The sequence below is a fragment of the Corynebacterium argentoratense DSM 44202 genome (assembly GCF_000590555.1).
Classification (GTDB): Bacteria; Actinomycetota; Actinomycetes; order Mycobacteriales; family Mycobacteriaceae; genus Corynebacterium; species Corynebacterium argentoratense.
The window spans coordinates 1,207,918-1,669,290 of sequence record NC_022198.1; the positions used below are offsets into that span (position 1 = coordinate 1,207,918).

411 protein-coding genes, 6 tRNA genes, 1 other RNA gene and 9 pseudogenes (2 of these 427 cut by a window edge) are annotated in these 461,373 nt (G+C 59.2%); 149 read left to right on the plus strand and 278 right to left on the minus strand.

The features are described 5' to 3' along the window. Together cobO and CARG_RS05765 are read right to left on the minus strand one after the other, a co-directional pair. On the minus strand, positions 1-126 hold the beginning of the coding sequence (gene cobO / locus CARG_RS05760) for a cob(I)yrinic acid a,c-diamide adenosyltransferase (protein WP_020976463.1). Its footprint begins 495 nt before the window's first position; the window shows 126 of its 621 coding nt (coding positions 1-126); it begins with the start codon at positions 124-126; its stop codon lies off the left edge, out of view. 73 nt (positions 127-199) lie between these two features. Next, entirely contained in the window at positions 200-919 is a 720-nt protein-coding gene (locus tag CARG_RS05765) for a DedA family protein (protein WP_041747544.1), read from the minus strand. Between the two features lie 158 nt (positions 920-1,077). Here CARG_RS05765 and CARG_RS05770 point away from each other — a divergent pair, with 158 nt between their 5' ends. Together CARG_RS05770 and CARG_RS05775 are read left to right on the plus strand one after the other, a co-directional pair. Further along, positions 1,078-2,685: a peptide ABC transporter substrate-binding protein gene (locus tag CARG_RS05770; RefSeq protein ID WP_020976465.1), complete on the plus strand. Its 1,608-nt coding sequence runs from the start codon at positions 1,078-1,080 to the stop codon at positions 2,683-2,685. Between the two features lie 42 nt (positions 2,686-2,727). Then, positions 2,728-4,104 carry an LssY C-terminal domain-containing protein gene (locus CARG_RS05775; RefSeq protein ID WP_041747031.1) on the plus strand — a complete coding sequence of 459 codons (1,377 nt, stop codon included), beginning with the start codon at positions 2,728-2,730 and terminating at the stop codon, positions 4,102-4,104. A gap of 117 nt (positions 4,105-4,221) precedes the next feature. Here CARG_RS05775 and CARG_RS05780 read toward each other — a convergent pair whose 3' ends face one another. The 4 genes from CARG_RS05780 to mqo all read right to left on the minus strand — a co-directional run bounded on the left by CARG_RS05780 (position 4,222) and on the right by mqo (position 9,095). After that, the gene (locus CARG_RS05780) at positions 4,222-5,634 is read right to left on the minus strand and encodes a cation:dicarboxylate symporter family transporter (RefSeq protein WP_020976467.1); all 1,413 of its coding nucleotides are present in this window, start codon (positions 5,632-5,634) and stop codon (positions 4,222-4,224) included. 133 nt (positions 5,635-5,767) lie between these two features. Beyond that, a complete protein-coding gene (locus tag CARG_RS05785; RefSeq protein ID WP_041747549.1) occupies positions 5,768-6,520 on the minus strand; it encodes a vWA domain-containing protein in 753 nt (250 codons plus the stop codon). Positions 6,521-6,545: 25 nt separating this feature from the next. Beyond that, complete coding sequence (locus tag CARG_RS05790; protein WP_020976469.1) at positions 6,546-7,607, minus strand: ATP-binding protein; 1,062 nt, start codon at positions 7,605-7,607, stop codon at positions 6,546-6,548. Then, complete coding sequence (mqo, locus tag CARG_RS05795) at positions 7,608-9,095, minus strand: malate dehydrogenase (quinone) (protein WP_020976470.1); 1,488 nt, start codon at positions 9,093-9,095, stop codon at positions 7,608-7,610. 129 nt (positions 9,096-9,224) lie between these two features. Here mqo and CARG_RS05800 point away from each other — a divergent pair, with 129 nt between their 5' ends. The 3 genes from CARG_RS05800 to CARG_RS05810 all read left to right on the plus strand — a co-directional run bounded on the left by CARG_RS05800 (position 9,225) and on the right by CARG_RS05810 (position 13,299). Further along, entirely contained in the window at positions 9,225-10,367 is a 1,143-nt protein-coding gene (locus CARG_RS05800; protein ID WP_020976471.1) for an alpha/beta hydrolase, read from the plus strand. Positions 10,368-10,440: 73 nt separating this feature from the next. After that, complete coding sequence (gene mtr / locus CARG_RS05805; RefSeq protein WP_020976472.1) at positions 10,441-11,844, plus strand: mycothione reductase; 1,404 nt, start codon at positions 10,441-10,443, stop codon at positions 11,842-11,844. Positions 11,845-11,853: 9 nt separating this feature from the next. Further along, positions 11,854-13,299: an MFS transporter gene (locus CARG_RS05810; protein ID WP_020976473.1), complete on the plus strand. Its 1,446-nt coding sequence runs from the start codon at positions 11,854-11,856 to the stop codon at positions 13,297-13,299. A 21-nt stretch (positions 13,300-13,320) separates the two neighbouring features. Here CARG_RS05810 and CARG_RS05815 read toward each other — a convergent pair whose 3' ends face one another. From CARG_RS05815 to dxr, 7 genes are all read right to left on the minus strand, one after another. Further along, positions 13,321-13,698 carry a hypothetical protein gene (locus CARG_RS05815; protein WP_020976474.1) on the minus strand — a complete coding sequence of 126 codons (378 nt, stop codon included), beginning with the start codon at positions 13,696-13,698 and terminating at the stop codon, positions 13,321-13,323. Between the two features lie 439 nt (positions 13,699-14,137). Then, positions 14,138-15,634 (minus strand): cobyric acid synthase, encoded by a 1,497-nt coding sequence (locus CARG_RS05820; RefSeq protein WP_020976475.1) that lies wholly within the window; start codon positions 15,632-15,634, stop codon positions 14,138-14,140. A 1-nt stretch (position 15,635) separates the two neighbouring features. Then, positions 15,636-16,499 (minus strand): type I methionyl aminopeptidase, encoded by an 864-nt coding sequence (map, locus tag CARG_RS05825; protein ID WP_020976476.1) that lies wholly within the window; start codon positions 16,497-16,499, stop codon positions 15,636-15,638. Positions 16,500-16,530: 31 nt separating this feature from the next. Further along, entirely contained in the window at positions 16,531-18,342 is a 1,812-nt protein-coding gene (locus CARG_RS05830; RefSeq protein WP_020976477.1) for a penicillin-binding transpeptidase domain-containing protein, read from the minus strand. Position 18,343: 1 nt separating this feature from the next. Then, positions 18,344-19,504: a flavodoxin-dependent (E)-4-hydroxy-3-methylbut-2-enyl-diphosphate synthase gene (gene ispG, locus CARG_RS05835; protein WP_041747036.1), complete on the minus strand. Its 1,161-nt coding sequence runs from the start codon at positions 19,502-19,504 to the stop codon at positions 18,344-18,346. A 45-nt stretch (positions 19,505-19,549) separates the two neighbouring features. Next, positions 19,550-20,746: a M50 family metallopeptidase gene (locus CARG_RS05840; protein WP_020976479.1), complete on the minus strand. Its 1,197-nt coding sequence runs from the start codon at positions 20,744-20,746 to the stop codon at positions 19,550-19,552. Between the two features lie 41 nt (positions 20,747-20,787). Next, positions 20,788-22,035: a 1-deoxy-D-xylulose-5-phosphate reductoisomerase gene (gene dxr / locus CARG_RS05845; protein ID WP_020976480.1), complete on the minus strand. Its 1,248-nt coding sequence runs from the start codon at positions 22,033-22,035 to the stop codon at positions 20,788-20,790. A gap of 201 nt (positions 22,036-22,236) precedes the next feature. Between dxr and CARG_RS05850 the strand changes: the two genes are divergently transcribed. Continuing rightward, a complete protein-coding gene (locus CARG_RS05850; RefSeq protein WP_020976481.1) occupies positions 22,237-22,638 on the plus strand; it encodes a DUF2631 domain-containing protein in 402 nt (133 codons plus the stop codon). 86 nt (positions 22,639-22,724) lie between these two features. Here CARG_RS05850 and rlmN read toward each other — a convergent pair whose 3' ends face one another. Next, positions 22,725-23,822 carry a 23S rRNA (adenine(2503)-C(2))-methyltransferase RlmN gene (gene rlmN, locus CARG_RS05855; RefSeq protein WP_020976482.1) on the minus strand — a complete coding sequence of 366 codons (1,098 nt, stop codon included), beginning with the start codon at positions 23,820-23,822 and terminating at the stop codon, positions 22,725-22,727. A gap of 97 nt (positions 23,823-23,919) precedes the next feature. Between rlmN and CARG_RS05860 the strand changes: the two genes are divergently transcribed. Continuing rightward, on the plus strand, positions 23,920-24,333 hold the full coding sequence (locus CARG_RS05860) for a LapA family protein (protein ID WP_020976483.1): 414 nt from the start codon (positions 23,920-23,922) through the stop codon (positions 24,331-24,333). On the opposite strand, the gene CARG_RS05865 is transcribed toward CARG_RS05860, so the two are convergent. The 5 genes from CARG_RS05865 to rpsB all read right to left on the minus strand — a co-directional run bounded on the left by CARG_RS05865 (position 24,330) and on the right by rpsB (position 28,544). Beyond that, positions 24,330-25,190: a phosphatidate cytidylyltransferase gene (locus CARG_RS05865; protein ID WP_020976484.1), complete on the minus strand. Its 861-nt coding sequence runs from the start codon at positions 25,188-25,190 to the stop codon at positions 24,330-24,332. The genes CARG_RS05860 and CARG_RS05865 overlap by 4 nt on opposite strands. 45 nt (positions 25,191-25,235) lie before the next feature. Beyond that, a complete protein-coding gene (frr, locus tag CARG_RS05870; RefSeq protein WP_020976485.1) occupies positions 25,236-25,793 on the minus strand; it encodes a ribosome recycling factor in 558 nt (185 codons plus the stop codon). A gap of 57 nt (positions 25,794-25,850) precedes the next feature. Continuing rightward, the gene (gene pyrH / locus CARG_RS05875; protein WP_046204789.1) at positions 25,851-26,537 is read right to left on the minus strand and encodes a UMP kinase; all 687 of its coding nucleotides are present in this window, start codon (positions 26,535-26,537) and stop codon (positions 25,851-25,853) included. A gap of 140 nt (positions 26,538-26,677) precedes the next feature. Continuing rightward, positions 26,678-27,508: a translation elongation factor Ts gene (gene tsf, locus CARG_RS05880; protein WP_020976487.1), complete on the minus strand. Its 831-nt coding sequence runs from the start codon at positions 27,506-27,508 to the stop codon at positions 26,678-26,680. Positions 27,509-27,734: 226 nt separating this feature from the next. Continuing rightward, positions 27,735-28,544 carry a 30S ribosomal protein S2 gene (gene rpsB, locus CARG_RS05885; protein WP_020976488.1) on the minus strand — a complete coding sequence of 270 codons (810 nt, stop codon included), beginning with the start codon at positions 28,542-28,544 and terminating at the stop codon, positions 27,735-27,737. Positions 28,545-29,065: 521 nt separating this feature from the next. On the opposite strand from rpsB, the gene CARG_RS05890 reads away from it, so the two are divergent. Next, positions 29,066-29,551, plus strand: coding sequence for a M23 family metallopeptidase (locus tag CARG_RS05890; RefSeq protein ID WP_052331968.1), 486 nt, complete (start codon positions 29,066-29,068; stop codon positions 29,549-29,551). On the opposite strand, the gene CARG_RS05895 is transcribed toward CARG_RS05890, so the two are convergent. From CARG_RS05895 to rimM, 11 genes are all read right to left on the minus strand, one after another. Further along, positions 29,526-30,452: a tyrosine recombinase XerC gene (locus CARG_RS05895; RefSeq protein ID WP_041747041.1), complete on the minus strand. Its 927-nt coding sequence runs from the start codon at positions 30,450-30,452 to the stop codon at positions 29,526-29,528. The two genes, CARG_RS05890 and CARG_RS05895, sit on opposite strands and share 26 nt — an antisense overlap. A gap of 285 nt (positions 30,453-30,737) precedes the next feature. Continuing rightward, positions 30,738-31,949 carry a DNA-processing protein DprA gene (gene dprA, locus CARG_RS05900; RefSeq protein WP_081761718.1) on the minus strand — a complete coding sequence of 404 codons (1,212 nt, stop codon included), beginning with the start codon at positions 31,947-31,949 and terminating at the stop codon, positions 30,738-30,740. Then, the gene (locus tag CARG_RS05905) at positions 31,942-33,531 is read right to left on the minus strand and encodes a YifB family Mg chelatase-like AAA ATPase (protein ID WP_328285807.1); all 1,590 of its coding nucleotides are present in this window, start codon (positions 33,529-33,531) and stop codon (positions 31,942-31,944) included. Before CARG_RS05905 ends, dprA begins: the two co-directional genes overlap by 8 nt. After that, the gene (locus tag CARG_RS05910) at positions 33,515-33,928 is read right to left on the minus strand and encodes a YraN family protein (protein WP_081761633.1); all 414 of its coding nucleotides are present in this window, start codon (positions 33,926-33,928) and stop codon (positions 33,515-33,517) included. Before CARG_RS05910 ends, CARG_RS05905 begins: the two co-directional genes overlap by 17 nt. A 144-nt stretch (positions 33,929-34,072) precedes the next feature. After that, positions 34,073-34,378, minus strand: a complete 306-nt coding sequence (locus tag CARG_RS05915; protein WP_020976494.1) for a DUF2469 domain-containing protein — start codon at positions 34,376-34,378, stop codon at positions 34,073-34,075. Positions 34,379-34,398: 20 nt separating this feature from the next. After that, complete coding sequence (locus tag CARG_RS05920; RefSeq protein ID WP_020976495.1) at positions 34,399-35,058, minus strand: ribonuclease HII; 660 nt, start codon at positions 35,056-35,058, stop codon at positions 34,399-34,401. Then, positions 35,058-35,828 (minus strand): signal peptidase I, encoded by a 771-nt coding sequence (gene lepB, locus CARG_RS05925; protein ID WP_020976496.1) that lies wholly within the window; start codon positions 35,826-35,828, stop codon positions 35,058-35,060. Before lepB ends, CARG_RS05920 begins: the two co-directional genes overlap by 1 nt. A 526-nt stretch (positions 35,829-36,354) precedes the next feature. Continuing rightward, positions 36,355-36,696: a 50S ribosomal protein L19 gene (gene rplS / locus CARG_RS05930; protein ID WP_020976497.1), complete on the minus strand. Its 342-nt coding sequence runs from the start codon at positions 36,694-36,696 to the stop codon at positions 36,355-36,357. A 146-nt stretch (positions 36,697-36,842) separates the two neighbouring features. Then, the gene (locus CARG_RS05935; RefSeq protein ID WP_020976498.1) at positions 36,843-39,134 is read right to left on the minus strand and encodes a Tex family protein; all 2,292 of its coding nucleotides are present in this window, start codon (positions 39,132-39,134) and stop codon (positions 36,843-36,845) included. 25 nt (positions 39,135-39,159) lie between these two features. Next, positions 39,160-40,335 (minus strand): tRNA (guanosine(37)-N1)-methyltransferase TrmD, encoded by a 1,176-nt coding sequence (trmD, locus tag CARG_RS05940; RefSeq protein WP_020976499.1) that lies wholly within the window; start codon positions 40,333-40,335, stop codon positions 39,160-39,162. Next, positions 40,335-40,841: a ribosome maturation factor RimM gene (gene rimM, locus CARG_RS05945; protein ID WP_020976500.1), complete on the minus strand. Its 507-nt coding sequence runs from the start codon at positions 40,839-40,841 to the stop codon at positions 40,335-40,337. Before rimM ends, trmD begins: the two co-directional genes overlap by 1 nt. A 187-nt stretch (positions 40,842-41,028) precedes the next feature. Here rimM and CARG_RS05950 point away from each other — a divergent pair. The 3 genes and pseudogenes from CARG_RS05950 to CARG_RS10745 all read left to right on the plus strand — a co-directional run. After that, positions 41,029-41,763: pseudogene (locus CARG_RS05950) on the plus strand (bile acid:sodium symporter family protein); the annotation flags it as partial. A 226-nt stretch (positions 41,764-41,989) separates the two neighbouring features. Then, entirely contained in the window at positions 41,990-42,247 is a 258-nt protein-coding gene (locus CARG_RS05955; RefSeq protein WP_020976502.1) for a hypothetical protein, read from the plus strand. A 26-nt stretch (positions 42,248-42,273) separates the two neighbouring features. Further along, positions 42,274-42,783: pseudogene (locus tag CARG_RS10745) on the plus strand (ATP-grasp domain-containing protein); the annotation flags it as partial. 116 nt (positions 42,784-42,899) lie between these two features. Here CARG_RS10745 and rpsP read toward each other — a convergent pair. The 15 genes from rpsP to CARG_RS06030 all read right to left on the minus strand — a co-directional run bounded on the left by rpsP (position 42,900) and on the right by CARG_RS06030 (position 64,421). Then, complete coding sequence (gene rpsP / locus CARG_RS05960) at positions 42,900-43,397, minus strand: 30S ribosomal protein S16 (protein ID WP_020976503.1); 498 nt, start codon at positions 43,395-43,397, stop codon at positions 42,900-42,902. A 206-nt stretch (positions 43,398-43,603) separates the two neighbouring features. After that, entirely contained in the window at positions 43,604-44,446 is an 843-nt protein-coding gene (locus tag CARG_RS05965; protein WP_020976504.1) for a hypothetical protein, read from the minus strand. A 152-nt stretch (positions 44,447-44,598) separates the two neighbouring features. Next, positions 44,599-46,248 (minus strand): signal recognition particle protein, encoded by a 1,650-nt coding sequence (ffh, locus tag CARG_RS05970; protein WP_020976505.1) that lies wholly within the window; start codon positions 46,246-46,248, stop codon positions 44,599-44,601. 32 nt (positions 46,249-46,280) lie between these two features. After that, complete coding sequence (locus CARG_RS05975) at positions 46,281-48,377, minus strand: [protein-PII] uridylyltransferase (RefSeq protein ID WP_081761635.1); 2,097 nt, start codon at positions 48,375-48,377, stop codon at positions 46,281-46,283. A gap of 5 nt (positions 48,378-48,382) precedes the next feature. After that, complete coding sequence (locus tag CARG_RS05980; RefSeq protein WP_020976507.1) at positions 48,383-48,721, minus strand: P-II family nitrogen regulator; 339 nt, start codon at positions 48,719-48,721, stop codon at positions 48,383-48,385. A gap of 7 nt (positions 48,722-48,728) precedes the next feature. Then, complete coding sequence (ftsY, locus tag CARG_RS05985; RefSeq protein ID WP_041747566.1) at positions 48,729-49,970, minus strand: signal recognition particle-docking protein FtsY; 1,242 nt, start codon at positions 49,968-49,970, stop codon at positions 48,729-48,731. A gap of 42 nt (positions 49,971-50,012) precedes the next feature. Beyond that, the gene (locus tag CARG_RS05990) at positions 50,013-53,564 is read right to left on the minus strand and encodes a hypothetical protein (protein WP_020976509.1); all 3,552 of its coding nucleotides are present in this window, start codon (positions 53,562-53,564) and stop codon (positions 50,013-50,015) included. Positions 53,565-53,592: 28 nt separating this feature from the next. Next, complete coding sequence (smc, locus tag CARG_RS05995; RefSeq protein ID WP_020976510.1) at positions 53,593-57,093, minus strand: chromosome segregation protein SMC; 3,501 nt, start codon at positions 57,091-57,093, stop codon at positions 53,593-53,595. 25 nt (positions 57,094-57,118) lie between these two features. Beyond that, entirely contained in the window at positions 57,119-58,618 is a 1,500-nt protein-coding gene (locus CARG_RS06000; protein WP_020976511.1) for an alanine/glycine:cation symporter family protein, read from the minus strand. Between the two features lie 64 nt (positions 58,619-58,682). Further along, complete coding sequence (gene rnc / locus CARG_RS06005; RefSeq protein ID WP_020976512.1) at positions 58,683-59,552, minus strand: ribonuclease III; 870 nt, start codon at positions 59,550-59,552, stop codon at positions 58,683-58,685. Then, a complete protein-coding gene (locus CARG_RS06010; protein WP_020976513.1) occupies positions 59,553-60,116 on the minus strand; it encodes a YceD family protein in 564 nt (187 codons plus the stop codon). A 2-nt stretch (positions 60,117-60,118) separates the two neighbouring features. Continuing rightward, the gene (locus CARG_RS06015; protein ID WP_020976514.1) at positions 60,119-60,880 is read right to left on the minus strand and encodes a DivIVA domain-containing protein; all 762 of its coding nucleotides are present in this window, start codon (positions 60,878-60,880) and stop codon (positions 60,119-60,121) included. A gap of 66 nt (positions 60,881-60,946) precedes the next feature. Further along, complete coding sequence (locus CARG_RS06020) at positions 60,947-61,456, minus strand: hypothetical protein (RefSeq protein ID WP_020976515.1); 510 nt, start codon at positions 61,454-61,456, stop codon at positions 60,947-60,949. A 259-nt stretch (positions 61,457-61,715) separates the two neighbouring features. Next, positions 61,716-63,059 (minus strand): NADP-specific glutamate dehydrogenase, encoded by a 1,344-nt coding sequence (gdhA, locus tag CARG_RS06025; protein ID WP_041747571.1) that lies wholly within the window; start codon positions 63,057-63,059, stop codon positions 61,716-61,718. Positions 63,060-63,275: 216 nt separating this feature from the next. Further along, entirely contained in the window at positions 63,276-64,421 is a 1,146-nt protein-coding gene (locus tag CARG_RS06030) for an esterase/lipase family protein (RefSeq protein ID WP_020976517.1), read from the minus strand. A gap of 32 nt (positions 64,422-64,453) precedes the next feature. On the opposite strand from CARG_RS06030, the gene CARG_RS09650 reads away from it, so the two are divergent. Continuing rightward, on the plus strand, positions 64,454-65,485 hold the full coding sequence (locus CARG_RS09650; protein WP_020976518.1) for a glycerate kinase: 1,032 nt from the start codon (positions 64,454-64,456) through the stop codon (positions 65,483-65,485). Here the strand turns inward: CARG_RS09650 and CARG_RS09655 are convergent. Beyond that, the gene (locus CARG_RS09655) at positions 65,460-65,861 is read right to left on the minus strand and encodes a hypothetical protein (RefSeq protein WP_020976519.1); all 402 of its coding nucleotides are present in this window, start codon (positions 65,859-65,861) and stop codon (positions 65,460-65,462) included. The genes CARG_RS09650 and CARG_RS09655 overlap by 26 nt on opposite strands. 888 nt (positions 65,862-66,749) lie before the next feature. On the opposite strand from CARG_RS09655, the gene CARG_RS06045 reads away from it, so the two are divergent. From CARG_RS06045 to CARG_RS06060, 4 genes are read left to right on the plus strand one after another with little or no spacing between them, the layout of a single operon-like run. Beyond that, positions 66,750-68,162 carry a DUF4921 family protein gene (locus tag CARG_RS06045; protein ID WP_020976521.1) on the plus strand — a complete coding sequence of 471 codons (1,413 nt, stop codon included), beginning with the start codon at positions 66,750-66,752 and terminating at the stop codon, positions 68,160-68,162. A gap of 39 nt (positions 68,163-68,201) precedes the next feature. Beyond that, positions 68,202-69,500, plus strand: a complete 1,299-nt coding sequence (locus tag CARG_RS06050; protein WP_020976522.1) for an amidohydrolase — start codon at positions 68,202-68,204, stop codon at positions 69,498-69,500. Between the two features lie 30 nt (positions 69,501-69,530). Further along, entirely contained in the window at positions 69,531-71,045 is a 1,515-nt protein-coding gene (putP, locus tag CARG_RS06055; RefSeq protein ID WP_020976523.1) for a sodium/proline symporter PutP, read from the plus strand. A 19-nt stretch (positions 71,046-71,064) separates the two neighbouring features. Continuing rightward, positions 71,065-73,449: a glycogen/starch/alpha-glucan phosphorylase gene (locus tag CARG_RS06060; RefSeq protein ID WP_020976524.1), complete on the plus strand. Its 2,385-nt coding sequence runs from the start codon at positions 71,065-71,067 to the stop codon at positions 73,447-73,449. A 72-nt stretch (positions 73,450-73,521) separates the two neighbouring features. On the opposite strand, the gene pyk is transcribed toward CARG_RS06060, so the two are convergent. The 15 genes from pyk to CARG_RS06130 all read right to left on the minus strand — a co-directional run bounded on the left by pyk (position 73,522) and on the right by CARG_RS06130 (position 87,118). Next, the gene (gene pyk, locus CARG_RS06065) at positions 73,522-75,060 is read right to left on the minus strand and encodes a pyruvate kinase (RefSeq protein WP_020976525.1); all 1,539 of its coding nucleotides are present in this window, start codon (positions 75,058-75,060) and stop codon (positions 73,522-73,524) included. Positions 75,061-75,139: 79 nt separating this feature from the next. Then, entirely contained in the window at positions 75,140-76,027 is an 888-nt protein-coding gene (gene lgt / locus CARG_RS06070) for a prolipoprotein diacylglyceryl transferase (protein ID WP_020976526.1), read from the minus strand. 6 nt (positions 76,028-76,033) lie between these two features. Further along, positions 76,034-76,843, minus strand: coding sequence for an indole-3-glycerol phosphate synthase TrpC (gene trpC / locus CARG_RS06075; RefSeq protein WP_020976527.1), 810 nt, complete (start codon positions 76,841-76,843; stop codon positions 76,034-76,036). A 98-nt stretch (positions 76,844-76,941) separates the two neighbouring features. After that, positions 76,942-77,580: a TIGR02234 family membrane protein gene (locus tag CARG_RS06080; RefSeq protein ID WP_020976528.1), complete on the minus strand. Its 639-nt coding sequence runs from the start codon at positions 77,578-77,580 to the stop codon at positions 76,942-76,944. Continuing rightward, positions 77,580-77,984: a phosphoribosyl-AMP cyclohydrolase gene (gene hisI, locus CARG_RS06085; protein WP_020976529.1), complete on the minus strand. Its 405-nt coding sequence runs from the start codon at positions 77,982-77,984 to the stop codon at positions 77,580-77,582. The genes CARG_RS06080 and hisI overlap by 1 nt, the downstream gene beginning before the upstream one ends. Continuing rightward, on the minus strand, positions 77,984-78,760 hold the full coding sequence (gene hisF, locus CARG_RS06090; RefSeq protein WP_020976530.1) for an imidazole glycerol phosphate synthase subunit HisF: 777 nt from the start codon (positions 78,758-78,760) through the stop codon (positions 77,984-77,986). The genes hisI and hisF overlap by 1 nt, the downstream gene beginning before the upstream one ends. 3 nt (positions 78,761-78,763) lie before the next feature. After that, complete coding sequence (gene priA / locus CARG_RS06095; RefSeq protein ID WP_020976531.1) at positions 78,764-79,543, minus strand: bifunctional 1-(5-phosphoribosyl)-5-((5-phosphoribosylamino)methylideneamino)imidazole-4-carboxamide isomerase/phosphoribosylanthranilate isomerase PriA; 780 nt, start codon at positions 79,541-79,543, stop codon at positions 78,764-78,766. A gap of 52 nt (positions 79,544-79,595) precedes the next feature. Further along, positions 79,596-80,231 (minus strand): imidazole glycerol phosphate synthase subunit HisH, encoded by a 636-nt coding sequence (gene hisH, locus CARG_RS06100; protein WP_041747583.1) that lies wholly within the window; start codon positions 80,229-80,231, stop codon positions 79,596-79,598. Positions 80,232-80,258: 27 nt separating this feature from the next. After that, entirely contained in the window at positions 80,259-81,707 is a 1,449-nt protein-coding gene (locus tag CARG_RS06105) for an MFS transporter (RefSeq protein WP_020976533.1), read from the minus strand. 117 nt (positions 81,708-81,824) lie between these two features. Then, positions 81,825-82,430, minus strand: a complete 606-nt coding sequence (hisB, locus tag CARG_RS06110; RefSeq protein ID WP_041747047.1) for an imidazoleglycerol-phosphate dehydratase HisB — start codon at positions 82,428-82,430, stop codon at positions 81,825-81,827. A 30-nt stretch (positions 82,431-82,460) separates the two neighbouring features. Next, positions 82,461-83,579, minus strand: coding sequence for a histidinol-phosphate transaminase (locus CARG_RS06115; RefSeq protein WP_268869940.1), 1,119 nt, complete (start codon positions 83,577-83,579; stop codon positions 82,461-82,463). A gap of 32 nt (positions 83,580-83,611) precedes the next feature. Beyond that, positions 83,612-84,940: a histidinol dehydrogenase gene (hisD, locus tag CARG_RS06120; RefSeq protein WP_041747587.1), complete on the minus strand. Its 1,329-nt coding sequence runs from the start codon at positions 84,938-84,940 to the stop codon at positions 83,612-83,614. A 36-nt stretch (positions 84,941-84,976) separates the two neighbouring features. Beyond that, a complete protein-coding gene (gene bsaP / locus CARG_RS09865) occupies positions 84,977-85,246 on the minus strand; it encodes a biotin synthase auxiliary protein BsaP (RefSeq protein ID WP_020976537.1) in 270 nt (89 codons plus the stop codon). Positions 85,247-85,265: 19 nt separating this feature from the next. Continuing rightward, a complete protein-coding gene (gene bioB / locus CARG_RS06125) occupies positions 85,266-86,303 on the minus strand; it encodes a biotin synthase BioB (protein ID WP_020976538.1) in 1,038 nt (345 codons plus the stop codon). Positions 86,304-86,440: 137 nt separating this feature from the next. Continuing rightward, entirely contained in the window at positions 86,441-87,118 is a 678-nt protein-coding gene (locus CARG_RS06130; protein ID WP_020976539.1) for a hypothetical protein, read from the minus strand. Positions 87,119-87,189: 71 nt separating this feature from the next. Between CARG_RS06130 and CARG_RS06135 the strand changes: the two genes are divergently transcribed. The 3 genes from CARG_RS06135 (at position 87,190) to CARG_RS09660 (ending at position 91,560) form a co-directional block, all read left to right on the plus strand. Beyond that, on the plus strand, positions 87,190-87,780 hold the full coding sequence (locus CARG_RS06135; protein ID WP_020976540.1) for a TetR family transcriptional regulator: 591 nt from the start codon (positions 87,190-87,192) through the stop codon (positions 87,778-87,780). Between the two features lie 70 nt (positions 87,781-87,850). Then, complete coding sequence (gene glgX, locus CARG_RS06140) at positions 87,851-90,343, plus strand: glycogen debranching protein GlgX (protein ID WP_020976541.1); 2,493 nt, start codon at positions 87,851-87,853, stop codon at positions 90,341-90,343. After that, on the plus strand, positions 90,343-91,560 hold the full coding sequence (locus CARG_RS09660) for an exonuclease domain-containing protein (protein ID WP_020976542.1): 1,218 nt from the start codon (positions 90,343-90,345) through the stop codon (positions 91,558-91,560). Before glgX ends, CARG_RS09660 begins: the two co-directional genes overlap by 1 nt. Here the strand turns inward: CARG_RS09660 and CARG_RS10085 are convergent. Then, on the minus strand, positions 91,511-92,005 hold the full coding sequence (locus CARG_RS10085) for a hypothetical protein (RefSeq protein ID WP_144198574.1): 495 nt from the start codon (positions 92,003-92,005) through the stop codon (positions 91,511-91,513). The two genes, CARG_RS09660 and CARG_RS10085, sit on opposite strands and share 50 nt — an antisense overlap. A 265-nt stretch (positions 92,006-92,270) precedes the next feature. On the opposite strand from CARG_RS10085, the gene CARG_RS06150 reads away from it, so the two are divergent. Genes CARG_RS06150 through CARG_RS06160 form a run of 3 tightly spaced genes read left to right on the plus strand, consistent with a single transcriptional unit; the run spans position 92,271 to position 94,296 of the window. Beyond that, positions 92,271-92,915: a hypothetical protein gene (locus CARG_RS06150; protein WP_020976544.1), complete on the plus strand. Its 645-nt coding sequence runs from the start codon at positions 92,271-92,273 to the stop codon at positions 92,913-92,915. 19 nt (positions 92,916-92,934) lie between these two features. Further along, a complete protein-coding gene (locus CARG_RS06155) occupies positions 92,935-93,924 on the plus strand; it encodes a GTP pyrophosphokinase (RefSeq protein ID WP_020976545.1) in 990 nt (329 codons plus the stop codon). 3 nt (positions 93,925-93,927) lie between these two features. Next, positions 93,928-94,296 (plus strand): RNA-binding S4 domain-containing protein, encoded by a 369-nt coding sequence (locus CARG_RS06160; protein ID WP_020976546.1) that lies wholly within the window; start codon positions 93,928-93,930, stop codon positions 94,294-94,296. A gap of 5 nt (positions 94,297-94,301) precedes the next feature. Here CARG_RS06160 and CARG_RS10245 read toward each other — a convergent pair whose 3' ends face one another. From CARG_RS10245 to CARG_RS06190, 7 genes are all read right to left on the minus strand, one after another. Continuing rightward, a complete protein-coding gene (locus CARG_RS10245; RefSeq protein WP_020976547.1) occupies positions 94,302-94,457 on the minus strand; it encodes a hypothetical protein in 156 nt (51 codons plus the stop codon). A gap of 85 nt (positions 94,458-94,542) precedes the next feature. Then, positions 94,543-95,175, minus strand: a complete 633-nt coding sequence (locus CARG_RS06165) for a YigZ family protein (protein ID WP_020976548.1) — start codon at positions 95,173-95,175, stop codon at positions 94,543-94,545. Continuing rightward, positions 95,175-96,668, minus strand: a complete 1,494-nt coding sequence (locus CARG_RS06170) for an MFS transporter (RefSeq protein ID WP_041747050.1) — start codon at positions 96,666-96,668, stop codon at positions 95,175-95,177. Before CARG_RS06170 ends, CARG_RS06165 begins: the two co-directional genes overlap by 1 nt. Beyond that, entirely contained in the window at positions 96,652-97,929 is a 1,278-nt protein-coding gene (gene ilvA, locus CARG_RS06175; protein ID WP_020976550.1) for a threonine ammonia-lyase IlvA, read from the minus strand. The genes CARG_RS06170 and ilvA overlap by 17 nt, the downstream gene beginning before the upstream one ends. A 41-nt stretch (positions 97,930-97,970) precedes the next feature. Beyond that, positions 97,971-99,227: a class I SAM-dependent methyltransferase gene (locus CARG_RS06180; RefSeq protein ID WP_020976551.1), complete on the minus strand. Its 1,257-nt coding sequence runs from the start codon at positions 99,225-99,227 to the stop codon at positions 97,971-97,973. A gap of 19 nt (positions 99,228-99,246) precedes the next feature. Further along, positions 99,247-100,116 carry an NUDIX hydrolase gene (locus tag CARG_RS06185; protein ID WP_144198579.1) on the minus strand — a complete coding sequence of 290 codons (870 nt, stop codon included), beginning with the start codon at positions 100,114-100,116 and terminating at the stop codon, positions 99,247-99,249. Positions 100,117-100,164: 48 nt separating this feature from the next. Continuing rightward, positions 100,165-101,076, minus strand: a complete 912-nt coding sequence (locus CARG_RS06190; protein ID WP_081761636.1) for an ABC transporter ATP-binding protein — start codon at positions 101,074-101,076, stop codon at positions 100,165-100,167. Between the two features lie 92 nt (positions 101,077-101,168). Between CARG_RS06190 and CARG_RS06195 the strand changes: the two genes are divergently transcribed. Then, positions 101,169-103,214, plus strand: coding sequence for an alpha-1,4-glucan--maltose-1-phosphate maltosyltransferase (locus tag CARG_RS06195; RefSeq protein WP_020976554.1), 2,046 nt, complete (start codon positions 101,169-101,171; stop codon positions 103,212-103,214). 10 nt (positions 103,215-103,224) lie between these two features. After that, positions 103,225-105,393: a 1,4-alpha-glucan branching protein GlgB gene (glgB, locus tag CARG_RS06200; protein ID WP_020976555.1), complete on the plus strand. Its 2,169-nt coding sequence runs from the start codon at positions 103,225-103,227 to the stop codon at positions 105,391-105,393. Between the two features lie 26 nt (positions 105,394-105,419). Here the strand turns inward: glgB and CARG_RS06205 are convergent, their stop codons facing one another. Beyond that, positions 105,420-106,337 carry a tetratricopeptide repeat protein gene (locus CARG_RS06205; protein WP_020976556.1) on the minus strand — a complete coding sequence of 306 codons (918 nt, stop codon included), beginning with the start codon at positions 106,335-106,337 and terminating at the stop codon, positions 105,420-105,422. A gap of 132 nt (positions 106,338-106,469) precedes the next feature. Between CARG_RS06205 and mce the strand changes: the two genes are divergently transcribed. Continuing rightward, on the plus strand, positions 106,470-106,928 hold the full coding sequence (mce, locus tag CARG_RS06210) for a methylmalonyl-CoA epimerase (RefSeq protein ID WP_020976557.1): 459 nt from the start codon (positions 106,470-106,472) through the stop codon (positions 106,926-106,928). An 11-nt stretch (positions 106,929-106,939) separates the two neighbouring features. On the opposite strand, the gene CARG_RS10495 is transcribed toward mce, so the two are convergent. The 17 genes from CARG_RS10495 to rho all read right to left on the minus strand — a co-directional run bounded on the left by CARG_RS10495 (position 106,940) and on the right by rho (position 122,068). After that, positions 106,940-107,227 carry a hypothetical protein gene (locus CARG_RS10495; RefSeq protein ID WP_081761638.1) on the minus strand — a complete coding sequence of 96 codons (288 nt, stop codon included), beginning with the start codon at positions 107,225-107,227 and terminating at the stop codon, positions 106,940-106,942. 2 nt (positions 107,228-107,229) lie between these two features. Further along, positions 107,230-107,922, minus strand: a complete 693-nt coding sequence (gene nucS, locus CARG_RS06215) for an endonuclease NucS (protein ID WP_041747052.1) — start codon at positions 107,920-107,922, stop codon at positions 107,230-107,232. Between the two features lie 38 nt (positions 107,923-107,960). Next, on the minus strand, positions 107,961-108,407 hold the full coding sequence (locus CARG_RS06220; RefSeq protein WP_020976559.1) for a DUF2550 domain-containing protein: 447 nt from the start codon (positions 108,405-108,407) through the stop codon (positions 107,961-107,963). A 131-nt stretch (positions 108,408-108,538) separates the two neighbouring features. Further along, on the minus strand, positions 108,539-108,910 hold the full coding sequence (locus CARG_RS06225) for a F0F1 ATP synthase subunit epsilon (protein ID WP_020976560.1): 372 nt from the start codon (positions 108,908-108,910) through the stop codon (positions 108,539-108,541). Positions 108,911-108,925: 15 nt separating this feature from the next. Beyond that, a complete protein-coding gene (gene atpD, locus CARG_RS06230) occupies positions 108,926-110,374 on the minus strand; it encodes a F0F1 ATP synthase subunit beta (RefSeq protein ID WP_020976561.1) in 1,449 nt (482 codons plus the stop codon). 3 nt (positions 110,375-110,377) lie between these two features. Further along, positions 110,378-111,355, minus strand: coding sequence for a F0F1 ATP synthase subunit gamma (locus tag CARG_RS06235; protein WP_020976562.1), 978 nt, complete (start codon positions 111,353-111,355; stop codon positions 110,378-110,380). 54 nt (positions 111,356-111,409) lie between these two features. Beyond that, the gene (gene atpA, locus CARG_RS06240; protein ID WP_041747596.1) at positions 111,410-113,053 is read right to left on the minus strand and encodes a F0F1 ATP synthase subunit alpha; all 1,644 of its coding nucleotides are present in this window, start codon (positions 113,051-113,053) and stop codon (positions 111,410-111,412) included. A 71-nt stretch (positions 113,054-113,124) separates the two neighbouring features. After that, positions 113,125-113,943: a F0F1 ATP synthase subunit delta gene (locus CARG_RS06245; protein ID WP_020976564.1), complete on the minus strand. Its 819-nt coding sequence runs from the start codon at positions 113,941-113,943 to the stop codon at positions 113,125-113,127. Between the two features lie 6 nt (positions 113,944-113,949). Continuing rightward, positions 113,950-114,522, minus strand: coding sequence for a F0F1 ATP synthase subunit B (locus CARG_RS06250; RefSeq protein WP_020976565.1), 573 nt, complete (start codon positions 114,520-114,522; stop codon positions 113,950-113,952). 31 nt (positions 114,523-114,553) lie between these two features. Further along, positions 114,554-114,796 carry an ATP synthase F0 subunit C gene (locus tag CARG_RS06255; RefSeq protein ID WP_020976566.1) on the minus strand — a complete coding sequence of 81 codons (243 nt, stop codon included), beginning with the start codon at positions 114,794-114,796 and terminating at the stop codon, positions 114,554-114,556. A 97-nt stretch (positions 114,797-114,893) separates the two neighbouring features. After that, positions 114,894-115,703 (minus strand): F0F1 ATP synthase subunit A, encoded by an 810-nt coding sequence (atpB, locus tag CARG_RS06260; RefSeq protein ID WP_020976567.1) that lies wholly within the window; start codon positions 115,701-115,703, stop codon positions 114,894-114,896. A 402-nt stretch (positions 115,704-116,105) separates the two neighbouring features. After that, the gene (locus CARG_RS06265) at positions 116,106-116,546 is read right to left on the minus strand and encodes a hypothetical protein (RefSeq protein ID WP_020976568.1); all 441 of its coding nucleotides are present in this window, start codon (positions 116,544-116,546) and stop codon (positions 116,106-116,108) included. After that, positions 116,533-117,699 (minus strand): MraY family glycosyltransferase, encoded by a 1,167-nt coding sequence (locus tag CARG_RS06270; protein WP_020976569.1) that lies wholly within the window; start codon positions 117,697-117,699, stop codon positions 116,533-116,535. The genes CARG_RS06265 and CARG_RS06270 overlap by 14 nt, the downstream gene beginning before the upstream one ends. Beyond that, positions 117,700-118,356 (minus strand): L-threonylcarbamoyladenylate synthase, encoded by a 657-nt coding sequence (locus tag CARG_RS06275; protein WP_020976570.1) that lies wholly within the window; start codon positions 118,354-118,356, stop codon positions 117,700-117,702. Between the two features lie 6 nt (positions 118,357-118,362). Next, on the minus strand, positions 118,363-119,214 hold the full coding sequence (locus CARG_RS06280) for a N5-glutamine methyltransferase family protein (protein WP_020976571.1): 852 nt from the start codon (positions 119,212-119,214) through the stop codon (positions 118,363-118,365). A 34-nt stretch (positions 119,215-119,248) separates the two neighbouring features. Beyond that, the gene (gene prfA, locus CARG_RS06285; protein WP_020976572.1) at positions 119,249-120,334 is read right to left on the minus strand and encodes a peptide chain release factor 1; all 1,086 of its coding nucleotides are present in this window, start codon (positions 120,332-120,334) and stop codon (positions 119,249-119,251) included. A 3-nt stretch (positions 120,335-120,337) separates the two neighbouring features. Next, the gene (gene rho, locus CARG_RS06290) at positions 120,338-122,068 is read right to left on the minus strand and encodes a transcription termination factor Rho (protein WP_020976573.1); all 1,731 of its coding nucleotides are present in this window, start codon (positions 122,066-122,068) and stop codon (positions 120,338-120,340) included. Between the two features lie 258 nt (positions 122,069-122,326). Between rho and CARG_RS06295 the strand changes: the two genes are divergently transcribed. After that, positions 122,327-124,048 (plus strand): long-chain fatty-acid--CoA ligase, encoded by a 1,722-nt coding sequence (locus CARG_RS06295; RefSeq protein ID WP_020976574.1) that lies wholly within the window; start codon positions 122,327-122,329, stop codon positions 124,046-124,048. Positions 124,049-124,243: 195 nt separating this feature from the next. On the opposite strand, the gene thrB is transcribed toward CARG_RS06295, so the two are convergent. Genes thrB through CARG_RS06310 form a run of 3 tightly spaced genes read right to left on the minus strand, consistent with a single transcriptional unit; the run spans position 124,244 to position 127,547 of the window. Further along, the gene (thrB, locus tag CARG_RS06300) at positions 124,244-125,158 is read right to left on the minus strand and encodes a homoserine kinase (protein WP_020976575.1); all 915 of its coding nucleotides are present in this window, start codon (positions 125,156-125,158) and stop codon (positions 124,244-124,246) included. A 4-nt stretch (positions 125,159-125,162) separates the two neighbouring features. Further along, the gene (thrC, locus tag CARG_RS06305; protein WP_020976576.1) at positions 125,163-126,242 is read right to left on the minus strand and encodes a threonine synthase; all 1,080 of its coding nucleotides are present in this window, start codon (positions 126,240-126,242) and stop codon (positions 125,163-125,165) included. Between the two features lie 6 nt (positions 126,243-126,248). Continuing rightward, positions 126,249-127,547 (minus strand): homoserine dehydrogenase, encoded by a 1,299-nt coding sequence (locus tag CARG_RS06310; protein ID WP_020976577.1) that lies wholly within the window; start codon positions 127,545-127,547, stop codon positions 126,249-126,251. Positions 127,548-128,406: 859 nt separating this feature from the next. Between CARG_RS06310 and CARG_RS06315 the strand changes: the two genes are divergently transcribed. Beyond that, the gene (locus CARG_RS06315; RefSeq protein WP_020976578.1) at positions 128,407-128,847 is read left to right on the plus strand and encodes a hypothetical protein; all 441 of its coding nucleotides are present in this window, start codon (positions 128,407-128,409) and stop codon (positions 128,845-128,847) included. A 2-nt stretch (positions 128,848-128,849) separates the two neighbouring features. On the opposite strand, the gene CARG_RS06320 is transcribed toward CARG_RS06315, so the two are convergent. From CARG_RS06320 to CARG_RS06335, 4 genes are read right to left on the minus strand one after another with little or no spacing between them, the layout of a single operon-like run. Continuing rightward, the gene (locus CARG_RS06320) at positions 128,850-130,016 is read right to left on the minus strand and encodes a thiolase family protein (RefSeq protein ID WP_020976579.1); all 1,167 of its coding nucleotides are present in this window, start codon (positions 130,014-130,016) and stop codon (positions 128,850-128,852) included. Next, positions 130,013-131,182: an acyl-CoA dehydrogenase family protein gene (locus tag CARG_RS06325; RefSeq protein WP_020976580.1), complete on the minus strand. Its 1,170-nt coding sequence runs from the start codon at positions 131,180-131,182 to the stop codon at positions 130,013-130,015. The genes CARG_RS06320 and CARG_RS06325 overlap by 4 nt, the downstream gene beginning before the upstream one ends. Continuing rightward, positions 131,169-131,528 carry an acyl-CoA thioesterase gene (locus tag CARG_RS06330; RefSeq protein ID WP_020976581.1) on the minus strand — a complete coding sequence of 120 codons (360 nt, stop codon included), beginning with the start codon at positions 131,526-131,528 and terminating at the stop codon, positions 131,169-131,171. The genes CARG_RS06325 and CARG_RS06330 overlap by 14 nt, the downstream gene beginning before the upstream one ends. Next, a complete protein-coding gene (locus CARG_RS06335; RefSeq protein ID WP_052331905.1) occupies positions 131,525-132,352 on the minus strand; it encodes a CaiB/BaiF CoA transferase family protein in 828 nt (275 codons plus the stop codon). The genes CARG_RS06330 and CARG_RS06335 overlap by 4 nt, the downstream gene beginning before the upstream one ends. Before the next feature lie 84 nt (positions 132,353-132,436). Here CARG_RS06335 and CARG_RS06340 point away from each other — a divergent pair, with 84 nt between their 5' ends. Further along, positions 132,437-133,327 carry a LysR family transcriptional regulator gene (locus CARG_RS06340; protein WP_020976582.1) on the plus strand — a complete coding sequence of 297 codons (891 nt, stop codon included), beginning with the start codon at positions 132,437-132,439 and terminating at the stop codon, positions 133,325-133,327. On the opposite strand, the gene CARG_RS06345 is transcribed toward CARG_RS06340, so the two are convergent. From CARG_RS06345 to CARG_RS06360, 4 genes are read right to left on the minus strand one after another with little or no spacing between them, the layout of a single operon-like run. After that, positions 133,315-134,154 carry a 3-hydroxyacyl-CoA dehydrogenase family protein gene (locus CARG_RS06345; protein ID WP_020976583.1) on the minus strand — a complete coding sequence of 280 codons (840 nt, stop codon included), beginning with the start codon at positions 134,152-134,154 and terminating at the stop codon, positions 133,315-133,317. The genes CARG_RS06340 and CARG_RS06345 overlap by 13 nt on opposite strands. 11 nt (positions 134,155-134,165) lie before the next feature. Next, positions 134,166-134,939: an enoyl-CoA hydratase/isomerase family protein gene (locus CARG_RS06350; RefSeq protein WP_020976584.1), complete on the minus strand. Its 774-nt coding sequence runs from the start codon at positions 134,937-134,939 to the stop codon at positions 134,166-134,168. Next, positions 134,936-136,771: a TRAP transporter permease gene (locus CARG_RS06355; protein WP_020976585.1), complete on the minus strand. Its 1,836-nt coding sequence runs from the start codon at positions 136,769-136,771 to the stop codon at positions 134,936-134,938. The genes CARG_RS06350 and CARG_RS06355 overlap by 4 nt, the downstream gene beginning before the upstream one ends. Then, positions 136,768-137,910, minus strand: a complete 1,143-nt coding sequence (locus CARG_RS06360; protein ID WP_020976586.1) for a TAXI family TRAP transporter solute-binding subunit — start codon at positions 137,908-137,910, stop codon at positions 136,768-136,770. Before CARG_RS06360 ends, CARG_RS06355 begins: the two co-directional genes overlap by 4 nt. A gap of 116 nt (positions 137,911-138,026) precedes the next feature. Here CARG_RS06360 and CARG_RS06365 point away from each other — a divergent pair, with 116 nt between their 5' ends. The 3 genes from CARG_RS06365 to CARG_RS06375 are packed head-to-tail and all read left to right on the plus strand — an operon-like array spanning position 138,027 to position 139,771. After that, positions 138,027-138,413, plus strand: a complete 387-nt coding sequence (locus CARG_RS06365) for an acyl-CoA dehydrogenase family protein (RefSeq protein ID WP_236620135.1) — start codon at positions 138,027-138,029, stop codon at positions 138,411-138,413. A gap of 34 nt (positions 138,414-138,447) precedes the next feature. Further along, positions 138,448-139,155, plus strand: coding sequence for a CoA transferase subunit A (locus CARG_RS06370; protein ID WP_020976588.1), 708 nt, complete (start codon positions 138,448-138,450; stop codon positions 139,153-139,155). After that, positions 139,142-139,771: a 3-oxoacid CoA-transferase subunit B gene (locus CARG_RS06375; RefSeq protein WP_081761639.1), complete on the plus strand. Its 630-nt coding sequence runs from the start codon at positions 139,142-139,144 to the stop codon at positions 139,769-139,771. Before CARG_RS06370 ends, CARG_RS06375 begins: the two co-directional genes overlap by 14 nt. Positions 139,772-140,091: 320 nt before the next feature. Here CARG_RS06375 and CARG_RS06380 read toward each other — a convergent pair whose 3' ends face one another. The 3 genes from CARG_RS06380 to CARG_RS06390 all read right to left on the minus strand — a co-directional run bounded on the left by CARG_RS06380 (position 140,092) and on the right by CARG_RS06390 (position 146,380). Further along, positions 140,092-141,543 carry a purine-cytosine permease family protein gene (locus CARG_RS06380; protein WP_020976591.1) on the minus strand — a complete coding sequence of 484 codons (1,452 nt, stop codon included), beginning with the start codon at positions 141,541-141,543 and terminating at the stop codon, positions 140,092-140,094. A gap of 62 nt (positions 141,544-141,605) precedes the next feature. Continuing rightward, entirely contained in the window at positions 141,606-145,160 is a 3,555-nt protein-coding gene (gene dnaE / locus CARG_RS06385; protein WP_020976592.1) for a DNA polymerase III subunit alpha, read from the minus strand. Positions 145,161-145,165: 5 nt separating this feature from the next. Further along, positions 145,166-146,380, minus strand: a complete 1,215-nt coding sequence (locus CARG_RS06390) for an aminotransferase class I/II-fold pyridoxal phosphate-dependent enzyme (protein ID WP_020976593.1) — start codon at positions 146,378-146,380, stop codon at positions 145,166-145,168. Between the two features lie 73 nt (positions 146,381-146,453). Here CARG_RS06390 and rarD point away from each other — a divergent pair, with 73 nt between their 5' ends. Beyond that, positions 146,454-147,362, plus strand: coding sequence for an EamA family transporter RarD (rarD, locus tag CARG_RS06395; protein ID WP_020976594.1), 909 nt, complete (start codon positions 146,454-146,456; stop codon positions 147,360-147,362). On the opposite strand, the gene CARG_RS10090 is transcribed toward rarD, so the two are convergent. From CARG_RS10090 to lspA, 3 genes are read right to left on the minus strand one after another with little or no spacing between them, the layout of a single operon-like run. Beyond that, on the minus strand, positions 147,254-147,805 hold the full coding sequence (locus CARG_RS10090) for a hypothetical protein (RefSeq protein WP_144198582.1): 552 nt from the start codon (positions 147,803-147,805) through the stop codon (positions 147,254-147,256). The genes rarD and CARG_RS10090 overlap by 109 nt on opposite strands. Next, complete coding sequence (locus CARG_RS06400; RefSeq protein ID WP_020976595.1) at positions 147,802-148,722, minus strand: RluA family pseudouridine synthase; 921 nt, start codon at positions 148,720-148,722, stop codon at positions 147,802-147,804. The genes CARG_RS10090 and CARG_RS06400 overlap by 4 nt, the downstream gene beginning before the upstream one ends. Continuing rightward, positions 148,719-149,183, minus strand: a complete 465-nt coding sequence (lspA, locus tag CARG_RS06405; protein WP_041747600.1) for a signal peptidase II — start codon at positions 149,181-149,183, stop codon at positions 148,719-148,721. Before lspA ends, CARG_RS06400 begins: the two co-directional genes overlap by 4 nt. An 86-nt stretch (positions 149,184-149,269) precedes the next feature. On the opposite strand from lspA, the gene CARG_RS06410 reads away from it, so the two are divergent. Beyond that, a complete protein-coding gene (locus tag CARG_RS06410) occupies positions 149,270-150,100 on the plus strand; it encodes a hypothetical protein (protein WP_020976597.1) in 831 nt (276 codons plus the stop codon). A gap of 60 nt (positions 150,101-150,160) precedes the next feature. Here CARG_RS06410 and CARG_RS06415 read toward each other — a convergent pair whose 3' ends face one another. Then, entirely contained in the window at positions 150,161-150,739 is a 579-nt protein-coding gene (locus CARG_RS06415; protein WP_020976598.1) for a hypothetical protein, read from the minus strand. Between the two features lie 8 nt (positions 150,740-150,747). Here CARG_RS06415 and CARG_RS06420 point away from each other — a divergent pair, with 8 nt between their 5' ends. Both CARG_RS06420 and CARG_RS06425 read left to right on the plus strand, forming a co-directional pair. Further along, on the plus strand, positions 150,748-151,707 hold the full coding sequence (locus CARG_RS06420) for an asparaginase (RefSeq protein ID WP_041747060.1): 960 nt from the start codon (positions 150,748-150,750) through the stop codon (positions 151,705-151,707). 103 nt (positions 151,708-151,810) lie between these two features. Beyond that, the gene (locus tag CARG_RS06425; RefSeq protein WP_020976600.1) at positions 151,811-153,382 is read left to right on the plus strand and encodes an exonuclease domain-containing protein; all 1,572 of its coding nucleotides are present in this window, start codon (positions 151,811-151,813) and stop codon (positions 153,380-153,382) included. 124 nt (positions 153,383-153,506) lie between these two features. Here the strand turns inward: CARG_RS06425 and CARG_RS06430 are convergent, their stop codons facing one another. Then, entirely contained in the window at positions 153,507-153,860 is a 354-nt protein-coding gene (locus tag CARG_RS06430; protein ID WP_020976601.1) for a zinc ribbon domain-containing protein YjdM, read from the minus strand. Positions 153,861-154,447: 587 nt separating this feature from the next. On the opposite strand from CARG_RS06430, the gene CARG_RS06435 reads away from it, so the two are divergent. Continuing rightward, positions 154,448-155,074: a hypothetical protein gene (locus tag CARG_RS06435; protein ID WP_020976602.1), complete on the plus strand. Its 627-nt coding sequence runs from the start codon at positions 154,448-154,450 to the stop codon at positions 155,072-155,074. A gap of 41 nt (positions 155,075-155,115) precedes the next feature. Here CARG_RS06435 and CARG_RS06440 read toward each other — a convergent pair whose 3' ends face one another. After that, positions 155,116-156,477 (minus strand): DNA polymerase IV, encoded by a 1,362-nt coding sequence (locus CARG_RS06440; protein WP_020976603.1) that lies wholly within the window; start codon positions 156,475-156,477, stop codon positions 155,116-155,118. A 344-nt stretch (positions 156,478-156,821) separates the two neighbouring features. Here CARG_RS06440 and CARG_RS10605 point away from each other — a divergent pair, with 344 nt between their 5' ends. Next, the gene (locus tag CARG_RS10605; RefSeq protein ID WP_020976604.1) at positions 156,822-156,947 is read left to right on the plus strand and encodes a hypothetical protein; all 126 of its coding nucleotides are present in this window, start codon (positions 156,822-156,824) and stop codon (positions 156,945-156,947) included. A gap of 148 nt (positions 156,948-157,095) precedes the next feature. Here the strand turns inward: CARG_RS10605 and ileS are convergent, their stop codons facing one another. The 20 genes from ileS to CARG_RS06540 form a co-directional block, all read right to left on the minus strand. After that, the gene (gene ileS, locus CARG_RS06445; RefSeq protein ID WP_041747602.1) at positions 157,096-160,290 is read right to left on the minus strand and encodes an isoleucine--tRNA ligase; all 3,195 of its coding nucleotides are present in this window, start codon (positions 160,288-160,290) and stop codon (positions 157,096-157,098) included. 250 nt (positions 160,291-160,540) lie between these two features. Further along, on the minus strand, positions 160,541-161,617 hold the full coding sequence (locus tag CARG_RS06450) for a DivIVA domain-containing protein (protein ID WP_020976606.1): 1,077 nt from the start codon (positions 161,615-161,617) through the stop codon (positions 160,541-160,543). A 198-nt stretch (positions 161,618-161,815) separates the two neighbouring features. Beyond that, positions 161,816-162,106 carry a YggT family protein gene (locus CARG_RS06455; protein ID WP_041747604.1) on the minus strand — a complete coding sequence of 97 codons (291 nt, stop codon included), beginning with the start codon at positions 162,104-162,106 and terminating at the stop codon, positions 161,816-161,818. 58 nt (positions 162,107-162,164) lie between these two features. Beyond that, entirely contained in the window at positions 162,165-162,578 is a 414-nt protein-coding gene (locus CARG_RS06460; RefSeq protein WP_020976608.1) for a cell division protein SepF, read from the minus strand. Positions 162,579-162,670: 92 nt separating this feature from the next. Beyond that, entirely contained in the window at positions 162,671-163,378 is a 708-nt protein-coding gene (gene pgeF / locus CARG_RS06465) for a peptidoglycan editing factor PgeF (protein ID WP_020976609.1), read from the minus strand. A gap of 1 nt (position 163,379) precedes the next feature. After that, entirely contained in the window at positions 163,380-164,672 is a 1,293-nt protein-coding gene (ftsZ, locus tag CARG_RS06470) for a cell division protein FtsZ (protein ID WP_020976610.1), read from the minus strand. 136 nt (positions 164,673-164,808) lie between these two features. Continuing rightward, positions 164,809-165,531, minus strand: a complete 723-nt coding sequence (locus CARG_RS06475) for a cell division protein FtsQ/DivIB (RefSeq protein WP_169733208.1) — start codon at positions 165,529-165,531, stop codon at positions 164,809-164,811. Further along, positions 165,524-166,975, minus strand: coding sequence for a UDP-N-acetylmuramate--L-alanine ligase (murC, locus tag CARG_RS06480; RefSeq protein WP_020976612.1), 1,452 nt, complete (start codon positions 166,973-166,975; stop codon positions 165,524-165,526). Before murC ends, CARG_RS06475 begins: the two co-directional genes overlap by 8 nt. A gap of 34 nt (positions 166,976-167,009) precedes the next feature. Next, entirely contained in the window at positions 167,010-168,077 is a 1,068-nt protein-coding gene (locus CARG_RS06485; RefSeq protein WP_020976613.1) for a UDP-N-acetylglucosamine--N-acetylmuramyl-(pentapeptide) pyrophosphoryl-undecaprenol N-acetylglucosamine transferase, read from the minus strand. Beyond that, entirely contained in the window at positions 168,074-169,522 is a 1,449-nt protein-coding gene (locus CARG_RS06490) for an FtsW/RodA/SpoVE family cell cycle protein (protein WP_020976614.1), read from the minus strand. Before CARG_RS06490 ends, CARG_RS06485 begins: the two co-directional genes overlap by 4 nt. After that, positions 169,519-170,895 carry a UDP-N-acetylmuramoyl-L-alanine--D-glutamate ligase gene (gene murD, locus CARG_RS06495; RefSeq protein ID WP_020976615.1) on the minus strand — a complete coding sequence of 459 codons (1,377 nt, stop codon included), beginning with the start codon at positions 170,893-170,895 and terminating at the stop codon, positions 169,519-169,521. The genes CARG_RS06490 and murD overlap by 4 nt, the downstream gene beginning before the upstream one ends. Before the next feature lie 25 nt (positions 170,896-170,920). Continuing rightward, positions 170,921-172,021 carry a phospho-N-acetylmuramoyl-pentapeptide-transferase gene (gene mraY, locus CARG_RS06500; RefSeq protein ID WP_020976616.1) on the minus strand — a complete coding sequence of 367 codons (1,101 nt, stop codon included), beginning with the start codon at positions 172,019-172,021 and terminating at the stop codon, positions 170,921-170,923. A gap of 79 nt (positions 172,022-172,100) precedes the next feature. After that, on the minus strand, positions 172,101-173,546 hold the full coding sequence (locus tag CARG_RS06505) for a UDP-N-acetylmuramoyl-tripeptide--D-alanyl-D-alanine ligase (RefSeq protein WP_020976617.1): 1,446 nt from the start codon (positions 173,544-173,546) through the stop codon (positions 172,101-172,103). 2 nt (positions 173,547-173,548) lie between these two features. Continuing rightward, positions 173,549-175,054 carry a UDP-N-acetylmuramoyl-L-alanyl-D-glutamate--2,6-diaminopimelate ligase gene (locus CARG_RS06510; RefSeq protein WP_020976618.1) on the minus strand — a complete coding sequence of 502 codons (1,506 nt, stop codon included), beginning with the start codon at positions 175,052-175,054 and terminating at the stop codon, positions 173,549-173,551. A 22-nt stretch (positions 175,055-175,076) separates the two neighbouring features. Further along, positions 175,077-176,891, minus strand: a complete 1,815-nt coding sequence (locus tag CARG_RS06515) for a peptidoglycan D,D-transpeptidase FtsI family protein (protein WP_046209723.1) — start codon at positions 176,889-176,891, stop codon at positions 175,077-175,079. 134 nt (positions 176,892-177,025) lie between these two features. After that, complete coding sequence (locus CARG_RS09665) at positions 177,026-177,925, minus strand: hypothetical protein (protein WP_020976620.1); 900 nt, start codon at positions 177,923-177,925, stop codon at positions 177,026-177,028. Further along, the gene (rsmH, locus tag CARG_RS06525; protein WP_020976621.1) at positions 177,925-178,947 is read right to left on the minus strand and encodes a 16S rRNA (cytosine(1402)-N(4))-methyltransferase RsmH; all 1,023 of its coding nucleotides are present in this window, start codon (positions 178,945-178,947) and stop codon (positions 177,925-177,927) included. The genes CARG_RS09665 and rsmH overlap by 1 nt, the downstream gene beginning before the upstream one ends. 170 nt (positions 178,948-179,117) lie before the next feature. Beyond that, positions 179,118-179,549, minus strand: coding sequence for a division/cell wall cluster transcriptional repressor MraZ (gene mraZ / locus CARG_RS06530; RefSeq protein WP_020976622.1), 432 nt, complete (start codon positions 179,547-179,549; stop codon positions 179,118-179,120). A gap of 455 nt (positions 179,550-180,004) precedes the next feature. Beyond that, on the minus strand, positions 180,005-180,394 hold the full coding sequence (locus CARG_RS06535; protein ID WP_020976623.1) for a DUF3040 domain-containing protein: 390 nt from the start codon (positions 180,392-180,394) through the stop codon (positions 180,005-180,007). Between the two features lie 146 nt (positions 180,395-180,540). Next, positions 180,541-181,083 carry an SAV_6107 family HEPN domain-containing protein gene (locus tag CARG_RS06540; protein ID WP_020976624.1) on the minus strand — a complete coding sequence of 181 codons (543 nt, stop codon included), beginning with the start codon at positions 181,081-181,083 and terminating at the stop codon, positions 180,541-180,543. 252 nt (positions 181,084-181,335) lie between these two features. Between CARG_RS06540 and CARG_RS06545 the strand changes: the two genes are divergently transcribed. After that, the gene (locus CARG_RS06545; protein ID WP_020976625.1) at positions 181,336-181,950 is read left to right on the plus strand and encodes a GNAT family N-acetyltransferase; all 615 of its coding nucleotides are present in this window, start codon (positions 181,336-181,338) and stop codon (positions 181,948-181,950) included. Here the strand turns inward: CARG_RS06545 and CARG_RS06550 are convergent. Then, positions 181,947-182,948, minus strand: a complete 1,002-nt coding sequence (locus CARG_RS06550; protein WP_046203992.1) for a methylenetetrahydrofolate reductase — start codon at positions 182,946-182,948, stop codon at positions 181,947-181,949. The two genes, CARG_RS06545 and CARG_RS06550, sit on opposite strands and share 4 nt — an antisense overlap. A gap of 169 nt (positions 182,949-183,117) precedes the next feature. Between CARG_RS06550 and CARG_RS06555 the strand changes: the two genes are divergently transcribed. Together CARG_RS06555 and CARG_RS06560 are read left to right on the plus strand one after the other, a co-directional pair. Then, complete coding sequence (locus CARG_RS06555; protein WP_020976627.1) at positions 183,118-184,215, plus strand: polyprenyl synthetase family protein; 1,098 nt, start codon at positions 183,118-183,120, stop codon at positions 184,213-184,215. 5 nt (positions 184,216-184,220) lie between these two features. Then, positions 184,221-185,702, plus strand: a complete 1,482-nt coding sequence (locus CARG_RS06560) for an alpha-(1->6)-mannopyranosyltransferase A (protein ID WP_020976628.1) — start codon at positions 184,221-184,223, stop codon at positions 185,700-185,702. Here CARG_RS06560 and CARG_RS06565 read toward each other — a convergent pair. Beyond that, on the minus strand, positions 185,671-186,036 hold the full coding sequence (locus tag CARG_RS06565) for an Rv2175c family DNA-binding protein (RefSeq protein ID WP_234873358.1): 366 nt from the start codon (positions 186,034-186,036) through the stop codon (positions 185,671-185,673). The genes CARG_RS06560 and CARG_RS06565 overlap by 32 nt on opposite strands. Positions 186,037-186,080: 44 nt before the next feature. Between CARG_RS06565 and pknB the strand changes: the two genes are divergently transcribed. Next, positions 186,081-188,288, plus strand: a complete 2,208-nt coding sequence (gene pknB / locus CARG_RS06570) for a Stk1 family PASTA domain-containing Ser/Thr kinase (RefSeq protein ID WP_020976630.1) — start codon at positions 186,081-186,083, stop codon at positions 188,286-188,288. Between the two features lie 76 nt (positions 188,289-188,364). Here pknB and CARG_RS06575 read toward each other — a convergent pair whose 3' ends face one another. Further along, positions 188,365-189,756 (minus strand): class II 3-deoxy-7-phosphoheptulonate synthase, encoded by a 1,392-nt coding sequence (locus CARG_RS06575; protein WP_020976631.1) that lies wholly within the window; start codon positions 189,754-189,756, stop codon positions 188,365-188,367. A gap of 60 nt (positions 189,757-189,816) precedes the next feature. Next, complete coding sequence (locus CARG_RS06580; protein WP_020976632.1) at positions 189,817-190,341, minus strand: polyadenylate-specific 3'-exoribonuclease AS; 525 nt, start codon at positions 190,339-190,341, stop codon at positions 189,817-189,819. A 53-nt stretch (positions 190,342-190,394) separates the two neighbouring features. On the opposite strand from CARG_RS06580, the gene CARG_RS09670 reads away from it, so the two are divergent. After that, entirely contained in the window at positions 190,395-192,626 is a 2,232-nt protein-coding gene (locus tag CARG_RS09670) for a glycosyltransferase 87 family protein (protein WP_169733209.1), read from the plus strand. A 60-nt stretch (positions 192,627-192,686) separates the two neighbouring features. Here the strand turns inward: CARG_RS09670 and CARG_RS10500 are convergent. The 13 genes and pseudogenes from CARG_RS10500 to ctaC all read right to left on the minus strand — a co-directional run. After that, a pseudogene (locus CARG_RS10500) lies at positions 192,687-193,697 on the minus strand (acyltransferase family protein); the annotation flags it as partial. A 4-nt stretch (positions 193,698-193,701) separates the two neighbouring features. Beyond that, on the minus strand, positions 193,702-194,433 hold the full coding sequence (locus tag CARG_RS06590; RefSeq protein WP_020976634.1) for a lysophospholipid acyltransferase family protein: 732 nt from the start codon (positions 194,431-194,433) through the stop codon (positions 193,702-193,704). A gap of 27 nt (positions 194,434-194,460) precedes the next feature. Continuing rightward, a complete protein-coding gene (locus CARG_RS06595; RefSeq protein ID WP_020976635.1) occupies positions 194,461-195,417 on the minus strand; it encodes an ROK family glucokinase in 957 nt (318 codons plus the stop codon). Further along, positions 195,414-196,583, minus strand: a complete 1,170-nt coding sequence (locus CARG_RS10380) for a glycosyltransferase family 4 protein (RefSeq protein ID WP_020976636.1) — start codon at positions 196,581-196,583, stop codon at positions 195,414-195,416. Before CARG_RS10380 ends, CARG_RS06595 begins: the two co-directional genes overlap by 4 nt. A gap of 3 nt (positions 196,584-196,586) precedes the next feature. Further along, complete coding sequence (locus CARG_RS10385; protein ID WP_020976637.1) at positions 196,587-197,639, minus strand: C40 family peptidase; 1,053 nt, start codon at positions 197,637-197,639, stop codon at positions 196,587-196,589. A gap of 171 nt (positions 197,640-197,810) precedes the next feature. After that, positions 197,811-198,419: a C40 family peptidase gene (locus CARG_RS06610; protein WP_020976638.1), complete on the minus strand. Its 609-nt coding sequence runs from the start codon at positions 198,417-198,419 to the stop codon at positions 197,811-197,813. Between the two features lie 379 nt (positions 198,420-198,798). Then, positions 198,799-199,332 carry a GNAT family N-acetyltransferase gene (locus tag CARG_RS06615; RefSeq protein WP_020976639.1) on the minus strand — a complete coding sequence of 178 codons (534 nt, stop codon included), beginning with the start codon at positions 199,330-199,332 and terminating at the stop codon, positions 198,799-198,801. A 130-nt stretch (positions 199,333-199,462) separates the two neighbouring features. Next, a complete protein-coding gene (gene qcrB / locus CARG_RS06620; protein WP_020976640.1) occupies positions 199,463-201,094 on the minus strand; it encodes a cytochrome bc1 complex cytochrome b subunit in 1,632 nt (543 codons plus the stop codon). Next, on the minus strand, positions 201,091-202,311 hold the full coding sequence (gene qcrA, locus CARG_RS06625; protein WP_020976641.1) for a cytochrome bc1 complex Rieske iron-sulfur subunit: 1,221 nt from the start codon (positions 202,309-202,311) through the stop codon (positions 201,091-201,093). The genes qcrB and qcrA overlap by 4 nt, the downstream gene beginning before the upstream one ends. Then, on the minus strand, positions 202,308-203,195 hold the full coding sequence (gene qcrC, locus CARG_RS06630) for a cytochrome bc1 complex diheme cytochrome c subunit (RefSeq protein WP_020976642.1): 888 nt from the start codon (positions 203,193-203,195) through the stop codon (positions 202,308-202,310). Before qcrC ends, qcrA begins: the two co-directional genes overlap by 4 nt. Positions 203,196-203,267: 72 nt before the next feature. Next, a complete protein-coding gene (ctaE, locus tag CARG_RS06635) occupies positions 203,268-203,882 on the minus strand; it encodes an aa3-type cytochrome oxidase subunit III (protein WP_041747622.1) in 615 nt (204 codons plus the stop codon). A 511-nt stretch (positions 203,883-204,393) separates the two neighbouring features. Further along, on the minus strand, positions 204,394-204,825 hold the full coding sequence (gene ctaF / locus CARG_RS06640; protein WP_020976644.1) for an aa3-type cytochrome oxidase subunit IV: 432 nt from the start codon (positions 204,823-204,825) through the stop codon (positions 204,394-204,396). 29 nt (positions 204,826-204,854) lie between these two features. Continuing rightward, the gene (gene ctaC / locus CARG_RS06645) at positions 204,855-205,982 is read right to left on the minus strand and encodes an aa3-type cytochrome oxidase subunit II (RefSeq protein ID WP_041747067.1); all 1,128 of its coding nucleotides are present in this window, start codon (positions 205,980-205,982) and stop codon (positions 204,855-204,857) included. Between the two features lie 453 nt (positions 205,983-206,435). Here ctaC and asnB point away from each other — a divergent pair, with 453 nt between their 5' ends. Further along, entirely contained in the window at positions 206,436-208,358 is a 1,923-nt protein-coding gene (asnB, locus tag CARG_RS06650) for an asparagine synthase (glutamine-hydrolyzing) (protein WP_020976646.1), read from the plus strand. A 130-nt stretch (positions 208,359-208,488) separates the two neighbouring features. Here asnB and CARG_RS06655 read toward each other — a convergent pair whose 3' ends face one another. Beyond that, the gene (locus CARG_RS06655; protein ID WP_020976648.1) at positions 208,489-208,836 is read right to left on the minus strand and encodes a PadR family transcriptional regulator; all 348 of its coding nucleotides are present in this window, start codon (positions 208,834-208,836) and stop codon (positions 208,489-208,491) included. A 170-nt stretch (positions 208,837-209,006) separates the two neighbouring features. After that, positions 209,007-209,372, minus strand: a complete 366-nt coding sequence (locus CARG_RS06660; RefSeq protein ID WP_020976649.1) for a HesB/IscA family protein — start codon at positions 209,370-209,372, stop codon at positions 209,007-209,009. Between the two features lie 112 nt (positions 209,373-209,484). On the opposite strand from CARG_RS06660, the gene CARG_RS06665 reads away from it, so the two are divergent. The 4 genes from CARG_RS06665 to CARG_RS06680 are packed head-to-tail and all read left to right on the plus strand — an operon-like array spanning position 209,485 to position 212,639. After that, the gene (locus CARG_RS06665) at positions 209,485-210,144 is read left to right on the plus strand and encodes a DUF3043 domain-containing protein (RefSeq protein WP_052331906.1); all 660 of its coding nucleotides are present in this window, start codon (positions 209,485-209,487) and stop codon (positions 210,142-210,144) included. A gap of 8 nt (positions 210,145-210,152) precedes the next feature. After that, positions 210,153-210,704, plus strand: coding sequence for a bifunctional adenosylcobinamide kinase/adenosylcobinamide-phosphate guanylyltransferase (cobU, locus tag CARG_RS06670; RefSeq protein ID WP_020976651.1), 552 nt, complete (start codon positions 210,153-210,155; stop codon positions 210,702-210,704). A 12-nt stretch (positions 210,705-210,716) separates the two neighbouring features. Further along, positions 210,717-211,754, plus strand: a complete 1,038-nt coding sequence (gene cobT, locus CARG_RS06675) for a nicotinate-nucleotide--dimethylbenzimidazole phosphoribosyltransferase (protein ID WP_020976652.1) — start codon at positions 210,717-210,719, stop codon at positions 211,752-211,754. 6 nt (positions 211,755-211,760) lie between these two features. Next, positions 211,761-212,639 (plus strand): adenosylcobinamide-GDP ribazoletransferase, encoded by an 879-nt coding sequence (locus CARG_RS06680; RefSeq protein WP_020976653.1) that lies wholly within the window; start codon positions 211,761-211,763, stop codon positions 212,637-212,639. On the opposite strand, the gene CARG_RS06685 is transcribed toward CARG_RS06680, so the two are convergent. Then, positions 212,636-213,748 carry a branched-chain amino acid aminotransferase gene (locus CARG_RS06685; RefSeq protein ID WP_020976654.1) on the minus strand — a complete coding sequence of 371 codons (1,113 nt, stop codon included), beginning with the start codon at positions 213,746-213,748 and terminating at the stop codon, positions 212,636-212,638. The genes CARG_RS06680 and CARG_RS06685 overlap by 4 nt on opposite strands. Positions 213,749-213,900: 152 nt before the next feature. Between CARG_RS06685 and CARG_RS06690 the strand changes: the two genes are divergently transcribed. Further along, on the plus strand, positions 213,901-215,469 hold the full coding sequence (locus tag CARG_RS06690) for a leucyl aminopeptidase (RefSeq protein ID WP_020976655.1): 1,569 nt from the start codon (positions 213,901-213,903) through the stop codon (positions 215,467-215,469). A gap of 7 nt (positions 215,470-215,476) precedes the next feature. On the opposite strand, the gene CARG_RS06695 is transcribed toward CARG_RS06690, so the two are convergent. Then, positions 215,477-215,860 (minus strand): hypothetical protein, encoded by a 384-nt coding sequence (locus CARG_RS06695; protein ID WP_041747072.1) that lies wholly within the window; start codon positions 215,858-215,860, stop codon positions 215,477-215,479. Between the two features lie 124 nt (positions 215,861-215,984). On the opposite strand from CARG_RS06695, the gene sucB reads away from it, so the two are divergent. From sucB to CARG_RS06715, 4 genes are all read left to right on the plus strand, one after another. Continuing rightward, a complete protein-coding gene (gene sucB, locus CARG_RS06700) occupies positions 215,985-217,946 on the plus strand; it encodes a 2-oxoglutarate dehydrogenase, E2 component, dihydrolipoamide succinyltransferase (RefSeq protein ID WP_020976657.1) in 1,962 nt (653 codons plus the stop codon). Between the two features lie 103 nt (positions 217,947-218,049). Then, on the plus strand, positions 218,050-218,784 hold the full coding sequence (lipB, locus tag CARG_RS06705) for a lipoyl(octanoyl) transferase LipB (protein ID WP_020976658.1): 735 nt from the start codon (positions 218,050-218,052) through the stop codon (positions 218,782-218,784). A gap of 78 nt (positions 218,785-218,862) precedes the next feature. Further along, positions 218,863-219,906, plus strand: coding sequence for a lipoyl synthase (lipA, locus tag CARG_RS06710; protein WP_020976659.1), 1,044 nt, complete (start codon positions 218,863-218,865; stop codon positions 219,904-219,906). Between the two features lie 74 nt (positions 219,907-219,980). Next, positions 219,981-220,724: a DUF4191 domain-containing protein gene (locus tag CARG_RS06715; protein ID WP_020976660.1), complete on the plus strand. Its 744-nt coding sequence runs from the start codon at positions 219,981-219,983 to the stop codon at positions 220,722-220,724. Between the two features lie 34 nt (positions 220,725-220,758). Here the strand turns inward: CARG_RS06715 and CARG_RS06720 are convergent, their stop codons facing one another. Next, complete coding sequence (locus CARG_RS06720; protein WP_020976661.1) at positions 220,759-221,229, minus strand: RDD family protein; 471 nt, start codon at positions 221,227-221,229, stop codon at positions 220,759-220,761. A 125-nt stretch (positions 221,230-221,354) separates the two neighbouring features. On the opposite strand from CARG_RS06720, the gene glnA reads away from it, so the two are divergent. From glnA to CARG_RS06740, 4 genes are all read left to right on the plus strand, one after another. Continuing rightward, positions 221,355-222,791: a type I glutamate--ammonia ligase gene (gene glnA, locus CARG_RS06725; RefSeq protein WP_020976662.1), complete on the plus strand. Its 1,437-nt coding sequence runs from the start codon at positions 221,355-221,357 to the stop codon at positions 222,789-222,791. Positions 222,792-222,794: 3 nt separating this feature from the next. Beyond that, the gene (locus tag CARG_RS06730; RefSeq protein WP_020976663.1) at positions 222,795-223,121 is read left to right on the plus strand and encodes a hypothetical protein; all 327 of its coding nucleotides are present in this window, start codon (positions 222,795-222,797) and stop codon (positions 223,119-223,121) included. 246 nt (positions 223,122-223,367) lie between these two features. Next, positions 223,368-224,156: a sortase family protein gene (locus CARG_RS06735; protein WP_201769254.1), complete on the plus strand. Its 789-nt coding sequence runs from the start codon at positions 223,368-223,370 to the stop codon at positions 224,154-224,156. A 2-nt stretch (positions 224,157-224,158) separates the two neighbouring features. Continuing rightward, positions 224,159-225,394: an MFS transporter gene (locus tag CARG_RS06740; protein ID WP_020976665.1), complete on the plus strand. Its 1,236-nt coding sequence runs from the start codon at positions 224,159-224,161 to the stop codon at positions 225,392-225,394. Here CARG_RS06740 and CARG_RS06745 read toward each other — a convergent pair. The 3 genes from CARG_RS06745 to CARG_RS06755 form a co-directional block, all read right to left on the minus strand. Next, positions 225,363-226,019 carry a biliverdin-producing heme oxygenase gene (locus tag CARG_RS06745; RefSeq protein ID WP_020976666.1) on the minus strand — a complete coding sequence of 219 codons (657 nt, stop codon included), beginning with the start codon at positions 226,017-226,019 and terminating at the stop codon, positions 225,363-225,365. The two genes, CARG_RS06740 and CARG_RS06745, sit on opposite strands and share 32 nt — an antisense overlap. 70 nt (positions 226,020-226,089) lie before the next feature. Next, complete coding sequence (locus CARG_RS06750; protein ID WP_020976667.1) at positions 226,090-229,128, minus strand: bifunctional [glutamine synthetase] adenylyltransferase/[glutamine synthetase]-adenylyl-L-tyrosine phosphorylase; 3,039 nt, start codon at positions 229,126-229,128, stop codon at positions 226,090-226,092. Positions 229,129-229,135: 7 nt separating this feature from the next. After that, the gene (locus CARG_RS06755; RefSeq protein ID WP_020976668.1) at positions 229,136-230,467 is read right to left on the minus strand and encodes a glutamine synthetase family protein; all 1,332 of its coding nucleotides are present in this window, start codon (positions 230,465-230,467) and stop codon (positions 229,136-229,138) included. A gap of 63 nt (positions 230,468-230,530) precedes the next feature. Here CARG_RS06755 and CARG_RS06760 point away from each other — a divergent pair, with 63 nt between their 5' ends. Beyond that, positions 230,531-231,622 carry a DUF2786 domain-containing protein gene (locus CARG_RS06760; protein WP_020976669.1) on the plus strand — a complete coding sequence of 364 codons (1,092 nt, stop codon included), beginning with the start codon at positions 230,531-230,533 and terminating at the stop codon, positions 231,620-231,622. A gap of 39 nt (positions 231,623-231,661) precedes the next feature. Then, on the plus strand, positions 231,662-232,255 hold the full coding sequence (locus CARG_RS06765; protein ID WP_020976670.1) for a CYTH domain-containing protein: 594 nt from the start codon (positions 231,662-231,664) through the stop codon (positions 232,253-232,255). 10 nt (positions 232,256-232,265) lie between these two features. On the opposite strand, the gene CARG_RS06770 is transcribed toward CARG_RS06765, so the two are convergent. Continuing rightward, entirely contained in the window at positions 232,266-232,478 is a 213-nt protein-coding gene (locus CARG_RS06770) for a hypothetical protein (RefSeq protein WP_020976671.1), read from the minus strand. Between the two features lie 82 nt (positions 232,479-232,560). On the opposite strand from CARG_RS06770, the gene CARG_RS06775 reads away from it, so the two are divergent. Beyond that, complete coding sequence (locus CARG_RS06775) at positions 232,561-233,784, plus strand: galactokinase family protein (protein WP_081761646.1); 1,224 nt, start codon at positions 232,561-232,563, stop codon at positions 233,782-233,784. A gap of 34 nt (positions 233,785-233,818) precedes the next feature. Here the strand turns inward: CARG_RS06775 and rnpB are convergent. The 6 genes from rnpB to CARG_RS06800 form a co-directional block, all read right to left on the minus strand. After that, an RNA gene (gene rnpB, locus CARG_RS09740) (RNase P RNA component class A) lies at positions 233,819-234,252 on the minus strand. A gap of 76 nt (positions 234,253-234,328) precedes the next feature. Then, positions 234,329-235,450, minus strand: a complete 1,122-nt coding sequence (locus tag CARG_RS06780; protein ID WP_020976673.1) for a bifunctional RNase H/acid phosphatase — start codon at positions 235,448-235,450, stop codon at positions 234,329-234,331. Then, complete coding sequence (locus CARG_RS06785) at positions 235,450-236,172, minus strand: zinc ribbon domain-containing protein (RefSeq protein ID WP_020976674.1); 723 nt, start codon at positions 236,170-236,172, stop codon at positions 235,450-235,452. Before CARG_RS06785 ends, CARG_RS06780 begins: the two co-directional genes overlap by 1 nt. Positions 236,173-236,195: 23 nt before the next feature. Further along, positions 236,196-237,095, minus strand: coding sequence for a Nif3-like dinuclear metal center hexameric protein (locus CARG_RS06790; protein ID WP_020976675.1), 900 nt, complete (start codon positions 237,093-237,095; stop codon positions 236,196-236,198). Between the two features lie 32 nt (positions 237,096-237,127). Further along, positions 237,128-238,276 carry an Rv2231c family pyridoxal phosphate-dependent protein CobC gene (gene cobC / locus CARG_RS06795; protein WP_020976676.1) on the minus strand — a complete coding sequence of 383 codons (1,149 nt, stop codon included), beginning with the start codon at positions 238,274-238,276 and terminating at the stop codon, positions 237,128-237,130. Between the two features lie 12 nt (positions 238,277-238,288). Then, positions 238,289-239,836 carry a helix-turn-helix domain-containing protein gene (locus tag CARG_RS06800; RefSeq protein WP_020976677.1) on the minus strand — a complete coding sequence of 516 codons (1,548 nt, stop codon included), beginning with the start codon at positions 239,834-239,836 and terminating at the stop codon, positions 238,289-238,291. Positions 239,837-239,971: 135 nt separating this feature from the next. Here CARG_RS06800 and gabT point away from each other — a divergent pair, with 135 nt between their 5' ends. The 6 genes from gabT to CARG_RS06830 all read left to right on the plus strand — a co-directional run bounded on the left by gabT (position 239,972) and on the right by CARG_RS06830 (position 247,004). After that, positions 239,972-241,300 (plus strand): 4-aminobutyrate--2-oxoglutarate transaminase, encoded by a 1,329-nt coding sequence (gabT, locus tag CARG_RS06805; RefSeq protein WP_020976678.1) that lies wholly within the window; start codon positions 239,972-239,974, stop codon positions 241,298-241,300. Next, entirely contained in the window at positions 241,301-242,767 is a 1,467-nt protein-coding gene (locus CARG_RS06810; protein ID WP_020976679.1) for an NAD-dependent succinate-semialdehyde dehydrogenase, read from the plus strand. 145 nt (positions 242,768-242,912) lie between these two features. Beyond that, complete coding sequence (locus CARG_RS06815; RefSeq protein WP_020976680.1) at positions 242,913-244,133, plus strand: aromatic amino acid transport family protein; 1,221 nt, start codon at positions 242,913-242,915, stop codon at positions 244,131-244,133. A gap of 66 nt (positions 244,134-244,199) precedes the next feature. Next, complete coding sequence (locus CARG_RS06820) at positions 244,200-245,522, plus strand: MFS transporter (RefSeq protein ID WP_020976681.1); 1,323 nt, start codon at positions 244,200-244,202, stop codon at positions 245,520-245,522. 11 nt (positions 245,523-245,533) lie between these two features. After that, complete coding sequence (locus tag CARG_RS06825; RefSeq protein WP_020976682.1) at positions 245,534-246,034, plus strand: low molecular weight protein-tyrosine-phosphatase; 501 nt, start codon at positions 245,534-245,536, stop codon at positions 246,032-246,034. Between the two features lies 1 nt (position 246,035). Then, positions 246,036-247,004 carry an SURF1 family cytochrome oxidase biogenesis protein gene (locus CARG_RS06830; protein WP_020976683.1) on the plus strand — a complete coding sequence of 323 codons (969 nt, stop codon included), beginning with the start codon at positions 246,036-246,038 and terminating at the stop codon, positions 247,002-247,004. On the opposite strand, the gene cbiB is transcribed toward CARG_RS06830, so the two are convergent. The 5 genes from cbiB to CARG_RS06855 all read right to left on the minus strand — a co-directional run bounded on the left by cbiB (position 247,001) and on the right by CARG_RS06855 (position 252,070). Then, positions 247,001-247,963 (minus strand): adenosylcobinamide-phosphate synthase CbiB, encoded by a 963-nt coding sequence (gene cbiB / locus CARG_RS06835; protein ID WP_020976684.1) that lies wholly within the window; start codon positions 247,961-247,963, stop codon positions 247,001-247,003. The two genes, CARG_RS06830 and cbiB, sit on opposite strands and share 4 nt — an antisense overlap. Positions 247,964-247,976: 13 nt before the next feature. After that, positions 247,977-249,242: an acyl-CoA thioesterase/bile acid-CoA:amino acid N-acyltransferase family protein gene (locus tag CARG_RS06840; RefSeq protein ID WP_020976685.1), complete on the minus strand. Its 1,266-nt coding sequence runs from the start codon at positions 249,240-249,242 to the stop codon at positions 247,977-247,979. Positions 249,243-249,292: 50 nt separating this feature from the next. Continuing rightward, entirely contained in the window at positions 249,293-251,401 is a 2,109-nt protein-coding gene (locus CARG_RS06845) for a M3 family metallopeptidase (RefSeq protein WP_236620136.1), read from the minus strand. 58 nt (positions 251,402-251,459) lie between these two features. Beyond that, a tRNA-Val gene (locus CARG_RS06850) sits at positions 251,460-251,535 on the minus strand. Positions 251,536-251,617: 82 nt separating this feature from the next. Then, positions 251,618-252,070, minus strand: coding sequence for a DUF3052 domain-containing protein (locus CARG_RS06855; RefSeq protein ID WP_020976687.1), 453 nt, complete (start codon positions 252,068-252,070; stop codon positions 251,618-251,620). Positions 252,071-252,213: 143 nt separating this feature from the next. Here CARG_RS06855 and aceE point away from each other — a divergent pair, with 143 nt between their 5' ends. From aceE to CARG_RS09675, 3 genes are all read left to right on the plus strand, one after another. After that, entirely contained in the window at positions 252,214-254,937 is a 2,724-nt protein-coding gene (gene aceE, locus CARG_RS06860) for a pyruvate dehydrogenase (acetyl-transferring), homodimeric type (RefSeq protein WP_020976688.1), read from the plus strand. A gap of 363 nt (positions 254,938-255,300) precedes the next feature. Further along, positions 255,301-255,744, plus strand: coding sequence for a VTC domain-containing protein (locus CARG_RS06865; RefSeq protein ID WP_020976689.1), 444 nt, complete (start codon positions 255,301-255,303; stop codon positions 255,742-255,744). Between the two features lie 51 nt (positions 255,745-255,795). Then, entirely contained in the window at positions 255,796-257,355 is a 1,560-nt protein-coding gene (locus tag CARG_RS09675) for a carbohydrate-binding domain-containing protein (protein WP_020976690.1), read from the plus strand. Here the strand turns inward: CARG_RS09675 and CARG_RS06875 are convergent. Continuing rightward, a complete protein-coding gene (locus CARG_RS06875; protein ID WP_020976691.1) occupies positions 257,294-258,205 on the minus strand; it encodes an alpha/beta fold hydrolase in 912 nt (303 codons plus the stop codon). The genes CARG_RS09675 and CARG_RS06875 overlap by 62 nt on opposite strands. Positions 258,206-258,230: 25 nt before the next feature. Here CARG_RS06875 and CARG_RS06880 point away from each other — a divergent pair, with 25 nt between their 5' ends. Further along, the gene (locus CARG_RS06880; protein WP_020976692.1) at positions 258,231-258,470 is read left to right on the plus strand and encodes an acyl carrier protein; all 240 of its coding nucleotides are present in this window, start codon (positions 258,231-258,233) and stop codon (positions 258,468-258,470) included. Here CARG_RS06880 and CARG_RS06885 read toward each other — a convergent pair. From CARG_RS06885 to CARG_RS06900, 4 genes and pseudogenes are all read right to left on the minus strand, one after another. After that, complete coding sequence (locus CARG_RS06885) at positions 258,467-258,775, minus strand: hypothetical protein (RefSeq protein ID WP_020976693.1); 309 nt, start codon at positions 258,773-258,775, stop codon at positions 258,467-258,469. The two genes, CARG_RS06880 and CARG_RS06885, sit on opposite strands and share 4 nt — an antisense overlap. A gap of 136 nt (positions 258,776-258,911) precedes the next feature. Beyond that, a complete protein-coding gene (locus CARG_RS06890; protein ID WP_020976694.1) occupies positions 258,912-259,778 on the minus strand; it encodes a serine hydrolase domain-containing protein in 867 nt (288 codons plus the stop codon). Between the two features lie 472 nt (positions 259,779-260,250). After that, a pseudogene (locus CARG_RS06895) lies at positions 260,251-260,985 on the minus strand (trimeric intracellular cation channel family protein); the annotation flags it as partial. 64 nt (positions 260,986-261,049) lie between these two features. Continuing rightward, positions 261,050-261,122: transfer RNA gene (locus CARG_RS06900), tRNA-Asn, on the minus strand. 189 nt (positions 261,123-261,311) lie between these two features. On the opposite strand from CARG_RS06900, the gene CARG_RS06905 reads away from it, so the two are divergent. Both CARG_RS06905 and CARG_RS06910 read left to right on the plus strand, forming a co-directional pair. Continuing rightward, positions 261,312-261,385, plus strand: a tRNA-Ile gene (locus CARG_RS06905). A gap of 123 nt (positions 261,386-261,508) precedes the next feature. Further along, entirely contained in the window at positions 261,509-261,751 is a 243-nt protein-coding gene (locus tag CARG_RS06910) for a hypothetical protein (RefSeq protein WP_021011930.1), read from the plus strand. On the opposite strand, the gene dnaG is transcribed toward CARG_RS06910, so the two are convergent. Further along, entirely contained in the window at positions 261,748-263,667 is a 1,920-nt protein-coding gene (dnaG, locus tag CARG_RS06915) for a DNA primase (protein WP_052331910.1), read from the minus strand. The two genes, CARG_RS06910 and dnaG, sit on opposite strands and share 4 nt — an antisense overlap. A gap of 58 nt (positions 263,668-263,725) precedes the next feature. Between dnaG and CARG_RS06920 the strand changes: the two genes are divergently transcribed. Both CARG_RS06920 and CARG_RS06925 read left to right on the plus strand, forming a co-directional pair. Continuing rightward, complete coding sequence (locus CARG_RS06920; protein ID WP_021011932.1) at positions 263,726-264,235, plus strand: ribonuclease domain-containing protein; 510 nt, start codon at positions 263,726-263,728, stop codon at positions 264,233-264,235. Positions 264,236-264,278: 43 nt separating this feature from the next. Further along, a complete protein-coding gene (locus CARG_RS06925) occupies positions 264,279-264,512 on the plus strand; it encodes a hypothetical protein (RefSeq protein ID WP_169733210.1) in 234 nt (77 codons plus the stop codon). Between the two features lie 7 nt (positions 264,513-264,519). Here the strand turns inward: CARG_RS06925 and CARG_RS06930 are convergent, their stop codons facing one another. Then, positions 264,520-265,791 (minus strand): deoxyguanosinetriphosphate triphosphohydrolase, encoded by a 1,272-nt coding sequence (locus tag CARG_RS06930; RefSeq protein ID WP_021011934.1) that lies wholly within the window; start codon positions 265,789-265,791, stop codon positions 264,520-264,522. A gap of 83 nt (positions 265,792-265,874) precedes the next feature. Between CARG_RS06930 and CARG_RS06935 the strand changes: the two genes are divergently transcribed. Then, the gene (locus tag CARG_RS06935; protein ID WP_021011935.1) at positions 265,875-267,896 is read left to right on the plus strand and encodes a TPM domain-containing protein; all 2,022 of its coding nucleotides are present in this window, start codon (positions 265,875-265,877) and stop codon (positions 267,894-267,896) included. 5 nt (positions 267,897-267,901) lie between these two features. Here CARG_RS06935 and CARG_RS06940 read toward each other — a convergent pair whose 3' ends face one another. Both CARG_RS06940 and CARG_RS06945 read right to left on the minus strand, forming a co-directional pair. Continuing rightward, complete coding sequence (locus CARG_RS06940; RefSeq protein WP_021011936.1) at positions 267,902-268,456, minus strand: hypothetical protein; 555 nt, start codon at positions 268,454-268,456, stop codon at positions 267,902-267,904. A gap of 4 nt (positions 268,457-268,460) precedes the next feature. Next, positions 268,461-269,840, minus strand: a complete 1,380-nt coding sequence (locus tag CARG_RS06945) for a glycine--tRNA ligase (protein WP_021011937.1) — start codon at positions 269,838-269,840, stop codon at positions 268,461-268,463. 566 nt (positions 269,841-270,406) lie between these two features. Between CARG_RS06945 and CARG_RS06950 the strand changes: the two genes are divergently transcribed. After that, positions 270,407-270,823 (plus strand): Fur family transcriptional regulator, encoded by a 417-nt coding sequence (locus tag CARG_RS06950; RefSeq protein WP_041747650.1) that lies wholly within the window; start codon positions 270,407-270,409, stop codon positions 270,821-270,823. Positions 270,824-270,903: 80 nt separating this feature from the next. Here CARG_RS06950 and CARG_RS06955 read toward each other — a convergent pair whose 3' ends face one another. The 13 genes from CARG_RS06955 to CARG_RS07015 all read right to left on the minus strand — a co-directional run bounded on the left by CARG_RS06955 (position 270,904) and on the right by CARG_RS07015 (position 283,720). Then, positions 270,904-271,956: a VIT1/CCC1 transporter family protein gene (locus CARG_RS06955; RefSeq protein ID WP_021011939.1), complete on the minus strand. Its 1,053-nt coding sequence runs from the start codon at positions 271,954-271,956 to the stop codon at positions 270,904-270,906. Beyond that, positions 271,953-272,684, minus strand: coding sequence for an isoprenyl transferase (locus tag CARG_RS06960; RefSeq protein WP_021011940.1), 732 nt, complete (start codon positions 272,682-272,684; stop codon positions 271,953-271,955). Before CARG_RS06960 ends, CARG_RS06955 begins: the two co-directional genes overlap by 4 nt. 5 nt (positions 272,685-272,689) lie before the next feature. Next, positions 272,690-273,406 (minus strand): DNA repair protein RecO, encoded by a 717-nt coding sequence (gene recO, locus CARG_RS06965; RefSeq protein ID WP_021011941.1) that lies wholly within the window; start codon positions 273,404-273,406, stop codon positions 272,690-272,692. An 18-nt stretch (positions 273,407-273,424) separates the two neighbouring features. After that, the gene (era, locus tag CARG_RS06970; protein WP_021011942.1) at positions 273,425-274,324 is read right to left on the minus strand and encodes a GTPase Era; all 900 of its coding nucleotides are present in this window, start codon (positions 274,322-274,324) and stop codon (positions 273,425-273,427) included. A gap of 5 nt (positions 274,325-274,329) precedes the next feature. Continuing rightward, on the minus strand, positions 274,330-275,595 hold the full coding sequence (locus CARG_RS06975) for a hemolysin family protein (protein WP_021011943.1): 1,266 nt from the start codon (positions 275,593-275,595) through the stop codon (positions 274,330-274,332). Further along, entirely contained in the window at positions 275,592-276,182 is a 591-nt protein-coding gene (ybeY, locus tag CARG_RS06980) for an rRNA maturation RNase YbeY (RefSeq protein ID WP_021011944.1), read from the minus strand. Before ybeY ends, CARG_RS06975 begins: the two co-directional genes overlap by 4 nt. Further along, a complete protein-coding gene (locus CARG_RS06985) occupies positions 276,182-277,168 on the minus strand; it encodes a PhoH family protein (RefSeq protein WP_021011945.1) in 987 nt (328 codons plus the stop codon). The genes ybeY and CARG_RS06985 overlap by 1 nt, the downstream gene beginning before the upstream one ends. A gap of 55 nt (positions 277,169-277,223) precedes the next feature. Then, entirely contained in the window at positions 277,224-277,934 is a 711-nt protein-coding gene (locus CARG_RS06990; RefSeq protein ID WP_021011946.1) for a 16S rRNA (uracil(1498)-N(3))-methyltransferase, read from the minus strand. Continuing rightward, a complete protein-coding gene (dnaJ, locus tag CARG_RS06995) occupies positions 277,931-279,049 on the minus strand; it encodes a molecular chaperone DnaJ (protein WP_041747653.1) in 1,119 nt (372 codons plus the stop codon). Before dnaJ ends, CARG_RS06990 begins: the two co-directional genes overlap by 4 nt. Positions 279,050-279,072: 23 nt before the next feature. Further along, a complete protein-coding gene (gene hrcA / locus CARG_RS07000; RefSeq protein WP_021011948.1) occupies positions 279,073-280,077 on the minus strand; it encodes a heat-inducible transcriptional repressor HrcA in 1,005 nt (334 codons plus the stop codon). Beyond that, positions 280,077-281,198 carry a radical SAM family heme chaperone HemW gene (hemW, locus tag CARG_RS07005; RefSeq protein ID WP_021011949.1) on the minus strand — a complete coding sequence of 374 codons (1,122 nt, stop codon included), beginning with the start codon at positions 281,196-281,198 and terminating at the stop codon, positions 280,077-280,079. The genes hrcA and hemW overlap by 1 nt, the downstream gene beginning before the upstream one ends. Beyond that, on the minus strand, positions 281,195-281,869 hold the full coding sequence (locus CARG_RS07010) for a hypothetical protein (RefSeq protein WP_021011950.1): 675 nt from the start codon (positions 281,867-281,869) through the stop codon (positions 281,195-281,197). Before CARG_RS07010 ends, hemW begins: the two co-directional genes overlap by 4 nt. 81 nt (positions 281,870-281,950) lie before the next feature. Further along, positions 281,951-283,720: an AMP-dependent synthetase/ligase gene (locus CARG_RS07015; protein ID WP_081761726.1), complete on the minus strand. Its 1,770-nt coding sequence runs from the start codon at positions 283,718-283,720 to the stop codon at positions 281,951-281,953. A 129-nt stretch (positions 283,721-283,849) separates the two neighbouring features. Between CARG_RS07015 and CARG_RS07020 the strand changes: the two genes are divergently transcribed. Beyond that, the gene (locus CARG_RS07020) at positions 283,850-285,910 is read left to right on the plus strand and encodes a 4-alpha-glucanotransferase (RefSeq protein WP_021011952.1); all 2,061 of its coding nucleotides are present in this window, start codon (positions 283,850-283,852) and stop codon (positions 285,908-285,910) included. Between the two features lie 18 nt (positions 285,911-285,928). On the opposite strand, the gene CARG_RS07025 is transcribed toward CARG_RS07020, so the two are convergent. Continuing rightward, complete coding sequence (locus CARG_RS07025; RefSeq protein WP_021011953.1) at positions 285,929-286,213, minus strand: hypothetical protein; 285 nt, start codon at positions 286,211-286,213, stop codon at positions 285,929-285,931. A 71-nt stretch (positions 286,214-286,284) separates the two neighbouring features. Between CARG_RS07025 and CARG_RS10640 the strand changes: the two genes are divergently transcribed. Then, complete coding sequence (locus CARG_RS10640; protein WP_021011954.1) at positions 286,285-286,950, plus strand: carboxylesterase family protein; 666 nt, start codon at positions 286,285-286,287, stop codon at positions 286,948-286,950. Then, positions 286,947-288,419, plus strand: a pseudogene (locus tag CARG_RS10510) (alpha-amylase family glycosyl hydrolase); the annotation flags it as partial. The gene CARG_RS10640 and the pseudogene CARG_RS10510, both read left to right, overlap by 4 nt. Before the next feature lie 1,205 nt (positions 288,420-289,624). On the opposite strand, the gene idi reads toward CARG_RS10510, so the two are convergent. Then, on the minus strand, positions 289,625-290,200 hold the full coding sequence (idi, locus tag CARG_RS07040; RefSeq protein ID WP_021011956.1) for an isopentenyl-diphosphate Delta-isomerase: 576 nt from the start codon (positions 290,198-290,200) through the stop codon (positions 289,625-289,627). A 35-nt stretch (positions 290,201-290,235) separates the two neighbouring features. Here idi and crtI point away from each other — a divergent pair, with 35 nt between their 5' ends. Continuing rightward, positions 290,236-292,719 (plus strand): phytoene desaturase family protein, encoded by a 2,484-nt coding sequence (gene crtI / locus CARG_RS10645; protein WP_201769256.1) that lies wholly within the window; start codon positions 290,236-290,238, stop codon positions 292,717-292,719. Here crtI and CARG_RS07050 read toward each other — a convergent pair. After that, entirely contained in the window at positions 292,716-294,002 is a 1,287-nt protein-coding gene (locus CARG_RS07050; RefSeq protein WP_021011958.1) for a DEAD/DEAH box helicase family protein, read from the minus strand. The two genes, crtI and CARG_RS07050, sit on opposite strands and share 4 nt — an antisense overlap. Positions 294,003-294,137: 135 nt before the next feature. Further along, the gene (locus CARG_RS07055; protein ID WP_144198588.1) at positions 294,138-294,686 is read right to left on the minus strand and encodes a hypothetical protein; all 549 of its coding nucleotides are present in this window, start codon (positions 294,684-294,686) and stop codon (positions 294,138-294,140) included. 22 nt (positions 294,687-294,708) lie between these two features. Between CARG_RS07055 and CARG_RS07060 the strand changes: the two genes are divergently transcribed. Beyond that, positions 294,709-295,857: a MalY/PatB family protein gene (locus CARG_RS07060; RefSeq protein ID WP_021011960.1), complete on the plus strand. Its 1,149-nt coding sequence runs from the start codon at positions 294,709-294,711 to the stop codon at positions 295,855-295,857. Between the two features lie 15 nt (positions 295,858-295,872). Here CARG_RS07060 and CARG_RS07065 read toward each other — a convergent pair. Continuing rightward, positions 295,873-296,073: pseudogene (locus CARG_RS07065) on the minus strand (NAD(P)-dependent oxidoreductase); the annotation flags it as partial. Positions 296,074-296,148: 75 nt separating this feature from the next. Between CARG_RS07065 and CARG_RS07070 the strand changes: the two are divergent. Genes CARG_RS07070 through CARG_RS10270 form a run of 5 tightly spaced genes read left to right on the plus strand, consistent with a single transcriptional unit; the run spans position 296,149 to position 301,185 of the window. Continuing rightward, positions 296,149-297,669 (plus strand): ABC transporter substrate-binding protein, encoded by a 1,521-nt coding sequence (locus CARG_RS07070; RefSeq protein ID WP_021011962.1) that lies wholly within the window; start codon positions 296,149-296,151, stop codon positions 297,667-297,669. Continuing rightward, positions 297,669-298,607 carry an ABC transporter permease gene (locus CARG_RS07075; RefSeq protein WP_021011963.1) on the plus strand — a complete coding sequence of 313 codons (939 nt, stop codon included), beginning with the start codon at positions 297,669-297,671 and terminating at the stop codon, positions 298,605-298,607. The genes CARG_RS07070 and CARG_RS07075 overlap by 1 nt, the downstream gene beginning before the upstream one ends. A gap of 3 nt (positions 298,608-298,610) precedes the next feature. Continuing rightward, the gene (locus tag CARG_RS07080) at positions 298,611-299,420 is read left to right on the plus strand and encodes an ABC transporter permease (protein ID WP_021011964.1); all 810 of its coding nucleotides are present in this window, start codon (positions 298,611-298,613) and stop codon (positions 299,418-299,420) included. Then, on the plus strand, positions 299,417-301,000 hold the full coding sequence (locus CARG_RS07085; RefSeq protein ID WP_021011965.1) for a dipeptide ABC transporter ATP-binding protein: 1,584 nt from the start codon (positions 299,417-299,419) through the stop codon (positions 300,998-301,000). The genes CARG_RS07080 and CARG_RS07085 overlap by 4 nt, the downstream gene beginning before the upstream one ends. 17 nt (positions 301,001-301,017) lie before the next feature. Then, entirely contained in the window at positions 301,018-301,185 is a 168-nt protein-coding gene (locus CARG_RS10270; protein WP_169733212.1) for a hypothetical protein, read from the plus strand. Positions 301,186-301,187: 2 nt separating this feature from the next. Here the strand turns inward: CARG_RS10270 and uriH are convergent, their stop codons facing one another. Both uriH and uriT read right to left on the minus strand, forming a co-directional pair. Beyond that, entirely contained in the window at positions 301,188-302,126 is a 939-nt protein-coding gene (uriH, locus tag CARG_RS07090; RefSeq protein WP_021011967.1) for a uridine-preferring nucleoside hydrolase UriH, read from the minus strand. Positions 302,127-302,162: 36 nt separating this feature from the next. Then, a complete protein-coding gene (gene uriT / locus CARG_RS07095) occupies positions 302,163-303,539 on the minus strand; it encodes a uridine transporter UriT (RefSeq protein WP_021011968.1) in 1,377 nt (458 codons plus the stop codon). A 131-nt stretch (positions 303,540-303,670) separates the two neighbouring features. Between uriT and CARG_RS07100 the strand changes: the two genes are divergently transcribed. The 6 genes and pseudogenes from CARG_RS07100 to CARG_RS10275 all read left to right on the plus strand — a co-directional run bounded on the left by CARG_RS07100 (position 303,671) and on the right by CARG_RS10275 (position 307,015). Beyond that, complete coding sequence (locus tag CARG_RS07100; protein ID WP_021011969.1) at positions 303,671-304,696, plus strand: hypothetical protein; 1,026 nt, start codon at positions 303,671-303,673, stop codon at positions 304,694-304,696. Further along, positions 304,687-305,016, plus strand: a complete 330-nt coding sequence (locus CARG_RS07105) for a hypothetical protein (protein WP_021011970.1) — start codon at positions 304,687-304,689, stop codon at positions 305,014-305,016. Before CARG_RS07100 ends, CARG_RS07105 begins: the two co-directional genes overlap by 10 nt. 55 nt (positions 305,017-305,071) lie before the next feature. Then, positions 305,072-305,410: pseudogene (locus CARG_RS07110) on the plus strand (substrate-binding domain-containing protein); the annotation flags it as partial. A 43-nt stretch (positions 305,411-305,453) separates the two neighbouring features. Then, entirely contained in the window at positions 305,454-306,410 is a 957-nt protein-coding gene (locus tag CARG_RS07115) for a ribokinase (RefSeq protein ID WP_021011972.1), read from the plus strand. Next, on the plus strand, positions 306,404-306,790 hold the full coding sequence (gene rbsD, locus CARG_RS07120; RefSeq protein WP_021011973.1) for a D-ribose pyranase: 387 nt from the start codon (positions 306,404-306,406) through the stop codon (positions 306,788-306,790). Before CARG_RS07115 ends, rbsD begins: the two co-directional genes overlap by 7 nt. Before the next feature lie 60 nt (positions 306,791-306,850). Next, complete coding sequence (locus CARG_RS10275) at positions 306,851-307,015, plus strand: hypothetical protein (protein WP_021011974.1); 165 nt, start codon at positions 306,851-306,853, stop codon at positions 307,013-307,015. An 83-nt stretch (positions 307,016-307,098) separates the two neighbouring features. Here the strand turns inward: CARG_RS10275 and CARG_RS07125 are convergent, their stop codons facing one another. Next, a complete protein-coding gene (locus tag CARG_RS07125; RefSeq protein ID WP_144198591.1) occupies positions 307,099-307,512 on the minus strand; it encodes a hypothetical protein in 414 nt (137 codons plus the stop codon). Positions 307,513-307,617: 105 nt separating this feature from the next. On the opposite strand from CARG_RS07125, the gene CARG_RS07130 reads away from it, so the two are divergent. Beyond that, positions 307,618-308,127: a GNAT family N-acetyltransferase gene (locus CARG_RS07130; protein WP_236620137.1), complete on the plus strand. Its 510-nt coding sequence runs from the start codon at positions 307,618-307,620 to the stop codon at positions 308,125-308,127. Here CARG_RS07130 and CARG_RS07135 read toward each other — a convergent pair. After that, on the minus strand, positions 308,093-308,692 hold the full coding sequence (locus CARG_RS07135; protein WP_021011976.1) for a TMEM175 family protein: 600 nt from the start codon (positions 308,690-308,692) through the stop codon (positions 308,093-308,095). The genes CARG_RS07130 and CARG_RS07135 overlap by 35 nt on opposite strands. After that, positions 308,689-309,540 (minus strand): aldo/keto reductase, encoded by an 852-nt coding sequence (locus CARG_RS07140; RefSeq protein WP_021011977.1) that lies wholly within the window; start codon positions 309,538-309,540, stop codon positions 308,689-308,691. Before CARG_RS07140 ends, CARG_RS07135 begins: the two co-directional genes overlap by 4 nt. A 131-nt stretch (positions 309,541-309,671) precedes the next feature. On the opposite strand from CARG_RS07140, the gene CARG_RS10610 reads away from it, so the two are divergent. From CARG_RS10610 to CARG_RS10750, 4 genes and pseudogenes are all read left to right on the plus strand, one after another. Further along, the gene (locus CARG_RS10610; RefSeq protein WP_081761648.1) at positions 309,672-309,797 is read left to right on the plus strand and encodes a MerR family DNA-binding transcriptional regulator; all 126 of its coding nucleotides are present in this window, start codon (positions 309,672-309,674) and stop codon (positions 309,795-309,797) included. Then, positions 309,751-310,077 carry a MerR family transcriptional regulator gene (locus CARG_RS07145; protein WP_169733213.1) on the plus strand — a complete coding sequence of 109 codons (327 nt, stop codon included), beginning with the start codon at positions 309,751-309,753 and terminating at the stop codon, positions 310,075-310,077. Before CARG_RS10610 ends, CARG_RS07145 begins: the two co-directional genes overlap by 47 nt. A gap of 90 nt (positions 310,078-310,167) precedes the next feature. Further along, positions 310,168-310,797 (plus strand): mycothiol-dependent nitroreductase Rv2466c family protein, encoded by a 630-nt coding sequence (locus CARG_RS07150; protein WP_041747084.1) that lies wholly within the window; start codon positions 310,168-310,170, stop codon positions 310,795-310,797. A 162-nt stretch (positions 310,798-310,959) separates the two neighbouring features. Further along, positions 310,960-311,049, plus strand: a pseudogene (locus CARG_RS10750) (hypothetical protein); the annotation flags it as partial. Between the two features lie 143 nt (positions 311,050-311,192). On the opposite strand, the gene CARG_RS10755 reads toward CARG_RS10750, so the two are convergent. From CARG_RS10755 to CARG_RS07175, 5 genes are read right to left on the minus strand one after another with little or no spacing between them, the layout of a single operon-like run. Further along, a complete protein-coding gene (locus tag CARG_RS10755) occupies positions 311,193-311,399 on the minus strand; it encodes an ATP-binding cassette domain-containing protein (protein ID WP_407637016.1) in 207 nt (68 codons plus the stop codon). Positions 311,400-311,445: 46 nt separating this feature from the next. Beyond that, positions 311,446-313,209, minus strand: coding sequence for an ABC transporter ATP-binding protein (locus CARG_RS07160; protein WP_021011980.1), 1,764 nt, complete (start codon positions 313,207-313,209; stop codon positions 311,446-311,448). After that, positions 313,206-315,050, minus strand: coding sequence for an ABC transporter ATP-binding protein (locus CARG_RS07165; protein WP_021011981.1), 1,845 nt, complete (start codon positions 315,048-315,050; stop codon positions 313,206-313,208). The genes CARG_RS07160 and CARG_RS07165 overlap by 4 nt, the downstream gene beginning before the upstream one ends. Then, positions 315,047-323,074, minus strand: a complete 8,028-nt coding sequence (locus tag CARG_RS07170; protein ID WP_021011982.1) for a type I polyketide synthase — start codon at positions 323,072-323,074, stop codon at positions 315,047-315,049. The genes CARG_RS07165 and CARG_RS07170 overlap by 4 nt, the downstream gene beginning before the upstream one ends. Continuing rightward, positions 323,075-328,591 carry a non-ribosomal peptide synthetase gene (locus tag CARG_RS07175; protein WP_021011983.1) on the minus strand — a complete coding sequence of 1,839 codons (5,517 nt, stop codon included), beginning with the start codon at positions 328,589-328,591 and terminating at the stop codon, positions 323,075-323,077. Between the two features lie 262 nt (positions 328,592-328,853). Here CARG_RS07175 and CARG_RS09685 point away from each other — a divergent pair, with 262 nt between their 5' ends. From CARG_RS09685 to CARG_RS07200, 5 genes are all read left to right on the plus strand, one after another. Continuing rightward, on the plus strand, positions 328,854-329,843 hold the full coding sequence (locus CARG_RS09685; protein ID WP_021011984.1) for an NAD(P)/FAD-dependent oxidoreductase: 990 nt from the start codon (positions 328,854-328,856) through the stop codon (positions 329,841-329,843). A gap of 71 nt (positions 329,844-329,914) precedes the next feature. Continuing rightward, complete coding sequence (locus tag CARG_RS07185) at positions 329,915-331,444, plus strand: ABC transporter substrate-binding protein (protein WP_021011985.1); 1,530 nt, start codon at positions 329,915-329,917, stop codon at positions 331,442-331,444. A 24-nt stretch (positions 331,445-331,468) separates the two neighbouring features. Continuing rightward, positions 331,469-332,440, plus strand: a complete 972-nt coding sequence (locus tag CARG_RS07190) for an ABC transporter permease (RefSeq protein ID WP_021011986.1) — start codon at positions 331,469-331,471, stop codon at positions 332,438-332,440. After that, complete coding sequence (locus CARG_RS07195) at positions 332,437-333,255, plus strand: ABC transporter permease subunit (protein WP_021011987.1); 819 nt, start codon at positions 332,437-332,439, stop codon at positions 333,253-333,255. Before CARG_RS07190 ends, CARG_RS07195 begins: the two co-directional genes overlap by 4 nt. Continuing rightward, positions 333,252-334,676 carry an ABC transporter ATP-binding protein gene (locus CARG_RS07200; protein WP_021011988.1) on the plus strand — a complete coding sequence of 475 codons (1,425 nt, stop codon included), beginning with the start codon at positions 333,252-333,254 and terminating at the stop codon, positions 334,674-334,676. The genes CARG_RS07195 and CARG_RS07200 overlap by 4 nt, the downstream gene beginning before the upstream one ends. A 323-nt stretch (positions 334,677-334,999) precedes the next feature. Here CARG_RS07200 and CARG_RS07205 read toward each other — a convergent pair whose 3' ends face one another. Further along, on the minus strand, positions 335,000-336,268 hold the full coding sequence (locus CARG_RS07205) for an alpha/beta fold hydrolase (RefSeq protein ID WP_021011989.1): 1,269 nt from the start codon (positions 336,266-336,268) through the stop codon (positions 335,000-335,002). 34 nt (positions 336,269-336,302) lie between these two features. On the opposite strand from CARG_RS07205, the gene CARG_RS07210 reads away from it, so the two are divergent. Together CARG_RS07210 and CARG_RS07215 are read left to right on the plus strand one after the other, a co-directional pair. Next, positions 336,303-337,739, plus strand: coding sequence for a DUF418 domain-containing protein (locus CARG_RS07210; RefSeq protein WP_021011990.1), 1,437 nt, complete (start codon positions 336,303-336,305; stop codon positions 337,737-337,739). Positions 337,740-338,102: 363 nt separating this feature from the next. Continuing rightward, entirely contained in the window at positions 338,103-338,672 is a 570-nt protein-coding gene (locus tag CARG_RS07215) for a hypothetical protein (protein WP_021011991.1), read from the plus strand. 116 nt (positions 338,673-338,788) lie between these two features. On the opposite strand, the gene lepA is transcribed toward CARG_RS07215, so the two are convergent. Next, entirely contained in the window at positions 338,789-340,639 is a 1,851-nt protein-coding gene (lepA, locus tag CARG_RS07220) for a translation elongation factor 4 (protein WP_021011992.1), read from the minus strand. A gap of 75 nt (positions 340,640-340,714) precedes the next feature. Between lepA and CARG_RS07225 the strand changes: the two genes are divergently transcribed. Then, a complete protein-coding gene (locus CARG_RS07225; RefSeq protein ID WP_021011993.1) occupies positions 340,715-341,293 on the plus strand; it encodes a type II toxin-antitoxin system PemK/MazF family toxin in 579 nt (192 codons plus the stop codon). A 152-nt stretch (positions 341,294-341,445) separates the two neighbouring features. Continuing rightward, positions 341,446-341,709 carry a 30S ribosomal protein S20 gene (rpsT, locus tag CARG_RS07230; RefSeq protein ID WP_021011994.1) on the plus strand — a complete coding sequence of 88 codons (264 nt, stop codon included), beginning with the start codon at positions 341,446-341,448 and terminating at the stop codon, positions 341,707-341,709. Positions 341,710-341,870: 161 nt separating this feature from the next. On the opposite strand, the gene holA is transcribed toward rpsT, so the two are convergent. The 19 genes from holA to CARG_RS10280 all read right to left on the minus strand — a co-directional run bounded on the left by holA (position 341,871) and on the right by CARG_RS10280 (position 359,464). Continuing rightward, entirely contained in the window at positions 341,871-342,770 is a 900-nt protein-coding gene (gene holA, locus CARG_RS07235; protein WP_236620185.1) for a DNA polymerase III subunit delta, read from the minus strand. Next, on the minus strand, positions 342,652-344,244 hold the full coding sequence (locus CARG_RS10535) for a ComEC/Rec2 family competence protein (RefSeq protein ID WP_081761652.1): 1,593 nt from the start codon (positions 344,242-344,244) through the stop codon (positions 342,652-342,654). The genes holA and CARG_RS10535 overlap by 119 nt, the downstream gene beginning before the upstream one ends. Next, a complete protein-coding gene (locus CARG_RS07245; RefSeq protein WP_021011996.1) occupies positions 344,241-344,924 on the minus strand; it encodes a ComEA family DNA-binding protein in 684 nt (227 codons plus the stop codon). Before CARG_RS07245 ends, CARG_RS10535 begins: the two co-directional genes overlap by 4 nt. 75 nt (positions 344,925-344,999) lie before the next feature. Then, positions 345,000-345,800: a DegV family protein gene (locus tag CARG_RS07250; RefSeq protein ID WP_021011997.1), complete on the minus strand. Its 801-nt coding sequence runs from the start codon at positions 345,798-345,800 to the stop codon at positions 345,000-345,002. Beyond that, entirely contained in the window at positions 345,800-346,477 is a 678-nt protein-coding gene (locus CARG_RS07255; RefSeq protein ID WP_021011998.1) for a histidine phosphatase family protein, read from the minus strand. The genes CARG_RS07250 and CARG_RS07255 overlap by 1 nt, the downstream gene beginning before the upstream one ends. Before the next feature lie 2 nt (positions 346,478-346,479). Beyond that, positions 346,480-346,947, minus strand: a complete 468-nt coding sequence (gene rsfS, locus CARG_RS07260) for a ribosome silencing factor (RefSeq protein WP_021011999.1) — start codon at positions 346,945-346,947, stop codon at positions 346,480-346,482. Between the two features lie 65 nt (positions 346,948-347,012). Beyond that, on the minus strand, positions 347,013-347,615 hold the full coding sequence (gene nadD / locus CARG_RS07265; RefSeq protein ID WP_021012000.1) for a nicotinate-nucleotide adenylyltransferase: 603 nt from the start codon (positions 347,613-347,615) through the stop codon (positions 347,013-347,015). Between the two features lie 15 nt (positions 347,616-347,630). Next, on the minus strand, positions 347,631-348,266 hold the full coding sequence (locus tag CARG_RS07270; protein WP_021012001.1) for an energy-coupling factor transporter transmembrane component T family protein: 636 nt from the start codon (positions 348,264-348,266) through the stop codon (positions 347,631-347,633). Continuing rightward, complete coding sequence (locus tag CARG_RS07275) at positions 348,266-348,952, minus strand: energy-coupling factor ABC transporter ATP-binding protein (RefSeq protein WP_041747682.1); 687 nt, start codon at positions 348,950-348,952, stop codon at positions 348,266-348,268. Before CARG_RS07275 ends, CARG_RS07270 begins: the two co-directional genes overlap by 1 nt. A gap of 4 nt (positions 348,953-348,956) precedes the next feature. Continuing rightward, positions 348,957-349,508 (minus strand): biotin transporter BioY, encoded by a 552-nt coding sequence (locus CARG_RS07280; RefSeq protein WP_021012003.1) that lies wholly within the window; start codon positions 349,506-349,508, stop codon positions 348,957-348,959. Between the two features lie 52 nt (positions 349,509-349,560). Beyond that, a complete protein-coding gene (locus tag CARG_RS07285) occupies positions 349,561-350,817 on the minus strand; it encodes a glutamate-5-semialdehyde dehydrogenase (protein ID WP_021012004.1) in 1,257 nt (418 codons plus the stop codon). 23 nt (positions 350,818-350,840) lie between these two features. Further along, complete coding sequence (gene proB, locus CARG_RS07290) at positions 350,841-351,944, minus strand: glutamate 5-kinase (RefSeq protein WP_041747683.1); 1,104 nt, start codon at positions 351,942-351,944, stop codon at positions 350,841-350,843. Between the two features lie 21 nt (positions 351,945-351,965). Then, positions 351,966-353,477, minus strand: coding sequence for a GTPase ObgE (gene obgE / locus CARG_RS07295; RefSeq protein ID WP_021012006.1), 1,512 nt, complete (start codon positions 353,475-353,477; stop codon positions 351,966-351,968). A 17-nt stretch (positions 353,478-353,494) separates the two neighbouring features. After that, positions 353,495-353,782: a hypothetical protein gene (locus CARG_RS07300; protein ID WP_021012007.1), complete on the minus strand. Its 288-nt coding sequence runs from the start codon at positions 353,780-353,782 to the stop codon at positions 353,495-353,497. Positions 353,783-353,949: 167 nt separating this feature from the next. Then, entirely contained in the window at positions 353,950-354,210 is a 261-nt protein-coding gene (gene rpmA / locus CARG_RS07305; RefSeq protein ID WP_021012008.1) for a 50S ribosomal protein L27, read from the minus strand. 40 nt (positions 354,211-354,250) lie between these two features. Beyond that, positions 354,251-354,556 carry a 50S ribosomal protein L21 gene (gene rplU, locus CARG_RS07310; RefSeq protein ID WP_021012009.1) on the minus strand — a complete coding sequence of 102 codons (306 nt, stop codon included), beginning with the start codon at positions 354,554-354,556 and terminating at the stop codon, positions 354,251-354,253. A gap of 161 nt (positions 354,557-354,717) precedes the next feature. After that, complete coding sequence (locus CARG_RS07315; protein WP_021012010.1) at positions 354,718-357,927, minus strand: translation initiation factor IF-2 N-terminal domain-containing protein; 3,210 nt, start codon at positions 357,925-357,927, stop codon at positions 354,718-354,720. Between the two features lie 247 nt (positions 357,928-358,174). Then, on the minus strand, positions 358,175-359,101 hold the full coding sequence (locus CARG_RS07320) for a 2-dehydropantoate 2-reductase (RefSeq protein WP_021012011.1): 927 nt from the start codon (positions 359,099-359,101) through the stop codon (positions 358,175-358,177). Between the two features lie 147 nt (positions 359,102-359,248). Further along, positions 359,249-359,464, minus strand: coding sequence for a hypothetical protein (locus tag CARG_RS10280; protein ID WP_021012012.1), 216 nt, complete (start codon positions 359,462-359,464; stop codon positions 359,249-359,251). 33 nt (positions 359,465-359,497) lie between these two features. Between CARG_RS10280 and CARG_RS10540 the strand changes: the two genes are divergently transcribed. From CARG_RS10540 to CARG_RS07350, 5 genes are read left to right on the plus strand one after another with little or no spacing between them, the layout of a single operon-like run. Beyond that, positions 359,498-360,055 carry an ATP-binding cassette domain-containing protein gene (locus CARG_RS10540; RefSeq protein ID WP_021012013.1) on the plus strand — a complete coding sequence of 186 codons (558 nt, stop codon included), beginning with the start codon at positions 359,498-359,500 and terminating at the stop codon, positions 360,053-360,055. Next, positions 360,052-360,714 carry an ABC transporter ATP-binding protein gene (locus CARG_RS07335; protein WP_021012014.1) on the plus strand — a complete coding sequence of 221 codons (663 nt, stop codon included), beginning with the start codon at positions 360,052-360,054 and terminating at the stop codon, positions 360,712-360,714. Before CARG_RS10540 ends, CARG_RS07335 begins: the two co-directional genes overlap by 4 nt. Next, on the plus strand, positions 360,714-361,883 hold the full coding sequence (locus CARG_RS07340; RefSeq protein WP_021012015.1) for an MFS transporter: 1,170 nt from the start codon (positions 360,714-360,716) through the stop codon (positions 361,881-361,883). The genes CARG_RS07335 and CARG_RS07340 overlap by 1 nt, the downstream gene beginning before the upstream one ends. An 11-nt stretch (positions 361,884-361,894) precedes the next feature. Beyond that, complete coding sequence (locus CARG_RS07345; RefSeq protein ID WP_021012016.1) at positions 361,895-363,340, plus strand: ABC transporter substrate-binding protein; 1,446 nt, start codon at positions 361,895-361,897, stop codon at positions 363,338-363,340. Continuing rightward, positions 363,340-365,007, plus strand: a complete 1,668-nt coding sequence (locus tag CARG_RS07350; protein WP_021012017.1) for an ABC transporter permease subunit — start codon at positions 363,340-363,342, stop codon at positions 365,005-365,007. The genes CARG_RS07345 and CARG_RS07350 overlap by 1 nt, the downstream gene beginning before the upstream one ends. Before the next feature lie 314 nt (positions 365,008-365,321). On the opposite strand, the gene ndk is transcribed toward CARG_RS07350, so the two are convergent. The 6 genes from ndk to CARG_RS07380 form a co-directional block, all read right to left on the minus strand. Beyond that, positions 365,322-365,732: a nucleoside-diphosphate kinase gene (ndk, locus tag CARG_RS07355; protein WP_021012019.1), complete on the minus strand. Its 411-nt coding sequence runs from the start codon at positions 365,730-365,732 to the stop codon at positions 365,322-365,324. A gap of 18 nt (positions 365,733-365,750) precedes the next feature. After that, positions 365,751-366,158, minus strand: coding sequence for a DUF4233 domain-containing protein (locus CARG_RS07360; protein ID WP_041747096.1), 408 nt, complete (start codon positions 366,156-366,158; stop codon positions 365,751-365,753). Then, the gene (gene folC / locus CARG_RS07365; RefSeq protein WP_021012021.1) at positions 366,155-367,609 is read right to left on the minus strand and encodes a bifunctional tetrahydrofolate synthase/dihydrofolate synthase; all 1,455 of its coding nucleotides are present in this window, start codon (positions 367,607-367,609) and stop codon (positions 366,155-366,157) included. The genes CARG_RS07360 and folC overlap by 4 nt, the downstream gene beginning before the upstream one ends. Continuing rightward, positions 367,610-370,225: a valine--tRNA ligase gene (locus tag CARG_RS07370; RefSeq protein ID WP_021012022.1), complete on the minus strand. Its 2,616-nt coding sequence runs from the start codon at positions 370,223-370,225 to the stop codon at positions 367,610-367,612. A 15-nt stretch (positions 370,226-370,240) separates the two neighbouring features. Further along, complete coding sequence (locus CARG_RS10285; RefSeq protein ID WP_169733214.1) at positions 370,241-370,417, minus strand: hypothetical protein; 177 nt, start codon at positions 370,415-370,417, stop codon at positions 370,241-370,243. A 165-nt stretch (positions 370,418-370,582) separates the two neighbouring features. After that, positions 370,583-371,560, minus strand: coding sequence for a malate dehydrogenase (locus CARG_RS07380; protein WP_021012024.1), 978 nt, complete (start codon positions 371,558-371,560; stop codon positions 370,583-370,585). A 138-nt stretch (positions 371,561-371,698) separates the two neighbouring features. On the opposite strand from CARG_RS07380, the gene CARG_RS07385 reads away from it, so the two are divergent. Beyond that, positions 371,699-372,457 carry a TetR/AcrR family transcriptional regulator gene (locus CARG_RS07385; RefSeq protein ID WP_081761727.1) on the plus strand — a complete coding sequence of 253 codons (759 nt, stop codon included), beginning with the start codon at positions 371,699-371,701 and terminating at the stop codon, positions 372,455-372,457. Here CARG_RS07385 and clpX read toward each other — a convergent pair. The 6 genes from clpX to CARG_RS07415 form a co-directional block, all read right to left on the minus strand. Beyond that, complete coding sequence (clpX, locus tag CARG_RS07390) at positions 372,454-373,689, minus strand: ATP-dependent Clp protease ATP-binding subunit ClpX (protein ID WP_021012026.1); 1,236 nt, start codon at positions 373,687-373,689, stop codon at positions 372,454-372,456. The two genes, CARG_RS07385 and clpX, sit on opposite strands and share 4 nt — an antisense overlap. Positions 373,690-373,782: 93 nt before the next feature. After that, complete coding sequence (locus CARG_RS07395) at positions 373,783-374,412, minus strand: ATP-dependent Clp protease proteolytic subunit (protein ID WP_021012027.1); 630 nt, start codon at positions 374,410-374,412, stop codon at positions 373,783-373,785. 30 nt (positions 374,413-374,442) lie between these two features. Further along, positions 374,443-375,003: an ATP-dependent Clp protease proteolytic subunit gene (locus CARG_RS07400; protein WP_021012028.1), complete on the minus strand. Its 561-nt coding sequence runs from the start codon at positions 375,001-375,003 to the stop codon at positions 374,443-374,445. Positions 375,004-375,141: 138 nt separating this feature from the next. Next, positions 375,142-376,488: a trigger factor gene (gene tig, locus CARG_RS07405; protein WP_021012029.1), complete on the minus strand. Its 1,347-nt coding sequence runs from the start codon at positions 376,486-376,488 to the stop codon at positions 375,142-375,144. Positions 376,489-376,564: 76 nt separating this feature from the next. Next, positions 376,565-376,638 (minus strand) — tRNA-Pro (locus CARG_RS07410). A gap of 158 nt (positions 376,639-376,796) precedes the next feature. Continuing rightward, positions 376,797-376,871 (minus strand) — tRNA-Gly (locus tag CARG_RS07415). A gap of 140 nt (positions 376,872-377,011) precedes the next feature. On the opposite strand from CARG_RS07415, the gene CARG_RS07420 reads away from it, so the two are divergent. Next, a complete protein-coding gene (locus CARG_RS07420; protein WP_041747099.1) occupies positions 377,012-377,233 on the plus strand; it encodes a hypothetical protein in 222 nt (73 codons plus the stop codon). A gap of 98 nt (positions 377,234-377,331) precedes the next feature. Here CARG_RS07420 and CARG_RS07425 read toward each other — a convergent pair whose 3' ends face one another. After that, positions 377,332-377,796, minus strand: a complete 465-nt coding sequence (locus CARG_RS07425; RefSeq protein ID WP_021012031.1) for a ribose-5-phosphate isomerase — start codon at positions 377,794-377,796, stop codon at positions 377,332-377,334. Positions 377,797-377,827: 31 nt separating this feature from the next. On the opposite strand from CARG_RS07425, the gene CARG_RS07430 reads away from it, so the two are divergent. After that, positions 377,828-378,547: an HNH endonuclease family protein gene (locus tag CARG_RS07430; protein WP_021012032.1), complete on the plus strand. Its 720-nt coding sequence runs from the start codon at positions 377,828-377,830 to the stop codon at positions 378,545-378,547. A gap of 10 nt (positions 378,548-378,557) precedes the next feature. Continuing rightward, a complete protein-coding gene (gene pepN, locus CARG_RS07435; RefSeq protein WP_021012033.1) occupies positions 378,558-381,146 on the plus strand; it encodes an aminopeptidase N in 2,589 nt (862 codons plus the stop codon). Here the strand turns inward: pepN and CARG_RS07440 are convergent. From CARG_RS07440 to CARG_RS07460, 5 genes are read right to left on the minus strand one after another with little or no spacing between them, the layout of a single operon-like run. Further along, positions 381,143-381,811: an SDR family oxidoreductase gene (locus CARG_RS07440; protein WP_021012034.1), complete on the minus strand. Its 669-nt coding sequence runs from the start codon at positions 381,809-381,811 to the stop codon at positions 381,143-381,145. The two genes, pepN and CARG_RS07440, sit on opposite strands and share 4 nt — an antisense overlap. A gap of 42 nt (positions 381,812-381,853) precedes the next feature. Beyond that, on the minus strand, positions 381,854-383,446 hold the full coding sequence (locus CARG_RS07445) for a dipeptide ABC transporter ATP-binding protein (RefSeq protein ID WP_021012035.1): 1,593 nt from the start codon (positions 383,444-383,446) through the stop codon (positions 381,854-381,856). Next, the gene (locus CARG_RS07450) at positions 383,446-384,246 is read right to left on the minus strand and encodes an ABC transporter permease (protein ID WP_021012036.1); all 801 of its coding nucleotides are present in this window, start codon (positions 384,244-384,246) and stop codon (positions 383,446-383,448) included. The genes CARG_RS07445 and CARG_RS07450 overlap by 1 nt, the downstream gene beginning before the upstream one ends. Beyond that, the gene (locus CARG_RS07455) at positions 384,243-385,172 is read right to left on the minus strand and encodes an ABC transporter permease (RefSeq protein WP_021012037.1); all 930 of its coding nucleotides are present in this window, start codon (positions 385,170-385,172) and stop codon (positions 384,243-384,245) included. The genes CARG_RS07450 and CARG_RS07455 overlap by 4 nt, the downstream gene beginning before the upstream one ends. A gap of 8 nt (positions 385,173-385,180) precedes the next feature. Next, the gene (locus CARG_RS07460) at positions 385,181-386,824 is read right to left on the minus strand and encodes a TIGR04028 family ABC transporter substrate-binding protein (RefSeq protein WP_021012038.1); all 1,644 of its coding nucleotides are present in this window, start codon (positions 386,822-386,824) and stop codon (positions 385,181-385,183) included. Positions 386,825-386,972: 148 nt separating this feature from the next. On the opposite strand from CARG_RS07460, the gene CARG_RS07465 reads away from it, so the two are divergent. Further along, on the plus strand, positions 386,973-388,799 hold the full coding sequence (locus CARG_RS07465; protein WP_021012039.1) for an FAD/NAD(P)-binding protein: 1,827 nt from the start codon (positions 386,973-386,975) through the stop codon (positions 388,797-388,799). Here the strand turns inward: CARG_RS07465 and CARG_RS07470 are convergent. After that, entirely contained in the window at positions 388,796-389,941 is a 1,146-nt protein-coding gene (locus tag CARG_RS07470; RefSeq protein ID WP_021012040.1) for a cystathionine gamma-synthase, read from the minus strand. The two genes, CARG_RS07465 and CARG_RS07470, sit on opposite strands and share 4 nt — an antisense overlap. Positions 389,942-390,051: 110 nt before the next feature. On the opposite strand from CARG_RS07470, the gene CARG_RS07475 reads away from it, so the two are divergent. The 4 genes from CARG_RS07475 to CARG_RS07490 all read left to right on the plus strand — a co-directional run bounded on the left by CARG_RS07475 (position 390,052) and on the right by CARG_RS07490 (position 392,561). Beyond that, positions 390,052-390,897, plus strand: a complete 846-nt coding sequence (locus tag CARG_RS07475) for a mechanosensitive ion channel family protein (RefSeq protein ID WP_081761728.1) — start codon at positions 390,052-390,054, stop codon at positions 390,895-390,897. Between the two features lie 5 nt (positions 390,898-390,902). Then, entirely contained in the window at positions 390,903-391,310 is a 408-nt protein-coding gene (locus CARG_RS07480) for a globin (protein WP_021012042.1), read from the plus strand. A 68-nt stretch (positions 391,311-391,378) separates the two neighbouring features. Next, positions 391,379-391,870 (plus strand): acyl-CoA thioesterase, encoded by a 492-nt coding sequence (locus tag CARG_RS07485; protein ID WP_021012043.1) that lies wholly within the window; start codon positions 391,379-391,381, stop codon positions 391,868-391,870. A 10-nt stretch (positions 391,871-391,880) separates the two neighbouring features. Next, positions 391,881-392,561: a hypothetical protein gene (locus CARG_RS07490; RefSeq protein WP_021012044.1), complete on the plus strand. Its 681-nt coding sequence runs from the start codon at positions 391,881-391,883 to the stop codon at positions 392,559-392,561. Between the two features lie 5 nt (positions 392,562-392,566). On the opposite strand, the gene CARG_RS07495 is transcribed toward CARG_RS07490, so the two are convergent. After that, positions 392,567-392,640: transfer RNA gene (locus CARG_RS07495), tRNA-Arg, on the minus strand. 77 nt (positions 392,641-392,717) lie between these two features. On the opposite strand from CARG_RS07495, the gene CARG_RS07500 reads away from it, so the two are divergent. The 5 genes and pseudogenes from CARG_RS07500 to CARG_RS07515 form a co-directional block, all read left to right on the plus strand. Then, the gene (locus CARG_RS07500; RefSeq protein ID WP_041747101.1) at positions 392,718-394,715 is read left to right on the plus strand and encodes a cytochrome c oxidase assembly protein; all 1,998 of its coding nucleotides are present in this window, start codon (positions 392,718-392,720) and stop codon (positions 394,713-394,715) included. 32 nt (positions 394,716-394,747) lie between these two features. Further along, positions 394,748-394,894, plus strand: coding sequence for a hypothetical protein (locus CARG_RS10290; RefSeq protein WP_169733215.1), 147 nt, complete (start codon positions 394,748-394,750; stop codon positions 394,892-394,894). 8 nt (positions 394,895-394,902) lie between these two features. Then, entirely contained in the window at positions 394,903-395,262 is a 360-nt protein-coding gene (gene cmtR, locus CARG_RS07505; protein ID WP_014307245.1) for a Cd(II)/Pb(II)-sensing metalloregulatory transcriptional regulator CmtR, read from the plus strand. Then, positions 395,263-395,859, plus strand: coding sequence for a cadmium resistance transporter (locus tag CARG_RS07510; RefSeq protein ID WP_021012046.1), 597 nt, complete (start codon positions 395,263-395,265; stop codon positions 395,857-395,859). A gap of 170 nt (positions 395,860-396,029) precedes the next feature. After that, positions 396,030-396,409 (plus strand): annotated as a pseudogene (locus CARG_RS07515) (alcohol dehydrogenase catalytic domain-containing protein); the annotation flags it as partial. A 63-nt stretch (positions 396,410-396,472) separates the two neighbouring features. Here CARG_RS07515 and CARG_RS10295 read toward each other — a convergent pair. Then, a complete protein-coding gene (locus CARG_RS10295) occupies positions 396,473-396,700 on the minus strand; it encodes a hypothetical protein (RefSeq protein WP_021012047.1) in 228 nt (75 codons plus the stop codon). 210 nt (positions 396,701-396,910) lie between these two features. Here CARG_RS10295 and CARG_RS09700 point away from each other — a divergent pair, with 210 nt between their 5' ends. The 5 genes from CARG_RS09700 to CARG_RS07545 all read left to right on the plus strand — a co-directional run bounded on the left by CARG_RS09700 (position 396,911) and on the right by CARG_RS07545 (position 401,044). After that, positions 396,911-397,342, plus strand: a complete 432-nt coding sequence (locus tag CARG_RS09700; RefSeq protein WP_021012048.1) for a single-stranded DNA-binding protein — start codon at positions 396,911-396,913, stop codon at positions 397,340-397,342. Positions 397,343-397,709: 367 nt separating this feature from the next. Then, on the plus strand, positions 397,710-397,916 hold the full coding sequence (locus CARG_RS07530; protein WP_144198601.1) for a hypothetical protein: 207 nt from the start codon (positions 397,710-397,712) through the stop codon (positions 397,914-397,916). 19 nt (positions 397,917-397,935) lie between these two features. Further along, a complete protein-coding gene (gene ettA / locus CARG_RS07535) occupies positions 397,936-399,606 on the plus strand; it encodes an energy-dependent translational throttle protein EttA (RefSeq protein ID WP_021012050.1) in 1,671 nt (556 codons plus the stop codon). Between the two features lie 77 nt (positions 399,607-399,683). Then, the gene (locus CARG_RS07540) at positions 399,684-400,616 is read left to right on the plus strand and encodes an endonuclease/exonuclease/phosphatase family protein (RefSeq protein ID WP_081761655.1); all 933 of its coding nucleotides are present in this window, start codon (positions 399,684-399,686) and stop codon (positions 400,614-400,616) included. A gap of 50 nt (positions 400,617-400,666) precedes the next feature. Beyond that, complete coding sequence (locus CARG_RS07545) at positions 400,667-401,044, plus strand: TIGR00366 family protein (protein WP_041747697.1); 378 nt, start codon at positions 400,667-400,669, stop codon at positions 401,042-401,044. A 177-nt stretch (positions 401,045-401,221) separates the two neighbouring features. Here CARG_RS07545 and CARG_RS07550 read toward each other — a convergent pair whose 3' ends face one another. Next, complete coding sequence (locus tag CARG_RS07550) at positions 401,222-402,283, minus strand: Cj0069 family protein (RefSeq protein ID WP_021012053.1); 1,062 nt, start codon at positions 402,281-402,283, stop codon at positions 401,222-401,224. A 270-nt stretch (positions 402,284-402,553) separates the two neighbouring features. On the opposite strand from CARG_RS07550, the gene CARG_RS07555 reads away from it, so the two are divergent. The 4 genes from CARG_RS07555 (at position 402,554) to CARG_RS07570 (ending at position 406,650) form a co-directional block, all read left to right on the plus strand. Then, the gene (locus CARG_RS07555; RefSeq protein ID WP_021012054.1) at positions 402,554-403,444 is read left to right on the plus strand and encodes a sulfurtransferase; all 891 of its coding nucleotides are present in this window, start codon (positions 402,554-402,556) and stop codon (positions 403,442-403,444) included. Between the two features lie 235 nt (positions 403,445-403,679). Next, positions 403,680-405,461 (plus strand): acetyl/propionyl/methylcrotonyl-CoA carboxylase subunit alpha, encoded by a 1,782-nt coding sequence (locus CARG_RS07560; RefSeq protein WP_021012055.1) that lies wholly within the window; start codon positions 403,680-403,682, stop codon positions 405,459-405,461. Between the two features lie 76 nt (positions 405,462-405,537). Next, complete coding sequence (locus tag CARG_RS07565) at positions 405,538-406,218, plus strand: DUF1707 SHOCT-like domain-containing protein (RefSeq protein WP_021012056.1); 681 nt, start codon at positions 405,538-405,540, stop codon at positions 406,216-406,218. A gap of 39 nt (positions 406,219-406,257) precedes the next feature. Beyond that, positions 406,258-406,650 (plus strand): hypothetical protein, encoded by a 393-nt coding sequence (locus CARG_RS07570; protein ID WP_021012057.1) that lies wholly within the window; start codon positions 406,258-406,260, stop codon positions 406,648-406,650. A 30-nt stretch (positions 406,651-406,680) separates the two neighbouring features. Here CARG_RS07570 and CARG_RS07575 read toward each other — a convergent pair whose 3' ends face one another. The 5 genes from CARG_RS07575 to CARG_RS07595 form a co-directional block, all read right to left on the minus strand. After that, the gene (locus tag CARG_RS07575; protein ID WP_021012058.1) at positions 406,681-406,914 is read right to left on the minus strand and encodes a hypothetical protein; all 234 of its coding nucleotides are present in this window, start codon (positions 406,912-406,914) and stop codon (positions 406,681-406,683) included. Continuing rightward, positions 406,914-407,114, minus strand: coding sequence for a hypothetical protein (locus CARG_RS07580; RefSeq protein ID WP_021012059.1), 201 nt, complete (start codon positions 407,112-407,114; stop codon positions 406,914-406,916). Before CARG_RS07580 ends, CARG_RS07575 begins: the two co-directional genes overlap by 1 nt. Before the next feature lie 69 nt (positions 407,115-407,183). Further along, complete coding sequence (locus CARG_RS07585; RefSeq protein ID WP_021012060.1) at positions 407,184-410,588, minus strand: pyruvate carboxylase; 3,405 nt, start codon at positions 410,586-410,588, stop codon at positions 407,184-407,186. A 290-nt stretch (positions 410,589-410,878) separates the two neighbouring features. Continuing rightward, positions 410,879-412,288: an NAD(P)H-quinone dehydrogenase gene (locus tag CARG_RS07590; protein ID WP_021012061.1), complete on the minus strand. Its 1,410-nt coding sequence runs from the start codon at positions 412,286-412,288 to the stop codon at positions 410,879-410,881. Between the two features lie 76 nt (positions 412,289-412,364). Beyond that, the gene (locus CARG_RS07595; RefSeq protein WP_021012062.1) at positions 412,365-413,771 is read right to left on the minus strand and encodes an amidohydrolase; all 1,407 of its coding nucleotides are present in this window, start codon (positions 413,769-413,771) and stop codon (positions 412,365-412,367) included. Positions 413,772-413,778: 7 nt separating this feature from the next. Here CARG_RS07595 and CARG_RS07600 point away from each other — a divergent pair, with 7 nt between their 5' ends. Both CARG_RS07600 and CARG_RS07605 read left to right on the plus strand, forming a co-directional pair. Then, positions 413,779-414,684 carry a purine-nucleoside phosphorylase gene (locus tag CARG_RS07600; protein ID WP_041747700.1) on the plus strand — a complete coding sequence of 302 codons (906 nt, stop codon included), beginning with the start codon at positions 413,779-413,781 and terminating at the stop codon, positions 414,682-414,684. Then, on the plus strand, positions 414,681-416,375 hold the full coding sequence (locus tag CARG_RS07605) for a phospho-sugar mutase (protein WP_021012064.1): 1,695 nt from the start codon (positions 414,681-414,683) through the stop codon (positions 416,373-416,375). The genes CARG_RS07600 and CARG_RS07605 overlap by 4 nt, the downstream gene beginning before the upstream one ends. Before the next feature lie 8 nt (positions 416,376-416,383). On the opposite strand, the gene upp is transcribed toward CARG_RS07605, so the two are convergent. Continuing rightward, positions 416,384-417,019, minus strand: a complete 636-nt coding sequence (upp, locus tag CARG_RS07610; RefSeq protein WP_021012065.1) for a uracil phosphoribosyltransferase — start codon at positions 417,017-417,019, stop codon at positions 416,384-416,386. 75 nt (positions 417,020-417,094) lie between these two features. Here upp and CARG_RS07615 point away from each other — a divergent pair, with 75 nt between their 5' ends. From CARG_RS07615 to CARG_RS07625, 3 genes are read left to right on the plus strand one after another with little or no spacing between them, the layout of a single operon-like run. Continuing rightward, positions 417,095-417,436 (plus strand): hypothetical protein, encoded by a 342-nt coding sequence (locus tag CARG_RS07615; protein ID WP_021012066.1) that lies wholly within the window; start codon positions 417,095-417,097, stop codon positions 417,434-417,436. A 31-nt stretch (positions 417,437-417,467) separates the two neighbouring features. Then, the gene (locus tag CARG_RS10650; RefSeq protein ID WP_021012067.1) at positions 417,468-418,367 is read left to right on the plus strand and encodes a C40 family peptidase; all 900 of its coding nucleotides are present in this window, start codon (positions 417,468-417,470) and stop codon (positions 418,365-418,367) included. 11 nt (positions 418,368-418,378) lie between these two features. Further along, positions 418,379-419,608: a hypothetical protein gene (locus CARG_RS07625; protein WP_021012068.1), complete on the plus strand. Its 1,230-nt coding sequence runs from the start codon at positions 418,379-418,381 to the stop codon at positions 419,606-419,608. Between the two features lie 49 nt (positions 419,609-419,657). Here CARG_RS07625 and CARG_RS07630 read toward each other — a convergent pair whose 3' ends face one another. Next, positions 419,658-420,890 (minus strand): adenosine deaminase, encoded by a 1,233-nt coding sequence (locus tag CARG_RS07630; RefSeq protein ID WP_021012069.1) that lies wholly within the window; start codon positions 420,888-420,890, stop codon positions 419,658-419,660. Between the two features lie 38 nt (positions 420,891-420,928). Between CARG_RS07630 and CARG_RS07635 the strand changes: the two genes are divergently transcribed. Next, positions 420,929-422,173 (plus strand): D-alanyl-D-alanine carboxypeptidase family protein, encoded by a 1,245-nt coding sequence (locus tag CARG_RS07635; RefSeq protein WP_021012070.1) that lies wholly within the window; start codon positions 420,929-420,931, stop codon positions 422,171-422,173. A gap of 17 nt (positions 422,174-422,190) precedes the next feature. Here the strand turns inward: CARG_RS07635 and yhjD are convergent, their stop codons facing one another. From yhjD to CARG_RS07655, 4 genes are all read right to left on the minus strand, one after another. Next, on the minus strand, positions 422,191-423,273 hold the full coding sequence (gene yhjD / locus CARG_RS07640) for an inner membrane protein YhjD (protein WP_021012071.1): 1,083 nt from the start codon (positions 423,271-423,273) through the stop codon (positions 422,191-422,193). A gap of 88 nt (positions 423,274-423,361) precedes the next feature. Then, complete coding sequence (gene trpS / locus CARG_RS07645; RefSeq protein WP_021012072.1) at positions 423,362-424,396, minus strand: tryptophan--tRNA ligase; 1,035 nt, start codon at positions 424,394-424,396, stop codon at positions 423,362-423,364. An 83-nt stretch (positions 424,397-424,479) separates the two neighbouring features. Then, a complete protein-coding gene (locus CARG_RS07650) occupies positions 424,480-425,403 on the minus strand; it encodes an exodeoxyribonuclease III (protein ID WP_144198703.1) in 924 nt (307 codons plus the stop codon). Positions 425,404-425,516: 113 nt separating this feature from the next. Continuing rightward, on the minus strand, positions 425,517-426,716 hold the full coding sequence (locus CARG_RS07655) for an MFS transporter (protein ID WP_041747706.1): 1,200 nt from the start codon (positions 426,714-426,716) through the stop codon (positions 425,517-425,519). A 179-nt stretch (positions 426,717-426,895) separates the two neighbouring features. Between CARG_RS07655 and CARG_RS07660 the strand changes: the two genes are divergently transcribed. Next, positions 426,896-429,112, plus strand: coding sequence for an NADP-dependent isocitrate dehydrogenase (locus tag CARG_RS07660; RefSeq protein WP_021012075.1), 2,217 nt, complete (start codon positions 426,896-426,898; stop codon positions 429,110-429,112). 101 nt (positions 429,113-429,213) lie between these two features. Here CARG_RS07660 and CARG_RS07665 read toward each other — a convergent pair whose 3' ends face one another. Beyond that, on the minus strand, positions 429,214-429,693 hold the full coding sequence (locus tag CARG_RS07665; protein WP_021012076.1) for a hypothetical protein: 480 nt from the start codon (positions 429,691-429,693) through the stop codon (positions 429,214-429,216). Positions 429,694-429,862: 169 nt separating this feature from the next. Between CARG_RS07665 and CARG_RS07670 the strand changes: the two genes are divergently transcribed. Then, positions 429,863-430,654 carry a hypothetical protein gene (locus CARG_RS07670; protein ID WP_021012077.1) on the plus strand — a complete coding sequence of 264 codons (792 nt, stop codon included), beginning with the start codon at positions 429,863-429,865 and terminating at the stop codon, positions 430,652-430,654. Positions 430,655-430,783: 129 nt separating this feature from the next. On the opposite strand, the gene CARG_RS07675 is transcribed toward CARG_RS07670, so the two are convergent. The 7 genes from CARG_RS07675 to CARG_RS07705 all read right to left on the minus strand — a co-directional run bounded on the left by CARG_RS07675 (position 430,784) and on the right by CARG_RS07705 (position 439,359). Continuing rightward, the gene (locus CARG_RS07675; RefSeq protein WP_021012078.1) at positions 430,784-431,602 is read right to left on the minus strand and encodes an HtaA domain-containing protein; all 819 of its coding nucleotides are present in this window, start codon (positions 431,600-431,602) and stop codon (positions 430,784-430,786) included. Positions 431,603-432,002: 400 nt separating this feature from the next. Then, a complete protein-coding gene (locus tag CARG_RS07680; protein WP_021012079.1) occupies positions 432,003-433,331 on the minus strand; it encodes an O-acetylhomoserine/O-acetylserine sulfhydrylase in 1,329 nt (442 codons plus the stop codon). A 223-nt stretch (positions 433,332-433,554) separates the two neighbouring features. Then, on the minus strand, positions 433,555-434,409 hold the full coding sequence (locus CARG_RS07685) for an HtaA domain-containing protein (RefSeq protein WP_021012080.1): 855 nt from the start codon (positions 434,407-434,409) through the stop codon (positions 433,555-433,557). A gap of 10 nt (positions 434,410-434,419) precedes the next feature. Continuing rightward, the gene (locus CARG_RS07690) at positions 434,420-435,262 is read right to left on the minus strand and encodes a heme ABC transporter ATP-binding protein (protein WP_021012081.1); all 843 of its coding nucleotides are present in this window, start codon (positions 435,260-435,262) and stop codon (positions 434,420-434,422) included. A 1-nt stretch (position 435,263) separates the two neighbouring features. Continuing rightward, the gene (locus CARG_RS07695; protein WP_052331915.1) at positions 435,264-436,328 is read right to left on the minus strand and encodes a FecCD family ABC transporter permease; all 1,065 of its coding nucleotides are present in this window, start codon (positions 436,326-436,328) and stop codon (positions 435,264-435,266) included. Continuing rightward, on the minus strand, positions 436,325-437,416 hold the full coding sequence (locus tag CARG_RS07700) for a heme/hemin ABC transporter substrate-binding protein (protein ID WP_041747106.1): 1,092 nt from the start codon (positions 437,414-437,416) through the stop codon (positions 436,325-436,327). Before CARG_RS07700 ends, CARG_RS07695 begins: the two co-directional genes overlap by 4 nt. A gap of 20 nt (positions 437,417-437,436) precedes the next feature. Further along, entirely contained in the window at positions 437,437-439,359 is a 1,923-nt protein-coding gene (locus CARG_RS07705) for an HtaA domain-containing protein (protein ID WP_144198604.1), read from the minus strand. 176 nt (positions 439,360-439,535) lie between these two features. Between CARG_RS07705 and CARG_RS09710 the strand changes: the two genes are divergently transcribed. Both CARG_RS09710 and metX read left to right on the plus strand, forming a co-directional pair. Next, complete coding sequence (locus tag CARG_RS09710) at positions 439,536-440,126, plus strand: hypothetical protein (RefSeq protein WP_021012085.1); 591 nt, start codon at positions 439,536-439,538, stop codon at positions 440,124-440,126. Between the two features lie 97 nt (positions 440,127-440,223). Continuing rightward, positions 440,224-441,282, plus strand: coding sequence for a homoserine O-acetyltransferase MetX (metX, locus tag CARG_RS07715; protein WP_021012086.1), 1,059 nt, complete (start codon positions 440,224-440,226; stop codon positions 441,280-441,282). A gap of 18 nt (positions 441,283-441,300) precedes the next feature. Here the strand turns inward: metX and CARG_RS07720 are convergent, their stop codons facing one another. Together CARG_RS07720 and CARG_RS07725 are read right to left on the minus strand one after the other, a co-directional pair. Then, the gene (locus tag CARG_RS07720; protein ID WP_021012087.1) at positions 441,301-441,648 is read right to left on the minus strand and encodes a DUF3017 domain-containing protein; all 348 of its coding nucleotides are present in this window, start codon (positions 441,646-441,648) and stop codon (positions 441,301-441,303) included. A 30-nt stretch (positions 441,649-441,678) separates the two neighbouring features. Then, positions 441,679-442,533 carry a bifunctional methylenetetrahydrofolate dehydrogenase/methenyltetrahydrofolate cyclohydrolase gene (locus tag CARG_RS07725; protein ID WP_041747109.1) on the minus strand — a complete coding sequence of 285 codons (855 nt, stop codon included), beginning with the start codon at positions 442,531-442,533 and terminating at the stop codon, positions 441,679-441,681. Between the two features lie 18 nt (positions 442,534-442,551). On the opposite strand from CARG_RS07725, the gene CARG_RS07730 reads away from it, so the two are divergent. Next, positions 442,552-443,019, plus strand: coding sequence for a tRNA (cytidine(34)-2'-O)-methyltransferase (locus CARG_RS07730; protein WP_081761659.1), 468 nt, complete (start codon positions 442,552-442,554; stop codon positions 443,017-443,019). Here CARG_RS07730 and CARG_RS07735 read toward each other — a convergent pair. From CARG_RS07735 to CARG_RS07770, 8 genes are all read right to left on the minus strand, one after another. Next, positions 442,970-443,677 (minus strand): metal-dependent transcriptional regulator, encoded by a 708-nt coding sequence (locus CARG_RS07735; protein ID WP_021012090.1) that lies wholly within the window; start codon positions 443,675-443,677, stop codon positions 442,970-442,972. The two genes, CARG_RS07730 and CARG_RS07735, sit on opposite strands and share 50 nt — an antisense overlap. 6 nt (positions 443,678-443,683) lie before the next feature. Continuing rightward, on the minus strand, positions 443,684-444,526 hold the full coding sequence (locus CARG_RS07740; protein ID WP_021012091.1) for a metal ABC transporter permease: 843 nt from the start codon (positions 444,524-444,526) through the stop codon (positions 443,684-443,686). Then, on the minus strand, positions 444,523-445,380 hold the full coding sequence (locus tag CARG_RS07745) for a metal ABC transporter permease (RefSeq protein WP_046203812.1): 858 nt from the start codon (positions 445,378-445,380) through the stop codon (positions 444,523-444,525). The genes CARG_RS07740 and CARG_RS07745 overlap by 4 nt, the downstream gene beginning before the upstream one ends. A gap of 1 nt (position 445,381) precedes the next feature. Then, the gene (locus CARG_RS07750) at positions 445,382-446,131 is read right to left on the minus strand and encodes a metal ABC transporter ATP-binding protein (RefSeq protein ID WP_021012093.1); all 750 of its coding nucleotides are present in this window, start codon (positions 446,129-446,131) and stop codon (positions 445,382-445,384) included. A 62-nt stretch (positions 446,132-446,193) separates the two neighbouring features. After that, positions 446,194-447,294 (minus strand): metal ABC transporter substrate-binding protein, encoded by a 1,101-nt coding sequence (locus CARG_RS07755; protein ID WP_021012094.1) that lies wholly within the window; start codon positions 447,292-447,294, stop codon positions 446,194-446,196. Between the two features lie 90 nt (positions 447,295-447,384). Beyond that, complete coding sequence (locus CARG_RS07760) at positions 447,385-448,818, minus strand: PH domain-containing protein (protein WP_021012095.1); 1,434 nt, start codon at positions 448,816-448,818, stop codon at positions 447,385-447,387. Then, positions 448,818-449,333, minus strand: coding sequence for a PH domain-containing protein (locus CARG_RS07765; protein WP_021012096.1), 516 nt, complete (start codon positions 449,331-449,333; stop codon positions 448,818-448,820). The genes CARG_RS07760 and CARG_RS07765 overlap by 1 nt, the downstream gene beginning before the upstream one ends. Positions 449,334-449,354: 21 nt before the next feature. Beyond that, positions 449,355-452,591, minus strand: a complete 3,237-nt coding sequence (locus CARG_RS07770; RefSeq protein ID WP_081761731.1) for an error-prone DNA polymerase — start codon at positions 452,589-452,591, stop codon at positions 449,355-449,357. A 147-nt stretch (positions 452,592-452,738) separates the two neighbouring features. Between CARG_RS07770 and CARG_RS07775 the strand changes: the two genes are divergently transcribed. The 4 genes from CARG_RS07775 to CARG_RS07790 are packed head-to-tail and all read left to right on the plus strand — an operon-like array spanning position 452,739 to position 456,196. Further along, a complete protein-coding gene (locus CARG_RS07775; protein ID WP_021012098.1) occupies positions 452,739-453,608 on the plus strand; it encodes a MetQ/NlpA family ABC transporter substrate-binding protein in 870 nt (289 codons plus the stop codon). A gap of 1 nt (position 453,609) precedes the next feature. Then, on the plus strand, positions 453,610-454,476 hold the full coding sequence (locus CARG_RS07780) for a MetQ/NlpA family ABC transporter substrate-binding protein (protein ID WP_021012099.1): 867 nt from the start codon (positions 453,610-453,612) through the stop codon (positions 454,474-454,476). Between the two features lie 23 nt (positions 454,477-454,499). Then, a complete protein-coding gene (locus CARG_RS07785; RefSeq protein WP_021012100.1) occupies positions 454,500-455,522 on the plus strand; it encodes a methionine ABC transporter ATP-binding protein in 1,023 nt (340 codons plus the stop codon). Continuing rightward, positions 455,519-456,196 carry a methionine ABC transporter permease gene (locus CARG_RS07790; RefSeq protein WP_021012101.1) on the plus strand — a complete coding sequence of 226 codons (678 nt, stop codon included), beginning with the start codon at positions 455,519-455,521 and terminating at the stop codon, positions 456,194-456,196. Before CARG_RS07785 ends, CARG_RS07790 begins: the two co-directional genes overlap by 4 nt. Here CARG_RS07790 and CARG_RS07795 read toward each other — a convergent pair. Continuing rightward, complete coding sequence (locus tag CARG_RS07795) at positions 456,183-457,088, minus strand: sucrase ferredoxin (RefSeq protein WP_021012102.1); 906 nt, start codon at positions 457,086-457,088, stop codon at positions 456,183-456,185. The two genes, CARG_RS07790 and CARG_RS07795, sit on opposite strands and share 14 nt — an antisense overlap. Before the next feature lie 137 nt (positions 457,089-457,225). Between CARG_RS07795 and CARG_RS07800 the strand changes: the two genes are divergently transcribed. Continuing rightward, positions 457,226-457,834, plus strand: coding sequence for an AMIN-like domain-containing (lipo)protein (locus CARG_RS07800; protein WP_021012103.1), 609 nt, complete (start codon positions 457,226-457,228; stop codon positions 457,832-457,834). 10 nt (positions 457,835-457,844) lie between these two features. Here CARG_RS07800 and CARG_RS07805 read toward each other — a convergent pair whose 3' ends face one another. From CARG_RS07805 to CARG_RS07820, 4 genes are all read right to left on the minus strand, one after another. Continuing rightward, positions 457,845-459,350, minus strand: a complete 1,506-nt coding sequence (locus tag CARG_RS07805) for a DNA polymerase Y family protein (protein WP_041747114.1) — start codon at positions 459,348-459,350, stop codon at positions 457,845-457,847. After that, positions 459,322-460,080: a hypothetical protein gene (locus tag CARG_RS09910; protein WP_041747116.1), complete on the minus strand. Its 759-nt coding sequence runs from the start codon at positions 460,078-460,080 to the stop codon at positions 459,322-459,324. The genes CARG_RS07805 and CARG_RS09910 overlap by 29 nt, the downstream gene beginning before the upstream one ends. Before the next feature lie 65 nt (positions 460,081-460,145). Further along, complete coding sequence (locus CARG_RS07815; protein ID WP_021012106.1) at positions 460,146-460,826, minus strand: response regulator; 681 nt, start codon at positions 460,824-460,826, stop codon at positions 460,146-460,148. Positions 460,827-460,831: 5 nt separating this feature from the next. Continuing rightward, a protein-coding gene (locus tag CARG_RS07820) for an ATP-binding protein (protein WP_021012107.1) crosses the window boundary here: on the minus strand, positions 460,832-461,373 show its 3' end. It continues 595 nt past the right edge of the window; 542 of the gene's 1,137 nt are visible here — the last part of the coding sequence; its start codon lies off the right edge, out of view; its stop codon occupies positions 460,832-460,834.

Below are 461,373 nucleotides of genomic sequence, written 5' to 3' on the forward strand. Positions count from 1 at the left end.
AAAGGCCGCCGTGGACTTCCCCTTGCCCGGACCTGTATGTACTGCGGTGATCGGCAGCATGCGGCGCTGGCGGGTGGTCAGGCCGTCGTCGGGGATGGAGGCTGGATCGAGTTTTCCTTTGGGCATGGTCTACAGAGTCTAGATCACATCACCGGCGATATCACAGACTCCCACAAACTCGCCCAGACTGATAACAGCCCTAGGCAGCCTTCTGCTTCGACTGCTTGCGGAAGATGCCCACGAAAACGAAAACCATCAGGGCAATCACCACATAGTTCGCGAACTTCGCATACACCTCGAGTACCTCCTGGGCAGGTTCGCCAAGGCTATGGCCGAGGTAGTAGAACGGCACCATCCACAGGGTCGCGGCGATGAAGTCCAAAATCAGGAAGGTGCGAAGCTTCATCCCCTCGGCGCCAGCGAGGATGAATACCACCAGGCCAATCGGCAGCGGGATCGGAAGGTAGGACAAAGCGAAACCCCACGGGCCGATTTTTTTGGCGATACGCTCCACCTTCGTCACGTTGCGGGCAGCACGCTTGGACTGTTCGGCATACATGTCTAAGTAGCCGCGCCCCCACAACGAGCCCGCCCACCAATACAAGGCGTGGAACTTGATGCGGGCAATACCTCCCAGCAAGATCGGCCACACAAAAGGCAATGCGGCTCCAACACCGTTGACTACTCCGAGGGCAGTGACAAGTGTGTTCGAGCCGAGCAGCGCAACACCCCAGGGGTACCGTGCCTGATCGGCCAGCGCCCACGCCCGAATCGGTAGTAGCAGCAGCGAGATAACGAAGACGATGCCGAACAGAGACAGGCACCAGATATCTGCCTTGCCGGGCTTATCTTTCCACGGCATACCCGGGGCCTGCCACCATTCCTGCTCTTCTTGCTGAACTTCGCTCTCATCACTCACCTGGTTGACAGTAGCAAAAGCTATAAACCCCCGCCGCAGCAGTAACACTACCCCCACCACCCCGATATTATGTCCCATGTCACAACATCAGCTAATCTGAGTCGCAACGCACCCTGAGTGCTCCCCTCTGACAACAATCGAAGAAAGGTTCCCGCTCTATGCACAACACCACCTCCAGCCCGGCGCGTACGCACCGCGGCGTCATCAAGAAGACGGCAGCGCTTCTTGCCGCCAGCGCCCTCACGTTCGGCTTAGCCGCCTGCAGCAGCGATGACAGCGGCAATGCCATCGTTTACGTCAACGGCACCGAGCCACAGCGCCTGCTGATCCCCGGCGATACCAGTGAAAACGGCGGCGGTCGCATCGTCGACATGTTGTACTCCGGTCTCGTGTACTACGACGCTAACGGCATTGTGCACAACGAGCTAGCGGAATCCATCGATCTTGAGGGCGACAAGACCTACAAGGTCACCCTCAAACCCGACAAGAAGTTCGCTGACGGCACCCCCGTGAAAGCCAGCAACTTCGTCGATGCATGGAACCATGTGGTCGCTAACGACCAAATGACCGAAAGCTTCTTTGCCCCCATCGAAGGCTACTCCGAGGATGCAACCGAGCTCAGCGGCTTGAAGGTGCTTGACGACCGTACGTTCACCATCACGCTCAATCAGCCGGAGGCTGACTTCCCGACGCGTCTTGGCTACAACGCATTCTTCCCGCTGCCCGATAACGCATACGACGACGAAGAGGCCTTCGGGCGCAACCCCAACGGCAATGGTCCTTACAAGCTCGAGGCATGGGACGGCTCCCAATCGATCTCGCTGGTGCCTAACGAAAACTACGACGGGCCCCGCAAGCCGAAAAATGACGGTGTGATGTTCACCTTCTATGCGCGTCCTGACGCCGCGTATGCCGACCTGTTGTCGGACAACCTTGACGTCCTGGACGCTATTCCTACTGGCTCGCTAGCCAACTACCAAGACGAGCTTCCTGGACGTAGCGTGAGCCAACCGGTTGCCGCCTATCAAGAGCTGAGCTTGCCAGAACGTGAAGCCCACTTCGCTGGTGAGGAAGGCCGCCTGCGTCGCAAGGCTCTGTCGATGTCGATTGACCGCGATTCGATTACAAACAAGCTGTTCTACGGTACTCGTACCCCGGCCAGGGACTTCACCTCCCCTGTCATTGACGGTTACAACCCGAATCTCAAGGGCAACGAGGTACTGATGTACAACCCGGAGGAAGCCAAGAAGCTGTGGGCGCAGGCAGATGCTATCAGCCCGTACGACGGCACCCTTGAGATCGCGTACGACGTCGATGGTGGTCACCAGGAGTGGGTTGATGCTGTCGCCAACCAGATTCGCAACAACCTTGGCATTGAGGCAGTCGGCCACCCCTACCCTGATTTCAAGTCGTACCGTAACGACATCAAGTCCAAGACGATCAAGGGTGCGTTCCGCACTGGCTGGTTCGCTGACTACCCCGGCCTGGGCAACTTCCTGGTGCCAAACTTCGTGTCGACGTCTTCATCTAATGACTCCGGCTACAACAATCCGGAATTCGATGCGCTGATGACGAAGGCGGCTGGACAGCCGACCCCGGAGGAATCTAACAAGCTCTACAACGAAGGCCAGGAAATCATGCTCCAAGATCTACCTGCGATCCCGTTGTGGTACCCCAACGTTGTCGGTGGGTGGTCAAACAATGTCGACAACGTGACGTTCAACTGGAAGTCGCTGCCTGAGTACTACGCGATTACCAAAAACTAACAGGCTAACTGTCCTGGGCGGGCGTGGGTCATACTTATAACCATGACCCACGTAGAGCCCCCACCACCGGGCGATTCATTGTACCCGGTGCCAACTGCTCCACCCACGTATCATTTGGAGCAACAGAGGCGACCGAAAAGTCACGGTCGCCTCTATTCTCTTCTGGATGGCGCGTTCGTTGCCGTTGGGTTAATACTGACCTTCTACTTCGCTTTCGCTCTATTGACCTCCGGGCTGAGCTTCAGTTGGCACGGCATTACTCTGCTTGTCGCGTTCTGGGGTGTTCTGGCGTATGTAGCGTTGCCGCGTTTGCACCAGTTACTCACCACGTTCTATCTACCGGATTACTTCCTTGCACGGACTAAGACGGGTGACGGCCTGCTAGGAGATCCAGTTAACCTTGCGATTATGGGCTCAGAGGAAGACGTCCATTATGCGATGCGAGCCGCCGGCTGGATTCAGGCTGACCCGATTACGCTTCGCAGTTCTTTGGGCATCATTAAGTCCTCCCTCATGAAGACGTCCTATCCTGAGGCACCAGTATCCAACTTGTATCTCTTTGAACGCACACAGAACTTCGCTTACCAACAAGAAGTCGATGGTAATGCCGCACAGCGTCACCACGTTCGCTTCTGGAAGGCTCCAGAAGGCTGGGAGTTACCTGGTGGGCAATCGGTCGACTGGATGGCGGCCGGCACTTATGACGTGCGGGTTGGTCTATCGAGTTGGACCCTACAAATCACCCACAAGATCGATGCAAACATCGATGCTGAGCGCGACTACATCATCGATACTGTCCGGTATTGCGATCCCGCCACCCGCGTAGATATTCTTCCGCGCTTTACTCCTGCATTCCACGACAAAAACGGCGGTGGCGACGCGGTGCACACCGATGGCAACATGCCAATTCTCGACCTGCGAGGAGCCGCACAACGCTCGAACCAAGCACAGGTGCGTGAGCATACTGCCATGCCGTCTGTTGTTCTGCCTCAAACAGAACAACAGCTCGATAAGGAGCTGCCACCCAAAGGCCTTGCTATGGCTGGCTTGCTTATCGCGATTAAGTCCGTTCTAGCCCTGGGCGCAATCGGAGTTGCAGCTTTTGGAACCCACAGCCTCACTGCGATCGATAATGTGCCAGTGTTTGCTGCCACGGCGTTCACCCTTGAGGTTGCCTTCACGGCCCTCATGCTGCTGGCGTGGTGGAGCACGGTACGAAAAAGCAAGGTAGCGCGCCTGCTTCTGCTCGTCGTTGTGCTGTTTACTGCAGCTGTCGAGTTCAGCGGGATCAGTCTATCCACGCACCCGTCCTTGCTCACTTTTAGCAATACCGGTCTGACGCTGCTGATACTGCTGTCTCTCACTGCCCCCGAGGTCCGTCAGTGGGTTAGTTCGCAACATCAATCCGCATCCAATTGATGATCTGTATAGAGGAGTCAACACCGGTTGGGACTAACCCTTAAAAGTTCTCACCGCAGCGTAAAGCCCGGAGCCCACTGTGTGGATTCCGGGCTTGCCCTTAATGCGACTCTAGAGTCAGTGCTTGTAGTTATCCAGATTTATCTGCGGGGTTGGTTGCAGATCACGGTGGGCAGGGTTGTTCACCGTGGGCATGTGCAGGTCGACGGTGCTGTCATCATCACCCTCAACGTACGGAAGTTCACCATTAAGAACCTTGTGCACGCGATCGGTATCAATCGTGTGGGTCCACTTGCCAACCAGCAAGGTAGCAACCGCATTGCCGGAGAAGTTTGTCAATGCGCGCGCCTCAGACATAAATCGGTCAATACCAACAATCACGCCGACACCGTCAAGAAGCTCTGGGCGGTGCGACTGCAGACCAGCTGCCAAGGTGGCGATGCCTGCACCAGAGACACCTGCAGCTCCCTTGGATGCGATGATCATGAAGAGCAACAGACCAATCTGCTCTTTCATGTTCATCGGCTGATTCATCGCGTCAGAAATGAAGATGGCCGCCATGGTGAGGTAGATAGCAGTGCCGTCGAGGTTGAAGGAGTATCCGGTGGGAACAACAATGCCGACCGTTGACTTACCAACACCTGCGTGCTCCATTTTGCGCATAAGGTTCGGCAACGCCGACTCGGAAGAACTGGTAGCAACGATCAAAAGGTACTCGCGGCCCAGGTACTTCGCGAGTTTGAAGATATTGAATCCGCCAAAAACCTTGAGCACCAGCCCAAGGACGCCAAAGACGAAGATCACACACGTGATGTAGAAGGCCAGCATCAAGATTGCGAGCTGTTTAACAGCTTCAATACCGGTTGCACCAACCACACCTGCAATCGCGCCGAAAGCGCCAATAGGTGCGAGCCACAGCACCATCACCAAAATCTTAAACACGAGCTTCTGCAGGTGAGCGATGGCTCCTAGGATGGGTTCGCCGGCTTTACCCATGCTCTGCACTGCGAAACCAACCAAGAGTGCTACGAACAAGGTCTGCAAAACAGAACCGGAAATCAGCGAGGAAAACAGAGTTTCTGGGATGATCGACTGGATGAAACCGATGGTGCCCCCGCCGTGTTCTGCCTTAGCTGCAAAATCCGCACCGGCGGTCTTTGTCGCTTCAATATTGAGGCCATCGCCAGGCTCGATGAGGTTGCCAACGATCAAGCCGATCGCAAGTGCGAAGGTCGACATGGTGATGAAGTAGCCCAAGGCCATGCCGCCGGCTTTACCCACCGAAGCTGCAGCGCGAACCGAGCCGATTCCCAGCACGATGGTGCAGAAAATAACCGGTGAAATCATCATCTTGATGAGCTTGACGAACATGGTTCCAACGACCTTGAAACCTGCTGCTGTCTCTGGCGCGATAAGGCCAAAAGCTATACCCGCGATAACCGCGACGATAACCCCGATGTACAGCCAGTGGGTGTTGTCTTTTTTCCGTTTAGGCTCTGGAATTTGTGGTGTATGTGCTACGTCGGCCATCGAACGTCCCTTGAAAATAGGCTGTTTATGTACCTTCTTATCCAAGCAGCGTAAGCCGGATCACAACAAATTACCCGGGGAATTATTACCCCTAAATGTGGGTAGTAGAGATTTTTCTCACAGCTTAAATGTGCTAAATGCCAATAACGCTGGCGACCGTATCGGCATTCAATTCATCTAGCCGTACCCACGCAGCACCCAAGCCTTGAGCGAGTTCCTTTGCAAGCCCTAGCTGTACGCGTCCGCGTTCGCAATCGATGACCACATTAGCGCTCAAGCCCCGTCGCGCAATGGCCTCGGCTGCCAGACGCACGCCTTTGATACCCGCCGCCCCCGTCGCGCGTCCGTCCGAGAGAACCACCATGATCGCCCTCCGAGAGGGCTCTTTTCGTGCTTGACGCTCAATGAGGTCCTGCGCCATTACAAGACCTTCTGCCAGGGGAGTTCGGCCGCCCGTAGGTGCGCCCTCCATTCTTTTGACGGCGACCTCTACGGAACCCGTGGGTGGGAGCAACACCTCGGGCTGTGCACCGCGAACCGAAACAACAGCAACTTTATCACGGCGGCGATAAGCGTCTTGAAGCATCGATACGACGGCTCCCGAGACCGCAGACAGCCTATCGCGTGCAGCCATCGAGCCAGAGGCATCCACGACAAAGACGATGAGGTTCGATTCCATACCCCGACGAAGTGATCCTCGAAGATCTTCAGGGCGGAAGTCGACCAACTGTCCACCGGGGATGGATTTGAAGCCGGCACCGCGCTCTGCCGCCGCCATCACAGTGCCTTGCAGGTTAAGCCCGCGTCCGTGGACGATAGCGCGCACATCAGCGCCGCTGGAAGAATATGCCTTGGACCTGCGCCCCGATGGGGTGTCTTGTTGCAAAGACGAGCGTTTAAAACGCAACAGCCTAGGGGCGAAAGGGGGCGCCCGAATCGGCGCGACCTACCTTTCCGCCATCATCGGAATCGGTTGGTTCATCGAGCTGGTCAGGCTGCGGCGGAGTATCGGGGAGTTCAGCATCACCGTCAGATGGTGCGGGCTGCTGATCATCCTCAGACAACGGGCTGTTGTTGTGAGCTTCTTCCAAGGCATCTTCGAGCTGCTGCTGATCGAGGCCAGGTTCATCGAAGGGGTTACGCCGACGCCTGTGTGGTAGGGCCAACTCGGCAGCAACCTTGATGTCTTCCTCCCCCACCTGCGTAGCTCCGCGCCATGCCGCATGGGCGGTGGCGGCGCGGGCAATCACAAGATCCGCGCGCATGCCATCGACATCAAAAGCGGCACACACGCTGGCAATCTGCTCCAGCCCTGCGTCCGAGAGCACCACGTCGCCAACGGTTAAACGAGCAGCCTGAAGCTGCTCAGCCAACGCGATTTCTTCTTCTCGATGCTGGGCAACAAAGGCAGCCGGGTCCGCTTCGAAGGCTAGGCGCCTGCGCATAATTTCTGCACGCACAGGTACTTCGCGCGACGCCACCACGTCCACAGCGAGTCCAAAACGGTCAAGAAGTTGAGGGCGCAACTCCCCTTCCTCTGGATTCATCGAACCCACGAGGACGAAACGTGCCGGGGTGGTGTGAGACAATCCGTCACGTTCCACGGTGACCTGGCCGGTAGCCGCGGCGTCAAGAAGGGCATCAACTAGATGATCTGCGAGCAGATTGACCTCGTCAACATACAAAATCCCCCCGTGTGCCTGAGCCAACAGTCCAGGCTTGTACTCAGCCCGCCCTGTGGTCAGCACGGTTTCCATATCAAGCGAACCGACGACACGGTCCTCGGTGGCTCCGATAGGAAGATTAACCAGGGGCCCGTCAATAATATCGGCAAAGCCCCTGATTGTGGTCGTTTTCGCCGTGCCCTTTTCACCACGGACGAGCACCCCTCCAATAGCAGGGTTGATCATGTTCAAGATCAGCGCCAAACGCAAGCGTTCTTGGCCTACGACCGCGGTAAAAGGGTACTGCACTTACTTCTCCAGCTTGAGGGTCTTCTGGGTGTACTCCCAGACCTCGTTGAACAACTTCGGATCAGTTGCAAGCTTTACGCCGTAGGAGGGCACCATTTCCTTGATGCGCGGGCCCCACTCCACCATCTTCTGGCCGAAGCAGCGCTCGAGCACCTCGAGCATAGCGTAAGGCGCGATGGAGGCTCCCGGGGAAGCACCCAGCAAACCAGCGATCGTACCCTCGGTGTTGTTGATCAGCGCGGTGCCGAACTCCAGAGAACCGAAACGGGGGCCAACGATCGGCTTGATCACCTGAACACGCTGGCCAGCGGTGACAAGCTCCCAGTCCTCGTCGCGAGCCTCCGGGTAGTACTCACGCAAGCTTTCCATGCGAGCAGACTGGTCCTTCAGCAGCTCCTGAACCAAGTACTTGGTCAGGCCCATCTCCTGGACACCCACAGCCAACATGGACATCACGTTGGTGGGGCGCAAAGACTTCGGCAGGTCGAACCACGAACCATGCTTGAGGAACTTCGGCGTCCAGCCAGCGTAGGGGCCAAACAGCAGGCCAGTCTCTCCGTCGATCACGCGAGTATCGAGGTGCGGAACAGACATCGGAGGAGCGCCGACAGAAGCCTTGCCGTACACCTTTGCGTGGTGCTGCTTGATGACTTCTTCGTTGGTGCAGCGCAGCCATTCGCCAGAGACCGGGAATCCGCCGTAGCCGCGAATCTCGGGGATACCGGACTTCTGCAGCAGAGGCAGAGCCATGCCGCCGGCGCCAATGAAGACGAAGTTAGCCACGGTGGTGGAGACGTCACCGGTGTGCACGTTCTTGGTGGTGATCTTCCACTTGGAACCCTGAGGCGTGACGTTGGTGACCTCGTGGCCATAGCGGATCTCGGTGCCGGACTTCACTGCGCCTGCCAGGAACTGCTTGGTCAGCGCACCGTAGTTGATGTCGGTGCCGACCTCTGTCCAGGAAATAGCGACGCCTTCGGAGAAGTCACGTCCCGTACCCATCAGCGGAAGGAACTCGCTGAACTTGTCAGGATCCTCGGTGTATTCCATACCTGGGAACAAGGGGTGCTTGCTCAGTGTCTCATAGCGCTTCTTCAGGTATTCGACTTGGTCCGCGCCGTGGCCGAAGGACACGTGGGGAACCTGGTTGATGAAGTCTCGGGCGTCAGACAGAACGCCTTGCTCCAGCTGGTTTGCTAGGAACTGGCGTGCAACCTGGAACTTCTCGTTGACTGCGATTGCTTTGGCGGTTTGAACCTTGCCCGCAACCTCCGGGGTGTAGTTGAGCTCACAGAGCGCGGAGTGGCCGGTGCCGGCGTTGTTCCACGGGGAGGAGGACTCTTCGGCGGGTGCGTCGAGACGTTCGAAAACGACCTGCGACCAGGTGGGCTCGAGTTGCTTCAGCATAGCGCCGAGCGTTGCGCTCATAATGCCGGCGCCGATGAGGGCGACGTCGACCTCTGCTGTTTGTGTTTGCGTGGTAGCCACTGCCTTGATGCTTCCTTCCTAGAAATGCTCGTGCTGTAGACAAATAGCTTACGCCCCGGGGGATGTTTTTCGGGCTTTAGGGTCACGTAGCTTCCTCTAGATGTGGGGTTTTGTGCCTAAGCTAGAGCCATGTTCAACCCCATGCGCTCCCCCATTATTTTTTCTAATGACGCCACCCCTGCCGCACGACGCAGCTATGGTTCCACGTCTCACCCGCATGTCACACCCCTTTTTGAAGGTGCGTTTGAACCGGACATGTTGGGCGAGGGCTACGAGCGTTGCACCATTGATCTAGGTGTCGATCCAGACGGGGAGACCGACATTGTGGCGACGGTGGTTCGCCACCTCCATCAGGGGGGAAACGATAGCGACACCTCCGCTTCTTCGGATGTACAGCCTTCCCCCCACTCTGCGGTGTTGTACGTCCACGGGATGACCGATTACTTCTTTCAAACGCACGTCGCTGAATTCTTCGGCAACCACGGATACGATTTCTACGCCGTTGATTTGAGGAAGTGCGGACGTTCGTGGCGTGCAGGGCAACGATGGCACCACATCACCGACCTGTCTTTCTACGATGTGGAACTGGATGCCGTCGCTGACTACCTGCTTTCACACGACGGCGGAGCCTACGACCGCGTGATAGTGATGGCGCACTCCACCGGTGGACTTATCGCTCCCCTATGGCTGCACCGCCGCGCACAGCGCCAAGGACTCGACGGTATCGAGGGCATGATTCTCAACTCTCCATGGCTAGACATGATGGTTCCCAAACCGATCGCGCGCGCACTCGACCCAGCGATTGGCCTTATCGCGAAGCTTCGCCCCGATATGCCCATGCCACCGGACAACCTCACGGCCTACGGGGAATCAATCCATAAAGATTTCAACGGTGTGTGGGATTTTGACCGCCGTTTCAAACCAGTGAAAAGCCCAGAAAAGTCGATGAGCTGGCTGTCAGCAATCTTCGTCGGGCACCGTGCGATTCGCGCTGGCCGCGGCGAGGTGAACATCCCCATACTCGTCCTGCATTCAAGTGCGTCACATATTAATAAGCCGTATTCGGAAGCCACGAACCACGCAGATTCCGTGCTTGATGTCCGAGATATTGCGCGCTGGGCCCCAGCTCTCGCAGGTCCTGAAGGAAGCGTCACCACGCGGGTTATTGAAGGTGCGCGACACGACGTCTTTTTGTCTGAGCCGACCCCACGGGCCCAAGCATTCTCAGACACCGCCGAGTGGCTGACCCAACTTCCCGCGACGACGCCGTAGCGCTTCCACGCAGCAACCTGCCGTACTGCGATGGAACAACGCCGCTTCAGAGCGCGTTGGTTAAGGTATGGATATGAACACCGAACAGGACAAGGACACCAACCCCATCCAGTACGACCTCATCATCATCGGCACCGGCTCCGGCAACTCCATCCCCGGCCCCGAATTCGATGACAAGAAGATCGCGATCGTCGAAAAAGGGGTCTTCGGCGGCACATGCCTCAACGTCGGTTGCATCCCCACCAAGATGTTCGTCTACCCGGCAGACATCGCGCGCTCAATCACCACGGCGTCAACATATGGTCTCGACGCGCAACTAAACGGCGTCGATTGGCCCTCCATCGTCCGCCGAGTATTCGATGACCGCATCGACCAGATCGCCTCCGGCGGCGAGCAATACCGCCGCGGCCCCGAAACCCCCAACATCGACGTCTACGACGGCCACGCAAGCTTCACCAGTCCACACACCGTAGCTACCAAAGACGGCGACAAGGATGTCACCATCACCGCCCCCACCATCGTGATCGCCACCGGTGCGCGCCCGCAGATTCTGCCGCAAATCGCTGACTCCGGCGTGCGCTATTACACCAACGAAGACATCCTCCGCCTGCCGGAGCTCCCCCAAACCATGGTCATTGTTGGTGGCGGTTTTATCGCAGCCGAGTTCGCCCACATTTTCAGCTCCCTGGGTGTTGACGTCACGGTGGTTAACCGCTCCAGCAACCTCCTGCGTCACATGGATAAAGACATCTCTGACCGCTTCACCGAGCTCGCAGCGCAGCGCTACAACCTGAAAACCGGTGTTGAAATTGAGACAGTGCGCGAAGCTGACGGCGTCATCACCCTAGAACTTACCGATGGAACAACCGCAGAAGGCGACGTGCTCCTGGCAGCCACCGGCCGCACCCCCAACGGTGACCAAATGAACCTCGACGCCGCGGGAATCGAGATGGACGGCAAACGCATCAAAGTCGACGAATACGGCCGCACCACCGTCGACGGCGTGTGGGCCCTGGGCGATGTGTCATCCCCCTTCCAGCTCAAGCACGTCGCCAATGCAGAGATGCGGGCCGTGAAACACAACATCCTCCACCCCGATGATCTACAGCCAATGCCGCACGACAACGTGCCCGCCGCAGTATTCTCCAACCCCCAAATCGGCACTGTGGGACTTACCGAGCAGCAAGCACTCGATGCCGGCCACAACATCACCGTCAAAGTGCAAAACTACGGCGACGTGGCTTATGGCTGGGCTATGGAAGACACCACCGGGTTCTGTAAGCTCATTGCAGACCGCCACACCGGAAAACTACTCGGGGCGCACATCATCGGCCCGCAAGCATCCAGCCTTGTGCAGCAACTCGTCACCGTCATGGCATTCGACCTGGACGTACGCGACGTCGCAACCAAACAATACTGGATCCACCCCGCACTGCCAGAGCTCATCGAAAACGCACTACTCGGACTGGAGTTTTAAAACCTAGGAATGACCGCCACCGCCAGCACACCACTAAACTCGCCACGCGAATCAATTTTTAAAGGCGCATACCTGCCCACCACCTTCGGGCTCCTCAGCGCCATCCTCACCTGTGCCTTCGAGCAAACAGCCGTAACCGCAGTGATGCCGCAAATCACCGCTGAGCTCGGCGGCACTAGTGCATATTCGCTGACGTTCGTTATCCCGCTGGCGTTCGGCATCGTCGGCATGGTGGCCGCAGGTTTAGTCACCGACACCCGAGGCGTGCGTACCTCGATGCTGCTCGGTGCGTTCATCTTCGGCCTCGGCCTCGTCATGACCGTAGTGATTCCCTCCATGGGGTGGTTTGTGGTGGCTCGAGCCATCCAAGGGTTGGGCATAGGCGCGGTGATGGTGGTCGTCTACGCCGTGATTGCCCAGGCCTACCCCAGCCACCTCAAACCCAAAGTCTTCGCCGCTTTTGCGGCCGCCTGGGTAGTGCCCTCCCTTGTCGGACCGGGTATAGCCGGCATACTCACGGAAGCCTTCAGCTGGCACTCGGTGTTCTTACTCGCCCTAGGGGTACTGATCGGTGCAGTCACGCTCCTGACGAAATCCCTAGCCAATGTCGACACCAACACAAAAGCGGACCAAGCCGCCCTCAAGGAACGCATCGAGCTTGAGCAAGCAGGCGCCGTAGCCACCAGTGAAATCCGCCCCGCGCGGGTGCGAAGCACCGGCAAATCACTGACAGCAGCAGCACTGTTAACTGCAGCAGTGGTGTGCCTCAACCTCGTCAGCCAGCTGCCCGTCGGGTGGTCACTCATCCTGTTCGTCGCCGCAATTGCCGCCGTGCTCTACTGCGTCCGGCCCCTCGTTCCCGCCAATACCCTGCGTGGCCAAGCGGGCCTACCGCGTCTGATCCTCAGCCGTGGGCTGCTAGACATGTTCTTCGCCGTCGAAATCTACCTGCCGCTGATGCTTGCACAGGCCTACCACTTGGGGCCCACGCTGACCGGCATGGGGCTCACGGCCGGCGGGCTCACGTGGTTCTTCGGTTCCACAGCTCAATCACGGATGGGTAGCCGCTTTAGCACGCCTGCTGTCATCCGGATCGGCATCGCCCTCATGGCGACTGGCGGGCTGATCGTTCTAGCTGCTGCGGGCATCGAACTCAACTGGATCGTCGCTGCCGCAGGCTGGGGGCTTTCCGCCGCCGGTATGGGGTTCGTCCACCCTCGTCTGGCCGCGAAACCCATGGAACTATGTAGCAAAGAAGAAACCGGATTCATCGGCTCCGCACTACAAGTAGCCGGCACCACTGGGATGACGCTCATGATCTCCACTGCCGGCATGATCCAAGTCATCGGCGCCCAGTACTTCCCCAACTATAAGTTCACAGCCCTGTTCGCGGCTATCCTACTGGCGGCCATCCCCATCGCCCTGCTGTGGAAACCAGGAACAAAAGAACCATAGACCCTGGGGCGGGCAAAGCAATTACCTCTCTAACGCACTGCTGAACAACGGGGCGAAAACGAACCCAAGCCCAAGGTTAATGATCGGAGCAGCCCAATAAGCATCGATCTCGGTACTGTAGCGATACAAACCAACAGCAATCAGCAATAACGCACAGACCCAGGACACCAGCGATGCACGGGGCAGCCAACGCCGCATAGGGGTAAGCAGCAACAACGCTAACCCCGAGCCAATGAAGAACATCACCAGCCATGCCAAGAGCGCCACGATAACGTGACTCGCTCCGTGGTCTATGGCTAACACTGGAAGTACACCGGTACCTGCGAAACCAATAACCAGCGGTCCAATGGCCAACACTAGTTGTTTCATCGCAACCTCCTCTTCGGCCGCGTTGAGCAAACCCTAACACTATCCGCTGCCCGTCATGCACCGCATATCATGAACTGCGGGGGTTAAACCGCCTAATGCCCTAGGGGCAGGTACAAAAAGCCGGCAGATTTCATTTCTGCTTCACTGTTTGTCCAGCTCGCGCGTAATGAAGAGTGAAATCTGCCGGTTTTTTGTACGACCGTCACTGCAGAAGGAGGCCTAGCCTCGAAGCGCGCCCCAGAAAAGCACCTATGGAAAGCACCTCACGTAAGTAAAGCAAACAACACAGCAGTGGTTTGAGTGATAAATGCGGCCCCCAACAGGCGCGCGGGCACCAGCAACACCCACATGCCCCACCGCCACCCAACGGGTAAGGCGTGGGCCCCAGCGCGAAGACCGCACTGTGTCGAGAGTGTTCGTCATCGCCACTCCTTCATAGTCGGGATCAAGCCCAAGCGATAGCGCCACACTACAGCTCTCCCAGCAATGCGTCTAGGTCCCAATGCTGCTCAATCACGTCGGCAATCAGATCTAGCTGGCGCTCCCGCTCCGCATGAAAACTCGCTGCCTCATCAATCACGTACTGCTTGCCCCGCACATCTGCCACCCACCGCAGGAACTCCTTCCGGTTGGCATCATGCTCGAGGTAGCCATGCCGGTGGGTACCGCGCAGCGAGCCCTTCGCATTCCCCTCGAAGGCAGCTCCCCCTGGCACCTCAGAGCTGTCGTGCGTCTTAATCCAGCCCGGGTCACCAGAACGCACCACGCGGCCGTGGTGGATCTCGTACGCCCCATCAGGGTGACGAATCAACGTCTTGTCCGGGTGGAAGGCGATATCTGTGTCGAACAAACCCAGGCCCTCAACCAAGCCCTCGCTGCTTTCCACAGGATCGTCAATCTCGCGGCACATCATCTGATAACCACCGCAAATGCCAAGGATTGGCTCACCCGCCGCAGCACGCTGGGCTACAGCATCAGCCAGGCCAGAATCCCTCAACCATGCCAAATCACTCACCGTGGCCTTGGAACCCGGTAGCACAAGCAGATCTGCATCCGCAACACTCGCGGCGTCATCAATCCATCGGACAGTCACACCCGGCTCGCACGCCAAGGCTTCAATGTCCGTCGCGTTGGACACCCGGGGAAGCCGGATCGCAGCAACTGTCAAACGGTTACCGCCACGCGCAGGCAAGCCCGGGCCGATGACCTGGCCCACTACCGACTGCAGCGAATCCTCCGCATCCACCCACAAGCCGTGAATAAACGGCAACACCGCCACCGTCGGCACACCCGTGAGCCGCTGCAGCTCTTCCAGGCCCGGATCCAGAATCGACTGGTCACCGCGGAACTTATTAACTACGAAACCCTTGATGCGCGCACGATCCTGGGCAGAAAGAATCTGATGCGTGCCGAACAAATGCGCCAACACTCCCCCACGATCGATATCGCCCACGACGTACACCGGCAGATCACAGGCCTCCGCGAGTCCCATGTTGGCCACGTCAGTCTCTCGAAGGTTGATCTCCGCGGGTGAACCCGCACCCTCGCAGACCACGACGTCAAAACGCCCCCGCAGGTCCTGCAAACATTCCGCAGCAACCGCGCGCAAATGGCTACGGTGCTCCACGTAGCTCTTCGCACTCACATTGCCGCGCGCGACACCCCGCACCACCAACTGGCTGGTGCGATCCGACCCGGGTTTGAGCAAAATCGGGTTGAAATCCACGCTCGGTTCCAACCCGCATGCGGCGGCTTGCAAAGCCTGCGCGCGACCGATCTCCCCACCATCCGGACACACAGCCGAATTATTCGACATGTTCTGGGCTTTGAACGGCGCCACCCTGACCCCGCGTCGAGCCAACGCCCGACACAGGCCCGCAACCACCACGGACTTACCCGCGTCCGAGGTGGTCCCGGCGATCAGCACGGCCGCGCCCAAAAGAGCCCCCGTAGAACCATCGGCCATGTTAGGCCTCGTCAGGCAGAGTCAGAATCTCGTTGCCGTCCTCGGTAATGACGATGGTGTGCTCGAACTGTGCGGTGAACTTCCCGTCACGATTGGCAACGGTCCAGCCATCGTCCCAAATGTCATACGGGAGAGCCCCCAGGTTGATCATCGGCTCAACCGTCAACGTCATGCCCGGCTCGAGAATATCGGTGTATTCAGGCGCATCGTAGTGCATCACCACCAAACCATTGTGGAACGTAGTACCGATACCATGACCAGTGAAATCACGAACGACGTTGTAGCCAAAACGCTTCGCATAGACCTCAATCACACGCCCAATCACGTTGATTTCCCGGCCCGGCTTCGCCGCGCGAATACCACGCATCGTGGCTTCCTTCGTACGCTCCACCAACAGGCGATGCTCCTCGGACACATTGCCTGCCAAGAAGGTCGCATTAGTGTCACCGTGGACCCCATTTTTGTAGGCAGTGACGTCGATGTTGACGATGTCGCCGTCCTCAATCACCGTCGAATCCGGAATGCCATGGCACACAATCTCGTTGAGGCTCACACAACACGACTTGGGAAAATCGCGGTAGCCAAGCGTGGACGGGTACGCACCGTGGTCACACATGTACTCGTGGGCAACCCGGTCAATCTCATCGGTTGTCACCCCGGGCGTCACAGCCTTACCGGCCTCCGCCAACGCGTTGGCCGCAATCTTGCTGGCCTCACGCATCTTCTCAATAACCTCAGGGGTTTGTACGAACGGCTCCCCCATAGCCTCCTGCACGGTGTCCTTCCACACGTATTCCGGACGCTCGATATGGTTCGGGACAGTGCGAATCGGAGTGGGTGTTCCAGGAGTGAGCAAACGAGTCATGCCCACCACTCTAGTACCCCCACACACTGCGCTAGTACCCTAGCTCGTCAAGCTTGACCAAGAAGTGGTCCGTTAACATCACGGCAGACTCCGACCCGCCACCGAACGGGATCAACGTAGCAAACGCGACGTCACCACGATAACCGGCAAACCACGCGTGCGAACCGCTGTGGATCTCGGCCTCACCAGTCTTACCGTGCACCTCACCGCCAGCGCGCATACCACGGGCTGTACCAGAGGTGACCACGCTACGCATCATCCGGCGCAAACCCTCAATTGCCTCCGGGCTCGGTGGATCAACCTGCTTATTGACGCCGGTGGGCTTGCCCTCCACTAAAACCGGCAACGGTGTGCGGCCTGCCGCAGCAGTCGACGCCACCAACGCCATACCAAACGGGCTGGCCAGATCCAGTCCCTGACCATAACCGGCCTCGGTACGATCCAACAGGACCTTCCCCTCCGGAACATCACCGGTGATAGTGGTCAGCCCCGGAATGTCATAGTCCAAACCCAACCCGAACTGCTGGGCAACCTCCTTCAACTGACCAGGCTGTAAGTCGGAAGAAATATCAGCGAACGTCGTGTTACACGAGGCCGCGAACGCCTGCTCCATGGGAACATTGCCGCGGGAAAAGCCGTTGTAGTTCGTCACGATGCGGCCGCCGATATTCATCGTGCCGGGGCACGGGACAATGCTGTCAGGGCTCAGGCCTTTATCCGCAATGCCGGCCGCAGCAGTAATCATCTTGAACGTCGAACCAGGCGGGAACTGGCCATTTAAGGCAATGTCTCCGTCCTCGTCGGCCTTCTTTGTCTGCGCCACAGCCAAAATCTCACCAGTCGACGGCCTGATCGCCACCATCATCGCCTTCATCTCAGGGCGAAGATCCACTGCCTCCTGAGCCGCCAACTGGATCGCGTGGTTCAAACTGACCTTCACCGCCGGCGCAGGCTGCGGGTCGTGACTATCCAGGGTCTCGATCACAGCATTGTTGGCATTAACCGCGACAATTTCCCACCCGTTGGCGCCTTCCAGCTCCTCACCAACAAGTCCGCCGACACGCGCCATGATCTCCGGCGCGAACGTCGGATCAACATTGACCATCGCGGTTTCTTCGTTCAACCGCACGCCCGGCGTATCACCTAGCGCATCACGCACAGCCGCCGCGGCATCCGATGGAACAACCGCCGCTGAATACACGCCTTTAGCGTCCGATAATGACGCCGCGAGCTCCGCTGCAGGCACATGAATATCTGCGGTCTCCAAAGCCTGTGAAATCCGGGTGGCGGTACCAGCCACGCTGGTGACCTTGTCCTTGTCCACCAGAACACGAAACTGTGTACCCGGCTGGATAATCGCCGCCCCATCGGAGCTAACCACGCTCGCCTTCGGAGCGTTAATAGCCCGCAGCTGCAAATGCTGGCCTGCCCCCAGACGCGGATACAACACGCTCGGCTGCCAACGAATCACCCACTTGCCGTCCCCACGGGTCAACACCATGCGAGAGTCATAAGAAAACTCCCTGTCCCTCGGCAGAGACCACACAACCGAAAAATCCGCCTCCGAGGATGCAACATGTGTCCCATCCGAACCGGAATTCGTGACCACGACGTCATTAATAGAAGAAGAAAACGCCTCAGCCTGCAAATCCTCGAAAGAGGAACGAATAATCGACGCGGCCTCCTCCGGCTTATCCGTCAACGCGCCCGCCGCATCAAAATCGCGTGCAGCGATCAACGCAAAAAACTGCTCCACCACCGGATCAGCGGACTTCGGCTTCGGTGTACACGCCACCGACACCACCATCACACACGCCATCACGGCGGCAAGCAGCCTACGCATGTTAATTCGTAATCTTCACCTGGGGACCACCCAAGCCCTCAACAGGCTCCATGGTCTCAGCGATCTTCATGGCCTCTTCGATCAACGTCTCCACAATCTGGGATTCCGGAACGGTTTTAATGACCTCGCCCTTGACGAAAATCTGGCCCTTGCCGTTACCAGACGCAACACCCAGGTCTGCGTCGCGGGCCTCACCCGGCCCGTTAACTACGCAGCCCATCACGGCGACGCGCAACGGCACTTCCATGCCCTCCAACCCCGCAGTAACTTCTTCCGCCAAGGTGTACACGTCCACCTGCGCGCGACCACAGGAGGGGCAAGAAACAATCTCCAACTTACGAGGACGCAGGTTCAGCGACTGCAAAATCTGGTCGCCAACCTTGACCTCCTCCTTCGGATCCGCCGACAAGGACACGCGGATGGTATCGCCGATCCCCTCGGACAGAAGCGCACCAAAAGCAACCGCCGACTTAATCGTGCCCTGGAAGGCAGGGCCAGCCTCCGTCACACCCAAGTGCAGCGGGTAGTCACACTGCGCCGCCAACTGGCGATAAGCCTCAACCATCACCACCGGGTCATTGTGCTTCACCGAAATCTTGATATCCCCAAAGCCATGCTCTTCGAACAAGCTGGCCTCCCACAACGCAGACTCAACCAAAGCCTCCGGTGTAGCCTTGCCGTACTTTTCCAACAGGCGCTTGTCCAAGGAACCAGCGTTGACACCGATGCGGATCGGAATGCCTGCGTCCCCCGCAGCCTTCGCGACCTCCTTAACACGGCCATCAAATTCCTTGATGTTGCCGGGATTGACGCGCACAGCAGCACAACCAGCATCAATAGCTGCAAAAATGTACTTCGGCTGGAAGTGAATATCCGCGATCACCGGAATCGGAGACTTCTTAGCGATCTGCGGCAAGGCCTCAGCATCGATCGTCTTAGGGCACGCCACGCGCACAATGTCGCAACCCGACGCGGTCAACTGCGCAATCTGCTGCAGCGTCGCGTTGACGTCGTGGGTCTTCGTCGTCGTCATGGACTGCACCGAAATAGGAGAATCCGACCCCACCCCCACAGAACCCACCTTCAGCTGGCGGGTCTTACGGCGTGGTGCAAGAGTAGGAAGAGGCGCCTCGGGAAGACCAAGACCAATCGGAGTAGACAAAGAAGATGCTCCTAGTAGAGACGGGTAAAGAAACCGCTAGTAATACTAGCCGAAAAGCCGGATCGGGTTGACCACATCCGCCACGATCGTCAGTACACCCACCGCGATCAGTACGGATGCCGCCGCAATCGTCACCGGCATCACCTTGCGGTAATCCACTGGCCCCAATGGCGCCAGACCGCGCACACGACGTGCCCAGTCGCGAACCGCCTGGTACAACACCACAGCGATACGCCCACCATCCAGAGGCGGCAGCGGCACCAGATTAAACACCGCCAGGAAGAAGTTCAGGCTCGCCAGCATCATCGCGAAAATCGACCACTGTGCCCGCTCCGCCAACTCCCCGCCAATGCGGCTGGCCCCCACAACACTCATCGGGGATTCTTGTTCTCGTTCGCCACCAACAATCGACTTCGCAACACCCGGCAGCTTCGCAGGGAACGCCGCCAAACCCTTAAACGTCGCCCCCATCATCTCCCAAGCCATCATACCAGTGCGGGGAACCGCTTCCACCGGGCCATAACGTTTGACGGCATCAACCACTGGTGCGGATGTAACACCAATAACGCCCACATCAACCTTGCGACCATCCGTGGTTTCCCGCTGCACAGAGGCCACCGCGACGTCAACATCCAAAATTTCTCCGCCGCGATCAACCTGAAGCGCTACCTCCTGCCCAGGGCGCTGCATCAACGCCTGGCGAACATCCGCGAACGTCGGTGTCTCAGAACCATCCACAGCAACAATAACGTCGCCGGGCCTCAAGCCAGCATCCTTCGCCGGGCACGCAGACTCCCCCGCGTCCACATCGACGCACTGAACCTGCCCCACTCGAGCGGAATAATCCGCATCAGGATTCGGCAGTCCCGCAAACACCGCCACCAGATAAATAATCAGCGTTCCAAGCACAAGGTTCATCAACACCCCACCCGACAACACCCACACCTGCTGCCACCACGGCTTGCGATACATCGCCACACGCTGCTCCGCAGGCGTCAGCTCCTCCTCCGGGACCATCCCCGCAATGTCGCAAAAACCACCCAAAGGAAACAGCTTGAAACCGTACTCAGTGCCGCTGGTTTTCCCCCTCCACTTCAACAGGGTTGGGCCAAAGCCAACATAGAAACGGCGGACCTTCATGCCACAACCAACCGCTGTGCGCATGTGACCAAACTCGTGCAACCCGATGGTCGCGCCGATACCCACCGCGAAAATCACAACGCCCAACAAATACGACAGCACAGTCAACCTCTCAACGACCAACCCACTACACGGGCTTCCGGCTAAGCTACAAACCCAGCAATGACTTCATGCGCAACCCGGCGGGCATCAGCCTCGACCGCAAGCACATCTTCCACACAGGTAGGACTCTCAGTGTAGGAACCCAACCTACCCATAACCTGCTCAATCGTTGCAGAAATCCTGGGAAAACTAATACGACCATCGACGAAAGCCGCCACGGCCTCCTCATTGGACGCGTTGTAGACCGCAGGAACCATACCGCCCGCGCGCGCAGCCGCACGCGCCAAATCAACCGCAGGGAACACGGCGTCATCAACAGGCTCGAACGTCCACTGCTGCGGACGGGAGAAATCCAAACCAGCCTGAGCCCCAGGAAGCGACGCCGGCCAGTTGAGACCCAACGCAATGGGGAGCTTCATCGAGGGGTCACTGGCCTGCGCCATGGTGCAGCCGTCCTCGAACGTCGCCATCGAGTGAACGATTGACTGAGGATTGACGACCACCTCAATCTGCTCGGGACGCAAACCAAACAAATAGCACGCCTCGATAAACTCCAAGCCCTTATTAACCAGGGTGGCAGAGTTCAAGGTATTCATTTGCCCCATAGACCATGTCGGGTGCTTCAGCGCCTGCTCTACCGTGATCGACTCCAGCTCAGCCGCAGACCACCCACGGAAAGGCCCACCACTAGCGGTCAACACAAGATGATCAAGCCTGCGCCCCATAGATGCAGCCAAGCACTGGGCCATTGCCGAATGCTCTGAATCAACGGGAACAATCTGACCATGCGAGGCCCTAGAAATAACCAGATTGCCACCCGCGATCAGGGACTCTTTATTAGCCAATGCCAACTGTGCGCCACAATCCAGCGCCGCAAGCGTTGCCCCCAGCCCCAAAGAGCCAACCAGAGCGTTGAGGACCAAATCCGGGGATGTCGCGGCAACTAGTTCTTCGGCCGCATGGGGGCCAGAAAAACCCGCGCCAATACGCCAGGCGACGGCCTCATCAGCAACGGCTACACAAGCCGGGTCCACCCCCAACTGTTTAATCTGGGCAATCAACAAATCAGGCTGACCGCCGCCGACAGCAATGCCGACAACATCAAAGCGACCCGGATTGTCGGCAATCAACTCCAAAGCCTGTGTACCGATCGACCCAGTCGAACCGAGGATCACCACCCTACGAGCGGGGGTATCCGGGGTAGTCTGCACACCATCCGCGCGGGCACAAAAATCCACTACCCCAGCGAAGTCCCCACTGCGACTACCTTTGTGCGAATCAACACTCATAACATCCTCCAGCTGCAGATAAACTATTAGAAGGCTACCCCGCTGAGAAGAAAACCACGGCATCACGCACAGGCACATTCACGCACAACAATGCGCACACATCCCGTAAGGCTGGTGAGGTTGGCCGCGCTTAGTCGCAGAGCCGGAATAAATGTGCCAAAATAGACGCCGATATAGACGCACAACATCAAGGAGCAAACCGTGTCGAACGCACCCGAGGTTTACAACGGCGTTTCCACCCTCGACGAGCCCTCCGCAGGTTGGGGTTGGCACGACATCGGCCGTGGCCCCATCCAGATCGCAGGTTGGGTGTCCGTCCTCTTCCTCCTCGCCATGAACTTTGGTAACCACCCCGGCCACGTAGAGACCATCTACCTCTTCGCTTTCGCTGGCCTCATCGCCCTCGGCCTGCTGATTCAGCTGTTCCAGCCCAAGCTCAACCAGGTGCGCACGCTTACTTGCCACAACAAGCCGCAGGGCCACCAGGAACCCGACTGGGCACTGATGCAGCACACCCTGCAGGGCCCCTACGCTGATCTCACCGACGACCAGCTGCGTTCCCTCAACATCGACCCCGCTACTGTCAAGAGCATCGAAGCCTAAGGCTTTGCCCGCACTGTTCGTGCACTAATCCCCCACCGCGTTTCTTAAAAAACGCGCTGGGGGATTTCGCTTGTATACGACGGCTACTAGCGTTCTTCAGCAGCCAGCTGCCCACATGCTGCGGCGATTTCCTGGCCGCGAGTGTCACGCACGGTGCACGGGACACCCTGGGCTGCGACGCGACGCACAAACTCATCTTGCTGTTCTTTAGGGGACGCATCCCACTTTGATCCGGGTGTGGGGTTCAACGGAATCAGATTGACGTGTACGCGGGAGCCAAGCGCCTTATGTAGCTTCTTGCCCAACATGTCCGCGCGCCATCCTTGGTCATTGACGTCGCGGATCAGCGCATATTCAATCGACACACGGCGCCCAGTCTTGTCAGCGTAGTAACGAGCAGCGTCCAAAACTTGCTGCACGGACCACCGATTGTTCACCGGAACCAACGTGTCGCGCAGCTCGTCATCTGGGGTATGCAAAGACACCGCCAGAGTGACGCTTAAGCCTTCGTCTGCCAGTTTGCGGATCGCCGGTGCCAGACCAACGGTTGAAACGGTGACATTGCGCTGGGAAATGCCAAACCCTTCAGGAGCTGGGCTAGTGATTTGTCGAACTGCACTGACCACCCGCTTGTAATTGGCGAGCGGCTCCCCCATGCCCATAAAGACAATATTGGACAGGCGACCACCCTCTGCCTGCATCGATGCTGCAGCGGCACGCACCTGATCGACGATCTCTGCAGTCGACAGATTACGGTCCAAACCGCCCTGGCCCGTCGCGCAGAAGGGACACGCCATTCCGCAGCCCGCTTGGGAAGAAATACACAGTGTTGCACGGTCCGGGTATTTCATCAGCACGGACTCTAACAGAGTACCATCATGCAGACGCCACAAGGTTTTAGCAGTCTCTCCACCGTCGCACTCGACCGCCTTGACAGGGGTCATCAATGTTGGAAACAGTGCCTTCGCGACGTCATCACGCCGCGCCGCAGGCAAATCTGTCATTGTGCGTGGATCTGCTTCCAAGCGTGCATAGTAGTGGCGAGCCAACTGGTCTACCCGAAACTTCGGCAAGCCCAAAGCTACGACAGCCTCGCGGCGCTCTTCGGTCGACAAATCAGCAAAGTGCTTCGGCGGCATACTACGACGAGAAGCATCGAAAACAAGAGGTAAGGGTGAAGCCATAATGCAAATATCTTTCCACACCATGGTGATGCACTTGGGTTAGCTCAGGGTAAGCGACGTTTGAGTTATCCTACGCGCGTGCTGTTCAATAAGAGGTATGAACAACGTTGAACCGAATTCCACTTCGCCCCAGCTACCTAACGATCCCTTCGACTCTGCCCCACCTGTCCGAGACGAGGTTGTCGCACCCGCCCCGGCAGAAACCCCCGCCAAAAAGCAGCCGGCTAAGGCGCCTTCCACTAAGGTCAAGGGCTCTATCGCTGGCGGAACCTGGGTTGCACTGATCTTTGGGTTCCTGTTCCTTATCGCTCTGCTCATCTTCATTTTGCAGAATGACGAACAAGTCGCAATCGAGTTCTTGACCTGGAAGTCCACCCTCCCCGTCGGCGTTGGCTTCCTGTTCGCTGCGATCGGCGGTGCCCTTGTGATGGCACTGGTTGGCGGCTGGCGAATGTTAGAGCTTCGACGTCAGCTCAAGCGAAGCAAAAAGGCCCTTGCGGACGCCATCTAGGCCGCAATAACAGACAAGACCAGCCAGGTGACCATGGCCGACGGTAACAACCCATCCAGTCGGTCCATGAGTCCACCGTGGCCAGGCAACATTCGCGACATGTCTTTGATACCCAGCTCGCGTTTAAACTGGGACTCCACCAAATCGCCAAGGGTCGCACATATAACCAGTCCGATGCCTAGCAAAACACCAAGCCACAGCGCATCGTGAAGCAAAAAGTGCACAGCGACCGCACCCACTGCGGCACCTGAGAGCACCGATCCCGCAAACCCCTCCCAAGATTTTTTAGGACTCACCGCAGGGGCCATTGGATGAGATCCAAAGAGAACACCCGCGGCATAGCCTCCAACATCGGATGCGATCACGCACAACATGAACGTGACAATAAACATGGATCCTCCGATGCCATCTCTTTCGAACCTCGACAGCATTGCGGCAAAGGACCCAAACAGTGGGATCCACGTCAATACGTACATGCTCATAGACGTGTCACGCAGATAGTTGACGGGGGTTTCATAGCGGCCGTTGACGAACAACCCGCTGAACATAACCGCTAGAACTGAAGTGACGAAACCTGCGGCAACACCGCTCGCTCCGAAATGCCACGATAACCAAACCATCAGCTGGCCACCGCCAATAAGCACCGCTGGAGATACTCGGTAGTCTTCTGATTCCTTCAAGCGGGTTGCAACTTCCCACGTACCCAAGGCCACGGCAATGGCTACCAGTGGGTACCAACCGGGGATGATGAATATACACACCAGCACCAAAGCGCCGAGTCCTACCCCTACGCCGATCGCGGCCTTGAGGTCTCGGCCGGCGGAATTTTTCGGTTTTAAAGGGGTAGTTTTGACCACTGCCTATACTCCTGAAGACGGGGATTGAAGGTGGGGAGCGTGGGGTTAAACTTCCAGCAGCTCTTTTTCTTTCAGTGCGACGACCTCGTCAACCTGAGCGACATACTTAGCGGTGACCTTATCCAGCTCCTTTTCAGCAGCCTGGACTTCATCTTCACCAGCTGCGCCGTCCTTTTGGATGCGCTTGAGCTGATCCATACCCTTGCGGCGGATGTTGCGGATGGCGATCTTGGCGTCCTCGCCCTTGGACTTTGCAACCTTCACCAGATCGCGGCGTCGTTCCTCTGTTAGCTGAGGGATCGTCACGCGAAGCACCTGGCCGTCGTTAGTGGGGTTTACGCCCAGGTCAGAGTTGCGGATGGCGTTTTCGATATCAGCCATCACAGACATCTCGTAAGGCTTAATGATCATCATCCGGGGCTCAGGAACGGAGATGGTGGCCATCTGAGTGATGGGAGTCATCGTTCCGTAGTATTCAGCCATCACGCCGTTGAACATGGCGGGGTTTGCGCGTCCCGTACGGATGGTGGTGAGGTCCTCTCGAGCGTGCTCCACAGAGTGGATCATGCGGTCTTCAGACTCGAGCAAAATGTCGTCAATCATGGGGGTCCTTGAATTGTATTGAAGCGAAAGATCTATGCAAACATACCACTTAGCCCGTTAGGAACGGACCAAGGTGCCAATGCTTTCACCGGAGACCGCGCGTGCAATATTGCCTTGGGTGAGCAGGTTGAACACGAGGATGGGCATGTTGTTATCCATACAGAGAGAAAATGCCGTGGCGTCGGCAACTTTAAGTCCGCGCGCGATGCATTCAGCCGGTGTGATCTCGCTGAAGAGTTTCGCATTGGGGTTTATTCGGGGGTCTGCGTCGTAAACGCCGTCAACTGCCTTAGCCATGAGCAAAACATCGCAATCGATTTCGAGAGCCCGCTGGGCTGCAGTGGTATCCGTCGAAAAATACGGCATACCCATACCTGCACCGAAGATAACAACGCGACCTTTTTCGAGGTGTCGTTTTGCGCGGAGCGGCAGATAGGGCTCTGCTACCTGTGCCATGTTGATGGCAGTCTGAACACGGCAATCAATCCCCTCTTGTTGCAAGAAGTCTTGCAAAGCCAGGCAGTTCATCACAGTGCCAAGCATGCCCATGTAATCAGAGCGGTTGCGGTCCATTCCGCGCTGCTGGAGCTCGGCGCCACGGAAGAAATTTCCACCACCAATGACGACCGCGACTTCCGTGCCTGATCGCGACACTTCAGCAATTTGACGCGCGACATTCTCAACCACATCAGGGTCAATACCAACGTTTCCGCCACCGAACATCTCACCCCCTAGTTTGAGCATTACCCGCTTGAAACCTTCGCGCTGTTCGGCCACGATAGTGATTCTCCTTAGTTGAGGACTGTTTAATCTGTAGCTATCCTACCAGCAACAAAAAAGCAGGTAGGGCGTATGCCCTACCTGCTTTAACGAAGCACTATGGCCTAGCTGTGCTGGCCAACTTCGTAGCGTACGAAGCCGGTGAGCTTAACGCCAGCTTCATCCATGACCTGCTTGACGGACTTCTTGTTGTCGGTGACAGAGGCCTGCTCGTTCAAGCACACGTCCTTGAAGAAGCCGTTAAGGCGACCTTCGACGATCTTCGGCAGCGCAGCCTCGGGCTTGCCTTCCTCACGGGAAGTAGCCTCTGCGATTTCACGCTCCTTTTCGACGACCTCTGCGGGGACGTCCTCACGGTTCAGGTAACGAGCCTTCATAGCTGCAACCTGCATAGCTGCGGCGTGTGCAGCCTGCTCTGCGGCTTCGCCTTCGCCTTCGTATGCAACGAGGACACCAACCGCCGGGGGAAGGTCAGCAGCGCGGTGGTGAAGGTAAACCGCAACCTTGTCGCCCTCGATGGTGGCAGCACGGCGGAGCTCCAGCTTCTCACCAATCTTGGCGGACAGCTCAAGAACGGCGTCTTCGGCCTTCTTGCCGTCAACCTCAGCAGCCTTAAGCTCTTCAACGGTATTTGCCTTCACTGCGGCAGCAGCGGCAGCGATCTTTGCAGCGAAGTCCTTGAACTCCTGGTTCTTAGCGACGAAGTCGGTCTCGGAGTTAACCTCAACCATGGTGTTGCCAGAAACAGCGATAAGGCCTTCAGCAGCGGTGCGCTCGGCACGCTTACCGACATCCTTCGCACCCTTAATACGCAGGATTTCGATGGCCTTGTCGAAGTCGCCATCGGTTTCTGCGAGAGCCTTCTTGCAATCCACCATGCCGGAGCCGGTGATTTCGCGGAGCTTCTTAACGTCTGCAGCGGTAAAGTTCGCCATTGTCGGGGCGATCCTCCTTGATTAATAGTGAGAGTATGCTCGGCCACTCGGTAGAGACCCGAGGTGAGCTGTAGTAACTCATAGCCCTGGCAATTGTACCCGCCCAGGCTATGTTGTGCACCATGGACACAGTAAGTGTCTAAGTGTGTGCACAATAAAGCCCCCGTCCGCGCGGCGGAGCAGGGGCTCATGCGGCCGTTTGGCCAGGAAAAGCTGGGGTGTCGCTTTACTCTGCAGCCTCTGCAGCAACCTCAGCGGGAGCCTCAACCTTAGCGGCAACCTCTACGGTCTCCTCGGTTGCAGGTGTATCGCCAGCAGCTTCCTTCGCAGCGGCGAGCTCGCGCTCAGAGCGAGCCTTCTTGCCCTCGATTACTGCGGTGGAGATGATCTTGGAAAGCAGACCAGTGGAGCGGATGGCATCGTCGTTGCCCGGGATCGGGTAATCGACAACGTCAGGGTCGCAGTTGGTGTCAAGGATTGCGACGACAGGGATGCTCAGCTTGTGAGCCTCAGAAACAGCGATGTGCTCCTTGTTGGTGTCAATGATCCACAGAGCGGAGGGCACCTTGTGCATCTCGGCGATACCACCGAGGACGCGCTCGAGCTTGGTGCGCTCGCGGGTCAGCATAAGGATTTCCTTCTTGGTGCGACCCTTGTAGCCGTCCTCAGCGGAATCCATTGCCTGGAGTTCCTTCATGCGGTGAAGTCGCTTAGAAACGGTCTGGAAGTTGGTCAGCATGCCACCCAACCAGCGGTGGTTGACGTAAGGCATCTCACAGCGCTCAGCTTCGGTCTTCACTGCTTCCTGAGCCTGCTTCTTGGTGCCTACGAAGAGGATGGTGCCGCCGTGAGCGACGGTCTCCTTGACAAACTCGTAAGCCTGATCGATGTAGGTCAGAGTCTGCTGGAGGTCAATGATGTAAATGCCGTTACGGTCGGTCAAGATGAAGCGCTTCATCTTGGGGTTCCAGCGGCGGGTCTGGTGTCCGAAGTGGACACCTGCGTCGAGAAGCTCGCGCATGGTCACAACTGCCATGGGATGCTCCCTTTCATCTAGTAGTTTCGGTTTTCACATGCAGGTTTTGCCTGCACCCTAGCGATACGGCACCTATCCGCACCCATCTATCCTTCAAGCAGGAAAGTGGGACCATTGCAGCAGGTACTCAAATGTATCGCGCGTATTTTTACAGATTCTGAACATCAGCACACAGGCTAAGGCGTTGTTCACGCTCATAGGTCTACGAACGTCGATGCAGAACACTGCAGCCAGTTACTTTACCCACCACAACGCAGTATTCCAAACAATGACTAACTGTGTGTCTCCACGGTCAACTGCATGAGTTCAGCTGCATGAGTAACGACACGGTTGGAACAAAGGGAGTTATACACAACCCAATCGCAGCACGGATGGTTTTCACAGGTAGCCAGTACGAGCATTCAACGGAGTTGCACTATGTGCTTATGACCGAAATCAATGAAGCCTGCCAGGCAATAAGCCGCATTCCACTTCTCACCAGACAGGACTGGAGAGCCCTAGCACGGCAATTAGCTGCATTCCTGAGCGTGGCAGTGCTGCTTATTACGATCCCCACTGCTCATGCGTACGTATCCCCCGCTACCGGAACCTCGTATCCAGGGCAGGTAACGAGGCCGTATGAGCATCCCGAGCACCGCTATGCTCCGGGCCATCGCGGCGTCGATATTAACCTTCCAGCGCTTGCCCCCGTCGTGGCGGCCGAAGATGGAGTGGTTGCCTTCGCAGGTGTAGCAGTAGGCGTGCCTACAGTATCGATACAGCATGCGGATGGGATTCGGACCACCTATCAGCCGGTACTAGCTAGCGTATCTGAGGGGCAGTTCGTTTCCTCGGGCGAGAGCATCGGCTTCCTCGTAACTCACCCCCGACACGAAGGCCTGCACTGGGGTGCACGAATCGGCAAGAAAGACTACATCAATCCCCTTAGCCTGCTGAAGCGAGCAGACATACGCCTCAAACCCATTGGCAATATGCCAGAAGTCAAGCACGCGGATGTGCTTGATTAAATGCGTCCCTCAGGCGCTCCACGCTCACATGAGTATAGATTTGGGTAGTCTGCAAACACGCATGCCCCAATAATTCCTGCACGGCACGCAGGTCAGCGCCGCCATCCAGAAGGTGTGTGGCAGCACTGTGCCGCAATTCGTGAGGCTTGACATGCCCAAGCCCCACTTGATGGGCATAGCGGTCTACAAGTGCGCGCACCTGGCGCTGATTGATGCGCTTCCCGCGGGCTCCGACAAACAGGGCTTTCTCTTCGCGGTCGGCCAGTATTGCGCGGTAAGCACCAAGCCACTGTTCTAGTGCGCGCCCTGCTACCTCGCCGTACGGCACCACCCGCTGCTTGTTACCTTTACCAGTAACCCGCACTTGCTGATGGAGCTCGTCAAGATCTGAAGTATCAATACTGCATAATTCTTCAACGCGCATACCCGTGGCGTAAAGAAGCTCCAGTATGGCGGCGTCACGACCTCGCTTCGCTTCCTCTTTTATACGGCCCTTACCTACCTGCTGCGCCACCTCTTCTTCAGCTGCAGGCGCTTCAACTAATGCCTGAGCCCCCTGTCGAGCGAGAACTTTCGGCAGATGGTTAGACGTCTTTGGCGACGCAAGGCGAGCCCCAACATCTTGGGGAATCATGGATCTACGCGCTAACCAAGTAGACAACCCCTTGACACTCGCCGTGTATCGGGCAAGCGTACTGCGTGCTTTACCCGCATCGTATGCATACCCCAGCCAACTACGTAACCGCTCCAATGTGAAGTGGTCGAGATCGGGAACGATCTCGACCATGGTCTTGAGATCACTACGGTAGGAGCGGATAGTCGCGGGTGATTTCCCCTCCACCATTTCAAGATGCTCAAGATAGTCTTCGACTATCTCTTCCATCTGCCTAGTTGTTGACATGGATTCATTCTCGCACGAAAAAGCGGTGCCACAGTGGATACTGTGGCACCGCTTTTCGGATAACACTTCATTAAAGAAAGGAAAACAACTCACCTGAGGAAGTGGAGCTGCTTTCACGGTGGCCCAGCCCGACCTCCACAAAAGCTCTTCCCTAAGGCTTGCCTCTCATACTTTAGATTGAAGTAGTCGCTAAAGCAAGGCTTACTACCTTCGTTTCGACGTGAATGTGATCACACCAGTCGCTGAACTGGGCTTTTAGCAATGTAGAGGTACGATCAATAGCTCTCATCCATCGCGCTCGTGCTCAATCCGAACCCACAGACCACCAATTAGAGCCGCTAATCCCCTATCTTTGAGCTCCATTAGCCCCTGGACGCAAAGAACTGTTCCAAGCCCCGATCTCTGGGCTGCCACGGATGTGGACACACCTTCCACGCCCGGCGCGTTGAGCGCATCGAAAACTTGAAGTTGCAACCTGCTGAGTTTGGGGGTCTGATCTTGGCCGAAATCCAGCATGTAGTTTTCATCTGCATCGACGGCCCCAATAGGTGCCAGTAATGAGCGGACATCATCGGCCCCAACAACCATGTGCGCTTGATGCTCTCTTATTTTTACGTTGCAGCCTACGGAGCCGCGCGATGTTATGGGGCCGGGCACCGCCATTGCAACCTTTCCCAGGCAATTCGCCCAGGCTAGCGTGTTCAGGGCACCTGATCGCCACGCTGCCTCTACGACAACGATTCCCTGGGTCAGTCCCGCGACTAATCTGTTGCGTGTTAAAAACCTGTGCCTTGCGGGATGCACACCGGGCGGATATTCGCTGATTAGCGCACCATGTTCAGCAATGCGGTCAAACAATGCAGTGTTTCGAGCAGGATAGGCCTTGTCTATTCCTGTTGCTAGAACCGCGACTGTTCGTCCACCGCGCTCTATTGCCTGGGTGTGTGCAACAGTGTCGATTCCCAGCGCTCCACCGCTCACTACGGTGTAACAGTGGGTAGCGAGACCGCCGCTGATCAGCTCTGTGGCTTCCTTGCCGTAGCGGCTATGCGTTCGAGTCCCAACAATACCCACAGCCTGTATGAACAGTGGTTTCAATAACTGACCGCGTACCCACAGCGCGTGTGGTGGAACGTAGTGGTGTTGGCCATCTCCCCTGATAGATTCGGCGCCGCCAACGCCGTCTGGCCACTCTGGGCTGTCAGGGGTTATCAAACGTGCGCCGACTTTCTCAGCTTGTTTCAGATCCCGGTCGATGTGGTGGAGCCCAGCATCACTTCGCGCTTGGCTGCGCAGTAGTAGGTCCTCCCCAATCCGTGCATCACGGTTTTTGATATCTCGTGCGATTGACTCAACGTCACCGTCTCGTTCGGCGAGTGCAATCTGCAGTGCTTCGCTTGGTCCTTCGAGCACCCGGGAAAGATACGCCCACGCATACTGCCTGTCCTCAGACTTATTCACATCGGTGGGTTCAGTGAGGGAAGGAGTGCTATTCATCATCAAGCACCTCCTCGCTGTGTAGATCGAGGGCACGCATGACTTCTTCAACATCGGGACACGACGGGTTCCCGGACATGCCCTCGGTGGCGCAACGCAAATCGAATAATGTCCAGGCTAGGCGGAGGGTTCGGTCCACCCCACGTTGGCTAAGTGTGCCGCTACGCAGCAGATGGGCGATGATCTGCATCGCCTCCTTTGTAGCTGGGTAATGCTTACGCAGTAGTGTCCCTGGAGCCTCAGCATTGGTTTCAAAAGGCTTGTAGCCTTCGGGTACCTGCGTCCACCGCTGCATTGCTCGACGCCGTGCCTCACTGACTCTTTCACGAATGCTTGCGCTACTTTCCTCTCGATCGGCTAGCAGGACCCCAGCTTGAGCGCTGACAAGAACGACGATGTCCACACGGTCCCGGAGAGGGCCTGTCAAGTTTGATAGATACTTGGCACGCTGCCGTACCGAACATCGGCAGGAATGTGGTTCTTCCGCCCCGCACGCGCAAGGATTAGCCGCCATCAAGAGTTGGAAACGCGCAGGTAACTCGTAGGTGCTCTGCGAGCGCATTAGTCGAATATGGCCCGACTCCAGAGGCTGACGAAGGCAGTCAAGAACTTTCGCAGGCACTTCACTAACCTCATCAATGAACAGGACACCCCGGTGTGCGAGACTGACTGCCCCTGGGCGCGGGTTTCCGCTTCCCCCTCCGATGAGACCAGCCTGGGTCACGCTGTAATGGGGCGCAACAAACGGCGGAACCATCAGCGGCTGTTGCTCAGCATTAATACTGGAGTGCACCATGGTGGCTTCTAAACGCGCGCCAGGTGTTAGCGGCGGCATAATTCCCGGGAGCGCTTGAGCCAACAGTGATTTCCCTGCCCCAGGTGGCCCGAGCATCATCATGTGGTGTCCACCGGCCGCAGCGACCTCGGCTGCGTGTTTTACTGCAGAGTTTCCGGCGATATCGGCGAAATCTGGGATCCGCTCGGCTGTGTCTACCGAAGCGCACAATTCCGCCGCAGATTCATGTACCGAGGGCAGCTTAGCTATCCCGCGCGCCCATAGGTATACGTCCATTAATGTCGATGCACAGAGCACGTCGATACCGTCGATTAGTGTTGCTTGCGTTGCGCAAGTGTGAGGCACGACTGCCCGAGTGAGCCCAGCCTCCCGGGCGGCAACCAAAGCAGGAAGAATTCCTTTAACTGGACGAAGCGTACCGTCAAGGCTGACTTCCCCCATCACGAGGCTGTCGGCAAGTATCCACGCCATGTAGTCATTATCTTTATCGAGTGCTGATTGAATTGCCAGACAAATAGCAACATCGCACTGCGCGCCATGTTTTCTAAGCGATGCCGGGGACAAGCTCACGATAATTTTGGTTCGTGGCCACTCCAAACCGGAATTTTGACTCGCAGTTTTCACCCTCTCTTTAGATTCCGCAATCGCCGCATCTCCCAAGCCAACGATATGTATACCTGGCAGGCCTGGCCCTACACTGACCTCAACCTCAACCAGGTGTGCTTCAACTCCAACAAGGGTGGCGGAGCAGCTTCGTGCTATTACTCCACTAGAGCTCATAAACATCCACCCCTTGATGTACCGTAAGTCCGTCGGGTGCAGCGACAACGACGTCAAAGCGACATTCTCGCCCCGCCCACTGTGCGTCTCTCAGCCATTGTGCTGCCGCATGGCGCAGGCAACGCAGCTTGCGTGCATCAATGTGTTCCGAGGTTCCGTAATTATGGCTGCTTCGAGTTTTTACCTCGACGAAAATCAGTAGCCCGTCGTCGTCGACGATGATGTCAATCTCTCCGACTGGATAGCGAACATTGCGCGCCACTATCCGTGCTCCATCGGATTCATAGAGTGCTGCGGCTGCGTCTTCCCCGCAACGTCCAAGTGCGTGGGCACGTGATGTCGCGGCTATCTCCCCAGTGGCCTGTCGTTGAGATGATGAACGCCGCGCGGATACAAAGCCCATCGAGCTTCCCCCCTTTTTCCTTTCACATAGTGTGGTCAGTGAACGACAGTAAGCACTGTTGTTCACTGACCATTGAAGGGAAAAATAATATGGGCGCTCCGCGGCCTGTGAAAAGTTTTCGGCCTGTGGAAAACTAGCTACGGTTTAATCGGGAATCACCAAGTCAGGCTTGTCGAGTTCTTCGATGTTGACGTCTTTGTAGGTGATCACGCGAACATAGCGGACAAAACGTGCAGGTCGGTACATGTCCCACACCCAGGCATCCGACATCCGGATTTCGTAGAACACGTCGTTACCGGTTTTACGTGGGATCAATTCCACTGCGTTGCAAAGGTAGAAACGGCGCTCGGTTTCCACCACGTAGGAAAATTGACTGACGACGTCGCGGTATTCGCGGTACAGGGAGAGTTCGACCTCGGCTTCGTAGTTGTCGAGTTCCTCAGCGCTCATGGATGGCTCACACCTTTTCGTCAGTTGCGTTGTTGCTGTGCTGTAGCACGCTGCCAATCTGCGTGCGCTCGTGCCACATTGGCATAACTATAACGATGTTCGGGAGTCCCCCCGAGGCGGCGCACCGCGTCCATGTGCACCTTGGTTCCATAACCTTTGTGAGCTACTAAACCGTAGCCTGGATGGAGGTCATCCAATTGCTCCATAATGACGTCGCGTGAATGTTTCGCGAGCACGCTGGCTGCGGCGATACAGCGACTGGCGGCATCCCCGCCGATTATTGGTAGGTGGGGGCTGCGTAGGCCGGGTATTTTCATTGCATCGCTCAGAACGTATCCGGGTGCGTGGGATAGCGTGGCTACTGCTCTGCGCATCCCCGAGATGTTGGCGTGCTGAATCCCGTAGTGGTCGATGTCTTTGGCGCTGATTGTGATGATGCTCCATGCCACGGCGTGCTGTTGTATAAGTGGGAACAACTCCGCCCGGGTGCGCGGGCTTAGCTTCTTTGAGTCCGTCAGCCGTTCTAACTCTGTTATCAGCTGGGGCGGCAAGATGCACGCTGCGATACTGATCGGCCCGGCACATGCCCCACGCCCTGCTTCATCGACCCCGGCGACTGGCCCCAGGCCGGCTCGTTGGAGTGAGACCTCGTAGGTGCGTAAGTGTTTGAGCGTTCGCACTAGTTCTGGATGTCGTAGCTCTTTACTCCGCCGATGCGGCTAAGCGGAAGTACGCGAGCATCAACCTTACCGATGATTAAGTCTTCAGGAACGGTGCCTTGGTATTCATCGCCAAGGTGGTAGCGCGAATCAGCGGAGTTGGTCCGGTTATCCCCCATGACGAAGACGTTACCGTCAGGGACGGTGATGGGACCGAAATACGGACCGCCACAGGCCTCGGACCCCGTGGATGGATCGATCGGATTTTGATGCGGAGTAAGGGCGTAGGAGGAGTCGATGACATGCCCATCGACAGTGATGCCTTTATCACCATCGAGGCATTGGATGGTTTGCCCTCCAGTGGCTACGATGCGCTTAACAAGGTCATTTTCATCGGGTGCTACGAAGCCAACATAAGACCCAACGTTTTGCAATCCGCGCACTAACGGGTTAGAACTGCGGTTGGTGATGAAGCTACCGTTCCAGGACTCCGGGCCTTTAAACACGACGACATCTCCCGGTTTAGGGTCACGGAGGTGGTACGTGATCTTATCGACGAAAATCCGGTCACCTTCGCAGCCACTGCAACCGTGCAAGGTAGGCTCCATGGATCCGGAGGGAATTACATAGAGCCGCCCAATGAACGTCTGAATAAACAGTGCGCAGATCAGGACAGTGATGACAACCATCGGGATGTCGATGTACCAGGGCAGTTGCTTCTTTTCCTTCTTCTGCTTCGGAGCAGAGGCAGCTGTGGAATCATGTGCGCTACGGCGGCGGGGCAAATCCATGAATCACATCCTACCCAGCTTGCGGCGGAGGCCCCTCCCCTAGGTAGCCACAATGCGAAAAACTGAAGGCCCCGGCTTAGCCGGGGCCTTCAACTACCAGAGGGTCACCACAAACCTCTGATGATTTGATCTATTTTCATAGATCCCACTATCTCCACATTCAACAGGCCATCGGGACCTGCCTGCAAGGCCCGAAAGGAAACCTTGCACCTGTGAGTATACCGAGATCCTTAAGAAACACTAGAAGAACTCAAGGCTTTGTGCCGACAATCACAAAATATGACGTATCTACAAAGTGTCCAACAACTCGCAGGCAGTAAAAACGCAGGTCAGGGAACCAAGCGAAGCTACTTCCTGGTAGGCACCGGGGGTAACCCTAGGGTAAATCACGCCCATGCCGATTGGCGTTTCCTAAATAAAGAACACAGTTGCCACAAAAGAAAACCCGCCACTCGGTGATTGCAATAACCACAAAGTGACGGGGCCGGGCACGCGTCATTACACTCGTGCTCTAGGCGCGTATCTTTTAGCGCTTTTCCTTAATCTTGGCAGCCTTACCGCGCAGCTCACGCAGGTAGTAGAGCTTCGCACGGCGAACCTTACCGCGGGAGACGACCTCGATGTGATCGATGTTGGGAGAGTGCACCGGGAAGGTACGCTCAACACCGATACCGAAGGACACCTTACGGACGGTGAAGGTCTCGCGAATGCCGCCATTCTGGCGACGGATTACGACACCTTTGAAGACCTGCACACGGGACTTGTCACCTTCGATAACCTTCACGTGAACGTTAAGGGTATCGCCGGGACGGAAATCCGGAATATCATCGCGCAGCTGTGCTGCATCGACAGAGTCAAGAATGTTCATCAAAAATCCTTATTTTTAGAGGAAAGAGGAACCTGGCGGCACTTTCCGAAGGACGCTCGGCCGGTTCATATCCGTGTCATGTAGGCTGCCACCCAAACATCTAAGCCCGGGAGTCAACCTGACGATTATTGCATACTTCAGCCGACTCAGCCAAGACCGGCTCTGCGCAGCGCGTCCGCCAACGCGCCCCCTTGCCCTGACGACGATTTTTGACGCCGCGCACCACTGCGCTGCTTCTGCTGAGAACCACGCTCAGCTGATGAACCAGCATCACCACCGCGACCAGGCTTGGAGCGCGCACCCGACGCGACGTCATCATCCAAACGCATGCTCAATCCGATGCGCTTTCGAGATTCATCGACGTCGATTACCTTGACACGCACGATGTCTCCGGAACGCACTACTTCGCGCGGTTCGGACACATAACGGTTCGCCAGCGCTGAAATATGCACCAACCCGTCCTGGTGCACCCCAATGTCGACAAATGCGCCAAAAGCAGCCACGTTCGTGACGGTGCCTTCGAGCACCATGCCCGGGGCCAAGTCGCTGATCTTCTCAATTCCCTCGCTGAAGGACGCAGTCTTAAACTCTGGGCGTGGGTCACGGCCTGGCTTATCCAGCTCCCGGATAATGTCGACAACCGTCGGTTCGCCCACCGTCTCGCTCACAAAATCCGAAGGCTTCAAAGCGTGGAGCACGCGAGTATTTCCGATCAACTCCCGCACCCCCAAGCCTGAAGCCGAACACATCTGCCGCACCACTGGGTAGGACTCTGGGTGCACTGCGGATGCGTCAAGAGGCTCCTCGCCCGACACCCGCAGGAAGCCTGCACACTGCTCGAACGCTTTCGGCCCCAACCTGGGTACCTTGCCGAGTTCCTTACGCGTGGCAAAAGCGCCATGCTCGTCGCGGTAGGCCACAATGTTCGACGCTAGCGTTGGCGTGACTCCGGCGACCCGCCTCAACAGCGGAACAGATGCTGTATTGACATCCACTCCCACCGCGTTGACGGCATCCTCGACCACGGCGTCAAGCGTGCGGGCGAGCTGTGTCTGGTTGACGTCGTGCTGGTACTGCCCTACTCCGATCGATTTCGGATCAATCTTGACCAGCTCAGCCAACGGGTCCTGCAGACGGCGCGCGATCGACACGGCTCCGCGCAGTGAAACATCCATGGATGGGAACTCAGCGGCAGCGAGTTCTGACGCCGAGTACACAGACGCTCCCGATTCGCTGACGACGACGCATGTCGGGTTGTTGTGGGCAGCTTTGGAGACTTCCCGCGCCAGTTTCTCGGATTCGCGGGATGCAGTGCCATTACCAATGGCTATCAACTCAACCTTGTGTGCATTAGCTAGGGCCGTGAGTTCGTCCACCGCCTGCTTCCAGCGATTTTGGGGTTGGTGCGGGTAGACGATGGTGGTAGCCACGACTTTGCCAGTGGAGTCGACGACTGCCACCTTCACGCCGTTGCGGTAGCCAGGGTCCAGGCCCATTGTTGCCCTTTGGCCTGCGGGGGCAGCGAGAAGCACGTCTTTGAGGTTGGTGGCAAACACTTCGAGCGCGCCTTGTTCCGCGGTTTCTTTCAGACGCATGCGGACGTCAAGCGCGCTGGATACGTAGAGTTTGGTTTTCCAACCCCAGTGGATGGCATCGTTGACCCATGGGGTTGCTTCGGTGTCCAGGGTGTCGCGGATCATCTGTTCGTAGATGTCATCAGGCCCTGCGTCGAGGGTCAGTGCTAGTGCGCCTTCTTTTTCACCGCGCAGCAGGGCCAGGATGCGGTGGGATGGCAAGGTGCGGAAAGGTTCGCTGAATTCGAAGTAGTCTTTGAATTTCGCAGCGTCGCCGGGGTTGGAAGTGTTGACGTCGCGGGATGGTTCTGCGCGCATGCTGCCGTGGGTATACATATGCTCGCGGACGGCCCCGACGAGATCGGCGTTGGTGGCGAAGCGGTCGATGAGGATGGCGCGGGCCCCGTCGAGTGCGCTTTTAGTGTCACTAATTGATTCGTTGAGGTAGTTTGCCGCGAGGTTGTCGGGTTCGCCTTCATTGGCGAGGAGCTGCTCAAGGAGGGGTTCTAGGCCGGCTTCACGCGCGGCGTCGGCTTTGGTTTTTCGTCGTTTTTTGAATGGCAGGTAGAGGTCTTCGAGCCGTGCTTTTGTGTCGCATTCGTTGATGAGTGCGGCGAGCTGGTCGGTAAGTTTCCCTTGTTCTTCGATGGCTGCCAGTATGGTCTTTTTGCGCTCTTCGAGTTCGCGCATGTAGCCCAGGCGTTCTTCTAGTTGCCTGAGCTGTGTGTCATCGAGTCCCCCTGTGATTTCTTTGCGGTAGCGGGCGATGAAGGGGACGGTGTTTCCTTCATCCAGGAGCGCAACCGTGGCCTTTACTTGCTCGGGGGTGATTGCGAGTTCTTGCGCGAGTCGAGCTTGAATCATTCGCCTTATTGTAATGGGCGGCTGTTCAGGCGTGGTGGGTGGTTCCGTACCATTGCGTGCCTTCGGGCAGTTTGTTGGCTACGGCGCGGGTGCACGCGGCGTCACCGAGGGTTGTTCGCGCGTGGATGTAGAGCTGTATGGTGCGCTGTGTTGCGGGGGGTTGGCCGTGTTGTTGTTCGTATGCGGCTATGAGCATGTTGTCCGCTTGGCAGGCTTGGCTGATTTCCTCTGTGGTGACCGTGGCGAAGAAGATATTGTCTTTGGCTAGGCGCGTGGGGAGGTCTTTTGTGAGACCTTTGAGTTGCTTGGGGTCGATAAGTATTTGGATTTCAGTGATGACGTCGCGGAGGTCTAAGGCTTGCTCGTCGCGCTCGCTCAAGTCACCGCGTTGGCGTGCGGCGTCGAGCAGATCGGGGCGACGTGCGGCGGTCAACGCTAGGGACTGGTCACGGTGCCAGCGGGCTATGGCATTGTGATCACCGCTGAACAAAATGTCTGGGACGCTCTGGCCGCGCCAGTGTCGGGGTTTTGTGTAGCTGGGGCCTTCGAGGAGCCCGTCGGAGAAACTGTCTTCGAGGTGACTCGACGCGTTGCCGAGCACTCCCGGGATCAGTCGCACGACGGCTTCGGCCATCACCAGTGTGGCTACTTCGCCACCGATGAGGACGTAGTCTCCGATGCTTACCTCTTCAACTTTGTAGCGTTTGGCGGCGTCGGTGATCACTCGGCTGTCGATGCCTTCATATCTGCCGCAGGCGAACACTACGTGGCGTTCCCGCGACCACCTTTGGGCAGTTTCTTGGGTGAAGGGGGTGCCTGTGGGCGTGGGTACTACGAGCAGCGGGCGGTCATCAGTGCCATCAGAGTATGTACTCTCGCCGTGCGTGTATCCACTGAAGCTGCTTGGTTGCAAGTCATCGTGGCGTGGCTTGTCCGCATGTGGTTGTGCAGAGCTCAAGCTTGCTTCAAGGTTGCCTTCCGCGACGTCATCAAGCGCTGGGCCCCACACTGTGGGCAGCATGACCATTCCGGGCCCGCCGCCGCACGGGGAATCGTCGACGGTGCGGTGGGCGCCACTTGCCCATTGGCGTAGGTCGTGAACACCAACAGAGATAAGCCCCTGTTCAATGGCTTTACCTAGAAGTGCATGGCGCAGTGGCTCTAGATATTCGGGGAAGATGGTGACGACATCGATACGCATTAGAGGTCCAGCAGTCCGTCGGGTGGGGTGATGGTGATGGTTTGTTCGTCAAGGTTGACGTCGGGGACAATGGCGTGCACGAAAGGAATGAGGGCTTGCTTGCCGCCGCTTAGCTCCACTTCGAGGATTTCGCCGGCGGGGCCGTGCATGACTCCGGTAACTTCGCCGATACGTTGTCCATCGTGGATTACGGCAAGTCCTTCGAGTTCGTGATCATAGAAGCCTTCTTCGTCATCGTCGTTTTCTAGTGGCGGGGCGAAGAAGTGGGTTCCTCGGAGGCTGTCTGCTGTTGTTCGGTCGGTAATCCCTTCGAACATGATCAGTAGCCTACCTTTGTGGGGGCGTACAGCATCGATGCGCAGTTCGTGTTCTTTGGGACCTTGGGTGCCGTGAACGACGGTGCCGACGGCAAAACGACGCCCGGGTTCGTCCGTTGTAGGGTCGACCACTACTTCCCCCCTGATGCCGTGGGATTTAATGACCTTGCCGATGAGCAGTTCTTCCATGAGGTATGAGCTTACAGCACCCCCACACGGGTGATTTTGAGACAAGGCGTCCAATATATGAGATCCTGTGTGGGCGAACACCCACGCACCAACCGCAAGTGCCCCACCCCATGGCGCCGCAAGCAGAAGCACTTCAAAAAACTGCCAACAGGAAGACCACACACGCCATGTCACTGATCGATACACACGCCCCTGGCCCATCCTTATCGGCGTGGTCGGCCAGTTTGTCATCATGCCCCTGGGTGCCATCGTGGTGGCGAAACTACTCGGCCTCAACCCCCAGTTGGCTGTCGGGCTGCTCATGCTCGGCTCTGTTCCGGGAGGCACCGCATCTAACGTGATCGCTTACTTGGCCAAGGGCGATGTCGCTCTGTCCGTGGCAATGACCAGCGTCTCTACAGTGCTGTCCCCCATTGTCACACCCATGCTCATGCTTTACCTAGCAAGCGCAGAGACCGATGTTGATGCACAGGGTATGGCCATGATGCTCGTGAAAACAGTGCTGCTTCCGGTCTTCGGCGGCCTTGTTATCCGCCTCGTAGCCGACAGTGTCGTCGACAAGATCCTCCCTATCCTTCCATGGATGTCGATCGTCGCTATCGGTGGTGTCGTCTTTGGCGCAGTTGCTAAAAATGCTGAACAGCTCGCCTCCGTCGGCTTGGTCGTCTTTGCCGCCGTGATCCTGCACAACGTGCTCGGCTACTTCCTGGGCTACATGTCTGCACGCGCGCTGAAGCAACCGGAAGCCGCTTGCCGCACAACCGCCATCGAAGTCTCCACCCAGTCCGCTGGATTGTCTTCCGGCATGGCCGCAAAGTTCTTCTCCCCTGAAGCAGCGCTGCCTGGCGCAGTCGCTGCAGTCATTCACAACGTGACTGGCGCTATCTATGCCTCCATGGTGCGCCGCAAGCCTCTGAACTAAAACAGGGTTAGCCAACTCAAAACGAGCGCTACGATGATTGCTATAAAAACTTCTCACAGTCACAGCGCTCGTAGCCTTAAGCGCTTGTTCCAAGGTTCCCACCGACCAAGCCCCGGGATCTGACACCTCTACGACCGGCACCACTACCAGCAGTCACGCCCCAGCCAAGAAGTCGGGCTGGGCTTCAAACGCTAGCGGCACCGTCGAAGAACGCTTCGATCAACTAGTGGACGCTGCAGGCGCCCAACCTGTTGTTTTGGTCATTCCCAGTCATGAAGTCGGTGCGGAAGAACCAGATTTCGGTTTCTATACCCCGGCACCAGGTGCCAATGCCTTCTGGTATTTGGATTCCGGCGCTCCGGCTTCCAACGAAGGCACAGTGGAAATGCCCTACAAGCAGCTCGACAAAGAACAAGTTGCTGAGCTGGTACACAAGGCCAAGGCCGACGCGTTACGTATTGTTTTGGCAGCGACGACGTTTTAGCTGCACTCGGCAGTGAGCGTCTTTTCGTAAAGCTGGCCAAACACAAATACCCGCACTTCGTCGCTGGTGTGATGGATGCGCAAGATTTCCTCAATCGATGCTCAGATTATCCACAAAACAGAAAGCACGATTTTATCGTTAGAGACTTAATAAATGTCGTCGAGGAGTGCCGCCACTGGATCATAGGTGGGCGGCTCAAGGCTTTCACAGTCTACGTGACAGGGACCTGGGTGTGTTCCGGCGGCCCTTCTCCTGCTGCTGATGCTCAGCATCATCAAATTGCGCTAGAAGCAGCAGAGGAGCTGGGCCACGGGGTTTGTGTCATAGACACTGCCCGCATTTCCGATGGCCGTTACGTAGTTGTCGAGGCTAATCCGCCCTGGTGCTCATCGTTTTACAGCGCGCCTCCGGCGGTCATCCGCGAAGCTGTTTTAGGTAGCCAAGGTCTACGCGCAAAGGATCGATTTGTACCCGATCAAGCAGTCCGCGATGCTTTCGCTGAACACCCCTGGGTCAGACGCCGGCCATTAGCGTAACGTAGTCCCCAAGGTCTAAAGTAGCTAGCAATTCAAGTTAGTAGAACAAGAGGCGCGGCCCCATGGTTTTCCATGGGGCCGCGCCTTAACTATTTCAAGCAATAAGCTTAGAGTTCTTACTCAGCAGCTTCTTCAGAAGACTCTGCGGTCTCAGCAGCTTCGCTAGCCTCTTCGGCAGCGTCCTCAGCCTTGACCTCTTCTTCAGCCTTCTTCTTAGCTTCTTCCTTAGCCTTGCGACGCTTCTCGGTAATTGCCTCAGCGGTGGGGCCTTCAGCAGCCTCAGACAGAGCAGCATTGAACAGGTCAAGCTTCGAGGGCTTGGGCTCAGCAACCTTCAGGGTGCCTTCTGCACCTTCGAGGCCCTTGAACTTCTGCCAGTCGCCGGTAACCTTCAAGATAGCCTCAACAGGTTCGGTCGGCTGTGCGCCAACGCCCAGCCAGTACTGGACGCGATCGGAATCAACCTTGATCACGGAGGGATCGTTCTTGGGCTGGTAGATGCCCAGGTTCTCGATGACCTTGCCGGAACGACGGGTACGGGCATCGGCAACAACGATGCGGTATTCAGGGGTGCGAATCTTACCGAGACGCTGCAACTTAATCTTGACAGCCATTATGGCTCCTTCTTCTGGTCACTGGGCAGTACAGGCACCTACTAATGCAGGCCGGTTCAACCCTTGATGTTTACCCTGCGTGTGACCACCGGTCGACCGTAGTCGATGACGATGTAGCGCAGGTTGCGCGGATGCGCACAAAATCTTAATGATGTCCCTGCCGCTATCACAGAGCGATCATGGCAGATAAGACAACCTGATGGATGTTAGCAGATAACCGCACCCAGGCGCGAATGCGATTCAGTCTGAGCGGACTTCGCGGCCTCAGTGTCCTTCTTAGCCCGAGCAGCTTCCTGCTCCGCAGCAACCTTAGCTTCCTCGGCTACCTGAGCCTTCTTCTCTGCCTCATCCTTGGCTTCCTGGGCGCGCTTCAGCTGTTGATCCAGATCGGCAAGCTTTGCGGCAGCCTTTTTAGCCGCTTGTTCGTCAGCGTCTTCAGCGGTGTTTAGTTGGTCGACGCAATCAAGGTAGGCGGCACTGCCGTGGGCTTTGGCCATGTTGCCACTGATGTCGCGCCATTGTGGGGTGCTGTAGACCGACTCGATAATGGTGCGCAGCATGTCACTGTGTTCAGGGTTGTTGAAAGGCTCCTCAACATCCAGCCCCTCGAGGACAAGTGCAGTTTTATCAAGGGCCTCTTGCTTGGTGTAGCGACCGGTCGTGTTCGATGTGCTGGTTAGACGCTCGAACCCTGGAAGAGCTTCGCGGTAGAGGAACTCGCTGTCAAGAAAAGCAGTGGCATCTTCGATGGTGAAATCTAGCGCCTCAATGTGCGGGAACAGTTCGAAAGCTAGTTCTTCGCGAGAGTCGGGCTCACTGTCAGCCCTGTCGAAGATGTCTTGCTGCTCGGGGAACATTCCGCGCAGGTTTTTCGTGGCTTCCGCACTGGCGGAACGCATGGCGACGCGATATTGTCCTGCCAGGGTGATGTCTTGTGGCCCCGGTTCGATGAGGCACGTGTGGTGGGCAGTAGCCGGGTCGGTGTTTACGTCCAGTGCTGCAGCGGGGGTGATGCTAGTGCACGGGGCGATCGTAAGGATCGAGGACATGGTTGTGCCCGTACGACGGTTGATTAATAAAACTCACTTAGGTGTAGAGAATCTTCAACAAAACTCTAAGAAAGTAGCGGGCGGATACCTACCCCAGACAAAAGGCCTAGGCGGCGGGTACCGCCACGGACGACAAACCTGCTAAATAGCTACTACTTTTTACCGAAGCCGCCCATGCCCGGCATGCCTGGGAAACCACCTAAACCGCCCATTCCTGGCAGGCCTTTACCTAGCTGCTTTTGCATCTTTTCTAGTTCTTCGACGCTAGGCATTCCCTGCATTCCCTCATCCGAGGCTCCCAGCCCTCCGGCGTTCTCCTGCAGCTTTTGCAGCTCCGCCATGTTGGGCATACCGGGGATATTCGGCATTGCCGGACCACGGCTAGGCCCACGGCCCTTAGCGGGCTTACGCTTGCCGTTTTTACCCTTGCGCCCCTTAGGCTTCTTCTTAGTGGCAGAGCGGCCTTGGAATTGGCCGGTCATCTGCCCCATCATCTTCTTGGCGTCTTCGAAACGCTTAACCAATTGGTTGACGTCCGCCACAGTAACACCTGAACCGTTAGCGATACGCTTGCGGCGAGAGGCGTTCAGGATGCTTGGATTTGCGCGCTCTTCCGGCGTCATGCCTCGGATGATCGCCTGAATTCGGTCGAGTTGTTTTTCGTCGACCATGTCTGCCATCTGGCTCATCTGCTTGCCGCCAGGCAGCATTTTCAGCAGGTTACCCAGCGGCCCCATGCGGCGGATCATCTGCATCTGATTCAGGAAGTCATCGAGGGTCAGTTCCCCGGAGAACATTTTGGTAGCCGAGGCCATAGCCTCTTGCTGATCAATCTTGGCTTCGGCCTGTTCGATCAGCGTCAGTACGTCACCCATGCCGAGGATACGGCTAGCCATGCGCTCCGGGTGGAAGACGTCAAAGTCCTCAAGCTTCTCACCCGTGGAAGCAAACTTGATCGGGCGGCCAGTGACCTCACGGATAGACAATGCCGCGCCACCGCGGGCGTCACCATCAAGCTTCGTCAGCACCACGCCAGTGAAGTCGACTCCATCGCGGAACGCCTCCGCGGTGGACACAGCGTCTTGACCAATCATCGCGTCGATGACAAACAGGACTTCGTCCGGGTTGATGGCGTCGCGAATATTACGCGCCTGCGTCATCAGCTCCTGATCAATGCCCAAACGACCTGCAGTATCGACGATGACGACGTCGTGTTGGGTGCGGCGGGCTTCATCGATACCACGCCGAGCAACCTCAACGGGGTCGCCATGGGAGGTGCCCATCACATGATCATGACTATCGAGAGCAGTGCCAGGATCTGGAGCGAAGCAAGCAACACCTGCACGCTCAGCAACGATTTGTAGCTGCTGCACCGCACCCGGTCGCTGCAAGTCGCAGGCCACCAACATGGGAGTATGACCCTGCTTAGCTAGGTAAGCGGACAACTTACCGGCGAGAGTGGTTTTACCTGCACCCTGCAGGCCGGCAAGCATGATGACCGTCGGAGGATTTTTCGCGAGGCGCAGACGCTCAGTCTCGCCACCGAGGATCTGCTGGAGTTCCTCATTAACAATCTTGATTACTTGCTGCGCGGGGTTCAGTGCTGCGGAAACGTCCGCACCCAAAGCACGTTCCTTGATGCGTTTAATAAACGCACGCACCACGGGTAGTGAAACGTCAGCCTCAAGCAACGCGAGGCGGATTTCCCGGGCTGTAGCGTTGATGTCCGCTTCGGTAAGCTTGCCTTTCCCGCGTAGGCCGCCGAGGGCTCCGGTCAAGCGATCTGAAAGAGACTCAAACACGTTTACTCCCTAGTAGACACAAGTTAACCCGTCTATGCTACCCCACCAAAGGCCCGTTGGACATCCTTCTCCACTCGCGCTCGGTCGCAGTTACCCAAGTGGAAACGGGCTATCATCGTTGCACCAGTGCGTTCCATCGTTGCCCAAGAAACATCAGGCAACACCCCGAGCAGCGCACCAAAAGCAGCCTTCTGATCCAGCGTTCGCACCTCCACCGTATTGCCGTACCAGGTCGTGGACACCAATGCGGGCTTAAGCTCCGGCAGCATCGAAAACACCCCGGACTTGTACGCCTGGAGGAATTCCTGCTCGGCAGGTGGCGAGGTGGTAGTCGGCCGCACCATAAATTCCGCGCGAGCCCCCGCGGCGTCATTGATTAATTTTGCGCTCTCGATGTTGTGGCCATGCGCTGCAAGCAACGCCAGCATTCGGACCGATTCGCGCAGGTAAGCGCCCCTCCACGTTACTTTGGGGAAGTCTGCGCTGGTAGACGGTGCCGCTACGAACGGTTTGGTGGGGTGCAGGTCGCTGAGGCGTGCCCGCGCCAGGCTGCAGACAGTACGAACCGAATTCGCAAGGCTCCTACTCCACACGCCAGGCCCCGTTGATCGGGCATCAGCTTCGGCAAGCGCCTCAAGGAGGTCGAGCGTCAACCTGTCGTAGTGCACGGCAGAGCACACCGCATCAACCGTAGATTCGGCCGTGGGGTCCGCACGGTTGGCTAGTCGCGCCAAGAGAGTGTGCTCGGCCACGAGGGTTTGAACAATGCTGACGTCGCGGGGCGCCAAGGCCAAGCGCCGCGCCATGCGGCCAACAGCTTCCGCCCCCACTACCTCGTGGGGCCGCCCCTGCCCCTTGCCAATGTCGTGGAAGAGGGCTGCGAGCAGCAACAGATCAGGCCGTGCCACATGCACACTTCGTTGCGCTGCCGCCTGAAGCGTGACGATCGTATGGTGATCGATGGTGTGGGCGTGTGAGGGCTCGCGAGGCATCAGTCCCCTAATGCCCGCCCACTCCGGAACCAACGGTTCCCACAACCCGTGCTTGTCCAACGCTTCAATGGTCGAAGGGTTGGACAGCACAGAGAAGAAGTCTGTTGCCACGGCACGCGGCCACGGCTGAGGCAGGGGCATGTGGTGGCGTGCTAAGTTCCGCAGGCTTGGTTCCGCGATCGGCTGACGGGTTCGCGCCGCAGCAGCTGCAACCCTTAGCACCAAAGCTGGGTCGGATAGGCGTGGATTTCTCGCTAAAGTGACGACGCCGCGGTCATCGACAACGTCGACATCAAGCGGCGTTCGTAGACTGCTGCGTGGCGAGTTTCTACTGTGTGCTGCACGGGCAATGCCCAGAGCGGTGTTGAGAGCATCGTCAATGGTGCGTCCGGCGTCTGCCACCGCAGCGGTGAGTTCGTAACGATCAGCAAACCCGAGGTGTTCGGCTACGTCGACGGCGAATTCTGGGTCGAGGATGTCACGTCGTCGGCGCGCCGCCTCATGGAGCCACGTCCTCACGTCCAGCAGCAAGGCCCGTTGGTGTTCCACATCCGGCATGTCACACACATGGCCCAACGATAGAGCGCGAAGCATTTCGATATCGCGCAACCCGCCGCGGCCATTTTTAATATCAGGCCTGGTCATCGCAACAACCGATCCTGAACGCCGCCACCTGGATATCGCGACGTCAACGATGGCGGCAAGGTTGCGTGCAACATCAACCCTCCATCGATTCAGTACGGACTCACGCGTGCGGGCTACAACCGCGGCGTCGCCGGCTACAGTCCGAACATCAAGCAAACTTAACGCCACCAGGGGGTCTTCGGTTGCCAGGGCGAGGCACTGCGACGGGGTGCGTACCGAATGATCGACGCGAAACGATCCGTCCCACAAGGGGTACCACAGCTGTTCCAGCTGCCCCTGGTCGAAGTCACTACCCTGCTCTTCTGGGATGATCAGGCTGACGTCAATATCACTATGGAGGCTCATTTCCCCACGGGCGAGGGAACCCGTGATTGCCAGAGCACATCCGGACGGCACCTGAACTTTAGACAGAAGCAATTGCGCCCGACGCATGGTCTCTTGTCTGATTGACTGGGCCGTGACGTGGGCGGGGCTTGGGTCAACGTTGGCCACGGTATTTAGAGCGCTTGTTCCCCGGATTCTCCGGTGCGCACCCTAATGAGTCTTTCGACAGCGGTGACCCAAATTTTTCCGTCGCCCACTTTGCCCGTGCGTGCGGCGTCGACGATTGCGTCGAGGGCGTCATCAACAGCGCTATCGGCGACCACTATTTCAATTTTCAGCTTGGGCACAAAGTCCACTGCGTACTCGGCCCCCCGGTAGAGCTCGCTGTGGCCTTTTTGCTGCCCGAATCCCTGAGTCTCGCTGACGGTCATCCCGTGGATGTCGAGTTGTTCGAGGGCGTCTTTAATGTCGTCGAGTGTAAACGGCTTGACGATTGCGGTGATGAGTTTCATCGGATCGTTATCCCAGGAGAGCGTCGATGAAGGCTTCAGGCTCGAACGGCGCCAGGTCGTCTGCGCCTTCACCGAGGCCAACAAGTTTAACTGGCACTCCGAGTTCCTCTTGAACTTGGAAGACAATGCCTCCCTTGGCTGTGCCATCGAGTTTGGTCAGCACTACGCCGGTGATGTCTACGACGTCGCGGAATGTGCGGGCTTGCATCAGTCCGTTTTGGCCAATGGTTGCGTCCAAAACGAGCAGCACTTCGTCTACGTTGGCTTTCTTTTCGACCACGCGCTTGACCTTGCCGAGCTGGTCCATCAGACCAACTGAGGTGTGGAGTCGACCAGCGGTGTCCACGAGCACAACATCGACTCCCGTGTCAACGCCGCGGGCAACAGCATCAAATGCGACAGACGCGGGATCAGCGCCCTCATTTCCGCGGACTGTTTCTGCACCAACGCGGCGCCCCCAGGTTTCCAGCTGGTCGGCTGCGGCAGCACGGAACGTATCCGCAGCGCCCAAAAGTACCGTGTGGCCCATGGAGACAAGGACGCGCGCCAATTTACCGGTGGTGGTGGTTTTGCCAGTTCCGTTGACACCGACGACCAGCACAACAGCAGGCTTACCTTCGGCGGGCATTGCTTTGACTGCGCGGTTGAGGTCGGGTTTGCATGCCTCGATGAGTGTTTCACGGAGCATGGCCTTGGCCTCATCCTCATTAGTGACGCCGCGTTGCGCAATCTTGTCGCGAAGAGCCTCAACGACGCGCATGGTGGTGGCGGTTCCAAGATCAGCCATCAGCAGGGTGTCTTCAATTTCCTCCCAGGCGTCCTCGTCAAGATCACCCGCGCTGAGGATTCCCAGCACGCCCTGCCCAATAACATTTTGGGAGCGCGACAGTCGACCACGCAGCTTACCCAACCGACCAGCTGCAGGCGCGGGTTCATCGATCTGCTGTGCAGGCTCCGGCTCGACCACCGGCTCCGGCTCGACCACCGGTTCCGGCTGCGCTACAGGGCGGGGTTGATCCACCACCAGCTTCTCGCGAGGCTTGTCCTCAGCCGGGGCGAAATTAAATCCGCCCTGGCTGGTGTAGTTACCCGACTGGGTACTCTGGTCGATTTCTTTAGGCTGCTCCTCTTTGTTAAAGGAGATAGTCTTGTTCTTTTTGCGTTGCAGCCCGAGCACCACGATTAGTGCAACGATCAACACTGCAACGACTAGGGCCAGCAAAACCAACAAGAGAACCGAGTTTGTCATGCTGTCCATAGTAGCCAGCGGCACCCAACTGCGGGGATTTGGCTATCCCGCTAGACCAGGAAACTTCGTTGCGATCACCATCGCCTCAGCAGCAACGAGGTCACCAGTGACCAGGTCAGGCACAAGTTCGGCCATCGCCGCCCACGCTGGAGCAGCAGAGGCGAGCACCTTTGATTTGCCCATCAACCCGTGAGCCTGCATGCGTGCAGCCAGGGCAAACACGATGGATATCACCGGAACGAGTGCCCACAAATTATCGGAATTTTCGGTGTCGACACCGTCCAACTTGTCGAAACGCACACGGGCTGCCCCATACAATGCACGCTGCGCACCCTTGAGGCCCTTGAGCAAAGCGACAGCGGACTTAATCGCCTCACGGTCTTCCAACAAGCTTCCTAGCTCTTCTCGCCTGTTGAATGCTTCAAACACTGCCAGTAGACGCGCAGAGTCTTCCATAATCGGCCCCGGGACAATCTGCGCCTGCGAGAAGAACATATCCAATAGCGCTTGCTGTTGGGCAGGCGCCATGTGAGCAATGGCCACAGTCGATGCGTCAATGCATGCTGCCTCCAACGTGGCGTCACGCCCAGTCGCAAGGGTTTCAACCAAGCGGTGACCAAATTCCTGTTCTAATTCCGAGCGCAGTGAGCGAACCAGCACCGGATCAGGGTCGACAGGTCCCTCTGCCCCCTGGGCGCCGACCAATACTGTGTTTAAGTCAGCGAGTTTTTCCAACGCTGCAATCCATGGGGCCCTATGCACACCGTCAGCTGCTTGTTCAGCATCAAACAGCTTGTTGACAAGGGTCGCGGAAATCAATTGACGAGGTTTGAGCTCTGCGGGAACCAATGACTGCGACAAGCCGCCCAAAGCCTGCCGCGGGTGTGCCGCAAGTGCCTCACGCGCAGCCTCAGCGGTACGAGCCATCACCGGTGCGGAACCCAACTCGGAGACGTACTCCCACAACAGCGGCACAATCCGCTCACTCGAAGGAACAGATTCTGACTCGCCTGCAAAGAAGGCGGACAGTTGGGCGAAGTCTTCCGGCTGCGCCTTAAAGAACCCTGGCTGCGTAACTTCAAAGGAATCCACCCCCGGAGTCAACGGGGCACGCAAGGTATTGAACTTATCGGCAGAAAACAGCTGCACCGCCAAGGGGCCTGCATCAACAAAGCTCTCCGGTAGAGGGGCCTTTCCGTCACGCACCTCAATGGTCACTCCAGGGCACCACGGCGCCGTCAACGGCCACACCCACGCACCCAGAGCGCGCTCCGCGACGTCATCAAAAATGATTGAACCATCACTGAGCTCTGCGCCCTTAGCGTCCGGCACGGTTGAAATTTCCGCGAGGTTAACCGACACACGCCTGTCGCTTCGCTTGTCTGTCCACTCCAAATCCAAGCGGCCGGACACCATCCCAGACATAGCCCGCGCGAGCGCCCGCATCGGTACGCAATAGGTCACTTCATCTTCCGCGGTCAGCTTCACCGTACGCAACGGCGTCCCATGCTGATTGCGCACGCTAGCCTTCGGATCAACCAACACACCAGGCAATTTGGTCACCCGGACGCGCAGCACGCCATCGGGGTCAAAAGAACGCGGCTGGGCGACCATGCGGGTGGTTCGCCACATCGACGGCTGGGTGATCATCGGAATGTCGAACCTCAGGCGCGGAGGCTTAAACCACACCGGCATCGCGTCGCCTTCCTCAGTCGACACGACAAACTCCGCCCCCGGCGCGGTGGGCTCGACACTAATGATGCGCGATGGAGAAATATCAAAAGGCTTCTCACCTGCACGTACGCTGAGCTGTGCGGCGGATAGTCCTTCGATGGAGGGGATACGGAAGGAGCTGCACGCACCGGAAACATCGAAGGTGGAGTCGATGCCTTCGATGATGGCGAATTCGTGTCGGAAGGATTCGTTGCGGGGGCCGCGGATCCGTACGTGGTACTCCCCTACCCATGGGGCGTCGTAGAGGGTGGAGTCGAACACTTCGAATTCTCCACCTTCGGCCGGGATTTCTAGGGGCTCCGGCGGGGAGACTTCTTCGCCGGAGTTGTCTGCGCCGGCGAAGGAGCTGATGGTCATGTACCAGGTTTCGGTGTCTCCAGAGACGGTGGGCGGGAATTCTGCGACGAGGGATGCTCCAAATACGGGCAGCCGCGTGGTTGATCGCAGGCACGGTACTGGGTCGGAGGGGTCGCGGAAGATGACGCGTTGCCGTGGGTCTACTGCTCGGATGTGCGTGGTGATGCTGGGTGTGTCCCCTGCTTGGGTGATGGTGAGGCTGTCGGCTTGTTCGGTGCTGACTAGGTAGGCGCTCCAGCCGTCCCAGCCTGCAGGTTCGAAGGTGTCTTCGATGCTCAGTTCCTGCCCGCTGACAACGTCGTGGATGCTGCTGTCGGTGGGACACACAACCCACACGTGTCCGTAGTGCACGGAGCGTTTGTCGGTGATGTTTTGCCCTTTGGGGGTGAAGATGAGCACGGGGTCTGCTGCGTCGACGCAGGGAACGATCCACTGGGTATCGGTCATTGAGGCTGTCACGGTGATTTCGCGCGCCTGGTGTTCGATGGCGACGTCGAGGGCTTCGCTGAGCGCGTTGACTTCTCCCCACGGTTTGGAGGTGCGGTAGACGCGCGTGTTGTCGCCGACGCGGATGCGCCACGCTATTTCGGCGTCCGGGTGCTCGAGTGGTTGTTCAGGCAGGCGCAGGCAGACTTTGCGGCGTCGGGTGTCCAGAATGAGCCGCGGCGTGCGTTCGCGTGTGGCGGTACCGACAGCGACGTGGCGATATGTTGTGCCTGCGGGGCGTTCTTTGAGTTCTGCTGTTGTGGATTCGACCACTGCGACGGGTACGCCTTGGTTAACGAGGTCTGGGATTTGGTCACTCCAGCGGGGCTCGTCGATGGTGAAGGCGCGGACAGTGGCCACTGCGGTTATTAATTGGGTGATGACGTCGCGGTGTGTTGCGGCTGCACGCAAAGTTAGCGGTGAGCTGAAGTCATATTCGGGGGCTGCGTGTGCTTCGTCTTCTTCAGCGCCTTGTGTTAGTGCACCTAGTGCTGCGTCAACGTCTGCATCGTGTGCGTCTAGTGCCGCGAGGATGCTGACTACTTCGGGGTTGTTGAGGCCCGCGTGGAGGGCACAGAGGGCGGCATCGCTGGTGTCGCTCTCCGGGGCGCCGGCCTCGAGCTCCGCGGCGTCAAGAAGGCTGCGAATGAAACCCTCGGTACTCAGGCAGTCACCCAGTGCCTCAGCTGCGGTGCCGTGGATACCAAGCCCAGCAATGTATTCGGCGACGAAGGCGCCCCCGTCGACCGTCCGCGCACCGCGGGAGCACAGTGTGGCGCTGGCCAGACGCGGCGTCATCAATAGAAGTTCGCGCGGGTCCGCCCCTGCAGTGATTTGCCGGTTGAGAAAAATGCCGTAGAAGCGTTCCAGCAGGTCAAGCTCGTCTGAAGGGATGTTTGCTTCGAAGAACCACGGCGCGGATAGTCGTGTTTGCAATTCGACTTCGGTCCGTGACGCCCACCCGAGTAGGGAATCGGAAAGATCTGCAATCGGATGTGGTGCGGCGGCTTCAGTCATGGACGCAAATAATACCAGCCGCCCAACGCTACGCTGGCGACATGCGTTGACTGATCACCCTGGTCACACCATCGCCGCGCATGGTCACGCCGTAAAGCACGTTAGCGACATCCATGGTGGGCTTTTGGTGGGTGATGACAATCAGCTGACTGGATTGCCTGAGCTGCTCAAACAGGTTGATCAAGCGGCGCAGGTTGACATCATCGAGCGCTGCTTCGACCTCGTCCATGACGTAGAAGGGGCTGGGGCGTGCCTTGAAGATGGCCACGAGCATCGCCAGCGCGGTGAGTGATTTTTCACCACCGGACAGCAGCGATAGGCGTCTGACTCGCTTGCCTGGCGGCCGGGCTTCGACCTCGATGCCTGTTGTGAGCATGTCGTCCGGGTCGGTGAGCACCAAGCGGCCTTCGCCCCCGGGGAACAGAGTGGAGAACACTTCGGGGAAGGCGGCCTCGACATCAGCCCACGCGTCGCTAAACAGCTGCAGAATCTTGTCATCCACTTCATTGATGACGTCGCGTAAGTCAGCGCGCGCCTGTTCGACATCGGCTAGCTGCGTGTTGAGGTATTCGAAGCGTTCCTGCAGGGCTTTGTATTCTTCCAGAGCCAGTGGATTGACTTTGCCGAGGGCCTGGAGGTCTTTTTCTGCCTTTTTGAGAGTGCGCTGCCAGTGTTCGCGGTCGAAGTCTTCGTCAATGGGGTTATCGGCTAGTAGTTCCTCGACGCTGAGGCCCAACTGTTCGACGACTGTGGCTTCGGCTTCTTCGGCACGCACTTGTGCCCTGCTGCGGGCGACGTCGGCGGCATGGTTTTTGTCCGACAGGAGTGCCTTGTGCACTTCGAGGGTGTGTGCGGCGTCTTTGGCTTGAGCCAGTGCGGCGCTCGCGGTGTTTTTCTGTTCGGCAAGCTGATCCCTGGTGGCGGTTGCCTCACTAATTTCGGTTTCGAGTCGTTGGGCGAGGATCGTTGCGCATTCCATGACGACTTCGGCTACGCGTGCTTGGTGTTGCTTCGCTGCCATCGCTTTGTCGTGCGCCGCCCGCGCTTCGAGGCTTTGTTGTGCTTGCCTGCGTAGTGCCTCACCGTGCCCGCGTGCTTGGTGTGCGCGTTCCTCTGCGGTTCGAACCGATAGTCGGGCTTCCATTTCCATGGCTTTAATTTGCGCGAGTTCCGCCTGGGCTTGGTCGCGCTCTGCGGTGGAGGGTTCCTCGGCGTCTTCGGGTTGTTCGACCCGTTCCAGCCTGTCGTTGGCTTCGGCTAGTTGCTGCTCGATGTCAGCGACGCGTTGCTGTGCGGCAACCAGCCGGGCTGTGATTTTTTCGTGGGCTTTTTTCGCATGTTCGTGGGCGTTTGCTGCCTGGTTGTGTTCGCGTTCGAGTGCGGTGACCGCGGCGTCATGTTCCTTAATTTTTGACGCCGCGGTGGCTGCAGCAATGCGGGCGTCCTGGGCCGCGGTGCGCGCTCCAGCCAAGGTGCCTTGCATCTGCTCTAACTCTTCAGTTACGGCAGCCAGCTGGGCTTGTGCACGGGCGATATCCGCACCTACTTCGACTGGTGTGGGGCTGCCTTGTCCCACCACACACCAGCCCTGGCCGAACAGGCGGCCGCTGGGGGTGACCACGCGCAGACGGGGCTCAGTGACCACCACATCAATGGCCTGAGCTGTGCTTTCTACAACGGCAACATCCACCAAGATCCGGTTGAGAGCCACCGCCACTGGGGACACCCCATGACCCTGCCCATCCGAATCCTTAAAGTCGATGTGGTCAAGCAACCATGATGCGCCAGCTGGCAAGTCAATATCCAAACGCCACGACTGTGCGTTACCCGGTGACAACAATGCCACGCGATCAACCGCGGCGTCATCAATTCCGGCCAGAGCCTCGGCGAGTTTGTGCGCCGAGGCAGGCACATCGCGGGCCACGAAAGCCGAAGCGAAATCACCCAAAGCACTGGCCAAAGCTTTATCAAAACCATCCTCAGCCGACAGAAACTCAGCTACCGGAGCAAGCGTGCCCACATGATCTGCAGCTGAGGCCGACTGCTGCCGAACCTGGGAGCCCAAAGTATCGATCGTTGCTTGCAGGCGCGACACTGTGCGTTCCAGCTCCCGCTCCCGCGCGGTGAGTTCATCCACGCGAGCTTCTGCAGCTTTCGCCTCTGACTGTGCTTGCGCGTCGGCTTGCGCCAGAGGCTCGCGGGTGGAAGATGAGGATGCTTGCGTGTCCACCAGCTGTTCGAGGGCGCGACGCGTCACCTCCACGCGCTCAAAGGCTTCTTCCGCTTGTTCCTCTAAAGACTCCGCGTCGGCGGCAGCTTGCTCGCGTCGAGCCTCCAGGGACTCCGCTGCAGCAATAAGTTTGATGACGCCCTCACGGCGATCCGCGATAGCCCTGACCTGCGCCATGTGCTCGCGTTCGGCGTCACGGGCCGTTTGTTCCACCTCTGCGGCTTGGTCTGCGATAACTTCACAGCGCTCCGTAGCGATTACTACCTGCTGCTCCAACTGCTCTAGTTGAGCATCAGCCTGGTCTGCCCGAGCCTGCAGCTCCTCCGGATCGGGCCCCTGGTAGGCGCTTAACTGACCCGTGTTGGAGGCTCGCTCGCGAGCGATACGCTCCGTTGCCTGGGTGCGCTCGAACAATGCTGAACAATCAAACCACCGTTGCTGCGCAGCAGCGACCTTGGGTTCAAGCTCTTCAACTACCCGCTCTAGCTCCTCACGCCGCGCAGCGGCTTCGTCAGCCTGGGCGGTGACTTCTGCGAGCTGTTCAGCGACCAACGCGACGTCATGCTCACTGCTGTCTACCTGCGCGCGCAAGGTTGTAATCTGGTCTGCTGCCAGCACTAGGCGGGCTTGACGCACCGTCGCCTGGACCGTCGCTGCGCGACTAGCGGCCTGCGCCTGACGTGCCAACGGTTTGAGTTGGCGCTTAAGTTCGTCAGTGAGGTCGTGCAATCGATCAACATTAGCCTGCATGCTGACGAGCTTGCGCTGGGCTTTTTCTTTCCGTCGGCGGTGTTTGAGCACGCCCGCGGCCTCTTCGATAAACGCGCGGCGTTCCTCTGGGCGGGACTCCAGGATTTGAGCCAATCGGCCCTGGCCGACGATGACGTGCATTTCGCGGCCGATACCGGAGTCACTGAGCAACTCCTGGATGTCCATTAGGCGGGCTTTGGCGCCATTAATTTCGTATTCGCTTGCCCCGTCGCGGAACATACGACGAGTAATCGACACCTCCGAGTAGTCGATGTCGAGTGCCCCATCGGAATTGTCGATGGTCAGGGTGACTTCTGCACGTCCGAGAGGTTTCCTGTCCCCCGCCCCGGCAAAGATGACGTCCTGCATCTTCCCGCCGCGCAGGGTTTTAGCTCCCTGCTCCCCCATCACCCACGCCAGGGCATCCACCACGTTGGATTTGCCGGAGCCATTCGGCCCGACAACGGCACAGATGCCGGGCTCGAATTTCAGGGTGGTTGCTGACGCGAAGGACTTGAATCCTTTCAGCGTCAGCGATTTTAGGTGCACGCCGGTATTTTAACCGCTTTGCCCCTTAGCCGCTAAGTGCGGCTTGGTCGTGCTCATCTCGGTGCGTCAGCGGATCGGAGCCGTCCCAGCATTCCATACCCTCGTAGCCTCGGATGCCGGGGATGTCGTCGCGGTGGAACACCGGGTTGAGGCCAGCTGCGCGCTGTTTGTCGAAGTTCGCCAGCAACGCCACGGCCACACCGCACAAGGGGACGATAGCGATCAAGTTGATAACCACCATGAGGCCGGAGAACACGTCGGCAAGGGCCCAGACCAGCGGGATGGAGCCAAGCGCACCACCGAGCACACACAGAGCGACCAGCACGCGGAAGGCCGTGAGAACGCCCTTGGAGCCGGACAGGTATTCGATGTTAGCTTCGCCGTAGTAGTAGTTACCGATGACAGAGCTGAAGGCGAGGAAGAAGATGACGATGGTCAAAAAGTGCACGCCCCATGAGCCGACGCTATCGGACAGTGCAGTTTGGGTGAGGTTGATGCCACCGGTTTCTTCTGAAAGGTCGGGGTTAGCCAGCAAGATGATGAAGGCGGTGATTGAACACACCACGATGGTGTCGAAGTACACGCCGAGGGTCTGAATGAGGCCCTGCTTGACGGGGTGGGATACCGATGCAGTTGCGGCGGCGTTGGGCACCGAACCCATACCGGCCTCGTTAGAGAACAGGCCACGCTTGATGCCGGTCATGATGACGGTACCTAGTGCGGCGCCGCCGAATTGGCGAACACCGAAAGCGTTTTCAACGATGCGAGCAACCATGTTGGGGACCTCGCCGATGTTGATAACCACGACGATGAAACCAACCACAATGTATGCAACTGCCATCAGCGGGACAACCACCTGGGTGACCGACGCGATTCGGTGAACGCCACCGAAAATCACGACACCGGTGATGACCGCCAGTGCGATGCCAACGATCCACTTCACACGGTTGGGGTCAAAGCTGGGGAACGAGGTCACAATCGAGTCAGCAATCGAATTGGACTGCACTGCGTTGAAGACGAAACCGTAGGTGACGGTGATGAGCACGCAGAACACGACGGACAACCACGCCCAGTTCGCACCGAGGCCTTTTCGGATGTAGTAGGCCGGGCCGCCACGGTAGTTGTCGGCATCGCGCACCTTGTATGCCTGGGCGAGGGTGGACTCGACGAACGAGGAAGCTCCACCGATGATCGCCAGCATCCACATCCAGAACACCGCACCGGGTCCACCGGTGGTCACCGCAATGGCGACGCCAGCAACGTTGCCTGTACCAACGCGTGACGCCGCGGAAATGGTAAAGGCCTTAAAAGAAGAAATACCGTCGCGGCCGCTTTGCGACTTCGACGGTTTTTCGGTAATTGCACCAAACATTGCAGGCAAGTAACGCACCTGCACGACGATGGTGCGGAAGCAGAAGTACAGGCCAGCGAGAATCAGGAGCCAGGTGACCCCTTGCCAAAGGTAGCCAGACAATGCATCGACGACTGATTGCACCTGGTCCAGCACGGTGGATTTTTCGTTCATGAGTACTTAGCGTAACCCAGGCACACGGACGCACGCGCACTGGGTACGGCTAAGTGGACGGTCGTTAATCCTGCTGCGTGGACTGCACCTGTGCGCCCTCGCCATTTTGCTGGCGGAAGCTTTCAAGGGTTGCGACAGGTGTTGCCGCCGCACGAGCATCGAGGAAAGCCTGCATCGGATCTGGTGCATCAATGTAACGTGCAGCAAGCAACGCCGCGGTTTGCTCGGCTGCGGTACGTTCTGCAGTTTTCTTGTTCGGGCCGGTACCGGTAGCCACGATGTCACCATCAACAGTGCATGTCGCGGTAAAGGTCGGATCATGGTCTGGCCCTACTCGCGTCAATTCATAGCGCGCAGGGCCCACGCCGAGTTCGCTGGCAAGCTCTTGGAGGGTGGTCTTCCAGTCAGCATATTGGCCACCGACGGTGGCTTTAGCGATATTGTCTTCAAACAGACGCAGAACCATCGCGCGTGCGACTTCGAACCCGTAGGTCTGGTACACGGCCCCGATGATGGCTTCCATGGTGTCTGCAAGGATGGAATCTTTGTCCCTGCCACCGGTCTGGAGCTCGCCCTGCCCTAGGAGGACGTACTGTCCTAGGTCGATTGTTCGCGCTACAGCTGCCAGCCCGTATCGGCTGACCACGTTGGCGCGCATCTTTGAAATATCGCTTTCGGGGCGATTCGGATGAACGCTGTAGAGCTTCGCCGCAACAGAAAGCCCTAGCACGGCGTCGCCTAGGAACTCTAAGCGTTCATTGTTGGGCAAGCCGCCATTTTCGTTCGCGAAAGATCGGTGGGTCAGTGCCAGACGAAGAACTTCGGGTTCCAACTCGACGCCAAACGCCGACACAATGGCAGCCTGATCAACTTCGGCAAAAGCCTTGTCCCATGCTGCGGGCCCCTTGGCTTCTTTTCCGCTACGGCGGCTCATCTATGATTCCCCTTTAAACTTCTCCAGTGCGGCCCAACGCGGGTCTAGCCCCACGGTCTCCCCGGACACGCCGTCAGGCGCTGGGACCTCCTCATCGGAACATTCCGCGTCGAAATCCTCACACACCGGGTTAAACGGCAGCGTCAGTCCCGCGACGTCAATAAGCGCTTGCGTGAGGTCAATTTCATCCCCCTCGATGACGGTAACCACGTCTGCATCTTCGTCATCATCGCCAGTGTTGTCTTCAATGAAATCATTGCTGAGGGCAAAAACTTCTTCGATGCGGAACAGCTCGCGGGCGTCAATAGGCGCAAGGCAGCGGCTGCACTGCCCATGCACATCGGATTCGACGGATGCGTCTACCAAGATGCCACCACCCAAGGGTGTGAGCGTGGCATCGATGTCTAGTTCACTACCTTGCTCGATAGCGATCATCGGCAAGCCGATGCGCTGCGCTGCGGGGCCGTGTACGTGGCGAACATCGCTCGTGGCTGAGGCCTGTGCGAGCTTAGCGATGTTGAAGACGAGTGGGTTGGTGTTATCCGAATTCTGTCGGGGGCTCATGGCTAGCTATCGTAGCCGGAGTCGTACCCATCTGCGTCGTAGCCGCGGTGAGTACGACGCTCGGCGGACTGGCCACGGGATGCACCCGCACCACGACGCAATGCGCTACGGTCAGCGCTGATCTGGCGGATTACCGCAGACATGGATGCTTCGAACTCCGCGAGCTTGGAATCGACAAACTCATCACACTTGCCGCGCAACTGGTTGGACTCAGCGTGGGCTGCGTCGACGATGCGGTGTGCTTCCTCGTTTGCTCGGCGCACGACCTCGGCCTCGCTGACAAGGCGGTGTTGCTCGGCCAGTGCCTCATTAATGCTGCGTTCGTAGTGATCGTTACCGCTGGCGATCAGACGCTCGGCTTCAGCCTCTGCACGGGACTTCACAGCCTCGGCTTCGCGACGCGCGTCATCGACGATGCGCTGTGCTTCATCTTGGGCGTTAGAGACCATCGAGGTGGCACGAGCGTGCGCATCTTCAATGGTCAGCTCGGCATTGTTTTTTGCCTCTGCCAGTGTCTGTTCGGCTTCAGCTTCTGCGTCGTCGACCAGTGTGCGTGCGCGCTCGGACGCTTCGTCGATGATCTCGTCTTGGTGGTCGAGAACGTCTTGGGCGTCATCGAGCTCTGCGGGCAGTGCGTTGCGGAGATCGTCGAGCAGCAACTGCATCTCGTTGCGGGGAACCATGCAGTTGGCGGTCATTGGAACGCCGTAAGCCTGGTCGACGATCTGGACCATTTCGTTTAGGGATTCAAAGACGCGGTACATGCTTTAAAACAATACGTAGATCCTTAAGCTGGCACTCGTCGGCGCGCCGCTGAGCGCACTGGCGTCCTAGCTCTGGAGTGCGTCGTCCATGGTTTTGCGGGTGTGGATCACCGCGATGACGCCGTGTTCGTTGGCGATCCACGGCTCTTCCGGCCCCATGCGTGGGGCATCCACCACTTCGCGGAACATGGCTCCCGCCCGTTCCGCTTCCTCAGGGCTGGAAGCGGGCATTGTCATGACGCTGTGCCCCGTGGCGTCGGGGAACTGCGCGGCCATTTCACTGATGCGGGCCAGTGCAGCTGGGTGGAATATCGACCAATCGATCGGGGCACCGCTTTCTTGGAGGTTACGGAGCTCCCCGTGAAGGTCTATGAGTCCATCGCGTTGCGCAGCGGCAACACTGTATTCCTGTTCCAGCAATTCACGGTATGTCTCTGGCTGCAGGCGTGGTGGTTGGGAGGGCTTGTTCTTGTCTTGCTTTTGCCCAATCCTCGGAAGAGCTTCATTCTGGTCGTCCGCCTTTCGCAAATTACTGGATAGTGGGGCACGAATAGGCATCATTGTAATGTGGATCATTGTATTATGTGTAGGCATGAACCACACCTCCCCCGATGATGAAGCCCCACCATCTACCCCAAGAACCCTTTCGCTGACACGAACGAGGTTGCTGCCGCCTACGTCAACGATGACAACCGTCACTGGCTAGAGACGTACGCTTACGGCCTCCGCGGGGAATAATCCCCCGATCTCAGCCGAATAAACCAGGCTGAACGCAAATAAGCCGCTACCCCACTGTTCGTTGGGTAGCGGCCTATTGTGTTTTTAAGGACGTTGGTTAGATGACGCCCTGTGCAAGCATTGCGTCGGCAACCTTCTTGAAGCCGGCAATGTTAGCACCGATGACGTAGTCGCCCTCGTGGCCGTATTCCTTGGCGGTTTCTGCACAGGTCTTGAAGATGTTGGCCATGATGTCATGCAGGCGCTGGTCGGTGTATTCGAAGGACCAGGAGTCGCGGGATGCGTTCTGCTGCATCTCGAGTGCGGAGGTAGCAACACCGCCAGCGTTGGCAGCTTTGCCGGGGCCGAAGTGGATGCCGCGCTCGCGGTAGACCTCGATAGCATCTGCGGTGGAGGGCATGTTGGCGCCCTCGGCGACGAAGCGGCAGCCGTTGTCTGCGAGCTTCTTTGCGTGCTCGCCATCGAGCTCGTTCTGGGTGGCGCATGGCAGCGCGATGTCGCACTCGAGGTCCCAGATGGAGCCCTCAGAGTGGAATTCGGCACCTTCAACTTCGTCGACGTAGGCGCTGACGCGCCCGCGGCGAACTTCCTTGATCTCCTTGAGCTTCGCGACGTCAACACCGCCGGGGCAGGATACCCAGCCGCTGGAGTCGGAGAAACCGATAACGGTTGCGCCGAGTTCCTGGACCTTTTCGATGGCGTAGATGGCGACGTTGCCGGAGCCGGAGACGATGACCTTGGAGCCGGAGAAGGATGCGCCGTGGGCTGCGAGCATTTCCTTGGTGAAGTAGACCAGACCGTAGCCGGTTGCTTCGGTACGCACCAGGGAGCCACCCCAGGTCAGGCCCTTGCCGGTGAGAACGCCGGATTCGTGCTGGTTAGCGAGGCGACGGTACTGGCCGAAGAGGTAGCCGATTTCGCGGCCACCAACGCCGATGTCGCCGGCCGGGACGTCCCTGTATTCGCCGATGTGGCGGTACAGTTCGGTCATGAAGGACTGGCAGAAGCGCATGATTTCCGCGTCAGACTTGCCTTTGGGGTCGAAGTCGGAGCCACCCTTGCCGCCGCCGATGGGCAGGCCGGTGAGGGAGTTTTTGAAGATCTGCTCGAAGCCGAGGAACTTGATGATGCCCAGGTTAACGGAGGGGTGGAAACGCAGGCCGCCCTTGTATGGGCCGATTGCGGAGTTGAACTGGACGCGGAAACCGCGGTTGACCTGAACGACGCCTTCGTCGTCTACCCACGGGACACGGAACATGATCTGGCGCTCAGGTTCGCAGAGGCGTTGGATGAGTCCGTAGTCGGCGTAGTGGGGGTCTTTTTCGAGGACGATCTTGAGGGAGTCGAGCACCTCGGCGACAGCCTGGTGGAATTCGGGCTCGCCGGCGTTGCGCTTGAGCAGCATGTCGTAGTAGCTGGCGACCTGCTCTTCGACGGTCATGTTCGCAGTGTCTGCGCGTGTCATGTTCTCGTCCAATCTCCGCCAAATAGGCGGGTAGGTGGAAGTTGTTCGCTCCCCATTCTGCCGACCTATAGAAATTAACGCAATTCCCAAGAGGGTAATTTGTGTCACACTATAGAAAAGCTCCACTTAACCGGCATAAAAATACTTAATGACGTCGCGGGGCTCAGCACTCAACGTGCACGCATCAAGCAGTTACAGCAGCTCCCCTTGTCCGGGGCCGTAGGTGACAGCTGCCTGCATGCCGGGCAGGAAGCCAAGCTTGCGGAGGTAGGCGACGTAGGCGATATCCGGAATCCCATAGCCCAGCGGCACTGGCTGACACTGCGGCCGATCGGGGGCAGCGCCGGAATCCGGGTCGACCAGCACGCGGGATACGGTGTCGATCGTCAGCGGGTCGTAGGTGATGTAGAGGTGATCGGTAAAGGTATTCGGGCAGAGGTCCTGCAGGATCAGGTTGCGCGCCCGCTCCCCTTGCACCGCCTTGAGCTCCAGGTCAGCCACAACCTCGTCGAAATTCGAGTTGATGGTCACGTAATCCACGCCGGGCACGGTCTCCCCTCCCTCGTTAAGCATGGTGACAAACTCGCTGCCAGCCACCAGATCAAGCAGTGAGGGCGACAGCGCGAAGTCACGCACCTGCGGCGGCAGGTAGGGAATCAGGTTGGTCAGGCCCCGCACCGTGGCACCGCGGGTCGGAGTACCAATTCCCACAACCGTCGCGGTGTGCTGGCCCTTATCGACCTTGTTGGCCCAGTAGCGGGCCAGAGCAGAGCCTTGGGAATAGCCGACCAGGGACACTTTCTGCGCCCCGGAGGTAGCGCGCGCCGCAGCGATCGCGGCGTCAAGCTGCTTAACGGATTCAGTCAGTGACGTCCACCCGAAACCGTCCTCACTGCGCGGGCCGGCACCGTAGTCAATACCAAACACGCACCATCCTTCTTGTGCCAAACGTGCGCCCATATTGGAGTAGTCCCCGTAAAAACTAGAGACGGTGCCATGCACCATGATGATTGCCTCGGGATGCTCCGGGGTGACCTTGCATTCGGGATTGTTGGTGCCTTGCGGAATCAGGGGCTGATAGCCGGCGTAATACTCATTCCATTTGGCCTGCGCCAGACTATAAGCGATGGGGCCTTCCACCCCGTTGGTTTCAATTGCCCCTCGTGCCGTGCTGCGCGGAATACCTTTGACGGCACCGCCTGGGGCGGCGGTGGTGGACTCCTCAGCTTGCGCGGCGGGCGCGAGGATGCCTGAGCAAGCAACAAGTACGGCCAGTGCGCCTGTGACGCGCCGGCTGACAGATCGGCGCAGCCGGGGGCGTAGAAGACTGTGGTTCATGCTTTTAATATAGCCAGCCTAGAATTGTGCCCATGCCTTCTGATGCCGCCACCAATCCCACCCCATCAATCCTCTTCGCCGTGGAAGCGATCGCCGGGCTGAGTGCAACCCAAGCCGCCGCTATCACCAGCGCGGTGATGGAGTCCGCGTTCCCCGCGACGCACTGCACCGTCGCCCCTTATGACTTGAACGCTTTAGCTGCGGCTATGGTTGACGCCGGCGAGGCACAGGTCGTCACTCTGCCGACGGTGACAGCAGATGGTCAGCTGACGGAGGCCTCGTACACCCTGATCTCCGACGGCACCCAGGCGATCATCGATTGCGCGCCCCTGTGCGCTAGCCAGGGCGGCGATACCTATGGTGTGGGTGTGTTGGTTGCCGATGCGATCAGCCGCGGCGTACAAATCATCGCCCTACTCATCGACGATGTTGCCACCTGTGATGCCGGCACAGGGCTTCTCACAGCGCTTGGCGCGCAGTTTCATGACGCCGCGCACACCACTGTCGCGCCGGGTGCACTGGATGAGATTGCCTCTGTGGATACCGCCCAGTTCGATGTCAAGGCCTTGGGTGTCGAATTTGTGCTTGTCACCCGCGATGGCCGCCGAAACAGCCCAGCAAAGCCGTGTTGCACTCAGGTCTGTGATGCCCTCGGGGTTGATCCATCCATCGCAGGACTAGCAGTAGGCGGTGGCATTGGTATTGTCCTCGAGTGGATGCGACCTGGCACTTCCCCCGTACCTGCCGCACGTTTTATCGCCTCGATGCTGGGGCATGATCGCCCCAGCTCTGGCTCAGGCACCGACTCTGGTGATGACGTCGCGGATGTCATCGTCGCAATCACCGATGCTGTCACCGCTACAACGGTCAATGACGTCGCGACGGTCGCCGGCGCTTTCTCATCCACCGGCCGGCCGGTGGCATTCATCGGCACCGAGGTTGAATTACCTGAGGCCATCCCCCATGCCGTTATCCCGTGTGGTGACTACGCGGATGCATCGGAGGCAGCGTCCGCGTTGCAGGATGCATTGGTACAGCTTATGCCCCGCCTGGGTGCACGTTAACCATCCACGGGTAGGTGTCCGGGACTTCATAAAGATCGTGGCATTCTAGGGCGTAGGTCTCAGCGGGAAGTTCCGCCTGTGGGGTTAGCAGACGCGCGAAAGTCATTGCGGTTTCGTTCAAGCTCTTAGCGTTCTCCCCTACCTTGATGGTAAAACGGTGGGCCGGTGCGTCCGTAGTGTCACCACCATGCTGTTCCTCGTAAACAGCTCGTAGCTGTTGGTCAGCGTCATCCTCGAGCTTCACTGCAGAACACTCGACTTCCAACCGCTTGGCATACCCCTGCTCTACGAGAGAATCCGCGAGGGCGATGAAACGCTGGTGTAGTGCAGGTTGGACGTCGGCTGGGACGAGGGCATCAAAAACAATGATCGACATGCGACCCAGGGTAGCCTACACAGCCAACGAATGCTCGGCCGGAAAAACTTATGTAACATTCACAAAAATGTTTCCGATACTTAAATCAGATACATACTCCCCTACTACCAGCCTTTTCGGGAGAACCCATGAGTCAGTCACCGCCTACCTCTTCTTATGGATTGTTCTAGTTTTTCTCCCTTTAATCGCCTCAACTACATTACTGGCAGCCCATACAAAAACGAACCGAGGAAGGCGACTAAAAATTTCACAGCCGAAGATATTCCAATTTTGATGGTATTTTCTCCGCAGCTGGCGTCGTCAGTCTCTTCCCATGGTTCATCGGCTGTGCCTTAGTCGTTGCACGCAACGCCCATAAGGCTCGCATGCTACGGCACACACGGGGCCTTGTGTTCGCATCCTCAACAGCTTCGGCTACGACGTTCCTACTGTCGTGGTATCTGTTCCTATCAGGCGTAGCCTTCAACAACCGATTGTGGTGACACCGTGATCTTCAGCGATCTTCAGCGACTTCATCTTAGGTTCCATTTTGGCGCTAGATTTCGTAGCTGCAGTCTTGGTTTGCTTGTTTCTGTACGGCATCGTGCGCTTACTTGGGGAACGGTTCTTTCAGTTCCCTGCCGCACCGGTACATGTATGGAAATCTGCGCTGGCTACATTCGCTGCTGTTTCGATCCTCGCGTGGTTTTATAACCAACTTTTCCGCTTGTTCCTTCAGACTATAGGTAATACAGGTGCTGCCGGCGATCGGCCATCTCATGATTGACCGATCAAACGTCGATCAATTCAATTTTTGCTGTATTGCCTGTTCGTTGGGGCGGCCTTAAGCATTCCGGTTGACATCACCCTGCAGTGGTTTTCTTCTAGAGCAGCGTAAAATTGGGCTCTATGCCGCACAGCTTCAACAGCACACCATCGCCCCAGCAGGGTCCACTCACCGCCCAACCCGAACCCATCAAGGTGATGGCTGACGGCACCATTAAGCAGGTCAACCCCTTTTCCGGTACAGAAGTCTGGACCGTACCCGGCCGCGGCAACCGCCCCCTCGGTATAACCCGCCCGAACCCGCAACCACTGACTCCCAGCGCCCACACCTCCACATGCGCATTCTGCTCCGACAACTACCTGCAGACGCCACCCGAAAAAGCGCGCGTCACCATCCCCAGTGCCCAAGCCACCGCGACGTCATCATCCAAAGCCGCGCAAACAAAGCCACGCATCACAACGCACACACCAGCTAGAGACCTGTTCGACAGCGTCGCCGACTTCCGGCGGGTCGCCAACCTTTTCGAAATCGTCACCTTTGACTATTGGAAAGCCAACTACGGCTTCATCCCCTCGCCCGAAATCACCGCATGGCGCAACAACTACATTGGCAACCCCCAGGGCCTAGAGCACGTGCGGAAAATCGTCGCCTCCAAAATGAACTTCTCGGGTCTGAGCGCCCCCGAGATTGAGGCGCTCACAGACGAAGAAATCGCCAAACTAGGCTGGCCCTTCTTCGCAGGCGGCCACGACCTCATCATCGGCCGGAGACACTTCGTCGATGGAGCCACCCACGACAACCAACTCGCCAGCGCCGGGACGTTAAGCGTCGACGAACACCGCACACTCATCCGCTTCACCACCGAAGCAATCACCGACCTCTACGGATCCAACCGCTACGTGCCCTATGTCGCAGCCTTCCAAAACTGGCTGAAACCCGCCGGCGCATCCTTCGATCACCTGCACAAACAACTCGTGGCCATCGACGAACGCGGCGTCCAGCAATCGCAAGAAATCGCACAACTGCGGCACAACCCCAACATGTACAACGAATGGGCAGTCGACTACGCCGGCTACCACAACCTCGTCATCGCAGAAAACGATCACGCCGTCTGCTTCGCAGGCTTCGGGCACCGCTACCCCACCCTCGAAATCTTCTCAAAATCCGCTTGCGGCTTCCCATGGGAGCAAAGCGACGAAGAACGCGACGCCATGGCAGACCTGATCCACGCCTGCCACGCCGCCGCCGGCCCCGACATCCCCTGCAACGAAGAATGGCACCACACCCCCATCGACCTCGACATCACAATGCCCTGGCGCGTGATGATTAAATGGCGCGTCTCCACCCTCGCCGGATTTGAAGGCGGCACCAAAATCTACCTCAACACCCTGTCACCTCAAGGGCTACGCGACCGGATGGTCAGCGCCATGTACGAACTCCGCGACCAAGGACACATCGCACGCAACATCCGGATCGCTACCGAATGCCTTCTACCCCGAAACAGCCTCCGCTACAACCCCTTCTTGGGGCTATAACTCTAGGGCGCCAACCCGCGACTAGTAACATGAATCACCATGGATGACTATAGGGCGGAGAAAGACACAGGAAACACCAGCGCGCCGCAGGCAATCGCCACGCTACTGCGCACTCACGGCGTCGACCTCGACTGGCAACGCCCCCTATACGAAACCTTCCACGCCAACCCCGAACTCTCCGGCATGGAAGTCGAAACCGCAGCCCGCATCAAACAACAACTCAACGCCTTCGACTGCGAAGTCACCGGCAACATCGGCGGGCACGGCATAGTCGCCATCTTCCGCAACGGCCCCGGTCCAGTAGCCCTCATGCGCGCAGACTTCGACGGACTACCCGTCTTAGAAACAACCGGAGCACCCTTCGCCTCCACAAAAACCCGCATTAATAAAGACGGAGTGGAAGTCCCCGCGATGCACGCGTGCGGACATGACATGCACACGACGTCATTACTAGGCGCCTGCGCCATCCTCGACGCGCACCGAGACGCATGGTCCGGAACCTTCATCGCACTATTCCAACCCGCCGAAGAAGACTCCACCGGCGCACGAAAAATGGTTGACGACGGCCTCGGGCGCATCATCCCCCGACCCGATGTATGCCTCGGCCAACACATCGTCCCCGGGCCCGCAGGACAAGTAATGAGCATGCCCGGCGCGTCACTGGCGGCCTGCGACACCATCACCGTCAAGATCTTTGGGCATTCCGCCCACGGCTCCATGCCGCACAATTCCATCGACCCGACGTTTATTGCCGCAATGATCGTGGTGCGCCTCCAGGGCATTGTCGCCAGAGAAGTTTCCCCGTTCGATTTCGCGGTCGTCAGTGTTGGCACATTGAGCTCCGGTAATTCCAACAACACCATTCCCGCGGACGCGACCCTGGTGCTCAACTGCCGCTTCTATTCCGAGAAGGTCCGCGACAAAGTCTATGCGGCTATTGAACGCGTCGTGCGTGCTGAATGCGCCGCCAGCGGATGCACCCAAGAACCCACTTTTGAGTGGTCGTGCCATGGCGAGCTCACCGATAACACCCCCGTGGCGTTTAATCGCGTGCGCCCTGTCTTCGACTCTGTGTTCGGCGAAGATTCCGCCGATGCGCAACCGTGGACGGCGTCAGAAGACTTTTCCAACATCCCCCGGCACTTCGACTGCCCCTACCTGTACTGGACCGTGGGTGTCACCCCACGCACCCTGTGGAACAAGGCAATCGCACACGATCGTGTCGCCCAAGACGTTCCCGGCAATCACATGGGCACCTTCCTGCCCGACTATGAGCCAACAATGCGCGCCTGCACTCTGGCAGCCGCCGGCGCCGTACTTGCCTACCTGCACGCCTAACACACGACTTTTAGGAGGATCCCTTCGACAATGAGTACCCAAACCTGGTTCATTATTGCCATCGTCATCTACATGGTGGCGATGCTACTCATCGGCCTATGGAGCTACCGGCAGACCGATGAGTACGACGATTACATGCTCGCCGGACGCAAGCTCAACCCCTTTGTTGCGGCTCTGTCTGCGGGAGCCTCAGACATGTCAGGCTGGCTGCTCATGGGCCTGCCGGGGGCGTTGTTCGTCGCAGGTTTTTCAGAGCTGTGGATCGCCATCGGCCTGCTGATTGGTTGTTGGGCCAACTGGAAATGGATCGCCCCGCGCCTGCGCTCCTACACCGAGATCGCCAACAACTCCATCACCTTGCCGAGTTTCGTCGAAAACCGACTGCACGACAAAAGCCGCGTGCTGCGCATCGTCAGCTCGCTGGTTATTTTGGTGTTCTTCACCTTCTACGTATCCTCCGGCATGGTCTCCGGCGGCAAGTACTTCGAATCGACCTTCGGCGGTTCCTACACCGACGGTATGCTCATCGTCGCTGCAGTCACCGTCGCCTACACCTTCATCGGCGGCTTCCTCGCGGTCTCTACCGCTGACGCCGTGCAAGGCATGATCATGTTCTTCGCACTGTTGATCGTGCCTGTCATGGCACTGCTGACGCTCAAAGACCCCTCCAGCATTTTCACTTGGGCCAGCCACCACGATTACGGCCCCTACACCGACGGCGTCGGCAACCCCACGTACTTCTCCATGGTCAGTGGGGTTGGTCTGGCCGCCATCATCGGCAACCTCGCATGGGGCCTGGGCTATTTTGGGCAGCCGCACATTATCGTCCGCTTCATGGCCCTGCGCTCTGCTAAAGAAGCACGCGCCGGTCGCCGCGTCGGTATCGCGTGGATGCTGCTGTGCATCATCGGCGCCACCGCCGTCGCCCTCATCGGCACCGCCTTCTTCGGCCAAGACCCCAGCATTGCTGTCACCGACCGCGATGCCTTCGAAACAATCTTCCTCGACATGGGACGCATCCTGTTCCACCCGCTGATCGCTGGTCTCATCCTCACCTCTGTACTCGCAGCCATCATGTCGACGATGTCCTCCCAGCTACTGGTGACCTCCTCTGCACTGATCGAAGACCTGTTCAAGATCTTCAAAAAAGATCTCAGCAACCAGATGCTGATTAATCTCTCACGCATGGCTGTGGTTGCAGTTGCGGTGGTTGCCGCCGCGCTGGCGTTCAACCCCAACGACTCCATCCTTGGGCTCGTTGGCTTCGCATGGGCTGGTTTCGGATCCGCATTCGGCCCAGTGGTCATCGCCTCCCTCTACTGGTCACGTCTCAACGCGCCGGGTGCGATCGCCGGAATGATCACCGGCGCGGTCGTCAGCTTCGCATGGGGCATGACACCCGCCCTGCACGCTGCACTGTACGAAATTGTTCCGGGTGTTGTTTCCGCAACGATCGTCATGGTGGTTGTTTCTTTGCTCACTAAGGCTCCCACCGAGGATGTTGTTGAGGAATTTGAGCAGGCCACCGCAGCAGCAGTCGCCTAAAGGTCTAGGATTAACGCACATGAGTAAACACTTCGATGCCGCAACCGTCGGCAGCTTTGTTCGCGCCGCATCCGGGACAGCCCCCACGGATGCCACCGACCGGAAATTCTGGTTCGGTCTCTCCGCCAACGTGATGGAGGAGCTAGCGGACAAGTGGCAGGCCACAACCGACGCCTACAGCGCCACCCGCCAGCAGCACTACCTTTCCGCCGAGTTCTTGATGGGCCGTGCTCTGCTGAACAACCTCACCAACCTTGGTCTGGTGGAGGATGCTGAACAAGCAGCCCGCGAACACGGCCACGAGCTTGTTGATGTTCTCGAGGCGGAAAATGACGCCGCGTTGGGTAACGGTGGCCTGGGACGCCTCGCTGCATGCTTCCTGGATTCCTGCGCCACGCAGGATCTGCCTGTCACCGGCTATGGCATCCTCTACCGCTACGGTCTGTTCAAGCAAAACATTGAGGGCGGTTACCAAACCGAAGAGCCCGACGCTTGGATGGAAGACGGCTACCCCTTCGTCATTCGTCGTGAAGAGCAGCAGCGCATCGTCACGTTCGACGACATGATTGTGCGCGCCGTCCCTTACGATATGCCGATCAGCGGCTACGGCACCAACAATGTCGGCACCCTGCGCCTGTGGAAAGCAGAGCCTCTGGAAGAGTTCGACTACGACGCGTTCAACTCGCAGCGCTTCACCGATGCCATCGTCGAACGCGAACGTGTCATGGACCTGTGTCGCGTGCTCTACCCGAACGACACCACCTACGCGGGCAAGGCCCTGCGCGTCCGCCAGCAGTACTTCTTTAGCTCCGCTTCGCTCCAAGCGATGATCGCCAACTACATTGAGCATCACGGCGAAGACTTGAGCGATTTCGCGAAGTACAACAGCATCCAGCTCAACGACACACACCCCGTGATCGCTATCCCTGAGCTGATGCGGTTGCTCATGGACGATCACGGGCTAGGCTGGGACGAAGCGTGGAAGATCGTCACCGAGACTTTCGCATACACCAACCACACCGTCCTGCCCGAAGCACTCGAACAGTGGGAAGTATCCATCTTCCAGCAACTGTTCTATCGGGTGTGGGAGATCGTCGCTGAAATCGACCGCCGCTTCCGCCTGGACATGGCAGAGCGCGGACTCGATGAAGGAACGATCCACTACCTCTCCCCTGTTCATGATGGTCACGTCTACATGGGTTGGTTGGCCTGCTACGCCGCCTACTCCATCAACGGCGTTGCTGCCATCCACACCGAAATCATCAAGGCAGAGACCTTGAAGCAGTGGCATGAGCTGTGGCCCGAGAAATTCAACAACAAGACCAACGGCGTCACCCCACGCCGCTGGCTGAAGATGTGCAACCCTCGACTATCCGATCTGTTGACGCGGCTTGCCGGTGGCGACCAGTGGGTGAAAAACCTCGACGAGCTGAAAAAGCTCCGCTCCTTTGCTGACAATGACGCCGTCATGCAGGAACTGCTGGAGATTAAAGACGCTAACAAGCAAGACTTCGCCGAGTGGATTGCCCAGCGTCAAGGAATTGACGTCGACCCGCATTCCATCTTCGACGTGCAGATTAAGCGTTTGCACGAATACAAGCGCCAGCTGATGAACGCCCTGTACATCCTCGACCTCTATTTCCGCATCACTGACGGCGAAGTAGTGATCGACGATGTCCCCGCCCGAACCTTCATCTTCGGGGCGAAGGCCGCACCCGGCTACGTGCGCGCTAAGGCGATCATCAAGCTCATCAATGAGATCGCAGAACTGGTCAACAACGACCCCGTCGTCTCCACCAAGTTGCGCGTCGTCTTCGTTGAAAACTACAACGTCTCCCCCGCTGAGCACATCATCCCGGCAGCGGACGTCTCCGAGCAGATTTCCACCGCTGGTAAAGAAGCCTCCGGCACCTCCAACATGAAGTTCATGATGAACGGTGCACTGACGCTCGGCACCCTCGACGGCGCTAACGTCGAAATCGCCGATGCGGTTGGCGAAGACAACGCCTACATCTTCGGAGCCAAAGTCGAGGAACTTCCCGAGCTCAAGGCTCACTACAACCCCTACGCGCTCTACGAGACCGTCCCCGGCCTCAAACGCGTCCTCGACGCACTGATTGACGGCACCCTCGGCGATGACCACTCCGGTGCCTTCCACGACCTGCGCGGCTCCCTACTCGACGGCAATGGCTGGGAAACACCAGACGTCTACTACGTTCTCGGTGACTTTGCCGCCTACCGTGAAACCCGGGACGCCATGGCCAATGATTACTACGCAGACCGCCTCCACTGGGCGCGGATGTGCTGGATTAACATTTGCGAATCCGGCAGGTTCTCATCAGACCGCACCATCAGCGACTACGCCAATGAAGTGTGGAAGATCGAGCCCACCCCCGTGCGCTAAATTCTCCGGACACTAGAAAAGCGCTCCCGACCATGATGGTCGGGGGCGCTTGTTCATATGAACCCTAAGAAACTACTTCTTCTTTAGGCTGCTGACGGTTTTTTCGACCTGTGCCTCCACGGCATCAACCGCAGCTGCGACCCCCTCCTTAACATCTGCAGCAAGGTTTTCAGCCGTGTTCCGCTTAGCGGACATGAGCTTGGTGGTCTCGCCCAATGCATGCACCTGGATCATGTTGGTGTTGCCTTCCACTCCGGGAGGAGAACCAGCGCACACAACCATAATGTCGCCCTCTGTGTACTCCGGCATCGACAACAGCTGGGTATCGACCTGCAGCATCATGTCGTCGGTGTCCTTCACCGGATCAGTGAGGAAGGTCTGGGCGCCCCACGTCAATGCCAACTGCGAACGCACATGCTGGTTAGGGGTGAATACCAGCAGCGGCAGGTTGCAGTGCAAGCGTGCAAGCCGCTTTGCGGTGTCACCCGAGGTGGTGAATGCAACCAAGGCGCGAGCGTTCAAACGCACGGCAATGTCGCGAGCGGAATAGGACACAACGCCACGCTTGGTGCGAGGGATGTGGGTCAGCGGAGGCACAGAGCCATCCTGCTCTGCGCGAGCAACGATGCGGCTCATGGTGCGCACCACGTTCTGCGGATCTTTACCCACCGAGGTCTCACCCGACAGCATCACAGCGTCAGCACCATCCAACACAGCGTTAGCCACGTCGGAGGCTTCTGCACGGGTGGGACGAGAATTCTCGATCATCGAATCGAGCATCTGGGTTGCGACAATGACCGGCTTAGCGTTCTCGCGGGCGATTTGAATCGCGCGCTTTTGCACCAGCGGCACGTCTTCCAAAGCGACCTCAACGCCAAGGTCACCACGGGCAATCATCACGGCATCAAACGCCAAAATGATGGATTCTAGAGCATCAACAGCCTCGGGCTTTTCCAGCTTCGCGATCACCGGGACGCGGCGCTTTTCCTCATCCATGATGGCATGGACCAAGTCCACATCCGCAGGGGAACGGACGAAGGACAAAGCAATAAAGTCCACACCCAGCTTGAGTGCGAAGCGTAGGTCAGCAATGTCTTTTTCAGACAGTGCCGGAACCGAAATGTCCATACCGGGCAGTGACACGCCCTTGTTGTTGGACACGGGGCCGCCTTCGACGACCTCACACACGACGTCATTGCCTTCGACGCGCAAGCAGACGAGGCCTACCTTGCCGTCATCGACCAAGAGGCGGTCACCAGGTTTGGCGTCTTTCGCCAGGCCCTTGTAAGTGGTGGACACTCGGTCGTGGGTGCCGGGTACATCGTCAACGGTGATGCGCACGACCTCACCGTCAGCCCAATAGGTGCTGCCTTCTTCGAAACGACCCAAGCGGATCTTCGGGCCCTGCAAATCAGCCAACACGCCGATGGCGCGGCCAGTCTTGTCAGTGGCCTCACGGACCCAGTCGTAATTTTTCTGGTGGTCAGCGTAGTCACCATGCGAGAAATTCAGGCGGGCAACGTCCATGCCGGCCTCGGCCAAGCCGAGGATGCCTTCAGCGCTGGCGACTGCGGGGCCAAGCGTACATACAATCTTCGTTCGTCTATCCACGACCCCCACCTTAGCCCCGTTAGGGTCAACCGCGCACAGTTGGCGATCACCGTCACATATCTATCGCTCGGTGACAGCCTTATCCTCTGGCATCGTCCGAAGTACGTTGGTTCGCTTCCTGAAGTGCACGTGCCCGCATCGCGCTCCCCCGAAGCAGAAAGAAGGCCACAGCACACAAGAGAACAATGGCATACATCACGGTGTTGACTCTTAGCCCCATTATGTGGTTCGCGGGGTCAGAACGCATCGATTCCACCCACAGCCGCGACACCGAATAACCCACGGCATACAGTGCGAACAAGCGCCCTCCAGTGAGCGAAAAGCGGCGATCAGCCCACACCAAAATCGCAGCAACCGCGAGGCTACACAGCCCCTCGTAAAGGAAGGTCGGGTGAACCACCGTCAAGACTTCACCCGTTGAGTGCCCAGACAATGGCGCGTAATGGCCGGTGTCATCCACCCGGCGGTAAATCTCAAGCCCCCACGGCACCGTGGTCTCCCGACCGTACAGCTCTTGGTTAAACCAGTTACCCAGGCGACCAATGGCCTGAGCTACAGCGATGGTCGGAGCAACAGCATCAGCAAACGTGGCGAAAGATAGACCCAGCCTGCGGAACCTCAACCACACCGCAACCGTGGCTAAGGAGATCGCCCCAAGAATGCCTAAGCCCCCCTCGGTCAGGTTAAACACCCTCAGCGGCTGGCAATCGGAGCAGAAATAAGAATCCCACTGGGTCAGCACATGGTAAGCACGGCCACCAATGAGCCCGAAAATAATCACGTACACCGCAGCATCCATGACGACCTCGGGATCGCCCCCACGTGCGGCATAGCGTTTGCGGCTCCATAGGATCGCCACGATGACACCAGTCATGATGCACAGTGCATACGCACGAATAGGAATCGGGCCTAGGTGCCACACACCCTGTGGCGGTGAAGGAATGGCTGCGAAAAGTTCTTGGGTCACATCGAGCTAGTCTACCGAGGGGCAACACGGGTGTGCCCCTGCCGCAGACAACTGACGCACCAAAGTGGATGGGACCTGCGCGGTCACCAGCTCCGTGCCAACAACCACAGCATCTGCCCCTGCCCCCGCATAGGTCAACAAATCAGCTGCCGAGCGGACACCGGACAGAGCAATTTTGACCACGTCGTCGGGTAAACCCGGGGCAATATCGATAAAGGCCTCGCGGTTGAGTGTCAACGATGCAAGGTTGCGGGCATTAACCCCAATAACCCTCGCGCCAGCGTGCATGGCTCGCGTGGCTTCTTCTGCGTTTTGCACTTCCACCAGCGCCACCATCGATAGGGAATGCACCCGGTCAATCAATGCAGACAGCTGGGCAGGTTCCAACAGGCCGACGTGCAGCGGAATCATGTCAGCGCCATAAAAACGTGCCTCGTGGATTTGATAAGGATCGACGATGAAATCCCTACACATCACGGGAACGCTCACCGCGTCAGCCACTGCCTTCAAATCGTCCAGAGAACCCTGGAAACGTCGGCTTTCTGTCTGGCAACCGACCATCCACGCACCACCAAGCTCGAACTGGTGCGCCAGCTCCGCAACAGAACTAATCGGCGGCAAAGGGCCCAATGTCGGCGACGCCCGCTTGATTTCAGCAATCACACCGCACCCAGGCTGACGCAACACCCCCATGACGTCGCGGGGCGGACGCACCGACTGCGACAATTCCTTCATGCGATCCATGGGCACGCGGGCGCGACGTTGCTCGACGTCCTCTTTGACGCCGCGCACAATCTGTTCGAACACCGTAGCCATTAATCGCTCAAATCTGTCGTGTTGCTCACTACACCTTGAAACTACACCACACAGCCATGAGACAAAAGTCACCCAACCCCCACTTGTGTGATAGCTACTCAGTTATCGCGGGTGGGGTCGATATCGGCGTCGAGTGCATCCCACAACGCACGGCTAGCATCATCATCCTCGGCCTCCGCCGCATCCGTGGATCTATAAGCAGCACGCTCATAACGATCACCAGAGGCGACCACACCAGGCCGCAGAGCAACGACCACGCCCGAAACCACAGCCAACGCACAACCCAGCAACGCAACAACCGGGCCCCACACCTGCGGCTCGACCGAAACAATATCGGCCCACTGGCTAATGTGATTAACCTGATCAGCAGACTGCGCAGCACCCCCAACAGCGCTATCCCCCACCGTCAACAACGAACGCACACGCGAAGCGTCCGGCTCACCAGTCAGCAAGCCAAGAGCTTGCCAACTCGCCCCAGCACCGGCCAGAGCACCAATCACACCAGCAACACGGCGCCCCATCGGCCGAAGCGCCATCGCAGCGACAGCACACACAAACAACAGCAAAGCCACAGCGACAAGCTCACTAGACCACAGCGACCCCACCACAACACTCGTCTTATCCCCAGACTTATCGTCCACAGACTCAACAACAATCCACGTCATGCGGGAAGCAACCCACACCACCACGCCAGCAACCGCAAGAAAAATAGCGGCAGCAACCCTCCGCGACGTCATTAGTGATCAGCCTCCCCGAGCAAAGGCAACACCTCAAAGCAACTGCGCGCACCCGTATGGCACGCAGCGCCCGTCTGAACAACCCGCATCAACAATGTGTCGCCGTCACAATCCGCATCAATAGAGACCACAGACTGCACATGGCCACTGGTCAAACCCTTGATCCAATACTCATTACGCGAACGAGAAAAATACGTCCCCCGACGCGAACACAACGAATACGCCAAAGCATGCGCATCCATCCACGCCAACATCAACACACGCTCCGACTCAGCATCCTGAACCACAACCGGAATCAAGCCAGCATCATTGAAACGCAACTTACTGGCAGCCTCCGCACCAATGGCACGCACCAAATCAGCATCCTCAGGATGCTGCGGGCAATACGACTGATCCACCAACATTACCCGCGCACCTCGTAACCCGAAGCCTCGATATCACGCTTGCACTCCGCGATTGAGACCTCACCAAAGTGGAAAATCGACGCAGCCAACACAGCATCCGCACCCGCAGCCACCGCAGGCGAACAATGCTGCGCACGCCCCGCCCCACCGCTAGCAATCACAGGCACAGAAACAACCTCACGCACCTTAGAAATCAGCTCCAGATCGAAGCCATCCTTGGTGCCATCACCATCCATCGAATTAAGCAGAATCTCCCCCACACCGAGCTCCTCGCCACGGCGCGCCCACTCAACCGCATCAATCCCAGCCGAACGCGAACCGCCATGAGTCGTCACCTCAAAACCCGACGGCTGCGGCACCCCACCCTCCGGCACACGACGAGCATCCACACTCAACACAATGCACTGGGCACCAAAACGCTCACTCAACTCGCGCAACAATTCCGGCCGCGCAATAGCCGCCGTATTCACACTGATCTTATCTGCACCCGCACGCAACAACTGATCAACATCATCCGCAGTACGCACACCCCCACCAACAGTCAAAGGAATAAACACCTGCTCCGCAGTACGCCGCACCACATCCAACATCGTGTCCCGGCCAGCCTTCGACGCAGACACATCCAAAAACGTCAGCTCATCAGCCCCCTCGGCGTCATAACGCGCAGCCAACTCGACAGGATCACCAGCATCACGCAAATTATCAAAATTCACGCCCTTGACGACCCGACCATTGTCCACATCCAAACAAGGAATCACCCGAACTGCAATACCCACAGGTTACACACCTTCCTTCGAGTCGCGATCGACGCCAACTCCGGACTGTGCAGCCACAGCCTCCAGAGCCTCGCTGAGCGTAAAACGATCCTCGTACAGAGCCTTGCCGATGATGCACGAATCGATCCCCTCATGCGCATAAGCCGCAATATCGACCACATCCTGCAGACAGCTAATCCCACCCGAGGCAACCACCGGCGCATCCGTCGCAGCAGCAACATTACGCAACAACTCAATGTTCGGGCCACTCAGCGTGCCATCCTTCGACACATCCGTCACCACAAAACGCGCACACCCCTGCGCATCGAGCCGCTCCAGCACCTCCCACAAATCCCCACCATCAGACACCCAGCCATTGCCCTTCGTACGCCACTGGCCGTCCTCCAAACGCACAGCCAAATCCACAGCAACCTTGTCCCCATAGCGGGCAATCACATCCGCGATCCACTCCGGCTTCTGCAAAGCCGCCGTGCCAATATTGACGCGTCGCGCACCAGTGGACAACGCGCGCTCCAAGGACTCATCGTCGCGGATACCGCCGGTGAGCTCTACATCAATATCGAGCGCGCCGACAACCTCCCGCATCATCTCATGGTTAGAGCCGTGACCAAACGCGGCGTCAAGATCCACAAAATGCAGCCACTGCGCACCCTGCTCCTGCCAACGCAACGCCTGCTCCAAAGGGGAACCGTAGACCTTCTCACTACCGGACTCACCCTGGTGCAAACGGACAGCTTGACCATCGACAACATCGACGGCAGGAAGCAAAGTAAAAGCAGACATGTATCAAGACCTAATTTCTTCTAAATTCAACGACGTGCTACAGCCCAAACGACTACAGCGTATCCAACCAGTTTTTCAGCAGCTGAGCGCCAGCATCACCGGACTTCTCCGGATGGAACTGCGTCGCCCACAGCGGGCCATTTTCCACCGCCGCGACATAACGGCAAGCATCCTGCTGAGTCCACGTAACCAACGGGGACGTGGTCAAACCATCATCCTTAAACGTCCAGTCCATCACCCCGTAAGAGTGCACGAAATAAAAACGCTCCGACGGCTCTAGGCCCGCGAACATTTGGGATCCCTCCGGAGCCTCCACGGTGTTCCACCCCATCACCGGAACAACCTCCGTGGTGAGCTTTTCCACAACACCCGGCCACTGCCCACACCCCTGCGCAACGGTGCCGTGCTCCACCCCCTGTTCAAACATGATCTGCATCCCTACGCAGATACCGAAGACGGGACGGCTGCCTGCCAGGCGCTCGCCAATCATGCGGTCACCTTTGACAGACTTCAGCCCCTGCATACACGCCGCATACGCCCCGACACCTGGTACCAACAAACCGTCGGCTGCAAGCACAACCTGAGGGTCATGCGTCACCTCAACCTCGGCGCCCACCCTCTCGAGTGCACGATGAGCGGAACGAATATTGCCAGAGCCGTAGTCCAATAAAGCGACGCGTTTAGCCATAGGTGCCATGATACGGCACCGTTAGTTTTAAGTATCAGACGGACTATCGCTGGCACCGCGCTGCTTAGCATTGAGGTTGGTACGCAGGGGCTTCACAATAGGCTTAATCGGCTTAACGGTCGCACGAGCAGCAGCTTTTCCTGCGACTTTGCTGACGCGTCCGACTTTCTTAGCACCATGGTAGGTTGCTCTAGCCATCGGGACGCGGCGAAGATGCGCACGAGTGTTGTGGTACTCGACAATACGGTGCTTACCGGCGATCGAATCAGCAATGACCAACGACAGTCCGATACCAACCAATGACGCCGCGACGAAAAAGGCACCATCATATGCCAAGCGTGCCGCGACGAAACCAAGCACCACTGACCCCAGGCCAGTGCCTGAGTCGAAAGAAATGTTCCACATGGCCGAAGCATCAGACACGCGCTCACGAGGAAGGCGCGCGAACATCATCAACAATGCCTCGTTTTGTGCCGCGCCAAAACCGAGCCCGAAGGACAAGGCAGCCACGAGCATCAGCCACGCATTCCAATCAGCGAAAACGACCAGCGCGACGAGCAACAGACCGAGGACACCGAGCAGCAAGGAGGGAATCATCAACAAGCCTGCCTGGCCTTTACGGTCGGCATACATACCAGCCGCGTAGCGGGAGACCATCTGAGCACCACCAACGATGGCCAGCACGACGCCACCGATCAACACGCCCTTGGCCGGGTCGAGGTCGCGCACCGCCGCCGGAAGGAAAGAGTTCAGGGCACCAAAGCCCATGGCGATGCCGCACATAGCAATCGCGGGCACCGTGATGAGCTTCCACGTCGCGACAGCGGGAACACCCTCCAGGAGGGTATCACCCCCTTTACGCTGCACCTTCGGTGCGGCCTTAAGCCGCGGCAGTCGTGAACACACCACAGCGCCGACAACTGCAATCGCTGCGGTGATGCCGTAAACGACGTTGAAACCGAAGTGCTTTGCAAGGTTAAGCCCTAAGGGCAGCACGAGCATTTCCACGAGCCCAATGACAAGGCCCAATGCGCCGGAAGCTTTGCCAAGGAACTTCAGCGGTACGAGCTCTGCGATAAGTGCAGCCTGGGCAACCGTGAGCGCACCGAAACCAATGCCACGGATGGCAGACACCGCCAGCACGGGAACAGGCGCGATTGACACCATGTAGGCCAAGGCAGGAACGCCCAGGATGGCGGCAGAAAAAACCATCACCGGTGTGTACCCGATGGTACGCAACGCACGAGGGGTAAACATCTGAGTAATGACGGTAAACAGCATGAAGATGCCGGTGGTGGCACCCGCTAGCGTTTTGGATCCCCCACTTTCGATAACCGCCAGAGGCAGGGTGGGCAACAGCATTGTCCACGAACCGAATGCAGTGGCCACAGCGATGAGCGTGCCGATTAGCCCCGGACTCTTCCACATGTTGTCAATTTGTTCTAGTTGATCACGCGAAAGAGCCTCATGTGCCACTTACGTCATCGCTCCTATCATCCACATCGTGCCCGCGACGATCGCCGACTTTATGAGTTATTTAGCTCGTGCAAGGCTAGCAAATCAACGGTGTGTAATGCCACCTCACCCCCTGTTTTAGAGGGTGCCTTTAGTGGAGGGCACACCCTCGACCCGCGGGTCGTCTTCGGTAGCAGCCCGCAATGCCCGAGCTACAGCCTTGTACTCGGCTTCGGTGATGTGGTGAGGGTCGCGGCCATAATGACAGCGCACGTGCAGCGCGATCTTCGCGTTAAAGGCCAGGGTTTCGAAAAAGTGATGGTTGATGACCGTCGCGTAGTGCCCGCCGATGACACTGGTGATCATGTAGTCGGGTTCGCCGTTGATAACGCAGTACGGTCGACCGGACACATCAACGATAGCTTCGCACAGAGTTTCATCCATCGGGATCTGGCAGGAAGCGAAACGACGGATCCCCTTCTTGTCCCCCAGTGCTTGGGCGAACGCTTGGCCCAGCACAATACCGGTGTCTTCAACCGTGTGGTGAGCATCCACATCGGTATCACCGCTGGCTTGAACAGTTAAGTCAAAGGAACCATGCTGGCCGAAAGCAGTTAACATATGGTCGAAGAACGGCAAGCCTGTGTCGATGGTGGTTACGCCAGTGCCGTCGAGGTTAATCTCGACAACAATCGAGGATTCTTTGGTGGTGCGCTCGATGCGTGCTACGCGAGGGGTGCTCATGGTGGTGCCTTTCACAGCAAACTGTAGATGCTAGCTATTTTCTTTGATGATCTCTTGCGCAGCCCGTAGGAAGGCGTCGTTTTCCTCCGGCAGGCCGATTGTCGCGCGCAGGTACCCTTCCACGCCGACGTCGCGGATGAGGACGCCGCGGTCAAGAAACTGCTGCCACGCCGACGCGGCGTCATCAAACAATCCGAAAAAGACAAAATTCGATGCGCTGGGAACAAGCGAATACCCCATCGCCGTCAAAGCCTCAGAAACACGATCGCGTTCCTTAGCCAACACCGCCACAGTAGCCAAGGTGTCCTCGCTATGACGCAACGCAACAATCGCCGCGAGCTGGGATAATGAGGACAGGTGGTAGGGCAAACGCACGAGCAACACAGCCTCAACGAACGCCGGGCTCGCGACGAAATAGCCCAGCCGACCACCCGCGAAGTCAAACGCTTTACTCATGGTGCGCGACACAACCAGCTTGGCTGGGTAGCGCTCGATGAGCGTGACAGCAGAAGGCCCATCGGAGAACTCGGCATAGGCTTCGTCGACAATGACGATGCCGGGGCTAGCCTGCACGATGCGTTCAATGTCCTCAAGCGAAGTCACATCACCCGTGGGATTGTTCGGGGTCGTAACAAAAACGACGTCCGGGTGCGAATCCGCAATCGCCTGGAGTGCAGCATCCATGTCGATGCGCATATCCTCACCCCGAGGGCAGGACACAAATTCCGTGTGAGTGCCCTTACTAAGCAAGGGGTGCATCGAGTAACTAGGGGTGAAACCCAATGCCCGGCGTCCGGGGCCGCCAAAGGCCTGGAGCAGCTGATGCAGCACCTCATTGGACCCATTAGCCGCCCAGACGTTGTCCACAGTGGCATCCACGCCCGTTGCCCGGGAAATGTAGCGTGCGAGTTCCGTACGCAACTCCACGGCATCACGCTCGGGGTAGCGATTGAGATCGGACGCGACCGAGCGAACCCGGGCAATAAAATCTTCCACCAAAGCGTCCGATGGCGGGTAGGGATTTTCGTTAGTATTCAGGCGCACGTCCACGTGCAATTGAGGAGCGCCATAGGCCTTATCCCCACACAGCTCGTCGCGAAGAGGCAGATCCTCCATACGAGTTGACTGGGCCAACGCAACTTGGTTGATAGGCGACTCAGGTGAACTAGACACGGACTCACTCAATTCTTTGTAGGAAGCTGCTCGAAACGAGCCCGGATGGCCTCGCCATGAGCCGGAAGGTCTTCGGCATCCGCCAAAGCCACCACGACGTCAGAAATTTCTTTCAACGCGGCCTCGTCATAGTCGATAAGGTGCACTGCTTTGAGGAACGTATGCGTCGACAAACCGGAACTATGGCGGGCAGTACCGGACGTTGGCAACACATGGTTGGATCCGGCGGAGTAATCACCCAACGGAACCGGCGAGAACTCACCGACAAAAATGGCACCCGCATTACGAACTGACTCCGCAACCTGGCGGGCATCCCGGGTGTGGATCTCGAGGTGTTCGGCGGCATAGGCATCGACAACGCGCACGCCTGCATCAATGTCGTCGACCAACACGATGCCCGACTGCTGGCCCGTGAGAGCCTGCTTCACACGATCAGCATTGCGCGTGATCGAGTAGCGAGCGGAGATTTCTGCGTCCACAGCACGTGCAAGCTCCTCAGAGTCGGTGACAAGCACGCTAGCAGCCATTACGTCGTGCTCCGCCTGACTGATGAGGTCATAGGCCACCCGCACCGGGTCTGCTGTGTCATCGGCCAAAATCGCAATCTCCGTGGGGCCGGCCTCCGAGTCGATCCCCACAACCGAACGGCACAGGCGCTTGGCCGCAGTGACAAAAATATTGCCCGGTCCGGTGATCATATCCACCGGAACCAACGCCTCGGAGGAGTCTTCGTCGCCATAAGCCAGAAGCGCGATAGCTTGGGCGCCACCAACCGCCCAGATCTCATCAACCCCGAGCATGCCACACGCTGCGAGGATAGTCGGGTGGGGCCAACCACCATGCTCAGCCTGCGGAGGAGAAGCAACAACCATGCCCTCCACCCCAGCAGCCTGGGCAGGAACCACATTCATAATGACCGAACTCGGGTAAACCGCATTACCGCCGGGCACATACAGTCCCACGCGCTCAACCGCGATGAACTTCTCAGTCACGGTCGCACCAGGGGCCAGCTCAGTGGTGTGGTCCTTTGGCCGCTGGGCCTCGTGAACCGTACGCACCCGAGCAATCGATTCTTCTAGAGCCAACCGCACGTGCTGTGACAGGCCAGCAACTGCGGCGTCAATAATTTCCTGAGGAACACGCACAGACTTCGGCCGCACATGATCGAAACGCTCACCGTAATCCAGCGCTACGGAAGCGCCTCCCTCGCGGATTTCGGTCACGATGGGGGCAACAATGCCTAAGACACTATCGACGTCAGTACCACCACGCGGCAAGGTTCGCCGCAGACTACTTAAGGTCGGGGTCTGTCCACGGAGGTCAATAACATTGAGCAAGCTCGACATGGGGACAATTCTAGACCTTGAGATCTGTCAACGCTGACCCAGGTAGGCAGAATCAACCTCACCGTGGCGAGAGCAGCGCGCTTCCCAACCATCCGGGCGGATCTGAACCACCATCCTTCGGCCACAGAGCTGGCAGAACCGTGGGGCCTCTAAACCAGCACGGGCCGACGGTGAGAGCGTAATCTCTACGCCCTCCGCGATCTCTTGCCCCGTATTGGGGTGAAATACCGGCGCATCACCAGAGACGATGGCTGCAAGAAGCTCATCACTGGCAAGGCGCCGCTGGGAACGTTCCATGATCGACTAGTGCCCCCTGCTACACCGTGGCGTTGAGCGCCTTGATGGGAAGGCGCAGCTTGCCCATCATGTCCAAATCCTGCTCCTGAGGGCGGCCCAAAGTGGTCAGGTAGTTTCCGACGATGATCGCGTTGATACCACCCAACAGGCCCTTTTCGGCACCCAGATCACCCAACGTGAGCTCGCGGCCGCCGGCAAAACGCAGCATGGTCTTCGGCAGAGCAAGACGGAAAGCACCAATAGCACGCAAGGCATCCGAGGACTCCATCACCGGGTAATCCGCGAATGGGGTACCGGGGCGCGGATCGAGGAAGTTCATCGGCACTTCGGTGGGATCCAAAGCGGCGAGATCCGAAGCGAACTCCGCACGCTGCTCTAAGGTCTCCCCCATACCGAGGATGCCACCCGAGCACACCTCCATGCCGGCTTCCTTCACCATCCGCAAAGTTTCGCGACGAGACTCCCAGGTGTGGGTGGTGACCACGTTCGGGAAGTAGGAGCGCGCAGTCTCCAGGTTGTGGTTGTAGCGGTGCACACCCGCTGCGGCGAGGCGGTCGACCTGCTCCTGGGTGAGGATGCCGATGGATGCGGCTACCTCGATGTCTACCTCGGCCTTAATTGCTGCGACCGCCTGCTCTAGCTGGGAAAGAAGGCGCTCGTCCGGGCCCTTCACCGCGGCAACAATGCAGAATTCAGTTGCGCCGGACTTTGCGGTCTGCTTTGCTGCCTCAACAAGAGCGGGGATATCCAACCATGCGGAACGCACGGGAGATTCAAACAGACCCGACTGGGAGCAGAAGTGGCAGTCCTCTGGGCAACCGCCAGTCTTGAGGGAGATGATGCCTTCCATCTCGACCTCTTCGCCGCACCACTTCAGACGGACTTCATGCGCCAGGCCAAGGAGCTCCTCGAGTCGGTCGTCAGGAAGCTGGAGAACCCGAAGGGTCTCTTCCTTATCCAGGCCCACTCCCCTGCCGAGAACTTTCTCGCGGGCAATGTCGAGGATGTCGACCTCGGACGAGTGGGCTAAGGGCTGTTCGGTGGTGGGGGTGCTCATACGTTCTCCAAAGTGTTGTCCGTTAGCTGGAGCGCAAACTGTGCGATAGTTCACGCCATGTGTTAGCAAGCACAACCATACACGGCTAATTAAACACCGTTCAACACGACGCGCAGCCCGACATCACCGGCCACCGGCTACATGTCGTTGCCGCACATCTTCCAGCCACCCTCATTGTGGAAACGCATCACAGCAGTCACCGGCTCTTGGCCTTCGGACACGGTGGTCACGGTCGCAGACGCGATGTCACCGTCAACCTGCAGATTGTCTACCGCAGACACGTGGGCCGGGCGGAAATCAGGTAGCGCAGCTAGAGGCGCATCAAGCGCCATCGCAATCTGAGGATCGCTGGGGAAGAAGGCCCCACGGCCACCGTTAGCGTCGATCAGAGACTGGCAGGTGCTATCAGCGGTACGCTCGAGCACCTCGCGCGGGGTACGCCCCTGCGCAATGTTGTTCAGCATGTCAGTGATCTGCTGACGTTCTTCAGGGGTTCCCGGACGGCCGGTATTGACCGGTTTAGCCTGGATCGGGGCAAGCTGATTGATCTGGCCCGCGGGGGCAGGCGCGGGGGACTGTTCTGCCGGTGGCTGCTCGGCTGGCGCCTTCTCCTCAGGCTTCTTTTCTTCCTCTTTAGGCACCTCAGTAGAGGTAGGAGTAGTGCTGGTGGAGGTTGTGGAGGTCGTCGTGGTCGTCGTCGAGGTGGTTTGCGACGATGCCTCATCTTCCTTATCGCCGCCGCAAGCTACAAGACCAAAAGGAATGCAGAGGGCGGTAGCCAAACTCAGGGTGCGTGTCGCAAAAGTGCGATTCATGAATACAAACTCCTAGGAATCAAAAGTATGAGGGGTGCCACCACACTAGCAGCAAATTAAGATGGGTTTCTATGCCATCTGCTCGCACGCTCTCACGCCACAGGATCATTGATGCGGCCCTGGACATCCTCGACAGTTACGGTCTGGCCGATCTGACGATGCGTCGCCTTGGGAAGTCCTTGTCTGTCGGGCCCGGCGCGTTGTACTGGCATTTTGAATCCAAGCAGGCGCTGATTGCGGCCCTGGCCGAGCGCATTGTCGCTCCGGTATGTGCTCACACCGACACCCCTGTCGAACAACCACTCAACCGTGAGGCGCGGTGCCTGGCGGTGGATAACGCGGCGTCATCGTTGCGCAGTGCCTTGCTGGAGCACCGGGATGGGGCAGAAATTGTCTCCGCCGCTTTAACGCACGAACCCCTAGCCACGATGCTGCGTGCTACCTTGCGGTCGGCTACGGGTGATGACGTCGCGGCCAACACGCTTCTGTATTTCGTTCTGGGCGCCACGGCGCATGAACAATCGGCCTTGGCTTTGGCGCAAGCAGTGGCACCGGATGCGACAGAAAGCCAAGTGCATAGCGTTCATGATGCAGCTACGGAGCAATTCAACCAGGGAGTTGAGCTCATTAAAGTCGGGATAGTGGCGACGCAAGCCCAATAACCCGGTCCGGTCGCGGCGCTTTCCGGGGGAATGAGTACCAATAGGCGGGCAGCTACTAGACTGTGAGCTTATGAGTGAAGCCAAGGACGTCTATCAAGTGTGGCCCGGCGAAGCCTATCCCCTCGGTTCGACCTACGACGGTGCTGGCACCAATTTCGCCCTTTTTTCGGACGTCGCAACTTCAGTCGAATTGTGCCTCATCAGCGAAGACGGCCACGAAACCCGCGTTGAGGTCACCGAGGTAGATGCCCAAACCTGGCACTGCTACCTGCCCGGGGTGCAACCCGGACAGCGCTACGGCTGGCGCGTGCATGGCCCCTACGATCCGGATAACGGCCACCGGTGTGATCCCAGCAAACTCTTGGTCGATCCGTATGCCAAGGCGTTCTGTGGCGAATTTGACGGCCACCCTTCCTTGTTCTCCTACGACATCTCGGATCCGGATAATCCCGAAGGGCGCAATACAGAGGACTCCCTCGGTCACACCATGACGTCTGTGGTGATTAGTCCTTTCTTCGATTGGGCTTCCGATCGCGCCCCCAAGACTCCCTTCCACAAGACCGTCATTTACGAGGCTCATGTCAAGGGCATGACAATGACTCATCCCGGGGTGCCCGAAGAGCTTCGAGGAACCTACGCGGGACTCGCCCACCCTGTCATCATTCGTTACCTCAAGGATCTCGGCATCACCGCCATTGAACTGCTGCCTGTGCACCAGTTCCTCCAGGATGATCGGCTGCGGGACCTCGGCTTAAGGAACTACTGGGGCTACAACACCTTCGGCTTCTTCGCTCCACACCAGGACTATGCAGCGGCCACCAAACCCGGCGGTGCAGTCAGTGAGTTCAAACAGATGGTGCGCACCTTCCACGAAGCTGGGATCGAGGTGATCCTTGACGTCGTGTACAACCACACCGCCGAAGGCAATCACTACGGCCCCACTATTGCTTTCCGCGGTATCGATAACGCCGCGTACTACCGCCTGGTCGACGGGGATCAGCGCCACTACATGGACTACACCGGCACAGGCAACAGCCTCAATGCCCGGCATCCTCACTCTCTGCAGCTGATCATGGATTCTCTGCGCTACTGGGTGACCGAGATGCATGTTGATGGGTTCCGCTTCGACCTAGCCTCAACCTTGGCGCGTGAGCTCCACGACGTCGATCGCTTGTCTGCCTTCTTTGATTTGGTGCAGCAAGATCCCATCGTTAGCCAGGTCAAACTCATCGCGGAACCCTGGGACGTCGGCGAGGGTGGCTACCAGGTGGGCAACTTCCCTCCCCTGTGGACTGAGTGGAATGGTAAGTACCGCGACACTGTGCGCGACTTTTGGCGCGGCGAACCATCCACTTTGGGCGAGTTCGCTTCTCGCATCACAGGCTCTTCGGATCTCTACGCTAACAATGGTCGTCGACCCACAGCTTCAATCAACTTCGTCACCGCCCATGATGGCTTCACGCTCAATGACTTGGTGAGCTACAACAATAAGCACAACGACGCCAATATGGAGGGCGGTCGCGACGGTGAATCGCACAACCGCTCATGGAACTGTGGTGTAGAAGGCCCCACCGAGGACCCAGAGATTCGTGCGCTTCGTGCACGCCAACGCCGGAACTTCCTCACCACCTTGTTGCTCTCTCAGGGCACACCGATGATTGCCCATGGTGATGAAATGGCACGCACCCAAAAGGGCAATAACAATGTTTACTGCCAGGACTCCGAACTCAGTTGGATGAACTGGCAGCAAGAGCACGACAACGAAGCACTGGTGACGTTCACTAAGAGGTTGTTGCGTATTCGGGCGAACCATCCGGTGTTTAGACGTCGGCAGTTCCTCGCGGGGGGCCCTTTGGGTGATAGCTCAGTTGCAGAGCGTGACATTGCGTGGCTGGTGCCCTCTGGCAAGCTAATGACTCAGTCCGACTGGGATTTCACCTTCGGCAAGTCCTTAATGGTCTACCTCAACGGCCAGGCGATCGTTGAGCCGGATGAGCGCGGCGCGAAAGTTACCGACGACAGTTTCATTCTCTGCTTCAACGCCTTCCATGAAGCCATCATGTTCACCCTTCCAAGCCGTCGCTTCGGACAACGTTGGAAGCTCATTGTCGACACCACTGAAGACACCGGTTACCCCATCGAAGAGCAATTCATCGATGCCTGCGGAACCATCGAAGTTCCTGCAAGATCCACCTTGGTCCTCAAGCAGATCGAACCACCGGTGCTCGAGGCCTCCGATGTGTGCGAATCCTGCGACATGGACACCGCTGAAGTCGACGGCACCGAACCCTGCGCTTCTGCTAGCCGTACGTCAGCTAACGCTGCCAGTGATCGCAATGGGAGCAATGGCTACGGGCGCTACACCGGATTCGAGCAGCCCGGTATTGGCGACTCTGCATCACCTATTTCGGCACCAACCTCGTTTGAAGAAAACCAGGCACGCGTACGCCTCGCTGCGGCGCTTGTCTCCGGCGACCCCACGCCTGCCGGTGGAGAACAAGACGACGAACCACAGCAGCCCAACGTAGAGGGCGACGAATACGCGGAGACCCCGGACTACTAATGCCACAAACACATGATCTGACGGTGAAATGCCATGGCGGCTCGCTCTATTTCGACGGCGCGGTAGTGGAGTTTAAGCCACGCAGCCCACTGAAAAAGGCCTCCATCACAGATGTTCGTCAGTGGTTAGATGAACTCCACGCAGGTATGTCTGACTCCTTGCGCGTTGAGTCAGATTTACCGACTGCACGAGACGGTGGACATGTTGCGCTGAGGGCTGGAGACCAGTACTTGTCCTGGGATTTTTCACCGAATCAAGAGCACGACGCCCGCGCATTTGCGGCAGCTTTAACACGGCTGTGCCCTAGCACCACCATCCCCGGGCTCAACTTTGTCGCTCTCGACGTTGAAACCGCGAATAGTAATTACGGATCGGTCTGCCAGATCGGTGTTGTGCGCATCGTCGACGGTGCGGTCGCCGATAGCTCCAGCTGGCTATGTACGCCACCTGAAAAAGTAAACTATTTCGACGAAGTTAACGTGGGAATACACGGTATTACGCCAGAAGCTGTAGCGGACGCGGCGCCTTTTTCGGAGGTTATCGACGAGGTTCGCACTTTCATCGGAGCTGACTCCGTGGTAGCCCATTTCGCCCAATTCGATACCGCTGCTCTTCGGGAGGCATGCCTCTATGAGGATGTTGCGCCTCTAGAGTTTAGTTTCGGTTGCTCCTATGTTCTGTCAACGATGACGGACTTGGGGCAGCAGCGTAACGGGTTGAAATTCGTTGCCGAAGCCGTAGGCTATGACCTTGTCAATCACCACGATGCGCTCGCGGATGCTGAAGCCTGCGCAGCAATAATCGTGGAGGTCGCACGCCGAGAGGACCTTCTACATCCCTTCGACAACACGAACGGCACCACTGTGGCGGACATGTTCCATCGTCGTGGTGTTCTACTAGGTACTAGCGCCAGCAGCATTCAACCAGTGCTCACCGACCGCAATGGCACTGGCGTTGTGCTTCAACGCCGCAGTCTGTCACTCTCCCCCCTCCCAGAAGGAGCGCGGCTGGCGCGAACGCGGGCCCCTCGAAGCCGCCGACAGCACACATCGTCCCCCACTTCCGCATCATCAAGCGATGATTCCTACGACCCAGGATGGGGCGAAGGGCCTATAGCTCGCCGTAGGGAGCTCACAGGAGAAAACCCCCGGTGGGCCAAGGGCGCCATCACGCAGCAGGCTGAGTTTTGCGCAACACATCCGCTGCAGAAAACATAGGGCGGTAGTGGGCGTCAACAACCCAACAGTATGTCGGAGAAGACTCCCCTACTAGTTGATGCACGGTGAACTCGAACGGGCAGTCCAATAGCCTTCCGATCCACCATTCGCAGTCGCGTGTGCGTACATGCTTTCCCTCCGCATTACTGAAGCGTGCCTCAATGACATAGGCCGGCGTTCGCTCAGTTCCATGCTGCTGGAATTCAGCCCGCATATCCGGCCCCACGCGATACCTGCGCAACGCAACTTTCAGCCCGGGTACACCGGCTGTGGGCGGGAGACTCACAACTGGCGGGCGCCACGCAGCGCTAGCGCGGGCCAGGGAACGCGGATGCGAGATGACAGCATCGAGCCGATCGAGCGCTTGCTCCCCGTAGGGATCCCCCTGATGCGACAGCAGGCTAAGTTTTGGATTGAGCTTGGACACGTTGTTTAAGAAAGTCATGGTGCACACTGTAGGAAAGCCACCGGACAGTACGAACCTAAAAACTCGCCCCCTACAGTTAATTATCGAACATATGGCGGATAACCTCACTAACAGTGCAGGTCACTGAACCATTCGTGCGGCAGTCATATGTTCGATACCTTCGAACACTGTCAAACGTTTTTGAGTGCGTCGAGGTAGCTCACCAAATGATGCGGAACCTCCCGCGACGTCATTACGTCCATGTATACGAGGACAAAAACCGACGTCGCTGAAAGGACCCGACATGAGCACACCCACGATCCCACCCACGGCACTCGACTACGCGGCACTGACTGCCGAGCTACCACCGCGATGGATCGACGGTGGACGCCAGCGCTCATCCGAAATTAACGCATTGAGCCTTAGGCTCGTCACCCGCGGTACTACCCCACCGCGACTGACCGATGCGGACTTCGCCACCCACCCAGTACGGCTGGCACTCTCAGAACACCTGAGCGCGGAAATCATCTACAACAGCAAACAAGCACGCAGCGTCGCTGTTGGCACACTACGAAAACTAGGCCTCAACGCGACACGCGCGTGGGACCTCGCAGCCGACAACATCCTAGACCGGGCTAGGTGTAACCACTCCTACGGAGTGCAGGTACAACACCGCCCGCTCACCCTCGACTACATCGGCCCACCACCAGCCGTAGAAATTAACAGCCCCACCGACGACACGACCGCGTGGCTGTGCCATCCCCACCTCTTTTCCATGCTGCACCAAAGACTCACGCAACTTCTAGCCAGCGAGGATCTTCGTTACGAGGTCGGCTCAGAATCACGAATCCGCGTCTTTTCACCCGCTGCTCAAAATTACCCTGCCATCGACACCACCCGGGCCATGCTGCTCTATAGAGCCGGATACCCCTTCCAGCTAGGCGCCTGACCTATACTTGCACCTTGTTATGCCTCAGACTTCTTCTCCCGCTCGCCTCGGCCAGGTTTACCACGCCTGGCGACGTGAGCACCCCACCGCAGCACAGGACTTCAAAGACGCCATCGAAGACCTGCTTGATGACTCCGGCGTCACCTACGACCGAGTGACATCAAGGGTTAAAACCTGGCGTTCTTTTAAAGCGAAAGCACTTAGCCGCACCGCCGATGGCACCCCACGGTACAACGATCCGTGGAACGAGATCCGGGACCTTGTCGGAGTACGCATCACCACCTACCACTCCACCGCCATCCCAGAGGTCATCAACGTACTGCGTCAATCGTTTAAGGTTGTGAAGTCCGTGGACAAAGCAGCTCAGACGAAAATTTCTGGCGGCTTCGGCTATGGTTCGCACCACCTCTATGTCGAGATCCCCTCGGGCATCGAAGGGTTGGAAGAATACGCCGGGATGCTGTTTGAGGTACAGATCCGCACTGTGCTGCAACATGCCTGGGCGGAGTTCGAGCACGATGTCCGTTACAAATCCGGCGATTGTCTGGACCCCCGCGTCGACAGGGCTTTCACCCTGGCTGCGGGGTTAATCGAGCTTGCCGACCAGCAGTTCGACCAAATTGCGACGATTCACGGCGACACCCCAGACCATGGCTCCGATGTCGAGCTGACGGCGGAAACCCTGCCAGGTGTGCTGACGGTGCTCGTGGGCAACCGCTTCCCCACCTCAAAGATCGCCCACTACACCTGGATGGAAGAACTACTTTCCGCCCACGGGATCACCACCCTGGCACAGCTTCGTAATCTTTTGGATGACGCCGCGATCGCCGACGTCCACACGAAAATGCAGTATCGATTCGTCCCCAGCCAGCTCCGGCTGATCGATGACTTGCTGCTACGCACCTACGGGGAAGAACACATCGAAAAGACAGCTAAAACCGGCAACCGTGCCCAACAGCGTCCCGAGCGCCTTCGTGGCCGCCTAGCTAAGCTCCGTAAGGACAGTTAAACCATGCCGCAGCAGGTGAGGATCGACGCGTGGGTGTGGGCAGTCCGCCTCTATAAAACACGTACAGCAGCTGCTGCTGCGGTTAAGGCTGGCCATGTCAAACTTAACGGTGTGGCAATCAAACCCTCCAGCCCAGTGGTGGTGGGTGATCGAGTGCGCGTATGGGTCGACCATAGGCTGTACGACGTGGAGGTCACTCGGTTGATCAGCAAACGCGTGGGCGCGCCCATCGCCCGAGAATGCTACGTGGATCATTCCCCTCCGCCGCCCCCGAAAGAAATTCTTGCGTCACAGCCGCGCCGCGACCGGGGTGCGGGTAGGCCAACAAAAAAGGAGCGCCGCGAGATCGATCGTCTCCGCGGGCACCCCTAAGCGCATTACTGCTGGCTGCTGGTGAATGTCCCATCAGCGTTGATGCCCCACGACGCGGGTGGGAAGTTGATGCCAAAGTCACGGAAGAAGTCTGCTACTGCCAACGCCCACACCTCCAGCGCGTCCGCGAACTGGGGGAAATTGTTGATCGAAGACAACATACATACTCCTCAAAATTGTCTTATGTGCACGGTTCTGCGCTTCAAGTGTACACAACTCGATGGCCGCAAGGCGGAGGGTCGCCAGCTAGCCGATCCAGTCGAGCTCTGACCAGTCCACTTGGTAGCGGCCGGCGCTCATACTAGCGACGCTGGCATCGCAGCGGTCGCGACTGTCAGGGGTCACGGCGATATGGATATGTGCCTTCGCTGTGTAGTCGGTGCCCACAACATCCCAGCCGTGTGCGCGGAGTTCCGCCTCTGTCCTGCCGGCATCGGCGTGGTCGACGCTCAAGGTGCCACGGAGCCTGCGGCTACGTTTCGTGACTTCCACCGCCTCCAGAGCCGATGCAACCGCATCTGAATAAGCGCGCACCAACCCCCCTGTACCCAACTTCACCCCGCCGAAATAGCGTACGACGACAGCAACCACGTCTAATAGCCCAGAGCCGCGCAGCACATCGAGCATGGGATTACCTGCTGTTCCTGAAGGCTCACCGTCATCGCTTGAACGCTCAATCGGCATGGCGCCGTCTAGATGGATGATGAAGGCACTGCAGTGGTGTCGGGCGTCCGGGTAGCGCGATCGGGCTTGGCGAATAAACTCTCGTGCCTCGTCTTCGCTGCTAGCACGACCAAGCAGCGTGATAAAACGGCTCCGTTTGATGTTGATTTCGGTGGTGACCAACCTGTCGGCTGGGCGCCGGTAGCGGTCTTCCATTAGGAATCCTCGCGCACGTAGCGGGAGACAAATCCGGCCATGACCGCTGCCGCAAGCGCTGCGGCCGCCGAAGATGCTACGACGCCGTGAGAGAACGCGACGTCAACACGCTCAAGGATCGAGGGGGAAAGGCCGAGTTCGTGGGCGACAGAGATGGATTCGCGGGCTGCTTGGGGCAAAGAATCCAGCCCCATGCGGTTGAGGCTCATGCCGTAGACAGCCATCAGGATGGAGCCGAGGATCGCGGTGCCGAATGCTGCACCGAGTTCGTAGCCAGTTTCGCTTAATGACGCCGCGGCACCCGCACGGTCGCGAGGGGCTGAGGCGAGAATGTAATCGTTGCTAATGGGGTCGATAATGCCCAGGGAAAAGTTCAACAGCGCAAAGCCAAAAGCCAGGATGATTCCATGCTCTAGGTGCGCGCCCCAGCCCAACAGCGCACAACCGGAAAAGGCACCGGCGAGTGCCACCAGCAGTAGCTTTTTCGTCGAATGGTTTTTCATGATGCGGCCGGTGATGAGGGTCGACACCACGACAATCACCAGACCGGGGAACATCAACAGGGCGGATTGGCTGACGCTGTAGCCCGCAACCACCTGGAGATATTGGGAGAGGTAGAACAGCACACCCAGGTATAAAAACATCGACAGTCCGTTAACGGTCACTACGGTGCTGAACGTGGGATTGCGCAAAAGGGTGATGTCAATCAGCGGGTTGGTTGTGCGGGTGAGGTGACGAATAAGCAGGATGGAGGCAGCCAGGCACACAGCCGCCACAATCCCAAGCGTGAGGGTGACGGGTTCGTGCGGGAGCACCTTGATCACGTAGACCAGGCTGAACAGCGCGATCACTGCCAGCACCGCTCCCCTGACGTCAATGGGTGCGGGGGCAGGGACCTTGGATCGCGGTAGCAAGGCGACTCCACCGATGATCAGGGCGATGCAGATGGGGACGTTGATGAAAAAGATGGATCCCCAGTGGAAATGGTTGAGCAGTAGGCCTCCCAGCAGTGGTCCGCACGCCGCTGCCACGGAGTAGGTGGCCACCCACATCGATACTGCCTTGGCACGTTCTAGGGGGTTTGTGAACATCACGCCGATCAGCGACAGCGTCGAGGGCATCAGGCATGCCGCCGCAACGCCTTGGACAAGCCTTGCGGCAATGAGCAACTCGGGGGTGTGTGACATTCCTGCCATTGCTGATGACGCCGCGAAAAACGCAGTGCCCCACAACAACACGTTGCGCCGCCCAAATCTGTCGCCCACTGACCCCATCACGACCAGCATGGATGCTAGAGCGAAGGTGTAAATGTCGACGATCCACAGCATTTGTGGTGCTGAGGGTTGGATGTCTGCGGTCATCGCTGGGATGGCGAAGTTGAGCACTGTGGCATCGATGGCGAGCACAGACAACACGAGGCAGAGCACCGCAAGTCCCCACCATCGGCGGGGATGCGGTGTGGACTGTGGGGTGTCTTTAGGTGAGGAAGTCATATTCTGGCGTGCCCGGTTTGAGCTGTTGGCAATGGATCCTTGAAGAGTTCATGCGCTCGAGTAGTGGCTCAAGGTCGGTGGCGGCACCTAATTGCAGACCGACTAGAGCTGTGCCTGTTTCTCGGTTGTTGCGCTTGAGGTATTCGAAGAGGGTGATGTCGTCGTTGGGTCCGAGGATGTCTGATAGGAAGCTGCGCAACTGGCCGGGTTCCTGGGGGAAGTTCACTAGGAAGTAGTGCTTGAGTCCGCGGTGCACCAGGGAGCGTTCGACAATTTCGTTGTAGCGGAGCACATCGTTGTTGCCACCGGAAATGATGCACACCACGACCGAGTTCTGCCGAGGTTTCAGCAGTGGTAGTGCCGCTACGGACAGTGCTCCTGCGGGTTCTGCGATGATTCCTTCGTTTTGGTACAGGCCGAGCATTTCTGTGCAGACCGCGCCTTCGTCGATGCTCATCATGTGGATGCGGGATCGGTTGCGGTCGACTACCTCGTAGTTGTTCGCCCCGATCCTTTTGACTGCGGCACCGTCGACGAAGGGGTCGATGGATTCCAGGGTGACTGGCTCGTCTGCGTCTAGTGCTGCTTGCATGGAGGCTGCGTGCGCGGGCTCGACGCCTATGACGGCGGTGTGCGGGGCCATGTCGGCCATGTAGGACACCACGCCACTGATCAGGCCACCCCCGCCAACCGGCACGACGACCGAATCACAGTTTTTACCCATGGCGGTGAGTTGGGCGAGGATTTCTGCGGCGACTGTTCCTTGCCCGATGATGGTGTTGCGGGCGTCGAAGGGTTCGACGACGGTCGCACCGGTTTCTTGAGCGTAGGCGTGGGCTGCTTCGTTGGCGGCGTCGAAGGTGTCACCGGTGACGACTACCTCGACCCATTCACCGCCGTGGACCAGGATGCGGTCGCGTTTTTGTTTGGGGGTTTGGTTGGGGACGAAGATCCTCCCTTTGATTTTTAGCTTTTTGCAGGCGTAGGCAACGCCTTGTGCGTGGTTTCCTGCGGATGCTGCGGCGATGCCGGCTGCGCGCTCCTCGCCGGAGAGTTGGGAGATGTTGTTGTATGCCCCACGGATTTTGTAGCTGCGTACATCTTGGAGGTCTTCACGTTTGAGGTAAACCTCTGCCCCAGTCTCTTCGGAGAGGCGTGGGCAGTATTGCAGCGGGGTGGGGGCTATGACGCTGGAAATTCGTGCCTGAGCAATTTGGATGTCGGCTGCATGTATCGGTTCCTGCGTCACGTGAGAAGTCATGCGGTTATTGTAGCCGCATGACTGGGCCGGTTCTAGGTGGGTTAACCCCATTGCCTTTTGTTGGCGACTATCGCTAGTGTGCTGCTGGCGACGCCTTTACCAATGCGCATGAGTGCGATCACGTAGGGCTGTGTGCCTTTGAGTTTGAGTTTTTTCCTGAGGTTTTCTGGCGTGATGTTGACGCCGCGCACGAGGATCTCGACAGCACCTGCGTCAAGGCCTTTGAGTACCGCAGGGAGTTTTTTCATGGTGGTTGTTTCGATGATTTCGCAGCCACTGTAGCCTTCGGGGATGCGAGTTCCGGTGAGGAATGCGATGCGAGGGTCGATGAACGCTAGTTGCTCGCGGGCGGCGAAATGTTCTACTAACCCGGCGCGCACGATGGCCCCGTCGGGTTCGACGAGGAATCGTCCAGGGGTTGTGCTTTCTTCTGGGTTTAGTGCGTTGGGGTGTTCGGGGGATTCTGCGTCGGGTAGTGGGTACGTGTCATCGATGACGTCGCGGGAAGGTTGCGGTCCGCGCGTTGAAATCACCACCGCTTGGCGGGTGCGTCCTTGTGCGATGCCGGGTGTGTAGAGGGTTGTTTCGCGGACTTGTCCGTCGAGGCTGACGACGCTGACGAGCCCTTCCCAGAAGCTGTAGTCCAAGGCTGGGGCGCATTTGATAGCGAGTTCTGCGCCCCGGTAGGTGTCTATCACGTCGGGTAGTGGGGGAATCAAGTCTTCGGGGGTGTGAATGCGGCGTCCTTGGCTTCTACGTGCGGGATCGGCGATCACAACATATCCGCAACCTTGGGGTGGGCGTACGGCTGGTGTGAGTGCGTCGCCGACGTAGAGGTGCGCGCTGAGGCCCGCGAGGTTGTGCTGCGCCATGGCGACCCTAGCCGGGTCGATGTCCGCCCCGATATAGTCCAGTCCTGCCCGGCGGGCCGCTATCCCTTCGGTGCCGATAGAACACGTGACATCATGCACCAGTGTGTTGGCGCCGCAGGTCTGCTTGATGAGTTCCATGCGCACCTCGGCTACGGGCATGGGGGTTGCTTGCTGCGCAGACTCGGAACACACCAACTTGTCGGATGCTGCACCATCGCCCCATTTTTTCCCTAGCGCTTTCCGCGCCGAGAGAAGCTCCATCACCGCGCGTGAATCCCCCTCGCCACCCCAGCGTTGGACATCCCGCGCAACCATCGCGGCGTCATGAACATAATTGTCAGGGCGGTGGCTTAGGATCTGTTCTACCGCGGCGACGTCATCACGGTGGTCCGCAAGCCAACGGACAGTCGCGGGGCTGAAACTCATTGCACAACTATAACCGCAACTAAAAACGCTTCGGCCGCTTCGCGCTAGTTACCGCATGAAAATGCAGATAGCGGGGGTCCTGAACGGGCAAACCGGTCTCGGGCTGCAAGCGCACATTATCCAACAGTGCCATCGCCTCCGATACCGAATCGAATTCGCACAGCCGCCTCAGCTGATTCCACGTGGGCACAACCAGGCGAACCAGCCCGGCTTCCCATCCATCCAGCAGCAACTCTGGCCGAAACCAGCCCGCGGAAGTTGCCTCCCCACTCGGGTCAACAACATCATGGTCCTGAGGCCAGGCCACAGCAAAAGAAAAGGTATCGAACTGCCTGGTCGACGGCGGCGGCCCCTGCCAACGAGCAAAAGGACGCAGCATCGTCGAGCGGATGCGCAAACCCTCCGACAGCAAAAAATCCGCCAGCCCAAGCTCGTGCCGTTCCATAGCTGCGCGTTGCTGGGCGTACTTGGTGGCGTCGCTGATCATCTGCCCATCGCGGTCAACCGCCAACAAAAAACCAGACTCTTCAAACACTTCCCGCACGGCACTAAGAACCAAGGCCCGCGCATGCAGCTGAGAGCAGCCCAACTGCTGGGCCCACCATGCGGCCCCCGGCCCCTCCCACATCTCTGGGTGCGGCTGAACCAGATCCATCGCGTCGACTCCCCCACCCGGAAACACGGTTGCCTCCGGAAAACGCGACATAGTGTTCGCCCGCTCGTGTACATAGACCTCAACACCCGGGCCAGATACTCGGTCACGCAGCAACAGCACCGTGGACGCTAGCCTGCGGTCCTCCACGTAAAGGTCCGGGTTCGCCCCGTCCGGTACAGGGTCTGGCGTGGCCATGGTGGTGAAGGCGGGCGTAAACGGAAGTTCTGAAGACAACGACCACACCTCCTTTCACACGAACCCTAGGCCGGCAGGGTCATGCAGCTAGGCGCGATGCGCACCCGACTGCCGGCTGCGGCGCGCAAAATAACGATCCCCAATTTTATCCAAGGTAATGGGCTGATGGAAGGCCTTGGTCAGGTTCTCGCTCGTCAAAACGTCATCGATGAGGCCTTGGGCGACCACACCTCCCTCGTCCAGCAGCATCGCGTGGGTGAACCCGTAAGGAATCTCCTCCACGTGGTGGGTAATCATCACAATCGCAGGTGCATCAGCATCCAACGCGATCTCCCCCAGGTAACCCACGAGGTCCTCGCGGCCCCCAAGGTCTAGGCCGGCGCCGGGCTCATCGAGCAACAGCAGCTCGGGGTTGGTCATGAGGGCGCGAGCGATCAGTACGCGTTTGCGCTCCCCCTCACTGAGGGTGCCCCAGGTGCGCTCTTTTAAGTGGAGCGCACCCATCTTTTCCATGATGTCTTCGGCTTGTTCAAAGTCCATCTCGTCGTAGTCTTCGCGCCAACGCCCCAGGATGGCGTACCCGGCGGAGACCACCAAGTCGCCGACTTTTTCTTCATCGGGGATACGGTGGGCGATGGCTGCTGAGCTCATTCCGATCATGGTTCGTAGGTCGCGCATATCCGTTTTACCGATGCGCTCGCCCATGATGAAGGCCGCTCCCTTGGAGGGGAATTCCTCCGCGCCAGCCAGGCGAATCAGGGTGGTTTTACCTGCCCCATTGGGCCCGAGGATAACCCAGCGTTCGTCAAGCTCTACTTGCCACGTCACCGGCCCCAAAAGGTCTCTACCCCCGCGGGTGAAGATGACGTCGCGAAAATCGATCAACAAATCCTCATCTGTTGCGATCTCACTCACATCGACTGCGGGGATACTGGTTTGGTCACCAGTCGGTACGTGGCGTTGAGCTGAGTGTTCCAGGTTAGAAGTCACACTGACCATCTTGACGGAATTTCAAAACAAACTGTGTCAGCCACACAGGGCGACTAGGGTAAAAGATCGAAGATATATTTCCTAGAGGAGCTGGTTTTCCCGTGACAGTACGACAGAATGCGCGCCTAGGCATCGACGACGTTCGACCAAGCATCGCCGGAGGCACAATCCCCGCCAAGGCCGTAGTCGGAGAAGTCATCCCCGTTTTCGCACTCATTTGGCGCGAAGGTCACGACGCACTATCCGCCACCCTCAACGTTAAGGGGCCAAAAGACTCCCCTTCCGCCGCAAAAACCAAAAAAATCACCATGCAGCACAGTCCCAGCGACCCAGACCAAGTCAACGCGGTATTCGTCCCCGACGCCATCGGCACCTGGACCTTCCGCATCGACGCATGGTCTGACCCAATGGCCACGTGGCGTCACGCCGTCACCGCCAAAATTGATGCCGGGCAATCCCCCGAAGAACTCGCCAACGATCTTGAATCCGGCGCCCGACTGTTTGAACGCGCAGCGCAGGGAGCCCCCAAAGCACACCGACCGATGCTTCTTGACGTCGCGGAGTGCTTACGCAGCGAGGACAAAGAACTGCGGGCACGTGTCGCGCCGGGTCTCAGCCGCGACGTCCTCCAGCTTTTGGAGCTGCACCCGGTTCGCGATCTTCTGACCCGCGGGAAAACCTACAAGGTTGCGGTGGAGCGCTCTAAGGCGTTGGTGAGCAGCTGGTATGAGTTCTTCCCGCGCTCGACCGGAGGGTGGGACGATCAGGGTAACCCTGTGCACGGGACCCTCAAGACGGCAGCCCGTGAGCTAGAGCGCGCGGCACGCATGGGTTTTGACACCGTGTACTTCCCACCCATTCACCCCATTGGTGAGGTTAACCGCAAGGGCCGCAACAATACCTTGACCCCGGAGTCTCACGATGTCGGAAGCCCGTGGGCTATTGGATCGGCAGCCGGTGGCCACGACGCCATCCACCCGGATCTGGGCACCTTGAAGGACTTTGATGCGCTGATTAAGAAGGCCAAGCAGCTTGGCATCGAAATCGCCCTCGATCTTGCTTTGCAGTGCGCCCCCGACCATCCCTGGGCGGCTGAGCACCCCGAGTGGTTTACGGTTCTTCCGGACGGCACCATCGCTTATGCGGAAAATCCCCCGAAGAAGTACCAGGACATTTACCCCCTGAACTTTGATAATGATCCCGACGGTATTTATGCCGAGATCCTCCGTGTGGTGTTGTTCTGGGTCAAGCGCGGCGTGAAGACTTTCCGCGTGGACAATCCACACACTAAGCCCGCGAACTTCTGGGATTGGCTGATCGAATCTGTGCACGCCACCCACCCCGAGGTCATCTTCCTTGCCGAGGCCTTTACCCGACGCCCGCGGCTCTACGGCCTGGCGATGGCGGGCTTCAGCCAAAACTACACCTATTTCACGTGGCAGACTTCCAAGTGGGAATTGGAGCAGTTCGGCCAAGAAATCGCCCGCATGGCTGATGTGTCCCGCCCGAATTTGTTTGTCAACACCCCCGATATTTTGCATGCAAGCTTGCAGCACGGTGGTAGGGCAATGTTTGCTATCCGCGCGGTGTTGGCATCCACCATGTCACCGCTGTGGGGCATGTATTCCGGATACGAACTTTACGAGCATCAAGCGGTTGCGCCCGGCAGCGAGGAGTATCTCGACAGCGAGAAGTATGAACTCCGCCCCCGGGATTATGACGCCGCGTTGGCTTCCGGTGATTCGCTCGAGCCTTTCATCACCCGACTCAACCAGATCCGCTCAACGAATTCTGCTTTACAACAGCTGCGCAACATCCACTTCCACGCAGTCGATAACGACAACATCATTGCCTACTCGAAGGTCAATACTTTGACCGGTAATGCTGTGTTGGTGGTGGTCAACCTGGATCCCAATAATGCGCAAGAAAGCGCTGTGCATCTTAACCTCCACGCGTTGGGTCTTGACGGCCGCGACCACTTTGAGGTCCACGACGAAGTTACTGGCGCGACCTACACCTGGGGCGAGCACAACTTTGTGCGCCTAGAGCCATGGAGCAATGTCGCCCACATTTTTGTCCTCCCCACTGTCCCCTCCGCCGCGCGCGAGCAGCTTGCCTGGCGCCACGTCGACACCTACAACGCTTAAGGACTACGTGATGAACACGATCCCCGAACGCGAACGCCTCAACCACTGCCACTACCACGACCCTCACGGCGTCTACGGCTGGCATGACAACACCATCCGCACCCGCCAGATCGGCGCCACCAGTATCTCTGTAGAGCTACTCGACGGCACCGTCATCGCCATGGAGCACGCCGGCGAAGGCTATTTCACCGCTGACGTCAGCGGGCACGAGCGCTGCGACTACCGCTTTCAAATCAACTGGGGCGAGCACAGCACGACGCTTGCAGACCCCTACGCCTTCCTGCCCACCCTTGGCCCCATGGATCTGCATCTGATCGGTGAAGGCCGCCATGAACGCCTGTGGGATGTCCTTGGAGCCAACACCACCTCCTACACCACCGCGATGGGCGAAGTCCGCGGCACAGCCTTCGCAGTGTGGGCACCCAATGCCATTGGCGTCGCTGTCGTTGGTGATTTCAACGGGTGGAATGCCGCCCAGCACCCCATGCGCAGTCTCGGCTCCTCTGGCGTGTGGGAGCTGTTTATCCCCGAGGTCCATGCCGGGGCGATCTATAAGTTTGCGGTCCAAACCCCCGAGGGCCACCGCATCGACAAAGCCGACCCCTTGGCTAAGCGCGCCGAGGTCCCGCCGCAGACCGGATCGATTGTTGTCGAATCCTCCTACACCTGGGGCGACAAGAAGTGGATGAGCTCCCGCGAACGCGTCGACCATGACTCCTCCCCCATGAGCATCTACGAGGTCCACCTGGGCTCGTGGAACATGGGCAAAAACTACGAGGACCTCGCCACCGAGCTCGTCACATATGTTTCCGACATGGGCTACACTCACGTCGAATTCATGCCAGTCGCTGAGCACCCCTTCGGTGGCTCCTGGGGCTACCAGGTGTCTGGTTACTATGCGCCAACTTCTCGTTGGGGAACCCCGGATCAGTTGCGTCACCTCATCGACGCCATGCACCAAGCCGGCATCGGGGTCATTATCGACTGGGTTCCCGCCCACTTCCCCAAAGACGACTTTGCACTGGCTCGGTTCGACGGCCGCCCTGTCTACGAGCACCCGGACTGGCGCCGAGGCGAGCAGCGAGACTGGGGCACCTATGTTTTCGATTTCGGACGTCCCGAGGTGCGCAACTTCCTCGTGGCTAACGCCCTGTACTGGGCGCAGGAATTCCACATCGACGGACTGCGAGTCGACGCCGTCGCGTCCATGCTCTACCTCGACTACTCACGCGAAGAGGGCGAATGGGCACCCAACCAATACGGTGGGCGCGAACACCTCGAAGCGGTCCAGTTCCTGCAAGAGATGAACGCTACTGTCCACCGCGAGCACCCTGGCGTCCTGACCATCGCTGAAGAATCCACCTCGTGGCCGGGGGTCACCACCCCCACAGAAGCAGGCGGCCTCGGGTTCTCCATGAAGTGGAATATGGGCTGGATGAACGACACCCTCGAGTACTTCTCCGAGGACCCCATCAACAGGCGCTACCACCACAACGAGATCACTTTCTCCATGGTGTACGCCTACAGCGAAAAGTTCGTCCTCCCCATCAGCCACGATGAGGTCGTCCACGGCAAGGGCACCTTATGGACCCGCATGCCGGGAGACTCTTGGAACAAAGCAGCTGGCGTGCGCACACTACTGGCCTACATGTGGGCGCATCCCGGTAAGCAACTTCTATTCCAGGGCCAGGACTTCGCGCAGGTTGGCGAATGGTCCGAGGCACGTTCCCTGGACTGGGGCGATCAAGATGGTTGGGAGGGCGAATACCACGCCGGGGCGTTGGAACTGGTCCGAGCCCTCAACACCATCTACAAGCGCACACCAGCACTATTCACGCAGGATTTCGTGCCTGAGGGCTTCAGTTGGAACAAATCCGATGACGCTGACCGCAACGTACTGTCCTTCCTACGCCACAGCGCCCCAGATGCCGATGGCAACGTCGAAACACTGATGTGTGTGCTCAACCTCGGCGGACAAAGCCACACCGACTACACTCTCGGTGTCCCGGAGGCAGGCACCTGGAAGCTCCTGCTTAACACAGACGCCGCCGTGTTCGGCGGTGCAGACAACCCCTTGGGCGACGCCCAAGCCGTAACCTATCCATGGGACGGATTCGACGCGTCAGTCACCCTACATCTGCCCGCTATGAGTGCGCAGTGGTACAAACTGCAACGTTAACGCAGGGGTAAAAACTATGGCGGGCGCTAGAACAAAGCACTCGCCATTTTTTGACGAGCAGTCAGCACAACCGGATCACTCGGCTCGAATAATGCGAACAACTCCAGCAAACGTTCCTTCACGCGGGTTTTATCCTCGCCCGCGGTTAACGACAGCGCACTAATCAAGCGGTCGAAAGCCTGCTGTTGAGCACCCGCAGCTATTTCAAAATCAGCGGCTACGAAAGCCTTTTGCACGTCCGACGGTGAGGCATCAGAGTCCGCAATAGCTGACGCGGCGTCAACACCCTCATGAGCCTTCAAACGCGACAGCAAGCGGGCATTATCACGCGCAGCCTTAGCCTCTGCGTTGTTGGGTTCTTTGGCCAGAATGTCCTCATACACTGCGATGGCGGCATCAAAATCGCCGGCGTTAAGGGCATCGAGGGCGGGCTCAAAACGCGGATCCTCCGCCGGCTCAGCATCCTGATCCCCCAGACCCGACAACATGCCCGCACACGCATTGACGACCGCCGCCGTCCATTGCTGCAGCGCCTCCAGCGGTTGGCCGCCCTGGAAGTCAGCCAACGGACGAGCCCCCGCGATAGCCACTACGGTGGGCACCGCCTGCACACCCAACATCTGAGCGAGCTGGGGGTAAGCCTCAGCGTCAATGTGCGCGTAGATCCAGCTGCCGTTAGCCTGCTGCGCCAACATCGACAAATCCTGCCTCAGCTGCTCGGACTGCGGACTGCGCGCAGAACCAACCTGAACCACAACCGGGACCTGTTGGCTGCGTTCCAATACCTCCGCCTGAATATTGGCTTCGGTCGCTTCCACCACAGGGTCAATGCTGCTTCCCCCAGCAGCGCGGCGCGCCTCAGAGGCCTCTGCAGCGGCCTGGGCCTCCGCGCGGGCCTTCACCTCGCCGAGGTCAATCGCGCCGCCACCAAAAGTAGAAGTCATGTCCACACATCCAATCACGAGGAAAAAACCAACAGGTGCCTACTATAGCCAACCACAACGACAACCCCCACTATGAAGTAAATAACACCGAATGTCCGACTGTGTCCGATCGGGCGGAGTAGGCTATAAGACATGAGTAACGACTACTTAAACATCGACATCCCCCACGAGTACGTCACTTGCCTCGACCACGTCGGCATCGCGGTGCCTGACCTGGACGCAGCAATCGAGTGGTACCGCAGCAACATGGGCTGGGTGAACCACCACCAAGAAACCAATGAAGAACAAGGCGTCGTCGAAGCTATGATCGGCCCGAAGGACCTGAGCGATCGGGGCGGCATGATCCAGCTGCTCGCTCCCCTTAATGAGGCTTCCACCATCGCGAAGTTCATCGACAAGAAGGGCCCCGGCCTGCAGCAGATGTGCCTGCGCACTAACAACATGGACGCCCTCTGTGAGCATCTGCGGGCTCAAGGCACCCGGCTGCTCTACGATACCCCCAAGATCGGCACCGGTGGGGCACGCATCAACTTCGTTCATCCTAAGGACGCCGGTGGCGTTCTGCTGGAGCTTACCGAACCAGCACGGTAAACAGCGCTTGGCTAACGACGATCCCAGCAGGCACTATGCCAGTGCCTGCGGTCGTCCGCTCCCTTGCCTGATTGCTGGGGCCACGCCACCACGTGGCGGATTCCGGGGGGAATTGTCTGGTTGCATCCCGGACAGATATAGGTCTTTTTAGCGGCCGCAGCAGCCATGTATCGCACAAGGTATGGCTGCCCCCAATCCCAACTAGGCCCCTCCTGAACTTGGGTGCCAAAGTAGGCCGCACCATCGGTAGGTAATGGGCGGGCCGGCTGCCGCGCCCATTTGTTGTTTCGTTTACCCACGGCTAAAACAGTCGTAGCTCGTCGGACTCGATACCTCGAAGGGCTTGGTAATCTAGCGTCACACAGCGGATGCCGCGATCACTGGCCAGCGTTTTTGCCTGGGGTTTAATTTCCTGTGCCGCAAACACTCCCCTGACGGGCTTCAACAAATCATCACGGTTGAGTAGCTCTAGGTAGCGACTCAACTGTTCCACACCGTCTATGCCCCCTCTGCGCTTGATTTCAACGGCAACCGTCGCGCCGTCACCATCCTTGCACAAAATATCGACAGGGCCGATAGCTGTGGGATACTCCCGACGGATAAGGCTGTACCCTTCACCCAAAGTGTCGATGTGCTCGGCAAGCAGCTCCTGCAGGTGCGTTTCAACTCCGTCTTTGACGAGGCCCGGATCCTGACCAAGATCAAAACTTTGTTCGGAGTGGATGGTATCGATGGTGATGCGTAGCTGTTCGCCTTTTTTATTCTCAACAGTCCAAAACTGCTGACCTGTGGGGTTACCCTCTTCGTCGAGAATGGGAGCTTCGCTTAGGCTACACGGTGGGGTCATCCAGTTGAGGGGCTTGTAGGCGCGATCATCAGCGTGGATAGAAACTGATCCATCCGCCTTGACCATGAGAAGTCGGTCCGCCATGGGTAGGTGGGCTTCCAGGCGTCCAATGTAGTCGACACTGCACCGGGCTATCACTACTCGCATTGGTTTAGGATAGCGGGATCCGGGGGTGGCGGGCGAACTTAGTGGCTTTGGTTGAGGTGTTTCATCGCTGTGCGAACATCCAGTCGCTGGGCTCGCGCAGTGGGGGCAGATTCTAGCCAGGAAGTGAAGGCTGTTTCACCTCGCAGGTCGAAAGCGATCTCGTATTCTTTGGCGTTTGACTTTATGGCTAGGATGCGAAGTCCGTCTTCGAGGGTGCTGCATTCGTCATCGCGACGCTGCCTACGCCCAACAAGCTCAGTGCGGTTACGAACCAGTTGGATATCTACCCGGGGAGACAGGGAGCGAAGTTTGTAAAATTTCAGTAATTCGTCGGAGTAACTGATAACGCCGTGGCGCCAGGGGCCATTCATTGTGCGCATTACTACGGAGATGCCGTGGGGACGGAGTACAAAAAAACGCCACGCGGCCAAGGCCAGCACGGCGAAACATACGATGCTCACAATTGCGAAGATGAGATACAGCACGTTGGCACTCCCTGGCTCATGACTTTTAAAAAATAATACAACGGGAGCCCATCTTTAAGGAAAAAAAGATGCCCACCCCTTTTTTTTGTTTAGGGGGTGGGCATCCAAGAGCGTATGTGAGCGGTGTGCTCTTAGCTCTCCTTCATGCGGCGTACTGCTCGCAATTCAGCCTCACCACGGGTCTTGACGTCTTCGTCGGAAGACTGTGCGTCTTCTTCAGCAGAGTCAACATCGACCTCCGTGGCCCACGCGGCATAGTCCGCGAGGATAGTGACCTTCTCCGGGGAGACGGAGAGGAAGCCACCGTGGCAGGCGGCAATAAGCTTGTCGCCATCCACGGGGGTGATGGTCACGACCCCGTTGTCGACCAGTTGGCCGAGCATGGGCTCGTGACCGGGGAGCACGCCGATCTCACCCTCGATGGTTTGCGCCGTCACGATGCTGGCCTTTCCAGACCAGAGCACGCGTTCGACAGCAACCAATTCAGCGGCGATTTCAGCCATGTCTCTTACGCCCCTTTACTTCTTCTCGGTGAGCTTCTTGTAGGCAACTTCGACGTCGTCAAGACCACCGAGGCCGTTGAAGGCCTGCTCGGGGTAGTGATCGAAGTCGCCGTTGCAGATGCGCTCGAAGGCGTCAATGGTGTCCGCCAGCGGAACGTAGGAACCGGGGATGCCGGTGAACTTCTCTGCGACGAAGAAGTTCTGGCCCAAGAAGCGCTCAAGGCGACGTGCTCGCTGAACGGTGATCTTGTCCTCTTCAGACAGTTCGTCCATACCGAGGATGGCGATGATGTCCTGAAGTTCCTTGTTCTTCTGGAGGATGTTGATGACGCGCTGTGCCACGTTGTAGTGACGCTCGCCGACGATACCGGGCTCGAGGATACGAGAGGTGGAGGTCAGCGGGTTCACTGCGGGGTAAATACCCTTAGAAGCGATTGCACGGTCGAGCTCGGTGGTTGCATCGAGGTGTGCGAAGGTGGTCGCCGGGGCGGGGTCGGTGTAGTCGTCGGCGGGCACGTAAACAGCCTGCAGAGAGGTAATCGACTTGCCCTTGGTGGAGGTAATGCGCTCCTGGAGGACACCCATCTCGTCAGCCAGGGTCGGCTGATAGCCCACTGCGGAAGGCATGCGGCCCAGCAGGGTGGACACCTCGGAACCGGCCTGGGTGAAACGGAAGATGTTGTCGATGAACAGCAGCACGTCCTGGTGCTGAACATCACGGAAGTACTCCGCCATGGTCAGGCCGGACAGGGCCACGCGCATACGGACTCCCGGCGGCTCGTCCATCTGGCCGAAGACGAGTGCGGTGTCTTGGAGGACGCCCATCTCTTCCATTTCGAGGAAGAGGTCGGTGCCCTCACGGGTGCGCTCACCGACGCCTGCAAACACCGAGGTACCGGAGAATTCGCGGGCGATACGGGTGATCATCTCCTGGATGAGCACGGTCTTACCAACACCTGCACCACCGAAGAGGCCGATCTTGCCGCCCTTCACGTAGGGGGTCAGCAGGTCGATGACCTTGATACCGGTTTCGAGGATCTCGGTCTTGCCTTCGAGCTGGTCGAAAGCAGGTGGTTCGCGGTGGATGCCCCACTGCTCACCGTCGCGGCCGAGGCCCGGCTCGTCAAGGCAGTCACCAAGTGCGTTGAACACGTGGCCCTTGACGACGTCGCCGACGGGAACGGAAATCGGCTTACCGGAATCGGTCACCTCAGCGCCACGGACGAGACCGTCGGTGGGTGCCATGGAGACGGAACGAACCAGGTTGTCGCCGAGGTGCTGGGCAACCTCGAGGGTGATGGTCTTGGCGACTGCTTCGAGGGTGACCTCGACAGTCAGTGCGTTGAACAGGGCCGGCAGCTCGCCGCGCGGGAATTCCACGTCGACGACCGGACCGATGACACGCACGACACGGCCGGCGGTAGCCGCCTGCTGTGTGTTCTGCTCGCTCAGAGCTGTAGTCATAATCTAGTCACTTTCTCCGCTTTCGGCGAGCGCTCCTGCGCCACCGACGATCTCTGTGATTTCCTGGGTGATCTGTGCCTGGCGGGCCTGGTTAGCAACGCGCGACAGGTCTTTGACCAGTGCGGTTGCGTTGTCGGTCGCGGACTTCATCGCGTTACGACGCGATGCTGACTCGCTGGCTGCGGCTTCGAGGAGCATCGCGAAGATGCCACGCGAGACGTACTTGGGCAGCATTGCTGCCAGCAAGGTGTCTGCGTCGGGTTCGAAGTCGTAGTCGGGAGTCGGGGTTCCGCTGCTCGACAGCATGTCCTCGCCTTGGCTGATCTCATCGAGCTCGATCACGGGCTCGATGGGGAGGAGCTGATGTGCGCGCGCGGTTTGGGTCAGCATGGACTCAAACTCGGTGTACACAACGTGCAGCTGGTCGAATCCTTGAATGGATTCGCCCGGTTCTACATTGAGGCCTTCACGGTACTTAGCGGTGCCTTCGGAGCCTGCCACGAAACCATCAATGAGGTGACGGCGCAGGTCGTGGGTGAGCTTGAAGTCCGGGTCTTGGGAGAAGCCAGACCACGAACCTGCGACGTTTTCGCCGCGGAACTTGTAGTAGGCAACGCCCTTGTTACCTGCAACGTACAGAACGGTTTCGTAGCCTTCATTTTCAAGGAGGGTGCGAAGTTCTGCAGTCTTTTTGAAGACGTTGTAGTTGTAGCCACCAGCCATACCACGGTCACTGGAGACGACCAGGATTGCTGCGCGTTTGCCGTTGGGGCGTTCGCGCAGCATCGGGTGATCGAGGTTCGAAGCCGATGCGAGACGTTCAATCACCTTGTGAATTTCGACTGCGTAGGGCTGCGAAGCTTCCACCCTGGCCTGGGCCTTAGTGATTCGCGAGGTGGCGATCAGCTCCTGGGCTTTGGTGATCTTCTTAGTCGAGTTCACCGATTTGATACGGGAACGCAGTTCTCGAAGATTAGCCATGGATTATCGCCTCCCTTCTTTTCCTTGGACGGTCATAGTGCTTGTCACCAAGCCCTACTTCTTGTTCGTCTTACGGGAAACCGTGATTTGGTTCTTCTTCAGCTCGCCTTCAGCAAGCGGGTCAACCTCAGGTTCTTTCACAACGGGGGTGCCGTCGGAGGTTACGAAGACTCGCTTGAACGCGTCAGCGGCGCTCTTCAGCTCAGCCTGGGATTCAGGAGTGAATGCCTGGCCGCCGGCGATCTGCTCGTAGACACCAGCTGCGTTTGCGTGGAGGTACTCGTGGAGTTCCTTCTCGAAACGGCGAATGTCTTCGACCGGTACGGTGTCCATTTCGCCTTCGCCCGCGAGGTAGATGGAGACCATCTGATCCTCGACGGACATCGGGGTGTTCTCGGGCTGCTTGAGCAGCTCGACGAGACGCTGGCCACGCTGCAGCTGGGCCTTCGACGCGGGGTCGAGGTCAGATGCGAAGGCAGCGAAGGCTTCGAGGTCACGGAAGGCAGCGAGGTCGAGACGCAAGCTACCGGAAACCTTCTTCATGCCCTTGGTCTGGGCAGCGCCACCGACACGGGAGACGGACACACCGACGTTGATAGCCGGGCGGACACCCTGGTTGAACAGGTCGGATTCGAGGAAGACCTGGCCGTCGGTAATGGAGATGACGTTGGTCGGAATGAAGGCAGACACGTCGTTTGCCTTGGTTTCGATGATCGGCAGTGCGGTCATCGAGCCTGCGCCCATGTCGTCAGAGAGCTTTGCGGCACGCTCGAGGAGACGGGAGTGCAGGTAGAACACGTCACCGGGGTATGCTTCGCGGCCCGGCGGACGACGCAGCAGCAAGGAGATCGCACGGTATGCTTCCGCCTGCTTGGTCAGATCATCATAGATGACCAGGACGTGCTTGCCCTGGTACATCCAGTGCTGACCCAGCGCAGCGCCTGCGAAGGGTGCGAGCCACTTGAAGCCGGCGGAATCAGATGCAGGAGCAGCCACGATGGTGGTGTACTCCAGAGCGCCGTGCTCTTCAAGGGTCTTGCGAACGGCTGCGATGGTGGAGCCCTTCTGGCCGATTGCGACGTAGATGCAGCGAACCTGCTTCGTAGCGTCACCGGACTCCCAATTGGCCTTCTGGTTAAGGATGGTGTCCAAGCAGACCGCGGTCTTACCGGTCTTACGGTCACCGATGATCAGCTGGCGCTGGCCGCGGCCGATCGGAGTCATTGCGTCGATGGCCTTGATGCCAGTCTGCAACGGCTCTTCCACGGGCTGGCGCTGCAGCACGGACGGTGCCTGCAGTTCCAGGACGCGGTCAGTTTCAGCGTCGATAGCTCCCAGGCCGTCGATAGGCTGGCCCAGGGGGTTGATTACGCGGCCGAGGAATGCATCCCCAACCGGAATGGATAGGACCTCACCGGTCCGCCTTACTTCGTCGCCCTCTTTAAGAGTCTCGTAGTTACCCAGAACCACAACGCCGATCTTGTCGGTGTCGAGGTTCTGTGCGACGCCGATGACGCCGCCGGGGAACTCGAGCAGCTCATTCGCCATGACCGACGGTAGGCCCGAAACCTGGGCAATACCGTCAGCTGCCGAAATGACCACGCCGACCTCCTCACGGGAGGCCTCCGGGGAGTAGCTCGAGGTGTAGTTCGCAATCGCGCTACGGATCTCATCGGAGGAGATCGTCAGCTCCGCCATGTTCTTCCTGCTCTCGGTTGTTTCTTCCAGCATGTAATAAATGTTCTTCGAATCGTGTCGGTGACTAGGTGTTAGACCAAGTTGCTACGCAGCTTGTCGATTTTGCCTGACAGGCTTCCATCGATCACTTCGTCACCAACGCGGATGACCGCTCCACCGAGGAGGCTGGTATCGACCTCAGAGTGGATGGACATCGCACGACCGTAAATGCGGCCCAATTTGTCTGCCAGTGCAGCTTTTTGCTCATCCGAAAGATCGCTAGCGGCGCGAACAAAAGCGATGCTCTTGTCCTGAAGAGCGGCTGCATTAGCCGCGAGTGCCGACATGTCGTCGATCGGATTGCTTTCCGGGCGTCCAATAACCTGCAGCGCCAGTACCTCGGTGACGGCAGTTACTTTGCCGTAGAGGACCTGCGCGAGCAGGGAGCGCTTAGCTTGAGCAGAGGCTGTCTTGTCGGCCAGCAGCGATGTGAGCTGCGGCTGACCATCAAGGATGCGACCGAGGCGGAAGAGCTCGTCTTCAACCTGGTTAAGCTGACCGCCGGCCTTAGCCGATGTCAGCAGTGCGCGCCTACCTACTGCAACAATGCCTACGCGCATTTCGCGCGGGGTGGACCAATTCTGGGCCGCAGCGTGAGCGAGGATGTCCAGTGTCAACTGGGACACCTTGCCACCGAAAACTGCCTGAACCAATCCGGAGCGGCGATCGGCGGGGCTGGAATTATCAGCCACTGCCACTCGCAGGCTGCGATCGCTGTCGAGTACATCAACAGCGTCGAAGAGCTCCGTACCGGTTTGTGCTGCAACTGCGACGAGTGAATCAAGGCTTGCGCAACGTGCGTCAAGGTCCTTGTAGCAAACGTCGAGTGCTTCGCGGCTCGCTGCGTGCATATTCGCCTACTTTCCTGCCGGTGCGACGGTGTCGAGTTCGTTCAGGAAGCTGTCGATCGTGCCGGAGCGGGTGACGTTCTCGGACAGTTGCTGTCCAAGAAGAAGTTCCGCGAGGCTGATCGAGGTCTGCCCCATGTCACGGCGGAGCTCGGTGATAACCTGCTCGCGCTGTGCCTGGAGCTGCTTCTCGCCCGAAGCGACAATACGGTTGTATTCGGCAGTAGCTTCAGCTGTCTTCTCCGCGATGATTTCCTTGCCCTTGTCGCGGGCTTCTTCGCGGATCTGAGCAGCCTCGGCACGTGCTTCAGCAAGCTGCGCGTTGTATTCTTCACGCGCTGCGGCAGCCTTAGCCTCAGCTTCTGCGGCGTTCTGGATACCGCTGCTGATGGTGTCTTCGCGCTCTGCCAGAACCTCGGAGTACTTCGGAAGTACGAACTTCCAGAAGAGGAAAATAATGACGGCAAACGCAACAGCGGACCAGACGAGGTCGTACGGCATGGGCAGCAACAGGTTGTTGCCGTGCTCGAGGGGGAGCTTTTCAGCCGACCCCTCTGCCAGATAGTTAATGACGTTCGTCATGGTGCATCAATGCTTTCGTGTCGGTTCGCGATTAAGCGAAGAGGAAGCCGGCAACGAGGCCCAGAAGGGCAAGTGCCTCAACGAATGCGATACCCAGGAACATGGTGGTACGCAGCTGGCCAGCCATCTCAGGCTGACGTGCCATGCCTTCGAGGGCCTTGCCTACGAGGATGCCGATGCCGAGGCCGGGGCCGATGGTGGCGAGGCCGTAGCCAACAGCGCGGTAGTCAGCGACAGCAGCAGCGTCATTAGCAGCGAGAAGGATCTCGTTCATTTGGGTTTCCGTTCCCTTTCTAGTGCCCGGGATTGTTCTCGGGCGGTTTTGGTTTTTACGTTATGGGGTTTGTGCCTGGCTAGAGGCGTGGAGCCTTCTAGTGTTCGTCGGCGTGCAGCGACAGATCAATGTAGACCGCCGCAAGCAGGGCAAAGATGTATGCCTGCAGGAAGATCACCAGCAGCTCGAAGAGCGTGAAGGCAATCGCCGCAGCCAAGGTCAGGCCGGACACAACAGTCCAACCGCTCATCTGCCAGAAGAAAAAGTTTGTGGCAGAGAACAGCAGGACGAGAATGATGTGACCGGCGAGCATGTTGGCCATCAGACGCAAGGTCAGAGTGACCGGGCGCATGATAAACGTCGAGAAGAACTCGATCGGGACCACCAAGATGTGAAGCGGCAAAGGCAGGTTCGGGATGACTAGGGAGGACTTCATGAATTTGAAGAACCCGTAGCGCTTAGCGCCCGCGTAGATGAAGGCAATGTATGCAACGATTGCCATCACTAGCGGCATACCGATACGAGCGTTGGGCGACACGTTCAGCATGGGGATGACCGAGGGGGCATTGCTGGCCAGAACGGCAAAGAAGATGGTGGCGATGACCGGCAAGAACCGACGCCCCTCCTTCTTACCGAGGATCTCTTCAGCAATGTGGACTCGACAGAAGTCGAGGAAGGTTTCCGCGACATTTTGCAGCCCGTGGGGCACCAGCTTTGGCTTGCGCATGGCGATGGCAAAGAACACCACCAGCAGCAAGGTCATCAGCAGGCGGACGAACATCAGACGGTCGATGGCGAAGTAGCCATTGGCGAAGTCAGAGAACAGCAGATTGTGCGGTTCACCGTTCTTCATAAACCCCGGGAAAAATTCATGATCCAGGTTGGGTGAGTGGAACTCACCCTTCATGGCCAGTGTTGTAACGCTCAGCGTTCTCTCCCGTGTTCGGGCCGCACAGTAACCACACTGTGCGGTGCGATGGACGTCTGAAAAACTTCATGGGCCGATACGGACTCCGTCGCACATCATCGCAACGGCCCAGTGGAGCGCTCATTCTTCATCCTCAGCTTCTGCTTTGTGACACAGGTCGTGAGGCCGAAGATTAAGACCCGTCTAGTAGGTTATCAGCCATTAAGGGCATATCCCCAACCCCGCATATTTAGGCGGTTTGAGACTATTTCCAACACCCGAAAAAGTATCATTTACCTGCATCAACGAGCTGCTGTAAGGTCGGTCACAGCGGGGCCGAACTACCGCTTCGGGGGTGCAGGGGTGTCCCCCCCCCCGATCCTGTGTCTCCTTAAACAGGCTCTACTGTTGCTCCAGCTGAACGTAGGTCACTGAGGTCTTCAGCACGCCCCATACTTCAGCCCCGAGGGAAACTACAACGACCAGACACACGGTCAGGAACAGTGCCCATTTGTCATAAAACTCGTAGTTACGCAGCACCGCGAGAACGATCATGAGGAGCACTAGCTTAAGCAACCAACCCCCCAAAACGATCGCGCCGAGCACCGCCGGAGTTTGATTTGCCGTAAACAGCATGCTCGCAACAGTTAAGAGCGCAAATGCCCCACCGACAGCGACGCCAAGCAACGCACCCCAGATACCCGCTCCCCCGACAGAAAGACCAAAGACAAGGCAGCAGACGACCGCAACTACAGCTAGTCCAGCGAGGGACAGGCGCAAAGCTTGACGGAAGGGGCGCTGGTAGTCGTCGAAAGTGCTCTCAGGTTGTTCATTGGCGTGCATGGGAAGATTGTATACCTTTGCGGGATCGACGCTGCAGGATCGGTTGGAGGGTAAATACGGCCGCAGCTATAAGCCCGGCGGCGCACAAACCTATCGCAACCACGGGCGGAATGGCGGTGAATGTCACGGCCCCAATGCTCACGACCGCCACCCACGCGTACATAACGAGAACAACTCGCCGATGACTGTGGCCTAGACCTAGCAGTCGGTGATGCAAATGCATTTTGTCTGCGGTAAAAGGCGATTGGCCGCTCTTTACTCGCCGGATAATTGCCATGATCAGATCAAGCAATGGGACGAAGAACGCGGCGATCACTACGACCACCGGCGACATCACACCAATCATGTCCGCTGCACCGTACAAGGACATGTTTATTTTTCCGCTCACTGATGTCGATGCCGCGGCAAGCAACAGGCCGATAAGCATCGAGCCACTGTCCCCCATGAAGATTCGGGAAGGCTCGAAATTGTGCGGAAGGAAACCCGCGCACATTCCCACTAGGGCTGCGGAGATGATGGCGGGTGGGTAAGCGGACACCGTGCCGCCTTGGTCGTGCAAGATCGTTAGCGAGAACAAGAGCAGGGAAAGACCAGAGATCATCCCTAAGCCCGCTGCTAGCCCATCGAGCCCGTCGACGAAGTTGATCGCATTAATCAGAGTGACAGCGAACACCGCCGTCAATACTGTGGACTGGACATGGTCAAGCACAAGTGTGGTGCCCTCCCCTATGGGAAGATACAGCAGGGTCCATGACAATCCCATAATGGACATCAAGACAGCACCGAAGAGCTGACCTATGAGTTTGGTCAACGCGTCAATGTCGTAGAGATCATCGATCACCCCAACGATCACGATGACGAAACCCGCCCACACCACTGCGTTCATCTCTGGGGTAAAAGGCTTAAATCCCCTCGTAAGCGCGGGCAGCTGTGCCGCAAGGAATACTGCTGCCAAAAACCCGGAGTACATGGCCACACCACCCAAGCGGGGCTTGGGGACAGTGTGTACGTCGCGTTCCCTGATCTCCGACAGATGCCCGGAACGCACCACCAACACACGAATCACGCCCGTACATAGGAAAGTGATCGCGCATGCCATCAGGGCAACCAAGCCAAGTTCGCGCAGGGGAACCCCCACGCCGCCGACACCCATTTACAGCTCCACGCCTAGGATCTCGCTGAGATGCTCGGCCGGCACCGCACCTTCACGCAGAATTTTCGGTTGCCTGTCAGTGAGGTCAATGATCGTCGACGGAGTGCGCTGGGCACAGGTACCGCCATCGAGGTAGACAGCTACGGATTCACCCAATTGGTCTTTGGCTTCCTGGCAGGTCGTTGCTGGAGGCTGACCTGAAATGTTGGCACTGGATACTGCCATCGGCCCAGTTTTTTGCAGCAATTCGATAGCCACGGGGTGTGCCGGCATCCGTAGCATCACAGATCCATAGGTGTTGCCGAGATCCCACGGCAGACTTGGAGCTTGAGGCATGACAATGCTTAAGCCGCCAGGCCAGCAAGCACGCACCAGGGTTTGTGCCTGCGGAGTATAGAACTGCACTAGTCCAGCGATCGTGTCCCAGCTGCCTACGAGCACAGGCACCGGCATGTCGGGGCCTCTTCCTTTCGCTGCAAGCAGTTTGCGCACGGCGTCAGGATTGAATGCGTCGCAGCCAATGCCGTAGAGAGTATCTGTCGGCAAGACCACCAAGCGGCCGTCTTCAACAGCACTGGCTGCAGTGTTGATTCCCCTAGCGCGTTCAGCTGCATCAGATTGTGCCCCGGAAATGGAGCAATCGTAGGTCTGGCTCATGGTCTCTTATGCTACCTTTTGCGCGACGACGAAGCGCCGCCGGCCTGTGAAATCTTCAAGCGCCGCGATATCGACCAGCCCGGCATCCGCGCAGGCCTGGCACACCAGCTCGCTCGTTGTGTCATCGTGCTCGATGCCCACCCATCCACCAGGCTTCAGCAGGCGCACCACCTGGGGAAGCATCCCACGAATGACAGTCATTCCGTCTTCACCTGAAAACACTGCTGACGCCGGGTCCCACCCTGTTTCCACGTCGACCTCACTGCCTACAGGAACATACGGTGGGTTGGCGACAATCAGATCAACACGACCCGCCAGATGTTCAAGCTGTTGTATTGGCGCGCACACATCCGACTGCACCACTTCGACGCCATAATCACAGGTATTTCTGCGTGTGTATTCGAGCGCATCCCGTGACAATTCGACCGCGTAGACCGTCGGTTGAAGGTCCGACTGGGTCGCAATATAGGCGGCGAGTGCGCCGGACCCGGAGCACAAGTCGACCACCACTGGTCGTGGTGACGGATTACTGGCAAGGTGGCGAACCGCCCAATCCGCAAGGACTTCGGTTTCTGGCCGGGGTACGAATACACCCGGGCCCACGGCCAAATCCAGCGGTCCAAATGGCGCGGACCCCACGATGTGCTGCAGGGGTTCCCTTGCTGCACGCCGACGCAACGCGGCGTCAAAACATTGTTGCTGAGACTCCGATGGAACCAAGTCGCTGAAGCCGGTCTGCAGGGCTGGAACACCGCAACAGTGCTCCGCCAATACTTGGGCATCGGAACGTGGCGAGGCCACCCCAGCAGTCGCCAGAGTGGCCTCGGCACCGCGCACAAGCTGCGCTAGAGTCGCCATTTAAAACACCGACCGAAACACGATCAACGCCGGATTATTCGGCCTCAAGGCGAGCTGCTCGATCTGCTGCCTGCAAAGCAGTAAACAGATCTTCTAGGTCACCGTTGAGGACTGAATCAAGGTTATTGGCCTTGTAACCAATGCGGTGGTCACTGACACGGTTTTCGGGCCAGTTGTAGGTGCGAATGCGCTCCGAACGATCCATGGTGCGGATCTGGGCAGCGCGACCAGCGGCTGCTTCGGCGTCGGCTTCTTCCTCGGCCAACTGCTGCAAACGCGCAGCCAACACCTGCATAGCGCGTGCCTTGTTCTGAATCTGCGAACGTTCCTTTTGACAGGTCACGACAATGCCAGTCGGCAAGTGGGTAATACGCACCGCCGAGTCAGTGGTGTTGACGCCCTGGCCGCCTTTGCCAGAAGAACGGTACACGTCGACGCGGATGTCTTTGTCGTCAATTTCGACTTCTGCGACCTCATCGGGTTCTGGATAGACCAGCACGCCGGCAGCCGAGGTTTGAATGCGGCCCTGGGACTCGGTGACGGGCACACGCTGCACACGGTGCACCCCGCCCTCGAACTTAAATACGCTCCACGCACCATCACGAGACGGCTGCTTGGATCGAATGGTCATAGTCATGTCTTTGACACCACCAAGGTCGGACTCGTTAACGCCCAGAACCTCGGTAGTAAATCCGTGACGCTCAGCGTAACGCTGGTACATCCGCGCCAGCTCGCCAGCGAACAGGGCAGCTTCCTCGCCACCCGCGCCGGACTTGATTTCCATGACGACGTCGTCACCATCGTGCGGGTCACGAGGCGCCAGAAGGTCAGCGAGTTTTTCCTCGAGGGCCACCTCTTCACCAGCCAAACGCTCAGCCTCGGCGGCAAATTCGGAGTCCTCGTGCGCCATTTCATTGGCAGCACCCAGGTCATCACGCACACGCTCTAGTTCAGTGTGCACCTTGATGATCGGTTGGAGCTCAGAGTAGCGTTTGCCGACACGGCGCGCAGCCGCGGCGTCATTATGCAGTTCGGGGTCAGCGAGTTGCGCTTCCAACCCTTGGTATTCGGCAAGGATGTCGTCAACTGCCGACACCTGGTGCCCAGATGCGGAAGCCATAGCCTAGTTCTCCTCGTCCTCAGCGGCAGCAAGAGGCGCCGAAGATGCAAGCTGCATCATGAACTCAGCGTTGTTCTTCGTCTTCTTCAGCTGCTTGATCAACAAATCAATCGCCTGCTGGTTATCCAATGCGGACAGGATGCGGCGCAGCTTGTGCATCAAACGTGCCTCATCGGGTCCCAAAAGCAGCTCGTCCTTGCGGGTACCGGAGGGGTTGACGTCCACAGCCGGGAACACGCGACGCTCGGAGATCTTGCGGTCCAGTTTCAGTTCCGCGTTACCAGTACCCTTGAACTCCTCAAAGATCACAGTGTCACCGGCGGAACCGGTTTCGACCATCGCAGTCGCGATGATGGTCAAGGAGCCGCCATTTTCAATGTTGCGGGCTGCGCCAAGGAATCGCTTCGGCGGGTACAAGGCGTTGGAGTCCACACCACCGGACAGGATACGACCGGATGCCGGGGAACTGTTGTTGTACGCACGACCCAGACGGGTAATCGAGTCGAGAAGAACGACGACGTCTTGCCCCTGCTCAACCAGGCGCTTGGCACGCTCGATCGCAAGCTCGGCGACGGTGGTGTGCTCGCTTGGCGGACGGTCGAAGGTCGACGCGATAACTTCGCCCTTAACGCTGCGCTGCATGTCGGTGACTTCTTCAGGACGCTCGTCTACCAGGACAACCATCAAGTAGCACTCAGGGTTGTTGGTCGCGATCGCGTTGGCGATGTTCTGAAGAATAGTCGTCTTACCGGCCTTCGGCGGAGAAACGATCAAAGCACGCTGACCTTTACCGATCGGCATAATCAGATCAATGACGCGGGTGGTCAGGATCTTCGGATCAGTTTCCAAACGCAGACGCTGGTTCGGGTACAGCGGGGTCAGCTTGGAGAAATCCGGACGCTGACGTGCGTCGTCGACACTCAAACCATTGATGGTGTCGACTCGCATAAGCGAGTTGTACTTCTGGCGGTTGCGGCCGTTGCCGACATTGGTCTGCTCACGCATCTTGACCTGACCGACGATTGCATCACCGCGGCGTAGGCCGAGGCGGCGGATCATCTGGTTAGACACAAACACATCTGCGCTGGAAGCGTGGTAGCCGGTAGTGCGCACGAAAGCGACGTTGGAATCGACGATGTCGAGGATGCCGGCCACCGGTTGAAGATCTTCCGGAGCCACGTTGTCGTCACGGTTATCGCGGTTATCACGGTTGTCGCGATCGCGGCGGTTGCGCCGGTTGCGGCGATTGCCACGTTCCGAGCGGTCGTTACGGTCACCACGATCGTTGCGATCGCTGCGGTCGCCGTTGCGGTCGTTACGGTCATTGCGCTCGCCGCCGCGGTCGTTGCGCTCATTGCTGTTTTCGGGGCGCTCGTTACGCTCCTGACGCTGCTCATCGGTGCTGGAGTCACCGTTGTCGCTATTTTTCTGGCGGGCCCGATTACGGCGAGCACGACGTGCTGCTGCGCGGGATTCGTAGTGAGCCTCGCGCGCTTCCCGAGCCTCGCGGGCCTCAGTCTCTTCTTTAGTGTTCTGAGACGAGTCTTCCTTAGTGTTTTTCGCCTCAGCTGCAGCTTCTTTAGCTCCGGCGCCCCCTCCGGCTGCGTTGATCTTGTCGATCAGCTCCCCCTTGCGCAGGCCCGACAAACCACGGATACCCATTGACTGTGCCAACGAGCGCAGCTCGGGGATACGCAGTGCAGACAAGTCTTGGGTGGTGTCCTTTTCGGTCACGAAAGTCCTTTCCTGGGGCGACGCTCGATGCGCCGCATACGGCAGACACACAAAACCACGAAGGGAGGATGCAAACTCCACGGTGGAAACGGTTTTTAATGGGTGGTGTTCTGCGATGTGAATTCTCTACGAGCCGCGGCCAACAATCTTATGTGGCCCAGTGGGGTACTCACGCCTTTCACCCCACGCGCCCGCAGGCTGCCACCATAATAGCGCACACCCCGACGAGACGCCGCATCAACACGCTAAAGTGAGTGCATGCGCAGCACAATGCAAGACCGCCCCCTCAACGTGTCCCGCATTCTGGAATATGGGCGTGTGATTCACGGCGATACCCCTGTGACCACGTGGGTGGGTGAAGGCGCCGGCGGCACCGAGCACACTACCTTCGCACAAATTGGGGCCCGCGCCAGTGCACTTGCTCACGCTTTGCGTGACGAACTCGGCATTACCGGTGATCAGCGCGTCGGCACCTTGTTGCCAAATTGTTCGGAACACGTCGAAGCATTGTTCGCTGTCAGCTGCATGGGGGCCGTATTTAATCCGCTGAATAAGCAGTTGATGGATGACCAGATCATCCACATCATCAACCATGCCGAGGACCGGGTAATCATCACCGACGCCCACTTAGCTCACCAATTGGCACCTTTGCTCGAGCACTGCCCAGGCGTTCGTAGCGTCGTCATCACAGGCGTAGAAGGTTTCGAGGCTGCCGAGCAGGTTATGCCTGAGCAGGTCGACGTGTATTCCTACGAGGTTTTAATCGATGGCCGACCGACCACCTACCCCTGGCCGGAGCTTGAGGAAACTACCGCCGCCGCGTTGTGTTATTCCACTGGCACCACTGGCGCACCGAAGGGCGTGGCCTATTCACACCGCAGTATGTACCTGCACTCTTTGAGCTTGCGGACCACCGATTCCTTCGCCGTGTCGCACGGCGTTCCTTTTCTATGTTGCGTGCCGATCTATCACGTCCTGAGCTGGGGCGTTCCGGTGGCGGCATTCATGTCTGGGGCGCCTCTAGTGTTCCCGGGCAGCGACCTGCAGCCGGCGTCATTGGCGAAATTGATTGCTGCTACCCATCCTCGGGTGGCTAATGGTGTGCCTACGCTGTGGATTTCTCTGATGGTGCACTACTTGAATAATCCGCCCGAGCGGATGAGCTTGACCGAGATTTTCGTCGGCGGTTCCCCTGCCCCGCCGATTCTGATCAAGTTGTGGGAGGAGCACTACGGCGTGGACGTCATTCACGTGTGGGGTATGACGGAAACTTCCCCCATTGGCACCGTGGCTCGCCCACCGTATGGGGTATCTGGGGAAACCCGCTGGAATTATCGAATTAGCCAAGGCCGTTTCCCTGCATCCTTGGAATACCGCGTGGTTAATGACGGCGCGGTGGTCACCGGCACCGACCGCAATCAAGGCGAAATTCAGGTGCGCGGCAACTGGGTAACTGGCAGCTACTATCACTCCCCCACCAGCGACGATGGCGGCCCCGCGCATACTTTCCGTGGAAAAGATGTTAATGACGCCGCGTCGAAGTTCACAGCTGACGGGTGGTTGCGTACCGGCGATGTTGGGTCGGTGACTAAAGACGGTTTCTTAACCATCGAAGATCGCGCCCGCGACGTCATTCGTTCTGGAGGTGAATGGATTTACTCCGTTCAGATCGAAAACCTTGTCATGGAGGCGCCGGAGGTTGTGGAGGCCGCTGTCATTGGTTTCCCCGATGATAAGTGGGGCGAGCGACCCTTGGCGGTCACAGTGCTGCACAGTGGAGTCCCGCCCACGACAGATACTGCCGAAGCCTTGCGCGATGCACTAAGACCCAAGCTTCCGCGCTGGATGCTGCCCGAATATTGGACCTTTGTTAAGGCGATCGACAAGACCTCCGTCGGCAAGTTCGACAAGAAGGATTTGCGGGCTCATCTACGCGAAGGTGAGTTCACCGTCATCAAATTGAAAGGCCCTGGCGAATAGCTTCGGTATACGTACCATCGACAGCTACGTTGGCGACTGGTACCAAGTGGCAGTTATCCCCCAGCCCTACCGCAGAGCAGTGGACCGAAGTGAAAAACACCCTCGAAGCCCGCGGCTATAACTCTTGCACCTTCCTGACAGCCCCCACGACCGGAGGGATGGAAGTCATCCGCCCGGTCTGCCAGCTGTAGGACGTTAAAACGATTCGACCTCTACGGGGCCCGCGATCGGCAGCTTCATCACCTGAAGCCCAGCCGCACGGACCTCTTCTACAATTTCTTCCGGTATCGGCTCAGTGGACAGCACCAACGCGGTGGGGCCAGCACCCGAAAGGAATGCTGCATAACCCCGGTTACGCAGACGGTTAACCCACTCGGCGGTAACTGGAAGAACATCTGCACGGTACGGCTGGTGCAGGCGATCACGCGTACCCTCCCACAGAAGCTCGGGATGATGCTGCAGCGCAACCGTCATAACAGCCACACGGGACACGTTGAAACGAGCATCGATGTGCGTTACATCAGACGGAAGCACTCGGCGAACCGCTTCGGTTGAGGCCTTGAAACCAGGAACCAGCGCGGTTGCGTGAATGCTTTCGTGCACGGGGATGCGCACAGCCCGATACTGCGGGTCAGTTTCACCATCGACGGGGATATCCGTCCAACTCACCACAGCATCGCCGAGTACAGAGGCAGCTGCGTTATCGGGGTGCCCCTCAAAGGCACTTGCCAGCTGAACAACTTCAGACTCGCTCAGAACACCCCCGGCTAACCCATTAGCCGCTGCAACGCCTGCGACAGCTGCAGCAGCGGAGGAACCCAAACCGCGAGACTGCGGGATCACATTGTGGCAAACAACCTTCAAACCGGGCACTTCGACCCCTGCGGCGGCCAAGCCGGAACGAATAGCGCGAACAACCAAGTGGCGTTCGTCCAGGGGAAGCTCCCCCTCGCCTTCCCCGTGGATTTTCACCTCAAGGCCGGAGTCGACAACGTGGACTTCCACGACGTCATATAACCCAAGCGCCAAACCCAAGGTGTCAAACCCAGGCCCCAAGTTTGCAGAAGACGCAGGGACCTTCACACGAACAGCAGAGCCAACAGGGATCATGGTGCTACCCCTTCAAACCGAGGGCGTCCACGACAGCAGCGGGATCCACATCAATCGGAGTGGGCTCAGGCATCTGAAGCAAAGCAGTCTGCGGATCCTTCAAACCGTGGCCGGTCACCGTGCACACGATGCGCTGGCCCTTGCCCAAGGTTCCCTCGCGGAACTCAGCCAGCACACCTGCGTAAGAGGACGCAGATGCGGGCTCAACAAACACGCCTTCCTTCGCGGCGATCATCCGATAAGCCTCGAGGATGTGATCGTCATCAGCAGCGCGGAATTTCCCCTCGGATTCTTCCTTAGCAGCCACTGCACTAGCCCACGACGCGGGATTACCAATACGGATAGCGGTCGCAATGGTCTCCGGGTTGAGGACGGGCTCGCCACTGACCAGCGGGGCTGCGCCGGCGGCCTGAACACCGAGCATACGCGGACGCTGAGAGGAAACACCGTCGGCGAAATACTCGGTGTAGCCCTTCCAATACGCCGTAATGTTGCCAGCGTTACCCACCGGCAAAGCGTGAATATCCGGGGCGTCACCGAGAGCATCAACAATCTCGAATGCTGCGGTCTTTTGGCCCTCGATACGCATCGGGTTCACCGAGTTAACCAGTGCGATTTCTGGGTATTCGGTGGTGGTTTTTTGAACCAATTCGAGGCAGTCATCAAAGTTACCGCGCACCTGAATGATCTCTGCGCCGTGCATGACAGCCTGAGCGAGCTTGCCTTGAGCAATCTTGCCTTCGGGGATCAACACGCAGCTTTTGATACCGGCGCGGGCAGCAAACGCCGCAGCAGACGCAGACGTGTTGCCGGTCGATGCACACATGAGCACCTTTTTGCCGGATTCAACCGCGTCAGTCACAGCGACCGTCATACCGCGGTCTTTAAAGGAACCAGTGGGGTTCGCGCCCTCGACCTTGAGGTAGACGTCGCAACCAGTCAACTCAGACAAGTAATTAGCGCGCACCAGCGGGGTGTTACCTTCGTGCAGGGTAACCGGGGTCCAGTCCTTCGCGAAAGGCATACGGTCGCGGTAGGCCGCAATCAAGCCGGGCCAGCGGCTGTGAACAGGTGAAGCACTCATATTTTTCTAACCTTCCAAACGAATGACGTTGTTGACGGACTTTACAGCGTCCAAGCTCTTCAAACTCTCGGCAGTGTCCGCAAGATCGGCCTCACGTGCCGCGTGGGTGACGACAACCAATCGAGCACCGTTGTCGCTACCTTCCTGACGAACAGTCAGCAACGAAATGCCACGCTGAGCGAACTGTTGGGCGACATCGGCCAGCACCCCGACGCGGTCGTTGACCTCCATGTCGAGGTGGTACCGAGTCGGGACCTCACCGAAATCGGCCAGGGGCAGATTCGCGTAGGTCGACTCCCCGGGCGCGCGGCCCCCATGGACCTTATTGCGGGCGGCACCCACCAGGTCACCCAGCACCGCGGAAGCAGTGGGATTACCACCGGCACCATTGCCGTAGAACATCAACTGACCTGCTGCTTCTGCATCAACGAAAATAGCGTTAAAGCTCTTCTTAACACTGGCAAGAGGATGATCCTTGGGCACAAGCGTGGGGTGAACGCGTGCGGAGACCTTCTCGACGCCCTCCGCATCGACGATGCGCTCACAAATGGCCAACAACTTGATGACGTAGCCCGCAGTCTTAGCAGCTTCAATGTCTTCCGCCGTGATGTGAGAAATGCCCTCGCAGTAAACATCGTCGTAAGACACTCGAGTGTGGAACGCCAGGGAGGCAAGGATCGCCGCCTTCGACGCGGCGTCATGACCCTCAACATCCGCAGTGGGATCGGCCTCGGCGTAGCCTAGGCGCATCGCTTCCGCCAGCATCTCGTCATAGCTAGCCCCAGTGGACTCCATCGCATCGAGGATAAAGTTCGTGGTGCCGTTAACGATGCCCATCACCGATTTCACCTGGTCGCCAGCCAACGAACGGCGCAGAGGACCAAGGACTGGAATCGCAGCAGCAACGGCCGCTTCGTAGTAGAGATCAACGCCGGCCTCATCTGCAGCAGCTGCGAGTTCTGCGGAATGCGCAGCCACCAAAGCCTTGTTGGCTGTCACCACAGACTTGCCGGCTTGCAGGGCTTTGAGGACGATCTCACGGGGGTAATCAATGCCGCCGATAACCTCAACGACGATGTCAACGTCGTCGCGCTCGACGAGGCCCACGGCATCATCCGTAAGAAGCTCTGCGGGAACGCCGTCGCGCGGCTTAGAAGCATCGTTGACTGCTACGCCACGGACCTCAATATCGCCGCCGATGCGCTGGACGAAATGGTGACGATTCTCGGCGAGCAGTCGATACACTGCCTCGCCAACGGTGCCATAACCAAGGAGGGCGACGCCCACGGGTTTACTGTCAGTCATCTGTGCGAGATTCCCTGCTGCTAGACGCTAGAAAAGTACGCATCGATTCTACTCACCCGCTCCAACTCATTGCGAACTGCCCCCCACCCGTGAACCCCCTGCGCCGCCCCTAGAGGTTCACCAGAGGTTCACAGGCGCGTAATCGAATCGATCTAAAGATGGAACAAGTCAACCTAAGTTAGCTCCCACCACTGTCCAACAAGGGGAGTACAACCCCCAAAATAGGGTAGCCAACTTGCTATTGTCTAGCTTTTTCAAAAGATTTTAATCCGCATTGACCAGCACTTTTAGAATTTCTTGTTCAAATTCGCCACTTAAGGGAACCGAAACCGCTTTAATTCAGTCTAACCACTTAGACACACAGAAAGGACCGTCGGATGCACCAGGTAAGACATGCATGGTTCCCACCACCCCGCCCGCCGACCACGCCACGCGTCGGTACGGGCAATGCCACGCCATCCGAAAGCGCTGAGGGGAGCGCCAAGGGAGCTAGGTCAGCACACCGCAGTCAAGAGCTGCTCGGGGGCCCATGACACTAGAGGGAGCACCAACCCGCACCGTCGCCAAGCACTCCAGTCAATGGCGGACAGGAGCGCACACGACACACCCGCAAACCATTGAGGGGAATGGCTTGTGGAAGGCGTAGCTGCTGCCAGCGTCGAGGGTCACTCGGGGGCTCACGACCACCCGCATCGCATCTGTGGGGCGGCTTCTGCAGTCAACGCGCAAGGCGGGGCCACCCACCCAGCACTGGTGGCCCCGCCGCCACATAGGGGTAGAACTATCCGGTCGAGATATACAGTGTGCCCACACTCTTTTACACCATCTTTTCCTTTTTCTTTAGCCTTTGGGGCACACTATGAACCGTGTTGGCATCGTCGCTGCACTCACAGCCACGGCACTGACCTTGAGCACCACCCAAGCCCTTGCCGAACCCTCCCCCATCACCGGTATCGAAACCAACACCTCGCAGCGCAACGGCTACATCGAGCACCTAGAGAACCTCGGCTTGAGCAGTTCGAACACGAGCTTCTACGACTTCATCGTGAACTCCTGGGCGGGCAGCGAAGAGCGCGGCATCATCGCAGCACATAACGGTCACCGGGCACAAGGTGGTGGCCACTACTTCGTTCTTATCCACCCGAAACGCACGGCCTTTAGCTTCGATAGCTTCGGGGACTTTGGTTCCAGTAGCGGCGGCGGCATCATGGGAATCCTCGCTGGCTTGGTCAGCTTGATCAGTCTCCTCGGTTTCATCGCACAGTTCGCGGTGAAGTTCCTCCCCCGCTTGCCCCGCTAGTTTTATACCGTTTCAATCGCCAGCGATTGGCCCTGCCCGATGCCAATGCACATCGTCGCCAAACCGCGTGTGCCTTGATTTTTTTCGAGTCTGTTAAGTAGCGTGATGACAATGCGGCAGCCGGAGGAGCCAAGGGGGTGCCCCAGGGCAATGGCACCTCCCCACTGGTTGACTACCTGCGGGTCGACGCCCATTTCTTTGATGCAGGCCAGAGATTGCGCTGCGAAAGCTTCGTTGAGTTCTACTGCGTCAAACTGGTCGATGCTGCCCCCGATACGTTCAAGTAGGTTCCGGGTGGCAGGAACGGGTCCAAGCCCCATAATTTCCGGTGCGAGCCCTGCGGTCGCGCTACCAACTATGCGCGCACGCGGGGTGAGACCATAGCGCTGCACTGCTTCTTCTGAGGCCAAGAGCACCACAGATGCCCCGTCGTTAAGCGACGACGCGTTACCTGCTGTGACGACGCTGCCGCCGGCAACTACTGGGCGTAGTGTTTCTAGCTTCTCGATAGTGGTAGTGCGGCGGATGGTTTCGTCGCTGTCAATAGCAATCGAATGGATTTCTCGGGTGAAATGTCCGGCGTCGGTCGCTGCTGCAGCTTTCATGTGGGAGTCGTAGGCGAAAAGGTCGGATTCTTCGCGGCTGATGTTGCATACGCGTGCGACCTCTTCTGCAGTTTCGGGCATTTCGTACGTCATTTTGTCCCGGGCGAGGAATTTGGGGTTGGTGAAGCGCCAACCGATTGATGTGTCGGCGATCTCCCCGGGCCGGCTGAAGGCTTTTTTGGGTTTTTCCATTACCCATGGGGCGCGGCTCATTGATTCAACTCCGCCGGCAACGACTAGGTGCGCTTGTCCGGATTCGATAAGTGCGGTGCCTGTGGTGATTGCGCTCATTCCAGATGCGCAGAGCCTGTTGACTGTCATGGCGGGGACGGTGTCCGGCAGGCCTGCTGCGAGCCAGGCCATGCGTGCGACGTTTCGGTTGTCTTCGCCTGCGCCGTTTGCATTGCCGATGAGCACTTCGTCGACAGTGTGCGGGTCGATGTGTGTTTCATTAATGACGCCGCGGATGACCTCCGCGACCAGGTCGTCGGGTCGGATGTGCGCTAGCGCGCCGCCGTATCGGCCGGTGGGGGTGCGAAGGCCTGTGATGATGTAGGTGGTCATGAGTGTGCCTTTCGGGAGAATGCCGAGATTCCTGTTATTTCGCGGCCGACGAGTAGCGCGTGGACAGAGTCGGGGCCTTCGTAAGTGGATACGACTTCCATGTCTGTCATGTGGCGCGCGATGTGGTTGTCCAGCAGCAGACCGTTTCCGCCAAGCATGTCTCGGGCTTCGCGGGCAATGGCGAGGCCTTTGCGGCAGCAGGTCATCTTTGTCAGCGCTGCCATGGGGCCAGTGAATTCCCCAGCTTCTTGAAGTTCGGCCATGCGTAGGCAGAGTAGTTGCATGTGGGTGACGTCGGCGAGCATGGTGGCGAGCTTTTCTTGGATGAGTTGGTAGCTGGCCAGGGGTGCTCCGAACTGTTCTCTTTGCATAACGTAGTCGCGGGCTAGGTTGAAGCAGGCGATGCCGTGGCCGAGGGATTCCCAGGATGCTCCCCCACGGGTGGCTGCGAGGACTTTGTTGACGTCTTTGAAAGAGTTGCAGTTGGCTAGTTTGTTGGATTCAGGGATGCGCACGTTGTCGAGGATGATATCACCTTGGAGGATTGCGCGTTTGCCGACTTTGCCGGTGATAACTGTGGCGTTATAGCCGGGTGTGTCTTTTTCTATGATGAAGCCCTTGACTTGGCCGTCGGCGGTGTCCCGGGCGAAGAGCACGACAATGTCGGCTGCGTGGCCGTTGCCGATCCATCGCTTGTGTCCGTTGATCACCCAGTGGCCGTCTTCTAACTGCGCGCTGGTTTCTAGTGAGACAGAGTCGGAGCCGTGGTCTGGTTCGGTGAGGGCGAAGGCGCCGGTCTTTTCCAGCAGAGCCATTGCGGGCAGCCATCGGCTGCGTTGTTCTTCACTGCCGAGCATGTAGATACTGCCCATGGCCAGGTTGGAGTGGACTCCGAGGAAGGTGTTGATGGAGCCGTCGATGCGCCCCATTTCGCGTGACACGATGCCTGCTTCGCGGCGGCTAAGCCCGGGGCATCCGTAGCCCTTGATGAAGGTTCCGATGATACCCAGTTCGCGTAGCCCGTCGAGCAGTTCGTACGGAAATTCAGCGCGTTCCCAGTAGTCATTGATGATGGGGAGGATGCGTTGTTCACCAAACTGGCGGATGGTGTCGCGCAGGTGAATTTCGTGTTCGGTTAGTTGCTCGTCGAGTTTAAGGAAGTCCATCGGTGAGTCCTTTCACTGGGGTGGGTCGGCGGGTGTCGGGGTCGAGTGCGACGATGATTGTTGTGGCGAAGACTTTGACTTCCTGGTTTTGAACCAGTTCGTGGCTGACTTCATAGGAGGTGTTGTCTACCTTGCTGATCCAAGCGTATCCGTCGACGGGTTGTCCGTAGGTGAGCTCACCGTCGTAGCGGACTTCGAGTGTCCGGACGACGCGTAGTCCGTCGGTGATGTCCTTGGGTGCCCGCACGCGTACTTCTTCTAACAGAGTGACGATGGTGACATTGTTGACGTGGTTGTTTGCGTCTTGGTCGGACCAGCGCAGTTCGAGGGGTACGTGGATTTTCATGGGTTGTGTTGTCCTAGTGTGGGTGGTGCGTTGCGGTAGCTAACGGGGGTACGGCTGAAGGTGCGGGGTTGCGCATCTGGGGGATGCCGTCGATGGTTGTCACGGGATCGAGCCCGAGTGCTTGGGCGTGTTGCACGCCTTCGGGCACGGTGAGGATGGGAGCGCGTGGGGTCATTTCCACAGGTGATTGCGCCGCTTGTTTGGTTGACTAGTGCGGACAATTCGGATGTTAGTAGGTCGACTTCGATGTGTTGGCCTTGCCCGGAGCGCTCGCGTTCGTAGAGCGCTGCGCAGATGGCGGTAGCCATGTTGAGGCCGGCAACGACGTCGAAGATAGCTACGCCACCACGTTGTGGTGGCCCATCGGGGTCGCCTGTGACGTGCATGAATCCGGATAATGCTTGCACTAGGAGGTCGTATCCGGGCAGGTGTGCGCCCTCTTCGGAGTCGAATCCGCTGATTTGTGCGTGGATGAGTTGTGGGTGTCGGGCCAGTGTTTGACTGTGGTGGAGTCCGAATTTTTTGAGGCCACCGGGTTTGAAGTTTTCGATGAGGACGTCGGATTGCTCGACGATGCGGTGGGCGTGCTTAAGGTCGTCGGGGTTGTTGAGGTCGGGGAGGATTGATTGTTTGTTGCGGTTGACGGAGAGGTAGTAGGTACTGGTGTCGTTGAATGTCGGGGGTTTCCAGTGCCGGGTGTCGTCGCCTTGTGGGCTTTCTATTTTGAGGACTGTGGCGCCGAGGTCTGCGAGCCACATGGAGCAGTCGGGTCCGGCGAGAACTCGGGAGAAGTCTGTGATGGTGATACATTCGAGGATATTCATGGTCTTGATCCGACCACAGCTTTTTTGCCGATTCTAATATAAAATTAGTTATATTTTATGACTTTTTTGCATTAATCTCTATTCATGGATGTTGAACAGGCCCGCGCGTTTATTGCTGTTGCCGAGGAGCTTCATTTTGGCCATGCTGCCGATCGATTGAACATGACTCAGCCGCCGCTCAGCCGCATGATTAAGCAGTTGGAGCGAACATATAAAACGCAGTTGTTTGAGCGCAGCACTCGCCATGTAAGCCTGACTCCTACGGGGGCGGCGCTGTTGGGGCCGGCTCGGGCGCTTATTGACGCCGCGCGGGCTGCTGACGCCGCGGTACTGGACGCTGGGCGCGGGGTGACCGGGCATGTGCGTTTGGGTTTTGCGGGCGCGTCCACTCACACCGCAGTGGGCGATATTGTGCGTCGCTGCGCAGGGCGCTTTCCTGACATTCGGGTCGATCTGCATTCGTCGCAGTTTTCCCAGCAGGGGCTGGAAAATGTTCATGGCGGCAGTTTGGATACGGCTATTGGCCGCTGGGATTTCCTCCCCGCTGATATTGAGCGCAAAGTGATCACGCGCGAAGAGTTGTTTGTCGCTTTGCCTAGTTCTCACCGTTTAGCTGATCGGGCGAGTGTGTCGATGTCGGAATTGGCGGAGGAGTCGTGGATGGTGTTGCCTGGGGGCTTTTCCAGCGCGTTGATTAACCGTTTTAATGTGTTGGCTAAGCAGGGCGGTTTTGTCCCTACTATCCGTACTATTGCGCTGGATTCGTGGACGATGTTGGTGTTGGTGGGTGCCGGAATGGGGGTTGCGGTGACGCTGGATTCGGTGGTCGATAATGTGACGGAGCCGAATGTGACGTTTGTGCCGCTTGCGGAGAGCAATCGCTTTATCGATTTACAGATTATTTGGCGCACGGGCGACAATAACCCGGCTCTCCGCTCGGTACTTGAGGTGGTTGACGAGGTTTATCCTTCGTAGGCGTACCATCCGTGGCCGGTTTTCCTGCCGTATCGTCCTGCTTGGTAGAGCTTTGTGATTTCTGGATGTGGCAATGACGCCGCGTCGCCTGTCTGCTCGTATTCTGCCTGCCGGATGAGGTAAACAACGTCGATGCCAACCAGGTCCATCAGTTGGAAGGGGCCCATGGGGTGGCGCAGCGCGGTGGTTGCTGCGGCGTCGATGTCTTCGAAGCTGGCGACGCCGTCGGCGTAGAGTTCCAGGGCTTCTTTTCTGAGCGCGTTGAGTAGTCGGTTGGCGACAAAGCCGGGGATTTCTTTGCGCACTTGGATCGGTTTTTTACCCATGCGTTCGGCTAGTTCGGTCACGGTTGCTCGGGTATCTTCGCTGGTGCCGGGGTGGCAAACGATTTCGACGCATTCCATGACGAGCGCGGGGTTGAAGAAGTGCATGTTGCAGACTTTGTCGGCCCGCGTGGTGGCGTCGGCGATGCGTGAGGACACGATGTTGGAGGAGTTGGTGACCAGGATGGTGTGTGGGGGTGCGATGGCGTCGAGTTCTGCGAATAGGGTGCGTTTGATGTCGATGTCTTCGATGGCTGCTTCGATGACAATGTCTGTGTGCGCGACTGCATTGTCACGGTCGGTGGTAAAGGTCAGGTTTTCGAGGGCGTCGACTGTGCCTTTGCGTTCCATGCGCGCGTAGAGTTGTTCGCGGGCCCGGTCGAGGGCGTCTTGGCTGATGTCAGTGAGGGTGGTGGTGATGCCTGCGAGTGCGGCTACCATGGCGATTTGTGAGCCCATGGTTCCTGCGCCGATGACGGTGACGTGGTTGATTGTGTTGTCCATGGTGGTGTCCTTTAGCGTCCGTTGAATTCTGGGTTGCGTTTTTCGGTGAATGCTGTAGTGCCTTCGTGTTTGTCTTCGGTTGCGTAGAGGATGGACTGTGCGAGGCGTTCGAGCAGCATGCCGGTCGCGTGGTCGCTTTTGTGTCCGTGGCGTAGTACTTCGCGGGCGAGTTGGATGGCGATGGGGCCTTTGCGTTGGATGCGTTCGGCGACTTTGTGTGCGGTGGGTAGGAGTTCTTCGGGGGCGACGCGGTAGGTGATTAGCCCTGCGGCTAGGGCTTCTTCGCTGTCTAGCCTTCGGCCTGTGAGGATCATGTCGGTGGCCAGTCCAAGGCCTACGATATTGACCATTCTTTGGGTTGCGCCGGCGGCTGGGATGATGCCGATGCCGGTTTCAGGGAGCGCGAATTGAGCGTCGGTGGATCCGACGCGTATGTCGCAGGCTAGCGCGAGTTCTGCTCCCCCACCGAAGGCGTATCCGTTGATGGCTGCGATGGTGGGGATGGGGAAGGCCGCGAGTCTGTCGAGTGTGCGTTGGAGCAGTGGGTTGAGCCCTTCCAGAGGTGTGCGTGTGGCTAGTTCTCCGATGTCGGCGCCGGCGACGAAGGACTTGCCAGCGCCGGTGAGGATCATGGCCGTGGCGTCACTGTCTTCAATTGCGTCGAGCGTTGTGGACAGTTGGGTGATGACGTCGCGGTTCATGGCGTTGTATGCGTCGGGACGGTTGATGGTCACGACGGCTGTGTGGCCGTGTTGTTCGTGGAGTACGTGGTCGTTGGGGTTCATGCGAGTGTCCTTTTGATTTTGGTCAGTGCGAGCACGGCGATGATGGCGGCGACGCCCATGGCGCTGATGCTCCATTGGGGTAGGAAGACGGCTGCTCCTGCGAGTCCCAGGATAATTCTTAGGGGCCAGTTGAGGGTGGTTTCGACGCCTTGGAGGTAGCCGGAGAACATTGCGCTGAGGGCGAATACTGCGATGAATGAGGTCAGTGCTGCTACGGCGATGTGGATGATGTCTGCTTGTGCGACTAACGCTGGGTTGAGCACGAATGCGAAAGGTACGAGATATTTGACGGCGCCGAACTTCATGGCTTCGAAGCAGGTTTCCATGGCTGTTGCTTTGGAGATGCCTGCGGCGGCGAAGGCTGCCAATCCGACCGGTGGGGTGATGTAGGAGACGCTTGCCCAGTAGATGACGAAGAGGTGTGCGGCGATGGGGTTGACGTCCAGTGCAGTCAGTGCTGGCACCATGACGATGGCGAGAAAGACGTAGGATGCGGAGATGGTCAGTCCGGTGCCGAGGATGAAGCATGCGATGGCGCCGGAGATGAGGATGAGTAGGGCGTTGTCACCGGCAAGCGCTACCAGGTCGCGGGATAGAGATAGGGCGACACCGGTGGCTGTGAGTCCTCCGAGGATGAGTCCGACGCCGGCGATGATGCCCATGATTTGGGCGATCGTTTTTCCTGCGTCGACGATCAAGTCCCCTAGTTCTTTTGCGCGGAAGTGGATGCTTGGTTTCACAAAGGCGATCAGTAGCAGTGCGGCGATCACCCAGAAGGGTACTTGTGCTTCTGCGGGTGCTGTGAGCAGCAGGACTGTCAGCAGGGCGATGGCGAGGATGTAGGGCCAGCCGTCGCGCAGCGTTGCGAAGAAGTTCGGCAGACTGTTCCGATCCTGTCCGTGGATGTGGTAGCGGGCGGAGTAGCCGTCGATCTGCATGAAGATGCCGAAGTAGTAGAGGAATGCTGGGATCAATGCTGCAATGAGGATGTCGGTGTAGGGCACGCCGACGAAGGAGACCATGAGGAAGGCTGCCGCGCCCATGATCGGTGGGGTGACGGATCCGCCGGAGGATGCGGTCGCTTCGATGGCTCCGGCGGTCTTTTTGGAGAAACCGGATTTGATCATGGTGGGGATGGTCATGGGTCCCGTGGTGAGTACGTTGGATACGGCCGATCCGCTCATCATGCCCATCGCCGCGGAGGAGGCGACGGAAACTTTCGCGGCACCCCCTCGGTAGCGTCCGAACAGCGAGTTAGCGAGTTGTGTGAAAAACTCTGCACCGCCTGTGTGTTGGAGGGTGACACCGAACAGCAGGAAGCCTACGAGTATTGACGCCGCGGTGTTGAAGGGTAGGCCGAAGATGGATTCGGTTCCCATGACGTGCACCTGTGCTAGAACGCGTGGATCGTATTGGATGCCTTGGAGGAAGGCAACGGGGATGAGCCCTGCGATCATGGGGTAGGCCGAGATAGCCATGGCGAGTATGGCGACGATTTTTCCTGCGGTGCGCCGTAGCATGTCGCCGACGAGTAGCCAGTAGATGATGGATATCCATGTGGCGTAGGTGGGCGCGACCATGGACCAGCCAAATACGGAGATGTCGTTGCCGTGGTAGGCCAGCCAGATGGATAGGCCGAAGGTGATGGCCGCCAGGATATATTCTATGATGCCCGGGGACTTCCGTAGAAAGACGATGGGCAAAAAGCACGCCGCGACCAGATAAAGGAAGGAATTGGTGGCGAGCGCTAGGCCGAAGAGGTTGAGGAAGAACACTTGGTTGATGACCAGCAGGGTGCCTGCCAGGGTGAGTGCTCCGATGATGCGGTTCATGGTTCCACCACCTCTGGCAGACGCGGAAGGTTGTCTTTTTTGTATTTCTTCCACTCGGCGGCAGGGTTTTTGATGTGTTTGTGTTCTTCAAGGAAGTCCGGCCAGGCGGCGTGCATGAGTTTTTCGCGCTCGAGCAGTGCATCGTTGCGGGCCTGGAGGCTGTCATTCCATCGGCCGTGTTCTTTAAGGAAGCGTACGGTCCCGGGGTGAAATGGGATCACTAGCGGGGTGAGCAAGATGTTGTCGAGGGCGAAGCGTTGGGCATCGGGTGTTGTGCCGACGAAACTGTCAAAGTTGTCGTGGAGTGTCTTGAGCATGGTGTAGACCCTGTCCTCGGGGAAGGTCGCCAGCGTGGCAAGCACGATGGAGTATTGGAACGTCCAGGCTTCTTCGCCTTCGGCGAGGCCCGCGGCGTCATGCGTTGGTCCGGGCCGCATCATGGGCGCTAGTGATTCCCAGGTGGAGTACTGTTCTTTGCTTCCGCCCCCGACGTTGATCCAACGTATGGGGTGGGTGGAGGCCAGTTCGCTGATAGCCGCGCCGACGACGTTTTGGTACATGACGTCGATATGGCCGGCTTTGATGGCGGCTGCTTGTTCGGAGTAGGCGATGTCGACGAAGGTGACGTCGTCGGGGGTGAGTCCGCCGAAGTTGAGCAGCGCTTCGATTTTCCGGTTGGTTGATACTGCCGCAAGGATGCGGGGAACGCGGCGCCCTTTGAGGTCTGCGGCTGTTTCGATCCCGGAGTCTTTGAGGGTGAGTACGCCGTAGTTTCCGGGCGGTGTCCAGATTTGTCGGATTGCTTGCGGCCCCCACGCTGCGGATGCGTATTCGTCGTCACCTTCGAAGGCGTAGTGAGTTTCGTCGGCTGCTCGCGATAGTTGTGCGGTGCCGTTGATCAGTGGGGCGATGCGTCCGATGGAGGTGTCGGACGTCATCAGGCGCACTTGTGTGCCATGGTGGGTGGTGAAGATGTTGGCGAAGGATGCTAGGTCGTTGTAGGTTCCGGTGCCGGCTTTGTAGGTCGAAAATACTAGCTGGTCTGTGGGGGTGCGGCTGCAGGAGCCTAGTAGTGCGCTGGCTCCGAGGGCTACCACTGCAGTGAGGAAGCTGCGTCGGCTGATGATTGCCGTGTTCATGGTGCCATTCTTAACGCCTCGGAACGTTTTTGTGTTCTGGGTTACTACATTAATTTTTGTGAAGCATCAATAGAGGTATTTTAAGTCATTAATCGGATCATTCACCGAGAGGTGGTGTGAGAGTCGCTACATTCAGGGACACAGCACTAAACATCACCTATTGTTTCCACCCAAGGAGGTTTCCATGTCAACACCAACGCCTCCCTACCGACCTGATCAACTTCGAAGGTCTGCTCAGCGAGGACGAACGCGCGGTAGCCGAACGCGTGCGAGCCTTCGTCCAGCGTGAAATCAAACCCAACGTTGGCCGGTGGTTCGAAAACGCAGAGCTGCCCACCGAAATTTTCTCCAAGCTAGCCTCCGAGGGACTGTTTGGCATGCACCTCAAGGGCTATGGCTGCGCTGGCCTGTCGGCGCCCCAGTACGGTCTGGCCATGCAAGAACTAGAGGCCGGCGATTCCGGCATCCGCTTGGTGCTTTTGTTATCTGCTGTGCGGCTTTAAGTCTTATTATACTAATGCAGGTGAAGGTGAAGCCATGAAGTTATGTTCCCGCGCGGATGCGCTTGAGGGGATTAATGACGGCGCGACGATCGCTGTGGGCGGTTTTGGTCTCTGCGGCAATCCGACGGAGCTGATTGAGGACTTGATCGCCCGGGGTTGCACGCGTTTGACGATTATTTCGAACAATCTGGGTGCGCAGGGGGTGGGCTTGGGCAGGTTGCTTACTCTTGGCCGGGTGGAGCGCTCTATAGGTTCCTATATCGGCTCGAATAAGGAGTACGAGCAGATGTACTTGGATGGGAGGTTGTGTGTCGAGTTCACTCCGCAGGGCACGTTGGCAGAGCGTATGCGTGCGGCGGGTGCGGGTATTCCGGCGTTTTTCACCAAGGCTGGCGTAGGTACTGTGTTGGAGACCGGGGGGTTGCCTTATCGCTATGGCCCGGATGGTGCTGTGCTGGAGGCCAGTGAGCCGAAGGAAGTCCGTGAGTTTGATGGCCAGCGTTACCTGTTGGAAACGGCGTTGCACGCGGATTTTGCGCTGGTGCAGGGGCACATGGCGGATAGTTTCGGCAATGTGCACTTCCGTTACACTGCGCAGAATTTTAATCCGGAGGCGGCTATGTGCGCGAAGGTGAGCATTGTGCAGGCGCGCTGTGTTGTTGATGAGTTGCCGCCGGAGTTGATTGATCTGCCGGGTATTTATGTCGATCGTGTGGTGGAGGTGCCTGATGGGGTGGAGTAGGCAGCAGATGGCGCAGCGTGTGGCTGCGGATTTGCGGGATGGTCAGTATGTCAATGTCGGTATTGGGATGCCGACGTTGATTCCGGGGGCGTTGCCTGCTGGCCGCCGGATTGTGTTGCATTCCGAAAACGGGGTGTTGGGTGTGGGGCCTCGCCCGGAGCCTGGCTTGGAGGATGAGGATTTGATTGATGCCGGCAAGGCGCCGATTACGGCGGCCAAGGGGGCGTCATTTTTCTCTTCGTCGGTGTCCTTTGGGATGATTCGTTCCCAGCGTATTGACGTCGCGGTGCTCGGCGGTTTGCAGGTGTCTGCTGGTGGGGATTTGGCCAATTGGTCTGTGCCGGGGCGCGCTGCCAAGGGCATTGGTGGGGCCATGGATTTGGTGCATGGTGCCAAGCGAGTCATCGTGATGATGACTCATTGCACGGTGGATGGGCAACCGAAGTTGGTTGAGCAGTGTTCGCTCCCACTTACGGGTGCGGGTTGTGTGGACATGGTGGTGACAGATCTGGGTGTCTTTGCCATCGACGGTGGCCTGAGGCTTGTGGAGTTAGCCCCAGGTGAGACCATCGAGTCGGTGGCTGCGGTGACGGGTTGTGAGTTTAGCCGTCTGTGAGTTCGACGCTCCAGGTGGGTTTGTCCTCTGTGGTGAAGAACGTCGGGTTGTAGGTGAAGCTGTAGACACCGTTGTGGCCGGAGGCTTCGTAGCACATGTTGAATGTTTTGGTGCTTCCGGGTGCAAGGGCTACGTCCTGGAGGGCGTTGTGGCCCCGGATGGGGGTGCTGGAGGCATGGGCTGTGCACCAGGTTGGCCCATTGGGGGCTGCCCTGGCTGGCCAGCTGGGGGCTACCAGCCCGGCTGTTGTGGTGACTCGAATGGATTCGTCATGGGCTTACCTTATGTGCGGGTGGGTGCGTCTTCTCCTCCGGGCGGGGTTAGGCTCCGGTGGGTGGATGTGCGCCTTTCATGGCGCGTGCGGCTGCGGCTTCGATGGGATCGACCTCGGGCAGAATGGTCTGCTCGGGGATGACGCGTTTGTCCAGGGGGCGTAGTGCCATGTAGAGAACCGTGGTGGCGACTAGGCCGACAATCCAGGAGATGTCGGTGTCACCGATGTGTGCGACCAGGGGGCCGGTGTAGAAGCTGGTTGCCACGAATGGCATTTGAATGAGCACGCCTACAGCGAATGCAACAAGTGCTGCCCAGTTCCACTTGCCATAGCGACCATTGGGGTCGGACAGTGCGGGCACATCGTAGCGTTCCTTGGACACCCAGTAGTAGTCGGCGAGGTTGATCGCTGACCAGGGGATGAAGAAAGTCAGGAGGAACAGCAGGAAGGAGCTGAAGGCGTTAAGGAATTGGGCGGTTCCCCATACGGCTAGGCCCATGCTGGCTGCGGCCATGCAGAAGATTGCGATGAGTCGCTGGGTGGGGGTGACTTCTGCGCGTGCTCGGAAACCAGAATAAGCAGTGGTCATACACATGAATCCGCCGTAGATGTTGAGCACGTTGATGGTGAGTTTACCGACGGCGATCGAGAGGTAGATCAGCGCGGCGACTACACCTGCGGATCCTAGGCCGACGAAGGTTTCTACTTCGTGTCCGCGAAAGCTCTCCCCTGCCCATGCTGCGGTGAATACGCCCAGGCTCATAGAGATGGTGGAGCTGATGACGGTTCCTGCGAGGGTAGCTCCAAAGACGTGGGAGGTTTTAATGTCCGCCGGCAGGTAGCGAGAGTAGTCAGCGACGTAGGGGCCGTAAGCAATCTGCCAGGAGGCCGCGAGTGCGATGGCGAAGAGGAACTGCGGCAGGTCGAAGTGTTTGATGACTAGTAGCGCGGGCACATCGGCAACCATGAATAGGCGAACGATGAGGTACAGGAAGGCGACTGTGCTGACGAGGCTGACCCATCGGCCGAGTTTGTGGATGACGTTGTATCCGAAGACTGCGCACACGGTCGATACTGCGCCGAAGATGATGACGCCGCTCCATTGCGGTCCATCATAAAGTTCCGCGACTGCTTGGCCTGCGAGCACTGTGCCGGATGCGGAGAATCCCAGGTACATGAAGATGATGAGGATCAGTGGCAATGCTGCGCCATAGATGCCAAATTGGGCGCGGGAGGAGATCATCTGGGGTAGGCCGAGGTGCGGCCCTTGTGCGGAGTGCAGGGCCATGACGACGCCGCCGGCGATCTGTCCGATGAATAGGCCGATCAGGGACCAAAACACGTCGCCGCCGAAGACGAAGGCGAGCGCTCCGGTGACTAGTGCGGTGATCTGGAGGTTTGCGCCTACCCAGAGGGTGAATTGGTTCCAGGCGCTGCCGTGGCGTTCCTCAAGTGGGACGAATCCGACTGACCTGCGTTCGATGGTGGGTTGGGCCACGGGTGATCCTTAATAAATGATCGGTAGATACTCTAACGATCATTTAGATTACCTTAAGCATTTTATCCGAGGATGCCCGGTCCCATGGTTGCTTTGAGATCGCCCATGAGGGACCCTGATCGGTCGACCCGCAAGTGTTCTCCGAGAACCATAATGGTGGAGTTTTCGCCATCGACCAGATTGAGGTAGACGTCAGAGTCACCGGGGTTGGCCACCAAAACCTCCTTGAGTTTGGCGATATTGCTCATGCTGCACTGGTCGGTGCGCATGGTCAGACGCAGAGGTACTCCCCCGCCGGCAACGCCCAGATCAGGCATCTTCATGTCGTCACAGAACAGGCTCATGCGGTCCTCGCGGATCGATACGTGGGCCTTGGCAAGCACGATGTTGTCTTCGGCGATCATAGATCCGACCAGTGCATAGACCTTGTTGAACACCAACAACTCGACGCTGGCGCCGTTGTGGTCTTCCAGGGTGACAATGGCCCAGGGGGAGCCATCTTTTTTACTGAAGCGTCGGTCGACACCGCTGATAATGCCGCCGATGGTGACCTCTTGTCCGTGTCGGAGTTCACCACCCAAGATGGTGGTCAGCGGTGTATCGGTCTGTGCAGCAAGGGCCTCGTCGAACCCATCCAGCGGGTGCCCGGAGACGTAGAGGCCGAGCATTTCACGCTCCAACGCGAGCTCGTGTTTGCGCTCCCAATTATCCTCCGGAACAGAAATTGCGAACACGGAGGACGACGCGGCGTCCTCACCCGACAGGCTCGCAAACAAGTCGAACTGCCCCTTATCGGCGGCCTTCTTGGTGGTGATGACGGAATCGATGGCGTCTTCATGAATGAGCATGAGGCCCTTGCGGGTGTGCCCCATGGAGTCGAAGGCACCCGCTTTGATCAGCGACTCAGTCACACGCTTGGAACACGGCAGCGTATCGATCTTCTCGAGGTAGTCCGAGAAGTCCGTGAACGGGCCTTTTTCTTCGCGGGTTTTGACGATGGAGGCCACGACGTCCTCACCAACGTTGCGGACGGCACCCAGGCCGAAACGAATGTCTTCTCCCACTGATTGGAAGGTCAGAGCAGATTCGTTGACGTCCGGCGACAGCACATGGATACCCAGGTGGCGGCAATCAGACAGATAGATAGCCGATTTGTCCTTCTTGTCTGCCACACTTGTGAGCAGTGCCGCCATGTACTCGGCTGTGTAGTTGGCTTTGAGGTAGGCGGTCCAGAAACTGACCAATCCGTACCCTGCGGCGTGTGACTTGTTGAACGCGTAGGAAGCAAAGGGCTCGATGGTGTCCCAGAGTGCTTTAATCGCGGCGTCGGAAAAGCCGTTGGACTTCATGCCCGCTTCGAAAGTGATGAACTCTTTGGCGAGCACCTCGGGCTTCTTTTTACCCATGGCTTTGCGGAAGCCATCTGCCTGGCCGGCCGTGTAGTTGGCGACTTTTTGGGAGATACGCATGATCTGCTCTTGGTAGACGATCAGACCGTAGGTATCGGCGAGGATCTCCTGCAGAGGCTCTTCCAGTTCCGGGTGGATGGGGGTGATTTCTTCACGCCCATTCTTGCGGTCGGCATAGGCCCAGTGAGCACCCATGCCCATGGGGCCGGGGCGGTACAGCGCCAACGCGGCGACGATGTCGTCAAAGCCGGTGGGTTCCATGCGTTTGAGCAGTTCGCGCATGCCGCCGGAGTCCAACTGGAAGACACCAAGGGTGTCACCACGCGCAAGGAGTTTGTAGGCTTCTTCGTCATCGGTGGTCAAGGCTTCGAGGTCAAGGTCGAAACCACGGTTGGATTTAATGTTGTCGATGCAGTCGCCGATGACCGTGAGGTTACGCAGCCCCAGGAAGTCCATCTTCAGGAGGCCAATTTCTTCGCATGCCGGGTAGGGCCAGCCGGTGATCAGGGCGCCGTCCTGGGCGCGTTTCCACATGGGGATACAGTCCAGTAGTGGAACAGACGCCATGATGACGGCGCAGGCGTGCACGCCGGCTTGGCGGACAACGCCTTCAAGCCCTCGGGCGGTGTCGTAGATTTTTTTGACGTCTGGGTCGGTTTCGATCAGTGTGCGCACCTCGCCGGCTTCGCCATAACGAGGGTGCTCGGGGTCCATAATGCCCGATAGGGGGATGTCCTTGGCCATGATCGCCGGAGGCAGCGCTTTGGTGATGCGGTCGGCGATTTGGTAGCCGGGCTGACCAAACTGCACACGGGCTGAGTCTTTAATGGCTTGCTTGGTCTTGACGGTGCCGAAGGTGATGACCTGGGCGACTTTGTCTTCACCCCAGTTGTCGGCGGCGTAGCGGATCATTTCTCCGCGGCGTCGATCGTCGAAGTCGATATCAATATCGGGTGCGGACGGGCGCTCCGGGTTGAGGAAGCGCTCGAACAGCAGGCCGTGCTCGATGGGGTCGATGTTAGTGATAGTCAATGCGTAGGCAACAAGCGCGCCCGCAGCGGATCCACGCCCGGGACCTACGCGGATACCGATGGAGCGGGCGTGCTTAATCAAGTCGGCGACGATGAGGAAGTAGGACGGGTAGCCCTTCATGTCGATGACTTCGATTTCGTACTTCGCCCGATCTACGTATTCTTGCGGCACTTGGCCACCGTCGAAGCGATCCTTAAGCCCCTCCATCACCTGGTGGGTGAGCCAACTGGTGGGTGTATGCCTGTCTGGAACGTCGGCGATTGGCATGCGATCGTGGGTGTGTGGTTCCCAGATTTCACCATAATCTTGGACACGTTCGGCAATCAGCAGCGTGTTGTCACAAGCACCAGGAACCATGTTGTCCCAGGTAACGCGCATTTCTTCCGCCGACTTGATGTAGTAGCCGTCGCCGTCGAATTTAAAGCGGTCGGGGTCGGCCAGGGTTTTACCCGTTTGAACACACAGCATGGCCTCATGGGCCTCAGCTTGGCTTTTGAGCACATAGTGACAGTCGTTGGTCACCAGTGGCGGCAAATCCAGCTTGCGACCAATCTCCAGCAGCTCGCTGCGGACTCGATTTTCGATGTCCAGCCCGTGGTCCATCAACTCAAGGAAGTAATTTTCCTTGCCGTAAATATCCTGCCACATGGCTGCGGCTTCGAGTGCTTCATCGAATTGCCCAAGGCGCAAACGGGTCTGCACGTCGCCGGAAGGGCAGCCAGTGGTAGCGATAATGCCGGTGGCGTTTTCGGCGATAAGTTCCGCGTCCATGCGGGGCCATTTGCCCAACTGGCCTTCGTAGGATGCCATGGATGACAGGTAGAACAGATTGCGCAGCCCTGTAGCCGTTTCAGCCAGCATCGTTTGGTGTAGGTACGCACCGGATGCGGACACGTCGTCAGATTTTTGGTGGGGTTCACCCCACCGCACGCGCTGTTTGTTGAAACGCGATTCTGGTGCCAGGTAGGCCTCGATACCAATGATGGGTTTAATGCCCGCATCGACCATCTTGCGGTAGAAGGCATCAGAGCCGAACATGTTGCCGTGGTCGGTCATGCCGACGGCGGGCATACCTTGGCGTTTAACCTCCTCGGCTAGAAGATCCACCTTCGCCATTCCATCGAGCATGGAGTACTCGGTGTGGTTGTGGAGATGCACGAAGGAGGATTTACTCATGCGGCTTATTCTACGGGCCGCGTCAAACCTAGGTTTTCAAAGATTTCAGCGAGCACCCGTGCGCACTCTTTCACCTGCTCATCGGAGTGCGTGGCCATCACGGTGAGCCTCAAAATGGCCTGTCCGCGAGGCACCGTGGGGTATCGGATCGCGGGCGCTTGGATTCCTCGGTCTTGTAATGCTGCGGCTGCCTCGACGGCAAGGAGCTCATCGCCCACGTGAACGGGAATGATTGCTGACTGTTCCAAACCAGCCACCCCAACACCGGCTGCCCGCAGCAGTTCACGTAGCAACCGTGCGCGGGACTGCAGGCGCGATACCAACGCGGCGTCAACACGCGAGAGGGCCGCGTCAACTGCCGCGATCACCATGGGGCTGTTGCTGGTAGAAAACACATAGCTGCGTGCTTGATTGCGCAGCAGGGTGGCGACTTCCGGCCCACAACAGGCGTAACCGCCTTCCCCTCCGAGGGCTTTACTAGCGGTGCCGACCAGCACGTCTGGCCAGGCGCCCTGGAGCTCACACGTGCCCCTACCTGTTGGACCAAGGGTGCCGACGCCGTGGGCGTCATCGATATAGGACCACGCGCCGTAGCTGCGTGCTAGCTCGACGATATGGGGAACATCAGCGCAGGTGCCATGCATGCTGAACAACCCGTCGCTGATCACCAAGGCATGAGGCCGGGTGCGGGTGGCCAGCTGGGCTTCCAGGTCGTCATAGTCACAGTGTTTAAAAACGCGCACCCGGGCGCGTGCAATGCGGGCGCCGTCGATGATGCTGGCGTGGTTGTACTGGTCGGAGAAAATTTCAAAGTCGTCGCCGCGTTTGCCCACGATTGCAGAGATAGTCGACAGGTTGGCCTGGTAGCCGGTGGCGAAAAACACCGCTGCCGGATAGTTGAAAAAGCCGGCTAGGTGCGCTTCCAACTGCCTGTGAGCGTCTAGCGTGCCAGTGGTCAAGCGTGACCCACCGGAGCCTGCGCCGAGTGTGCGTGCGGCGTTGATCGCGGCGTCAATAACTATGGGGTCTTCGGCGAGGCCCAGGTAGTTGGAGCTGGAAAATAGTAGGCGTTGGGCGCCGTCGACTTCTGCGGTGGGGGTTTGGCCGGTGGAAAAGTGGCGTTCGAAGCGGGCGAGGCCTTGTGTGGCCCAGTCGGTGTTGCGTGTGGCGGCGTCGGCTTCGAGGCTGGTGTGGGAATGGGGGCTGGGTGCTGCTTTCACGGGCTTATTGTAGCCCGCAATTGAACGCTGTTTAATACGCTGCCCACTCCCCGCCGCCTGCTATGGTCTAGCCATGTTGTACGCGATCTTGGCTTACCTTCTGTGGGGTGCGTTCCCGGCGTTCTTTCCCCTGCTGGAGCCCGCAAGTCCGATGGAGATCCTGGCCCATCGCATTATTTGGACAGCCGTTTTTCTAGCAGGGTTGATCACAGTGACCCGTAAGTGGTCGGAGTTGCGGAAAGCCGACCGCACACAGTGGTTGCTTATCTCATCGGCTGCTGTGTTGATCGCCGCGAACTGGGGCGTGTACATCCTGGCGGTGAATTCCGGGCACGTGAATGAGGCCGCGTTGGGTTACTTCATTAATCCGCTGGTGGCGGTTGCACTGGGTGTTGTGTTTTATTCGGAACGTTTGAGCTTCCTGCAGAAAATCTCCATTGGTCTGGCTGCCGGGGCTGTGGTGTTGCTGATGGTGTTGGGCGGCCAGCCGCCGGTGTTGGGCTTGGTGTTGGCCTTTACTTTTGGTTTTTATGGGTTGATGAAAAAGCGGGTGTTGCTTAGCCCGATTGCCTCGCTGACGGCGGAGACTTTTGTGCTTTTGCCTGTGGCGTTGGGGTATGTTTTGCTCACTCCATCAACGTTTTCTTCCCATGGGCCAGGCCATGCTGCGTTGATGGTCAGTACTGGGATTGTTACTGCGGTGCCGTTGTTGTTGTTTGGCAAGGCGGCGAAGTTGGTGCCGTTGTCGGCGATTGGAATGGTTCAGTATTTGACGCCGTCAATGCAGATGCTGTGGGCGGTGTTCGTTGTGCATGAACACATTAGCCATGCCCGGTGGGTTGGTTTTTGCATTATTTGGACGGCGGTGGTGATTTACTTGGTGGATTCGAGCATCCGCACCCCGAGGCGCCCCCAGGATGCGTCGATAGGCGCACTGTCCACAACCGCTACGGACGGGTCGGAGGCTAAAGACTCCAGGTGATCTTTGTCTTCATACACAATGACGCCGCGTAGGGCCCGGGCGTCCATTCCGCGTGCGCGTGCGGCACTGAGGTAGCGTTCGAAGACGTCGCGGCGTCGGTCATCCCCGGTGGGTTCAGGTAGTGGGATGGCGGGTTGGCCGTCGATGAGCATGGCGTTGACGCGGCGGATGCCGTGACGCTCTAGGAGTTCGCCGGCATCACGGTCGACGAGGGGGTGGGTGAATGTGATGAGGGCGAAGGTGCGTTGGCCATCGGGGAGGTCTTTCCAACTGTCGGATACCCTATTGGCGTACTCATCGAGAGACTCGCCGGTGTCGGGGCCTAAGCTGTCGCCGTTGATGGCCATGGGTTTGGCGGTGCGGTCGGAGTAGCTGGCGGCGACGACTGCGCCGAGCATGGCGACAAGGCAGCCTGCGGATACCCATTGTTTCCAGCTGCTCATGCGCGCAACACATCCACGGCGTGCTGGAGGTCTGCTGGGTAGGGGGATTCGAAGGTCACCCATCGGCCGTCACCGGGGTGCGCGAATCCGAGGGATACAGCGTGTAGCCATTGGCGGTCGAGCCCGAGACGCGCGTTGAGTTTGGGGTCGGAGCCGTACATGGGGTCACCGCAGCAGGGGTGGTGGAGTGCGGAAAAGTGGACGCGGATTTGGTGGGTGCGGCCGGTTTCCAGGTGGATTTTTAGCAGGGCGGCTTCGCGGAAGGCTTCGATTGTTTCGTAGTGGGTGACGGAGTGTTTGCCGTCGGTGGTCACGGCAAAGCGCCAGCCAGCGGAAGGGTGCCGCCCGATGGGGGCTTCGATGGTTCCGGTCAGTGGGTCGGGGTGGCCTTGGACGAGCGCGTGGTAGGTCTTTTCGGGGGTGCGGTCGCGGAAGGCTCGCTTGAGCTGGGTGTAGGCACGCTCTGATGCGGCAACAACCATCACGCCGGAGGTGCCGACGTCGAGTCGCTGGACGATGCCTTGACGCTCTGGCGGGCCGGAGGTGGACACCCGAAAACCCGCAGCGGCGAGTCCCCCCACCACGGTGGGCCCCTCCCAGCCGACGGTGGGATGTGCCGCCACGCCGACGGGTTTATCCACGACGATGATGTCCTCGTCGGAATAAATAATGTCCATGCCTTCAACGGGCTCGACCTTAGGCATGACTTTTTTGGGCTCTGGCAGGCTGACTTCGAGCATGCAGTCGGCGGAGAGTCGATCTGATTTGCCGACCTCTACCCCATCGACGGTGATTTGTCCGGACTGCGCCAACTCGGCTGCGGCGGTGCGGGAGATTCCGCACAGTTTCGATACCGCGGCGTCAACACGCATTCCGTCGAGGCCTTCGGGGATGGGCAGGGTTCTGATTTGGCTCATTTTGCCTCCATGATGCTTCGAAGGACGATCAGTGCGACGCCGATGGTGATGGCGGAATCAGCGAGGTTGAACACGGCAAAACTACCGACGGAAATGAAGTCCACGACGTGGCCGACGAAAAATCCGGGTGCGCGGAAGAGGCGATCGATGACGTTGCCCAGCGCGCCGCCGGCGATGAGCGCTAGGCCAAGGCCGGCGATGGCATCGGGGCGGCCAAAAATCCGGGAGACTTTGCCGCGAAGGATGACGATGGTGATGCCGATGCCGAAAAACAATTGGATAGCGGTGAACACAGGCGTGAGGTTTTCGCCCATGGAAAACGCCGCCCCGGAGTTAAACAGAAGGTAGAAGCGGAACCAGTCGCCGATGAGGTACAGGGGTTGGCCCGGTTCTAAGGTGGCGAGCACCACGGCTTTGCTGAGCTGGTCAGCTGCAACGACTGCTGCGATGGCGGCAAGCAGGCTGCGGGTGTGTGGCCGGGTGCTGTTCACAGCGTTTCCTGTGTCATTCACGCCCCATATCATTGCACACCGGTAGCCTATAACCCATGAGTTACCCGCGTATTGCTGCCGCTGTGTGTGCGTGTTTGCTGCTTGTTGGTTGTGCTGATGGTGATTACTCGGGCACTGATGGGCAGGATCAGGCGTTGGATAATGCGGTGGGGGCGACTATTGATCAGCCGCGTGTGACGCTGAAGGAGCCTGGTCAGGATCCGAAGGTTGTGCGGTTTGACGTCGCGAACGTGGATACGTCGCGGGTGTTGGTGACTGCTACGGCTTTTGCGCAGGAGGTTGGTGGGGACCCTTCACTACCCGCACCGGATTCTGGTGAGCGTGAGCTGAAGGTCAGCCGCGAGGGTCAGGTGTTGCGTTTTGTGATGCCTGATGGTTTCCGCGCGACGTGGATGGATGTCGATGACACTGGGCGTTATTCCGCGGTGGCGTTTCGTGCGCCGGAAGATGCGTCGGATGAGCAGCGTGTGGCCGATGAAAAGGCGATGAAGTTACTGATGGCTGTGCCAGTGATTCTACCGACGGATGCCGTGGGTGTGGGCGGTTCGTGGTCGGTGGATTCGCGTGTTGCTGGGGATTCAACGTTGTTGCAGACGACGACGTATACGGTGACGGCGATGGACGATGAGGGAATGGATGTTGACGTCGCGGTGGTTCAGCGTCCTGCGGTGACGTCGGTTGGCGACGAGTTGGATGTGTTGGATTCTTCTAGCGAGTCGTCGGGCAGTATGCGTATTGATTTTGCCCAGCCAGTTCCGAGGTGGATGAGCGTGGATGTCTCGACGCGGGTGGTCTATGGCAAGCGTGGGGCTGATGATGCATTGAATGTTGTGCAGGATATGACAACGCACGTGGGGCTTAAGTAGTTGACAAAAATAAACGCCCAGGGTTATTCACCCTGAGCGTTTATTTGTCGTTGTGAAGGTTTATTGTTGTGCTTCGCCTACGGCGGGAGCTTCCATTCCTTCTGCGGGTGCGGCAGGGGCAGCGTCATTGCCGTCGGTGCACATGGCAGGGACCTGCTCTGGGGGCACAACGTTGGTGATCAGCATGCAGGCCCACTTGGTGGATAGTTTCCAGGTGCCGTCTTCGTAGACGAATTCGACGTCCTTGACGTTTTGTTCGGGGCGGTCCGGCAGGGTGAAGGTGACCAGTGCCAGTGCGGAGTTGGGGCTGTAGCCTTCCATGACTGGGTCTTCTACGCGGAATTCTGCGCCGGATTCTTCCTTGGCACGGACCATGGTGTCGAACAGTTCGGGGGCTTGCTCGCCGCCTTGGATGGCCTGTGCTTTTTCTTCGTTGGGTACGGCTGGGTCGACGACGCGGGCGAGAACTTCGTTGAGTTCTGCGGCGGTGGGGAGGTCTTGTTGGGTCGCAGTCGTGGACTGTGCGGTGGTGCTGCTGCGGGTGGTGTCAGCGGCTTTGTCCCCGTTGCTGGAGCAGGCTGCGACGCTCAGCATGGTGGTGACTGCGGCTGCGATAGCTATTAGTTTGCGAGTCTTCATGGGGGACTATGTTACCTGAGGCGCTCGGGTGTGGCACTCTGGATAGCATGAAGAAAATCGTGGTGTTGACTACTGGCGGGACTATTGCGTGCACGACTTCCCCGGAGGGCGTGCTGTTGCCGACGGTATCGGGGCGGGATCTGATTGCGCCGGTGGCGGCCCGTTTTGGGGAGGATTTTTCTTTTGATGTTCGGGAGTTGAATCGTCTGGATTCTGCGGCGATGACGTTTGCGGATGTTGATGAGATTGTTGGGGAAATTCACAGGGTTTTCGAAGATCCGTCTGTGACGGGCATTGTGGTCACTCATGGTACGGATTCGATGGAGGAGACTGCGGTTGCGGTGGATTGTTTCCATAATGATTCGCGGCCGGTGATTTTTACGGGGGCTCAGAAGTCTTTTGATCATCCGGAGGCTGATGGTCCGGGGAATTTGTTTGAGGCGTGTGTGATTGCTGCGGATGATTCTGCGCGTGGGATTGGCACCTTGGTGGTGTTTGGGCATGCGGTGATCCCTGCTCGTGGGTGCGTGAAGTGGCATACCAGTGACGAGTTAGCGTTTGCGACTAATGGTCCGGAGGAGCCAACACGCCCGGATCCGATTGCTCCGGTTGCGTTGGATGGCACTCGGGTGGATATTGTGCCGGCGTTTGCGGGGGCTGATCGGACGCTTATTGATGCTGCGGTGGCTGCGGGTGCAGAGGGCATTGTGGTGGAGGCGATGGGTGCTGGCAATGTGGGGCGTCAGTTGGCGTTGGGCATTGTTGATGCGTTGGATGCGGGGATTCCGGTGGTTGTGACAACGCGTGTGCCTCGGGGTGATGTGTTTGGTTCGTATGGTGGCGCCGGTGGCGGTGCGACGTTGGCGGCGAAGGGTGCGTTGGGGTCGACGTATTTTAGGGCGGCGCAGGCTCGTGTGTTGTTGGCGGTGGCGATTGCTAGTGGCGTGCACCCTGCGACCTTGTTTTAGCTTGTCTTAGCTCGTTTGTTACCCCCTCTTCACCGAAAGAGGGGGTCTTTTTTGTTTTACCTTCTATGATGAGCGCAAAACTAGTGTGAGAGGTGAACCTATCGTGTCGCAGCCTGACCTTTATGACAATCGTGGTTTTGCGGTAGTGGATGTGGAGACCAGTGGTCTTTCCCAGTGGGATCGTGTGATCGAAATTGGGCTGGTGCTGTTGGATCCGCAGTTTCAGGTTCAGGGCGAGTGGCAGACGTTGGTGTGGTCGAAGCGGGTGGGTTCGACGGAGCATCATGGGTTGACGCGGGAGGATCTTGAGGATGCGCCTGCGTTTGCGGAGATCGCCGATGAGTTCGCCTCGCTGCTGCATGGCAGGGTTTTTGTAGCGCATAATGTGAGTTTTGATGCGCGTATGTTGCGTTCGGAGTTTGAGCGTGTGGGGGTGGATGCTGGGGAGTTCTTCAACAATTCGGTGTGCACGATGCTTGTTGGCCGTGAGCGTTTTGGGTGCACGGGTAAGTTGTCGGATTGCTTGCGCATGGCGGGGATTGCGCAGTCTGGTGCGCATCATGCGATGAATGATGCCCGGCATACGGCGGAGCTGTTGCAGTTTTTTGCCTCCGATAAGGCGGCGCAGAAGATTTTGTTGCGTCGTGAGTACACGTTGGAGGACATGGTGGGTGTACGGCAGTTGGGGTTGGTCCGCGGGACGAGGCTTGCCCGTGGTGAGCAGTTGCCGGAGGGGGCCCAGCGTGGTTGGGTTGCGCGTGTAGCTAGTCGTGTGCCGGCTTCGGGGGATGCGCGGGTGGATAAGTACCGTTCGGTGTTGGCTAAGGCCTTGGCTGATGGCTATGTGTCGCGTGCGGAGGTGCGGGAGCTTGGCGATGTTGCACGTTCAGTGGGTCTTGACGCCGCGGGGGTTCAGGCCGAGCATTTGCGTTTCTTTTCCCAGGTGGCGTTGGCTGCGTGGGAGGATGGGGTGCTTGATGCTGATGAGCGTGCGCGTTTGTTGACTGTGGCGCAGTGTTTGGAGGTGCCGGCACGGGTGCGGGATCGTTTGTTGGCCGAACCGGTGGATGTGGTGTCGGTTGCCAGGGGTGGTGTGTGGTCGCCTGGTGAAGGGTCCCGTGTAAGTTTTGTGGGTCGTTTGTCGCAGCCTGCTGCCGCGTGGGATGGGCGTTTGGAGGAGTTGGGGCTTACTCGGGGTGCTTTGGCGAAGTCGACGGCTGTGTTGGTGGCGGCTGATCCTGCTGCACCGTTGGCTACGGTGGCGAAGGCGCGTGCTGCGGGTATTCCGGTGGTTGACGAGGTCAACTTTGTTGAGCTGCTGGATGTGTTGGAAGAGCGGCTGCACTCCCCCGCTGACGAGGTTGATGCAACGGATCCTGTTGTCGATCCAGCGCCCGTTGAGCCAGCTGCCGTTGAGCCAGCTGCCGCTCCCGCCCCTGAGGCTCAAGAGCCCGAGCCTGCGCCAGAGGCTCAAAAGCCCGAGCCCCAGCAACCTCCGGCTCAGCAGCCTGCAGCTCAGATAGCTACCCCGGTGCAAGCTGTTGCTACCCCTCAACAGCCTGCACCGTATGGCGTTGAATCTAAGAAGTCTGTGAGCCCGGCGCTGGGTTGCGGTTGCGCGACGATCGCGTTGTTCGTTGTTGTGGTGGTCGTGCTGGTTTTGCTTATGGTCTAGCCAACATAAAAATTCTGCAAAGTATCGGTTAGAACCTCTGCAAACTGCCGGATAGACTCGCTGCAAAATATCGAATAAGCAGGTTGAGGACACGCTTGCCCTAGTTGCTGGGCGCCTTGGCCACTTAGGCTTTTTTCACGATTGATGATTTGAGTTTCATCGCTCCGAAGCCGTCGATTTTGCAGTCGATGTTGTGCTCGCCGCCGTCAGGGTTGAGCCGGATGTTGCGTACTTTCATCCCGGCTTTGAGGGGTTGCTGGGCGCCTTTGACTTTCATGGTGGTGGTGATGGTGACAGTGTCGCCGTCCTGCAACGGGTTGCCCACGGCGTCAACGATGACGTCGCGTTGGGTGTCGGTTTCCGCGTCGTTGTTGGCGCTGTCGGCGGTGAATTCGTGGGCACATTCGGGGCAGATGATCAGCGCGTCGAGTTCATAGGTGTAGTCGCTGCTGCATTCGGGGCAGGAGGGGATGCTCATGGGTTTAAGTGTCCCACTTCCTCGTTGTTCGGGCGAATCTGCGGAGTACATGGCGAGCTAGGCAGCGCAGTATTGGTTCAGTAGATGACACAGTAGCGACACAGTAGAGCAACGCCTCTACCTGCGCTAATACCCCCACCGGCCATACAATTGCTCCACAGCATGACACAGTAACCCGTAGGCCCCGCTGGTGACTTCGAGTAATGACGACCCCATCAAAACAGGCCCTGTTTGAAAGGTCTTCGCAACGTGGATGTTGCTGAGGTTTTGGGAAAGTCCCGCACGACAGCTAATCGGCCGTAATGACGCCGCGGGCCCTCCGCTCCAGGCAACTATTCGGGATTTCCGAATAGTTGACCGATCTCTCAGTCCGGCTCGTAAGCCAATATCACGAGCCCGGGCTGTAGTCGCTAGAGCTCGCCTGCTGTCGCGGCGAGGTAGCACTCCATCAGGGCAGCAACGATGTCTTTTTCCTCGATTCCAAGGGCGAACCCGTAGGCTTTTCCACTGCCGCATCGAGGGCTTTGTGGACCTTCATAAGCGCTGGGTAAAGCTAGGAATCGTCAGGCTGCATCGATAGTTGCTTCATGCCCGACTTCGACGAAACCGTGCCGGAAACACTATCGGCTCCCCACGGTAACGCGCACCCCAGTAGCTTCCACCCCGGACCACAATCGGCCTACAAATTTATAGCCCTGTTCAAAGCGAAGTCTAAACAATTGAACAGCAGCCACGCTTTCAGCGATCCCACCCTACCGTCAGGCTACTTCCCTGGTGCCGCCAGTGTCATTCTGACCATGTGCCACAGCGGCCTGCAACATCTAACCCTCCAAGAAGTCGAAACCAGGCTCAAAACCATCGACGCGCGCAATCGCCCAACCAGCAATGACGAGCACGAAGCCCTCCGGCTCTACTACTTCTACGGCGACGGCCGCACATGGGATGAGTGCGTTCGGGACAAAACACTCCTGCTCAAGCATGAGCAACAAGTTCTGGATCTCCTTGACAATCCCGATCTCCTGGAGGAGCTAAAATCGCCACACATGCCAGGTTCATCCCTGGCTCCACTGAATCTCCAGGAGTTTATCGAGCACCTGAATGAACTCGACGACCCCGATACCTACGTCCGTCAACTCTTCAGCAACGGCCCCGTGTCTTTCAAGCGGCCGGATGGCTTCCCGAGCGACCTGGGCGATCTCTTCGATCGTGAATAACGCACCAGCATGGGGTCGTCCCTCGGATTGAACCGGAAACGCTACCTGTCACCCCACGCCAAACTATCCAAAGGGTCCCCCGGCCGCAGCGCAGGATCATCCGTCGCGAAACTTTTTGTCCGCCCCGGCGGCGTCGCCCTCGTCTCAAAACGAACTGTCATCCGCCCAAAACCCACACCTTGGATCCACCCATGCCCATATTCTTCATGCACGACATCCTGGGTAGCCCACCAATCACTCATGACGTCGCGTTCAATCTGCAGGTCCTCAGCAACCGTCGCGGGCGCACGCACCCCCACCTCGTAATCAACATCTGTATCTTTGGCTAATGCAACCGGCTGCAACTCCGGAAACAGCGCATCCTGCATGCCAAACTCCAGGCCAGAAAACGACACCCCTACCAGGCGAATGGGCCCGACCTCGTTGGGGTAGCGCACCAAACTACCGGCCATCTTTTCCAACACGTGCTCATTGTCTGTCGCATAGTCAATACTGTGCGAGCGGCTTTGGGTTTGAAAGTCTGCCAACTTCAGCTTCACGCTCACCGTCCGGGCGCCACGGCCATCCTTCAGCAGCCTACGGTAAGCAGCATTAAAGGCCCGGTCCACCGCAGCGTCAACCTCCGCAGAAGTCGTCAGGTCTTTCGGGTAGGTGTATTCCGCACCGATTGACTTGGAGACGCCCCGCGGCTCCACCGGTTCCGGGTCGATGCCGCGCGCACGCTGCCACAAACTCAAACCAACGGCACGCCCGAGTGTCATTTCGGCTTCTTTCTGCGTCAGCGCAGCCAAGTCTTCGATGGTCTCAACACCAATCTGACGCAGCTTCTGCCCGGCCACCGCCCCCACACCCCACAATTTCCTTACTGGAAGTGGTGCCAGAAACTCCATCTCGGTGTCCCGCGGCAGCACCATCACCCCATCGGGTTTAGCCAGGCCAGAGGCAATCTTGGCGTACTGTTTGCCCGAACCCGCACCAATCGATGCCGTTAGACCCGTCACCTCAAGCACCTTGGCGCGCAGCCCTTCTGCCCAATCGCCGACTTCTTCTTCGGTGGCGCCGACTAACTGCTGGGGTTCGATGAAGGCTTCGTCGATGCTGATCTGCTGGATCACCCCCGCTTGCTCCGCCACCAGTGAAAACACCCTGTGCGACGCTGCCGAATACACCGCATGTCGGGGCCTCACCACCACAACCCCAGGGCCAACCTGTCGTTTAGCTTGGTTGGTGGGCATCGCCGAATGCGCCCCGAACGCACGTGCCTCATAGCTTGCGCCAGCGACGACGCCGCGTCCTCCCATGCCACCAACCAGCACCGGGCGGCCACGGAGGGTGGGGCGGGTGAGCTGCTCGACGGATGCGAAAAAAGCATCCATATCGATGTGCAAAACCCAGCGAGACATACTTACAACCTTAACTGGCGGTTGCCCCATCACAGATAGAAGTAAGCCTCGCTGACTACACGAGGTCAATCACTGGATCGAAGCAACATTCGCGAGGCCCAATTCCAGACTAGAGTTTAGTCCAAAAACGCCCCTGACCAGGAGAGCCTGTCCAGAGTCTCGCCAAATTCTGCCCAACACTCTCATTCCTGACTCTCGCCAGAGTCTCAACAAACTGTCACCAGACTCTAAGGCCCTGGCGGCGGCAACCACTTGGGGCACCATCATGGCTAACCAGCCCTACGTCAGGCGGCGCTACCCCCCGGGGGTAGTGGAAGCAGACACTTGTCGCTAGTGCCACACCCATGAAACGATTCGCAGCAGCCGCCCTCGCAGCATTGACCACCGCCAGCTTGATGACCCCCGCGCAGGCCGACACCCTCGACGGAATTCGCGCCATCTTCGACGTACTCACCGGAAAACCCCCCTGAGCTAGACAGCTATCCTCTCTTAAACACAGGGTGGGGTTGGGGAGTTTCCGCGAACGATTCTGCAGCCGGGCGGCCTCGTAGTCGCCGCCCGGCGAAGCCAAGAGAGCGGGAGCTACCCCAACCCCGCCCTCTCAGTTTTTGAAGGTCTCTAGGCCTTCTTGACACAGGTGGCTGTCACACCATCGATGATCTGGTGCTCGCCAGCCGCACCACTGTCTGCCGCGAAAATATCGAAGCTGGTGGCCAGCACTTCCCCGGCGATGAACTCTTGGTGGCGCTGCGCCCATTCGAGTTTGTCAGCCGGTACGTGGAGAGTGACCTCGATGCGGTCGGACACATCGAAACCGCTGGCCTTGCGGGCATCCTGGAGGCCACGAACGATGTCAGCGGCCCAGCCTTCGGCCTCGAGTTCCTCAGTGAGGTTCATATCCAGGACGACCAGCCCACCGACGCCTTCGATCTGTGCGGTGGATTCGGGGTCTGTCGCGACTAGACGCTCGGTGTATTCACCGGCCTGCAGTTCGATACCGTCTGCCACAACAACATCACCTTCGCGGGTGTAGTTGCCGGCCTTGACTGCCTTGATGGCGCGTTGGACGTCACCGCCGAGGCGGGGGCCAGCCACGCGGGCGTTGACGACAACCTCGAAGCGTCCGACGGAGTCGACGTCATCGGTCAAAGAAACTTCCTTGACGTTGACTTCGTCGCGGATGATGTCTGCGAAGGGCTCAAGTCGGCCGGATTGTTCCAGGGCAACGGTGAGTTTCGGCAGGGGTAGGCGGTTGCGCAGTTTGTGTGCTTTGCGTACGGAGGATGCTGCGGAGCAGACGCCGCGGATGTCGTCCATGGTGCGGACTAGTTCGTCGTCAGCTGGGTAGTCGGCAGCGTTGGGGTAGTCGGTGAGGTGCACCGAGCGCTCGCCGGTGAGTCCGCGCCAGATGACTTCGGTGACCATGGGCAGCAAGGGGGCTGCGACGCGGCAGAGGGTTTCCAGCACGGTGTAGAGGGTGTTGAAGGCCTCGAGGTGCTCGCTGTCGCCTGCCCAGAAGCGGGCGCGGGAGCGACGCACGTACCAGTTGGTGAGGGCGTCGCAGAACCAGCGCACTTCGTCGCAGGCTCGGGCGATGTCGGTGCCGTCGAGGGCGTCTTGAACGTTGGCGACGAGGTTGTGGAGCTTTGCGAGGATGTAGCGGTCCAGCACGTTGGTGCTGCTGGTGTCGAACTGTGCTTCTTTCTCTGAGTAGAGGGTGAGGAAGCTGTAGGCGTTCCACATGGGCAGTAATGCTTGGCGTACGCCCTCGCGGATGCCTTGTTCGGTGACGATGAGGTTGCCGCCGCGCAGGATCGGGGAGCTCATGAGGAACCAGCGCATCGCGTCGGAGCCGTCACGGTCGAACACTTCGTTGACGTTTGGGTAGTTGCCCTTGGACTTACTCATCTTCAGTCCGTCGTCGCCTAGGACGATGCCGTGGGCCACGACTTTTTTGTAGCTGGGCTTATCCAGTAGTGCGGTTGCGAGGACGTGCATGGTGTAGAACCAGCCACGGGTTTGGCCGGAGTACTCGACGATGAAGTCCGCAGGCCAGTGGGCCTCGCACCACTCTTTGTTTTCAAAGGGGTAGTGCTTTTGTGCGTAGAACATGGAGCCGGATTCGAACCAGCAGTCGAGGACCTCGGGCACACGTCGCATGGTGGACTTGCCGGTCGGGTCGTCAGGATTAGGGCGGGTGAGCTCGTCGATGTAGGGACGGTGCAGGGAGGTTGGGCGAACACCGAAGTCGCGCTCTAGCTCGTCTAGGGAACCGTAGACGTCGACGCGCGGGTAGTTGTCATCGTCAGAGACCCACACCGGGATGGGTGAGCCCCAGTAGCGGTTGCGGGAGATGTTCCAGTCGCGAGCACCTTCGAGCCACTTGCCGAACTGGCCGTCACGAATGTGCGCCGGCATCCATTCGATCTCCTGGTTGAGTTCCACCATGCGATCGCGGATTTTGGTGACAGCAACGAACCACGATGGCAGAGCCATGTAGATCAGGGGTTCACCGGAGCGCCACGAGTGGGGGTAGGAGTGCTCAATGGTCTGGTGGCGCAGCACGCGGCCTGCTGCCTTCAGATCGGCGATGATTGATTTGTTGGCGTCGAAGACGAGCTGGCCTTCGTAGTCCGGAACCTGGTTGGTGAATTTGCCATCCATATCCACGGGGATGACGACCTCGATACCGTAGGCTGCGCAGGTGTTCATATCGTCTTCACCGAAGGCGGGTGCCTGGTGGACGATACCTGTGCCGTCTTCGGTGGTGACGTAGTCGGCTTCCAGGATCTGGAAAGCGTTGGGGTGGTCCGCGAAGTAGTCAAACACCGGGGTGTAGGTAAGACCTGCGAGGTCTGCACCGCTGAAGGTGGTGACGACTTCGTGCTCTTTACCGAATTCCTTGACGTAGGCGCCAACCAAGGGCTCTGCGATGAGGAAAGTGCGGCCGACGAAGGCCTCTGCCCCGTCCTTTCCGACCTTCACGAGCACGTAGCTGACGGTGGGGTTAACTGCCAGTGCGAGGTTGGAGGGAAGCGTCCACGGGGTGGTCGTCCAGGCGAGCGCCGCAGCGTAATGAAGCTCTGGGTGTGCAGCCCAGGTGTCTTCGCCCCTGGTGCCTGCCACTGCCCCAGTCAACGGCAGGGTGACAGTCAGCGTGGGGTCCTGGCGCATCTTGTAGGAGTCATCCAGGCGGGTCTCCTGATTCGACAGCGGAGTGTGCTCAGCCCAAGAGTAAGGAAGGACGCGGAACCCCTGGTAAACGAGCCCCTTGTCGTAGAGCTGTTTGAACGCCCACATCACGGATTCCATGAAGTCTAGATCCATGGTCTTGTAGCCGTTGTCGAAATCCACCCAGCGAGCCTGGCGGGTGACGTAGTCTTTCCATTCCTCGGTGTAACGCAAGACGGAGGTGGCACAGTATTCGTTGAACTTGGCCAGGCCCATGGCCTCGACTTCACCCTTGTCCTTGATCCCGAGCTGCTTTTCGGCCTCGAGCTCAGCAGGCAAGCCGTGGCAGTCCCAGCCGAAGACACGGCCGACTTTCTTGCCACGCATGGTTTGGTAACGGGGGATGATGTCTTTGACGTAGCCAGTCAAAAGGTGGCCATAGTGGGGCAAACCGTTAGCAAAAGGAGGACCGTCGAAGAAGGTATATTCTTCGCAGCCTTCACGCTGGTCAATGGACGCTTGGAAGGTTCCATCAGTACGCCAAAACTCCAGAACGTTTTGTTCCATGTCCGGGAACTTAGCCGAACCACCGGTCATATCGACGCGTGGGTAAATCGCCACTGTTAACTCCTTTAAAAACATTGTTTCTTCGGGTGCAGGGACGTGACTGTGCACGCGGTACCACCCTGCTTGCTCGCCCAAAAAGAGACGAGCCACTTGTTTCTAAAGGAGATGTCGGTCCCACCCGCCCGGTTCTACTGAGTCTCGTGACTGTTCTTCCGGGTGCTCCCCGGTGATAGCCGGATCAATGCACAAAAGATACTAGCACACAAAAATGCACCGGCCCGTGGCAGCAATCCACGGGCCGGTGCTTTTGTCAGCTTTTAACGGTTTAGTTGTTGCCGTCGTTCGGTGCTGCGGTACCGCGAGTTGCGAGCTCTTCGAGCTGGGACTCGAGGTAGGTCTTCAGGCGGGTTCGGTACTCGCGCTCGAAGGTGCGCAGTTCCTGAATGCGGGCCTCGAGAGCGGACTGCTGCTTCTTGACGGTAGCCATGATCTCAGTGTGCTTGCGCTCGGCATCCGCCTGCAGGGCGTTGGCCTTATCCTCAGCAGCCTTGAGCTGTGCAGCAGACTTGGAGGTGGCATCAGAAAGCATAGCCTCGGAGCGCCGCTTAGCATCAGCCAGCATGGACTCGGAACGCTCGGTGGCCTCAGCGATAGCCTTCTCAGCACGAGCCTTGGCCTCAGCCAACTTGGACTCGGACTCACGCTGAGCGTTAGCCAGGGTCTGCTGAGAGGAAGCATTGGCCTCGGAGACGGCCTTCTCAGCCTCGGCACGGGCCTTGTCCTTGAGAGCCTGGGACTCGGTGTGGGCATCGCTGGTGAGGCGGTCAGCCATTTCCTGAGCGAGGCTCAGCACGCGGGCTGCCTGCATGTGGGTCTCTGCAGTAGCGGGCTCGCCTTCCCCACCGACGAGCTTGGCCGGCTGGGAGGAGTTAGCGGAAGCAGAAGCCTTGGCGTCCTGGGCTGCCTGCTTAGCCGCGGTGGCCTCGGCACGAGCAGCTTCGGCATCCTTGCGAGCGGCCTCCAGCTGCTGCTTGGTTGCCTTCAGCTCAGCTTCGAGCTTCGCGGTCGCGACGTCATCACCCTTGGATGCAGACGGTACAGGCTGTGCTGCAGCAGCCTTGGCATCAACGCTCTTCTTGTAGTCAGCGAACTTCGCGTCATACTCGGCACGGAGCTTTTCTTCGACGCGGCGAGTAACAGCTGCCTCATCAACAGCGGGGGCAGCGGAGCCACCCCCGGCGGCTACCTGCTTGCGCAGATCTTCATTCTCGTCGTACAGAGCCCCGAGGGTATCCTCGACGAGATCGAGGAACTGATCAACCTCATCCTCGTTGTAGCCACGCTTGCCAATCGGGGGCTTGTTGAACGCGACATTGTGCACGTCAGCTTGAGTAAGCGGCATGAACGGTTCCCTTCGCTACATTCAAGGAGGCGGGAAGGCCCGCCGCCTTTGTCGATTTTTATGCCCCTAAGCATACTAAAAGCATAGAAGTAATTTTCAAGGCGCTGGCGATCTTTACCAGCATTACCGTTAAAGATTAGCGTCAAAAGCATCATTTCTTATGGAAATAACGCGCGGCACGCCGTGAAAAGGATCAATTTAATGGATTGCGGCCGGCAAAAGCATCAAAACCAAGCTACAGACGAAGAAAATCACCATCACGCTCAAGTCCAGCCCCACCCCACCAAGACGAATCGGGGGGATGATACGGCGCACGAAACGCATCGGCGGATCGGTGATTTTAAAAATAGGTTCAGCGATCATCACGAACCAACGCGGCGGCCTAAATTGGCGCGAGAAGGACTCCGCCATTTCAATGACGATGCGCACCAACAGCAGCAGCATGAATAGTTGTACCAGGGCAAGCGCAAGGACTATTGCTACATTCACCTGGTCGAGAGTACACAAAACCCCGGCCACAGTGTGTGACCGGGGCGGACATTTTAAATTAAATGCCGTAGCGTGCTTGACCCTCGTACACGTCCTGCAGTTCGTAAGGTGCAACGTGCACACCCTCCGGAACCATAGCGAACACGCGGGGTGCTACCTTGTCCAATTCACCATGCAGAGCGAAGCACAGGCCAGCAGCAAAATCAACAATGCGCTTAGCTTCCGCCTTGGGCATCGCGTTGACATCAAAGACAACAATGTCGCCGTCACGGAAAGGCTCGCCAACCTCGGCAGCCTGATCGTAGGACGTCACATCGACGGTGACGGTGCGGGGTTCGCGGCGTCGTGCAAGGACCTCGTTGCGGTCGCGGTAGTGGGGCTCGAACTCTGCCTCTTCGAGGTAGTAGTCGCTGCCGTCAACGGGCGGGGTTAGGCCGAAGAACTGCTTGGCCTTGTAAACGAGGTCTGCCATGAGGAACCTTTCCTTAAAATGTCTGCGCTGCCACCAACTCTAGGGGTTTTGTGGCATTTATCTGCGTAATGACACGCGTGTCAGAATATTTTTTACTGCTCTGTCAGCCAGATAACACCGGCTTGTCGACCCGTCACTCCCTCGCGCCGATGCGAAAAGAATTCCGGGTCTTCGATGGTGCACCGCCGGTCAATATCAATATTGCTAACACCCTTGGTGTAGAGCTGATACGCCAAGCCCGCCCGGATGTCCACACCCGGGGTACCTTTCAGTGTTGTGCAATAGGACCCAGGCAAATGATTGTCGACGTCGCGGGCCATCGCCTCGGGAAGCTCGTAGCGCTCACCAGATGCCGCAGGCCCAAGCAACGCGTGAATCTTTTCGGGGTTGGCACCCAACCCCACCATGGTATCCACCGTGCGGGCGACGATGCCGTTACGTGCACCCAGGCGACCTGCGTGCACGGCAGCAACCACCCCGGCGTCATGATCACTGAGCAACACCGGCGTGCAATCGGCAACCAAAACGCACAACCCCAGGCCGCGCTCGGTGGTCACAATCGCATCAGTGGCAGCGACGGGATTATCCGTGGAACCGTCGACGACCGTCACCGTATTGGTGTGCATCTGCTCCATCCACACCAACCGCTGCAGTCCAAGGACCTCCGCCAAACGCGCACGGTTAGCGACAACCGCCTGCGGATCATCACCGACGTGATCACCCAGGTTGAACGAATCGTACGGCACGGCAGACACCCCACCGCGGCGGGAGGTGAAGACCTTACGGACGGGGCGATCCATTTTAGCGGCGGCGGTGGGTCATGAAGGATGGGACGTCGAGCTCATCGTCATCATCATCAACACGGCGGTAATCATCGCGAGTGGTAAACATCCCGCTCGCACGGTCACTGCGGTCACTACGATCGCTGCGCTGCAGACGATCGCTACGATCCAGACGCTCAGAGCGGGAAGCGGCAGCCGCCTCCGGACGCTCGGTCGGCTCGCTAACCTCACGGCTGGAGAACTCTGCCACGGTGGACTCAAACAAAGATCCGCTTTCTGCAGGTGTCTGTGCGGACTCACCCAACACAGCGTGTACACCCTGAGCCTGCTGAGCAGAGTGCGAAGCCTTCGCCGAGGGGTTCGGGCTGCCATCAAAACCGGAAGCAACAACAGTCACGCGAACTTCGTCGCCCATGTTGTCGTCCAGAATGGAACCGAAGATGAAGTTGCAGTCCTCATCGCACAGTTCCTGGACAATGTTTGCCGCCTCAGTGACCTCTGCAAGGCCAATGTCGGAACCACCAGCAAAGGACAGAAGAACACCCTTGGCGCCGTCCATCGTGGTCTCCAACAGTGGGGAGTTAATAGCCTGCTCAATGGCCTCAACCGCGCGGCGCTCACCGCGAGCCGAACCGATGCCCATCAACGCTGTGCCAGCGTCCTTAATCACGGAGCGAACATCGGCGAAGTCAACGTTGATCAAACCGGGGGTGGTGATTAGGTCGGTAATGCCCTGCACACCGTTGTGAAGCACCTTATCGGCGGCCTTGAAGGCGTCAACCATCGACAGGTTCTCTTCGCCAAGCTGCAACAGGCGATCGTTGGGGATGATGATCAGCGTGTCGCAAGCTTCACGCAGAGCCTCGATACCTTCGTCAGCCATGCGGGAGCGGCGCTTGCCTTCGAAAGAGAACGGACGGGTGACAATACCCACGGTCAATGCGCCCATCTTCTTAGCGATGGATGCAACCACCGGAGCGGCACCGGTACCGGTGCCACCACCCTCACCTGCGGTGACGAAGACCATGTCGGCGCCCTCCAGGGACTCCTGGATCTTCTCTTTGTACTCTTCAGCGCTCTCGCGCCCAACGTTCGGATCCGCACCAGCGCCGAGACCACGGGTTGCCTCGCGGCCAATAGCAAGCTTGGTGTCAGCATCAGAGAACATCAGTGCCTGGGAGTCAGTGTTGACGGCGATGAACTCGACGCCCTTCAAGCCCCCTTCGATCATGCGGTTGACCGCGTTGACGCCGCCGCCACCGACGCCGACAACCTTGAGTACAGCCAGGTAATTGTTGTTTGGGTTTGACATCTAGAAATCCCGCTCGCTTCTTTGTACGTTGCAGTTTGTGTTGCCTCTCATCTTCGATTAAACAAACACAAAAGGGTAGGACATACTCGGCGTGTCCTACCCTAAACCTTAACTTTAAGGTTATTGACCTGGGGTTTTATCGCTTAGTGACGAGCTCTGGGTTGGAGACATTCCATTGCTGGCCCTCTTGTGTCAACACAGCAGCAGTAGCAAGTGCCTTATCCCCCGCGTTCGCCGAAGAACCCCACTCGACAACCCGGCCATCAACAGTAACCAACGACAGCGCATACTCCGACGGCGCCTGCACCTGCGCAATCTGCTCCCTAACCGGCGGACTCAAAGCCTCAAGCACTGTGGCAACATCACGGAACAACGCGACGTCATCATCTTTGGTCCCCGTGACCTCCACGCAGCCGGTCGGCGGAGAATCAATAATGAAAGCGACGCCGCGACTATCGATCAGGTGGTCACCATCGCTACGCTTGGCATACATCAAAGCCTCACGCTCGGCGACCTCCACCCGAACCGTCGACGGCCACTGGCGCACCACACTAGCCTGGCGCACCCACGGCAACTCCACCACCCGATCAGCAGCAGCGGAAGCATCAATGCGCGCCAAATTCTGCCCGGGCACAATCAGCGTCGCCTGCTCGATAGCCTGAGAATCAGTATGGGAATTGCCCTCGACCTTGAAACCCGACACCTTAAAAATCGGCACCAGCAACACCAACGCCGCAGCCAAGACGACCACAGCCAACACTGCCCCACCCCACACAGCTAGCCTGCGCACAGACAACCTGGGCAACCCGGGCTTCCTCGGCAACTCCGGAGACTCTGGCGATGCAGTCACCTTAGGCACCCGCCCGTTCCTGCAAGGCCAAGACAATCTCCTCCGAGGCCATCGTCACGGTGCCAGCACCCATGGTCAGCACAATGTCACCCGGGCGCACGATCTTCGCGACAGTTGCAGCCACCTGGGAAAAATCAGGCTGGTACACCACGGATGTCGTCATCTTACCCGCGATGATGCGCCCATCAATCCCCTCCACGGGCTCCTCGCGGGCGCCGAAAATATCCAACAGCACCACCTTGTCCGCAGCGGACAAGGCCTCCGCAAACTCATGCTGGAACTCGATCGTGCGACTGTACAAATGCGGCTGGAAAGCAACAATCACACGGCCACTGCCCTTTTGCTCAACCTTCTCGCGCGAAGCCTTCAGCACGGCTGCGACCTCCGTCGGATGGTGCGCATAGTCGTCAAACACCTGAACAGCCTCCGTACCGGGCTGCAGCACGACCTCGCCCTTGTATTCAAAGCGGCGGCGCACACCAGAAAAATCGCTCACACCCCGGGCCAAAGCCTGCGGGTCACCACCAACGCATGCACCCGCAACAATCGCAGCAGCAGCATTCAGCGCCATATGCAGCCCAGGAACCTGCAAGTCGACTTCGACCTCGCCGGAGGCCAACGCCACCGAAAAATGTGAGCCTGACGCCGTGGTTTCCACACCACTAACAACCGCCGCAGCCGGCACTGAAGGATGCTGCGCGCACGCCTGCTCAGTGCCATAACCAACAACCTTGCAACCAACACCAGCATCAAGGCAACGCTTCGCCAAGGCAGCAGCATGCTCGTCATCCAGACCCACAATCAACGTGTCAGACACTAGTGCGGCAAAATCATCAAACACCTTGAAATAGGCCAAAGGAGTGCCAAAGAAATCCAAATGATCCGGCTCAATGTTGGTCACCACCGCCACATCCGGCGCATAGGTCAACAACGAAGCATCGGATTCGTCAGCCTCCGCCACGAACACCCGGCCACTGCCATGATGAGCATTTGTGCCAGCCTTATTCAGCTGCCCTCCGATAGCGAAACTCGGATCCAAACCAGCAGCCTGCATCGCCACAACAGTCATCGACGTCGTCGACGTCTTACCGTGGGTGCCGGCGATCAACACCTGGGTGGAGCCCTCCATCACCTTCGCCAACAAATCAGAACGACGGATCACCGGAATACCCAACCGCTGCGCTTCAACAAGCTCAGGGTTATCCTTCGGGATCGCAGCAAAGGACGTCACCACAACCGTCGGCGGCTCACCCGCCAACGACAAATTCGCGGCGTCATGACCAATGGCAACCTTCGCCCCCATCGACCGCAACGCCAAGACCACACGCGAATCCTTCGCATCCGACCCCGTCACCACAGCACCCCGGCTGAGCAAAATACGGGCAACACCGGACATCCCGGCACCACCGATGCCCACCAAATGCACCCGTGACAGATCAACACTTTCAACCATCAACAGCCGCCTTCCAGACGAAAAAAACAAAAACCTAGCGTTTAACACTCGCGAGCACACGCGCGGCAATCTCCCCCGCGGCGTCATCACTACAACACGACGCCACCGCAACACGCGCAACCTCATAGCGCTCCGGGTCAGCCATGGCAGACACTGCGTCCACAATGGCCTGCGCCGACAGATCAGCATCATCAATCATGACGGCACCACCAGCATTAACGACGCCGCGTGCATTCAGCGCCTGCTCACCATTACCGTGCGGCAAAGGCACATAAATCGCCGGCACACCCGCCTGAGTGACCTCCGCGACCGTCATCGCACCCGAACGACACACGGTAATATCCGCAACAGCCAACGCCTCCGCCATCGCATCAATATAAGCAACCGGGAAATACCCCTTACGCGGTTGCGGCGAAGAATTATTCTTGCCATAAGCGTGCAGCACCTGGAAGCCCAACGCCACCAAGTCCTCCACAGCACCGTCAATAGCACGGTTAATCGAAGCAGCACCCTGGCTACCGCCGGTAACAACCACCGTCTTCATCGACGAAGACAAACCCCACCGGGCGCGGGCACGACCGGCCAACACGCGGGGATCCTCCCCAGACGTCAACGTCTTACGCAGCGGAATACCCACCACATCACCCGGCATGCCAGACCCCGACACAGCATTCAAACCCACCCCGCCCAAACGCACACCCAACTTGTTAGCCACACCAGCACGCGCATTGGACTCATGCACAAAAAACGGCAGCCCCAACTGGCGCGCGGCAAGGTACGCGGGCGCCGACACATAACCGCCGAAACCAATCACGGCATCCACGCGCCGCTCGCGCATGATCTTCTTCGCCTGACTCACCGCCTGCCACACCCCCTTAGGCAGACGCAGCAACGCCATGTTGAGCTTGCGGGGCACCGGCACAGGGGGAATCAAATCGAGATCGTAACCCCGAGCAGGAACAATGTCTTTTTCCAAACCCTTTGGCGACCCCAGAGCGCACACATACGCCCCACGATCACGCAAAGCGTCCGCCACAGCCAAGGCAGGCTCAATATGGCCGGCAGTGCCACCACCAGCAACCATCACACGAACTTCACTCATTTGGTTCTCCTCGTGGGCCTAGAATTCCTCGTTGGCCTAGAATTCCTCGTCGGCCTCGAATCCCTGTCTTGCAGCATGGATGGACGCGACGTCCTCTCCGCTACAGTACGCGCAGTCGGCCGCGACTCTGTACGCACCCGGGGCGCCCGCGCAGGCGGCGTCAAGAAACCCTCCGTCACCGGCTGTGGCTCAGGCAAGCGCAACAAGTGATCCAACGAGGGCTTACCAAAGGACTGCATAGCAGAGACCGTCTCTGGCTCATGCCGGGCACAGTTGGCCAGCAGCCCCATTGACCCCAAGGTAATAATCGCCGAGGTACCACCAGCGGAAATCATTGGAAGCTGAATACCCGTCACCGGCGCCAAACCAATAACGTAGGCAATATTGATGAAGGCCTGCACCACCACGCCTCCGGTCAGCGTGGCAGCCAGCAGTGACAAGAAAGAATTGTTGATCCGCAAAGCCGTGCGGACACCAAAGAAAGCAAGTGCCGCGAACAGGGCGATCACCATCGTGCCGCCCCACAGGCCCAACTCTTCACCAATGATGGCGAAGATAAAGTCGTTTTTAGCCTCCGGCAGATAGAACCACTTCGCACGGGACTGGCCCAAACCAACACCCCACAGCGAACCATCCGCCAAGGACAAAAAGCCCTGGTAGGACTGGAACGCATGCCCACGCGTGTCAGCAAAGTGGCCAAACAGAGCATCAAAGTAGACGGTGAAACGGTGGGAGCGGAAACCGCCCTGGGAGGCCAAGCCCAACAGGCCCAGCACCACCGCACCAGCGGCGGCGAAAATCCACCGGCGGTTCACGCCAGCAAAATACATCACCAAGGCCACCACCAGCAGGTAAGCCATAGCCATGCCGATATCGCCCTGCAGGACAATCAGCAGCAAAAACCCACCGGCAACAGCGGTGAAGGTGGCAAACCTACTGCTCCAGCCCCGGCTGTCAGCCCGGCCGACCTCAGGAGCTAAGTAGAACGAGCCCCACACGGCGATCGCTACCTTCGCTACCTCCGAAGGCTGCAGACGCAAAGGACCGAGCACAATCCACGACTGGGAACCGACCTCTTCCTTACCCGTACCAATACCTGGAATGAGCACCAGAAGAAGTAGCACAGCGGTGATAACCAGCAGCAGCGGTGCCAAACGCTGGATATGCGCGGGGTTCATCCTCAACCCCACCCACATTGCGACAAAGCCAGCAACCACCATGACCGCCTGGCGGATGGTGATCGCCCACGGGGAGGCATCGTCAATGACAGACCATGTCATCGACGAGCTCATCACCATGATCAAACCAAAAAAGGCGAGGATAGTCACCGTCGCCAAAATCATGTAGTAGTCCGTCATGGGGCGCGCCAACACGTCGGCAACAAACCCGGACACGCGTCCCTTCGGTGGGCGGACGTGTTCGCGTTTCTGGGCGGGAGTGCTCATCGCGCAAACCTCCTGGCGGCATCGGCGAACAGGTCACCGCGCTGCCCCATACCTGTAAACATGTCTAATGACGCCGCGGCCGGCGCCAGCACCACAGATTGCCCGGGTTGGGCCGCAGCAGCTGCCGCAGCGACAAGTTCCTCCGTGGCTGCCACCGGGTCGGTGCTGTCTGTCACGACAATGGGTAGATCGGGGCGGGCATCCAGCAGCGCTTGGCGGATTACCTCGCGATCGACCCCCATCAAGTAGGCTGCTGCCATATGCGGTGCGTGCTCGCGCACTAGCTCGGCAACATCCGCACCCTTGAGCTGGCCACCAGCAACCCAGTGCACTCCACTTTGGCCACGCAGTGCGGCATCCGCAGCGTGTGGATTGGTGGCCTTGGAATTATCAACAAAAGCCACCCCGTTATGTTCGTGTACCACCTGGCCACGGTGCCCGGAAACTTCAAAAGTATCCAATGCGCGGGCGATAGCCTGCGGTTCAACGCCCTGCGAACGCGCCAATGCCGCTGCCGCCAACGCATCGTACACGCCCGCCGGTCCTGCCGGGGAAATCCCCTCGGCGCTAGCTAGCACTCCTCCACCGAACGCACGGTCAACGAGCATCCCATCTTCCACACCGAGCTCGCCGTCCAGCGGAATGCCGCTACCAAAAGCGATAACGTCGCGGGCGCCAGCGACCCGCACCACCGCGGCGTCATCACGGGAAATAATCGCAACATCGCTATCAAGCAACTTGGCTTTGGCCAGCGCATAGGCATCGAAACTTCCGTGCCAATCGATGTGATCATCAGCCAAGTTCAACAGCACCCCAGCTGCCGGGTGGATCGTCGACGACCAGTGCAGCTGGAAACTGGACAGTTCCGCGACAATGACATCAATTCGGGGCTCCGCCAGCAGCGCATCGCTCACCGAGACCCCAATGTTGCCCACGGCCTCTGCTTTAAAGCCGCCCTCGGACAACATGGCTGCAGCCATCGCCGTGGTTGTGGTCTTTCCGTTGGTGCCGGTGATCGCCAACCACGTGCGGGGCGCACCACACGCACCGGCGGAATCCAGGCGCCACGCCAATTCGACGTCACCAATGACCTCAACGCCAGCCTCAGCAGCCGCCACCAGAACAGCCGAATCGGGCCGCCACCCCGGCGACGTCACCACCAAATCAACCGAATCCAAGGATTCGCGCAGCTGCGCGGTTGACCACGCTTCGACCTCCGTAGCCTCCTGCACGCGGAAACGCGCGGTCTCATTATCGTCGGCCACCCGAACATCCGCCCCAACGCGTGCAAGAAGACGGGCACACCCCGCGCCAGACACACCGGCACCCGCAACAACGACACGGCCCAGAGACTCAGCCGAAAACTCACACATCGGAACTCCTTACGCAGCAACCGGCCTAAACGCCAGCAGCCGTCAACCAATCCGTGTAGAACAACGCAATGCCGATCATGCAGGCCATCGCGGTAATCAACCAGAAACGAATAACCACCATGGTCTCCGCCCAGCCACCATTTTCAAAGTGGTGATGGAAGGGGGCCATGCGGAAAAAGCGCGTGCCCTTCGTGCGGAACACCACAACCTGAATCGCAACGGATGCAGCCTCGATCACGAACAGCGCACCCACGACAACCATCAGCAGCTCGGTGCGGGAAGCAATCGAAATACCTGCAACCAAACCGCCCAAAGCCAAGGAGCCCGTATCGCCCATGAAGATCTTCGCCGGGGCCGCGTTCCACCACAAAAAGCCCAAGCAGGCGCCCAGTCCAGCGGCGGTCAGTACAGCCAAATCAAGAGGGTCACGCACCGAGTAGCAACCAGGCACAGCAGCAACCGAGCAAGAATTACGGAATTGCCAGAAGGTCACAATCGAGTAAGTACCCAGCACCATCGCGGTGGACCCAGCAGCCAAACCGTCCAAACCATCAGTCAGGTTCACGGCATTCGACCACGCCGAAACCACAATGTAGATAAACAGCAAGAACAGCAGCAGGCCGATGATCTTCGGCCCGACGGCCAAAGTGAAAGTGCCGATATCACGCACAAAGCTAAGTTTCTCCGAGCCTGGCGTCAGGCCGTGTTCGTCGGGGAACTGCAGCAACGCCACGCCGAAGCCCAAAGACACAGCAAGTTGGCCAATCAGCTTGGCTTTCTTGTTCAGACCCAAGTTCCGGACCTTGACCAGCTTGATGTAGTCGTCAGCAAAACCCAGAGCACCCAGGCCCACGGTGAGCCCCAGCACCAGCAGACCCGAGGCGGTGAACCCACCGGTACCACGAATCATCGAGTAGAGGTTGGTGACCACATAGGCGAACACAATGCCCGTCAAAATCGCGATGCCACCCATGGTGGGGGTGCCGCGCTTGCGCAGGTGCGACTTGGGGCCTTCCTCGCGGATCTCCTGCCCCAGGCCTTCCGCGCTGAATCGACGGATCAGCACCGGAGTAAAGAAGATCGCCACCAGGAAGCTCAATGCCCCACTGATAATTATCTGAGTCACTATTAAATCTCCTGCTTAAAAACGGTGCGATCGAACGAGTAAGAAGTCTAGCCGGGTGCCTGCCCGCAACCGGGGAGGCTCAACCAGCGGCCACAATGTCAGCAACCGACCACAGTGCTTCCGACCGCGAAGCTTTCACAAGTATGACGTCGCGGGGCTCAATGTCGGCAGACACCGTCTGGGCGGCAGCCTGGGCGTCCGGCACTGCGCGTACCCACACACCCGCAGCCGTAGCGGCGTCAACAAGCGCACGCATGTTGGGGTTATCCCCCACTGCCACCACACGATCGATGTGCAATTGCTGCAGTGTGGCCACAATGTCGGCGTGCTCTGCTTCGGCGTCGTCGCCGAGCTCGCCCATCTGGCCCAGCACAGCCCAACTGCGCGCGTCCTCCCGCGCCGAGGCGGTGTAAGCCAGCGCGGCGAGCCCCGCCCGAACACTGTGGGGGTTGGAGTTGTAGGAATCGTTGATGATGGTCACACCATCGGGGCGGGTGGTGACCTCCATGCGGCGACCAGAGCGCGCGACGTGAGCATTCAACCCAGTCGCAACCTGTTCCAGCGTCAAACCGGCTTGAAGGCCGGCGGCAGCAGCGGCCAAAGCGTTGGACACCTGGTGCTCGCCGAAGACCTGCAAACGCACCGGCACTTTTACCCCGCCGGCGTGCAGAACAAACGATGGCCGGGCTACCTCGTCCAACACGATGTCGGTGGCGTACACATCCGCCTGCGAGCTCTGCGTGGAATAAAAAACGCACCGCGCGTTTGTCCGTTCGGCCATGGCGCGCACGGCGTCATCATCAAAATTCAACACGGCGACGCCATCATCCGGCAGGGCTTCCACCAACTCGCCCTTAGCGATGGCGATGTTTTCCCGCGAACCAAACTCACCCAGGTGAGCGCTGCCGACATTAAGCACGACCGAGATCCGGGGCGGCGCGATCTGCGTCAGCTTTGCGATATGACCGATGCCGCGCGCGGACATCTCCGCCACCAAAAACTGCGTCTGCGCATCGCAGCGCAGCACCGTGTACGGCATACCGAGCTCATTGTTGAAGCTTCCCGGTGGGGCCACAGTGGGGCCGGCTTGCTCAAGCACACTAGCGATGATGTCCTTCGTCGACGTCTTACCCGCCGAACCCGTCACCCCCACCACGGTCAGCTGCTCACAACGATCCACCAGTCCGCGCGCCAGCCGCGACAACCCCTGAATCACCGCCTGCGCATCGGGGTGTTCCAAACCCAAACCGGTGGTTTCGCCCGTCGCCGGCGGGCACAGCACGGCCGGGGCGTCCACATCATGTGCAGCCAGCACGCACACCGCGCCAGCCTCAATTGCTGACGCCGCGAAATCATGGCCGTCAACGTTTTCGCCCGGTAGCGCAATAAACAACGAACCCGGCTGGAGTTTGCGCGAATCAAACTCCGCGGGGGCAGTCACCCGCGCCTCCGCGATAGCCTCGGCCTGCTCATTCAAGCGGCCACCAACAATCTGTGCGATCTCCGCAACACTAAAATCCAGCATGACTACCGCTGCCTTTCCTCATCCAGCCGCGCCACAATCGCAGCTTCCAACTGCTCGCGGTCATCGAAATGGTGCGTCACTCCACCAATAATCTGGCCGGTTTCATGCCCTTTACCAGCGACAACAATGGCGTCACCCGGCTGTGCCCACGCAACGGCCTGTGCGATAGCCTGGGCGCGATCACCAATCTCTACTACCTCGGCGTTAGTCCCCTGCGTGCCCTCAAGCACAGCAGCGCGAATCAGCGCCGGATCCTCCGACCGAGGATTGTCATCGGTAACAACCACCAAGTCTGCGCAACGCGCGGCCTCACGCCCCATCAACGGACGCTTCGCCTGGTCACGATCCCCGCCCGCGCCAACAACCACCCCAATGCGGCCTTTCACCTGGCTCGACAACTCCTCCAGGATCGCCGCAATAGCCGCAGGCTTATGGGCGTAATCGACAACAGCCAAGAAATCTTGGCCGACATCCACACGTTGCATGCGCCCCGGCACAGCCACCTGTCCCAAAGCCTCCGCAGCGACAGCCACCCCATCCGGATCCACCACAGATACACAAGCCAACGCCATCGCAGCATTAGCCACATTAAATTCCCCCGGCAATGGAATGCTGACTTTCACAGGTTCGCCGCCCTCGCGGCGCCACACAAACGACTGGCTATTGTCCCCGGCCGTCACCCGCTGCGAGACCTCAACCCCCGCGGCGTCATGAAGCGACAGCGTCAACGCACCCGTGCGATCCGCAAGCGTGCGACCCCACTGGTCATCCACATTGACGATAAAAGTGCACTGATCATCCGGCACAAACCAGGCGGCCTTCGCCTCAAAGTACTCCTCCATCGAATGGTGGAAATCCAAATGATCCTGGCTCAGATTATTAAAAGCCTTCACAACAAAACGCGTACCAGCAACACGCCCCAAACTAATCGCATGCGAAGACACCTCCATCACCACATCCGTCACCCCCTGATCTCGCATTGACGCGAACAACTCCTGCAACTTAGGAGCCTCGGGCGTGGTCAACTTCGTCGGCACAGCGCGACCATCGATACGCGTACCCGTCGTGCCAATCAACCCCACCTTCTTACCCTGAGCCATCAGGGCCTTTTCCATCAAATAGCTCGTCGTAGTCTTACCCGACGTACCCGTAATACCGATGATGCGCAGCGACTGCGAAGGATTGCCATACACCGCGGAACTCACAGCACCCAACACTTCACGCACCTGATCAACAACAATCACAGGGACATCCAAACCAAGTTCATCGCGCACAATCGACAAACCCTGAGCATCAGTGAGCACCGCCGAAGCATCCGCCTGGCCGGCAAAGCGCGCGCCATGCGCATTCGACCCCGGCACAGCCGCAAACACACCACCCTGCGGCAACTCCTGAGCATTGATCCCAATCGCCTGAACCGTAACCCCCGCGACGTCAACAATCGAATCAATACGCCCACCAGCAATATCAGCCAACTGGGCTAGCGTCGGACACTCCACAACAGACATCTTTGATACTCCTTCGGCGACGCTACTGGGCCTGCAAAACAAGATCTTGCTCATTGGAACGCGACAACGGCACATTGTCACGCGTCAGCAACCACGACGCAATGTCATGGAACAAAGGAGCAGCCGACTGGCCACCCTCACCATGCACACCTCGCTGCGGCGCATCGAGCATAATAGCCACCACATAACGAGGATCATCCGCAGGGGCAATACCAGCAAACGTAATCCAATACTTACTGTTCGAATAGCACTGGCACGCCGGATCCACCTGCTGAGCAGTACCCGTCTTGCCACTAATCTGATAGCCCTCCACAGCAGCCTGCGGGCCCGTACCCTGCTGCACGCCCGTCGGATCGCTCTGAGCCACCGAACGGAACATGTTGCGCACAGTACGGGCCGTATCTTCACTCACCACACGCGTGCGTTCCGGCTGTGGCAGACGATCAACAGTGCCAGCCGCATTGGTCACGCGCTTGATAATGCGCGGCGTCACGCGCTCGCCATCGTTAGCGATCGCCTGATACACACCCGCCATCTGCAACAGAGTCAACGACATACCCTGACCAATCGGCAAATTTGCGAACGTACCACCAGACCACTGCTCGCGATCCGGCAACAAACCAGCAGATTCGCTAGGCAACTCCACGCCCGTCAGCTGGCCAATGCCAAACTTCTTCAGCATGTCAGCGAAGCGATCCTCCCCCACCCGCTGCGCCAACATCAAGGTGCCAACATTCGACGACTTACCGAACACGCCAGTGGTCGTGTACGGCATAACACCGTGCTCCCACGCATCGCGGACCGTCACACCCGCCATGTCAATGGAACCGGGAACCTGCAGCACCTCATCAGGGGTAGTCAGATTATTTTCAATGGCAGCCGACGCCGTGATGATCTTCGCTACAGAACCAGGCTCGAAAGGCGAGGTAATCGCCGAATTATCGAAGCTCTTGCCACGCTCCAACTGACGCTGAATATCCCCCATCGGATCCACCGTGTCACTGTTGGCCATTGCCAACACCTCACCGGTTTTCGCGTCAAGCACCACAGCCGACGCCTGCTCTGCACCAGAATTAACCTTGGCCTGCTGCACCTGCTGCTGCACATAGGTCTGGAGATCCAGGTCGATCGTGAGTTCAATCTGAGCACCATCGACGGCAGGATTCTGATCCCTCAACGTGCCCGGAATAGCTTGATCGTTGGTGGAAACTTCCTCAACTTTACGGCCGTCAATACCGGCTAGCTGCGCATCCGAGGAGGCCTCCAGACCGAACTGGCCGACACCATCGATAGAGGTCTTGCCCACAATGTTTTCAGCAATCGCACCATTGGGGTACTGGCGAATATCCTGCCGGTCTGCCGCAACCCCAGGGAAGCGAGCTGCGACCTCCGCAGCAATATCTGGATCAACGTTGCGCACCAAGACGGTGTAGTAGGAATCGGACTTCAACGCATCCAAAATTTCCTTGGAGTCAACGCGCGTCGCATCAGCCCCCGGCGCTCCACTGTTTTTGACCATCTTCGGGATTTCCTCCGACATGGTCTTGAGCGTCGTGGGCACATCATCGTAGCGGTCCGGCATCTGCTCGTGACGAGTCTTAATCTCGTCCCGCAGACGAATCGGGCTAACCGTCAACGAACGTGCCTGCATGGTAAATGCTAACTCTGCACCATTGCGGTCAACAATCTGACCGCGTTTAGCGGGGGTGACATACACACGCTCGCGTTGTTCCTGCGCCAAGGCAGAAAGGCTAGGACCCCACACCCCCTGAACCCAAGCCAGGCGTCCTACCAATACAGCTGCTAAGACAACGGCCAACGTCCGGACTAAAAACATCCGGCGACGGCTTAAATCCACATCAACACGCTGTCGCACTCGCACATCAGAAGACTTCACATCATCCGACACTACCGATCGACCGGGCCGGCCCCGATCCGGCTCGCCCCGACGCACCGAAGCCATAGCGACACTTACTCTCCGCCGACAGGCGCAACAGTAGATGCACCATCATCAACCGGAGCCGTCTGAGCAGGCGCAGGTTGCGCGGGGGCAGACTGCTCGCGCACAGGCTGAGCAGGCGCAGCCGCATCCTGCGCGGGCTGGCCTACAGCCGGAACCGACGCGACGTCAGCACCCCGAGAAGAATACGGAGCAACACCAGGAACCTGTTCAACCCGCGGCAACTGATCCAAAGAATCCGTCACAGCGCGAGTTTCTGCGGGGTTGGACGTCGCCGAGCTCGCACGAACCTTATTGCCGTTGACGTCAACCAACGGGCGAGTCTTCGCCGCATCCGACGCCAAGACCTCCGCAACCGGAGCCTCCGCACCATGGGAAACCTCCAGCACACCCGGCCGATCGGGGACAACAAACCCCATTTCGGAAGCGCGACGAGCGATCTCCGCAGATGAACGCACGCTTTCCAAATCGCGATGCAAAGACTCAAGCTCGTTATCCAGCTGAGTTTCCTGCGACTTCAGATCCTGGAGACTAAAGGTCTGTGACGTCGCGTGCGCCGACAGGAACATAACCGCACCCACCGAAGCCGACAGCAACGCAATGACGAACACCACGAAGCGAACGAAATGCGGATCGTTCTTGACCTGCGCGACGCGGCGGCCGCGCTCGACAATAACCTGCTTAGAGCCCAGCTCTTTTTGAAGACGACGGCCACGCTTCTTCGGCTGCGGCCGTAACGCCCGACCAGGATGAGGCTCGGTATAGCCAACCTCCCGCAAGGCATCGGCACGACGCTGCAGCAATGCCTCGTCCAGTTCGCGACGATGTGCACGACGCACAGCACCCCGTTCCAGCACAGTGACGCCCTGCTGGCGACGCTCACTAATGGTGGTTCGACGCTGCTGTGCCATCACAAAACTCCTCGGCTAGAACTGGAAAAACTACTGCTATCTGGCAGGGCGATACGCTCCACCGCTCGGACACGAACCGGTGCTGACCGCGGATTCTCCGCAATCTCCGCCTCGGAAGCTTTCTCAGCCCCACGAGTAATCAGACGGAATTGAGGAGCGGTACCAGGCAGGTCCATGGGCAACCCAGGTGGTGTCTTCGAGGTGCTCATGTCAACCAAGGCCTTCTTGACGATCTTGTCTTCAAGAGACTGGTAGCTCATGAACACCGCGCGTCCACCCACTGCTAGGCGATCAGTAATCACCGGGATCACTGCTGCCAAGGAATCGAGCTCTGCGTTTACCTCGACGCGCAAAGCCTGGAATGTGCGCTTAGCTGGGTGTCCACCGGTCTTGCGTGTGGCTGCCGGAATCGTGTCATAAAGCAACTCCACCAACCGCGCGGAAGTGGTGAAGGGCTGCTTTTCACGCTCCCTCACAATGGCAGACGCGATTTTGCCCGCGAAGCGCTCATCACCATAGGTACTCAAAATCCTCGCGATTTCCCCGTGCGAATAGGTATTCAAGATGTCGGCCGCGGTCTTGGTCTGGCTGGGATCCATGCGCATATCCAGCGGGGCGTCCATCCTGTAGGCAAATCCGCGCTCTACTTGATCAAGCTGCATCGAGGACACACCTAGGTCGAACAATGCGCCGGCTACGCCCTGCTCGCGCAAAGTGTCAAAAATTGGGCCCTCGGATTCGTCCGCTACGTCGGCGAAGTCATCAAACCTGGCTTGGATAGCCACGAAGCGATCACCAAAACGCGACAGACGTTCACGGGCCCCCGCTAGGGCGTGCGGGTCACGGTCAACCCCCAACACGCATGCTTTCTCGAAGGTTTCCAAGAAGTGCTCAGAGTGTCCGCCCGCACCCAACGTTGCGTCAACGATGACGGCATTGCTTCCTAGAGCGCTGACGCCGGGGGCTATGAGCTGCGCCATGCGATCGCGTAAGACCGGAATGTGGCCGTATTCGCCTTCCATATCGGCGCGCCCCCTTTCGAGCGTTCAAGGTGAGGATGTTGCGTGGCACGTCAGACGGCCGGTGAGCGACCGGTGCGCGTGGAGCCCTGCTCGAGCGGCTTTGCTGATGTTGGGGAAGTACATCAGCCGCTCACGCTCGAGCAGAGTTCCATCGCACGCCGATCAACGACTTACAACAGACCATCCAAAGCAACATCCTGGCCAGCAGAGAAAGCATCCTCCGTGGTCTCTTGGTACTGCTTCCACGCCTCGGCATCCCAGATTTCCAAGAAATCAACAGAGCCGATAACCACGCACTCCTTGCTCAGGCCCGCATACTCACGATGCCCGGGGGAAATGGTGATCCTGCCGTGCCCGTCAGGCCGCTGCTCATCCGCACTTGCTGCCAAGTTACGGATGAACGCACGCGCTTCCGGGTTCGACCGAGAAATAGCCGCAGCTTTTCTCGCCCGAGCAGCAAACTCCTCCCGCGGGTACACCGCAAGAGAGTGATCCTGGCCTTTTGTCACCATCAGGCCGCCGGCCAGTTCCTCACGAAACTTAGCCGGAAGGGTCAGTCGCCCCTTGTCATCGAGCTTCGGGTTATAGGTGCCCAAGAACATTGCGCACCCACCTTTCTTCTCGGCTGACGTCAGACACACGGGCTGCACTGTGGACGGTTATGTAGTTGTCAATCAGGGTGGAAAAGACACCAGTCCCAACCACTGCCCCCCACAATACCCCACTTTCCCCCACTTTCAACCCCAGCACACACATTCTGCAGGTTCACAGGCAACTTTCAGCAGAAGGACAGCCCCTGTAGACCCCGGTAAAAATCTAGCCACACCCCTTTTGAACAGGACTTTTAAAAAGAAAAAGGTAGTGCGGTGGGGCGCAGTGGGGCATTTTTCACACGGTGGGTGAAAAACCCCGGATCTACCCCCGTAGACCTCGCCAATCCGGGACTTTTTCCACGAATATGCCAATAAAAAGAGGCAAACAGCACGATGCTGTTTGCCTCTTTTCCCCACGATTGCTTACAAGTGGAGCAAAGTGGGAAAGCGCTAGCTGGGCCCGTCTAGTCGCGGTTGAAACGCTTGTAGAAATCTTCTTCTAAGGAGGAAGCCTTCTTGGATTTCGCAGGCTTGGAGGCGGAGTTCAACCGACGTTTCGATGTAGGGGTCGCCCCTCCCTGATTATTGGCCGACGATCCACGCACGAACCAAATCCCGGCAACGAACATGACGAGGAAACCGACTGCGCTCAAGATGAGGAAAAGTTGACTGGTTTTCACGAACGCGATACCGCCAACAAGCATGCACAAACCAAGAGCAAACAAGGCGATCGATCGCAAGGCAACCCCCGGCAGTGCCGGACCTTCGTCGATACGACCGAAATTGGGATCGTCTGCCATCAGCGACATTTCTATTTCACGAAGCGCCTGCTGCTCGCGGTCGGAAAGCGACACGATTCCTCCAAGTGAATCCAGGAACTAAATTTTTCTGGGATGGACGTGTGGCCCTCACAGGCCATCACACCCTTTTATACGCCTGTTTAACGTCCGACAGGCGGGTCAAGTTCCCGGAACCAACCTTCGTGACGTGTCTGCACAGCTTATGCAGCCACAGCCCACCCCACGGCGTTGTCAACATCGTCGACGAAGCTATCTACGGCTGCCAGCATCTCTGCCACAGCACTCTCGGTTAACTCCGGCCCCACCCCAAGGGTGGCACGCTTGCGGAGCACGCTAAAACGCTGGAATTCATCAGCCTGCTGAGCCTCGCACTCACCCAACAGGCGAAGCTGATCCCACGCATTTGTTGGCAGTCGCTTCTTGCGCGAGAGGGAACTGGCGGCAACCATAGCCCCAACGCATCGCAAGGCAGCTTGGTAAGCTAGTTCCACCGACATCTCGTAATTACCCAGGCCATGCTCTTTCTTGCCCTGACTCAGTAAGGTGTGAGCCTTCCACGCGAATAGTTCTGCGTCACTGAGCCGGCCGCTTCCGCGCACGCTTGCAGAAGCAACGCTGCTAGAGCTTTGACCTCGACAGCGCGCATGAGGCGTGACCATCGTCAACGTCGGCCCTTCAGATGCAGCGGACCGCCCCGGGAAAGTGTCGCTAGTGCCATTGGCGGTCTTTAGTGGTGCATTCATGTGACTGTCCCCTTTAACTAGGTGTTTAGCTTTAACTATGGGATGAATCTATAAAGTCCACCGGACAGTGGACAGCGAAAAACTTCGAACATTCGAACAGACCGAGGTGCTACGCCATAATAAAACGAGTTCACGTTCTCTTTCAGTAGCCCAGCAACTGTGCACAGCTGTTCTATTTTTCACTTTCCGTCGCGGCCACCGTCGCAAATTAGTACGCTCGGAAATGACACCCCCACAGCCCACGGAGCACCCATGCACTCACCCCAACGCCATCTAATCGACGGAACGGATTACTACTGGCGTTTCCTCCACCCCTCAGAATTCGCGGCCCACTGCGATGCACTCATCAGCATCTATAGCCAAGCAATGGGGTTGCCAGCCGAGAAATCCCGGCGCGCGTTCTGGCAACGATGCACCACTCATCCGGGGTTTTTGTCTGTCGCCGCGTTTTCGGAACAACACACCATCGGGGTGGCATTCGGATACCTGGCGGCTCCCACCGACAATTGGTACCGCCAAGTTCACTACGGATTAGTGGAACGCTCTGAGGCGCGACTAGATACGCAGCTGCGGTTCCCACAGTTATCCCATTACTTTGAACTGAGCGAAATCCACGTTCACCCTAAATACCAAGGCCACGGAGTGGGGCGCGCAATGCTGGTTGGTTTGTCCCAGAGGACTCAAGCTGAGGCAATCATGCTATCTACCCCAGAGGTCGAGGGCGAAAACAACAATGCCTTCGGACTCTACCGTCACCTGGGCTTTTACGATGTGCTTCGCGATTTCCACTTTCCCGGGGATCCACGCGCCTTCGCTATCCTTCGAGCGCAACTGCCGCTAAAGAGCGCAGCACCGGATAGCTGCTAGCGCACGGCGTCATGCCCCTGGTCCGGCCCCCAGGCCGGAGCCATGCCCAAATTGTGGAGGACCTCTTGTGTAGCCCGGGCGAAGTTGAGTGTCATGAAGTGCAGGTCCGGAGCTCCTTCGGAAATGAGCCTTTCAGCCATCTGCGTGGTTACCTCGATACCCACCTTGCGGACCTCTTCTGCTGCTTTGTCTGGATCACCTGCCGCTGCTCGCTCCAGCCGGCTTTCCAACCCCGCCGGCAGCTGCGCCCCTGACAGCTCCACCTGTCGACGCACCGAACGCAAACTCGTTATGGGCATCAACCCCGGAATCACCGGCTTCGAACCATGTTCCGGATCCGCTGCCGCCAAACGATCACGCAGGCGAAGGTAGTGCTCGACGTCGAAAAACATCTGCGTAATCGAATACTGCGCGCCAGCGCGTAATTTCGCGAGAGTATAGAAGGTGTCTTCCTCCAGGTCTTTCGCCCGGTAATGCCCCTCGGGGAAACTAGCGATACCCACCTCAAAGCGGGAGCATTCAGGTATCTGGCCAACAAGATCAATGAGCTCACTGGCGTAGCTCAATCCATCCTCGCAGGCCTGCCAATCACCCAGGGGATCCCCTGGCGGGTCCCCACGCAAAGCAAGCAAGTTTGTTAGCCCCTGCTCTGCGTATCCCTTGAGGATCTCCACCAATTCGTCAGTGCTGTGGTCAACGAGGGTCAGGTGCACCAACGTTGTGAGAGGTTGCTGCGTCAGCCTGTGTGCAATGCGGGCGGTCCGTTGGCGTGTGGATCCGCCCGCACCGTAAGTCACAGATACGAAGGCTGCTCCCAGGTCATGGAACGTTTCGGCGGCTCGCCACAGCCTGTTTTCCGCGGCGTCATCACGAGGGGGCATAAACTCTACAGAAAAAGGCACCCTACCCGGAGCCGGCAAGTTAATGGCCTGCAAGATGGGCAGCTGCAGCTGGGTTCGGGACTGACCGGAGGTCTGCTGGGCAAGGTTTTCGGACATAGCAAGTATGGTAGGAGGGAAAGAAGCGATGTACGTGAGCCACACCGACCAAGCTGTCTATAAAAACTAGCCCCCTTGGTCTGCTGCTTCGCGAGCGCCCACAGCTACCACACACCACACGTGCAGTCACGCCGAGTACGTCCACGAGGCCAAACTTAAAGGACAACACATGCGCACAACCCACAGCGACGACACAGCCACCCTGGTCGACACCATCAACAACGAACTACGAGCCTACCTCGACTCCAAAAACCAACAGCTCGGAAGCATCTCACCCCACGTCGCCAACTCCATCAACCTGCTCACACAATTCGCTACCAACGGTGGCAAACGCATCCGCCCACAATTTGCCTGGGCGGCCTACACGGGCCTCAAAAACACAACTGACGTCGCGCAAGAAGATGACGCCGCAGTATTGCGCGCCTTCACCGCACTCGAACTGATCCAAGCCTGCGCCCTCATCCACGACGACATCATCGACTCCTCCGACACCCGGCGCGGCAACCCAACCGTCCACAAAGCCGTCGAAACCAACCACCAAGACGCCCAACTACACGGATCTAGCCGCGCTTTCGGCGAAGCCGTCGCCATTCTAGTGGGCGACCTCGCACTCGCCTGGGCCGACGACATGCTCCGCGACTCCGGTGTCAGCGCCGATGGCCTATCGCGCATGTATCAGCCCTGGCAAGACATGCGATCAGAGGTTATCGCCGGGCAACTCCTAGATATCTGCCTAGAAGCCACCCGCGGAGAAGACGAGCGCGAATCGGAAAAAGTCAACCGCTACAAGACAGCTGCGTACACCATCGAACGTCCCCTGCATTTAGGGGCTGCGCTTGCCGGCGCTTCTGAGGAAGCCACCAGCAGGCTGCTGACATACGGGCGCGACATCGGCATCGCCTACCAGCTTCGAGACGACATGCTCGGTGTTTTTGGCGATCCCTCTGTCACTGGTAAGCCCGCCGGCGATGACTTACGCGAAGGCAAACGCACCGTGCTGTTTGCCAAAGCACTGTCGTGGGCAGACACGCACAATCCTGACGCCGCGTCACAACTGCGTGCAGGGCTCGGCACTGCCTCCACACCGGAAGACATCGCGCATTTGTCCGACCTCATCGCCTCCACCGATGCCGTGGAGCAAGTCGAGCAGCGGATCTCCGAGCTGACCACCAGTGGACTCAATGCCCTCGAATACCCAAGCATCCCCGAAGAACTACGCGCCACGTTGCGGGCACTAGCTAACCAAGCACTCGTGAGGAAGATGTAGTCCCCATGACCCCCGCCACTGATACTCGCTGGGAGCACCTCGCGCGCCTGCGCGATTCCATAAACCCCCGCACGCTCGGGCTCATCGGCGCCGTGGCTATCACCCTCGGCAGCTTCGGTGGCGGGGCTATTCGCTACCGCGGCGGAGTCCTCGACGCACTCGGCCTACGATTCTTCAGCTACGGGCACGGTGCAGGATTCTCCAACGTATTGTTTTTCATCGGTACTGCCGCGCTCATTGCCGCGTGGATCATCCTCGGGTATCGCATACGCACCACCAGCGTGGCGCTCCGCGAGATCAACCGCACCCTCGCCGCATGGGTTGCTCCGCTAGCGCTCGCCGCCCCCATGTTCAGCCGCGACGTCTACTCGTACCTCATGCAAGGGGCCATGCTGCGCGACGGCTTCGATCCGTACACCGAAGGCGCAGCTGTTAACCCCGGGCCACTGTTGCTCGAGGTCAGCCACGACTGGCGCAACACCACCACCCCCTACGGTCCTCTCCACCTGTGGCTGGGCGAAGGAATCACCAGCATCAGCGGCGACAACGTCACCCTTGGCGTCCTTCTATACAAAATTGTGTCTCTCGCGGGCTTTATCGCTATCTCCTGGTCCATCCCCAAAATCGCCCAACATCTGGGCGCTAATCCCACATGGGCGCAGTGGATCGGCGTGGCCAACCCCGTGATGATCTTCCACCTCGTCGGTGGCATGCACAACGAATCCGTGATGGTCGGGCTCGTCAGCATCACCATCTATCTTGCTCTACGCCGGCACACACCCGTCGTCCTGCTCGGCGCCGCCATCGCGCTCAAAGCAACCGCAATTATCGCCCTGCCCTTCCTCGTTTGGATCGAAACCCACCGACTATCCAACAAACACGGAATCCACCCCGTTGTCGCCTTCATCATCAGCGGCACCTGGATGACGGCCATCACCGTCGCCACCATAGCCATCATTACCCGCCTATCCGGCTCCTCATGGGGATGGGTCAGCCAACTATCCGGCAACTCAAAAGTGATTAACCCCCTAGCGCTACCCACACTAGCCGCCGACATCATCACCGCGAACGGCAAATACATAGACGAAAACATCCCCTACAACACGATCCTGTCCACCACTCGAACCATTGGCATGATCGCCATGCTCCTGGGCCTCGTCATCGTCTGGTGGCTAGCAAGAAAAACAGAACTAGGCGCCATCCGAGGCACCGCCGCAGCCTACACCGTAGCGGTGCTGTTCAACGCCGTCACCCTCCCCTGGTACTACGCCAGCCTCATCTCCCTCTACGGCGTCGTGAAACCCGGAGAAAAACTGCAACGCGTCATGATCGCGACGTCATTGTTTGTTGCGTGGGAATTCGCTGGAAGCGGCAACCACAAGCTCTACGACCTCCCCTGGGTCGCACTATCAATCGTACTATCGATCGCCGCAGTCAAGGTAGTTTACAGCGGGACTAGAAAGCCATCGCCTGTGCCCGCCGCATAACCTCCCGAGCCAAATGCCCATGCACAGCATCAATCGGGCGGCCCGGCAAAGAATCATCCTCCGTGAACAGAAACTCCAGGATTTCCTCCTCTGTGTATGAACCATCCAGGAGAAGCTTGATCACGCCTGGGACAAAGCGATTCAGCTGACCATCCTCATTGAAATAGCGCGCGGGCAGATAACGAACCCCATCTTTACGCACAGCGATCATGTCGCGATCACCCAAATGCGCCATCACGCGCGTCACCACAACCCCCATGCGCTCAGCGGCATCAGGGACGGTAATCACGGGCTCATCAACGGGAAGAACAGAAACATCAGGTGTAGAAGTCACAACGCACATACTACCCAGTCCACCCGCCGCATATACTTGAGCGCATGTCCACGCGAGAACAACTGTACCCAGGTGACCTCCTCGACGACCGCTACCGCATTGAAGCACCCATTGCCGCGGGAGGAATGTCCACCGTCTACCGGTGCGTTGACCTGCGCCTAGGCCGACACGTCGCCGCCAAAGTGATGCACGCGGACTACGCAGACAATCCCGTGTTCCGCAGCCGCTTCCGCCGCGAAGCCCGCTCCATGGCGCGACTATCCCACCCCAACCTGGTCAACGTCTACGACAGTGTCATGGGTGAACAAGACAGCGGCGAGCCCGTCTTCCTGGTCATGGAACTCATCACCGGCGGCACGCTACGCGAACTCCTCGACGAACGCGGCCCCATGCCACCTCATGCCGCGATGTCGGTCATGCGTAGTGTCCTCACCGGCCTGGCCGTCGCCCACGAGGCAGGCATGGTACACCGCGACATTAAACCCGACAACATCCTCATCAACGGCGACCACACCGTTAAACTAGCTGACTTCGGCCTCGTGCGCGCAGCCGACCACGCCGCCACTGAAATCATCGGCACCGTCTCCTACCTCTCCCCCGAGCAGGTAGAAGGGGCAGACATCGGCCCCGCCAGCGACGTCTACTCGGCCGGCATTGTCCTCTACGAACTACTCACCGGCGGCATCCCCTTCGACGAAGGCGACCCCACCGACCGCGCGTTCGCCCGCCTCAGCGAAGACGTCCCCGCCCCCTCTGGCCAGATCGCCGGTGTTCCGACCCTGATCGATGCGCTCGTAGCCACCGCAACCGCACGCGACGTCAGCAATCGATTCTCCGACGCGGGGGAATTCCTCGCTGCCATTAATGACGTCGCGGAGGAACTACAGCTGCCCGCATTTAACGTTCCCATTCCGGAACACGCCGCGGCGCATCGCTCATTCGAGCAAGCAGAAAACACCGATCTTCTGACCGGTGTACTCAACAACACCGGGGTTCTACCGGCCGTGCTTGCAGCACCCGTCCACGCGTCCAAACCCACCGACACGCAAGTCTGGGAGGGACCACTTGTTGCGCCACCGCCGCCTGCACACTACGAGCAGGACCACCAAGACGCACCCGTCGACACTTACGACGAGCAGTACGAACAGCAGAATTATGCTCCCGGCAAGCCCGTGTCCAACCGCTCTGGCTGGAAAATCGCACTGTGGTCAGGACTCATCACTGCACTCATCGCAGCTGTTGCACTCGGCGGTTGGTGGTTTGGATCCGGCCGCTACGGGGAAGTCCCGCAGATCATCGGCATGGGCCAAGCCCAAGCCGTGACAACCATCGAACAGGCTGGTTTTACCGCCACAACCAGCCAGGAATACAGCGACGACATACCCGCCGAGCAGATCATCGGCACTCAACCCCCCGGCGGCGAACGCATCCCGAAAGGCAGCAACGTCGCCATTCGTCAATCTCTAGGGCAACCTGCCGTCCCTGAGATCCCTGCCAGCGGCAGTGTTCAAGACTTTCGAGGCCTCGCCTCGGAGCGCACGCTAGGGCTTCGAGTTGGAGAAGAGGAATACTCCGACTCCGTGCCCGCCGGGCAGATTTCGAGCACCCAGCCAAGCCCTGGGACTGTTGTGGCTACGCACAGCACCGTCACAGTGCACCTCAGCAAGGGGCCAGCACCAATCAAAGTACCTAAGCTCGCAGGGCTCAGCCAAGATAAGGCCCGAGATGCGCTGGAAAAGGCTGGGCTCAGGGTTCGGAAGGTCATCCCCGAATTCGACCAGAAGATCAAGAAGGATCACGTTATCCGAACCAGCCCCGATTCCAATGCTGAACTGCGGCGCGGTGATGAAGTTGATCTCTACGTGTCGACAGCCCTGGAGGTTCCGGATCTCAAAGACAAGACCCTCGATGAGGCCCGACGCATACTCGGCGACGCCGGCCTGACCGTCGGCACGGTCACTACAGACGAGGAGGCAACGAGCCGCAACGGCCAGGCGGTTGTCAAAACTGCGCCAGCTGCCGGCAAACTTATTGATCCCGAGTTCAATACCGTCGACCTTGTGATGAACGGAAAGGTTATTGTCCCATCGCTCATGGGTAAAAAGGTCAGCGAAGCGGAAAGCACCCTACTGGACATGGGCTTGAACGTCGATATCGATGGTAAGGACAACGCCGTCGTGTATAGCCAGAGCCCGAAGGCAGGTTCGAAGGTCGCTGTCGGGACCACGGTGACTATCAAATCCATCGGTTAGCGCCAGAGCACCTTAGAAAGCACATCGCCCCACCTGTTCAATTTCAGGTGGGGCGATGTGCTTTGAGGGAAAAACCCTAGCGGTTGCGAAGCATCTCCGCAACCAAGAAGGACAGCTCCAGCGACTGCTGAGTGTTCAAACGGGGATCACACGCAGACTCGTAACGGCCGGGCAAATCAATATCAGTGATGTCTTCTGCACCACCCAAGCACTCGGTGACGTCTTCGCCAGTGAACTCGATGTGGATGCCACCAGGGTGGGTACCCAACGCACGGTGCACTTCGAAGAAGCCCTGAACCTCGTCAATGACCTTGTCGAAGTGGCGGGTCTTGTACCCGTTCGAGGACGTGTGGGTATTGCCGTGCATGGGATCAGACTGCCAAATCACCTTGTGTCCGGACGCCTCCACAGCCTCGACGATCGGGGGCAGAACGTCACGAACCTTGTCGTGGCCCATGCGGGCGACCATTGTCAGGCAGCCGGGCTCGAAATTCGGGTCGAGCTTGTCGGCGTAGGCGACGGCCTCTTCCGGGGTGCACGTCGGGCCAATCTTGATGCCGACCGGGTTGGAGATCAGTGCGGCCAGGTTGACGTGGAAGTCATCGATGCCACGAGTGCGCTCCCCTACCCACACTTGGTGGGCGGAGAGGTTGAATAGCTCAGTTTCGCCGACCTCATTCTGCGCAAGCCGCAGCATGGCACGTTCGTAGTCGACCAGGAGCGCCTCGTGGGAGCAGAAAATGTCAGCACGGCGCAGGTTGTGGTCTGCAACCCCGCAGGCCTCCATGAATTTCAGGCCTGCTTCGATTTCCTCTGCGAGGTTTTCGTAGCGGGCACCTGCGGGAGAGTTTGCAACGAACTCGCGGTTCCACTCGTTGAGGCGGTGGAGGTCCGCGGTGCCCGAACCCGTCAGTGCACGGACGAGGTTCATCGCTGCGGAAGAGTTCGCGTAGGCACGGACCATGCGTGCCGGATCGTGACGCCGCGATTCCGCATCGGGTTCCACACCGTTGACGATGTCGCCACGGTAATTCGGCAGACCGTTTTCGTCTAGGTCAGAGGAACGCGGCTTGGCGTACTGGCCGGCGATACGGGCCATCTTGACCACGGGGGTGGATGCACCGTAGGTCAAAACAACTGCCATCTGCAGCAGGGTTTTGATGTTGGCGCGAATGTGCGGTTCGGTGTTTGATTCGAAGGTTTCGGCGCAGTCGCCGCCTTGCAGCAAGAATGCTCGACCTAGCGCTACCTCTTTAAGCTGCTTTTTCAGCTCAAGGATTTCTGGCGCGACGACGATCGGCGGGACCGACTCTAGAATATTGCGGACAGTGTCTGCCTGCTTGCGATCCCAGCTGGGCTGCTGCTTGGCGTCACGTGCCACGACATCTTCGAAACGTTCCTGAATGCCACTGGGTAGTGGGGGAAGGTCCGGAAGCTCTTCAACGGGGATATCTACTGTCCAACTCACAGGTTATTTTTACCACAGGGCATATAATCTGCTGCCCTTAGGGCAGGTTGGGCACTGGGACTAAACCCACTTGGACTTCACACGGTTACGGGAGTCAAGGGGCATTGCGTTGTTGCAGGCTTGGAACTTCGCGAGATTATGTCGGGCATCGACGAGTGCGTCATGGTTGCCGTCGGGAATGGGCGGCAGTTCGGGTTTGCCTGCCATCTCCCATAGTTGCTTGAGCTCGCGTGTGTACCTCGGTAGTTGCTTGGGCAGGCCACGCATGTCCCCCCAGAGTTGTGCCAGCAACACGTGGTCGTAGGCCCCCACCCATGCCCACAGTTCGATGTGTTTGCCATCGTCGGCTGCGAGGAGGAATTCAAGCAGGCGTTCGCGGATGGCGTCGTTGTTCATCCAGCAGGATTCACTGGGGTTGGGCAGCTGGTTGAGGACGTGGGTTTTCACCCAGGAGTTTGCTTTGCTTGCGTCAAAATCCGTTGACACCGCGTAGAACTCTCGGTCGTCTTCGGCGACGACCCCAATGGACACAAGGTCGATGGTTTTGCCATCTTCGATAAATTCGGTGTCGTAGAAGTAGCGCACACCATCACTGTAGTTGAAGGGGCCTGGGTGTCGACCCAGTAGACTCTATGTTCATGAGGATTATTCCCCAGGCGTCGTATCGACGTGGCGCCATGGTTGTTTCTTTGGCTTTGGTGCTGTTATTCATGTTGCCCTTCACGTTGAATCTGACGGGCGATATGTCGGAGCATCTATTGAAGTACCACATCGATATTGATGTTTACCGCGAGGGCGCACGCTCTTTGCTGGCTGGGGAAAACATTTATACACGGGATTTCCAGGTTGGCGGCATCATGTTGCCGTTTACCTATCCCCCGTTGGCTGCGATGCTGTTTACTCCTCTGGTGTTGCTTCCGGTCAATATCGGCTCGGTAATCCTTAACGGGCTGACGTTGTTGGCCTTGTGGTGGTGCATGGTTGTCGTGTTGGGTGCGGCTACGCGCTTGCCTTTGTCTGATTGCCGTTTGCTTGCGCTCATGGTGCTTCCTGTGGCTATTGTGTGCGACCCGGTGCGTGAGACTTTGGGTTTCGCGCAGGTCAACGTGCTTCTTATGGCCTTGGTGATTGCTGACACTTTGCGTCCGCGCAGCCGTGTTCCCCGGGGGTTATTTATCGGTTTGGCTGCGGCCATCAAACTGACACCTGCGGTGTTCGGGCTATTTTTCTTGCTCAAGCGTGACTGGCGTTCGGCAATTCAGACAGCCGTGTTTGGTGTCGGTTTTACGGCGCTGGCCTGGCTTATACGCCCAGATGTATCGAAGGAATATTGGTTTAACACCTTGCGGGATCCGTCCCGTATTGGCGGGTTGGCTTATTCGACTAACCAATCTTTCCGCGGTTTGTTTGCGCGTTTGTTCCCGGGGGATGAGGACCTGCAGCAGACCTTGTGGAAGGTCGCGGTTGTCCTCACTATTTGCGCAGCATCCTTCGGGATGGTGCGTTTGCTGCGCGCGGGTAATGCTGTTGGTGCGCTGCTGGTCAATTCGTTTGTCGCGGCTCTGTGTTCGCCTGTGTCGTGGACGCACCACTGGACCTGGTTGATCCCTTTGGTGTTACTGCTTGTGGTGTCTGCTTTCCAGCCTGGAAGCGAGCGTGTACGCGGGTTAGCGGGCGGTTTCGCGGTGATCATTTTCTCGACGATGATTGTTGTTCCGTTCTTCGTCCTCCCCCACGCCAATGACCGCGAAATCTATTGGCCATTGAGCAGCCAGTTTATTGGCAGCGCCTACGTGTTCATCGCAATCGCTTTGGTGATCGTGGCGTGCACGTGCCCCACGGTGTTTGGCCGTGGGGCTGATGTGCCCGCCCGCCCCGAGTTGTTTTTCACCAATGACGTCGCGTCGCGCGTTGCCTCACGGGCGTTTGCTGTGTGCACGTGGCTGTTGGTTGTGTGCCTGCTGCGTCTTGTGTTGATCAAATCCGATAGCGCCGACAGTAGTTTCACCTTGGCCTACCAGACCTGGTTCCAGCAATTCCTGGGTGCCTCGCAACGGGTGTTCGCTGGTCTGCCGGTCTACGGCGGATATATTGAGCACGATTTTGTGCACTACGTCTACACCGTCACCCCCGCCGGCACTTTCGTGCTTGGTGTTCTTGCTCTTCTGGGAGAAACCGCAGCCACAGTTGTGTGGACAGCCGTCAGCGTTGCTTCCCTAGTCCTGGCCGCCTACGCCCTGCAACGCGGCGTCATTAATTCCTCCGAACCGGTGATTAACACAAGCGTCGGCTTTATCACGGCGATGATGCTCACGCTGATCCCCGTCCTCAACGCAGTCAATGACGGGCACATCGTGCTGCTGGTACTGGCAGCCGCGATATCGGACATCTACCTGCTGCGCACCAGTCGTTTTGGTGGCATCGCTACCGGTGTGGTGGCTGCGATGGCGGCGTGGCCAGCGGTGTTGATCATCGTGCTGCCCACGTGGGCGTCGAAAATGCGCGCCGCGATGGTAGCTGGTTTCGCCACCATCATTGCGCTGGCAATCGACCCCCAACTCACCCGCGACTGGATCCGTGCACTGGCACTACCCATGGATAACGCCAACACGCTCATCGGTGCCGGCGCAATGGTGGTATTCGTACTGCTCGCTGTGCTCCTTCGCAACAACGCAACACTACGCCCCCTAGTTCTGCTGGGGCTTCCCATGGCCCTGTTCGGTGGCTTTGCGGCCTGGCCTGCGCTACTAACCCTGTGGGCTCCGCTGGCTATCGTCGGCGTGCTGATGCTCGTGCGCTTCCTTATCGAAGCGTCCACCACTCCCGCGGCCACCGAGGCGCTCACGCAACCCAGCGACCTCATCCAATAGCTGCGGCGGCACCACAACCCAGCCCAGCACCGGAACCTTGGACCACAGCCACACAAAATACGAGCCCGCCGCGCACAGAACAAAACAAATGCACGACCACAACAGCGGGTTATCAGGATTATCCCGGTTCAACACATAAATGTCATAGCGATAAAACAGCGTGTTAAACACAAACGTCATCGCCAACGGGTGCCCCAGATAAATCACCAAAGTGTGACTGCCAACAAACTGCAAAGGTCGCGCCACCGCCGGAACCAACGACAATATACGGGCTACTGCAATGGCCAAAGGGATAATCAACAACTGGCTAAACAAGCGCCCAATGAGACCGCTAGCCAGAGGATCCGCCGCATAGTTCCATACAGCCCAATCGTGGTACGGCAAACCACTGTCGGTATGCCATACGCCATGGGTAAGCATCCAAAAACCCAGGGCCCCCAAGCCAACCGTCGGAACAATAGCCGTCCACCGGAACGTATGCTCCGACAACCACGTAAAAGCTGGTTTGATCCGCGCACCAGCCACAAACATCGGCAAAAACAACATGGTGTTGTACACGATCGGTGTTGATTGTTCGTGCACCATCAGCAAGCCAAGTGGGGCGAAAGACACGACCATCGCCAACCAAGCCGGCAGCCTGCGAGTGATCCACAAGATACAGGTGCAGATCACCAAACAGTACAAAAACCAGTACACACTATCGCCGGCGATAGCCATATGCGGGAGAGTTTCTAGATCTTTAGGATCCAGCCCGGGGTACTTCATCAGAATTTCGTTGCGCTTCAGCCGCGCTTCGAAAAGGGAGAAAAATGCATACGGCACTGCGAAAAACCACAGCCTGCGGAAGATCAGGTCACGCAGATTAAACCGTAGAAGCTTTACACCAAAGTAGCCACTAATGACAAAAAATAAAGGCAGCCGGATGGGGCCAAGATAATAGTTCAGCGCTGCTAGAAAAGTGTCCTTGCCTCCGGGCACGTCAATGCTGACGTACAAAATCACCAGGCCAAGGATGGCCACTCCCCTAGCAACGTCCGGCCAAACAAGACGCTGTCGTGCTGGGGTTGGCATAAAGCTAGAGCTCGGCTCCCTCAGGGTAGCCCTTGCCGGCCGCAAGGCTTTCCTTCACATCTGCGGCATACATATCAACGTATGCCCCTCCCGTAAGCTCCACCAGTCGCTGCATCACATAATCAGTGAGCACACGCGCGGCCTCATGGGACTCCGGATCCAGCCCCTTGGACTCCACATAAGCGCGCGGATCGATAGGTTCCCCCGCAATCACACCAACGCGAACCGGGCGGGGAATCCAGCTACCAATCAGATTAGCCTTCCGGCTACCAATCATCGCAATGGGAACAATCGGCACTCCGGTATCCAACGCAATATGGGCCATGCCCGTCTTGCCACGGTACAAACGGCCATCCGGGGAACGAGTGCCCTCGGGATAAATACCCAACAGATCCCCCTCGAGCACCACACGCTTGCCGGATTCCATCGCGGCACGCGCGGCGTCACCACTGGAACGATCAATCGGGACCTGACCAGCAGAGGTGAAAAACCAACGCTGGGCCTTACCAACCAGGCCGGTACCCGTGAAATATTCCTGCTTAGCCAAGAAAGTAATCTGGCGCTTGCACAACAACGGCAGGAAGAAAGAATCCATCACCGATTGATGATTCGAAGCAAGAATTGCACCACCGTGGTCTGGGATATTGTCCAACCCCCGAGAGTACGGACGGTTGTATACCCGAAGAGCGGGGCCGAAAAGGACGTTCTTGAAAACCCAGTACCACTTGTTATGCATAGTCATTGTTCCTTCAGCCCTGTTCCTTTAACCCTCGTGAACCCTCGTGCCGGCCGCCAAATGTGCGACCCCGATCATACCTGCCTCGGCGCCTAATTTTGCCGTTTTAACACTAGCGTGCGGACGGTGTGCGCTACCCACAGGGGTGCGCAAGTAGCGCTCGTACGCCCGGGAAAGGTAGAGCTCCGATCGGGTACTCACACCACCACTGAGCACGATCAACTCAGGGTCGATGACATCCCCGACGATGCCCAAACCAAGGCCCAACCAGTCCGCAAACTCGCCGACAGCGTGAACACCCAACGGGTCGCCGGCCTCCGCGGCGTCAAAAATGGTGTGCCCGGTGACTTGGCCGGGGGCACGCATACATGTTTGAGCCAGCGGACTGTCGAAGTTGGAGGCATTTTCCATCGCCGTGGTCACCAGTGCGGTGCCGGAACAATAACGCTCCAAGCAGCCGGTCTTTCCGCACGCACAGGGCCTACCGTTGGGCACCACTTGCAGGTGCCCATATTCTGGCGCGGTGCCGTACGCGCCGCGAAACAGGGTGCCGTCGATCATGATCGCACCACCGATGCCCGTGCCGAGCGAGAACAGAGACCATATGCGGGCCCCACGCGCCGCACCAAAGATGTATTCGCCCCACGCTGCCGAATTGGCGTCGTGTTCCAAGGTCACTGGCATATCGAGTGCCGCTTCGAGCACCTGCTTGACATTGCGATCACGCCACGGCAAATGGGGGGCAAAGCGCACCGTGCTGCATTCTGCATCGAGGAATCCCGCCACGGCAACACCAATGGCTTGCACATTGTGCTCGCGCTGTAGTTTTTGGGTGATGCTGATGATTCCTTGCTCAAGCCCCTCGGCTGTGCGCGGGGTCGGGATGGCGTGCATATCGATAATGTGCCCGTGGGCGTCTACCACCCCGCCGCGCAGGTTGGTGCCCCCAATGTCGAAGCCAATAGTGACGCTGCCTGTGTTCATTTTGTGCTGCTCCTGGGGTCGCTGGGCATGTGGAGGAATTGGCGAAAGGTGACTGCCCGTTGCTCCCATGACCATTGGTCTTCCATTGCTTCGCGGCCCGCACGTCCATACTGTGTGCGTAGCTCCGGGTCGTCCAGCAGTTGCCTCAGCCTGTTAATGACGTCGCGGGGGTCTCGGCCGTCAACCACGAATCCGGTGCGCCCGTGATCCACTGTTTCCGGTGCGCCGCCTGATTTACCTGCGATTGCGGGGATGCCGCAGGCCTGTGCTTCGAGGTATACGATACCCAGGCCTTCAACATCAAGACCTTTGCCACGCGTTCTGCATGGCATGGCGGCGACGGTTGAGGCCGCGAGTATCTCAACCATGTCACTAAAAGGCTGCCGGCCCAGCAACCGGATGTTGCTTTTGGCGCTGCTGGCCTCGCGGCGTCGTGACAGGTTTGATCCGTAAGGGCCTTCGCCGATGATGAGCAACTGAGCATCCGGGTGGGTTCGCACAATCTCTGGCCACACGTCTATGAGGATGTCTTGACCTTTGCGTTTCACCAAACGTGACACGCAGGTCACCAATGGAGCGTCGGGCGGAAGTCCGTGCTGCGCGCGTACTCTTAGGACGTCCTGTTTATCAAGCGGCCGGAAAGTGTGGAGGTCCACGCCTGAAGGCAAAGCACACCATTCGGGACCACCGAACGCGGTGTCAAGGCGCCCGCGGGTGTAGTTGGAAATGTAGCTCAAGGTATCGACGCTGCGGCCGATGCGCCTAAGGACCTGACGTGCGCCTGGCAGCATAGACCAACCGACTTCGTGCCCATGTGTGGAGGCGACAACTCTGCTTGCCCCTGCTGCCCGTGCCGCGGGCGCGAGGACAGCCAGAGGTGCTGCCGCAGGAAACCACACGGTGTCGATGTCGTACTCGGTGATAATCGACTGCATGCGCTTGCGCAGCCGTAAGGTCGGCAACATGACCCGTACTGGGTAGCGGATAGCGGTGATGTTCGCTGCTAGCTGCCGATCGTATTCTGCAGCTTCTTCGGCGTTTTGGGTTGAGGCCAGAACATAGACCTCTACCCCACTGCCATCGAGGGTTGCTAGGAAATCACGAACGTAGGACTGGATCCCGCCAACCGTGGGCGGGTAGTCGTTGGTGACGACAAGCAGCCGCATGGTTTAGTAGCGCCGCGCCCCGTAGAACGGCATGGAGTCCATGGGAACAACCTGCACGGGGATGCCGTAGTCGCTGGCATGCAGGATCATACCGTTGCCCGCGTAAATACCGACGTGTGTTGCACCCGGGTAGAAGCCGACGACGTCGCCGGGCTGCAGCTGGTCTCTACTGACGGGGATACCGCCGGACATTTGTGCTTGAGAGGTCCGGGGAACAGAAATACCCTGCTGGGCGTAGGACCAGACGACCAAACCGGAACAGTCGAATACGTTCGGGCCGGTAGCGCCCCAACCGTAGGGCGAGCCGATCTTGGTCATGCCCGCTTCCAACGCGGACATGCCTTGGGGGTTCGCCCCAACCAGGCCGGCCAGCGTGTAGTCGGCGGGGCCGTTCTTTTCGCGCCAGCGCTGACGGTCCTGGGGCGACAACGCATCGACGGCCTGCTTGATTTCTTCGGTGCGGGCCTTGAGCTCTTCTTGCTGCTTTTCCAAATCTTCACGACGCTTACGCAGTTCTGCGGCCTGGTATTCGGCTTCGGCAACGGCCGACGCGGCGTCATTGAGAGCATCAGCGTTTGCGCGTGCAGCATCGTGCAGCTGCGCAACGGTGTTTTCGGTTCGACGCTCTAGTGCGCTGATGTAGGCAGCGCGGTCAATAGCGTTCTGGGGGTTTTCCGCAGAGATCACATTAGTGATGGGGTCAATGGTTGCACCGCGGTATTTCACTTGCGCGATCTTGTTGACGTCGCCTTGATGCATCACGACCGCGTCCCGGGACTGTTCGGCGCGGGCGCGGGCCTCATCGACGTTGGCGTTGAGCACCTCGATGTCTTTTTCCTTGGCTTCGAGGTCGACCTCGAGCTGCTTAACCAATTCGGTCTTGGCTTCAGCGTCTCGGGAGATCTCTTCCATTTTGGAGATGAGCTCGTCTACCGGATCCGGGTCTGCCAAAGCTAAGGGGCTTGAGCTGAAGGCCAGTGCCAAAACTGAAACTGTGGCGACAGCACAGCGGCGGATCCTGCGCTTGGCGTCATGCGTGGCGTTTCCACTATTCACGATGCTACTGGTCTTTCTACGGAAGAACTTTTTAACCGTTTAACTATAGACCCGTTTACGCCGAGGGTTTTAAAAGCCCAGTAGGGGTGAAACGGCTGTGACAAATGTGAAAACCGGGACGTCCGCCAAAACGAATGTCCCGGTTGAAAGGATCTTTAACTATGCAGGCTTTTAGAAACGGACCGCAGAGTGGAAGGGCATGTAGTCCAGGGAAGACTCGGACAACGGGGTGCCCTCGTTGATCGCGTGGATAACTGTGCCGTGGCCGGTGTAGATGCCGACGTGGGATGCACCGGAGTAGAAGGCGACGATGTCACCGGGGCGAAGAGCCTCGCGGGACACCGGGGTGCCCTGCGCAGCCTGCGCGTAGGAGGTACGCGGGATGTGCTTGCCGACCTGAGCGTAGGCCCAGGAGGTGAGGCCGGAGCAGTCGAAGGCGTTGGGGCCCGTAGCGCCCCACACGTAGGGAGCACCGATCTTGGAGGCTGCGGCATTCACGATGGACTGGCCCGAACCGAGATCGGAGGAGCCGAGCGCAACGTAGGGAGCGGCAGCGGCCTGTCCCTGGAGGCCGGGGACGTACTGAGCAACGCCGGGAATGGCGGCGAGGTTCGGGACGTTTTCGAGGCCTGCAACCTCGAAGCGGATGTCGGTGTTAGGAACAACGACCTCTGCGGCCTGTGCGGGCTGGGTCAACGCTGCGGCAGCGCCGAGGGTGACGGCGGATGCGACAGCGGTACGACGCACCACGTTGTCATTGCGACGGCTATGCTTTCCCACGAATGAATCTCCAACTTCTCGAAAACTTCTTAAAGAGGCCCAACGGTTGAGCCCCACGTTTTTCGGTTATGTTTTATGTTTCTGTCTTGGGGGTTAACCCTGGGCCGGCGGGTGCCAGCCCGTGAAGGTCTCAATTAGGTTACGAAATTGCAACGGCCCGTGTCTAACGAAACGCCCAACCCCGGCCCGTTACCATCCCGTTACACTCCCGTGACGAACGGTTTATCAGCGTTTCTTAAGGTTTACAACGCACACCAACAGCATGAACAGTGCAAAATTTTTAAGGTCTGACCTGCACAGACGCCTAGGAGATAACTCTGAACACCCACCCCAAAAGACCTTCAAGTAAAGCTTTAAGAAAGCTATATTGTAACTTTCGTCACAATTGGTTTGCGGTGGCCTCATTTTGAGGGTTTTGCAGCACATAAACCTGATCTTCAGGCGATACATCTCGGTCGGGACTCCGACGAAAACCCAGCCGCCGAGCCAAGGTGACGGATGGGAGATTGTCGGGGCTAATGATCGCGATACATTCCTTACCCAGTTGTGCGCTCGCATCCAAAGCGGCTTTTACGGCTTCATACGCTAACCCCTTCCCCTGGGCCCCTGGACGAAAACGATAATAGGTATTTAAGACCGCGTCGCCTGCAAGAATGTAATGGCGGACCCCCGCGAACCCAACGATCTCCCCCTGGTAGCTCACCGCGTAGTATCCCCTCCCCTTTTGTTGCCAATCCTCCGTCCATTGATCACGCAGCTGGATGGCCTCGCTGCGTTGTTTCATGACTAAGTCGGGGCGGTGGCTGTAAGTCCGAGTATCCGAGTGGATCTCCCACAAGGCGTCTGTAAGTGCATTTACGTCGCGAAATTCGTTGACTGGGATCAAACTGAGGCGTTCGGTACTCAGAATCATGGTTCTAGAGTACCTAAGCGGTAGCGCTGTATATAAGGGCCTTATGTATAGACAGACGAAAGGGCGGGGTCTTTGAAAGACTCCCGCCCTTTCGTTTGAGCGCTAGTTGTGCGTAGTGACGCTAGTGGCTTTAGTGCTTGCCGTTTTCTTCGTCAGCTGCGCGGTTGGCCAATTGCAGGTTCTCGAACATCTCAACCTCTTCAGCGTGGTTAGCGTGCTCGATTTCTGCGGCCTTGTCGGCGATGTTCTCCGGGTCCGGGGTGAAATAGGAGCCGCGGCCGGGGTGGCCAGCGAAGCCAAGCTGATTCATCTGCTTCGGAACCGGGGCGCCGGCGTAGTCGAGGGCCTTCGGGTGGCCGTGCTCGTCAACGTCGTCGGTGAGCGGCTGGTGAACCTCGATGAAAGCACCGTTCGGCATCTGGTTGATCACGCCGGTTTCGATACCGTGCTCCAAGACCTCACGGTCGGACCGCTGCAAACCAAGGCAGATGCGGTAAGTGATGAAGTACGCGATCGGAGGCAGAACGATCAGACCGATACGGCCGAACCAGGTCATTGCGTTCAGCGAAACCTGGAAGTGCATAGCGAACAGGTCGTTACCACCGGACAGCGTCAGGATTCCGTAGAACACCAGAGCCATCATGCCGAGCGAGGTGCGGACGGGAACATCGCGCGGACGCTGCAGCAGGTTGTGGTGGGCGTCGTCGCCGGTCATCTTCCGCTCGATGAACGGGTAGGTGAACAGCAGAACAACGAGCACACCGAGCAGGATGGCTACCCAGAACACAGCGGGGATCGTGTGGCCGAAGGGGTACAGCTCCCACGCAGGCATAACACGAGCAGCACCGTCAGTCCACAGCATGTAGATGTCAGGCTGGGAGCCCGCAGACACCTGTGCCGGGTTGTAGGGGCCCAAGTTCCAGATTGCGTTGATCTGGAATGCGCCGGCCATGAAGGCGAGCACACCGAAGGTGATCAGACCGAAAGCGATGGACTTCACGGCGAAGACCGGCAGGATGCGGACGCCGACGACGTTGGTCTCGGTGCGACCAGGTCCGGGGAACTGAGTGTGCTTCTGGTACCAAACCAGAGCGAGGTGTGCGGCGATCAGTGCCAGCAGGATGCCGGGGATGAGCAGCACGTGTGCGATGTAGAAACGGTCCAGCATCAGCTCGGAGGGGAAGTCCCCACCGAAGATCAGCCAGTGCAGCCAGGTACCGATGATCGGAAGCGACAGCACAATGGCGGACATAATGCGCAGACCAACACCGGACAGCAGGTCGTCAGGCAGGGAGTAACCCATGAAGCCTTCGGCGACGCTCAGCAGAAGCAGGACGCAACCGATGATCCAGTTGGCTTCACGCGGGCGACGGAATGCACCGGTGAAGAAGATGCGGAACATGTGCACCATGATGGACACGGCGAACATGAGCGCTGCCCAGTGGTGCAGCTGGCGGATAAACAGGCCGCCACGCACCTCGAAGGAGATGTTGAGTGCGGTGGCGTATGCGTGCGACATTTCGACGCCGCGAAGCGGTTCGTATGCACCGTCGTAGATGACCTTCACGATGGAAGGATCGAAGAAGAGGGTGAGGTAGATACCCGACAGCAACAAGACGATGAAGCTGTAAAGGGCGATCTCACCGAGCATGAACGACCAGTGGGTCGGGAAGACCTTGTTGATCTGGCGTCGGATGCCCGCAGACATGGTGTAGCGGGAATCCATGTTGGTGCCCATCTGGGCTAGTTTATTGTTGCTCATGATTTACGCTCCCAGAAGGCCGGGCCAACAGGCTCAATAAAGTTGCCCTTGGCGACGAGGTAACCCTCTTCGTCCACGGTGATCGGTAGCTGAGGCAGAGCGCGAGCTGCAGGTCCGAAGACCGGCTTGCCGTACTGCAGCGCATCAAACTGCGACTGGTGGCAGGGGCAGAGGATACGGTTGGTCTGTGCCTCGTAGAGCGAGGTGGGGCAACCGATGTGAGTACAGATCTTGGAGTAGGCGTAGTAATCGCCGTAGTGGAAGTCTTCCTGGCCTTCGCGCTGGATCGCACGATCGGCATCTGCGGAACGCAGGCGGATAAGCATCACTGCGTTGCGGGTACCGTGGATGGAGTGCATCTGCTCTTCGTAGACGTCGCGGGTGGCGTCGTAGTTACCGCCATCGTTGACGAAGCCCTCGGGGAGGGGGAAGACAGTTTCCATACCAGCGGCTGCAAGATCCTCGGGACGCATACGGACCAGGCGGGAAATGCCCTGGGTAGTGTAGTGCTCCTCGTAACCTTCGCCGTGGGTTTGGGCAATTGCACCAGTGTCACGACCGAGGTAAACCTTGACGCCTTCGTCGACCAAGGTCCAGCCAGAGGTCCACAGGGTACCGTCACCCTGAACGTTCAGCGGGTGGGCAGGCTTCCAAGGGTTCTTAATCATGCCCATCAGCGGGCCGAACACAGCGAGGCCGCCAAGGACAGCACCGCTACCCATCAGACCCATCAGGACCTTGCGGCGGCCCAGAGTGGAGGTCTCCCAAGCATCGTTAAGCAGTGCAACGATGGTGCGCTGGTCGACTTCTTCCGAGGGGCCGTCATGGCGGCGCTGTACAGAAATCTCTTCCGGGATGAAGCGCTTAACGTATTCGACAGCACCGAAGCCCATAAAGAGAATGGACAGACCCATAGTGATACCGATGAGCGGGGTATAGAGCGTGTAGAGCCAGACACCCTGCTCGCCAAGGCCTTTGTACTGCCAAGGCCAGAAGATGTAAATGCCGAAGAAGGCAACAGCCATAACGATTCCGAGGAGGAACCAGAGGCCGACCAGGTTTACGGCGCGCTTTTCAGCTGGGTCGTTGGGAATCGGGAAGCGCTGCTTGCGGTATGCAACAGTAACTTCGTCGAGTTCGGTACCAAGACGCGCGAGCTCATCGTTGCTCATCGCGTTCAGTTCTTGAGAGGTGTATTTTTTCTGTTCTTTACTCATGAGCGCGATCCAATCCACAGAGCTGCAGCCACGCAGACTACAATTCCGACGAGCCACATCATCATGCCCTCGGTAACGGGGCCGATGCCGCCGAGTCCGTAGCCACCCTGGCTGGGAGTCTCTTTGGCGGCCTTGATGAAGGCGATGATGTCTTTCTTTTCGTCAGCGTTGAGCTGACGATCAGAGAACTTAGGCATGTTCTGCGGGCCGGTGAGCATAGCCTGGTAGATCTCTTGCTCATTTGCGTGATCCAGGTTAGGAGCAAACTTACCGCCCGACAGTGCGCCGCCACGACCGGTGAAGTTGTGGCAAGATGCGCAGTTCAAGCGGAAGAGCTCGCCACCGCGTGCGATGTCCTCGGGGGCAATGTTGCCGTCGTAATGGACGCCGCGGAGGGATTCCATAGCGATGCTGCCATCGTCGTTGCGGACGATGCCGGGGCCGCCACCGTTGGCGTTAACGTAAGCAGCCAACGCGAGGATCTGGTTTTCGTTGAACTTCGGAACCTTGCGGGTTGCCTGAGCTTCGTTACGGACCATCGGCATGCGGCCGGAGTGGACCTGGAAGTACACGGCGCCCTCGCCGACGCCGATCAGAGACGGGCCGCGATCTTTAATACCCTGAAGGTTTGCGCCATGGCAGGTGATACATGCCATGTCGTAGATGTCCTTACCCTGGGCGATCAGTGCCTGCTCATCAACATCTGCGGTTGCGACCTGTGCTGTAGGGGTGAGGGCACTTGCAAGAAGTCCCGCACCGGTCAGGCCGAGCGTCAAGGCAAGCGCACCCGCGAAGGTGCGGCGCACCTTGCGGCGGCTCTTGACCTTTTTAGCCGAGCTGGCTGCGGAGGCAACCGTCTCGGTGGTCTGGGGAGTTGTTTCCATCGTTTCCCTTTTAACTCGTGGTGGTCAAAGTGAAGGGCAGTAAGCCGGAGCCATGTTCCGGCATCCTACGGCCTACTTAATGAAGTAAATGGTGATGAACAGGCCGATCCAGACGACGTCGACGAAGTGCCAGTAGTAGGACACCACCATCGCTGCCGTTGCCTGAGCCGGCGTGAACTTCGACTTCGCGGTACGCAGAAGCACAACCACGAAAGCGAGAACACCTGCGAGAACGTGAGCAGCGTGGAAGCCGGTCGTGATGTAGAAGACCGAGCCGTAAATGCTGTTCTGAATCGTCAAGCCGTGTTCAACCAAGTGGAAGTACTCGTAGCCCTGACCGATGAGGAAGATGGTTCCCATCAGTGCGGACAGTGCGTACCAGCGACGAAGCTTGAATACATCGCCCCTTTCTGCGGCAAAGACGCCCGCCTGCGCAGTGAATGAGGACGCGACCAGGATGGTCGTGATCACCATTGCGTAGGGGACGTTGAGATGCGCTGCATCTTCATGCCACGTCGAATCCTGGCCATTTGCGCGAGATACGAAGTACATCGCGAAAAGACCAGCGAAGAACATTAATTCCTGCGACAGGAACACAATGGTTCCGACACTGACCATGTTCGGTCGGTTCAGTGCCGCAACACGTTGCGTTGCTGCCGATCCTGTGTTTCCAACTGCGCTCGTCACGTGTTCCAGTATGACGGGCTTGCCAGTGTTCGTCATGTAAACGCCCCCTTTGTTCCGCAGGCTTCGCGCAGCTTATTGCCAGCAGAATGCAAGAAAAACCCGATTAAAAATTTTCTTTGGGCGCCCGGGAACTTTTTTAATTCTTTTACGACGGCAGCCCTTGGCTGGGTTTACGCAGGTTAGGCGGAGATCGACGCGCAATGACGCCGCAACACCGTGTGCGTAAATAGATGTTGCGGTGGATGCCAGCCTGCGGCGCGCACTTTAGAACCAGTTCCCGACAGTGACGTATTTAACATTCGGCGATTGAGGCAAAAACCCAGGAATCAAACTTTCGATTCACCCCCCATCGCCTCCCCCCGTGTTTGGCTCCGACCTGCACTAACAGCTACCCAATAGAGGATCACTTTCTTGTCTGTTGCCGCACACAACAGGGACCGCTAAAAGGTAAGAAATCACAAAACCGCCCTTCCCCGAAGGCAGCTGGGGAAGGGCGGTTAAAGGTAGACCTTTAGTGCTTTTCCTTCGGCAGACCGTACTGCAGGTTCAAGGAGATGCCACCGAAGATGAGGACCACGGCGCCCAAAAGAAGCAACCAGTAGGCCATGAAGGCGATGCCGTACCCCATGATCGCAACACCGACGGTCATGACGAAGGGCCAGATTGAGCCGGGGCTGAAGAATCCGAGCATGCCAGCGCCATCTTCGACCTCTGCCTCTTCCCAGTCTTCAGGGAGGATGTCGATGCGACGCTCAGTGAAATGAAGGTAGCCGCCGAGCATCAAGGACAGCGCAGCAGCAAGCGCCAAACCCGTAGCGCCAGCCCATTCGAGGCCTTGGATGTTTCCGGAATCGTGAACCTTCTCAGTGGCGACGATGTAAATGACAGTCACCAGCGCCATGAAGACGGTGATGCCATAGAAGATCTTTGCTGAAGTCCTCATGAGTATTATTCTCCGTTTCTCAAAGAGCTTTAGCCGTTGAGCTCAACAGCGTTGGAGCCCTCTTCGACACCGCGGGTGTCGGTACGTCCGGTCTTGAAAGGCTTGGTGGTTTCTGCTGCGGCTTTCTGGCCGATAGCGGCCAGAGCCTGGCCGTTGCTTGCCTCGGGGTTGTCCATGCGGAATTCAATGTACTGCTTGAACAGTTCAGGGGAGACAGCGCGAACCTCGAAGTTCATCATTGCGTGGTAGGTACCACACATTTCTGCACAGCGACCGACGTATGCACCTTCGTCAACGCTTTCAACCTGGAACTTGCGCTCAGACTTATTGCGCTCGGGGTGTGGGAAAGCGTCGCGCTTGAACAAGAACTCCGGAACCCAGAAGGAGTGGACGACGTCAGCCGAAGCGAGGTCGAACTCGACCGGGGTGTTAGCGGGGATCACGAGAACCGGAACCTCATCGGAAGTGCCGAGGGTTTCGATCTTGTCGAAGTGAAGGTAGGACAGATCTGCGGCGGACTTGCCGTGGATCGGACCCTTGGCCTCGCCATGGTGAGCGGTGCCTTCTTCGCCGCGGGTGGTGTCGTCGAACTCACCGGCGCGGTCGACTGCTTCCTGGCGCTCCTTGTCGGTACCGACGTAGTTTTCACCATTCGGGGTGAACTCGCCATCGATGGAGCCGTAGCCGAACTTCCAGTTCCACTGGTATGCGGTCACGTCGACGGAGACCTTGGGGTCCTTATCGAGTGCGGTGACTTTATCCTGCGTCTGGACGGTGAAGAAGAACATGCCCATAACGATGATGATCGGAATAACCGTCAGCACCAGCTCGAGGCCAATGTTGTATCCGGTCTGGCGGGGGAATTCGCCCTTGCCCTGCTTTTCTGCGCGCTTGGCGGAGTATGCGAACAGGCACCACAACATGAGGCCCCACATAATCGCACCGAGAATCCAGGCTGCAACCCAGGTCCATACCCAGAAGTTGCCCATCGCGTGAGCCTCGGGGGTTACGCCCTCGGGCCAACCGAAGCGCAGTGCCTTACCCAGGGTTCCGCTGGGAGCATCGACGTCGCAACCTGCGAGGGTGAGCCCCGCCAGGCCAAATGCTCCGCCTAATGCGGCCTTGCGCTTGAATAGACGCTGTGTCTGCTGATCCACGTGTGTCTGCCTTCCTGTCCACACTTTGGCTAACGCGTTGAAGGTCTCCTCAACGCACATTTCTACATTGGGACAATATCCTAAAACGCCGCAAAATCCATCTCATTTCACGACGTTTAGGACAGACTTAGTGCAGCCTGTGGGGGTTTTAACCCCAATAAAGCGACCCTTATTCCGTGACAGTTTTCTACTTCTGGGCGCGCTTCTACAGGGGTTATGCCGCACCCCCGCCATCACCCCACCGTCTTCTGACAACTAGCCCCCATTGCACGGGCGAGACAAACCACCGTTGAATGTTATGCAACTCACAGCCCATCATCCATAAGTTTGCCCACATGAGGGGGTCTACACTCCCCCACCATTCCCCACCGCCCGGGCTGCGCCCTCCCCGCTCGACCAGACCGGGGCGGTATAGTTGCGCCGTCAACCCTTTTATTTCTATGGAGGCTTTTTATGTGCGGCCTGCTCGGCATGCTCACGTCCCACTGCAACGCGGCGTCGTTCGCTCCGGCAATTGAACATGCACTGCCCTGCATGCGCCACCGCGGCCCAGACGAGGCCGGCACCTGGCACGACGATCACGCGGTCTTCGGCTTTAACCGTCTGTCAATTATTGACCTCAAGCATTCCCACCAACCCCTGCAGTGGGGACCAGAGGATCAGCCCGACCGCTATGCCATGACTTTCAATGGCGAGATCTACAACTACATTGAGCTTCGCGAGGAGCTCAATACCCTGGGGTACCAGTTCAATACCTCCGGTGACGGCGAACCGATTGTTGTTGGTTTCCACCACTGGGGCCCAGATGTTGTCAAGCACCTGCGGGGAATGTTCGGTGTCGCGATTTGGGACAGCATCGAGCAAAAACTGTTCCTGGCCCGCGACCCCTTCGGCATCAAACCGCTGTACTACTCGACAACCGATGCCGGCACCGTATTCGCTTCTGAGAAAAAGTGCATCCTCGACATGGCTGGGGCGATCGACCTCGATCTAAGCCTCGACCACCGTGCTATCGAGCACTATGTCGACCTTCAATACACCCCTGAACCGGAGTCCCTGCACGCCGGTATCCGTCGCCTGGAATCAGGCACCTACGCATTCGTCACCCCGGGCGGCACCGTCGACTCCACCCGCTACTTCGAACCGAAGTTTAAGACCACCCCTGTCCCGAAGGACAAGGAACAAGACTTGTTCGACAGGATCGCTGCAGCGCTGGAGGATTCGGTCGCTAAGCACATGCGTGCCGATGTCACCGTGGGGTCCTTCCTGTCCGGCGGCATTGATTCCACCGCGATCGCTACCCTTGCCAAGCGGCACAATCCGAACCTGTTGACCTTCACCACCGGTTTCGAACGTGAGGGGTATTCGGAAGTTGACGTCGCGGCGGAATCTGCCGCAGCCATCGGCGCGGAACACATCGTCAAGGTTGTCTCCCCGGAGGAGTACGCAGACGCAGTGCCGAAGATCATGTGGTACCTGGATGATCCTGTAGCGGATCCCTCCCTAGTTCCGCTTTATTTTGTTGCTGCAGAAGCTCGCAAGCACGTCAAGGTGGTGCTCTCCGGCGAGGGCGCAGACGAACTCTTCGGCGGTTACACCATCTACAAGGAACCGTTGTCTCTCGCGCCGTTCGATAAGGTTCCCGCTCCCCTATTGAAGGGGCTCAACCGCTTGTCTCGCGTGCTGCGCGAAGGGATGAAGGGCAAGTCTCTGCTGGAACGCGGAACCACCCCGATGGAAAAGCGCTACTACGGCAATGCTCGCAGCTTCAATTACGAGCAGCTATCGCGAGTGCTCATCGATGCCCGCCCTGAGTGGGACCACACGGACGTCACCGCCCCGATTTACGCCAAATCGCGGGACATGGATCCGGTTGCGCGTATGCAGCACCTAGACCTGTTCACGTGGATGCGCGGCGACATTTTGGTCAAGGCCGACAAGATCACTATGGCCAACTCTTTGGAGTTGCGCGTGCCCTTCCTGGATCGGGAAGTCTTCGCCGTCGCAGAAACCATCCCCTATGACCTCAAAATCACCGAGGGCACCACGAAGTATGCCTTGCGTAAGGCGATGGAGCAGATCGTGCCTGCGCATGTTTTGCACCGCAAGAAGCTAGGCTTCCCCGTGCCCATGCGCCACTGGCTTGCCGGCGATGAGCTGCATGGTTGGGCTTTGGAGCAGATCACCGCTTCGGGCACAGAGCACATCTTCAACAAGCCCGCAGTGTTGGAAATGCTCGAAGAACACCGCCAGGGCGTGAGCGATCATTCGCGCCGACTGTGGACGGTACTGTCCTTCATGATCTGGCACGGCATCTTCGTCGAGCATCGCATTGACCCGGGTATCGAAGAGCGCGACTACCCCGTGGAACTGTAGCGCTGACTAGCGAGCTTTAGGCTTCGTTGTCTGGCACCAGCCAGCGGCGGTCGACGTCGATGATGTTGACCGCGTAAAGCACAACGCCCAAACGACCCGCGAGGATGCAGACCAACGATGGCTGACCTCCTTAGCCTTCGATGTTGTTCGTGATCTGGTTAATGCTGTTGGCAAAGCTCGCCCACTGCTGTTTCATCGCTGTTGCGTGTTGTTTTCCATGCTCCGTAAGGGTGAATATTTTTCGCCCCGGCCCAGAGTCGGCGTGTTCCCATTCGGAGTTGACGATGTTTTGCGCTTCGAGCTTGGCAAGAATCGGGTAGAGCGTTCCGCCTTTGACTTTGCCGATACTGGCTTCTTCAAGCGCTTGGCCGATTGCGTAGCCGTGCATGGGGGCGCTTGCTAGCACGCTGATGACGGCCAAGGGGGTAAGCCCTCGGAGCCACTCAGCCGGAAAGCTTGTTGCTTGTGTCGATGCCATAGCTACGCCTTAAAACAATCTAGTTAGATTATCTATCTATATGGCTAAAAATAATGACGCCGCGGTGCCCACCAGCATTCAGCGTGGTAGCGCACAACAACGCGACGTCATTAAATACGCGGACGTAAGCCCGCAACAGTCAGTACATCCGACTACACATCAGTTACACATCAGTTGAAGGAATCACCACAAGCGCAGGAGCTACCCGCATTGGGGTTATCAATCGTGAAACCCTGCGACTCAATGGTGTCAGCGAAATCGATGGTGGCACCAGACAGATACGGAACACTCATCTTGTCCACGACCAAACGAACGCCACCGACCACATCGACCTTGTCCCCATCGAGGTCACGATCATCGAAGTACAGCTGGTAGCGCAAACCAGCACAACCGCCCGGCTGCACAGCGATACGCAAGGACAGATCATCGCGACCCTCCTGGTCCAGCAAAGCCTTCGCCTTGGCAGCGGCCGCCTCGCTGAGGATCACCCCGGTGTTCGAAGTGGACGGGCCGGTTGCGGTCTCAGTATTGCTCATGAAAAATCTCCTAGAATCCTGCAGCGTCAGCGCACATAGCGCTCCCTAAGCATCCAAGGGTACAGCCCGACACCAAAACACGCCACAGCAGGCATCTAGTAACCTTGGACGGGTGAGTAAACAGCACGAAGAACACGTGGCACACGACACCGTCGCAGACGACGCAACCGACACCACCCAGCGCCCCAAGGGCTACACCCCACCCAAGGGCAAGCCCACCCCCAAACGCGACCGACCCCACCGCGGAAACACCACCCCACCCATGACCCGCGCAGAGGCCAAACAGCGCAAAAAGGAGCTCAAGGCCTCCATGTCCAAGGAGGAGTACAAGGCCCTCCAGCGTAAAGAACGCGAAGAAGCCAGTGCAGAACGCCGAAGGGTCCAAGAAGCCATGGCGCGCGGCGACGAACGCTACCTGCTGGAGCGCGACAAGGGCCCCGTGCGAGCCTACCTCCGTGACTGGGTTGACGCGCGCCGGTTCCTAGCCAACTTCCTCATGCCGGCTGCACTCGCGCTACTCGTGCTCATGCTTATCGCCAACTCGAACCCGAACGTAGCTGGCCCCATCAGCATGTTCACCATGGCGCTCATGCTCGCCTTCCTCATCGAAGGTGTCATTCTGGGACGCCGCGCGGTCAAGGCCGCCCGCGCGAAATTCGGCGACCTCGATGCCGGTGGATTCACCCTCGGCTACTACGCCTACTCCCGCGCCAACCAGCCCCGCCGCTGGCGCACCCCCATGCCGCGCGTAGAAATCGGCGACAAGGTTTAGCACCCGCCATGCGCACACTCGTCCTAGGCGGAGCCCGCTCCGGCAAATCGCTATTCGCCGAAGAGCTCGTGGCCGGACGTAGCTGCCTCTACATCGCGACAGCACGCCCCTGGCCCGGCGACACCGACTTCGCTGAGCGTATCAATCAACATGTCCAGCGCAGGCCACTGCACTGGGCCACTGAGGACCAACGCGACCTACTCGACGTCCTCGACGCCCTGGACGATCGTGACCAGGCCGACCCCCGCGGCGTCATTCTTGTCGATGACCTCGGAACATGGCTAACGCACCTCCTCGATTCCGCGGGAGCATGGGACCAGCCACGAGGCTCAATCTCAGAGCACACTAATCGGTTGCTCGATATACTGTCTACCTGCAAGCAGGACATAATCCTGGTCAGCCCAGAAGTAGGCATGGGCGTGATCCCGGAGTCCCGAGCAGGCAGGCTCTTCCGAGACGAGATCGGCACCCTCAACCAACGCATTGCAGACATCTGCGAGCGCGTCGTGCTCAGTATCGCTGGGCAGAGCATAATCATCAAAGACACCCCTGTTGACTAAAGGAGCCCACCAGTGGCCGCTGAACTTTTCCCCACCATCGACGCCCCCAGCGCCGACGCTCGAGCACAAGCAACCGCTCACCAAAACGTCCTGACCAAACCAGCGGGTTCCTTGGGGCGCCTCGAACAATTGGGCATCTGGTTGTCTGCTTGCCAGGGCGTGTGCCCACCCAAGAAGATCACCGACCCGCGCATCGTCGTATTCGCCGGCGATCACGGGGTCGCAGCCAACGGCGTATCCGCCTACCCCACCGAGGTATCGCTGCAGATGGCGGCGAACATCCGGGCAGGCGGGGCCGGCATCAACGCCATCGGTTCTGCTAGTGGCGCTACCGTCCGGGTGGTTGATGTTTCTCTTGATCATGACGCCGAAGGGCCCGAGCGTGTGCGTCGCAGTTGCGGTTCCATCGACCGCGAGGACGCCATGACGACGGAAGAAGCGATCGCCGCGTTCAAGGTTGGTATCGCCGTGGCTGACCAGGAAGTGGACTCCGGTGCTGATCTGCTGATCGCAGGCGACCTGGGTATTGGTAACACCACCCCCGCTGCGGCCATCATCGGTTCCTTGTGCGGTGCGGAACCCGTGAAGGTTGTTGGTCGAGGCACTGGAATTGATGACGCCGCGTGGCAGCGCAAGGTCGCAGCTGTTCGCGACGCGATGTTCCGCGCGCGGGAGAAGACCTCCGACCCCATCGCGTTCGCCCGCACCACGGCCTCCCCTGACCTGGCAGCTATGGCCGGCTTCTTGGCCCAAGCAGCGGTGCGCCGCACCCCCGTCATTCTCGACGGCGTGGTGGTCACCTCCGCAGCGTTGATCGCGGATCTCGCGGCACCCGGGGCGCGCGACTGGTGGGTTGCGGGCCACGCAGGCGCCGAACCAGCACACGCCATCGCATTGGAGCGTTTGGGGCTTGAGCCCATTGTCTCCCTCGGATTGCGGCTTGGTGAAGGTTCCGGAGCTGCCACTGCTTTGCCCTTGGTTAAGCTGAGCGCCAACATCCTGTGCGACATGGCCACATTCAGCTCTGCCGGTGTCTCTGAGGCCCACTAGTTAACAATGTCCGGCAAAGCAGGCCACGGCCACAATAGTGCCGCTCGTTGCGCGGCTACGCCCCGCTCCGATGAAGCCCCCTCCCGCGGACCTGCGCTTGTCGAGGGCGTGGGCACTGCAATCAGTTGGCTGAGCATCATCCCCTGCCGTGGGGCGCACTTTTTTGATCGCACCACTGGTGGGCGCGCCATGGCTACTATGCCCGTCGTCGGGTTGATTCTGGCCGCACCCACCGCTGCCCTGGTAGCGCTTGCTGCGGCTTATCCCGACTTGCGCTTGTTGGCCGCCGTCGCCGTTGTCAGCACATGGCAACTACTCACCCGAGGGATGCACGTCGACGGCCTCGCGGATGTTGGTGATGCTTTGGGTTCCTACGCCCCACCGCAACGCGCCCAGGAAATCCTCGCGGATCGTTACACCGGCGCACTGGGGGCTGCAACCATGGTCCTCACCCTTGCTGTGCAGACCGCGGCTGTGTATGTCCTCAGCGGCTGTGGCGCCGCGGGTGTTGCACTGATCTCCGCTCTGCCATTTGGGGCACGCATCGCTGCAACTTGGGGGGCAACCCATAGCCACCGCCCCCAGAAAACCACAGGCTTTGGGGGCTTAATTGTTGGCACTATTGCTCGTTGGATTCCGCTGCTGTGGGCTGCCGTAGCTACATGTGCACTGTGGGCCATCTTGTTCCCGATCGCGGGCAGCATGAGTCCGATCATTGCCGTGGCAACGCTAGTGGGGTTTGCCTTGCCAGCCGGGTTTTTGTGGCCAGTGTTTGATCGGCGCTTCGGTGGCCTCAATGGTGACTGCTTTGGGGCCGTAATAGAGCTGAGCACCGCTGCAGCTGCAACGGTGCTCAGTATTGTGTGCGTCGTGGCTGGGGTCTAGCCAACTAGAGTGGTCATCCACCCGTGGGTGTCTTCGACTGTGCCTCGCTGGATACCAGTGAGTTGCTCGCGAAGCTGCATGGTGATCGACCCGGTTGCCCTGCCGGCGATGTCAAAGTCACCGTGGGTGCTCTTGACCGTTCCGACTGGAGTAATCACAGCGGCGGTTCCGCATGCGAAGGCCTCTGTCATCTCACCGCTGGTCGCGGTGCGCTGCCATTCTTCGGTGCTGAACACGCGTTCTTCGGTGCTGTAGCCAAGGTCGCGAGCGACCTGCAACAGCGAGCGACGGGTAACGCCTGGAAGCAAAGAACCGGACAGTGCAGGGGTGACGATGGTCGCTCCACCGTCACCGGTTCCCTCGCCTAGGACGAAGAAGAGGTTCATGCCGCCCATTTCTTCCACGTTGCTGTGGGTGAGTGCATCGAGCCATACGACCTGGTCGCAGCCCTTTTCTGCGGCTTGCGCTTGAGCTAGCAGCGAGGCTGCGTAGTTGCCGGCAAACTTTGCGGCACCGGTTCCACCAGGGCATGCGCGCACGTAGTCCTCGCACAGCCACACGCTCACCGGGTTGATCCCGCCAGAGAAGTATGCGCCCGCGGGGGATGCGATGACCACAAACTTGTAGGCATTGGAGGGGTGGACGCCCAAGGAGGCCTCGGTGGAGATCATGAAGGGGCGCAGATAGAGCGATTCTTCGCCGCCTGCCGGCGGAACCCATGCTTGGTCGACGTCGACTAATACGCGCAGTGCTTCAACAAAGTCCTCAACCGGCAGCTCCGGCATGGCCAGGCGTCGGGCGGAACTGTTAAGGCGTTCGGCGTTAGCCTCGGGGCGGAAGGTCTTAATGCTTCCGTCCGCCTGACGATAAGCCTTCAGCCCCTCGAAGATGGCCTGGCCGTAGTGGAATACGCTGGTAGCGGGGTCGAGGCAGATGTTGTCGTAGCCGGTGACCTGGGCGTTGTGCCAGCCTTTGTCAGCGCTCCAGTCGATGGTGACCATGTGGTCGGTGAAGTATTTGCCAAAACCGGGGTTGTTGAGGATCTCCTCAAGTTGCTCGGCTGTGGTGGGGTTCGCGACGCGATTAATCTCAAAATTCAGTGGGGCCATGAGTACAAAAGTACACCTGTCTGCGCGTTTGTGGCGGCTGGGCTATGGTGGGGGCGTTGGCGGTGTGTCTGTGGCACCGAAGAGGTTGCGCTTTCACAGCCCGCACCGTTGCCGTACGTAGTCGAGCTCGATCCCCTGTGAAGGATAGTTGCATGTCTAGTTTTGTTGGTTCCTCCGCTGCCGATTCTTTAGAGGCAGTTCCCGTTCGTGGTCACCGCGCGGAGGTCAAGATCGTTGAGGCTTCTTCTGTCGCCCAACTTGGCGCGGATGCTGTTATGGTTCCGCTTTTTGCTCACAGTGAAGGCAGTGACTCTAACTATGCTAACGGTGCAGATTCCTTCAGCATCGGTGCACTCCCGTCCGAACTATCCATTGATGACGCCGCGTTGCTGCAGGCCTTGAATGCAGTCAATGCCAGCGGACGTCGCGGTAGCACCACTGTTGTCCCTGCTCCCCAGGGTGCAGCTGTTGCGCGCGTGGTCACCGTTGGCCTTGGTTCTGAAGATCTCAAACCCGCACAGGTTTCCGACGTTATCGCTGAAGCGGTCCGCAATCTGCGCGGCGTCAGCACCCTGGCTGTAGCAACGGGAGACCTTGATCTGGAGGCCGCCCTGTTGGGCGCCGGGTTGGGCAGCTACTTCTACGACGGCCTGAAAAATACTCCCTCAAATCCCTCGCCCGTCCAGCAGATTGCGGCCATTGTCGAGGTATCGGATGATTCCACTGACGCTGCCCTCAAGCGTGCGTCAATCCTGATTGATTCGATCTGCTTGGCTCGCGACTTGGTTAACTCCCCCTCCAACGCTCTCTACCCGGAAAAGTACGCCCTATTTGCCGCAGAGCAGGCACGCGAGGCTGGCTGCGAAGTCGAGGTTCTCGACTACGAGCAGCTCGTCGAACAAGGCTTCGGAGGCATCGTGGGCGTCGGTCGGGGTTCCGCTCGCAAGCCGCGTTTGGTCCGCATCAGCTGGAAGCCTGAAGCAGCTAAGAAGTATGTTGCGCTGGTCGGTAAGGGCATCACTTTCGACACGGGCGGAATTTCCATTAAGCCCAGCGCCAATATGCAAGCGATGATTTCTGACATGGGCGGCTCCGCTGCGATGATCGCCTCCGTGATCGCCGCAGCACGACTGGGCGTTCACACTCGAGTGACGGCCACCATCCCCATGGCTGAAAACATGCCCTCCGGCGATGCATACCGCCCCGGCGACACCCTCGTCCAATACGGCGGCAAGACCGTCGAGATCGTCAACACCGACGCCGAGGGCCGCCTGATCCTCGCCGATGCGATCGCACGCGCCTGCGAAGACAACCCCGACTACCTCATCGAAACCGCCACGCTTACTGGCGCTGCCCTAGTTGCCCTTGGCCGCCGAACCGGCGGCGTGATGGGTGAAGACTCCTTCCGCGACCGTATCGCTGAAATCGGACGCGAAGTGGGCGAGCCTGCTTGGGCGATGCCCATCCCGGACGAGGTCGCCGAAGGCATGAAGTCCAAGGTCGCCGACCTGGTGAACGCCGGCGCCCGCTGGGGCGGCATGCTGGCTGCAGGCTTCTTCCTCGGAGAATTCGTCTCTGAGGGAACCCCCTGGGCGCACATTGACGTTGCAGGTCCTGCATGGAACGAGGCTAGCCCCTACGGTGTTAACCCGGCCCGCGCGACCGGCGCTCCGGTGCGCACAGTCGTTGCCGCAATCGAGGAGCTTGGATCCGCTACTTAGTCCTGCTCTAGTCCTGTTGACGCTGAGCCCGCCGCTGCGCTTGCTCGGCCCGCTTGCGCAAGATGTGATCACGTTCGATTCGATCTCGCATACGTTGCGGGTATCCGGTCTCCTCTACGTCATACACGGGCACGCCCAATTGGTTGGCTATGACATCGATGCCCTTAGGGCCGCCAATCGGCCGACGAATGTGTTCCCCATCGGTGTCTACCAAAACAACCGACATTTCGTTGACGATGGTTTCTGGCTCGACAAAAGCCTCCACCAGAGGCCTTCCTGCGCACCAACGCATCAGCTCGTCTAAGTCGTGCTGGCGAATAGTTTCCCCCGGTGCGCGCGGTGGTTTCAGAGAGGACTTGGCTGCACGATTCCGACCAAAAATGTTGAACACAAGCCCCCATCATAGGGGGTTTTCCTGGGTTGTCGGGGGGACTTCAACATTACGGAGGCGGAAAAGGTAGTCTCTAAATGTTAAGACGTTAATCTCCAACACGACCTTCAAGGAGTCTGACACAATGGCGTTCTCTGTCGAGATGCCCGAGCTCGGTGAATCTGTCACCGAAGGCACCATCACCCGCTGGCTGAAAAAGGTTGGTGACACTGTCGCCGCCGATGAACCCTTGCTGGAGGTCTCCACCGACAAGGTCGATACCGAGATCCCCTCCCCTGCTGCTGGCGTTCTGCTTAAGATCCTCGCTAATGAGGACGAAACTGTTGATGTCGGCGCCGTCATCGCTGAACTTGGCGAAGAAGGCGAAGAGGCAGCAGCTGAAGAGCCCAAGGAAGAAAAAACCAAGGCCGAGGAGCCCAAGGCTGAGGCTAAGGAAGAGCCCAAGCAGGACGATGCTGCAAACGCATCGGGCGAGGCAACCGACGTTGAAATGCCCGAACTCGGTGAATCCGTCACCGAAGGCACCATCACCCGCTGGCTGAAGAAGGTCGGCGACACCGTCGCAGTCGACGAACCTCTCCTCGAAGTGTCCACCGACAAGGTCGACACCGAAGTTCCCTCCCCCGTGGCAGGCACCATCGTCGAAATCCTCGCTGAAGAAGACGACACCGTCGACGTCGGCGCCGTCATCGTCCGCATCGGCGACGGCAACGCCAAGCCCGCAGCCAAGGAAGAACCCAAGGCCGAAGAGCCCAAGGAAGAGCCCAAGGCCGAGGCTAAGGAAGAGCCCAAGCAAGACGATGCTGCGAACGCATCGGGCGACGCAACCGACGTTGAAATGCCCGAACTCGGTGAATCCGTCACCGAAGGCACCATCACCCGCTGGCTGAAGAAGGTCGGCGACACCGTCGCAGTCGACGAACCTCTCCTCGAAGTGTCCACCGACAAGGTCGACACCGAAGTTCCCTCCCCCGTGGCAGGCACCATCGTCGAAATCCTCGCTGAAGAAGACGACACCGTCGACGTCGGCGCCGTCATCGTCCGCATCGGCGACGGCAACGCCAAGCCCGCAGCCAAGGAAGAACCCAAGGCTGAGGCTGCTGAGGCTAAGGAAGAGCCCAAGGCTTCTTCCGAGTCCAAGGTCAATGACGGCGATGACGTTCCCTACGTCACTCCGCTTGTCCGCAAGCTTGCCGACAAGCACGGCGTAGATCTGCGCACTGTTAAGGGCACCGGAGTTGGTGGCCGCATCCGCAAGCAGGACGTCTTGGCAGCAGCCAAGGGCGAAGGAGAGTCCGCTACAGCCGAAGCCAAGAAGTCCGGTTCTGCGATCTCCACAAAGTCCGTTGACCCGGAGAAGGCAAAGCTGCGCGGCACCACTCAGCGCGTCAACCGCATCCGCGAGCTGACCGCAAAGAAGACCCTTGAGTCCCTCCATGGCGCTGCACAGCTCACCCAGCTGCACGAGGTCGACATGACCAAGGTTGCAGAGCTGCGCAAGGCTAACAAGCAGGCCTTCAAGGACAAGCACGGCGTCAACCTGACCTACCTGCCCTTCTTCGCGAAGGCTATGGTCGAGGCACTGGTCAGCCACCCGAACGTCAACGCTTCCTACAACGCTGAGACCAAGGAAATGACCTACCACGACCAGGTCAACCTCGGTATCGCGGTGGACACCCCTGCGGGTCTGCTATCCCCGGTTATCCACAATGCCCAGGACATGACGCTTGTTGAGCTAGCTAAGGCCATCGTCGACATCGCCGACCGTGCCCGCAACAACAAGCTCAAGCCCTCTGACCTGTCCGACGGCACCTTCACCATCACCAACATCGGATCCGAAGGCGCACTGTCCGACACCCCCATCCTGGTGCCCCCGCAGGCCGCCATGGTTGGCACCGGCGCAATCACCAAGCGCCCCGTCGTTGTGACTGAAGAAGGCACCGACGCTATCGGCATCCGCCAGATGGTCTTCTTGCCGATGACCTACGATCACCAGATCGTCGACGGCGCCGACGCCGGACGCTTCATGACCACCGTCCGCGACCGCCTGGAGACCGCAGACTTCGAGTACGATCTCGACCTCTAAACACCTCTCCTACGCACCAGCCCCGTCGTCTCTTAGGCCTTTCATGGCCGGAGGCGGTGGGGCTGTTGTCTGTTCATCCCCGGGCACTACACTGGATCACATTATGATCCGCGCACCATTTATGGCCCCCAACCAACCCATCCGCGATCTCACACACAAACTAGAGTTTCGCCACCTAGGCGAAGTTGACTACATGGAGGCATGGGACCTTCAGGCCGAATTAGCGGCACAGAGGGCCGCAGGCGACATTAACGACACCGTCCTGCTGCTCACCCACCCCAGCACCTTCACCGCCGGCAAACGTACACAACCAGAAGACCGCCCCACTACCAACACAATCCCCTGCATTGACGTCGACCGCGGCGGCCGCATCACCTGGCATGGCCCAGGGCAACTAGTGGCCTACCCCATCATCAAACTGGTCACCCCGATCGACGTTGTCGACTACGTCCGTCGCATCGAAGAAGCCCTCATCCACACCATCCGCCAACTAGGCCTGCCAAACGCTGGTCGTATCGATGGCCGCTCCGGCGTTTGGATCCCCACCGATGACCACCGCCCCGACCGCAAAGTAGCAGCCCTAGGCATACGGGTCACCCAAGGTGTCACCATGCATGGGCTTTCGCTCAATTGCAACAACAGCCTCGATCCCTACAACCTGGTTGTTCCTTGCGGAATCAGCGATGCGGGCGTAACCACCCTGTCCGAGGAACTAGGACGCGACGTCACTACCGAAGAACCCATCGACGTGCTGAGCGATAGTCTTGAAAAAGCGCTCTCAGGTGAAATGACGGTGGCCGACCACACCTTCGCCACCGCAGAAAACCCAACGAAATAAGAAACAATAGAAACACGCATCACCGCAGGTTAAAACCACCTGTGGCCCTGTTTTAACAACACATGTAGGGTAGACACCGTGACTGTAGCACCCAACGGACGCAAAATGCTTCGCATCGAAGCTCGCAACTCCCAGACCCCCATCGAAAGCAAACCTCGATGGATCCGGACCACGGCAAAAACCGGCCCGGAATTTAAAGACATGAAGAAGCGAGTCGCGGGTGCATCCCTCCACACCGTCTGCCAAGAAGCAGGCTGCCCCAACGTGCACGAATGCTGGGAATCCCGCGAAGCAACCTTCCTCATCGGCGGCTCCCAATGCTCCCGCCGCTGCGACTTCTGCCAGATCGACTCCGGCAAACCCGAACCCCTCGACCGCGATGAGCCCCGCCGCGTCGCCGAATCCGTGCGTGAAATGGGACTCAACTATGCCACCATCACTGGCGTCACGCGCGATGATCTCGACGACGAAGGCGCCTGGCTGTACGCAGAAGTAGTGCGCCAAATCCACGAGCTCAACCCCAACACCGGGGTGGAAAACCTCGTGCCCGATTTCTCCGGCAAACCAGACCTCTTGCAGGAAGTCTTCGAAGCACGCCCCGAGGTCTTCGCTCACAACATTGAAACTGTGCCCCGCATCTTTAAACGGATCCGTCCGGCATTCCGCTATGATCGCTCCCTCGACGTCATCCGACAGGCACGCGACTTCGGTCTAGTCACCAAGTCCAACCTGATCCTTGGCATGGGCGAAACCCCCGAAGAGGTCCACGATGCAATGCAGGACCTCGCTGACGCAGGCTGCGACATCCTCACCATCACCCAGTACCTGCGGCCCGGCCCCATGTACCACCCCATCGAACGCTGGGTGAAGCCCGAAGAGTTCGTCGAGCACTCCGAGGCCGCTAAGGAGATGGGATTCTCCGGTGTAATGAGTGGCCCCCTCGTGCGGTCCTCCTACCGCGCCGGACGCCTGTACGCCCAAACCATTGCGGCTCGCGGTCAACAGTTGCCGGAAAACCTAGCCCACTTGGCGGAAACCACCGAAGGCTCCACTGCCCAAGAGGCATCGTCCTTACTCGAGCGTTACGGCGCATCCGAGGACACCCCCGTGGCTGCCCGCTAAACGTCGACCGCTCGTGGAACAAGCTACAGCACCCTAAGGGGCACCGTTGGGCCGCGTGCCCTATTGTTGTAGTCATGTCTGACGCGAAAAAGGAAGCACGGGCCGCGAAACGCGCCCAGAGGAAACAGCAGTACCGCCAGTTCTGGCAAGCGTTCAACATGCAACGCAAACAAGACAAGGCGCTGCTTCCCATCATGCTCGCAACGGTCGTTGGAGTTGCCCTGGCGTTCTTCCTTATTGGACTGTTGTGGGGCGGCGAATGGTTCATGCTGATCATCGGCATCATGTTCGGCATCCTCGCAGCATTGTGGGTATTTACACGCCGCATGGAACGCAATGTCTACGCACAAGCGGAAGGACAGCCTGGCGCTGCTGCGTGGGCGGTAGAAAACCTGCGCTCCGGCCCAGGTATGGTCTGGCGCTCCACCCCCAACGTGGAAGTAACCCACCAGCTTGACGCCGTTCACCGTGTCGTTGGACTGTGCGGTGTCGTCCTGATCTCCGAGGGTGATCCCCACCGCGTCAAGTCCTTGCTGGCTAAGCAGCGCAAGCGCATCTCCAAGATCGTCGGCAACACCCCGGTCTACGAAATCCATACTGGTACCGGCGAAGGCGAAGTGCCACTCGCTAAGCTCCAGCGCCAGTTGGTGAAGCTCCCCCGCAACATCAAGAAGAACGAAGTGCACTCCCTGTCCACTCGCCTTGAATCCATCGACAGGACCATGGGCGCTGGTGCGGCTCTTCCGAAGGGCCCCATCCCCAAGGGCGCTCGTGTGTCGGGGATGAACCGCAGGATGAAGCGCGCCCAAAAGCACTAAACTTAGTGCATTGTTGATAGGCAGTCGCCGGTGACTAACCGAGGATGACTGCAGTGCCGGTGGCCCGGTCGTGAAGACCTCGGCCATCGGCATCAACGATAATTGGGGGGAAAATAAACACGGTCAGCGCAGCACGGACAACCGAACGCCACAGCCCTACTCGCTCTTGGGCGTCAATCCTGGCAACACCCATGCGCAGCATCATGTGCCCGGGCGTACGAGCGAACAGAGCCACGCTAACGATGCTGATAATCACAAAGATCCCCAGCGTGAGGCTCGGTGCGTAGAACTGCCCATTGCCACTGAGCTGTCCGATGATGATCGCGATGAACATCGCAAAAAACCAGTCGATGGTGATGCCACCGACCCGTCGCATCACGGACGCCAAAGAGCCTTCACCGTGTTCCGGCAGGCCCAGTTTTTCGCCCGGCCACCTTGAGGGCGCGCCGTCATCATCGAATTGGGATGGGATTTCTGGGCCGCTAAGCCAGCTGCGTTTCTCCATGTTTACTGAGGATAGGGCCTTGCACCTTAACGGGGCTACTTCCACACCGGTGGGGTATATGGTCGATCGACAGATATTCGCTAAGCTTAAGCCAGCACTAGCATCGATCCCCGCGAGGAGAAACCATGGCCTTCGAGACAACCGAAGATGTCGTCAAGTACATCAAGGACAACGACGTCGAGTATGTCGACATGCGATTTACCGACGTTCCCGGCACCGAGCAGCGCATGACCATCCCTGCTCATACCTTCACTGAGGAGGCAGCCGAGGAAGGCTTCGCCTTCGACGGTTCTTCGGTCATCGGATTCACATCCATTGACGAATCCGACATGAATCTTCACCCTGACGTCGCGACGGCTTATGTTGATCCCTTCCGTCGCGCCAAGACGTTGAACATGAAGTTCTTCGTCCACGATCCTTTCACCCGCGAGCCCTTCAGCCGTGACCCCCGCAACGTTGCCCGCAAGGCGGAGGAGTACCTGGCATCCACCGGCATCGCTGACACCTGCTTCTTCGGCGCCGAGGCCGAGTTCTACCTCTTCGACAAGGTCAGCTTCACCGCTGATGCGCACACCGCGCACTACGACATTGACTCCGACACCGGGTGGTGGAACCGCGGCGAGGATGTCAACCTCGACGGCAGCCTCAACAAGGCCTACAAGACCCGTTTCAAGGGCGGCTACGGCCAGGCCTCCCCCATGGACCAGTACCAGGACTTGCGCGACGAGATGTGCTCATTGCTGCGTGGTGTCGGCTTCGATATCGAACGCCAGCACCCCGAGGTCGGCACCGGCACGCAACAGGAAATCAACTACAAGTTCAACACCCTGTTGGCCGCAGCTGATGACTTGCAGACCTTCAAGTACTTCGTGAAGAACGCCGCTTTCCGCGCGGGCAAGACTGCCACCTTCATGCCGAAGCCCCTAGCCGGAGACAATGGCTCTGGTATGCACGCCCACCAGTCGCTGTGGATGGACGGCACCCCCTTGTTCCACGACGAGGCTGGCTACGCTGGCTTGTCTGACATGGCCCGCTACTACATTGGCGGAATCCTGCACCACGCGGGCGCTGTGTTGGCGTTCACCAACCCCACGTTGAACTCCTACCACCGCCTAGTTCCGGGCTACGAGGCACCGATCAACTTGGTGTACTCGCAGCGTAACCGTTCTGCGGCTGTGCGTATCCCGATCACCGGTTCCAACCCGAAGGCTAAGCGCATTGAGTTCCGTGCTCCGGACCCGTCGGGCAACCCCTACTTCGGTTTTGCTGCGATGATGCTCGCTGGCTTGGATGGCATCAAGAACCGCATCGAGCCCCATGCACCGGTGGATAAGGATCTCTACGAGTTGCCCCCGGAGGAGGCCGCGTCGATTCCTCAGGCTCCGACTTCTTTGGAGGCTTCCCTGGCCGCGTTGGCTGAAGACCATGACTTCCTCACCGAAGGCGATGTGTTCAGCGAGGACTTGATCGATACCTACATCAAGCTCAAGTACGACAATGAGATCACCCCGTCGCGCATGCGCCCGACTCCGCTGGAGTTCGAGCTGTACTACGACTGCTAGGCAGTGGGCCACGAGCACGAACTTCTCCAGTACTACAGCGGCTACTACCGTGATGCGTGGAACAAATATTCCAAGAACGTTAACCGCTTTGATCTGCGCTTCCTAGAGGATCCGACCACCGGCATTTTGTCCTTCGTCGACGCTTCTAGTTACTGCTTCCAGCCCGGCGATATCGTTCACACTCTTCAGCGATACGACTTCCGTGGTGCTGTGGAGGCAAACTACGCCAAGACGGCCTACGGCCAGAACGGCACCTGTGCCGCACCTAGGACGTCGAAGGTAGCTGGGGTGACTGTAAAAACACCTACTACCTGCCGTTGGATTGGATGAAGCACAACGGCGAACTGGTGCCGGAGTACAACAGCCCCGAACCCCACCCCGGAAGTACCGGTCAAGGGCGTACCGAAGACCGAGCCCCCCACCAAGGGTCTGCCTAAGGATCCGGCGCCCCAACCGGCCGAGCACCCTGCAGCACATCACGCAACGCTTCCCGAGTCTCGGTCGGAGTCAGATCAACATCAATGAAGGGAACCATAAGGCCCTAGTGTATTGGCCACTATTGATACCCTTAAGCCCATGAAGTTTCCTCCCACGCCCGCAGTACCCACGATCGTCGCAGCGACAGCCCTGTGCTTCATCGGACTCACCGCGTGCTCGATCCACCGGGAGGAAACACCACCCCCTGCCAGCACCACCACATCGACACCATCGTCTACAGCAGCGCCGGCGACTCCCAGCACCAAAGAGCTTCCGCCTCTAGCGGACAAGCCCGTACCGGTTGATTTTGGGCGCTTCGAAATGGACGGGCCTGCCGCTATCCACGACGCCCAATATGCGTCGATGCCCTATGTCATCCCCCTCAACCCTGCCGGGCCTCAAGCCACAATGGTGCGATGGGTCGACGGCTGGGGTGTCAACCCCGATCACGCCGCCGACGGCACGATGTACGTCCTGGGCCACGCATGGGGCCAACAGCGCCTAGTATTCAATCCCTTCTCCGAAGTCGTCACCGCAGCAGTGGATCTGTCTGCACCTGCACAGCGCGTGCCCGCCGTCGGTGGGGGAACTGTGGGCCGATACGCAAGCGACATCCTCAATGGATCATTGATCACCATGACCGGTACCGATGGCGCGATACGGCGCTGGGAAGTCGACAACTCCTGGTTGGTGGACAAATACGAAGCCATTGACGATTCCGAACTTGTGGACGAGCACGCCCCTGGGCGCATCGTATTGATTGCATGCAGCGTCGATGGCAGCGACGACCTAGGCTTCAACGTCATCGTCTCTGGCCACTTGGTCGATGAACAGCTGCCTAAGGCTAAGACCGAAGCACAGCCCCAGCCGGGCGGGGAGAACGCCTAAACGTGAGTACCCCAGAGAAGGTCACCACCCGTGCGCTGGTGGTGTGGGCCGCGGCCGTCGCTGTCTACATCGCTGCGGTCACCGGGCGCACCTCCATGGGTGTGGCCGGCACTGCGGCAATTGATCATTTTGGTATTGACGCCTCCCGGCTGGCTGTGTTCACGTCAGTCCAGGTGGGCGTGTACGCTCTTGCGCAGATTCCCACAGGCGTGGCGATTGACCGCTTCGGCCCCAGGAAGCTTCTGTTTGTTGGTTCAGTCATTATGGCTACCGGCCAGATCATTTTGGGACTAAAAAGTAGCTATGGGGTTGCTATCGCCGCCCGCGTACTCATTGGTGCTGGAGATGCCACCGCATTTTTATCCGTGATGCGCATCCTGCCCGCCTGGTTTCCTTTACGTAAGACCCCCGTTTTTACACAGCTGACGGCTGCGTTGGGTCAGCTAGGCCAATTCTTGTCTGCGGTTCCTTTCATGGCCGTATTGCATGCCCAAGGATGGATGCCAGCTTTCGTCAGCCTGGGCACGTCAATCGCTGTGTTGGCAGTGGTCACGGGCCTACTTATTGCAAATGCTCCCCATGCACCCCTGCATACCCCCGGCGCAGATTTGCCGTTGCGCAGCAAACTCGGCTTGGTTGTCCGCAGCCCCGTGTGCTGGGAGGGATTTTTCAGCCACTGGATCGGACTCATGCCGAACCTGATGTTTCTTTTGCTCTGGGGCGTTCCATTGATCACTCTTGGGTTGGGTTTGTCCCCCGCTTATGCTGGCGCGGCGCTCGTTGCGAATAGCGTGGTGCAGGTGTTTGTCTCCCCCATCCACGGGTTTATTAGTTCACGGCTTGGCCCCCAGCGCGTATGGGCGGTGGTTACTGGAGCGTTCATCGTGGCGGGTACCGCTGGATGGTTTTTCACCCACAAGTCCTCGGTGATGGTGTTGAGCCTCGTATTGGGTGTGATGTCCCTTCTGTCCAACTATGGCTTCGACATGGTGCGGGAAAACATTGATCGCCGTGTGCTTGCCACGGGCACAGGGTTAGCGAATATGGGCGGCTTCGTTTCCGGCATGATCACGGCGCAGGCGTTCGGCGTTCTTCTAGACGTGTCCGCACGCAAAGCAAGCCACCCAGGAATCTACCGGTGGGAAGATTTCCAGGTGGCCTCATGGTCAATAGCCGTGATGCTGGGGCTCGGCCTAGTGGGTCTTGTTACTTCGCGAGTGCTTTCTCGATACCGTTAAAGAGGTTGAGGTTGAACAGGAACGCTTCGGCAGCCTCATTGAGCAGACGCTCGCGGTCTTCTTCAGACAGCGGCAGTGCATCGAGCGCTGCGCGGTAGTTGTCCTTGTAGGGCTTGACCTTCGGGATGTCGGTGAAGTGGTAAAAGGTCACGGCGTCTTCGCTTACCCCATAGTGGCGTTGCATCATGCGGCCAATAACCTGGCCACCCGAAAGGTCACCGAGGTAACGCACGTAGTGGTGGGCGATCAGACGAGCGGCGTCTTTGCTTTCGCCGATTTCTTGGAGGCGTCGTACGTAGGCCTCGGTAGCGGGCAGCATGGTGACGTTGTCGCGCCAGTCGGTCGATCCGTGAAGTGCATCGAGGTCGGATTCCAAGGAAGGAACGCGTTCGAGGGCGGGGTCAACAATGTCGGCGGCGATGGGGTCTTGTGCAACGGCGCGGGCAGCTTCTTCAAGCGCACTGTAGAACAACCAGCTCTGCTCCTGGAGGACAATGAATTCTTCTACCCCAAGGTTGCCCTTGAGGAGCTCGTCCATGAAAGTGGAGTGCTCAGCTTGTTCGTGGGCGGCTGCAGTTGAGGTTCGCAAAGCCTGGGACAGGGGTGCAGTCAGGGTGGCAGTCATGAGTAAATCATAACTTAGGCAAGGCTCGCAGCATATCAACCTTTTGGTGGATTTTAGGCCTCCACCAATGTCAACCCATCGGCCCCAATTCGAAGCCGGAAGAGCCCCAAAATACCTCATCAACCACCGCTCGAGCCTTACGCGTAAGCTTCAGATAATTCTCTAAAAACTCCTGGTAGTTGGCATGATCCCAGCCAGCTGCGGCAGCCACCGTAGCTAACTGTGACCCTGGGGAAGGCAATTGGTCAGTGCGCTTGCCCTTGACCAATACGAGTGCATTGCGTGCACGCGTCGCAGCCAACCAGGCAACCTTTAATGTTTCGGCTTGCTGCGGCCGGATAATTGCTTGATCACGAATGACGTCGAGGGCCTCAAGGGTGGAGGGTGTGTGCAGCTGTTCAACATCACTGTGCATCAAGGTGAGTAGTTGAACGGTCCATTCAATGTCGGTCAACGCACCGCGTCCGAGCTTGGTGTGAGTGTTCCTGTCAGCACCCCGCGGCAGCCGCTCATTATCCACCCGGGCTTTCATGCGGCGAACTTCGCGCACCACGTCCTCCCCTACTCCTTCTTCGGGATAGCGCAGGGGGTTGATCATGTCGATGAAGCGCTGCCCAAGCTCCGGGCTGCCTGCGACAACAGCTGCGCGCAGCAGGGCCTGAATCTCCCAGGTCTCACCCCACCGCTCGTAGTAAGCACGATAGGACTCTAAGGTGCGAACAACCGGTCCCGAACGCCCCTCCGGTCTGAGACCCAGGTCGACCTCAAGCGAGGGATCTTTGCTGGGTTTGCTCAACCTGCGGCGCATACGATCACACACGCCAATCGACCACTTCACAGCGTCGGTCTCATCGACACCAGGCAAGGGATCACATACGAACATCACGTCCGCGTCAGATCCGTAACCCAGCTCCGCACCACCCAAACGGCCCATGCCGATCACCGTGATGGTTGCTAGTGGCTCGTCGGATGCTGCAATTTCCGCCCGCAGTGCAGCCTCCAGAACCGCGTCCCACACCAGTGACAGGCTGCGACAAACCTCTTTGACATCCATCATTCCGAGCAGGTCTGCAGCGGCGATGCGGGCTAGTTCTGCACGACGCAAACCACGCGCCACCGCAATAGCCGCATCCGGGTTGGTCTTGCGGCACGCCGCCGCCACCAAGGACTTCGACACAGTTTCCGGATGCGGGTTGACCAGCTTCGGACCAGAAGCACCGTCCCCTAGCAGCTTGAGTGTTTCCGGAGTATCGATGATCAACTGGGATACGTAAGGGGAATTACCCAGGATCTTCATCAGGCGTTGCCCGACGATGCCCTCGTCACGCAACAGCCGCAGGAACCACTGTCGCTCCTCGCACTCCTCAGACAATTTACGGTAATTCAACAACCCAGCATCCGGGTCGGAAGTTCGGCTGAGCCACTCCATCAACGTCGGCAACAACATGGCTTGGATCTTGGCTTTTCGGGAGCCACCGGAAGCCAAGGCACTCAAGTGCTCATAGGCACGACCCGGGAACACGTAGCCAAGTGCGGCAAGCTGCCGCTGGGCGGCATCCGGGGACAACCGCAGCGTGCCCACATCCAGGTTGACCACAGAGTTGAGCAAAGGGCGGAAGAACAGCTTGGCGTGGAGCTGACTAATTTGCCTAAGCACCGCTCGATATTCAGCGCCTAGCTCCCCCTCGCGGACCCCGGAGGTGCGTGCCAACCAGCGCAACGCGACGTCATCAGCCAAATCGGGCATCATGTGGGTGCGCTTAACCCTCTGCAACTGCAAACGATGCTCCAGCAACCGCAAAAACTCATAGGCCTCGATGAAATGGTAGCCGTCCTCGCGACCGACATAACCACCCTCGATCAAAGCCTCGAGCGCATCGATAGTGTTGGTGACGCGCAAAGCATCATCGCTGCGACCATGCACCAACTGCAGCAATTGGACAGCAAATTCGACGTCGCGTAGGCCCCCGCGCCCAAGTTTCAACTCGCGTTCACGCAACTCTGCGGGCACATTGTCCAATACCCTGCTGCGCATCGCCTGCACGTCTTCGACGAAGCTTTCGCGCTCGCTGGCGGTCCACACCATGGGGCTCAAACTCTCGATGTAGGCATCCCCCAGGGCCCTATCACCGGTCATGGGTCGGGCTTTAAGCAAAGCTTGGAACTCCCAGGTATGCGCCCACCGAGTGTAATAAGCGACATGGGATTCCAAGGTGCGCACCAACACGCCACGTTTTCCTTCAGGGCGCAACGCCGCATCTACTTCAAAGAAGCACTGGGAACCGATGCGGATAAACTCGCCCGCCAGGCGCGTGATCTTCGTGTCCGCCGGCTCGCTCACAAAGATGACGTCGACGTCAGAAATGTAGTTAAGCTCGCGTGCACCACACTTGCCCATGGCGATGACCGCTAGCCGTCCCTCCATGGGTTTGTCTTTGAACACTTGGGCGACGGCTACCGACAATGCTGCGGTGAGTGCGGCATCAGCTAGGTCGCTGAGCTCTCCCACCACTTTGCGAAACGGTACCGTGGGCTGCCCGGCGCGCCGCGGGGATTCGGGGTAGGTGCCGGCCAGGTCGTGCGCGGCAATGCGCATTAGGAGCGTTCGGTAGGTGTTTTTGAGTGCGGTCTGCGCCTCTGGGCCGGTGATGGCGGCGCGATACGTGCCTGCGGTGGACAGGTAGGGGTTGGCGGGGTCGCCTTCGATTCCTTCGGGTGTTGCCTCGACGCTGCCGAGCATGGCCTGCATCATTTCGGAGAATGTGGGGGCCTCGTCGGCCAGTTCGGACCATAGTTCTGGGTGTGCGACGAGGTGGTCGCCCAGGGCTGTGGAGCCGCCGATGAGTGACAGTAGTCGGACGCGGATGGCTGGGTCCTTGCGGATGGCGCGATCAAGGGCGTCGTAGTCCTCACCGAGGGCTGATTTGAGCCGGACTGCGGTGTTGAGGGCGAGGTCTACGTCGCCAGCCCCCGATAGTGCCCAGAGTATGTCGAGGGAGTGTTCGTTGAGCCAGCCGAGGGATTCGAGGTCTGCGGTGGCTGTGGGGCTGGTCAGTCCGAGGGCCGCGTTGGTGGGCAGTGTTCGGCGGGTGGTGCGTGAAGAGTACATGCGGTGCCTAGTAATGCAGGTTGGTTTTCAGTTCCCATTGGGTGATTTGCGACTGGTAGTCGTTGATTTCACGCCATTTGTTACGCAGGAAGTATTCGAAGACGTGCTCCCCTAGGGTGTCGGCGACCAATTCGGATTGTTCCATGAGTCGGAGGGCTTGGTCGAGGGAGGTTGGTAGTTCGGTGTATCCCAGTGCGAAGCGTTCACGGCGGCTCAGCGCTGATACGTCACCTTCCGCGGGTTCGGGCAGGGTGTAACCCTCGGTGATTCCTTTAAGGCCTGCGGCGAGCAGGACGGAGAACGCGAGATAGGGGTTGCAGCCACTGTCGGGGCTTCGGACTTCAACGCGTCGGGATTCGACCTTGCCGGGGCGGTAGGTCGGCACACGCACCATGGCAGATCGGTTGGACACACCCCATGTTGCTGCTGGGGGTGCTTCGTTACCGAACATCAGGCGCTTGTAGGAGTTGACCCATTGGTTGGTGATGGCCGAGATTTCTGGGGCGTGGTGGAGGATGCCTGCGATGAAGTGTCGTGCGGTCGAAGAGATGTTGTATTCGTCGTCAGGGTCGTGGAAGGCGTTGATGTCGCCTTCGAACAGCGATATGTGGGTGTGGATGCCGGAGCCTGCGTATTCGGCGAAGGGTTTGGGCATGAAGGTGGCGGCTACCCCGTTGGCGATGGCGACCTGTTTGATCAGGAATCGGAAGGTCATGATGTGGTCGGCCATGGTCAGCACGTCGGCGTGGCGCAGGTCGATTTCTTGTTGGCCGGGGGCTGTTTCGTGGTGGGAGAATTCGACGCTGATGCCCATCGATTCGAGGGCTTGGATAGCTTGCCTGCGGAACTGTGGGGCCAGGTCGTTGACGGATTGGTCGAAGTATCCGCCGTTGTCGGTGGGTTCTGGGCGTAGGCCACCAGTGTTGAGTGTTTTGAGTAGGTAGAACTCGATTTCGGGGTGGACATAGCAGGTGAAGCCTTCGTTGGCGGCTGCGCGTACTTGGCGGCGCAACACTTGCCGGGGGTCGGCCCAGGATGGTTGCCCGTCGGGCATAGCGATGTCGCAGAACATGCGGGCGGTGTGTGGCTCGGTGCTGCTGGGCATCAGTTGGAAGGTAGAGGGGTCGGGCAGCGCGATGGTGTCCGCTTCGCTGATACGCGAGTAGCCTTCGATTGCTGAGCCGTCGAAACCGATGCCTTCCCCGAAGGCGCTTTCTAGCTCTGCCGGGGCGACGGCCACGGATTTGAGTGTGCCGAGAATGTCTGTGAACCACAGTCGGACGAAGCTGATGTCTTGTTCTTCAACGGTGCGGAGCACGTATTCCTGTTGGCTATCCATGGGTACTAATCTATCTCTATACTGGCTGCTGTGGGGGTCGGCCTGATCTTTTGGGGTTTTTTAATGTCTGTTGATTTTTATCGTTCTGGTCGTTTGTTTTTGCCTGATGGCTCGTGTTTGTCGGAGTTTTTATCCTCCGAGCTTTGGAGTTGTTTGGTGACTTTTGTGCGCCGGGGCGGGTGGACTGCTGGGGATTTCTCTCATGTTTTTGGCGCGAAGGGCCAGTTCATTGCTTTGGTGTGGTTTGATGACGTCGCGTCGGCGTGCGGTAGCGCTGCTGTGGTTGCCGACTGGCGTCGGGGCTTGCAGTGGTCGCGGGTGCTTGATAAGTCGGGGCAGCGGGCTGTGCTGAAGGGTGGGGAGAAAGCGTGGTGGGCGTTGGCTGATCGTCTGCGTCGTACGTGGCCTCTTCACGAGTGGGAGGTGCAGGATCAGTTGGCTGCGGATCCTAGTGTGTCGAAGGTTCGCGATCGGGTGTTGAGTTTGTTGCGTAAGGCGGAGTCGACGACGTTTGCGGCGGAGGCTGAGGCTTTGGTGGCGAAGGCTCAGCAGTTACAGCAGCAGTATGTTTTGGATGGGCTGGTTGCTGAGGGTTCGTCTGCGGAAACGATTCGCACACATCGGGTGTGTATTAGTGGGCCGTATATTAAGCATCGTTTCCGCTTGTTGGGGGGTGTGGCTCGGGCGAATGGGTGTCGGGCGATTTTGGTGCACCCGTTGGGTTTAGTGTCGGTTGTTGGTGAGCCAGAGTCGTGCGCTCATACGGCGCAGATGTATGAGTCTTTGCAGGTGCAGTGCGATTACTACATGTCAAAGGATCCTCGGGCGGAGCAGGCGCGTATGGATAAGCAGCTTGCGCCGTTCAAGCGTAGTTTTTTGTTGGCTTATGCTGCTCGGATTTCTACCTTATTGTCTGAGGTCAATGAGCATGCGTTACCTGAGGATGAGGTTGCGCGTGCGTCAGCGGAGAAGGCGTTGGCGTTGCGTGGCACGGCGGTGGATCAGAAAGTGGAGGACTTGTATAGCAATCTTCGTTCCTCAAGCTTGGCGGTCAACAATTGGTCTGGTTATTCGGCGGGTGTTGACGCCGCGGAGCGTTCCCGGTTGGGCGGGGCTGAGATTGATGTCCAGAAATCTCTAGAGTCGAGCACCTAGCTGCCCGGTGTTGCGCCAGTGCCTGGTAGAACGGGTGGTATGAGTGTCGAGTCGAACCTTGAGGTCGAGTTAAAGTTTTCTCCGGGGGATGCCGAAGTTCCGGATTTTTCTGCCGCGGCTGCCATTGATGCTGTGTCCGGGCCTGTGATTCGGCATTTGTCTGCTCTGTATTTCGATACGGCCGATGCGGTGTTGTCGCGCAATAAAATTACGTTGCGGCGCCGTACAGGCGGTAAAGACGACGGGTGGCATGTGAAGCTGCCTGGTAATGGTGGTCGCGTGGAGTTGCATAGCCCTGCCTCCCAGGGCGAGCAATCCCCTCCTGCCCAGCTGCTTGCCCATGTCGCTGATCTGGTGGGTGACAGTGAGCTTGTGGAGGTCGCGCGCATCGATAATGAGCGCCACGAGTATGTGCTGATCTCTGGGGATTGTCCGGTGGTGGAGTTTGTTGATGACCACGTCACCGGCTACCACCAGGGCCGCAGCCGTTCGTGGCGGGAGTGGGAATGCGAGCGCATCGGGAATTCACCCGCGGCGATAACGGCCTTTGATCAGGCTTGCAGTGTTGTTCGTTCCGCGGGTGTTCCTGAGTCTTCGAACCCATCGAAATTAGCCCAGGCCCTCGCAATCTAGCCTGTTCAGGCTATTTTTCCCAGGATGCTGGCTTACCCCAGTTGTCGCCTTGCTCATCGTATTCGTCAGCGGCTTCAGTGCGTGCCTGTGCGGTTTCTAATGCCTCGCGGGCTGCCTGCTCGCTGTCGTAGGGGCCCATTCGGTGGGTTGCGTCGAATTCTAGGCCTTGTGCTACTTCGCCGGTTTGGGGGTTGAAGTACCACTTGTTGTCGAGGTCGTCCACGAGGGTGCCTTTCTGTTGTTCGTTGTACCCAGCTGTGTGGGCTGCCGTAAATCATTGTAGTCGCCGCAGTTACTATGTAGGGATGGAGCGAGTCAACCAGATGGAGATCGTGGCCTCAGCGCCGGCGACGTTTAATGTCATCGGCGAGCACACTGATGCTGTTGGTGGGGTTGTGTTGATGGGTGTGGCGTTGCCGCGGGTTCGGGTTGCGGTGACGCGCACGACCAGCGGCGTGGTTGAGGTGTCTAGCAGCATCGATGGGATTGAGGATTGCTCTGCCCGGTGGGCGGAGTTGCCGATTACTGCTGCGGGGGCTGTCAGCGAGCACGCTGGCCCTCAGACCAACCTTGCGGCGCGTTTCGGTTCAATTGCGAACATGTTGATCAACAAGCAGTTGATCACTCGCGAGCACAACGGGTATGTCGTTGAGGTTTCTTCGGAGTTCCCTTTGGGCGTTGGCTTAGGCGTGGTCGAGGCCCTGGAGTGTGCGTTTGCGTTGGCGATTGTTCGCCCCCATGTTGATGATGACGACGCTCCCCTGCGCGCCAAGCTTGCGGAGGCGCTGGTAGACACAGCCACGTTGTTGCGTAAGCAATGTGATGACGCCGCATTGGTTGCGGCGTCATCGGATCCTCGCGAGCATGCGTCGGTACAACGTGTGCGCTACGAGGTTGCTTTGCGTAGCCCGGGCGGGGTGTCGGTGTTGGATTATCGGGATAAGTCGTTGACCACTGCCCCGCCGTTGGGTGATGTGGTTCCTGTTGTGGTCAATGCGTCGAAGCCACCTCAGCCCAGTGCCGAGTTGTCGCAGATGTGCCGCTTCCTTTTTGATGCCGCCCATGCCTATGGGGTGTCGGAGATTCGCCATGTTCCGGATGCTTCTCCGCGGGTGATTGAGTGGTTGACGGCTGTGCATTCGGTCAAGCCGGATTCTTCGGCTCCTGCTGTTCCTGTGGCTCAGCGGTGGTTGGATTTTCTTGATGGTGAGACGCAGCGTGCGCAGCAAACGGTTGCGTTGTTGCGTTCTCGGCGTCAGCGGGAGGCCGCCGATGTGTTGCAGCAGAGCCATTGTGCGGTGGCTGAGGAGTTTTCCTTCCCAACGGCGGCAGATGCTGTGGGGCTGCTCGCTGCGGAGCGCGGTGCGGTGGCATACCGCGCAGCCCACGGTGGGCATAGTTGTGCGGTGATCGCGTATGTGCCTTCGGCTAGCGTTGATCGTTTTATTGCCGATGCAGAAGCCGGGTTGAGCGTGCTTGCCTTGGATCCTGGGTCTCGGGCTGAGGTCGAGCACTGCGCTGTCTGCTAGCGCCACTGGGTTCTGCCCCTGGGGGTTACTAGGGCGAATGAGTTAGCCGATAAGCCGGATTTTGTTCCCGTCAGCATACGTAGTGCTGACGGTGGCGAACATCCATCTAGGGCCGGCATGCGGCCTCGAGCGGCTCACCCATGGATACGGTAGACGAGCAGCCTGATCCATGCAGGCACACCGCGGTGGTGCGCCCTTTAGCCTTGCTCCCGGTGGGGTTTACCTAGCCACCTCAGTCACCTGAGGTGCTGGTGCGCTCTTACCGCACCTTTTCACCCTTACCCACGTGTTTCCACCGTGGGCGGTTTGTTTTCTGTGGCACTGTCCCGCAGGTCACCCTGGGTCACCGTTAGTGACCACCGTGCTCTGTGGAGTCCGGACTTTCCTCGAGTAAACACGCCGTCTGCGGGATACCCCGAAGGGGCACCTCGCAGGGGTACGTGACTCGCGTTCGCCCTGGCTAACTCATTCGCGCTTCCACTATAGGGCTGCGGGTGGGGTGTGACAAACGGCTCGTGGGATGTCACGGGTGGATTTCTCTACTTTAAGGCCGGGTGTTCATTGCTCGGAGGCAGGTGGGGCCGTCGGCGTAGAACTCGATGATGGTCAGCGAGGATAGGTCGATCTGCGTGCGGTAGTAGATCGCGGGGGCTGCGTCGAGGGCTAGTTTGATGAGTGCCTTGATGGGGGTGGCATGGGTGACGACAACGATGTTGGCTGCCCCGTGGGTCTCGGTGAGTTCAGCTAAAACACCTTTGATGCGTCGGGACACCTGGTTGAGGGATTCGCCGCCGGGGGGCGCGATGGCTGGGTCGCTGAGCCAGGTGGTGTGCAGCTCGGGGTCTTTGTCGTGGGCTTGGCCAAATGTCAGCCCTTCCCAGGTTCCAAAGTCCATTTCGTGAAGGCCATCGATGACTGTGTAGTCGTCGGTAAGTATCTGGGCGGTTTGTTGCGCGCGCCGTGCCGGGGAGGATACGACAGCATCAATTCCGCCGATCTTCTTCAGGTAGTCGGCGGTGCGTTGTGCTTGTTGGCGTCCGCGTTCTGTCAGTTCGGGCCCATCGCTTCCGGTGTCGCCGCTGTATCGGCCGTTGACTGATGCGTCGGTTTCTCCGTGGCGCCAGCAGATCAGGCGGGTGGGTGCTGACGTCGCGGGGGCCTGCGTTGCGGCCTGTGTTGCGGTAGCCTTGTCGATTTGGTTGTCGGTGCTGTCTTCGCCGGCTTCACCGATGTCGCGGCTGACGAATCCGACGGGGGCTCCTTTAGCTCCGGCGTCCATGGCTTGGTTGGCTAGTGCGTCGGCGGCTTTGTTTTTGGCGCGCGGCACCCAGGTGTAGCTGATGGAATCGAAGGTGGCGGCTAGTTTTTGTGCTTTGAGCGCCAGCTCCTTCATGTCGGGATGCTTGACCTTCCAGCGCCCTGACATTTGTTCGATGACGAGTTTGGAGTCCATGAACACCTCGACGGCGGTGGCGCCGAGCTCGCGTGCGGCTTCCAGGCCGTTGATCAGGCTTGAGTATTCGGCGACATTGTTGGTGGTTTTTCCACCGTAGTAGGCGATCGATCCTAGAACTCGTTCGCTGGGTACCTCGATGAGGACGGTGCCGGAGCCTGCGACACCGGGGTTGCCGCGGGATCCACCGTCGGCTTCGATGCGGATGCGCATTAGGTCCTCACCAGGTAGGTGCCGCATTCGGGGCAGGTGGGTAGTTCGTCGGCGGGTGCGTGGCGCAGTGCGCTGATGGTGGCTGGGGGCAGGATGAGGTTGCAGCCGTGGCAGCTGCGCCCTTGCAGTCGAGCGGCTCCGATGCCGGTGTCTTCGCGTTGTTGGTCGTAGGCGGCGAGAACATCGGGGTGGGTGTTGGAGAGGGTGCTGCGCAGTGCGTTGATTTGTTGGAGCCGTTGTTCGGCGTGTTCCTCTTGTGCGCGTTGTGCGGCTTCGAGTGCGCGGGTGGCTGCGGCGATTTTGTCGTCGAGTTCGCTGTGGTGGGCCCCGTTGTGTTGGGCATTGAGCCTTTGGGCGTCGCAGCGTTTCAGTAGTTCATCTTTTTCGGCGAGTTTGTTGTCGATGCGGCGTTGTGTTTGTTCGAGGTCGCGGTGGAGTTCGCGGCGAAGGCCTGGGTCTTCGGGGTGGCGTGCTAGCTCGTCGGCGTCGGCTTGTTGGCGCTTGCTGAGTTTTTTGAGGTCTTCGTCGATGGTGTGGATGCGCCGTTGGATGTCTTGGACGCTCATTGATGACGCCGCGGCGCCGTCGCGCAGTTCGGTGCTTTGCGCGCGCAGGTTCTCGAGGGCTGCGCGTTCGGGTAGTTCGGCGGGGTCGATGCGTGCGGCGAGTTCGAGGTCTGCGAGTTCGAGCAGGAGGTGTTGCTCGCTGGCGGTCATCTTCATGGTGTGTTCCTACTGGGGTGGTTTTATTTGGTCGCTTGTTTGGCGGCGAGGTTCCACGGGTCGGTTCGGATATCGATCATGTGACACTCTAGTCCGAGTGTGTCGTGGATGAGTTGTTGTGCTTGGGTGAGCCAGGGGGATTCGCTGGCCCAGTGTGCTGTGTCGATGATGGAGGGGCCACCGGCGCGGAGGTATTCGTCGACTGGGTGGTGGCGTAGGTCTGAGGTGAGGTAGGCGTCGATGGGGGTGGTGTCGGATAGTTCGATGATGGTGTCGAGGAAGCTGTCGCCTGCGCCTGATGCGACGGCGACGGTGGTGATGGTGGCGTCGGGGTCACCGGCGGCGCGTACGCCCCATTCTGTGGTGGGGAGTCGGTCGGCGACGCGTTGGACGAATTCGGCTAGCGGCATGGGGGTGTCGAGGGTGCCGATGCGCCCGAGGCCGAGTTCCGGGTTGTTTTTGTTGGGGGAGATAGGCTGCCCGGGGGTTATTCCGAGGATTTCGGCGAGTTGGTCGCTCACTCCGGGGCGGGCGGAGTCGGCGTTGGTGTGGGCTGCGAATAGCGCGACGTCGCCTTTGATGAGGGTGGTGACGGTGGCGCCTTTGGGGGTGTTGGTGGCGACGCTGTGGACTCCGCGTAGCAGCAGCGGGTGGTGGGTAATGAGCATGTCGATGTCGGCGTCGACTGCTGCTTGGGCGACGGCGTTGGTGCAGTCGAGGGCGAAGCCGACGCGGCGTACGGGTGCGTCGGGGTCTCCGCAGATCAGGCCTACTTTGTCCCAGCTTTCTGCGAGTTCTGGCGGGTAGGCTTGCTCCATGACTGCGATGACATCTGCGACAGTGGCTGTGCTGGTTGTACTGGCAGTGCTGGCTGTGGTGGTGGGTGCTGTGTTTCCTGCGTGTGCTGTGTTGTTGCTGTTCATGTGTCTAGTCTTCCATGGTTGCGCGGGTGTCTCTACGGCTGGGTGTGGGCGTTGTTGAGTGCCTGCGTGAGGACGTCGATGAATGCGTCGGTGGTTGCGGGGTTGCGGACGGCTAGGCGCCACCAGCTCGCGTCGAGCCCTGGGAAGGTGTCGCATCGGCGGATGCTGATGTGTTGTGCTGCGAGTTGTTGCCGAATGTTTTCGGCTGTGTGTGGGCCCCAAGGGGTGCGGGTGAGGATGTAGGGTGCGTGTCCTTCGATGGTGTCGAAGCCCAGGGGTGTGAGTGCGCCGATGAGGTGCTCCTTATGCACAATGACGTCGCGTTGGATCTGTTCGCGGTGTTGTTTTGCTTGCTCGTGGGTGGGGCTTGAGGGGTTGTATATGGCGTCGAGGGCGACTAGTTGCAGTGTGCCCATCGGCCAGTGGGGGCGCAGGTGGGTGAGTTGTTCAATCAGGTCGGGGTGTGCGACGGCGTATCCGCATCGGAGGCCGGCCAGTCCGTAGGTTTTGGTTGCGCTGCGGAACACGATCGTGTTGGTTGTGGTGGCGGCGCGATGCACGAGGCTGTGTTGTGTTTGGAGTTGGGGCGGGAGCGTGTCTATGAATGCCTCGTCGGCAACAAGGGTGCTGTCGAGGTCGGCGAGTTGTTCGGCCAGGGGTGCTAGGTCGTGGAGTTGTCCTGTGGGGTTGGTGGGGTTGCCGATGACCCACAGCTGGCGCGGGCCTGGCGCGCTGTCAGCATCTTGTTCACGGGGTGCCTCGAGTTCGAACGGGGGTTGCAGGGTCTGCGTGCTGACGGGGATGCGTGCGCGGCGCAGTACCCATTCTGGTTCTGTGAATCCTGGGTGCGGGATGACTGCTGTGCGTAGGCCGGCTGTGCTGAACAGTTGTGGGAGGAAGGAAAATCCTTCGGCTACGCCGGCAAGTGGCAGCACGCAGCGTGCGTCGATGCCGTGGTGGGTCGCGATCCCTTCTTTGACGCGCTGGTAGAGCTGTTTAGAAGGGTAGCTGTGCAGGTGTGGGATGTGTTCGGCAATGACGTCGCGGAGCCACTGCGGTGGCGTGTTGTCGACGACGTTGACCGACAGGTCGATGCGTGCGTCGGCTTGCGCGGCGTCAATATCTCCGTGGTGGCGGAGGTAGCTGTAGTCCTTGTTGGGCTGTTTGGTGACGTTGTTCATGTGAGATGTCTTTTAGCCTTCGCCGAGTGCGAGGGTGATGATCAGCAGCTCGGCTTGGGTGGCTGGGCTGGAAAGGTCGATTCCGCAGACTTTGTTGATGCGGTCTATGCGGCTGCGCAGTGTGTGCCGGTGGACGCCGAGGACGTCCGCGGCGTCACTGAGCTGGAATCCGCTGCGGGCATAGACCTCTGCTGTGCGTGCGAGTTCGGTGGCGTTTATCCGGTCGTATTCGCGCAGCGCCCCGAGGGTTTGATCGGCGCGGGCGGTCAGCAATTTGCGGACGGTGTCGTTGTGCAGCCACTGCAGTGCGACGTCTTCGCCTGCGACGCTGCGGCCCAGCTCGGCGGATTGGGCGGCGGTGCGCAGCAGGTCAATATCAGCCATGGAGAGTTTTGACCACAGGGTGGGTTCGCCGATGGCTAGGCGAATGCGCTGGAATGTGGGGCCGCTGCAATAACTGCGCACGTTGGTGTGGGTTCGGTTGCCGCGGAACAGTACCACAACCGTGTTGTCGTCGAGGGGGACGGAAAACAGGGCTCGGGATTGTTGTTCGAGACGCTCGTCGACAACACGGAGCGCTGGCGCTAGTGCTTCGGGGTCGTCGGCGTAGAGCACGGCGGGCCGGACTCGGCCGTAGGCGTCGGTGGCATTGGAGATCAGTTGGGACAGTGTGCGTTGCCCACCTTCGATTCCAAGCAACAGAGCTAGGGCAAGTGAATTGAGTTCGCTGCGGGCTTTGCGCAGTGTGCGGGGGCGCTGGAGCACAATGTCCGCCAGGCCCATGCAGTGGGTGATGGCTGAGAGCTCCGAGCGGCTAAACCCCTGCTCGCGGACTAATTTCAGCACGTGGTAGCGCTCCCCTTGTGAGCCTAGGACGTGCGTCATCTCGCACACGAGGTCTCCGTCATCGAGGGCTCGCCAACGTGCAGAACTTGCGCTGGGCCCCTTGCCTGCGGGCAGCTGGCTTAAGTCTGTGATGATCAACCGCTTAGCCAACCCCTCGCCTTGGTAGACAACACGGCCATCGTTATCGGCCAATGCGACGTCTGCGCGTAGGTCTTTGGCGAGCACGTCCAGCAATTGTGCGATTCCGCCGTCGATGGCGGCGCGGTTGAGTTGATCCTGCTGACGGGTCAGGGCCCGATAGTCCTGTTGCAGGCGTCGGTTTTGTTCCGCATGGACCGCGTGCACGATGCTCTGGAAGGACACCGCACGGGGCACCGCGAACACTTCCAAACCGGCGGCCTTTGCCCCCTTAATGAGGGGAGCAGGTACGTCATCAAATTCGACGCCAATTCCGAATCCGATGCCGGTTGCCCCTGCCGCAGCAAGCTTCGAGGCATAGGCCTTGAGCCCCGCGACGTCATCCTCAAACGATAGACCAAGGGTGAGCACCAGGGTTCCTGCTGTGATGAACTCCGGCTCGGCCATCTCGCTGACCTGCACATATTCGAAACTACCCTGTTGGCTGTGCACAGGTACGAGGCCAAGAGATTTTTGGTCATAGAGCCAGCTAAACGCGATATCGGTGGCGGCTACGGGGGCTGCTGGACGGGTCACTCTTAATAATCTATACGATGTGGCGAATCTTTAGCGCACTCATTCGCCCAAACGTCTAGCTCCTGCAATCCGGTTATCAGTCCCATAATTTGTGTGACCCCTAACGCACACCGTTGATTGACGAAGGAGACCCCCATGAAGGACTTCACTTACCGCATCCCCCAGCAGCGCAACCTGGTGACCGAACTGCCCGGCCCCAAGAGCGCAGCCCTTGACGCCCGCCGCGAAAACAGCTGTGCCCGCGCCCTCGCCCCTGGCCTGCCCGGCTACGTTGCGGACGCCGACGGCGGCATCCTCCTCGACATCGACGGCAACAGCTTCATCGACTTCGCATCAGGCATCGCCGTTACCTCCGTCGGCGGCTCCAACCCCGAAGTCGCCAAGGCCACCGCCGAGGCAGCCAGCCACAACACCCACACCTGCTTCATGGTCTCCCCCTACGAGTCCTACGTGGCTGTCGCTGAAAAGCTCGCAGAGGTCACTCCCGGTGACCACGCCAAGAAATCCGTACTGCTCAACTCCGGTGCGGAAGCCGTCGAAAACGCTGTCAAGATCGCCCGCGCCCACACCGGCCGCAACGCCGTCGCCGTCTTCGACTACGCCTACCACGGCCGCACCAACCTCACCATGGCGATGACCGCCAAGAACATGCCCTACAAGACCGGCTTCGGCCCCTTTGCCGCTGAGATCTACCGCGTTCCCATGTCCTACCCGGTGCGCGACGGCTTGAGCGGCCAGGAAGCAGCCGACCGCGCCATCCACGTGATGGAAAAAGAAATCGGCGTCGAAAACCTCGCCTGCGTTGTCATCGAACCCATCCAGGGCGAGGGCGGCTTCATCGTTCCCGCCGAGGGCTTCCTGCCCGCAATCTCCAAGTGGTGCACCGACAACGGTGTTGTTTTCGTCGCTGACGAAATCCAGGCAGGCTTCTGCCGCACCGGCGACTGGTTCGCAGTCAACAACGAAGGCGTCGTACCCGACCTGGTCACCCTCGCAAAGGGCATCGCCGGCGGCCTGCCGCTGTCCGCAGTCACCGGCCGCGCCGACATCATGGACGCGCCTGTCGTCGGCGGCCTGGGCGGCACCTACGGCGGCAACCCCGTTGCTTGTGCAGCAGCACTGGCCGCGATCGGTGAAATGGAAACCCACGACCTTGCCGGCCGTGCGAAGGAAATCGAAGCCATCATTCGCGAAGAATTCGCTAGCATCGCTGACGAGCCCTACGTCGCAGAAATCCGCGGCCGCGGCGCCATGATTGCTATCGAGTTGCTCAAGGACGGCAAACCCGCCGGCAACGAGACCAAGGCTGTCGCAGCCGCTTGTAAGGAAGAGGGCGTACTGATCCTCACCTGCGGCATGGACTACAACGTTATCCGCCTGCTGCCCTCGCTCGTGATCTCCGAAGAGGTCCTGCGCGATGGCATGCGCGTCCTGGTCAACAACATTAAGAAGGTGTTCGCATAAATGACTCGCGCAACTGTTTCCGGTGTCTCCGTCCCCACCCAGATTCTCCTGGCAGGTAAGGGCGTTGATTCCTCCGACGAGGCAACCTTCGACGTCCACGACCCCGCCACCGAAGAGGTAATTGCCACCATCGCGGACGCCACCGTCGACGATGGCGTACGCGCCCTCGACAAGGCGGTTGAAGCCCAGGAGCAGTGGGCAGAGTTCACCCCTCGCCAAAAGGCAGAGGTACTCCGCGCAATCTTCGACGAAGTAACCAAGCGCACCGACGACTTTGCCCGCGTCATGACCACCGAAATGGGCAAGCCTTTCGCCGAAGCGCAAGGCGAAGTTGCCTACGGTACCGAATACTTCCGCTGGTTTTCTGAGGAAGCCGTGCGCTTCCCCGGCCGTTTCGGCGGGGCACCCGCGGGCGTAGGCACCATCGCTGTCACCCGCCGCCCTGTCGGCCCCGTTCTGGCAATCACGCCGTGGAACTTCCCGCTGGCGATGGCCACCCGCAAGATCGCCCCGGCGCTGGCTGCAGGCTGCCCGATCGTGGTCAAGCCCGCCCACGAAACCCCGTTGACCATGCTGCTTCTCGGCGAGGTCATCGCAGAGGTATTCGATCGTTTCAACGCCCCCCAAGGCCTTGTATCAATTGTTCCGACCACCCACGCCTCGGACATGTCTAGCACCCTGATGGCAGACTCACGCCTGCGCAAGGTCACCTTCACCGGTTCGACCCCCGTTGGCAAGGTTTTGGTCAAGCAGTCTGCCGACAACCTCCTGCGCACCTCCATGGAGCTCGGCGGCAACGCCCCCTTCGTGATCGCAGCAGACGCGGATCTCGACCTGGTGCTCACCTGCGCCATGCAGGCAAAGATGCGCAACGGTGGCGAGGCCTGCATCGCAGCCAACCGCTTCCTCGTTGACAGCTCCATCGCCGAAGAGTTCACCCGTCGCCTCACCGAAGCCATGGAAGGCGTCGTCATGGGCCACGGCTTGGAAGAAGGCACCACCCTCGGTCCCGTCATCACCGCCAAGCAGCGCGATCGCATCGCCGAGCTGGTCAAGGACGCCCTCGACCGTGGCGCTGTCGCCACCGTCGGCGGCGAAGTACCGGAAGGTCCCGGCTACTTCTACCCCGCCACCGTCCTCAAGGACGTACCTGCCGACGCCAAGATCCTCACCGAGGAAATCTTCGGCCCCGTGGCTACAGTGAGCGTCTTTGATGACCTCGACGAAGGCATCCGCCGCGCCAACGACACCCCGTTCGGCCTGGCTGCTTACGGCTTCTCCTCCAACACCGACACCGCCCGTAAACTCGCCCAAGGTTTGCGCGCCGGAATGATCGGCATCAACCGTGGAGCTATTTCCGATCCCGCGGCCCCCTTCGGAGGAATCAAGCAGTCTGGTTTCGGCCGCGAGGGTGGCACCGAAGGTATCGAGGAATACCTCGATACCGTCTACCTCGCGCTGCAGTAACACATCCTGGGGCCTAGCCCCGGGATGCACCTGCCAACCCTGTTGAACTAGCCAGCGACGCCCCGAAACCGCCCGGGTTTTCAGCGGTCATCGGGGCGTCGTTTGCGCGTAGCCACAACCAAACTTCACACAAAGGAATATGTTCATGAATACCACCACTAAAAATCTCGAACACGAGCTGCTGGGCAGCAGTCATAAACTCACGGTCGCCCAAGGCGTCGCCTTGATCTTCGGCACCAACATCGGCGCAGGCATCTTGAGCTTGCCCTACGCCGGCAAAAACGGTGGCTTCCTCGCCCTCGTCATCGCCCTGCTCATCGCCGGTACACTCACCACCATCTCTATGCTCTATGTGGCCGAGGTCAGCCTGCGCACCAAGCAGCCGCTCCAGCTGTCCGGTCTAGCGGAGAAATACCTCGGACAGTGGGGCCGCTGGCTTGTGTTCATCGCGGTGATCGTCAACGGCGTCGGCGCACTCATCGCCTACGCTGCGGGCTCCGGCAACCTGCTCAACAAACTGCTTGGCCTCAACCCCGTCGTCGGTACTCTGCTGTTCTTCACCTTCGGCACCTACGTCATGTGGAAGGGCCTGCACGCCACCGGCGTCGTCGAGGGAGCCATCACCACCGGTATGGCACTCATCATCCTCGTTTTGTGCGGCTGGACGTTTATCGGCCCTGGTATTGAAGCTGCAAACCTCATCATTTTGCGCCCCTTCTACATCGTGCCGATCATGAACCTCGCGGTGTTTACATTCCTCGCCCAGTACGTCGTGCCCGAGCTCACCCGTGGCCTGGAAGAAGACAACCCCCGCGCCATCCCGAAGGCCATCATCGCCGGCATGTGCATCACTGGCTTCACCCTCGCGCTGGTGCCTTTTGCCGCACTGGGCCTGTTGGGCGACAACGTCACCGAGGTCGTCACCATCGCCTGGGGCGAGTCCCTCGGCAACACCGCGTTCATCATGGCGAATCTCTTTGCTCTGCTGGCTATGCTGACCTCCTTCCTCGCCATCGGTTTCACGACCATGCGTAACATTCTGGACATTTTGCACTGGGGCGACCAAGGCCGTCTTCGTCTCATCGCCGTGCTGCTCACGGTTATCCCTCCACTGGCTATCTCCCTCGCCGGCTGGGGCGGTTTCGTCGACGCCCTCGGCTACGCAGGTGGCTTCGCGGGCGCGGTCATGTCGGTGATCCCTGTGATGCTGCTGCGCGCAGCACGCAACAATGGTGACCGCCAGCCAGCATGGAATGTCACCTGGCAGGGCAATCCCGTCATCCAGGTGACCATCATCGTGGTCTACGGCATCGCGTTCATCTACTCGCTGCTATCCATCGTTGGCCTTCTGCCCCACGGCTGGTAAACCTGATTCACCCCTAAAAGTGGGCAGAACATAAAAATCAGCGTCGGTAATGCGTATCCTTTTCTAATGGATTATAACCAGCGCCTAGATACGCTCCGCTTTGGTAAACCACATCAAAAACTCCTCTTCCGCTCCGGCATCGGCTGGGCACTCGACGCCATGGATGTTGGCCTGATCAGCTACATCATGGCCGCCCTCGCCGCGGAATGGGGACTGACTAAAGGCCAGCTCTCCGGGCTGGCCTCAGCCGGTTTTATAGGCATGATGATCGGCGCAACACTCGGGGGATTGCTCGCCGATAAAATCGGGCGCCGCTCTGTCTTCGCCCTCACACTGCTGATCTACGGTATCGCCACCGGAGCCTCAGCTTTCGCCGGCGGCCTCGCCGTCCTCATCGTCTTGCGCTTTATCGTCGGTGTCGGCCTCGGCGCAGAACTTCCCGTGGCATCCACCCTCGTCTCTGAATTCTCACCCCGCCACATCCGTGGCCGCATGGTTGTAGCCCTCGAAAGTTTCTGGGCCTTGGGCTGGATTGGCGCGGCACTACTGGGCTACTTCGTAGTCCCCCACACCTTCGCCAACTGGCCCGGCTGGCGCTGGGCACTATTGGTGGGAATCGTCCCCGCCGCCTACGCGCTCGTCGTCCGCCGCGGACTGCCCGAATCCGTGCGATACCTCGTAGACAAAGGCCGACTGACAGAAGCCGAGGCCGCCGTCGCGCACTTTGAAGACAGCAACGCTGTCCACACCAGCGACGCACGCGACGTCACCACCCCCACAGCCCCCGCCGCGACCACAGCAGAAGAACAAGCCACCTCGATCTTCGCCCCCGCCCTACGCGCCCGCACCGCGGGGCTGTGGTCCATCTGGTTCTTCCTCAACCTCGCCTACTACGGCGCATTCATCTGGCTGCCCACACTGCTCGTCCTCCAGGGCCACGGGCTGGTGAAATCCTTCGAATACACCCTGATCATCACGCTTGCCCAGCTGCCTGGCTACGCGGTAGCGGCCTGGCTCATCGAAGTATGGGGGCGTAAAGCAACCCTGGCGACCTTCCTCGCCGGCTCCGCAGTCGCAGCAGCATTCTTCGGAATGCAGCACAGCCCCACAGGCATCATCGTCGCCGGCTGCCTGCTGAGCTTCTTCAACCTCGGCGCCTGGGGAGCCCTCTACGCCATCGGCCCAGAGCTCTACCCCACCCACATCCGCGGCACCGGAACAGGAAGCGCAGCCGCCGTCGGACGCGTGGCCGGCATCCTCGCACCCTTCATGGTGCCACTCGTTCCCGGCACCGGCGCACTGTTCGCAGTCTTCGGCCTCGCCTTCGCGATCGCCGCAGCATCCACCTTCGCCCTGCCCGAACAACGCAACCAAACACTCCTCGGCTAACATCGTGTGGTGTGAACGAGCGCACGCAATCCCTATACGTTGTTTTCGTCTGCACCGGCAACATCTGCCGCTCCCCCATGGCGGATGTCATGTTCAGCGCCGCAATCGAAGATGCCAGCCTCTCCAATGACGTACTAGTGAAATCCTGCGGCATCGGCGGCTGGCACATCGGCGATCCAGCCGACCGGCGCGCCGTGGCCTCCCTGGCCGCAGCAGGACACGACGGCAGCAACCACCGGGCCGCCCAATTCGGACCCGAGCACGCCGACGCCACATTATTTGTAGCCATGGCTGAAGGCCACGTGCGCGAGCTCCAGGCCTTGGGCGTCGACCGCCACAAAATCCGCCTGCTGCGCTCCTTCGATCCAGATTCCCCCGCCGGCGCCATCGTCGCTGATCCCTACTACGGTGATGACGCACGATTCGACCGCACCCGGGCAGAAATCGCAGCCTCCATCCCGGGGCTGATCACCTGGGTGCGCGAGCACCTCGCATCATCCTCGGAGCGCTGACATGTCGCGCATCCCTTCTACCCGCGTATCTGGAAGCACCTCCGCCAAGTCCCTGGCGTTGGCTTTCCTCAAACCCGGCTGGGTGATAACAGCTGTAGCGGTTATCGCCTTCGCCTACCTCGCGTTCACCGTGCTGGCTCCATGGCAATTGGGTAAAAACGAAAAAACCTCCGCCCGTAACCACCAAGTTTCGGCGGCATTCGACGCGGACCCCGTTGCCTACAGTTCCGTTTTTACCCAAGGCTCCATCCCAGCAGATAAGGAATGGACTCGGGTGACGCTGACCGGGCACTACCTGAACAACCAGGCGGTGTTGCGGATGCGACCAGTTAACTCTGAACCCGCCTACCAATTCCTCACCCCGTTCGAAACCACTACCGGGGAAACCTTCCTGGTCAACCGTGGTTTTGAAAGCGCCGGCGATAGTCCTTCTGCGAACACACCACCCAGTGCGGTCACCACTATCATCGGCTATGCCCGTTTGGACGAAGACCCACCAGCCAACGCCCCACTGACCAACGTGGATCCCGTGCAGGTTAGCGGCATCAACACCGAGCAGATTGGTCACGAGCTTGGAGTGCACTTAGCCCACGACTGGATCGAACTAGCAGAAGGCCAGCCCGGGGAAGTCACAGCGATCCCCCTACCGAAGCTCGATTCCGGCCCCTACCTGTCCTACGGGGTGCAGTGGATTGCCTTCGGCATCATGGCACCCCTGGGCCTAGCGTATTTTGTGTGGGCTGAGATCAAGGAACGACGCCGCGAGGATCGCGACCGCACGCAGCTATCTGCCCCCAGCACTGCAAGCTTTGAAAGATCCGAAGAACCCACCGACACGAGCGCCGAGCACAACGAAGCCGAGCACGCCAGCAACCCCACTACCCCAGCGCGCCGACAGCGTAGCCGATACGGCGGCACCCGCTCGGATCACTGGGGCAAGCTGGCAGAGAAAAACGAAGAACGCTTCTAACGCCCACGCCAAGCGAACACGACGGCGCCAACCGCTAGGGCTGCAACTGTTTGAGTCCACTGCGACAGGCGGACACTCCCCCGCAATGCTTCTTCCCCAGGCGCGGCGCCGTGCCCCAGCTCAGGACGGTGCTCCACCCCGTAGTCATACACTGTGCGGCCACCCAACTGCACACCGAGGGCAGCTGCCGCTGTCGCCTCCACTGGGCCCGCATTGGGGCTTGGATGCTTAGGTGCGTCATCACGCCACGCGCTCATCGCCGCCCGCAAGCCCTCCAAGCCTGCCGGTCGAGCGCACGCAGCATACACCGTGTTGCTCAGCGCATTCATGCGTGCAGGCAGGTAGGCCGCGACGTCATCAATAACAGCGCTGCACCAGCCAAAGCGCTCATATCTGGGGCTCCGGTAGCCCACCATTGCATCCAGCGTGTTTACACAGCGGTGGAATACCACCCCGGGTGCGCCCAGCAGCGACCACACCAACGGCGCGGTCACCGCATCAGAGGTGTTTTCCGCCAGCGACTCCACTGCCGCGCGCGTCATGCCCTGAGCATCGAGCTGCTGAGGATCGCGGGAGCACAACCACGGCACCCACGTGCGTGCGCGCTCAATATCAGCATCGACATAGAGGTCGCGGTGAATACTCCGCCCCACCCAGCGCAACGTATGCCCGCCAAGGGAGGCCCACACAGCAAGGCCCAGCAAGCCTTCCCGCGCGATGGTTTGGGCACGCGACGTCGGCAATCGGCGGGAAGCCCTCTGCAACGCAACCGCCCCTGCCACCGGTGGAGCGACTGCCGCAACCCAATAGATGACGCCGGCGGTGCGTGTGTCGCGATACAGTGCGCGTTCCAACCATGTGGCGTAATGCCCAAACCATGCCACTGGGTGGTGGCGCTTGGGGTCACCAAACACACTGTCGGCGGCGATCCCCGCAACCAGGCCCCATGGAAAACCCACTGGCACGCGCACCTTAATCCTCAAGCCCGAAAGCACTACGCAAGAAGCTGATCACTTGCACCCGACTGTCCACACTGGCCTGGCCATTGGTCACGCTATGCCCGCCGAGAGCAATGCGATAGCCGTAGGCGTTCATAGTCTTCTGCGCGGGCAGCCCCGGGAAGTAGAAAGGATAACCAACATTGTGACCCGCACCTTTAGCGACGTAGCGGAAAACCTCCACATCTGAAGCACGTAATTGCAGCGTGAGCGACATGCTGGCACTGTCCCAGACGGCGTCCTCGCTGCCAGCTGTGAGCAACAACGGCCCGCTCATTTTTTCCACCTCGATGGCGGCGGCCTCAATGTCCTTGGTGTGCTCGCGGGCGGAATCATAATAGGCGCGCAGGCGCCAGGGCTGGCCTTTGAGCTTGGGCTGAATAAACGCGTGCCAATCAGCCGCAACATCCTGCTTACCGGGGGCTTTGATGGTGACCTTCGGCAAACCGGAACCGACGAACACATCAGGCTGAGAATCCTTATCGGGCCAAGCGCTCAACACATCCGTTGGGGAATGGGCCACCACGGCGCCAACGAGGTTCGGCTCGAGGCTGGCGATCAGGAGTGCGAGCTCCGCACCGCGGCCGGTTCCACACAGCGCTACCGGCAGGCTGGAATCGATCTCCGGGAGGAGACGGATGCCCCGGAGCATGCGCCGAACGGCATCAACATCAACCACTCCCCCCTTTTTCCTTGGGAAATAGTCGTAACTAAACACCGCGACCCCATGATGGGCAAGCACCGCGGCACTGGCGGAATCTACCCCGCCGCCGGCGCCGCCGAACAACACCACCAAGGGGAATGGGCCCGGTTCATCCGGACAAAAGGCCCGTCCCTTACAAGACACCGGCAGCGGGGTGATCTCCCTAGCCCTACGCGAAATCGTGCGGGTGACATGGGTGCCTTTTCCTTTTTCCCCCTCCACCCGAGCTTGAACCTCCACGCGCATGGGGTTGAGCCCATCCACAGCAAAGGTGGCATCCTTACCGTCCTGGGCCATCATCTTCCACAGCACACCAAGGCTGCTGGGAGTCACCCAGCCTGCGTCCTGCGGAAGATGCTTCGATGTGTCCACCACGCCATCACTGTTGGCTTTAAACACAGTGGTGGAACTAAACAACCGATTGGCGGCGTCCACCGTCTTTACTTTCAGTTCCAGGTTGGCCCCTGGCGCAAGCCCACTGACCACAATGGGCATCGGCGAATTAATGCCGCTAATTGGCGTGACCTGCAGATCCATACCTTCAAGCCTAGGCTCACTAGCCGCCAAGGGCCAAAGTTGCCTCGCGGCTATCTAGCCCCAGCTAGACCACGGCGCTCCAACAGGGCGGTGACGTCCTTAGCGCGACCACGCAAGGTAGTAAAAGCCTCCTCATAGTCTCGCGAACCACCCGCAGAAAGCACCAGTTCACGGAAGCGCGCGCCGGCCGCACGTGCCGCGACGTCATCACTAGAGTGCCCTGCAGCACCAGTTTCCTTGAACCATTCGAAACCATCGGCATCCAGGGCCTCTGCCCACAGGTAGGAGTAGTAGCCTGCAGAATAACCGCCACCAAAAATATGGTTGAAGAAGCGCGACTTGTAGCGAGCGTGAAGATTGTCGACCTCCAGGCCTGCATCTGCAAGGGCCGCGCGTTCAAAAGCATCAATATCGTCGACGGCGGCGGCTTGCTCGGGTGTCAGCGTGTGCCACGCCATGTCAATGATCGACGCCGCGAGGTATTCACTGGTCGCGAACCCCTGGCCGAATTTGGAGGCCGCGTCAACGGCGGCAATCAGCTCGTCTGTGATGACCTCACCAGTGTCAACATGGCGGGCATAATTACGCACCACAGCCGGGTCAAACGCCCAGTTTTCGTTGATCTGCGAGGGGAATTCGACGTAGTCACGGGGGACGTTGGTGCCCGAGAACGTCGGGTATCGAACATCCGAAAGCAGACCGTGCAAGGCGTGCCCAAACTCGTGGAAGAGGGTATGTACCTCATCAATACTGAGCAACGGTTGGCTGCCATCAGCAGGCTTGGTGATGTTCATGACGTTGACTACCACCGGTTTACTGTCCAGTAGGCGGGATTGATCGACAAAACTCGACATCCAAGCCCCGCCGCGCTTGGACGGGCGCGCGAAGTAGTCAGTGAGGAACAACCCGATGCTGGAACCGTCCGCATCCTTGACTTCGTAGACGGCGACTTCCGGGTGGTAGCCCTGCAGATCATCGCGAGGCTCCACGGTGATGCCATACAAACGATTGGCAGCATAAAACACGCCATCACGCAGAACCTGGTCCAGTGGGAAGTACTTTTTCAGCTCTGCTTCGTTCAGGCTGTAGTCGCGCTGCTTAACCTTGGACTCCCAGTAGGACCAATCGGCGTCACGCACCGTGGCGGTCGGATCAGCCGCCTGTGCCTCCTCCACCAGCAGCTTGTACTCCCCTGCTGCGTTGGCGGAGGCTGCCGGGGAAAGGTCACGCAGCAGCTGCATCACGGCATCTGTACTGCCCGCAGTTTCTTCTTCCAGCACATAGTCGGCATGGGTGTCGTAGCCGAGCAGCCGCGCACGCTGTGCACGCAGTGCGGCGATTTCGGTGAGCACGGCACCATTGTCGCCCCCAATGACGCCGCGTTTCAGCGATGCCGCCATGAGCGCCTTGCGGGCCGCAGGGTTGTCGAGGTCGGTTTGATCGGGCTGTACCGCTGGCAAACCCAAAGGCACCACATATTCAAAGGACGCTAATTGCGGATTGTCCTTATAATCTTCCGCAGTTTTACGGGCGGCGTTTTTGCGTGCCTCGTCCCAGCCCGCGACGTCATCCTCCGTTAAGCCAACGGCTAAAGCTGCGGTGGATTCCCGAAGGTTCTTTCCGAATTGTTCGCTCAGCACAGCAAGTCGGCTGTTGAGTTCACTCAAACGTTTTTTGCCTGTGGCATCCAACTCGGCACCGCGGCGGCGGAAGGATCGCAACAACTTGTCCTTCAGGCGCTGCCCTTCCCCATCATCTGCTGGCGGGGTGGCCTGCTGAAGACGCTGGTAGAGCACCTCGTTCTGGTAGAGGGCATCACTGTGTTCAGACAGTTTCGGGATAATCTGCTCGGCGATGGCGTCCATTTCGGGGGAAGAATCGGTGCCGTGCAGGTTGAAAAACACCGCGCTGACGCGCTCGAGTGCGCGGCCCGAGGCCTCCAAGGCTTCCACGGTGTTAGCCCATGTTGCCGGCTCGGGGTTGTTAACGATGGCGTTAATTTCCGCTTCATGGTCAAGCAGGGCGGTGTCGAATGCCGGCAGGAAATGCTCGATCTTTATATCCGCAAAAGGCGGCAGCTGGAAAGGAAGCTCACTAGGAGCGATAAGGGGGTTAGAAAAATTGTCGGTGTCGCGATGGGCATCTATCTGAGTGGTCACATCCGCCATGCTAGCGAAAAAACCACCACCCACGCGATGGTGGGTGGTGGCTTTCATTTGGTGCGCCCTGACGGGCTCGAACCGCCGACCTGCTGGGTGTAAACCAGCTGCTCTTCCAGCTGAGCTAAAGGCGCGCAACGGATAGCAACTTTAGCACGCTATCCAAGGCGATGTACAAAACAGCACCATAAGGCGGCTAAGACTAGGTAAAAACAGCTATCCGCGGACGTTCTTGCCGCCACGAACCAAGCAGGAACCTTGCCAAGAGTTCAACCGCTCGTTGCGGGTCTGCACCAAGCCTGCCAACTGCGCCGACTCAGCAACCTCGCCTGGCTGCAAGGCATTCGACTGCGATGCCCCGGGGGACAACACCCAGATACAACCGCTCTCATCCAGGTTGCGCAGGGCATCGACCAAAGCGTCGACCAAGTCCCCGTCGCCGTTGCGCCACCACAGCACAACCACGTCACAAATTTCGAGGGAGTCCTCCCCCAGTAGATCATCATCAATAGCGTCTTCAATCGCGACACTAATGTCGCTGTCGCAATCTTCGTCCCAACCGATCTCTTGGATCAGCTGACCGGGGCGCACCCCTAGGATGTTGGCTACCTTCTGGGCTGCCGCTTCGGCACTGCCCACGCGAGTTTCCTCCTCAGTTTTAGGCCTCATGGTTTAACTACTTTACTGTAGTAACCCGGCAAATGTGCGAAAAAGTGCCCCTCAGCGAGGGGATATGTCGCCCCCGATGGTTAACCCCGTATCCTAGGGGTTAGCGATTATTTTGTTTAACGATTTCCACACAGGAGGAATTCATGGCTGACAAGCCACTCGACGACACCAACTTCGCGATGATCCGCGACGGCGTGGCGTCCTACCTCAACGACTCCGACCCCGAAGAGACCCGGGAGTGGATGGAGTCCCTTGATGGCCTCCTGGAAGAAGCATCCCCTGACCGCGCCCGCTTCCTCATGCTGCGACTGCTCGAACGAGCAACCGCTAAGCGCGTGCCGCTTCCTCCACTGACCTCCACCGACTACGTCAACACCATCCCCACGACAATGGAGCCCGATTTCCCCGGCGACGAGGACATCGAAAAGCGTTACCGCAAGTGGATCCGCTGGAACGCAGCCATCATGGTTCACCGCGCCCAGCGCCCTGGTGTTGGTGTCGGCGGCCACATTTCTACGTACGCCTCCTCCGCACCGCTGTACGAAGTGGGCATGAACCACTTCTTCCGCGGTAAGGACCACCCGGGCGGTGGCGACCAGATCTTCTTCCAGGGCCACGCATCGCCCGGCATGTATGCTCGCGCGTTCCTGGAAGGCCGCCTCAGTGAAGACGACATGGATGGGTTCCGTCAGGAAGTCTCCCGCGAACAGGGCGGCATGCCTTCCTACCCGCACCCCAAGTGCATGCCTGAATTCTGGGAGTTCCCGACCGTGTCCATGGGCCTTGGCCCGATGGATGCGATTTACCAGGCACGGTTCAACCGCTACCTACACAACCGCGGCATCAAAGACACCTCTCAGCAGCATGTCTGGGCGTTCCTTGGTGACGGCGAAATGGACGAGCCGGAGTCTCGCGGCCTCATCCAACAGGCTGCTCTCAACAACCTCGACAACCTGACCTTCGTCATCAACTGCAACCTGCAGCGCCTCGACGGCCCTGTGCGTGGTAACACCAAGATCATCCAGGAACTGGAGTCCTTCTTCCGCGGTGCCGGCTGGTCCGTCATCAAGGTCGTCTGGGGCCGCGAGTGGGATGAATTGTTCGAGAAGGACAAGGACGGCGCCCTCGTTGATCTGATGAACAACACCTCCGACGGTGACTTCCAGACCTTCAAGGCAAATGACGGCGCCTACGTGCGCGAGCACTTCTTCAACCGCGATCCTCGCACGGCCAAGCTGGTTGAGGATATGACCGATGAAGAAATCTGGCGTCTGCCCCGCGGTGGCCATGACTACCGCAAGATTTACGCAGCTTTCAAGCGCGCTATGGAAACCAAGGATCGACCCACCGTCATCCTTGCGCACACCATTAAGGGCTACGGTCTCGGCCACAACTTCGAGGGCCGCAATGCGACCCACCAAATGAAGAAGCTCACCCTCGAAGACTTGAAGCTCTTCCGCGACAAGCAGCAGATTCCGATCTCCGATGAGGTTCTCGAGAAGGATCCTTACCTACCTCCGTACTACAACCCCGGTAAGGATTCCGAGGAGATCAAGTACATGCTCGAGCGCCGTAAGGATCTCGGCGGCTGGGTACCCGAGCGCCGCACGTCCTACAAGCCTTTGTCCGTCCCGAGCATGGACGATCTGAAGATCATGCGTAAGGATTCCGGCAAGCAGCAGGTTGCTACGACCATGGCTGTGGTTCGTACCTTCAAGGAACTCATGCGGGATAAGGAACTGGGCAAGCGCTTCGTTCCGATCATCCCTGATGAGGCACGTACCTTCGGTATGGACTCCTGGTTCCCGACGCTGAAGATTTACAACAGCCACGGCCAGAACTACACCCCGGTCGACCATGACCTCATGCTGTCCTACCGTGAGGCTGTTGACGGCCAGATCATGCACGAGGGCATCAACGAGGCCGGTTCCATGGCCGAGTTCATCGCAGCTGGTACCTCCTACGCCACTCACGGCGAGGCGATGATTCCGCTGTACATCTTCTACTCGATGTTCGGTTTCCAGCGCACCGGTGACTCCGTGTGGGCTGCCGCTGACCAGATGGCCCGCGGCTTCCTCCTCGGCGCTACTGCTGGCCGCACTACCCTGACTGGTGAAGGTCTGCAGCACATGGATGGCCACTCCCCCATCCTGGCTGGTACGAACCCCGCAGTGATTTCCTACGACCCGGCTTTCGCCTACGAGGTCGCGCACATCATTCGCGAGGGCATCGACCGCATGTACGGTGAAGGTCGCGGCGAAGACGTCATCTACTACCTGACGGTCTACAACGAGCCCACTCACCAGCCCGCAGAGCCCGAAAACCTCGACGTTGAAGGTCTGCACAAGGGTATTTACCTGTACTCCCCGGCTTCCGGCGATGGCCACGAAGTCAGCCTGCTGGCTTCCGGTATCGGTATGCAAGCAGCACTCCAGGCCAAGGAGATTCTGGCGGAGCAGTTCGGTGTCAAGGCCAACATCTTCTCGGTCACTTCCTGGAACGAACTGGCTCGCGAAGGCCACGAGCTCGAACGCGAGCAACTGCGCCACCCGGATCGCGAGGTCACGGAGCCTTTCGTCGCCAAGCAGCTGTCGAAGGCTTCTGGCCCGTTCGTTGCTGTGTCGGACTTCGCGACCGCACTGCCGGAGCAGATCCGCAAGTGGGTCCCGGGCGATTACACCACGTTGGGTGCGGATGGTTTCGGTTTCTCCGACACCCGCCCCGCCGCACGCCGCTTCTTCAATATTGACGCCGAGTCCGTCGTTGTCGCAGCACTGTCCGGCCTGGCACGTGAAGGCAAGATTGACAAGTCTGTCGCAGCCCAGGCTGCTAAGGACTTCAACCTGTCCGATCCGACTGCTGTCTAACACCCGCCGCTAGCGACCTAACTAGGGGGGGGCTTTCCACTGACTGTGGGAAGCCCCCCTTTTTTGTCTGCCAAGCCCCGGCTGTGACGATGCCGAGAAAGACTGTCAGCATCCTGAAAATCCTGAAAAATCAAGCCCTTTAACCTTCGAGCGCTGAAAGGATTCTCCTAAGAACGCACCACCTATACCCAAGTGTTTTGCCAAGTTGAGGGTCTTCAATAGTAGTTAACCCCGCACCGCGGGGACCTACTACACAGCAAGGATCTTCTTTCATGAACCTCCCTCAGCTTTTCCTCGACGCCCTATCCATCGGCGTCCTCGTTTTCGCGGTCAGGCCCCCGGGGCCTGACCGCGAAAACCCGGGTGTCCACCGAGTTTCACACCGGTGTGCCGGACGCACTGCCGCAGGCGGATTGGGCGGCCGCACAGCTACAGCGTGTCGGTGTTGACGCCGCGGTCAGCCCAACGCTGCACGGTGGATACCGTCGCTGCTGCCTGCTCACTGACAATGGTCGAGCAACCATCGACAGCGGACTGTTCTGGATTGGGCTTCGCTCCTACTCCGACAGCACCGTCAGCACCAGCGACGCAGAGTGCCCGCGCCTGGATGCCCCAGAGATGGTGATCATCGAGACCAAGTCTGGGGCCCAGCCCGGCGCGATCGACCGCCTGCTGTGGCGCAACGGTATACGGCCTTGTCGGATCTCCAAGTACGCAACAGGCATGGCAGCGGTCTACCCGCACTTGCCGAGTAATCGGTGGCATTCGACGCTCACGCATCATTTTGATCTTCCTGCCGCAGCCTGACGCTGCGTATCTACTCGAACCCCTTACTGCACTTTGAAGGATGTAATTTTCATGACTAAACGTTCAAGCCTTGCTTCCCTCGCCCTGGCGGCGACCCTTCCCGTAGCCCTAACCGCGTGCGCGCACGCCGATGATGGTGCGCCCCTGGACGCCAGCAGTACCGCAGCGATTGCGGCACATAACACTGCAACAACAAGCACCGTAACTAACGAACAAAGCAGCAGCCCCTCTGCCGAGAACATTGTGGAGTCCGAAGTTAAAACCCCAAAGTTGGTGGAAGATTCCCCTGACGTCGCGTCGGCCACTGTCTACGACGGCGGAACCATCACGAAGGCCGGAACCTACCGCATCAGCGGTGAGCAGGGCGACGTCATCGTGGACGCGGGTGATGCGAACGTGGTTCTGATACTGGACAACGCCACCATTGCTGGGCAGATCAACGTTGTGAGCGCCGATAAGGTGCAGGTGCATGCGGTGGGTTCTTCGACGGTGACGGCGACGGCCCCTGATTCGGCGGCGATCTACTCTCATGCGGATCTTGTGCTCAGCGGTGACGGGACGGTCACCGTGCACTCTGAGGGTGAGGGCGCCGATGGCATTGCTTCCTCGGATGATCTAGCGCTCTACAGCGGCACGTGGAAGGTGACGGCCGCAGACGATGCTTTCCGGGGGAAGGATTCGGCCAGTGTGCTCGGCGGCCACCTTGATGCCACCGCCGGCGATGACGGTGTGCGCAGCGATGTCGCCGTGCACCTTAGCGGCGGCACCGTTGATGTCAATGCGGGCGGCGATGGGGTGCACTCTGATGTTGCCCTGCTTATCGACGGCGGGGATGTCACCGTCGCGTCCTCCACCGAAGGTTTGGAAGCCGGGCTGTTAAGCATCAGCGATGGCACTGTGGACTTAACTTCCAGTGACGATGGAATTAACGGCTCCGGGGCCACCAGCGTCGATGCCACAACGGAGCAAGAGCAGCAGGAGCAGTCAGAAGAAGCTGCAGGACCACAACCACCGGAAGGTATGCCAGAGCCACCCCAAGGCATGCAAGAGCCGCCCCAAGGTATGCAGCAGCCGCAGGAGGGCATGCAACCTCCGCAGCAGGGTGGCGCCTCTGGTGGGCAACCCGGGGCAGGCATGGAACAATCCACAGGAGAGCAGATTGTGATCAGTGGTGGCACAGTGAAGGTTAATGCGGCCGGCGATGGAATCGATTCCAATGGAGACCTACGCATTAATGGCGGGACCGTGCTGGTGTTCGGCCCGAGCGACGGCGCTAACGGAACCTTCGATTACGCGGGTAGCTTCAGCATCGATGGCGGCACCGTCATCGGGTTGGGTTCTGCGGGTATGCCCGCTGATCCGACCGGCGGCACCCAAAGCTTCATCAGCGCCCATCTTGATAGCTCGGTGACCGGTGGTGCCATCACCATCGAGGATTCCTCCGGCACGGTGATCGCCACAATCGAGGCGGGCGAGAGGCCCTTCGCACTGGTGCAGTACTCCTCTGACAAGATCAGCGCAGGCCAGAGCTACACGGTCAAGGCTGGCGCTAGTTCTGTGTCTGTTGTTGCGGGGTCGCGCGCCGAATCATCTGCTCCAACGCGCCGTTAACAATTTCTGGCGCCTCGAGGATGACCATGTGCCCCACATCAGCTAATCGGTACAGGGTTGATTTGCCCCAGGCGTCGGCGATGACCTCTGATTGGCTGGGTGGGGTGAAGTGGTCTTCCTCCCCCACAATCACCACACCTGGTACCTCGTTGAGCTTGTCGATCGCTTCGAGCTCCTCGTGGTGCTGCAGGTCGTCGAAGAAACCAACCATTGTTTTCAGCGGGGTGTTTTGAATCATCGCCGCGTGGAATTGCACCAGGTCGTAGGCGACTCCATCGCGGTAGAACACTGTCGCTGCCAGCGCTGGGGCCAGCAGTGCCGCCACTTCTGTGCGGAAGGCTTGGGCTTCCTTCAGGGAGGCCTCTACCGCGTTGTGTATTTTCTCCGCCGCCGGCAATGCCAGCACTTGGGGTACGCCTTGGCTGGACAATGATTCCACCGCGGTGGAAATCAAAATGACGCCGCGCACCCTAGCCGCCAAGTCACGATAGCGTCGCAGAAAGTTCAGAGCGGTCATCCCGCCGAGGGAATGCCCGACGATGACGAGCGGGCCTGTAGGTGCCGCAGTGCGGATAGCTGACGCGACGTCATCAGCCGTGGCATCCAACGTGCACAGTTCTGGCTCGATTTCACCGCTGTCGCCGTGCCCCCGTAGATCCAGCAATAGGCAGCTGACTTCCGGGTAGCGGTAGTGCAAAAAGTCCACCTGCTGGAAATACGACTGTGCTGTAAGGGTGAACCCGTGGATGAACACCACTGTCACGGGGCCACTGCCCTGACTGTGGTAGTAGCGCACCGGCAGGTCACCGCACCAGCCGGGCGTGAGGTCGGTCCGCTTGTTCGACTGCATGTTTGTAGAGACTACTCTGGAAGCTATGTCTGATTCTTTTACACCCCGTGTCGTCAACATCATCAGCGATGCCACGGGGCTTGATGCGCCGATGATTACCCCTGAGTCGACCATCGATGGTTTGGGGATCGATTCGCTGTCTCTCATCGATATCTGCGTCCGTTGCGAAGACGAATTCGGTGTGCGCATCACCGATGAGGACGCGCTGGGGTGGCGAACCATCGCCGACATGGTGGATTTTGTCGACGGCCACAGCAGCCGTTAGCTCAGGCAGGCGCTGAATCCGTGCTGCTGCGCTAGCTGAGTCAGTGCGTCGGCGAAGTCGGCTAGTTCGTCGGTGACAGCGTCGATGCGTTGGGTGCAGCCGATGGTTGCCGGCAGGTGGGACCGGCGCCATAAGGTGCACGGGTCTGGGTAGTCGCATGATGACGCCGCGGGGGTTGGCAGGCTCTGCAGCATCAACTGTTCCACGTGCCGGCGTAGTGAGCGCGGCATATTGGTTATTTCTAGCAGTGCGGTGGTGTGGGTGGGTTCGATCGTTGGTGTTGCTGTGGTTGTTTCCTGTTTCACGGGTGGGGTCTTTCGCTTCGGTTCGACAGTCGTCTTCCCCAACGTTGTCGCGTTCGAAGCCTGCGGACTTGTGTGCCCGCGCTACAGCCTCAAAGGTAGGCAACTATAACCCCACCAGCAACTCTAAACCACAACTTTAACCAGCATATGGGGGTGTTAATGCGCCACTGAGCTCGTCGTTGAACTCCGCCCACAGCGGTTTAGCCCAGGGGCCAAACGCCCGATCCGTCAGCACCACACAACCTCGCTCGGCTTGCGGATCAACCCACATGAAGGTGCCCGATTGTCCGAAGTGCCCGACAGTGCGCGCCGGCAGGCGCGTGCCTGTCCAATGCTCCCTGCCTGCCGTTCCCTTGCTGCCTTTGACCTCGAAGCCCAGCCCCCACGGGCACGGGGTAAACGATCCATAGCCGGGAACCACACCTGCCAGCTCCGGGTACTGGATACTCAGCATCTCCTTTAGCGTGCTGGGGTGAATGAGGCTCGGCTGCAGAACTTCCTTAACAAACGTCATGACGTCGCGCAGGCTTGCGGTCACCCCATGGCCTGCGGATCCATCCAGCGTGGCGCCTAACCCCAAGGGCTCGCAGAGGGCTTGGCGGAAGTACTCGGGGAAGGCGATACCCGTTTCCGCTTCGACTGCGTCTGCGAGCAGCTCAAAACCAGCGCTGGAATAGATGCGCCGCTGCCCCACTGGTTTCTGGGGCTCAGGGGTATCGAAGCCAACCCCTGATGCGTGGGCAAGCAAGTGCCGGACTGTGGATCCTTCCGGCCCGCAGGCAGTATCCCACTCGAAGACACCCTCTTCGACGGCAACCGCAACCGCATAGGCCACTAAAGGTTTGGTGACGCTCGCCAGCGGGAATCGATAGTCAGTATCGACGGTACCGGCGTAGTAGGTCTTGCCTTGATCGATGAGTCCAGCGGCGACCGAGTCCACCGGCCAGTCATCAACCTGGGCGAGCGTGCGGGCAAGGGGGTCTGTGTGGGGAGGTTGCTGCATGCCCCTAATGCTAAATTGATCCCCTGCGCTGGAGGAAACTGCTATCGACATGCTCTGCTTCCGTCATCTCTCTTGCTGCTGATGTCCCACGCCGACGACAAAACGATCAACAATGTCGACACCATGGTCCTGGGTGCCGCCTGGCAGCAGATGGGCGCTGACGTCACCATCAACGAAGCCCCTCGGAGCCACTAGTGGCTGCTCTGCAGGCGGGGCACGAGTACATGGTGTTTCGCAGTGATGCTTTGATCGTCGATTGGTTCAATCGCTCCCTGCGCGAGGAGGATCGCTAACTATCCTCCTCGCGCCCCGTGACGTCGCGGTCTGCGTCTCCGGTGTCTGCGGGCGTGTCATTCGTGCCCTCTGGCGTCGTGTCGGCAGTTGCTTCCGCGTGGCCTATACCTGCATCGTGGAGGCTCTCAGCGAGCTTCTCAGCGAAATCCTCACGCACATCCTCCGAGATGTGCAGAGCATCCTCCCACATCTGCCGCTCCTGGGCGATGCCCTGCTCACGCCCCTGTGCACGCGCGCTCTTGAGCTTCTGTCCGAACTGCCGAGCAGTCATATTCACCGGCGCCCAATCCGGATTAGTTGGCAGAACCCACCCACGCCAATAGGCCAAAATCGCAGATCCCGCGCCCACCGTCGTGGCGACAAGCATCCCCGCGGCGTCATGACCCATCATGTGGAACAAAACCATCACCGCACTACCCAACAAAGCGGGTGTCGCATACAGTTTATTGCCCCCAAAAATTGCGGGCACGCTCCCCGTTGCGATGTCGCGAATCATGCCGCCACCAACAGCGGTCAGAACACCCATGAACAATGCACTGGCCAAAGGCATCCCGTAGGTCAGGGCTTTAGTCGAACCGGTAACCGCCCACACACCCAAAATCACCGCATCAGCATGGGCCTCAAACAACTCCCACGCCCGGCCACGCAGATGGATGAGCATCGCCAACAGGCCACCCAAAATCGCGAAACCCATATACATCGGCTCAGCAATCGCCGCTGGTGTACCCCGCTGCATCAACGTGTCACGCAACATGCCGCCCCCGAGGGCAGAAAACAACGCCAAGAAGCTAAAACCGATGATGTCGAAGCCACGCTGCCGCGCGATCGTGCCGCCAATGGCGCCATTAAGCACAACGCCAATCAAGTCCAAGCTGCGATACAAAGCGAGAATGGTGGGATCTACAGTGGGCATGAGAGATAACTTACATACGACAAAACCCCCGACACAACGTTAGTAACGTGTCGGGGGTGAAACGCTCCCCCAACTGGACTCGAACCAGTAACCCTTCGATTAACAGTCGAATGCTCTGCCAATTGAGCTATGGGGGAATACTTGCGCTTGAACAACCGCTAAGGGTGCTCGCTGCAACGAGATAAGACTATATAACCCTCGCTGGGATTGGTGCAAATCTGCACCTCATAACCCACCTCGACAGCTTCTTTCTCCACGGCTTTTACCCCTGAGCGGCCCCGCCTCTATACTGATTGAGTTGCCTCGCTACCCGCGGGGTGACGGTTGGGGCTATAGCTCAGTCGGTTAGAGCCGCGGACTCATAATCCGTTGGTCCCGGGTTCGAGCCCCGGTGGCCCCACAGACAACACAGAAACACACCCCAGCAGAGCGCCTCTAGCTGGGGTTTTTCTCTGTTTTGCCCACCCACCAGCCTAAATATCGCTACAGTAGTTGGGGCACAAAGAAGCACAAAGGAGAATCCATGATTCAGTTCGTCGTCGGCGCCGCCGCAGGCTACGTATTCGGCACCAAAGCCGGCCGCAAGCGCTACGAGCAAATCAAAAAAGGCTATCTCGCAACCGTCAACTCCCCCGTCACTCAAAAAGCAGTCACCGTGACACGCAAAGCTCTCGCCGACAAGCTCGACCCTCAACCGCGCATGAAGGAAGTCCGCAACCTGCGCACGGAAGACGGACACACCGTCCTCGAACCAGACGAAGGCTAACGCACCTGGGGTTTGATCGCCCGGTCAAGCAGCTGCCTGCGCACCTGTTCCAAAGCCACCAGATCTGCGAACAAAGAGTTGTAGGCTGCAGAATCATCGCCGGGGCGCATGCGCTGCAGCTGCCCCTTCAACTGGGCAATCTGATTGCCCACCCGGACTTCCTGCAAACGAGCCAAGACACTATCCGCGTAGGCTTCCAAAGAGTCGTCGCTGACATGCATCGACTCCACCGCGAGTTCAGCGATCAGCGACTGTGCCACCAAATCATTGACCTTGCTGGAGACCTCCGGAACCCACTGCTTTGCACTCATCGTCGCACCCGTGGCACTACCGCCGGCATCAATAATCGCCTGCCTGACGGCCTGATACGCGGGGTTGCTAAAGCACCCTTGTTCAAGCCCGTCGAAGAAGCTGCCCGCTAACGATGGGTACTGCAAAGCAACTTTGAGTGCTTCCCTCTCGCACCACAACCGTGGGTTCTTTGGATCAGGCAGCACCAAGGTCGAAGCCGGTGCCGTATCAACGGGGGCGGAGGTGGCCTGCGCGAAGCGACGCGCGCGCAAGGGCTTCGTAGCGGGCTTGGGGGCAGCTTTAGCCGCCCGAACCTGTGCCACGATCTCCGCCGGGTCGCCCCACCCAGTCCAGCCTGCTAGCTGGCGGGCGTACTCGTTGCGCAAGGCTTCGTCGCGAATCCCAGCCACTACCGGCACAGCCCGTCGGATCGCTTGCACCCTGCCGTCAACGCTGTCCAAGGAATAGCTTTCCACCAACGAGCGAATAACAAACTCGAACATGGGCACGCGACTAGCCACCAAGTCGCGCACCGCAGCATCGCCCTTCTGCAGGCGAAGATCACAAGGATCCATCCCATCCGGGGCAACAGCCACATAGGACTGCCCCGTGAACTGTTGTTCGCCTTCAAATGCGCGCATCGCTGCCTTCTGCCCGGCTTCGTCGCCGTCGAAGGTGTAGATCAGTTCGCCGCGGAAGAAGTTGTCATCCAGCATCAACCTGCGCAGCATCTGCAGGTGTTCCTCTCCGAATGCGGTACCGCATGCTGCGACAGCGGTGGTAATTCCCGCAGCGTGGCAGGCCATCACGTCCGTATACCCCTCGACCACCACAGCTTGGTGCCCCGCCGCAATGGACTTTTTAGCCATATCCAAGCCGAACAACACCTTCGACTTCTTGTACAGCATCGTCTCTGGGGTGTTCATGTACTTGCCCAGTTTGTCATCATCAAACAACTTCCGGGCACCGAAACCGATGACGTCGCCCGCCAAGTTTCGGATCGGCCACAGCAGGCGCCGGTGAAAACGATCAATCGGACCCCTACGCCCCATCGTCGACAACCCTGCGGCCTCGAGCTCCTTAAAATCAAAGCCCTTGCGCATGAGATGCTTGGTCAACGTATCCCAGCCCGCCGGCGCATAACCGCAGCCAAATTCATGGGCATGCTCGGCGGTGAAACCGCGATCAGTCAAGAATGCGCGAGCCGTCGCGGCGTCATCAGTTTCGAGCTGTTGCCTGTAAAACTCGTGAGCAGCTTTATTGGCTGCCACTAAACGCTGGCGTGTACCTGGCTCCTCCCTGCGCCCAGGCCCACCGCCCTCATAGTTGATCTGATAACCGATTTTTTCCGCGCACACTTCCACGGCTTCGGGGAAACTGATGTGCTCCATCTCCATGAGAAAACTGAACACATCACCACCCTTACCTGTGGAAAAACAGTGGTAATAGCCACGTGAGGGACGAACGTGAAAGGAGGGAGTCTTTTCGTCTTTAAACGGCGACAGGCCTTTCAGTGAGTCGCTGCCCCCCGGCTTCAACTGGACGTACTCACCGACGATCTCTTCAATCGCTGTGCGTTCACGGATAGCTTGAATATCGCTTTCCGGAATCCTTCCTTTGCCCATAAGGCTAAACATTACGTGCTTAAACAACTCCGCGCCACGGCCTACTAAGCTAACGGCTATGTCTAGTCCGAATGGGCCGTACAAAAAGGTCGCTGGTGCGGCTGCAGCCGTCGCTGTAGCCGCCGTCGCCGCATGGTTTGGTGTGGATTCTCCTGCGCGGGATGACGCGCGCCCTGAGTCGACCCGCAGCACCGCATCCACGCCCAGCACCACACCCAAATCCAGCACCGCACCCACATCCAGCAAGCGCGCAAAAGACACCCAAGAAGATGTGTGCCCGCTATCGTCCCTGCCGCCCGAGGCCGAGGAAGTCGTCGACGACATTTTGAACGGCGGCCCCTTCGCCCACCCCGACAACGATGGGGTGCGCTTTGGAAACTACGAGCACGTCCTGCCACAGCAATCACGCAATTACTACCGCGAATACACCGTGGACACACCTGGTGTGAAGCACCGCGGCGCCCGACGCATTGTGGTGGGCGGCGGCTCTAAAACCGACCCCGATGTGTGGTTCTACACCGACGACCATTACGAGAGTTTCTGCGAGATCCCCGATGCCGAACAATAATCTCCACCCCAATTCTTGCCCACCGTCGGGCCACGTATTCTCCATGACAGCGCAAGGTGTTGTGCGTGTTGACGCCGCGTTGACCGACCGCCGCGCATTAGCACAGGCCCTCATGGGGTGTGCGGGCAATCTGGATGCGCTGGCCGACTGGCTCAGAGACGCCCTGGCAGCTGGCGTGCGCTGCGTGTATTCGCCGGCTTGGCAGGGCACGTTGAAAGAGACCGTGCTGGTCGCGGAGGTATTTAAAGACTCCGGCGTCGCATGGCGCCTACGCTAGCCGCCCCCTAACCATAAAAACCGGATACGCCTGCTGCGAGGTGGGCCAGGCGTTCCAACCTGGATTCGGTGAGGCTGGCGATCTGGTCGATGATGACGCGGCGTCGTTGCTGATCACTATCTGCCTGCATGTACCAATGCGCAAAGCTTGGGTCCAGGGAGCCCGGCGCGCCCATGCTCAAGTAGTCGAATACCCTGTAGATGCGTTCGCGTTGGCGGTCTTGGCGGCGCAGGTGGACGGGTTCATCCATCACGTAGAGCACCGCGATGGTTTTCAGCAGGGTGACTTCTGCAGCTACGTCTGGCGGGACCACTAACTGACCGTTGTGGCGGCCCAGGGCTTCACCGTTGTTTTTTCGGGTGGCAGTGATGATTGCGCCGACGAATCGGCCGACGAGTTCCGAGGTCAAGGCTTTGAGCCCAACAAGCGATGGGAAGGTTGCGTCGTAGTCGGCGGCGCGGCTGACAACGTCGAGTTGTCGGAGCCTGTCTGCGGCTTCCACGAGTTCGTCAGGGTTTCCGCCAAAAGCGCGTGCGCCTTTTTCTGCCAGTGCTGCGAGCTCGACGAGGTCCCACATGACTTTGAGGTCGATGCGGCCGGCGAGGATGCCGTCTTCAACGTCATGTACGGAGTACGCCACATCATCGGAGATGTCCATCACTTGGCCCTCGATGGGGGGCTTGAGGTGGGTGTCGCTGCCGCTGCGGATCCACTCGAGGATGTGGGCGTCTTCGTCGTAGCAGCCGTATTTTTTGGTGTTTTTTGCTTCAGCTTGGCTGCGTGTCCATGGGTATTTGCAGGCGGCATCTAGTGCTGCGCGGGTGAGGTTGAGTCCGAAGGAGGTTTCGACGTCGCAAACCTTGGGCTCGAGTAGGGTGAGGATCCTTAAGCTTTGGGCGTTACCTTCGAAGCCGATGTCGCCGGCAAGTTCGTTGAGCGCCACTTCCCCATTATGTCCGTAGGGTGGGTGGCCGATGTCGTGGCACAGGCCGGCGAGTTCGCACAGGTCGGGGTCAGCACCAACGCCTGCTCCAATGCCGCGGGCGATTTGCGCGACTTCGAGGCTGTGGGTCAGGCGTGTGCGTGGGGTGTCGCCGTCACGGGGACCAACCACTTGGGTTTTGTCTGCCAGTCGCCGCAGCGCTGCGGAGTGGAGCACGCGGGCGCGGTCTCGTACGAACGCTCGCCTGGTGTCAGGCAGGGTGCCGCTGACGGTCGAACCTTTGGCTTCTTCGGGGTGGCGGCGTTGTTCATCGAGCGAGCTGTACTGGTAGTGCACAGGTTTACTGTAGCTAATGCTGTGGGCTCTGTTTGCGATTGAGCGGACGGGTTTGTGTGGATAACACGCGTAGGATCTAGGGCATGTCTAAGTTTTCGCGTCGCGCTCGTGTTGCTGTGTTCGCTGTTGTTTCTTCTGCTTGCGTTGCTGGAGTGGGTGTTCTGGCGCCCACTGGGGCGTTGGCTGCCCCCAGCCCTGTGTTGTTGGCTCAGTCGGGTGGGGGTGCTGTGCAGTTGACTGGTTCGGTGACGGACACCTCTGGTGTGTTCTCCAGTGACGAGGTTTCTCGTTTGAGGGATCAGATTAATGACGTCGCGAAATCCACCGGCGTCAACATGCGCGTGGTATTCGTGCCGACGTTTGAGGGGCAGACCGCTAAAGAGTTCGCTACGAATCTGTATGACGCTTATGGTGGGCAGAGAGGCGTGATTTTTGCTGTGGCCACCCAGCAGCGGGATTACACCACGGTGTATGGTCCGGGTGTTGACCCGGAGGTATCGAAACAGATCACGAAGGCCGCGACGTCATTGTTGTCTGATGAGAAGTGGTTTGATGCCGCTTCTGCAGCGATTTCGGCGGTAAAAGACACCGAAGGCGGTAGCTCTGTGTCTTCCGCTGATGGGGGCGGTATTGATGCCGGTGGTGCTGCGTTGGCCGGTGGTGGTGCTCTAGCGGTCGCCGGTGGTGCGGTGGCTTATGCGCGCCGTCGGAGGAAGAAGGACGATGAGCAACGCCTCGAAGCTGCGCGTTCGATGGATCCTGCCGATACCCGTGGGTTGCAGCAGCAGGATCTTGCCACTTTGCGCACCTTGGCGGCGGAGGAGTTGGTGTCTACCGACGAGTCCATCCGTCGCGCATCTGAAGAGCTCGAGCGTGCCCGCGAAGAGTTCGGGCCGGCGCGGGTTGCTCAGTTCACCCAGGCCTTGGAGTCGTCAAAGGTGACGCTGGCACGGGCGTTTGCGTTAAAGCAGGCGATGACGCCTCAGGACGAGCACGCCACCTTAGTGCAGATCGTGTCGATGTGCGGCATGGCTGATGATGTACTTGATGCTCAGGCCGAAGAGTTTGCGCAGATGCGCAGTGTTTTGCTGACTGCCCCTGAAACGTTGGATTCTTTGACCCGCAAGATTGTTGATGGCCGCTCGCGCGTTCCTGCTGCCGCGGCGGCGTTGGACAAGCTCATTGAGGCCTACGGCCGCGAATCGGTCGCCTCGGTGGTCGATAACGTTGAGCTTGCTTCTAGCCACTTGAATGACGCCGACCGGGTACTGGAGCACGCGCGCACTGTAGCTGCGAAACCCGCCGGCCAGCAGCAGGGTTTGGTGGACGATATCCGCGCTGTGGAAACGACGCTGCAGCAGGTGGACATGTTGCTATCTGGTGTGGAGCATGCTGATGACACCATCCGTCGCGCCCATGCTGACCTGCCGCAGTTGACGGCCTCCGTGCGCGCCAACGTTGCGGATGCTCGCGCGTTGAAGCAGTCCTCCCCGGAGGTGGATTTGTCGGATATTGACGCCGCGGTGGATCAGGCAACGCAGGCACTGGCGGTCGCTGATGGTGGCGCGGATCCTTTGGCTTCCTACACGGGTTTGTTGGAGGCAAGCACTCAGCTGGCTTCGGCTCTGGCGCAGGCTCGCTCGACTGCTGCGGACTACAGTGTGCAGCGTCAGGTCTTTGATCAGACGATGGCTAACGCGCACACCCAATTGCAAGCTGCGACCGACATCATCAACACCCGCGGTTCCATGGTGGGCTCTGCTGCACGCACCAGTCTGGCCACGGCGAAGCAGCACTGGTCTGAGGCCGAGCACCTGACAGACAGCAACAGCATCGATGCGGGTATCACGCATGCGCGCTCGGCGGCGATGTGGGGCAAGCAAGCTCTCGATGAGGCCACTCGCGATGTGCGCCGATACCAAAATCAAAACATGTCCGGCTTTGGTGGCGGCGGCAATGGTCTTGTCACCGGCCTGATCCTCGGAAACATCCTCAGCTCCTCCTTCCGCGGCGGCTTTGGCGGCGGATTCGGAGGAGACTTCGGCGGAGGTTTCGGAGGGGACGTTGGTGGTGGCGACTGGGGTTTTGACAGCGGCAGTTTCTAAGCGCGCTACATCAAAAACACGAGGATAATAAACGGGGTGAGGGCGATAAGCGACCACATCAAAATAGTGGTCGTTCCCACCAGGCGCTGCTCCACCACTGTGCGGGCCAGCCAGGCCAGATAGATTTCCTCCAACGGAGTGATCGTTGGCAGGGCAGCCTGCTCGGCAAGCGCTTCGGGGGTCTCCAACGGCTGGCCTTGCTCATCCGCCTGACCGAATTGGATGAGCATATTGCGCACATCATCACCAGTGAACTGCGCGACAAAGTTACCTTCGTGCAGGATCACCCATTCTTTCTTCCGCTCGTTGAGCAACTGGTACTCCCCACCCGACAAGGTGGTAGTGACCTGCTTAGCCTTCTTCAGCGAGCCTTTGTCTGCGACGGCAGAAAACGCGGCGTCATCACCAGAAAACGATCCAGTGGAGGCATCAAGGGTGTACACCTGCTCGCCGATGGTGGCGGAGGTATCCGTGAAAGAAGCCAGGTGCTCCGGGGTTTGATCCAGGCGGGTGGTGCCTCGGTGCAGCTCCGTGCGACCGCTCCACTCTAGGTAGTGCATGGTGTTAGCAGCCGATCAGACGCTGGGCTAGGTAGGCCTCGAGCTCGTCGATCTTGACGCGCTCCTGCTCCATGGTGTCGCGCTCGCGCACGGTCACCGCGCCGTCCTCCAGAGTGTCGAAGTCGACAGTCACACAGAAGGGAGTGCCGATTTCGTCCTGGCGGCGGTAGCGTCGGCCAATCGCACCGGAGGTGTCGTATTCGATGTTCCAGTGCTGACGGAGAGTTTCCGCGACCTTTTCCGCAGTGGGGGTCAACGTGTCCTTCTTGCTCAGCGGCAGGACGGCAACCTTGACAGGCGCCAGGCGACGGTCGAGTTTAAGCACGACGCGCTTGTCCACGCCACCCTTAGCGTTGGGGGCTTCGTCCTCATGGTAAGCATCCACCAGGAAGGCCATCATGGAGCGACCAAGACCCGCTGCAGGTTCGATGACGTACGGGATCCAACGCTCGCCGGTCTCCTGGTCGAAGTAGGACAGGTCCTCACCAGAGCCCTTGGCGTGCACAGACAGGTCGTAATCGGTGCGGTTGGCAACGCCCTCGAGCTCGCCCCACTTGGAGCCAACGAAGTTGAAAGCGTATTCCACGTCGACGGTGCGCTTGGAGTAGTGAGATAGCTTTTCCTGCGGGTGCTCGTACAGGCGCAGGTTATCGGGGTTGATGCCGAGGTCGACGTACCAATTGTAACGATGGTCAATCCAGTACTGGTGCCACTGCTCGTCGGTGCCGGGCTTGACGAAGAACTCCATCTCCATCTGCTCGAACTCGCGAGTGCGGAAGATGAAGTTACCCGGGGTGATCTCGTTGCGGAAGGACTTACCGATTTGGGCGATACCAAACGGAGGCTTCATACGCGCGGAGGTCATGACGTTCTTGAAGTTCACGAAAATGCCCTGCGCGGTTTCGGGGCGCAGGTAGTGCAAGCCTTCTTCGTCGTCGACGGGGCCAAGGAAGGTCTTGAGCATCCCGGAGAATTCGCGGGGCTCGGTCCAGTTGCCGGGCTGGCCGGTTTCCGGATCGGGAATGTCAGCCAGTCCGTTTGCTGGCGGGTGGCCGTGCTTTTCCTCGTAGGCCTCCAGCAGGTGGTCGGCGCGGTAACGCTTGTGGGTGTGCAAGGACTCCACTAGTGGGTCGGTGAAGACCTCCAGGTGGCCGGAAGACACCCAGGTCTGGCGAGGGAGAATAACGGAAGAGTCGAGGCCCACGACATCCATGCGGGAGGTCACCATGGAACGCCACCACTGCTTTTTAATGTTTTCTTTCAGCTCGACGCCGAGCGGGCCGTAATCCCATGCGGAACGGGTGCCGCCATAGATTTCACCGCACGGGTAGACCAGACCGCGTCGCTTGCACAGATTGACAACGGTGTCGATTACAGAAGCCACGATTCTCCCAAGGTTGGATGACAGGTATAGACCTAGGAGTCTAATAGATCACCGCCCCCTGCCCCACCCTGGGGTGCGCTTGAACAATTGCCCGCGTGGATGCCACCCAATGCGCGCCCCTACCGGTGCTTTGTGACAGAACACTCATAACACTTCCCACAGCCCTACCGTCACATGAAAGCACATGACTTACGCCACAACAGCTTCCAAAAATGCCTCCGCACGGCAGATAACTAACATTTTTCACTTTCATTTGGTGGTCATATCGACAAAAATCAGACTTTACCTGCGTTGTTAGTATGTGTTGGGTTACAAGCCTTCTGTACACCAATCGGGTCTCAATTCTAAGAAACGCTTAAACGCGCTTAGTATCAAAATGGTCCCCAAACAAGCACGATCCAAGAAAAGCAGACACAATCGGGCGAGCCACCCCGTTTGATTGCGATGTACTGTGTCTGTTTTGTGTTGTGTTTGGTTCGCACATTTCGCACTTTTCAACATGGAGGATAACTGTGGCACAAACCCGCACTGTCAAAAACATAAGCAAGGACAAGAAGAGCCCGCCCATGCCGAAGCTGGGCGCGCGCAGCACCCGCCAGCGTGCAGCTGTGGTCACGGTCCTTCGAGATCTCGAAAACTTCTACTCTGCCCGCTACATCCACGATGAGCTGATCGTCCGCGGCGAAAGCGTTGGTCTGACCACCGTGTACCGCACCCTGCAATCCCTCGCAGAAATCAACGCCGTCGACGTGCTGCACATGCACACCGGCGAAACCCTGTACCGCCACTGCGCTAGCAGCCACCATCACCACCACGTGGTCTGCACCAACTGCGGCAAGACCACGGAAATCGACGGTGGTCCCGTCGAGCAGTGGGCTGCAGAGCAAGCAGTCGAGCACGGTTACCGCTTGACCAACCACACCGCCGAGGTCTTCGGCCTGTGCCCTAAGTGCCAGGAAAAGGCAGACGCCGAAAACAAGTAAGCCACGCGCTGACACACATGTGGGGCATCCCTTTTTCACAAAGGGATGCCCCACTTTTTTAGCTAGTAGCTTGTGCAGCTCTACCCGAACAGGGAGCCTATGCCGTAGGTGGTGGCCGCAGCAGCTAGACCGATCGCAAGTTGCCGTAATGCTTTGAGCATCGGTGAAGTACCGGATAGTAAGCCGACGGTGGCTCCGGTGGTCAGTAGCGCCACGCTGACGATCACGGTGGAAGCAACCGCTGCCGTGTTCGTGGGCAAGTTAAGGATGAAGGGGATGATGGGCAACAGTGCCCCAGTGGCGAAGAAAAAGAATGACGATAACGCAGCCTGGGTGGGGCTTCCGGCAGCATCCAGGTTGCTGTCGTTGGTCAGGGAGTCCACCGGCTGATTATCTCGAATACTGCGCAGTGTTTGCTGGGCCTTGTGATCAGCGGTTGCGGCGTCCATCCCGCGCGCACGGTAGACAAGTGCCAGCTCGTTGGCGTTGACGTCCAACTGCGGCAACAGTGTGTTGGTCTTGGGATGGGGTGTGCTGGCTTCAAGCAGCTCCCGTTGGGACGCCACAGAGATGTATTCGCCGGCAGCCATGGACAAGGCGCCGGCGAGCAAGCCGGATAAACCCGTCAGCAGAATCGTGTGGTTACTTGCTCCACTGGCGAAAATACCCAGCACCAAGGCAAGGTTGGACACGAGCCCGTCGTTGGCACCAAAGATGGCCGCGCGGAATCCACCCGAAAGCTGTTGGCGGCCGCGTTGGGCAAGCCCGCGAACGACTTCTGCGTGAATGCGCTCATCGGCCGTCATCTGTTCGGTGGCGTCAGCGTCCTTGGAATAAGGCGTGCGGCTTTCCGCCGATTGCATCAATGCCAGGGTGAAAACACTGCCGAAGCGTCGCGCCAGAAACGCCATGGTGCGGGTACCCATGGATGGCCTACGTGGCATACCAAGGTCATTGCCAAGTTTGTTGCGCCAGTATTGCTCGTGGCGGTCTTCGGCTTCCGCCAACTTGAGCAGGATGTCGCGTTCTTCCCCATCAGCGGTGCGCGCAAGCTCGCGGTAGACAACTGCCTCTGCACGCTCGTTGGCCAGGTATTTTTGCCACCGCCGTATTTGTTTTTTATCGGGCGTCATTTGGTGCCACCGAACCGCCGGTCACGTTGGGCGTATTCATAAATCGCGTCATAGAGGTCTTCGGGTGTGTAGTCGGGAAAGAGCTTGTCCTGGAAGACCATCTCTGCATACGCCGATTGCCACAGCAGGAAATTACTGGTGCGCTGCTCGCCGCTGGGGCGCAAGAACAGGTCAACATCGGGCATGTCGGGGTCATTAAGGTAGCCACGCAAGCTGTTTTCGGTCAGCTGGTGGGGTTTGACGGTGCCGTTAGCTACGTCTTCGGCGAATGCGCGCGCGGCGTCAACAATTTCGGCGCGGCCACCGTAGTTGATGCACATCGCGAGTGTCATGCGCGTGTTGTTTTTTGTTAATTCTTCGGCTTCCTGGAGTTCTTTGATGACGCTGCGCCATAGGCGTGATCGTCGCCCCACCCATTTAATTTTGACGCCGCGTTCGTTAAGGCTGTCGCGTCGGGTGCGCAGCACATGGCGGTTAAAGTTCATCAGGAAGCGGACTTCCTCGGGGCTGCGCCGCCAATTTTCGGTGGAAAATGCGTAAGCCGATAGGTAGGGTATGCCCAGCTCTAGGCAGGTGTCGACCATGGTGTCGAGGACTTGCTCGCCGCGTTTGTGCCCTTCGGTGCGTTTCATGCCGCGTTGTTGTGCCCATCGGCCGTTGCCGTCCATCACAAGCGCGATGTGTTGCGGCAGGAATTGGGGGTCGAGTTGCTGCGCTGGGTGGTTCACGCTGTCTATTGTTCCACAGTGCGTAGGCTGCGCAAACGTTGCTCGGTATGCCAGTGGAAGTAGTCGAGAGTCAGGTTGTGTGCGGTGTGGATGTCCACCGAGTTGGCTGCGGCTGCAAGTTCGGTGTGGCCTGCGAGGATCCACCAGAGGATGCGGAGGCTTTCGCCTGGCGCTGGGGTTGCTGCGGGTGGTCGGCAATCTTCGCACACTGCACCACCCGATGCTGGGTGGAAGTGATGGTGGGGCCCCGGTTTTTCGCAGTTTGCGCAGTTGTACAGGGTGGGTTCCCATCCGTTGTGCCTCATGGTGGTGAGGATGAATGCGTCGATGGCGATGGTCGGGTGCACAGGGATGCACTCGAGTGCACGGGTGGCCTGGTCAAAAGTGTAAGGGTCGCCCGGTGGGGTGTGCAGCGTGAGCTTTTGGGCGGCCTCTAGGATGATGGCGCCAGCAGTGTAGTGGTCGTAGTCGTCGATCAGTTTGCCGTAGTGGCGGATGGTGTCGGCTTGCGTGAGAGTGGCGAGGTTGCGCCCGGGGTACAGATTGACGTCGATCAGGTTGAATTGCTGCACTCGGGCGCCGAAACGGCTGTTGGTTCGGCGGATCCCTTTGGCGACGGCGCGTACAACCCCGTGGTTGCGTGTGAGTAGGGTGACGATGCGGTCGGCTTCGCCAAAGTCGTAGGTGCGGGTGACGAGCGCTTGGTCTCTGAAACTACGCACGGTGTGCCCCGTTAGCTTTTAAAAACCTAGGCGGCCCAGGGCTTTGGGGTCGGACTGCCAGTTTTTCAAGATTTTGATGCGTAGGTCTAGGTAGACGTTGCAGCCGAGCAGCTCGATGATTTCTTTTCGCGCGGTGTGCACGATGCGGGACAGTCGGCGCCCGTCGCGTCCGGCGATGATGGTTTTCTGGCCGGGCCGCTCAAGGTACATGATGGCGTGAATGTTGAGCTTGTCGGGGTTGTTGTCGTCGGGGATGATCTCATCAATTTCCACAGCCACGGAGTGCGGTAGCTCATCGCGCAGACCGGAGAGTGCCGCTTCGCGAATGAGCTCTGAGATGCGGGTGTCGCGGTCTTCGTCAGTGGTGTGATCTTCCGGGTAGAACTTAGGCCCTTCCGGAAGATATGTGGTGATGACGTCGAGGAGGGTGTCTGTTTGCTCGCCCGCTGTGGCGCTCACGGGCACGACGTCTGACCCACCGATCATGTCGTAAACGGCGACGAGCTGTTCTGCGATCTGGTCTCGGCTGGCTTTGTCCGTCTTGGTGACGATGCCGACGATGGGGGTTTTGGGCGTTGCCTTCTTGACGGCGTCGAGGATCCAGCGGTCACCGGGGCCGATTTTTTCATCTGCGGGGATGCACAGGCCGATGACGTCAACATCGGTGTAGGTGTCTTTAACGATGTCATTAAGGCGCTCGCCCAGCAGGGTGCGGGGCTTGTGCAGGCCGGGGGTGTCGACGATGATGATCTGTGCGTCCTCGCGGTGGACGATCCCGCGGATCGGCCGACGCGTGGTCTCTGGTTGGTTCGCCGTGATTGCGATTTTTTCGCCCACGAGGGCATTCGTCAGTGTAGATTTGCCGGTGTTGGGGCGGCCCACGAAGCTTACGAAGCCAGAGCGAAAAACGTCAGTCACGTGTTTCAGGGTACCTCAATGACAACAGCAGTCGTGCGCAGGCGGCCGCGGCGGTCTCTAGTGCCCTCACTGGTCAGTTTCAGCCCATTGCTTTCCACCGTCACACCGGGAAGAGGTACACGCCCTAACTCGTAGGCGAGCAAACCACCAATGGTGTCAACCTGGTCCAGAGTGTCCTCGGGAAACTCAATGTCCAACAATTCGGCCACGTCATCCAGGCTCAGGCGTGCGACGACACGGTAGCGTCCATCGCCTAGTTCCTCTGTGGTCGCCTGCTCCGCGACGTCATACTCATCGGCAATGTCGCCAACGATTTCTTCCAAAATGTCTTCGATCGAGATCAGTCCGGCGACGCCACCGTATTCGTCGATCAAGATGGCAATGTGGTTGCGGTGCAGCTGCATGTCATGGAGCAGGTCATCCAGCGGCTTGGAATCCGGCACGAAGGTTGCCGGGCGCATGATATCTTTGACCTTCACGCTATGGCCTCCGTCTGTGGCGTGATAGGTCTGCTGCACCAAGTCCTTCAGATAGACAATTCCCTGAATATCATCGACTGTCTCGCCCACCACGGGGATACGAGAATGCCCGCTTCGCACGCACAATGCTGTGGCTTGACCAGCAGTTTTTTTGTCTTCAATCCAAATCATCTCCGGGCGAGGCACCATGACGCTGCGGGCGGTGGTGTCGGCCAGATCGAAGACATTTTGGATCATCTGGCGCTCTTCGCTTTCCACCACGCCACTATCTTGGGCGAGGTCCACCATTTCGCGAAGTTCGACTTCCGTGGCGAACGGGCCGTCTTCGAAGCCCGGGCCGGGTGCCAACTTTCCACCGATCCACACGAGGATTTTGGTGATGGGGCCCAGCACGAAAGCCAGGGCAGACAACACTAGCGCCGCCTGGATGGAGACCGTGTAGGGGTTGCGGCGGCCGACGGTGCGGGAGAACACACCGGCGATCACGTAGGTGATAGTGGCGACCACCGCAACGGCGGCGGCTATGGCCCAACTGCGGCTGCCGATGAGTTCTAGGGCAAGTGCGCCCCCGACAACAGCGGCTGTGGTGTCCAAAAGAGTGCGCAACAAGATCAACAGGTTGATGTTGTCACTGCGATGGTTAAGGACCTTTAACAGTGCCGCAGCGCCCTGGCGTTCTTCCTTTACTAGCTCTTCGACGCGTGCGCGGGATAGTGCCGTGACCGCTGACTCGACTGTGCCAAGAACAGCGGACAGCAGTGCCGCTAGGGCGACTACCAGCAGTTCGATCATGTACGGTCAGCCGCCGTGGGAAACGCTTCGGGCGTGTTGGGTTTGGGCTGGTAGTTCACCCCACGCTGCTTGCAGTCGTCGTACCACAAGCGCAGCAGCTCATTTTGCAAAGAGAACATGTGCTGCTCTTCGCTGGGTTCAATGTGGTCGTAGCCCAGCAAGTGCAGGCAGCCGTGAACGGTCAGTAGGGCTAGCTCGTGGGCTAGGCTATGCCCCGCCTTCTTTGCTTGCTTCGCAGCAAAGCTAGGGCACAGCACAATGTCACCCAGCATCGCGGGACCGGGTTCGTTCGCATCCGGCCGCCCACCGGGGGTGAGCTCGTCCATTGGAAAGCTCATCACGTCGGTAGGCCCTTCCAGATCGAGCCACTGGACGTGCAGGTCAGCGATGGTGTCTTCGTCGACGATGTAGATGTTGAGCTCGGCTTCAGAGTGCACGTCCATGCGCGACAAAGCGAAGGAAGCCACATCGATCAGCGCTTCCTCGTTAACGCCATCCACAGCATCTGCAGCGTCCACAGCATCTACGGTGTCTGTAGCGTCTTGGGTGCCATAGGTGGGGTCTTCGTTAAAAACCTCGATGTGCATTACTGCCCCTGTGTCTCTGTGTCGACGGCGTGCCCCGCGCCATTCTCGCGGGCGCTTTTATTGTCGTAATTATCGTAAGCGTCGACGATGCGTCCGACCAGTTGGTGGCGCACGACGTCTTCGCTACCGAGTTCGCTGAAGTGCACTCCGTCGATTCCTTTGAGGATGTGGCGCACGACCTTCAGTCCGCTGTGCTGGCCACCAGGCAGGTCAACCTGGCTGATGTCACCGGTAACGACCATTTTGGAGCCGAACCCTAGGCGGGTGAGGAACATCTTCATCTGCGCGGGGGTGGTGTTTTGGGCCTCGTCCAAAATGACGAAAGCGTCGTTGAGGGTTCGCCCGCGCATGTAGGCCAGCGGGGCGACTTCTACGATTCCGGATTCCATCATTTTGGGGATGGATTCTGCCTCTACCATGTCGCGCAGTGCATCGTGCAGGGGGCGCAGGTAGGGGTCGATCTTCTCATTCAGTGTGCCGGGGAGGAATCCCAGCTTCTCCCCTGCTTCGACCGCCGGGCGGGTCAAGATGATGCGGCTAACTTCCTTATTATTAAGCGCCTGCACAGCCTTGGCCATCGCCAGATAGGTCTTGCCGGAACCCGCGGGGCCTATGCCGAAGACGATGGTGTTCTCATCGATGGCTTCCACGTATGCTTTCTGGCCTGTGGTTTTGGGGCGCACTACTTTGCCGCGGCGGGCGATGATGTCGTCGGCGACGATCTGACGGACGCTGTGCACCGCCCGGGTGGTGTGTTTGACGGAGTCGGGGCTCAGCGCGTAGCCACGGCGTGCCATGGATTCGAGGTCCCTTAAGACCTTCACGGCCTGTGCGACGTTGTGGTCTTCGCCGTTGATGGTGACCCTGGTGCCGCGCACAAAAATGTCGCAATCCAGGTATTTTTCCATCGCTTTGAGGTTGGCATCGTTGGTACCGAGCACTGTTTGTGCGTGGGATGCGTCAAGCTCGAACTCTTGGGTGATCATAGTAGCCAATCAGTGTAGCAAGGTGGGGTACGTGTGTTGGTCTCGTCGGTGGGCTTTACCAGCGGGTGAGCGCACCGATTCCGGCGAGTGCGGCGAAGCCTGCTGTAGCGGTCCTCAAAATTTCGGGGCCGAGTTTTGCAGCACGGCCGCCCGCGCGGGTGAATGCCTCGTACTCTTCGGGGGAAATACCCCCTTCTGGGCCGACGATCAGCATGATGTCGCCGCGTAGATCCATGCTGCGCAGAGGCTGGTCGGCGGTTTCGTGTAACACGAGTACGGGGCCTCTGCCCTGCTCAATGTGTTGTTCGATCAGGGTGATGACGTCGCGGGTGCGATGCAGCTGTGCGACTTCGGGCCACCAGGCACGCCGGCATTGCTTGGCTGCTGCGGTGACGGTCTTTTCCCATTTTGCGTGCGCTTTGGCTTCTTTACCGGCCCATTTCGCGATACTGCGGCTGGCTTGCCAGGGGATGATGGTGTCGGCGCCTGCCTGGGTCAGTAGGTCGACGGTCAGTTCGCTGCGTTCGGATTTCGGCAGAGCTTGGACAACGGTGATGTGTTGGGCGCGCTCCACCGTGTCAATGTGTTCAACGTCGACTTCGACGGCGTCCTTAGACACCGCGGTGACTGTGCAAGTGGCGCTGCGGCCCTGGCCGTCAACCAGCACAATCTTCTCGCCCACGGTGATGCGCTTGACCTGCACGTGGTGTGCTTCGGCGCCGCGCAGCCCGTCGAGCGTTGAGGAATAGAAAACGGGAAGCGTCATGAGCGCCGGAACTTGTTTCGCAATCGGTCAAACAATCGACCGTTTTCTTGGTTGACTGCCGTGTTTTCCCCTCTGTGTTCCCGCAACTGCTCGAGCAGCGAGCGGCTGGTGCCATCGAGGTCAGTGGGGACGGTGACATCGACGTGGATGAGCAGGTCACCAAATTCTTCGGAGCGCAGTCGCGGCATGCCTTTTCCAGCCTCGCGCAGTGCGGTGCCGGGCTGGGTGCCGTTGGCGATGGTAACGGTGATCGGCTCGCCCACCAGGCTGTCGAGTGTGAGCGTGGTGCCCAACGCGGCGTCAACCATAGGAACGGTCGCGCTGACGTGCAGGTTGTCGCCGTCTCGGGTGTATATCGGGTGGGGTTCAGTATGGACCTCGACATAGAGGTCCCCTGCCGGGCCGCCGCCGTGGCCGACCTCGCCTTGACCTGCCATGCGAATGCGCATTCCGTCGCGAATTCCTGGGGGAATGTTGACCACCAGGTCTCGGCGGCTCAGGCTGCGTCCGTCGCCGTGGCAGTTGTTGCATGGGTTTTCGATGACGTCGCCGTAGCCCTGGCAAGTGGGGCATGGGCGTGAGGTCATGACGTTGCCAAGGAAACTGCGCTGTACCTGTTGGATTTCGCCCGCACCACCGCAGCTAGAGCAGGTAACCGGCTTGGATTTGGTGGCGCTGCCGGTGCCTTCGCAGGCGCTACACAGCACAGCGGTGTCAACCGTGATGTCTTTCTTGGCACCCAAGTAGGCTTCGGCCAGTGTGATGGTGGTGCGCAGTAGTGCGTCGTTGCCGGGTTCGGTGCGTGGGCGGGGGCCGCGGCCTTGTGCCCCGCCGAAGAATGCGTCGAAAATGTCGCCGAATCCGCCGTAGCCTGCGTTGCCACCGCCGCCTTGGGCTTGTTCCATGGGGTCGCCGCCAGCGTCGACGATGCGGCGTTTATTGGGGTCACTGAGTACTTCTTGCGCGAGGGAAATCTCGCGGAATTTCTCGGCGGCTTCCTCCGTGTCGTTGACATCGGGGTGGTATTTGCGGGCCAGTTTACGGTAGGCCTTTTTGATCTCGGAGTCGCTCGCATCGCGCTCCACGCCGAGGATCCCGTAGTAATCTCGTGCCACGGTGTTTTTCACGGTCCTTTCTGTTAGTTGCCGCCCAGGACACGGCTCACGTACTGTGCAACGACCGAAACCTTAGAAATTGTTCCCGCGTAGTCCATGTATGTGGGGCCAACCACGCCCATGCTACCGAATGGGGTGTCTGGCCCATAGCCGGTGGCCACTATTGATGCGCCGTGGAGTTCGTCTCCGATGTGTACGCGCACGTGGCCGAGTTCTTGCGCTTCGGCTAGCAGTCTGAGCACCACCACTTGCTCCTCGAGCGCTTCGAGAACTGGCGGCAGCCCCTCGGGGAATTCTCCGCGGATCAGGTGGGAGGCTCCGGCGAGGATGAGTTTGTCGCTGGGCGCTTCGACGAGTGTTTCGATGAGCACAGTGGCACATCGGATGACGACGTCGCGGATGTCGCTGGGCGCTTCCTCGGCAAGCTCTGCGATGGACACGCTGGCGTCGGAGAGTGTTTTGCCGGCGAGCGCCCGGTTGAATAGTTCGCGCAGTCGGCTGGCGGTGCCTGGGCTGCACGGGTTGGCTATGTCGACGTTGCGTTGCTCCACGCGCCCTGTGTCGGTGATCAGCACGAGCAGCAGGCGGTAGGGGGTGAGTTCAACGACTTCGCAGTGTCGCACGCGGGAGACGTTGAGTGTGGGAATTTGCACGACGGCTGCTTGGCGGGTCAATTGGCTGAGCAGTTGGACGGAGCGGCGCAGGACGTCTTCGAGGTCCACTCCCCCTTCGAGAAAGCTGGATATCGCCCGGCGTTCGGCAACAGACAGGGGTTTGATTTCGTCGAGGGTATCGACGAAGAGTCGGTAGGCCTTGTCTGTTGGGATGCGGCCGGAGCTTGCGTGTTGGCTGACGATGTAGCCTTCTTTTTCCAGCGCGACCATGTCGTTGCGGATGGTGGCGCTGGATACACCCAGTTGGTGGCGTTCGAGTAGCGTTTTGGAGCCGACGGGTTCGTGGGAGGCGATGTAGTCGGCGACGATGGCACGTAGGACTGCTGCGCGGCGTTGTTGTGCGGCTTTGCTCATCATTGTCCTTCCGCTACGAGAATGTCGGCAATGATTCCGTCTGCAAGGAGCCTCCCTGCGTCTGTGACGTGCAGCCTACCGTGTGTGCGTGCTAGGAGTCCACGGTTGATGTAATCAGCAATGACGTCACGGGCGCCGGCGCCGATGATCTCCTCGCGGATGCCTTCGCGCAGGCGTAGCCCGAGCATGAGTGCTTCGGTGTGGCGGTCGTGTGGTGTCAGTTCCTCGCTGCCGGCTTGCGGTTGGGTAGCTTGTGCGGCGTAAGTGGCGGGATGTTTGACGTTGTAGAAGCGGGTGTTTCCGATGTGCGAGTGTGCGCCGGGGCCTGCCCCGTAGTAGTCGTGGTCGCGCCAGTAGCCCAGGTTGTGCAGGCATTGCCCGCCGGGTTTGGCCCAGTTGGACACTTCGTACCAGTCGAAGCCTGCTGTGGACAGCGCCTGGTCGATCATGGCGTAGCGGTCGGCGTAGGTGTCTTCGTCCGGTTGAGGGATGATCCCTTTGCGTACTTTGCGGGCCATGGCGGTGCCGTCTTCGACAATGAGCGAGTAGGCGCTGACGTGGTCGACAGGGGCGTCGAGAACCGCGTCGAGCGTGGCGCGCAGGTCGTCATCGCTTTCGCCGGGGGTGCCGTAGATGACGTCAAGGTTGAGGTGTTCGAAGCCTGTGGCGTGTGCTTCCGCAATGGCTTGGAATGCACGCCCCGGGGTGTGGCGCCGCTCGAGGATGCGTAGCACGGTGGGGCTGGCTGATTGCATGCCGAGGGAGACACGGTTGTACCCGACAGCCCGGATGTGGTCGAAGAATTCCTGCGAGGTGGACTCTGGGTTGGCTTCGGTGGTGATTTCCGCGTGTGCAGCGACACCGAAGCTGTTACGCACCGCCCGAAGAACGCGCTCAAGGCCTGCCGCACCGATCAGCGAAGGTGTTCCGCCGCCGATAAATACGGTGTCTGCTGGCCCTAGAGGATAGGTCTGCGCTGCGGCGTCGAGTTCTTTTTCCAGCGCATCAAGATAGCTGTCGGGGCTGGATCCCCCTAGCTCGCTGGGGGTATAGGTGTTGAAATCGCAGTAGCCGCAGCGGGAGGAGCAAAACGGCACGTGCACGTAGACCCCGAAGGTCACGCTCCACCTGCCTGCTGGAGGGCACGCTGGACGCGGGCGACGACGGCGTCAATACGCGCGCGTTCGCCAAGGAAGGTGGGCGGGTTGGATCCGCGCATCGCTTGGGCGTAGGACGGGTCAAGCAAGACGACGCAATCGATCCACGCGTGCGCGCAGTCTTCCACTAGGGCTTTGGTGCGGCCGTAGAGCATGGGCAGGCTGATCGCGCTTAGGTCTGCGGCGGCGACGGCTGTTTGGTCGAGGACCCATTCGACGACGCGTTCACAATGTTTGACGACGGCGCGGGTGCGGGCGTCCAGCGCGGTGAAATGCTGCTCCACCCCTACCGGGCCGTCGAGCGGGAACCATTCGCACAAGGTGTCGGCACCCAAGGGATTGGGGCGCTGCACTGTCGGTTCGCGGCGTTCCCGGCTGACACCGACAGTGCCGCCGCGGATACCGGAGGATAATGCTTGGCGCACGCCATAGAGTTCAGCGGATACAACGCGGGAATCGTTGCGGGCATCAGTGATGATTTCATCGAATTCGATGAGGCAGTCGCGGACGAGGTGAACGTCCCAGTCGGCCACCGCCTCGGCGAGGTTTTCAATATAGGCGGCTACCTCATCGCCGATGTTGTAGACCTCTTGGGTGAGTTCACGGTGGCGCAGCTGGGCGTCTGCACGGTGCACGGCTGCTCCTTTTCCCACGAGTTAACTTGATCGGAGCACAACTCTAGACGGCGACAGGCCACGAGTTGTGGTGCCTCGCCGCTAGCGCTTGTAGAGGAAGTCGATTTCTTCCGAGAAGCGTCGTACGACGACGTTGCGCTTGATCTTCATCGTGGGTGTCAGTTCGTTTTCCTCTTCGCTCAAGTCACGGTCGAGGATGTAGAACTTCTTAATGGCTTCTGCGTGGCTGACCAGCGAATTTGTTTCGTTGATGGCGTCTTGAATTTCGGCGCGCAGCATGGGGTCTACTGCTAGGTCGGACACCGTCTTGGATGCTGGAATGTTGTGGTCAAGCTTCCACCGGTTAAATGCTTCTTCATCAAGCGAGACCAGCACGCCGACGAAGGGCTTACCGTCGCCGACCACAAGCGCCTGGGAGATCAGCGGGTGGCTGCGCAAACGGTCCTCCAGCGGGCCAGGGGAAACATTTTTACCACCGGCGGTGACGATGAGGTCTTTCTTGCGACCGGTGATCGCGATGTGCCCACTGTCGAGCACTTCGCCTAGGTCGCCGGTGTTGAACCAGCCGTCCTCCATGGACTCTGCGGTGGCCTCGTCATTATTCCAATATCCGGCAAAAAGGCTTTCGCCCTTGAGTAGGATTTCGCCCTCCTCGTTGATCTTCACGGACATGCCACCCACGGGGCGTCCGACGGTGCCAATAATGTTGGTGTCGCCGAAGTTCACTGCGGCTGCGGCTGCGGTTTCGGTCAGTCCGTAGCCCTCATAGATGGTCACGCCCAGTCCGCGGAAGAAGTGCAGCAGCTCAGGGTTCATCGCCGAGCCACCGGAGATGCAGTACTTCACGGACGATCCCATGGCGGCACGGATCTTGGAGTAGATCAGTTTGTCGAAGGTTGCGTGCTTGAGCTTCAGTGAACGGCTGGGGCCCTCTTCGCTATCCAATGCGCGGGAGTAAGCACGCGCAACTTGTTCTGCTTTGGCGAACATGGTGGCTTGCACGGGGCCTTTTTCTTTTGCGTTGGCCATCGCACCGGCATGGACCTTTTCGAAGACTCGGGGCACGCCGAGGATGAGGTTGGGCCGTGCACGCTGGAATTCCACGGACAGTGACGAGGTGTCGGACCAGTGGGACTGAGTGGCGCCACCGATGGCGACTGCCAGGGACACTGCGCGGGCAAGCACGTGCGCCAAGGGCAGGAAGGTCAGCACGCGTGTGCCTGGGATGGCGATCGCACCAATGGGGTGGGTCAGCAGTGCGCGTACTTCAGCAAGCCAGTTGTGGTGGGTGAGTTTGCAGCCTTTGGGGCGGCCGGTTGTGCCAGAGGTGTACACCAGCGAGGCGAGGTCCTCCGAGGTGGTGGCATCGATGCGGGCCTGGACTTCTTCGTCGCTGATGCTGCGTCCCTCAAACTTGAGGGTGGTGATGGCCGAGCTGTTGATCTCCAGGATGCGGCGCAGCTGCGAGGTGGAGTCTTTAAGGGCGGGGTTGCCCTCAGAGTCGAGCTCCAAGTGCTTCATCAGGTCCGTGTGGTCGGGGGTTTCGGAGATGGCGAAGACCGCACCAGAATCTTCAATAATCCAGCGCACCTGTGACACTGATGAGCTACCGTAGATCGGCACGCTTACAGCTCCGGCTGCCCAGATGGCGTAGTCGAGGAGGGACCATTCGTAGCGGGTTTCGCTGAGCAGGGCGACGCGGTCGCCTTTTTGCACGCCGTTGGCGATGAGGCCTTTGGCTACTTCGAATACTTCGTCTGCGAATTCTCTGGCTGTGACGTTGACCCATTCAAAGCTTTTCGGGCGAGTGAACATCACGCCGTAGGGGCGGGCGTGCGCCATGGCGAGCATGGCGGTCAGGCAGGTTTCTTTGCGTCCGATGGTGTATTCGGCTGGCGTGCTGTATTCGGTTTCCACAAATATCTCCTCGTTTTTGTTCACGTCTAGGCTACCTGCTTGGCCTGACTAAGATGTTGAGGTGTGAGCACTTTTGATGAGCAGTTGCGTGGTTTGGCCGATTCTTATGGGATTGCGACGCAGTTCTATTCCTATACCGGCGAACACGTCCAAGTTTCTACGGATACGCTGCTCAAGACGCTGCATGCGCTGGGGGTTGATCTTGCTGAGCACACTGAAGAGGCTATCGAGGGGGCCTATCGACGCCGCGAGGATGCGCGATGGTCGCGCCTGTTGCCTCCCTGCGTAGTGACCAAGCAGGGCGACCAGCCCCGAGTGGATGTCCATGTTGATGATGGCGCCCCCGTCGAGGTGTGGATTACCTGCGAGGATGGCAGCCGTCGCGAGGCTTTTCAGGTGGATAATTTCAATCCTCCCCGCGAGGTTGAGGGGATTTTGCGGGGGGAGGCCACGTTTGGGCTGCCAGAGGACCTGCCTTTGGGGTGGCACCGTTTGCACGCGCGCTCGACGGGTTCAGAGGAAGTTGTCGATTTGATTGTGACGCCGCGTCGCTTGTCGACTGCGGATGCTTTTGTTGCCCAGCCTGCCTCGGGTGTGATGGTGCAGGTTTATTCGGTGCGCTCCTCAGATAGTTGGGGCATGGGCGATTTTCATGACGTCGCTACTTTGGCCGACATGGTGGCGCGAGAAGCCGGCGCTGATTTTCTGCTGATCAATCCTTTGCACGCTGCCGAGCCTGCCCCGCCTGTTGAGGATTCGCCCTACTTGCCAACCACCAGGCGTTTCGTCAATCCGCTGTATCTGCGTATTGAGGATGTGCCCGAGTACAATCACGTCACTTTTACGGATGCACAGCGCGAGGTGTTTGCCCAGCTTAAGGCTTTGAGCTCCAGCGGCGGTTTGATTGACCGCAACCGAATTTACGAGGCAAAGCTGGCTGCCTTAATACAAATGTTTGAGGCTCGCCTGCCGGAGCGCGAAGCTGCTTTTGATGCGTTTGTGGCGCACGAGGGCGAAGGACTTGAGCTCTTTGCCCGATGGTGTGCTGCAACCACTGGCGTGGATCCCGTGTTTTATATGTGGCTGCAGTTCCTGTGTGATGAGCAATTGGCTGCAGCACAGGCCGCAGCTAAAGATGCGGGAATGCGGATCGGCATCATGGCTGATCTTGCTGTGGGCGTGCATCCTGGCGGTTCCGATGCTCACAACTTGTCTGCGGTGCTCGCTTCCGAAGCCTCTGTTGGCGCCCCGCCGGATGGTTACAACCAGCTGGGTCAGGATTGGTCGCAGCCCCCGTGGCACCCGGTAGCTTTAGCAGAGGCCGGTTACCGTCCTTGGCGCGACATGCTACGCACGGTACTCAAGCATGCCGGCGGTATTCGCGTTGACCACGTGCTCGGCTTGTTCCGCCTGTGGTGGATCCCCCGGATGCAGCCGGCGACCACGGGCACCTACGTCTACTACGACCATGAGGCCCTCGTGGGGATCTTGGCACTAGAGGCCGAGCGTGCGGGCGCGGTCGTCATTGGTGAAGACCTTGGCACCTTTGAGCCGTGGGTGCAGGATGCTTTGGCCGAGCGTGGCATCATGGGCACCTCAATTTTGTGGTTCGAGTCCGAGGGCGATCAACCTAAACATGCTGGCCATTACCGCCCCTTGGCGCTGTCCTCGGTGACCACGCATGATCTTCCTCCGACGGCTGGCTTCCTAGCCGGCACTCACATCCGCTTGCGTGACGAGCTCGGCCTGTTTGAACGCCCCATCGAGGTCGAGGAAGCTGAGGACGTCGCGTGGCAAAACCGGGTGCTGTCACAGGTTGCGGAGTATGGCTTCTGTCCGCCGTTGGAAAGCGACAAGCGCGGCCAACGCGGCGACACTCTAGAACTCGTAGCCGGCTTGCACCGCTATGTGGCCTCTACCCCCTCGGCGTTGGCATGTACCTCTTTGGTGGACATGGTCGGCGATGTGCAGGCCCAAAACCAGCCGGGCACCACCAAAGACCTGTACCCCAACTGGTGCCAGCCTTTACGGGATGAAACCGGTGCTGTGGTGCTTCTCGAAGAGCTCACGCGCCACCCCTGGTTTCGCGTTATTGCGGAAGCTGGCAGGCGCCCCAACGGCTAGTTGTCCACGCCCTACTTGTTACATGCCGAGAAGCCAGGCGACGATCACGATAATGATCAGCAGGATCAGCACCTGCTTGACGCGCGAAGTGCCGAAAGGCTTCTTCGGCTTGTTGGGTTGTGTTGGCTGCGACATAGGCTCCAACCTTAACACTCGCAGCTTGGCGTTGAGGTTATCGACGCCCCACACCATCGCGTAGGCCAGTGGGGCACACACAGCGATAACACCGATGAACACCAGGGGAACCTGCAACCACAGGGGGGCTGTGGTCAGGAATTGTCCGAAACCGTCGATGGCGCTCATGCATTCAACAGTAGCGCCAGCCGCCTCAATTCTCCCCTCGTCGTTCCCCCGCATCACTAGACTGGCTAGACGTGCAGCACATTCACGATCAGGTCTATAGCATCGCGGAGCCTTTCGGCATTGCTGTTGCGGCAGATGACAGCAACAACACTTCCCCAGCTGCGGCTGGAAGCCAAACGTTAAGCATCGTCGGCCCCCGCCTTCGCCCGGGCGCGGATGCCCCGGTGCGCGTCGTCGTCGGCAACAGTCCAGCCGCACCTTCGGATGAGGATCTGCTGGTGCGGGTGCATTATCGGGGTGGTTTCGAAGGTTTCTTGCGCTTTCACACTGACGAGCCGCACCGTTTCCGCGGCGTCGACGATTGCGTGTTGGCTTTGGAGTGGGTGCAGAAAAACATTGAGCGTTTCGGGGGCGACCCCACCCAGGTAACCCTGGTGGCTAGCGGGGTGGATGCTGCAGTCGCGTTGTGGTTGTGCCGCCGGGACCACTACCGGGGTGCTTTTCGCCGAGTCGATCTGCGCGAGCCCCGCTTTGCTCGAGCAACCCTGGATAAACGCAAGTGGCTGCTGCGTGGTTTCGTCGGCCCCGTCCTCCCGGCGCGTATAGCCTGGGTGCAACGCGAGCATCCCAGGCGTTTGGAACGGGCGCGGCGGGCCTATCGCCTGCTGTACCGGGTTCCTTTCGGCCCTGGGCCGCATGATGAACAGATGGTGTCGACGATGATTGGTGGGCTATGAGCGCTGCAAACTGGTGTGAAAACGCAGTGTTTTATGAGGTGCTTGTGCGCACTTTCCAGGATTCCAACGGCGACGGTGTCGGCGATTTCGAGGGTTTGGAATCCCGCCTTGATTATCTGCAGTGGTTGGGTGTTGATTGTTTGTGGCTGCCCCCATTTTTCGCCTCCCCTTTGGACGATGGGGGTTATGACGTCGCGGATTTCTTGTCGACTCACCCGGATTTCGGTTCCGTCGAGCAGCTGTCGCATCTGCTTGACGCCGCCCACGCCCGCGGCATGCGGGTGATTGCGGATTTGCCGCTTAACCACACAAGTATCGCCCACCAGTGGTGGCGTGAAGAGCTGGAGGCCTTGCGTGCGATCGATGCGGGAACCTTGGATGCTGCAGACTTCACCCCGTGCTACGTGTGGTCCACGACCGGCGAGGAATACGCCGATGCCCGGGTGATTTTTGAAGACACCGAGACCTCCAACTGGACCTTCGAACCCAGCGTGGGCCGCTTTTATTGGCACCGCTTTTTCTCCCACCAACCGGACTTGAATTACGACAATCCTGCAGTGCAAGAAGACATGCTGGATGTGTTGCGCTTCTGGCTGAGCAAGGGGCTTGATGGTTTCCGGCTAGATGCTGTCCCCTACCTCTACGAACGCCACGGCACTAATGGTGAAAACCTTCCCGAAACGCACGACTATTTGGCACGCGTGCGCGCCATGGTCGATGAGGAATTTCCCGGCTGTGTGCTGATTGCTGAAGCAAACCAGTGGCCCCGCGACGTCGTTGATTATTTCGGTTCCGATGAGGCACCGGAATGCCACATGTGTTTCCATTTCCCGCTGATGCCTAGGATTTTTCTTTCCTTCGCGCGCGGTGAGGCCTCGTCGATCGACCGGATTCTGGCGGACACGCCACAGCTGCCAGCGGGTGCGGTGTGGGGTACCTTCCTGCGCAACCACGACGAACTCACCCTGGAGATGGTTGATGATGTCGAGCGCGCGGACCTCTATGCCCGCTACGCCCCGGAGCCGCGTATGCGGGCGAATGTGGGGATCCGCCGGCGCCTGCTGCCGCTGCTGGGTTCTGCGGAGGCCGTGGAATGCGCGGTGGCGATGTTGTTGTCCATGCCCGGCGCGCCGTTTTTGTATTACGGGGACGAAATTGGGATGGCCGACGACATTTGGTTGGTCGATCGCGATGGTGTGCGCACGCCGATGCAGTGGGATGGGTCGACCAATGCGGGTTTTTCGCCCCAGTCATCTTATCCTCCGGTGTTGTCGACGGTGCCGAATGTGCAGGCAGCGTTGGCGGATCCTACCTCGCTGTTGTATGCCCACAGGCGATTGATTGCGCAGCGTAAGGCGGTTTTTGATGCCTCTGATGATTGGCGCGTTGTTGCTTCCACTAAGGTCTTTGCGTTCGAGCGCGCAGGGGTGTTGTGTGCTTTTAATGTCACGGCTGAGCCGCAGTCGGTGACGGTTGCGGGTATCGAGGTGTACCTGCCTGGCTATGGCTACGCGTGGGTGCCGTTGGTGGATCGAGTGTTGCCGCATCTGGTGGGCCAGCGTTTCTATGGCGGTAGTGCGGATTCTTCCGCGGTGCGGATTGTTCGCGCGGAGCCGTGGCAGTTCGGTGGGGTGTGGTTGACGGTTGAGTCTGCGGGCGCGCTGTACCGCACGTTGGTTGATGCCACCGGTCGGGATCTGTTGGCGCAGTATGCTGCCGAAGGTGATGACGCCGCGGGGGCTGGGGTTGGTGTGGATGTTGTCGGCTATGTGCGTGCTTTGTTGGCTGAGCGCGGGCACACGTTGGTCGGTGATGTGCAGGCGCAGCGCGTGGGCGGCGAGCAGTCCAACACGTCTTTTGTTGTGGGCTCGTGGGTGGTGAAGTTCCAGCGTCGCTTGGCTGAGGGGGTGAATCCGGAGGTCCTGGTGGCGGAAGCGTTGGCTGATTGCCCGCATGCGGCACACGTGGTGGCGCATGATGAGGGTGCTTGTGTGGCCACCGTGGTGCCGTTAGTTGATGGCGCTCGCGATGGCTGGGAGTTAGCCCTAGAGCGTGGACTGGTCGGCGATGATAGCGGCGAGGGTATTGACGTCGCGGGGCTTGGGGTAGCAATCGCGCGCGTTCATACCGCGTTGGATGAAGGCCACGTGCAGCGGCGCGAGAATCTGCTCGATAGTCTTCGCGAGCGGATGATTCGCACTGGCACGCAGGCGGGCTTGGGTGATGCGCTGAGCTCAGGGTTGATTGAGGTTCTTTCCAACACTGGAGCCGGGTCTGATCAGGTGCCGGTGCAGCATGTGCATGGTGATCTCCATTTGGGCCAGGTGCTGTGGGATTCTTCCCGCTGGGTGCTCATTGATTTCGAGGGTGAGCCCGCCGCCACCCCGGCGGAGCGTGCTGCGGAGCATTCCCCGATGAAGGACCTCGCCGGGATGATTCGTTCCTTTGACTACGCCACCCAGGTGCGCGCACGCGAAAACGCAGCCAGTAGCAGCACTGCAGCCGACGCCGGTGCCAGTGCCGGCGCCGGCGTTGTCGAGCAGGCTACTCAGGCGCTGCTGGATGGTTACCGGCAGGCAGGCGGCACGGTCGATGAGGCACTGTTGCAGGCTTATCTGTTGGACAAGGTGCTCTATGAGTACGACTATGAGCTGCACTACCGCCCGGATTTTCGCTACATTCCGGCCAGGGCTCTGAGAGCGCTGGGGATCGCCACGCCCGAGTGATCCTGGGGTAGCTGCTGGGTGATCTGCTCGATTTGCTCCACCATCCAGGGGCTCAGCAGCTGGGGCATGCTGCGGGCACTGTGCGCCAGTGCTGCCGGGTCGACCCACGCGTAGTCCATGACCTCCGCCGGGTTGGGCTCGAGGGAGCCATCGATGCGTGCGGCATGCACGGGGCAGAATTCGTATTCGACAATCCCACTGGCGTCGACGGCGCGGTAGGAAAAACTCGGCAAAATGGTGATGACGTCGGCTACCCTGGTGCCCAGCTCGACCTGCGCGCGGCGAGCGATCGCGGCGTCAAAACTTTCACCGGGGGCGGGATGGCCGCAGAAAGAGTTGGTCCACACGCCGGGCCAGGTTTTCTTCTCCAGGGCGCGGCGTGTGATAAGTAGCTCACCTTTGTCGTTGTAGAGGTAGCAAGAAAACGCTAGGTGCAGCTGGGTGTCCGTGGTGTGGACGTGCTGTTTGTCTGCATGCCCGATGGGATTGTTGTCGGAATCCAGCAACACTACGAGTTCGGCCATGGGCACAGCCTACCGAAGATGCGACAATGTCTTGCATGTGTGCTTTTCCACTGAAGGACTACTACTCGATGTCTGCGGGTGCCGCCAGCAAGGTGATTGGCGCTTATTCGACGAGTTTTTCGCTCGCTTCCCGGTTGCTGCCGCGGCGTATCCGCTCGGATATCGCGAACCTGTATGCGGTGGTGCGCATTGCCGATGAGATTGTGGATGGCACGGCGGAGGCCGCTGGGTTAGACGCTGCAGCGATCCGCGCCGAGTTGGACGGGTTTGAGGCAGAAATCTACCGTGCGATTGACTCTGGTTTTTCCACCAACCCTGCGGTGCAGGCGTTTGCGATGACCGCCCGCCGCGCGGGGATTAAACGCGATCATATCGAGGCGTTCTTCCATTCGATGCGCGCGGATATTGACACTCCCGGGGGAGATAAGACTTCCGGTGATACGGCCACGAGTGAGCGGCAGCTGCACGTGTATTCCCCGGAGCAACTGCGTTCTTATATTTATGGCTCGGCCGAGGTGATCGGTTTGATGTGCCTGGATATTTTCCTAAGTGACAATCCGCTGCGTCCGGCTCATTATGCCCAGGCGCAGCGCGGTGCCCGGGCCTTGGGCGCGGCTTTTCAAAAAGTGAATTTTTTGAGGGATTACGCGCATGATCGCAACACTTTGGGGCGGGTGTATTTTGCCCAGTCTGAGGGCGGGATGACGGATGCGATTCGTGATGAAATCATTGTCGACATCGCGCACGATTTGGACGTCGCCCGGTCGACTGTGGATTTTCTGCCCCGCGGCCCGCGCGCGGCTGTCACCGCTGCCCTGCTGTTGTTTCAAGAGCTCAACCAGCGTCTAGCTACCGCTGATGTGGAGACCGAGCGGGTGCGGGTGCCGGATGCTCTGAAGGTTCGTCTGTTAGCGCAGGCGGTTGCCACAACAGCATTCAAACGCGACCCCGCTGGCGCTGCGGAGTCAGCTGCGGGGTGGAAGGATGACGTCGCGGGGGATCCAGCTGCGGATAGCGCGCAGCCGGCACAGAAAGCTGTGGTCATCGGCGGGGGTATCGCGGGTCTTGCCAGCGCGGCCTTTTTGGCGCGCGAGGGGTTCGAGACGACTGTGTACGAGAAAAATGACACCATCGGTGGCCGCGCCGGCCTGCTTGAAGATCAGGGTTTTACGTGGGACACCGGCCCCAGTTGGTACTTGATGCCCGAGGCCTTTGAGCATTTCTTCGAGCAGTTCGGCACCTCCGCGCAGGAGCTGTTGGATTTGCGCCAGCTCTCCCCCGCGTACCGGGTGTTTTCTTCTGGTTTCGAGCCCGTGGATGTCCACAGTGGTGTCGAGCAGGTTACGGAGCTTTTTGAATCCATCGAGCCGGGCGCGGGAGCAAAAATCCGCGAGTATTTGAAGGTCGCTACGCAGACCTACCATTTCGCGATCGATCGCTTTTTGTACACCACCTTTAGTTCTTTTTCGGACTTCGTTAACAAAGCGACCATGGCTCATGTGGTGCTGTTGGCCAAGCTGCTCAGTACTCCTTTGAGCACGTGGGTGGGGCGCGATTTTTCTGATATTCGTCTGCGCCACATTCTGGAATACCCGGCGGTGTTTTTGTCCTGCGAGCCCACCCGCACTCCCGCGATGTATCACTTGCTCAGCCACACTGACCTGGTTGAGGGCGTACGCTACCCCATGGGTGGTTTTAGCAAGATCATTGATGCGGTGGCCGATGTAGCGACTGCGCAGGGTGCGAGGATTGTCACCGGACGCGCGGTTGAGGGCATCGAGGTGGTTGACGGGCGTGCCCGCGGCGTCCGGCTGGCAGCTTCCACTCCAGGCGGTGAGCCTAAGCGGGTGGATGCGGATGTTGTTGTTGGCGCTGCTGATGTCAACCACCTAGCGGGCCTGCTGGGCAGGAAGGACAAAGAGGTCGATCCTGGTATCGGCGTGGTGTTAGGGTTTGTTGGTGTGCGCGGCGCGCTTCCGGAGTTAAGCCACCACCAGTTGTTCCTGGAGCGCGAGTGGGAACGCGATTTCGAGGCGATCTTCCCCAAGGATGGTGCCACCGTACAGCCGGGTGTGTCACAGTCGATCTACGTGTGTAAGCCTTCCGAGACTGATCCTTCCGTGGCGCCTGAGGGCTGCGAGAACTTGTTTATTTTGATCCCCACCCTGGCCGATGAGGGCTTGTTGGGTGATGACGCCGCGGTGGCCCGGCAGGCTGCCGAGGCCCTGGTCGACAAGACGATTGAGGCGATCGGCCAGCGCGCAGGCGTCCCGGATCTTGGCCAACGTGTGATTGTTCGCCACGCTATGGGGCCAAAGGATTTTGCGTCACGTTTCAACGCATACAAGGGCAATGCTTTGGGCTATGCCCACACGCTGGGCCAATCGGCGTTTTTGCGCGGCACGCAGCAGGATCCGGAAGTATCTGGACTGTTGTATGCCGGGGCAACCACGACCCCCGGTGTTGGCCTGCCGATGTGTTTGATTAGCGCGGAAAACCTCCTGGAGTGCCTGGACTAGTCCCTTTTGCGCTGCGCTACCCCGCGCACCCCGCTGATGCCCGCCACCAGTGGTGCGGCCGCCGCAGAGGCTGCCTTGGAACCACTGGCGGTGTTCTGCGGGTTGTGGGGTGTGCTGATTGTTCCGGTTGCCCGCAGCTGTTCGAGCACCGTGGGGTTGGCAATGGTTCTGGATCGGCTGGACGCGCCTCCGCGTACTGAACCGACTCCTCCGACGATCAATCCTGCGGCGCTCATTGCCATGGTCCGCCCCGCCCCGGAAAGACCCGATGGCGGGGTCGCTGTGCTGGAGGTCTTCACGCCTAGCTGTTCTGGGGTGGGTGCGGCGGCTGCGGCGTGTGTTGCAGCCGCGTGGCTCTGTAGCCCGCCGATTCCACCGAGGGAATACAGCTCGAGGTTGTTGGCGCCGCCCCGGGCCTTGCCAAGCCCGTCGATAACCCCCAGCATGTCGCCCTTGGGTGGGGTGACTCCGGCGAGGATGGCCGGCAGGTCAACGGTGTAGAACTTGTCCACCGCTTCGCTTTCGGCGGCTTGTGCGGCGGCCGCTGCAGCAGCCGCGTTGTCGCTGCCGGTACCTTCCTGCGCTGCGATTTTCGCGATGTCCTCTTCGTATCCGGACAGCACCGCGTCGGCCTTGTCTAGGGCGTCGTTGAGCTTGCGGCTCCACGCACTCATCGCTCCGGCGTTGTCGGATAGGTGCTGCGCGATCTGTGTGGTTTCCGCTAGTGATTCACAGGCTTGGGTGATGACGTCGCCGTGGTTGCTGCCTGCCAGTTCCTGGGCTGCTTTGTCCAGCTGGCTGGCGGCTTCTGCGCATTGCTGTTGGATGCGTGTCCAGTGTTCGCTTGCCTGCTGGGCTAGTTCGCGTCTGCTGGTTGCGATGAGGATGCGGATCCCAGCGATCGTGCCGCCACCACAGCTGCAGGTGGGCGTGTGGAAGGCGGTGTGTGCTGGGTGGATGGCGGGTTTGGGTGGGAAGACGACCGATTGGTTGGGGCCGGGCACGGAGTCTAGGTCCAAACCGTAGGCGTTGAGGAGGTTTTGTCCGCTCAGTGCCTCAATGGATGCGCCGAGCGCCTGGGCTAGCCAGGTGACGCGTTCACCTAATTGTTCTTGTGCCCCGTGTGCGCTGGTGAGCGCTGCGCTGTGTAGCTGCGCGAGATCGCTTAAACCGCTGAGTCCTGTGTAGGAGTTCAGCCCGGGTGGCGGTGTGGGTGTGCGGTAGGCCTGGGTGATGGTGGTGATGACGCTGTCGATGCTTCGCAGGTCTAGTTGGATATCCAAGGGGTCCCCCTTTCTTGTCGTGTGTCCCCTTACGACAGTGTTAGACGCCGCGCACCCACCCACGGTTCCATCACGTGACATGATTCACACAACGCGGCGTCATTACCCCCGATACCCACCCATGACACCAGTGGGCTAAATGTTCAGCGAACCCTTGAAAATAACGTTGCCCACCTGCAGCTCAGCAGCATTAACGTTGCCGACTGTGGTGTTAAAAGCGAAGTCCAAGTTGGTTGTCGCACCACTACCCAAGGGCAGATCCAAACCGGACTGAACACCAGACTGACCCTCCCCCAACGGCTCAATGTTGGTGGACTGGCCGTTGTAGCCGGTGGTCTTGAGCGTCGCCTTGACCACGTCGGTCGGCAGGGCGCTTTCGTTGAGGTTCTTGACATCCACGTGCACCACAATGCCCCCGATCGGGGCGGCACTAACCCCGCGGAGGGTCCAATCCACGTTCAGGCCGGGGTCGTGGATTGGCTCGTAGAGGGTCGGCGCGACAATCGGCTCAACCTGCTGCGCTACAAACGGCGCGGGGTCGGGGTTATCCGGGTTGGTCGGCTGAGCGGTGACCACCAGGGTGTCCGAGGTGTCTTGCGAATCATCACCACACGCGACAAGGCACGTCGCGGCGATGGTCCCGCTAATCACGACCATAACTTTTGAAAGCTTACGGTTGAGCACCCTTTCAGTTTAAGGTAAATGCATGACTTTCCCCACCCTCACCGAACTTGCAGCCCGCGGAACCGAGAAATGGCGGGCGTATTCACCCGACGTCCTGCCCATGTTCGTTGCCGAATCCGACTTCGCTACGTGCCCGGAGGTCAAGCAGGCAATCGCCGATGCTGTGGAGCGGGAGATGTTCGGCTACGCCTACCCCGATGAGCGCCTAGGGCAAGCCGTATCGGAGTTTTACGCGCAGAGTTATGGGTGGCGCCCCAACCCCGAGTGGATCCGCGCGGTTCCTGACGTCGTCCGGGGTGTCTGCCTGTCCATCAGCCACCTGACGCGCGAGGATTCCGCAGTCATCGTCCCGGTGCCCAGTTACATGCCGTTCTTCCAGATTCCTGGCGTGACCGGCCGCGACATTGTGCACGTTCCGGTTGAGGACCTCACCGGTGATCTACGCGAAACGGAGGCAGCGCTCAAGGCCGGCGCAGGGTCGATCATTCTGGTCAACCCCTACAACCCCTTGGGCATGGTGTTCGAGCAGGAGACCTTGCAGCAGATCTGCGACTTGGCGCGCGACTACGATGCCCGCGTGATTGTTGATGAAATCCACGCTCCGCTGGTGCTTAACCCCCAGTGCCGCCACCATGTTGCAGCCGCCGTCGCCCCGGACGTGTGTATCACCATCACCGCTGGTTCCAAGGCCTGGAATGTGGCGGGGCTTAAGTGCGCGCAGATCATTTTCTCCAATGACAATGACGTCGTGACCTGGGACGCACTGCCCAGCGTGACGCGCGGCGGCGTGTCGATCTTGGGCCAAGAGGCCGCCATCGCCTGCTACAGCGCTTGCCAGTCGTTCATTCAAGACCAAGCCGCCTACCTGTGGGAGACGGTCAATTGGTTGAGGGAGGAACTCCCGGCGCGCATCCCCGGTATCCGCATTGCAGGGGCGTGTGATGCGACCTATCTGATGTGGCTGGATTTCAGCGGCACGTCTATCGCGAAGGTCACTAATAGGCCTGCGGAGTACCTGTTGGAGCATGCCAAGGTGGCGTTGAATGAGGGCACGGCGTTTTCCCCCGAGGACCAGTGTTTGGGCGACCACCATGCGCGGCTGAACTTTGCGTGCAGCCGCGACATTCTTGCGGCGGCCATTGACCGTATCGCGGCCGCCCTGCCCCAGTAGTTTCCCGGTGGGTTCTTAGTAGCCCTTGGAGGGATCAACCTCGGTAGGCATGGTCTCGCGGGCGACCAACGCTCGGTAGTTGGCGGCGACCACCGGCGCCAGCAGCCGGTCCATGGAGTTCATGGTGTTGGCGGTGTGCGGGGTGATGATGACGTTGCTCATAGACCACAGGGGGTGCTCGTCGGGTAGGGGCTCGGGGTCGGTGACGTCCAGGCCGATGTCGATCTTCATACCCCCACCATAGGGGATAGATAGGGTGACGTCGAACACCTTGATTTAGTGTCTATATTCATGAATCGCATCAAAAAAGTTGCGGCAGTCATGCTGTGCTTAGCGGGGGTCTTAAGTTCCTGTTCAGCAGGACACACCGCTATCCACACAGCCTCTGGCTCCCATTCGGGGGGAGTAGTTGTAGCGCTAGCTGCGGCTCCCGCTTCACTGGACTTCACCACGACCTCCGGCGCCGCCATCCCGCAAGCAATGATGGCCAATATTTACGAAGGCCTCGTGCGCATCAACCAACAGGGCGAGATCGAACCCCTTCTGGCCAATGATTGGACGATCAGCGAGGACGGTAAAAACTACCGCTTCAACCTGCGAAAGGGTGTCACTTTCTCCAACGGATCGCCTTTTAATGCCCAGGCCGCGAAGTTTTCCATCGAGCGCGTCCAATCCGATGCCTGGACTAACGGCCTCAAAGCACAAATGGATCCGGTCGAGTCGGTAACAGCTGTTGACGACTACACCCTGGAAGTCGCACTCAAGCAGCGCTCCAACAACTGGCTGTGGAACATGGGCACTTTCGTTGGTGCCATGTTCAGCCCCGACGGTGTGGATAATCTTGCCGAAAATCCCATCGGCACCGGCCCCTATGTTCTCGACAAGTGGAATGTGGGCCAGTCGTTGGAGTTTGTCGCCCGCGAGGATTATTGGGGCGAGGCTCCGAAAAACAACCGCGCTGCCCTGCGTTACTTCGGCGATGCCGTCGCTGCGACCAACGCGTTGCAGTCCGGCGATGTCGACGTGGTCTACTCCATGCAGTCGCCGGAATTATTGGAGACAATCAACGCTCGCGGCGAGTACAGCGTGGAGGTCGGCACCACCAATGGCGAGGTCGTGCTGTCGATGAATCCCCGCCGGGCGCCCTTCGACAATCCCAATGTGCGCAAGGCGGTGATGTATGCAATCAACCGCCAGGACGTCATCAATACTGCATGGGATGGCTATGGCACCGACACCGGCGCAGTTCCGGCATCCCCCGCCGACCCATGGTATTTCGTGTCCGACCAGTACCCCTACGACCCGGACAAGGCTCGGGAGCTGTTGGCCGATGTAGACAAGCCCATCCCTGTAACCATTTCCGTTCCCTCCCTGCCGTACGCGCAGGCGGCGTCAGAAATGGTTGTGAGCCAGCTGCGGGATGTCGGCTTCGATGTGAAGATCGAATCCACGGAATTCCCGGCGGTGTGGTTGGCGAAGGTCTACAAGGGCCACGATTTTGACATGTCGATCATCAGCCACGTCGAGGCCCGGGATATTCCCAACATGTTCGGCAACCCCGACTACTACATCGGTTTCGGAAGTGACGAAATCCAGCAGCTGCTCAGCGAGGCCGATACTGGGCCGAAGGATCAGCAGGACGCCACGATGCGCAAAGCAATCCAAACAATTCTTGATGACGCCGCGGCGGACACACTGTTCAATTTGCCGAACATTGTTGTCTCGGATCCAGCTATTTCCGGCGTACCAGTCAATAGTGTGACCCAGGCGCTTCCCTTGGCGCCGATTAGCCGGGAAGGGGGCAAAGACTAATGAATAGGGTTGTTGGAATTACTGTCCGCTACGTGTTGACCCTGTGGGTTGCCAGTGTTGCGGTATTTGCTCTGCTGCGTGTGGTGCCGGGAGACCCGGCAGAAATCGCCCTGGGTGTGACGGCCACGCCCGAGCTCGTGGCAGAAAAGCGTGCGGCTTTGGGTATTGACCAGCCGCTGCTCACCCAGTATGGCCAGTGGGTTAAAGGCATGTTGACGGGCGACTTTGGCCTATCGATGACCAGCGGTAAGGATATTTCCGAGTTGGTTCTTGACCGCCTGCAGGTGTCGCTGATTTTGGTGGTGTGCGCGATTATTGTGTCGCTGGCTATCGCCATCCCCATGGGGTCATGGGCTGCGCGTCGCCACCGCCATGCGGATGGAATTGCGATCACGGCCACCAGCCAGGTGGGCATCGCTATCCCCAGCTTCTTGGCCGGTATTGTCCTGGTGACGGTGTTCGCGGTCAAGCTTGGGTGGGTGCCTGCCAACGGGTGGGTGCCGCCGAATGTGAGCTTCACCGGCTTCCTGTCTCGTCTGTTTTTGCCGGTGATGGCGTTGGCAGCTGTGCAGTCTGCAATTATGACCCGCTACGTGCGCAGCGCGGTGCTCAATATTTTGAGTGAAGACTTCATCCGCACTGCGCGGGCCAAGGGGCTAACCACCAAGCAGGCCCTGCGCCGCCACGGTCTGCGCAACGCTGCCCTGCCGGTTGTCACCGTCACCGGCCTGCAGCTTGCGACCGTCGTCGTGGGTGCCGTGGTGATTGAAAAGGTGTTCGTTTTGCCCGGCATCGGCACAATGTTGCTTGATGCGGTGACCACGCGCGACCTTCTGACTGTCCAGACAATTGTGATGCTGCTGGGTGCCTTCACCATCATCGTTAACTTGGTCGTCGATCTGCTCTATGTTGTTCTCGACCCACGGATCAGGAGCTAAGCCATGAACCGCACGTTGAAAATTGGCGCCACGATCGTGGGCATTGTTTTTATTACCGCGCTGCTGAGCTTTGTGTGGACGCCCTACGACCCCATCCACGCTATTGCCGCTGACCGTCTCCAAGGACCGTCGCTCAAGCATCTGTTGGGCACGGATCGTTACGGTCGCGATGTGCTGTCTGCGCTGATGGTGGGCTCGCGCATCACCCTGTATGTTGGCTTGATTTCAGTGGGTATTGGTGCCACCTTGGGTACTCCCTTGGGTGTGCTGGCCGCTGTTCGCGGGGGATGGTTGGAGCAGGTCATTATGCGCGGTTCAGACCTGTTGCTGGCGTTTCCTGCGTTGCTGATGGCTATTGTCACCGGCGCGATGTTCGGGGCGTCGACGGCGTCTGCGATGGCCGCGATCGGCATTGCTACTATCCCTGGTTTCGCCCGGGTGGCTCGCGCCGGTACCTTGCAGGTGCTCAGCCGCGACTACATCCTTGCGGCAAAACTCAGTAAAGTTTCCGGCCCGGCTATCGCTTTCAAGCACGTATTGCCGAACATTTCCGGAATGTTGATCGTGCAGTGCTCTGTATCTTTCGCCCTGGCGATTTTGGCGGAGGCCGCGTTGAGCTTCCTCGGTTTGGGTACTCCCCCGCCGAATCCCAGTTGGGGGCGGATGCTGCACAGCGCGCAGGCGTCTTTGTCCTCGGCACCAGAGTTGGCTTTGTGGCCAGGTCTAGCTATTGCCCTCACCGTGTTGGGTTTCAACCTGCTAGGTGATGGTTTGCGCGACTACTTCGACCCGAAAACCAAGGAGCGAGCATGAGCACGCTAGCGATTGATTCACTCACCATTGCGGCCAGCGAGCCTTTATTGGAGCAGCTCGAATTAACTATTAGTGGCGGCCAGCGCCTGGGGCTCATCGGCGAGTCCGGTTCCGGTAAATCCATCACTGCCCTATCGATCATGGGGTTGCTTCCCGAAAACCTGCGTGCGTCTGGCAGCATCGATTTCGAGGGCCAGCAGTTGCTCGGTATGGACGAAAAGCGCCTGTGTGCTCTGCGCGGCAAGCGTATTTCGATGGTGTTCCAGGAACCCATGACGGCGCTGAATCCGTTGATGCGGGTCAATAAGCAGCTGGCGGAGGTCATTTCTCTGCATGGTGGTAACCCATCGAAGGATCGCTTGAAGCAGATGGCCGCCGAGGTTGGCCTGGCCGAAGAGCTGTTGGGCCGTTATCCCCACCAGTTGTCAGGTGGCCAGCGCCAGCGCGTGTTGATCGCTATGGCGTTGGCTAATGACCCGGATGTGTTGATCTGTGACGAGCCCACCACTGCGTTGGATGTGACGGTGCAAAAAGACATCGTCGAGTTGATTTCTGCTTTGGTTGCCGAACGCGGCACTGCTCTGTTGTTCATCACCCACGATCTTGGTTTGGTCGCCCAGACCTGCGATAACATCGCGGTGCTGAAAGACGGTGTTTTGGTGGAGACCGGTCCTGTGGATCAGGTGTTGCGCGATCCTCAGCACGACTACACCAAGGGGTTGCTCGCGGCGTCTGATTTGTCTGCTCGCGATGCTGATGGTCATTTGTATACGGTGGCCTCCTCCCAGTTGGCGGGCTATGCGCCGGGGGTGGCTCAGGCCCGACCGCAGTGGCGGGAGGTATCGCGCACGGATGATGACGTCGTGTTGCGCGCGGATCGCATTTCAAAGGCGTACGGTCGCACGTTGTTCGGCCGCTCGAAGCAGTACACGGCATTGCATCCGATGGACTTGAACCTCTACCGCCATCAGCGCTTGGGTGTTGTGGGTGGTTCCGGTTCGGGCAAGACCACGTTGCTCAAACTGCTGGCGGGGCTCAGCGAGCCCACTGCGGGTTCTGTGACTGCCAAGGGCACGGTGCAGGCTGTGTTCCAGGATCCTTTTGATTCTTTGGATCCGCGGATGACCATTGGCGATGCTGTTGCCGAGCCACTGCGCGCCCAGGGTATTAATGACCCGGCGCGTGTGTCTGAGGTGTTGGAAGAGGTCGGTATTGATCCGGCCTTGGCCAGCCGTTATCCGCACGAGTTTTCGGGCGGACAGCGCCAGCGCATTTCTATTGCGCGTGCGTTGAGTGTGCGCCCGGATGTTTTGTTAGCGGACGAGCCCGTCAGTGCCCTCGACGTGTCCGTGCGTGCACAGGTAATGAACTTGCTGACGGATTTGTGCATCGATTATGGCCTGTCGATGGTGTTTGTGAGCCACGACCTAGGCGTGGTGCGCGAATTGTGCCAGGATGTCATCGTGTTGGATGAGGGCTCGATTGTGGAGCAAGGCCCGGTAAGCCGCGTGCTGCATAACCCTGATTCTCCGTACACCCAGCGATTGTTGGACGCTATCCCCCGCATCACCGAAGTCTAAAAATCTGTTACTAGGAGTTGATCGTATGGTCGCGCGTGGAGGGTAAAAACGGTGGTCGCTACCGGGTGGGTGACTACATCATTCAGGGCAGCACGGAGCGCGCCTATGTCACCCACGTTGATAAGCCCGGCTCGGCGCTGATCACCCCTTCGGAGATACTCTTAAGCTCTGAGCAAAACGGCTAGCGCTAGCGTGTTTCGATCACAGCGATCGCTTCGGTGACGAGTTCCCAGAAGCGGCCGTGATCGAGCTTGACTGCCACCTGTGTGTGGCAGTCTTCGGGGGCGGGCCCACGGAAGTCAGCCACCGTCATGCCGGTGGTGAGTGCTCCGCTGAGCTCCACGTCGACGGGGACTTTTCGGGTGCTGACGACGCTCGGGTCAATCAGGTAGGCAATGGTGCAGGGGTCGTGCACCGGCGGGTCGACGAAGTCTTGGTTGGCTTGGTAGGCCTTGCGGAAAAAGCCCATGAGGCCGACGACAAATTCGCTGGCCTCTGTGCCCAGGGCCTTGATTTTTTCTTCCACCTCAGGGGTACACAGGGCCTGGTGGGTGAGGTCGAGGCCCACCATGGTCACCGGCCAGGGCTCGTTGAACACGATGTGTGCGGCCTCTGGGTCGACCTTGATGTTGAACTCCGCCACGGCTGACCAGTTGCCTTCGTGGTAGCCGCCGCCCATAAGCACGACTTCGCGAACGCGCTCAACAATGCGGGGTTCTTTGCGGGCGGCCATCGCAATGTTGGTCAGCGGACCGGTGGGCACGAGCGTGATGGTGCCGGGTTCGCTATTCATGACGGTGTCGATGATGAAGTCCACCGCATGGGTGTCTTCCGGGCCGTGAGTGGGCTCGGGCAGCTCCACTCCGTCGAGGCCACTGTCGCCGTGAATGTCTTCGGCGACCTCCACGCTGCGGACCAGGGGGCGATCGCAACCGGGGTAGACCGCGACGTCATCAAGCCTGGCGACCCGCAAGGTAGCGAGTGCGTTTCGGGTGACCTTCGGCAGGGTCTGGTTGCCGCCGACAGTGGTGACACCCAGCAGATTGATGGCGGGATTGCCGCCGGCGAGGATGATGGCGACGGCGTCGTCGTGTCCGGGGTCGCAGTCGAGGATGATGTCACGCATGGGTTTTGGTCTCTTTCCTAGCGTTCAACAGTGGTGTTAGTTGCTGTCTTCGGTGCGTGCGGGCGCGGGGATCAGCGTGGAGGTTGCGGCCGCGAGCAACAAAATGACGGCACCCGCAAAGATACCCGCGCTGGGGCTTGCCGCGGTGGACACGGCGAACAGGATCGCGAAGCTCAAGCCCGCACCCAGGTTGAAGGCGCCGGCGTTCATGCCCGGCAGGTAGCCCTGGTTGTCCGCGGGCGATAGCACGATGCCCAGGCCGTTGAGCATGATGTTGGACATGCCCGCATAGGTGATGCCGATAAACAGCGACAGCAGAAGCAATGCTGTGCGGCTGATTCCGTCACTGAGCAGCCACAATACTGCCAGGCCGGCGACGGTGCCGACCAGACCGATTTGCAGGACGAGCTTGTAGCCCAGCTTGGCGGCGAGCTTGCCGGTGATAGGCCCCATGGCTAGGCCGGCGAGGGCGTAGGGGGTCAGTGTCCACCAGGAGACGACGTCGGCGTTGATGCCTCCGGCTTGGGCAATGTTGGGCACCAGGCCGTTCATCACGGCGAACACACCAGTCATGGTCAACAGGGTGGTCGACAGCAGAGCCCAGGTGCGGCGCTGAAGCATATACTCGGTGGTCACCAACGGGTGCGGGCTGCGCTTTTCGACGTTCCAGAATGCGACGAAACCAATAATGCCGACGACGATGAGCACCGCCACCAGCCACCAGCGGGCGTCGGCGAGTTTGCCGGCCTCATTAAAGGCGATCAGTACCGAACCCAGAGCGATGACAAGTGGTGCAACACCTACCCAGTCCATGGGTTGGGTGACGGCCGCTTTAGTTTCCCCGGTGCGCAGGAACACGGCGATGACGGCGACGGCGCAGATCAAGGCCATCACCCAGAAGATGCTGCGGAAACCATAGTGTTGGGCTAGCCACCCACCGGCCAGCGCGTCCACACCGGCGATACCACCGTTGACGGAGGTGAGGATCGCCATGAGCAGTGCGTATTGCTTGTCATTGGGCACGTGTGCGCGCAGCATGATCAGGCACATGGGGACGGTGGGGCCGGCAACGCCTTGGATCACGCGGCCAACAAACAGGGTGCCCACCCCGGGGGCTAGTGCGCTAACGACGCAGCCGATGGCGGTAGCCAGCAGCATGCCCAGCAGCACTTTGCGGCGGCCAATCAAGTCACCCCAGCGCGGGAGGAAGAGGGAAAAGAGTGCGGCTGCGGTGAAGAAGGCGGTTTGTGTCAGACCGATTTGGGCGTCGGTGGCGTCAAGTTCCCGGCTCATGGTTGCGAGTGCCGGCGACAGCATGGATGCGTTGAGTTGGAAGGCGAACACTGCAGCCAAGAGCGCAAGCAGTAGGGGTACTGCTTGGGAGTTGGGAACTCTGGTGGTCGGTGTAGTCATGGGGACTATTATCCATGACGCCGCGTTGCCCATCCTGTGAGGCAAGGTTCACTGCGGTGGGTTGAACACGGGGTGTGAAACATGCGGCGGGGCAACCGGTTTTTTACTCAGCTGCGGGTAAGAATGTCTGCGTGAATGTTCAGCCCCGCGATCTGCCTGACAACGTTGATGTTGTTGTCACCTTTGAGGGTCAGACGCGCCTGACAACCGGTTCTTTCCCCCAGCAGTCGGCACCGGCATCCGAGCAGCAGCAGCAGGCGTGGCCTGCTCACAATATTGATGATGACGCCGCGATGGCCAATGCGCCTGCGGATAGTAATGCTGAGCAGCCTGTGTGGGAAAAACCCGAGCAGATTCTCCCCCGCCGCGCGCCACGCATACACTCCGATCCGGAGGGCAACAAGGGTATTAGCGTGGCGGAGTTGTTGGCACGCGAAGGCCGCACTCCCCGCCGCAGGACCACAGATGAGGCACTCTCACAACCTGAACCCCGATCAGAGGAGACCCCCACCGCGCATTTTGCCCGCGTGCACGGGGTAAGTGCCTATGCTGCTGCTGTCGCGACGGAGACTAAAGCGGAGGAAGAGTCCGCGCTGCGGGCAATGCTCCGCCACAGCGACGAAGAAGATTCGGCGCACACCCCTAACACTGTCGACACTATCGACAGGATTGAACCGGCAGACTCGGCAGACACGGCAGACACAGCGGACACGGTTGTTGCCACGCAGGCTGCTGGACAACTGGGGGCTACTGAACCGGCTGGACTGTTCTTTGGAGAAGAGTTCTTGGAGCGCCCGCGGGTAAGCACCCTTCCCGCGGGCTTCGAGCCGCACCTGATGTGGCCCTCGGCGTTGGCCAATTTGAACCGGTGGCGCTGGGCGATGGCCGCGAGCTTCGTTGAAGCGTGCGCAGGCACCGCCATGATGGGCATGCACGCGTTGGGCTTGGGCGAATCCGCAGTGTATTCGAACGGCATGGGTCTTGCGGGCATCGCTTTAGTGGCGGGTTCCATCACCCAGGCGTGTGCTGCGGAACTGTTGTTCCGTCCCGTCGTTCCCGATGAGCTCCCCTACCCGATCGACCACACAGCAGAGCACCCACACGGCGATGTTTTCGCTGATCAGGATGCACATTTTGGGGAGGAACAATGGAACTAGCGTTGCTTGGCGCCAGCGGCTTGGTGTGCCTGCTACTTCTAATCCGATGCGTACAGGTGTTCCACCTGCACTCCAGCGCGTTGGTGGAGGTAGACGCGGGCCACGGCGGCGTCATCACCCGCGTGGCTAACCCTGTGGAATACGCCGCTCGTGCCAGGCGTTGGCGGGGTGCGGCCTACGGGTGGGTTGTGGTGACCGCGCTTGCCGTTGTGTTGGGTGTGGTGGGCTCCCATGGCTGGTTTATTCCGGCGTTGGTGGGTTTGGTGGCTGCCACCTACTGTGTGCAGATCAGCCGCCGCCTGTCGGAGTTTACTTTCTAACAACCATCCGGGTTGCCCTACAACCCCAGCTGCTCCCGAGCCACTGGGTTTGCCTCGTAGACGGGGCTTGAATGTGGCAACCAACCTGCTGCAGGCGCACCCGAACGTGAAGGCTATTTTCGCTGAGAATGACGAGATGGCGTTGGGCGCACTCGAGGCCCTCGGTGCGCGCGCCGGTAGCGACGTCATGGTTGTTGGTTTCGACGGCACCGCTGATGGTTTGAAGGCTGTGGAGTCCGGCCTCATGGTGGCCACCATTGCTCAGCAGCCCGGTGAGCTGGGCGCGAAGGCCGTTGAGCAGGCCGCAAAGCTGGCTAAGGGTGAGCCGGTTAAGGCCGAGGTTCCGGTCGAGGTTGTTACCGTCGCCAAGGACAATGTCGCCGACTTCAAGTAAAGCTCGTTCACTGTTTGTTTGACCTGTGTGAGAGTGTCTAAGTATGTCTAGTTCTGTTTCGCCAAAGACCGCTGCCCCGTCTGTTGATGTTGTGGTGGTTGGTTCGATCAACGCCGATCAGGTTGTGCGTGTGCCCCGCCACCCGAAGCCCGGGGAGACCCTGTTGGGTTCTTCTCTGACGCATACGGCTGGCGGTAAGGGCGCGAATCAGGCTGTTGCTGCGGCGTTGCAGGGCGCGCGGGTGGCGTTTGTTGGCGCCTATGGTTGCGACGCATACGCCGATGTCGCGCTGGAGTTTTTGCGTTCCAGCGGCGTCTATTTGGCCGCCACTCGCGAGTTGGACACGAATACTGGTTTTGCTGCTATCCAGGTGTCGGATGACGGGGAGAACTCGATTGTGGTGATCCCCGGAGCGAACGAGCAGGTGGACGCCGCGTTTGTCTCCGACAATGGTTCCGTGATTGATGACGCCGCGATGGTTCTGTTGCAGGGCGAGGTTCCGGCTTCTGGTTTTGCCCAGGCTGTAGACATGGCTGTGGCGGCGGGCCGGCGCGTGGTGGTTAATCTTGCTCCGGTGATTGAGGTGGATCGTGAGGCCTTGTTGGCTGCGGATCCGTTGATGGTCAATGAGCATGAGGGCGGTTTGGTGCTTGAGCAGCTTGGCCTGCCGGTGCCGGCGGGCGATGCTGCTCGTGTGGCTGCCCTGCTGGAGGCTGGTTTCGCGTCGGTTGTGATGACTCTTGGTGCCCGCGGTGCGCTGGTTGCGTCTGCAGATGCCCCTGAGCCTGTTGCTGTTGCGAGCCCCAAGGTCACCGCCGTGGATACAACAGGCGCCGGTGATTGCTTCGCTGGTGCTTTCGTGGCGCATATGGCGGCGCATCCGGATCAGTGTGATCTGGTGGCTGCGGCGGAGCATGCGGTCCGGGTGGCGGCTTTCTCGGTGCAGCATCCTGGTGCGCAGGTCTCTTACCCAGATAAGGAGGCTGAACTGCCGTGTTAAAGCAAGGATTAATCAACCGTGATCTGCTGGCCTATGCCGCCGAGCTTGGGCACACTGATTCGTTTGTGATTGCAGATTGTGGACTGCCTATCCCGGAGCATGTGCCGGTGGTGGATGTGAGCGTGGAGTTCGGATACCCCGAGTTCTTCGATGTGACCGGCCGCCTGTTGCCGCATATTGTGGCGGAGTCTGTGGTGGTGGCGAAGGAAGCCCCCGCTGCGTTTGGTGAGGAACTTGCGCTCTATGTTGCGGATGCCCAGCAAGAGGTTGTTAGTCATGAGGAGTTAAAACGCCTGGTTGCGGACGCGAAATTCGTGGTACGCACTGGTTCCGTGGTGCCGTATTCGAATGTGGTCGTCCGCTGCGGGGTGCCCTTCTAGTTTCCTCGCTACCTGGCGCCAGTCGGTACGGCCGGGCGCTGCCGGGCGAAAACGTGCACCATGATCTGGAATATCGTTGGTATCGCCGTAATTTTCTTCATTCTGTCGCCGGTTTCCTACTACCTCAGCACCGACAGGCGCCTGCTGAAGCTGGCTCGTGAATCAAAGTCGGAGAATCGCGAGGGCTTCACAAACCTCGTGCTCGACACCCAGTGTGCTGGTTGACGGGTTAATCAAAACCGTAAGTAGGCGGCTAAATCGCTGGCGGCCCGCGTTTCATAAGGGGCCGCCAGTTTTTGTGTGTGCGGCTAGCGCTGCTCGGCGCGAAGCCTGCGGGCTGCGCGGAAATAGCGCACGGCCACAACCAGCACCACCAAGGAGAACACCAAGCGGATTGTTGCGACTAGGCCGTTCTGCGGCAGCATAGCCAGAGCGAACATCAGGCCTAGGGCGTAGTAGAGGACATTGTCCTGATAGAGCTTTGCGGCAGGGCTCTTCGCGCGCGGGCCGAACACCGCCAGGGTTTGAATGACGTAGACCATCAGGGACACACCGAGGTGCAGGTAATTGCTGGGACTATCCGCGAAGCTGCCGGTGGTAAATGAGACGACGATGACGGCGAGCAAGACGGCCCACCAGGCGCCTGCCCAGGCGATGCAGTAGTTGGTGGAGGTGTAGTCGGTGGCGGCGCGGCGCTTGTGGTGGCTGGGGGTGTCACTCATGGTTTCTAGGTTACCTGCCGGGATGAACACGAGTCTTCCTGGTTCGAGCATCACCAGTAACATGGTGCACCGTTACTGCTGTGGGAGTAGAAGGGATGGTCACTGATGGGCATTGAACGCTTACGTGCTGCTACTGCCTCACTGCGCTCGGCGCGTGCCCCGGAGGATTACCCGGCACTGTTGGATGTGTGGGCGCGGAGTGTGGCAGGCACGCACGATTTCCTTAAGCCTGAGCATTTCGATGTCTTGCGGGCCCAACTCGTGACTAGTTTCTTCCCCCACGTCACGTTGACGGTTGCGGTGGTTGATGGCAAGCTTGTGGGTTTTTCAGGTGTTGCTGGCGACGGACTCGAGATGTTGTTCGTGGACCCCGACTGGATGGGCTGTGGCGTCGGGACTCTTTTGCTTGATGACGCCGTGGGGCGTCAGGGGGCACGTCGGGTGGACGTTAATGAGCAGAATGAGTCCGCGTGGCGTTTTTTACGAGTCGAAGGGTTTTCACGTGGTCGCCCGCAGCGACCGGGACGGCCAGGGATGGGACTATCCAATTGTGCACCTAGAAAGGTAGCTTCGGATAGTACTACCGCTGGCGTCGCACCCGCGGTGCGACGTTGATGAATGCTGCGGCGATGAGGATACCGAGCATCGCTGCGGGTGGGTAGATAAAGGACAGTGCAAAGCCTGCTGCTTTAATCAGCAGGTCCGCTGCTAGCCAACCATTTCGACTATTCGTAAGGTGCTCGAACTCAAGATTGTCGGGGTTGGCTTTAACCAAAGACCGGTTGAGTGCGATGGTGCTGATCGTGACCAAAATAGCCACGAGCCCGTAGAGGGCTTGCGGGACGGTTGCGTAGAACTCCTCGTTGACCCAACTGGTGGTGTAGGGAAACCATGCTGCGAAAAACAGCGTCAGCATTGATAGTCGCACGACTGCCGCATCGATGTGTTTGATGTGATGCCACATGTCGTGCTGGTGGATCCACAGTGAACCCAGCCAGAAAAACGATAGGGTGAAGGCAAAATATTCGCGGTAGAGTCCAGTGAAAGCTCCCCAGGTGGGCTCGGCAGGCTTCGGCAGTTCTAGCACCAAGATGGTGATGATGATTGCGAGGACTGCATCAAAGAATGCTGTTAGCCGTTCTTTCCCCATGGTGTTTTTTGGCTGGGTATGTGGTGTCACAGGTCTAGGCGCCTTTCAGAGAGCATGCGTACCATCGCGGGGTCCCGGTGGTCGAAGAATTGGGATGTTGGCTGGTCCAACTCCGCGATGGCTTTCATGTCTTCAGCATTCAGTTCGAAGTCAAAAATGTCAAAGTTAGCTTCGATCCTTGATGGAGTTGCCGACTTGGGAATCGCGACGATATCTCGTTGCAGCAGCCATCGAAGCACAACTTGAGCTGTTGTTTTGCCGTAGCTTTCGCCGATTGCAGCGAGTACGGGGTTGGTGAATAGCCCGTTTTTGCCTTCGGCGAAAGGTGCCCACGCTTCGTGTGTCACTCCCAGTTCTTCCATGGTGAAGTGGGCTTGTGCTTGTTGGTGGAAGGGATGTGTCTCGACCTGGTTGACTGCGGGGAGTACCTGGTTGTGTAGTGCTAGGTCCACTAGTCGGTCGGGCGCGAAGTTGGATACGCCAATTGCTCGGACTACGCCTTGTTGGTTCAGTTCTTCGAGTGCTCGCCAGGATCCGTAGTAGTCACCGTAGGGCTGGTGGATGAGGTAGAGGTCGATGTAGTCGACGTCGAGGAGTTTGAGGGATCGTTCAACGGCCGCTTGGGCGTTGTCGTAGCCTTGGTCGTCAACCCACAGTTTTGTGGTGATGAAAACGTCTTTGCGCGCGACGTCACTGGTGCGGATGGCTTCTCCGACGGCGTCTTCATTTTGATATGAGGCTGCGGTGTCGATGAGTCGATAACCCGTTTTCAGTGCAGTTTGTACGGAGTTGATACATAGGTCACGGTCGTCGACTTGGAAGACTCCGAAGCCGAGCATGGGCATTTCTACGTTGGGGGCGATGGTTTTGGTGAGCATGGCTGCCGCCTTTCTGCTTTTCTTCAGCCGGCGGGCGTGTGGTGGGGGCCTGCAGGCTAGGACACTTGTCACGCTAAAGGGTTCGAGTGGCTCGAAGGCAAATTGTGGTTGGGCCGGCTTATCCTGTTGCTATGGATCTGACTATCAAGGATGTTGCCGACCGAACGGGCCTGAGTGCTCACACGATTCGCTATTACTGCGATCAGGGGCTTGGTCCCTTCGGTTCAGAGGGACAGCAACAATCAGAGACTGTTTAATGAGGATTGTTTGGGCTGGCTAGAGGGGGTGAAGGTACTCCGCGAGTGCGGTATGAGCATTGCGGATGTTCGGGCGTATGTGCAGCAATGCCTTAGGGGCGATGAGACACTGTCGGAGCGTATGGGCCTGATTGAAAAGTATGCGCATATCGCTGATGCTCGGTTGCTTGAGGCGCAGGCGCGTGCGGATTACTTGCGAAAAAAGTTGGCTTATTATGCGCAGATTCGGGATGGCCTCGTGCCGGACACGACTGATATCAGCCGGTGGGGTCGCCGCTAGTTGGCGGTGCCGGCGGAATACTCGCACTGCTGGCTGCGTTGGTGTGGGTGAAAGCTAGGTATCGATTTTTCGTCTAGAAGGAGCCTTGTGATGAGTACTTCCCCTACCCCTGTGACGTTGTATTTTGATGTATCTTGCCCGTTTTGTTGGGTGACTTCCCGTTGGATTAAGGAGGTGGAGAAGGTTCGTGACGTCGCGGTGACTTTCGCTCCGATGAGTCTTGCGGTTCTTAATGAGGGTCGCGAGGAGTTACCGGAGGATTATAAGGCGAAGATGCAGGCTAACTGGGGCCCGGCGCGTGTGTTCGCGAAGGTGGCGTTGGAGCGGCCGGAGAAGGTTGACGAGTTGTATACGGCGATGGGCACGTTGATTCATAACGGTGGCCAGGGCGGCAAGCAGGGTTTCGGCGCGTATAACGGGGTTATTGCGCAGGCGTTGGAGCAGGTGGGGTTGCCTGCGTCGTTTGCTGACGTCGCGGATACTGATGAGGTTGATGGTCACTTGCGGGAGTTCCAGGCTCGGGCGATGGAGCGTGTGGGCAATGATGTTGGTACGCCTGTGATTGAGCTTGGGGATCGCGCGTTCTTTGGTCCGGTGTTAACGCGTATCCCGCGCGGTGAGCAGGCGGGTGAGTTGTTTGATGCTGCGGTGGCTTTGGGTACGTATCCGCATTTCTTTGAGTTGAAGCGCGGCCGGGACGAGTCCCCCACCTTCGACTAGACCCTAGCCAGCCCCTCAAAAAAACGAAAACCCAAAGTGCTAACAAAATCTGCTTTTCTACCAACATGAACGATAGAAAAGTAGATTTTTCGTTATCCTAGTGGCATAAAGTTACTGGAATCTCTACGAGCACTGTGCAGCATTGCGTACGTTCAGAATGGAATGTTTACCGCTACCCAGGCTGCTAATGATGGCATTGATGCTAACACTCTTGGACGACTGTCGGCGGAAAACCTGATCTACCGCTTACGACGCGGCGTCTATATCCACGCCGCAGTAGCCGAGACTCCCCACACAGACCTAGCTGCGGCATGGCTAGCGGCTAGGCCCGCCATTTCTGCCCCCGACCGTTTTGTGGAGTGCGACCCCGTGGCGGCGTCGCACGAGTCTGCAGCCTACGTGTGGGGCTTAGGTGATGTAATTCCAGCGAAACACACGTTTACTTGCTCGGTCCGGAAGCAGACCTCCGCCAGCGACGTCTCGTGGGTGATATCAAGCGCACTGGTTGGCTCGTCGAGGAGCAGGATCTTCGGCTCTTGAGCCAACGCCCTGGCAAGGCTTGTCAGCTGCTGCTGGCCACCGGAGGTAGCCCGCACAGGCATGTCTGCCCAGACGCTCGCGGTGCAGCTAGGCCACCCCATCATCCCTTTACAGTGCCCATTCCTCCAGCTCAGCCGTGGTCTTCCATAGGCGGGCATACACGCCCCCGCGGTCGAGCAGTTCCCTGTGCGTGCCGGTCTCGGCGATCCGCCCCGCGTCAAGCACCACGATGCGGTCGGCGGCCTGGATGGTCGCCAGCTTGTGCGCGACAACGATCGTCGTCCGGCCCTGGCATAGGGATTGAATACCGCGGTGCACGGCAGCTTCGTTGACGGGGTCTAGAGCCGACGTCGCCTCGTCGAGGAGCACGATGGGTGCGTCCTTCAGCGCTGCTCGTGCGATGGACAACCGCTGCCGTTGCCCGCCCGACAGTCCGGCTCCGTCTTCGCCGAGGACCGTATCGTAGCCGTTGGGAAGCACGGCGATGAATTCGTCGGCGCAGGCGATGCGAGCGGCGCGCTCGATGTCGCCACGGCTGGCACCGGGGCGAGCGGCGGCGATATTGTCCGCGATGGTGCCGGGGAAGAGATGGACGTCCTGGAACACAACGGTCACCAAATCGCTGCGGTCGCCGGCGGCGATGTCTTTCAGGTTGACGCCGCCGATCCGGATGCTGCCGGAGGTTGGGTCATCAAAGCGAGAAATCAAGCTCAGCACCGTGGACTTGCCGGAGCCCGACGGCCCGACGATCGCAGTCATCTCCCCGGCGCGGGCGTGCAGGCTCACCCCGCTCAGCGCCTCAGTCCCGCGTGCTTTGCCGGAAGCTTGCGCCTGCGAGGGATAAACGTAGTTAACATTGCTCAGCTCAACGTCGAACTGCCTCGGGGGCTGCACCGGGTTCTCCGGCTCCGGCAGTGCGGGGATGTCGGAGATGTCCTGCACCCTTCGCAGCGCCGCCTGCGCCATCTGCCACGATTCGTTCGTCGACAGTAGCCCCTGCACCGGCTGATAGACGCTCAATACGATGACTAGGACCACTCCGACCAAGGCCGCGGAGGCGGCCGACTCGGATACCGACCAACCGCCGGTGGCGGCAACGAGAGGAATGCCGAGCATAAGGATGAGGCCGGCCAGGCTCGAAGGAACGATGAGCCGGTGGACCATCTCCACCGAGATGGCGCGGAACTCCTCCACGGCCTGGTTGTACCACTTTTCGGTGCGCTCGCGGGTTGAATAGACCCGCAGCGCAGGCATCGCGGTCACGAGGTCAATCATGCGTGCCGAGGCACCTGCTTGCGCTGCTTGCCGCCGGTCCGCCAGCGCAGCCAACTTCTTACTCGACCACGACATCACCGGCACCATCGCGAGGATCGGCAGTGCCAACGCACCCGCCAGAGTGAGATCATTAAGGCCCACCGCGACGATCACCAGCAGTGGAATTCCCAAGGCCTGGCCGAGTCGGGGCATTCCCTCCGCGAGGAAGTCCTCGATGAGCTGCAGATCCGTGCTGAGAAGAGCCGCGATGTCCCCGCGCGAGCGTCGCCCGAGCGCATTGACGGGGATCACCCGGAGGTGCTGTAAAAGTGCCAGGCGCATGTTCGCCACGGCTCGGTACGAAGCCAGCCACGACAGTCGTGCCGCGACCCATCCTGCAGCCAGCTGGATAAGCAGTGACGCGGCGCAAGCAAGGGCGGTACGCAGTGCGGTGTCGTGATCAACCTGTTCGCCGTTAATGATGCGGGCAACCAGCCGCATTGCGGAGCCAAATGCAATGCCAAGGGCGAGCGACTGCACGAGGCGCATGAGTACTCCGCCTAGGACGGCTCGGCGGGCGGTGCCAAGCAGGCGGAACATCGTCACTAGTTGCTTCATCGCGTTTCGTCCTCCACTGTTTCGTTGCTTTCTGCTGCGGCGGTGCCATTCCACAGGCGCCAGTAGTACCCATTGAGCGCCAGGAGTTCCTCATGCGTTCCGCACTCGACGATCCTGCCTGCTTCCATCACATTGATGCAGTCAGCGTGCCGGATTGTTCCCAGCCGATGCGCGATGACGATGACTGTCCTGCCTTGGGTCAGGCGAGCCAACCCCTGCTGGATGAGTTCCTCGTTTTCTGGATCCGTTGCCGCAGTGGCCTCGTCGAGGATTAGGATCGGTCGGTCCGCGACGAAGGCGCGTGCGATCGCCAGTCGCTGTCGCTGTCCGCCGGATAGACCCGATCCGCCTTCGCCGAGAACAGTGTCCACTCCCTCGGGTAATTCGTCGACGAAGGCGTCAGCTGCTGCGGCGCGCAAGGCTTCGCGCAGCTCCTCGTCCGACGCATCGGGCCGAGCAAGTGCGACGTTTTCTCGGATGGTCCCTGCCATGAGGTGTGGCTTCTGGAATACGGCCGCGACCTGCCCGTAGAGTTCCGCGTCGCTCAGCTCCGAGATGTCAACGCCGCCGATGCTAACTCGACCCGTATCTGGGGTATAGAAACCGGCAATGAGCTCGCCGACGGTCGATTTTCCGGCGCCGCTCGGCCCCACCAGCGCAGTCACTTTTCCTGCTTCAGCGGTGAAGGAGACGTCGTCAAGCGCGAGGTTTCCAGGCCCATAGGAAAAGCTCACGTGCTCGATTCGCACTTCGCTTGCCGACGCCTCTAAAGCTTCCGCCCCCCGGTAAGCGTCGCTCGAACCCCTGTCCCGGGCCAACCCGGTGTCAGGAATAGCCGACAGCTGTCGCTCGATTTCCACAGCGCCGTTAGAAAGCAACGGCAGCGCCACGAGCCGGTAGAACATCGTCACTAGGGGCACGGGGTAGGTCGGTCCCAGGATCAGGAAGAGTAAGACGGTGGGCACGTCGACGGCATCAATAGCCAGAAGCCACGTCGCCACCGGGGCAATGATCGCAATCGCGCTGGCCACCAGAGTGGAAAAGGGTGCGCCCCACGCAACGAAGGCCCGCCCCCACGAGGATTGGAGCTCTGCGTTCCGACGAACGGCGTCGCTGGTGCGTTGATGCTCCTGACCGGTGCGGTTGAACACCCGAATGACCGGCATCGCCGTGAGGAAATCGAGGATGGCCGCGCCCATGTCGTCTTTGGCCGCAACCCACTGCCCCATTCGATGCCCGTTGGACCGCATGGCGTGAACAATCGTGGCAAAGGCGATGGGGACCAGCACGATCGTCGCGGTTGCCAGGCGCCAGTCCACAATGAACAGCCAGACGGTGACGCTCAACCACACAGTGAGCGCCGCGGCAGCCTCGGGCACAGCGTGGGCGATGAACAGCTCTAGCTTCTCGCAGTGATCGAGCGCCACCGTCTTCGCTCGCGCGGAGTGGATCCGCGCCACGGACCCCACGCTCATCGCATTCCAGGTCCTTCCCAAGCGCAGACGAATCTCGGCAATAACGTCGAAGGCGACAAGGTGCGCCAGACCAGTGGAGACGGCGAAGAAGGTCGATTTGACGACCACCGCCGCAAGGCAAACCAGCGCCATCAGCAACACGGTCCGCGCAGCCCCCTCGCCCGACGTACGCGCGCCCTCAGCTATAGAAGTCACGGCTTTCCACATCGCCCATGCGGGTGTCACTTCCGCGATTCCAGCCACGATGCCGCAGCCAATCGCCAGTGCGAGCAATGGGCCGCGCCCGTTGAGGTGCGCCCACAACAAGCGGGGAGCAGAAGCATAGTCAGGCCTGCTCTGTGCCTGATTCGACTCTTGTTTTGTCATTTCCTGTCCCCCATCGTGGATTCAATGGTGTCGAGCATTTCCACTAATCTCTCCGAAATTCCGCTCAAGCCCGGCTCCGACAACACCGTGTAGTGGTGTCCTGGCACCACTACCACCGTCGTCTCCTCGGGCAAATTCGATCCCCATCCCAAAAACTCATCGTCAACCGCATCGTCGACGCCCATTCCAACTCCCGAGTTGGCGGGACTTCGCTGGCCAGCCACGGCTAGGAGCGTTGGCACGTTGGCCAATGGCTGTGCCGTTAGGCGGGCTAAGCCGGCGAGATGCCGAGTGAATACGCCGAGGCGATTATCGATGTCTCCCATGTCGAGTCCCTGCCGAGTGAGTACTTCAGACACCGCCTCAACGGGATCTCCCGCAGCGATCGCCGAATCCTCAATAGCCAGACGACTAAAGGCCTGAAGGGAACGTACGTACCGGCGGGCAAACTCTGCGTCGACTTCTGTCTCTGCCAACCCCGTCAGCTCTCTGATGCGATCTGGTGAGTTGGAATCCACGAGCAGCAGGCCGCGAACATCGATCCCGCGCTCAATCAAGGTGCGAGCCAGCAATTGCGCCACGGTACCACCCATAGACCACCCGCCGAGGAACAACCCGTAGCCGAATCCATGCAGCCCGTGGCGTCCTTCGTGACCTAGCTTTGCACGATGCGCGACAATGACATCACCATAGCAGCGGGCCACGGATTCTAGATCGACGGGCATCGGCGTTCCATCCAGCCCTGGGTCAGCCAAGGCATAAACCGGACGAGGCGCGATTGCACGCGCAAGCGCCATGTAACACAGCACATCGCCTCCCGACGGATGCAGCAGGTACAACGGCTCTCCCGTTCCATCGCTCAGTGGCAAGACGTGCACGTCTGGGTCTAGTTGTGGGCGTGCCACCGCGGCGACACCTGAGGGAGTGGGCTGTGCTAGGAACTCTTCTGGGGTGATGGACAATCCGTGGCGGGAACGCAATCCAGCAATCACGCGCACCATCGACAGCGAATCGCCTCCGGCTTCATAGAAATGAGCAGTGTCATCGACATCGTGGCTTAGGGCACGCGAAAATTCTTGTGTGACCGCATCCAGCGAAACTGGAGAGCAGACTTTCTTACTCCAAGGAAGCGCATCTAACGCGTCGTTTCGTTCCGTCTTTGCTGGCGCCGCCAAGGAGGAATCAAGCACCACTTGTGGCGAACGGTTATCGATAAATGCATCAACATGCTCGACAACAAAGGCGAGCAATGACGCGGTGGCATCTTCTGCAAACGCGCCCATTGGCGAATCGAGATTGATGGCGATGGAACCGTTTTCCATCGATGCCTGCAGATCGAGCAGAACCTGCGGGGTGACTACTCGTTCATAGACATCGCTCTCATCAATTCTTGCAGTCGTTGCGTCTTTGGCGCCGTCGCCAAACCCCAGCGTTGACGTGTAAACCACCGGAGAAACAACCTCTTGGCTTCCGCGATGGCGTGAGAGCATTCGCGCTACCTCCACTCCAGTTATTGCAGAGTGCGCCAACGTGATTGCCAACTGTTCGGCAAATCCTTCGTAGAGGGCGTCCCCCCAGCTTCTCGGGTTGCAGTGCACCAGGGAAGTTGTCGCGAAAGGGCCCAAGACGCGATCGATGTCCTCGGCAAGCGGACGACGATTGAAGTAGAGCACAGTCATCAGCAGCTCTTCACAACCGGATAGCTCACAGACCGCCTGAGCCCAAGCTCCTCCAATAACCGCAGTGGGCGTGGTCTCCTCCTCTCGGCACCGTTGGAAGAATTCCTCTGCACGTTTCGCGCTGACGCGCGCGCAGTCACGACGCATTCCCCTTCCTTCGGTCCCTTGGAGGGGAAGCTGCACTGGGGGCGGAAGGAGATCAAGCCGTTCGCGCCACCAAGCGGCATCGTGCTCCCTTTTCTCCTGTTCCTCTTGCGCCACGCTTACCTGGTAGTCAGCAAAGGTCAAAGAAGGCGCCGGGATGACCATATTGGGGTTGTCGGCGAAAGCGAAGAGCTGATCGAAGAAAAGGTAGAACGACCACCCGTCGACGAATAGCAGGCTGGCCTGCACGTGCACACGTGCGCCACCGTGGGGAAGCATCTGCGCGAGTATACGGAAGTTGGGCCATTGGTGAGGATCGATAGGCTCATGTGGCCAGGTGCGGCGGATATCCTCTATCGCCTCCTCGACAGCTTCCTCAGAATGCTGCGAAAGGTCTTCTACCGAAATCGGAAGATTCGCCAGCGCGAGGTCGTCCTCATGAAGAATGACCTGTTGTCCATCATCAGTAATGACTGCACGGAGCATCGGCTGATGCCGGATGAGTGCGGCAACGGCGCGAGTGAGGCTCTCCCCAGTGGCGTCTGGGTCATAGTAGTCAACATAGAAGTGGGCCGAGTCATGCGAGAAGGACCAACCGCCTTGGGAGCCCACGAGATACGCCTGCTGCAACGGTGTCAGCGGGAAAGGCTCGCCTTCTGCGTGGCGCACTAACTCAAAGCTACGCTTGCTTATTGTTCGTCCAGCCAGCGCTGCTGGCGTGATACCGCCTAGAATCTCGTCAATGTCACTGGCGATCCCCTCCCGGCGTAGCGCCGCAACCACTCGGATCGCGTCGAGAGAATCACCCCCCAATGCGCTCCAAGTGCTGTTTGGTTCAATGTCAACGTCGCCGAGGATCCCTCTCCACACGCTGCAGATTTCTTCCGCAGTGCTCTGAGAGACATCCGTGATGGAAGGCATCGAGTCAACTCCCGCATCAGCTTCCATCTCTTGCTCGGGGAGCAGTGCGCGCAGGTGTTTCTTGTAGGACGAGACGAATGCGTTCATTCCTTCGACGCCAAAGATGGAGTTCGCCCCGTCAAACTGCGCCACGAGGCGTCCGCGCCACTGATAGACCTGGTGGTCTAGGCTCACCTGCGGAGTCTGGCTCGCACCCCACACTAGGTCCCCGAGTCGATATTCGCTTTCCCCTCCGTCAACCTGCGTACCCAGAGTCGAGGTAAAAACTACCGGTAGGCGGAACGGTTCACCGTCGTAGGCGCTGCGCTTTGAAACAATCTCGGGGCCAGCGACGGTGGTGTGATCGAGAACCTCAAAGAGGCTTTCGCCGATGCCACGAATGTCTTCATCAGGGTGCTCTCCTACGTGCAAAGCACACGGAACCAGCGTGGTGAAATCACCGATCACCTGTTCAAATCCCTGCGGACGGTCAAAAACAGTCAGCATCACAGTCATGTCTTCTGCACCCACATGTTCGGCCAACGTACGTGCGTATGCGGTCAAGAACAGCACGGTTGGTGTGACCTTGAGCGCTCTGGCACGAGAGTGAATCTGGCTGTCTAGTTCTTCATCGAGCCTCCAGGTAACCCGATCAAACGTCTCGTTGTTCACGGGCAAGGCTCCGAGGTTCGGTGCCAGTGGCAGCATCTGGGCTCGCTCCTCCCAGAATTGGCGATCAGTCGGGCTCACCCGCTGTCCATCGGCGACAGCGCGACAATGCTCAGCGAAGTTTCGTGTTGGCGCCGCAGGCAGGGGTATTCCGGCGTATGCCTTGGATAGCTCGTCGAAGAAGAGACCAAAGCTTGAGGCATCACATACGAGAACATCTATAGAGAATCCAAGATGCACCCCGTCCGGGGCGATGGCGGCCGCGACCGTGACCAGTGGCCACTGGCTGGCAGGAGCGGTCCGCGTCGAATACCGTGCTCGCCACCTTCCCAACGCCTGCTCGGGGTCTGCATGGTTCCGGCAGTCAACCACGGGGACGACATACGGATCAGGATTGATGGCTCGATGGCCGTCTTCGGTGACGATCGCACGCAACATGGGGTGTCGACTGATGACGGTGGTCATTGCCTGTCCAAGGCGGTCAACATCGACTGCGTCGATGAGTGTCTCCACGAAGCTGTGGCACGGGTTAGAGTTCGCGCCGAAACTGTGTTGACGACCAATCAGATACGCTCTTTGCACTGGAGTCAGCGGCCATTGTTCTGGCTCGGCTGGCGTCTTGATATCGAGGCTATCAGCGGTTTTATCCTCGGAGGGTGGGGCGTATTTCGCCTCGGGTACTACCCGGCTAAGCATTCCCGAGAAGCTTGGGTCCGCCAGCAGATCGCGCAGGCGCATGTCAATCCCGCATTCACGGCGGACCTCCGCCAGCAATCGCGTTGCCTGCAGGGAGCTTCCCCCTAGCGAGAAGAAGTCAGCCGTATCCACATCAATGTCCTCTATACCCAGCGTCTGCTTCCACAAAGAGCGCAAGCGGGCGGAGAGGTCAGAATTTTGTTCGCTTGCCATCGAAGACTCTGCCGAAGAAGAATCAGGTCTAGTTGCGCGACGTAATGAAGCGATGTCCTTGCGAGTGAGCAAGGTCGTCCCTTCAACGGGAGCTGACAGCAATTTGGAGACACATTCGACAGCCTCGTGCTCTTCAAGCGCATTGTCGAGAAGTCGGTTGCCAAAGGAATTGACCCGTCCGGTTTGCCAGCCATCGCTGGCAACTGTCATCCAGGCGGTGTGAGTTTTTGGCGGGGTCACGCACTCTGCAGCGCGATTGGATGCTGCGTAGGCGGCGAGTCCCACTCCCCCAACGTGTGCGGCCATTGAGGACATGACTAACACGCGACCCGGTGCATCCCCTTCCATACGCGTGCAGGCCTCGGAGACAGCAGCGACGACGTCAGTCTTCGCTTCGAAATGACTTGTCACAGTGTCAAAGTCCGTGAGCTGGGACTCCGCAAAAGCTTTCTCGCCAACGACCCCCGTGGCGACGATCACTGCGCCACGCCGACCGCAACCACTTTCTCGAAGCAATCGCTCAATGTCGATGGCACTGGTTGGAGTGACATGACCCGGCCCTTCCTGCCGAGTGCCGACGACGACCTTGATCCCCTTCTTCTCAAAATGGCGCGACAGCGCCTGCCCAACTCGTCCGCTACCTCCTAGGATGACAACGGTGTCTGGATCTGGCCAAGACGAAGATCCAGCCAAGGAAACGGGGAAAGGTTGCTCTACGTAGGCGCCGGTCGCATCTCCTCGCACGGCCGTCGCCGACTGGGCGGCAGCGCTGACTATGTCGTGATGGGAGACATCACCGCAGTAGGCTACCGCACGGATTCCCGTTTCAGCCGTCACCGAGTAGATGGCAGCGCCGCACACTTTGGCAATATCCCAATTCGGACAGTGGACGGCGACGATCCCCTTTGGCTCCGTGTTTGAGGAAAGCCAGGAAATCATTTCGTGAACTGCGTTCCGCGCGGCACGGTGAATGGCTGCTTCGGTGGAAGAACTGCACGATAGTTCAACTACTGTGAGTTCCTCAACTGCTGCAGTTGTGGAAGGAGCCAAGCGCAGCTCATGCAACCGATGAGTCAGTTCCATTTCTTGCCGGGTGGCCTGACGGGGTGATTGTTTGGGCCAAAAATGACGGCGGTCAAATGGATACGGTGGCAGGGCCACCCGACGAGGAGAATCCGGCTCTGGACTCTGGCAAGGTACCCCGCTAGCTGAGACCTCTGCGACCGCGGCAAGCATCGAGGATTCGCTAATGTTCCCTCGGTCATCGGCCACGGTCACTGTAGCAGTGATTGCAGGCAGACCAGCCTCGCGGGCAAGGGCCGACATCGATGCACCGGGGCCAACATTCACCACGACCACCGAATCTGAGCAGTACTCCACAGCGCTCGTGAGCGTCTGATGAAACTGCACGGGACGTCGCACGTGTTTCGCCCAGAAATCCTGGCTCGACAGATCGTTACGACTGACCTGGCGGCCCAATGATGGCGAAAACACTGGAGTCTCTGGCTCTCGAGCAGCCAGAGACTCCGCCGCTTGGGAAACAATGGGAACGACCTCGTCGACGAAGGAGGAGTGCGCGGCGACGGCGACTGGAACGATTGTGGCATCATCACCCAGTTCCTGCGCGATATGGTTCACGGTCTGATGATCTGCGGAAACCACTGTTGAGCGTGGCGAGTTATAGGCTGAGATCTCGGCGTTTCGATGGCGTGATAGTACTGCCGATACTCTTTCCTGATTGCCTCGAATTCGTATCATGGCGCCGGGAACCGCGTGGGCAAGAGCACGAGACCTAGCGGCAATGATAGGTGCAACATTTTCCAATCCCAAGGAGCCGGAGATAACTGCTGCAGCGTACTCACCCGTAGAGTGCCCAAGCATGGCGTCGGGACGCACTCCGGCAGCGATCAGTACTCTTGCACACACGATTTCGGCGGCGACAAGCGCGGGCAGCCCGAGTTCAGGGTCATCGGCAGCGACTGAATCAAGACCATAAAACTCGGGGGCACATATGGATCGAATGTCTCCGCTTACGTGCTTGCCAAACTCTTCGGCAATGTCATCGAGCAGCTGTCGACAAGTCTCATTGCGCTCGACCAGCGCTTGCAGCATGCCAGCCCGTTGCGCACCTCCGCCGGGGAAGGCAAAGATGAGCCCCGCTGGCTTTGTTGCGGTGCGTGGGGGCGCTACTTCTATCGTTTCACCGTCCGCGCTGACTGCAAGTGCCGCTCGCCAGGGCATCTGCTTACGGCCATGTGTGAGGGTCCAGGCTGCGTCGTCAAGAAACTCGGAGTTTTCACGCGCCCACGCGCTCATTGCCTTCGTCATAGCGAGGGCTGACTTCTTCGTCGCAGCGCTGAGGTTCAAAACGGCGGGGGTGGCCCTCCTGTGTGAATTCGGCAGGGACATCTGTGGCGCCTCTTCGACGATGACGTGACAATTCGTGCCCCCGAAACCCAATGAAGAGATTCCGGCGATCCGGCGCCCGTTAATCCCCTGCCAGGCCATGGTCTCGTGGGCGAGCTGGAGTGAGCTTCCGTGCAAATCAATGGCCGATGACGGCTTTCGGCTTCCCACCGTCCCAGGAATGCGTCGATGACGGAGGGAGCCAATAACAGCCATCAAGCTGGCAATGCCGGCAGCTGCTTCTGTATGCCCAAGAACAGATTTACATGAGCCCACAGTGCACCAAGGAGTGGCGGAGTGTCCGAATACCTCCACCATCGCAGAAATCTCAAGGGGGTCACCGACCTTTGTCCCTGTGCCGTGTCCTTCAAGGTAGCTAATGTCTTGTGGCTCGACGTCCGCCATGGCCTGAGCCTGATGGATGACTTCCGCGTGTGCCGCCGCGGAGGGAGCTACCAGCCCGGCGGACCGCCCCCCATCATTGTTGACTGCAGATCCGCGAATGATCGCAAGAATGGGATCGCCATCGGCCACTGCGTCGTGAGCTCGGCGCAGTGCTACAACACCGGCGCCCTGTGTGAACACCGCTCCTGAAGCAGACTCAGAATAAGGGCATGTCAGGCCGTCCTCCGAGAATGGTCCGTCTGGGACGTAGGTGTAGCCGCTTTCTTGTGGCGTATGCACCGTTGCCCCGCCGACAAGCACCATGTCTGACTCTTGAGCCAGCAATTGGCTGATTCCTAGGTGGACTGCGACCAATGACGTTGAACACGCGGTCTGCACCGTGAAGGCAGGACCTGTCAGGCTAAGGCGGTGTGCTACCGAGTTCGCGAGATAATCCAAGTAGGTGCCCAAAGAGACTTCCATCGTCTCCACCGGATTTGCGCCGCCAAGTGGCGCAAAGTCTGGAAAGAGCGCGTGGAGGAAGGCTGAGTGCGTCCCGCCGAGGATCACCCCAACGTTATCGATGCCACGTCCAAATCCGTGGCCAGCAGAGTCCAGAGCTTGCAGGCAAAGTTCATGGAGGACCCGCGCCTGCGGATCCAATAGCTCCGCCTCACGAGTGGACATTCCAAATACGTCAGGGTCGAACATTTCGATGTCATCGAGCTTCGACCCCACCGGAACGAAGTCTGGGTCTTTATCGGCCGCATTCGCTGTGTGTGCTAAGTCATGATGGGTAACTGGCTCGCCGGCGCACAGTCGTTCATGGAGCTGATCGATGTTGTTGATGCCCGGGAACCTACACTCGGCCGCAACGACAGCGATATCCGTCGGGGCCAGACCGTTTCGTGCCTCTTGAGTTGCTATCGTCACCTAGATTTCTCCCATCGTTGCCAGCGCAGTACGGCGCCGATTCCTACCTCGAGCGCGTGCCGAGGAATGCGCACGAGTCGAGTTTTCTTCGTTGTTTTTCGCCAGCTTGATGCTGGATGCAGCGTTGCCTTCGACCAGCTCCTCGCCGCCCACACCGCTACTCAGATACGCCGCCAAAGCACTGATGGAGGGGTGTGTAAACACGTCCAAGAGAGTTAGCGCATTTCCTTCACTAACTAGTTGGTTCCTCATTGCAATAAGATCCACGGAGTTGGCCCCGAGATCGAAAAAGCCCCGGTCGTAGTCTGCTGGGCTTACATGCGTTCCCGCCGCTTGCCCCAGTGCTCGAGCAATGTGTTGCTTCATCGCGTCGGCTGTAGTCTTCCCAGCCCCGCTCGCCACCTTGCGCGTTCTTGCCTCGCTTGTCAACGAACCGCCTACGCTCGATGGTCCACGCTCAGAGGATTCCTGCGGATTGTGTGGCGAAAAGGCGTGCCACGACACCGAAACAGGTGTCAGCATTTCGGCAAGTTCGGCTACGGTGGCGTCTCCGAGTGCCCTCGAATCGGAAAGATCGTGGGTGGGGTCTGCGATGTAGCGGAGAAGGCTCGACAGCGCCGTCATCAATCCATGAGCTGTTCCTTCTTGCAACGCATCCACCGCATGATCGATGACTATTGCGTAGCCGTCCTGATGACGGAAGAACTGAACATCGATGAGTACCTGGGGCGTCGAGGAAATTGCGTCCACGGTAGTCCCGAATGCGCCAAGCAGTTCTGACTGGTCACCGCCAGACCCCAGCCCGGAAGAGTACACGATTGGCGGAATCATCGTTGCGGCAGGAGCATGGTGGCGCCCCCGCATCGCGTCGTCAGCAGCATTGATTAGCACGTGCATTGCGGCAACGGCACGATCTGGGTAGGAGGCGCTGCCGCCGTCGACGATAGCGGTGGTGGTGTATTCGCCAATGGTTCGCTCATGTCCGCGGGGACGCGCGAGAACCGTAGCGACAATTGGCTGTGGTTCCGATCCGGTGATAGCCCCTACGCTCGTCGAAATTGCGGCAGCAATCACGGAGTCAACGGTTGCTCCCAATTCCGCCGCCCGTTGCTCAATTCCGCGCGCGATATGCCCCTCGATGGTCGTTCGATGCCGCTTGAACCGGCCAGAGGTCGACCTGGACAACGGCAAGACGACGGGTGCGGAATCCTGGGTTTTCTGTTTCTGCTGGATGACCTTGGTGGCGCCGTTTTCCGCGATACGATTTGCGAATTCAAGGAAGCTTCCCTCCGGTGTGGATAAAGCCTTGCCGTGATATGCCGAGAGCAGATCCTCCACGAGCACCTGGGCGCCGATGACATCACAAAAGAGCATGTCAATGGCAAGGAACAGACGCTTGGCCCCCTGACTCGGCGCTACCACCTCAATGCTGAGCCACGGTTGTCCACTTGGATCCGCAGCTCCCGTTCGCATCCGCTCTCGGACGCGCCGTAGCTCGGTTTCGAACTCTTCGGTGGTCGTAGTCCGGTGGCACACGATTCCGGGGCGGCAGTTTGGATCCGTGCCCTGAATGCCATCCTTCAGGACGGTCAACTCCATTTCCGGGTGAATATCACAGACCGCGTCCAAAGCGCGTTGTAGCCGTTGAATGTCGAGATCAACGATGTCGACTTCGGTGAAATAGTGCGGTGCAACCGATTGTCCCAGCCAGGTATCGGCGCGTCCGACCAAGTATCCAACTTGAAGCGGGGTCAGAGCAGCGCGGTGTGTGAGAGGCTGGTCGGCATTTCGAGTGCTTTCGATACTCCCTTCTACAGATTGGGGCGAGTCGATTGTGAGATCACACAAGTTGACCCCGCTAGCTGTAGCCTCCAGGCGGGCGCTTTCGGGCAAGTTTTGACGAAGAGTGCGAAGCCATTGTCCTGCCTTTAGGAACTGTTCCTCAAGCGGCTCCTCTGTTTCGGGCAAGGAAGCACGGAAGCTCATCCCCAACTCAATTCCGGACAGAAGCAGATCGTGTGAGCTGGCTACGTCAGTTTGCGGAGTTGGCATTGTAACCGGTGCTTCGACCGGAGTGTCTGATTCTTTCTGTTCCGTGTGCTCATGCTTGGTCGCCAGAGCAAGGGTCTTCTCCCAAGGATCAGAAAGGACGTCGGAAAGCAGTGGCCGGGAACCGGTGGCATCTTCAATTCGATTAATCGTGCGAACGATATCAAGAGAGCTAATACCCAGTTCAGTAGGGGTCAATGCGGAACCCGAGGCAGCAGGCAACGCTTGAGTTTCCGCAGACATACCTGCATGCGTCGTTGCTGCGGGGGACTCTTCGGATTCCGTATCCGAGGGAGTCACGGAATCATCCGCCTGCCATGGATTCGGCAGCGCCTTGTGATCCACCTTGCCGTTTCCATTCATTGGCAGCTGCGAATGGATCACGAAACGAGAGGGAACCATGTAACTCGGAAGAAGCGAATGCAGGTGCTCGCGCAGAAGCTGATCATCGAAGCTTTCTGCATTCGCAGGTACCACGTGGGCCACGAGACGTCGGCGACCGTTTTGGTCGGTTGGTGCAGCACAGACAGCCGACTTGACGTCAGCGCAGCGTGCCAGTGCCGCATCGATCTCCCCCAGCTCAATGCGGTAACCATTGATTTTCACCTGGCGATCCACTCGCCCGAGGAAGCGGATATCCCCGTTGGGAAGCCACATTCCCATGTCCCCCGTGTTATAGAGCCGCTCACCTAACACGTCATGGATGGCGAAGCGTTCCGCTGTCTTTTGCGGATCTCCGAGGTAGCCGCGCGCGACGCCCTCACCACCGATGTACAGATACCCCGGAGTCCGCACTGGTGCGGGGTTTCCAGACTCGTCAAGGATTCTGAACCACTGATTTCCCAAGGCTTTTCCATAAGGAATTGATGGTTCGAATTCGTCATCAGGCGTTATCCGATGATGAATCGACCAAATCGATGCCTCAGTTGCACCCCCCAGGCTGTACACAACGGCGTTTGGAGCCAGCTGCCGCAATCGCCGCGGCAGGGTTACTGGAATCCAGTCACCTGAGAGCATCACCAAGCGTAGGGATTTCAGACTGCGTTGAGCTCTTACCGGGTCTATTTCCGCATAGTCGACGAGCATCTCAAGCAATGGTGGCGCAGAATTCCATACCGTCACTCCGCGGGACTCGATGAGTTCGAGCCAATAGGAGGGATCGCGCAGGCGGGATTCGTCGGGTAGGACGAGAGTACCGCCCGCCCCGAGAACACCAAAAACATCCCACACTGACAAGTCGAAGCTCAAGGCCGATACGCCTAGAGCAACATCATGAGAGTTCAGCGAGAATCGCTCGTTGACGTCATCGATTGTGGTTCGTGCTTGGCGATGCTCGATGGCCACACCCTTTGGCTCTCCTGTCGATCCAGAAGTGAAGATGACATAGGCCAGATCACTTGGGTCCACCTCTGGTGCGGGGACTTGCCTAGACGGGTCATCTGCCGGGTGGCTCGTGCACACGGGACGTGGCACAACTCGAGTAAGGTCTTCGGGAAAGCCAACCCCCTCGTCCGCGATGCACAGTTGAGCCTGTGAGCGTCGAACAATCGCTTCCATCCGCTCAATCGGCCACGAGGGATCTACGGGGATATATGCTCCACCGGCGCGCACTACTCCCACTATGGCAGCGATCTGTTCGCAGGACTTCCGCATAATCACCAAAACCGGCTCATCCCCCGCCAGCTCCCCGACAGCTGCCGAATATGCCTCGGCTCGTTTCTGCAGATCACCGCGACTATATTTGCCATCGACGGCAATGATCGCCGTCGCGTCACGGTCGGCTTCGGCTTGACTCCTCAGCGGCGCATCAATGGTGGAATCCATGTGTTCGCCGGGTTGGGGGAGCTTTTCCGAAGCGGCCGAAGGCGTTGTCTTTCTCATCCATGGATCCGAGCAGCGCGCCGGATCGGCCCATGCAGACTCCTCGGAAAGCTCGATGATGGCGGCTTCCGCAATTGTGATGGCGGAATCTGCGAAATCTGCGGGAAGTGCGGCGTCAATACAGTCCCAGGCAAGAACCAGCTTTCCCGCCTCCTCCCAATGCAACAGATCCATCACTACCTGTGGGGTTTGGCTTACGCCAAAGCTCATGGGAATATCCCAGCCACCCTTCGCAGCGCGGTGGCCAACAGCAGAGGTAAAGACCACCGGATACTCGACGGGGAAGTCTCTTTGTTGCTCAGGGGAGCGCATCTTCACGATCTCGGCCGAGGTAACACTGGCATGGTCGAGCGCCGCCCACAGCCCCTCGGTCGCTTCAACCGCCTGTTCAGAGAAGCTGCGTGAACCCCGCGGCACCGCAACGATTCCGGTACGCGTGTAATCACCCACTGGCGAGTGGTCCAAGGTGGTGCCGTCGAAGAACGTCGTCGCAACGCCGAATTCCGCAGGGCAGCCAACAGCGCGCAGCGCGTGCGCAGCCACGGCCATTAATGCTCCCGAGGGGCTCGCGCCGAAGCGGAAGGCGTTGGCGCAGAAAGCCTGCCAATGAGCTTGGCTAAGGATCTTTTGGTGGCGAACGAACTCCACCGTGCCGGCCTGTGCGAGTTCCATTGCAGTTGTTACCCATGATGCGGGGAGTGGCCCTGCAGGAAGATTGGGGGCCTTTCTCTGCCAAAACTCAAGGTCCTTGGAGGTGTTTTTCTCCAGCATAGAAACCATTCGGGGAAAGTTTTGCTCGATGACTCCTGCGTCATCTGGTGTGTCCTGCTCATTCTCCGGGTTCCCGCCTCGAAGGAACCGAGCGATGTCATCGAGCACGCGCATGATTCCGGGGAAGTCGATGAGGACTACTTCGAAACCGAAATGCACGGTCAGCACACCTGGGCTCGATTCAGTTTCGGGGTCGCAGGTGATCTCAACATCGTGGACGGGCCACTGATCCAGATCCGGCACTCGACGCACCAAACGCTTTCGGACCTGTTCAACCGATGTCTCATTGACAGGCACAGCATGAACGACGACCTCAGGGTGAATGTGCTGAATTCCGTTGCGATCGACTGTGGCCCGCAACATGCCGTGACGATTGACGGCGCGATTCCATGCTTCTTGGAAGCTTGCCACGAGCGCTTCTTTGCTGTTCGCCAGGCTTGCATCTCCGCCGAAGGGGATCTCGTATTCCGCATAGAACCGTGTGGAGTATCCGCCGAGCGGGTAGTCGCTTTGTCGACCTACCCAATACATCGCCTGGGTTGGAGTCAATGGCCCACTCAGAACCTCTTCAGCCACCGAAATGTCGGATTCTTCCGGCCGGGCCGGCTCCGGAGCAACAGGGATCTCCGATGCATTTAGGCTATCTGCGAGACTCTGGACGGTTGCTTCCCCCAAGAAATCCACGAGGGGCAAGCGAACACCGAGCGCTGCTGCGATAGCTGTTTGAAGACGAACCGCGGTGATGGAGTCAAGACCGTGATGCGTCAGTACTTGGCTATCATCCGTGACATCGATGTACTGCGTGACAATGCCCAATATTTCTTCGGTACTTGCATGATTTCGCAATTGACAATTGCTTCTATCTGTGACCATAATTAGTAGAGGATAAGCGCATTCAAGTTATGTTTTCAACCCTCGAGAATTGCCCGTTGACCGCAACTGCCAGAAGATACGTCGTTGATATGACACCTTCGCCAGCGTGACTGGAGCTCTTCAGGTGCGCCACCGCAAACCCCAAGAATCCATTAACACTGCTGCAAAAGAATGAGCATTGTCACTAATAAATGAAAGAGTATTAATGTTACCCAGGGAAAACTACGAAGTAGTTGTCATTGGTGCTGGCCCAGCTGGGCTAGAGGCCGCTTTGGTGTTGGGGCGACAACGACGCAAGGTCTTGGTGCTCGATTCCAGCGCATACCGCAATGCCGCTTCGGATGCTGCCCACATGCTCTTAGGGCAGGAAGGAACTGCCCCCGCCCTCCTCCGCTCGCGCACCTTGGAGTCACTCAAGGATCTCCCCTACGTGGATTATGCGCTGGACACGGCCAAAACAGCAGAGGTTACCTGCCACGATCAGCGGGAGCACGTAACCATTCACACTGCTGCTGGGCACACCATCGTAGCCCGCCGCCTCATTATCGCCACCGGACAGCGCGATGTCTGCGAGCAGGTGGACGGACTAGCAGAAGCGTTTGGGCGCTATGCATTTCACTGCCCGTACTGCCATGGTTTCGAGGCCTCGGGAAAGGACATCCTGGTCCTAGCCATCCCCGGTGTGCCCATAGCGAAGGCCATCTTCCAGGCGCTGTACTTGAAGAATCGGTTTTCTTCCTCAGTCAGGCTTCTCGCACCTGAAAGAGATATCACCGGGGATTTCGCCAAGCTACTCGCCACCTCCAGCATCGATGTGCTTGACGGCGAGGCGAAAACAGTCACCGGCTCGCTTGGCGAGGTTTCGGTAATAACAAAGGATGAAACGACACTTCGCTGTGAGTTGGCCTTTGCCACACCTCCGACAGAATCCGCGGCGAAAGAGTTGATCGAGTCCCTTGACCTGAACACTCGCGGGGCCTGCATCATGACGGACGACCATGGCAGAACCTCATGCCACCTCGTGTTTGCAGCCGGTGACGTTGCTGTTTCGCCAGAGGAACAAGAACCGATGACTTTCGTGAGCCAAGCCGTGGCTGAAGGCCAACGTACGGCGGTGTGGGTCGATCAAGACTTGTTCATGGAATCTCTGGGAATGACAGATCCCCCGCAGATTGCACCGTCAGATGAGAGCTGATGGGCCGACAACGCCCGACAAGCTAGTAATTTCCACCAATCGAACAATCGAAAACACAAGAAGGACTATTCATGCACCGTAGAGGCTTCCTCAAGTTCATCGCCGCCGCCACCACCGTCGCGGCTGCCTCCCCAATCATCTCGGCCTGCTCCTCTTCCTCTGATTCGGAGGGAGCGTCAGAAAGCAAGGCAAGCGGGAAGGCGCTGGACACGCTGCGCATCGCAGCCATCGGCAGCCCGGGCGAGAACCTCAACATTTCCGAGGCGCTGTCTACCGCGACGTGGGCAGCCCTGTACGCGGTCTACGAATCCCTCGTCATCGCAGGTTCCGCCAAGCCCGCCTTGCAGCTCGCCAGCAGCGCCAAGCCCAACGACGATGCATCTGTATGGACCATCACGCTCCGCGAGGGTGCCACCTTCTCCGACGGCACGCCGGTGACCGCGAACGATGTGCTCGCCTCCGTGAAGCATATCGCAGGAAACCCAATGCACGGGATGTCCTACGCAGACGTCGACGTCGCTGCGTCCAAGGCTGTCAACGACACCACGGTGGACATTGTGCTTTCCCGACCCCGCGCAGATTTTGTCGACTCCGTCCTCGCGCTCAACAGCCTGGTTTACAAGGGCGGCGACCCTGCCAACGGCATTGGCTCCGGCCCGTATGTCATCGACTCCGGGGACTCCGGCCAGGGGTGGAAGCTCACCGCCAACGAGCACTACCCCACCGACATGCGCGTTTCTAAGTCGCTGGAGATTCAGGTCATCGCAGACGCCCAGGCGCGACTGCGCGCTGTTGAATCCGGCGCCGTTGACCTGGCCATGGATCTTCCGGCTACCGCCCGGCGCAGCCTGCACTCAGCGGAGGTGTGGAGTCCGGGCGCCGTCGATTCCAAGGGCCTGCTGTTTATCCTCAACACCAAGGTTGCGCCCTTCAATGATGTTGAGGTGCGCCGCGCCATGAAGATTGCGCTGGACCGTTCCGCGCTCGTTGACGCTGCACTTGACGGCACCGGCACCTCGGGTACCGACGTACCGGGTCTGGGGTTTGCCGATTATCCATCCGACCTTTCCGAGCCGAAGATGGACAAGGATGCCGCCCGCAAGATCTTCGAGGACAAGGGGGTAAAGAAGCTGACCCTGGTCACCGCCGACTTCACCCCGGGAATGAACGACGGCGCGGATGTGCTCGCGCGCCAGCTCAAGGACTTGGGAGTTGAGGTCGAGGTGGAAAAGCGCGACCCAGCAACCTACTACTCCGACATGGAAGCATTGAAGAAGCTGCCTTTCTTCGCCTCCTACTTCGTCAACCGCCCGCTTTTGTCCGCGCTGCCGTTCATGACCGGCTCGAAGGCGATGTTCAACCTCTCCGGGTTCGGTACCGAGGGAGACTGGGACAAGCGCCTAGAGAAGCTGCAGGCGGAGACCGACGCCGACGCGCGCGCCAAGCAGCTTGCAGAGCTCGCCCGCACCATGCAGGAAGATGGTGGCGAGTTGCTGTGGGCCTACGCCAACGAAATCCATGGCCGCGCCGCAGGGGTGCCCGACTTGCCGGTCTCCCAGTCCGTTCCGATTGCCACCAGGCTGCCAGCTGCGAAGAACTAAGTGCAAAGGAGCAGGTCCACGAGGATGAACATCGCCAAAGTGAGGTCGACTTCAGCGGATTCCACGACTCCAGTCGCGGTACGCGTCGTGAAGCGAACTGCTCGATGGGCGGCAGTGCTGTTGTGCGCGGCGGTGGGTAGCTTCATCGTGATGGACCTGCTCCCCGGGGACGCGGCGACGGTGATTGCTCGCACCTCCGATCAGGCCCGCATCGACGCCATCCGCGCGGACCTGGGCCTTGACCGCCCGCTGTCGGTTCGGCTGTGGGAGTGGTTTTCTGGTCTCTTCTTTTTCGGCGATGGCGGCACGCTTTTTGCTTCGCAACGATCGGTCTGGGAGGCCTCTGCTTTTGCCGCCCGAAATTCGGCATACCTGATTGCGATCGCGCTTCCGCTGCTGCTTGTGATCGGTGTGGGAACGGGTGTGTTTGCTGGGCTTGCGCCCTCGAGCTGGCGCGACAGGCTCACCTGCCTTGGCGCTCAGTCGACTCTTGCCACCCCGGATTTTGCCGTCACCGCATTGTTGCTGGCTGTCCTTGCGGGCGCACTCAAGCTTGCGCCCGCAGTGTCCCTGGTACCGCCGGGCGGCACCCCGGCCGACAACCCGGGTGCACTCATCATCCCCTCCCTGGCCATCGCGCTGGTTGGCGGGGCGTGGTTGCAACGATTGGTGCGTGCTGCGGTTGTCGATGCGCAGGCGTTGCCGCACGTGCGCGCCGCTCACCTATCAGGCATGCACCCGCTGTCGGTCTTGAGGCTGCACACCCTACCGGCTGCCTTCGGGCAGATCGCGCAGGCCAGCGCGGCGACCATCCCCTACGTAGTGGCGGGCACCGTGGTGGTGGAAAACGTAGTGGGCTACCCCGGTATTGGCACCACGGTCACCCACTTCGTTGTTTTCCGCGAGACCGTCGCGGTGGCGACCCTCACCACCGTCTTCGCCGCAGTAACCGTCGCGTCCTTCGCCCTCGCCGATGTCATTGGGAGACACCGATGATTCTCCAACACCGCAGCGTTTCTGCGGTACTGACGGTCGCCGCGTTCGCCCTGTGGACGGCGGTTATCCTCGCAGCACTTGCCGGCCCGGCCCTCAGCGCGGCATTGGGGTTGCCGGATCCCACCGCGCCGATGTCTCGGTCCTTCGACCCTCCGTCAAGGGCACATCTCCTGGGCACCGATCACTTGGGGCGCGATGTTGCGGCGCGCATGCTAGTCGGCAACGCCGCATTGGTCGTGCCGCCCGCTCTCGTCGCCGCGGCTGCAAGCACCGTGGGCGTGTTGCTGGCCGTGTGGTCTGTCACTTCCCGTCGTGCTTGTGCGATCATCCGCTTCATCGGCGACACAATTTTAGTGGTGCCCCCGATTCTCATCATCTTGGCCACGGTCACGGCCGTCCCCGAAGGCTACGTCGCGGCGGCGGTAGCGGCCTTTGCGCTGTCGGTGCCGATGTCGATCCGCTACTTCTACCCCACCGTGGCCCAAGCGCTGGGTTCGGGATACGTGGAGTATGCACGCGTCACGGGAGCCAGCTGGCGAACAATCGCCGTCTGGGACATTTTTCCCGCCGTGCGCCGATCGCTCATCGCCGACTTCAGCATCCGCTTCGTGGCAGTAGTCTTCCTCATCGCGACCGCGAGTTTCCTCACCGGAACCAGCAGCGGAGCAGATTCGACGTGGGCGGCGATGGTCGGTGCCGAGTTGGGCGGAGTGGACCTTAATCCGTGGGCCGTGGTGAGCCCGACGCTGGCGATCATCATACTAACGGCGTGCCCCGCCCTGTTGTTGGAACTACGCATGGGAGGCAAGCGATGACCGCTGGCGTGGACATTGATGTCGATCGGCTAAGCATCAGCACGGTCGCGGGGCCAGGCCAGGCAGGGTGCGCGGTTGTGTCCGACATCAACCTGCAAGTGGCGGAAGGTGAGTCGATTGCTGTGACCGGTGCGTCCGGCGCGGGCAAGACCACTCTGGTCAAGGCGCTCATCGGCGAGGTCGGCACGGGGCTGCGCGTCACCGGCGGCAGCGTTTCCGTCGCAGGACAGCACCCCTTGTTGCTGCGCGGCCCGGGGCTGCGGGCCTTCCGGCGCGCATGCGCCTTCGTGGATCAGGATCCGGGCGCGGCCTTGCCACCGCGCTGGAGCGTGCGCCGGATCATCCGCCAGCGCGCCAAGGCCGGGCGGATTGCCGGGCGGATCTCGGACGAAGTGATCCTTAACCTCCTCGACGACTTCGGGCTCGGCGGCATCGAGGACATCCTAGAGCGCACCCCACGCCAGCTCTCCGGCGGGCAGCGGCGCCGACTGGGCATCGCCGCCGGCATCGCTGGACACCCGAAGCTGTTGCTTATCGACGAGCCCACCGCCGGCGTCGACCGTGCAACAGCACGGCTCATGCTCGACAGCCTGAAGGTCGCGCGAGATCGATCGGGAGCGACGTGCGTGGTCATCACCCACGACCCGAGTGTTGCCGCGGAGCTAGCCGACCGCGTGCTCAGCGTCGGGGACACCCCCTCTGTGCTCCCCACAGCGACGGACAAAGCCGCCTCGACGCCAGCGGGCGAACCAGCGGGCGCCCAAGACGCCCCTGCTAGACCCGCTCAACGCTCCCACGAGGCCGACACGATCCTGCGCGTCGATGGCCTAACGCTGTCCCACGGCGCTCACGATGTTCTCACCGGGTTCGACCTCAGCGTCGACCGCGGTGCGATCGTGGGGATCTCGGGACCGTCGGGCCGCGGAAAGACTACCCTGTTGCGCGCCATCGCGGGCCTGCACGCTCCGGTGCGCGGAAAAATTGATGGTCCGCACCCCAGCAGCGTGGGCTGGATCCCTCAGGAATCGGAGCTTTCCCTCAACCCGGCCGTGCCGGTTGCGACCATCCTGCGACGCGCCGCGGGTCGCCACGCCGACGATTCGGCCATCGCCGAGGTCCTCGACCTGCTGGATCTGCCGGATTTCCTCCGCTCCCCGCGCACGCGCGGCCGCCTGCACCACAGCAAACGGACCCGCCCCGACGAGCTCTCCGGCGGGCAACGCCAGCGTGTCAGCGTAGCTCGGGCCTTGCTGTCGCAGCCGACGCTCTTGCTTGCCGACGAGCCCACCTCCGCCCTCGACGGCGCAAACGCCCAGCGCGTGATCAACGCGATTCGAGCAGGCAAGTCCGCGCGCGCAACCATCATCGTCAGCCACGATCCGGCAGTGCTGGCGGCCTGCGACCGCGTTGTTTGCTTGTAGCGTGCGCCCGCCTACCACCTTTCTTAAGCTCCTTGGCTTGTATGCACGCTTGTCGACGCCTACGGTCGCCGCCCTTGACGGCGGAGATGCTGGCGAAGGCCCGGGCAGCTGACGGAGTCGGCGGCGTTGTCGGTGACGATCAGGAGGCTCTGGTGGCGTAAGGAATCCTGTTCCGTCAGCGGTCAGTTCATCGCTGAGTCAGCCGCTGGCGGATACACCACTCAAAAGGACTTGACCGCTTCGACATGCACAACATTGTGCCAGCGCAAAGCCATGGGTGGTTAAACAGCGAGAGCTCCAGGGGTACCCGAACTTCTGGCGGCCTAGCGCTCCAGGATCATCTCCCGCAAGCGGCCCACAATGCCCGCACCATCCTGGCCAATGCCATCATGCTGGAACTGATTAGTCACCCACGGGCGCAGATCCCGCCACTGATCAGCCGTCGCCATCGACAAAGAAAACGGCACAAAAATATCATCCAGATACACCGCAGCAGCCGCCACCGGGGCGCGATCCTTCAGCGTCGCGGCGTCATAAAGCGAAGTCCACTGATCAAACGCAGCTAGCTCCTCCGCAGCCTGCTTATGCTCACGCAAAGCCGGATCCTCATCAAACTGCCACGGGAAAATATGCTCACCCGTCAAGTAGAACTTGCCCGCCGTGCGGGGGTCGGCCTGCTCCTCGAAACCCTCCACCTGCTCGCGCACCCGATGCGCCGACCACGCAGTCGCACCCGGCACCGTGCCGCCATAAATCGCCTCATGCACCAACGCATACAACGGATGCCCCGCAAAACTCACCCGGGCGCCCACATCCACCAAAAAATCCTGGCGCAAACGCTTCTCGCCCCCAACCACAACAAACGGGTCCTCCAACAAATAACCCAACGTATCGAAACCCGTGCCGCGGCCCAACGCAATGCCAATCGTGCGGAAACGACGCGAAGACAAACGCTCACCCGTCGGCAACAACTCCTCAGCATTATCCAGATGGTGGCACACCTCGCGGATGGCGACCTCCGCAAAGGGGAACTGGGCATAAAACTGCTCACTACGCGCCGCAACCTGCGCAAACGTACGTCTATAGACCTCGTCCACACCCGCAGAGATATCCGGCAGACCGCCGGTGAGCATCGCATGCGAAATGCTCTCCGGATGGCGAGAGGAATAGGTGTTAATACAGAAGCCACCAAAACTCTGGCCAAACAACGCCCACTGATCCACCCCCAACTCGCGACGCACAGCCTCCGCATCCTCCACAATCTGATCCGCCCGCAACAGCTTGAGATGCTGCGCATCCAACACCTGCGCATTAGAACGCCCTGTACCCCGCTGATCCAACAACACCACACGGTAATGCTTCAACAACTCCCCCACCCAACCACTCGCCCCCACCGGCCGCGGCGCAGGAAAACCCGGACCACCCTGCAAATACAACACACACGGGGCGTCCTCGTTACCATCCGCCACAATCTCGCGCGCGAACACACTGAGCACCTGCTGCTCACCGGAAGCGAAATGATCCCACGGAACCTCCACCGTGTGATTGATAACAGTATGGCCAAAACGACGGATAGACACAGTAGAGTTCATGCAACAATACTATCCACCCACGCCAGGAGACACCATGACCACCACGACAGTCCCCGAACGCACCGGCACACACCGAGCCCAACGGGCCCAACGCCCAGGACGCATCACCGGCCTAGACCTCGCCCGAGCACTAGCCATCCTCGGCATGATGTTCGCCCACATCCTCTACTACAGCACCATCGACCCCCTGAAATTCCTCACCAACGGCTACCCCAGCACACTGTTCGCCGTACTCAGCGGCATCTCCCTATCCCTCATGCTCGCCCACGGCAACGAACACGGCGGCCCCACACTGTCACGCGCACGCCACAGCGTACTCATACGCGCCGCCATCATCTTCGGCATCGGCATCGTACTCGACTACGTCCAGCACCAGATAGCCGTCGTGCTCATGGCAATCGCCACCAACCTCATCCTGCTCACCCCCATCACTCGACTACGCACCCGATGGGTAGCCGCCACAACAGCCCTCACGCTGTTCATCGCCCCCTTCATCAGCATCGGCGGCCAATACCCCATCGGCGCCTGGCTCACCTACGGACTCATCGGCATACTCACCTACCGCACCATCACCACCGCACGACTACGCACAACCGCAACCGTCGCGGCGTCAACAATCATCATCGCTGCACTCACCGGCTGGATACGCATCCAGCAACACTACGACTGGATACGCACCGCCGCCAGCCTCGGCTGGGAACGACCCGGCTACTTCACCCTCGACGGCGCATACCTAACCACCTGGGCACACACAGGCGGCATCGGAGACATCATCGCCACCGGCAGCGCCTCCGCCGCCCTCATACTCCTCTGCGTGCTCATCTGCCGCCTGCGCTGGGCTAGCATCCTCACCTACCCACTACGAGCCCTCGGGATGATGGCACTAACCACCTACACCATCCACGTGATCCTCACCGGAGCAATTGCACCCGCCATCGGCTACATCGACATGCACCACTCACAATTCGGCTACGACACCTACTTCCCCAACGACATGGGACCCATCTACGGCATCGAAGAAGCCGGCGCCATGGGCATCGCAGCCGAACTAGGAATCGAACCCCAAGACCTCGCAGACCCCAACGTCGACATCTCTGGCTACTACCTCGGCGACTGGCAACCCTGGCGCGACCGCATCGCCAACACCACCACCTGGAGCGAAGCCGAAGACATCTGGAACGAAGCCCACCTAGCCCCCTTCAAAGAAGACGGCACGTTCAACAGCTCCCCTGCTGACCCCGGCCCACAGCCCTACGGCGAGGACTACTACGACCCCTCGGCGGACCGTGCTGAAGAACAACGAGGCTGGAGTCCCCGCGAACTACTAGGGTTCGCACCCCAAAGCGCGCTGATCATCCTCCTTGCCAGCACCTGGATGTTCTTCTTCCGCCGCGGCCCCCTGGAATGGCTCATCCACCTGGCATGCTCCCGCGGCAGCCGCACAGACCTTCCGCCACTCACGCGGGATTAGGTGTGCACGCCCCCTTTCGCAGAAAATCAAAAACAGCGGCAGGAACTTACCCATAAAACCGCCGCCCTGCTTATCCTTCGAGGCCGCGCGCCTGTGCTTACTGCCCCCAGCTGAACCTGCGGCACTCACGCTGTCACTTGATGACGCCGCGTCATAGGCCGCCCCCAGATCCGGGGTGTTCATGGAATCAACCACGTTCACTATTCTCTTTCCTACCTGCAGGCAACACGCCGGAGCCCCACCAGGCACCAACGCCTGCGGGGACTGAAAAACAAGGTTCAACACGTTCAGGGTGCAGTCACACACTCGCCCGCGTACCCTATTGTTTGAGTATCCACCCTGTCATCTTTTGTGAGGTTTCCTTTGAATATCCGACGCCACCAAGCACACCACAGCCGCAGCATCCGCCGCGCAACCATCACCGCAATCGCAGGGGTTGCCGCTCTCTCCGCCCTAGCAGCATGCAGCCCCACCGAAGAAGAACCCAGCGTGCAGGAAACCAAAATCACCAACACCACCCCTGCACCGAAATCAACCGCCGCAGCATCCCCCAAGCCCGGCGAATCCAAAGTAACCATCGACGCCAACCCCACCGAAGACCTCAAAGCAGGCGACGACATCACCATCGAACTCTCCGGCCTCGACCCCGCACACGGCTACTACGCAGCCATCTGCTCCCCCGTGAAGGTGCCCGGCAACCCAGTGCCGATCTGCAGCGGCGGCCAAGGTGACGCCACCGCACAAGCCTGGATCAAAACCGACGGCGGCACCGCGCCGATCAACGAAGACGGCACCGCAACCACCACCATCGTCGCCACCCCCACCGGCACCGACATCAACTGCCTCGAACAAGACTGCGTGTTGAAAATCTTCGGCGACCACTCCGAAGGCTTCGTCGACGTCGTCGACCTACCCGTCACCTTCGCCAAATAGTTCTGACACGGGGCTCACATAGATCCCCCCAATAAGTCACCCATCGGCCTCTAGCGCATGAAAGAGGAGGCTCCGAAAAGATAGGACGGAGCCCCCTCGCGCTTTTTTAGCCTAGACTACTTGCCTTCGTCCGTCGACAAGGCCGCAACAAACGCCTCCTGCGGCACCGACACCGAGCCAATAGACTTCATGCGCTTCTTGCCTTCCTTCTGCTTCTCCAGCAGCTTGCGCTTACGCGACACGTCACCGCCATAACACTTGGCCAACACGTCTTTACGCAGCGCACGGATGTTCTCACGCGCAATAATCTTCGAACCGATCGCCGCCTGCACCGGGACCTCAAACTGCTGGCGAGGGATCAGCTCCTTCAACTTCACAGTCATCTTGTTGCCGTACCACTGGGCATTATCACGGTGCACGATCGCAGAAAACGCATCAACCGCATCACCCTGCAACAGGATGTCCACCTTCACCAGATCAGCCTGCTGTTCGCCGGCCTCCTCATAGTTCAGCGAAGCGTAACCACGGGTGCGGGACTTCAGCATGTCAAAGAAGTCAAAAATGATCTCGCCTAAAGGCATCGTGTAACGCAACTCCACACGATCCTCCGACAGGTAGTCCATGCCACCCATCACGCCGCGCTTGGACTGGCACAACTCCATGGTGGTGCCCACAAACTCCGCCGGCACAATAATCGTGGTCTTCACGATCGGCTCCCACACCTCGCGCAACTTACCCGCCGGCCAGTCACTCGGATTGTGCACCATCATCTCGGAGCCATCCTCAGCCACCACGCGGTAAGACACACTCGGGGCCGTCGAAATCAAATCCAAATCAAACTCACGCTGCAAACGGTCACGCGTGATCTCCATGTGCAACAAGCCCAAGAAACCACAGCGGAAACCGAAGCCCAACGCCACAGAAGTCTCCGGCTCAAACGTCAACGCGGCGTCATTAAGCTGAAGCTTCTCCAACGCATCACGCAGATCCGGATAATCAGCCTGGGAAATCGGGAACAGTCCCGAATACACCATCGGCTTCGGCTCTTCATAGCCCTTCAGCGGCGACCCCGCCCCCTTAGAAGCCCACGTAACCGTATCGCCCACCTTCGACTGGCGCACATCCTTCACACCAGTAATCAGGTAGCCGACCTCGCCCGGGCCCAAGCCCTTGCACTTCTTCGGAGTCGGAGACACAATGCCGATCTCCAACAACTCGTGGGTCGCACCGGTAGACATCATCTTGATCTTCTGCCGCGGCTCCAGGCGGCCATCAACCATACGGATATACGTCACGACGCCGCGATATGTGTCGTAGACAGAGTCGAAAATCATCGCACGCGCCGGGGCCTCATCGCCGAACTCACTAGTCGGGGCAGGAACAAGCTCACACACCCGATCCAGCAACTCAGGCACACCCTCGCCCGTCTTGCCAGACACACGCAAGACCTCTTCCGGCTCGCAACCAATAATGTGCGAAATCTCCTCGGCATACTTATCCGGATCAGCCGCAGGCAAGTCGATCTTATTCAGCACCGGGATGATCTCCAGATCATTCTCCATCGCCAAATACAGATTCGCCAACGTTTGCGCCTCAATGCCCTGCGCGGCGTCAACAAGCAAAATCGCGCCCTCACACGCCTCCAACGCACGCGAAACCTCATAAGTAAAGTCCACGTGACCAGGCGTATCAATCAAGTGCATCACAATCTGCTCGCCCGCATGCTTGCCACTACGCGGCACCCACGGCAAACGAACATTCTGCGCCTTAATCGTGATGCCACGCTCGCGCTCAATATCCATATTGTCCAAGTACTGGTCGCGCATGTCACGTGCCTCAACCACACCAGTCAGACCCAAAATTCGGTCCGCCAACGTGGACTTACCGTGGTCAATGTGGGCAATGATGCAGAAGTTCCGAATCTGCTTCGGATCGGTAAATGTCTCTTCCGCGAAATTGGCAACCATCGCCCACTCATCCTTTCAACAAGGTATTTCAAACTGAGATCAAACCCTACCCGAAACATCCGCTATCCTGAACACATGAACGCGCTCAGCCGGCTCCTCGGGCGTATCACCGGTCGAATCCAAGGGATCACGGGCGACGACCTCGACGAAGGCCTCCGCCGCATCGGAAGCCAACTAGGTATTGACGTCGCCGACGGTCACTGCACCATGCGAAAACAACGCACCACAGCCGACGCTGCCGCTGACTCCACCCGCCCTGTCAACATCATGCGCCACCCCACCGCCCAACTTAAGCGCAGCATCTACTACGCCCCCGACATGGACGGCCGCGCAGACCCCGGCGAAATCGTCTGGGCCAACATGATGGACAAGCGCACCAAAAAACCCTACGAACGCGCGCTAGTAGTCATTGGTCGCAGCCGCGAACAACTACTCGGACTCATGATCTCCCCCAACGATGCCCACGCTGAGGAAGACAACTGGCTCGACATCGGAGCCGGCGCCTGGGATCGCGGCGGCCGACGCTGCTGGGTCCGTCTAGACAGCGTCGTCGCCGTGCCCGAACTGTGGACCAAACGCCAAGGCGCGATTATCCCCCGCCGCCGCTTCGACCGCATCGCCAACCGCCTCCGTAACGAATACGGCTGGTACTGACGTCAGCTTTTCGCTCCAGCGATTCGACTTCCACACAGCCGCAGTGATAAGGTTGACCGCTGTTGTCGGTCTAACCTGCAGGACCTTGGGCAGGTCGTACAACCGGCACCGCTGAAATTTTTAATCTTTAGAAAGATCAAGAGGTATTTGCCATGGCAAACATCAAGTCTCAGATGAAGCGCATCAAGACCAACGAAAAGGCACGCATGCGCAACAAGGCAGTTCGCTCCGAGCTGCACACCGCTACCCGCAAGCTCCGCGCTCTGGTAGAGGCCGGCGACAAGGCTGCTGCAACCGAGCAGCTCCGCGTCGTTTCCCGCAAGCTGGACAAGGCTGTGTCCAAGGGCGTTCTGCACCGCAACAACGCAGCTAATAAGAAGTCCCGCCTGGCAAAGGCCGTGAACAAGCTCGGCTAATTCAAGCCACTTGTAGAGCCGCTCCACTTTCGTGGGGCGGCTCTTTTCTTTTGCCCCGCCGCGTGCCAAAACTTGCGCATTTGGCACGCTTAGCGGAAGCCGACCTGGGAAAATAGAAACGGGAAGGGGCCAAATGCACAAATTTTGGCACCTGCCTCTGTTTAGCGCCTGGCGAGCTCGCTGATCTCACGCACAGCATGCTCCAGCGCATAATTCGGGTCCCCACCCTGGCCCTTCACGGCAGCCTCAAGCTCGGCGATCACAATCACCGCGCGGCTCACAGAATCCCCATTCCACCGCCGGGCAACCTTATGGGTCTTGTCCATCAGCCAGGGCTGCATCTTCAACTCCCGCGCATCGGGCCTGGCTGTGGAATACATGCGGGCGATCTGCCCCACCTTCGTCGCCAACGCACTAGTCAACAACACCGGCGACAGCCCCAACTGCAATGCCCGGCGCGTAGAGGCAACAGCCCGTGCGGTGTTCCCCGCGCACGCCAGGTCGGCGATGTCGAAACCGGACACCTCCGCCACACCCCGGTAAAACTGGCGCACATTCTCGACGGTGACGTCCCCGCCGGTGTCGGCAACCAATTGCGCCGCAGCGCTAGCTAGTTCACGTAGGTCACTGCCGACGCCTTCAAGCACCGCATTGACGACATCGGGGGTGACCTTGACGCCGTGGTTGCGGAACTCCTGATTGAGCCAGGCAAAGCGTTCACTGGGTTTGACCTTGTCCACGCGCACCACATCCGCCAGCTTCGACAACGGGGTCACCATGTTTTTGGTGCGCCCGCCGCCGCTGTGTTGGATGATCAGGGTGATGCCCTCGGGCGGGTTTTTCGCAGCGTCCAGCAGCACCTGCGCGGGGTCTTTGCCTGCCGCGTCTGCGTCGGTGAAGATCACTACCCTGTCTTCTGCAAACAGTGATGGGCTGAGCAGCTCATACATTTCGCTCAACGTTACTTCGCCTGCGCGCAGCAGGGTGATGGGCAGGTCGGTGCCGGGGGGTAGTTGTTGTCTGACCTGGGTGATGATGCCTGCGCGTGCTCGTTCGGCCAGGTAGGGTTCGTCGCCCAGAATCAGATGTACGCTCACGGCTCCTATCGTGCCACAGCAGCGCGTAGAGCATCCAGGCGAGCCCCAGCCCCAGCCACTGGGCGGGAATGTGGGTGGTGGCCCAGGGTTGCTTGCCGAGTATGTCGGCAACTGTGTTGATCCACCACAAAAATGGCCGCGTCAGCTCAATAATTAATGACGCCGCGGTGGTGTTCACGCAGGCAGTTAAGGTTGCGACCAGCCCCAGGATGGTCACTGGTGGCACTGCCGGTCCGGCAAGCAGGTTAGCGATCAGTGATACCAGGGACGTGCGGCCTGCCATGAGGGCGATGATCGGCATGGTGGACAGGTCCGCGGCAAGGGTGACTGCCAACAGTTGAGCCCAGGGCATCGGTATGCGCGGGAGGATGCGGAAGATGCTGCGCAACAGCACAGGGGTGAGCAAGATGATTCCACCGGTTGCAACCACCGACAGTGCAAAGCCGTAATTCAGCGCCATGCCGGGGTCGAGGATAACCATCGCGATCACTGCCAGAAACAAGGTGTGCGCGGGTTGGGTGCGGCGGTCGGAGACCATGGTGACCACCGCGACGCTGCCAACGATGCCCGCACGAATAACAGAGGCCTCGGTGCCGACCACCGCGATGAACACCGCGAGGCTGATCGCCGCCGCGACCGCCCGCACCTTCGGCGCCTGGGTACCAAGCAGAGCCACCACGGTGCCGAGCACGATCGCGACGTTGGCCCCGCTGACCGCCGAAAGATGAGACAAGCCAGTGTCGATGAACACCTGCCGCTGCTGGGCGCTCTGCCCACTGGTATCCCCAATGGCCATGCCGCCGAACAAGCCTGCATGCTCGCTCGACAGCACGCGCCCAGCAGCCTGCGCCAGCCGCCCCCGGATCCATGCCCACGGGTCGCTGGCCTGCACCACCTGTACCTCGCTGAGCCTGCAAGTAACGCTAACCAGCCCCGGGCGCGTGCTTGGTTGTGTCACTGCGGCCGCCGTGAGGAAGTCCCCACGGTGCACCTCATCAAGGCCCAGACCCGGCGCGAAACAGGGCACGGTCCCCGGGACACCATCAATCCCCAATTGGAGCATCATGGAATGCTCGAGCATTCGTGGCGAGCCCTCGACGCGCCCCACCACATCGATCCTTCTACCCAGCTCCACCGACAGGGGGTGGTTGGCCATCTGCCGGCAGCGCAGCCACGCGACCGCCCCAGCGGCAGAACCCACAGCAGCGCTCAAGCCCGACTGGCCCGCACCATAGGCCCACCACAGAACAGCCACCGCGGCGATAAGCCCTGTCGCCAGCCCTGCGTGCACCGCGAGGCCGCCACCACAGAACCAGATCACCGCACCGGCACTCGCCCACGCTACGATCGCCGGCCACAGCAGTCGGTGTTCTTCGACCGCCCGAGTGGGCTCCAGTGGCTGATAAAAGTCCCCACCGGCCACCGCATAGCGCGTCACAACCGGATGCTGTCTTTCAACGCCTCGAACTTGCTCGGACCAATGCCCTTGACATCCATCAGCGCCTCAAGGCTCTGGAAGCTACCGTGCTCGCTGCGGTGCGACACGATCACCTCCGCTGTCTTGATGCCTACCCCTGGCAAACCAGTGAGCTCCTCGACGCTGGCTGTATTGATGCTAATTCTGGAATCCACCACCGCGCCGCCCACACTCGTGCTATCCGGTGGCCCATCAGCAGCGCCTTGCCCACCCGCAGTAGGCACGATGATGTGTTCCTCATCCGCAACTTTGCGCGCAAGGTTCAGCCCCACGGCGTCAGCCTCCGGCAACAGGCCTGCCTGCTCCACCACATCGGCCACCCTCGATCCAGCAGGCACCCGGATCACCCCGGGGTGCACCACTGCCCCGGCAACACTGACCACAAGCTCGCCGCCCGGCTCCCCCTCCGCGCCACCACCGCTGCCTTCGACGAATGCCACCGACTCTGTACTGCCAACCTCCACCGGCTCGCCCCACGCGTGCACCCTCCACCACGTCCACCCCACCAGCACAAGCAGCAACAGCGCGGCACCAACCGCCGCACGCCACCCCACCCGCAGTCGCCGCCGCACGGGCCGCTGCAGAAACAACAGGTCTTCTTCCCCCGTGGGCTGCACATAGGGCCTAATTCTGTCCAACATGGCGCCCACCCTAGGCCCACGCCCCACAACCCCCACCGCACGCCTGTGAAAAACGACGCGCCTGTGGATAACCCCCTATTCGCTAAACACCGCCGACACAGCAATCGAGCCCGGCCCAGCGTGCACCGCCAACACCTCACTCATCGGCACCGTCATAAACGTCGAGCCCTCCGGCAACACAGACTCCATAGCCTCGCTCAACCTAGCAGCAGCCTCCGATGCCTGGTGCTCCTGCAGCGCAATAAACACCGGACGCGAATTAGCCCGGGTAACAATCAACTCAATAAGCTTCGCAAAAGCCTTAGTCTGGGTGCGGGTTTTCGCCGCTAACTCAATACGACCCCCCTTGATCTGCATGATCGGCCGAGTCGCCAACGCCGCCGACACCAACGCATCAGTCGTCGACAAGCGCCCCGACTTACGCAACCCCTCCACTTTGTCGACGTACAAGAACATCTCCGAGCGCTCCAACGTCGATGACGCCGCCTCGACGCACTCATCCACACTGCCGCCCTCGCCGGCAACAGTCGCCGCAGCCATCGCCGCAGCACCCACGCACATGCCAATCGTGGAGGTCTCGACAACCCGCACGGGCTCCGCGACGTCATCAAACACAGCGGCAGCAGACTCCGCCGACGCGTAAGTAGACGATAAATCCTTAGACAAATGCAAAGCAACAACGCCCTCATCGCCGCCGCGCTCCAACTGGCGCGCATAAGCAGCAACCAACTCCAACGCCGTCAAACCCGCAGTGTGCGCTTCCTCCCCGCTCTCCTCAGGAGGCATCACATGCAGATCCAGCACCTTAATGCCAAGTTCCTCGGCAGTATCATGCGGCAAGCAGCTGGACGAGTCGGTAACAATCCGAACCGGCACTAGCGCATCACCTGGCCGATGTTCCACCCATCCAAATACCACTGGGCAGACTCCGCACCAGCAAACTCCCCCACCCCTTGGTCTGCACGGGACGCCTCAAACTTCGGCCGGGCAGTCAACTCCGCCCAACAAGTGTTCTTCAAACCACTAAACATCGGGTAGTGGCTCACCGGAACATCCAACAGAGCACTGGTCAACGCACCAATGGTTCCACCGTGGGCCACCAGAAGCAACGCGTGGTCATCGTCCCACTGCTCCCACGAAGCCATCATCTCATCAACCACCGCACGAGCACGATCAGCAACCTCCAGGCGGGTTTCCCCACCCGGCGGTGCCCACGTCGCATCATGGCGCCACTGGGCACGCGCCCCCGGCAAAGCCCCATCGACCTCGGCATGCGACTTTCCCTGCCACTGCCCCAAATTGGTTTCCCGCAAACGCTTATCTATCTCGACCGGCACATCCAACTTGGAGGCAACTGCCTGCGCGGTCGTCTTCGCACGCGACAAATCAGAACTAATAATCCGGCCAATATGCTGACGCGACAAGTACTGCGCCGCAATATCCGCCTGCTTGCGGCCAACCGCCGACAGTTCCGTATCCAACTGGCCCTGCATACGGCCAGTGGCGTTGTATTCAGTCTGCCCGTGACGAAGCAGAAAAAGCTTACGGGACATGGCTACAGCTCGTCCCGATCAGGCTCGTTTTCCGCCAGGGGGATCTCATCAATCGACGACACTTCGCGCACGTTGACCTCATCCGCCCACGCGGCCGGGCGCTCAGGCATATCAATGCCCTCAATCTGCAGGTAGGGGCAGTCGCGCCACAGGCGATCCAAACCATAGAAGTCGCGCTCTTCGTCGCGCATAATGTGCACAACAATCTCGCCATAATCCAGCAAAGCCCAGCGGCCCTCGCGCACACCCTCGCGGCGGATCGGCTTCACGCCAGCCTCGCGCAACTTGTCCTCAACCTCATCAACAATCGCACCCACCTGGCGTTCCGTCGGTGCAGACACAATCACAAAGCAATCGGTGATCACCAACTGCTCGGACACATCAATCACAGCAATTTCTTCCGCCAGCTTCTCAGCCGCGGCGTGTGCTGCGATCGTCGCTAATTCAATGGACTTCTCGTGCGCGCTCATGCCCTCTAGTGTCTCACGTGCACAACAGCCACACCAATCTCCCCCACGGGACATGCAGCGTCAGGTTAAGAACCCTCGTACAGATGCGACTTTGCAATATATTGCACAACACCATCCGGCACCAAGTACCACACGGACCGACCGGAGGCAGCGCGGCGTCGGCAATCAGTGGAACTAATCGCCAGGGCAGGCACCTCCACCAAATGAACGCGCTCTTGGGCCTGCGGCGGCAGGAAGCTTTCCTCCAGCTTGTAACCCGGGCGGGTCACCCCCACAAACTCGGCCAGGTCGAGCATCGACTCCCAGTCCCGCCACGTCATAATCTGCGCCAAGGCATCCGCGCCGGTAATAAAGTACAACTGTGCGTCGGGAAACTGAGCTTTAATATCCTGCAAAGTGTCAACCGTGTACGTGGGCCCACTCCGATCAATATCCACCCGGGACACACGGAACCGCGGATTGGGTGCGGTCGCCACGATTGTCATCAGATAGCGGTCCTCCGTGGAACTCACCACCCTGTCAGACTTCTGCCACGGCTGACCCGTGGGCACAAAAATCACGCGGTCTAATTCGAAAAGGTCCGCCACTTCCGACCCCGCCACCAAGTGGCCATTGTGGATGGGATCAAAAGTGCCACCCATGATGCCGATGCGCTGCACGTCTGCCATGCACCAACTCTAGCGCTAGTCGCCCGCCCCACGCGCGATCAGGGCATCACCCAACGTCTGCGCCCGCCGCACGCTACGAATAATCACCGGCACCCCCACGCTCACCAGCGACATGCGTGAACCCCGGGCCCTCGCGGCTTCAATAGCCTGCCCCACCGCCTGCAGCTGCACCGGAATCAGCCGGATCGTCAACATCAACGTCAACGTCACCGCCCGCACGGGCACCCCCACCCGCCCCAAAGGACCAAGCCCACGCTCCAACGCATCCAACATGGCACTCACCCGCGTCGTCAACGTAAACAGCGTCGCCGCAACAATCGACGCATACACGCTGAAAAAAATAGTGACGCCGCGAGACACACCATCCATCCAACACGTCGCCGCACTCAGCACCACCAACACCGGCAGCGGCGGCAACACCTGCGCCCACGCAACCCGCACAGGAATACGTGCCACCGCATAACCCAGCAACGCCACCACAGTCGTACCAGCCGCCACCCACGGGTCAGTCACCACAACGCTCACGACCACAATGAACGCCACCAACAGCAGCATCTTCACCCCCGGACGCATCCGATGCAACACCGTATCGCCATCGATATACGTGCCCAACATCGCATTGGTCACCAGCACATTACGCACAGACGCCATCACACCACCCGGCGCGTATAAAAATCAATGACGTCGCGGGGCTCACCGTCAGCCACAATACTGCCCTGGTCGATACACAACGCCCGATCAAAATCAGACACAAAATCCAGATCATGCGTGACCACATACATCGACTGCTCGATCCCCTGAAACACCTCTCGCAGCATCATCCGGTTACGCAAATCCAACAAAGTCGTGGGCTCGTCAGCGATGATCAACTGCGGCTGCATCACGCACACCGACGCCAACGCCAACAACTGCTTCTGCCCACCCGACAACACATGCGGCGAACGCTTAGCCAACTCGCCCAAACCAAAACGATCCAACACAGCATCCGCCGCCCGACGACGCTCCTCCTTTTTTTTGACGTCGCGACGCAGACTGAACTCCACATCCTCACGCACCGTCGGCATGATGATCTGATTATCAGCATCCGCGAACACAAAGCCGACCCGACGACGAACCTGTTTACCCTGCTTCACAGGATCCAGCCCATCCACCCGAACAGTGCCACACGTAGGCTCCAACAGCCCATTAATCATGCGGACAAACGTCGACTTCCCGCCCCCATTCAGCCCGATGATCGCCACGCGGCGCTGAGCCAACGCGACGTCAACACCCGAAAGAATCATCCGATCGCTGCGGTCGGGCTGAAACCCCACCGCAGAGAAAACAACCTCCGGGATGCTACTAGCGCACATCGGGCAACGCGCGCACAACCGCCACCGAAATCGCAGTGATAGCGATCGCCTTGATAACCAAACCCGGAAGGAACGCAAACTGGGCAGTCACCGCAGCCTGCAAATCCAAGCCCGAACGGATCATCAAAACCGGCACACCAAAGACGTACTGCGACAACAACGCCAGCACAGCAGCCACAGCAAAACCAACGGTCATCACACCCGTGGAACGCTTCAGCGAACCTTGCGAAATCCAGCCAGCAATAGGAGCCGAGAAAAGATACCCCACCAAATAACCCGCCGAAGGGCCAGCCATCGCCGCCAACACCGTGCGGCCACCAGGCAACACCGGCAAACCAATCACACCAAGCAGCAAGAACACCGCCACAGCCAACGTGCCGCGCTTAGGGCCCAACACCAGACCAGCTAAAACACAAAACGCATTCTGCAACACGATCGGCACACCAGCCACCGGGGACGGAATCGACACCATGCCCGAAGCAATAATTAGGGCCGCGAACACCGCGACAGACGCGATCGTGCGAAGTTGAGTAGAAGACATGCACCTATTTTTACATGAAACGTAAACTTAACTACACCTTGGGGGTGCGAATTTAAGGGCGAGTATGGCCATCCCCACGCACAATCCACTTCATCGCCGTCAACTCCGGCAAACCCATCGGCCCACGCGCATGCAACTTCTGCGTCGAAATACCAATCTCCGCCCCCATACCAAACTGCTCACCATCACTAAACGCAGTCGACGCATTAACATTAACCACCGCAGAATCCACCCGGGCAACAAAATAATCAGCCGTGGACACCGAATCCGTCACAATCGCATCCGTATGGCCGGAAGAAAAACGCGCAATGTGATCAACCGCAGCATCAACACCATCAACCCTGGCCAACGCAATATCCATCGACAGATACTCCTCCTGCCAATCCCGCTCAGTCGCCTCCACCCGAGACCTAAACTCCAAGCCCTCCAGCTGCTCCGCATGCACACGCACACCCGCAGACTCCAACGCATCAACAATGCGCTGCTGTGCGGCCGCAGGCAACGCGGCGTCAACAAGCACAGTCTCCGTCGCATTACACACCGACACACGCCGCGTCTTGCCATTGAGCAGCACCTTGATCGCCATATCCACATCTGCGTCGCGATCAACAAACACATGGCAATTACCCGTACCAGTCTCAATCACCGGCACCGTCGACGTCGTCACCACCCGCTCAATCAACCCCGCCCCACCACGCGGAATCACAACATCCACCAATCCACGCGCCGACAACAGGGCATCAATCGACTCATAGTCCACCGGCAGCAGCTGCACGCACTCACGCGGCAACCCCTCTGCAACCGCTGCATCCTGCAACAACGCCACCAACGCCCGGTTGGACTGCTCCGCACTACGCGATCCCCGCAACACCGCCGCATTGCCCGACTTCAACGCCAAACCAAACGCATCAACCGTAACGTTCGGACGCGCCTCGTAAATCATCCCCATCACACCCAAAGGCACGCGGACTTTCTGCAACCGCAAACCATTGGGCAGCGTCCGGCCACCAAGAACCTCCCCCACCGGATCCGGCGCCGCAACCAACTGGCTCAAACCTCCGGCAATACCTTCCAAACGCTCACGATCAAGACGCAAACGATCCACCAAAGAGTCATCCATACCTGCCGCTTGACCTGTGGCAACGTCGCGCTCATTTGCGGCAAGAATAACCTCGGCGTCATCAATTAATGACGCCGCGGCGCGCTCCAGCACCGCATTTTTCACCGCCGTCGACGCCACGGCAAGCTTGCGGGAAGCCGCACGCGCGGAAAGAAGGGTCGAATGAACTACTTCAGTGATGCTAGACATAGTCACCCAGCATAGCGCGGGAGCTACGCTCGAGTGACGAAATTCGACAGATAATCCGCGTGCACCACAGGCCGGTGCATAGCCTCCGGCAACTCAGCCGACTGCTTACCCAACATGCCAGCCAAAGTGCGACTATCGTAGGCGACCTCCCCACGGCCAATCACCTCACCCTTCGGGCCGTGGATCTCCACAATGTCACCCGAATGGAACTCGCCGCTGATCTCCGTCACCCCCACCGCCAACAAACTGGTGCCGCCGCTGGTCACCGCACGCATCGCACCTTCGTCGATACGCAACGTGCCGGACACATCCGCCGCATACAACGCCCAAAACTTCCAGGCAGACAGCCGACCCTCACCCGGGTGAAACACCGTGCCACAGGAAGCATCGCCCAACGCCGTCGCAATATCGGATGCGCTGGCCAACAGCACCGGCACACCACTGCGGGAAGCCAAACGCGCAGCCGAGACCTTCGACCCCATCCCGCCGGTACCCACGCGGCCACCGTCACCAGCGACGACGTCATCAAGATCGCCAGCCCCACGCACCTCCGAGATGAAACGCGCCTGCGGATCGGCAGGGTTGCGGTCATACAGTCCATCCACGTCGGACAACAGCACCAACGCATCCGCCCCCACCAGGTGGGCAACAATCGCCGCCAAGCGGTCGTTGTCGCCAAAGTTCAGCTCCGTGGTGGCCACCGTGTCGTTTTCGTTAATGATCGGCACGCAATGCATCTGGCGCAAACGGTCGATCGTGCGCTGGGTGTTGCGCGCCCGACTGCGAATACCGGCATCGCTAGCGGTAAGCAACACCTGCCCCACCATGCGATCGTAGCGGGCAAAACTACGGCCCCACTCGTGAGCCAAAGCCACCTGGCCGACGCTGGCCGCCGCCTGCTTCGTGGCAAGATCCTTCGGCCGCTGGCTCAATCCCAACGCCGGCATACCGGCAGCCACCGCACCGGAGGACACAACGTATACATCGCTGCCGCGCTCCATCCGAGCCTGCAAAGCGTCGACGAACGCATCGATGCGGTCGGCATGCACGCGCAGGTCATCGCCGGTCAGCGAGGATGAACCAATCTTGACAACAATCCTCTTAGCATTCGCAATCTGCGAACGAATATCCACTGTTGCACCCACTGTTTAACCCTGCCAGCGCTCGCGATCAGCCACCTGGCCATCGCCAAAGTCGAACTCGTCGATTAGGCCACGGCGGACCTGGGATGCGCGCTTACGTTCCGCCGCGGACACACGACCGGTCTTTTCCAGGCGCACGTCGGTGCCGCGGCCCGTCATGGTGGTGTCCACACCAGCGGCAGTCATTGGCTCCCATTCGAAGCTGATCTCGCCGATCGTGACGGTGCATCCCTCGACGGCACCCGCCTTGAACAATGCTTCCTCCACGCCGAGCTTCGCCAGGCGATCCCCGAGGAAGCCGATGGCCTCGTCGTTTTCAAAGTCGGTCTGGCGGATCCAACGCTCCGGCTTTTCGCCGCGGATAATAAAGCCGTCTTCGACCTGCGGATCGGCCTCCACCACAAAGTCGCGTTTACCGTCCACAGCCTTAGGGCGGATGATGGTCTTGACCTTCACCTTGTCCTTGTTCAGACGCTGCTGTTCGGCACGGTGGGCCTGCACCATTTCCATCAGTTTGTACTTCAAAGGCTCCAGCCCTTGATGCGCCACGGTGGAGATGATGAAGATCGGCCAGCCGAATTTTTCCTTCAGGTCCTCTTCCACGAACTCGGCGAGCTCGCGGGCCTCTGGCACATCCGCCTTGTTGAGGATGATGATGCGCGGGCGATCCTTCAGGTCACCTAGGCTGGTGTCGCCGTCGAGAGCGGACTCATAGGCGGCGAGCTCAGCCTCCAGGGCCTCGATGTCGCTGGCAGGGTCGCGCCCGGGTTCCAACGTCGCGGCGTCAACAACGTGAGCTAGCACCGCTGTGCGCTCGATGTGGCGCAGGAAGTCCAGGCCTAACCCCTTGCCTTCAGAGGCACCCGGGATCAGCCCCGGCACGTCAGCGATGGTGAAGGTGTCGTGTGCGACATTGACCACGCCTAGGTTGGGCTGCAGCGTCGTAAAGGGATAATCGCCAATCTTGGGCTTAGCCGCAGACAACACCGACACTAGGGAGGACTTACCCGCCGAAGGGAAACCCACTAGCCCTACGTCCGCCATGGATTTCAGTTCCAAAATGACGTCGTGTTGCTCACCGGGTTCACCCTTGAGCGCGAACCCAGGTGCTTTACGCACACGAGACGCCAGCGCTGCGTTACCAAGCCCACCATGGCCACCGGCTGCAGCCACATAGCGCATGCCGTTGTCGGTGAGGTCGGCCATGACGTTGCCCTTTTCGTCAAGGACAACGGTGCCGGCCGGGACCTTCATCACGAGGTCTTCGCCGCGAGCACCGTTACGGTGGTCGCCGGCGCCGTTAGCGCCGCGCTGGGCTTTGATGTGCGGGCGGAAGTGGAAGTCCAGCAGGGTGTGGACCTGCGGGCTGACCTCCAAGATGATGTCGCCACCGTGGCCGCCGTTGCCGCCATCGGGCCCACCGAGCGGTTTGAATTTTTCGCGGTGGATGGAGGCACAGCCGTTGCCGCCGTCACCGGCGATCAGGTGGAGCACGACGCGGTCGACGAAGCGGTTCATGTGTTTCCTTTTAAGATCTAGAAAGCTTTAAGCACTTGAGTGTAGCTCAAAGCGCACGCAATCCACACGATCCCCGATGCAGACAGCACCGCCGGGGTATAGAGCGGAGGTCCCAGTGCGTAGGCACAGGACATTAAAACGAGCGGAACAACAGCCCACCCGATACACACTATGGTGCCGGTTTTCTTTGTCAGGCGCTGGGCTAGGTAGAGGTAGAACAGCCAATAGGCAGTGACCGAAAGAACTTCGACGACGCCGAGGGTGAGAGCAAACGCTGGGGGCTGAATGTCATCGGTCTTACGCAAAGCGATAAACGCAATGAGCCCAACAATAAGGACTGCTGCGGCTTTATCGAAGGTGCCACGTATGCTCTGAATAACCGATCTCCTAGGGACGTGTGAGTGTCAGCCACCATACCAAAAACCGCTGGCCTCCCTAGACGGGAAACCAGCGGTTTTTGTGAAAGCTAGCTTTAGGCAGCTTCGGTCGGAACGATGTTCACGACGCGACGGTTGCGCTTGATGGAGAACTTCACTGCGCCCTCAGCAAGAGCGAAGAGAGTGTCGTCGCCACCGCGACCGACGTTCTCACCGGGGTGGAAAGAGGTACCACGCTGGCGAACCAGGATTTCGCCGGCCTTGACCTGCTGGCCACCGAATCGCTTGACGCCTAGGCGCTTTGCCTCTGAGTCGCGACCGTTGTTGGAGCTAGATGCACCCTTCTTGTGTGCCATTGTCTTTTCCCTCCTTAAGAGAAAATCAAAGCCTGCCGGCTTACTTGATTCCGGTAACCTTCAGCACGGTCACCGGCTGGCGGTGGCCCTGACGCTTCTTGTAACCAGTCTTGTTCTTGTACTTCAGGATCTTGATCTTCGGGCCCTTAGCGTGCTCGACGATCTCAGCAGTGACGTTTACCTTGGCGAGGGCGTCAGCTGCAGAAGTTACATTAGCGCCATCGACGAGCAGAACCGGGGTGAGAGCCACGGACGAACCCGGCTCACCCTCGATCTTCTCGACCTTGACGAGGTCACCTTCGGCAACCTTGTACTGCTTGCCGCCGGTCTTGACGATCGCGTACATAGGAGGGCTACCCCTTATCTATTAACTCGGCTCAGGCTATCGCCTGAATGGACTTCAAAACTTTGTAAACCTGTTCGGAGCACACGCGTGCTCTAAACAGCGACTGTCAAAGACTACCCGGTGATGGGACCCAAACACAAACTGGGCCCATCACCCTCGTCCTAGTCTTCGCTCCGCTTGACGACAACGCGGCGACGGCGACGCCCAGAGGGGCTAGGGCGCTCGGCTTTCTTCGCAACAATCTTCGGTGCAACGGGCTCGGACTTTGGAGCTGCCGACCTCTGCTTCCGCGTTTCCTGGCCGTCCGATTGCTTAGCACTGGAGATCTTCTTCACCACGCGGCGGCGGCCACGACCACGGCGTGGCTCTTCCTTCTCCGCAGGCTTCTTTGCCTCTGGCTTGGTCGCCTTGTCCTCGGCCTTGGCACCATCCTCACGCTTGCTCAAAGACACCTTCTTGGCGCGGCGAGCACGACGGCGCTGGGAGTCACTAGGCTTGGACTCTTCCTCCGCCCTCTGAGGTTCTGCTGCCTGGTCGGCCTTGTCCAGCTTGGCTTCGAAGTCCTCACGCTTGGGTGCGTGATCAGAGCGGGAGTTGCCGCGGGTCTTACGACGCCTGCGGGGGGACTTTTCAAACTGCTCGGTGGCTTCCTCGAAGGTCTCAGCCGGGCGGTATTGCGCACCACTAGGCTCATCGGGGTCTTCCGCGTCAGCCACATCCAGCGCGGCCGACACAATGCTGCTGATGCTCGGCTCAGCTGAGTCGGCGTGCTCTTCCTTGCGACCTGCGCGCCAGCGGCTGTTCTTGCGAGCGGGACGCTTGTCCTTCTTCTCTGCCTCCGCATCCTGAGTCCCGGCACTGTCAGCGTCATCGCTGACCACTATGACTGCATCAACAAGCTCTTCAATGCTTGCGCGGCGGCGACCCGCCCCACGGCGCTTGCCCTCAGCCTTCGGCGCCTTGTCTTCCTGCTGAGCATCTTCCGACTTCTCTGCTTTCTCTGCCTTCTTAGGTGCGTCCTCGCGGATCGGCCGACGACGCTTCGGGGCGTGTGCCGGCGGTGCATCGCTGGACTCATCAACAGGATCATCATGAATAATGACGCCGCGTCCATCACACGCTTCGCACTTGGTTGCGAAGGTTTCCAGCAAGCCTGTGCCCAGGCGCTTACGGGTAACCTGCACCAAGCCTAGGGAAGTCACTTCGGACACTTGGTGGCGGGTGCGGTCGCGACCCAGGGCCTCTTTGAGCCGGCGCAGCACAAGATCTTGGTTTTGCGGCAGCACCATGTCGATGAAGTCGATAACGATCATTCCCCCAAGGTCGCGCAGACGCATCTGGCGGACGATCTCTTCCGCAGCCTCGAGGTTGTTCTTGGTGACCGTTTCCTCAAGGTTGCCGCCGGATCCGGTGAATTTACCGGTATTGACGTCGATGACGGTCATCGCCTCGGTACGCTCGATGATCAACGTGCCACCGGAAGGCAACCATACCTTCTCCGAGAGTGCCTTGTGGAGCTGCTCCTCTACCCTGTAGGCCTTAAAGACATCGTGTCCTGTACCGTCGGATTCTTGCTCCCCTGCGGGGGCTACGTCACGATCCTCAAAGCGATGAACGCGATCCATTAGTTCGGGCGCCACTGCTGACACATAGGAACGCACGACGCTCCAGGAGCGCTTGCCCTGAACAACGAGCTCGTCGAAGTCCTCGTTGAAGAGGTCGCGAATAACCTTGACCAACAGGTCGGGTTCTTCATACAAGGTGACGGGGTCTTTAGACTTGGACTTCTTCGCTTCCGCCACCGACGCCTGGATCTGCTCCCACAAAGAGTGCAGGCGGTTGACGTCCGCTTCAATGGCCTTTTCGTGGACACCCTCTGCCGCAGTACGAATGATCGCGCCACCGGATTTCGGCACGACGTCATGCAGAATCTGCTTCAGCCGCTTACGCTCACTTTCGGGAAGCTTGCGGGAAATACCAGCGCTGTGGCCGCCGGGCACGTACACAAGGAAGCGTCCCGCCAAGGAAATCTGGGTGGTTAGGCGCGCACCCTTGTGGCCGATGGGGTCTTTAGCGACCTGCACGAGCACTGGGTCGCCGGGCTTCAACGCCTGCTCGATCTTGCGGGAACGGCCGCCGAGGCCCGCGTTACGCCAATCAACCTCACCGGCATACAGCACACCGTTGCGACCCTTGCCGATGTCGATGAAGGCGGCTTCCATGCTGGGAAGCACATTTTGCACGCGTCCCAGGTAGACGTTGCCCACCATCGAGGTTTGGGTTTCACTGGTAACGAAGTGCTCGACCAACAACCCGTCTTCAAGCACACCCACCTGGGTAACCAGGCCCGCGTGGTCTTCACGCTGTTTCTCACGCACGAGCATGGTGCGCTTGACGGATTCGCGGCGCGCTAGGAATTCCGCCTCGGACACGATGTGGCGCTTCTTGCGGCCTTCTTCACGCATTTCGCTGCGGCGGCGGCGCTGGGCCTCCAACCTGGTGGAACCCTTGATTGCGGTGGGTTCGTCGGTTACTTCCTCCGGCGCATCTTTAATGTTGACGCCGCGTCCGCGACCTGCCCCACGCTTGCCACGGCGCCGCGGGCGCTCACCGTCGGACTGTTCCTCTGTGTCCTTTGTGTCCTTGTCTACGTGGAGGGTGTGGATTTCTAGGTCATCATCGTCGGAGTGCAGGGGTTCCGGCGGCATGAAAATGGGGGTGACTGCTGGCAGTTCTGACTGCGGCGCCGGGGTAACTTCCGGAACAACCTCGTGTAGCAGGCCGTCTTTTTCCTCCCAGACTGTGCCCTCGGCGTCTTCGTCGGCCTTGTCGGTGATGCGTTCGCCTAGGTCGCGTTCCACCTTCTGTTCAATTTGGTGGATTTCGTTTTCCACGTTCTTCGCGACGCGCTTGACCAGCTTGGCGTCAGCGGGGTCTTCTACAGAGCTAGCGAGCGCCTCGGCATCTACCTGGGTGGTCGCTCGGCGGCGTCGGGTTGCACGGCGTGCGGTCTTCTTCGGTTCCTTCTCGGGTTCACTGTCCTCGACCACCTCAGCCGCTGCAGCCTTGGGAGCCTTCTTAGCAGCTTTCTTGGTGGTCTTTTTGGTTGCCTTCTGCTTAGTTCCAGCCGCCTTTTTGGTGGTTTTGCGGGCCTTCTTCTTGGGCGCGAGCGCGTCGAGGGTTTTTTCCACCTCTTCGCGGCTCAGGCTAGATTGTGCGACCTTCACCAGCCCGATGCCGTCGAGGACGCTAATGAGTTCTTTGGACTGCACACCCAGCTGTTTGGCTAGTTGGTGCACGCGGGTTTTCTCCCCGATTGAGCTGCGGTCGTATGATGCTGCCGCTGTGCTTGGGGGATTAGTTGAAGCCACTGTGAGGGTTCTCCTTTTTATTTTTAATTCCCCGGGCGCTTGAGCTGCCTCGCGGGGATTGGTCTACCGCCATTGTGTCACACCCTGTCACTGGTGGGGTGAGGGACTCCTCACACCTTTACTTCCCAGACCGGAAAACAAGCGCTATTTTTTCCAACATAGAAAACAACGCACTTGACCTAGCAGCAGCAGCCTCGCAACGCGGACAAACCCTCGCCACCCTCCACGGCGCACGAGCCTACGCCGATCACATCGCAGCACTGCGCGCCTTAAGCACGTCGTAAACCACCCCACACACCGGCGCACGCACACCACGATCTCTACCCATCCGCACGATCGACCCCAACTGTACATCGAGCTCATTGCGCCGACCTGCAGCAATATCGCGTTGCATACTGCTTGTTGACGTCGCGTCCATCCGGTCCGCAAACGCCATCGTGCGCACCACGACGTCATCACTCAACGGAACACCACACTCGCGTCCAATCCGCGCGGTTTCCTCCATCATCTCCTGCAAATCACCCCGCAACTCGCTCAACGCATAGCCCAGCGGTTTATCCGCCAACGCCCCCAACGCGCCAAACGTCGCCACAAACATGGCCTTCTCCCACACATCCACCCAAATGTTGTCCAGCACAGCCGCATCAACACCCTGGGAAGCCAGCAGGCCAATCATCCGCCCCACAGCCTCCGGCACCGGTTGGCCAGGGGCAAAACTGCCCACATTCAACCCCCACGGTCCAGGCAACAACCGCACAGCAGCAGGGCCCTCATGGTGCATGAACCCCCGCACCACACCCGGAATGACAACCTGCTCCCCCACTACCTCAGCCGCCCGAATCGCCGACTCCACACTGTTATGAGTCACGACAATCGGGATATCCCCACCGAAACCATCAAACTCCCCCTCAAAAGAAAAGGCCTTCGTCGCAATCAACACCACATCCGGCCGGGCAGCCAACACCTGCTCAAGAGGGCCCGCATCCGCGGAAAAACGCAGAGACTCATCCTGCCCAGAACGCGCATCCACAAACTCCGCCTGGCCAGAACGAAGATGTTCCAAAGTTTCACCCCGAGCAACAAACGTCACCCGAACCCCCGCCCGAACCAAAGGAGCAGCAAAACTCACTCCGACCGCCCCGGCGCCAACAATGCATACGTGAAGATCAGTCATGCCTCGACACTACCGAAACAAACACGGCGGTGACCACGGCCACACAAGCACCGAAGCCAAGCATCTGCGGATAACTAAGCACCCCACCCAAACGCGTCAACAACGCAGGAAACACCATCCCCACCGCAGCACCCGCCAAAAAACGAACTAGCCAAAGTCGTCTCCATCCTGCGGCAAGAAAACCACTTCGTCACCCGCCTCACCGTCGCCGTCCTCCACGACATCAACTTCGCCGCCGCCTACGCCGACCACATCTGCGCCATGAACAACGGCCAGGTCACCGTCTTCGGCACAACCCGCGACGTCATGAATGATGAAACCCTCAGCCACGTATTCCACACCCCCGTTTCGGTGTTTGATCACAGCGGCCGACTACTCGCCAGCTATTTTTAATCCATGATTGTCCTCGACGACGTCGCGGTCAGCTACGGCGCCCAGCGCGTGCTCACCGTCCAACACCTGAGCATCGCGCGCGGGCAACGCGTCGCCGTCATGGGGCCGTCCGGTTCCGGAAAATCCACCCTTGCAGCCCTCATCGGAGGCTTCCTCCCCGACGCCGCCCGCGTCGAAGCGACACGCATACACGTCGACGGACGAGTCGGATTTGTCTCCCAAGACGCCTTCGGGGCACTCAACCCACTCATGCGCGTCGACAAACAAATCGCACTCATCGGCGACCCACACACCCTCGGCGACGTAGGCCTCGACCCCACACTCTGGCACCGCTACCCCCTCGAACTCTCCGGCGGACAACGCCAACGCGCAGCCATCGCCTTCGCCCTCGCCACCAACCCCGACATCCTCATCGCCGACGAAATCACCTCCGCCCTCGACCCCATCGCCATCGTCGACATCATCAACTGCCTGCGCAACATCGACAAAACCCTACTGTTCCTCACCCACCACCAGGGCGCCGCCAACGCGCTATGCGACACACACCTCCAACTCCCATGAACAATCCACTCGTACAACTCAACTGCGTCAGCTACCGCAACATCATCCACGACGCCACCCTCGACATCCACCCCGGCGACCGCCTCGGCATCATCGGCCCCTCCGGCTCCGGCAAAACCACCCTCATGCGGCTCATGATGGGCGCCCTCACCCCCACCACCGGCACCGTATGTTCCCGCGGCAGATTCAGCTACATCCCCCAAGACATCGACGCCAGCCTCAACCCCCACCTGAGCGTCCGCGACGTCATCATCGAACCCGCACGCATCAACCGCATCGAACCGCCATCCGTCGACAACCTGCTCCGCACCCTCGACCTCGACCCAGCCCTCGCCGACCGCAGCCCCCGCGAACTATCCGGCGGCCAACGCCAACGCGTCGCCATCGCCCGCACCCTCATCACCAACCCAGACATCATCTACGCCGACGAAGCCCTCAGCGCCCTCGACGCCCACACCAAGCACCTCGCCCTCGACACCTTTACCAACACCACCCTCGTGCTAGTCACCCACGACCTGTCCGCCATCAACACGCTCTGCAACCGCTGGATCGTCATGGACCAAGGACACATCGCCCAACAATCAACCGGGCCCTTAACTGATGACGCCGCGGCCGCCGAACTCATCCACGCAGCCCGCACGCTCGGAGAATTCCCCTGATGCGCAGCCTGCCCGCAGCCACCCAACTGCTGCTCGTCACACAAATGCTGTTCAACGTCGGCTTCTACCTCGTCGTGCCCTTCCTCGCGAACTACATGACCGAGTCCCTGGCCGCCACCGGAGCCATCGTCGGTATCGTCCTCGGCCTGCGCACCTTCAGCCAACAAGGACTGTTCTTCATCGGCGGAGGCCTCACCGACCGCTTCGGTGTCAAGCCCGTCCTACTCACCGGCATAGCCATCCGCGTCATCGGATTCATCGCAGCCGGTCTATCCCACAACATTGAGATGCTCACCCTCTCCGTGGTGCTCATCGGCTTCGCCGCCGCACTGTTTTCCCCCGCGGCCGAATCAGCCTTCGCCGAAATCGGCCGCTGCATCGAAGAACACGGCGGCATGACACGCTCCGAACTTTTCGCCCTCGACGCTTTCTTCTCCAGAATCGGCGCACTCACCGGCCCCCTCCTCGGCGCCGTAGTCATCAACCAAGGATTCAACATCGCCTGCTTCATAGCAGCCGGAATCTTCGCCTTCCTCTTCTTCTCTCACCTCCTCGTCATCCCCTCGGTACGCACCCAGCGACAACAAACCCTCGGATTCGGCACCGTCTTACGCAATCGCACATTCCTCTGGTTCGCCCTCGCCTACTCAACAGGGCTCGTCGCCTACAACCAGCAATACCTCGCCCTACCCGCCGAACTCCACCGAGCCACCGGCAGCGCAGACGCCCTCGGGTGGATGTTCGTCTACTCCAGCATCCTGGTCCTCGCCCTCCAAATACCCATCGCACGACTCGGCAGACGCCTCGGGCACCGCACCGCCATCACCACAGGATTCGCCCTACAAGCACTCGGATTCGCCACCCTCGCCGCCTGGCACACGGGGTCATACCTCCCCGCGCTCACCATGCTTACCCTCCTACACACCGGACAAATGCTCGCCATCCCCCTCGCCCGAGACATCGTCGGAAAACTCGCCGGCGAACAACAACTCGGCGCCTACTACGGCTTCCTCAACTCCTTCGGCGGCGGCGCAGTACTCATCGGTTCCGCCGTCGTCGGATACCTCCTGGACTACCCCGCGGCTTACTTGCCGTGGTTATTCCTCGCCGCCACATTAGGGTGCTCCGCCATCGCTTTAGCTAAAATCACTGCAAACAACCAACCATAGAAAGAACAACAATGACCAAACGCGCCCTGGCAGCACTCGCGCTCCTCCTCACCGCCTGCACCAGCACCCCCACCGACAACAACACCCTCGCCATCGCCCTCCCCTTCGAACCCGTCGCATCCCTCTCCCCCTTCTCCGACGATGCACTCATGACCACCCGCATCGGCGTCGGCGAAACCCTCGTCGGCCTCGACGACAACGGCGTCGCACAACCCTGGCTCGCGCAATCCTTCACCCGCCCCGACGACTCCACCGTGGTATTCACCCTCCGCGACGACGCCACCTTCCACGACGGCACCCCCGTCAACGCTGAAGCCGTCGTCCGCTCCCTACAAGCCGCATGGGACGCGGCGTCACGACCCAAAGGCCTCGGCAAAACCCCCCTCAGCTTCGAAGCCATCGACGAACACACCGTCAAAGTAACCAGCGAAAAACCCGACCCCATCCTGCCGCAACGCTTCGCTGACTCCGGCACCATCATCCTCTCCCAAGCCGCCTACAAAGACCCCGCCAATCCCACCATCGTCGGCACCGCCACCGGCCCCTACGTCCTCGACAGCGTCACCACCACCGAAGCCACCACCCACAAAAACAAAAAATACTGGGACGGCACCCCCAAACTCGACACCCTCACCGTCGACTTCATCCCCGACGGTCCCGCCCGCACCAACGCCATCCGCGCCGGCGAAGTAGCAATGGCACAAGCCGTCCCCATCGCCCAACTGTCCTCCCTCGGCGACGCCGAACTGCAATCAACTCCCCTTCCTCGCGGCGTCTACCTACACCTCAACAGCGCACGCGGTCCCTTCGCCGACCCCAAACTCCGCGCAGCCGCAGCCAAAGCCGTCAACCCCGACGACATCGTCACCACCATCTACGAAAACCACGCAGGCAAAGCCGACGGCTCCATCTTCTCCACCGAAGCCAACTGGGCAGTTAAATCCGCCAACACCACCACCGACGCCGCCGACCCCAACGGCACCACCATCCGCCTCGCCACCTGGACCGAACGCCCCGAACTCGGCGAAGTAGCATCCGTCATCGCAGAACAACTCCGCGCCGCAGGCTTCAACGTCGACATCACCGTCACCGACTACAACTCCCTCGAAAAAGCCCTCCTCGACGGAGAATTCGACGCCGTCATCGGCTCCCGCAACTACCAACTCGGCGCCGCAGACCCCGTCAGCTTCCTCGCCTCCGACTACAGCTGCGACGGCTCCTACAACCTCTCCCGCTTCTGCGACGCAACCATCGACGCAGCCATCGACAAAGCAAGCTCCATCTCCGACATCGAGCAACGCTTCGAAGAAGCCGCACGCATCGGTGCAGACATCGTCGCAGCCAACGCCGTCATCCCCCTGGCACACGAATACTCCATCAACGCTGTCAATCACGTCAACGACCTCAGCAAAGATCCCTTCGAACGCCGCCTGATCACCGTCGACACCCACCGCTAATGAAGAAGGCCCTCACCGCGGCGGTACTGCTGCTGATCACAAGTATCATCACAGCACTACTGCCGTGGATCGCCGACCGCGACCCCGCCATGGCGGTGTTCCGCGCACGCGAAGCCGAACGCGCCCCCGACCCGGACGTCCTCGACAACCTACGCACCACCCTCGACCTGCCGACCACCCCCTGGCAGTCGATCAGCGCAACACTGAGCGGCAACTTCGGCACCTCCTGGATCAACCCCACTCGCAGCGCCACATCCATTGCATGGTCGGGCCTAGGCACCTCCGTAACCCTCGCGGCGTCATCAACAATATTGGCCACCGCATTGGCGTTCGCCCTTGCTTGGCCACGGATCCGCAGCGTCACAACTGGGCGCCCTTCGCGCGCATCCGACATCACAGCCATGGCGGTGCTGGGCTCCATCCCCGAATTTGTGCTGACAGTCGTGCTGCTGGTGACCTTCGCCCTCCGCCTACGCATCGCCCCTGTTAGCGGCGTGTCCTGGCTACCGATCCTCGCCCTAGCGCTGCCGTCTGCCGGCTTGCTGGGGCGCGTCCTGCTGATCACCATCGACAACATCGGGCAAGAAGAATGGGTGCGTTCCTGGCGCATCAACGGTGTGACGCCGCGTCACATCACCACCGCACTCGCCACCCGCACTCTCGGCACCCTGGCGCCGCTGATCGTCCTCTTTTTCGCCGGCACCATCGCCTCGACAGTGTTCGTCGAATCGATCTTCAACATCCCCGGTTTCGGCCGCACAGCACTCAACGCCGCCGTCGACCAAGACCTACCCGTGCTTCAGGTAGTGGTACTCACCGCAGTAGGTATTGGTATTGCCTCCGGCGCCGTTGCTGCACTGCTGCGCTACGTGATCCTTCGCCCACTGCGCGGCGCAGGCTTCGGCAGCAGCCTCGGGCGCGACAAACCCAAAGGTCTCGTACCTTTTATCCTCACAATGACGCCGCTAGTGTTACTGCTCGCAGGCCTACGCACCGAAGTGCACATTGCGCCCACCGACCGCCTACTCGCGCCCAGCGCAGCCCACTGGCTCGGCACCGACCAACTAGGCCGCGACCTATTAGCCCGCCTGGCACACGGGGCGATCTACACCATCGGCACAGCCACAGCAGTAACCTTCGTGTGCGCCATCGTCGGCCTCGTGCTTGGTCTGACCGGCAGATGGGCGGCACAAGTCGGCGACACCCTCAACGCCCTACCTGCCGTGCTCATTGGACTGGTGTTGGCTGGCGTATTCGGTGGTTCCTTGTGGACCGCAGCCGGCGCTGTCGTACTAGTCGGATGGATCCCCCTTGCCGCACATGCAGCATCCGTGGCGGCCGAAGCACGCAACACCGGGTACTACCAGTGGGCAGCTTTGAGCGGGGCGGGACTGGGCCGCCTCGTTCGCGTACACCTACTGCCCACTGTGGTGCCTGCGGTGGCGCGTCATGCGGCCAGCAGGATCGCACACAATGCGCTTGCTCTCGCCGGCCTCGGCTTTTTGGGCTTGGGTGCGCCCCATGATTCCCCCGAGTGGGGCGTAGTGTTGTCGGAGTCGATCCGCTATGCGGAGAGAGCCCCCTGGATGATGGCAGCCCCCACCCTGCTGCTGATTTTGTTGGGGGTGGCGGCGGCACTGGCCACCGACACCCGCCTCAAACGCTAGGAAGAAAACGAGCTGCCAAACCCGCCGGCGCATCAACCGCGTCCACACCGTCTACGACCGAGGCGAAACCAAACAACGCATCCGCACCCACCTCGACGAGCAACTCAACGCCATCAGTGCCAAGCCCACCACATCATCCGGTGGGAGCATGGTGGGACACCAACCTAGACAATCTAGCGTTGCTGTGCCCCGCCCACCATGCGCGCGTCACGCACAACAATAACGTTGCGCGTGCCCCCAATAAAGTGTGAGTGTCCCAAGGACAACCCCAGCCAAACAATCACCCGGCCGCACGGCGCGAGTAAGTCCCCTTGCTACAGGTTGGGGAACCAGATGCCGATCTCGCGCTCTGCGGACTCCGGGGAATCGGAGCCGTGGACGACGTTTTCAGCAACCTCGAGAGCGAAGTCGCCACGGATGGTGCCAGGTGTGGCCTTGGCGACCGGATCGGTGCCGCCAGCAAGCTGACGCCAAGCCTCGATGGCGCGGGGGCCTTCGACGACGCCTGCAACCAGCGGAGCGGAGGTGATGAAGTCAACGAGCTCGCCGAAGAAGGGTTTGTCTTCGTGCTCTGCGTAGTGAGCCTTTGCGGTTGCTTCGTCAGCGACGCGCAGGTCCATTGCGGTGAGCTTCAGGCCTTTGCGTTCGATGCGGGCGATGATCTCCCCCACCAGTCCACGTGCAACACCGTCGGGCTTGATCAAAATCAGAGTACGTTCAGTCATGACCACAATCCTACAGCCTTAGGTGTGTTGGGTTGTGAGCAGGCCGCGTTTCATCCGTTCCAGAAGGTTCTTGCGCAGTACCAGGATGTACATCCACACGGCGATGAAGATGAGCGCCATAATCACCATGGAGTAGTGAACGAACAATCCCCCGCCGACCGCGATGACGTTGAGCATAAGGTTGATGCTCAACGCACCGGGGCGTTTTTGCATGAAGGCCCAGAGGAACATGGCCACGCCTACTGCGGTGACGAATACCCAGTTGAAGGTGGTCCAGTGGGCTCCGCCGTCGACCTTGGCGATGACGGTCAGCACAAGCAACATGGAGATGGATTCCATGACGAGTGTTCCAGCCATGACGCCGCGCAGGCCTTTCATGGGATCTTTGGCTGGGGCGTGTCCGGGTCCTAGGGGTCCTACGCTCATGCGGGTTCCTTTCCAAACAGGGTGCGGGCTTCGCCTGCGGTCACGACTGATCCAGTGATGATCACGCCGGATCCGGAGACCTGTTCGCCTTCTTCGGCTAGGTCGACTGCCAAGGCGATTGCGTTGGGTAGTGCGTCAGCAACATGGACGCGCTCGTCACCGAAGATTTCTACCGCGTATTCGGCTAAACCTTCTGCTTCTAGTGCTCGAGGTGAGTGGGTTTGGGTGCAGATGACCTCGTCGAAGACTGGCTCGAGTGCTGTGAGGATGCCACGGGCGTCTTTGTCACCGAGCACGCCGACAACGCCGATGAGGCGGCGGAAGGAAAAGTCCCTGCCGATGGCTTTGGCGAGTGCCTGTGCGCCGTGGGGGTTGTGGGTTGCGTCAATAAAGACGGTGGGTGCGGAACGGACGCGCTCGAGTCTGCTAGGTGACTGAACCTGGGCGAAACCTTGGCGCACTAGCTCAACATCCAGCGGACGCCCTGCCCCTGCGCCGAAGAAAGCCTCCACCGCAGCCAACGCACAGGCGGCGTTTGCTGCCTGGTGTTCGCCAGATAGGGGGAGGAAAATGTCGGTGTATTCACCGGCGAGTCCCCGAAGAGTAACTTGTTGTCCACCAACAGCGACTCCGGAGGCGACTACGCCGAATTCCTGCCCGTAGCGGGCCACCGCGGCGTCAACACTGACGGCGCGTTCCAAGATCACGCGCAGTGCTTCGGGGGTTTGCTCCGCAACAATCGCAACATTATCCGGTGGGGTGAGTAGGTCGTCGCTGTCCCAGCGGGATTTGATAATGCCAGCTTTCTCCCCCGCGATCTGCTCAATGCTGTCGCCCAAATAGTCGGTGTGGTCCAATCCAACGGGCATCACCACCGCCACGTCAGAGTTGATCACGTTGGTGGCGTCCCAACGCCCACCCATGCCGACCTCGACCACCGCAACATCGACGGGTGCGTCAGCGAACGCGGCGTAAGCCATGGCGGTGAGCACTTCGAATTTGCTCATGGGCACATCGCTGCGCGCATCCACCATCTCTACATAGGGTTGGATTTCGCGCCAGATCCGCACGTAGTCACGGGGGTGGATGGGCCGGCCGTCAATCGCGATCCGTTCGGTTGCCAGCTGCAGGTGGGGGCTGGTGGTGCGGCCGGTGCGGCGGGAGAATGCCCGCATGAGGGATTCGATCATCCGCACGGTGGAGGTTTTGCCGTTGGTGCCGGCCACGTGGATCGCGGGGAAGGAACGCTCGGGGTTGCCCAAGAGGTCCATGAGCAGTTCCATGCGGTCCAGGGTCGGGTCGATCTTGGTTTCCGGCCAGCGGGTGTCTAGCTCAGCTTCGACCTCGGCGAGGGCCGCGAGATCCGCGGGGGTGATGTCTAGCGGTGCGGGCTGTTCGACTGGCCCTTCGAGGTTGAGGCTCAGTCCGCCGTCGCGTAGCTCGGGGTCCACTTAGAGCTCCTCCAGTCGCGCGGTGATGCGTGCGCATTCTTCTTGAGCGACCTGTTGGCGGTTGCGGATTTTCTGAACGACGGCCTCGGGTGCTTTCGCCAGGAATGCTTCGTTGGCGAGCTTCTTGGCGGTGGTGTCGAGTTCTTTCTGTGCCGCCGCGAGGTCCTTTTCGAGGCGTTTGCGTTCGGCGTCTTTGTCGACGGCGCCGGAGGTGTCCAGTTCGACGACGACGGTGCCTTGGCTCAGGCGTACTTCGATGCTTGCTGATGCCGCGAAGGTTTCTGCGGGTACGTCGACTCGCGCTAGGCTGCGCACGGCGTCTTCTTGGCCGTTGAGGTCGACTGCAGCGAAGTCAATGCGTGCGGGGACTTTTTGGGAGGGTTTGACGCCTTGGTCCGAGCGGAAGCGGCGGATTTCGGTGATGAGTTTTTCTTGGTCTGCGATGCGTCGACGGGCGACGTCATCGATTGCGACACCGCCGTTGGTGTCTTCGGCGGTGGGCCATGCGGCTGTGCAGAGGGTGTCGCCGCCGGTCAGTTCCTTCCAGAGCACTTCGGTGATGAAGGGCATCACGGGGTGCAGCAGGCGTAGGACAACGTCGAGGCTGCGGCCGAGGACAATCTTTGTGTGTTCGCCGCGCTGGGATTTTGCGATCTCGAGGTACCAGTCGCACAGTTCGCCCCAGGTGAACTGGTAGAGGGCTTCGTTGGCCTTGGCGAATTGGTAGTTATCGAGGTAGGCATCGACTTGGCCGCGGACTTCTTCCAAGCGGTCGAGGATCCAGCGGTCGGCGTCGGTGAGTTCTTCACGCGGGGGCAGTGCGTCGACGCGTGCGCCATTCATGAGCGCAAATTTGGTGGCGTTGAACAGTTTGGTGGCGAAGTTTCTGGACGATTGTGCGGAGTCTTCACCAACGGGTAGGTCAACGCCGGGGTTTGCGCCGCGGGCAAGGGTGAAGCGCAGGGCGTCTGCACCATAGTCGCGAACCCAGTCCATGGGGTCGATGCCGTTGCCGAGGGACTTGCTCATCTTGCGACCGTGCTCGTCGCGAACCAGGCCGTGGAGGTATAGGTCGGTGAAGGGCACGTTGCTGCCGAGCTTGTTGTCGGGCAGGGTGGCTGCGAAGGTGCCGAACATCATCATGCGGGCAACCCAGAAGAACAGAATGTCGTAGGCGGTGACCAGTACGGAGGTCGGGTAGAACTTGTCCAGTTCTGGGGTGCTGTCGGGCCAGCCCATGGTGGAAAATGGCCACAGTGCAGAGCTGAACCAGGTGTCGAGGACGTCCGGGTCTTGTTCGTAGCCTTCGGGGGCTTGTTCGTCGGGTCCGACGCAGACAATGTCGCCGTTGGGGCCGTAGAAGATGGGGATGCGGTGGCCCCACCACAGTTGGCGGGAGATGCACCAGTCGTGCATGTCGTCGACCCATTCGAAGTAGCGAGGTTCGGCGCTCTTCGGGTGGATGGTGGTGTCACCTTCGCGTATGGCGTCGCCGGCCATTTTCGCCAATTGTTCAACTTTGACGAACCATTGCAGGGATAGGCGTGGTTCGATGGGTTCACCGGAGCGTTCGGAGTGACCGACGGAGTGCACGTAGGGTCGCTTTTCGCCGACGATGCGGCCTTGTTCGGCGAGTGCTTCACGGATTTTCACCCGCGCTTCGAAGCGGTCCATGCCGTCGAACTGGGTGCCGGTTCCGCTGATGCGGCCCTTGGAGTCCATGACGGTGGGCATGTCGAGGTTGTGGCGCACACCGAGGGCGTAGTCGTTGGGGTCGTGGGCGGGGGTGATTTTCACGGCGCCCGTGCCGAACTCGGGGTCGACGTAGTCGTCAGCGACGACGATCATCTTGCGTTCAGGAAGGAACGGGTGGTCGAGGGTGGTGCCGACGAGATCTGCGTAGCGTTCGTCGTCGGGGTGAACAGCCACCGCGACGTCACCAAGCATTGTTTCCACGCGGGTGGTGGCGACGATGACGTGTGGTTCATTGTCGTCGAGGGAGCCGTAGCGGATGGAGACTAGTTCGCCTTCGACGTCTTTGTAGACGACCTCAATGTCCGACACTGCTGTTTCCAGCACGGGCGACCAGTTGACTAGGCGGTTGGCGCGGTAGATCAACCCCTGGTCGTAGAGGTTTTTGAAGATGGTTTGGACGGCGCGGGATAGCCCTTCGTCCATGGTGAAGCGTTCGCGGGACCAGTCGACGGAGTCACCGATGGCGCGCATTTGGCGGCCGATCTTGCCGCCGTATTCACGTTTCCATTCCCAAACTTTTTCGACGAATTCTTCGCGTTCGTAGTCGAAGCGGTCTTTGCCTTCGGTTTCTTTGAGCTGGGCTTCCACCTTGGTTTGGGTGGCGATGCCAGCGTGGTCCATGCCCGGCAGCCAGAGCACTTCGAAGCCTTGCATGCGTTTGCGGCGTGCGATTGCGTCCATGAGAGTGTGGTCGAGCGCGTGTCCCATGTGCAGTTGGCCGGTGACGTTGGGTGGCGGCAGGACGATGGAAAACGCCGGTTTCTTAGACGTCGGGTCTGCTGTGAAGTAGCCCTTGTCTACCCAGTGTTCGTAGAGTTCGGATTCAACGGCGGCTGGTTCCCACGACTTCGGCAAATTCATACGACCATCATAATGCTAGCGGTCTGTGTGGAAATCTGCCTGGTCGATGTCGGCCATTTCTGCGCGGAACTCGTAGGCGTATCCGGGCCATAGCGCGGTGAGGGTGTTGGTGCGTTTGTCGATGTACCAGGCGCCGCAGCCGCTGATCCAGGCGCTGCCGTCAGCTTGGGTGCGCATGGCTGGTGCGGCCACGAGATTTTTGTCCCCCCACGTTGCCGGGCTATCGTGCCCCATTACGAGCTCGACGCACCGGTATAGCCTGACGATCTCCGGCGACGCGGAAACAATTCCCCCCTGGTAGGCACAGGGCCCTGGCCCGACTGCTGTCGGACACAGCCGGGGCCATAGGGCGCGTAATTAAATGAGGCCTGCGGCCTTGACAGCGTCGCGCTCGGACTCGAGTTCTGCGACGTTGGCGGCGATGCGCTCACGCTGGAAGTCGGTCAGCTCGAGGCCCTGGACGATTTCCCACTTGCCGTTGCGGGAAACAGTCGGGAAGCCGAAGACGAGGCCTTCGGGCACACCGTAGGAACCGTCAGACACAACCGCTGCGGAGCACCAGTTCTCGCTGCCCTGAACCCAGTCGCGCATGTGATCGATGGCGGAGGAAGCAGCCGATGCTGCGGAAGACTTGCCGCGAACCTCGATGATCTCCGCGCCACGCTTTGCGACGCGAGGAACGAATTCCTCCAGGTACCACTGCTGGTCCACCAGGTCGGAGACATTCTGGCCACCGATGGTGGCGTAGGAGATGTCCGGGAACTGGGTGGCGGAGTGGTTGCCCCAGACGACCATGTTGCGGAAGTCAGCGGAGGACTTGCCGAGCTTGGTGCCCAGTTGGGAGATGGAGCGGTTGTGGTCAAGGCGCATCATCGCAGTGAATCGCTCTGCGGGAATGTCCTGGGCGTGTGCGCGGGCAATCAGGGCGTTGGTGTTGGCCGGGTTACCCACAACCAGCACGCGAACGTCGTCTGCAGCGTGGTCGTTGAGGGCCTTACCCTGGGGGCCAAAGATCTTACCGTTGGCAGCGAGGAGGGCGGAGCGTTCTTCGCCAGCTCCACGGGGCTTGGCGCCGACGAGGAAAGCTGCGGATGCGCCGTCGAAGGCTTCCTCTGCCTTGTCGGTGATGGTGATCTTGGACACCAGCGGAAATGCGGAGTCCAGTAGCTCCATTGCCACGCCTTCGGTGGCGCCTAGTGCTGGGGTGATCTCCAGGAGGTTGAGCTCAACCGGGGTGTCCTTACCATAGACGTCGCCATTGGCGATGCGCCATAGGAGGGAGTAAGCAATTTGGCCAGCTGCGCCGGTGACGGCAACCTTCTTGGGGGAAGTCATTGAGACCCTTTCGCGTAGAACATTAAAGTCTTTCATCCGCAATGCTAGCCGTTGCGCCTTAGGTCGGCTGTGCGCGGTTTTGACCTTCACCCCCATTTGCGTCAGACGGGCTACACTTGCGCGCCTTTTTCAGGCAACATGGTTACAAGCATTGCCCGTTTGACGACCGTGGAAGGATTCGCTCGAGTGACCGACGACCTGGATTTCGCCCCGAACAACAACCAGTCTGAAGACATCGCCACTGCGGTCGCCCTTGAGCACTTCGCGCGATATGGTTACGACGAGACTCGCCTGGATACCATCGCACAAGAATCCGCCATTTCAAAGCGAATGATCCACTACTATTTCGGCGATAAACAGGGCCTTTACGTTCGCGCGTTGCAGTTGGCAATCAAACTGCTACGTCCCCTTCCACAAGCCATGGAGTTGGACAGCACGGTGCCCGTGGATGCTGTCGTGAAGGTTGTTGAAGCGATCGTTGACCAGATGGCCTCCCACCCGATGGCTGTGCGCATGGTGGTGTTGGAAAACCTCTTCGGTCACGCAAATATGAAAAATGCCACTCCCCTGGCCGACCAGTCATCGATTGTGTTGCAGCTGGACAAGATCTTGATGCTTGGCCAGGATTCTGGGGCGTTCCGCCCAGGCGTCTCGGCTCTGGATGTGTACGCGATCATCTCGTCGATGTCGATGTTTAGGGTCACTAACCCGGCGACGTTCGCGAACCTGTACGCCACGGATTTGCGCTCCGAGGACAACACCGCGGGGATGAAGCGGCTAGTTGTGGACGCTGTTCTAAGCTTCCTCACGTCCAACATGCAGCCGCATGGGGCAATGAGCTACCTGGTGCAGGAAAACCACGCGGATCGGGATTCCAGCATCTACGACGAATCCTAGGCGGCTGTCTGCTCGAATTCCGGTTCGGATTCGCCGCGGACTGCTGCGGCAGTGATGCGGACCTTGGTGAGATCTTCCCGGTCAGGAATGTCGTACATCAAGGGCAACAAAATTTCCTCCATGATCGCCCGAAGTCCTCGTGCGCCCGTATTGCGCTCGAGGGCTTTTTCAGCGATGGCCACTAGTGCGTCGTCTTCGAAGATGAGCTCCACATCATCCATCTCGAACAGGCGGGTGTATTGACGCACGAGGGAATTCTTGGGCTCGGTGAGAACCTTGATCAAACTATCGACGTCGAGTTGAGTGACGGTTGCGACGATGGGCAGGCGCCCAATGAATTCCGGGATGAGGCCGAACTTTACTAAGTCCTCAGGTTGGACTTCACTGTAGAGGTCATCATTGGTGGCCTTGGTGGAAACTTCATTACCGAACCCCAGGGACTTTTTGCCCCGGCGCTGTTCGACGACTTTTTCCAGGCCTGCGAAGGCGCCCGCGACAATGAACAAAATGTTAGAGGTGTCGAGGTTGATGAACTCTTGGTTGGGGTGCTTGCGACCTCCCTGCGGAGGAACTGATGCGACGGTGCCTTCGAGAATTTTCAGCAGAGCTTGCTGCACGCCTTCGCCAGAGACGTCACGGGTGATGGAGGGATTTTCGGATTTGCGGGCAATCTTATCAACCTCATCGATGTAGATGATGCCGCGTTGTGCCCGCTCGACGTCAAAGTCAGCTGCCTGTAGGAGGCGGAGCAAGATGTTTTCGACGTCTTCACCAACGTAGCCTGCTTCGGTGAGCGACGTGGCGTCAGCAATAGCGAAGGGAACATCCAACAGTCGAGCCAAGGTTTGCGCGAGGTAGGTTTTCCCAGAGCCGGTGGGGCCGAGCATCAAGATGTTTGACTTGGAAATCTCAACGTCATCGTTTTTGCGCTCGCGTAGAACGCGCTTGTAGTGGTTGTACACTGCCACGGCGAGGGTTCGTTTGGCGTCGTCTTGACCAATGACGTAGCCGTCGAGGAACTCGGTGATTTGTTTCGGCCGGGGCAGCTTGGGGCCAGAGTCTGTGGTCTGTTCGGAGGCTGCGAGCTCCTCTTCGATGATCTCATTGCATAGTGCGATGCATTCGTCGCAGATGTAGACACCACCGCCGGCGATGAGCTTTTTCACCTGCTTTTGACTCTTGCCACAGAATGAGCACTTGAGCAGGTCCGAGGATTCTTGAATGCGTGCCATGAATTCTTTCTCGACGTGGGTTTGTTCGTGTTCACTCTAATACACAACATGGAGGGCGCGACGATGGCCGCGCCCTCCATGTTGTGTGAGATTTTAAGCGTTGGCGCTGAGCTTGCGGTAGTCGAAGACCTGGTCGATGATGCCGTACTCGACGGCTTCGGCTGCGGTGAGGATCTTGTCGCGGTCAGTGTCTTTGCGGACCTCTTCGGCGGTGCGCCCGGTGTGGCGAGCCAGCGTTTCATCCATCAGGGTACGCATGCGCTCAATCTCAGCGGCCTGGATCTCCAGATCGGAGACCTGGCCCTGGACACCACCGGTAGCGGGCTGGTGGATGAGCACGCGAGCGTTAGGCAGGGCGGCGCGCTTGCCGGGGGTGCCTGCGGCGAGGATGACGGCTGCGGCAGAGGCGGCCTGTCCGAGGCAGACAGTCTGTACGTCGCAACGGACGTACTGCATCGTGTCGTAGATAGCCATCAGGGAGGTAAAGGAACCACCGGGGCTATTGATGTACATGGTGATGTCGCGGTCAGGATCCTGACCTTCCAGCACCAGAAGCTGCGCCATGATGTCGTTGGCGGAGGCGTCGTCTACCTGGGTGCCCAGGAAGATGATGCGCTCTTCAAACAGCTTGTTGTAGGGGTTGGATTCTTTCACGCCGTAGGCGGAGTGCTCCACGAAGGACGGGAGGATGTAGCGCGCCTCGGGCATCTTGGGTGTGTTCATGTCTTAACTTCCTTATTTCAGGCCGGCAGGCTACTTCTTGGCGTGGGCGATCACGTGGTCGACGAAGCCGTATTCTTTGGCTTGTTCTGCGGTAAACCAACGGTCACGGTCGGAGTCTTTGGTGATCTGCTCAACGGTCTGGCCCGTGTGCTGGGCGATAAGTTCCGCCATTTCGCGCTTGGTGTGAGCGAACTGCTCGGCCTGGATGGCGATGTCTGCGGCGGTGCCACCGACACCTGCGGAGGGCTGGTGCATCATGATGCGGGCGTGCGGCAGTGCGTAGCGCTTGCCCTTGGTGCCGGCGGTCAGCAGGAACTGGCCCATGGAGGCTGCCAAGCCCATGCCATAGGTTGCGATATCACAGGGCGAGTACACCATGGTGTCGTAAATCGCCATGCCTGCGGTGACGGAGCCTCCGGGGCTGTTGATGTACAGGCTGATGTCGCGCGTGGGATCTTCAGCACTGAGCAGCAGGATCTGAGCGCACAGTTTGTTGGCGATCTCGTCGTTAACGTCGGTACCGAGGAAGATAATGCGTTCTTTCAGCAGACGCTGGTAGACAGAGTCGCTGAGGTTCATGCCATCAGACATTGATTTAAGACCTTTCGTCGTTTTATACGCAGCCCACACTACCCGGGAGCTAGGGGAAAAGGTGAAAAGTTCGCTCACAGCGTAAAGGCCCAGCTCCCACCAGTGTGACGGGGGTGCCGGGCCTCTTAAAAAGCTGTATTATTCTGCAGATTCTTCTTCTGCGGTGTCCTCACCGAAGTACTCGGCGGGGTCGACCTTCTCGCCCTTGGAGTCGGTGACGGCAACCTTGCAGATTGCAGCTGCGAGGGCCTTGCCGCGACGAACCTCTGCGAAGAGGTTGGCGATCTGACCGGACTGCTGCAGCTGGGCTGCGAGCTGGTTGGGGTCCATGCCGTAGGTCTGGGCAGTGAACATCAGGTGATCGGAGAGATCCTGCTGGCTGACCTCGGGCTTCTCGATCTCGGACAGGGAGTCGAGGAAGAGCTGGGTGCGGACGGCCTTCTCAGCGGATTCGCGTGCATCGGCCTCGAACTTCTCGCGGGAAGTCCCCTGGGCCTCGAGGAGGGTGTTGAGCAGCTCTTCGTTGCCGCCAACCTGGGCCAGCAGCTGCTGAACCTGGGCCTGGACCTGCTCGTCAACCATGGTCTCGGGCAGCGGGAATTCGGTCTTGCCGAGAACTTCGTCGAGGACAGCGTCACGGATGGCGACAGCCTGCTCGCTCTTCTTCTGCTCTGCAACGTTGTCGCGGAGATCGTTGCGGAGCTCTTCGATGGTGTCGAACTCGGAAGCGGTCTGTGCGAACTCGTCGTCAGCCTCAGGGAGCTCGCGCTCCTTAACGGTGGTGACGGTGACGGTCACTTCAGCTTCTTTACCTTCGTGCTCGCCGCCGGGGACGGTGGTGGTGAAGGTTGCGGACTCGCCAGCAGACAGGCCAACCACGGCCTCGTCCAGGCCTTCGATGAGCTCGTCTTGGCCGACCTGGTGGGACATGCCCTCTGCGCTAGCCTCTTCGAGGGGTTCGCCATCGACGGTGGCTGCCAGATCCATGACCACGAAGTCGTCCTTGGCTGCGGCGCGCTCAACTTCCTTGAGGGAGCCGAAGCGCTGGCGCAGGGAGTTCAGTGCCTCTTCGACGTCCTTGTCAGAAACCTCGATTGCGGGAACCTCGACAGCGACGTCGTCGAAGGAGGGAACCTCGAACTCGGGGCGAACGTCAACCTCGAAGTTAAAGTCGACGCCACTGTTCGGGTCAACCTTGGTGAGGTCGATTTCCGGCTGGGAAACGACCTTGAGCTCGTGCTCGTCGAGCAGCTGGCCGTAGCGGTTGCTGAGGGTGTCGTTGACGACCTGCTCCATGACCGCGCCGCGACCGAAACGGGCCTCAATCAGCTGACGGGGTGCCTTGCCCCTACGGAAGCCAGGGATCTGCACCTGCTGGGCAAGCGCGGCGTAGGCCTGGTCGATTTCCGGCTTCAATTCGTCAATCGGAATTTCGACGCTGACTTTGACGCGCGTATCGCTCAGCTTCTCGACAGAACTCTTCACGAGTCACTCTCCTGGGGTGTATCTAGATTGCGGGGACAAAGCAACGGGTCTGGTGCTAAAGCCAGAACCCATCTAGTCGGGATAACAGGATTTGAACCTGCGACCCCCTGCTCCCAAAGCAGGTGCGCTACCAAACTGCGCCATATCCCGGGGTGTTCCAATAGTGTAGCGGCACTCAAACACTGCGTGCACAATGGGGTCCCTTTAAGGCCCATATCGTCGAAAAAGCACAGGTCAAGAGACCAAGCGGTTAAGACATAATAAAAAGGGCGGCACCGTTTTTTAACGATGCCGCGCTTGAGAATTTTTGGAGGGAACGACGGGAATCGAACCCGCGTCTTCAGCTTGGAAGGCTGAGGTATTAGCCACTATACGACGTTCCCATCAGCGACGTTCAGGCTTGCCCGAAGGCCGCCTGTGTCAGCCGCCAAAGATTAACACAAGGCGCAGACAATCAGCAAACGAAAGATAACCATCCGGTAACAAACCTGATACTTAACGATTTTTGCTGTATCGTAAAGGTATGGAACCAATGATTATTGACGCGAAGTCAGGCCGCGAGCTTTGGACTGCCACCGTATGCGCCAAGAAATCCGGCACCGCACGAGGTACTTTCACCAGCTACGCGGGCCGCGGACGCGCTCCGAAGCCCGCTTGCAAGTTCAACGGATTGACCCTCTGGGACTCCGCAGAAGTAAACGAGTGGATTAACAGCCGCCAAGCGACTGTAGAGACCGAAGCCTAAAACCACCCCGAACATTCAACAGTCCCTTCGACCCCTGCCACGGCAGAAAAAAGCGTTGGCGCACACCATCACCGGTGTGCGCCAACGCTTTTTTAGCCTTACTTTTCGGGAGCAACCCCGGTGCGCTCGTACTCCGACAAAATATCAATGCGGCGCTGGTGGCGCTCCTCTTCACTCCACGGCTGCTCGATGAAAGCATCCACGATCGCAAGCGCTTCTTCCTCGGAATGCATGCGCCCACCGATGCCGATGAGCTGTGCATTGTTGTGTTCACGCGCAAGCTTTGCGGTCTCAGTCGACCACGCCAGCGCACAACGCGCACCCTTGACCTTGTTGGCTGCGATCTGCTCGCCGTTACCGGAACCGCCCAAGACAATGCCCAAAGAACCCGGGTCGGCAACTACCCGCTGAGCAGCATCGATACAAAAGGCAGGGTAGTCATCCAGGGCGTCGTATTCGTGCGCCCCACAGTCGATAACCTCGTGCCCCTTGGCCTCCAGGTGGCGGGCAATAACATTTTTCGTCTCGAACCCAGCGTGGTCCGCTCCAAGGTAAATACGCATGCCACCAAAGTAACAGCGTTAGCATGTCCCCATGGGTCTCAACCGCCACGCCGCAACCGCCACCTGCGCGTTAGCACTGCTCAGCGCCTGCACCACAACGCCGACGGGTACCCCCGCGACGTCAACAAGCACGGTGACTCACACGACCACGGTCGCACCCTCACCAACGACCACCCAGTCCCCTGGGCACGCCGCACTCGAAGGGCTACCCATCCAACCGACTGATCACACAGCACCCTACCGCCGCGACGCTTTCGGCCAACGCTGGAGTGACGACGTCACCGTCGAATTCGGACACAACGGCTGCGACACCCGCAACGATATCCTGCGACGCGACCTCCGCGACGTCATTGTTAAACCAAACACCCACGACTGTGTCGCACTATCCGGCACACTCGACGACCCCTACACAGGCGCGACCATCGCCTTCCAACGCGGCCAAGATACCTCGCCGATGATACAAATCGACCACATCGTCGCACTCGCCAACGCGTGGGCCACCGGCGCCCAACAATGGGACGACCAAACCCGCCGCAACTTCGCCAACGACCCCCGCAACCTGCTGGCGGTCGACGGCCCCACCAACATCTCCAAATCCGCAGGCGACGCCACCCAATGGCTGCCACCCAACGAAGCATTCATCTGCGACTTCGCTCACGCCCAAATCAACATCAAACGAACCTATGGGCTGTGGGTCACCCAAGCCGAGCACGATGCACTCGCCCACGCCATCGACACGCACTGCCGCTAGGCTGTAGCTCATGTCTTCAATCAACCTCACTCAAATAGAAGCACAACAGCGTGCAGAGCTGATCAGCAACTGCCACTACGACATCACCCTGGATGTCACCAGTGCCCCCACTGAGCAGCCCACATTCGCCTCCACCACCGACATCCGCTTCACCAGCGGACAGGGCGAGACCTTCCTGGATCTACGTGCGGCTAGCGTCCGCGAAGTCATCCTGGACGGAACAACCATCGATGACGCCCCCGCTGCCTACACGCCGGAGCATGGCATCGCTTTGAGCCTCACCGCCGGCGAACACACCCTGCGGGTTGTTGCCGACTGCGAATACTCCCGCACCGGCCAAGGCCTGCACCGCTTCACCGACCCCGCAGACCAAGAAACCTACCTGTACACCCAGTTCGAAACCGCCGACGCCAAGCGGGTCTTCGCCTGCTTCGACCAACCGGACATCAAAGCCACCTACAGCATGACCGTTACCACCCCGGCGGGCTGGAAGGTTGTGTCCAACCCCGCCATGGTGGAAGACACCACCACCAACATCCACCGCGGCGAGGTCAACTACCTACTGTCGACCTACCTAGTGGCCTTCTGCATCGGCCCCTACCACGAGGTCCGCGATTCCTGGAGCGGCCGACTGACCCACCACCCCGAAACCCCATCTGATCAGCCAACCGAGCTGACGGTGCCTCTCGGTATCTACTGCCGCAAGTCCTTAGCGCACGCCCTTGACGCCGCGCAGATTTTCCGCGAAACCAAGCAGGGCTTCGACTACTACCACGAGCACTTCGGCATGGCGTACCCCTTCGTCAAGTACGACCAGGTGTTCTGCCCCGAATACAACATGGGTGCGATGGAAAACGCTGGCTGCGTGACCTTCCGCGACGAGTACGTCTTCACCTCCAAGGTGACGCGCCGCATGTACGAGCGCCGCTGCGACACCATCCTGCACGAGTTGGCACACATGTGGTTCGGCGACCTTGTCACCATGCAATGGTGGGGTGATTTGTGGCTCAACGAGTCTTTCGCAACGTGGTCGGCCGCGATGAGCCAGGCGGAGGCCACGGAGTTCGACACCGCGTGGGTGACGTTCGCGAACGTAGAAAAGTCCTGGGCTTACGCTCAGGATCAGCTGCCTTCTACCCACCCGATTGTGGCTTCGGCTAAGGACATTGAGACGGTGGAGCAGAACTTCGACGGCATTACCTACGCGAAGGGCGCTTCGGTGTTTAAGCAGCTCCAGGCCTATGTTGGGCGCGAGCCCTTCTTTGCTGGTGTTCGCCGACACTTCGCCAACCATGCTTTTTCTAACGCCACGTTCGAAGATCTCTTGGGGGCGCTCGCGGATGCTTCAGGCAGGGATTTGTCGGGGTGGGCCCAGCAGTGGCTGACGACCACGGGCATCAACACTTTGCGCCCGACGTTCACGATTCAAAACGGTGTGTACACGGACTTTGCGGTTGAGCAGACGGGTGCGCAGCCAGGTGCGGGTGAGCTTCGTACACACCGCATTGCTGTCGGTTTGTATTCCTTGGTTGATGGACAGGTCAAGCGTACCAAGCGTGTGGAACTCGACATCGAGGGTGCACGCACTGCGGTGCCGGAGCTGGTGGAGTTCCCAGCGGCGGACTTGGTTCTGGTTAACGACGATGACCTCACCTATGCGTTGATGGAGCTCGACGACCATTCCTTGGAATTTGTCCTCGACAATATTGCCAACATTGCAGATCCGATGGCTCGGGCTCTGTGCTGGTCGTCGTGCTGGCAGATGACGCGTTCTGGCCAAATGCGTGCGCGTGATTTTGTGCGTTTGGTTGCCGAGGGCGCCCGCACCGAGTCTGAGATCTTCGTGTTGGAGGCTCTGCTTGGCCAGGCTTCGCGTGCTCTGAATAGTTTTGCGGATCCGCAGTGGGCCGAGTCGACTGGGCGCGCGTTGCTCAGCGATGCCCTGCTTGAGGCGGCCCGTGCTGCCGCCCCGGGTTCTGATCAGCAGTTGGCGTTCGTGCAGTCGTTGTCTGCACAGGTTATGGGTGATGACGCCGCGGAGCTTATGCAGCAGATTGTGCGCGGGGAATCCACGTTGGAGGGTCTCGAGATTGATTTTGATGCGCAGTGGCGTGCGTTGGTGGCGTTGATTGCCCGCGGTGATGTGAGCGATCCTGCAGCTGCTATTGCGGATCTCCGGGCCAAGGATACGAGTGCGTCCGGCCGCAACTGGGCGTGGGTTGCTGAGGCTGCTGTGAACACCGCCGAGAACAAGCAGGCTGTTTTTGATGCGATTGTTCAGCGTGGTTCCCAGATGTCGAATCTGGAGTTGCGCCACAAGGGCCAGGGGCTGACGTGGGCTGGTTCTGCCTCCAACCTCATGCCGTTGACAGCTCAGTTCTTCGAGGCTGCCCCAGGGATCTGGAAGGAGTTCACCTCGGAGGTTGCCCTGCGTACCTTGGAGCAGATCTACCCCGGTTGGGATATCAGCGAATCAGCCATCGCGATGGCCGATGGTGTTCTGTCAGGCGACCACAGCGATGGTTTCAAGCGCGTGTTGAGCGAGGGGCAGGACAATGTTCGTCGTGCTTTGCGCAACCGCGCGGTTGACGCCGGCTAGGGGCGTCGCGGGCGGACGTTAACCCGGGTTAGCTGCGTGCTGGGGCCTGCGGTGACGACCGCCCGCACTGCTGCCGAAACTTCTTCTGGGGCGATGACGGTCGCGGCGTCATACTGTCCGCGTAGGCCTTGCAGCATGGGGGTGTCTGTGGGGCCGGGGGCGACGGTCGATACGCGGATGTCGGGTTCTTCCTGGCGGAGTGCTTCGGCGAGTCCGTTGAGGGCGTGTTTGGTGGCGCAGTAGAGCGTCATGTTGGCATGCCCGTGGTCGCCTGCGCCGGAGCTGATGAATACGACGGTTCCGCCGGTGGCGCGAAGTCCGGGCAGCAGCGCGCGGGTGAGCTGTGCGGGGGCGATGACGTTGAGTTGGAGCGCCTCGCGCCACTGTTGTTCTTCGGTTCCCTCCAGTGGGCCTTTGGGGGCGATGGCTGCCGCGTGGACGAGGCAGTCGACGCGCTCAACGGCTAGGGCTTTGAGGTAGTCGATGTCAGGTTCGCCGAGGTCCAGGCGCACCCCTGTGACGTTAGAAAATGTACTTTCTAGTTGGTTCAGAGTGTCTTGGTTACGGCCGATGGCTAGAACGCAGTCGTAGACTTCGCTGAGGGCCGCGACGATGTGGGTACCCATACCTCCGGTGGCTCCGGTGACGATGGCGGTGGTGCTCATGTGGTGTCTCCTAACGTTGTCGTGTGCCCGCCAGCATAGTGGTCACAGTCCGATGTTCAGTGCGCCGCTGCGGTAGTTGGCGCCGGGGATGGCATCGAGCAGGGCGCGGGTGAAGGGGCTGGTGGGGTTGCCGTAGACCTGGTGGGTGGGGCCATAGTCGACTTGTTTACCGTGCTGCATGACGGAGACGGTGTCGGAAATTTGTTGCACGACGGCGAGGTCGTGGCTGATGAAGATGTAGGTGACCCCGAGTTCCTGTTGTAGGCGTTCCAGCAGGCGGAGGATTTGCGCTTGGACAGTAACGTCGAGTGCGCTGACGGCCTCATCTAGCACGACGAGTTCGGGTTCGACGATCAGTGCTCGGGCGATGGCGACGCGTTGGCGTTGGCCGCCGGATAGTTCGCGTGGGCGGCGTTTCATGAGGGCCGGGTCGAGGGAGACGAGGTTGAAAAACTCGGCGGTTTTTTCCTCGATGGCCCGCTTGCTGAGTCCGCTCAGGTTGTGCAGCGGTTCGGCGACTGATTGCCCAACGCTGCGCCGGGGGTTGAGCGAGCCGAGTGGGTTTTGGTAGACCAGCTGGACAACTGTGGGGTCGAGGCCGTCAAGTTTCTTGCCGTTAATGCTGATGCATCCGCTGGTTGGGGTGCTCAGTTGGGCGATGGCGCGTCCGGTGGTGGTTTTACCGGAGCCGGATTCGCCAACGAGGGCGTGTGTGGTGCCGCGGGCGACGGTGAAGCTGACGTTATCGACGGCGGTGAAGTCCCCGAATTTTTGAACTAAACCTTCTACTCGCAGCAGCGGTTCGGGTGTTGACGCCGCGGGCCTCACTGTCCCGGGTGCGCTCAGTGCTGGCGCGTCGCTGAGGAGAGTGCGGGTGTAGGGGTCTTGTGGGTCCTGCAGGATACTGGCGGCGACACCGTGTTCGACCACTTTGCCCTGATTCATCACTACGAGTTGATCCGCGCGGTCCCCTGCGACGGCTAGGTCGTGGGTGATGATCACCATGGCGATGTTGCGTTCCCGTCGCAGGTTATCGAGCAGGTCAAGCACTTTCTTCTGGACGGTGACGTCCAACGCACTGGTGGGTTCGTCGGCGATGATCAGTTCGGGTTCCACAGCGATCGCGGCGGCGATCAGGACGCGTTGCTTCATCCCGCCGGAGAGTTCGTGTGGGTATTGCCGTGCGCGCCGGGAGGGGTCGTCGATTCCAACCTGTTCGAGCAGGTCGATGATGCGGGCTTTTCGCCCCGCGGCGTCAAGATCGGTGTGTATTTCCAGCACTTCGGAAATGGATTGGCCGATGGTTTTGACCGGGTTGAGGGAGTTGTTGGGGTCTTGGGGTATCAGGCCTATGTGGCGGCCGCGGATGCTCCGCCATTGGGTGTCATCGAGTCGTGTGAGCTCGAGCGATGGGCCCTGCTCGCCGCGGAACAGCACTGCCCCGCCGATCACTTCAGCGTTGTCCGGCAGCAGGCCGAGTGCGGCGTGCGCGCTGGTGGTTTTACCTGAACCGGATTCGCCGACAATAGCAGTGACTTGGCCGGGGACAACGGAAAAGGATACGTCGTGGGTGGCTGCGCGACCGTTGTAGGCCACGGATAGATCACGAACGTCAAGCAGTGGGGTGCGCGGCATTACAGGGCCTTTCGGTAGGCGGAGGACAGTTGGTTTGCGGATAGCACTACGGCGACAATCACGGCGCCGGGCAAGATGGTGAGCCACCAGGATGTGGCGATGTAGTTGCGGGAATCTGCGATCAGCAGGCCCCATTCTGGAGTAGGCGGGGGCGTGCCGTAACCGAGGAAGCCGAGCACACTGATCTGCAGGATGGCGTTGCCGAACTGCAGCGCTGCCATGGCCAGCACGGGGGTCAGCGAGTTCGGCAGAATGTGGCGAGTCAATACCGCCAGCTTGGAAGCGCCACTGCCATAGGCGGCCTCAACGTAGTCGGTGCGGGTAACGCGTTGCACTTCTGTACGCACCAAGCGGGAGAAAAACGCGACGCTGGTAACACCGACGGCGATGGCGGAATTAATAGTGCCGAAGCCCAACACGATGATCACCGACAGCGACAGCAACAGTGCGGGGATGGCGAGCAACACGTCGACTCCACGCATCAGTAAGGTATCGATGACGCCGCCTTGGGTTCCGGCGATCAGGCCGATCAAGGTGCCCACTGTCAGGCCCACGGCAACCGCAATCAGCGCACCTGCGAGGGAGTGGCGGGTGCCGTAGACCACACGGGCGAAGAGGTCACGCCCAATGGCGTCAGTGCCAAAGATGTGCTCGCGAGAGGGCGGCAGCAGCGCTTGCGAGTGCCCCTGGGTGGGCGAAAATTGGGTGAACACGCCCGGCGCGAGGGCCCACGCCAGCACAATGATGATGACAACGTACGCCGCGATAACTGCGGGGGTCAGATGTTTGAAACGATTCATTTCGCGGCCTTCCGCAGTCGGGGATCAACGATCGGCTGCAGCGCGTCGACTGCAGCGTTAATGAGGACGTAGATGGTTGCCGCCAGCACGACGATCGCCAGCAGCACTGGGGTGTCGCGGTTGGACACGGCGCCAACAGTCATGTTTCCCACCCCTGCCCGACCGAACACGGCTTCGGTGACCACTGCCCCACCGACGAGCTCGCCGAAAGCCAATCCGGCGACAGTCAGTGCAGGCAGGATCGCGCCGGGCAGGATGTTGTGTGCGAAGAGTCGCCAGGTGCTGGCTCCGCGGGCACGCACGACGTCGACGAAGGGTTGTTTCGCGACGTCATCGAGGCTGCGCAGCAGCACTTGTGCGATGGGGGCGGCGATGGGGATGGCCAGGGTGACGGCCGGCAGAATGAGTTTTTGGCTTTCGCTTGCGCCGATGATGGGCACCAGTCCCAGGCGGAAGGAAACAAATTGGATGAGCACGATGCCCACCAGGAATGTTGGTAGCGAAGCCATCAGAGGTGGCAGTGCCCGCATTTTCTTGCCGAAGCGGGTGGATAGGATGGCGGCGCTGGAGATTGCGAAGGCGAGGATGAGTGCGAGGATGAATGCTGACGCCGCGAGGGTTAAGGTACCGGGTAGCGCTGCGGCGAGCATTTCGCGCACGGGGGTTCCGGAGTTGACGGAGACGCCGAAGTCCCCGGTGATGAAGCCTTTGAGGCTGAGGAGGTATTGGATGATCAGGGGCCGGTCGGCGCCGAGGCTGTCGCGGATTTCTTGGATTTGCTCAGGGCTGAGTCCTAGTTCTGGGTTCGCGTAGCGGTTTTCTACTGCATCGCCGGGGAGTGCGGATAGTAGGAGGAAGGCTAGGGTGAAGGCTGCCAGCAGCACTGCGATGGTGTGGGCTAGGCGGGTGAGGATGCGTTGTGTCATGGTGGTACCTAGTCGATGGTGAGGTCGTAGAAGGTGGGGCGGCCTACGGCTTCGGTGTGGAATCCGCTGATGCCGGGGGCGACGCCGAAGACTTGGGGTTCTTCAAACAGGGGGATGGTGTAGTGCTTGTCGATTAGTAGGCGTTGGGCTTGGGCGCTTGCTTCAGCGCGTTGCTGTTGGGTTGGTGAGCTTGCGACTTGTTGGAGTAGTTGTTCTAGTTCTGGGTCTCCGAGGCTGCCGTCAGTGGGGTCGTAGTTTAGGAGGCTGTTGCGGTTGGTGGAGAAGTATTGGCTTTTGATGACGTCGTAGTCGGCGCGTCCGACCATGGTGTGGTGGATTTGGATGAGGGTGGGGTCTTTGACTGCGGCGTTTTGTGCGGCTTGGTCTCCGGGGTAGAGCTGTAGGTCTGCGCCGATTCGGCGGAATTGTTCTTGTATTTTTTCGATGAGTTCTTTGCTGCGGGGTTGGACGTTGGCGTGGTTGGTTGTGAAGCTCAGCCGTTGGCCGTCTTTGACTCGGATGCCGTCGGGGCCTGGGATCCAGCCGGCGTTGTCGAGTAGTTCGCGGGCGTGGTCGGGGTCGTAGCGTAGTTTGTCGCTTTGGTCGATGTATCCGGCGGTGGTGTGGGCGAGGACGCCGGTGGCGATGGGGTAGCTGTCGGAGTAGAGGGTGGTGTTGATTTCTTGTCGGTCGACGGCGAGGCTTAATGCTTCGCGCACGGTGTCGTCTTGGAGGATGGGGGTTCGGAAGCGCAGGTTGAGGCTGTTGTTGACGCCGTTGGTGCCGTGGGCGACGATGTCCACTTTGGCGGCTTTCAGGTGTTTTTCGCTGGGTGCTGCGATGGTGCGGGCAATATCTGCTTGGCCGGATACTAGTGCGCCTTCGCGAACGGCGTCTTCGCCTGCGAGGGTGATGGTGACGGCGTCAATGTTGGCTGGGCCTTGGTGTTCGCTGACTTTTGGCGCCCAGTTGTAGTCTTCGCGGCGGGTGAGGGTGAGTTCTTTGCCGAGGTTTTCGTGGGTGATGACGAAGGGGCCGGAGCCGATGACTTCGGTGGCGTGTCCGGGGGAGAATGTGTCGGCTGTGCCGTCGAGGGTGGCGTTGGCGAGCAGCCCGGAGTTCATGGTGGAGGTTGCTTGGGCGAACCCTGGGCTGGGTGCATGGAAGTAAAAACGCACGGTGTAGGGTTCGAGGACTTCTGCGTGGTCGTAGTTGTTGATTTGTTCGGAGACGGTGAGGGTGCGGTTTTTGTCGCCGAGGCCGAAGAGGTCGAAGTTGCGTTTGACGTTGTCTGCGTCCAGTGGGGTGCCGTCGGAATAGGTGACGCCGCGTCGGATACGGAAGGTGTATTGGGTGCTGTCGGCGTTGACTTCCGGTAGTTCTTCGGCGATCCAGGGGGATAGTTCTAGGGTGTCTGGGTCTTGGTAGAGCAGCCGGTCGGTGATGTTGTTGACCACTCCGCCGTTGGGGTAGTAGCCGGCGGTGGGCGGGTAGAGGTTGGTGAAGAATGCTTGTTCTAGGTAGGTGACGGTGCCGTGTTCGCGACCGTCTGCGTGTGCGCACGCGACAAGGCTGGTGGCTAAGGTTGCTGCCCCGAGGGCTGCGATGATTGCTCTGGTGAGGCGGGGTATCCGCTGGGTGGTGTGGGCCATGGGGTGTCTTTCGTTTGCGTTGATATTTGTTCGTCGGTCTGTGCCAGCTTTCAAAATATAGACTACTCCGTCTATTTTGTCTAGGCCGAGCGGTTCGATGTATGGTTGATACAGATCAACGATGCCCACACCAGCTGGAAGGACACCCGTGGCACACACACCCCCACATGCCGACGCTCCCGCAATCGCACTGATCGGCATGGGCCCCCGCGGCGTCAGCACCCTCGAACGCATCATCGCCACCCACGAGGCCACAAACGCCCACTCCCCCCTACACATCCACGTCATCGACCCCTGGGAGGTCGGCGCGGGCGAAATCTGGCGCCCCGACCAAACACCACTGGTCTGCATGAACACCCTCGCCGGCGCCGTCACCCTCTACACAGAACCCGACGCCACCATCACCGGCCCCGTCCGCCCCGGCCCCACCATGTACCAATGGATCGTCGGCGTGCGCACCGGCCTCTACCAGGCAGAACTACCACCACACCTCCGCGAAGAGCTCCACCACACAAGGCCCGAATCCCATCCCTCCCGCGCGCTCTACGGCGCCTACATCCGCTGGGTATACCAGCACATTCCCCTACCCGACGGCGTCACCATCACCGAACACCACGCGCGCGCCACATCCATCACCGCCGCCGGCGACACACGCGACGTCATCACCCTTGACGATGGCAGCACAATCACCGCAGACGCGACCGTCTACGCACCCGGATGGATCCCCAACACCCACCAGGCCCCAGCAGGCGCCCGGCGTTGGATCGGCCCCGGCAACCCCATCGACCAAGACCTCGACGCGATCAACCCCGGCGACAACCTGCTGATCCGCGGACTCGGCATGGGCTTTTTCGACGCAGTCACGCTGCTCACCCAAGGCCGAGGCGGCCGCTTCGACCACGGCCGATACATCCCCAGCGGCAAAGAACCACACATCCGTGTCACCTCGCGCCGCGGGTATCCCTTCCTGCCGAAATCCGAATACGAGGCCCTGCCACCGCAAGCCCCACTGCGACGCATGAAGGCCGCAATCGCAGACCACGCCGATGCCGAACGCGTCGATTTTTCCACCACCCTGTTTCCCGCCATCATCAAAGACGCCTACGAGGCCTACTACCGGGCGCTCGAACGGATCACTCCCGGCGCGTTAGCTATCCCGATTGAACAAATCATCGCGCGTATTGACGCCGCGGGGGTTCGCAGCATCGCTGGCGTTACGGATACAGCCACGCCGGATAGCGCGTTTCTTCCTTGGGCGCTAGATGGGGTGACCGTCGATCCCGCTGACCAGTGGAATCACCTGGTGGAGATCGATCCGCTGGCGGAATTCGACGGTGACACTGAACAGCTGCAGGCTTTCATACACGAGCGGCTTGCCACCGACGTGCTGGACGCCGCGCGGGGAACCATGAGCGCACGCAAGGCTGCGTTGTGGACCATCAGCGCCTGCCGCAAACCGGCAGCAGTTTTCGGCGAACAAGGCCGATACACGCTTGAGTCGAGCCGTGGGGACTTCGCCACCCTCATGGACTTTGGGCAGATGGTGGGCTCTGGACCACCGGCGTTCCGCACACGGGAATTGCTTGCCCTCACCGAGGCAGGCGTGGTCAGCTTCGTACTCCCCCAGAATGCTGCTGTCGCGATTGAACAGGCCGATGTGGTGCTAGATGCATTCCTGCCCTCACCGGACATCCACCGCAGCGCCGACCCCCTGATCGCCGGTTTGCGAGCCGACGGCAGGCTGCAACCTTTTGCCTACGACGGCGTCAGCACTGCCTCCCCCGATGTGGATCCCCGCACGCGCCTGCTTGCGGGCGATCCGCGTGTGCACCTGATCGGCATCCCCACCCATGCGCAGTACGCCGACACCACCATTTCCCCCATGCCCGGCACCGACCCCACGATGCTGCGCGAAACAGATGCGGCCGCGCGCAGCGCCCTAGCGGTTGCGTACGGACACGATTGGCAAGCTTAGGCCTTGGCTACGGCCTCGAGGGCTCGCTCGATATCGACGCTCAAGTCCTCGAGGTCTTCAATACCAATGGAAATCCGGACGAGGTCACGCGGAACCTCCAACTGGCTTCCATTAGCGGACTGGTGCGTCATCGACGCGGGATGCTCCACCAAGGACTCCACCCCACCCAAAGACTCCGCCAAACAAATGGTGCGGGTGCCCAAACAGAAGGCGCGGGCGGCTTCTTCAGAATGGAAACGCGCAGAAATCATCCCGCCGAAGCGTCGCATCTGGCGTGCGGCAACCTCGTGGCCAGGGTGACTGTCGAGCCCGGGGTAAAGGACCTGTTTGACCAGCGGGGATTGGTCGAGTTGCCGCGCGATGGCCTCTGCATTATCGCAGTGGCGCTCCATGCGCACACCCAGGGTCTTGATACCGCGGATCGTTAAATAACAGTCGAACACTGACGGGATCGGACCCACCCCACCTTGATAGAACAGCAACTGCTCATCGATTTCGGGATTATTGGTGGCCACCACACCACCGACAACATCCGAATGCCCACCCAGGTACTTGGTGGTGGAATGCAGCACAACGTTCGCCCCCAATTCCAGCGGTTTCTGCAGGTAGGGGCTTGCAAACGTATTGTCCACACCCAAGATGACGCCGCGGGCCTGCGTGTGTTCAGCGATCCCCGCGACGTCACTAATTCCCAGCAAAGGATTGGTGGGGGTTTCCAACCAGACGAGTGCGGTGTTGTCCTGGATGGCCTCGGCGACGGCGTGGGTGTCGCTGGTATCCACCACGGTGTAGCTCACCCCCCACTGCTGATAGACAGAGTCGATGAGGCGGAAGGTGCCGCCGTAGACGTCGTTGCCCATCACCAGGTGAGATCCTGGGGTTAACACCGAGCGGAAGAAGCAATCCGTTGCGGCCATGCCGGAGGAAAATGCGCGACAGTGCGCAGCGGATTCCAGTGCTGCGACCGTGTCTTCTAGGACGCGGATGGTGGGGTTACCGCAGCGGGTGTATTCAAAACCGCCGCGCAGTTCATTAAGCCCGTTTTGGGCGAAGGTCGTCGAAGCGTAGATCGGGGGGTTGATAGCTCCGAATGTGGAGTCCGGGTGGTAGCCGGCGTGGATGGCGTCTGTATTGAATCCCATGGCGACAACACTAACAAACCCAGACCAAGCTGTCTAACATTTACATACTGACCCGTATGGCCAATAGCGTTGTGCGCGCCCCCAGGCCCACCGACGTACAATCCCACACTATGACTGTGCACGACATCATCCACAACAGCCTGATCGACCGCGCCGTCGAGCACTTACCCCAAATCGCCCTGACCATAGTCATCGCCATCGTCGTCTCCACCATCCTGCGGAGGCTCATCGGACGCGCAACCAACCGGGCGATTAAGAAGAACCCCACCGAAACCCGCCGCGACGCCCGCCTCAAAACACTCGCCAGCGTTGGCAAATCCACCGTCTCCATCGTCGTATGGGCATGGGCCACCCTGACGGTCCTCGGAACCATCGGCATCGATGTCCGCCCGCTCATAGCCTCTGCAGGCGTCGCCGGTGTCGCTCTCGGCTTCGGCGCCCAATCACTGGTCAAAGACTTCCTCACCGGTATCTTCATGCTTGTCGAAGACCAATACGGCGTCGGCGACTGGATCGACGTCGGCGATGCCTCCGGCACCGTCGAGCACGTCTCGCTGCGCACCACAACCATCCGCGACTCCGACGGAACCCTCTGGTTCGTCCGCAACGGAGAAATCACCCGGGTCGGCAACTTCAGCCGCGAATACGCCATTGCCCGGGTCGAAATCCCCCTGAGCCTATCGACCGACATTTCCGCCGCGTCCCAAACCATCCTGGACGCCGCCACCGCAGCAGCCGGAGACCAACTCAAAGGAAAGATCATCGGCTCTCCCACTCTCGACGGTGTCTCCACCGTGTCCACCGACCACCTCACCATCCGTGTCAAAGCCACCACCAAGCCCGGCGCGCAATGGGAGGTCCAGCGCGGACTCATGGGTGCCATCATGCCCGCGCTTGAAGCCGCAGAACTCAAAACCCCCTATCCCCATGGCATCGGCATCACCGGGGTATATTAAACACCATGACCACTTTCTACGAGGCCATCGGCGGAGAAGACACATTCACCCAGGTAGTGCACGAATTCTACAAGCGTGTAAAGGAAGACGCCCTGATCGGCCCCATGTATCCCCACGACGATTGGGAAGGCGCCGAAGATCGCCTGCGCTGGTTCCTCGCGCAATACTGGGGCGGGCCGCAAACCTTCAGCGAGCACCGCGGCCACCCACGGCTGCGCATGCGGCATCACCCGTTTTCTATCGGCGAGGCAGAGCGCGACCGGTGGCTGGACATGATGCACGAAGCAATGGACACCATCCCTAAAGAGCAGCTTGATGATGCCCACCGCGCCGCCATGTGGGAGCACATGGTGAAGGTTGCCAACATACTGATCAACCGCATCGACCTTCCTGACCCTTCACAAAATCAGTAGTATCGTCGACAACAAACTACGCTTCGACACTCGCCTCTATCGTGAGGTGCAGGGAAGGACTTACACACGTGTCTACTGAGGACAACACCAACACCAGCGCACAAGTGCACACCACCCGCATCCCCGTGCGTTGGTCTGACTTCGACCGCTTCAACCACCTCAACAACGTGTCCTACATCGAGGTAGCGCAGGAGGCCCGCACAGCATTTGCGCAGGACGAATTCGCCGCACGTGGCCTTCCCATCCCGGCGGTGTTCGTGCGCCGCACCGAGGTCGACTACTTCCGACCGATCCTCCCAGACACAACGGCCGTAGAAATCGACACCACCGTGGTGCAGATCGGCACAACCAGCTTCACCACCCACCAAAGCATCAAGGACCGTAACGGTACCGTGTGCTGCACCGTGGACTGCGTCCAGATCGCCGTCGACCTCGCAACCTCTAGCCCGCGGGCCATCACCAAACATGAACTTGGTGTGCTCACCCAGGTTGCTGATAGCGCGGTAATCAACGAAGCAACGTCTGCAGACGACTCCGCCGAAGCCTCAGCCGACGACTAGCCTCGTACCCATGCATCCCCCTTCGGACACGCATGACGCCGCGTCGACACAACCAACTCACGTCACAATCACCTACGCACGCCCAGACGATTCGGGCTTGCGCGCACTAGCTACCCGCGCCTACGCGCACGATTTTGCCGGCGCGCTGCGTTTGCGGCGTCATAACGAAAACACCGTTGAGGCGTTTGCCAGCACCAAACTCGACACACTCGTCTCTCGCAGATTCGCCGCCACTATGGACTGCGAAGACACTGTCATCCGGGCGCAAGCAGCAACCCAACACCCTGACGAGCACGGAGTGTTCACCGCTGTCACCTGCCCTGCGGCTTGGAACGGGCCTTTGCCCCCACAGGAGGGTTTCACGCTGGTGGAAGACCTCCCAGTCGACACCTTCCTGCAGCTGAGCCGTGACAACAAGCAGCAAACCACCAGTGACAAAATGCCCACGTCGCTGCTCAACCAAGACGTCATCACTGTCAACAATGACGCCACCGGCACCCAAGCCATCGTGGCCAACCGCATGGTACTTACCCTGGATGCTTTCGGTCTGCTGCCTAAGACAACCGGCACCGAAGGGTCCAAACACTATCCCCCCGTGGTCCGAGTATCCGTTCGAGGACGGTGGGTGCGGCTCGATACTGTGTTCGCCAGCGTCTACTACAACCGAGGCGGACACCTACTGGTGCTATAAAAAAGCGCCCCCTGCAGGATTCGAACCTGCGACCTGCCGGGTAGAAGCCGGATGCTCTAATCCGCTGAGCTAAGGGGGCCTGTTGATAAACAACCTTTAAAAGATTAGCGCACCGCAGCTCGGACCCCAACCCACAACCCCGCTACTGTGTTAGCTATGAGTCGAAGCACCACAGTGAAGCCAACCTGGCCGCTGTACCTCCTGTTCTTCCTAGTCGCGGGAATCGTCGGAGCCACCATATCCTGGGGTTTCCTATCTGAATCCCTCGAAGCACTCGGAATCCCCGACCCCGGGCCGCTCACCACAGCCGGTCTTCCTTTCTTCCGCTCCGGGGCACTGATGCTCATGTGCCTGTCCGTCGGTAGCTTCTACTTCGCAGCATTCCTCACCTCCCCGACCCCCTCAGAAGGCGCTGGCATCGTCCAAGCCCCCTTGCGAGTCGACGGAGCTCTAGCATCGCGAACCGGCGGCATCGCTGCGCTGTGCACCTCGCTGATCGCTCTGCTACTAGTTCCGATGTACCTGTCGGATGTGTCCGGAGAGCCACTGTCACAGGCACTCCAACCAGCGAACTGGTCAGTTGCGTTGAACCAGGTCTCAACCTCACTGGCGTGGCTATGGGTTGCCATCATCGCAGCGATAACCGGAGTGGGCGGTCTCGCTGCCCGCCGCTGGGGTTCCCAACCACTACTCGTCTTAAGCTCACTGGGCATGCTGGTCCCCCTCGGGCTCGAAGGACACTCGGCGACAGGTGGCGACCACGACTACGGCACCAACTCCTACCTGTGGCACCTATTCTTCATGGCACTCTGGGTCGGCGGATTAATAGCACTCATCGCCCACGGCATGCGTAAAGGCCCCGACATGGCCACAGCTGTGCGCCGTTACAGTGGACTCGCCCTAGTCTCTGCGCTTGCTATGACAGCATCCGGCCTGATTAATGCCGCTATCCGTATCCATCTATCTGACTGGCTCACCACCGGCTACGGCTTGCTGATCACCGCCAAGTTCGTTGGTGTCATCATCCTCGCCCTCTTCGGTTTCTACCACCGGAAAATCACCATCCCCAAGCTAGACAGACAGCCAGCGCTCTTCCGCCGCGTAGCCATCGTCGAGGTAGCGATCATGGCAGCCATCGCCGGCATCGCAGTCTCCCTCGGCCGCACTCCCCCGCCCCCACCCCGCAGCGCCGATATCAACACCATGGACGTCGAACTGGGCTACAAACTCTTCGTTGCACCAACCCTAAGCAACGTGTTCACCATGTGGCGCTTCGACATCGTCTTCGGCACCCTCGCAATCGTCCTCGCCGCCCTGTACCTCCGCGGCGTCATCATCCTTAAACGACGGGGAGAATCCTGGCCACTGTCACGCACCCTGTGGTTCATGGGCGGCTGCCTCATGCTGTTGATCACCATGTGCTCCGGTATCGGAATGTACATGCCCGCATTGTTCTCAATGCACATGGTTGGGCACATGATCCTATCCATGGGCGTGCCGGTGTTCTGGGTGCTTGGCGGCCCACTCACCCTCGCGCTGCGCAGCATAGATGCCAGCGAGCCACACCAGTGGGTCGAAGCACTGATCGACAATCCGCTCATCCGCATGCTCACCATCCCGTGGGTTAACACCATCCAATTTGTGGTGTTCTTCTACGGGCTCTACCTGGAGCCGCTATATACCACCGCTATCTCTGAACACGCCGGCCACCTGGGCATGAACGTATTGTTCCTTCTGTCCGGAACAATCTACTTCTGGGAACTCATCGGCATCGACCCGCTGCCCGGCCGCGGAGGCCCCATGGGGCGCATAGTGTGGCTCACCGGTTCACTCCCCTTCCACATGTTCTTCGGTGTCGCCCTGATGCAGATGCAGCTCATCCTCGGCCTGGACTTCTACTCGATCCTTGGGCTGCCGTGGTCACCCGACCTGCTGCGGGACCAGAACGCCGGCGGAGGTATCGCCTGGGCATCCGGCCAATTCCCCCTCGTCATCGTGTATGCCGTCTTGCTGCGTGAGTTCTACCGCGACGATCGCCGCCAACAGAAGGCCTACGACAAGCACGCAGAAGACACCGGCGACGAAGACCTCGAGGCCTACAACCAAATGCTGGCCGACATAAGCGCCGGAAAAGACACCTTCCGCCAGCTCTAGCCACCACCCCCGGCCGGGCACAATGCGTGCGCGTGCCGACAGCAACCGACGCGGCGTCATCACCCCATTTCACTAATGGTAATGACGTCTCGTCGCGCGCAGCGCGCCCCTCGGAGATCCACAACACCGTGGGGCCGACGTTCGCCCCTCGTGGCAACAGTTCAGCAACAGCTGTATAGTTCAGTTCATGCTGACTATTTCTTCGCGCTTGGACGTGATGAACCGATTGGGTCGGGCGATGGCCGATCCCACCCGATCTCGTATTCTCCTGACCCTGCTGGGCGGCCCGGCCTACCCGGCCGCTCTCGCCCGGGAGCTGGAACTGACGCGGTCAAATGTGTCGAACCACCTCACTTGCCTACGGGACTGCGGAATTGTGGTCGCCGAACCGCAGGGGCGGAAGACCCGCTACGAGATTGTCGACGCCCATCTTGTCCAGGCGCTGAACTCACTGCTGGATACCACTCTGGCTGCCGACGAGAATGCCCCATGTATTGACTCGGCATGTGACGTGCCCGGGTGCGCCACCGGAGAGGGGAACAGGTAAGTGGTAACTGATCTCCTGGGGGCGGTCGGTCTGTTTATCGCCACCAATATCGACGACATCATCGTGCTCTCGCTGTTCTTCGCCCGTGGAGCCGGCCAAGCAGGGACCACACTTCGGATCCTGGCCGGGCAGTACCTTGGTTTCGCGGGCATCCTCGCAGCCACGATCCTGGTCATCCTAGGGGCGGATGCCTTCCTGCCAACCGAGGCGATCCCCTACTTCGGGCTGATCCCCCTGGCCCTGGGGTTGTGGGCGGCCTGGCAAGCCTGGCAGGGAGACGATGACGACGACGATGACGCGAAAGTCAGCGGAAAGAACGTAAGCGCCTTGATCATCGCCGGGGTGACCTTTGCCAACGGTGGCGACAATATCGGCGTCTATGTCCCGGTTTTTCTCAACGTGGGTACCGCTACCGTTATCATCTACTGCGTCGTCTTTCTGATCCTGGTGGCGGGCCTGGTCCTGTTGGCGAAGTTCGTGGCCACCCGTCCACCGATCGCGGAGGTTCTCGAACGCTGGGAGCATGTGCTGTTCCCGATCGTTTTGATTGGCCTGGGTATCTTCATCCTCGTCAGCGGCGGCGCCTTCGGCCTTTAATAAGCTCAGGCCACGGTCATGTAGAAAACACTCCCTAGGGCCCCGTCGGGATGTGAGACCCCGGCCGCGACGTGGGCAACCCGCCCACCGTGTTTTCAGTACAGTCGGCCTCAACCAACCAAACAGTGGCGCTGTTTCAGCTGAGGCGGCCGCCCTGGCGAGGAAGACACATGAAAGCATTGACCTGGCAGGCGTCAAATACGGTGAGCGTGGAGGAGGTCCGGGACCCACAGATCCAAGAACCCACCGATGCGGTCATCCGGGTCACCTCGACCGCCATCTGCGGATCTGATCTGCACCTCTATGGGGTGCTGGCTCCGTTCATGGACGAGGGCGACATCATCGACCATGGGTCCATGGGCATCGTCGAGGGGGTCGGCTCAGCCGTCACCCACATCAAGCCGGGGATCGGGTGGTCATCCCCTTCAACGTTTCCTGCGAGCATTGCTTCATGTGTCGCCAGGGCCTGCAGTCGCAGTGTGAAACCACCCAGGTCCGCGAAGACGGCACCGGCGCGCAGTTCCTCGGTTACTCGCGGCTTTACGGCTCGCCCTTACGTCCCATCGTGGCTAGCGCTTTGCGCTCACGGGCGTTCACGCCGTCTGTAGCACCGCTAACGGCGGACGCCCCAGACGAGCGGTTGTTTCGACATCACGTAACCGCGCACGCGACGCGTCATGGTCACACGATCACGCTGCGGCGGCATCTCTGACTCACGGTTATCCGCGCCAATGGCCTGGGCGACATGAGCGCCGGAAAAGACACCTTCCGCCAGCTCTAGCCACCACCCCCGGCCGGGCACAATGCGTGCGCGTGCCGACAGCAACCGACGCGGCGTCATCACCCCATTTCACTAATGGTAATGACGTCGCGTTTCTCATTGCCGCCACGTAAGTCTGTGGATAAAACGGGGGTGCCGCGGGCAAGGTTATCCACAGGGCCAGTGACCTGGCGGCTGCGCCAGCTATGCGGACGAGGGCACTGTGAAGCCAATGGTTGTGCACATCCCGCACACCATCATAAAACTTCACTAGCTATAGGAGATTATCCAATGACTCTTCATTCTTCCGTCCTGGTAGGTATCGTCGGCACCCAACCCGAATACAAAGAACTCGGACAGAATAAAACCAAACTAACGACCTTCCGCTTCTGCGCCAGCAACCGGCGCCAAAACCATTCAGGGGAATGGGAAACAGTGAACGAATGCTGGGTGACAGTTGAATGCTGGGGCGACCTTGCAACCCGTGTCCACGCCAACCTGAAGCAAAAAGACCGAGCGATTGTTGTCGGGCAGATCATCACCGAAACCTACGAAACCAAGGACAAACACAAGGCCGTCAAGGTGGTGTGCAAGGCGATGACGGTCGGGCACGATCTGAGGAATGTTCGTGACACCGAAGCAGACACACAAGCCCAGCAGCCCAGCCGCTCACCAACCCCCAACGGGCCCGACGCTCATGCCATGGCGGATCCCCGTGCTTGAGGTGACAGGGTTCCGGTCGGATGATGACCCGCTACACTTCCCTGCGTGCGAAAAACTAGCCTGATTGCCGCTGCTCTAGCCGCAACGACTGTCTGCTCCGCTGCGACGCTCGCAGCGCCTGTTCACGCCGTGACCGCAGTAGCGATACCTGGGGATTGCTCATTTGTTGGCACTGGATTAACCTTCCGGGGTGTTTGGAGGGAAAGGTTGCTGGGATCAGTGCCGACGATGACGAGTTGGTGATCATTTCCCACGATGCGGGGATTTTCACCCTCGACCGCATTTCGGATTCGTCGCGGCAGTGGAACTTGAGTAGTCTGTGGGGTTTTCCTTTCTGGTTCGCCCCCGGCCAACATCTGCCTGAGACATGGGACGAGCGAGCGCATCAGTGTTTGAGGTTGCTGTCGGCGAGCTCTACATTCCGCATCTCGATCCTCGTTCGGATGTGGTAGATGCTGTGTTTAGGGGGCGCCCGGCGCGTTTTCATTGGGTTGAAGGGCCGGTTCCACAGGCAGCCATTGAACAAGATGGCCGGGTGGTACCCTTTGTGCTGACAGAACTTCCGTTTTTCTAGGCTCAAGGAAGGCCACTTAATGGGCGAATTTATCTACACAATGAAAAACGTGCGCAAGGCGCACGGCGAGAAGGTCATTCTGGACAACGTCACCATGGCGTTTTACCCGGGTGCCAAGATCGGTGTCGTCGGCCCGAACGGCGCCGGTAAGTCCTCTATCTTGAAGATCATGGCTGGTATTGACCAGCCGTCCAATGGCGAGGCGTACCTGGAGCCCGGTGCAACGGTCGGTATCTTGCTGCAGGAGCCGCCGCTGAACGAGGAGAAGACCGTCCGCGAAAACGTTGAAGAAGGTTTGGGGGAAATCTTCGAAAAGAAGCAGCGTTTTGAGGCTATCGCTGAGGAGATGGCCACCAATTACACCGACGAGCTCATGGAAGAAATGGGCAAGTTGCAGGAGGAACTCGACCACGCTGATGCTTGGGAGATTGACTCCAAGATTGAGCAGGCTCTCGATGCTTTGCGCTGCCCTCCTGGTGATGAGCCCGTCACTCACTTGTCTGGTGGTGAACGCCGCCGCGTTGCGTTGGCAAAGTTGCTTCTGAGCGAGCCGGATCTCCTGCTTCTCGACGAGCCCACTAACCACCTCGACGCAGAGAGCGTGCTCTGGTTGGAGCAGCACCTCGCTAAGTACCCTGGTGCTGTTTTGGCTGTTACCCACGACCGTTACTTCCTGGACCACGTCGCCCAGTGGATCTGTGAGGTCGACCGCGGAAAGCTCTACCCCTACGAGGGTAACTACTCCACCTACTTGGAAAAGAAGGCTGAGCGCCTTGAAGTTGCCGGCAAGAAGGATCAGAAGCTGCAGAAACGCCTGAAGGAAGAGCTCGCCTGGGTCCGCTCTGGTGCGAAGGCTCGTCAGGCTAAGAACAAGGCTCGTTTGGCTCGTTACGACGAGATGGTGGCAGAGGCTGAGAAGTACAAGAAGCTTGACTTCGAAGAGATCCAGATCCCCACGCCGCCTCGCTTGGGCAACCAGGTTGTAGAGGTCTCTAACCTGGACAAGGGTTTCGATGGCCGCGTGCTGATCAAGGACCTGTCTTTCACCTTGCCTCGTAACGGCATTGTCGGCGTGATCGGCCCCAACGGTGTTGGTAAGTCGACGCTGTTTAAGACCATCGTTGGTTTGGAGCAGCCTGACGGCGGCGACGTGAAGGTCGGCCAGACTGTCCAGTTGAGCTATGTGGACCAGGGCCGTGAGAACATCGACCCGGAAAAGACTGTGTGGGAGGTCGTTTCTGATGGCCTGGACTACATTCACGTTGGCCAGAACGAAATGCCGTCCCGCGCCTACCTGTCTGCCTTTGGTTTCAAGGGCCCGGATCAGCAGAAACCCTCTAAGGTTTTGTCCGGTGGTGAGCGCAACCGCCTCAACCTGGCGCTGACTCTCAAGCAGGGCGGCAACCTTATCCTCCTGGACGAGCCGACCAACGACTTGGACGTCGAAACCCTGTCTTCCCTGGAAAATGCACTCCAACAGTTCCCGGGTTGTGCTGTGGTTATTTCCCACGACCGCTGGTTCTTGGACCGCACCTGTACCCACATCCTCGCTTGGGAGGGCAATGTGGAAGAAGGTCAGTGGTTCTGGTTCGAAGGCAACTTCGAAGAGTACGAAAAGAACAAGGTTGAACGTCTTGGCGCGGATGCCGCACGCCCCTCGCGTGTAACGCACCGCAAGCTCACGCGCTAGGTTTTTCTGCCTTCACGAAGCGGCGTGCTTCGCTCCCCCAACTGGGCGCGTGGCACGTCGTTTTTTATGATGGGTCCATGATGAAGCTGTTAACGCTCAATGTTCACGCCTGGCTTGAGGTCGCGCAGATCCCCAAGATTTATGCTCTGGCGCATGAGATTGTTCAGCGCGATGTCGACGTTGTGTGCTTACAGGAGGTCAACCAGTTCATTGAGTCCCCAATTGTTGATGACGTCGCGGGGGTTGCGGACGGCGGTTTGTTCGTCGGGGATCCGCAGCGCCCTGTGCGGGTGGACAATTATGCACGGATCTTGGTGGAGGCTCTAGCGCATTATGGCGCCAAGCAGTTCTATTGGACATGGGACAGCGCCCATCTGGGTTTTGGTCATTTCGACGAAGGTATTGCCGTGCTGTCTAGGGTGCCCATCGCTGAGGTTCGCCGTATAGATCATTGTTCTGCGTTTGCGGACGAATACGACAATGTCCGCCGGCGGGCTTCCATTGCGGTGCGGCTGGATGGTGGTGAGCCTGTGTGGGTGGTCAGTAGCCACTTTTCCTGGTGGGCCGATCCGGCGGCTAATCCTGACGAAGATCAGGGTTTCCCGATTGGGATGTTACCAGAGGGTAGTGATGGTTTATTGTTCCCGCATGAGTGGCGGCAGGTATCTGCCGCGTGTGCGCGATTGCGTGAAGAGTCGGAGCTGCCGGTGGTTATCGCCGGCGACTTTAACAATGCTGCTGATGTTGTTGGTCAGGGCTACGAGTTGGTCATGGCCAATGGGTGCTGGTCCGACAGTTTCTTGACCGCCGAATCTGTGTCGGGGGAAGCGACGGTGCACAAGAAGATCCATGGCTGGTCGGATAACACGAAGGCTCTGCGGATTGACTATGTGTTTACCTCCGCGGGGATTACTGCATGCAAACACGAAGTCGTCTTCGCGGATGATTCCTCTTCCGCAGTATCCGATCATTCAGGAATCATCGTCACTCTCAACTCGCTACCCTCCTAGATTTAGATGTCATCCACCCCATAGGTTTATAAGTGTGCAATCTGGGCAACATGTACCTCATTGGCGGAATTGGCTTGGGCATGGTGATTACCCATTTCTTCACCTCGCTTTCAACCGCGTCAACGTGGCCGATGATCGCGTTTGCATATTCCGGCCTGCTCAATATCGCGGTGCCTTCAGGTGGCTCAAAGTTTGTGATCGAGGCACCGTATGTGGTTCCCACGACCTTAGACTTGGGTGCAGACTTGGGTCTCGTATTGCAGGCCTACCAGATGGGCGACGGTGTTACGAGCCTAATCATCGCCTTCTTCTGCTTGCCCTACCTGGCGAATTACCGGCTGAAGTTCAGTGAGGTCATTGGTTACACGTTGCCTGCGGTGATTTCCATCTTTGTGCTCTCGTGTGCGTACTTCCTCATCCGTGCTTAAAAAGCCAATCTCCTGCCGCTCAGTTGGAACCTGTGAGCTACCAGTAGCCGATCACTGCGCGGCCCTCCCGACAAAGCCCCAGAGAAGGGTTGACAAATATATCAAGGGCGCCTGACGGTTTTCCGTCAGGCGCCCTGTTTTTTAAGCGCTATTTAACGCAGAAACTACATCGGTAGTTTAAGCGTGCTTTGCTTCGACGCGCTTAATCGCCTCATCAGCAACCATTTCCTGGATGCCCATGTCGAGCTCAGAGGTGAAGCCGACGCAGGAGCAGTTGATCTCGCCGAGGACGTAGGTGTCGCCACCGTCCTTCGCATCATCAAGCATGAAGTCTGCGGTCCAGATCAGCGGGATATTGTCGCCACCGAGCTTCTCAGCGATGACGGGGCGTGCTTCGGCGAACATGTCGACGAGTTCCTGCCAATCGGAGGGTTTGTCGTAGGTGTAAGTAGCACCGGAGAACAGGGTGGCAGAGAAGTTGTCGCCGCCGGCGGCAGGCTTCTTGTGAACCACGAAGACAGGGTGGGGACCGACGAGGAGGATGCGGATTTCGCCCTCAACGATGCGAGGCATGAAGCGCATGTCGACGAGCATGCCGTTGTCGCCGACGATGTACTGGTCACAGAAGTCCATGAACTCACCGAGTTCGCGGATCTCAGTGTGGTTGTCGACAGCTTCGGTGCAGCGCAGCTTGGTGTCTAGAGGAAGCTCGGTGCCGGGCTCAACCTTGGCGGCCAGTTCCTTGTCCTCGAGCTGGACGCGCCAGATGCCGGAGCCGGTGGAGCCACGGTTCTGCTTGAGGACGCGCTCGCCGTAGGACAGGGAGGAGGGGAAGGTCTTATGGAAGGACTCGACGTCGTAGTAGGCGTAGGTGTCGCTGGGCACCAGATCGGTGTCGGCCAGCTTGACCAGTGCGTCCTTCGCGCCGTAAGCCATCATCTCTTCGGGGGTGGACATGCCTACCAGGCCAGCGTCCTTGGACAGGCGGGTCAGCAGGTCGAAGTAGCCCTTTTCGCCGCCGGGGATGTTGCCCGGGTTGACGCGCGAGATGTAGGCGTCGAAGTTGTTGGAGACGTATTCGAAAAGTTGCTCGGCCCATTCGGGGCGGTAGTAGACGACCTCTGCGTTCCATCCCTGAGCCTTGATGGCGTCGACGATGGGGAGGGTGTCTTTACGGTGGCCGTTGAACTGTTTGTCGTTGCCGCCTTCGACCTCAAATACGACGATAGCTTTGTGCACGTGCTTCTCCTTGATTGTTGCTCAATGTGCGTTCAGGCGCGCGGCTTGTTGCATCCGAGTCAGTGTGCGACGCGGTGCGCTGTGGCCTTGTACCTACTTCTAAAGCTATTCCCTTCACAGTGATATTGCACGCCAGAAGGCCCTTTGGTGCGCAAGAACACAACTATGGTCCACGGTGAGCCTGGGTCTGCGCTAAGCTAGGGCAGTAATAGGGTTTTTGGTACCCGTTGTAGATTGCCCCCCACGTGTTAGTTGAAAGGTCATTTTCTCATGCCTGCCCCCTTTGATCCTCATCCTAACTTTGCTGAGTATGCCCATCCGGAGAAGTTGGTTTCGGCTTCGTGGTTGAGCGCTCGCCTGGGCACCCCGGGGCTGCGTGTGGTGGAATCCGACGAGGATTCTTTACTTTACGACATTGGCCACATTGCGGGAGCTGTGCGTATTGATTGGCTGAAGGATCTCAATGACGTCGAGATTCGCGACTACATTGACGGCGAAGCCTTCGCTGAATTGATGCGTTCTAAGGGCATTCATCCTGACGACACCATCGTCGTTTACGGCGATAAGTCCAACTGGTGGGCAGCGTTTACGATGTGGGTGTTTGAGCTGTTTGGACACAAAGACGTGCGTTTGCTCAACGGTGGGCGTGATGCGTGGATGGCCGAGGAGCGCGACACTTCATACGAGGTTCCGGAGTTTCCGCGCAGTGACTACCCGGTGCCGACTCGTGACGATAAGACCGTCCGCGTTTTTGTCGATGGTGTCTTGAAGCACATCGGCAAGGGGCCGATCATTGATGCTCGTTCCCATGAGGAGTACACCGGTGAGCTCCGTAACATGGAGGGATACCCGCAGGAGGGTGTGCAGCGTCCGGGCCACGTGCCGACTGCTGTGAGTGTTCCGTGGAATTTGTCGGTATACCCGAACAGCCGTTTCCGTAGCCGCGCGGAGCTGGATGAGATTTATAAGGATTTCGATCCGAATGACCCGACCGTGGTGTATTGCCGCATTGGTGACCGCTCGGCGCATTCCTGGTTTGTGTTGACCTACCTGCTTGGTTTTAACAACGTTCGTAACTACGACGGTTCGTGGGTCGAGTGGGGCAACATGGTGCGTATGCCGATTGTTCAGGGCGAGCAGCCTGGGGAGCCCACGGCCTAAAAGGTGGTGTTTGTTCACCCCACCCCCTACTCCTGAACGCAGTTCAACTGTGCAGGGTAGGGGCTTTTTAGCGCTCAGGACACCCCTTCGTTTACCCCCATTGCCACATTTTCCTTGGCATTGGCCCCTCACTCGGGCGTGTGATGTGTAACAATAGTGGTGTTCGCTGCCCAAACGATTAACGTGTGTACGGCAGCACATAACAGTGTTAGTGCATTCATCCAGGAGGCGTTTAGTGTCTGTCGAGACCAAGAAAATTACTAAGGTCCTTGTGGCCAACCGCGGTGAGATCGCCATCCGCGTGATCCGCGCAGCCCGTGACGCTGGTATCGCCAGTGTCGCCGTGTACGCAGAACCCGATGCCGACGCACCTTTCGTCTCCATGGCGGATGAGGCGTTCGCCCTCGGCGGCCAGAATTCTGCCGAATCCTACCTTGTCTTCGACAAGATTCTTGACGCCGCGAAGAAGTCCGGCGCTGACGCTATTCACCCCGGCTACGGCTTTCTGTCCGAAAATGGCGACTTTGCTCAGGCCGTGATCGACGCTGGTCTGATCTGGATCGGCCCCTCCCCGCAGTCCATCCGCGACTTGGGTGACAAGGTCACTGCCCGCCACATTGCTATGCGTGCTAACGCTCCGATGGCTCCGGGTTCCAAGGAGCCCGTGAAGGATGCCGCTGAGGTTCGTGCATTCGCTGAGGAGCACGGCCTGCCGATCGCTATTAAGGCTGCGTTTGGTGGCGGTGGCCGCGGTATGAAGGTCGCGTACGAGATGGATGAGGTCGAGGACCTCTACGAGTCCGCTACCCGCGAGGCTGTTGCAGCCTTCGGTCGCGGCGAGTGCTTCGTCGAGCGCTACTTGGACAAGGCTCGCCACGTCGAGTGCCAGGTTGTTGCTGACATGCACGGCAACGTTGTGGTTGCTGGTACTCGTGACTGCTCCCTGCAGCGTCGTTTCCAGAAGCTTGTTGAGGAGGCTCCGGCTCCCTTCCTGACGGATGAGCAGCGCACCCGTCTGCACGAGTCCGCTAAGGCTATCTGTAAGGAAGCCGGCTACTACGGTGCGGGCACCGTTGAGTACCTGGTTGGTTCCGACGGCCTGATCTCCTTCCTTGAGGTCAACACCCGTCTGCAGGTGGAGCACCCCGTCACCGAGGTCACCACTGGCCTCGACCTGGTTCGCGAGCAGTTCCGTATCGCTGAAGGCCGCGAGCTCCACATCAAGGAAGATCCGACCCCTCGTGGTCACGCGTTCGAGTTCCGTATCAACGGCGAGGACGCTGGCTCTAACTTCATGCCTGCTCCCGGCAAGATCACCAAGTACATCGAACCCGCAGGCCCCGGTGTCCGTATGGATTCCGGCATCGTCGAAGGTTCTGTCATTGGCGGCCAGTTCGACTCCATGCTCGCCAAGCTGATCGTCTTCGGTGAGTCCCGTGAAGAGGCGCTGCAGCGTGCACGTCGTGCGCTGAGCGAGTACGTCATCGAGGGCATGCCCACCGTTCTTCCTTTCCACGCTCACATCGTGGAAAACCCCGCCTTCGTCGGTGACGGCGAGAAGTTCGACGTCTACACCAAGTGGATTGAAGAAGAGTGGGACAACCCGATCCCCGCTTACGTCGATCCTGCTGACGTTGAGGAAGAGGAAGAGGCAACCCCGAAGCAGAAGGTTGTCGTTGAGATCGACGGCCGTCGCGTCGAAATCGCTCTTCCCGGTGATCTTGCCCTGGCTGGTGGCGGCGCTAGTGGCGCTAAGAAGAAGGCCAAGAAGCGTCGCGCTGGCGGCGGCAAGAAGGCCGTCTCTGGTGACGCTGTGGCAGCCCCCATGCAGGGCACTGTCATCAAGGTCAACGTCGAAGAAGGCCAAGAGGTTAACGAGGGTGACACCGTCGTGGTCCTCGAGGCTATGAAGATGGAAAACCCGGTCAAGGCTCACAAGTCTGGTGTTGTCACCGGCCTGTCCGCTGCTGCGGGTGAGGGCGTCACCAAGGGTGCTGTCCTGATGGAAATCAAGTAGCTTCACGCACTTAGCGCCTGCATGCTCGGCCAAATCGGCCCGCATGCAGGCGCTTTTTGCGTTACACTCGTTTGGTATGAACAACGGTGATTTTCGCGTAGGCGACGCAGATCGGACAGCAGCCCTGGATTCCTTGTCCACGCTCGCAAGCCGCGGCTACATCACCCTCCCCGAGTTCGACGAACGCTCCCGCAGCGCCGCTGCTGCGGTGACACGCAACGAACTCAACGCCCTATTCACCGATGTTCCGGCGTCCGCGTTCGAGGGCTCCCCTGGCAACGCCTACACGCCAAACCTCCCAGCCACCTACGGTGCGCCGTCTGCACCCCAACTGTGGACTCAAGGCATGTCCTATCCAGTCCCAGATGCGATCGAGTCCCCACGAGAAGGCCGTCATATTCGCGACGGCTTTATGGCCATCACGACGATCTGTGTTGTCGCTGCAGCTGACCTGTCAGACATCGAAGCTTTGACGCTGATCATCCCCGTGTTAGCCATCTTGATCTACGGGATGAAGCTCGGCCCCAAGAGCTGGTTTGCGCCGACGAAAAAGCAGTTGCAGAAGCAGGAATTGTGGCGCCAGAAGCAGATTGCAGCTATGCAGACCCAGCAAATACGCCAGCAATTAGCCATCGAGTCTGCGCAGCGTCGCGCGGAGATCCTGGGCAATTTTGAAGAGTCTGCACGTATCGCTTCGGAGGCAACCAAACGTTTCGCAGATAAAGCCAACGACACCACCCGCAAGTTCTTCGGCTAGCCACTCCCCCGCCCACAGCGCTGACTACACTGGTGTCCTATGGACCCGATTGAGATCAACGGCGGCCGTTTTTATGCCCGCCCCCTCCACGACGACAATCGCATTGATGATCGCCCCGCACTGTCACTAATCATGGATGATGACGCCGCGGTGGACTATGTTGCGCGCGCACGGCAACAGTGGGCACAGGAATCGGCGCTGACGTGGGCGGTATGTGAGCAGACCAGCGTGGAGATGCTCGCCTTGGCTCGCCTGGTACCTAACTGGGAGGAAAAAACCTGCACGGTTTCTGTCACCCCGTGCGGTGATACCTCCCGGGTGTTGCCCAACGACCCGGTCTTAGCGCCGAAGACGGTCGGCGACGCGGCGTCAGAAATTATGGGGACTATTAGACGCTGGGCGGAAGGCTTTCTAGGCCTACAGCCGGCCTAGAAATTCGACGAGCCGGCACCGATCTGGTATCTACACGGGGTCGGTATTCTTCAGCGCTTCGACAGCGCGCTTGCGGGTATCGGGATCGAGCTTTCTGCTGAACATCTCCGGCTGCCACCACTGCCAACTGGTTTTCCACCAATCGATCGGGAAATAGCCTTCTGGGGTGGCTCCGCCGAACCAAGGATGGTTCCCGGGGATTCTGGCCATTAGAAAAACCTCCAACAACCAGCCGGCTAGTGGCCACAACACGATCAACCACATCAGCCACCCATGGGGCTATCCAGCATTCCGGCGAACACAAACACAAAGATGGAGACCACCGGTGCGACAGTCCAGAACAAACCGTGCGCTAAAGCCTTGCGGGGCATACCCAAAAAACCGTAGTGAATGCCGGTCACCCCGGACATCACAGCGATCTTGTACGCCCGCGATTTCGTCCGGTTAACCTGCTTGCCGTCCACTACCTCAGGCAGGAGGTCTACTGCCTGCTCAGGTGTGGACGCTGCGTTTTAACCAAACATGGGGCAAGTTTACTCGATAACGAGTAGCAGATCCCCACCTTCGACCTTCGCAGCCTGGGATAGCACCACACGGCTGATCGTGCCACCAGTCGGCGCGGTGATGGTTGCTTCCATCTTCATAGCCTCGATGATTGCCACCGGGTCGCCAGCCTTGACCTCGTCGCCCTCAACGGCGGTGACTGTCACGACACCAGCGAACGGCGCAGCAACGTCTCCAGCCTTGGACGGGTCGGCCTTTTCAGCGGCCTGCGTGGTGGACTCGACGGAGTGGTCACGCACACGCAACGGGCGGATCTGGCCGTTAACGTTGAACACGACCGTGCGCATGCCCTTGTCATCAGGCTCAGAAATTGCGTCGAGGCGGACGACCAGCTGGACAGAATCACCCAGGTCGATGACGGTTTCTTCACCCTCGACCAAACCATAGAAGAACTCACGATCTTCCAAAATGGAGGTGTTACCGAAACGGCGGCGGTGCTCGACGAACTCGGCGGCGGGCTTAGCGAACATCAAACGGTCCAGTGCCGCACGACGGGTTGCTTGATCCTTCGACTCGAGGTTGTCCGCTTCCTCTTCCGGCACATCCACCAGCGCTGCGGAGGTTTCCGCGCGGCCTTCGAGAATGCGGCTGCGAAAAGGCTCGGGCCAACCGCCGGGAGGGGTGCCCAGCTCGCCACGCAAGAATGCGATCACGGAATCCGGGATGTCGTACTTGTGGGGATCGGCAACAAAGTCTGCGGGATCCACGTTGGCACCCACCAGGTGAAGCGCCAGATCACCAACGACCTTGGACGAGGGGGTCACCTTGGTGGGGCGACCCAGCATCTCGTTGACCGCAGCATAGTTGTCTTCGATCAGCTCAAAGCGGTCGGCAAGACCCAGCGCAACTGCTTGGGCACGCAGGTTGGACAACTGCCCGCCAGGGATCTCGTGGCGGTACACGCGACCGGTCGGCCCCGGGGTGCCGGACTCGAAGGGTGCGTACATCGTGCGCACAGCCTCCCAGTAAGGCTCCATGTCGGAGACGTTCTTCAGGCTCAAACCGGTGTCGCGGTAGGTGTCTGCAAACGCTGCGACAATCGCCGACAGTGACGGTTGCGACGTCGTACCTGACAAAGGTGCGGAAGCACCGTCGACCGCATCGGCACCAGCATTTGCTGCCGCCAGGTAGGTAGCCAACTGGCCACCAGCGGTGTCGTGAGTGTGCACGTGAACGGGCAGATCAAACTCGCGTCGCAACGCCGTCACAAGCTTGGTTGCGGCAGCCGGGCGCATAAGGCCGGCCATGTCTTTAATCGCCAGGATGTGCGCGCCGGACTCCACGATCTGCTCTGCGAGCTTGAGGTAGTAGTCCAGCGTGTATAGCTTCTCGTTCGGGTCGGCGAGGTTACCGGAGTAAGCCATCGCCACCTCTGCTACACAGGTGTCGGTGGACAGAACAGCCTCGATCGCGGGACGCATCTGCGAGACATCATTCAAGGCGTCAAAAATGCGGAAAATGTCGACACCGGAACGCGCCGCCTCATCCACGAACTTGTTGCACACGTGGTCCGGGTACGGGGTGTAGCCCACCGCATTGCGTCCGCGCAGCAGCATCTGGATGTTGATGTTGGGCATAGCCTCGCGCAGTTCATCTAGGCGTGCCCAGGGATCTTCGTGCAGGAAGCGCAACGCGACGTCATAGGTCGCACCACCCCACGCTTCCACCGACAACAACTCAGGCGTCAAATAGGACACGTGGCGGGCAGCATCCACCAGGGCGCTGGAACGCACACGGGTGGCGAGCAAGGACTGGTGCGCATCACGGAACGTCGTATCAGTGACGGCCAAACGATCCTGGGCGCGCAGCTGCTTAGCGAACTCCACAGGCCCGACGTCGCGGAGAAGATCACGCGATCCACGAGGCCGCGGGCTGTGCGGCAGCTTCGGCAACTTATCTGCAGGGGTGCTTGACGCCGGCGGCTGACCATGCGGGCGGTTGACCGTCACGTCAGCGAGGTAGTCGAGGATACGGCCAGGCTCGTCATCAGCGGGCGGCGCGGACAACAACCAGGGGTGCTCGGCGATAAAGCTCGTCGCAACGCGCTTTTCAGTGAAATCAGGCTCGCGCAGCAAGGCGCGGAGGAAGCCAATGTTGGTTGCCACGCCGGAAACATGGAACTCCGCCAATGCACGCTGAGCACGAGCAACAGCGGTGGCAAAATCCGAACCGCGGCAGGTCATCTTCACCAGCATCGAATCGAAGTGAGCGGTGATTTCGCCGCCCAACTGGATCGCTCCGTCAAGGCGCACACCCGCACCACCCGGGGATCGGTACGAAGTAATTGTGCCAGTGTCCGGGCGGAACCCGTTCGACGGATCTTCGGTGGTGATGCGGCACTGCAAGGCAGCACCGTGCAACTGAACAGCATCCTGTGTGAGCCCCAGTTCCTTCAATGTGACACCTGCGGCGATCTGCATCTGGGCCTTCACCAAATCCACCTGAGTGACTTCCTCGGTGACGGTGTGCTCGACCTGGATGCGGGGGTTCATCTCGATGAAGACGTGGTTGCCTTGCTCATCGACCAAGAACTCCACGGTGCCGGCACCGATGTAACCGATGTGCTTGCAAAACTTCACCGCCTCGGCACAAATCTTTTCGCGCTGCTCCTGGGTGATGTGCTGGGCAGGCGCAATCTCTACAACCTTCTGGTGACGACGCTGTACGGAGCAGTCACGCTCGAAAAGGTGAATGACGTCGCCGGACGCATCGCCCAGGATCTGAACCTCAATGTGCTGTGGATTGACCACCGCTCGCTCGATGTAGACCCGCGCATCACCAAAGGCCGACAAGGCCTCGCGGGAGGCTTCCGCCGCCAAGTGGCGAAGTTCTTTTTCGTTGGGGATAAAGCGCATACCGCGGCCGCCACCACCGGCCACAGCTTTAACGAACAGCGGGTACTGCTGGCCCTTAGCCTGCTCCACCAACACATCAATATCGTCGCTCGGGGTGGACTCGTCCAGAGTGGGCAGGCCAGCTTCGCGAGCAGCCGTCACAGCACGAGACTTATCACCCGTCAGATCGAGTACTTCCGGGGTGGGGCCGATAAAAACAAGTCCATTTTCCGCGCACTCGCGAGCAAGCTGAGCATTTTCCGACAGGAAGCCATACCCCGGGTAGACAGCGTCCGCGTGCGATTCCTTGGCTGCCCGCAGGATCTCATCAATATCCAGGTAAGCCTTGACCGGCGAGCCCTCGGTACCAATACGGTAGGCCTCGGATGCATGGCTGCGATGGAAAGAATTGCGGTCTTCACGCGGGTAGACTGCAACGGTTTCTGCACCGATCTCGTATGCAGCACGGAATGCGCGAACTGCGATCTCGCCACGGTTGGCGACCAGGATTTTCTTAAACGACGTGGGCTGTTTTTTCACTGGAGGGATGGACCTTTCCTCAAAAGAAGGGTGGGTAACAGGTGACAGAGATTATTCGTCGGTGCCCTGGAGGGTTGCGACGGGAACCTTTGGTGCAGGACTCAGAACACTCCGACTATGGCGCCCGTCACGGACGTAACAACAAGGGGTAGACTACCACAGCGCAAACCCGATACAACTGCCGTAAAAGTGCTACTCAACCGCAGCAGGTGCAGACAGCATGAAGGGCAATCTCCCAACCCCTTAAGGTTGAGAAATTGCCCTCTCAAAACACCCAGAAATTTCTCGGGCTAGCCGAGGTCGTCGTGCTGGACCAGCTGACGAGCAGCCTCAGTGATCGAACCAGACAACGTCGGGTACACCGCAAACGTGCTAGCCAAATCTGACACCGTCAGGCCCTTATCCACGGCCAACGCAATCGGAAGGATCAACTCCGACGCCGTCGGAGCAACAACCACGCCGCCAATAACCAAACCGGAGTTCTTACGGCAGAACAGCTTCACAAAACCGTGGCGCAGCGAGCGCATTTTGGCACGAGCGTTAGTCGTCAGGGGAAGAACGATCACGCGTGCGTTGACCTCGCCCGATTCCACCTGAGCATGGGTCACGCCCACAGCTGCGATCTCAGGGCGAGTAAACACAGCCGTCGCAACAGTCTTCAAACGGATCGGGGACACGCCTTCACCCAACGCGTGGTACATGGCGATGCGGCCCTGCATAGCAGCGACGGAAGCCAAGGGGAACAAGTCTGTGCAGTCACCAGCAGCGTAAATACCGGGAACCGTCGTCCGGGACACGCGGTCGACCTTGATGTGCCCCGACTTTTGGGTCTCAACACCAATGGTTTCCAAACCAAGGCCGGAGGTATTCGGCACAGAACCGACAGTCATCAGCGCGTGGGAACCGAAGATCTCGCGGCCGTCAGCGGTGCGCACGCATACTCCGCCGTCCTCGGTGCGGGTCACGGTGTCAACGCGGGCATCCTTTTCCAGCTGGACGCCGCGCTCTGCGAGCACGGTTTCCAACACGTCTGCGGCATCAGCATCATCGTGGGGCAGGATGCGGTCGCGGGAGGCGACCATCGTGACCTTCACACCCAGCTCAGCAAAAGCGGAGACGAATTCTGCACCGGTCACACCGGAACCCACAACAATCAGGTGCTCGGGCAGTTCATCAATGTCGTAAACCTGACGCCAGGTCAAGATGCGCTCGCCGTCCGGCTGCGCACCCGGCAGGATACGAGGCGATGCACCCGTGGCAAGCAGCACCAGGTCGCACTCGATGATTTCTGAAGAACCGTCGATCTTATCCACCGCAATGTAGTGGGTGGTTTGCTTCGGGTTGTAATCGTCAAAACGGCCACGGCCGTTGATCACGCGAATCCCGGCGCGTTCCATTTGGCGGCCAATGTCCTGGGACTGGCTGCGCGCCAGGTCTTTGACACGTGCGTTGACGGCGTCGATGTGCAGGAAGCTGTCGGCCAAGGACTTGTCGAAGCCCATGTCGTCAGCTCGACGCAGGTCGGTTTTGATACCGGTGGCGGCGATGAAGGACTTTGAGGGCACGCAATCGTGCAAGACTGCGGAGCCGCCAAGCCCCTGGTCTTCGATCAAAGTGATGTCGGCCCCGTACTTCGCACCAGCCAATGCTGCTTCGTAGCCGGCAGGTCCGCCGCCGATGATGACAATTCGCCTAGTCAAGAATCCTCCACTGAAAAAACAATAATTTATTAGCAGTCTAGGTGTTCAGGCAGTGCCGGGGCACATCAGGGCGTGCTCAACCGAACAAACGGTCCAGTACACTGGCGAAGAATTTAATACCTATCCCAACGGCTCGCGGGTCGGCCACCATGTCTTCTTGGTGCAGATCGGAGCGCTTGCCCTGCCCATTCCAGGCGCCTAGTCGGACCATCGCTCCCGGGATGTGCTGCAGGTACCAGGAGAAATCTTCGCCACCGCTGGATTGCGGGACCTGCACGACGGCCTCTGGGTCGATGGCTCGGACGGCATCGGCGCACACCACGGTCGCGACCGCATCGTTAACCACAGGGGGCACGCCCCTTTGGTAATTAACAATGACGTCGCACCCTGTCGGTCGCACAATATCGCCAATGAGCTCACGTAGCAGCGGCTCCACCATATTCCACACCGCAATATCGGCCGTGCGGATGGTCCCTTTCGCCACTCCCCTCTTGGGGATTGCGTTGGCGGTAGCGCCGGCCTGAATGGCGCCAAACACCATGACGGTGCCGCTGCGGGGGTCGATCCGCCGCGACAACACTGCCGGAAGTTCGGTCACAACCCTCGACAGCGCGTACACCACGTCCGCACTGCGGTGGGGACGAGACGTATGCCCACCTGGGCCCACAACCTCAATATTGATGACGTCCCCCGCCGACGTAATCGCACCCTCGCGGATACCGATACGCCCCACCGCCAACTTGGGCTCCACGTGCAGGGCAAAAATTGTCGACACACCGGACAACGCACCCCAGCTAATCACCGAGGGAGCACCGCCATCCATAACCTCCTCGGCCGGCTGGAAAATGCATCGAATACCCTGCGGCAAAGCAGCACCTTGCTTCACCGCATCAGCCACAGCGCACGCAAAACCCAACAACACCGCGGCGTGCACGTCATGGCCACACGCATGCATCACACCAGGATTCTTCGACGCGAAAGGCAAACCCGTGTTCTCCGCAATTGGCAGCGCATCAATATCCGCACGGAAAGCCACCCGCAGGGCCCCTGGTTGCGGCAAACCCGCGGCGTCATCGTGTTCAGTGCCGTCAGACGCGGCGTCATTAACCGAATGAAGATCATCAATGTCGACATACAGGCCGGTGGCGGGAAACAGCACAGGTTCCAACCCATGATGGCGCAACACTTTGGCGATGAACGCCGTCGTCTCGACCTCATTATGGGAGGTCTCGGGGTAAGAATGCAGGTGCTCGCGCCACGCAGTTACCTCGCGCTCGTGCTCGGCCAGCCACGCGGTCACCGCCTCAAGCAACCCACCCGGTACGTGCTGCGCCGAATCCACCGCTGTCGTTGACACCCAACACCCTTCCTGCTTCAAACCCTGACAATCGCGCGCCCAATACGCACTGTTAAGCACCAACTTACCCCCATCGACGACCTGCCCACACAAGAGGGCCCACCGCAGCCCACATTGTGCCATCATGAACACTATGGTTGCCAAGGTTGACCCAAACCCCTACGAGCTCGCCGACACCGCCGCAGAATTCCTGCTGCACACTGCACGCACGCAGTGCCCCACCCATGCGATCAATGGTGTTGACGCCGCGATCGTCCTGGGCTCCGGTTGGCGCGACGCCGCAGATTCCTTCGCACGCAGTGGCGCCGAGCACCTCACAACCATCCCCATGGCGGAGATCCCCGGGTGTGTCGCCCCGACCGCTCAAGGCCACGGCGGCCAGGTGCGCCTCTATTCAGTTCCGAGGGATGCAGACGCACAGGCGCCGCAGATAGTCGCTGTATGTTTGGGAAGAATCCACGCCTACGAGGGCTATCGAGACAACGAACTGTGGCGAACCACCCACATGGTCCGCACGATGGCAGCCTGCGGTGCGCGCGCAGTGGTGTTGACGAATGCCGCCGGTGGCCTCGCAGAAGGAATGCGCGTCGGCGAGCCCGTGTTGATCAGCGACCACATCAACTTCACCGCCCGAACCCCGCTGGTGGGCGCGCGTTTCGTCGACTTAACCGATGCCTACTCCCCACGCCTGCGCGTCCTGGCCAATGACGTCGCGTCGCGTGCTGGTTCCACAGCATCAACCGGCACTGCCGCGCTGCGCGAGGCGGTCTACGCCATGATGCCCGGCCCCCAGTACGAAACCCCCGCTGAAATTGCCATGCTGCGCACACTCGGCGTCGGCCTGGTCGGCATGTCAACGGTGTACGAAACCATCGCTGCGCGCGAGGCCGGCATGGAAGTCTTAGGCATCTCACTGGTGACCAACCTGGCGGCGGGTATCAGCGGGCAGCCTCTCAACCACGAAGAAGTCCTTGAGGCAGGTGCCCAGGCAGCCGAGATGATGGGCAGCCTCCTGGCACAGGTGGTGCGCAAACTATGAACATTAACGACCAACAACCAGTGACCGAGGGCCTGCGTTTCGGTACCGCTGGCCTGCGCGCGCCCGTTGGGCCCGGGGCACAAGAAATGAACGTCACCCAAGTCACCCGCACTACCGCGGGCGTCGCAAGTTGGCTTGCCGAACGTGCAGCAGCCAGGGCTGCATCCGGCGCCCAGCAGCACCACCCCGACCCGGACACCGAGGCCCTGCTCGGCGAAATCCACGGCAACATCGACGACGGTGCCCTCAAAGTAGCCGTCGGATTCGACGCCCGCTACGGCTCCCACACCTTCGCCGTCACCGCCGCAGAGGTGTTCGCCGGGGCGGGTTTCGAAGTCACCTTGTTACCCACCCCGACCCCCACCCCTGTGCTTGCCTGGCTGGTCAAATACCGAGGGCTGGACGCGGGCGTGCAAATCACCGCCAGCCACAACCCCGCCTCCGACAATGGATACAAAGTCTACGTAGACGGCGGCAGCCAACTGATCTCCCCCGACGACCGGGAAATCGAAAAACACATCGCGCGCATCAGCCTTGATGACGTCGCGAACATCCCTCGCGTCACTGTGCGTCCCGCGCCCGATCAACTACTCCACTACCTAGACGCTGTCGTCAGCCTCGTCGAACCAGCCTCCTCCGACCGTCTGCGCGTCAATAACGAACGCGCCGACCTTAAAGTCGCCTACACCGCACTACACGGAGTGGGCGGCCGAGCGCTCAAACAAGCCCTCCAATGGGCCGGATTCGCCATGACATGGTCAGTGGCCAACCAACACTACCCCGACCCAACCTTCCCCACCGTGGACTTTCCCAACCCGGAAGAAGCCGGCGCCACAGACCAACTGATCGAGCTTGGGCAACAAGTCGACGCTGACATCCTCGTCGCACTCGACCCCGACGCTGACCGCTGCGCCATCGGCATCCGCACCGAAGATACCGATGGACACAGCGGCCGCCGCCACTTCCGCATGCTCCGCGGGGACGAACTCGGCCCACTACTAGCCACCCGCATCGTCGACACACGCATGGCCACCACGCGCAAAGCATTCGGAACAGTAGCAGCCCCCGTCGTCGCCACCACCGTCGTGTCCTCCCAACTACTTGGCAACATCGCCACGCAACGCGGCTGGGACTACCAAGAAACACTCACCGGATTCAAACACCTCGCCCGCGCAGCCACCGGGCGCCCCGGAGAACTCGTCTTCGCCTACGAAGAAGCCATCGGCACCTGCCCCGCCCCCTGGATGGTAGCCGACAAAGACGGCATCGCCACTGCACTCGTCGCCTGCTCCTGGGCAGCAGAGCTCAAAGCACAAGGCTCAACCCTGGAAGAGCAACTCGAAGCCCTCTACCAGCAGCACGGTTACTTCCAAGGAACACAGATTTCCGTGCGCACCCCCAACCCCCGCGACGTCATCACCCAATTAGAAAACACATGCCCCGACACCCTTGCAGGCATGCCCCTCGCAATCGGCTCGCTGCCAGAAAACCAAGGGCTCACACTGACCGCCACACAAGCAGGCGACGGCTCGCAGCACACGGGCGCAATCCCCGCCGTCAGGATCATCGGGCGAGCATCCGGCACCGAACCCAAAGCAAAGTTCTACATCGAAACCCACGCGCACACCCACGCGCAGGCACAACAACTGCTGCAGCTAGCTGAACGACTCGTCCAGCAACACGTTAGCTAGCGACACACCTACAGGTCGATGTTACGGGGGCCATACAAACGATCCCCCGCATCACCCAAACCAGGCACAATGTAGGCGTCCGCGTTGAGCTCCGGATCAATCGTCGCCGTCACCAAACGCACCGGCAACCCCGACTCCGCCAACGCATCCACACCCGGCTGCGCAGACACCATGCACACGGCAGTAATATCCGTCGCGCCACGCTCCACCAACAAACGGATCGCATGCAGCAACGAACCACCCGTCGCCAACATCGGATCCACCACAAACACCGGCTGACCCGTCAAATCATCAGGCAGGGCCTCCAAATACGGAACCGGCTCGTGGGTCTTTTCATTCCGAGCAATACCAATAAAACCAACCTGTGCATCAGGAATCATCGACAACGCAGGATCAACCATTCCCAACCCGGCGCGAATCACCGGAACAATAATCGGCGGCTTTTCCAACCGCACGCCCTTCGCAGTCGCCACGGGAGTCGCGACGTCAAAAACCTCGACACGTAGGTCACGCGATGCCTCAAAAATCAGCATCGCGCCCAAATCCTTCAACGCGGCGCGAAACGCGGCGTTATCACTGCGCGCATCGCGCATCAACGTCAATCGAGAAGCAACAAGGGGGTGATCGCAAACCGTGATGTCCATAAGGGCCATCATAACCTCGCACAAAAATCTCGCCGACTGTGGAACCTCCACCCCGCAGCACACGTCTAAGAACATATGGACGCACACAATAACCCCACACCGCACCCAGCCTGCGGAGAACGCCTAGAGCTCGATGTTGGACTATCGCTCAGTTTGGTAACAGAACTGCTCAAAGGGCTAGAGAGCTTCCGGCCCGGGCACGGCCCAGAGAGCACAGCGATCAGCGAAGGGATGCTCGATAGTTACGCAGAATTCCTCACCGCCGCGGGCAGCGCCATCGAACACACAACCAACAGGGCGCGGGCACTGACTGACACCATGCAACACCTTGGAGAGTTCAGCGGGCGCACCATCCGCGCAATCGACGAACTCGACCGGGCCACCGCCGAAACACTCGAGCGCCTCCTCAACAGCTGAGGAGCACCACCACCATAAGGACGACACTTCCATGACACCAGCCCCACTGACAGACATCCTCCACGTTGTAGGCCTAATCGAACGTGCCCTTCCCGTAGCCAACGTGGTCCTAGCCCCACCGACTCTGCCGGACTTAAGCGCCGCCGAACACCTAGCCCAACAACTAGGCGGACACGCCACCCGCTACATGCGCGCCCACCACGAGCTAGCTGCGGCTGCGGCAACCATTAGCGACGTCGCGGCGCAAGCCCAACCGCTGATCATGGCCGCCCAAGCAGACATAGTGGGCGAAGCGCAGCGCCTGCTGGCCCTCGCCCAACAGGACATCATCGGCATGCTTAATCCCGTCCCTGGCGCCGCCGCCGCGGCTTTGCTGTCCGCCCAAAGCCGTGCGGGCGAACTGATCTCTTACGCCATCAGCCGCCTGACACAGCTAGGTGACGACCTTTCCCCCTTGACCCAACGGCTGCACGCCATCGCCGCGAGCGACGGCCAGACGGCACCACCGCCAACACACCCCACTGCCACCTCACCAGACGCCCCCGTCGCACCCCTGTCATCCACAATCGCGCATTCTTCTGGCGGGCATGCCGGCGCACGCGCCGTCGCGGCAGCACGCTCCCAGCTCGGCGTTCCTTATGTGTGGGGCGGAAGCACACCCGGCGTCGGCTTCGACTGCTCAGGGCTCACACAATGGGCATGGCGCCAAGCGGGCGTCGAACTTCCACGCCTAGCGCAAGAACAAAACATCGGTAGTCCCGTCGGCAGCCACGAGTTGATCGAAGGCGACCTGCTGGTGTGGGACGGCCACGTTGCGATGTACGCCGGCGATGGCACCATCATCGAAGCCGGCAACCCAGTGAGCATCTCCCCACTGCGCACCACAAATCTGGGTATGGCTTTCAAAGGGTACTTCCGCCCCACAGGGTAGAATGTTTGCCTATGGCTAAACCTCAGGCGAACCAAGGCATCCTCCCGGTAAAGATCTCCCTCACCGAGGGCGACTACTTCACCCTCTGGGCCCCCACCTACAGGCAGCACAACGAAGAATGGCAGGCATTCCTCGGCCACGGGGAACACATCTACTTCTTCAACTCCCCTGCCGAGGTTTTGGCGTTCATCCGCAGCGGCCAGCCCCACGACCTAGATTCCCACCCGTCGTGGAACGACTTTGCTCAACGCCCCGCCAACTGGGTCACCCCCACAGCGGGTGATACCTACGACCTCATCGGTGTGCCCCAAATGCTCGCCGACCGCCCTTCGCACAATGCGGTCAAGTGTGTGGCTCGTTGCTTCCGCATCACACAGTCGCTGGCCAGCGTCCTGAGCTTGCTGCCCATCCAGTCCACCTTCTCTTCCCACTCGGTGCTCGCCAATGTGCAGCGTGGTTCCGACCACTACGCGGGCGAAAATGGCCTGTCCGAATGGTCTGCTGTCGGACGCGTGGTCGCCACCAACTGGGACAGCATCATCGACAGTCTCGACGAGCACGTCTACCGCCCCGACGACCTCATTGATGACGCCGCGGTCAAGGACGCCGAACAAGCCATCGCTGAAGCAGACGCCCAGGTCGAACGCGAAAAAGAAGAAAAAGAAAAAGCCATCGCGGACATCGACCCCTACGATGCTTCCGTGTGGGGCGCCAGCGGTATCGACCCCATCAAGATCGCTATCGAAGGCCGCACCCTCTACACGCTGCGCACCTATGTTGGTGGCCGCCCCGTGTTCCTTGGTCACTACGGCCAGATCTACACCTTCAACAACCGCAAGGCGATGACCCGCTGGTTGACCGAACATGGAGAGCATGACCTCGCGGCCGTCAGCACCTGGCAGGACGTCATGGATGCGATCAACGGCGGCACGGTCGACGTCATCGTTGATCCGCTGAACGTCTACACCTTCACCGGGCTGGCGGAAGACATCAACAATGGCCCCAACAATGTCGATACCCAGCAGCTTGGCCGTGCCTACGAATTGATTGCTGACGCCGCGGACTGGGCGCGCGATGACGCCGTCAGCTCTGTGCTTGTCGCCAACCCGCAGACCCAGGAGTACCTGGCATACATGCTGGGCTCTACTTCTGGCTACGTGCCGTCTGCCCCGTACACCGCAGAGGTTGAAGGCTGGCGCCAGCTGGAAAACGGCCTGGTTGCTCGCTTTTCTAAGTTCTAATCTGCACACGAACTAAGGGCCCGGCTGTTTAGCCGGGCCCTGCGTGTTCTTAGAGGAAGTCTTTAGGATCGATGCCTAGTTCTTCCAACAGTGCTGGATCGATGGCGTCCAGTTCCTCCTGCGTTAGTCGCCCCTGGGTTGCCTCTGGTTCTGGCTCGTCGGATTCGATGCCTGCTACCTTCTCAAACCCCGGAATGATCTGATCATTCAGGATCTCTTCACGCAGATCCTGGGGGATGAATGCCTGCTCGATCGCATTCTGGGTGACGTTGAACAGCCCGTCCAGATCGTAGTTAAACTGCTCCACCAACACAGCCATTTCCTGCGTCATGGTGGTTCCGCTCACCAGTCGGTTGTCGGTGTTGACGGTGACCGCAAAATGCATAGTATCCAGCAGCGCAAAGGGGTGATCAGCCAGATCATCAACAACGCCGGTGTGGACATTAGAGGTTGGGCACAGCTCGAGCGGTGTACGACGGTCACGAATGTAGCTGCTCAACCGACCCGCTTGGATTCCATCCAGGTCGGCAGAAAAATCCTCATACACCCTAGCCCCGTGGCCGATCCGCTGCGCGCCCTCATAGACTGCAGATTCCAAAGAGTCACGGCCAGCGGCCTCGCCGGCGTGAATAGTAAACGGCACATGGTTGCGGCGCAGCATGTCAAACGCTTCGTGGTGGCGCGACGGCGGGAACCCGTCCTCCGGGCCGGCAATGTCAAACCCAGCAACATAGCCATCCGGTGTGTGGTTGTCGATGGTCAACTGGGCGATCTCGACACTGCGGTCGGTGTGCCGCATCGCGCACAAAATCAGCCGGACGGTGATCTGCTTGCCTTGCTGTGCAGCCTGCGCCTCACCTTGCTGGCACCCGGCCACCGCGGCATCAACAATGTCTTGAAGGCTTAGGCCTTTGCTCTGGTGCTGTTCAGGCGCGAACCGCAGCTCTGCATAAACAACATTATCGGCCGCCAGGTCCACCACTGCCTCGGCGGTGACGCGCATGATGGCTTCTGCTGTTTGCATCACTGCGGTCGTGTGGTCAAAGGTCTCTAGGTACTTCGGCAGCGAACCGGAATTGGCTGCCTCTACGAACCAATGCTCTAGTTCTTCCGGATCAGTGGTGGGCAGCTTGCCATAGCCTGCGGCTTCGGCGAGCTCGACGATGGTGGCCGCGCGCAGTCCGCCGTCAAGGTGGTCGTGCAACACAACCTTAGGCAGTTGGGCGATGTCTTCGCGGGAAAGATTCTTCGGGTCGGTTACATCACTAAGGTTCGTAGTCATGTTCTTTAGGTTAACCGTGTTTCGCTAGACTTGCCCCCATGGTTGACTGGCTAGGCGTGCGCGCCTCACGTGTTGGTTTGGTGGCTCTGCTGAGCGCCGGCACTGTCGGACTTGTTCCGCCTGCTCCGCCAGCTACGGCCGCAACACCCGCGCCGCGCTCCACTGCCCCGGACACCTCGGGATGCCCTCACCGTGAAAGGCCGGAAGCTGCCGCAGACACCTCGGAGGTCGTGGCCCCGGGGTCTAGCACTCCGACTCCCCCGCCGGCCCCCTCTAAGCCCGCCGGTGGCCAAAAGATGGCCGAATGCGGCATCGTTGCTGAAGACGGCTTTGTGGTTCCGGATATTTTGGCCTCCGCGTGGATTGTTTATGACCTCGACTCGGGCGAGGTGTTCGCCACCAAGGATCCTCACGGCCGCTACCGCCCAGCGAGCGTCATCAAGGGTTTATTGGCCCTGGAGGTTGCCGAGCGCCTCAAGCTAGATGATCCTGCGCCCGTCAGTTTGGATTCTGCAGAAGCAGAAGGTTCCGCGGTGGGCATTCACCCCGAAGGAACCTACACGGTGCGGGATTTGCTCAATGGCCTGCTGCTGGCTTCGGGTAATGACGCCGCGCATGCACTCGCCCAACTGCTGGGTGGCGACGCTGACACGTTGAAGGCGATCAACGCGCGCGCTCGTTCTCTGGGCACCCAGGACACCTATGCCGCTACGTATTCCGGTCTGGATGCGCCTGGAATGCAAACCTCTGCCTACGACCTTGCGCTGATCTACCAGCAGGTGTTCAGCAATGAGGTGCTGCTGCCGATCTTCGCCACGGACCACGTCGATTTTCCGGGGTGGGGCGACAGGCCCGGCTACGAGCTATGGAACGACAATGGCTTGCTGTACAATACCGAGGGCGGGTTCGCTGGCAAAACCGGCTACACCGATGATGCTCGGCATACTTTTGCTGGTGCGGTGGAGCGCGATGGGCGTCGTATCGCCGCAATTGTCCTCGACACCACAGTGGATAAGGGGCGCGCTTGGGAGCAGGCCGAAGCACTTATTGACGCCGCGTATGCCACGCCTGAAGGCTCCGAACCGGTTGGCTCCGTGCGCAATTCATTAAAGCCGGCAGATGGGCAGGATTCGGTGCGGGAGGTTACTTCCCCCACCAGAGATGCTGATGCGCATTCCACTGGCTTGGGTTCTGGTGTGGTGACGGGAACGCTAGCGCTGTCCCTCACCGCGCTCGCTGTGTTGGTTGTCGCCGGCGTTGCGTTTGCTGTGCGCCGGCGCTAGCCCCCGGGGTTAGGGGGTTATTTTCTGCCGCGGCGTGCTGCGATGATCGCAGCGATACCGGCAACTGCACCGGCGCCGAACAGTGAACCGGCGACCTTAGGGCTCGGTGCCTGCGCAACTTGAGTGCGCACGCGAATGATTGCGGGCTCGGGAGCCGGAAGTTCAAGCAGCTCCAGTGATTCTTTGGTGGTGGCTGCCCATGCGCTCGAGTACAACAGGATGCGCCAAATCAGGTAGAGCAACACCATGACACCGATGATCGGCCCGAAGGTCGCACCGGCTGGGTTTTTCACAGCGCTGGAGAAGAACACGCTACCGAGCTGTTTGATCAGCTCGAAGCCGATAGCACCGATGACCGCTGCTTTAGCTGCGGATTTCACCGGAACTTTGCCGCGGGGCAGGAAGATGATTAGCCAGAAGAACACCAGGTAGTTGGCGATTAGTCCGACTGTAATGGCGATAACCCGGGTGATGGCGTCGATACCGACGATGTGATCCAACTTAAGGTATTCCAGCAGTATGGAGGTCAAGCCGGAGGATCCTGCGGCGGTGATACCGAACGCGATGATCAGCGCAACCAGCAGAGCAATCAGACCCACGAGGTCCCACAGCTTCTTCACAACAAAGTTGCCGTCGCTGGGGTCGAGCTTCCAGATTTTCGATACGCCGTAGCGCAGGTTGTTCATCCAGTTTAGACCCGACCACAGCGCGGTCAGGGCACCGATGCCGGCGATTGCGCTGCGCTGGTTAATGGCGGTGTCGATGATTTCGTTAATCTGGCTTCCGACGTCTCCGCTGATGGAGTCGGTGATGTGCATCTGAATGTCGCTAAGTGTCTCTGGGCGGGCAGCCAAAACGAAACCGGCAGCGGCGAACACCAGCATGAGGATGGGGAACATCGACAGCACTGAAAAGTACGTAATGCCGGCGGAATACTGGTTGCCGCCCATGCTTGCGTAGCGCTCCTGCATGGCCATGATGTGGTCAAACCACGGCCACTTGTCACGCAACTTGTCGACGAACCCTGGCTCGTTTTTACGGACGCGTTCGATGCCGTATTCGTCGGTGTTTTCTGATGCTGTACGGGTAATAGCCGCCATGTTCCTTATGTTTGCTCTACTCGGAGGTGTGTTTACGCAGGTTCAAGCACAGCCGCACTTGTGCTGTACTCGCCTCAACTGTTTGTCGTTAACGCTTAGGCATGAGGAACCCAACGCGTTCGTAGACGTCCGCAAGGGTCTTAGAAGCGTTGCTGCGTGCTTTTTCTGCGCCGTCAGCCAGGATCTTTTCCAGCTCTGCGGTGTCCGCCATGTACTCGTCAAACTGGGCTTTGAGCGGTGTGGTGAAGGCTTCGAGTGCCTCCGCAGTCTCAACCTTGAGCACGCCGTAGCCCTGGCCGTCGTAGTGTTCAACGAGCTTGTCTATGGAGGTTCCCGTCAACGCAGACTGGATGACAAGCAGGTTGGACACGCCGGGCTTGTTTTCTTTGTCATAGGTGATGACGCCGTCGTTGTCGGTCACTGCGGAACGGATCCGCTTTGCAGAGACCTTTGGATCGTCCAACAGGTTGATGATGCCCTTGGGGTTGGAACCCGACTTACTCATCTTCGAGGTTGGGTCCTGCAGGTCGTAAATCTTCGCGGCACCTTCGGGGATGAACCCTTCGGGTACGACAAATGTTTTCTTGTAGCGGGAGTTGAAGCGTTCCGCGAGATTGCGGGTGAGCTCGATGTGTTGGCGCTGGTCTTCACCCACGGGAACAAGCTGGGGGCGGTACAGCAAGATGTCTGCGGCCATCAGCATGGGGTAGGCGAACAGGCCTGCCCCGGTGCGGTCTGCTCCGCGCTTGGCGGACTTGTCCTTAAATTGGGTCATGCGGGACGCTTCGCCGAAGCCGGTCATGCATGTCAAGACCCATCCAAGCTCCGCGTGCTCAGGCACGTGGCTTTGGACGAACAGTGTGGACTTGGCCGGGTCGATACCAAGGGCTAGAAGCTGTGCGACACCAGCGAGAGTGCGGTGGCGCAGTTCTTTGGGGTCTTGGTCGACGGTGATGGCGTGCAGGTCCGGGATGAAGTAGAACGCATCGTATTCATCCTGCAGTGCGATGAATTGCCGGACGGCACCCAGGTAGTTTCCGAGGTGGTAGGAGTCGCTGGTGGGCTGCAGGCCCGAGACAACGCGTTGTTTACGTTCCGGCTTCGTAATGGTTTCGCTCGACATGCATGCCAGTCTATTCTGCCGGTTGCTGGCAGTGTGCATTGCCCTATTCCCACAGGCCTGCACACTGCCCTGTTGCTGCACCCCTAGCTGTATGTCACGTTGAGCGGTGCGTGGTCGGACCAGCGGAGGTCGTAGGCTGCAGCCTTATCCACCCACGCCTTGGTGGCGTGACCGAGCATCGCTTCGGTTGCCGCTTGGTAGTCGATGCGCCACCCTGCGTCTGTGTCGAAAGCTTGGCCCCGATAGGTCCACCATGTGTAGGGCGCATCTTCTGGTTGAAGACGCCGCGCCACATCAAACCACACGGGTTCGGTTGCGACTGTGCGTGCACGCGCCACCTCGCCAGGGGTGTAGTCAACGGCACCGAAGAACTCAGCAGCCTTATCGGGATCAATCTGGGAGGCCTCGTCGGGGAAGGTCCCGAATACCGCATCCATGAAGGCTCGCTCGGATGCGATGAAGCCCGACTTCTTCTGGTTGGTCTTGTCGTTTTTCAAATCTTGGCTGCGGTGGCAAATGTTCCAATCGCCGCCCACCACCATGTTGGTGTGGCTTCGAGCCGCCTGGGTAAGAAAACCTTCAAACACGTCCACAAAGCGGTACTTTTCATCCTGCTTCTCGGTGCCCGCACTACCGCTGGGCAAATACAGAGAAGCAACCGTCACAGGCTCGCCACCAAGCTCGCTGCCCCGCAGGGTCGCCTGGATGTAGCGGCCCGAATCCTCAAATCCTTCAATGCCCACCGCGACGTCATCAAGCTCAAAGCGTGACAAAATGCCGACGCCCGCCCGGCCCTTCGCCGCAGCCTCCGCGCCCACATAATGCCAGCCGTTATCCAACGCCGGGGCCAAGGCTTCCAAGGTTTGCTTCTCGTTGGCGCGAACCTCCTGAAGTAGCACAACATCGGAGCCAGCAGACTCCAACCACGCATGGAAACCCAGGTTTGTCTCGCTGCGCTGTTTCACAGCCGCACGAATGCCATTGACGTTGACGCTTGAAATGGTGATGCTCATGGGGCACAAGCATAGCCGCACCGCTACACGACCCCCTCGAGGGTAGTTTGGTCGCCTGAGAAAGGGCGTTTTGGTCGCCCATCAAAGGGCAGTTTGGTCGCCCGGATCTACTTGGCTGCAGCTTTCGCCGTTGGAATAAAAATCCCCAGGGCGACAACAGACAGTGCTGCACCGACTAAGGCAGGTGCGGAATAGCCAAAGCCGTGGGCGATCACAGCACCGCCAAGTGCTGCACCACCGGCGTTAGCGAAGTTCAGCGCAGAGTGATTCAACGCGGCAGCTAGCGTCTGCGCCTCGCCTGCGGTATCCATCAAACGCACTTGGAGCGCGGGAACAAGAACCGAACCAAACATGCCGATAAGCCCAAAGTTGATGGTGCCAGCAATCGCGTTCGCGCTGGTGAAATAGAAAGCGACTAGACAGATCGCGATAGCAGACAACGCCAGCGTCACCGTAAACTCCACGCTGCGGTCGGACAGACGGCCCCCCAACCAGTTTCCGGCCAACATACCCAAGCCGTAGGCCATCAGCACGACCCACATCCATTCGATGTTCAGACCAGCGCGCTGCGTCATCGTCCACGAAATATACGTATATACGGCGAACATGCCTCCGAAACCAACAGCACCCGTCAGCAGCGTTAACAGAACTTGAGGACGCGTGAATGCCGACAATTCGGTGCGCGCATTAGTCGAAGGCATCTGCGTCATGTGCGGCATGAGGAACCACAAGCTCACCAAGGTTGCAGCAGCCAGCACCGTCACAATCGCGTAGGCGAGACTCCAATGGAAGTGCGCCCCCAACGCCTGGACCGCTGGGACACCGCCCACAGTAGCGAAGGCGAAGCCGAAACCGAGGAAGGCGATCGCGCGGCCACGAGCCCCCTGAGCGGCCATCGATGCCGCCGACAACCCCGCTACCGAGAAGTATGCCCCGTGGGGAACACCTGCAATAAAACGGGCAACGATCAGCATTGGATACGTCGTCGCAATCGCAGACAAACCGTTGCCAATCACCAACCCAGCCGTCAGCAACAGCAGAAGACGACGCCGCGGCAGCTTACCCGTCAATGTTGCGATCAAAGGTGCACCAACCACTACGCCCAAAGCGTAAGCCGCAATAATACGACCTGCCTGATCCTCGGTGATGGCGAAATCGTCCGCAATCAAACCCAACAGTCCCATGGACACAAACTCGGTGACACCAATAGCAAACCCACCCAGAGCTAAAGCGACCATCACCCACGTGCGGCGGGCATCAGAAAGCTGAGTTTGCAGAGGTACAGGGCGTCGGGCTGGCGTATTCACACGCCAACCGTACACGCCAACCCGGGCTACCTCCGCGCCGGAACCCCCGCGACGTCATTAACCTCACACCCTTATATATAGGCCCGCTCCACCACATTTGGTGTAGCGGTGCCACGTGCCCACAACACACCAGGTATCATTCAACATACATATTTTGTCAACTTTTTTTGGGAGTTATCTTGGCTAAGATTATCTACACCCGCACTGATGAAGCCCCGCTTCTCGCAACCTACTCACTCAAGCCCGTCGTGGAGGCCTTCGCTTCCACCGCAGGCATCGATGTGGAGACCCGCGATATTTCACTCGCCGGCCGCATCCTCGCCCAATTCCCCGACTACCTGGGCGAAGACCAGAAGGTTGCAGACGCCCTCGCTGAACTGGGTGAACTGGCTAAAACTCCCGAAGCAAACATCATCAAGCTGCCCAACATTTCTGCATCCGTGCCGCAGCTGAAGGCCGCAGTTAAGGAACTGCAGGCACAGGGCTTCGCACTTCCCGACTACCCGGATAACCCCTCCACCGATGAGGAAAAGGACATCCGTGGCCGCTACGACTCCGTCAAGGGCTCCGCTGTTAACCCGGTTCTGCGCGAAGGAAACTCCGACCGCCGCGCCCCCATCGCCGTGAAGAACTTCGCCAAGGCACACCCCCACCGCATGGGTGCCTGGACCAAGGACTCCAAGACCAATGTGGCGACCATGTCCGACAACGACTTCCGCCACAATGAACAGTCTGTCATCATGCCGGCAGCCGACGAGCTCAGCATCGTCCACATTGCAGCCGACGGCACCGAAACCGCACTGAAGTCCGGCCTCAAGGTCCTGGAGGGCGAAGTTGTTGACGCCACCGTCATGCGGGCCGCAGCACTCGACGAATTCCTCGCAGCCCAGGTCAAGCGCGCTAAGGAAGAGGGCGTGCTGTTCTCCACCCACCTGAAGGCCACCATGATGAAGGTCTCCGACCCGATCATCTTCGGCCATGTCGTCCGCGCTTTCTTCGCTGACGTCTACGCACAGTACGGCGAGCAGCTCCTGGCCGCTGGCCTGGATGGCGAAAACGGCCTGGCTGCCGTATACGCAGGCCTGGATAACCTGGACAACGGCGCAGAGATCAAGGCAGCGTTCGACAAGGCACTTGCTGAAGGTCCCGCCGTTGCAATGGTGAACTCCGACAAGGGCATCACCAACCTGCATGTGCCTTCTGACGTCATCGTCGACGCTTCCATGCCTGCCATGATCCGCACCTCCGGCCACATGTGGAATGCCGCAGGCGAAGAGCAGGACACCCTGGCTGTGTTGCCCGACTCCTCCTACGCCGGCGTCTACCAGACCGTCATCGAAGACTGCCGCGCCAACGGCGCATTCGACCCGGCCACCATGGGCACCGTTCCCAACGTCGGTTTGATGGCGCAGAAGGCTGAAGAGTACGGCTCTCACGATAAGACCTTCAAGATCGCCGGCGACGGCAAGGTTGTTGTCCGCAACGCTGCCGGCGAAACCCTCATGGAGCACGAGGTTTCCGAGGGCGACATCTGGCGTGCATGCCAGGCCAAGGATGCCCCCATCCGCGACTGGGTCAAGCTGGCCGTCACCCGCTCCCGCCTGTCCGGCATGCCGGCCGTGTTCTGGCTCGACCCCGAGCGCGCTCACGACCGCAACCTCATCACCCTCGTCGAGAAGTACCTGGGCGAGCACGACACCGAGGGCCTGGACATTCGCATCATGTCCCCGGTCGAGGCAACCCAGTTCTCCATCGACCGCATCCGCAAGGGCGAGGACACCATCTCGGTGACCGGTAACGTGCTGCGTGACTACCTGACCGACCTCTTCCCCATCCTCGAGCTGGGTACGTCCGCCAAGATGCTGTCCGTCGTCCCGTTGATGGCTGGCGGCGGCCTGTTCGAGACCGGCGCCGGCGGCTCCGCACCGAAGCACGTGCAGCAGCTTGTGGAAGAAAACCACCTGCGTTGGGACTCCCTGGGTGAGTTCCTGGCTCTGGGTGAGTCCCTGCGCCACTTCAGCAACACCGACGGCAATACTAAGGCAGCCGTACTCGCGGATGCGCTGGACAAGGCTACCGAGCGTCTGCTCAACGACGGCAAGTCCCCCTCCCGCAAGGTCGGCGAGATCGACAACCGCGGCTCCCACTTCTACCTGACCGCCTACTGGGCAGATGAATTAGCCAAGCAGACCGACGATGCTGAGCTTGCTGAGATCTTCGCGCCTGTGGCCAAGGAGCTTTCCGACAACGCTGATGCCATTGCCGCTGAGCTGCTCGAGGTCCAGGGTAAGGCTGTCGAACTGGACGGCTACTACAACCCGAACGACGCTAAGGCTACCGCCGCTATGCGTCCCTCCGAGAAGTTCAACGCTATCGTCGACGGCCTTAAGAAATAAGCCTTAGACGTTTAAAAAGATAACTCCTCAGCACCCTGGTGCTGAGGAGTTATCTTTTCTATCGGTGCCCTACATGCAGGGCACCGTGGACTAACGCTGTACTAGCGGCGGCCGAAAGGCAGGTCAGCCAGCAATTGCTGAATGGGGTTTGCCCCTTGGTGGTTGTTCAGGAAGAACGCGATGATCGCACCAATAATGCCCAGGCCGGCAAGAGCACCGAAAATACCGAGGCCTGCGGAGCTGCCGGAAGAACCGTTGTCGGGGTTCTGGTCAGCGGGCGGCGGAGTGGTATCACCCGGGTCACCGGGCTGACCGGGGTCGCCGGGATCGACCGGGGGCGCCGGAGGTGCGGGCTTGAGCGGAGGGCAGACATCCCTTTCGTTGTACTTCAAAGTGAAGCCATCGAGGGTGCGGTAGCGGCCGAGGTAGTCGGTGAATTCCTTAGATACGCCCCAGTTGAAGTCACCGGAGATCATGCCGGGCTTGCAGCCGTTGTCTTCTGCTGCGGTCGCGGCCGGGGCGACGACACCGGACAGGGCTACGGTTGCGACACAGAGGACCGCTAGTGAGTGTTTATACATTCTGGCGATACTGCTACCTTATGAGTGCTATTCACCAAACGTTATTGAGTTTGTATGGCATTGTCGCGTGGCACAGTCGACTGTGATCATCACTAACGAGAGGCGGGGCTTTACTGTTGCGGAGTAGAATTCTCTGCAGTTAAGGCTGTCATCTACCGGAGGTTTATTCATGCGCTTGTCCCCCACCACGGCTCCCGTATTAAAGGGCACTGCCTGGGCTTCGCTCTCCGGCGCCATGCTATGCGTGACTCTTGCGACCGGTAGCGGCATCGCTGTCGCCGAGGGTGATGACGCCGTGGTGGTCACTGACCACCAAGCAGGCCAATGCGTGGTGCAAGCATCCGACCAGGCTTCACCGCTGACGAAGTTTTGGTCGACTCTTGAGTCTGACGCGAAGCAAAAGAGGCTCGATCAGTTAGACGAGGCCGATCCGGGTTTGGGCACGGCAATTCGTAACTTCACCATGAACGGTCCTGCTGGCGAAGACTTTGCCGAGTTGCAACGCCGCATGGACGCTGTGGGGGCTAAGGAGGGTATTGGGCAGCTCATTGATGTGACCGCGGAGGATGCCGGCGTCGACTCCTCTCCCCTGTCAGATCAGTTGGGTGGGGGCACGGATAAGACCCAGCGCTACTCACGCGAGGAGGCCCTTTCGGCGACCGCGGGAATCGGAGATAACCCGGCGGAAGATATCGCCAAGGCACTGGATAGTCAGGCAGCCAGTGGCACCGAGCTAGATAAGCTACGCGCCCAGCTATTCCACGACCGTGCCGGGGATTTCAATAGCTTGGAACACGATATTGCTGAAGGTTTGCAACGGTGCGCTAAGGAGCTGGATCCTCCTTCACCCGTTGTTACGGCACTGAAGTTTGTCATTCCGGGGCTTATCGGGGTGGGAATCATTGCGATGATTGTCCGTGCTGTGTCCAATTCCCGAAAGCCTTCCCGGCACAGCGCATAGCCCCACTTCTTGCTAGGTAGGCGGCGACTTAGTATGCATGCAAAAGCGCCCGGCCACTGCCGTGGTCCGGGCGCTGCACACTAGTCGGGCTATGCGGATGTCGCGCCAACTAGACTGTGTCGCTAGTGCTTAGCGGGGCAGGAAGGGCAGTGCGAAACCTGCGCCGCCTGCGAAGTTCATCAGGGCCGCGATGATTGCGCCGATGACGCCGAGGCCGGCGAGGATGCCGATCAGCGCGCCGTTGCCAGCGGAGGAACCGGGGTCGTTGCCTGCCGGGGGCTTGCAGTCGGCGCTCTTGGAAACAGTGAAAGTTCCGTCGAGGGGAGCAAAAGTGTTGTTGTCGGCGCCATAGTTACCACCGAACACTTCGTTACCGGCAGCGGTGACCACAGTCTTGTCCGCGTGAAGAGCCACCTCGCCTTCCTTGAAGTTAGCTGCCTCATTCAAGTCAAACTCAACCAGTTTCACGTCATTCTTGGTCTTGAAAGGCTGGGCCGGTGCACCTTGCACCATCTCGCCTTCGAGGGGACGGTACTTCACGTCGAAGGTCAGGAAGCCCTTCTTACCGTCAACGTGGAGCTTGCCGTCGCTAAGGGCCATATCGAGGATGAACTGATCACCTGCGGGGTGGGACTGCCCCTTGAATTCTCCCTTTAGCGGGATGACAGCCTTGGAGGCGCTGTCGACTTCAATGGGGGCGTCTTTGACTTCCCAGATGAGCTTCTCAGGGTTTTCCTGGCCATTGAAGGAGTAGGAAGCCTTGAAGTTCTTCATCTTCAGGTAGCTGAGGAAGCTTGCGCGCAAGCCCCAGTCGACTGAACCACTGTCAACCTTGTTGCAGGTAACCTGGGGTGCTTCTTCAGCGTGTGCAGCGGGAACGGCTGCCAGGGTGGGAACGGTCAGGGCAAACACGGCCAGGGCGCTTACAGCGCGGGTGCGGATAGCCATCTATTAGGTCTCCTCAAAGTGCGGGGATAAAAGGTTCGCATTTTCGCTGCTCAACGGGCAAAAAATCCACCCCTACATCCGAGGGACACCATCGCCGCGCATGAGCAACAAGCAAGGCTTATCTTAAAGACCACAGGGCAGCAAGGCAATGAATATTGACAAAAAACAATAAATTACCCTCACCTGGGGTAGTCTATCCTTGACTTAAACAAGCCGATATCGAGACACAGCAGCATCAACCGCCAGATGGAGGTCACACTCCCCCTGGGGAACCATTCACTCCGCACCGAAACAGAAGAAACGGAAAAATCCCTGGCAGGCACACAGCCCACCAGGGATAAAGGTCGTTTAACACACAGACACGATCGCACGAGGACCCGAACCTCGCCAGCCTAGCTCCCTAGACTGCGTCGAATGCCTGGGAAAGGTCAGCAATGATGTCGTCAATATGCTCGATACCGACCGACAGACGTACCGTTGCCTGATTAATACCAGCGCGCCGCAGGGACTCCTCGTCGGACTGAGAGTGCGTCGTGGTTGCCGGGTGAACCACCAGGGAGCGTACGTCACCAACGTTTGCCAAGTTGGAGTGCAGCTTCAACGCATCGATGAAGGCCCACGCTTCATCCTTGCCCCCCTTAATATCGAAGGACAATACGGATCCCGTGTAGCGCAGACCAAGCTTTTCCTTGACCTCAAACCACGGGGAGCTCTCAAGCCCAGCGTAGTTAACCCGTTCCACCTTGGGGTGGACGTCCAGGAACTTTGCGACGGCCAACGCGTTTTCGTTGTGGCGTTCGACTCGCAGGCTCAACGTATCCAGACCCTGGGCAGTCACCCACGCATTGAAGGGGGAAGGTGCCGCACCCGTGTCACGCAGCAGGCCAACACGAGCCTTCAATCCGAAAGCTGCAGGACCGAGGTCTGCATACTTCAGACCATGATAGGCGGGATCCGGGGTGACGAAATCCGGGAAGACAGGCTGGCCGTCACGTTCGACTGTCCAATCGAAGGAACCACCGTCGACGAGCACGCCGCCCAGCCCGGAGCCGTTACCGGTGTAGAACTTCGTCACCGACGCGACCACAATGTCTGCACCGAGCTCGAGCGGACGAACGAGTGCCGCAGTTGCCAAGGTGTTGTCAACGATCAGCGGCACCTGATGGGCGTGTGCAACCTCAGCGATAGCCGGGATGTCGAGCACATCAGCCTGAGGGTTGGCGAAGGTCTCACCATAGAAGGCAACGGTGTTTGGCTTAACGGCTGCGGCCCAGGATTCAGGATCGTCGGGGTTGTCAACGAAGGTGGTTTCGATACCCAAGCGCGCAAGGGTAACTGCGAACAAAGTCTCGGTACCGCCATACAAGCGAGGGGAGGAAACAATGTGGCTGCCGGCGCGCGCTACGTTGAGGATCGCTGCAGTTTCTGCAGCCTGCCCCGAAGCGAACAACACAGCGTGTACGCCACCTTCGAGGGACGCGATACGCTGCTCGACTGCTTCAACGGTGGGGTTGGTCAAGCGGCTGTATACCGGGCCCAAGTCTTCCAGCGCGAAACGCTGACGCGCATGTTCTGCGCTATTGAACAAAAAGGAAGAGGTGAGGTAAATGGGGAGGTTGCGCGAACCTGTGTCGCTATCGACCGGCTGGCCGGCGTGGATAGAGCGGGTTTCAAGGGCCCAAGAATCGGCACCGGAATTGTCATAGCTGCGGTGAGTGTTGTCAGTCATTCTTTACCTTTCATTGTTGGAGCGTCCCCGCCCACCGGAGGCTGGAGGTATCGCTCGTGCGTTGACCCCAACACTAACGTACCGCTCGGTCTATTTACAAACAGGTGCGGAGAAAAAATAAAAAAACCCCAGTATTTAACTGGTGTTTTAAGTAGACAGCTCGGTTTAGTAGCTCACCCCTTTTCGGGGTGGAGCTACGTGTACGGAGCTTCAGCTAGGCGCCTTAGCGAATGAAGCCACGCGTCTTGGCGAAGGCATAGAACGCACCGAAGAAACCAGCGAACAAGCCGAGCACACCGAGTACTTCAAACATTCTGTCCCATAGGTTTTCAACGGCGGAGGAACCACTATCCGCACTGCTTCCAGCGCTGCTGCCGGAGCCGTTACCGCCCTGGACGCCGCCGTTGTCGCCGCCGTCACATGTGCCATCGGTCGTCAGGTTGATTGTCAGCGGAGCCAGCTCAGTTTCTGTGTCATAGAAGCCGCCCCACACATCGACGCCAGTCTTCGTCAGGAATACTTTTTTAGCCGTTGCCGAAAACGCGCCGGATTTGCTGAAGTCCGGGGCCTTATCAAGCTTGACACGCACCATCGGTTCGTCGTCGCCATGCAACATGTCACCCTTGGTCGACATGTTGACGAAAGCACGGGAGTCGTAGTCCGTGTACAGGGTCAAGGTATCGCCGATGACCTCCACCTTAAGGTCGTACAGCGTCATATCCAGCATCGGGCCGGTGCCGTGATCGTGTCCGGTGAAGTGCACTTTTCCATCGAGCGCAATAGTGGCGGAGCTCTTGCCCTCCAACTTGGACTTCGCTGCGTTAACCGGGAAGGTAAACACCTTGGTGCTGTCGCTGCGCTTCACCCCCTCATCGAGTTCCATCTTGCCCTTGGCGATCTTGCCCACAAGGTAGTTCTGGAAGGACTCTTTGATGGCCCAGTCAAAGGTGCCATCGGTAATCAGCCCTTTACATGCGCCTGCATCTTCGGCTGCCTGAGCCTGGGGTGCTACGACTGCACCGGCGAGCACACTGGCCACGACGACGGGCGCGATAGCTGCGCGGGTGAAACGTTTCATGGTGGTCTCCTTAGAAGGTGTGTGTGCCGATGCCGTGGAAATCATCGGCGGCTATCTGCCCACGACGTGGGGCTACGTGAATTCTTGGTTGATCAGCGGGGCAAGCGTCAGGCAGGTGCACGACGTCAATATCCCATCCGTACACCCGGCTCAGTGTTTCGGAGGTGTACACCTCTTCCACAGTCCCGGACGCTGCGACGGTGCCGTCGGCAAGGCACACGATGTGATCGCAGTATGTTGCCGCAGCGTTGAGATCATGTAGGACCACAATGACTGCGGCCCCGCGTGCAGCCATCGCCCGGACCAGCCCCATTGCTTGTTCTTGGTGCCCAATGTCCAACGCGGCTGTTGGTTCGTCCAACATGACGATGGGTGTTTGCTGGGCGATGACTCGCGCGAAGGCTACGCGTGCGCGTTCGCCTCCAGACAGGGTCATGACGTCGCGGTGCGCCAGGTGTCCAACTTCGGTAGCGGCCATCGCGGCGTCAATAATCGCGTCGTCATTGTCGGCCGATTCGGTGCGGGACCAGGGGCGGCGGCCCATGCTGACCACGTCGCGAACCAAGAAGGCGAAGGACACTCCGACGTCCTGGAGCATCACGGATCGAACCTGGGCCATGTCCAGGGCCGTGGCACTGTCGGGCGATAGTCCGCACAAGTCGACCTCGCCCGTGTAGGAAAGGTCGCCGCTGAGTGCAGCAAGCAGCGTGGATTTGCCGGCGCCGTTGGGGCCGATGAGCCCAGTGACGGTGCCGGGCTTTGCCTCCATTGTGACGTCGCGTAGAAGCTCTTTGTCGCCGATGGATACCCCCACGGAACGAGCCTGCACACCGGTGTTAAGGCGAGTTGCCATGTTAGTGAACCCCCTTAACCATCATGCGTCGTAGCAAGATGAAGAACGTCGGGCCACCGACCAGCGCGGTGAAAATACCGATGGGCAAATCTGCGAAGGGGATGATCGTGCGTGCTACCAAGTCGGCGATGCCGATAAGCGCGGCACCTGCCAGAGCACAAGCCGGTAAAAGAACCTTGTTGGATGGGCCCGTGATTCCACGCAGAAGATGGGGAATGATCAAACCGACAAATCCGATGAGGCCCGCGTAAGCCACCGCACCCGCCGTCAATAGGGTCGATGCACCGATTGCAGCCAACCGCAATGCCGGCACATTAATGCCAAGGTGGCGGGCAGCTTTGTCACCTAGCGCGAGGGTATCGAGCTTGCTCCCGAGCGTGAGAGAGAACAATAAACCTGCAGCCACGATAGGAAGGACAACCCACACATGCTTCCATTGTGATCCGTTGAGGGAACCCATCTGCCAGAAGATGATTTGCTCACGGTTGGTAGTGGGTGCCAGGTAGAGCATGAAAGAAATGGCCGCGCCGCAGACAGCGTTGATGGCGATACCGGTGAGGATGAGGTTCACCACATGTACCCGCCCCTGGTAGCGAGCCAGCTGGTATACAACTGTGGTGGTCAGCACTGCGGTGATAAACGCTGCGAAAGCAACAGTGGATGCCCCAAGGAACTTCCACTCGAAGACGATGGCGATGGCGGCTCCCACACCGGCACCACTATTGACACCGATAACGGAGGGTTCCGCCAGAGGGTTCGCGAAGACTGCCTGCATCAATGCACCGGCGACACCAAGGGCAGCGCCCACCAACAAACCAAGCACGATGCGGGGCAAGCGGATATTCCACACCACTGATGCGTCAATACCTTGAGCCGAGGGGCCATTGAACAACACCTCGGGGACACGCGACATCGGTAGCGAATACTGCCCCATCATGATGGATGCGATGGCGGAAGCGAAAAGTAGCGCTACCAGCACAATGAACAACACAACCCGCCTGCGCGCACGCCGCGCGAACACATCGGGCGCGTGACTGTGCGCGCCCGCTACTGCCGTGCCGCTCACTTGGTGACGTCAGGGTTGTATGCGGCCAATGCGGCACGCAGCAGCACCTCACCAGTGTTCGGACCAAATGCCAAGGACTGTCCGTCGGGCAAGGTCACGATGCGCTGCTTCTGGCCTGCTGTGGTCTGCAAAACGCCCGGGCGTTGGAGCAAGCCTTCGACACCACCAGTGGACTTCAAACCGTCGGTCATCATGATGAACATGTCCGGGTTGATTTTGGCGAGCGCTTCCGCGTTGGCGGGTGCTGCGTCTTTGAGTCCGTTTTCTGCCGCGACGTCAATACCCCCAATGCCTTCGATCAGGTCCTGCGCACCGGTGCCTTCACCAAGGATGAAGAAGACGCCGCCGTTGCCACGTGCGTACAAAAATGCCATGCGCATGGGTTCTTCGGGGATGAGGTCTGCGATAGCCTCTCGGTCCTTGACGATGTCGTCCATTGAACGCTTGGCGAGCTTCTCGCCAACCTCGGGCACACCAACAACTCCTGCGACGTTTTCGATGTCACGACCGACGCTGTCGATGGTGCGTTCGGGCTCCATCACGACCACGGTGACGCCGGCATCACGAATCTGATCGATTGCGTCACGGGGTCCCACAGAGTGATCGACGATCACCAGCGAAGGTTCAAGGCTCAGCACAGCTTCGACGTTGAGGTTGTGGCCGCCTTGGGTCACCAGCGGGCGGTCCTTGAGGGACTCTTCCGTCGATGAAACGGTGCGGCCAACGATGTTGTCGCCCAGGCCAAGACCGATAAGGGTTTTGGTGTAGCTACCGTACAGATCCAGCGCCAGGATGCGGGAAATGTCGGTGACCGTCACCTCGTAGCCGTCAGCATCTGTGAGCTCGACCGGAAGGGTGGGGCTCGGGTTTCCGGCTACGGGGACGGGCTCGCCGAAGTCCTTGACCTCGTCGACACCTTCGAGGTCACGGGGGTTTGGCAGCTCGCCCGAGTTGCTGATCTTTTCGCGAAGCTCTTGATCAGTGGTGTTGGTGCTCACCGAATCGGTAGAGCAGCCGACGAGTGCTACGGCTCCGCACACTAGTGCTGCGAGTGTGCTTCGGAAAGTTTTCTTCACGACGAGGGTCATCCTTATGTAGAAACGTGGTTTTAGCGGCCAGCCGGGTTACGGAACACGAAGGATCCGAGCGCACCGCCCGCAACAACAAAGGCTGCGATCATCAGCAGGAGGGTTTCGGTGAAGCCCAGGGGTTGCTTGCTGCCTTCTTCAGAGGTGGACTTGATCTTGAAGTTGCCACCGCCGTTGTTGCTGAACTCACTGCCTCCTTCGTTCGAGGATGCGCCGTCTTTACCCATCTTGGCTGCGGCATTTTTAGCAGAGGATGCTGCCGCGCCGGACTTGGCGCCGCTGCCGCCGCCTGCACCGGAACCGCCTTGGCCGGTGGCACAGTCGGCACTACCGCCGAGGGTTGCGTTAAAGCTCAACGGGTCAAGCTCGATACCGGGTTCGTAGAAGTCTGCGAATGCAGACGCACCGGCTGCGCTCAAAGCCACAGAACTAGTGCTGCCACTGACGCTAGTGTTGCCCACGGTCAGGTTGCTGAACTGCAGGTTGGCTAGGGTGACGCGACCGTAATCGGTGTTGTTCCCCTCCATATCGTTGGAGTTAACGTCAGCGATCAGGCTGCCGGAGTTGCCCTCGAACTGAATCTCGAGGTTCGCGATAGTCATGTCGAGGATGCCGTGGTGACCGGTGAAGTGGATGGATCCCGGGAAGTAGACGGTACCGGACTTGGCATCGGTATCGACTGCGCCTTGGCTCCCACTCCATTGGAAGGCACCGTCGCCGAAGCCCACGCTGTCCAGGTCCCACTTTCCCTTAGCAATAGAGCCCGAAATGTAGGTTTGGAAGGACTTTTTCACACCCCACGCCGCAGTAGCTTGCTCAACACCCTTGGAGCCTTCGGCATCACAGGTTGCAGCTTGGCCGGCCTGGGCTGCACCTGCGGAGCGCGACGTACCCGCTGCTCCCCGACCGCTGGCGGCACCTGCTGCTGCACCTGAACCGCCGCCAGCAGCACCGCTAGCGCCGCCGTTTGCGTCGCCACTCGCACCATTACCAGATGCACCTGATGCACCACGGCCGGAGGCACCGGATGTTGTTCCACCGCTGTTACCACCGTTGGAGTTACCGGATCCACCGTTAGAATTGCCGCCACTGTTGGGGAAAGCCTTCGAAGCAAACTTCTCGGAGTTGTCGATCAGAGCGCCGCCGGTCAGCATGGTCTGGTTAGTGGCAAACATAGAGTTGTTCATCTCTTTGATGCTCTTGATCAACGGGTGGTCGTTGTCGTTGATCTTCATCTCTTTGGCATCGTTGTTGCTTCCACCACCGGAGCCGGATCCCGAGCCGCCCCCGGAGCTGGAGCCGGTGCACTGGCCCTTAGCGTTGACTTTTCCGCTAGCCGGGTCCATCTGTCCGCCGGAGCCGTACTGGCCGAGGAAGAGGTCGTTGCCTTCAGAAGTCAGCGTGACGTTTCCGGAAAGGTCGATCTCGCCATCAAAGTTGGGGGTGTTGTTCAGAGCGATGTTTGCGATGGTGACATCATCACCGCTGATCGGGGTACCTTTGACGAGGTTCGAAAAGTCCATGTCAGAGGTGTAAGACTTGTAATCCAGTTGGATCTTGGCGGTGTTACCGTCGACCTTGATCTTGAAGTCGCTCATGTCCATGTCCAACAACCACTCACCGTGCTTGTGGCCAAGGAAGTGGACGCTGCCGCCGAGGTTGATGGTGCCGGAGGTGGCGCTGTCTTTTTCGATGGAGCTTGGCTCGAAAATGAATGCGCCGTCGGCACCCTTTTCGCTACCTTTAAACCCGACGCCGTCGAGTTCCCATTTGCCGTTGGCGATGGGCCCGCGGAGGTAGTTTCGGAAGCTCTGTCGGAAGCCCCAGTCGAATTCACCGCATCCAGCGGCGTGGGCAGTTCCTGTGCCGACGACCGGAACCATAACGACGCATGCTGCGGATGCGATAAAGGCGCCCAGTCGGCGCGCGGTCAGCTTGTTCAATTCATGCTCCTGCACGAGGATAGGGGGTGTTGCTTTAGGCTTTCCTATTAGGACTGATTTAGAATAACCGAACACAGCACCGTGAGCTAGTCGATAGCAACTAGATAACTATCCTCAGCTCCACAGTTAATTTGATCCAGACCTGCGACACTTTAACGAAAAGATGCCTTATCACCATGCGATCTGAAGAATTCACCCGGCTGTACCCCGACATTGACCCCACCACTCTTCCCCCTGCGCGGTGGGGCGAGGCTGTTTCTTTAGCCATGGCAGCAGCGGTCGTAACTTATGGATTCGCAGCAGGTCAGCTGTATGTTTGCCTGATCGGAGCGGGCTTAATGATTCTCGCGGTTATCGGCTTGTCGGCCAATGGCTTGCGTCGTATCCGAAATGAGGCTCGGGCCCGCTTCCCCCGTGAGGATTGGGCTGAATATTCGGCCACCCGCAACCTGAAAGTTCAGTGGATCCTGCCTTTGGGTTGGCTGACCGTCATGGCGATTAGCGCGGCGTGCCTGTGGTACGTACCTGCGGACTATTCCACTATTTCCGCAGCTATTTGCGGCGTTTTAGCTTTCTTAGTCATCCTGATCCTGCCTGGCGTCTCCCCCATGTGGGCGACCACATCCGGCGATGAAGGCCTTGATGAATACTCTGAGCCCCATACGCCGACCACTCTATCTGCTACAGCCGGGGCACGCGCCAGCAAAAGCACCATTAATGACGTCGCGGACACGACCGTTTTCGAAGCATGGGGCGAAGGCAAATAGTTAAAGCAGCAGTATAGGGGCGCATTACGCGCCCCTTTTTTTGTTGCGCGCCTGGCAATCTTTGCAATAGACCAAGCTGTCCATTTAAGCTGTGTGCATGACCCTACGCATCCAATCTATTGGAGATTTCACCACCGAAGCGGGCGCCACCATCCGCGATGCCTCCATTGCTTGGCAGATGTGGGGAGACCCCCATCCGGGGGCGAAATACCTACTCGTGGAGCACGCCCTCACTGGGGATAGCGACGTATCAGATTGGTGGTCAGAGCTTCTCGGGCCGAACAAGGCTCTGGACCCCGAGCACTACTGCATCATTTCCACCAACGTTCTTGGAGGCTGTAGCGGCTCAACCGGCCCCAGCTCTCCCCACCCAGATGGGGGTGTGTGGGGCAGCCGCTTCCCCGCCCTGTCCATTCGAGACATGGTCCGTGCGGAGTCCGCAGCCTTGGAGCAGATCGGCATCGATCACCTCCACGGCGTCATTGGTGGGTCGATGGGCGGTGCACGCGCGCTTGAGTGGGCGGCGCTCTACCCGGATCGTGTAGGCGCAGCCATGGTCATCGCAGTCTCAGCTCGGGCTAGCGCTTGGCAAATCGGCATCCAGAGCACGCAGATCTTAGCAATCGTCAACGATCCGTATTGGCAAGGCGGGGACTATTACGAAAGCGGAGTCCGCCCAGATCAAGGCCTCGCATCAGCACGCAGGCTCGCACACCTGACCTACAGGGGCGAATTGGAGATTGATGAGCGTTTCGGGGCTGATGCGCAACGGGGCGAAAATCCCATGGGGCCTTTTTGGGACCAGCATCAGCGCTTCGCGGTGGATAGCTACCTGGACTACCAGGCCGAAAAGCTTGTTGAGCGCTTCGACCCTGGGTCTTATGTGATCCTCACTGACGCGCTCAACCGACACAATATTGGCCGCGACCGAGGTGGTCTTAACAAGGCTCTAGCCTCCATCACAGTGCCCACCATGATCGTCGGGGTCGACACCGACATCCTCTACCCCTACCACCAGCAGGAACACCTGTCCCGCAATCTAGGCAACCTGCTGGGGATGGCAAAGATTTCCTCCCCCTGCGGCCACGACGCGTTCCTCACCGAAACCCGCCAGATGGACAATATCGTGCGGCGTTTCCTCGGTAGCCTCGACTAACCGCCGCCTAGTGGAGGCCTAGCTTCCTAGTGCATCGACGGAGGCTGCGAGGAACATCATCACGGCGCCCAGCCCCGAGCAGAACAGCACATCAAATTTCCTACTTCGCACCGACAGCACCCCGAGTATGCGCGAGTCGCATCGCGCGCGCACGACTGCTAGCCACGCGAGCGATAGTCCAAGCATGAAGGTGGCTCGGCGCCAGTGCTCCGTCAGCGAAAATACTCCGGAAAGCACAAAACCGATCACGAACAGGACGAGTGCCAACCGTTGCTGTAAAGGGGTTAGTGTTGACGGCGGCAAGGCACGGTCGTGGGGGTTGTCCTCCAGGTTAACCGTGCTGTCCCTGTCGCTGACTTGAGTCATGTGTGCGGGTAGTGACCGTAGCGGTTTGGTTTAGGATTCGAGTGCTTTGAGTGCACTTTTGACGACGTTGCGAACCAAGAAGGCGCGCGTGAGGGGCCCAACGCCGCCGGGGTTGGGGGAAACGAAACCTGCGGTGTCCCACACCTCTGGTGCGACGTCGCCCAACAGTTTGCCGTCTTTGCGCGACACCCCAACGTCGAGTATGGCGGCACCGGGTTTGACCATGTCAGCAGTGAGCATGTGCGGCACCCCTGCGGCCGCGATGATGATGTCCGCTTCGCGCGTGTGCTTTGCTAGGTCGACGGTGCCGGTGTGGCACAGGGTGACGGTGGCGTTTTCGCTGCGCCGGGTGAGCATCAGCCCGATAGGTCGACCTACGGTGACGCCGCGTCCGATGACGACTACTTCTTTACCCGCGATCTCTACGCCGAAACGACGAAGCAAGTGGATGGCACCGTTGGGGGTGCACGGCAGCGGGGCAGGCTCTCCCAGGACGAGTTTCCCTAGGTTGACGGGGTGTAGCCCGTCGGCGTCTTTGGCTGGATCGATGTGTTCGAGGACTGCATTTTCGTCGAGGTGCTTAGGTAGGGGGAGCTGCACGATGTAGCCGGTGCATTCCGGGTCTGCGTTGAGCTCGTCGATGACAGCGAGTAGTTGCTCTTGGGTGACGTCCGCGGGGAGGTCTTTGCGAATGGATCGCACTCCGATGGATTCGCAGTCGCGGTGCTTCATGTTGACGTAGGCGTGGCTTGCGGGGTCGTCGCCTACAAGCACGGTGGCTAGGCCCGGCACGATGCCGTGTTCTTTGAGCGTGGCTACATCACGTTGTAGCTCTTCAAAGATTTCGTTGCGGTAGAGGGTTCCATCTAGCTTCACTGCAGTCACGCCCCCTAGTCTAGACTGTTGCAGGTGCTCAACGTGATTTTTGATCAGCCTGTCATCCCTCCGAATACGGGTAATGCGATTCGTTTATGTGCGTGTACTGGGGCGCGGTTGCATCTCGCTGGCCCGTTGGGGTTCAACTTTGAGGATAAGAATCTCAAGCGGGCGGGTTTGGATTATCACGATTTGGCGGATGTTAGTGTTCATGATGATCTTGACGCCGCGTTGGATGCGCTGCCGGGTGCGCGCGTGTTTGCGTTCACTGCGCATGCTTCGACGCGTTATACCGATATCGAGTTTGTCCCTGGTGACGTGTTGTTGTTTGGGACGGAGCCCACGGGTTTGTCTAAGCAGGCGCTGGCGCATCCTCGTGTGACCGAGCAGTTGAAGATTCCGATGTTGGAGGGGCGCCGGAGTCTAAATTTGGCTAATTGTGCGGCTATTGCTGTGTACGAGGCGTGGCGGCAGCTTGGTTTTTCTGGGAGCTGACGACGATCGCACAGGATTGACTGTCGGCGAGGGCCACGGGTTCATCGGCGCCTGCTACTTTGAGCATTTTGAGCGAGGAATGTGGGGTGTCGACGACACTGATGGTTACGCCTGGTAGGATGCCTCGTTGCGCGAGATAGCGCAGGAGTTCCGGGTCGCGGTCGCGGATGCGTTCGACGGTGGCGCTTTCGCCGATGTTGACGCTGGATAGGTCGCGGATTCCAACGATGTCTATGGTGCCGTCGGCGCGGGGGATGGGGTCACCGTGGGGGTCGCGATGTGGGTGGCCCAGTAGGGTGTCGACGCGGTCTAGGAATGTGTCGCTGACTGCGTGCTCGAGGATTTCGGCCTCGTCGTGTACTTCGTCCCAGGTGTAGCCAAGTGTGTCGCATAGAAACATTTCGATGAGCCGGTGGCGGCGAACCATTGCGACGGCTAGGCTGGCGCCTTCTTCTGTGAGGGTGACCCCTTGGTAGGGCTTGTGCTCGACGAGTTTTTGGGCTCTGAGGCGTTTGATTGCCTCGGATACCGTGGAGTTTTTTTCTTCTAGTGCGTCGGCGATTGCGCTGTTGGATGCTGGGGTTTCAGTGCGTTCACAGATCTCCCAAATTACTTTGAGATAGTCCTGGGTTTTTTGTGACAACGACTGAATGTGCATGGATGCTTATAGTAGTCGGCACCCTAGGTAGAACGCACCCGCGGCCAGTGCGATGGTTCCACCTGCAGAAAGATTGAATACGATCGCGACTGCGAGTCCTGCAAGTCCAATGATGACGCCGGCTATGGGCGCTGCGATCATTAAGGCTTGCGGGCTGTTCATGCGTGGCGCAAGCCCCGCTGCTGGTGCTGCCACTAGAGCGATGGCAAGGATGGTTCCGACTGCGGGAATGAGCACCACGATGGTCGAGGTAATCATGGTGAGCATTGTGATTTCGGCGAGCGCGGTGGGCGCTATGCTGCGTCCTGCAATGCTTGCGTGTTTACTGTTGAGTGCTTGGAATCCGCTGCGGTCGAAGGCGTAGAAGATGAGGGTGTTGCCCCACCGAGCGGTGATAGCGAGTGATATTGCGAAGACGATTGCTGCGGCGAGCACATCAGTTCGGTGGATGTTGAGAACGCTGCCGGCGAGGAAGCCTTCGATTTTCAGTGGTAGTGGCGCAAACCATTTGTTGAGGAAGTATCCGAGCGCAAAACCGAGTGTGAGAACAACACCTGCCGCTGACTGTGGCGACATGGTTGATTTGCGAGCCAGCACGAACATCAGCCAACTTAAGGGGACGCAAGCTGCTGTAGCGCCAGCGAAAAGCATGAGGGACAGCCCTGCATGGTCGAGTCCAAAGTGCGCGCCCAGGACGACGCCGATGACGGCACCGGGAAATGTTCCGTGGGTGATGGATTCGGTGAAGAAGACCTTGTTGTTGAGTACTGCGTACACCCCGACTAGTCCCGCGAGTGCGCCGATGATAATGACCTCGACGATGGGGAGGGCTAGGACATTGAGTATCATGAGCGGGCTCCTTCCGTAGCGGAGCTTGCGAATGCGCTGGGTGCTGCTTTAGATACTGCGAGCATGATGAAGTACAGCCCGACGACCGATAGCGCGACGGAGGCTTGGGGGGATATGGAATGGCTTGTGGGGATGTCGAGGGCCAGCATGCCGATGTAGCCGCCGATCGCTCCGAGGAGCACGGCGATGGTGGCCATGGTTTTAATGCTGCCCGCTACGAGTCTGCCTGCCGCACCGGGGATAACAAGGTATCCGATGACGAGCAGTACGCCCACTGCGGTGGATGCTGCGACAACTACTGCAGCGATCGCACCATTGAGTAGTAGATCGATGAGGGTGACGTTGATCCCCGAGGCACTCGCGCCTTGACGATCAAAAGCGACGAAGACTTGTTTGTTCCATGACAGCGCGATCACGGCGTAGGCGAAGGCGCAGACGATGAGGGATTGTATGAGGCGCGGTTCGCTGATTTCGAGGAGCCTGCCGAACATCAGGGCTTCGAGTTGTCCGGACATTTCGCCTTTTTTGAGTGACAGGACGATGCCGAGGGAAAAGAAGCTTGTGAGCACGACTGCGGTGCCTGCTTCGGAGGGGTGTTTGCGGTGAACCGCTGTCAACACGATGGCAACGATAGCCCCCACCGCTGCAGCCCAGGGGATGATCGCGTCGATTCCGCCGAAGAGTGCACCGGCGACTACTCCGGGGAAGATGGAGTGCACGCAGGCTTCGGCATTAAATTCGAGTGCGCGGAGGTTCACGATCACTCCGACGAGGCCCGAGACGATTCCCAGCGCCATGAGCATGATGAATGCTCGCGTGAGGTAGGGTGCGCCGGTGATGGGTTCCAGCAGCATGTCAAGCACAAGCGATCTCCGTTGCCACTTCGCGAGCCCGACCTCCGTATGCGGCGGCCATGTTGGCGTCTGTCATGACCTCTTTGAGGCTGCCGCAGGCCACCTGTCGGCCGGCGAGCAGTAGGAGTTGTTCTGCGACGGCTTCCGCTAGCGAAATATCGTGGGTGGACACGACCACGGATACCCCTTCGGCTTTCACTACTTCGATGATACGGAGCAGGGCGTCGCGGTTGGGTTGGTCGAGTCCGTTGAAGGGTTCGTCAAGCAGGATGAGTTTGGGTTGTGCGGCGATGGCACGCGCGAGGAGGACGCGTTGTTTTTGCCCGCCGGACATAGTGCCGAATCGTTGTTGTGCTTTGTCGAGGAGGTCTACTTGTGCCAGTGCGGAGTCAACGCGTTGTGCATCGGCGGACTTGAGTCTGCCGAAGAGCCCCTGTTTGTGGATGAGCCCCATGGTGACGACGTCGCGTGCACGGACGGGGAAGGTTGCGTCGAGGTCTGCCAGTTGTGGGACGTAGCCGATGCTGCCGGATGGCGCATTGCCGGGTTCGCGTCCGAGGACTTCTGCGGTCCCACTGGCGTGGACCTGTCCGAGAATGGCTTTGAGGAAGGTGGTTTTTCCTGCACCGTTGGGCCCAATGAGGGCCAGTGCACGCCCGGGGGCGAGCTCGAGGTCGAGTCCTGTGACTGCGACGTTCGAGCCCGCCCCTGGGTATGTGAGGTTGGAGGAGTGGAATTTTAGAGTGTTCATAAGGAGTCCCGATGGTGTCAGGATGTGGCGGCGGCTAGCCTGTGTTCCAGATAAAGAGGGTCTTAGTTGAAGTTCGGCGGGGTTGCGTGTCCGCCCCAAGCATCCACGAGGTTCGTGACGTTGTGGACGATGGAACCAATGTAGGTTTCACCTTCGCTACCAGCCGGGCCGAGGGAGTCGCCGTAAAGGGCGTCGTCACCGATGACGGCCTTCACGCCAGCAGCCTTGGCGATTGCTTCGATGGACTTGGGGTTGTTGGAGTTCTCCGCGAACAAGGCAACGGCACCGGAGTCCTTAACCTTTTGTGCTTCTTCGGCGATGTGCTCAGCGGTCGCATCCTGCTGCTCGTTGAAGTCACTCAGAGCTGCACCGATGAAGTTAATGCCGTAGGTCTTAGAGAAGTAACCGAAAGCATCATGGCTGGTGAACAGCACACGGTTGGGTTCGGGGATCGTGTTGATCTGCTCCTTCACCCAGGTGTTGAGTTCATCAAGCTTGTGGGTGTAGGCCTCCACATGCTTCTTGTACACATCTGCTTGGTCGGGGCGGGCTTCCTCGAATGCGTGGCCGATGTTTTCGACCTGGATCTTCGCGTTTTCTGGGGAAGTCCACACGTGCGGGTCGTACGCGAACTCCGCCTGGGTTTCGCCTTCCTCCGGTGGGAAGGGCCAGGGCTGTACGTCGATCTTCTTGATGCCACGGTCGATGGTGTAAGGAAGGTCTGCGTCACTGACCGGCTTGCCATCAAGATCAGTTGCGCTGAGGATACCGGTGGTCACAACCATCGTGCCCTTGAAACCGCTGGAATCAACGGCCTGGTCGAGGAAGTGCTCCAAGTCGACACCGTTGACGAGCATCAAGTCCGCCTCGGACAGTGCCTTCATCTGCTCCTTGGTCATCTCGTGTTCGTGCGCAGATGCGTTGGGGGCAAGGAGGCAAGTGAGGTTTGTGTCGGGTGCGTCGATCTGCTTGACGTAGTCGCAGATCTGGGTTGTGGTAGCTACGACGTTGAGTTCGCCGGTACCAGCCTTTTCTGGTGAGCTGCTGGAGGAAGCATCATCGCTGCTGCATGCTGCGAGGCTGCCTGCTCCGATCAGTGCGGCTACTGCAAGAGCAGTGCCACGAGCTGCAGGCCCGTTAAGGCGCCTGGATCGAATGGACATGGTTGTTAACCTTCCCTTTAAGCGGATGTTCACATCGTACCTTAGAGCAAAGTTCAGCCCATTGAATATTTTGTTTAAATTTTTACCCAATTAGGGGGAGGCAAGCTGATCTAAGCGACGCCCACGCATCACTGTGGCAATACCAACGGCGTCCTCCCACAGCAGGTCATCCACCTCGAAGGAGGTTGGCCCCTTCACCAAATCAAAGCGGACAGTCCCGATCCCGAGTACCCGGCTCACCGGCCCTCGCGTCACACTCACCTCTTGAACATCGGCGGGCTTCACAATGCTAATCTTGCGCCGCAACCAGCCCTTATACAGCACAGATGCCGCATCCTGACCACCGAAAACCAGCCTTAAAACCCGCGCATGCACCGGCCACAATCTCCGCGCAACAGGCGGGCACTGATAGACCCCCACTGCGCCACGGCGCATAAAGCCACCTGCCTGCTCAGCTCCACCGTCACCAGAGCCTAAGTAGTCCTCATCAGCAACGCGGGGCGGAGGCGTCGGCTCCACCCGCACACCGGGTGCCACCAAGCCCAAGACGTCAACCACGTCGTCCCACTGCCCAACAGGCAGAACCACCGGGGCGTCATCAAGCACCCCGTAGCCGGCGACAGAAACCTCCACGCGCCACCAGCCGAGCAGCCGCCACAGCACAGGCTGAGTAATCTGCACACCACGAATCTTGTCCAGGCGCACATTCTTGCTGGTCCGAGTACTCAAACCATACTCAACAGCTAAAGCAGGCCGCCCATCCACCCGCGCCACGCGATAGCGATACAGCCATGAACCATTGACGATCTTCCACCCAGCGCCCGCCACCATCGACACCGCAGCAAAAGCTGACACCCACTGCCCCACCGCGAAGGAAACGATCAACCACACGGCACCCACCACAGTGGACACGGTGCAGGCGGCAGCGATCAACGAACGCTTCATCGGAATCACGGCAGCGTCAGCAGTGGGAGCAGGGTCAGCAGTGGAGGCATCAACCGCAACATCAGTGGTGGCAGCGGCCGTCGCGACGTCAACATGTGTGTCTGCGGTGACACCCAAAATTTCCCGCTTCAACGCATCAGCATCCGCGCGAGTCAAATACTTAATCTCCAGCCGGGAATCCTCCCCGCCCGCGGTTTCCACATGCACCGCAGCCAGACCGAACAACCTAGCAAGCAGCGGCTCCACAATATCGATCGCTTGGATCCTGTCGTAGCGAGCAACCCGTTGTTCCTTCGACAGCACACCAAACTTCAACACAATCTCTTCCCCATCGAGACTGTAGCCACGTGCCCGCCACCAAATGCCCGACAACAGCCACGCCACACAAGCAACCACAATCGCAGCCACCACAGCAACCGCAGCCATTGCCACCTGATGGGATCCCACAAGTGAACTGCTCTGCACAGCCACCGCGGCGTCAACAATCCCACGACGCCCCTGTGTAATCGCAAAAAATGCCAGCGCAACAAATAACTGCCATGCCTCAATCAACGGGGTAACGCGCGCAACCTTACGCATCACATACCACTCATTCGTGTCTTCGCCTTCTGCGACACACGCCGCCGCAACTCCTCTGCCTCCTGCGCAGGCAAACCGGGAATTTTCGTGATGCTCTTCGTGCTGGCGGTATTCAAACTCACGTTGGCCAAACCATAACGCGAATCGATCGGGCCCGAATCAATATCAATATATTGAATCCGCCCATAAGGAACGATGGTTGTCGTATGCCACAACTTACCGCGGGAAATAAACAGATCGTCCTCCCCCTCAGCCCACCCAATGCAACGCACCTGATGCGGAATCAACCACAACTGCCACCCAACATTCACCCCAGCTAGAGCTACCGCAATCCACCACCACGGGCTATGCAGCACCGCCGCAGCCACCGCAGCAACAAACGCAACCACATACACAGGCATCCGCGCTAAAAGACGCGCCTTAATCAAACTGTCCGACACCGGACGCAACTGCTGCCCCACCGCACCCATAGCGTCGAAAGCGACGGCAGGTCCCGCGACGTCATTGTTATCCATGCAGACCTTTATACATAAGCATCAACGGAAATCTCGACTACCTCGACTAAGTGATTCTGCATGCAAAGGAGCCAACGCATCAGCGTCGATACTGACCGCACCAGAGGCATTACGCACAATCCCCCGGACCATCAAGGTCTTCACGCTGCCCGCCAGATGGGCATAGCGCCGCCACACACCCGGACTGAGAACAACGTTGATCAAACCTGTCTCGTCTTCCATGCCCAGAAACGTCACACCACCAGCAGTTCTAGGGCGCTGCCGGTGGGTAACAACCCCCGCAACCCATATGCGCGTGCCATCCTCCACAGCCATCAAGTTATCTGCACTGATGACGCCGCGTGCGTCCAACGCCTCACGCAACAACTCCATCGGCTGCTTGTCTGGTGTCACCCCGGTGCTCGCAATATCTGCACTGAGCAGCTCCAACTCGCTCATCCCGGGCAACGCAGGGGCATGAATAATGTCGATCCCCGGAAGCATCCCCGGATTGTGCGTCGCAGCCACCCCTGCCTCCCACAACGCCTGACGCCGCGTCAGACCAAAGCACGCAAACGCCCCCGCCCGCGCCAAGGATTCCGCCTGCGCCACGCTCAACCCGGCGCGCGACGCGACGTCAGCAATCGAGCTAAAAGGGCCGTCCTGTGCGGCGCCCTCAATCCTTTGCGCAGCCCGAGAACCCACCCCCTTGATACTGCCCAAACCTAGGCGGATAGCGCCATTTTCCACCCGCGCCTGATCAGCAGAGGCCTGCACGCACACGGGCAAAACCTTGACGCCGTGACGCCTGGCATCGCTAATGAGCGACTGCGGCGAATAGAAACCCATCGGTTGGGCGCGCAACAGTGCCACGCAAAACTCCGCAGGGTAATACAGCTTGAACCAGGCAGAATAAAACACCAATGAAGCGAAGGATTGCGAGTGAGACTCGGGGAAACCATAGGAGGCGAAGGCCACCATTTTGTTCCACAGAACCTCAGCTGTGGCGCCCTCGATGCCTTGGGCGGTTTTCAGCCCTTCGAAAAAGCGCTGCTTGAGGGCGTTCATGCGCTCGGGCGAACGCTTCGAACCCATTGCTCGGCGCAGACTGTCAGCCTCTGCCCCGCTGAAACCCGCGGCATCTTTGGCTATCTGCATGAGTTGTTCCTGAAACAGCGGCACACCGAGGGTTTTTTCCAAAGCAGGTTTCAGGCACGGATGGTCGTAGGTAACTGGCTCCAAACCATTGCGCCGACGAATATAGGGGTGCACCGAGCCGCCTTGGATGGGGCCTGGGCGGATCAAGGCAACCTCGACCACCAGATCGAAAAAGGTGCGCGGTTTTAACCGTGGCAGTGTGTTGAGTTGCGCCCGGGACTCCACTTGGAACACGCCCACTGCGTCTGCCCGTGACAGCATTTCGTAGACCTTTGGGTCTTGGCAGTCGATCTGCCACAGCTCGATCGTCCTATTGTGTTGCTCTTGGACTAGGTCGATGGCGTGATGCAGGGCTTCGAGCATCCCTAGGCCCAGGAGGTCGAATTTCACCAAGCCGGCTGCGGCACAGTCGTCTTTGTCCCATTGGATGACGCTTCGCCCTTTCTTGCGCGCCCATTCCACTGGAACGATCTCTGCAATGGGGCGGTCGCAGATCACCATTCCGCCCGAGTGAATGCCCAGGTGTCGTGGGCTCGACTTCAACTGTTGGGCGAGTTCGAGCACGCGTTCGGGCGGCTGACTTGCTGCCTGCCTTGAGGCCCACGCATCGCATACTCCTTGGGGATAGCCGAGTGCGCGGGCGGCGTCACGTATAGCTCCTTTGGTGCGGTAGGTGATGACGTTGGCGACCTGCGCTGCGTTGTTGCGACCGTAGCGTTGGTAGACGTATTGGATGACTTCTTCGCGGCGGCCGGATTCGAAATCGATGTCGATGTCGGGTGGGCCATCGCGCTCTGCGGACAGGAAGCGCTCAAACAGCAGCTTGTTTGCGATGGGTTCCACGTTGGTGATGCCCAGGCAAAAGCACACGACCGAATTGGCGGCGCTGCCCCTGCCTTGGCACAAGATGGTGTTGCGTCTGGCGAATTCGGTGAGGTCGTGAACGATAAGGAAGTATCCCGGGAATCCCAATTGTTCAATGACGTCGAGTTCATGCACTGCCTGCAGCCATGCTGCGCGCGCAACGTCCGCAGGCGCGCCACCATAGCGGCGTCTCCACCCTTTTTCGCATAGTTGGCGCAACCAGGAGATTTCCGTAGTACCTTCTGGCACGGGAAAGGGGGGTAGATGCGCGGTGGCTAGGTCTAGCTCGAAGGTGCAGCGCTCCGCGACTTCTATTGTGGCGGCCACGGCATCCGCGCAATCTGGGTACCGTCGGAGGATGGATGCGCCGCTTTTGATCCACGTGGCACCCAGAGGGTGCAACTGCCCTTGAGCAGCGCCCAAGTGTTGCTTATTGTGGAGTGCTTGTTTTGCTGCTGCGACCCGGGCGTCCCCTTTGGTTGCTGCCCGCGGGCGAGTACTGATGATGCATCGCGCCCCGGTTGCACGCAAGCGCACGTGGTGATCGTAGTCATCGGCTTGCCCAGTTGCCGGAAGTTCTGCAAACACGTTGTCGTGGCCGAAGGCAGCGAGAATCCTTGTGATGAGTTCCTCATCGTGCGAGGCGTCTACCAGGACAATCCAATGGCCTTGGGCGATATCCGCTAGCTCCTCAACACTCGGATAGCAGCGTTGTCCTTTGGAGCCTGCAGCCAACGCGGCGTCACTAATTGTCCGCGATAGTCGCCTGTAGCCTTCCGACCCAGTGACCACTACGGGAAGGATGATACTTGGGCTCAGGGTGAGTTCGGCGCCGAAGATGGTGCCGACGCTTGTCTGCGCCGCGGCTTCTGCACATTGCACAGCGCTGTAGAGCCCATCGCGTTCTAATAGGGCGAGTGCGCTCAGGTTGCTCGCTTGTGCAGCCCGGACCATGTCTGCCGGGGAGCTCGCCCCGATGAGAAAGCTGTAGTTACTGCTGGCGTGGAGTTCCGCGAAGGGTACCGCCGATTGCGCAGCCGTACCATGCTGTTCAATACCACCTTCGCACTCTTCAGCGATCCTACTTGCGCCCTTTTCCTTTAAAGACAGCACATTCCGGGCGGGCTTCAAGGTTCCGACCGTGCCAGAATCGAGCAGGCTAGACAGGCTTGACCAGGGCAAAGGTGAACCTTTAGAGTCGGCCGGCCCCAGAAAACCTGCACCGTTCCAACCATACCCCGGGTCGAACGTAGACATGCGAACATAATAGCGAAAATAGAACAGTCGGGCAATTTTTTCGCACATCTAAAACAATTTTTAGACCGAGCTGTACACTTTTGCGATCTGCTGCTAAGCTACCCGACGAAACTAGAAAGCTCTGTCTATTAAATTTGAGGAGACACCATGTCCCACCGCAACATCCGCCGCATCGGTGCACTAGCCCTCGCCGGCGCACTGTCTTTGAGCCTCGCAGCATGCTCAAATGCCAACGACGGCGACACCATTAAGATAGGCACCACCGATGGTTCCAAGAAGGCTTGGGAAGTCTTCGAAAGCAAGGCCAAAGATGAAGGCATCAACCTTGAGGTCGTCGACTTCTCCGACTACACCACACCCAACAAGGCTTTGTCGGAAGGCAACATCGACGTAAACCTCTTCCAGCACCTGAAATTCCTAGCCCAGTACAACGTAGGCGAAAACGACACCCTGGTTCCCGTAGGTTCGACCGAGATCGTCCCCCTCGCACTGTTCTGGAAGGATCACGACTCCCTCGACGGCATCGAAGGTCAGTCGGTCGTTATCCCCTCTGACGCGACCAACCAGGGCCGCGCAATCAACGTGCTGGTCCAAGCAGGGCTTGTCACCCTGAAGGAAAACGGCCTGGTCACCCCCAACCCTTCCGACATTGACCCGGCCAAGTCCAAGGTGACCGTCACCCCAGTCGATGCCGCCCAGACCCCGGTCGCCTACGGCGAAGGTCGCCCGGCCATCATCAACAACTCCTTCCTCGACCGCGCGGGCATCGACCCCAAGTCCTCCGTGTTCCAGGATGATCCTTCTTCCGAAGAGGCCGAGCCCTACATCAACGCCTTCGTCACCCGCGAAGAGGACCAGGACAACGAAAACATCGCCAAGCTGGTCGAAATCTGGCAGAGCCCCGAGGTCACCGAAGCCGTGGCTGAGGACTCCCGCGGCACCTCCGTCCCCGTCAAGCGTTCCAAGGAAGACCTGAAGAAGATCCTCGAGCGCATCGAGAACAGCGAGCGTAACTAACATGACTAACTCCACTACCCGCCGTTTCACCCGCATCACCGGCCTCGTAGCCGCAGCCGCCATCAGCGTTTCTACCCTGGCTGCGTGCTCCCATGACGACCAAAATCTAAAGCTGCGCGTCGGCACCACCGAAGCGTCCTCCAAGGCGTGGCAAGTTATCGAGCAGCAAGCAGACGCCGCTGGCCTGGATCTTGAAGTAGTCGATTTCAGCGACTACTCCACACCCAACAAGGCATTGTCCGAGGGAACCATCGACGCCAACGCCTTCCAGCATTTGAAGTTCCTCGCCCAGTACAACAAGGGCGAAAACGATAACCTCGTGCCGGTGGCCTCCACCTACATTGTCCCCCTGTCGGTGTTCTGGAAGGGCCACGATTCCATCGATGGCATCGAGGGCGAAACCATCGCTATTCCCTCCGATCCGACCAACCAGGCTCGTGCGATCAACGTTCTCGCCACCGCTGGTCTGCTAAAGCTCAAAGAAGAAGGCTTGATCACCCCCAACCCTTCCGATATTGACGAAGCAGCGTCGAAGGTGAAGGTCAATCCAATCGCCCCTGAACAAACCACCGTCGCATATGGTGAGGGCAAGCCTGCTGTCATCAACAACAACTTCCTGGGCCGCGCCGGAATTGACCCAGAGAGCGCAGCGTACAAGGATAACCCCACCGGTGAAACCTCGGATCCGTACATCAACGTCATCGCCACCCGCGAAGAAAACCAAGATGATCCGGCCATCCAGAAGTTCATCGAGATCTACCACACCCCCGAGGTCGCTGAGGCTCAGGCTGAAGACACCAACGGAACCTCCATCCGAGTCAACCGCCCCAAGGCTGAGCTCATAGAAATCCTCAAGAAGCTTTCTTAAAAACCCAGCTAGATTGGACCACCATGGCGACAGGAACGCGCGTAGAATTTCGCGACCTGACCAAAGTTTTTGACACCAAGGGCGGCAGCGTCACTGCGCTCGACAACATCAACCTGTCTGTCGAGCCGGGCGAAGTCATTGGCATTATCGGCTACTCTGGCGCCGGCAAATCCACCCTTGTCCGTATGATCAACGGCCTTGAAACCCCCACCAGTGGGCAGGTTCTGGTCGGCGAAACCAACATTGTTGGTATGCCGGAAAAGAAGCTGCGCGATGTTCGACGAGGCATCGGCATGATTTTCCAGCAATTTAATTTGCTGACGTCGCGTACAGCTGCGGGAAACATTGAATACCCCTTGCAGCTTGCCGGAATGCCGAAGCGTGAACGCCAGGCTCGGGTCAATGAGCTCCTGGAGTTCGTTGGTCTGAGCGATCGCGGTAACAACTACCCGGAGCAGCTGTCGGGTGGCCAGAAGCAGCGCGTCGGCATTGCCCGAGCGCTAGCGACAAATCCGCAGCTTCTGTTGGCGGACGAGGCCACCAGCGCCCTCGACCCTGACACCACCCAGGAGGTGCTCAAGCTTCTGCGAAAGGTCAACAAGGAGCTTGGCATCACCATCGTTGTCATCACTCACGAAATGGATGTGGTGCGTTCCATCGCCGACAAAGTCGCCGTGATGGAGGATGGCCGCGTGGTGGAGTTCGGTTCGGTCTACGACGTCTTTTCCGCGCCGAAAACGGACGTGGCGCAGCGCTTTGTCGCGACGTCATTGCGTAACACCCCAGACATGGTTGAGGCCGATGATCTGCTTGCCGGCGAGGGGCGACTGTTTACCGTTAACCTCACCGAGGATTCCGGATTCTTCGCTGCCGCTGCCGCTGCCCGAGAGGCCGGCGCCCGCATCTCCATCGTCCATGGCGGTGTGACTACCCTGCAGCGCCACAGTTTCGGCAAAGTGACCGCTCGTCTGACTGGCGATGAGGATGCTGTGCAGGGGTTCTACGACCGTCTGCGCTCCACCACTGACTGCGAGGAAATCCGATGAACGTCACCTATGTTGCAACCAATTGGGATCGTCTGACTCCCAAGCTCGAAGAAGCTATCGTTGACACCCTGTACATGGTTGTCAGCACTCTGATTATTGCCGGCATCATTGGTTTGGGACTGGGTGTGCTGCTGTACACCACGCGTTCGCGCGGAATCTTGTCGAACAAGGGCATGTACAGCTTGTTGAACGTGGTGGTGAACCTTATTCGTCCCATCCCGTTCATTATTTTGTTGGCGGCTCTTGGCCCGGTCACCCGCGGTGTTGTTGGCACCACCATCGGTACAAACGCTGCCATGTTCGTGATGATTGTGGCCGCATCGTTCGGTATCGCCCGCATCGTGGAACAAAACCTGGTCAGTATTGATCCTGGTGTCATCGAGGCGGCTCGTGCGATGGGTGCAAGCCCGTGGCAGATCATTCGCACGGTGATTATCCCCGAGGCCCTTGGCCCGCTGGTGCTGGGCTACACCTTTGCCTTTATCGCGGTTGTCGATATGTCGGCGATGGCCGGCTATGTCGGCGGCGGCGGTTTGGGTAACTTCGCCATCACCTACGGTTACCAGGCGTTTGACTGGAATGTCACCTGGGTGGCGACCGCTGTGATTATCGTGATCGTGCAGGTTGCTCAGTTGTTCGGCAACTGGTTGTCCAAGAAGATTATGCGCCGCTAACAGCTACCCATGCTCGGCCCTTTTTGGGTTCGTCGCCGCAGGACGTGATGACATTGTTGACGTCGCGTTGCTCCAGGTAGACATCCCAGGTTCGGCCGTCAGGGTGGATGACGCGCCGGAGTGCTTCTCCGGCGCTTTTTTCATGCTCATTGTCGGCTGCTTCGACGATGAGGCTGCCCGGCGCGACGGTTTCGCCTTCGCCGATGAGGGCGTTGGCTACTACTAGTTCTGCGACTTGGCCGGGGGCGTCGAAGCATCCGCGGCCGCGGTTGCCGGGGAGGAATAGTTGGCCTTGGTGGAAGGTTTTGAGCATCTCGATTGCGGGGCCGGATGCTAGGCGGCCGAAGGAGTATCCCCAGGGCAGCAGGATCATGGAGGGGGCGAAGCGGTGGCCTTTGGTGTGGGAGGATTCCCAGACGTCGTCACCGTAGAAGCAGGTTTGCATGGCGGCGGCTAGTGGGCGGCCTTTGAGGGCGCAGCATTTGTCTCGTTTGCCGTGGGTGCAGACTAAGACGATGGGGTCTTCGGTGGGTTGTGCACCTAGGTGGGTGTTTCGTCCGGGTCCGCTGAGGTCGAGCCGTAGGAGGTCTTCGGGCCCGTCGACGGCCATTTTTTCCATCCATGGTTCGGTGTGTCCGTCGCCGGTGTAGCACAGGTAGAGCCAGCGTTGTTTGCGGTGTTGGCCGCTGCGTCCGGGTTTGCGGATGAGTTGTAGTGATGCTCGCGCGGCCCTTAGGTGGGCGGTGATTTTTTCGTTGAGTTCGTGGCCGAACGCTTCGCCATCGCTGACGTCGCGTCCCCACCCGTGGAGGTGCTCCAGGGCGACGTAGAAGGTGCCGGTTTTTGCGGTTCCGGCTAGCGGTTCTGTGACGTTGGTGGAGCATGTAGTCATGCTCTTACTATAGGCGCCTTGGGGGGTGATGCTGGCTGGGTCGAAACTTCACAATTGTCTAACAATCGCGTTACAACCTGTGCAGAATGGCCCTATGGGCTCCCTCCCCTGGCGGCTGCTCGGTTAGGCTTCCGGGTATGTTTCATGTCTCCAGTGCATTCAGCACGCTCCGAGTACGCGCCTTTTCTGGCCTGTGTATTGCAGGCTTGTTCGTGGGCTTGTCGGCATGCGGCCAGGCACCGTCAACGACAGACTCCACGACGTTGGATAGCAGCACCGCCGCGTCATCTCCGCAGGCTGGTTTGTTGCCTTTGGGTGAGGCGAACGAAGCTAAGAAGACTCAGTCCGCTGGCGCCCCTGCCCAATTGGTTGTGACCACCATGCGCACCGGCACCCACGAGGGTTTCGATCGTGTGGTTTTCGAGCTTCAGGGGCAGGGGACTCCGGGCTGGTTTGCTGATTATGTTGATGCTCCGACTCAGCAGGCTAGTGGGCATCCGATTGAGGTGGAGGGCGATACCTTCCTCAATATCAATATCGATGGGACTACTTATCCTTTCGAGTTGGGTATTGAGGATCCTGTGTTGGCGCCGGTTCCTGGCCATGGGCCTGTGGTTCAGCAGGTTGTTAACGGTGGCACTTTTGAGGGGCATAGCCAGTTCATCATTGGTATGAAGGGCAAGCACCCTCATTCCATTGAGCTTCTTGACAATCCCACCCGCGTGGTTGTCGACATCCGCGGCTAGTGGTTGGGGGTTAGTAGGCTCCGCTGAGTATCCACCGGCCGTCTGACCAGGTTAGAAGCAATGCTTGTTCGCTGGTGGCGACGTGTAGGAATGCTCTGCGTGTCGGCGTAGCAGTCCACCATCCGGTGTCTTCTGCCCAGGGCCCCGCCCATGCGGTGACTGCGTGCGTCGTACCTTCTACGATCAGTGCGGCAACCGGTGTGTTCAATTCGGCCTCAGCGTTGACGATGACTGCTTGTCCTGCGTAATCGACGACATCCACGTGTTTGCTAAGTATGCGTGAAGGGTGGGGTCCGGGGATCGCTCCCGCCCAGGGAGTGGTCGTGGATTCGTTTTCTAGTGGTCGGTCTCCGTAGGGGAGGAACTCGACGCGTTGCGTGGGGCAACGCCCGCCTGCGGCGTGGGCAATCATCACTTGTTCGGCGCCCCATTGGGCTTGTGCGGTTGCGATGGCCCTGGCGATGGCGCTATCGTCCGCGGCGTCATCGTCTAGCACGCTTCGTGTGCTGGGGGTGTGCATGCTTAGTGGGATGAGTTCGATGGCGCGAAGGGGGCCGCTGACCCATCCGGCGAGCTGCCAGCGAACACGTTCCGCGGTTGCGGCTTCTGTCAGTGCGTCACGGGTGCGCCAGACGCGTTCGTGCATGTCGTCGTGGTTGCTGTAGGCGCGGATTTTTACGCGATCGCAGACCACACCGGCTGCTGCAAGCTTTTCGTGTAACTGTGAGGCTAGTGTTCTGGCGATAAATGCGGCCTCGTCTACGCGGGTAATCGGCGATTCTGGTTCCACGAACACCGCGAGCTCTTCTTGTTTTTCTTGGGTGATGACGTCGCGTTGTGCTCTGGCTGTTGCGATCTCGTAGGCCTCTATGCCTGCCGCACCGAAACGCGAGGCAATGTCGCTGATGCCTGTGCGCCCAAGTTCGACGAACTGCCCTAGTGTTCGTATTCCCATCTCGGTCAGCAGTCCTGGTAGTTCGGTGCCTTCCTCGTCGCAGGCGTGCAGTGCCCCTACTGGTTGCTGCGCTAGGAAGTCCACGCAGCCGCCCGGCGGCACAATATGTTGTTGGCGTGCGGCGATGAGTGCGGTGTGCATGGTGTCGGCGATGCCGATGAAGCAGTCCACCCCTGCTGATGCGCTGGCGTCGATGAGCATTTGGGCTAGGGTGTCTTCGGGTTTCTTGTAGTAGCGCTGCACCGCATCCATGTTGAGCGCCAGTAGTCCGGGGCGGAGCACTTCGCATGTGGCTGCGATGTGGGATAGCGATTGCACGATGGGTTCGAACATGCGCGCCGCCAGGTTGTCGTCGCGGTCGAATACTAATGCCTCGGGCGCTAGTGCCCTGGCGTGGCGTAGCCGCATTGTCCTGCGTATGCCGTGGGCTCGTGCTGCCCCGCAGCAGGCGTAAACCGCATGTTGTTGGGCAATAATCACGGGTGTTGAGTGTGCTTCACCGTGTGCGCGCCGAACTGCCACGACCGGCCAGTCAGGAAACCACAGCACTGCCGTACGCATAATCTTCCTCCTGCGTGTGCCTAGCGCTGTGCATATTGATGATGGCCCGCCTGTCTTGTTCACCGACTGTAATGACGCCGCGATGCTTGTGGCCGCTGCGTGTCTGCGCGCTGATCGCGATATCAACGCCACGGATACGCCCCATCCCCTGCCCGAGGCCGTGCAGGTGTTGGACGTGGGCGTCGATCTCCAGGTCCATGCTGCCCGTCCCAAAAGCAGATGCCTTGCGCATACCGTGCGCTGTGTGCGATACGTGCGAATCGATGAACATCACCGCTGCGGAAGAATCTTTAGAGTTTATTTTCGACCGTAATGCGCGGATAGCGGCGGGGTGAGCGTCGAAGCCACCACAAACAATAAGATCTGCAGATTCAACAAAAAGCTGCACTGCAGTAGTTATAGACCCCGGGTTGGGGATCCACACGATATGGTCCAATCGTCCCCTTTCCGCAACGTTCGCTAGGTTAAGATCCGGGCAAGCAATGAGGACAACCCACCCACCACCAGCACTTATTCGGGCAGCGAGCTCGACTACAAGCGCTGGGCAATCATTAATAATGCTCATGCTGCGGCGCTTCAACTCCACCCCCTCACACAGCGTGGTTACTGCAGGGACAGGGGCGCTCCACTGTGGAACACCGGGCAAACGAGAACGCAGTTGACTAATGACAGCCTGCTTATCTGCGTGAACCTCCCCCTTAGGGATGCTCCGAACACTCGTTCCAACCATAAGCACATCATGGCATACATGTGTGCGAAAGACAACGCCCGAGTGTTCTACACTTTTAGCCTCCCCTAATCGAGGTCGCGCTCTCTCGCCCACCGCGACAAGGCATAACGATTCGACTGCTGAGTCTTACGCAAAATATTTGACGCATGCGTCTCCACAGTCTTCACAGAAATGAACAAATCCGACGCAATCTCCTTATACGTATACCCCCGGGCCAAAAGCCTCAACACCTCCAACTCCCGAGGCGTCAATTGGTCCACCAAATCCACATCAGGCTTCAGCGCCTCAGCACCCCCACGAGACTGGTCCACCGACGGATCCGGCTGAGCAAACGCGTCCAACACAAAACCAGCCAAACGAGGAGAAAACACAGCATCTCCCAAATCCACCCGGGCGACAGCCTCCGCGAGCTCCGCACCCCCAATACTCTTCGTCACATACCCCCGAGCCCCCGCACGAATCACCGAAATAACATCCTCAGCAGCATCCGAAACACTCAACGCCAAAAACTGTGGACGCTCCACCGTCCCCGACGCCCGCACACCACGAATAACCCCCACACCACCACCATCAGGCATGTGCACATCCAGCAACACCACATCCGGAGCAGTACGCACAATCCCCTCGACAGCCTCACCAACACAACCGGCCTCCCCCACGATCTCCAGCGAAGCAAAAGCACCCAACTCCGCACGCAAACCAGAACGGAACACCGGGTGATCATCCACCAAAAAGACCTTAACCATGACTGTCACCCTACAACAGGAACACTCAAAGAAACCTCAGTTCCATACCCCGCACCACTTTTCACCAACGCCTTACCCCCAACACCCTCAACCCGACCCACAATCGACTCCGCAACCCCATGACGATCAGCCGCCACCGACGCGACGTCAAAACCTTTCCCCCTATCTCGAACAAAAATCTCCAACCGCGAACCCCGATGCTCCACAAACACATTGATCGACTCCGCATCCGAATGCTTCGCAGCATTCATCATCGCCTCACGCGCAGCCCCCACAGCAGCACTACCAGCAGCATCAGCCACAACATCCTCCCCCACCTTCACCGTATCGATACGCACCCCAAACAAATCCTCAACCTCAGCCACAGCCTGATCAATCGCCAAAAACACAGACTCCTGCTCCACCGGAGAATCAAACAACCAGGCACGCAACTGACGCTCCTGCCCACGCGCCAAACGCGCAACCTCCGCGGCGTCATCACTGCGCTTCTGAATCAGCGCCAACGTCTGCAGCACAGAATCATGCAACTGAGAAGCAATCGCAGCAC

Coding starts and splice junctions, on each gene's coding strand:
- CARG_RS05770 (WP_020976465.1), top strand. CDS start 1,078: ATGCACAACACCACCTCCAGCCCGGCGCGTACGCACCGCGGCGTCATC.
- CARG_RS05775 (WP_041747031.1), top strand. CDS start 2,728: ATGACCCACGTAGAGCCCCCACCACCGGGCGATTCATTGTACCCGGTG.
- CARG_RS05780 (WP_020976467.1), bottom strand. CDS start 5,634: ATGGCCGACGTAGCACATACACCACAAATTCCAGAGCCTAAACGGAAA.
- CARG_RS05800 (WP_020976471.1), top strand. CDS start 9,225: ATGTTCAACCCCATGCGCTCCCCCATTATTTTTTCTAATGACGCCACC.
- mtr (WP_020976472.1), top strand. CDS start 10,441: ATGAACACCGAACAGGACAAGGACACCAACCCCATCCAGTACGACCTC.
- CARG_RS05810 (WP_020976473.1), top strand. CDS start 11,854: ATGACCGCCACCGCCAGCACACCACTAAACTCGCCACGCGAATCAATT.
- CARG_RS05820 (WP_020976475.1), bottom strand. CDS start 15,634: ATGGCCGATGGTTCTACGGGGGCTCTTTTGGGCGCGGCCGTGCTGATC.
- map (WP_020976476.1), bottom strand. CDS start 16,499: ATGACTCGTTTGCTCACTCCTGGAACACCCACTCCGATTCGCACTGTC.
- CARG_RS05830 (WP_020976477.1), bottom strand. CDS start 18,342: ATGCGTAGGCTGCTTGCCGCCGTGATGGCGTGTGTGATGGTGGTGTCG.
- dxr (WP_020976480.1), bottom strand. CDS start 22,035: ATGAGTGTTGATTCGCACAAAGGTAGTCGCAGTGGGGACTTCGCTGGG.
- rlmN (WP_020976482.1), bottom strand. CDS start 23,822: ATGGCTTCACCCTTACCTCTTGTTTTCGATGCTTCTCGTCGTAGTATG.
- CARG_RS05860 (WP_020976483.1), top strand. CDS start 23,920: ATGAACAACGTTGAACCGAATTCCACTTCGCCCCAGCTACCTAACGAT.
- frr (WP_020976485.1), bottom strand. CDS start 25,793: ATGATTGACGACATTTTGCTCGAGTCTGAAGACCGCATGATCCACTCT.
- pyrH (WP_046204789.1), bottom strand. CDS start 26,537: ATGCTCAAACTAGGGGGTGAGATGTTCGGTGGCGGAAACGTTGGTATT.
- tsf (WP_020976487.1), bottom strand. CDS start 27,508: ATGGCGAACTTTACCGCTGCAGACGTTAAGAAGCTCCGCGAAATCACC.
- rpsB (WP_020976488.1), bottom strand. CDS start 28,544: ATGGCAGTTGTGACCATGCGCGAGCTTCTCGACGCAGGTGTCCACTTC.
- CARG_RS05895 (WP_041747041.1), bottom strand. CDS start 30,452: ATGTCAACAACTAGGCAGATGGAAGAGATAGTCGAAGACTATCTTGAG.
- dprA (WP_081761718.1), bottom strand. CDS start 31,949: ATGAATAGCACTCCTTCCCTCACTGAACCCACCGATGTGAATAAGTCT.
- CARG_RS05905 (WP_328285807.1), bottom strand. CDS start 33,531: ATGTTTATGAGCTCTAGTGGAGTAATAGCACGAAGCTGCTCCGCCACC.
- CARG_RS05910 (WP_081761633.1), bottom strand. CDS start 33,928: ATGGGCTTTGTATCCGCGCGGCGTTCATCATCTCAACGACAGGCCACT.
- CARG_RS05915 (WP_020976494.1), bottom strand. CDS start 34,378: ATGAGCGCTGAGGAACTCGACAACTACGAAGCCGAGGTCGAACTCTCC.
- lepB (WP_020976496.1), bottom strand. CDS start 35,828: ATGGATTTGCCCCGCCGCCGTAGCGCACATGATTCCACAGCTGCCTCT.
- rplS (WP_020976497.1), bottom strand. CDS start 36,696: ATGAACATTCTTGACTCTGTCGATGCAGCACAGCTGCGCGATGATATT.
- CARG_RS05935 (WP_020976498.1), bottom strand. CDS start 39,134: ATGATTCAAGCTCGACTCGCGCAAGAACTCGCAATCACCCCCGAGCAA.
- trmD (WP_020976499.1), bottom strand. CDS start 40,335: ATGCGTATCGATGTCGTCACCATCTTCCCCGAATATCTAGAGCCACTG.
- rimM (WP_020976500.1), bottom strand. CDS start 40,841: ATGGAAGAACTGCTCATCGGCAAGGTCATTAAATCCCACGGCATCAGG.
- rpsP (WP_020976503.1), bottom strand. CDS start 43,397: ATGGCTGTCAAGATTAAGTTGCAGCGTCTCGGTAAGATTCGCACCCCT.
- CARG_RS05965 (WP_020976504.1), bottom strand. CDS start 44,446: ATGTCCTCGATCCTTACGATCGCCCCGTGCACTAGCATCACCCCCGCT.
- CARG_RS05980 (WP_020976507.1), bottom strand. CDS start 48,721: ATGAAACTCATCACCGCAATCGTCAAGCCGTTTACACTCGACGACATT.
- ftsY (WP_041747566.1), bottom strand. CDS start 49,970: ATGACAAACTCGGTTCTCTTGTTGGTTTTGCTGGCCCTAGTCGTTGCA.
- CARG_RS05990 (WP_020976509.1), bottom strand. CDS start 53,564: ATGACTGAAGCCGCCGCACCACATCCGATTGCAGATCTTTCCGATTCC.
- CARG_RS06000 (WP_020976511.1), bottom strand. CDS start 58,618: ATGAACGAAAAATCCACCGTGCTGGACCAGGTGCAATCAGTCGTCGAT.
- rnc (WP_020976512.1), bottom strand. CDS start 59,552: ATGAGCCGCCGTAGCGGAAAAGAAGCCAAGGGGCCCGCAGCATGGGAC.
- CARG_RS06010 (WP_020976513.1), bottom strand. CDS start 60,116: ATGAGCCCCCGACAGAATTCGGATAACACCAACCCACTCGTCTTCAAC.
- CARG_RS06015 (WP_020976514.1), bottom strand. CDS start 60,880: ATGTACCGCGTCTTTGAATCCCTAAACGAAATGGTCCAGATCGTCGAC.
- CARG_RS06020 (WP_020976515.1), bottom strand. CDS start 61,456: ATGATCCACATTACAATGATGCCTATTCGTGCCCCACTATCCAGTAAT.
- gdhA (WP_041747571.1), bottom strand. CDS start 63,059: ATGACCGTCGAAGAGCAGGTCGCCAGCTACTACGACATGCTGCTCAAG.
- CARG_RS06030 (WP_020976517.1), bottom strand. CDS start 64,421: ATGAACCACAGTCTTCTACGCCCCCGGCTGCGCCGATCTGTCAGCCGG.
- CARG_RS09650 (WP_020976518.1), top strand. CDS start 64,454: ATGCCTTCTGATGCCGCCACCAATCCCACCCCATCAATCCTCTTCGCC.
- CARG_RS09655 (WP_020976519.1), bottom strand. CDS start 65,861: ATGTCGATCATTGTTTTTGATGCCCTCGTCCCAGCCGACGTCCAACCT.
- CARG_RS06045 (WP_020976521.1), top strand. CDS start 66,750: ATGCCGCACAGCTTCAACAGCACACCATCGCCCCAGCAGGGTCCACTC.
- CARG_RS06050 (WP_020976522.1), top strand. CDS start 68,202: ATGGATGACTATAGGGCGGAGAAAGACACAGGAAACACCAGCGCGCCG.
- putP (WP_020976523.1), top strand. CDS start 69,531: ATGAGTACCCAAACCTGGTTCATTATTGCCATCGTCATCTACATGGTG.
- CARG_RS06060 (WP_020976524.1), top strand. CDS start 71,065: ATGAGTAAACACTTCGATGCCGCAACCGTCGGCAGCTTTGTTCGCGCC.
- trpC (WP_020976527.1), bottom strand. CDS start 76,843: ATGGCTACGGTGTTCGAACAGATTGTGCGCGGCGTCAAAGAGGACGTC.
- CARG_RS06080 (WP_020976528.1), bottom strand. CDS start 77,580: ATGACGTCGCGGAGGGTTGCTGCCGCTATTTTTCTTGCGGTTGCTGGC.
- hisI (WP_020976529.1), bottom strand. CDS start 77,984: ATGTTGGTGGATCAGTCGTATTGCCCGCAGCATCCTGAGGATGCTGAT.
- priA (WP_020976531.1), bottom strand. CDS start 79,543: ATGTCTGCTTTTACTTTGCTTCCTGCCGTCGATGTTGTCGATGGTCAA.
- hisH (WP_041747583.1), bottom strand. CDS start 80,231: ATGGCTAAACGCGTCGCTTTATTGGACTACGGCTCTGGCAATATTCGT.
- hisB (WP_041747047.1), bottom strand. CDS start 82,430: ATGAGCACCCCTCGCGTAGCACGCATCGAGCGCACCACCAAAGAATCC.
- bsaP (WP_020976537.1), bottom strand. CDS start 85,246: ATGGAACGTTCCCAGCGGCGCCTTGCCAGTGATGAGCTTCTTGCAGCC.
- bioB (WP_020976538.1), bottom strand. CDS start 86,303: ATGAGCACCCCCACCACCGAACAGCCCTTAGCCCACTCGTCCGAGGTC.
- CARG_RS06130 (WP_020976539.1), bottom strand. CDS start 87,118: ATGAATCGCACTTTTGCGACACGCACCCTGAGTTTGGCTACCGCCCTC.
- CARG_RS06135 (WP_020976540.1), top strand. CDS start 87,190: ATGCCATCTGCTCGCACGCTCTCACGCCACAGGATCATTGATGCGGCC.
- glgX (WP_020976541.1), top strand. CDS start 87,851: ATGAGTGAAGCCAAGGACGTCTATCAAGTGTGGCCCGGCGAAGCCTAT.
- CARG_RS09660 (WP_020976542.1), top strand. CDS start 90,343: ATGCCACAAACACATGATCTGACGGTGAAATGCCATGGCGGCTCGCTC.
- CARG_RS10085 (WP_144198574.1), bottom strand. CDS start 92,005: ATGACTTTCTTAAACAACGTGTCCAAGCTCAATCCAAAACTTAGCCTG.
- CARG_RS06150 (WP_020976544.1), top strand. CDS start 92,271: ATGAGCACACCCACGATCCCACCCACGGCACTCGACTACGCGGCACTG.
- CARG_RS06155 (WP_020976545.1), top strand. CDS start 92,935: ATGCCTCAGACTTCTTCTCCCGCTCGCCTCGGCCAGGTTTACCACGCC.
- CARG_RS06160 (WP_020976546.1), top strand. CDS start 93,928: ATGCCGCAGCAGGTGAGGATCGACGCGTGGGTGTGGGCAGTCCGCCTC.
- CARG_RS10245 (WP_020976547.1), bottom strand. CDS start 94,457: ATGTTGTCTTCGATCAACAATTTCCCCCAGTTCGCGGACGCGCTGGAG.
- CARG_RS06165 (WP_020976548.1), bottom strand. CDS start 95,175: ATGGAAGACCGCTACCGGCGCCCAGCCGACAGGTTGGTCACCACCGAA.
- CARG_RS06170 (WP_041747050.1), bottom strand. CDS start 96,668: ATGACTTCCTCACCTAAAGACACCCCACAGTCCACACCGCATCCCCGC.
- ilvA (WP_020976550.1), bottom strand. CDS start 97,929: ATGACTTCTCACGTGACGCAGGAACCGATACATGCAGCCGACATCCAA.
- CARG_RS06180 (WP_020976551.1), bottom strand. CDS start 99,227: ATGAGTTTCAGCCCCGCGACTGTCCGTTGGCTTGCGGACCACCGTGAT.
- CARG_RS06190 (WP_081761636.1), bottom strand. CDS start 101,076: ATGGTCAGTGTGACTTCTAACCTGGAACACTCAGCTCAACGCCACGTA.
- glgB (WP_020976555.1), top strand. CDS start 103,225: ATGAACACGATCCCCGAACGCGAACGCCTCAACCACTGCCACTACCAC.
- CARG_RS06205 (WP_020976556.1), bottom strand. CDS start 106,337: ATGACTTCTACTTTTGGTGGCGGCGCGATTGACCTCGGCGAGGTGAAG.
- mce (WP_020976557.1), top strand. CDS start 106,470: ATGAGTAACGACTACTTAAACATCGACATCCCCCACGAGTACGTCACT.
- nucS (WP_041747052.1), bottom strand. CDS start 107,922: ATGCGAGTAGTGATAGCCCGGTGCAGTGTCGACTACATTGGACGCCTG.
- CARG_RS06225 (WP_020976560.1), bottom strand. CDS start 108,910: ATGGCTGAAATCGCCGCTGAATTGGTTGCTGTCGAACGCGTGCTCTGG.
- atpD (WP_020976561.1), bottom strand. CDS start 110,374: ATGACTACAGCTCTGAGCGAGCAGAACACACAGCAGGCGGCTACCGCC.
- CARG_RS06235 (WP_020976562.1), bottom strand. CDS start 111,355: ATGGCTAATCTTCGAGAACTGCGTTCCCGTATCAAATCGGTGAACTCG.
- atpA (WP_041747596.1), bottom strand. CDS start 113,053: ATGGCGGAGCTGACGATCTCCTCCGATGAGATCCGTAGCGCGATTGCG.
- CARG_RS06245 (WP_020976564.1), bottom strand. CDS start 113,943: ATGCACGCAGCGAGCCGCGAAGCACTCGACGTTTGCTACAAGGACCTT.
- CARG_RS06250 (WP_020976565.1), bottom strand. CDS start 114,522: ATGACGAACGTCATTAACTATCTGGCAGAGGGGTCGGCTGAAAAGCTC.
- CARG_RS06255 (WP_020976566.1), bottom strand. CDS start 114,796: ATGAACGAGATCCTTCTCGCTGCTAATGACGCTGCTGCTGTCGCTGAC.
- atpB (WP_020976567.1), bottom strand. CDS start 115,703: ATGAAGGGTGAGTTCCACTCACCCAACCTGGATCATGAATTTTTCCCG.
- CARG_RS06265 (WP_020976568.1), bottom strand. CDS start 116,546: ATGCACGCCAATGAACAACCTGAGAGCACTTTCGACGACTACCAGCGC.
- CARG_RS06270 (WP_020976569.1), bottom strand. CDS start 117,699: ATGGGTGTCGGCGGCGTGGGGGTTCCCCTGCGCGAACTTGGCTTGGTT.
- CARG_RS06275 (WP_020976570.1), bottom strand. CDS start 118,356: ATGAGCCAGACCTACGATTGCTCCATTTCCGGGGCACAATCTGATGCA.
- CARG_RS06280 (WP_020976571.1), bottom strand. CDS start 119,214: ATGGCGACTCTAGCGCAGCTTGTGCGCGGTGCCGAGGCCACTCTGGCG.
- prfA (WP_020976572.1), bottom strand. CDS start 120,334: ATGGCTTCCGCATCTGGGCACCAGGTGTCGGCAGTTGACGACATCCTT.
- CARG_RS06295 (WP_020976574.1), top strand. CDS start 122,327: ATGCGCAGCACAATGCAAGACCGCCCCCTCAACGTGTCCCGCATTCTG.
- thrB (WP_020976575.1), bottom strand. CDS start 125,158: ATGATCCCTGTTGGCTCTGCTGTTCGTGTGAAGGTCCCTGCGTCTTCT.
- thrC (WP_020976576.1), bottom strand. CDS start 126,242: ATGAGTGCTTCACCTGTTCACAGCCGCTGGCCCGGCTTGATTGCGGCC.
- CARG_RS06310 (WP_020976577.1), bottom strand. CDS start 127,547: ATGACTGACAGTAAACCCGTGGGCGTCGCCCTCCTTGGTTATGGCACC.
- CARG_RS06315 (WP_020976578.1), top strand. CDS start 128,407: ATGAACCGTGTTGGCATCGTCGCTGCACTCACAGCCACGGCACTGACC.
- CARG_RS06320 (WP_020976579.1), bottom strand. CDS start 130,016: ATGACCACCTACATCATCACAGGCCTTCGCACCCCCACCGGCCGATAC.
- CARG_RS06325 (WP_020976580.1), bottom strand. CDS start 131,182: ATGGACTTCCTTAAACTCGACGAGCAACTAACCGAACACGAAATTCAC.
- CARG_RS06330 (WP_020976581.1), bottom strand. CDS start 131,528: ATGAAAATCCACGTACCCCTCGAACTGCGCTGGTCCGACCAAGACGCA.
- CARG_RS06335 (WP_052331905.1), bottom strand. CDS start 132,352: ATGAATATCCTCGAATGTATCACCATCACAGACTTCTCCCGAGTTCTC.
- CARG_RS06340 (WP_020976582.1), top strand. CDS start 132,437: ATGGATGTTGAACAGGCCCGCGCGTTTATTGCTGTTGCCGAGGAGCTT.
- CARG_RS06345 (WP_020976583.1), bottom strand. CDS start 134,154: ATGGACAACACAATCAACCACGTCACCGTCATCGGCGCAGGAACCATG.
- CARG_RS06350 (WP_020976584.1), bottom strand. CDS start 134,939: ATGAACCCCAACGACCACGTACTCCACGAACAACACGGCCACACAGCC.
- CARG_RS06355 (WP_020976585.1), bottom strand. CDS start 136,771: ATGAACCGCATCATCGGAGCACTCACCCTGGCAGGCACCCTGCTGGTC.
- CARG_RS06360 (WP_020976586.1), bottom strand. CDS start 137,910: ATGAACACGGCAATCATCAGCCGACGCAGCTTCCTCACTGCAGTGGTA.
- CARG_RS06370 (WP_020976588.1), top strand. CDS start 138,448: ATGAAGTTATGTTCCCGCGCGGATGCGCTTGAGGGGATTAATGACGGC.
- CARG_RS06375 (WP_081761639.1), top strand. CDS start 139,142: ATGGGGTGGAGTAGGCAGCAGATGGCGCAGCGTGTGGCTGCGGATTTG.
- dnaE (WP_020976592.1), bottom strand. CDS start 145,160: ATGAGTAAATCCTCCTTCGTGCATCTCCACAACCACACCGAGTACTCC.
- rarD (WP_020976594.1), top strand. CDS start 146,454: ATGTTGTACGCGATCTTGGCTTACCTTCTGTGGGGTGCGTTCCCGGCG.
- CARG_RS10090 (WP_144198582.1), bottom strand. CDS start 147,805: ATGAGCAGCTGGAAACAATGGGTATCCGCAGGCTGCCTTGTCGCCATG.
- CARG_RS06400 (WP_020976595.1), bottom strand. CDS start 148,722: ATGAGCCAAATCAGAACCCTGCCCATCCCCGAAGGCCTCGACGGAATG.
- CARG_RS06410 (WP_020976597.1), top strand. CDS start 149,270: ATGAGTTACCCGCGTATTGCTGCCGCTGTGTGTGCGTGTTTGCTGCTT.
- CARG_RS06415 (WP_020976598.1), bottom strand. CDS start 150,739: ATGAAGACTCGCAAACTAATAGCTATCGCAGCCGCAGTCACCACCATG.
- CARG_RS06420 (WP_041747060.1), top strand. CDS start 150,748: ATGTTACCTGAGGCGCTCGGGTGTGGCACTCTGGATAGCATGAAGAAA.
- CARG_RS06430 (WP_020976601.1), bottom strand. CDS start 153,860: ATGAGCATCCCCTCCTGCCCCGAATGCAGCAGCGACTACACCTATGAA.
- CARG_RS06435 (WP_020976602.1), top strand. CDS start 154,448: ATGCCCGACTTCGACGAAACCGTGCCGGAAACACTATCGGCTCCCCAC.
- CARG_RS06440 (WP_020976603.1), bottom strand. CDS start 156,477: ATGTCTCGCTGGGTTTTGCACATCGATATGGATGCTTTTTTCGCATCC.
- CARG_RS10605 (WP_020976604.1), top strand. CDS start 156,822: ATGAAACGATTCGCAGCAGCCGCCCTCGCAGCATTGACCACCGCCAGC.
- ileS (WP_041747602.1), bottom strand. CDS start 160,290: ATGTTTTTAAAGGAGTTAACAGTGGCGATTTACCCACGCGTCGATATG.
- CARG_RS06450 (WP_020976606.1), bottom strand. CDS start 161,617: ATGCCGCTTACTCAAGCTGACGTGCACAATGTCGCGTTCAACAAGCCC.
- CARG_RS06460 (WP_020976608.1), bottom strand. CDS start 162,578: ATGGCAGACCTCGTTTACAAGGCCAAGCAGTTCTTCGGCCTAACCCCG.
- pgeF (WP_020976609.1), bottom strand. CDS start 163,378: ATGGATCGCCCCGTCCGTAAGGTCTTCACCTCCCGCCGCGGTGGGGTG.
- ftsZ (WP_020976610.1), bottom strand. CDS start 164,672: ATGTCAAACCCAAACAACAATTACCTGGCTGTACTCAAGGTTGTCGGC.
- murC (WP_020976612.1), bottom strand. CDS start 166,975: ATGGTTGAAAGTGTTGATCTGTCACGGGTGCATTTGGTGGGCATCGGT.
- CARG_RS06485 (WP_020976613.1), bottom strand. CDS start 168,077: ATGAGTGAAGTTCGTGTGATGGTTGCTGGTGGTGGCACTGCCGGCCAT.
- CARG_RS06490 (WP_020976614.1), bottom strand. CDS start 169,522: ATGAGCACTCCCGCCCAGAAACGCGAACACGTCCGCCCACCGAAGGGA.
- murD (WP_020976615.1), bottom strand. CDS start 170,895: ATGTGTGAGTTTTCGGCTGAGTCTCTGGGCCGTGTCGTTGTTGCGGGT.
- CARG_RS06505 (WP_020976617.1), bottom strand. CDS start 173,546: ATGCTGGATTTTAGTGTTGCGGAGATCGCACAGATTGTTGGTGGCCGC.
- CARG_RS06510 (WP_020976618.1), bottom strand. CDS start 175,054: ATGTCTGTTGTGGAGTGTCCGACGCTAGCCCAGTTGGCTGATATTGCT.
- CARG_RS06515 (WP_046209723.1), bottom strand. CDS start 176,891: ATGTTTTTAGTCCGGACGTTGGCCGTTGTCTTAGCAGCTGTATTGGTA.
- CARG_RS09665 (WP_020976620.1), bottom strand. CDS start 177,925: ATGGCACAGCAGCGTCGAACCACCATTAGTGAGCGTCGCCAGCAGGGC.
- rsmH (WP_020976621.1), bottom strand. CDS start 178,947: ATGGAAGGCGAATACGGCCACATTCCGGTCTTACGCGATCGCATGGCG.
- mraZ (WP_020976622.1), bottom strand. CDS start 179,549: ATGTTCTTGGGCACCTATAACCCGAAGCTCGATGACAAGGGGCGACTG.
- CARG_RS06540 (WP_020976624.1), bottom strand. CDS start 181,083: ATGAATGCACCACTAAAGACCGCCAATGGCACTAGCGACACTTTCCCG.
- CARG_RS06545 (WP_020976625.1), top strand. CDS start 181,336: ATGCACTCACCCCAACGCCATCTAATCGACGGAACGGATTACTACTGG.
- CARG_RS06550 (WP_046203992.1), bottom strand. CDS start 182,948: ATGTCCGAAAACCTTGCCCAGCAGACCTCCGGTCAGTCCCGAACCCAG.
- CARG_RS06555 (WP_020976627.1), top strand. CDS start 183,118: ATGCGCACAACCCACAGCGACGACACAGCCACCCTGGTCGACACCATC.
- CARG_RS06560 (WP_020976628.1), top strand. CDS start 184,221: ATGACCCCCGCCACTGATACTCGCTGGGAGCACCTCGCGCGCCTGCGC.
- pknB (WP_020976630.1), top strand. CDS start 186,081: ATGTCCACGCGAGAACAACTGTACCCAGGTGACCTCCTCGACGACCGC.
- CARG_RS09670 (WP_169733209.1), top strand. CDS start 190,395: ATGAGGATTATTCCCCAGGCGTCGTATCGACGTGGCGCCATGGTTGTT.
- CARG_RS06590 (WP_020976634.1), bottom strand. CDS start 194,433: ATGCATAACAAGTGGTACTGGGTTTTCAAGAACGTCCTTTTCGGCCCC.
- CARG_RS06595 (WP_020976635.1), bottom strand. CDS start 195,417: ATGAACACAGGCAGCGTCACTATTGGCTTCGACATTGGGGGCACCAAC.
- CARG_RS10380 (WP_020976636.1), bottom strand. CDS start 196,583: ATGCGGCTGCTTGTCGTCACCAACGACTACCCGCCCACGGTTGGCGGG.
- CARG_RS06615 (WP_020976639.1), bottom strand. CDS start 199,332: ATGATTCTGAGTACCGAACGCCTCAGTTTGATCCCAGTCAACGAATTT.
- qcrB (WP_020976640.1), bottom strand. CDS start 201,094: ATGAGCAACAATAAACTAGCCCAGATGGGCACCAACATGGATTCCCGC.
- qcrA (WP_020976641.1), bottom strand. CDS start 202,311: ATGAGTAAAGAACAGAAAAAATACACCTCTCAAGAACTGAACGCGATG.
- qcrC (WP_020976642.1), bottom strand. CDS start 203,195: ATGGAAACAACTCCCCAGACCACCGAGACGGTTGCCTCCGCAGCCAGC.
- ctaF (WP_020976644.1), bottom strand. CDS start 204,825: ATGAGGACTTCAGCAAAGATCTTCTATGGCATCACCGTCTTCATGGCG.
- asnB (WP_020976646.1), top strand. CDS start 206,436: ATGTGCGGCCTGCTCGGCATGCTCACGTCCCACTGCAACGCGGCGTCG.
- CARG_RS06655 (WP_020976648.1), bottom strand. CDS start 208,836: ATGGCATCGACACAAGCAACAAGCTTTCCGGCTGAGTGGCTCCGAGGG.
- CARG_RS06660 (WP_020976649.1), bottom strand. CDS start 209,372: ATGAGCAATACTGAGACCGCAACCGGCCCGTCCACTTCGAACACCGGG.
- cobU (WP_020976651.1), top strand. CDS start 210,153: ATGCGCACACTCGTCCTAGGCGGAGCCCGCTCCGGCAAATCGCTATTC.
- CARG_RS06680 (WP_020976653.1), top strand. CDS start 211,761: ATGTCCGGCAAAGCAGGCCACGGCCACAATAGTGCCGCTCGTTGCGCG.
- CARG_RS06685 (WP_020976654.1), bottom strand. CDS start 213,748: ATGGCCCCACTGAATTTTGAGATTAATCGCGTCGCGAACCCCACCACA.
- CARG_RS06690 (WP_020976655.1), top strand. CDS start 213,901: ATGTCTAGTTTTGTTGGTTCCTCCGCTGCCGATTCTTTAGAGGCAGTT.
- sucB (WP_020976657.1), top strand. CDS start 215,985: ATGGCGTTCTCTGTCGAGATGCCCGAGCTCGGTGAATCTGTCACCGAA.
- lipB (WP_020976658.1), top strand. CDS start 218,050: ATGATCCGCGCACCATTTATGGCCCCCAACCAACCCATCCGCGATCTC.
- CARG_RS06715 (WP_020976660.1), top strand. CDS start 219,981: ATGTCTGACGCGAAAAAGGAAGCACGGGCCGCGAAACGCGCCCAGAGG.
- CARG_RS06720 (WP_020976661.1), bottom strand. CDS start 221,229: ATGGAGAAACGCAGCTGGCTTAGCGGCCCAGAAATCCCATCCCAATTC.
- glnA (WP_020976662.1), top strand. CDS start 221,355: ATGGCCTTCGAGACAACCGAAGATGTCGTCAAGTACATCAAGGACAAC.
- CARG_RS06735 (WP_201769254.1), top strand. CDS start 223,368: ATGAAGTTTCCTCCCACGCCCGCAGTACCCACGATCGTCGCAGCGACA.
- CARG_RS06745 (WP_020976666.1), bottom strand. CDS start 226,019: ATGACTGCCACCCTGACTGCACCCCTGTCCCAGGCTTTGCGAACCTCA.
- CARG_RS06750 (WP_020976667.1), bottom strand. CDS start 229,128: ATGTACTCTTCACGCACCACCCGCCGAACACTGCCCACCAACGCGGCC.
- CARG_RS06755 (WP_020976668.1), bottom strand. CDS start 230,467: ATGGATAGCCAACAGGAATACGTGCTCCGCACCGTTGAAGAACAAGAC.
- CARG_RS06760 (WP_020976669.1), top strand. CDS start 230,531: ATGTCTGTTGATTTTTATCGTTCTGGTCGTTTGTTTTTGCCTGATGGC.
- CARG_RS06765 (WP_020976670.1), top strand. CDS start 231,662: ATGAGTGTCGAGTCGAACCTTGAGGTCGAGTTAAAGTTTTCTCCGGGG.
- CARG_RS06775 (WP_081761646.1), top strand. CDS start 232,561: ATGGAGCGAGTCAACCAGATGGAGATCGTGGCCTCAGCGCCGGCGACG.
- CARG_RS06780 (WP_020976673.1), bottom strand. CDS start 235,450: ATGCGCATCCGCATCGAAGCCGACGGTGGATCCCGCGGCAACCCCGGT.
- CARG_RS06785 (WP_020976674.1), bottom strand. CDS start 236,172: ATGAAGATGACCGCCAGCGAGCAACACCTCCTGCTCGAACTCGCAGAC.
- CARG_RS06790 (WP_020976675.1), bottom strand. CDS start 237,095: ATGAACAGCAACAACACAGCACACGCAGGAAACACAGCACCCACCACC.
- cobC (WP_020976676.1), bottom strand. CDS start 238,276: ATGAACAACGTCACCAAACAGCCCAACAAGGACTACAGCTACCTCCGC.
- gabT (WP_020976678.1), top strand. CDS start 239,972: ATGAAGGACTTCACTTACCGCATCCCCCAGCAGCGCAACCTGGTGACC.
- CARG_RS06810 (WP_020976679.1), top strand. CDS start 241,301: ATGACTCGCGCAACTGTTTCCGGTGTCTCCGTCCCCACCCAGATTCTC.
- CARG_RS06815 (WP_020976680.1), top strand. CDS start 242,913: ATGAATACCACCACTAAAAATCTCGAACACGAGCTGCTGGGCAGCAGT.
- CARG_RS06820 (WP_020976681.1), top strand. CDS start 244,200: ATGGATTATAACCAGCGCCTAGATACGCTCCGCTTTGGTAAACCACAT.
- CARG_RS06830 (WP_020976683.1), top strand. CDS start 246,036: ATGTCGCGCATCCCTTCTACCCGCGTATCTGGAAGCACCTCCGCCAAG.
- CARG_RS06840 (WP_020976685.1), bottom strand. CDS start 249,242: ATGGATCTGCAGGTCACGCCAATTAGCGGCATTAATTCGCCGATGCCC.
- CARG_RS06855 (WP_020976687.1), bottom strand. CDS start 252,070: ATGAGGCCTAAAACTGAGGAGGAAACTCGCGTGGGCAGTGCCGAAGCG.
- aceE (WP_020976688.1), top strand. CDS start 252,214: ATGGCTGACAAGCCACTCGACGACACCAACTTCGCGATGATCCGCGAC.
- CARG_RS09675 (WP_020976690.1), top strand. CDS start 255,796: ATGACTAAACGTTCAAGCCTTGCTTCCCTCGCCCTGGCGGCGACCCTT.
- CARG_RS06875 (WP_020976691.1), bottom strand. CDS start 258,205: ATGCAGTCGAACAAGCGGACCGACCTCACGCCCGGCTGGTGCGGTGAC.
- CARG_RS06880 (WP_020976692.1), top strand. CDS start 258,231: ATGTCTGATTCTTTTACACCCCGTGTCGTCAACATCATCAGCGATGCC.
- CARG_RS06890 (WP_020976694.1), bottom strand. CDS start 259,778: ATGCAGCAACCTCCCCACACAGACCCCCTTGCCCGCACGCTCGCCCAG.
- CARG_RS06910 (WP_021011930.1), top strand. CDS start 261,509: ATGATTCAGTTCGTCGTCGGCGCCGCCGCAGGCTACGTATTCGGCACC.
- dnaG (WP_052331910.1), bottom strand. CDS start 263,667: ATGGGCAAAGGAAGGATTCCGGAAAGCGATATTCAAGCTATCCGTGAA.
- CARG_RS06920 (WP_021011932.1), top strand. CDS start 263,726: ATGTCTAGTCCGAATGGGCCGTACAAAAAGGTCGCTGGTGCGGCTGCA.
- CARG_RS06925 (WP_169733210.1), top strand. CDS start 264,279: ATGACAGCGCAAGGTGTTGTGCGTGTTGACGCCGCGTTGACCGACCGC.
- CARG_RS06935 (WP_021011935.1), top strand. CDS start 265,875: ATGTCTAAGTTTTCGCGTCGCGCTCGTGTTGCTGTGTTCGCTGTTGTT.
- CARG_RS06940 (WP_021011936.1), bottom strand. CDS start 268,456: ATGCACTACCTAGAGTGGAGCGGTCGCACGGAGCTGCACCGAGGCACC.
- CARG_RS06950 (WP_041747650.1), top strand. CDS start 270,407: ATGCCGAAGCTGGGCGCGCGCAGCACCCGCCAGCGTGCAGCTGTGGTC.
- CARG_RS06955 (WP_021011939.1), bottom strand. CDS start 271,956: ATGACGCCCGATAAAAAACAAATACGGCGGTGGCAAAAATACCTGGCC.
- CARG_RS06975 (WP_021011943.1), bottom strand. CDS start 275,595: ATGATCGAACTGCTGGTAGTCGCCCTAGCGGCACTGCTGTCCGCTGTT.
- ybeY (WP_021011944.1), bottom strand. CDS start 276,182: ATGCACATCGAGGTTTTTAACGAAGACCCCACCTATGGCACCCAAGAC.
- CARG_RS06985 (WP_021011945.1), bottom strand. CDS start 277,168: ATGATCACCCAAGAGTTCGAGCTTGACGCATCCCACGCACAAACAGTG.
- CARG_RS06990 (WP_021011946.1), bottom strand. CDS start 277,934: ATGACGCTTCCCGTTTTCTATTCCTCAACGCTCGACGGGCTGCGCGGC.
- hrcA (WP_021011948.1), bottom strand. CDS start 280,077: ATGAGCAAAGCCGCACAACAACGCCGCGCAGCAGTCCTACGTGCCATC.
- CARG_RS07015 (WP_081761726.1), bottom strand. CDS start 283,720: ATGCTCGCCATGGCGCACGCCCGCCCCTACGGCGTGATGTTCACTCGC.
- CARG_RS07025 (WP_021011953.1), bottom strand. CDS start 286,213: ATGAGCGCCATCGACGGTTTCGGACAATTCCTGACCACAGCCCCCCTG.
- idi (WP_021011956.1), bottom strand. CDS start 290,200: ATGGCCGAACTCGTAGTGTTGCTGGATTCCGACAACAATCCCATCGGG.
- crtI (WP_201769256.1), top strand. CDS start 290,236: ATGTGTGCTTTTCCACTGAAGGACTACTACTCGATGTCTGCGGGTGCC.
- CARG_RS07060 (WP_021011960.1), top strand. CDS start 294,709: ATGACTTTCCCCACCCTCACCGAACTTGCAGCCCGCGGAACCGAGAAA.
- CARG_RS07070 (WP_021011962.1), top strand. CDS start 296,149: ATGAATCGCATCAAAAAAGTTGCGGCAGTCATGCTGTGCTTAGCGGGG.
- CARG_RS07075 (WP_021011963.1), top strand. CDS start 297,669: ATGAATAGGGTTGTTGGAATTACTGTCCGCTACGTGTTGACCCTGTGG.
- CARG_RS07080 (WP_021011964.1), top strand. CDS start 298,611: ATGAACCGCACGTTGAAAATTGGCGCCACGATCGTGGGCATTGTTTTT.
- CARG_RS07085 (WP_021011965.1), top strand. CDS start 299,417: ATGAGCACGCTAGCGATTGATTCACTCACCATTGCGGCCAGCGAGCCT.
- uriH (WP_021011967.1), bottom strand. CDS start 302,126: ATGCGTGACATCATCCTCGACTGCGACCCCGGACACGACGACGCCGTC.
- uriT (WP_021011968.1), bottom strand. CDS start 303,539: ATGACTACACCGACCACCAGAGTTCCCAACTCCCAAGCAGTACCCCTA.
- CARG_RS07105 (WP_021011970.1), top strand. CDS start 304,687: ATGGAACTAGCGTTGCTTGGCGCCAGCGGCTTGGTGTGCCTGCTACTT.
- CARG_RS07115 (WP_021011972.1), top strand. CDS start 305,454: ATGTCTAGTTCTGTTTCGCCAAAGACCGCTGCCCCGTCTGTTGATGTT.
- CARG_RS10275 (WP_021011974.1), top strand. CDS start 306,851: ATGATCTGGAATATCGTTGGTATCGCCGTAATTTTCTTCATTCTGTCG.
- CARG_RS07125 (WP_144198591.1), bottom strand. CDS start 307,512: ATGAGTGACACCCCCAGCCACCACAAGCGCCGCGCCGCCACCGACTAC.
- CARG_RS07130 (WP_236620137.1), top strand. CDS start 307,618: ATGGGCATTGAACGCTTACGTGCTGCTACTGCCTCACTGCGCTCGGCG.
- CARG_RS07140 (WP_021011977.1), bottom strand. CDS start 309,540: ATGCTCACCAAAACCATCGCCCCCAACGTAGAAATGCCCATGCTCGGC.
- CARG_RS10610 (WP_081761648.1), top strand. CDS start 309,672: ATGGATCTGACTATCAAGGATGTTGCCGACCGAACGGGCCTGAGTGCT.
- CARG_RS07150 (WP_041747084.1), top strand. CDS start 310,168: ATGAGTACTTCCCCTACCCCTGTGACGTTGTATTTTGATGTATCTTGC.
- CARG_RS10755 (WP_407637016.1), bottom strand. CDS start 311,399: ATGCCTGTGCGGGCTACCTCCGGTGGCCAGCAGCAGCTGACAAGCCTT.
- CARG_RS07160 (WP_021011980.1), bottom strand. CDS start 313,209: ATGAAGCAACTAGTGACGATGTTCCGCCTGCTTGGCACCGCCCGCCGA.
- CARG_RS07165 (WP_021011981.1), bottom strand. CDS start 315,050: ATGACAAAACAAGAGTCGAATCAGGCACAGAGCAGGCCTGACTATGCT.
- CARG_RS09685 (WP_021011984.1), top strand. CDS start 328,854: ATGTTACCCAGGGAAAACTACGAAGTAGTTGTCATTGGTGCTGGCCCA.
- CARG_RS07185 (WP_021011985.1), top strand. CDS start 329,915: ATGCACCGTAGAGGCTTCCTCAAGTTCATCGCCGCCGCCACCACCGTC.
- CARG_RS07190 (WP_021011986.1), top strand. CDS start 331,469: ATGAACATCGCCAAAGTGAGGTCGACTTCAGCGGATTCCACGACTCCA.
- CARG_RS07195 (WP_021011987.1), top strand. CDS start 332,437: ATGATTCTCCAACACCGCAGCGTTTCTGCGGTACTGACGGTCGCCGCG.
- CARG_RS07200 (WP_021011988.1), top strand. CDS start 333,252: ATGACCGCTGGCGTGGACATTGATGTCGATCGGCTAAGCATCAGCACG.
- CARG_RS07205 (WP_021011989.1), bottom strand. CDS start 336,268: ATGAACTCTACTGTGTCTATCCGTCGTTTTGGCCATACTGTTATCAAT.
- CARG_RS07210 (WP_021011990.1), top strand. CDS start 336,303: ATGACCACCACGACAGTCCCCGAACGCACCGGCACACACCGAGCCCAA.
- lepA (WP_021011992.1), bottom strand. CDS start 340,639: ATGGTTGCCAATTTCGCGGAAGAGACATTTACCGATCCGAAGCAGATT.
- CARG_RS07225 (WP_021011993.1), top strand. CDS start 340,715: ATGAACGCGCTCAGCCGGCTCCTCGGGCGTATCACCGGTCGAATCCAA.
- rpsT (WP_021011994.1), top strand. CDS start 341,446: ATGGCAAACATCAAGTCTCAGATGAAGCGCATCAAGACCAACGAAAAG.
- CARG_RS07245 (WP_021011996.1), bottom strand. CDS start 344,924: ATGTTGGACAGAATTAGGCCCTATGTGCAGCCCACGGGGGAAGAAGAC.
- CARG_RS07255 (WP_021011998.1), bottom strand. CDS start 346,477: ATGTCCCGTAAGCTTTTTCTGCTTCGTCACGGGCAGACTGAATACAAC.
- rsfS (WP_021011999.1), bottom strand. CDS start 346,947: ATGAGCGCGCACGAGAAGTCCATTGAATTAGCGACGATCGCAGCACAC.
- nadD (WP_021012000.1), bottom strand. CDS start 347,615: ATGGCAGACGTGCAGCGCATCGGCATCATGGGTGGCACTTTTGATCCC.
- CARG_RS07270 (WP_021012001.1), bottom strand. CDS start 348,266: ATGGCGTCTGTGCGTAATGTGCTGGTGACCAATGCGATGTTGGGCACG.
- CARG_RS07280 (WP_021012003.1), bottom strand. CDS start 349,508: ATGTCTTCTACTCAACTTCGCACGATCGCGTCTGTCGCGGTGTTCGCG.
- CARG_RS07285 (WP_021012004.1), bottom strand. CDS start 350,817: ATGTCTAGCATCACTGAAGTAGTTCATTCGACCCTTCTTTCCGCGCGT.
- obgE (WP_021012006.1), bottom strand. CDS start 353,477: ATGAACCGCTTCGTCGACCGCGTCGTGCTCCACCTGATCGCCGGTGAC.
- rpmA (WP_021012008.1), bottom strand. CDS start 354,210: ATGGCACACAAGAAGGGTGCATCTAGCTCCAACAACGGTCGCGACTCA.
- rplU (WP_021012009.1), bottom strand. CDS start 354,556: ATGTACGCGATCGTCAAGACCGGCGGCAAGCAGTACAAGGTTGCCGAA.
- CARG_RS07320 (WP_021012011.1), bottom strand. CDS start 359,101: ATGACTGATCTTCACGTATGCATTGTTGGCGCCGGGGCGGTCGGAGTG.
- CARG_RS10540 (WP_021012013.1), top strand. CDS start 359,498: ATGATTGTCCTCGACGACGTCGCGGTCAGCTACGGCGCCCAGCGCGTG.
- CARG_RS07335 (WP_021012014.1), top strand. CDS start 360,052: ATGAACAATCCACTCGTACAACTCAACTGCGTCAGCTACCGCAACATC.
- CARG_RS07340 (WP_021012015.1), top strand. CDS start 360,714: ATGCGCAGCCTGCCCGCAGCCACCCAACTGCTGCTCGTCACACAAATG.
- CARG_RS07345 (WP_021012016.1), top strand. CDS start 361,895: ATGACCAAACGCGCCCTGGCAGCACTCGCGCTCCTCCTCACCGCCTGC.
- CARG_RS07350 (WP_021012017.1), top strand. CDS start 363,340: ATGAAGAAGGCCCTCACCGCGGCGGTACTGCTGCTGATCACAAGTATC.
- ndk (WP_021012019.1), bottom strand. CDS start 365,732: ATGACTGAACGTACTCTGATTTTGATCAAGCCCGACGGTGTTGCACGT.
- CARG_RS07360 (WP_041747096.1), bottom strand. CDS start 366,158: ATGAGCGTAGGACCCCTAGGACCCGGACACGCCCCAGCCAAAGATCCC.
- CARG_RS07370 (WP_021012022.1), bottom strand. CDS start 370,225: ATGAATTTGCCGAAGTCGTGGGAACCAGCCGCCGTTGAATCCGAACTC.
- CARG_RS07380 (WP_021012024.1), bottom strand. CDS start 371,560: ATGACTTCCCCCAAGAAGGTTGCCGTCACCGGCGCAGCTGGCCAAATT.
- CARG_RS07385 (WP_081761727.1), top strand. CDS start 371,699: ATGGTTACAAGCATTGCCCGTTTGACGACCGTGGAAGGATTCGCTCGA.
- clpX (WP_021012026.1), bottom strand. CDS start 373,689: ATGGCACGCATTCAAGAATCCTCGGACCTGCTCAAGTGCTCATTCTGT.
- CARG_RS07395 (WP_021012027.1), bottom strand. CDS start 374,412: ATGAACACACCCAAGATGCCCGAGGCGCGCTACATCCTCCCGTCCTTC.
- CARG_RS07400 (WP_021012028.1), bottom strand. CDS start 375,003: ATGTCTGATGGCATGAACCTCAGCGACTCTGTCTACCAGCGTCTGCTG.
- CARG_RS07420 (WP_041747099.1), top strand. CDS start 377,012: ATGGAACCAATGATTATTGACGCGAAGTCAGGCCGCGAGCTTTGGACT.
- CARG_RS07425 (WP_021012031.1), bottom strand. CDS start 377,796: ATGCGTATTTACCTTGGAGCGGACCACGCTGGGTTCGAGACGAAAAAT.
- CARG_RS07430 (WP_021012032.1), top strand. CDS start 377,828: ATGGGTCTCAACCGCCACGCCGCAACCGCCACCTGCGCGTTAGCACTG.
- pepN (WP_021012033.1), top strand. CDS start 378,558: ATGTCTTCAATCAACCTCACTCAAATAGAAGCACAACAGCGTGCAGAG.
- CARG_RS07440 (WP_021012034.1), bottom strand. CDS start 381,811: ATGAGCACCACCGCCATCGTCACCGGAGCCACCGGAGGTATGGGTACC.
- CARG_RS07445 (WP_021012035.1), bottom strand. CDS start 383,446: ATGCCGCGCACCCCACTGCTTGACGTTCGTGATCTATCCGTGGCCTAC.
- CARG_RS07450 (WP_021012036.1), bottom strand. CDS start 384,246: ATGAATCGTTTCAAACATCTGACCCCCGCAGTTATCGCGGCGTACGTT.
- CARG_RS07455 (WP_021012037.1), bottom strand. CDS start 385,172: ATGACACAACGCATCCTCACCCGCCTAGCCCACACCATCGCAGTGCTG.
- CARG_RS07460 (WP_021012038.1), bottom strand. CDS start 386,824: ATGGCCCACACCACCCAGCGGATACCCCGCCTCACCAGAGCAATCATC.
- CARG_RS07470 (WP_021012040.1), bottom strand. CDS start 389,941: ATGGGATTCAATACAGACGCCATCCACGCCGGCTACCACCCGGACTCC.
- CARG_RS07475 (WP_081761728.1), top strand. CDS start 390,052: ATGACTGTGCACGACATCATCCACAACAGCCTGATCGACCGCGCCGTC.
- CARG_RS07480 (WP_021012042.1), top strand. CDS start 390,903: ATGACCACTTTCTACGAGGCCATCGGCGGAGAAGACACATTCACCCAG.
- CARG_RS07490 (WP_021012044.1), top strand. CDS start 391,881: ATGCATCCCCCTTCGGACACGCATGACGCCGCGTCGACACAACCAACT.
- CARG_RS07500 (WP_041747101.1), top strand. CDS start 392,718: ATGAGTCGAAGCACCACAGTGAAGCCAACCTGGCCGCTGTACCTCCTG.
- cmtR (WP_014307245.1), top strand. CDS start 394,903: ATGCTGACTATTTCTTCGCGCTTGGACGTGATGAACCGATTGGGTCGG.
- CARG_RS10295 (WP_021012047.1), bottom strand. CDS start 396,700: ATGACGCCGCGTCGGTTGCTGTCGGCACGCGCACGCATTGTGCCCGGC.
- CARG_RS09700 (WP_021012048.1), top strand. CDS start 396,911: ATGACTCTTCATTCTTCCGTCCTGGTAGGTATCGTCGGCACCCAACCC.
- CARG_RS07530 (WP_144198601.1), top strand. CDS start 397,710: ATGGGACGAGCGAGCGCATCAGTGTTTGAGGTTGCTGTCGGCGAGCTC.
- ettA (WP_021012050.1), top strand. CDS start 397,936: ATGGGCGAATTTATCTACACAATGAAAAACGTGCGCAAGGCGCACGGC.
- CARG_RS07540 (WP_081761655.1), top strand. CDS start 399,684: ATGATGAAGCTGTTAACGCTCAATGTTCACGCCTGGCTTGAGGTCGCG.
- CARG_RS07545 (WP_041747697.1), top strand. CDS start 400,667: ATGTACCTCATTGGCGGAATTGGCTTGGGCATGGTGATTACCCATTTC.
- CARG_RS07555 (WP_021012054.1), top strand. CDS start 402,554: ATGCCTGCCCCCTTTGATCCTCATCCTAACTTTGCTGAGTATGCCCAT.
- CARG_RS07565 (WP_021012056.1), top strand. CDS start 405,538: ATGAACAACGGTGATTTTCGCGTAGGCGACGCAGATCGGACAGCAGCC.
- CARG_RS07570 (WP_021012057.1), top strand. CDS start 406,258: ATGGACCCGATTGAGATCAACGGCGGCCGTTTTTATGCCCGCCCCCTC.
- CARG_RS07575 (WP_021012058.1), bottom strand. CDS start 406,914: ATGTGGTTGATCGTGTTGTGGCCACTAGCCGGCTGGTTGTTGGAGGTT.
- CARG_RS07595 (WP_021012062.1), bottom strand. CDS start 413,771: ATGATGGCACAATGTGGGCTGCGGTGGGCCCTCTTGTGTGGGCAGGTC.
- CARG_RS07600 (WP_041747700.1), top strand. CDS start 413,779: ATGGTTGCCAAGGTTGACCCAAACCCCTACGAGCTCGCCGACACCGCC.
- CARG_RS07605 (WP_021012064.1), top strand. CDS start 414,681: ATGAACATTAACGACCAACAACCAGTGACCGAGGGCCTGCGTTTCGGT.
- upp (WP_021012065.1), bottom strand. CDS start 417,019: ATGGACATCACGGTTTGCGATCACCCCCTTGTTGCTTCTCGATTGACG.
- CARG_RS07615 (WP_021012066.1), top strand. CDS start 417,095: ATGGACGCACACAATAACCCCACACCGCACCCAGCCTGCGGAGAACGC.
- CARG_RS10650 (WP_021012067.1), top strand. CDS start 417,468: ATGACACCAGCCCCACTGACAGACATCCTCCACGTTGTAGGCCTAATC.
- CARG_RS07625 (WP_021012068.1), top strand. CDS start 418,379: ATGGCTAAACCTCAGGCGAACCAAGGCATCCTCCCGGTAAAGATCTCC.
- CARG_RS07630 (WP_021012069.1), bottom strand. CDS start 420,890: ATGACTACGAACCTTAGTGATGTAACCGACCCGAAGAATCTTTCCCGC.
- CARG_RS07635 (WP_021012070.1), top strand. CDS start 420,929: ATGGTTGACTGGCTAGGCGTGCGCGCCTCACGTGTTGGTTTGGTGGCT.
- yhjD (WP_021012071.1), bottom strand. CDS start 423,273: ATGGCGGCTATTACCCGTACAGCATCAGAAAACACCGACGAATACGGC.
- trpS (WP_021012072.1), bottom strand. CDS start 424,396: ATGTCGAGCGAAACCATTACGAAGCCGGAACGTAAACAACGCGTTGTC.
- CARG_RS07665 (WP_021012076.1), bottom strand. CDS start 429,693: ATGTATAAACACTCACTAGCGGTCCTCTGTGTCGCAACCGTAGCCCTG.
- CARG_RS07670 (WP_021012077.1), top strand. CDS start 429,863: ATGCGCTTGTCCCCCACCACGGCTCCCGTATTAAAGGGCACTGCCTGG.
- CARG_RS07675 (WP_021012078.1), bottom strand. CDS start 431,602: ATGGCTATCCGCACCCGCGCTGTAAGCGCCCTGGCCGTGTTTGCCCTG.
- CARG_RS07680 (WP_021012079.1), bottom strand. CDS start 433,331: ATGACTGACAACACTCACCGCAGCTATGACAATTCCGGTGCCGATTCT.
- CARG_RS07685 (WP_021012080.1), bottom strand. CDS start 434,409: ATGAAACGTTTCACCCGCGCAGCTATCGCGCCCGTCGTCGTGGCCAGT.
- CARG_RS07690 (WP_021012081.1), bottom strand. CDS start 435,262: ATGGCAACTCGCCTTAACACCGGTGTGCAGGCTCGTTCCGTGGGGGTA.
- CARG_RS07700 (WP_041747106.1), bottom strand. CDS start 437,416: ATGACCCTCGTCGTGAAGAAAACTTTCCGAAGCACACTCGCAGCACTA.
- CARG_RS09710 (WP_021012085.1), top strand. CDS start 439,536: ATGCGATCTGAAGAATTCACCCGGCTGTACCCCGACATTGACCCCACC.
- metX (WP_021012086.1), top strand. CDS start 440,224: ATGACCCTACGCATCCAATCTATTGGAGATTTCACCACCGAAGCGGGC.
- CARG_RS07720 (WP_021012087.1), bottom strand. CDS start 441,648: ATGACTCAAGTCAGCGACAGGGACAGCACGGTTAACCTGGAGGACAAC.
- CARG_RS07735 (WP_021012090.1), bottom strand. CDS start 443,677: ATGCACATTCAGTCGTTGTCACAAAAAACCCAGGACTATCTCAAAGTA.
- CARG_RS07740 (WP_021012091.1), bottom strand. CDS start 444,526: ATGATACTCAATGTCCTAGCCCTCCCCATCGTCGAGGTCATTATCATC.
- CARG_RS07745 (WP_046203812.1), bottom strand. CDS start 445,380: ATGCTGCTGGAACCCATCACCGGCGCACCCTACCTCACGCGAGCATTC.
- CARG_RS07750 (WP_021012093.1), bottom strand. CDS start 446,131: ATGAACACTCTAAAATTCCACTCCTCCAACCTCACATACCCAGGGGCG.
- CARG_RS07755 (WP_021012094.1), bottom strand. CDS start 447,294: ATGTCCATTCGATCCAGGCGCCTTAACGGGCCTGCAGCTCGTGGCACT.
- CARG_RS07760 (WP_021012095.1), bottom strand. CDS start 448,818: ATGCGTAAGGTTGCGCGCGTTACCCCGTTGATTGAGGCATGGCAGTTA.
- CARG_RS07765 (WP_021012096.1), bottom strand. CDS start 449,333: ATGGATAACAATGACGTCGCGGGACCTGCCGTCGCTTTCGACGCTATG.
- CARG_RS07770 (WP_081761731.1), bottom strand. CDS start 452,591: ATGTCTACGTTCGACCCGGGGTATGGTTGGAACGGTGCAGGTTTTCTG.
- CARG_RS07775 (WP_021012098.1), top strand. CDS start 452,739: ATGTCCCACCGCAACATCCGCCGCATCGGTGCACTAGCCCTCGCCGGC.
- CARG_RS07780 (WP_021012099.1), top strand. CDS start 453,610: ATGACTAACTCCACTACCCGCCGTTTCACCCGCATCACCGGCCTCGTA.
- CARG_RS07785 (WP_021012100.1), top strand. CDS start 454,500: ATGGCGACAGGAACGCGCGTAGAATTTCGCGACCTGACCAAAGTTTTT.
- CARG_RS07790 (WP_021012101.1), top strand. CDS start 455,519: ATGAACGTCACCTATGTTGCAACCAATTGGGATCGTCTGACTCCCAAG.
- CARG_RS07795 (WP_021012102.1), bottom strand. CDS start 457,088: ATGACTACATGCTCCACCAACGTCACAGAACCGCTAGCCGGAACCGCA.
- CARG_RS07800 (WP_021012103.1), top strand. CDS start 457,226: ATGTTTCATGTCTCCAGTGCATTCAGCACGCTCCGAGTACGCGCCTTT.
- CARG_RS07805 (WP_041747114.1), bottom strand. CDS start 459,350: ATGCGTACGGCAGTGCTGTGGTTTCCTGACTGGCCGGTCGTGGCAGTT.
- CARG_RS09910 (WP_041747116.1), bottom strand. CDS start 460,080: ATGGTTGGAACGAGTGTTCGGAGCATCCCTAAGGGGGAGGTTCACGCA.
- CARG_RS07815 (WP_021012106.1), bottom strand. CDS start 460,826: ATGGTTAAGGTCTTTTTGGTGGATGATCACCCGGTGTTCCGTTCTGGT.